This is a genomic window from Nocardia brasiliensis (assembly GCF_042691675.1).
GTDB lineage: Bacteria > Actinomycetota > Actinomycetes > Mycobacteriales > Mycobacteriaceae > Nocardia > Nocardia brasiliensis_D.
Window position 1 is genome coordinate 3,521,466 of record NZ_CP170507.1, and the last position, 461,373, is coordinate 3,982,838.

The following is a 461,373-nucleotide window of genomic DNA, read 5'->3' on the forward strand; positions in this document are numbered from 1 at the left end:
TCCCGACCGATCGTGGCTGGGACATCGATGCCCTGTTCGATCCCGAACCCGGGATCGCGGGCAAGTCGTATGTGCGTGACGGCGGGTTCGTGTACGACGCTGGGGAATTCGATGCCGGGTTCTTCGGGATCAGCCCCCGCGAAGCGGTCGCGATGGATCCGCAGCAGCGGTTGCTGCTGGAAACGGTGTGGGAAGCCCTCGAACACGCCGGGATCGCCCCGGAATCGTTGCGCGGCAGCGACACCGGCGTCTTCGTCGGCGTCGGTGACGCCTACTACGGGGTCGGCGCCGACAGCGACATCAGTGCCGAGGGATTCCGGTTGACCGGTGGTGCGGCCAGTGTCGTGTCCGGTCGGGTGTCGTATGTGCTGGGGTTGGAAGGCCCGGCGGTATCGATCGACACCGCCTGCTCGTCGAGCCTGGTCGCCCTGCACCAAGCCGCACAAGCCGTACGCGCGGGGGAATGCGCGATGGCACTCGTCGGTGGTGTCACGGTATTGGCGACTCCGGGGTTGTTCGTGGAGTTTTCCCGCCAACGCGGCCTGGCGCCCGACGGGCGGTCCAAATCCTTCGCCGACGCCGCCGACGGCACCGGATGGTCCGAGGGTGTCGGTGTGCTGGTGGTGGAACGGCTTTCCGATGCCCGCCGTCACGGTCATCAGGTGCTGGCGGTGGTGCGTGGTAGTGCGGTGAATCAGGATGGTGCCTCCAACGGGTTGACCGCGCCGAACGGGCCTTCGCAGCAGCGGGTGATCCGGCGGGCGTTGGCCAACGCGGGTTTGACCACGGGCGAGGTGGATGTGGTCGAGGCCCACGGCACCGGCACCCGATTGGGTGACCCGATCGAGGCCCAAGCGTTGCTGGCCACCTACGGCCAGGACCGGCCCGAGGACAAACCGTTGTGGCTGGGGTCGATCAAATCCAACATCGGCCACTCCCAGGCCGCGGCCGGTGTCGCCGGTGTCATCAAGATGATCCAGGCCATGCGCCACGGTGTGGCCCCGAAAACCCTGCACGTGGATGCGCCGTCGTCGCATGTGGATTGGGACAGCGGCGCGGTGCAGTTGCTCACCGAAGCCCGCGACTGGCCCGACGGGGACCGGCCGCGTCGTGCGGCGGTGTCCTCCTTCGGTGTCAGCGGCACCAACGCCCACGTCATCCTCGAACAAGCACCCGTCATCGAAAACCACAGTGACACCGACGATCCCGCCGATTCGACCGGTGGCATCGACACCACCGGCACGACCGTTACCGGCGCTGGTGCCGGGGTGGTGGTGTGGAGGTTGTCGGGTCGTAGTCGTGAGGCGTTGGTCGGGCAGGCGCGGCGGTTGGCCGATTTCATTGCCGCCGATGCGGGATTAGAGGCCGCCGATGTGGGGTGGTCGCTGTTGCAGCGGTCGCGGTTCGAACATCGTGCGCTGGTCGTCGGTGTCGATCGTGAGCAGTTGCTGGCCGGGTTGATCAGTATCGGCACCGACACCCCGGCCGCGAACACGGTGACCGGCACCGGTGCTGGTGCCGGTAAGACGGTGTTGGTGTTCCCGGGTCAGGGCGCCCAGTGGGTCGGCATGGGCCGGGAGTTGCTCGACACTGCTCCGGTGTTCGCGCAGGCGATCGACGAATGCGACCGAGCGTTCTCGGTGTTGGTGGACTGGTCACTGACCGATGTGCTGCGTGGCAGCGTGGACGCCCCGTCGCTGGATCGTGTCGATGTGGTGCAGCCGGTGTCGTTCGCGGTGATGGTGGGACTGGCCCGCTTGTGGGCCGCGTTCGGGGTGGTCCCCGACGCGGTGATGGGCCATTCCCAAGGCGAGATCGCCGCCGCCTACGTGGCCGGTGCGTTGACCCTCGAAGACGCTGCCCGCGTGGTGGTTTCACGCAGCCGCCTGATCCAGCAACAACTGGCCGGCAACGGCGCGATGCTGTCGATCCTCGATACCGTCGAGCGTGTGCAGTCCTGGATTGCACCGTTCGCCGAGGAGGTGTGCGTTGCCGCAGTGAACGGACCCCGATCGGTCACGGTGTCGGGTCCACCCGCCGTACTGGCCGAACTCGAACGCACTCTGTCCGCGCAGGCAGTGATGCGGTGGATGATTCCCGATGTCGACTTCGCCGCGCATTCGATGCAGGTCGAGTCGTTGCAGGCTGCCTTGTTGGAGGCTCTCGGGGGTGTCAGCGCAGGCTCGTCGCTGATCCCGTTCTACTCCACGGTGACCGGGGAATTGGTGGATACCACCGGTTTGGATGCGCACTACTGGTATCGCAACCTGCGTCAAACGGTGTGTTTGCAACAAGCCACTGAGGCGCTGCTCGCGGACGGGCACACCCGTTTCGTGGAGGTCAGCGCGCATCCGGTGCTGACCGTCGCGATCGAGGACACCAGCACCAACATCCACACCGGCACCGGTACCGGCGCACCCGAGACTGTCGTGGTGGTCGGGTCGCTGCGCCGCGACGACGGTGGACTGGACCGATTCCTGCATGCGGTCGCGTGCCTGGATGTGGCCGGTGTGGAGATTGATTGGACCGCGCTGTACACCGGGCGTGGTGTCGCCCGTGTCGGGTTGCCGACGTATGCGTTCCAGCGTCGCCGCTACTGGCTCGACACCAGCGCCGGCACCGGAGACGCGGTGTCGCTGGGACAGGCGGCCGCCGATCACCCGCTGGTCGGGGCCGTGGTCGCGGCTCCGGACACCGGGGGTGTCACGGTGACGGGCCGGTTGTCGTTGCGTACGCATCCGTGGCTGGCCGATCATGCCGTGGGTGGTGTGGTGTTGCTGCCCGGTACCGGGTTTGTGGAGTTGGTGTTGCGTGCCGGCGACGAGGTCGGCTGCCCGCTGCTGCAGGAACTGACCCTGCTGGCTCCTTTGAGCCTGCCCGAGACCGGTGCACGGCAGATCCAAGTCCTCATCGGTGGTGCCGACAGCGACGGCCAGCGGGTGGTGACGGTCTACTCCCGACCCGACACCGACAGCGATACCGACGGGGAGTGGGTGTTGCACGCCCAAGGCGTGGTAGCTCCCGACACCGCGGCAGCAGTTGTCCCACCGTGGACGCAGTGGCCTCCGGTCGGCGCGGAGCCGGTGCCGATCGACGGCCTCTACGACGGGTTGACCGACACCGGTTACGGGTACGGGCCGATGTTCCAAGGCCTGCAACAAGTTTGGCGCGATGGCACAGAGTTGTATGTGCAGGCTGCCCTGCCCGCGACCGACGGCATCGACAGTGTGGGGGAGGCGCACCGTTACGGGTTGCATCCGGCGCTGCTGGATGCGGTCCTGCACGCGTTGGGCCTCGATGACACTCACGACACCGGGGACACCGGTGGTGGGCAGGGGCCGCGGTTGCCGTTCGCGTGGGAACAAGTCGGTCTGCACGCGACCGGCGCCGCTCTGGTCCGGGCCCGGATCACCAGCACCGACACCGGTGCGGTGTCGATCGTGGTGGCCGACGAGACCGGGCAGCCGGTGCTGACGGTCGGCTCGCTGGTATTGCGGCCGGTCGCGTTCGATCAGCTCACCATCACCTCCGGGGACCGGTTGTTGGCTGTGGACTGGAACCCGGTCACCGCTCCCGAGCCGGTATCGGTGGTGCCGTACATCACCTGGACCCAACACGCCACACCCGACACCGTGAGTGACGGTGCAAGCGATGCGTCGGTGGTCGTGTTCGATGCCCGCGATATCGCTGCTGGTGAGGCGGATCCGGTGTGGCAGGCGCACACCGCGGTGCATCGGGTGCTGGCGGCGGTGCAGGAGTTCTCCGATCCACACTGGTCGGGTCCGGGTGTGTTGATGGTGTTGACCCGTGGCGCGGTCGCGGTGGCCGGTAGCGCGGTGACCGATTTGGCCGCCTCGGCGGTGTGGGGGCTGGTGCGCTCGGCGCAGACCGAAGACCCCGGCCGCATCGTGCTCATCGACCTCGACCTCGACCTCGAGCCCGATGCCGAAACCGAATCGGGGGAGGATTTGTTCTCGCCGGCGGTCGCCGAGGTCGTGTCCACGGCTAGCGCGCTCGGCGAGCCGCAGCTCGCGATCCGCAACGGGATCACCCACACCCCCCGACTGACCCGGGAGATCGATCGGGGTGTGTTGGCGATACCTGCGCAGGGTTTGTGGCGGTTGGCGGCGGTGGAAAAGGGCACACCCGATGGTGTCGGTGTGGTCGTCGATTCCCGTGGTAGTGAACCGTTGCTGGCGGGGCAGGTGCGCATCGCGGTACGAGCGGGCGGGGTGAACTTCCGCGACGTCTGGATCTGCTTGGGCATCTTCCGCGATGAAAACGCGCTGATGGGTTCGGAAGTGGCCGGGGTTGTGCTCGAGGTGGGTCCCGAGGTCGTGGGCGTGGTCCCGGGCGATCGGGTGATGGGCATGGTCGATGGTGGGATCGGTGCGGTCGCGGTCACCGATCACCGTCTGGTGGTACAGATCCCGGCGGGATGGACGTTCGCCGAGGCCGCGGCGGTGCCGGTGGTGTTCCTGACCGCCTATTACGGGCTGCGGGATTTGGCTGAGGTGCAGCCGGGCGAAACGCTGTTGGTGCACGCAGCAGCCGGTGGCGTGGGAATGGCTGCGGTGCAGCTGGCGCGTCATTGGGGGCTGGAGGTCTATGCCACCGCGAGCAGCGGCAAATGGGATGTCTTGCGCGGCATGGGTTTCGACGAGCAACACATCGCGAACTCGCGCACGCTGCAGTTCGAGGAACAGTTCCTGGCGGCCACCGGTGGCCGCGGTATGGACGTGGTGTTGGATTCGCTGACCGGACAGTTCGTCGATGCCTCGCTGCGGCTGCTGCCTCGCGGTGGCCGCTTCATCGAGATGGGCAAGGCCGACATCCGTGACAGCGACCAGATCGCGGCCGACTACCCGGGAGTGAAATACCGGGCATTCGACATAGTCGAGGCCGGACCCGACCGGATCCAGCAGATGCTCGCCGAGCTCACTGCCTTGTTCGATCGCGGTGTCCTCCAACGCCTGCCGTTGCGTACCTGGCCGGTCGAACAGGCGCGAGAGGCGCTGCGGTACTTCAGCCAGGCACGTCATATCGGCAAGATCGTCCTCACCACACCTGCAGCCAAGGATGTGTTGGCCGAGGGCACGGTGATCGTCACTGGTGGTACCGGTGGGTTGGGTGCGTTGGTGGCCCGGCATCTGGTGTCCTCGTACGGAGTGCGGTCGCTGGTGTTGGCCAGCCGCCGCGGGTCTGCTGCTGAGGGGGTCGAGCAGTTGGTCGAGGAGCTGGCCGGGCTCGGCGCGCGGGTGCGTGTGGAAGCCTGTGATGTGTCCGATCGTGCTGCGGTGGCGCAGTTGCTGTCATCGGTGCCCTCGCAGTTCCCGTTGACCGGTGTGGTGCATGCGGCGGGTGTGCTCGATGACGGGATGATGGCGGCGTTGACGCCGCAGCGGGTGGATGTGGTGATGTCGGCCAAGGCCGATGCGGCTTGGCATCTGCACGAGTTGACTCGTGATCGGGATCTGGCGTTGTTCGTGTTGTTCTCCTCGGTGGCCGGGGTCGTGGGTGGGCCCGGGCAGGGCAACTACGCGGCGGCGAACACCTTCCTCGACGGGTTGGCCGAGTACCGGCGTGCCCGGGGTTTGGCGGCGACGTCGATCGCGTGGGGTTTGTGGGCTTCGGGGACCGGGATGACCGGGCATCTCGAGCGTGGTGATGTCGCTCGTAACAGTCGTGGTGGGTTCCGGGCGGTCTCGGATGAGCAGGGGTTGGCGTTGTTCGATGCCGCGATCGCGCAGCATCGTGCCACGGTGACCGCGACCCGTCTGGACACCGCCGCGTTGGCCGCGTCCGCGCGGGCCGGGTTGTTGGCACCGCTGCTGCGGGGACTGGCCCCGGCCGCGCGCCGCAGTGTCGATACCACCACCACACCGGGGACCGGATCGGCGCTGCTGGCTCGGTTGGCCGGGTTGGCCGAGCCCGAGCAGCGGCGGCTGGTGCTGGATATGGTCCGCTCGCAGATCGCGGTGGTCCTCGGTCATGCTGGTGCCGAGGCGGTGGAGGCCACTCGCAACTTCCGTGATCTGGGTATCGACTCGCTGACCGCGGTCGAGGCCCGTAACCGGCTCAACACCGTGACCGGGCTGCGGCTGCCGGCGACGCTGGTGTTCGACTACCCGACCCCCGACGCGATCACCGGCCACATCCTGCACGAACTGCACGGATCGGCTGCCGTGCCGGCGATGGTGACACCGCTGGTGTCGGCGGATGTGTCGGATCCGGTGGTGGTTGTGGGGATTGGCTGCCGTTACCCCGGCGGGGTGAGTTCTCCCGAGGACTTGTGGCGTGTGGTGGCCGAGGGGCGTGACACGATCGGTGGGTTCCCGACCGATCGTGGCTGGGACATCGATGCCCTGTTCGATCCCGAACCCGGGATCGCGGGCAAGTCGTATGTGCGTGACGGCGGGTTCGTGTACGACGCTGGGGAATTCGATGCCGGGTTCTTCGGGATCAGCCCCCGCGAAGCGGTCGCGATGGATCCGCAGCAGCGGTTGCTGCTGGAAACGGTGTGGGAAGCCCTCGAACACGCCGGGATCGCCCCGGAATCGTTGCGCGGCAGCGACACCGGCGTCTTCGTCGGCGTCACCGACGCCTACTACGGGGTCGGCGCCGACAGCGACATCAGTGCCGAGGGATTCCGGTTGACCGGTGGTGCGGCCAGTGTCGTGTCCGGTCGGGTGTCGTATGTGCTGGGGTTGGAAGGCCCGGCGGTATCGATCGACACCGCCTGCTCGTCGAGCCTGGTCGCCCTGCACCAAGCCGCACAAGCCGTACGCGCGGGGGAATGCGCGATGGCACTCGTCGGTGGTGTCACGGTATTGGCGACTCCGGGGTTGTTCGTGGAGTTTTCCCGCCAACGCGGCCTGGCGCCCGACGGGCGGTCCAAATCCTTCGCCGACGCCGCCGACGGCACCGGATGGTCCGAGGGTGTCGGTGTGCTGGTGGTGGAACGGCTTTCCGATGCCCGCCGTCACGGTCATCAGGTGCTGGCGGTGGTGCGTGGTAGTGCGGTGAATCAGGATGGTGCCTCCAACGGGTTGACCGCGCCGAACGGGCCTTCGCAGCAGCGGGTGATCCGGCGGGCGTTGGCCAACGCGGGTTTGACCACGGGCGAGGTGGATGTGGTCGAGGCCCACGGCACCGGCACCCGATTGGGTGACCCGATCGAGGCCCAAGCGTTGCTGGCCACCTACGGCCAGGACCGGCCCGAGGACAAACCGTTGTGGCTGGGGTCGATCAAATCCAACATCGGCCACTCCCAGGCCGCGGCCGGTGTCGCCGGTGTCATCAAGATGATCCAGGCCATGCGCCACGGTGTGGCCCCGAAAACCCTGCACGTGGATGCGCCGTCGTCGCATGTGGATTGGGACAGCGGCGCGGTGCAGTTGCTCACCGAAGCCCGCGACTGGCCCGACGGGGACCGGCCGCGTCGTGCGGCGGTGTCCTCCTTCGGTGTCAGCGGCACCAACGCCCACGTCATCCTCGAACAAGCACCCGTCATCGAAAACCACAGTGACACCGACGATCCCGCCGATTCGACCGGTGGCATCGACACCACCGGCACGACCGTTACCGGCGCTGGTGCCGGGGTGGTGGTGTGGAGGTTGTCGGGTCGTAGTCGTGAGGCGTTGGTCGGGCAGGCGCGGCGGTTGGCCGATTTCATTGCCGCCGATGCGGGATTAGAGGCCGCCGATGTGGGGTGGTCGCTGTTGCAGCGGTCGCGGTTCGAACATCGTGCGCTGGTCGTCGGTGTCGATCGTGAGCAGTTGCTGGCCGGGTTGATCAGTATCGGCACCGACACCCCGGCCGCGAACACGGTGACCGGCACCGGTGCTGGTGCCGGTAAGACGGTGTTGGTGTTCCCGGGTCAGGGCGCCCAGTGGGTCGGCATGGGCCGGGAGTTGTATGAGCGGTTCCCGGTGTTCGCTGCGGCGTTCGACGCGGTGGTGGCCGAGTTGGATCCGCGGTTGGGTTGTTCACTGCGTGAGGTGGTGTGGGGTGAACACGCAGAACCGTTGAACGCCACCGTGTTCGCGCAGGCCGCATTGTTCGCCGTCGGTGTGGGTGTGTTCGCGTTGCTGCGGGCCTGGGGTGTGCGTCCGGACATGCTGGCCGGTCATTCCATCGGTGAGATCACCGCCGCGCATGTCGCGGGAGTGTTGAGTCTCGAGGATGCCGCGGTGCTGGTCGCGGCGCGGGGCCAGTTGATGCAGGCGTTGCCCGAGGGCGGGGCGATGGCCGCGGTGCAGGCCTCCGAAACCGAGATCGCCGAACTGTTCACCGAATTTGGTACCGGTGCAGTCGATATCGCCGCGGTCAACGCGGTCGATTCGCTGGTGATCTCCGGTGAGGCCGACGCGGTCGAAACGGTCACCACTCATCTGGCCGGTCTGGGTCGGCGGGTCACCCGGTTGCCGGTGTCGCATGCGTTCCATTCGGTGTTGATGGAGCCGATGCTGGCCGAGTTCGCCGAGGTGGTCGCCGGATTGTCCTTCGCCGAACCGGCCATCCCGATCGTGTCCAACCTCGACGGGCAACTGGCCGGACCCGAACTGGCCGACCCGCACTATTGGGTGCGTCATGTCCGTGGCACGGTTCGTTTCGCCGAAACGATCCACACCCTCCATGAGGCCGGTGCGACCCGGTTCCTCGTCGCGGGTCCCGACGGCGGGCTCACCGCGTTGATCGATCAAAACCTGCAACCCCACACCGACACCGGTGTCGTGGTCACCGCGGCACTGCGCCGAGACCGTTCACAAACCGACACGATGCTGACCGCGGTCGCGCACCTGGATGTGGCCGGTGTGGAGATTGATTGGACCGCGCTGTACACCGGGCGTGGTGTCGCCCGTGTCGGGTTGCCGACGTATGCGTTCCAGCGTCGCCGCTACTGGCTCGACACCAGCGCCGGCACCGGAGACGCGGTGTCGCTGGGACAGGCGGCCGCCGATCACCCGCTGGTCGGGGCCGTGGTCGCGGCTCCGGACACCGGGGGTGTCACGGTGACGGGCCGGTTGTCGTTGCGTACGCATCCGTGGCTGGCCGATCATGCCGTGGGTGGTGTGGTGTTGCTGCCCGGTACCGGGTTTGTGGAGTTGGTGTTGCGTGCCGGCGACGAGGTCGGCTGCCCGCTGCTGCAGGAACTGACCCTGCTGGCTCCTTTGAGCCTGCCCGAGACCGGTGCACGGCAGATCCAAGTCCTCATCGGTGGTGCCGACAGCGACGGCCAGCGGGTGGTGACGGTCTACTCCCGACCCGACACCGACAGCGATACCGACGGGGAGTGGGTGTTGCACGCCCAAGGCGTGGTAGCTCCCGACACCGCGGCAGCAGTTGTCCCACCGTGGACGCAGTGGCCTCCGGTCGGCGCGGAGCCGGTGCCGATCGACGGCCTCTACGACGGGTTGACCGACACCGGTTACGGGTACGGGCCGATGTTCCAAGGCCTGCAACAAGTTTGGCGCGATGGCACAGAGTTGTATGTGCAGGCTGCCCTGCCCGCGACCGACGGCATCGACAGTGTGGGGGAGGCGCACCGTTACGGGTTGCATCCGGCGCTGCTGGATGCGGTCCTGCACGCGTTGGGCCTCGATGACACTCACGACACCGGGGACACCGGTGGTGGGCAGGGGCCGCGGTTGCCGTTCGCGTGGGAACAAGTCGGTCTGCACGCGACCGGCGCCGCTCTGGTCCGGGCCCGGATCACCAGCACCGACACCGGTGCGGTGTCGATCGTGGTGGCCGACGAGACCGGGCAGCCGGTGCTGACGGTCGGCTCGCTGGTATTGCGGCCGGTCGCGTTCGATCAGCTCACCATCACCTCCGGGGACCGGTTGTTGGCTGTGGACTGGAACCCGGTCACCGCTCCCGAGCCGGTATCGGTGGTGCCGTACATCACCTGGACCCAACACGCCACACCCGACACCGTGAGTGACGGTGCAAGCGATGCGTCGGTGGTCGTGTTCGATGCCCGCGATATCGCTGCTGGTGAGGCGGATCCGGTGTGGCAGGCGCACACCGCGGTGCATCGGGTGCTGGCGGCGGTGCAGGAGTTCTCCGATCCACACTGGTCGGGTCCGGGTGTGTTGATGGTGTTGACCCGTGGCGCGGTCGCGGTGGCCGGTAGCGCGGTGACCGATTTGGCCGCCTCGGCGGTGTGGGGGCTGGTGCGCTCGGCGCAGACCGAAGACCCCGGCCGCATCGTGCTCATCGACCTCGACCTCGACCTCGAGCCCGATGCCGAAACCGAATCGGGGGAGGATTTGTTCTCGCCGGCGGTCGCCGAGGTCGTGTCCACGGCTAGCGCGCTCGGCGAGCCGCAGCTCGCGATCCGCAACGGGATCACCCACACCCCCCGACTGACCCGACTCACCTCCCAACCCGCCGAGATCACCGATGGTGACCGCGGTGTGGTGTTGGCCGAGGGCACGGTGATCGTCACTGGTGGTACCGGTGGGTTGGGTGCGTTGGTGGCCCGGCATCTGGTGTCCTCGTACGGAGTGCGGTCGCTGGTGTTGGCCAGCCGCCGCGGGTCTGCTGCTGAGGGGGTCGAGCAGTTGGTCGAGGAGCTGGCCGGGCTCGGCGCGCGGGTGCGTGTGGAAGCCTGTGATGTGTCCGATCGTGCTGCGGTGGCTGCTCTTCTTGCTGTGGTCCCTGAGGACAGTCCGTTGACCGGTGTGGTGCATGCGGCGGGTGTGCTCGATGACGGGATGATGGCGGCGTTGACGCCGCAGCGGGTGGATGTGGTGATGTCGGCCAAGGCCGATGCGGCTTGGCATCTGCACGAGTTGACTCGTGATCGGGATCTGGCGTTGTTCGTGTTGTTCTCCTCGGTGGCCGGGGTCGTGGGTGGGCCCGGGCAGGGCAACTACGCGGCGGCGAACACCTTCCTCGACGGGTTGGCCGAGTACCGGCGTGCCCGGGGTTTGGCGGCGACGTCGATCGCGTGGGGTATGTGGGCTTCGGGGACCGGGATGACCGGGCATCTCGAGCGTGGTGATGTCGCTCGTAACAGTCGTGGTGGGTTCCGGGCGGTCTCGGATGAGCAGGGGTTGGCGTTGTTCGATGCCGCGATCGCGCAGCATCGTGCCACGGTGACCGCGACCCGTCTGGACACCGCCGCGTTGGCCGCGTCCGCGCGGGCCGGGTTGTTGGCACCGCTGCTGCGGGGACTGGCCCCGGCCGCGCGCCGCAGTGTCGATACCACCACCACACCGGGGACCGGATCGGCGCTGCTGGCTCGGTTGGCCGGGTTGGCCGAGCCCGAGCAGCGGCGGCTGGTGCTGGATATGGTCCGCTCGCAGATCGCGGTGGTCCTCGGTCATGCTGGTGCCGAGGCGGTGGAGGCCACTCGCAACTTCCGTGATCTGGGTATCGACTCGCTGACCGCGGTCGAGGCCCGTAACCGGCTCAACACCGTGACCGGGCTGCGGCTGCCGGCGACGCTGGTGTTCGACTACCCGACCCCCGACGCGATCACCGGCCACATCCTGCACGAACTGCACGGATCGGCTGCCGTGCCGGCGATGGTGACACCGCTGGTGTCGGCGGATGTGTCGGATCCGGTGGTGGTTGTGGGGATTGGCTGCCGTTACCCCGGCGGGGTGAGTTCTCCCGAGGACTTGTGGCGTGTGGTGGCCGAGGGGCGTGACACGATCGGTGGGTTCCCGACCGATCGTGGCTGGGACATCGATGCCCTGTTCGATCCCGAACCCGGGATCGCGGGCAAGTCGTATGTGCGTGACGGCGGGTTCGTGTACGACGCTGGGGAATTCGATGCCGGGTTCTTCGGGATCAGCCCCCGCGAAGCGGTCGCGATGGATCCGCAGCAGCGGTTGCTGCTGGAAACGGTGTGGGAAGCCCTCGAACACGCCGGGATCGCCCCGGAATCGTTGCGCGGCAGCGACACCGGCGTCTTCGTCGGTGTCATGCATCACGACTACCCCTACAGCGAAGCCTCCGGCGCGATCGTGTCCGGTCGGGTGTCGTATGTGCTGGGGTTGGAAGGCCCGGCCGTGACGGTCGACACCGCCTGCTCGTCGAGCCTGGTCGCCCTGCACCAAGCCGCACAAGCCGTACGCGCGGGGGAATGCGCGATGGCACTCGTCGGTGGCGTCACGGTGATGGCAACCCCCGGCGTGTTCACAGAGTTCTCCCGACAGCAGGGCCTGGCGCCCGACGGGCGGTCCAAATCCTTCGCCGACGCCGCCGACGGCACCGGATGGTCCGAGGGTGTCGGTGTGCTGGTGGTGGAACGGCTTTCCGATGCCCGCCGTCACGGTCATCAGGTGCTGGCGGTGGTGCGTGGTAGTGCGGTGAATCAGGATGGTGCCTCCAACGGGTTGACCGCGCCGAACGGGCCTTCGCAGCAGCGGGTGATCCGGCGGGCGTTGGCCAACGCGGGTTTGACCACGGGCGAGGTGGATGTGGTCGAGGCCCACGGCACCGGCACCCGATTGGGTGACCCGATCGAGGCCCAAGCGTTGCTGGCCACCTACGGCCAGGACCGGCCCGAGGACAAACCGTTGTGGCTGGGGTCGATCAAATCCAACATCGGCCACTCCCAGGCCGCGGCCGGTGTCGCCGGTGTCATCAAGATGATCCAGGCCATGCGCCACGGTGTGGCCCCGAAAACCCTGCACGTGGATGCGCCGTCGTCGCATGTGGATTGGGACAGCGGCGCGGTGCAGTTGCTCACCGAAGCCCGCGACTGGCCCGACGGGGACCGGCCGCGTCGTGCGGCGGTGTCCTCCTTCGGGATCAGCGGCACCAACGCCCACGTCATCCTCGAACAAGCACCCGCGGTTGCCGAGGTGATTGATTCCGAGGCAACCGTTTCCGACACGACCGGTGTGGTGGTGTGGAGGTTGTCGGGTCGTAGTCGTGAGGCGTTGGTCGGGCAGGCGCGGCGGTTGGCCGATTTCATTGCCGCCGATGCGGGATTAGAGGCCGCCGATGTGGGGTGGTCGCTGTTGCAGCGGTCGCGGTTCGAACATCGTGCGCTGGTCGTCGGTGTCGATCGTGAGCAGTTGCTGGCCGGGTTGATCAGTATCGGCACCGACACCCCGGCCGCGAACACGGTGACCGGCACCGGTGCTGGTGCCGGTAAGACGGTGTTGGTGTTCCCGGGTCAGGGCGCCCAGTGGGTCGGCATGGGCCGGGAGTTGTATGAGCGGTTCCCGGTGTTCGCTGCGGCGTTCGACGCGGTGGTGGCCGAGTTGGATCCGCGGTTGGGTTGTTCACTGCGTGAGGTGGTGTGGGGTGAACACGCAGAACCGTTGAACGCCACCGTGTTCGCGCAGGCCGCATTGTTCGCCGTCGGTGTGGGTGTGTTCGCGTTGCTGCGGGCCTGGGGTGTGCGTCCGGACATGCTGGCCGGTCATTCCATCGGTGAGATCACCGCCGCGCATGTCGCGGGAGTGTTGAGTCTCGAGGATGCCGCGGTGCTGGTCGCGGCGCGGGGCCAGTTGATGCAGGCGTTGCCCGAGGGCGGGGCGATGGCCGCGGTGCAGGCCTCCGAAACCGAGATCGCCGAACTGTTCACCGAATTTGGTACCGGTGCAGTCGATATCGCCGCGGTCAACGCGGTCGATTCGCTGGTGATCTCCGGTGAGGCCGACGCGGTCGAAACGGTCACCACTCATCTGGCCGGTCTGGGTCGGCGGGTCACCCGGTTGCCGGTGTCGCATGCGTTCCATTCGGTGTTGATGGAGCCGATGCTGGCCGAGTTCGCCGAGGTGGTCGCCGGATTGTCCTTCGCCGAACCGGCCATCCCGATCGTGTCCAACCTCGACGGGCAACTGGCCGGACCCGAACTGGCCGACCCGCACTATTGGGTGCGTCATGTCCGTGGCACGGTTCGTTTCGCCGAAACGATCCACACCCTCCATGAGGCCGGTGCGACCCGGTTCCTCGTCGCGGGTCCCGACGGCGGGCTCACCGCGTTGATCGATCAAAACCTGCAACCCCACACCGACACCGGTGTCGTGGTCACCGCGGCACTGCGCCGAGACCGTTCACAAACCGACACGATGCTGACCGCGGTCGCGCACCTGGATGTGGCCGGTGTGGAGATTGATTGGACCGCGCTGTACACCGGGCGTGGTGTCGCCCGTGTCGGGTTGCCGACGTATGCGTTCCAGCGTCGCCGCTACTGGCTCGACACCAGCGCCGGCACCGGAGACGCGGTGTCGCTGGGACAGGCGGCCGCCGATCACCCGCTGGTCGGGGCCGTGGTCGCGGCTCCGGACACCGGGGGTGTCACGGTGACGGGCCGGTTGTCGTTGCGTACGCATCCGTGGCTGGCCGATCATGCCGTGGGTGGTGTGGTGTTGCTGCCCGGTACCGGGTTTGTGGAGTTGGTGTTGCGTGCCGGCGACGAGGTCGGCTGCCCGCTGCTGCAGGAACTGACCCTGCTGGCTCCTTTGAGCCTGCCCGAGACCGGTGCACGGCAGATCCAAGTCCTCATCGGTGGTGCCGACAGCGACGGCCAGCGGGTGGTGACGGTCTACTCCCGACCCGACACCGACAGCGATACCGACGGGGAGTGGGTGTTGCACGCCCAAGGCGTGGTAGCTCCCGACACCGCGGCAGCAGTTGTCCCACCGTGGACGCAGTGGCCTCCGGTCGGCGCGGAGCCGGTGCCGATCGACGGCCTCTACGACGGGTTGACCGACACCGGTTACGGGTACGGGCCGATGTTCCAAGGCCTGCAACAAGTTTGGCGCGATGGCACAGAGTTGTATGTGCAGGCTGCCCTGCCCGCGACCGACGGCATCGACAGTGTGGGGGAGGCGCACCGTTACGGGTTGCATCCGGCGCTGCTCGACGCCGTCCTGCACGCGTTGGGCCTCGATGACACTCACGACACCGGGGACACCGGTGGTGGGCAGGGGCCGCGGTTGCCGTTCGCGTGGGAACAAGTCGGTCTGCACGCGACCGGCGCCGCTCTGGTCCGGGCCCGGATCACCAGCACCGACACCGGTGCGGTGTCGATCGTGGTGGCCGACGAGACCGGGCAGCCGGTGCTGACGGTCGGCTCGCTGGTATTGCGGCCGGTCGCGTTCGATCAGCTCACCATCACCTCCGGGGACCGGTTGTTGGCTGTGGACTGGAACCCGGTCACCGCTCCCGAGCCGGTATCGGTGGTGCCGTACATCACCTGGACCCAACACGCCACACCCGACACCGTGAGTGACGGTGCAAGCGATGCGTCGGTGGTCGTGTTCGATGCCCGCGATATCGCTGCTGGTGAGGCGGATCCGGTGTGGCAGGCGCACACCGCGGTGCATCGGGTGCTGGCGGCGGTGCAGGAGTTCTCCGATCCACACTGGTCGGGTCCGGGTGTGTTGATGGTGTTGACCCGTGGCGCGGTCGCGGTGGCCGGTAGCGCGGTGACCGATTTGGCCGCCTCGGCGGTGTGGGGGCTGGTGCGCTCGGCGCAGACCGAAGACCCCGGCCGCATCGTGCTCATCGACCTCGACCTCGACCTCGACCTCGAGCCCGATGCCGAAACCGAATCGGGGGAGGATTTGTTCTCGCCGGCGGTCGCCGAGGTCGTGTCCACGGCTAGCGCGCTCGGCGAGCCGCAGCTCGCGATCCGCAACGGGATCACCCACACCCCCCGACTGACCCGACTCACCTCCCAACCCGCCGAGATCACCGATGGTGACCGCGGTGTGGTGTTGGCCGAGGGCACGGTGATCGTCACTGGTGGTACCGGTGGGTTGGGTGCGTTGGTGGCCCGGCATCTGGTGTCCTCGTACGGAGTGCGGTCGCTGGTGTTGGCCAGCCGCCGCGGGTCTGCTGCTGAGGGGGTCGAGCAGTTGGTCGAGGAGCTGGCCGGGCTCGGCGCGCGGGTGCGTGTGGAAGCCTGTGATGTGTCCGATCGTGCTGCGGTGGCGCAGTTGCTGTCATCGGTGCCCTCGCAGTTCCCGTTGACCGGTGTGGTGCATGCGGCGGGTGTGCTCGATGACGGGATGATGGCGGCGTTGACGCCGCAGCGGGTGGATGTGGTGATGTCGGCCAAGGCCGATGCGGCTTGGCATCTGCACGAGTTGACTCGTGATCGGGATCTGGCGTTGTTCGTGTTGTTCTCCTCGGTGGCCGGGGTCGTGGGTGGGCCCGGGCAGGGCAACTACGCGGCGGCGAACACCTTCCTCGACGGGTTGGCCGAGTACCGGCGTGCCCGGGGTTTGGCGGCGACGTCGATCGCGTGGGGTATGTGGGCTTCGGGGACCGGGATGACCGGGCATCTCGAGCGTGGTGATGTCGCTCGTAACAGTCGTGGTGGGTTCCGGGCGGTCTCGGATGAGCAGGGGTTGGCGTTGTTCGATGCCGCGATCGCGCAGCATCGTGCCACGGTGACCGCGACCCGTCTGGACACCGCCGCGTTGGCCGCGTCCGCGCGGGCCGGGTTGTTGGCACCGCTGCTGCGGGGACTGGCCCCGGCCGCGCGCCGCAGTGTCGATACCACCACCACACCGGGGACCGGATCGGCGCTGCTGGCTCGGTTGGCCGGGTTGGCCGAGCCCGAGCAGCGGCGGCTGGTGCTGGATATGGTCCGCTCGCAGATCGCGGTGGTCCTCGGTCATGCTGGTGCCGAGGCGGTGGAGGCCACTCGCAACTTCCGTGATCTGGGTATCGACTCGCTGACCGCGGTCGAGGCCCGTAACCGGCTCAACACCGTGACCGGGCTGCGGCTGCCGGCGACGCTGGTGTTCGACTACCCGACCCCCGACGCGATCACCGGCCACATCCTGCACGAACTGCACGGATCGGCTGCCGTGCCGGCGATGGTGACACCGCTGGTGTCGGCGGATGTGTCGGATCCGGTGGTGGTTGTGGGGATTGGCTGCCGTTACCCCGGCGGGGTGAGTTCTCCCGAGGACTTGTGGCGTGTGGTGGCCGAGGGGCGTGACACGATCGGTGGGTTCCCGACCGATCGTGGCTGGGACATCGATGCCCTGTTCGATCCCGAACCCGGGATCGCGGGCAAGTCGTATGTGCGTGACGGCGGGTTCGTGTACGACGCTGGGGAATTCGATGCCGGGTTCTTCGGGATCAGCCCCCGCGAAGCGGTCGCGATGGATCCGCAGCAGCGGTTGCTGCTGGAAACGGTGTGGGAAGCCCTCGAACACGCCGGGATCGCCCCGGAATCGTTGCGCGGCAGCGACACCGGCGTCTTCGTCGGTGTCATGCATCACGACTACCCCTACAGCGAAGCCTCCGGCGCGATCGTGTCCGGTCGGGTGTCGTATGTGCTGGGGTTGGAAGGCCCGGCCGTGACGGTCGACACCGCCTGCTCGTCGAGCCTGGTCGCCCTGCACCAAGCCGCACAAGCCGTACGCGCGGGGGAATGCGCGATGGCACTCGTCGGTGGCGTCACGGTGATGGCAACCCCCGGCGTGTTCACAGAGTTCTCCCGACAGCAGGGCCTGGCGCCCGACGGGCGGTCCAAATCCTTCGCCGACGCCGCCGACGGCACCGGATGGTCCGAGGGTGTCGGTGTGCTGGTGGTGGAACGGCTTTCCGATGCCCGCCGTCACGGTCATCAGGTGCTGGCGGTGGTGCGTGGTAGTGCGGTGAATCAGGATGGTGCCTCCAACGGGTTGACCGCGCCGAACGGGCCTTCGCAGCAGCGGGTGATCCGGCGGGCGTTGGCCAACGCGGGTTTGACCACGGGCGAGGTGGATGTGGTCGAGGCCCACGGCACCGGCACCCGATTGGGTGACCCGATCGAGGCCCAAGCGTTGCTGGCCACCTACGGCCAGGACCGGCCCGAGGACAAACCGTTGTGGCTGGGGTCGATCAAATCCAACATCGGCCACTCCCAGGCCGCGGCCGGTGTCGCCGGTGTCATCAAGATGATCCAGGCCATGCGCCACGGTGTGGCCCCGAAAACCCTGCACGTGGATGCGCCGTCGTCGCATGTGGATTGGGACAGCGGCGCGGTGCAGTTGCTCACCGAAGCCCGCGACTGGCCCGACGGGGACCGGCCGCGTCGTGCGGCGGTGTCCTCCTTCGGGATCAGCGGCACCAACGCCCACGTCATCCTCGAACAAGCACCCGCGGTTGCCGAGGTGATTGATTCCGAGGCAACCGTTTCCGACACGACCGGTGTGGTGGTGTGGAGGTTGTCGGGTCGTAGTCGTGAGGCGTTGGTCGGGCAGGCGCGGCGGTTGGCCGATTTCATTGCCGCCGATGCGGGATTAGAGGCCGCCGATGTGGGGTGGTCGCTGTTGCAGCGGTCGCGGTTCGAACATCGTGCGCTGGTCGTCGGTGTCGATCGTGAGCAGTTGCTGGCCGGGTTGATCAGTATCGGCACCGACACCCCGGCCGCGAACACGGTGACCGGCACCGGTGCTGGTGCCGGTAAGACGGTGTTGGTGTTCCCGGGTCAGGGCGCCCAGTGGGTCGGCATGGGCCGGGAGTTGTATGAGCGGTTCCCGGTGTTCGCTGCGGCGTTCGACGCGGTGGTGGCCGAGTTGGATCCGCGGTTGGGTTGTTCACTGCGTGAGGTGGTGTGGGGTGAACACGCAGAACCGTTGAACGCCACCGTGTTCGCGCAGGCCGCATTGTTCGCCGTCGGTGTGGGTGTGTTCGCGTTGCTGCGGGCCTGGGGTGTGCGTCCGGACATGCTGGCCGGTCATTCCATCGGTGAGATCACCGCCGCGCATGTCGCGGGAGTGTTGAGTCTCGAGGATGCCGCGGTGCTGGTCGCGGCGCGGGGCCAGTTGATGCAGGCGTTGCCCGAGGGCGGGGCGATGGCCGCGGTGCAGGCCTCCGAAACCGAGATCGCCGAACTGTTCACCGAATTTGGTACCGGTGCAGTCGATATCGCCGCGGTCAACGCGGTCGATTCGCTGGTGATCTCCGGTGAGGCCGACGCGGTCGAAACGGTCACCACTCATCTGGCCGGTCTGGGTCGGCGGGTCACCCGGTTGCCGGTGTCGCATGCGTTCCATTCGGTGTTGATGGAGCCGATGCTGGCCGAGTTCGCCGAGGTGGTCGCCGGATTGTCCTTCGCCGAACCGGCCATCCCGATCGTGTCCAACCTCGACGGGCAACTGGCCGGACCCGAACTGGCCGACCCGCACTATTGGGTGCGTCATGTCCGTGGCACGGTTCGTTTCGCCGAAACGATCCACACCCTCCATGAGGCCGGTGCGACCCGGTTCCTCGTCGCGGGTCCCGACGGCGGGCTCACCGCGTTGATCGATCAAAACCTGCAACCCCACACCGACACCGGTGTCGTGGTCACCGCGGCACTGCGCCGAGACCGTTCACAAACCGACACGATGCTGACCGCGGTCGCGCACCTGGATGTGGCCGGTGTGGAGATTGATTGGACCGCGCTGTACACCGGGCGTGGTGTCGCCCGTGTCGGGTTGCCGACGTATGCGTTCCAGCGTCGCCGCTACTGGCTCGACACCAGCGCCGGCACCGGAGACGCGGTGTCGCTGGGACAGGCGGCCGCCGATCACCCGCTGGTCGGGGCCGTGGTCGCGGCTCCGGACACCGGGGGTGTCACGGTGACGGGCCGGTTGTCGTTGCGTACGCATCCGTGGCTGGCCGATCATGCCGTGGGTGGTGTGGTGTTGCTGCCCGGTACCGGGTTTGTGGAGTTGGTGTTGCGTGCCGGCGACGAGGTCGGCTGCCCGCTGCTGCAGGAACTGACCCTGCTGGCTCCTTTGAGCCTGCCCGAGACCGGTGCACGGCAGATCCAAGTCCTCATCGGTGGTGCCGACAGCGACGGCCAGCGGGTGGTGACGGTCTACTCCCGACCCGACACCGACAGCGATACCGACGGGGAGTGGGTGTTGCACGCCCAAGGCGTGGTAGCTCCCGACACCGCGGCAGCAGTTGTCCCACCGTGGACGCAGTGGCCTCCGGTCGGCGCGGAGCCGGTGCCGATCGACGGCCTCTACGACGGGTTGACCGACACCGGTTACGGGTACGGGCCGATGTTCCAAGGCCTGCAACAAGTTTGGCGCGATGGCACAGAGTTGTATGTGCAGGCTGCCCTGCCCGCGACCGACGGCATCGACAGTGTGGGGGAGGCGCACCGTTACGGGTTGCATCCGGCGCTGCTGGATGCGGTCCTGCACGCGTTGGGCCTCGATGACACTCACGACACCGGGGACACCGGTGGTGGGCAGGGGCCGCGGTTGCCGTTCGCGTGGGAACAAGTCGGTCTGCACGCGACCGGCGCCGCTCTGGTCCGGGCCCGGATCACCAGCACCGACACCGGTGCGGTGTCGATCGTGGTGGCCGACGAGACCGGGCAGCCGGTGCTGACGGTCGGCTCGCTGGTATTGCGGCCGGTCGCGTTCGATCAGCTCACCATCACCTCCGGGGACCGGTTGTTGGCTGTGGACTGGAACCCGGTCACCGCTCCCGAGCCGGTATCGGTGGTGCCGTACATCACCTGGACCCAACACGCCACACCCGACACCGTGAGTGACGGTGCAAGCGATGCGTCGGTGGTCGTGTTCGATGCCCGCGATATCGCTGCTGGTGAGGCGGATCCGGTGTGGCAGGCGCACACCGCGGTGCATCGGGTGCTGGCGGCGGTGCAGGAGTTCTCCGATCCACACTGGTCGGGTCCGGGTGTGTTGATGGTGTTGACCCGTGGCGCGGTCGCGGTGGCCGGTAGCGCGGTGACCGATTTGGCCGCCTCGGCGGTGTGGGGGCTGGTGCGCTCGGCGCAGACCGAAGACCCCGGCCGCATCGTGCTCATCGACCTCGACCTCGACCTCGAGCCCGATGCCGAAACCGAATCGGGGGAGGATTTGTTCTCGCCGGCGGTCGCCGAGGTCGTGTCCACGGCTAGCGCGCTCGGCGAGCCGCAGCTCGCGATCCGCAACGGGATCACCCACACCCCCCGACTGACCCGACTCACCTCCCAACCCGCCGAGATCACCGATGGTGACCGCGGTGTGGTGTTGGCCGAGGGCACGGTGATCGTCACTGGTGGTACCGGTGGGTTGGGTGCGTTGGTGGCCCGGCATCTGGTGTCCTCGTACGGAGTGCGGTCGCTGGTGTTGGCCAGCCGCCGCGGGTCTGCTGCTGAGGGGGTCGAGCAGTTGGTCGAGGAGCTGGCCGGGCTCGGCGCGCGGGTGCGTGTGGAAGCCTGTGATGTGTCCGATCGTGCTGCGGTGGCGCAGTTGCTGTCATCGGTGCCCTCGCAGTTCCCGTTGACCGGTGTGGTGCATGCGGCGGGTGTGCTCGATGACGGGATGATGGCGGCGTTGACGCCGCAGCGGGTGGATGTGGTGATGTCGGCCAAGGCCGATGCGGCTTGGCATCTGCACGAGTTGACTCGTGATCGGGATCTGGCGTTGTTCGTGTTGTTCTCCTCGGTGGCCGGGGTCGTGGGTGGGCCCGGGCAGGGCAACTACGCGGCGGCGAACACCTTCCTCGACGGGTTGGCCGAGTACCGGCGTGCCCGGGGTTTGGCGGCGACGTCGATCGCGTGGGGTTTGTGGGCTTCGGGGACCGGGATGACCGGGCATCTCGAGCGTGGTGATGTCGCTCGTAACAGTCGTGGTGGGTTCCGGGCGGTCTCGGATGAGCAGGGGTTGGCGTTGTTCGATGCCGCGATCGCGCAGCATCGTGCCACGGTGACCGCGACCCGTCTGGACACCGCCGCGTTGGCCGCGTCCGCGCGGGCCGGGTTGTTGGCACCGCTGCTGCGGGGACTGGCCCCGGCCGCGCGCCGCAGTGTCGATACCACCACCACACCGGGGACCGGATCGGCGCTGCTGGCTCGGTTGGCCGGGTTGGCCGAGCCCGAGCAGCGGCGGCTGGTGCTGGATATGGTCCGCTCGCAGATCGCGGTGGTCCTCGGTCATGCTGGTGCCGAGGCGGTGGAGGCCACTCGCAACTTCCGTGATCTGGGTATCGACTCGCTGACCGCGGTCGAGGCCCGTAACCGGCTCAACACCGTGACCGGGCTGCGGCTGCCGGCGACGCTGGTGTTCGACTACCCGACCCCCGACGCGATCACCGGCCACATCCTGCACGAACTGCACGGACAGGCCCAGCGAAAAACAATTGAGGCGGTGACTCCCGCAACAGTTACGGAGGCATTGGGGGCAATTGAAACCATACTTATCGAAACTGCATGGACGGAAATGGAGTATGAGAAGGTATCGAGCCAGTTCCGAAAGATTATGGCGCGGTGGTCGCAGCTTCGATCTGATCCGATTAATGCATCATCTACTGGTAAAGATCTTGAATCTGTCGATGATGACGAGCTATTTGAAATTCTAGACAGTGAACTGGAGCTATAACCAATGGGTCAAAAATTGCAAAGGACTGGGGTCGAGGCTGTGTGCGGGAATTCCCGGCATTCGCCAAGCTGTTCGACGAGGTGGCAGCGCAGGTGGACTGAAGTTGAAGTGCCCCGTGGCGGAAGGTCGAGTGGGGTGATGAACCAGAACGGTTGAACCCCGCCGAGGTCGGTCTGGGCGCATTCTGCCTGCTGCAGGCGTAGGAGTGCGTCCGGACTTCCTCGTCGGCCGGTGAGATCACCGCGACCCATGCCGCCGGGGTGATTTCACTTAAGGATGCCGCTAAGGATGCCGCGGTGCTGACCGCGGCGCGAGGAAGGTTGATGCACGCCCTTGCCAAGAAGGGCGGGGTGATGGCCGCTGAGGCCCAGATGGCCATACTGCTCATCGGCGGAGTCGATATATCGACAACCGGATGGCGTGACCGGCAACCTGGACCCCATCAGTCCAGGATCAGAGCACCAGCAACGCACTCGGCATCGAGTTCGTGAACACCAAGCGCCCCTGCACATTACGGACGGACAACGAGGCATGGCGAACTTCAAGAGAATCCCCCCGTAGTGGTTGTCGCTTGATCCAGCCGGAAGTTTCGGCTTGCTCCTGACGTAACGTCAGGTCCTAGCGTCAGCGGTACCAGCGCAAGGTGCGTTGGTGGAAGTGAGATGGAAGCGGATGACAGAGTCGGGAGTCGAGCAGGTGTGGAAGGTCGGTGAGCTTGCGGCCGAGGCCGGATTGACGGTTCGGACGTTGCATCATTACGACCGCATCGGGTTGGTTTGCCCGGCCGGGCGCACCAGTACCGGTCACCGGCTCTACACCGAAGCCGATGTCCAGCGTCTGTATCAGGTTTTGGCATTGCGTCAGCTGGGTCTGGGGTTGGACCAGATCGCAAATGTGCTCGCGGGCTCCGTGGCAATGGCGCGGGTGTTGGCCGCGCATCGCGATTGTCTGGCTGCTCAGGTCGTTGCGATGCAGGACCTGCACGCCGTGGTGACGGCGCTGGCGACAACGGCGGAGAACCGGCCCGACGTCTCTGCAGATCACTTCCTGGAACTGATCAGGAGGACTGTCATGATCGATGACACCGTCAAGAAATACTTCACCGAAGATAATGCCAAGGCTTTCACGACCCTCTACTTCGCGCAACTCACGACCCAGCAAAGCGCACTGCGATTTTGGTACGCCGAGGATGCGCAGCTCAAAGTCGGGGACACTCCGTACGTGGGCACGACGGCGATCTTCGAGCAGCTCGTCCAGTTCCCGCGGGGTGGGTACAACATCAACGCGATTGATGTCCAGCCAGGCGCCGATGCCTCTACGCTTCTTCGGGTGACTGGAACTTTCAGCCTGGACGGAACCCCACATCCTCGTCCGTTCGAGACATCATTCACGCTGAACAGCTCCTCGATGATCGCTGACCAGACCTTCCAAGGCATCTAGATCACTTTGGACGATCCCGCTAGGCCTTCGTGTGATGCGATTCCGGGGATTGGCTTCAGCTGAAGCTTGCGTTCTCAGGCCGGGCGCTTCTCGCCATCAGTGTGCGCTCGCGCGACCTGTCACCTTCGGAGTGTGGATGCTTCCTGCCCATGCAACTAGTCCTTTCGGAAAGCGGTTGCAGCAGAGGCTTTCTGTGGCGAAGTGTTCGCCCTACGGTGACCGCACGGGTGCCGATGCGCCGGTTGTCGTCGGCGATATCAACCGTCCATCATGGCGTTGAGCTCGGTGATCGAGTCAACCTAAGGTGCGTTATGCGGTTGGTAGGCGGGGCCGGTACCAGGTGCATGTCGGGGATGGAGCCGTGGCGGAGCATGGTGTGTGCGCACAGGGTTGCCCCGGTGCGGGTGAGTAGCCCCCCAGAAGGTGTGGGCGCGGTGGCGCGCCAGGCAGTGGGTGTCGGTAATCTCGCCGTTGCCGTGCTGGTCTCGATTCTGTTGCGCAGCACTGCGTTCGGACGGAACTCCGGTGCGTCTGGGTAGTCGCGGTGCAGGGTATGGTCGAGCACGAAGTAGCGCGCGGGTGCCGCGTGCGGTGTTCTACGCGGTGAAGTCGCGGCCGAAGAAGCCTCGGTCGAGCAACAGCCCGGCCGAGGCATCGGTGCCGGAGAGCAGATCCCCGGCGACCTTGCTTTGTTGCCGGCGTCTGGGGCGATGTCCCAGGGCTCGGACAAGGCGTGACCCCGGGTCGGTGCGTAGACCCAGGCGGAAGCCGTAGAACCATTCGTTGTGGGGACCGTCGCGGCCGAACTTGGCCACGAAATCGGTTGGGGCATACCAGGAATCTGGACGGCGAGAGAGGTGTTCGACCGGTAGGGCGGTGGTGTCGATTTGTTGCCAGTCGCCGACCGGTAGCCGGTCGGCCAGAGGTGCAGGCAGTTGTTCGAAGGTGCCCCACAGCCAGCGGGTGCGTCGGTTGAAGTGGGATTGACACGGCAGGGCCGGAAAGTAGTCGCTGTGTTCGGTGCGGACCTCGGCCAGCCATGCGTTCTCGGTGGTCATTCTGCGCAAGCGCTGGGCCCGGGCCACGGTGAGAATCTACGCATCGCTGCAGGCTGGGACCGGTTCCGGTCGTCGCGGCAGCGTGGTAACACGGTTCTTGATCGAGTAGTCGATGAGGGCGAGCATGGCAGTGGCATGCAGACGAGAAAGTTTTTGGTACTTTCCGCATTGCTCCGAATGCCCACCCATGTCAACTGGCATAAGGTGCCTGAGGGACCGGCGGAAGCGGGCGATTATCGCCTTTCACTCCGCCCTTCTCGTGCGCACCCTCGACACCAGGGCGGCAGTAGAATGCCGCGATCCCGTAGGCCGACCGGAACGCCGTCCAGCGTTCGGTTTCGGTCCGCTGGCAGTCGAAGCCGACACTGGCGACCGCGGCTTTGAGGTTGTCGTAGCAGATGTGCGCGGGAACCCCGTTCAACACGGTGAAGGCGTGCGTGGCCTTCGACGGACGCTTTCTGCCCGCCAGGAATCGATGCTCGATGAACAGCCTTGCTCAAGAAGGATATTCGCAGCGAGTATAGAACCACGACACCGTCCCCCGGCAGCGCACCACGATCCGAAATCGACCTCGGCCTCCGCGCCGGGTCGGGTCGGCGCGACTGTGGCCCGAATGCCCGCGCTGGCTCCCAGTCGGCCTCAGCCCGGATCTGTGGTTTTCGGTCACGGATGTAGACCCGCAGGATCTCGTAGCCGACGTCGACCATGCCGAACTTGTCGGTAAGGCGGTGATAGATCCACATCGCCGTGTGCCGCTGCTTGCGCGGCGCGTCCAGATCCGCCCGCAGCATCTCATCGAGCACCCGCTTATTCGGATTGAGCTTGGATGCCCGCTGCGGATACGATTTACGCCGCGGCGGCCATGCTGAGGCCACCGCCTGCTCGATGGTGTCGCCGCCCCACGTGATGCTAGCGCTGAATCACCGTCTTCGGCACACCCGCCCGGAGATCGCGATGGATCGCCACGAACAGCTCCACCTTAGACATCCTCATCATGGGCGCGCACCCCGTGCCGAATCGTGCCTTGCATTCTCACCCCGGCCCACCCGCCACCACGCGGCGATTCACCAGTCGACACACCGGAGTCGGCGTCAGGAAACCACGCTGGGGTTCACCAGTAAAACAACCCTGACAGGTTCCGGGCGAAAGACTCACCGGTTTGTCCAGGTCGTGAATACCTTCCGCTGACCGCGACCCAGGCAGACATCGCGGTGTTCGTGCGTGAGTTAGCCTCGTGCCCGAACCGCCTCGGCACCAATGTGGTGGCACCGCCGCTAGCGGGACAGATATCCGACTAGTGAATTTAATGCGCGGACCCATCCCTCGTCGTGGCCATCGAGCGCCTTCTTGTGACTGTCCATAGGAAGCTGAGCAAATCCGGATTCACCCACAGTCAGCCGGGTGCCAGTGGCCACCGGTTCTAGCGTGAACTCCACGTAGGTGCGACGCGGATCCTCCTCTGGCAGTCCGAAAATGCGCCAGGTAAACCCAAACATCCTCGGCTTTTCCACCCGCTCAACCAACAAGTCCCAAATGAGGTCTTCCGTCCACCACATCCGACCCGCACCGCCCGGTCGTAAGTCGATCTCCGCCTTGACGCCGAACCAACTACCGAGCGCCTCGACAGTGGTCAGGGCTGCCCATACATCGATTGGCGGATGCGCTAGCTTGACGGTCTGTTCGATGCGATCAGTGACCCCCATCAATTACCTCCAACCAGTGGCGATCTGAGGGCTGCAGTACTGTTGCAGCCCCTCAGATGCGACCCAAATATCACTACACGCCATTACGATTGCGCCCGATTATGTTCTCGATGAGGTCGGTGGCTCGGGTAGTACCACCCTCGGCCTTCGTATCCGCACGCAGCTGCTCCAAGCGGCGGGCGACCTCCGGATCGCTGACGAGTTCGTGTAAGGCCTTGCGGAGGGTCTCGGCGGTGGCGTCTGCGGTGTCGATGCGGCGGGCCACACCCAGTTCCACGAGCCGGTCGGCGTTAAGCGGCTGTTCGACGGCCTGCGGCACGGCAATCATCGGGACGCCCGCCAGCAGGCCTTCGCCGCAGCCGCCCATGCCAGCGTGTGTAACGAAAGCATCCGCCTGCTCCAGGATGGCCCGTTGGGGGACCCAGGAGTGCACTTCGACATTGGGCGGAATGTCGCCAAGCTCCTGCGGATCGGTGTACTTGCCGATCTGCAGAACGATGTGCCATCCGGGCAGGTCACCAAAAGCCTGCAGGCACTGGCGGTAGAACTCTGACTGCCGGGTGTACGCGGAGCCTAGGGAGATCAGCATGACGTTCTCCGCATCTGCCGGGCGGACCCAACTCCCCTCGTCCTTACGTGGGTCGAAGCAGGGGCCCACGAACGTCACCACGTCGGTGTCGACCTGGTCGGCGTACGGTTGCATCGCCCGTGGTATCAGGGCCAGGGCTCGAACGGGCCGATTAGCGAAGGTATCCACATCTGTAATAGCCACACCGCAATCCGCAAGCCACTGTGCGGCTCTCGCTCGGTAGGCGTCGGCGCCGGGCAATTGCCGTAGCTGTGCGACGACCTCCTGGTCGTAGCCGTTCCACGCCACGAACGTCGGAGACAGCTGCACGATCGGGCGACCCTGCGTTTCGGCGAGAACGCGCGCGGCGTAGGCGCCGATGTCATACAGATAGAGATCCGCGGGATCGTGGTCGTAGGCGGCGCGCAATTGCGGGAGCGCTTGCATGGCGTCGTCGAGGAACAGGCTCCTCGCAGTGATAGGATCGTCGGGCCAGTCATTGTCGGCAACCGGCAATACTGAAGTGCAGGGCACGAATTCGGCGCCCGTAGCGGTGATCAGGTCGGCTACGGCCGGGCCGTTGGCGTAGGTTACGCGATGGCCACGGATCACTAGCTCGCGGATGATCTCCAGGCTCGGCAGGACGTGGCTGACAGCGGGGAAACCGACCATCGCGATGTGGGCAGAGCGGAAAGACATGGAAGCGTCACTCATTTCAGGTCTTCGGCAGCGGCTCTATAAGAATATTTCACGCGAAAGCTTTCACATTGCATATGCCGAGAGCCTCGCCGGTTTGAGGATGAAGTTCGCTGAAAACCTTCATGCCTTTGCTGCGCAATAATTCTTCGACGTCGACGACTCTCGATTTCTCCGTGTTGTGCACTTCAAGTGTGACATTGCGAATCTTCTTCCAATCTGCATCATCAATTCCGCCAAGTACCTCAAGTTCCGCGCCTTCGACATCGATCTTGAGCATATCGATCACAGTGCATTCGGGGTACTCGCGAGCGAGCGAGTGGGAGAGTCGGTCAATATTCACGGTGATAATCTTCGATGCCCACAGCATTTCCAACTGATCGGGATCGAGAAACTCGGCCATCCAGCGCTTCTGGGGCAACTTACCCTCAGGGTGCAGGGTGGAATTTCCAGGAACAACGGGATAGTATGTGAGATTAGCTGTGCCGGTCTCAGTGCCGAGGCAGTGCTCATGAACCGAAATATCGGTGAATGGATCCAAGTTCTTCCGCAAAGCCTGCGCAGTTTCCGGTGCAGGCTCATATGCGGCGATCCGCGCATTCGGGTATCGCTGTTTCATATACATGGAGAAAAGTCCAATATTGGCACCCACGTCAATGATGAACGGATCGTTTCCCAAATCTTGTCCACCATAGCTGTCTTCGACGAAGATTTCCTGATAGATAAACTTGGCCTCCGCCTCGCTGACGGCATAGCAGGAGAAGTCGTCGTCGAGGTAGACCTGGGTAAGATTCATTTACTTAACGCCTTCCAAAATTGATCGAAGGAATGCCTAAAAGTTAGGCTTGTTTTTTGAGTCGGTGTCGTCGCTAGAGCGAGCGCTATGTGAGATGGGCCGCAACCCACGGACCTATCACCACTATCGCTGGCCGCCAAGGCTTTACCGACGTGTCCAGCGTCTGTGTAGTCAATGATGGACTGTCACAACTGATCTGGAGAGTTTCCCCCTGGGGGCCTGGCTAGCCCATTCCTGTAAAGCCACGGGGGGTTGGACTCGGGCGAGCGCACTCACGCCACTTCCGCTGCGCAATCTCTCAAGATGGTCAGTGAAGGGCCTCCCAAATAGCCACTCGGCCAACGGCACTCGACTCGGTTGGCCAATGTGGGCACTTGTCACTCTGAGCGCTCAAACCCCGTCGATGTTGCGCCCCACTTCCGTACCAGTTCTCAGAGTCTCCCCAAACCTCCACGCTGCGAACCATACTCGCATCAGACCACCAACGTCGGTGACGTAGGTCACTCCAGGTTGAAGTCGCAGGCAGGATGCTGTGCCACGCCAGACATCTGAGCCTTGCGTCAAACCTCGACGCTACGAACGATAGTCACATCAGCCCACCGACAATCAACACCTTGCTCAGTTGCTCAAGCTCATGCATGATCTTGATGGGGGGGACGGTCTGCGCAGTCCTCCTGGCTCGGTTCTGCACATCGGACGAGAGGGCTTCACATGGCGGAAGATGCCGATGACACGAGCCTGTGGATCCGGATGTTTGATGCCTCTTTCGACGCGGAATCGCGGCGTGTGTGTCTTCCTGATACGGGAGGCTCTGTCAGCTTCTTTGCGGTCTCGCAAGCCTTGACCCGGCACTGTGAAGTACTGGCAGTGCAGCATCCCGGACGTCAACACGGTCCAACAGAGAAGTGCATCGAGAACATTCCGGAACTCGCCGACGTGGTCACCGAACAGCTAATTACCCGGATCGATCGACCTCTGGCCATGCCTGGGCATGGCCTCGGTGCCATATTGATGGTCGAGGGTGTCCGCCGATTATTTGCCTACGACGAAATTCTCCGGATGGCTCTACCGGTCATCAGTGGCGATTGCGCAGCGGCAGGGGCATGCCGATATGCCAATGACGCCACATCGTTACAGGCTCCGATTCCTGCGTATGTCAGTCACGATGACTCGAAGATAATACTTAACGGTGCTCGTGACTGCCCTCGGATCGATGCTATGAGCGAGGTCGTTCTCGACGGTAGGCGACGTGTCATGAACTCAGCGTGCACTGCTGCTAGCCCCTGCCTGCTGGTTAAAGAATGACGGTGATCGCAGATTATATTCAATATTCAAATAGTTCGAAATTCTGGGATATTAGTGCTCGAGGGTGCGTGTATCGCCGTTCGGCGCAAGTCTACTGTTTCTGTGTAGCGGCGAGGATTTGAAGGGGAGTCAAATGGCTGACAATGAAAAGCATGTTGATTATCTCAAGCGTGCGATGAATAATCTGCGTTTGACTCGTAGGCGATTGTCTGAACTTGAGTACCAGCAGTCGGAACCGATTGCGATTGTGGGGATTGGCTGCCGTTACCCCGGCGGGGTGAGTTCTCCCGAGGACTTGTGGCGTGTGGTGGCCGAGGGGCGTGACACGATCGGTGGGTTCCCGACCGATCGTGGCTGGGACATCGATGCCCTGTTCGATCCCGAACCCGGGATCGCGGGCAAGTCGTATGTGCGTGACGGCGGGTTCGTGTACGACGCTGGGGAATTCGATGCCGGGTTCTTCGGGATCAGCCCCCGCGAAGCGGTCGCGATGGATCCGCAGCAGCGGTTGCTGCTGGAAACGGTGTGGGAAGCCCTCGAACACGCCGGGATCGCCCCGGAATCGTTGCGCGGCAGCGACACCGGCGTCTTCGTCGGTGTCATGCATCACGACTACCCCTACAGCGAAGCCTCCGGCGCGATCGTGTCCGGTCGGGTGTCGTATGTGCTGGGGTTGGAAGGCCCGGCCGTGACGGTCGACACCGCCTGCTCGTCGAGCCTGGTCGCCCTGCACCAAGCCGCACAAGCCGTACGCGCGGGGGAATGCGCGATGGCACTCGTCGGTGGTGTCACGGTATTGGCGACTCCGGGGTTGTTCGTGGAGTTTTCCCGCCAACGCGGCCTGGCGCCCGACGGGCGGTCCAAATCCTTCGCCGACGCCGCCGACGGCACCGGATGGTCCGAGGGTGTCGGTGTGCTGGTGGTGGAACGGCTTTCCGATGCCCGCCGTCACGGTCATCAGGTGCTGGCGGTGGTGCGTGGTAGTGCGGTGAATCAGGATGGTGCCTCCAACGGGTTGACCGCGCCGAACGGGCCTTCGCAGCAGCGGGTGATCCGGCGGGCGTTGGCCAACGCGGGTTTGACCACGGGCGAGGTGGATGTGGTCGAGGCCCACGGCACCGGCACCCGATTGGGTGACCCGATCGAGGCCCAAGCGTTGCTGGCCACCTACGGCCAGGACCGGCCCGAGGACAAACCGTTGTGGCTGGGGTCGATCAAATCCAACATCGGCCACTCCCAGGCCGCGGCCGGTGTCGCCGGTGTCATCAAGATGATCCAGGCCATGCGCCACGGTGTGGCCCCGAAAACCCTGCACGTGGATGCGCCGTCGTCGCATGTGGATTGGGACAGCGGCGCGGTGCAGTTGCTCACCGAAGCCCGCGACTGGCCCGACGGGGACCGGCCGCGTCGTGCGGCGGTGTCCTCCTTCGGGATCAGCGGCACCAACGCCCACGTCATCCTCGAACAAGCACCCGCGGTTGCCGAGGTGATTGATTCCGAGGCAACCGTTTCCGACACGACCGGTGTGGTGGTGTGGAGGTTGTCGGGTCGTAGTCGTGAGGCGTTGGTCGGGCAGGCGCGGCGGTTGGCCGATTTCATTGCCGCCGATGCGGGATTAGAGGCCGCCGATGTGGGGTGGTCGCTGTTGCAGCGGTCGCGGTTCGAACATCGTGCGCTGGTCGTCGGTGTCGATCGTGAGCAGTTGCTGGCCGGGTTGATCAGTATCGGCACCGACACCCCGGCCGCGAACACGGTGACCGGCACCGGTGCTGGTGCCGGTAAGACGGTGTTGGTGTTCCCGGGTCAGGGCGCCCAGTGGGTCGGCATGGGCCGGGAGTTGCTCGACACTGCTCCGGTGTTCGCGCAGGCGATCGACGAATGCGACCGAGCGTTCTCGGTGTTGGTGGACTGGTCACTGACCGATGTGCTGCGTGGCAGCGTGGACGCCCCGTCGCTGGATCGTGTCGATGTGGTGCAGCCGGTGTCGTTCGCGGTGATGGTGGGACTGGCCCGCTTGTGGGCCGCGTTCGGGGTGGTCCCCGACGCGGTGATGGGCCATTCCCAAGGCGAGATCGCCGCCGCCTACGTGGCCGGTGCGTTGACCCTCGAAGACGCTGCCCGCGTGGTGGTTTCACGCAGCCGCCTGATCCAGCAACAACTGGCCGGCAACGGCGCGATGCTGTCGATCCTCGATACCGTCGAGCGTGTGCAGTCCTGGATTGCACCGTTCGCCGAGGAGGTGTGCGTTGCCGCAGTGAACGGACCCCGATCGGTCACGGTGTCGGGTCCACCCGCCGTACTGGCCGAACTCGAACGCACTCTGTCCGCGCAGGCAGTGATGCGGTGGATGATTCCCGATGTCGACTTCGCCGCGCATTCGATGCAGGTCGAGTCGTTGCAGGCTGCCTTGTTGGAGGCTCTCGGGGGTGTCAGCGCAGGCTCGTCGCTGATCCCGTTCTACTCCACGGTGACCGGGGAATTGGTGGATACCACCGGTTTGGATGCGCACTACTGGTATCGCAACCTGCGTCAAACGGTGTGTTTGCAACAAGCCACTGAGGCGCTGCTCGCGGACGGGCACACCCGTTTCGTGGAGGTCAGCGCGCATCCGGTGCTGACCGTCGCGATCGAGGACACCAGCACCAACATCCACACCGGCACCGGTACCGGCGCACCCGAGACTGTCGTGGTGGTCGGGTCGCTGCGCCGCGACGACGGTGGACTGGACCGATTCCTGCATGCGGTCGCGTGCCTGGATGTGGCCGGTGTGGAGATTGATTGGACCGCGCTGTACACCGGGCGTGGTGTCGCCCGTGTCGGGTTGCCGACGTATGCGTTCCAGCGTCGCCGCTACTGGCTCGACACCAGCGCCGGCACCGGAGACGCGGTGTCGCTGGGACAGGCGGCCGCCGATCACCCGCTGGTCGGGGCCGTGGTCGCGGCTCCGGACACCGGGGGTGTCACGGTGACGGGCCGGTTGTCGTTGCGTACGCATCCGTGGCTGGCCGATTACACCGTGGGTGGTGTGGTGTTGCTGCCCGGTACCGGGTTTGTGGAGTTGGTGTTGCGTGCCGGCGACGAGGTCGGCTGCCCGCTGCTGCAGGAACTGACCCTGCTGGCTCCTTTGAGCCTGCCCGAGACCGGTGCACGGCAGATCCAAGTCCTCATCGGTGGTGCCGACAGCGACGGCCAGCGGGTGGTGACGGTCTACTCCCGACCCGACACCGACAGCGATACCGACGGGGAGTGGGTGTTGCACGCCCAAGGCGTGGTAGCTCCCGACACCGCGGCAGCAGTTGTCCCACCGTGGACGCAGTGGCCTCCGGTCGGCGCGGAGCCGGTGCCGATCGACGGCCTCTACGACGGGTTGACCGACACCGGTTACGGGTACGGGCCGATGTTCCAAGGCCTGCAACAAGTTTGGCGCGATGGCACAGAGTTGTATGTGCAGGCTGCCCTGCCCGCGACCGACGGCATCGACAGTGTGGGGGAGGCGCACCGTTACGGGTTGCATCCGGCGCTGCTGGATGCGGTCCTGCACGCGTTGGGCCTCGATGACACTCACGACACCGGGGACACCGGTGGTGGGCAGGGGCCGCGGTTGCCGTTCGCGTGGGAACAAGTCGGTCTGCACGCGACCGGCGCCGCTCTGGTCCGGGCCCGGATCACCAGCACCGACACCGGTGCGGTGTCGATCGTGGTGGCCGACGAGACCGGGCAGCCGGTGCTGACGGTCGGCTCGCTGGTATTGCGGCCGGTCGCGTTCGATCAGCTCACCATCACCTCCGGGGACCGGTTGTTGGCTGTGGACTGGAACCCGGTCACCGCTCCCGAGCCGGTATCGGTGGTGCCGTACATCACCTGGACCCAACACGCCACACCCGACACCGTGAGTGACGGTGCAAGCGATGCGTCGGTGGTCGTGTTCGATGCCCGCGATATCGCTGCTGGTGAGGCGGATCCGGTGTGGCAGGCGCACACCGCGGTGCATCGGGTGCTGGCGGCGGTGCAGGAGTTCTCCGATCCACACTGGTCGGGTCCGGGTGTGTTGATGGTGTTGACCCGTGGCGCGGTCGCGGTGGCCGGTAGCGCGGTGACCGATTTGGCCGCCTCGGCGGTGTGGGGGCTGGTGCGCTCGGCGCAGACCGAAGACCCCGGCCGCATCGTGCTCATCGACCTCGACCTCGACCTCGAGCCCGATGCCGAAACCGAATCGGGGGAGGATTTGTTCTCGCCGGCGGTCGCCGAGGTCGTGTCCACGGCTAGCGCGCTCGGCGAGCCGCAGCTCGCGATCCGCAACGGGATCACCCACACCCCCCGACTGACCCGACTCACCTCCCAACCCGCCGAGATCACCGATGGTGACCGCGGTGTGGTGTTGGCCGAGGGCACGGTGATCGTCACTGGTGGTACCGGTGGGTTGGGTGCGTTGGTGGCCCGGCATCTGGTGTCCTCGTACGGAGTGCGGTCGCTGGTGTTGGCCAGCCGCCGCGGGTCTGCTGCTGAGGGGGTCGAGCAGTTGGTCGAGGAGCTGGCCGGGCTCGGCGCGCGGGTGCGTGTGGAAGCCTGTGATGTGTCCGATCGTGCTGCGGTGGCGCAGTTGCTGTCATCGGTGCCCTCGCAGTTCCCGTTGACCGGTGTGGTGCATGCGGCGGGTGTGCTCGATGACGGGATGATGGCGGCGTTGACGCCGCAGCGGGTGGATGTGGTGATGTCGGCCAAGGCCGATGCGGCTTGGCATCTGCACGAGTTGACTCGTGATCGGGATCTGGCGTTGTTCGTGTTGTTCTCCTCGGTGGCCGGGGTCGTGGGTGGGCCCGGGCAGGGCAACTACGCGGCGGCGAACACCTTCCTCGACGGGTTGGCCGAGTACCGGCGTGCCCGGGGTTTGGCGGCGACGTCGATCGCGTGGGGTTTGTGGGCTTCGGGGACCGGGATGACCGGGCATCTCGAGCGTGGTGATGTCGCTCGTAACAGTCGTGGTGGGTTCCGGGCGGTCTCGGATGAGCAGGGGTTGGCGTTGTTCGATGCCGCGATCGCGCAGCATCGTGCCACGGTGACCGCGACCCGTCTGGACACCGCCGCGTTGGCCGCGTCCGCGCGGGCCGGGTTGTTGGCACCGCTGCTGCGGGGACTGGCCCCGGCCGCGCGCCGCAGTGTCGATACCACCACCACACCGGGGACCGGATCGGCGCTGCTGGCTCGGTTGGCCGGGTTGGCCGAGCCCGAGCAGCGGCGGCTGGTGCTGGATATGGTCCGCTCGCAGATCGCGGTGGTCCTCGGTCATGCTGGTGCCGAGGCGGTGGAGGCCACTCGCAACTTCCGTGATCTGGGTATCGACTCGCTGACCGCGGTCGAGGCCCGTAACCGGCTCAACACCGTGACCGGGCTGCGGCTGCCGGCGACGCTGGTGTTCGACTACCCGACCCCCGACGCGATCACCGGCCACATCCTGCACGAACTGCACGGATCGGCTGCCGTGCCGGCGATGGTGACACCGCTGGTGTCGGCGGATGTGTCGGATCCGGTGGTGGTTGTGGGGATTGGCTGCCGTTACCCCGGCGGGGTGAGTTCTCCCGAGGACTTGTGGCGTGTGGTGGCCGAGGGGCGTGACACGATCGGTGGGTTCCCGACCGATCGTGGCTGGGACATCGATGCCCTGTTCGATCCCGAACCCGGGATCGCGGGCAAGTCGTATGTGCGTGACGGCGGGTTCGTGTACGACGCTGGGGAATTCGATGCCGGGTTCTTCGGGATCAGCCCCCGCGAAGCGGTCGCGATGGATCCGCAGCAGCGGTTGCTGCTGGAAACGGTGTGGGAAGCCCTCGAACACGCCGGGATCGCCCCGGAATCGTTGCGCGGCAGCGACACCGGCGTCTTCGTCGGCGTCGGTGACGCCTACTACGGGGTCGGCGCCGACAGCGACATCAGTGCCGAGGGATTCCGGTTGACCGGTGGTGCGGCCAGTGTCGTGTCCGGTCGGGTGTCGTATGTGCTGGGGTTGGAAGGCCCGGCGGTATCGATCGACACCGCCTGCTCGTCGAGCCTGGTCGCCCTGCACCAAGCCGCACAAGCCGTACGCGCGGGGGAATGCGCGATGGCACTCGTCGGTGGTGTCACGGTATTGGCGACTCCGGGGTTGTTCGTGGAGTTTTCCCGCCAACGCGGCCTGGCGCCCGACGGGCGGTCCAAATCCTTCGCCGACGCCGCCGACGGCACCGGATGGTCCGAGGGTGTCGGTGTGCTGGTGGTGGAACGGCTTTCCGATGCCCGCCGTCACGGTCATCAGGTGCTGGCGGTGGTGCGTGGTAGTGCGGTGAATCAGGATGGTGCCTCCAACGGGTTGACCGCGCCGAACGGGCCTTCGCAGCAGCGGGTGATCCGGCGGGCGTTGGCCAACGCGGGTTTGACCACGGGCGAGGTGGATGTGGTCGAGGCCCACGGCACCGGCACCCGATTGGGTGACCCGATCGAGGCCCAAGCGTTGCTGGCCACCTACGGCCAGGACCGGCCCGAGGACAAACCGTTGTGGCTGGGGTCGATCAAATCCAACATCGGCCACTCCCAGGCCGCGGCCGGTGTCGCCGGTGTCATCAAGATGATCCAGGCCATGCGCCACGGTGTGGCCCCGAAAACCCTGCACGTGGATGCGCCGTCGTCGCATGTGGATTGGGACAGCGGCGCGGTGCAGTTGCTCACCGAAGCCCGCGACTGGCCCGACGGGGACCGGCCGCGTCGTGCGGCGGTGTCCTCCTTCGGTGTCAGCGGCACCAACGCCCACGTCATCCTCGAACAAGCACCCGTCATCGAAAACCACAGTGACACCGACGATCCCGCCGATTCGACCGGTGGCATCGACACCACCGGCACGACCGTTACCGGCGCTGGTGCCGGGGTGGTGGTGTGGAGGTTGTCGGGTCGTAGTCGTGAGGCGTTGGTCGGGCAGGCGCGGCGGTTGGCCGATTTCATTGCCGCCGATGCGGGATTAGAGGCCGCCGATGTGGGGTGGTCGCTGTTGCAGCGGTCGCGGTTCGAACATCGTGCGCTGGTCGTCGGTGTCGATCGTGAGCAGTTGCTGGCCGGGTTGATCAGTATCGGCACCGACACCCCGGCCGCGAACACGGTGACCGGCACCGGTGCTGGTGCCGGTAAGACGGTGTTGGTGTTCCCGGGTCAGGGCGCCCAGTGGGTCGGCATGGGCCGGGAGTTGTATGAGCGGTTCCCGGTGTTCGCTGCGGCGTTCGACGCGGTGGTGGCCGAGTTGGATCCGCGGTTGGGTTGTTCACTGCGTGAGGTGGTGTGGGGTGAACACGCAGAACCGTTGAACGCCACCGTGTTCGCGCAGGCCGCATTGTTCGCCGTCGGTGTGGGTGTGTTCGCGTTGCTGCGGGCCTGGGGTGTGCGTCCGGACATGCTGGCCGGTCATTCCATCGGTGAGATCACCGCCGCGCATGTCGCGGGAGTGTTGAGTCTCGAGGATGCCGCGGTGCTGGTCGCGGCGCGGGGCCAGTTGATGCAGGCGTTGCCCGAGGGCGGGGCGATGGCCGCGGTGCAGGCCTCCGAAACCGAGATCGCCGAACTGTTCACCGAATTTGGTACCGGTGCAGTCGATATCGCCGCGGTCAACGCGGTCGATTCGCTGGTGATCTCCGGTGAGGCCGACGCGGTCGAAACGGTCACCACTCATCTGGCCGGTCTGGGTCGGCGGGTCACCCGGTTGCCGGTGTCGCATGCGTTCCATTCGGTGTTGATGGAGCCGATGCTGGCCGAGTTCGCCGAGGTGGTCGCCGGATTGTCCTTCGCCGAACCGGCCATCCCGATCGTGTCCAACCTCGACGGGCAACTGGCCGGACCCGAACTGGCCGACCCGCACTATTGGGTGCGTCATGTCCGTGGCACGGTTCGTTTCGCCGAAACGATCCACACCCTCCATGAGGCCGGTGCGACCCGGTTCCTCGTCGCGGGTCCCGACGGCGGGCTCACCGCGTTGATCGATCAAAACCTGCAACCCCACACCGACACCGGTGTCGTGGTCACCGCGGCACTGCGCCGAGACCGTTCACAAACCGACACGATGCTGACCGCGGTCGCGCACCTGGATGTGGCCGGTGTGGAGATTGATTGGACCGCGCTGTACACCGGGCGTGGTGTCGCCCGTGTCGGGTTGCCGACGTATGCGTTCCAGCGTCGCCGCTACTGGCTCGACACCAGCGCCGGCACCGGAGACGCGGTGTCGCTGGGACAGGCGGCCGCCGATCACCCGCTGGTCGGGGCCGTGGTCGCGGCTCCGGACACCGGGGGTGTCACGGTGACGGGCCGGTTGTCGTTGCGTACGCATCCGTGGCTGGCCGATCATGCCGTGGGTGGTGTGGTGTTGCTGCCCGGTACCGGGTTTGTGGAGTTGGTGTTGCGTGCCGGCGACGAGGTCGGCTGCCCGCTGCTGCAGGAACTGACCCTGCTGGCTCCTTTGAGCCTGCCCGAGACCGGTGCACGGCAGATCCAAGTCCTCATCGGTGGTGCCGACAGCGACGGCCAGCGGGTGGTGACGGTCTACTCCCGACCCGACACCGACAGCGATACCGACGGGGAGTGGGTGTTGCACGCCCAAGGCGTGGTAGCTCCCGACACCGCGGCAGCAGTTGTCCCACCGTGGACGCAGTGGCCTCCGGTCGGCGCGGAGCCGGTGCCGATCGACGGCCTCTACGACGGGTTGACCGACACCGGTTACGGGTACGGGCCGATGTTCCAAGGCCTGCAACAAGTTTGGCGCGATGGCACAGAGTTGTATGTGCAGGCTGCCCTGCCCGCGACCGACGGCATCGACAGTGTGGGGGAGGCGCACCGTTACGGGTTGCATCCGGCGCTGCTGGATGCGGTCCTGCACGCGTTGTTGGCCCTCAACGACACCGGGGGAACCGGTGCCGGGCCGCGGTTGCCGTTCGCGTGGGAACAAGTCAGTCTGCACGCGACCGGCGCCGCTCTGGTCCGGGCCCGGATCACCAGCACCGACACCGGTGCGGTAACGGTCGAGGTCGGCGACGAGGCCGGACACCCAGTGCTGACGGTCGGATCACTCGCCGTGCGACCGGTCACATTGGACCAACTGGCCACTACCCGGTCCGGGGACCGGCTCCTGGGCCTGGACTGGAACCCGGTCACCGCTCCCGAGCCGGTATCGGTGGTGCCGTACATCACCTGGACCCAACACGCCACACCCGACACCGTGAGTGACGGTGCAAGCGATGCGTCGGTGGTCGTGTTCGATGCCCGCGATATCGCTGCTGGTGAGGCGGATCCGGTGTGGCAGGCGCACACCGCGGTGCATCGGGTGCTGGCGGCGGTGCAGGAGTTCTCCGATCCACACTGGTCGGGTCCGGGTGTGTTGATGGTGTTGACCCGTGGCGCGGTCGCGGTGGCCGGTAGCGCGGTGACCGATTTGGCCGCCTCGGCGGTGTGGGGGCTGGTGCGCTCGGCGCAGACCGAAGACCCCGGCCGCATCGTGCTCATCGACCTCGACCTCGAGCCCGATGCCGAAACCGAATCGGGGGAGGATTTGTTCTCGCCGGCGGTCGCCGAGGTCGTGTCCACGGCTAGCGCGCTCGGCGAGCCGCAGCTCGCGATCCGCAACGGGATCACCCACACCCCCAGGCTGACCCGGGAGATCGATCGGGGTGTGTTGGCGATACCTGCGCAGGGTTTGTGGCGGTTGGCGGCGGTGGAAAAGGGCACACCCGATGGTGTCGGTGTGGTCGTCGATTCCCGTGGTAGTGAACCGTTGCTGGCGGGGCAGGTGCGCATCGCGGTACGAGCGGGCGGGGTGAACTTCCGCGACGTCTTGATCTGCTTGGGCATGTATCCCGACCCGAACGGTCAGATGGGTTCGGAAGTGGCCGGGGTTGTGCTCGAGGTGGGTCCCGAGGTCGTGGGCGTGGTCCCGGGCGATCGGGTGATGGGCATGGTCGATGGTGGGATCGGTGCGGTCGCGGTCACCGATCACCGTCTGGTGGTACAGATCCCGGCGGGATGGACGTTCGCCGAGGCCGCGGCGGTGCCGGTGGTGTTCCTGACCGCCTATTACGGGCTGCGGGATTTGGCTGAGGTGCAGCCGGGCGAAACGCTGTTGGTGCACGCAGCAGCCGGTGGCGTGGGAATGGCTGCGGTGCAGCTGGCGCGTCATTGGGGGCTGGAGGTCTATGCCACCGCGAGCAGCGGCAAATGGGATGTCTTGCGCGGCATGGGTTTCGACGAGCAACACATCGCGAACTCGCGCACGCTGCAGTTCGAGGAACAGTTCCTGGCGGCCACCGGTGGCCGCGGTATGGACGTGGTGTTGGATTCGCTGACCGGACAGTTCGTCGATGCCTCGCTGCGGCTGCTGCCTCGCGGTGGCCGCTTCATCGAGATGGGCAAGGCCGACATCCGTGACAGCGACCAGATCGCGGCCGACTACCCGGGAGTGAAATACCGGGCATTCGACAACGCCGAGGCCGGACCCGACCGGATCCAGCAGATGCTCGCCGAGCTCACTGCCTTGTTCGATCGCGGTGTCCTCCAACGCCTGCCGTTGCGTACCTGGCCGGTCGAACAGGCGCGAGAGGCGCTGCGGTACTTCAGCCAGGCACGTCATATCGGCAAGATCGTCCTCACCACACCTGCAGCCAAGGATGTGTTGGCCGAGGGCACGGTGATCGTCACTGGTGGTACCGGTGGGTTGGGTGCGTTGGTGGCCCGGCATCTGGTGTCCTCGTACGGAGTGCGGTCGCTGGTGTTGGCCAGCCGCCGCGGGTCTGCTGCTGAGGGGGTCGAGCAGTTGGTCGAGGAGCTGGCCGGGCTCGGCGCGCGGGTGCGTGTGGAAGCCTGTGATGTGTCCGATCGTGCTGCGGTGGCGCAGTTGCTGTCATCGGTGCCCTCGCAGTTCCCGTTGACCGGTGTGGTGCATGCGGCGGGTGTGCTCGATGACGGGATGATGGCGGCGTTGACGCCGCAGCGGGTGGATGTGGTGATGTCGGCCAAGGCCGATGCGGCTTGGCATCTGCACGAGTTGACTCGTGATCGGGATCTGGCGTTGTTCGTGTTGTTCTCCTCGGTGGCCGGGGTCGTGGGTGGGCCCGGGCAGGGCAACTACGCGGCGGCGAACACCTTCCTCGACGGGTTGGCCGAGTACCGGCGTGCCCGGGGTTTGGCGGCGACGTCGATCGCGTGGGGTATGTGGGCTTCGGGGACCGGGATGACCGGGCATCTCGAGCGTGGTGATGTCGCTCGTAACAGTCGTGGTGGGTTCCGGGCGGTCTCGGATGAGCAGGGGTTGGCGTTGTTCGATGCCGCGATCGCGCAGCATCGTGCCACGGTGACCGCGACCCGTCTGGACACCGCCGCGTTGGCCGCGTCCGCGCGGGCCGGGTTGTTGGCACCGCTGCTGCGGGGACTGGCCCCGGCCGCGCGCCGCAGTGTCGATACCACCACCACACCGGGGACCGGATCGGCGCTGCTGGCTCGGTTGGCCGGGTTGGCCGAGCCCGAGCAGCGGCGGCTGGTGCTGGATATGGTCCGCTCGCAGATCGCGGTGGTCCTCGGTCATGCTGGTGCCGAGGCGGTGGAGGCCACTCGCAACTTCCGTGATCTGGGTATCGACTCGCTGACCGCGGTCGAGGCCCGTAACCGGCTCAACACCGTGACCGGGCTGCGGCTGCCGGCGACGCTGGTGTTCGACTACCCGACCCCCGACGCGATCACCGGCCACATCCTGCACGAACTGCACGGATCGGCTGCCGTGCCGGCGATGGTGACACCGCTGGTGTCGGCGGATGTGTCGGATCCGGTGGTGGTTGTGGGGATTGGCTGCCGTTACCCCGGCGGGGTGAGTTCTCCCGAGGACTTGTGGCGTGTGGTGGCCGAGGGGCGTGACACGATCGGTGGGTTCCCGACCGATCGTGGCTGGGACATCGATGCCCTGTTCGATCCCGAACCCGGGATCGCGGGCAAGTCGTATGTGCGTGACGGCGGGTTCGTGTACGACGCTGGGGAATTCGATGCCGGGTTCTTCGGGATCAGCCCCCGCGAAGCGGTCGCGATGGATCCGCAGCAGCGGTTGCTGCTGGAAACGGTGTGGGAAGCCCTCGAACACGCCGGGATCGCCCCGGAATCGTTGCGCGGCAGCGACACCGGCGTCTTCGTCGGCGTCACCGACGCCTACTACAGCGTCGGCGCCGACAGCGACATCAGTGCCGAGGGATTCCGGTTGACCGGTGGTACGGCCAGTGTCGTGTCCGGTCGGGTGTCGTATGTGCTGGGGTTGGAAGGCCCGGCGGTATCGATCGACACCGCCTGCTCGTCGAGCCTGGTCGCCCTGCACCAAGCCGCACAAGCCGTACGCGCGGGGGAATGCGCGATGGCACTCGTCGGTGGCGTCACGGTGATGGCGAGCCCCGGCGTGTTCGCAGAGTTTTCCCGCCAACGCGGCCTGGCGCCCGACGGGCGGTCCAAACCCTTCGCCGACGCCGCCGACGGCACCGGATGGTCCGAGGGTGTCGGTGTGCTGGTGGTGGAACGGCTTTCCGATGCCCGCCGTCACGGTCATCAGGTGCTGGCGGTGGTGCGTGGTAGTGCGGTGAATCAGGATGGTGCCTCCAACGGGTTGACCGCGCCGAACGGGCCTTCGCAGCAGCGGGTGATCCGGCGGGCGTTGGCCAACGCGGGTTTGACCACGGGCGAGGTGGATGTGGTCGAGGCCCACGGCACCGGCACCCGATTGGGTGACCCGATCGAGGCCCAAGCGTTGCTGGCCACCTACGGCCAGGACCGGCCCGAGGACAAACCGTTGTGGCTGGGGTCGATCAAATCCAACATCGGCCACTCCCAGGCCGCGGCCGGTGTCGCCGGTGTCATCAAGATGATCCAGGCCATGCGCCACGGTGTGGCCCCGAAAACCCTGCACGTGGATGCGCCGTCGTCGCATGTGGATTGGGACAGCGGCGCGGTGCAGTTGCTCACCGAAGCCCGCGACTGGCCCGACGGGGACCGGCCGCGTCGTGCGGCGGTGTCCTCCTTCGGTGTCAGCGGCACCAACGCCCACGTCATCCTCGAACAAGCACCCGCGGTTGCCGAGGTGATTGATTCCGAGGCAACCGTTTCCGACACGACCGGTGTGGTGGTGTGGAGGTTGTCGGGTCGTAGTCGTGAGGCGTTGGTCGGGCAGGCGCGGCGGTTGGCCGATTTCATTGCCGCCGATGCGGGATTAGAGGCCGCCGATGTGGGGTGGTCGCTGTTGCAGCGGTCGCGGTTCGAACATCGTGCGCTGGTCGTCGGTGTCGATCGTGAGCAGTTGCTGGCCGGGTTGATCAGTATCGGCACCGACACCCCGGCCGCGAACACGGTGACCGGCACCGGTGCTGGTGCCGGTAAGACGGTGTTGGTGTTCCCGGGTCAGGGCGCCCAGTGGGTCGGCATGGGCCGGGAGTTGCTCGACACTGCTCCGGTGTTCGCGCAGGCGATCGACGAATGCGACCGAGCGTTCTCGGTGTTGGTGGACTGGTCACTGACCGATGTGCTGCGTGGCAGCGTGGACGCCCCGTCGCTGGATCGTGTCGATGTGGTGCAGCCGGTGTCGTTCGCGGTGATGGTGGGACTGGCCCGCTTGTGGGCCGCGTTCGGGGTGGTCCCCGACGCGGTGATGGGCCATTCCCAAGGCGAGATCGCCGCCGCCTACGTGGCCGGTGCGTTGACCCTCGAAGACGCTGCCCGCGTGGTGGTTTCACGCAGCCGCCTGATCCAGCAACAACTGGCCGGCAACGGCGCGATGGCCTCGGTGTCGATGCCCGCGGACGCGGTGACATCACGACTGAACGACCGAGTGAGCATCGCCGCGGTGAACGGACCGAACTCGGTTGTAGTCTCCGGTGAACCCGGAGCTATCGAACATCTGGTCAACGCATGCGAGATCGACGGAATCCATGCCCGCCGTATTGCAGTGGATTATGCCTCCCACTCCGCGCAGGTCGAGTCGTTGCAGGCTGCCTTGTTGGAGGCTCTCGGGGGTGTCAGCGCAGGCTCGTCGCTGATCCCGTTCTACTCCACGGTGACCGGGGAATTGGTGGATACCACCGGTTTGGATGCGCACTACTGGTATCGCAACCTGCGTCAAACGGTGTGTTTGCAACAAGCCACTGAGGCGCTGCTCGCGGACGGGCACACCCGTTTCGTGGAGGTCAGCGCGCATCCGGTGCTGACCGTCGCGATCGAGGACACCAGCACCAACATCCACACCGGCACCGGTACCGGCGCACCCGAGACTGTCGTGGTGGTCGGGTCGCTGCGCCGCGACGACGGTGGACTGGACCGATTCCTGCATGCGGTCGCGTGCCTGGATGTGGCCGGTGTGGAGATTGATTGGACCGCGCTGTACACCGGGCGTGGTGTCGCCCGTGTCGGGTTGCCGACGTATGCGTTCCAGCGTCGCCGCTACTGGCTCGACACCAGCGCCGGCACCGGAGACGCGGTGTCGCTGGGACAGGCGGCCGCCGATCACCCGCTGGTCGGGGCCGTGGTCGCGGCTCCGGACACCGGGGGTGTCACGGTGACGGGCCGGTTGTCGTTGCGTACGCATCCGTGGCTGGCCGATCATGCCGTGGGTGGTGTGGTGTTGCTGCCCGGTACCGGGTTTGTGGAGTTGGTGTTGCGTGCCGGCGACGAGGTCGGCTGCCCGCTGCTGCAGGAACTGACCCTGCTGGCTCCTTTGAGCCTGCCCGAGACCGGTGCACGGCAGATCCAAGTCCTCATCGGTGGTGCCGACAGCGACGGCCAGCGGGTGGTGACGGTCTACTCCCGACCCGACACCGACAGCGATACCGACGGGGAGTGGGTGTTGCACGCCCAAGGCGTGGTAGCTCCCGACACCGCGGCAGCAGTTGTCCCACCGTGGACGCAGTGGCCTCCGGTCGGCGCGGAGCCGGTGCCGATCGACGGCCTCTACGACGGGTTGACCGACACCGGTTACGGGTACGGGCCGATGTTCCAAGGCCTGCAACAAGTTTGGCGCGATGGCACAGAGTTGTATGTGCAGGCTGCCCTGCCCGCGACCGACGGCATCGACAGTGTGGGGGAGGCGCACCGTTACGGGTTGCATCCGGCGCTGCTGGATGCGGTCCTGCACGCGTTGGGCCTCGATGACACTCACGACACCGGGGACACCGGTGGTGGGCAGGGGCCGCGGTTGCCGTTCGCGTGGGAACAAGTCGGTCTGCACGCGACCGGCGCCGCTCTGGTCCGGGCCCGGATCACCAGCACCGACACCGGTGCGGTGTCGATCGTGGTGGCCGACGAGACCGGGCAGCCGGTGCTGACGGTCGGCTCGCTGGTATTGCGGCCGGTCGCGTTCGATCAGCTCACCATCACCTCCGGGGACCGGTTGTTGGCTGTGGACTGGAACCCGGTCACCGCTCCCGAGCCGGTATCGGTGGTGCCGTACATCACCTGGACCCAACACGCCACACCCGACACCGTGAGTGACGGTGCAAGCGATGCGTCGGTGGTCGTGTTCGATGCCCGCGATATCGCTGCTGGTGAGGCGGATCCGGTGTGGCAGGCGCACACCGCGGTGCATCGGGTGCTGGCGGCGGTGCAGGAGTTCTCCGATCCACACTGGTCGGGTCCGGGTGTGTTGATGGTGTTGACCCGTGGCGCGGTCGCGGTGGCCGGTAGCGCGGTGACCGATTTGGCCGCCTCGGCGGTGTGGGGGCTGGTGCGCTCGGCGCAGACCGAAGACCCCGGCCGCATCGTGCTCATCGACCTCGACCTCGACCTCGAGCCCGATGCCGAAACCGAATCGGGGGAGGATTTGTTCTCGCCGGCGGTCGCCGAGGTCGTGTCCACGGCTAGCGCGCTCGGCGAGCCGCAGCTCGCGATCCGCAACGGGATCACCCACACCCCCCGACTGACCCGACTCACCTCCCAACCCGCCGAGATCACCGATGGTGACCGCGGTGTGGTGTTGGCCGAGGGCACGGTGATCGTCACTGGTGGTACCGGTGGGTTGGGTGCGTTGGTGGCCCGGCATCTGGTGTCCTCGTACGGAGTGCGGTCGCTGGTGTTGGCCAGCCGCCGCGGGTCTGCTGCTGAGGGGGTCGAGCAGTTGGTCGAGGAGCTGGCCGGGCTCGGCGCGCGGGTGCGTGTGGAAGCCTGTGATGTGTCCGATCGTGCTGCGGTGGCGCAGTTGCTGTCATCGGTGCCCTCGCAGTTCCCGTTGACCGGTGTGGTGCATGCGGCGGGTGTGCTCGATGACGGGATGATGGCGGCGTTGACGCCGCAGCGGGTGGATGTGGTGATGTCGGCCAAGGCCGATGCGGCTTGGCATCTGCACGAGTTGACTCGTGATCGGGATCTGGCGTTGTTCGTGTTGTTCTCCTCGGTGGCCGGGGTCGTGGGTGGGCCCGGGCAGGGCAACTACGCGGCGGCGAACACCTTCCTCGACGGGTTGGCCGAGTACCGGCGTGCCCGGGGTTTGGCGGCGACGTCGATCGCGTGGGGTATGTGGGCTTCGGGGACCGGGATGACCGGGCATCTCGAGCGTGGTGATGTCGCTCGTAACAGTCGTGGTGGGTTCCGGGCGGTCTCGGATGAGCAGGGGTTGGCGTTGTTCGATGCCGCGATCGCGCAGCATCGTGCCACGGTGACCGCGACCCGTCTGGACACCGCCGCGTTGGCCGCGTCCGCGCGGGCCGGGTTGTTGGCACCGCTGCTGCGGGGACTGGCCCCGGCCGCGCGCCGCAGTGTCGATACCACCACCACACCGGGGACCGGATCGGCGCTGCTGGCTCGGTTGGCCGGGTTGGCCGAGCCCGAGCAGCGGCGGCTGGTGCTGGATATGGTCCGCTCGCAGATCGCGGTGGTCCTCGGTCATGCTGGTGCCGAGGCGGTGGAGGCCACTCGCAACTTCCGTGATCTGGGTATCGACTCGCTGACCGCGGTCGAGGCCCGTAACCGGCTCAACACCGTGACCGGGCTGCGGCTGCCGGCGACGCTGGTGTTCGACTACCCGACCCCCGACGCGATCACCGGCCACATCCTGCACGAACTGCACGGATCGGCTGCCGTGCCGGCGATGGTGACACCGCTGGTGTCGGCGGATGTGTCGGATCCGGTGGTGGTTGTGGGGATTGGCTGCCGTTACCCCGGCGGGGTGAGTTCTCCCGAGGACTTGTGGCGTGTGGTGGCCGAGGGGCGTGACACGATCGGTGGGTTCCCGACCGATCGTGGCTGGGACATCGATGCCCTGTTCGATCCCGAACCCGGGATCGCGGGCAAGTCGTATGTGCGTGACGGCGGGTTCGTGTACGACGCTGGGGAATTCGATGCCGGGTTCTTCGGGATCAGCCCCCGAGAAGCGGTCGCGATGGATCCGCAGCAGCGGTTGCTGCTGGAAACGGTGTGGGAAGCCCTCGAACACGCCGGGATCGCCCCGGAATCGTTGCGCGGCAGCGACACCGGCGTCTTCGTCGGTGTCATGCATCACGACTACCCCTACAGCGAAGCCTCCGGCGCGATCGTGTCCGGTCGGGTGTCGTATGTGCTGGGGTTGGAAGGCCCGGCCGTGACGGTCGACACCGCCTGCTCGTCGAGCCTGGTCGCCCTGCACCAAGCCGCACAAGCCGTACGCGCGGGGGAATGCGCGATGGCACTCGTCGGTGGCGTCACGGTGATGGCAACCCCCGGCGTGTTCACAGAGTTCTCCCGACAGCAGGGCCTGGCGCCCGACGGGCGGTCCAAATCCTTCGCCGACGCCGCCGACGGCACCGGGTTCGCCGAGGGTGTCGGTGTGCTGGTGGTGGAACGGCTTTCCGATGCCCGCCGTCACGGTCATCAGGTGCTGGCGGTGGTGCGTGGTAGTGCGGTGAATCAGGATGGTGCCTCCAACGGGTTGACCGCGCCGAACGGGCCTTCGCAGCAGCGGGTGATCCGGCGGGCGTTGGCCAACGCGGGTTTGACCACGGGCGAGGTGGATGTGGTCGAGGCCCACGGCACCGGCACCCGATTGGGTGACCCGATCGAGGCCCAAGCGTTGCTGGCCACCTACGGCCAGGACCGGCCCGAGGACAAACCGTTGTGGCTGGGGTCGATCAAATCCAACATCGGCCACTCCCAGGCCGCGGCCGGTGTCGCCGGTGTCATCAAGATGATCCAGGCCATGCGCCACGGTGTGGCCCCGAAAACCCTGCACGTGGATGCGCCGTCGTCGCATGTGGATTGGGACAGCGGCGCGGTGCAGTTGCTCACCGAAGCCCGCGACTGGCCCGACGGGGACCGGCCGCGTCGTGCGGCGGTGTCCTCCTTCGGGATCAGCGGCACCAACGCCCACGTCATCCTCGAACAAGCACCCGTCATCGAAAACCACAGTGACACCGACGATCCCGCCGATTCGACCGGTGGCATCGACACCACCGGCACGACCGTTACCGGCGCTGGTGCCGGGGTGGTGGTGTGGAGGTTGTCGGGTCGTAGTCGTGAGGCGTTGGTCGGGCAGGCGCGGCGGTTGGCCGATTTCATTGCCGCCGATGCGGGATTAGAGGCCGCCGATGTGGGGTGGTCGCTGTTGCAGCGGTCGCGGTTCGAACATCGTGCGCTGGTCGTCGGTGTCGATCGTGAGCAGTTGCTGGCCGGGTTGATCAGTATCGGCACCGACACCCCGGCCGCGAACACGGTGACCGGCACCGGTGCTGGTGCCGGTAAGACGGTGTTGGTGTTCCCGGGTCAGGGCGCCCAGTGGGTCGGCATGGGCCGGGAGTTGCTCGACACTGCTCCGGTGTTCGCGCAGGCGATCGACGAATGCGACCGAGCGTTCTCGGTGTTGGTGGACTGGTCACTGACCGATGTGCTGCGTGGCAGCGTGGACGCCCCGTCGCTGGATCGTGTCGATGTGGTGCAGCCGGTGTCGTTCGCGGTGATGGTGGGACTGGCCCGCTTGTGGGCCGCGTTCGGGGTGGTCCCCGACGCGGTGATGGGCCATTCCCAAGGCGAGATCGCCGCCGCCTACGTGGCCGGTGCGTTGACCCTCGAAGACGCTGCCCGCGTGGTGGTTTCACGCAGCCGCCTGATCCAGCAACAACTGGCCGGCAACGGCGCGATGCTGTCGATCCTCGATACCGTCGAGCGTGTGCAGTCCTGGATTGCACCGTTCGCCGAGGAGGTGTGCGTTGCCGCAGTGAACGGACCCCGATCGGTCACGGTGTCGGGTCCACCCGCCGTACTGGCCGAACTCGAACGCACTCTGTCCGCGCAGGCAGTGATGCGGTGGATGATTCCCGATGTCGACTTCGCCGCGCATTCGATGCAGGTCGAGTCGTTGCAGGCTGCCTTGTTGGAGGCTCTCGGGGGTGTCAGCGCAGGCTCGTCGCTGATCCCGTTCTACTCCACGGTGACCGGGGAATTGGTGGATACCACCGGTTTGGATGCGCACTACTGGTATCGCAACCTGCGTCAAACGGTGTGTTTGCAACAAGCCACTGAGGCGCTGCTCGCGGACGGGCACACCCGTTTCGTGGAGGTCAGCGCGCATCCGGTGCTGACCGTCGCGATCGAGGACACCAGCACCAACATCCACACCGGCACCGGTACCGGCGCACCCGAGACTGTCGTGGTGGTCGGGTCGCTGCGCCGCGACGACGGTGGACTGGACCGATTCCTGCATGCGGTCGCGTGCCTGGATGTGGCCGGTGTGGAGATTGATTGGACCGCGCTGTACACCGGGCGTGGTGTCGCCCGTGTCGGGTTGCCGACGTATGCGTTCCAGCGTCGCCGCTACTGGCTCGACACCAGCGCCGGCACCGGAGACGCGGTGTCGCTGGGACAGGCGGCCGCCGATCACCCGCTGGTCGGGGCCGTGGTCGCGGCTCCGGACACCGGGGGTGTCACGGTGACGGGCCGGTTGTCGTTGCGTACGCATCCGTGGCTGGCCGATCATGCCGTGGGTGGTGTGGTGTTGCTGCCCGGTACCGGGTTTGTGGAGTTGGTGTTGCGTGCCGGCGACGAGGTCGGCTGCCCGCTGCTGCAGGAACTGACCCTGCTGGCTCCTTTGAGCCTGCCCGAGACCGGTGCACGGCAGATCCAAGTCCTCATCGGTGGTGCCGACAGCGACGGCCAGCGGGTGGTGACGGTCTACTCCCGACCCGACACCGACAGCGATACCGACGGGGAGTGGGTGTTGCACGCCCAAGGCGTGGTAGCTCCCGACACCGCGGCAGCAGTTGTCCCACCGTGGACGCAGTGGCCTCCGGTCGGCGCGGAGCCGGTGCCGATCGACGGCCTCTACGACGGGTTGACCGACACCGGTTACGGGTACGGGCCGATGTTCCAAGGCCTGCAACAAGTTTGGCGCGATGGCACAGAGTTGTATGTGCAGGCTGCCCTGCCCGCGACCGACGGCATCGACAGTGTGGGGGAGGCGCACCGTTACGGGTTGCATCCGGCGCTGCTGGATGCGGTCCTGCACGCGTTGTTGGCCCTCAACGACACCGGGGGAACCGGTGCCGGGCCGCGGTTGCCGTTCGCGTGGGAACAAGTCAGTCTGCACGCGACCGGCGCCGCTCTGGTCCGGGCCCGGATCACCAGCACCGACACCGGTGCGGTAACGGTCGAGGTCGGCGACGAGGCCGGACACCCAGTGCTGACGGTCGGATCACTCGCCGTGCGACCGGTCACATTGGACCAACTGGCCACTACCCGGTCCGGGGACCGGCTCCTGGGCCTGGACTGGAACCCGGTCACCGCTCCCGAGCCGGTATCGGTGGTGCCGTACATCACCTGGACCCAACACGCCACACCCGACACCGTGAGTGACGGTGCAAGCGATGCGTCGGTGGTCGTGTTCGATGCCCGCGATATCGCTGCTGGTGAGGCGGATCCGGTGTGGCAGGCGCACACCGCGGTGCATCGGGTGCTGGCGGCGGTGCAGGAGTTCTCCGATCCACACTGGTCGGGTCCGGGTGTGTTGATGGTGTTGACCCGTGGCGCGGTCGCGGTGGCCGGTAGCGCGGTGACCGATTTGGCCGCCTCGGCGGTGTGGGGGCTGGTGCGCTCGGCGCAGACCGAAGACCCCGGCCGCATCGTGCTCATCGACCTCGACCTCGACCTCGAGCCCGATGCCGAAACCGAATCGGGGGAGGATTTGTTCTCGCCGGCGGTCGCCGAGGTCGTGTCCACGGCTAGCGCGCTCGGCGAGCCGCAGCTCGCGATCCGCAACGGGATCACCCACACCCCCCGACTGACCCGACTCACCTCCCAACCCGCCGAGATCACCGATGGTGACCGCGGTGTGGTGTTGGCCGAGGGCACGGTGATCGTCACTGGTGGTACCGGTGGGTTGGGTGCGTTGGTGGCCCGGCATCTGGTGTCCTCGTACGGAGTGCGGTCGCTGGTGTTGGCCAGCCGCCGCGGGTCTGCTGCTGAGGGGGTCGAGCAGTTGGTCGAGGAGCTGGCCGGGCTCGGCGCGCGGGTGCGTGTGGAAGCCTGTGATGTGTCCGATCGTGCTGCGGTGGCGCAGTTGCTGTCATCGGTGCCCTCGCAGTTCCCGTTGACCGGTGTGGTGCATGCGGCGGGTGTGCTCGATGACGGGATGATGGCGGCGTTGACGCCGCAGCGGGTGGATGTGGTGATGTCGGCCAAGGCCGATGCGGCTTGGCATCTGCACGAGTTGACTCGTGATCGGGATCTGGCGTTGTTCGTGTTGTTCTCCTCGGTGGCCGGGGTCGTGGGTGGGCCCGGGCAGGGCAACTACGCGGCGGCGAACACCTTCCTCGACGGGTTGGCCGAGTACCGGCGTGCCCGGGGTTTGGCGGCGACGTCGATCGCGTGGGGTTTCTGGGCCTCGGGAACAGATGGGGTGATTCAGAGATCAGGGTCGGGTACTTTTGCACTGAACGGCCATAGTGGGTTCCGGATGTTGTCGGATGAGCAGGGGTTGGCGTTGTTCGATGCCGCGATCGCGCAGCATCGTGCCACGGTGACCGCGACCTGTCTGGACACCGCCGCGTTGGCCGCGTCCGCGCGGGCCGGGTTGTTGGCACCGCTGCTGCGGGGACTGGCCCCGGCCACCCGCCGCAAAGTCGGAACCGGAACGGAGCCGAGGTCGTCGGAGTTTGGCTACCTATCCCGAAAGATTATGGGGCTGGACAACGATGCGCAGGACAAGATCCTCATGGAGTTCATAGTTGAGCGTGCCACCGCCATTCTTGGCTATGCTAGCTTCGAGGATTTTGGAGCCTCCTTCATTGACGCCGGGTTCAATTCGGTGACTGCAATGGAGATACGAAATGATCTCAACAAAGCAACCGGCCTGCGGTTAACTCCGATGTCTGTTTTCGACCATCGAGGGCCCGCTGAATTGGCTAGGCATGTCCGAAATGAAATAATCAATGCGGGATACGCCAATTCAAACCCGGTGATCATAGATGCGAAGCGTGTCGTTCCGGAGGGTAACCGTGACGGAGAAGCTCTGTCCGGATTGTTTAAAGACTCGGTCGCCGCTGGAAACATTGAAAAAGGACTTGAATTTCTAAGTTCTGCGGCACGGCTTCGTCCTGTCTTCGACTCCGATTGTGATTTGGCGGAAATGCCTGCCCCAATCAGGCTCAGCGATGGTGACTCCAGTTCGCCTCACCTCATTTTTATTAGTACGCCAGTCTTCACGGGAGGGGTGCACCAACATCTTCGGATTTCGGCACCCTTTAGGGGAAAGAGGAAAGTAACAAGTGTGCCGTTGCCAGGCTTCAAGGGTAACGAGCCTCTGCCCAGTTCATCCACTGCCGCGATAGATCTATTGGTGCGTACAGTACTCGATGTGGCGGGAGAGGATTCCTTTGTGCTGGTGGGTTATTCCTCCGGTGGAAGCCTTGCATACGCCACGGCCGCAGAGATCGCCCGTGACCCTGATAATCGGTTGATGGGGGTAGTGCTACTGGACACCTTTTCCGCCGACGGGGCAGATGCGCTGCCGGTGGAGTCTCTTGTCAATGCGATGTTGGAGAAAGAAGGGACATTTGGAACGCTTAACGATGCACGACTGACAGCGACAGTGGCGTGGCTCGAAATGCTATTGAACTTCTCTCCTAATCCAGCACCGTTTGAAGTTCTGCTCGTCCGCTGCACAAGGGCAAGCTTCCGAAAATTGTCGCCACAATCAGGCCGGTATGAAGATGTTTTGGTAAGCCGGTGGTGGCCATCTCAAGCGGTTTCCTCAGTCCCTGCGGACCACTTTTCGATAATCGCAGATGATTCTAATGTAGCGGCTGCGGCCATTGATGAATGGCTGGGTCTATTCTGAGGTCACAGGGGTTTGCTGGCGCTACCAGGGTGCCGGCAAACCGCCGTGACGATCTACGGCGGCCGATGAAAGGAAGGCTGCAGCGGTGAATTATGTCGCTCAGGGGTTGCTGGATGTGGCTGGGTAATAACAGTCTCGCTCCGGACCTTGATTGGAGGTAGGTGTCGGCGGCGCGGAATCGCTTTGTGCCAGAGCCCCTGCACCATGCCACGGATCATGCGGCATAAGGTGATCGACGAATCGTTCCCTAACGAGAGGAAAATCCATGACCAACCCCGAACTTGAGCTCCAGGATGGTCCGGCCCCCGCTGAGCTCGTGATCAAGGATCTCGTCGTGGGCGACGGCACCGAGGCCGCACCGGGTAGTACCGTCAATGTTCACTATGTCGGTGTTGATTACGATACCGGCAAGGAATTTGATTCGTCGTGGAACCGTGGTGAGTCCCTTGCCTTCCCACTGCGAAATCTCATTCAGGGCTGGCAGGACGGCATCCCAGGTATGAAGGTCGGTGGCCGCCGCCAGCTCACCATCCCACCACACCTGGCCTATGGCTCAGCCGGAGCTGGTCACCAGCTCTCCGGAAAGACGCTTGTCTTTGTCATCGACCTAATCGACGTAGTGAACTGACTCTCTATGCTCTCGTCATAGACTATGACTCGGACGGGCGGGCCCGGCAGCGCTAAAGGAGATCGGCGATTTTGGCCGGTTTAGCCGCAGTGTTGGGCGAGAAGCTGCTGCGTGGGCCCTGGTTATGCTGTCAACGCCCGCCCTGTCCGGGTCGGCGGCAGTTCGTTGTCTTCCCGCTTGAAAGCAGCTGTCAGCCTCTCCTCCGACTCGACCGGGCCGACGGACGACGTGGTGAGCGCTCGCCGCCTGGAAGCGGTGAATGGACAGCGTTCACCCGCGTGATCTGGCGGAGACGGCATGGGCGCGGGGAATACGTAGCTCTCACTCGGTATCCTGCGTTACGGGGTCCACGCTGACCAGCCGTCGTGTCAACTTGCAGAGTCGTTCCTCAGGTTGCGCGATCAGCTGTACCACGCCGCGGCGTGGTATCGAGACGTCGTGCGCGCCGCCGACGCTGAGGCGTTGGTGCTGCTGGGATGTTGCTCGCGGACGCGGGCCAGGAAACCGTTGGAGGAATTGTTGCGGTCTTGCACGCGGTGCGGTGGCCAACTACACCGGAGTCCTGTCTCCGTTGCTGGGGATGGTGGCTGCGGCGTCCGCTGTTGGCCTGCCGACCGCCATGGTCAACCTTCCGGCGCCGCCGCTGCTGGTTGCGGGACTGCTTGCCGCCATTTAAATGGGTGCACCCGCGCGGACTCTGCCCCGCAACCCGGGCATGCCGCCGGACCACCGGGGTCCGCGCTTGCACCAGAATCCGGCCGGCCTCGTCGACGGCATCCTCCACCATCAGCGGCGCCAGCCTCGAAAACGTCATGGCGGCAGACGCATCACCTCACACACCGCAACATCGTGCCCTCAGAGGATCTCCGCCACCACCAAAAGTGAGCCAAAGCCGTTGTTCTTACAGTCCCGCGGTCCTCCCCACGCGATTGGTCCCGAGACGGTGCTGGGTACTCTCAGCAGTTGGTGGGCAACAGTCTCGAACCGGCGAGAGATCTGCGGGCCTGGACCTGAAGCAGACCGTGCCCGGTCTGCTCTACGCATGAGCCGAATGCTTCTACGGTTCGTGGATCGACCTGTGTTTCTTCTCGATCCACCGGTTGCCAATAAGGGTTACGTCCTGCCTATCAGTGGTGCCCACAGCCGTGCACTGCCGAACCGAAATGAACTCCAGGAGCGGGCGATTCTCGTCCTCCTCCATCAAAACCGATTTTCGCGATCGATGGCACCCTGACCAGATGAAACTCACGGCGCGCAGCGAGCGCAGTGGCGTTGCCGCCGTTGGGAGAATGAAGCTAGGGCTCTCGAACCATCGCCCACATCAGGGGTTTCGCTCCGACGGGCAGGTTGAAAGTGGCGCTTACCGTGAACCCGAATCGTTCGTAGAAGCGGATGTTCTTTTCGCGTGTGCATACAAGGTAGGCGGCCGTGTCCGGCGCAGTTGCGAGGCGGTCGGTGATGAGTTGAGCGGCGTAGCCCTGCCCGCGGCGGCTGTCGGGTGTCGCGATGTTGGCCAGGTACCAATGCAGTGGCGTGCGTGGGTGATGTTCGTCCAGTGTGCGACGAATGGCGATCGCGGCGGCTGTCCTGGTGCGAAGGGCGGCTAGCAGTTGCGGTAGTGCGCGCAGTGTGCGCGAGGCCGGTTGATCCCACTGTCCGGGTGGATCCCACACTGCGACACCGCCGAGGTGGTCGTGCTGGTCGGTCGCGATTTGTACACCACCGCCCGGGAGGTGGAAGTGCCGCAGGGATACGGCGAAGTAGCGCGGCAGTGCACGATGGCGTCTGTTGTGGTCGGGCCAGATGGACGCCATGACCGGATCGTCGGCGAAGGCTTCGGCAAGAACACCTGCGCAGGCATCAACGTGGGAAGGTGTGGCAACGAGGGTGGTGATCGGCACGGCGAAATCTCCTGAGTAGCTAGCCTACTAACATCAACAAACCTCGAGGACAGTTGATGTTCGCGGGGAACCTAGCTGTCGGGTTGTTTTTTGGTGTCCGGGTAGATCAAGCTGAGCGCGAGGGTCTGCGACACCTCGGGGTCGATCAGTCTCGAGTTGAAGCGTACGGTCAGCCAGCCGCCCTCACCGATCCAGTCGTCGGCGCCGAACCCCGGCCGGATCCGGAGGCTGTCTTGCACGCTGCCGGTCTCGAGTGCGGTCTTCACCATTCTGGGTACCCGCAGTTGATCGTCGGGATGTACGCCAGCGGTTGCCCCTGTTGATACGCCATGCCCGAATCCGGGAGCGAACGGGCTTAGCCACTTGAGAATGCACGTGCTCGGCCATCGTGCTTCGAGCACAAAGCCGTACATTCCTTGTGCGCTGACGGCTGCCTTGGCGATGCTCATGTCGAGCATGTCGATGCGTAGCTGTATCGGATCGACCGTGGCGGTGATGTCTCGGCAGACGACTCGTAGCCGTGGACCCGCCTCGGTGTTGACGTAACGCTGCGCGTAGAGGAGCAGACCTGGCCGGCCCGTGGCGGTGCGGATGACCACGGTGCCGGTCGCGGCGTAGCCGGGTTGGGCAGTCAGGATCGCGTCCCAGATCCGTGCCAGATCGGGAAGCCGTTCGACGCGGGTGAAGAAGTCCACCGGCCCATAGGCATTCGGGGGACGGTCACGCTGGCGCTCAGGCACGTCCAAGATGTCGAGCAATTCGCGCGTGGTCTGCAGACGCGGTGGCCCGTCGTTGGCGTCGAGTTCCCATTGAAAGGCGGCAGTCGACGCGGTCGGGGTGCCCGGTTCTGGGCCGTACACGATCTGCACACCGCTGACCGCGTTGTCGGGGCCGACCACAGGATAGGCGGCGTACACCTGACCGGTTGCGGTGCCTTCTCGTCCGGCGCGCACAGCGCTAACCCCTGACTTCACCACGTCTTTGACCAGACGCTCTACGAGCATGCCTGCGGCTCCGCGGAACACATTGGCTATCCGAGCGTCGCGGGTCTTGCTCGCCGCCCACACCACCCGGGGATCGGATCCGATCGTCTCGATCAGCACCTCGTTCTGTGAGTGCTCCACGGGCGGCCCTTCAGCACGTTCGGAGTTTCGTACACGTCAAAATAACAAATGCCCAGTTGGTGAATGATGCTTCCACACATACTCAGCCCGCTCTCATGGACTATGGAATGCTGGCAGCCGTGCGCATTTGGCTTCCGTTCATGGGTCCGCTCGCTCGCCAGCTGGGATACCCGTCCGGATGGTGGGGACGTCGGATCACTAATGGCCTCAACATCTTTAACAGGCGGGTCATGGAGGGCTCGGTCGCGGCTCTCGAGGCCGCTGCGGGTGAGACCGTCGCTGACATCGGCTTCGGCGGCGGACACGGACTCGCGATCTTGCTCGATCAGGTAGGACCGCATGGACGCGTCTACGGCTTCGATGTCTCGCCCACCATGATCGCCCAGGCACGGAAGCGGTTCGGAGACTTCATCACCAAAGAGCGCTTACATCTGGTTGAAGCACCGATGCGGAAGCTGTCAGTCGACGACGCGTCTCTCGATCGCGTCGTGACCGTCAACACGATCTACTACATCGACGACGAAGAGCTAAGAATGTCATTCCTAGACGTCGCACGAGCGCTGCGACCGGGAGGTCGTCTGGTGGTCGGCGCAGCGGATCCGTCCTTCATCGAGGCAGCTCCCTGGCGGGACGGCCTGATCAATCGGCCACCGGCCGAGGTCATCGCCCTCATCGAAGGGGCAGGGTTCAAAGTGTGCGAGGACCGGCGACTCGGAGAGTCTGAGCGCGCATTCCACGTCTACGTCGCCGCGCGGGCGGAAGGGCCAGCAACTGAGGTGTAGGGCCGATTGCTTAGTCGTGCTATCCGCCGACGTGTAGGGAGGGCAGGCGGGATTATCGGCGGTGTACACGGCTGTGCTCGTCGACCAGCGATTCGCCTCAGCTAGGCATGTGCGGGTTCGTAGGACGAAATAGCTGCTGGGCAGCTATTCGGCTGCACAGGCTAGTCGGGGTGCCTGTGCTGAACGCGTTCCAAACCTGCCTCGGGCTCGGGTGCGTCATCTGCGGCGGGGTCTTTGGCGAGTCCCGATTCGCTGAGGGTGCGGGTACGGAATGCTCGTCCGAAGATACTGAGTACCAGCGCGAACGCGAGCAGGCTGGCGATGCCGAACCGCAGTGAGCCCTGGGTTGCGATCAAGCCAACAATCGTGCCGCCCGCGAGAGTGCCCGCATAAGGAAAGACGTTGAGCCGGGCGATGAGTGCGTCTCGCGCGCGACCGCTGGCCAAAGTGGCTGCCTCGCTGAAGCACAGCGGCGTAATCAAGGGCAGCCCAATACCGCATACGCCGAACCCGACGATGGCGACGGCCGGGTTAGGCGCGCTGACAGCCATGAGCATCCCGACGACTGCCATGCCTGCTGCACTCCGCATCACTGTGCGCGGTCCGAACCGACGGACCCACCGGTCACCAGTCAGTAGACCGGCCAGCGAGGTGAACTGAAAGGCGGCAATCGGCAGGGCCGCGGTCGACGTGGAAGACGCCAGTTCGTCGGTCAGGTACAGCGCCGACCAGTTGTTGATACCCAAATCGATGGCGAACACCATGACCAAAGCGATACCGAACGGAAGGTAGGCGCGCAGTGGCGTGGTGATGGATGGCTTGGCCGCGGCGGATTTCGCCTTGGCGGGGTTGGTTTCTGCCCGCTGGGGTCGCAGTAGCAGGGGGCCCGTCACCAGGCAGACGACCAGTATCACCACCGCCGCGGCGAGCATAGATTCTCGCAGTGCCACATCGACTTTGACCGATGCCGCGATGAACAAGGCGCCGAGGATGGATCCGACGGCCCAAGTGGCATAGAACGATGCCATCACGAACGCCCCGTATCTGTGCTCGATGAGCGCGTGTTGCATGATCGTGCTGGCGTTGACTATGCCGGTTGTGATCCCATAGCCGCCGAGGCCGATGAACAGGGCAGTGGTGTTCGGTGCGAGCGCGATCGCGGCGGTACTGACAGCCGTGAGGGCAAGCCCGATTCGCAGACCCGTTCTGCTCGACCACCGGCGCGCCAGTGCCCCGGCCATCCGACTGCCGACCGCGGCCAGCAGAGAGATCATGAAGATCGCTGCGACGATCGAACTGTGGGAAAGGCTATGTCGATCCCGCAACTGCGGTAGTCCGGCGAGCAAGACAGCGAAGATGTAACCCTTCGCGCCGAACGCGATCGAATTCGATATCCGCGCTGTGCGGATGACACGGGAAGGTTGTCCCCCAACAAGTTCCATCCCGCGAGGCTAAAGGCTATACAGCGTCCGTGTCGCCGATCCGGTGACGCGCCCTCCAGATGCGATAACTTTGAACACTTTTCGTGAATCATTCGGCGTGATCGAGTACTATCGCGGGGTACAGGCGTCGACGTGAGCTCGTCCCTACTGGCCGTCCTCGAGGTGCCTGCCCTGGCGTACCTCGCACCCGTGAGGTTGTGGTAGCCCCCGGAGGGGCGCCCACCCGCGCTCGACAGTGTTTCGTTGCCTGACTTGGGCACACGCTAGCGAGGCCGCAAAGGTGCGCACATTCTTTTTCGCAACCCACCATGACGCCGATTTCGTGGCGAGTCTGAACTCGGGGGGACACGTCCGTTCGACCAGATACTCAGTCCTGCAGCGATGTTCGGATCCACCAAGCAGGGGCTCACACGGTAGCCGGATGGATGTCGATGAACTCGAGTTGTGCTGGCGTTCACCACTGACGATCTTGTCGGTGTTGAACGATTGTTCGCGATCTGTGGAAACAAGGGCTACGTCATGGGGGTAATTCCGGGATGGACGTTCGTAGCGACGATGGAGCCGAGACCGGTCACCAACGTCGCCCGCGCCTACACCCCACACGCAGAGGACGGGGAAAGGATCTTCGCTGCCGCGGGCTGGGACCTAGCCGTCATCTCCATATCGTCCATCTCGGCAGTGGCAGCAACTGAGGCCGACCGGCCTGCTGTAGCGGCGGGCCCAGACTCGAGTGCGCTGTGGCGGACGGCTGCAAGGGGGGATTCGTTATGAGGCAGACCCAAACTGGTCGTTCGCGCGGCAACTCCAAATCAGGCCCGCCTGTTTCTGTCCCGAGTCTTCCGGACACATTGCGGCGGATTCGAGAACAGCGAAAGCTGTCTCGAGCGAGAGCGTACGGCTGCCATGGCGTCAGCCCGTCGTACTTGTTCGATCTTGAGCGCGGGGAGTACAAGCCTAGTCTGGACATGCTCGAGCAGATCATTGCTGGCTATGCCGTCGACGCGTCGCTGGCGCGTCACCTGCGTGATCTACGCGCGCCCTCGGTCGAGCTCGTATCGACGGAGGAGTTACGGCTGCGCGTGACTGCGGACAGTGGCCTAATGGCGCACATCCAGAACCTAAAGGAGCGAGGCGTGCTTGCCGCCTACATGAGTCCGGTCTGGAACGTTTTAGTACACAATGGTCCGCTTGGCTCCACCTTGCCCGGCCTCGATGACGTAAGGTCCCTGCTCGCATGGGTGTTCGGCCCACACGCTGATACTGCGGCAGTCGACCGAGACCGTGACGCCGCCCTCGCCGTGGCGACGCTGAGGGGGGTACTCGGTCGCTATCGCCACGCGGAGCAATCATTCGATGTTCTACGAAAGCTCGGGGATAACAACGACTTTCGGAGACGTTGGACGTCGAGCCTGGAAGTTTCTTATGCGTGCGACAGTAGCAAACCGGTACGGTTGCGCCATGTCGGCACGGGTGAACTGATGGCTTACAGCCTGATGGTCTCCGAGGTGCCCGATACCACCGACGTGCTGCTGATGACTGCGCTCCGGAAACATTAGTGAACTCCCTTAACGGAGTGCGCGCCCCGATGCGCGGCGGAGCGGCGCCCGATCGTGCCCTTCGAGCGGACCTCCCGTCCGCTGGCCTGACCAGCCGAATGCTAGGTCCTATCCGTAGCGAGCATTGCGATGCCGTTGTGGCACGGACCGTCGACGGCGAGTTGGCCTTGCGCTTGGTTCGACGATGAGCAACTTGCTGGTCTGCGGAGGGGTCTGGATCCTCGCTTGGCCGTGGCCGGCCGTCGCGTCATTGCTATGGCTTCGGCGATGTCGCCGGCTGTGGTGGCGCATTCGGCCCGCCCCGTGGTCGAGTGGTCGCCCGGGTTTGAGCGCCAACCGATATCGGACAACTAGTCGCCAGTATGACCTCGTTCGGTAAGTATGGATTCGACTGTGTAGCGTCGTTGTTCGGCGGACAGGTTATTCCGGTGGCTCAGATTGTTTGGCACATCGGTGGGAGTGACGGTGGGGCTCGAGCAGGGTGAAGTCCCAGCGACACATGCGATTTGTAGTGGCGGGTGAGTCGAATATTCAGGCCAAGGTGTCGGGTGACGCGGTGGCCTCTGACCTTCAGCTCAATTCGCTCGGTGCCCGCTGATTCTCCCAGCCTCATTTTAACCAGATCACACCGCTGCTGAGGTAGTGTTTCCACGCAGTCGCGAATTTGGTTGCTCATCAACGCATGCGGGTGACCGTGAAAGTGTACGCGTGAGCTGCTGCACGATAGCTGTGCTCGATGCGAAGCGGTGGGGGAGTATGAGTGACGAGGCGTACGTTGGTGGGTCAAGACGGAGATGAAGCGATCCTCCAGAGCCCAATTCGGGTCGCAGCTCGGCGTGTTGCACCGCGTGTCACCGACAGCTGCAGCCCGCTTACGAAAACTTTGGCAAGGAGTGGGCTTTGGCGAGGCCCGTGAGCAGTAGGACGTTGTTCGTCTCGTCGGAAACGCTGAGGGTGTAAGCAGTGACCACTCCGCTGACGGGGTCACGGAGGCGCAATGGATCGCTGGTGTCGCGGCCGTACGCGATGCGGATGCTCGCGGACCATCGCTCCTGGAACTGTTTGTTGGGCCCCAGACGTCGAAGCAAGTCGGCGGCTTGCTGGGAGTCGCGATAGCGACCCAGGTTGGCTTTGCAGATTGCCACCACATGATCCGCCTCGCGCGGCAGGTCGACGACAACATCCTCCGCCATGGCGCTGAACAGCCACACGGGTACTGACCCGATCTCGTCGATGCCGCAGAGCGCTGTGCGGAACAAGTTGTTGCTGGCCAGCACATTCCAGACAGGATCGACGTAGGCGGCCAGAACGTCCCGCGACGCGAGGTCGTGGAGATGGGCCATCCGCCGGGTGTTGCCGGTCACGCGTTGGCGAAGCACGTGTATCGGCTCGAGATTCTCCGCCGGGGCCCGCAGTTCGCGGAGGTGGCGTGCTTGCTTGGGGTCGAGATGGTAGGCGGCGATGATCTGGTCGAGGACCTCAGAGCTGGGCATCTGTTCGCACTCTTCGATACTGAACAGATACGAAGCGCTGAGACCGCTGCTGCGGCACGCCTGGGCCCGAGATAGGCCCCGATGATCACGGAGCTGGCGACAAGTCGTTCCCAACGTCGGGATGTGGGGCCGGCGTCGAGGGCTCTTCGGTGGACGGTTGTGTTTCCGACTCATGTGGAGTCCCCCTATTTTGGTGTCTTCCGCCATGAGGCGGGCCGAGATACGATGACCTGTTACCCCCTGGGATGATGTTTCGTTCTTACCAGATTGGGTACGACCCCGGCAAGATCTTCCATCCAGAAGCTCGCAGACAAGTAGCTGGCCGGGGGATCTGATGGCCGTTCCGGTGTCATGGACCGCCTTGTCGTATACGGCATTTGAGAGAATCCGCGTTTCACGGTCTGGGTGTGAATTGTGCGGTAAACGCCCTGTACGACCGCACTATCGTGATTTGACACTCGTGCCGTTAACGAAATCTAGGAGAGTCGGAACCCTAGCCAGGCAGGTGCTTCCGGAGTTTGGATAGACGTGCTTGTCCAAACTGATTGAGAGGAAGCTACATTGGATCCCTTCGTGATTCTCGGGTGGGTTAACGCCGGATTGAGCTTGCTGAGCAACGGATTGTCCGTGGCCTACCAGGCGCTGGCGTTGATCTTGCCCTTCATCTGACGAGACGCCCCTGAGAAGCGGCCTCCCAGAAGCGCATACGCGGCTGGGAGGTACGCGGAGTGCAGTCCGCGGCATTCGTAAAGCCAATCCTCATTTCACCTTCAGGACGAAGGGTCATTCGGCATGTCCACATTCAGGAAATCTACGATCTGCCACCGCTGTGGCGTCACGCCAAGGCGCGACACGCAAATCGACCGGAACCGGCTGAGTAGCAACGCCATTCGTGGGAGCAAGGTGTTCCTCGCGGGTGCGGTCCCGCTTGCGATGGCCCTCGCTGCGGCTGGCCCGGCATCCGCTGCGGATTCAGCGGTGGTCATCGCCGATCAGCCAGGTGTCACTAGTCCGTCCCAGCCCGGCACCACCGCGCCACCTCCACCTCCTCCGGCGCCTGAGCCTCCGGCGGCGGCGCCGGAGGGGCCGCCGCCACCGGTCTACTACCGGCAGCCGCCCGAGGTGCGCAACGGGCCCTCCTCACGTCCGGCCCCGCCGCCGCATGAGCCGGTGGAACCTATTCGGATCGAAGATCTGCACCTCCCCGAACCTGTCGCGCCGGTCGCACCGATCGAGGCTCCGGAGAACATGATCCGCATCGGGCAATGGCACGCTCCACGCCCGGACTGGCTGCCCCCGGAATGCGCGGACACGATCAACGACGCTGCCGCGGGCGCTGAGGCGCAGCTCGCGACAGCACTGGACTCGATTGGCATTGAGGCCGGGCGTTCGGACCGTGTCGGCGGCGCAACGTTGGCGGGTGCGGGAATCGGCGGCGCGGCAGGCGCGGCGATCGCGGGAGCGCCGGTGGCTGCGGCCGGAGCGGTCGTCGGCGGCCTGATCGGCGGAACGATCGGTGGAATCGCCGGAGCCGCGCTGGGCACTGTCATCCCTGTACCGGTCATCGGCACCGTCACCTCCGGAGTAGCCGGTACAGCGCTCGGCGCCGCCGCCGGTGCCGCTGCAGGGGCAGCGGTGGTGGGTATACCGGCCGCAGCGGTGGGTGCGATCGCCGGAGGAACCGTCGGCGCGGGTTTCGGTGCTGGTGTGGGGGTAGGGCAACCGTGATCACCACCGCGATGAGAAAGCGAAGTGCCGCAACCGCGGTGGCGGCCATGACCGTTGCCGGTGTGGTCGCTGCGATAACGGCCACGGGTAGTGCCGCTGCGGTACCGATCGGGCCGGGCTGTCCTGGCATGTATCTGCTGGGCGTCCAGGGGACCGGGCAGTCGTCACCGGGTGCAGACCCACTGGCCGACAGCGGGATGGTCGGCGCGCTCATCGCGCCGGTGCTGGCAGCTGTCCCAGATCTGGTGCAGCGCAGCTATATCGGCTATCCCGCCGGCTTCGGCGGTGCCGTCCCCGGTGGCGGGTCCGCCCCCTACGCGGTATCGGTCGCCGATGCCCGCCGCCAGCTCGACGCGGCGGTGATCCAGATCGCCGAAACGTGCCCGGCCACCATGATCGCGGGAATCGGATACTCCCAAGGTGCACAAGCAATGTCGGCGTTCGCTAGCGACGTCGGCGCAGGAGCGGGGCCGATCGGACCGGACCGGATCGCGGGCATCGCCCTGTATGCCCACCCCGACCGCGCACCGGACGCCCCGACCTTTCCTGGGCGTCCTGGCCAGATCACTCCGGACCCGGCGCCCGGCACCCGCGGTGGTGCCGTCTCGAGCGTGCAGATCACCAATCCGCCCGCCGCAGGCGGAGGCATCGCCGACGGCCACACCAGCTACGGTGCGCTGACCGGCCGCGTTGCCGACATCTGTACCGACGGCGACCTAGCGTGCTCGGCACCGGATCGGGCCGCACTCCTGCGGGTCGGCGCGGAGATCGCTGCCCAAGCAGACCTGCGCGACCCCTTCACCGCGCTCGGATCGCTGCAGGGGGTTTTCTCCGCCGCACTCGGTGATGCCTGGACCGCGATCGTGCTCAACGATTTTCAGGTCGGCGGCGGCAACGTCGACTATGCCCCGCAGCTGGGGTTGGCCGGCCGGTTGATCGAAGCCGCCGACCCGCGACACTCGGCCCCGATCGAACTCGGTGCCGCCGCGGCGCGGTGGAACGAGATCACCGCGACCGTCGCGGCCAACCCGATCCCGTTGCTGCCCAAACTTGCCGGCCAACTATCCACAGCCTGGGGGCAACTCGTTGCCGACAACGCAGATCTGGTGAATCCGGGGGTCTGGCTGCGCTACGCCGACACCGTCGCCCGCCACACCGGATACGCCGCCAGCGGCCAACTGAACTCAGGTATCGCCTGGATGGTCGCCCTCGCCGTTGATATTGCCGGGAGCCGATGATGGGCGGACCGGACACTCGTGATGAGTTCTATGTCGGCAGAATCGGATTCGAATACAAGCCCGGAACGATCTTGCGCCGCAGAGCGGTGGATCTGTCGAGCCTGGATGGCGGTGGCCGGGCATGGCAGATCGTCTACGCCACCCGCACCAGCTTCAGCGCTCCGATCCCGGCCTCGGGAATCGTGATCGCCCCGGCCACCGTCGACGTCGTCGGCACCGGCCCAACCCTGCTGTACTGCCCGAGATTCCACGGCCTCGGCGGCTGCGCTCCATCACAGCTGTTGGCGAACGGGCAAGAACCCGAAGCTGGTTTCATCAGCGCGGCTCTCCAGCGTGGATGGAGCGTTGCGGTCCCCGACGGACTCGGGCTGGGAATGGTCGGACTCGGGCCGTTCCAGTTCTTGGCTGGGCGTGCAGCAGCACACGCGGTGCTCGACATGGCCCGTGCGGTGCGCGAGCTGCCCGAGCTGGAGACCGCCGAGCGGCCCTGTGCGATATGGGGATTCGCCGATGGCGGTCGGGCCGCGATCTGGGCCGCGGAGACTCACCCCGAGTACGCCCCGGAGTTGGATCTGCGCGGCGTCGCCGCCGGAGCCGTGGTCGACGACCCAGGAGCCCTGATTCCCGAGATCGACGGCGGCCCGTGGTCGGGACTGGCACTGGCCGGATTGATCGGGCTGGGCAGGGCCTACAGGCATCTGCCGATCCACCACCTCCTACTCGCGGAAGGCCACCGGGTCGTCGAACATGCGGCAACTCTGAACGCCGCAGCACTGCTGACAGAGTTCCGGCATCAGCCGCTGGCGCAGTGGTGCGAACGAGCAGACCCGTGGAACGACGCGATGTGGCGATACGTCCTGGTCAATGAACACAGCGCCCGCGCGACACCCCAGGTCCCGGTGCACCTCTACCACGGGACATCCGACGCGCTCGTGCCGGTCGCGATGGGCCGAAAGCTCTTCGCCGCCTACCGCGCACTCGGGGTCGATCTGAGCTGGCGCGAGTACCACACCAGCCACCTCGGCGCCGCGGCTGACGGTGCCAGCGAAGCAATCTCACGACTCGTCAGCTACCTGCAACGGCGCCCCACCCCGGCCCAGCCGACACCACCACCGACCACCTGAATCGCCTGCCCGCACCGAACCGGACCCCTCGCTGGGGGTGCGGGCAGGCCCCTGACAACCATTCAAGGAGGTGAAACACCGTGCACCGCAACCAAACCCCGGCGCGCACCAGTTCAATGCCGGTGCGCTTCGCCGTGACAGCGCTAGGGGTCAGCTTGTGCGCCGTCGTTGGCGTTCCCATCGTCTGCGCCGCACCTGATAGCAGTGTGCCGATCGGCCCGAGGTGTCCCAGCTTGTACGTACTGGGAATCCAGGGCGGCGATGAATCGAGCCCGGATGCCCCGCCCACCAGTGATTCCGGGGCGCTGGGCCAGATGTTCGGTCCGCTCGCGGCGAAGGCGGGGGAGTTAGTGCAACGCTCCTACGTCCCGTTCGGCCACGACGACAACGGCACAGTGGTTCCCTACCCGGACGCGGTCACCGCAGCAGCGCAACGCCTCGAGGACTCCGCCGCCCAGATCGTCCAGCGATGCCCGGTGACCAAACTCGCAGCCGCCGGCTATGCCCACGGCGCACCCGCGGTATCGATGTTCGCCCAACGCGTCGGTAACGGTGCCAGCCCGGTCACACCTGAGCACGTCGCCGGAATCGCGTTGCTGGCCAACCCCACCCGAGCAGAGAACACCCCGGTGATCCCTGGACGTCCACAGGCCAGCAGCCCCGAGGCAGCGCCCGGAACATCGGGAAACAACGTCGCGACAATATCGCTGAGCAACCCGCCCATGTCCGGCGCCGGGATCACCACCTCACCGCCGACCAGCTACGGCGCGTTGACCGGGCGCATCGCAGAGCTGTGCGTGCCAGGCGACGCCACCTGCGATACCCCCACCGGCGCGCCCCTGGCCACCACCGTCGCCAACATCGCGTCCAGATCCGACCTGCGTGACCCGATCGCCGCGATATCCACCGTGGCCCAAGCAATGTCGGCGACGGTCTACACCACCGCAGTCAATGTCGTCAATGAAGACCTCCATGGCAACAGCCTCGATCAACTGTCCTACGAACCCGCCAAACCCCTCGGCCAGCGCCTCGCCGAAGCATCCGCCCCCAACACCCCGGTGCCCGGCCCGAACGAAGCATTGGCAGCGCTGTTCAAAATCGGCACCATCGGCCTGAACGCGGTGATCACAGTCGCGCAAAAAGTATTCACACCCCAGACCATCGCCGAACTAGCGGTCGTCGGCATGGCCAACCCGTGGGCGGCCGTCGCAGCGATCGGCGCCAAAGTCGGCACCGCCGTCGTCGAACTCGTGCCGCCCCAGACCTCCAGTCACTGGATCAACCAAGCCTTCGATGCGATCACCAGCACCATCACCGACCAACGTGAGCTCTACGCCCTGGCCAGCTCCGCCCAATACAGCGACACCACCGGCCGTCACGGCGCCTACCAAACCGTGCCCGGCACCACGACCGGGCGCTCGCCGTTGGCCGCAGTAGCCGACTGGTTCAGCGCTCTCGCACACGACCTCGGACCCACTAGATCAACTCCGGCCCCACCGGAGCTCACGACCAGCACCACCACCGCGCCAGCACCATCCACGACCGGTGGTGGTCGTTAAACCCCTTCGGGCGCAACCGGATCAGTCGACGTACCCACCTAGACACAGCCGTCCACTGATTCTCTCCCCGGCACCGCGCCCGAAGGGCCCTCAACCTCACCCGACACCCGCCAGCAAAGGAGGTGAACAGCACACATGCCCGACATCCGCATCCCACCGGACAATCCCCTCGACCACGGCTGGGGATGGCTGAACCCAACAGAACCCGCGACCGTGCAACCACTCTCGCCCGGGGTTGCCGACGGCGAAGACGACCAGGGCTCGGAATGGCAATGGATCAACCCCGATACCAGCCAGCCACCGACGCCGATCGAATCGCCGAAGCGTTCTCGGCACTGGTGGCTATGGACCGGATTCGCCGCGGTGCTGACTACGACCATCATCGGCATTGGGATTCTTGTCACCTCCGGAGATCAGGACACACCCGAAGCGCTGCCCACCGAAACCGCCGCACCACCGACCTCCACGGTCACGCCAAGTGGTAGCGCATGCACCGGACTGTCCGGGGAGATGGTCACCGATAGCGCCGGGGACACCCACAGCCCGGTCGGTGTGATCGCGGCGTGGGAGTACGCCTACTACGTGCAACGCAGTGCCGAGTCCGCGCTCGCGCTGGTCGCCCCGGAAGCCGGGCTCATCGGCGAAGCGCTCGCGGCCGGGATCGCCTCGATCCCACTCGGCACTACCCACTGCGTCGCCATCACCCCGATCGCCGACAGCACCGCTGTCGAGGTGCACCTGGTCGAACGACGCCCCGACGGTGCGCGGATCGACTACCTGCAAGTGATCAACGTCCGGACCGATGAACACCGCACTGTGATCACCAACATCCAGAAGCGGGGTTGAAACCATGAGCACCCCACTGCAACTGCACCGAGACCCCCCACCGCAGGGGCGGCTGGATCCGGGCACGGTCGTCGGGCCCGCACCCGACCGGATGGCACCGGTGCGTCACGCGCCGTTGCCGACCACCGGTGCACATCCACCGCTGTTCGCGGTGCTCGGTGCACACGGCGGCGCGGGCGCGTCAACGCTGGCGCAGTGGTGGGCACCGGCCGCCGACACCGGCTTGGCCTGGCCCGCGTCACCGCGCACCACCCAACGTGTCCTCATCGCCGCCCGGCTATGCATGAGCGGCCTCACCGCGGCCGCGGAACGCTTACGGGAATGGCACGGCGGATACGCCCCAGACGGGATCACCGTGATCGGACTGGCACTGACCGCCGCGCGCCCCGGCTCAGTCCCCTCGGCCGTGCGCCGCTATCGCAGCGTCGTCGCCGAGCTGGTCGACGACATCTACGACATCGGCTGGCACGACGAACTCGTCGCGCTCGAACTCAGCGAGCTCGCCCGATACAACCCCCACGATCCGACCCCCCAGCGACACCGCAGGTCTCGGCTCACCGAGTCGGTACCCCACGACGTGTACCAGGCCGGAGCAAACATCCTCAGCCGACTCGCGGCCAGTCACACCGCAGCACAACAGGAATCGGAGAACCAGCCATGAGTACCGCGTATGCGGTCGGCGAGGCGCTCACCGTCCTTGCCCAAGAAATCAAGATCACACCGGTCAACCCGCCGCAAATGGACAAGTTTGTCAACTTGGTCAACTACCTGGCGTGGTTCGTGTCCCTCGCCGGAATCGCGGCAGTGATCTACGGGGGCGGCAAATTCGGCTGGGAACGCTGGCACGGCGGAGCCGTCGAATCACCCAAGATCATCCTCGGCGCGCTGTTCGGCGGCATCATCGCCACCAGCGCTGGACCGATCATGAATGCCGTCATCACCGGAGGTGGATAACACCATGCGCGCCTTACAGATTCAGCCACAACCCGCATCCCCGTGTTCGGCGGTCATGGCGAACACGATGCCACAACCCATCGTTCGGACACCGAATGCTCACGAGGTACCCGCATGATTGCCCATCAGGACGTCTGCCCATTTCCCATAGTCGCTCGCGACGGCGCACGGCTGTCGGCGGTGCGCCTCGGCTCGGCTTCAGCGCCGGCGAGTGTGGTCTATGTCCACGGCATGTTCACCGACGCCCGCTATTGGATGCCTTTGGTCGAGCACCTGCACCACCGCCTCGAGGGCGGGATCGCCCAAATCTGCTACGACCAACGCGGCCATGGCAGCTCCGACTGTGCCACTCGGGAAACGCCATTGAGCCTGGAAATAATGGCTGGAGACCTGAACACGGTCCTCGACCACATCCACGGAGCTGTCGTGCTGGCGGCGCACTCGGTCGCGGCGCTACTGGTCCAAGAATGGGCACGACGCAATCCTGCACGCGCCCGTGCCCTATCCGGGATCGTGTTGTTCAACGCCTGTACCGAATTTTTTTACACATCCGCAACTTCCCACGAGCATCTGCCGGGACTGCTTGAGCGCCGCAGTAGGCACTCCGCAATCGAGGAACTGAGCAGCCACCTCTATACGGCACCTCCCAGCGAACGCTGGTTGCCTGTGCGGAAGCGCTCCGCCGACCCCACCGCCGTCCAGCGTCTGCGTGAGAATGCCGGGGCGGTGCTCGCGGAACTGTCGGCATACCCACGTGCGGTGTTGACCAGCGAAGCCGCTGATGTGCTGCGCGACATCCCGACGTGGGTACTGGCTGGTCAACGCGACCCTGTCGTCACGCCGAGCAGATCCCAGCGACTGGCCGAGCAGATCTGGGCGGAGTACGACACCATCCCCGGCGCTGGACACTCTCTCCCGCATGTCGACCCCGGCCCTGCCAGCGAACCGATCCTGGCCGCGCTGGAGGTGGCCTACCGGGCCCACCGCCAGAACGGTGTCGCCTCGTGACCGCTAAACCGCTTCCCGCGGAAGTACTTTCGCCGCTAACTCAACTGCTGGGCTACCTCGCCTGGTTCGTGCTGCTGATCTGCATCGCCCGCGCCATCTGGGCAGGCGGACAGCTCGCCATCCGCCTGTACCGCGAAGAAGCCATCGAAGGGCTCCTCGGGTCCCTCGCCGCCGCGGTGCTGGCCGGGTCCGCGAGCGCGATCGCTGCAGCCGTCCTCCGGACCTAACCAACCATGGAGAACTCACCCGTGAAACCCTCTCGCACAGACAGATTCGGCATCGTCGCTGTACTCGCCTACGCCGGGCCGATCGCGATGGGCAGTCTGCTCGCCTGCGGTAGCAACAACCCTGCCGAACCGCCAGGCACCGCAACCACTGCCATGGCTGTAGCGCCCACCGCACTGCGGTGGCAGTCATTCCAAGGTGTGAACCTGCCTGTCGCCCAGGAAGGGCCGCGCCGCCTCGACAGCGCCGTTGCAACCGGATTCGATCGCGGTCCAGCCGGTGCTGCCTTGGCGGCGATACACAGCACCGTACGAATGTCGATCGCCACCGACAGCCAATGGCCGCTAGTGGGACAACGCATGCTGGCCACCGGGCGAGGCCGCGACAGGTGGGCGACCGCACGGGCCCAGATCTCGATCACCGCCCCGATCGCGACCGGCGCACCAAAGGTCTTGGGCTACACAGTCACCCGATACGTCCTCGACGCCGCAGATGTCGAGATCTACAGCATTCACCCGGACGACTCCGTCATCCGCAACAGCACGCGAGTGATCTGGCAAGACGACGACTGGCGACTCCTGCTGCCCGAAAACCCCACGGCCAGTCCGATGACCGCCGTCGACCTCCCGCCCGCCGAAATGGTCGCACTCGCACAGCGATAGAAGAGAGCACCGCTGATGAAATCTAGCCGCCCGCCGATCATCCTGTTCGCCAGCATCATCGCCACAGTCATCGCCGTTTTCGCCTGGACTATCGGCCGCGACGCCGACACCGATGACCCTCCCGACCATCCGAGCGGCACCACGATGCCAACCGAACGAACTTTCCCCGACCTCCCACCGAACGCTACATCGCAGCCGCCAACGACCGATCTATTCGGATCGCGCCTCGAAGTGCCCGCTGAGGAATCCGGTGTCGCACTCCAACAAAATCCTGCGGCTCGTCCGGACCCGGCCCGGCCCGACTATCTCACTGCTGCACCGGCGAATATGCAGTGGCAACGAGGTTGGGGTGGTGCGGCGCTGCCGGTCTCAGTCAGTGACGGCCCGACACGGATCCGGCACGGTGTCGCGAGCGGCTTCGCGCGCACACCCCAAGGCGCGGCGTTGGCCGCACTAGACGCCCTCGGCCGAGCATTAGCTGCACCAGACGGGACCTGGCAACAGGTGGTCGCTGAGCGGTACTACGGTGGCGGGCCCGCGCTGGTGTCGCGCTTCGCCCGTTCCCGCGAACACACCCCCAACGCCGCTCGCTACGTCGTCGTCCCCGAAGGCGTCCGCGTGCAACAGGGATATCGCGACGATCTGGCCGTCATTCAGATCGCCAGCCGAGCTGAGGGCGGCTACACCGCCGCGACCTGGCCGATGACGTGGATCGACGGGGACTGGCGTGTCCGAGTGCCCGATGACATCGAAAAGCTTTGGGGCCCAGGAACGCCAGTGACAATGCTGACTGAATTCGGGTTGTGGAAGAGCCAGCCATGACCAGCCCCGACCATCTCGGCAACTATGCGCGAACCGGCGAGCCTTTGCGCGCCCAGATTGAACTCCCCGGAGTCTGCGACCTCCCGCTAGGACCCCAACAGGCGTGTGAATCACTCGGAGAAGCGGTCACCGGCGCGGCGAGTTCGGTTTTCGAGGACATGGTGACCGCGTTAGGAAACGGCTTTGCGGGAGGTTTGCGGCTACTGATGACGTGGTGGACTGCAATCCCATCACCCCAGCTGACATCCATCGACGGGACCCCGGGAGCGGCATTGGTGGGGATCCGAGATTACACCAGCGGGTTGCAAGTTGTGCTGCTCACGGCCGGAATACTGTTCGCTGCGGCGCGTTTGGCGATGGCCAAACGCGGCGGAACCGCCGGCGAGGCGCAGGAATCGTTTCTGATGTTAGCGCGGGCCGTGTTCGCGTCCATGACCGTCGCAGCAGTGATCACCGCCGGAACTCGCGCCGGTGATCGCTTCGCGGCATGGGTCATCTCAGATGCCAGCAGCGGCGACCTGAACAGCGCCGTCGGCAACTTGATCGAATTCGACCTCAAACAGGGCTCGAGTTTGGGATCGGGGCTACTGCTGGTGCTGTTTCTCCTGGGCATCATCAGCACGTTGATACAGGTAGTGATGCTGGTCATCCGCCAAGCCTTGCTCATTCTCGTGGTCGCGGTGTTGCCCATAGCTGCCGCCGCGTCAGGAACCGGGCCAGGCTCACAGAGCTACAAGAAGCTGTTGAGCTGGTCACTGGCATTCATGCTGTGGAAACCGGTGGGGGCGTTGGTGTATGCGTTGGCGTTCACCGTGGCCGGGCGCGATCCGCAAGATCCACAACTCATCCTGCTGGGGCTGATTCTTCTGCTGATGACCGTGGTCGTGCTGCCCGCGCTGATGCGACTAGTCGCGCCCGCCGTTGCCACCCTCGGGGGCGGAGGAGGAGCTGGAGCAGCGATCGCGGGCGGGCTCGCGGGTGTCGCGATGGCGACAGCGGGCAGCGGTGGCGGCTCGGAAGGACGCAAGGTCGCCGAAGGCGAGAACTCACCAGGCGCAGGTGGCGGGCCGCCGCCATCGCCGCCACCGCCCGGCGGTGGAAGCGGGGGCGGGCGCCCGATGTCCGGCGGCTCCGGCGGCGACGGCGGTGGAGGAGCAGTGCCAGGCGGTGGGCCAGGGCCAGGTGGTGGGCCAGGGCCAGGTGGGGTTGGACCTTCGGGTGGCGGCGGCGCGCCCCCGGCTGGAGGCGGCGGCGCAAAGACTCCCGATGCGACGAGCGCTGGCCGTAGTGGTGAGGCGGTTGCCGCTGGAGCGGGGCCTGCTGCGATGGCAGGGCAAGCGGTGAAATCCGCTGGCGAGCACTCGGTCTCCGCAGTTGAGGGGCAGGCGCGCGACGCCACCGAAAGCGGCGGGTTGGATCCGGATGCATTGGGTCCGGGGGAGGTGCGGCGATGACGACACGGATGTATGGCCGCTGGGAACGCCCACGCAGCGCAGGCTTTTTCGGCCTGACCTGGGGTGTGTCGATGGCTGGTCTCGGGCTGATCATCACCATCATGGTCGGGTTCATGATCACCCGGTCGCTATCGGTGGCGGGGATGCTGATCGTGGTGTCCGCGGTGGTGTTCGTGCCGTTGGCGGTGACCCGAAATGGCCGCACCGGGTGGGAAATAGCGCTGCTGCGGGCACAATTCGTCGTTGCACGTTCCCGGGGCGAGCATCTGTATCGGGCGGGCAGGTTCTCGAGGATCCCCGGCATCGCGAAACTGCCAGGGCTGCTAGCAGATTCGCGGCTTTCGGAGTACGAGACAGCAGGTGGTCGACGCTTCGGGATGATCCATATCCGCCGCACCGATCACTACACGGTGATAGTGCGGGTTGTTCCGCGCGGCAAAGAGCTGGTCGACCAGTCCCAAATCGACTCCTGGATAGAGGGCTACGGCCATTTCCTTGCTGCGCAAGGCCGCGGCGGGGAAGTCGTCGCAGTCACCTCGGTGCTCGACAGTGTCGTCGAAACCCGGTTGCGGCAGGCGCGGGAGGTCGCACGGCTCATACGCCCTGAGGCACCCCGCTACGCGAAGGCTGTGATGTGTGAAGCTGCCGCCGACACCGGCAGCGTCGGGGTACGGATCGAGGCCCGGATCGCGGTCACCTACCGCGCGATCGGCAAGGGCCGTATCCGCCGCGACGAGGCCGAGCAAGCCCGCGAGATGGGCCAGCGCCTCCAGGGCGTGCTGTCCCAACTGGCGCGTGCGGGCCTGCCCGCAACACCGCTGCAGGCGTGGGAGGTCCTTGGACTGGTGCGCTCGCGCTATGACCTGGCCTCCCAACGCGATTGCGAGGCCGCGGGCTCCGATATCACCAGCACCCAGTCGTGGGACAGCGTCGGGCCGATCGCGCATCAGGACCGGTGGGATCACTACGTCCACGATGGGGCCCGCTCGATCACCTGGGAGATGGACGCCGCACCACGCGGCGCGGTCATGGAAACCGTGCTCGAGGAACTGCTGCGACCCCGCGCGGACGTGCCACGTAAAAGGGTCGCGATCGTCTACCGGCTGCACTCGGCCGCCGAGGCGACCACGCTGGTGGACTCCGATTTCCGCGACGCAGTCGCCGCCGAGCAAACCGAACGCGGCATCGCCTCGGCCTCGGCACGGATCAGGGTCGGCAACACCAGCGCGGCGCGTGAGGAACAAGCCCGCGGAGCCGGGCTGACCCGGTTCGGGCTGTTGCTCACCGTGACCGACCACCTCGACGGTGACCTGCCGGGCATCGAGGCCTCGGTGAAAGGGATGGCGGCGGCATCACGACTCGGTGTGCGCCGCTGCTACGGCAGCCAAGCCGCCGCGTTCGCCGCCAGCCTCGGTATCGGGCTGATCCTGCCCGAACACGCCAGCATCTCCAAGCGGGTCTCGGCATGACGAAGTCCAAGCAGCCCAACACGTCTCGACCTATGCCTACCGAGCTCGTTGCCGGTGTGCGGGTGCTCAGTCCCGGAGCGCGCGCCGCAACCGAGGCGGCCGCCACCACACCCGGTATCCGCGGGTGGCGGGCACGGCTGGCGATATCGAGCGATGATCACCGCCGGTCCACCGCGGCGCGCCGCGCGGAGAGTTCGGGCCACGATGGCTTCGACCGATCGCTGGCACAGTTGACCGACCGCGGCTACCGCGGCATCGGTGGCGGTCGCGCCTCGGTAGTCCCCGCAACACCGGAATGGCGGGGAACCACCGTCCAGGTCGCCGGCCTGTGGCCGTACGCGGTCGGTGCGAGCGCACCCACAGTCGGCACTCCAATCGGTACCCATTACATCACCGGCGGTCCGGTCCATTTCGATCCGATGAGTTGGTTCCTGAAAGGGTTCCTCACCGCACCGATCGCCTTCGTGCTGGCGCTCAACGGTTTCGGAAAATCCAGCCTCATCCGGCGCCTGGTGACCGGTGCCGTTGCGGCCGGGCGCACCACGTTGTGTCTGGGTGATACCAAACCGGACTATCGGGACCTGGTGGTGGCACTCGGCGGCCAAGTCGTCGATGTCGGCTACGGCCACGGCACCCTCAACCCCCTCGATGTCGGCGCACTCGGCGCCGTCGTCACTCGGCTCACCGACCCCGATCAACGTCGCCAGATCACCGCTCGCGTGGAAGCTGGACAGGTCAACATCGTCGCCGGCCTCATCGAACTCGTCCGCGGCGCGCGCGTCGCGGACTACGAAGAAGTCCTCCTCGCCGCCGGGTTGCGCGAACTCTACAACGCCACAACCACATTCAGTCACGATCGGCCACCAGTGCTCTCGGATCTGCTCGACGTGATCGCCGACGGCGGAGACCGGTTGCGTGAATTCGTCGAAGAAGACGACGAGCCCAGCTACCGGGCGGCGACGAAGACCCTGCGCCGTTCCCTGCGCGCGCTGGTGGAGGGGCCGTTCGGTGCGGTATTCAACGGCCAAACCACGACCCGCTTGGACCTCACCAGCCCGGCGATCTGCGTGGACGTCTCGCGGATCCCCGAAGGGGACACCAAGCTGTTGGCGGCGGTGCTGATGGTGTGCTGGTCGGACGGATTCGGCGCGGTCGCGGCCGCCCATGCCCTCGCCGATGCCGGACACGCACCACCACGCGCTTTCGAAGTCGTCATGGACGAGATCTGGCGGGTTCTCGGTGTCGGAGAGTTCATGGTCGACCGGGTCGATGCGTTGACCAGGCTGAACCGGCCGCTGGGCACCGGGCTGATCATGTGTTCCCACACGATCAAAGACCTCTCGGCCTTCGATTCTGTTGCCGCACAGGCGAAAGCACTCGGCTTCTTCGAAAGGTCCCGCGCGAAGCTGATCGGCCCGGTCGGCCCGGAAGAGATCAACCGCATACGTGCCGCGGTGGGCATTACTGAAACCGAGAAACTTCTGGTCACCTCGTGGGCGGCCCCACGACCGCCCAGCGATGACGACCTGGACCCGTCCCGGCGTGAAACACCGCCTGGCACAGGGTGTTTCCTGCTCAAGACTGGCGAATCCAACGAGCCCGGCATCCCGTTCCGCATGGTATTCACCCCTACGGAACGCGCCGCTGACGTGCACAACACCAACCGACGCTTCGACAACCTCCCCGGAATCACGCCCGACAAAGCGCGCCGGGGGAGTGTGGCCTCTCATGACTGAGCTCGACTGTCTCAGTACTAAATCTCTGTCTGTTCGTTTCCGAACGCGGTGGCGCGATTCCGGGTCGGCAAAGCTACCGGGATCCGCGCACATCCACCACGCGGGCGACTGCTACCAGACGGCTTCACAGCCACCGTGCATGACGGGACTGTCGGCCGCGTGCCAGCGCAATGGTCCCTATGCACGTGCGAGGACGGCCACAGGCTCGTGCACGGGGCCGGGCGCCGGTTCCGCAGCGAACGACCATCACATCTGTTATCACCCGAAAGGCTTGTCTCACATGACTATCGATTCGATCAGCACCCGCAGACCGGATCTGTCCGCGGCCACCCTCGACGCACCTGCGGCCGACATCGACCTGATGCCGATGAGTGATCGGCTCGAGTTCCTGCGCTGCCTCAGCGACATTCACGGCGCTGCGCTCGGCGGCGCCAGTTCCTGGCGCAGGCTCGAGGGGGTAGTCCAATTCTTCGGTAACGCCGGTCTCGGGGAATCCGGCAGCTGGCTCTCGCGTGTCAACGCGACAGTTCTAGAGGCCGTGGAGCGGGGAATCGCCATGGCAATCGACCCGGGAGCTGACGACTTCGGCAATCCGGGTGCGCGGGCATGGGCCGACTATCTGGCATTGGTCGCCGTAACACCGGAACCGAATGCGGTCGCGCGAGCGTGGAGCTGGGCGCGGCGGGTGTCTGTCGACCAGGGGAAGCGGTGGGCACAGGGACACGGTGTCGAGCCGACTCCGGTGGAGACGCGGTTCCTGCTGATCGCTGATCTCGGCAACCTTGTCGTGGCCAACCGCGCGGCGGTCGACATCGCGGTCACCTACGCCGGACTGCTCGGCCCCAGCCTGGCCGACATCGACCACCGCAGGATCGATCGGCTCTTCGACCTGGGCGACGCGGAGGCGACGCGGCGCGGATGCGAAATCGCCTACGCCGCCGCAATCATCGACCCGCGAGCAACCTGCGACCGGCAAGAGCATCGGCTGCTGCCGGTGTTACGGGCGATGCTCGACATGCTCGCGGGACACCACTCATGAGCCAGGCCACGAACCCCACGCGCGACCTGCCCGTTCCGGCGGGCAGATATGGACGGGACTCGCCCCAACCGCAAGACCCCCGGGCGGTGAGCGGTAGATGCGTCGAATTCGGTAGAAAGCGACCAACCGACCAGGCGGCAACATGCAAAACCGTTGAGAAAAGCCATGTTTCGCTCCCGTCGCATCGACCCGACCGACACGAAATGGCGAGAACCCACCACGGGCTGGGTGCGTCAGGGTGACTTCGAATGCTGACCGTGACCGAGTGGCGACGCAACTTTTCCTGCGGCGAGGCCAATTCCGGTCGGCCGAACCGACGTTCACCACTGTGCGAGCCGAGGAGATCGATCGCAACTGGGGATATGCCTTACGAACGATCAACCGGCTTGCCCGCACAGCAAATCACCTGACAAATCGGGTGGACGCCCTCGACGCTATGGACGAGCAACTCCTCGCCGACAGCGAGTGGGGCCGCGATCGCATGATGCGCGACGCCGTTACCGACGGCGTTCCACCGGTCTGGATCAACTACGCACAAGGTCTGGGTGAGCGCGGCATGCGTTTGGGTCCCGATGAGCTGTTGCCAACTCCGTGGGTTGATCACCGGGCGCGGCTGGTGTGCAGTATTCGCGGCGACGTCGACCGGTTGACGGTCATGGCCTCGGCCTCCGCTGTGCGCGCTCACCGCGGCGGTGTCACCGATGCGATAGCCGAGGCTGCGAGCACGGATCAGCTGGAGCGCAACATGTCGGCAATCCTGACGAGCGCGGCGCGAACTGCCGAGGCGATCGGTGCGGACGACGACGAATGCCGCCAGTGGTGGCATGTCTCACCGGCTCAGTGGCGCACTGCTATCGGCGCGCACCTGGGTACCGAACCAGCCGAGTTCGACAGGCGGTGGGCGGTCTACACCGACCCCGACATCGACACTCACGTCGCTGCGTTCATCGAGAACCTGCCGCTCTACGCCGAACTTGCCTCAGCCACGGGCTCGCCGCCCTCGACTGGCACCGGGACTCGGCCACCGGACCCGTCGGCGTGGATGAGCTCTGCGACCGATGCACTCAATGCCGCTCTAAATCCCAGCTCAGCCCAGGTCTACCCGAGCTACGACGTCGTCTTCGAGACGGTCGAGGACGTCGCAGTCACACCCGCATGGGAATGGGAACCGCGATCGGAAACCGCCATGGAACAGGACGGGTCCTTGCCGCCCAGCATCAACGACCAAGGACCGGAACCTGGCGTTTAGGAGGACGTGAATGTCTTTACCGCACAACAGATCGTTGCACAGTCCGGTCGCTGACCGAGTCAAAGTCCTGCCCGTTGTAGGCGCGGAACTTCGATGGTGTGAGAACGAATCGGCAAGTGCCACAGCATTTCCGGAAGGAGAAGAGCGATGACCGAAGAAGAAGTACACGACCCGCCTGCTGAGCTCGCTGGGTGGAAATCGCGACTGCTGGACCGAATCGAAGTCCTCGCTGCCCGCCACGAACGTGTCCTGCGCACAGAGTATCCACGCTATCGCGACGGTGACGGTCGCGGTTCTGCGGTGCTCGAGGGCTGGCGCTCGCGGTTGCGTGATCTCGACGCGATCCGTTCTGAACTTGAACTCCGCGCCGAGTTGGCCGGGGTGCATTTGGAGTTGATCGAGGCGGCACGGGAGGGCGGGAATGAAGGGGATCACTGGTATCACCGCGCGCGCAACGCGCCCGCCGTGAGAGCTGACGATCGGGGTCGCGCACCGCTGCTCGATGCGATCGCCGAGGACATGTGGACTCTCGAGCACATGGCCGCGGTCGAGGTCGCACGGCACGATTCGCCGCGGCGCTTCACCCCCAACTCTGCGGTGCAACAGCAGTACGAGCGCAACATGGTCGCGCTGTGGACACGGGTCAACACCACCGCCGCGACGGCGGAGCTGACCGAGGCCGAGCACACCGAGATGTTGCGGCGCGGCCAGGAGGCCTGGATACAGGTTTTCTTCCGCACTGTCTACGGCCATCGCGATGCCCATATCCAGGAGCGCTGGTACAGCTATGCCTGGCCAGGCATCGAGTGGGACGCCAATCGCGCAAGCGTCAACGTCCTCGACGATCCAGACGGCCACACGGAGTCGAGGGCGCGGGTCCCTGGTCCGGGTGAGCTCATCAGCGAAGCTGCCCGCGCCCTACACGTCGGCATAGATGAGGCGCGATTCGCTGTGTTCCTCCTCGGCGATGAAGCCCTCGCCCATCCTGTCTTGACCTCCAAGAGCTCGCCTAGCGGACCGGACGCCGCGAATTGGGGCAGTGAGCCTGTGGATGAGGCGCTGGTCCAGCCACCTGAATTCGGCACGTCGGCCTAGTGATGAGGCCGGCGCACGATGATGATTCCCAGCATTCACCGATCCGGTGTAGTTCTTCCGGCCCGGGACTCGCCGCGGCCCTGTGCTTGGACCATGCAACCACCGGGCTTCCGACGGCCTGCACGCAGGTATCGACAAACCCCGATGCCCGGCGACAGCACGCGGCCCATGACGCGCTGCGCCTTAAAAGCACTGAGAAAAAACAGGATTCCCCCGCCGAATCATGTCCAGTGGCGGACGCAATGGCGAGAACTGTTGGTGAACATCTATGGATTCCTCCGCGAAGACCGTGACCGTGACCGCGGTGGGGCTGCCGGTCGCGCTGCTTCTGGTGCTACTGGTGATCGTCGGCGCCGACCCAGCGCTGTCGTGTGCGACGCCGCTACCGGTGGGCAGCGCGGGCGGCGTGAGCGGACCGACCGGGCAGAGTGTGGCCGGGCTGAACGAGCGCCAGCTGCAATTGGCACGCAACGGGGTCGCGATCGGCCTCCAGCGCGGGATGGGCGAATCGGTGATCATCGCCGAACTGGCCGCGCAGGCGACCGAATCGACTTTCAGGAATTTGGCCAATCCCGCTGTGCCGGAATCACTGCGTTACGCCAACGATGGACTCGGGTTCGACCACGATTCGGTTGGCCCGCACCAGATCCGGTTCAGCATCCACGGATCGGTCGGCATCGCTCGGTTGATGGACCCGGTATATCAGATCAATTGGTTCTACGATCGCGCCGCCGAGCTCGGCACCGCAGCGCAGCACATGTCTGCGGCCGAGATCGCACAAGCAATCGAAGTTTCGGCGCCGAATGCGTATGGGGCGCAGCTGGATCTTGCAGGGCGGTTGTACGCGATGTTCTCTGGCATCGATGCGCGGTCGATGCCACGCACCGATCCTGCAGCCGCGGCGAGCGGATGCGGGCCAACGGGGTCCGGGACGCTGGTGCCGACTGCGGCGAGCGCGTTCGGGCGGGCGGTGATCGAACACGCCGCCCGATGGATGGGCACGCCTTATGTGTGGGGCGGCGGGGACAGCAGTGGCCCGACCGGTGGTGGGTTCGATTGCAGCGGTTTGACGCTGTATGCGATCTACCAGGCATCCGGTGGCCAGATCCGGCTCCCCCACTACACCCAATTCCAACAAGACCACCCCGCCGCGCTACAAGTTCCGTTCGACCAGAAAGCCCCTGGCGACCTGATCTTCTTCACCGCCGCGGGCGATGCCGACTCCCACCATGTCGGGATCTACTACGGCCGCGACGAACTGGGCCGCGACCTGCTGCTGCACGCCCCGCAGACTGGGCAAACGGTCACCCTCACACCGCTGTCGGCATGGCAGGGCGAGCGCATGGACATCCGCCGCTACCAGCCGCCGACAGCTGTAGGTTCTCATGACTGATTGCATCTTCTCATGCATTTTGCGTCGACCTTGCGTTTACGCAAAGTCGGTGACAAGGCTGCGGCGAGTCAGCGCCCCGTTCGATTGTGGGCGGCTTACAAACGCTGACGGAGATCACCGATGACTGGCAACGGTGTCCACCACGATCACTTTTTCCTCGGGCATGCCGTAGTCCAGGTCCGAACTGTGCCATTGCTCCCCGGTCCGAACCCGATGGAATCGGAAGGTTCCGCAGGTGCTGTTCGTTCCGACGATGCACCGAAGCGCTACCGGTTCCTCCAGTGTGTGTCCACATCGCGCGATGCACAGCGCCAACATGAGGCCCTGAATCAGCATCCGACGCTGATCGACCTCGGAAATCACCGGCGCGCCAAGCTCATCCCGGAGGCCCTTGTTCACGGTCACCACGTCATCCAAATGGAAGCTGCTGACATCGACCTCCCACTGGGTCAGGTCGCAGAAGTTTCCCAAGGGACGAGAAGCGCGGTCGACGTGATCGGCGAACACAACGACCTCGCCGCAGCGCACGACACCAGCTTGCGCCAGTTCACGCAACTCTGGAACCAGTCCGTCAAACGCGTCAGCTACGCCGACCGCAGCGAGCGTGCCCAAGCTGTCGGCCGCCGCGTCGTTCATCTGCACCGAAATCACGCCGAAGCCTCTCACAACCCACTACCGGCGAAGCGCCGTCCCCCAGTTCAAGCAGTCCGAGAACGGCCGCTGGCTGACCGGCCGCCCGAGCCGATGGCGAATACCTCGCCGCCTCGACGAGGCCCCGGCAGACGCTGCACCTGCTACCAGCCAGCGCCGACGGCCTACGCGCGGGCCGCCACGAACTCCACCACCAGAGGAACCGCAGAACCAATGAGAAACCAGCGACGCAAAACAGTTGGGAATCAACATGATCCGCGCAGTTCAACGACGACCAGGCCCCAAACAAGAACGAGAACCTACAACAGCCAGTCCAGCCGACCGACCATGAACGCGCTGAACGGTATTCGCCTCCGCGATCATGCGTTCTCACCATGCCGGCGACATAGCCGCCGGGCTGCCTGCGCCCTGGGCACAGCACCGAGCACTCGCCCCTTCCTGGCCGATAACAGCGTGAGCGGGTGGGTGTTGTGAGTGATCAGACTGGTCTGCGGGTCGCGCAGCTGCCGCTGTGGCAGCGCAGGATCCTCGAGCAAGTCCACACAGTGGCTGCCGAACGGGCGCGTCACTACCGGGCGGGGCGCGTCCTTTTGCCGGAGTGGACGCAATGGCGAGAGCAGCTAACGAGCATTGATCGGTTCCGCAGTGAGCTTCGGGGGCGCGCGCGTGCTCTGCGCGTGCCGGAGGCATGGCACGAGGCCGTCGACCAGCGCGAGGACGCGGGTTTGGACTGGGACGGCGCACTGTCCTTGCCAGTAGTCGACGACGTGCGCGCGAGGCAGCTGGACGAACTCGAGCGGCAACTGTTCCGCATCGATGGCATGTCCGTCGTCGCGGCCGAGCGAGGGCACCGCCGCAGCGTCGTGGTAGCGAATGCGACCGGCGACGAGGTGGTCGACCTCGACAACTACGAACAGCGGCAGTTCCGCGTGAACCTCGGCCAGCGGTGGGTGCTGACCACTGGTTACGCCGACGTCGTCGGCGCGACCGGCGCTGAGCGCCAACAGATTTGGGACGCCGTGAGCGCGTCCCGGGTGCGTCGGGCACGGCTGGCCCGCACGGCCGATGAGTGCACGATCGAGGACATCCGGCGCGGGTTCGGTTCCTCGGAGGACTACGACTACGCCCGCAAACTCTACGACCTGCTCGTTCCCGATCCCAAGGTCGGCGCTGGCGGGTCGGTTCCCGCGGCGTTCCCCTCACCGCACGCGTTGCTGACCCATGCCGCCGCTGACCGACGTCACCACACCGACACCGTGCCCGATGCCGTGGACGCCGCTATCGGAGGTGAGGCCGATATGGGCTGGGTCGACGACGGTTCCGGCTACACCTCGCCAGCCAGGGCGCCGGCCCCAGGGTTCGAACCATGAGCGCCTATACGACCGGCTCACTCTCCTGCAGCACACCGAAAGGGCCTTTCCTATGACAACGATCGAGACCACAACACGACTCGACAACACCACGGCGATAGCGCCCCGGACACGAGCTGGTGAACCACTCGCTTCGCTGACAGCGACGGTTTTCGGTGACGGCGACTACATGGATCAGGTGCGGATCCGCGATGTGGTCGCGGCCCTTGGTGATGTTCCAGGCAGCGGGGAGACGCAGTCCGAGGAAGCTCTGTACAGCTACCTGCTGCTCGAACGCGCCATCGCCGCGTTGGGCGGATCGGCACGCGCGATAGCCGCCGATGACGGCGCATCGTATGCGCTGTTCGACTGGGCGGCGGCGCTGGCGCCACGGCTACTGGTACTGCTGCCCGGGCATCTCAAACTCAGCATCGCCGCGATCGAAAAACTCGGCGACGGTTCACCATTCCAACAGCAATGCCTGCGCGATCTGGATGCCGGAGCAGCGGCGGGAGTCGGACTGGTCACTGAGCTCGAGCACGGTAGCGACGCGATCCACCTGGAAACCACGGCTACCTGGCTGCCCGAGCAGCGGTCCTTCCGCCTCGATACTCCTACCGCCGGGGCGGTGAAGTTCATGCCCAACGTCGCCGCTGCGGTTCCCCGCTGCGTTGTCGTGTCCGCACGCTTGATCGTCGAGCGCGCCGACGAAGGAGTGTGGCCGTTTCTGATGCGGCTGCGCACCGCAGAGGGGCTGGTCGAGGGGGTGGATGTGAAGCCGTTGCCCGACAACGGGTTCGGCTTGTGGATGGACAACGCCATGACCCGATTCCATGGCGCGCTGATCCCGGAATCCGCCCTACTGGGCGGGGACGTCGCCGGTTTCGATGCGTCGGGCCGGTTTCACTGCGAGCTGACCGTACGGCAACGCTTCGCGCGCACGACGAGCCCGCTGCATTCGGCACGGTTGTGCACGGCCGGTGCGGCGGTGTCGGCGGCACGCGCCGGACTGGAGCTGGCGGTCGGCTATGCCAGCCACCGTCTGGTCGGTCCCGATGGGTCCTCGATGATTTCTCACGACCATGTGGGCGGGCAGCTGGCGCATGCGATGTCGGATATGTGGGCGATGACGTGCCTGGTGAACGCCGTCCGTGCCCACTGTTCGCGCGGCGACGTCGACAGCGGCGAGGTGGCGCTGTGGGCGATGCTCACCAAACCGGTCGCCTCCTACACCTCCTGGGCAGTGATCGAGATGTGCCGGCAACGGTTGGCGGCTCAGGGCATTCTGCGTGCGAACTACCTCACCGACTACGTCGCGCTCTGCGAAGGGATCCTGACCGCCGAAGGCGAAACCTGGGCGATGCTCGGCGCGGCCGGACGCACCCTGCGCCGATCAGAAGTCCCTCACCTGAGCGGCATCGACGAGCGACCGCGGCAGTGGTGGTACCGACTGCTGGTTGAACGCGAGCGAAGCTTGGCGCAAGACGCCGGCTCGCAGCGTCATCCTGACAGCGCGGCAATAGAACTCGCCACGGCCGTCGCGGTCCGTACCGCCGTGGACGCCATGTGTACCGCGGCTACGGACATGAATGACCCTGCCGCACAACGCAGTCTGTATGACCTGATGGCGCTCTACGGATTGCGGCACGTCAGCGAGCACGCGAACTGGTATATCGCCCACGGGTTGCTGGGCCGGGGCCGCGCTGCCGGTCTCCACCGCAAGCTGGGCTCTCGTGCGTCGGCCGTGGAACACCAGCTGCCGATCCTGGCGCGTGCGTTCGCCGTAGCCGAAATCCTTCCCGCACCGATCGCCGGGGACACCACCGCGCGATGGATGGCCTTCGCCGGGTGGGATCTGCCGATCCGGCCCCGACCGCTACCGAAGCCTTCGGCGGTGCGTGATGACTGATCATTGCGCTCCTCAGCTCGCCGACTCTCGTCGCGCCGGTGCCCGGATGGACACAGACGGCACCTGTCGTCGGCGTGAGCAAGCACGGGCGCGTGCCGGGGGTTGTCCCTGCGGCCTTCGCGTACGGGGATGACGCCATGGCGAGTTCAGGATCGAAGCGAGGCGCGAGCGCAGTCCCCACCGAGGCACAGCAGCGCATGCTCAAGCAACTGCAGAACGTGACTGCCGACCTCGAGCGTATGACTGACTCGGCTGGCTGGGACCGGCAGATCATGCGCGATCTGCTCGCCGGTGCTCAAGTGCTCGAAGAGCAGGCACCCGAGATCGGCATCCCCGAGCGATGGATTGCCCACGTCCGTGCGCAAGGCAATGCGGGCAACCGTTGGAGTGGCTGGCAGCAGTTGCCCGCGGGCCGCGCCGAAGCGCGCGAACAGCAGCTGGCGCGTCTGCACGCTCAAGTGGACCAGCTTTTCGAGATGACTGCCGCCGCGACGATCTACCGCGACAACCTCGGTTGGATCGCGCCGCTGCCCGCCGAGCGTTTCGAGGAGTTCCAGCGGTTGCAGTGGCTGCGGGTCGCGATGGTCGCGCGAGCACTCAACGTCACCAGCGCCGAGGTCGGCACGCGGTGGTCCAACAATGCCCAGCGGTGGACTGCGCTGCTGGAGGCAACCCGGTCGGCCGGACCATCAGAGCTGTTCAAACGATGGAAGTCCTACACGACAGCGGTCGCGGTAGCCCACGCACGAGCGCGGTACCAGGCGTTGCGGATGGCTGGACTGGACCCTGCCGGCGCACCCACCCCACCGCACCCGAATGAACTGAACCAGGCCGCCGAAACCGCCTGGCGCACAGCGAACTCCGCCGACAGTGTGCGCGGCGCGGGGCCGTCAACAACAGCTGATGGTGATCGCGGCGCGCGGATCGCGGAAGCGATCGAAGCGGCGGCCCCTGAGCAGAGCGAGGCGGACGTGCCCGATGCCGACAGCGCAGCGCCCGCGACGACGCCACAGATCGCCCAGCCGCAACCGGAGATCGAACCGTGAGCACTGTGCGTGAAAAAGATTGGTCAACAACAGGATTCGTATCTGACGTTGTCTGGCGAATCGAGCAACAGCCGACACCCACTCCCGTCGACACCCGGAGGTCGAGATGAATACGCGTTGGTCGCCGGCCGCAGACGCCACGGTCAGTCCAGAAATGGTCGTTCGTGTGCGTGCGGGCGAACTCCACACCTATACCCGCACCAGTCAGTTCGACCGCGTCGCGGCCCAGCACCGCTTCAGCGACGCGGCCAGTTTCGACCGCTACGTACTCGCGTTGCTCGAGGTGGGAATCGACTACGACGCGCTGCGCCAGGCCGAGGCCACGTGGGCCGCCGAGCAAGCCGGAGGCAAGCTGGCGATGCTGGCAGCGAAAGGGCCACGGCTTCGCCTGTTCTGCGCGGCGACCATGACCAGCTTCACCATCTGCCGCAGCGACGGCCACCTGGTCTGGCACGACATCTTCCGGCACCCGGCCGCCATCGGCACTCCCGCCATCGCCACGGAAGCTGCGGCACGCCAAGCGATCTGGCTTGCCTGGCGGGCTCGTTCCCACACTGAAGTACCGGCGGCGAGGCTGCGGCTGGACATGGCACACAGCTACGAGATCACCACCCGCAGACTTCACCACGCCGCCCAGACTGCGGGACTGCTCCTGGAGGTGTCGACGACCGGTCGGCACAATCCTGCCGCCCAACAGCGAACCCGACGCGACGCCGTCGACTGGGCCGCCACGGATCTGGCCACTCTGTTCGACACCGACGAAGAGTCAGCATGAACAAGCCGATCACCGTACTCGTCGCGAGCCTCGCTGTTGGCGCGGCGCTGGGCGGATGCACCCAAACTCCTGCCGTACAGCAGCACACCGTATCGCAGTGCCGCACAGCAGATCTCGAACCCGGAACCGGCGAGATCGACGTCTGTTCGGCGGAGGCAGTCCTGTTCGCGGCGGTCGAGGCGATCTTCGGGTACCGGCCCATCGAACAACCCGATCAGCGCGCCGCGTTCCGCGCGGCCCGGGAACTGATCGAACCGGGTTTCGCTGAGCAGGCAGAACCGTCGGCGCTGGTATGGGCACCGATCAGCGCCGCGCAATGGCAGCACTGGCGCCGCGACGGCATCGAGATCACCACCCTGGTGCGCCTCACCTGCGATGACCACCCACCCGACACCCCCACCAGGGCCGCCCGGGTACTGGGGGTGGACATCCGGCCCGCCGAGCAACCACTGATCGGGATCGCCGTCTACGCCCGTGCGGCCCGCACCACGACGGCAGCGGCGTGGTTGCTGACCGGGTTGGAGGTGATCGCATGAGCGAGGACCCGGTGGAGGCGGGCGGAAAAGCAGTCCGAGAAGGCTTTGTGCAGTCGATGCAGACAGCGGCGATGGTGGCGGGGTTGTTTCAGCGGCGCGCCGGGGATGCGCGGTCGCGGAGCGAATTCCTCCAGCGGATGCGCATCGGCGAGAACAAGGAGGCACGCTCCGCCTTCGAACATTGGCTGCGGGTGCAGGAAAAGCTCATCACCGTGCCGCAGCAGATCGAACTCACCGACGCCAGGATCGCGGAAGTCAAACAACGTACGGCCAACGCTGGTGAATTGCACAACGAACGGCTGCGCGGTACGACGGCTCGGATCAACCGTGCCGATAAGGATCTGGAGCGCCGAGACAAAGCAGGCAAGCTCGAACGGAAACACAAGAAGGCCCTCCACAAGCTCGACAAAGAATACAAAGAGCTGCAGATCGAGGTCCGCCGTCGCGCAGCAGGATTGACCGACACCCTCACCGATCACGGCGGCAAGGACGGCGCGGCCGGGGTGTCGGCGGCCGCGCACGCCGCAGCCCGGGCCGGCAAGGGGCTTTCCGAGGAGAATGCCGAGGCCGCGGACGCGTTCGATCGGCGTTTTTCCGAGGACACCGGTGTCGATCCTGATGACTTCATCGAGGCCACGGTCGTGCCCGACTCGGAGGTCCCGGTCGAGGACGTAATCGATGCCGAGGTCGTCGGGGGTTTCGACCAGGCCGCCATGGCGGGGCAGGGGAGCGTGGCGTCGAGGGTGTTTGTCGCCGATGTCACCGGGCTGACCGAAGCGTTGACGGTGCTCACCCACCTCGAGCACGAGTTCCCCGGCACGGGCGGCGATCCCACTCAACCGGTTGCCGACGGGATCGGGTTCGAGGCAGCTGTCGCCGAGGCAGATCCGGTGCACGCGGGCGTGTCGGTGGATGCGGATGCGGGACTGGACTTCGGTTTCGACCCGCCCTTGGCGTTGCCGGCCGCAGCGGATCCGGAGTTCGGGCCATGAACCACGCACCCACTCCAGCGGGGCCGCATGAGGGCGGAAGGCACTGACATGCACACCCCGACCCGCCTACAAACGCTGCTGCTCAACGGTATTCAAAACCTGGCCCACGACAATCGGATCAGGATCAGCAAATCCATTGCCGCAGGCCATGACACGCCTCCACTGGAGGTGGCCGAGCAGATCACGATGAACAATCGCACCTTGGCACAGCTCGAAGAGCTGGCTTCGCTGGTGGGCTGCCCGTATTCCTGGCTTCACTACGCCCGCACGGCAGGCGACCGTGGCCAACCCTCGAACCCGCAACGATCGTTCTACAGCCCGGAAGAAGTCCCACGACCCGCGCTGATCGCGGCATTAGCTCAGCAGATGCACGACTTACAGGACAGCGCAGGCACTCTCGCCGCACACACCCTGCGCCACCACGATCTCGACCGCGACGAGCGCACAAGATTCCAGGCGGTGATGGGGGTGGTGTGGCAGCGCCTGGGCGCGGTGTCACACGAGCTCGGTGTGACGATCGAGAACGAGACCAGATGTGGTCACGACACGGCAGCCGACACTGGGCCAACATCGTCGCCCACGAGTTGAACGGCCACGGCGATGAGCACCTGAGCGCCCGCTTTCACGCCATCGCGAACGCTGACTTCTCAGAGGCAGCGACACCGCTGGTGGTGATGCTCCAATCCGGTATCACGGTGCACGACATCGCCACGCAGATGCCGGATTCCGCGGAACGAATGGTCGAGCTCGTCGACGTCGCACTCGATGCCACGCCCCGCGACGGCGTCTCGGTCAACGACGCCGTCGCGGCCACCACGCTGAGCCAACACCCCGCCACAGAGCATGTCCGTGACGAATCCGGCTGGGGCGGGGCAGAACTCGACGCTGCGCCGCGCGTTCGGGACTACGGGAGCGAGCCATGACCGGCCATGGACGTCTCCCTCACACACGTTGTTGTCACCCTATTTGCCGATCGGAGCATGACCGATGACTCGACCGATACCAGCGTCGCAGGACCTGCCCAGCTGGAAGCTGCGGCTGCTCGAGAAGATCCAGAACACCGCCGCCGACCATGCCAAAGCCCTGAGACACGCGTTCCCCGACTACGACCCACCCGACGGCGCCGCCAACATCAAGGTCCAGACCTGGCGCACACATCTGATGGTGCTCCGCTCCGACCTGCGCGAGATCGAACTGCACGCTACCGGAGTGGGCGTGCCGAGCGCCGCGATCGCGGCGGCCCGAGAGGCCGGGCAATGGGGTCAGCGGTGGGGCGACAGCATGCACTCACCACCGGCAATGCGCCACGGCGAAGAACCCGTGCGCGCGCACATGGTCGGCGGCATCGCCCAGGACGTGTGGCAGCTCGAGCACATGGCCGTGATCCGGGTCGAACACCAGATCCGCAACCACGACCACCGATTCCCCTACGACGCGGCAGCCACCTCGCAATTCGACCGCAACATGGCGGCGCTGTGGCAACGAGCAGCCGCCGTCGCCCAGGTCGTGGAGTTGAGTCGCGTGGAAGCCCAGGAGATTTGGGGTCGCGATCACCACGGCTGGAGGCATCTGAGCGCGGTCACTGTGCACACCTATGACGACGCCGAACTCTACGAGCGCTGGCGCACCTACACCTGGCGCGGCCTGGAACACAGTGCCCGCCGCGACACCGACAACCTCGCCCTGTCCTCGGGCACCGATCTATCCAGCCTCGGTCCCCCGCGACCGGCGGTCCTGATCGACAACGCCACCGATGCCTTGTCCACGCAGTCGGCAGGTCAACGCGCCGACAGTCAGGTCGAGGCCGCCCTGGCCAATCCGCCGGAGACGACCTGGACCGCCGAGCCCAGTGCCGAACGTGACGCGATCAGCCGCGACCCCGGTCATGGCGCCAGCCACGAGCTGTGAGCGGCGGCGGTCATGACCAACCCCTTGCAACCCTGGCCTTCGGAGCGGGTGAGCGACTGGCGCGACCAGCTGCTGCGCAGTATTCAGCAGCTGGCCGCGGAGGAAACCCGCGTCCGGAGGGCCGGATACCGGACCAGCCAGGACCCGAGCGAGGATCGAGATCGCCAGGCAACCGTCATCGCACAGTTCGAGGACCTGCAACGCCGACGTGCCCATTTCGAAGAGCAGGCATTGAGTGCCGGTATCCCTGCGCAGGTGATCGATGATGTCCGAGAGTTCGGACACACCGGTAGGCGACCCGTGCCCCGGCGCGGCGCGGGTCCACGAGCTCCGGGCCGGGGGGACTCCATCGAGGCCATGTGCCACGACATGCTCGAGGTCGAACTGTGGGACCTCGAACGCATGGTCAGTCTGGAAGCCCTGCGACGGGATCGCATCGAGACCGGCCGCTGGGATTTCGGGAACAATCCGCTGGCGGTCTGGAAATTCGCGGAGAACACCCACCGCCAGTTCCAGCGGGTCAATGCCTTGGCGGCAGGAGCGCGGATCACCGCTACCGAGGCCGCCACGCTGTGGGGCGCCACGGCCGAGGGCCTGCGTCGGCTTCATACGGTCACCATCGAACGGCTCGACGAGTTGAGCGTGGTTGCCGAATGGAGCCGGTACGCGATAGCGAGCCCGAAACCCGCACGCCCACCGTATGTTTCCGACGATCTCGATGTCGCCAAGACCCTCGCCGACGCTGGGGTCAGCCTGCCGACCCCGCGGCAAATGCTCGACGTCGCCGCGACAGCGCTGCGCGCGGAATTCGTCGAGGCCACCGCACACCACGACCTCGGCCCCAGTGCGGCAGCGACCGAGGCCGTGAACCTCGCACTGCCTGATGGCCCGTCGGGTTGGGGATTCGAAAGTGAGGACAGCCCACCCCGGACCGAGATTGGCCGCCCGGACCCGGGTGTGGACATCTGACCCGCCGAAGAACGGAGCCTCTGACGAACCCGACCGAATAACACCTGCACCGCCTGCATTTTTCCTCGGCGGCTGGTCACAGGGTACTGACCTGCATGCCGAACCCGATTGCCGGGGACATCTGAACACCGCTGCCACCTCGCGTTGACAACACAGTGGCACGCACCCCTCCGCAGGAGGTCGACGATGTCCACCCCTACTTGCCCAAACCCGCACGCGCTCAACCGATCACCGCGCCCGGCTCGCCGTGGCATCGGTGACGGCCTCATCGACGTGAGGCCAGTGTCATGAGCTGGCTCGAGCGGCAAAGCGGTCCCAATAGCCCTGAGTACTACCCCGATGCGGCCGACAGTCTCGAAGCCCAACTGCGCGCGGATGCAGCGCACTGGTTCTACCTGCGCGAGATCGCTGCGAGTGCCGAGACTCCCCAGCAGGGTGCTGCATTCCGAGCGCAGGCTGGCAAGCTGGCCGCCAAATGGAGCCGCCACGAGTCAGTGGTCCGCAGCAACCAGTGGATCCGGCTGCGCGACGCGTTCCTCAAATGGTCCATGACACCCGATCAGGCTGCCCAAGAGCTGCGCGAACTCGAGCGTGCCCACGCCGCAGGTGAGCAAGGCGTCGACGAGTTCGGTTTGCGCAACCTGCGCCAGGCCGGTGAACTCACCGGCCGCTGGGAACCGGGCATCACCGGTTCTGAGCAGGACAGCGCCCGCTGGCAACCGCTGCCTCGGGCGCCGAGCACGACCGTCGACGCGAACGCTGACCACGAGCCGGGCCCGGCGCCCGCGAACGTCGCGGATTCGACGCCATCGCCACGAAACGTGCTCGATCGTGCTTTGGGAACCCCTCAATCGTTGCTGGACCTCGAGCAGGTCGGCGCGATCATCGCCGGAACCGGCCGATATCCCGAGATAGCCGAAGACCTCGAGTCCCCCGATGCCCCGGGGCCCGCCGCGATACCGGATCAGGTGCCAACGACACCGGCAGTCGAGGCGCTCGCGGCCACGCAGCGCGAGGCGTTGCAGGTGCTGCAAGACCTGTATGCCGAGCACACGCGCACGGTCGAGTCCACAAACGACCTCGCCGCGGATTCCGTCGAGTACAACCTGGCCAAAGTCGCTGCGCTGGAGCAGATCAGCGCGAAGTACCGCAGCGCTCGTGTGGCCGCCGCCCTGGCCGGTGCCCCGACCGAGGTGATCAGAAGTGTGTGCCTTGCCGGACAGACCGGCACCTACTGGCGTGACGGCCCGGGTGATCCGCGCCTGAACCCCGCCACCGGCAGCAGTGATCCCGGCCCGATGCAGCTCGACCGCGCGCCACGGCGCCACGACGGCCTCGGCGCACCGGACCCGCCCGCGCTAGCAGCGAACCTCTCGAACGGCGGGGTCGCGATCGGCCAAGCCGTCGACGCCGCCTCGGCCGACGCCGAGCGCCCCGACTGGCAGCAGGCCCCCGAGGGACTCGACGTGAATCGATCATCCCCCTCGCACGACGCAACCAGGGACATCGATCCCTGAAAACCCAAGACAACGAACCTTTTTCGTCAAGTCAGGAGCAAATGATCATGATCGCGAACCGGGAGACCCGGCGCCGGACCAAACGCGGGATCGGAGAGGAGACCGCGCTGCTGCTGGTGTTCATGGCGCTGGTAGTCGCCGCCGTAGGGGTGTGGGCTGCGTTGTGTGTGGGTTGTTGGTGGGCCGGGGTGCCGGTTGCCGGCCATCCGGTGACCGCGCTACTGCGGGTGCTGTCGGGGCGGCAATCGTGGCCGTGGCAAGCCACGGTAGTGGCGGTCGTCTTCGCCGCGACCGGAGCTTGCGTGGCGTTCGGGTGCTGGCGGATGCTATACGCGGGCACCGAGATCGACGCGGCGGCGCGCACGATGCAGCGGCCGCGGGAGATCCGGTTGGCGCGTGTGCGCGACAACGCGATGGCCAACCAGCGGCTGCTGCGTGACGCCGCACCGGAAATCCAGGCGCTCAAGGGTCCACCGCTGGGCACGACCGTGATCGGGGGAGTGGGGCTGTATGTGCCCGCGGAACTCGGCGTGACCATCACCGCGGGTACACGCACCGGCAAGACGATGGCGTGGGCGATCCCCGCGGTGCTGGCGGCGTGGGGGCCGTGCCTGGCGACGTCGAACAAGCCGGATCTCTACCGGCACACGGTGTTCGGGCGCGAACAGCGCGGACGGGTGTGGCTGTGTGACCTGCAAGCGGTCACCGGCCGCATCGAGTGCGGGTTCTGGGTCGACCTGCTCGCCCAGGTCGAGACCTTGCCGGCCGCGCGCAAGCTGGCGAGTTTCTTCGTCACCGCCGCCGCGGGTTCGGCAGCGCAGGCGGCAAATGCCAAGGTAGACAGTTATTTCGATGGCGGGGCGCAAGAATTGCTGGCGCTGTATATCTATGCCGCGGCCTGCGTGCAAGGCGATCTGCTGCATGTCGCGGAATGGCTCGGCCGCGATCAAGATCTCACCCCAGCGTTGATCTTGCGCCACTACGGCCATCAGCGCGCCGCCGAGCGCATCGTCGAATCGCAAGCCCTCTACGCCCGTCAACGAGACGGTCTCTATGACATGGCGCGACGGTTCCTGGGTTCGCTCTCGGATGAGGGCTACGCCCGCATGGTCACCCCACCGCAGCGCTACCAATTGCGCGTGCGTGAAGCCGCACCGAAGGCTGGTGGCGGTACCGCGGTGGTGATCGACCGGACCGAGCAGAACCCGACCCACGACCTGCCGCAGTTCCGGCCGCGCGAGTTCGTTACCTCGACCGACACGTTGTATGCGCTGTCGATGGCAGGACCCGATAGCGCCACTCCCTTGACCGCGGCGCTGGTCGGCCAGATCTGCGAGGCCGCCCTCACCACCGCACGCGCGCGACCCGACGGCCGGTTGAAAGTGCCCCTGCTCGCGGTGCTCGACGAGGCAGCCAATTGTGCGCGCATCGCCGAGTTGCCCTCCTATTACACCTACGCCGGCGGTTGCGGCATCGTGCTGATCACCATTCTGCAGGTGGTGGAGCAAGGCGAAGACCTATGGGGCGCAAACGGTTTGAGGACCATGCGGGCTCAAAGTATCGAGGTTTACGGGGGTGGAGTGGCCACGGTGGACTACCTCGAACACTGGGCAGCCATGGCCGGCCCGCACGATGTGGCCGACCGCTCCCGCAGCCACGGCGCCGGCGGGGCGAACCGGACATTGGCCTGGCGGGCCGAGCCGATCCTGGATGTTTCCCTGCTGGCGGCGTTGCCCAAAGACCGTGCCCTGGTGCGGCTGCCGGGCTACGGACCGGTCGTGGTCCGCAAGAACTGGTGGCAGGACACCGAATACGCGCCGCTGATCCACGCCTCGCTGGCCCGATTCGAGAAGTCCGCCGCCGCGACGATCGCACTACCTGCCTCCCCAGCGGCCTTCGAGGACGGGGAAGACCCGTTATGAGCACCAGCACCGGATCTGCCTCGAACCCGCCGTGCTACAGCAATTTCACCGAGTTCGCCGAGAAATGGTTGTTGCCCTACATCACCGTGCGCCTGGCCGAGGCGAACCGGGAAAACACCTATACCTGGTGTCCGCAGTGGTGGGCGCATCGGTCGGTCGCGGTGCGTATCGCGCACCTGCACACCGCGTTCGAAGGCCAACGTCGCTCTCGTGCGGGCACCAGTTTGAGCACGTTCCTGCTCTCGGTCGACGGGCATTTACGCACGATCTTGGATGCCGCGAACGGCCCGTTGTACCGCTGCACCCGCCTGATCCACGTGAGCACCCCGTCGCTGCCATTCGATCCCGTGCCGGAGGGCTGGTTCGGCCCGCCTCCCACACCGACACCGACACCGCTCGGGGAAAAGCCGCCTCCGCCGAAGCTGTTCGCTCACTACTCCGACTTCGTGCAGCAGTGGCTGCTGCCGGTGACTTCGGTACGGACCGCGGCCAATAACCGTGAAGGTCAATACAGCTGGTGTCGGCAGTGGTGGCGTCACCGCAACGTTGTCCTGCGCTTCGCGGCCATGCATCGCGGCTTCGAGGCCGCGGTCCGCGCCGATGACCCCGCCGCGATGAGCACATTGTTTCTGCGCCACATCGACGTCCACCTGCGCGAAGTCCTCGAAGCGTCCCGGGGGCCGCTGTACCGCTGCACCCCGGACCAGCACACCGAATGCCCCGGCCTACCCAGCGCGCCGATCCCCACCGCATGGTTCGGCCCGCCCGGGGCGAAAACATCGACCGAGCGGCTGGGCTTCGGGCCGGACTTCCGCACCCTCGCCCAGGCCATCCCCCGACAGGCATCCTCATGAGCAAGCCGACACCCGCGCAACGGCATGTGCTCAAAGCACTACAGAATCGGGCCGTCGAGCTGACCGCCATGATCAACACGGCAAATCAACGCATAACCCACACCGGACAACGCCCACCACCGTCCTGGTTCGAGGACTATCACGGCGTCGCAATCCTGCACGACGCGTTGGAAAAGGCCGCCTACGCGGGCGGAGTGCCCCAGGCGTGGATAGATCACGTGCGTGAACGCGGACGAAACGGCATCACCTGGCGCGCCAATCTTGGCCTGCGTGCTGGCGAACCCCTCGATTTGGACCGGGTCCTAGGCGACCTCACCGCGGACGTGCAACTGCTGCAGCACTGGACCGTCTTCGACATCGCCCGCCGCACGATCAATCCGGCACCGGAGCCACCCGCGTCCGGGGATCTCGAGAAAAACCTGCGTGCCCTGCGGACCCGCACCCACGGGATCGCGAACCTGCTTGGACTCGACGCCGAACTCGGCGAACAGCTTTGGGGCACTACCGCGGACTGGGCACACGCCGGGGCGGCGCTGGTGGACGGGCTATCCGCCGAGGCGGTAATAAACCGCTGGACCATCGCCGCCTACACCGATACCCGCCGCTACGCACTGCAAGCAATCGCGCTCGGTACCGCCGGCATCGTGACCGATACCGCTGAGGCCCTGCCCTCGGCGCAGAATCTGGCTACCGCGATCAGCAGCGCACTGCCACCGGTGCAACCACAGTTTCAAGCCGCGACCGACGGGGCGGCGATCGACTCTGCCCTCACGGCCGCGGAACCGATATCGACTGCCGATGCTGGCGTCGAAACCCGCCCGGGGCCACCACTATTCAGCCAAACCCCCGAGCCGGACTCCTGGAGCTTCGACAGTGGCCTCGACTGGGAAATCCCTGCCCCCCAGTTCTCCTCGGCGCCCGAAAGGTTCGGACGATGACCGGCCCACCCCCCGCGCTTCGGGTGCGCGACCTACCCGCTGAACAAGCCAAAATCCTGGGCCGAATCCATGAATTAGCCAGCCAGGCGAGGTATTTAGGCCGAATAGCTCACAACGGCTACCTCGGTGCGGTGCAGGACAACGACGAGTTCATTCGGCTGCGGGAGGTCGACCGCGACCGGAAACTGACCGAGGCCCGCGCCTACGGCAACGGTATACCGCCCAGCTGGGTCGAACACGCACGCCAGCTAGGCCACACCGGTCAGGACTGGACCCCCGAACAGCGCCTACCCCCGGCCCACACACCACCGCGGCGCCGCACCGCCAGCCGGGTCGTCGACGACACCCGCCAAATGACCGAAATGGCCGCAGTCCACGCCGTGCGCGAACACCTGCTCGCCGCAACGACAGGCTCACCAGCTTTAGATCCCGCAGCGGCGCACCAGTTCAGCAGGAACCTCGAGGCGCTGTGGACGCGCGCGGCCCGCACCGCCGACGCGGTTGGCATACCGGGGCGCGACCGCGAGGAGATCTTCACCGTCAGCGACGAGGAATTTCGTGACCGCGTCAGCGACTTCCTGCGCTACAGCCCCGGTGACCTCGACATGGTGTGGCGGCGCCACGCCGCGGAGTCGATTGCCTCGAGCGTACGGCGCTCGCTGAAGAACCTGCGACGCGCCAACGCCGGCAACGACATCACGACCCCAGATCCAGCTGCTCGGCAGCCGCCGGACCCGGCGTCGTTGATCGAACGAGCTCACCACGTCCTGCACACCCTGCTGAGCGAGCAACTCGACACCGGAGCCGACATCGACGCCGCGATCATCGACGCGACCCTCGACGACACCGTGCACCCCGAACAGAGCGTGGCTGGAGCCGAGTCCGGCGAAGCGGCCGACACCGTGTTCAGTGACTGCGGACCTGACCCGTAACCCGTCTCGTCCACCTTCGAGCCCCCGCCGCTCGCGGCGACCCGAGACCGCGGTTCACCCGCCTCGGATTCACCACAACCAACGTGGTCCACCAGAAAGGAATCTCATAATGAAACGACGCCTACACTTCGTCGCCAGCCTGCCTGAGACGTTGATGACAAGCCCGCGCGACGCGTCGGAATGGATCATCGATCACAGGCGAGGGCAACCACTCACCGCACTGCCGTGCGATCTGGACCCCCACTGGATAATCAGGTACCTGCGTGATCTGAACACTCGTTCCGAAGTGCTCGACTTCGATTGCAGTACAGACGATTACGCTGACTACGACCATATGCCGTCGGGGCGAATCCGAACCGGCACGACCCTCGAACCAGATCATGTCGCTATGCGTCGCGTTGACAAGTTCGCCCGCATCGTCGAGGAATACACAAAACCCCGCGAAGAACGCCCCGAGCGGGGAAACATCAAACTTCGACTCAGTCAACCCAATTCACTCGACCTGAGCCTGTTCGTCCTCGCCGGGTGCCGAACAACCGCCGCCACCACCGCGGCAACTGGCGCCTTCTCCGATCAGTGGCTACCAGCAGCACGGGATGAACACGAACGCTTCGATTCCCGGCCGGCTACGAGCCGACCATGACCACACCTTTGCTCCTATCCGAGCCATGACCGGTCCACGACACCGCCATGATCCCCGCCGCCCGAGCCCGCGTATCGCTCGCTCGCTTCGACCGCAGAGCATCCGCGCAACCGAGAACAGGAACCCCATGACCATCAGTCTCGATCGATTCACCCGACCGGCAACCGTTTACAGCCGCCAGTTCGGCGCGCACCGCGTCACCTATCTTCCCGACGGCGTCGCGCTGGTCGAACCACGCGCCTGGTTACCGGTAGCGGATGAGGAGATGTGGCTCGACCACACACATCTGATCAACCCCGACGGATACCTCGTCGCCAGTGTCGGTGCCCTCATGATCGAAATCGATCACCACACCATGCTCATCGACACCGGCGTCGGGCCTGTTGCCCTGTCCACCCCATTCGGGCTCCTTCGTGGCGGGCAGCTACTGGAAAGCCTTGCCGCAGTCGACAAATCAGCGGACGATATCGACCTGATCGCGCTGACGCACTTGCACCTGGACCATCTGGGTTGGCTATGGCAAAGCGCACCCGGGCAATCCGCGAGCCCCTTCGCACACGCTGAGGTACTCGTCGGTGCCGTCGAATGGTCTCACCCCGAACTCGCGAACACCGACGGTGTCGCCAACGAGATGCTCGATGTCTTCGCCTCCCGAGTCCACACCATCACCGACGGCCAAACAATCCTGCCCGGGGTCGAGGCCATCGCCACCCCCGGGCACACCCTCGGCCACATCGCCTACAGCATCGGCTCCGGCGGGCGCAGGCTCCTCGCCTTCGGTGACGCCATCGCCAGCCCCATCCAGATCAGCCATCCACATCTGAGCTCAGCGTCCGACGACGATCCCGTTCGATCGGTCACCACCGCGCGCCATCTCATCAATGAACTCAGCCGCGACGACACCACTGGTTTCGGAGTCCACTTCGCCGACGTCCAACTCGGCCACGTCACCCAGACGAGCCTGGGCCGCCGGTGGATCGCCGAGAATGCCAGGTGAATCACGATGAGAGGCACCACACCCACCGCAGCACAAGGATTGGGCCGAGCAGCCGCCCACGCTCGCGGCGACAGCGCCCGGTTCCATTGCCGGTTCACCACCAAGGATCACCCGCGCATCCGAACCGGAATCGGACTGCTCGTCGTCACCGCCATGCTGAGCGTGGCCCCCGGCCTCGCACACCCAGCTCCCGAGCCCGTCAAATGCACCGCCACGGCATTCGACTTCCCCGGCGGACGCATGGGCGCGACGCTCTGCGTCCCAGGACCGGCGACCGACGCGGTCATGCTGCTGATACCCGGCGCCAGCATCAACCAAAACTATTGGGACTCAACCTATCAACCCCAAACGCACAACTTTCGCCGCGCGATGAACGCTGCGGGCTATGCCACCTTGACCGTGGACCGCCTCGGCACCGGCACCAGCAGCCGCCCGCCCGGTACCGCCGTCACCTCGATCGGGCAAGCCGCCGGGATCCACCAGATCGTCGGTGAACTACGCCGCGGACTAAGCGATGCTCAACCGTTTTCCAAGATCATCCTGGGCGGGGTGTCCCTCGGTGCAGGGATCGCGATCCTGGAAGCCACCACCTACCACGACGTCGACGCGGTGTTCCTCAGCGGCTACTCCCACCACATCAACGTCCTCGGAGCACTCAGCGCAGCAATCACCTTCGTGCCCGCCGCCATCGACCCGCGATTCGCCGGCCGAGGCTACAACCTGGCTTATCTGACCACCGCACCCGGAACGCGCGCAGCCTCATTCCTGCCCGCTGAGACCCCGCCGCAAACTCGGGAGATCGCCGAACAGTCCGCCGATGTATTCACCATCACCGAACTCCTCGACGGACTCCCGACCGCGGTAACGGCATTGACCAACCAAATCAATGTGCCAGTCCTGCTAACCAACGGCTCCGCCGACAAGCTCTGCGCACCACAAGTCTGCGCCAACACCGACGCCCTGCACGCCGCCGAGGCACCGTATTTCGCGCACGGCATCCTCACTGCCTTCGTGCTCCCCGACGCCGGACGCGCACTCAACCTCGCCTCCAACACCGGCGACTACCACGCCGCCGTGAGCAACTGGTTCACCACCGCCACGTCCTAGTGCGGCAGAACCAACTGCCCCCATGGCGAGCGCTGACCCGGACCCGCGCACCCCGGACAGACGAAACCACCTCGCCGTCACCGGGCCCTGCGACATCCAAGACAAGGAATCATCGCGATGCCTACTCAAAGCAGCACCCGCCACCGCGAACCGGCGAACGGAATCCCGCACTTCAAAGTGGTCGTCATCGGCGCGGGCTTCGGTGGCATCGGCATGGCCGTGGCACTCAAACACGCTGGGACCGAGAACTTCACGATCCTCGACAGCGGAAACACCGTCGGCGGTGTCTGGCGCGACAACACCTATCCTGACTGCAACTGCGACGTACCGTCGCACCTCTACTCGTTCTCCTTCGCCCCCTACCGAGATCGCAGAACCCGGTACCCCGGCCAACCCGAGATCCTCGCCTACCTCCAAAACGTCGTCAGCGAGCACGGACTGGAACCGCACCTGCAGTTGAACACTGCCATCAACGAAGCCACCTACCTCGACACCGAAGGCAGCTGGTGGCTGACAACGACCTCCGGGCACAACATCGTCGCCGAGGTCGTGGTCTTCGCTGTCGGTCAGCTGCATCACCCCCACATCCCTGAGTTCCCCGGACAATCTGAATTCAGCGGACCCGCGTTCCACTCGGCGCGCTGGGACCACGACCAAGACCTGCACGGGCTCGACATCGCAGTCGTCGGCACCGGATCCAGCGCAGCCCAGTTAGTACCTGCCCTGGCGGGTCTCGCCCGTACCGTGCGCGTATTCCAACGCACCCCCAACTGGGTGCTACCCAAGCCCGCCACACACTTCGGACCACTGGCGAGAATCGCTCTAGCAGTGCCGTTCGGCCACAAGATCTACCGGCACGCGCTCGCCTTTGCCTCGGACGCCGTGCTGGCACCGATCATGCGGCGCGGCTGGTCAGCCCGGCCCGCCGAATGGGCTGCCCGTCGCTACCTGCGCCGGAGGATCTCAGACCCCGTCTTGCGCGTGAAACTCACCCCCGACTATCCCATCGGCGGCAAACGAATCCTCATCGACAGTGGCTACTACCACGCACTCAACGAACCGAATGTCGAGCTGATCACCGACCCGATCACCAATATCACCACCACCGGCATTCAAACCGCCGACAACCGACACCACCACGCCGACGCCATCATTTACGCGACCGGCTTCCGCGCGTCGGAGTTCCTCGGCCCGATGATGGTGCGTGGTCAGCGAGGAGCCATGCTGCACGAGCAGTGGCGATCGGGAGCCACAGCACTTCTTGGGACCGCGGTCCCAAAATTTCCCAATCTCTTCATGATCGCCGGCCCGAACACCTTCACTCCCGCGGGCAGCAATCCACAAATGAAGGAGCATCAAATCGAGTTCATCATGCGGTGCCTGCGCTGGCGCGAACGGATCGGCGCCCCAGCCATCGGCGTCGACCCCGCCGCACTACAGACACTCCAGGAACACGTCGAACGGGCCGTACTGAAGACAGTGTGGCCGTCGACGCCGAGCTGGTACTGGCACAGCAGCGGCCGAATCACCAATCCTTGGCCCGCATCAGTGCGAGCCTACCGCCGCGCTCTGAACGGCGCGCCGACCAATTGGTTCCGGCCAGCACCAGTCGGCTGGAAAGCTTTCGAGAACCAACTCAGCGCCCCAGCAGGCTGTCTGGACAGAGAACAAGCACGAGCAAGCGCGCCCAGCAGCACACAACGTTGGGGACCGTGCGCTGAGATCGCGCGCCATGCGGCAATAAAGGATGTTCGCTGGAAAGTCCCTGCTGGGGCTATAAGCAGGGACCAACCGGGTACGTGCCCAGCGGCGAGTGGGCCGGGTCACCAGGTAAGGCTCCGTCGCCCGAGTGCGGGAGGTCTTCCGTCGTTTAGGTCAAGTTGAACCTCATCCGGCCTCGGATGGGGGGTCGCGAATCCGATGAGGTTGTGCGGTGACTCGCCGAGTATCGTTTAGGCCCAAGTCACGTCGGCACCGTCGAAGTAGAGTGGATGCTTACCCATCCTGGATTTCTCGCCTGCGGCTTTGTAGAAAGTTTCCTTGACAGACTGGCAGTCCGCCTTCACCCAGCAGGTACTAAAGTTTTGGACGCCGCATTCTTGTTTTTGGAACCGGCCGGATTCCGATCCTGTAGGAGTCAAGCAAGTGCCTGGTGCCCATCGATTGTCGTCTGTCGTCTCGGTGAACTCCTCGTGTTTCTTTGTGTCGTGAAACCGATACTTGGCGATGGAGCGAACCAGTGACGAGCGTGATCCGGATTGGGGACCGCGTGCTGTTCGACGAGGCCGAACATGAGGTGGCCGCGATATCGGGCACGACCGTGAGGTTGGTGAGCGCTGCGGGTGGGGCCACGGTGGTTTCGCTGGTTCATTTGGTCGCCTCGCAGGGGTTCCGACTGCTCTCGGATCGTCAAATCCAGGTGCGGGCAGGCGGTTTGGTCGGCCAGAGCCTGGACGATCTACCTCCTGCAGAGGCACAGCTCGCACGATTCTGGGAACAACATCTGATCGAGCTGGAAACGGGTTTGCGCCCCGGCTGCGACGAATCCGCTGCTCCGCGACCGGAGTATGACCCGGCCCGGCCTATCGCCCCGAACCCCGCCGGCCCGGTAGCGCAGCGCATCTACTGGCCGCGACGCAACCGCGATCCGGTCGCAGACTGGATCGACGGCCTCACCAGAACGCACATCGACTGGAAGCGAACCGCGTTGCCGCGGAGGCTTTCTCGACCGCTCTGAACGGAAGCCATCCATTCCACGAAGACCAGATATGTTGAACCAACATCGCTTCGGCTCGACTCAAACTATCTGGACCACCGCAGGTCGGCGCTTCGGCCATAGACCGGAAATTCTGAGCCAGAACAACGGAAGCTGTCTCGTTTCAGCGGATTTGGCCAGGTCTCAGTTGAGAGGCGACACGAGAATGTCAGTGCCCTGACCTGCGGATACGACATCGTGCGTCAGCGATTGACGGCCCGAAATGTCAGTAGCGACACGAGGGTGTCAGTGCCCTGAGCTGGGGAATGACGATGCCGGGTGTGCTCGTCGAAGATGCCGGCGAACATCGCCAATTCGGGCCTGACCAGGCCTTCGGCAGCTGACCCCGATAAGCCTGTGAACGTGCGGAAAGCATCCCGTCACCCATGCAGGTGACGGGACACTGAACGTTTGGCGGAAACGGTGCTCGGTACCCGATGGTCACTTGCTTCCACCAGGGGCGATTTGACCGGGTGTTACTCCTCGGTCAGTTCTTCTCCCCGGCATTGGCGCCAGCCCTCCCAGCGGCCGTTCCCGGGGTCCGTGCTACACCAGTTCCCGCGGCCATTGACGTGGACCACGACGGTGCGGGATCGCCCATCACTGCCGTTGTTGGCCTTCACTACGCGGTCGGCGCGGCCGTTGTGCGGCATTTCGTGCCATCTGCCGCTCCCTGGCCAGGCATGCCAGATGGTTCTGTTGGGAGCGATGCCGAAGCTCTCCAACCGCCCGCTGCTGAACCAGTTCTTATCCACGATCTGGTTACATGGGTGGCGAAAACGACCGAGGTAGCCGTACCTTTCGCAGTCAGCGGTTGCGGTTGCGGATTCGGTAGTCGGGGTGGGCTCAGTTGGCTGGGCCGGTTGAGCCGCGCCAGTACCGGCTAGACCAGCAGTGGCCATTACAAACGAGGCGATTACTGCGCTACGGCGCAAGGCAAGTCCTGTAGTCATGGGTATTCTCTCTTCCTACTTACTTTTCAGATGCGAACGCTGCGGTTTGCGTACTTCTCGGATTCGATGTGATCCGTCCGTCGATGCCATGCTCTGCAACGCCCTTAGCCGATGTGTTCCCTTCACTGCTGCCTCGCGGCAATCCGCATCGGCACCTCTATAAGGACGATGTCTACGCGAACCGGGCCAGGCGGGAGTGATGTCGGGAAAACGAGCGGGCGATCGGCGGTGACAGCGCGATCGCACAGTTCGCGATCTGCGACGATTGCGACACAAAGGTCGGCAACCTGCCGAACCGACAGCTGGCGAAGAGCGCCGAATACTGCATCGAGTCCCTAGCACGAGTTTGTGATATTGTAGCTGGAATATGTGATGCGCACCCCTCCCTCGTGTCATCAGATCAATCTCCCCGAAGCAGGGCCACGATGCCGCTGCCTCTATCGACGCACTCGAAACTACCGGATTCAATGCGCGGAAACTATCGGATAAAAATGGTATATTACGAAACCGATTTCGTAGCATGTCGTCACGTCAACTGCTGTGGCAGATTTCGTACACCATCGGAGTACTACAGCTCACTCAAACATGACCTTGTCTCGAATCCGAGCCGCAGGTTGCCGGTCGGCTCGTAGGATAAGTATGTGGTGAGTAGATGCCGAACTCTTTTGTTTAGTAGGCGCGCATTTCCACCCTGGCTTCGTGGCAAAAACCCGCGGATCACAGACATGGCGCTGGCGCTGACCATTTTTGCGGTCATGGCCCTGATCGGCACCGCGCATCACCCGGAGGGATGGCGACGATTCGATCTGATGGCCTACGTGCTCACCGGGTTGATCTGTCTTCCCCTGGCAGCGCGCAGGATCGCTCCGACGGCGACGCTAGTCGTAGTGTCGCTGGCGTATACGGCATACGTGGCGCGCGGTTATCTCCCGAACGTCAACTTCTATGCCCCGATGGTGGCGTTCTACACCGTCGCCACGATGAAGAAGCCCCGCGAGACAGCGGTGGGCGCGCTGCTGTTCGGCGCTTCCCTGTTCTACAGCGGGCTGATGACGCACGGGTTTTCCGAGGCGGTCGGGGTGGCTCAAGCCGTCGCGGCGCCCGCAGTGGTGTGGCTCCTAGCCGGAGTTTCTCGACGGTTGAGCCTGCGCAACCGACAGTTGGCCGAGGCTACCGAGCAGTTACGACGCGAGCAGGAACATCGCGTCGAGCACGCGATCACTCAAGAGCGCCTGCAGATCGCCCGGGAACTGCACGATGTCGTGGCCCACCACCTTTCCGTAGCCGCCATGCATGCCGGGCTGGCCAGATACGCGTTCGACAGTGACCCGCCGACAGCCCGTGCCGCGGTCGACACCGTCAACGACATCACCAGGGAAACGCTGGAGGAACTGCGGCGAGTCCTCCAACTTCTCCGTACCTCCGATACCCCGACCAAGATCGACACTGAAGCCGGTGAATCCGAACCCGCACCGGGCATCGCGCGACTCGAGGCGCTGATCGATCGAGTGCGTGGCGTCGGCGTGAACGCCACGCTGGAGATCACCGGAGCCATCGACGAACTACCCTCCGGCCTGCAGGTCACGGTGTACCGGGTCGTTCAGGAAGCACTGACCAACGTCATCAAACACGCCGGCCCGAGCCAAGCCAGCGTTGTGCTGCACCGCGATTGCCGGCAACTCACGGTCACGGTGACCAATGACAAGGGGCCCGTCGCCGAACCTGCCGCCACCATCGCGCCCACCGACGGCGGCTACGGCCTACTCGGGATGCGCGAACGCGCCCGGCTATATGGCGGAACCCTGACCGCCGGACCACGACCCGACGGCGGCTACATCGTAGTGCTGACCGTGCCGTGGCCGTCGTCGGTCACGCCGCTACACCAGTGAAGCCCAAGATCCACAGGTACAGCTCGGCACCACGGTCGTTGTGATTCAGTGGCAAACACAGCGATGACGGTATGTTCAAGACATCGGAACACGAGACCCCTACGGGGCCTGGCCATCTCGATGGTCGCCTGCCGTATCGTCACCGGCCCCTCCGGACTGGGCGGAGTCGTAGCGTGCGCGGCGGGGTGTGACGAGGCCGGTTTCGTAGGCGACAGCGACGGCTTGCGCGCGGCTGCGAAGCCCCAGTTTGGTCATGGCGCGGTAGAGGTGGGTTTTGACCGTGCCATCACTGAGACAAAGGCGATCGGCGATTTCGGTGTTGGACAGGCCGGCGCCCACCAGCCGGAATACCTCGATCTCGCGGATGGTCAGGGCATCGAGATCCGGAGCTGGCCTGCGATCCACGGTGCCCCCCTGGGCGAACTTCTCCACCAAGCGACGAGTCACCGTCGGCGCAATCAGCATGTCGCCGACGGCAACCGCGTGGATGGCAGCCAGAACCTGCTCGGGCGAAGCCTCCTTGAGCAGGAACCCGGATGCGCCGACACGCAGTGCGGTGTAGACGTATTCGTCCAGGTCGAACGTGGTCAATATGAGCACCCGCGGCGGAGCAGAGTCCGAAACGGCGAGGATCCGTTCGGTGGCAGTGATACCGTCCATGCCCGGCATGCGGATGTCCATCACGACCACGTCCGGACGACGAGACGCTGCCAAAGCGACTGCCTGGTCACCTGTCGCGGCTTCGCCGACCACCGTCAACTCGGGGCTCAAGCCGATCATCGCGGCGAGGCCCGCCCGGGCGAGGGGTTGATCATCGACGATCAGTACGTCAACCATCTTTGCCAACCCCCGCAGGTCGAATGTTCTCTACCAGCTGCGACGCGCTTGCCCCGGTCACGGTGACAACACCCCAGCACGATCCCCCGAAGACCCGTACTTAGTCGGAGGATTCGACGGTGAGCGTACCCCCGTAAAGGGTGACTGGCTGTCGATTCCGGTTCCTGATCAACACCCCATCGTGGTCCTCGGCCCATCCCACAAGCCGGATGAGAGTGGGCCCTTGCGATCAGTTCATCTCTAGCGACCGCGTGCCTCTGAACCTGCCACTCGGCTACGCCAAGCCGACCAAGCTACCGGGCACACAGCATCACCTGCTCGGCGATCTCCAGGCCGTTACCGTCCTCAAGGGGCACTCCGACCGTCCGCCCGTGAACCCCACCGGCGGTGATGCTTCCGGCCCGTCGACCACTGACAATGAAATGTCGCCTACTACTGACACTCTCGTGTCGCATCACAAATCGGACCGGATATCTGGCCACCGTCTCAGTGAATCTGGCAAATCCCAGGTCATCGACTTCACCAGCGGCGCTGATCGTTCTGCGCTCGCCGGATTCACTGATACCGGAAGGGTCGCAGGGGCCGGACGATAGCGATGGTGCGGATGTCCGGCATACAAAGGGAACCCGGCAACCGAACCGCCCGATCGCGCTCAGCGGGTTTCCTCGTCGGCTAGCTAGGCAACGATCAGTGAGGGGTGGTGGTGGCGCATTGCTTCCAGGACGGTCTCCAGGGGGACGGGCAGGCTCAGCGCGGAGACCGTGGCGGGGCTGTAGCCGGATGCGCGCATGAATCGACTGGTCATTCGGACGAACCATGGCAGTTTCGCAAGGTACGTATCTGGTTGGTGCAGAACGAATTCGAGGATCCGTTGCCCATGCATCCGGTTGAGACGGACGGTGTCGATGTCCGTCCACAGAATGCGACCCTGGTCGAAGTGTTCGATCCCGTCGGTGGTGATGATCAGTTCCGGGCGTCGCCCGATCAACCGGGGAACACCGACGTACATGCAGAAACCGGAGCACGCCACTACGACGGCACCAAGAACACCCCGCGCGAACGAGACGTCGTTGATGGTCAGCAGGACACCTACTAGGGGCACGACCGAGATGAAAATAAGCAGAAGTGCGCGCCCTTTAGGTGCGTAGTACCTGGTGGCAGGTAAGTCATCGATGTGCACGAGCGCTGAGAATAGCGGCGGACGTTTTGGTGCAGTCGAACCTATCTAGATGTGCGCCGCCTGGCGCGGATGTTGGCAGATCAGCAGGTCGCCGCTGCCCAGGCCGCGACGGTTGGATTCCGCGTTGTCCAGGTTCATTGAGATGGCCACACGCCGTATGTCTCAGCGGAGTTGGCCAATCCTTAGGTAAGTTCGACCTGGCCGAGCGCGCCACCCTCGACACTCGCGCCGCCAAGCACCTCTTGCGGCATCGGCCAAGCAGCGCAGCACCTGGCGCGCTGAAGCCGTGCAGCTGCTCGGAGGCCGAGAAGCATTGTCACGCATGGTGAGCGCGATGTGTCTGAGCTGGTCTTCAGCGGCCCGCGAGCCGCCTTCGACGCGCACGAGGCGGAGCTGAAGAGCCTGGGTAACTCCGTGCATCTCGGCGTCGACCCAGCGCTGGCCTCGGTGCACGACACCGTCCTGTTCGACTAGGCCTGGGGGAGCGCTGGCCGGTTTTTACCACGGCCTGGCGCTCGTGGGCGCGGCCGGAGTTGACCGACCGCGTTCGCCGCGGTGGCGACGGCGCACCCGCCCTTGCCGTGGGAACAAACGGTCTAACATTGATGGCAGTTGGGCGGCCTACCTGCAGGTTTTCCCCGTCTGGCGGTCACGGTATTGACAAAGGCCCGAACGTGGGTGATCATTTTCGCAGCGCCATAGTCGCGTCTCCTGCCTCAACAGCAGTTCCTCTTGTCCACCAGCACTTTTGGTGACCTTCCACTTGTAGTAGCTCTGATTCCATGCGGGATCAGGGCTTTCGTCGTTTGCAGCCATCCGCCGTTGGTTCCTCCAATCCGTTAAGGGTAGGTGCGACAAGGCGAATGAGCTCCGGGTTGAACAGGGCCGGATGCCGTGCCCGGATAGCGGGTTACGTCCTGTATCAGGCCCGGCTGCAGACCGTGCCGGCTTGTCGCAGCTCCGTGAGGCGGTCAACGTCGGCGGGGCAGTCGTGGCAAGTCCGGGCAGGATGCCGGTTCTGGCGTCGTGAAGCCTTCGGCTGTGACAGTCGCGGTGAACAGCTTCCTCATGGTGACGGGCTCTGCGCTGTCCTATGGGATGGCATGGCGCGGTTGCGGAGTCGTGCACTGTGGTGGGCCCGATGCGGGTCCTCGGGACGGCGGCTCGCGTCGTGAGGCCGGATTGGGCCATCGAATATGGTGATCTATCCCATAGTTTAGGAGTCGCTCGGCGCGGCCACCATCCTCGATGCCGATCGTCGGCAGTGAGATAGTTGCGTCCGTCGGGCAGGTTTTTCGCCGACGGGCTTGGACTCTTGGGTGCCTCAATGTCGTTGCAGGACAATTGTTGTGGCGAGACCGACGCACACGCTGATCTCCTCGAGTGACAGACCGGCCAGCTGCCGCGGCTGAGCGGCCGGACTGTCGGTTTGGCAGATGTTGATATCGAACGTGCTGGTCGGGTCAAACGCTGACTGGTTGTTGCGATTGGCTACGGCTGCCAGATTCGATGCTCTGCAACTGATCTCGTCTACCAGGGTGCCTACATATCGCACCTGGGAACGGCTGTGAGGCCCGGGTACCATCCATCGCCGAGGTTGTATCCATTTTCCTCGGTGACCATGGCGGCATCATTGATACTCGGGAACTCAACTGGACCATCGTCCAGGAGCTTGGTCGGCGTCCCAAAGTTGTTAGGTGTCAGGGAAGTACGCACTGGCACGCTGCTTGCTTTAGTTGATACCTGCTCGATGCGAAGTTCTCGAAACAAGTTTCATGGCAACGGATATTGTCCGTCTGCGTTACATGGCGGGCAGCTCTAATTTGCGGGATGTCGTGGTGTTTCAACGTTTTCGCCCCGGCGGGTCGATACTTTGCCGAGACAGTTGACTGTCCAATAGGTCGAATCTATCTGGGCCGCATGAGGATTTCGAGCGTGCGTTGCGAGCCGCTAACGCTGTGCCGAATCCCGAATATCTTGCCCCCCTGTCGAATTGGAGAACTATCTCTGGGTGGAACATCGGAGTAAGACACTAAAAGCTGTGACTGTGACGCAGTTAACATTGTGCGTCGATGGGGCGCAATCTGTTTTGTTCGAATTGCTCTGTCTCGTTGCTACGGTTTGCCCGATTTGGGGATGGCCTGTCAAGGGGATGGGCTCGTGTGTTGTGGAGTGTGATGAGGTTTCGCCGTCAGGGCGACGCGTTAGTGCGTTGGTTCCCTGCTAGTTGGTATCGGTTGAAGGTGGTTTCGTGGTCGGCTGTGCTGGTTGCCGCGTTGATCGCGACGTTGCTGCAGGTGGTTGTTTCGCCGGAAGCTGCCGCGGCGCCGAAAGGTAAGAATCCGCGGGATGTTCCGCTGATGTTGTCGAAGGCTGTTGCGAAGCCTTCATTGACTGGTAAGCAGTCGGCGCCAGAGGCGGATTTCACGCCGTTGCTCGCTGGCGGTGCTGCTGCGGCTCCGGTGAAGAGTGGTTTCGATCCGAAGACGTCGAAGGAGTCGGCGCGGACCGAGGATTCGGTCGAGTTCACCAATGCCAACGGCACCAAGACGATGGTGCTGTCGCAAGTGCCGGTCAGTGTCCGCAACAGCAGGGGCGGTTGGGATCCGATCGATACCCGGCTGGTGGAGCGCAAGGATTCCAAGCGGGTCGCCGCTGCGCGCACCAGTGTCGGGATCGAACTGGCCGAGTACGCCAACGATCCGAATCTGTTCCGTGTCAACCAGAACGGCACACCGGTCACCCTCGAGCTGAAGGGGGCGGGCAAGGCTGGTCGCAAAGTCACCGGATCGACCGCGACCTATGTGGACGCGCTGCCGAACACCGATGTGACCTACGAGGTGTCCGCGGATGCGATCAAAGAGTCGATCATCTTGAAGTCTGCTTCTGCTGTGGGCGAAGGGCGTTGGGTATTCAAACTGAATACCGGTGCGCTGACGCCGAAGGTGGACGGTAAGACCGTCAAGATCACCGACAAAGCCGGCAAGGTGGTAGCCGCGCTGCCGCCGATCGAGGTCTGGGACTCAGCGGGCAGCGACAAAGACAAGAAGCCCTCGGCGCGTACCGGCGGCACCTACAGCCTGGCCCGTGACGGTGAGGCGTGGCAGCTCACAGTCGCTGTGGACAAGAAATGGTTGAAAGATTCCGCCCGCAAGTTCCCGGTGGTGGTCGATCCGACCTACACGTTCGGATTCGGCTCGCAAGCCGAATCGATCGCCTACCAGCAAGGTGCGGCCCCGTGTACGGAGGACTGTGGCATCCGGACCGGCAACGCGAGGGACTGGCTGGGCCAGAACGCGTTGTGGCGCTCGGCGATCCGCTACGACCTCACGCCACTGGGCGGCAAGACCGTCACCGGAGCGCGCTTGGACCTGAAGCTGGCGGCCCCGCCGGTAGAAATGAAGCTTGCGTCCCAGCTCACCCTGTACCAAGCCACCACACCGCTTGGCTACGGTGCGCTCGGCCCCCAGCTGGCCTCGGCGAGCATCGCTGAATCCGGCTCCCTGACTACACCGGCGCTGACCACCTACCTGGGCGAACGGGCCAAAGCCACCGACAAGAACACCTGGTTCATGCTCGGCGGCGCCGAAACCACCAACACCTACACCTACAAACAACTTCAAGCAGCGCTCATCGTCGACTACGGCGACGGCACAGGCACCAACCCCACCGACCCGACCAATCCCACTCCGGGCCCCCAGGTGAACCTCGTTGCCCCCGCCGAGGACTCGGTGATCGCGACCGATTTTCCGACACTGGAGGTCAGCCCCGCCGCGGCTGGCACCAAGTACTGCTTCAAAATTTCCACCGGCTTCGACGGCCGCTCGGGCAGCGTGGTCGACTCCGGCTGCTTGAGCGCACCAAAATGGCCAGTGCCTGAACATGTGCTGCGCGACGGCGCCCGCTACAGCTGGACCGTAGCGACAGTGGCCTCCGGCGGGACAACGCCGACGCCATCGAAATGGGTCGGCCACTTCACCGTCGACAAGCGCATCGGTAACGCAGGGCCTGCGCCGACCGACCAGATGGGTCCGGTCACAGTCAACCTGTTCAACGGCAACGCTCAGACCAGCGCGGCAGGGCCGGTTTTCGAGGCGCTGGGCGGGTCCGCGGGGGTGACATTCGCGTACAACTCGCGCCAGGGCGGAGATTCACATGGCGTGCGGGCGTCGTATTTCAACGACACCGACCACAACGGTGCCGCGGACGCGACGCCGGTGCTGGTGCGCAACGAAGCGCAGGTGAATCTGGACTGGGGAAACATCTGGTCCAACGTCCCGGAAAATTCTCCCTTCAGGGAAGATCCGATGCCCGCGGCGCTGGACAAGCAATGGTTCGTCGTCCGCTGGGAAGGCCACTTCCGCGCCCCGGTGACCGGTGACTTCAGCTTCGCGGGCTCGCACGCCGACGGCGCCAAGATCTGGGTCGACAACACCCTCGCCTACGACAATCCGAACGCCGCCGCGGTCGGCTCCGAGTTCTCCACGGCGACTGCCAAGAAGAACACCGATGTGTCGTTGACCGCCGGGCAGCGGGTGCCGATCAAGGTCGAGCTGTATCACCGCACGACCAGCAAACCGCAAATGGTGTTGTGGGCCAAGAGCACTACGGGTGCCAGCACTTCACGCGCCCACAACTGGAATCCCCGGATCGTGACGACGGACTGGTTGTTCGCTCAAGACCCCTCACCGTTGCCGAAAGGATGGACCCTGGGGTTGATGGGCAGCGAGTACGTCGAGGCCGAGATGCTCGACGGATCGGTCGTGCTCACCGACACCTCGGGTGGCAAACACGGCTGGACCAAGGCCTCCGCCGGAGGATATACCCCACCCAAAGATGAGGACGGTGTCCTCGCCGTCGATGCAGGTGGCCGGATCTCGGTCACCAAGGACGGTGTGGTGTCGGTATTCAACGTCGACGGCACCCTCGCCGCGGTGTCGAAGGTGTCCGACAGCAAGAAACCGGCCTCGCTGCAGTACCTCTACAGCGGCACACCTGCCCGGCTGACCCAGATCAAGGACCCGGTGTCGGGGCGGGCGCACACCCTGTACTACAACACCGACAACAGCAACAACTGCTACGGCGGAGCGTCGTTGCCGCCGGGTACGCACTCGGCGCCGCCGCAGAAGCTGTGCCGGATCAAATACTGGGACGGCACCGAAACAAGGCTCTGGTACATCGTCGGTGCGCTGGGCCGGATCGAGAACCCCGGTTCCGAAATCCGCGACTACAGCTACCTGAACCTGGCAGCCGCCAAACTCGAATACGACCAGGCCGGCAACAACACCGAGAAAAAACTCAAGGCCATCGACGCCGTCGGGTCGCTGAACGAGATTCGTGACAGCCTGGCTGTCGACTGGCGAGCCACGCTGCCGTCTTACAACCTGAACGCCGAACGTTGGATGGTCGAGTACGACGCGTTTCACGACGACCTCAGTGGCGCGCGCCCTCCGCATTCCCGGGCCATCAAGATCACCGCACCCAAATGGGACGGCAGCGACATGGGATTCCGGCTGATGCACGGATACCGCTACGACATCGCCCGCAAAACCGCCTTTGTCGACGTCTCGGGCATTGACAAAATGGGTGTTCGCGCGACGACCTGGGACGATGCCGGCCGCATGCTCACCTCGACCGACGGCGTGGGAGACACCGTCCGTACCGAATGGAACGCAAAAGACAAGGTGACGGCCAAGGTCGACACGACCGGTCGGCGTTCGACGGTGATCTATGACCACGCCGATCGCCCGACCGACACATACGGTCCGGCCCCCGGCGATTGCTTCAACGGGCAACTGCCCAAGCCCGAATGCGCGCGGACCATGCCGCACACTCGCAAAGCGTATGACGAGAATCTGGTCGGATTGGAGACCGCCTACTACGACAACCCGTTCCTCGCGGGTGTCCCGAAGCAGTGGGGCACCGGTGTCGGTACCGCCGACGGCAGCCTGAAACGTAGCTGGGGATCGACGCCCCCGGTCGCGAACGATGGTGGATGGTCGGGGCGGTTCATGGGTGATGTCAAGTTCCCCGGGCCCGGCGAATACAAGCTAGGGTTCACCGTCGCCGACGGCGTCCGGTTGTGGATCGATGACCTGCTGATCCTCGACAGCTGGACCGACAAGCCGACCACTGCGGTCACCGGCACCTACATCAACACAACACCCGGTAGCTGGCATCGCATTCGGGTCGACTACTACAACCGCAGCGGCACCTCTGGTGCACTCGACTTCACCTGGACAGCTCCCGGCGCCGCTGGCGCGGTGACTGTTCCGGGGCAGAACCTGGCGCCGCGCTACGGGCTCGGGACCAACGTGGTCACTGAAAACACCTCCGGCGGGGACGATGAACGTGCCCCGACGAGGAAGATCACGACCGGATACTCCGACCCGGCCAATGGAATCGACCCCGTGTTCGGGCTGGCGGTATCCAAGATCGGTGATCCAGGCGGGCTCGATGTGACCAGCCGTGTGTTGTTCGAGCAGCCCGGTCAAGGGTTCCTGCGCCAAGTGGCCGCAGTGCTACCGGCCGGTGACCTCACCGATCCTGACAAGCGCGGTACCTCCACCTACTACGGGGACAACGACACCCGCGCCAACCCGTGTGCTTCCAGCTCCGTTGCTGTCAACCAGGGCGGCAGAGTCAAAACCGTTCGCGGACCTAAGAACTCCGACGGCTCAGCCAACGTGCTCGAGACGGTTTACAACGTCACCGGCCGTGTCGTCGCCGTCCGCACCAATAGTGAGCCGTGGTCGTGCCTGGACTACGACGCCCGCGGACGCAATGTCAAGAAGTCGTTCCCGGCCATGGGAAACCAACCGGACCGCACCATAACCTACGACTACGCCGCTAGCGGTGACCCACTGAAGCTGAAGGTCAGCGACGGCAGTGGATCCATCACCAAAATAGTCGATCTGCTCGGACGCATCACCTCTTACACCGACGCCAACGGCGTCACCACGACAAGCGGATACGATCGCGCAGGGCGCAAGACCAGTGCGACCACCAAGATCAAGGGTGCCGCCTCGACTCTGAACTACCACTGGGACGACGCGTTTCGCCTGACCCGCCTGGATCTGGACGGGACCGCTGTCGCCACCCCCGGCTATAACGCAGGGATCCTGCAGCGCGTCGCGTACGGCAACAAATCCGACCTCGCCATCACCCACAACGACGCCGGCTCGGCAGCGGCATTGGCCTGGAAGGTGCCCGGATCTACGGTCACCAGCGCGGTGACCCGCTCCCGCGACCAACGCATCACCGACGAAACCATCATTGACACCACCAATCCTGGCACCGCCTACAACTCCTCCTACACCTACGACGGCATCGGTCGCTTGGTAGCGGCCACCGTGCCGTTCCATCAGCTGACCTACGCCTTCGCCAGCGATAACGGTTGCGGACCGAACAAGAAGGCGGGGTTGAATACCAACCGCACCGCCTTCACCGACAGCTTCAACGGTGCAGCTCCCGTCATTACCAGTTACTGCTACGACGACGCCGACCGGTTGCTATCCACCAACGGCGCCACCAACCTGGCGTTCACCTACGACAACTACGGCAACACGACCAAGATCGGCACCGACACCCTCGGCTACGACTCCACCCTCCGGCATATGACTACGACCACCGCTGCCGGCCGGTCGGTGCAGTACACCCGCGACGTCACCGACCGCATCATGATGCGAACGGCCAAAGACAACACCAACCCCGCGCAGGTCACCCGCTACGGGTTCACCTCCGACTCCAGCGGCCCCGACTTCGTCCTCGACGATGCCGGGAACCTACGCCAACGGGTGCTCAAACTGCCCGGCGGCGCAGTGCTCACCAAGAACTACACCACCAATAACAGCAACTGGTCATACCCGAACGTCCACGGCGACATCCTGTTCACCGCCGACGGCACCGCCACCCGTACAGGTACCATCCACCTCTACGACCCGTACGGCCAAAACATCGACCCCGTCACCGGCGCGTTCGGTGACATCCCGATCCCGGCCACCGCCGAGGGCGGCATGGACTTCGGATGGCTCGGCCAGCACACAGTCCCGATCGAACACGTCGCCAGCCAGCAAGCCCTCGAGATGGGAGCCCGCACCTACCTACCCATCCTGGGCCGCTTCCTGCAAGTCGACCCCGTGCTGGGAGGCTCAGCAAACGGCTACGAGTACGTCAACGGTGACCCGATAAACTCCCTCGACCTCACCGGCACAATCGCCTTCCTTGCCCCCCTAGCTGTCCCTGCCCTTATCGAAGGTGCGGCGTGGGTCGGTGCCGGTGTAGCCGCCGGGGCCGCGGCAGTGCTCGCAAGCGAACTCGGCGAGCAGGCAGCACAAGCAAGCCCCGCGAAACCAGCAGACACACCGGCTCCTGCGACAACGCCGGCACCAGCGACAGCGCCTGCCCCGCCGAATAGCGGGAACTCGGGTCCCGCAGCCGCAGCAAGCCCCGGGGGCCCCAAGCCGTCTGCGGCAGTCCCAAGCTGGACAGACGGAAGTAAATCCCCAGGGCCGGGCTGGGAATGGCGGGGTCCAGACGCGCCTGGAGGCGAGCGAGGCGCCTGGTACAATCCCGATACAAGGGAAACTCTGCATGCGGACCTCAATCACGCGGAACCCATTGGCCCACACTGGGATTACATTGGCCCAGATAAAATCCAGTATCGAATCAACCCCGACGGAACGATTGAGCCGAAGAAATGAATGCTGAGTTGGTTGCAGTTGGAAAACCGGGTCACGAGTTTGCCGCAGAGAACCTGCAATACGGGCTGGCGACGTCGCGTGCTGTGAAAGCGCAGGTCGCCGGGATGCAGGCGGTGGCAATGGTGCCGCCGGGCAATCCTGAAGGCAATGTGCTTGACTTCAAACATGGCGGTCTGGGTCGCGCAGTGGCAGGGGACCTGGCGGAATGGCTAGTCGACCGGTTCGCTGGTTCGCTTCTCGTTGTCGAGCTCCCCATGAGGCGTGTTGATGATCCGGAAGGACCCGTAGAGGGCTTCGAGACGGTTGCCAGGGGGGATGATATCTTCGGAGTATGTACGATCGGCCACCCGGCGTCGGCGGTTGAGAATGCTTTACTCGGTCACGACCCCACATTTTTATACGGGGCTTTTGTGCTGCAACAAAATGAAACGACTCGGGCATGGCTTAACTCTGATACCGACCAGCTTGTCTCTGATCCTCAACAGCTCCTTGTTGTAATAGTCGGAGCGTATGACGGAGAGGGTTTCGTGCTTCTGTCAAGGGACGATTTGATTTCGACTTGGCGAATCGCTTCTCGATGACGTTCGCATCCTTCAGTGGCGTGTCTGGTTCGTAGGACAGGCGGTTGCGCCGCACATCGGTTCGACCGGCTGATGTGCGGTGTTCCCTCGTCTCCTGGCTACGGAGATGTAACGTGGCGCCAAAGCGTAGGTCCGCGCTAGCCCGCTCAGGCAAATACATCGCATGCGCTACGAAACATCGACAACGGGATGTCGTAGCAGTCGTTGATTGGCTTTCGGGAGTCTATTCATACTGAGAATAGCCATGCAGCAAGCAGCTCGGAGCAGTTTTGACTCGTAATGTCGATTTGGTTGCGCTTATAAGTAGCAAGTTGACGCACTCGGATTTATTGTATCGTGTCAATGGGGAAGGTTTGTATGAATGGTTGAGTTAAATAGAATTTCTACAGCGGTTATCGCCGCGGGTGGCTCTGCCTTGTCTGGCTGGTAGAGCCGCCCCGTGATTCGCGGACCGTAGCGGGCAGCGCAGGTCCGCAGATCGCATCACAACGGAAAGTTCGGCATGTGTCGTGCGTGCCATGTGGGACGTCGACAAGTTCATCCTTGCAAGGTCATCGGCCTGCGGGCACAGATCGTTCTCTGAGTAGAAAGCATCACCTGGTGAGATCACCCGACAACAACGAACGCGACTTCGATGATCCTGAGGCGACCAGAGTCATCCACATCCCTAAAGGTGCTTTCGACGATGAGCACGTTTCAGATGATCCGAACCATTTCGATGATGAGAACGATTTGGACGACGAGGGGGACGAGGGTGTCTGCGCCCAGGATGAGCCTCTTGATGAGGAGTCGGTGTCGCCGCTGCGGCGGCGATGGCGGCAGGTGGCCGAGTACGTCACCGCGGGTGATGTGCGTAAGCATCTGCCGTACGCCGCGGCGGTGGCCGTGGTGATCGTCGTGGTGATCGCGGTGGCGATCGCGACTGCGACCGAGTCGAAAAAGACTGATGAGGTGACTGATACCGCGTCCTCGTCGGAGGAATCGGGGACGCGGAGCTTCGATGACATCACACAGCTTCTGCAGGGCGGCCTCGGCAACACCACACCGCTCGAGACAAGCGAACCGAATACCGTGTCCGAGACGCCGAGCGAAGTGCCCCTCCCGGGTGAACTGCCGGAAGTGGAGCCTGGTGTCGTTGATCAGTCGATCACTGCGGCGACTGTGACGGTGACGGACTCGGCCCGGGTCGAGACTGTCAGCGGTGACCCGGTCACGACGGAGACCACCAGCATTGCGACCGAGACCATCGCACCGTCCACGGTCACAGAGACCCCGACCGCTGGGCCGGGGCCAGGTTTCTCGATCAACGGCAGCGTTTCGGTACAGGCCTCCCGGCAGCCTGCTACGCAGGCTCCAGGTGGCGGCCCGTCCACGGTCACTGTGGTTGTCCCAGCTGCCACGACGACGTCGCAACCGTCCACCGTCACCGTGGTCGTCCCGGCCGAGGCAACGACACCGAAACCGACGAGGTCGTCGACCCCGAAGCCGACCGCGTGCCCGACGGCAACGACCACCACGCCCAAGGCGAAGACGACGACATCGCCACCGAGGACGACCGCACGTCCGCCGACAGCGACAAGCGCACAGCGCACGGCCACATCGGATTCGGCGTCGAAGAAGCCGTCTACCACATCGACCACGGCTCGTCCGTGCAAGTAGGTGACGTAGGTGGACGTGCCCGGCGAGGGTGCGCCGGTGAGGTTCGAGCGATGATGAACAGCAGAGGCATACCGGCCGCAGGTGGGCGGCGGGGGATGGCAGGCCGCGTCGCGTCGCTGGTGGCGGTGGTCGCGGTGACTACCGTCGTCGTGGGGTGCGGCCGTGGACCCGATCACAAGGTCGGCGTGGCGCCGCCGGGTGTCGGTGAGCCGGTGCCGACGATCCAGCTCGTCGCAGCTGGTCGGCACGCGGCCCCGTTGCAGGATTGGGCGCGGCGCCGAGGCGGCAAGTATGGGATTCCGGTCCGAGCGTTGCAGGCCTACGGGTATGCGGCGGTGGTCATGGCGAAAACCCAACCCCGCTGCCATCTCGGGTGGACCACTCTGGCCGGTATCGCGCGGGTGGAAAGCGACCACGGCCGCCACCGCGGCGCCAAGATCGCGACCGACGGCCAGGTGAAACCCCCGATCCGTGGTGTCGCGCTCGATGGCACCAACGGCAATGCCCGCATCACCGACACCGATCCGACAGGCCGCACCGTCTACGCGCGCGCGGCGGGTCCGTTCCAGTTCATCCCCGACACCTGGAAACGCTGGGGCGTGCGCGCCGACACCGACTACAACACCCTGGCCAACACTCTCGAGAAAGCCACACCCGCGGCATCTGACGAACTAAAAGGCAGCCCGGACAATATCGACGACGCAGCACTGGCTGCGGCCCGCTACCTGTGCGCGTCCGGTGGTGACCTGGCCACCGCTCGCGGGTGGAGAAAGGCCATCTTCGCCTACAACCACTCCGACTCTTATGTGAGGCAAATACATGCCACCGCTACCAGCTACACCGCATAAGACCTGTGGTCTCATCGTCCACCAGTGAGCATCCGCATCGTTCCCGACGGCTCAGAGGTGTGAGCACGCGGAACTAATTCTGCATAGCACCGTAGACGTGATCGTCGCATTGCCTTGTGGAAGTTACTGCGGCTTGTTCCGGTAAATGCATGGTTGGCGTTGTCGCGGAGTCGCGCGGATGCTAAGTGGCGTGTATATGCAAAATCAACCTTTCCCTCTTATGGGTACGGGCGATTTGGCGTGTCCGCCGCTCGCTCGATTGGGTCAGATTCGCCGGTTACCCTTCCAGGATGTGACTTATTGCAGGGACGAGCTTCGAGTTGTGGACTCTCTCGAAGATATGTTAGTAATTCATAGCCGCAGCATTCATTGACTCGGTGCGACCCCTGGTTGGGGCCATAAAGATGGCAATACAATTCCTGATGAGGAGAACTTCTATGAATAAAATTCGTGTAATCGGTGCCGGGATGCTCGTGGCATCGGGTCTGATGCTGGCAGCGGCGGGTACGGCGTCGGCCGTGGAGACGGTTCCTGCCGCGCCTGTCGCGAGCACCGGGTCGGCAAGCACCGTGGGTGGCATGCTCGATTCGCTCGCCACCGGTAGTAGTGATTCCGGTTCGTCGGTCAGCGGGGGTGTCAAGGTCGGCAACGACGATGTTGCCGGAACCGCGCTGTCCATCGGCAGCGCGGGCACTGGCAGCTCTGCCCTGTGCGCCACCAACCCCACCACTAACGGCTGCCCGAAGTAATACGCGGTCAGCGCTGTGACCAGTCTTTCCCTGAGTTCGCCCGCTGCAAGAGACTATTGGGAAGATTGTGGCGTCGACGACCAGGTGATGGGTGCCGCCTCGTTGGTGAATGCCAGTCCAGTCATTGATGAGCGGCAGATGGGTGTATGGGGTGGTGGCGCTGCGATGCGGTGGGTAGTGGCATCGCGTCCGCCGGTCGGCTTGATTTTTACGGGGTCAGTGTGGTGATGCTCGGCTGCAGGGTGTGGTCGAGCAGTTGAAGAATTCTCCGGCCGAGAATGGGAGTGAGGAGCCCGGCCATTAGCGGGCTTTCGTGACAAGGTGTGGTGTCGCGGACCTTGCGCAGCCTGATGGATCAGGCTCGACGGAGGTCGGCACCAGTCACTCGGACCTGGCTCATTCCGATCCTCACCCGCTAGTGGCGGTCGAACAGGAACCGCAGGCCGGGAGCGACGCCGGACCATCCGGCCGTCGTGTGTTCCATGCCCTCGACCCACAGGGTGTCGGGACGCAGGCTCGGGTAGCCGCGACGGGTGAGGGTGTCGAACAGTCGTTGCACGAGTGGCACCATGATCCAACCGTCGCGGGCGGCCTCCACCGAATCCTCGTGGGTGCCCGCGACGAGGAAGAGATCTTTGGGCAGGTCCGAGTGCGTCTGCGCGTAGCGCCGCTCGGTGTCGAAGAGGGCGTACCCGCCCCACGGGAGTGAGGGGCTAACGATCAGATAGCGGTCGAAGAGTTCGGGTTGGGTGAACAGTGCGTGCAGGCCGAACAGGCCGCTGAAGGACCAGCCGAGGATCGTCCGGTCGGAGGGGTCGGCCCCGTAGCGCTCCTCGATGCCGGGAAACACTCGGGCGGCCAGCACGTCCAGGAACCGATCCGCGTGGCCGGTGCCCCGGTGCAGCGGAATGGGGCTGATGGACGGCGGCAGTTCACCCTCGACCGGGCTGAAATCCCTCGCACGCAGGGCGAAGTAGTCGATGTGGTCCGTCGTGGGATGCCCGATACCGACGACCAGGGTGGGCGGGAATCCGGTGAACCAGGTCAGCGCCCGCGACACATGGACGACCAGTGGTAGCCACAGGAAGGGGTCTAAGACGTACAGGACCGGCAGTGGGCCGTCGCGTCCACCCGGTCCGGTGGGGCGGGCGACGGAGATGTCGAGCGGGACGTCGAGGTCGGCGGACCGGAACAGGAAGGTCTCCGTGTCGTCGAATCGCACCGGCCCGGCTGAGTCCCAGATGCCCGTTTCGTTGAGAGTTTCCATTCTCTTAGTCTAAAAGAATGGGCCGAGACGCCTTGCGAAATACATTGTAACACAAGGTATTTCACCGTCCCCCAGCGGAAGCCTCATGTGGGCCGCCGATACGGACGCGCCCGGCCGATATCCCTTCCCACGCCGATCGTGCGTCTCGTGCTCAGGCGTTGGAGCAATAGCCTCGCAGGATGGGCCCAATTCACCAAGTAGTGCAGGGGAACCGGCCGTCGAGGTGATGCGCCAACCCGATATGAGCGTCCAACACGGCGGGCGCGGCCGGGTTGATCCGCTGCACCACCTGGTCTGACATCGTGGAAGACCACCGACACCCCGATCGTCCTCTCGTCGACCAGCATCATGGCCAAGCCGCGCGGCCACGACTGGCTACCGGATGAGATGACCGCATTGCGGGCATTCGGCGTCGACGTCCTGGTCTGCGCACTCACCGCAAACGAACTCCACGACACCGGCCTCGCCGACGAACCCGCCGTCGCCCGCGGCACCGGGCTGGATTTCGTCGCCATACCGATCCCCGACCGCAGGGTCCCCGACCTCCACACGATCCTGCCGACGCTGCAGCGACTGGCCGCAATGCTGCGCGACGGCAAGCACATCGTCACCCATTGCCGATTCGGCATCGGCCGGTACAGCCTGCTGGCCGCGTCCTTGCTCATCCTCAACGGCACCGACCCCGACACAGCCTGGCACCAACTCCAGCAGGCCCGAGAACTCCCCATTCCCGACACCGCCGAACAGCGAGCCTGGACGAACTCACTGACTAAGCATCGTCCAGCTTGACTTTTCAGATCCCCCAGAATGATCCGGTTGACGTGACCTTCGCCGGGACCGTTTTCACGGCAGGGCGAGCCCGGCGGTGACCGAGGCCCGGGTGGTACTGAGGCCGAGGAGGGTGGTCGGCACCAGGAGCGGGGATCCTCGGTACCGTGTGCCCATGATCGGGGCCGTTGTATTCGACGTCGGGGAAACGCTCGTTGACGAAACACGCGAGTATGGAACGTGGGCGGATTGGCTTGGGGTGCCACGGCATACGTTCGTCTCGGTGTTCGGCGCGGTGATCGCCAGCGGCCGGGACTACCGAGAGACGTTCCAGGTCTTCCAACCGGGATTCGACCTGGCCGAGCAGCGAGCAGCTCGGGCCGCAGCCGGTCAGCCGGAGAACTACTCCGAAGAGGATCTATATCCGGATGTACGCCCGGCCCTGTCGAAGCTCCGCGAGATGGGAGTGTGGGTGGGGATCGTCGGCAACCAGACTGCCAGGTCAGGAAAAATCCTGCGCAGCCTAGACCTGCCTACCGACTTCATCGCGACCTCCGACGACTGGGGGGTGGAGAAGCCGTCGCCGGAATTCTTCGCGAAGGTGGTCGAGGTCGCGCCGTGCCGCGGCGAGGAGATTGTCTACGTCGGCGACCGCATCGATAACGACGTGGCGCCCGCCAAGAAGGCAGGCATGCGGACCGCCTACATTCAGCGTGGCCCGTGGGGCTGGATCCACCGGGACAAGCCGGAGGTCGCGGAGCTGTCCGATTGGAAGATTCACGACCTCACCGAACTACCAGGCATCGTTGCCGCAGAGAACGCCTAGGCGGACAGGCTCCGGATCATGGTGTGCCAGCTGTAGAGCTGGTCGTCCAATGCCCGCATCTGCGGGAGTGAATCCCATTCACGCAGCGACAGGCGCACGTCTTGCACTCGGTCCATCGCCGTGGCGTACCAGTGCTTTCCGAGCATCTTCAACGCCTGCCCCAGTCGTTCACACACCGGCTCCGGATCACGCTCCAAGACCGCGGCCGCCGCAAGGTCCTGGGGAGGAACCAGATGTCGGCTAGCCGCTACCGCCGTGTGCAGGATCGGCCCGGCCTCAGACGGGAGGCGCTACCCTGGTCGAGCGGGAGGTCGACATGGACGAAGGTATCGAAGCGCTCTTGGGTGCTGTGGTCGGTGCTATCCAGCCCGAGAGCATTTTTCGTGTCATCGCAGATGGACTCGAACCCACTCCGACGGTCAACGAAGTAGCTGCGGTGCTGCGGCTGCTCGGCGAACCCGCCATTGGGTTCCGTCCGGGCGAACGACCGCAGCATGTGCTGACTCGGATTCGCGAGCTCGAAGCCAGCGTCCAGGACTGATCTTCAGCTGGCGACGCCGACCTTTCGGCACAGCTTTTGAACGTCCTCGCGCATCCCCGACGGCGGGCGCTTCCTCAACTGGTGCAGCATGTCTCGCGCGTAGCTGTTGTATTTGATCGTCTCCGGCGCGGTCCGTTCAGACTTCGCCAGCAGCGCGAACGCTGCGACCGATTCACCACGCTGGAAGTGTGCTCGGGCCACTTCGATGAAGTGGCGACTTCGGCGCGGGAGCGACACGATCCTCTCGGCGTCGAATTCACTCGCCACCTTGAGCGCCTCACCGGCTCGGCGCAATTCGACTCCCAACGTCGTCCCATGGGCAGCCATCACTGGCATCGAGAACGACGTTTGGATGTGCCGATAGCCCGGACCGAGCCTGCGTGCCATCTCGTCGGCCCGTTCCCACGCTGCCCAAGCGTCGCCATATCGGCCGCGGCGGGCATGGACGTAGGCAACCTCCGCCTGCAACGCGCCCGCGATTCCCCGCCACTCGTCGGACGTCTCCTCCCGCTCAAGGTACGGCCCCAACCGCTCTGCGGCGTTGCGAGCCAGTCCGACTGCCTCTTCCCACCGGCCCGAATCGCGGAGTGCCTGAACCATCGCCCATGCACTGCACGCGATGGTGTACGGGTCGTCGACCTCGTAGCTTTCGTTCAGCGCCCTGTCTGCGACGAGCCAAACCAATTCGGGTGCGGGTTGGTATGCGACATAGAAGTCGGCCAGTTGGTAGACGCCCGCCAGGACTCTGCGTGCCGACCGTCGGTCGTCGTCGGTCGCGCGCGCTGCACTCTGTGCGTCCCGGATCAATCCGGGCAACAGGGTGCCGAGTTGCGTTCGGTGATCAGGGCTGCCGTGGCGTACCTGCCACGCCTGCCGAAGCCGGGCGGCCAAATGATCAATACTCGCGGTGCGATCCGGAACCGCAACCCTGAAGTCGGTCAGCGCGGACTGAACGGCAGTAAGTGCGCTGTGGCGTTCCCCCGCGAACACCGACACCGGGACAGCGTGTTCATTCCCGGTCAACTCTGCGAGGTCCTCGATTTCCAACGCGCGTGCGATCCGAAGCAGCATAGGCAGTCTCGGCGCTTGAAGGCGGCCGTTCTCGATGGCCTTGAGCCATTCCGCCGAGCGTCCGACCAGACCGGCTAGGACCGGACGGGACATGCCTACTCGCACGCGTTGCTGTTTGATACGCGCGCCGATGGGTGTGTCTTCCTCGTGACTGTTCACGACTGCAACCCTCCCGCCGCTGTTGGGTGAGCTTAAGCGTATCCCGATGGCATGAGGTACGGAATGTACCCGACGGTCCCAACTGGGCGACTTAGCGTCATCTCTGCACTCGGCGTCGGGTCGACGATCCAACCCCCGAACTGGCGACCTTTGGTTTCGTAGCCCTTCGCCGAGCCGGGGGCTACGGACCTCCCTCGACGCCGGGTGCGTACCAACCACACACCGCACCCAAGGGGTATCGCCCAATGCCCGCGACAACGATTGCACTGGTATTCGCTATCGCCTTCCCGTATCTGGGATGGCTGGTCTGGGCCATGGGACGACCTGCTCATCGACCGCCCGCCACGTCCGATGCGGCACTGTCCGCCGCCGATGAATGGCCCATCTGATGACCGCCGCCAGGCAGGGAGCCGACACTGTGGCCGACGAGGACACCCGTGTAACCGAACTCGATCGGGTCACGGCCACCTGGTATGTGCGCGACGGCGTGATCCATGTTCTGCGAATACGCAGCGGCGACGTCGACACCGTCCTGCCCAACACTCCCACGCTGGGCCACTGTTTCAACCTGATGCCACGCCCCCTCTGGGAGCGGGTCCGCTACGAGTACGAACAGACCCGTTCGCGCGGGGGTCGATGAAATCATCCGGCTTTCCCATTCTCGACACCCTCCCACGCTGGTAAAGGGTTTCGCCTTCAGGAGCCAATCATGTTGCATATCACTTCAACTGAGCACGGCCAAGCGTGCTGGCAGATAGTCAATAACCGCCTGTGGATGGAATCGTTCACCGACCATCACAGCCAAGCCATGGCATACCGGCTGCGGATGGATGGCACCGAAATAGATATCCCCAACGCCCTGCCAGGAGTGGTGTATTTCGGGGAAGCCGACCAGCGTCCGGAGTTGCCGTTCGTGGAGGAGCGGTTTCCGAACCATCGTGCTCTGTGGGTCGCTGTCGAAGCCGCGTACTGGGATGTCGTTGAACCGCTCGACCATTCGCGACTGGACAATCTTGATCAACCTGCCCTGGACTACACGACCGGCGAATGGAATGCCGCCGAAATCCGTGAATCAGCCTGCGGGACAAGGTGGTCGGCGTGACCCGCCCTGCCGCGTCCGCGTCGGATAACCGAACGCCGGGTGCATGGTGAGTCCCGCGCCGAACCTTGACACGTCCCAGCCGAACGCGGCGCGGATCTGGAACTATCTGCTGGGCGGCAAAGACAACTATGAGGTCGACCAGGAAGTCGCCCACCGTGTCCTGAGGATCGCCCCGGACGCGCGGACGGTGGTGTGGTGGACCCGCCAATTCCTGCTCCGAGCCGCCCGCAGGGCAGCCGAGGCGGGGGTGGATCAGTTCCTCGACCTTGGCGCGGGTATCCCGTTCTCGCCCGACGTGCACGAAGCGATCCATCGAGTCGATCCTTCGGCGCGGATCGTGGCCGTGGACTACGACCCGATCGTGGAACTCCATTGCGACGCGATGTGGTGCCATGTCCCCGGTATGGCCGTGCTGCGGGCCGATATCCGTGAGCCCGCCGCCCTGCTCGACCAGCTGCGTGAGTACGTGCTGATCGATTTCACCCGGCCTGTCGCGGTCCTGATGGGCGCGGTACTCGACCAGGTGAGCGACGCCGAGAACCCCGCCCAGATCATCGCCGAACTACGCGAAAACGTTATCGCGGGAAGCCATTTCGTACTCACCCATCTCTGCGATGACAGCGACCCGGACCTGATGAACCAAACCAGCACCGACACCGCCGACACCCCGGCGCAGCTCTTCTACCGATCTGCCGACACGATCGCCGGATGGTTGACCGGGCTCGACCTGATCGAACCCGGTATCGCCCCGGTTCAGGACTGGCTCGATGACGCGCTCCCGCCCACTCGACTCGCTGTGATCGGTGGCATCGGTCTCACACCGAGCCCGGCACCCACGCCGCAGCAGCCGCGACGGCGCCTGCGGCACTCGGAGGAGGGGACCTATGCCCGGTATTGAGTTCGAGCGCGGGCCGTGGATCGCCACCGCGCACCTGCGTCCCCCATGGAACGCATGGGAATCTCGTGACCGTCGCGAATGGTTAGACACCTCGTCCGCGACACCTGAAGAACGACAAAAGCGCCCGACTCGTCTTGCGAGTCGGGCGCTTTTGGTGCTTCGGGGAACGCACTTTCATGCCGATGTTCGTGCGTCGCTTGCAGCGACGACCAATATCTATTACTTCCGATCGTGCGCAGGTCGAGGTGGCCGTCAGCGAGTGGAGACCGATGCGTGGGTCACCAGTCTCGGGTAGCGATCAGTTCCTCCGCGTCCGCGTCAGTGAATCCGTAGGCCGAGGCGACGAACCGGAATTCCTCACCGATCTCCTCCCGCGCCGTCGTCTCGAGCTCACTCCCGGCCGCTTCGAACTCGGCCTCCAAGACGTTGAACTCCTCAGTCGTCGCCCAGGTGAGCGCGTACAGGGCCGTCAGGTCCGAGGGTTTCTCGACCTCGATCCGCTCGCATAGGCGCAGCAGGATCGCCGCGCCTTTGTCGAGAACGTGGTCAGGGAAGTACGGGTCCCGGTACAGGGGCTGCAAGAACCTATGGTGGGCAACCTGTTGGTTCGTGATCGGCACAACGCTCCATCCGCGAGAACTGATGTCGGTGAGGACTTTTGTAACGATCATGCAGGGCCGAGCGCCCACACGCGAGGTCTGCGTAGAGCCAATGCCGAAAGCTGGCCGGTATCAAGCAGATTTTGTCGAGCAGGAGGGTGTCCCGCACTGCCTCGGCTTGCTCTTCACACTTGATCTTTCGAACGCGCTCTCTCGCGGCATACACCCCGCCCGGAACCGGCCGCGCCGCAGCGCGTCCAACTCGTCATTCTGAAGGGTAGGTGCCACGAACGCGACGCCGAGTGGAGCGTGCGAGTTCGGCTGCGGGCCGCATCGGCGGCTTGTTAGCGTTGGGGGCGTGGATATCCGTTGCCCACGCTGCGGGATGCAGGATCAGGCGATGAGTGTTCCGGCGGTAGTAGAGCGAGGGACCACACGGGGCTACGCGAGCACACCGGCACGGTACGGTCTCACCAGCCAGTACCGGGTCGACCAGACCGACCTGGCGCGAACACTGGATTTACCGGAGCGACGGCCGCGGGCGATGGTCGGACTCGGAATCGCTCTATTGATTCTTGCCGGCCTCGTGCACTACGCCTTCTTTCAGAGCCAAACCTCGGCCGACACATCCCCCACGACGCTCGTCACCGCAGTGGCTGTTCCGCTGATCATCACGTGGCTGCCGTGGGGACTCGGCTTTCTGGCGTGGCGTGCGGGACGACGTGCGCAAGCCCGGTACGACCAGGCGCAGGCATGGTGGGCGGCGCTGTATTACTGCGCCCGGGACCATGTGGTGTATTTCCCGGGCGAACCCGAGGTGTACAACCCCACCCAGGCCGCGGCCGTCGCTAAAGCTCGCATGCCAAGTCAGTCACCCTGACCGGGTGGGTTCTGTCGGGGCGACAGGGTTCAACCTGGACCTCCGCCCCAAAATCACGGTCTTGCTGGGTCCCAGCGCCACTCGGAACGGCTCGAAAATGCTTGCGAGGAGCGCAAATAGGTCTGGTTCTGTGCGCCGGAGAGCCCTCCGAGTTCTGGCCCCGTTTCAACCAAGACTCCCGGACGTGGGAGCGGATGAGGGTCACCGGTCCATCGTTGAACCACCCACCGAACGCCTGTCTATGCCGCTCGGCGCGCACTGCCGAGCCGGATCAGCGGTCGACCACGCTGTCAGCCAACATCGTCTTCTGCCGCTGTCCGCGCCGAGCGAATCGGCCAGCGCGGGACCTCAAAAGATTTACGGGGCGGCATCTGAGGACGAACGCTCGATATCGCCGAGCGCGGCACGTTCCGTCGCTCATGACTTACTTGGCCCGGCTTCAGACATTCGGTTAGATGGCGGCATGGAATCTTCTGATACGCCCAATCCCCAAGCGGTTCCATTCGACGGACAAGCCCCGTCGTATCAGGCTGGCCAGGTGGTTTCGTACAACGGATCAACCTGCGTCACAAACAAGACAAACCCGCAGGGTTATCCGGGCGAATCGCCCGACTACACACCGTTGCGCGCAACGAACCCGCATGGAATTGAAGGGGTCGGATGGCGCGTTCTCTGAGGGTTTCGGATCTGTAGTGAGCTGTTGCACCCGCTGATCTGCAGGCTGGTTCTGCAACGGTTCTTCGGGGGTGTTAGCTCTGTGGCTCCTTGTTGGTCAACCAGGCGATCGGCACGACAAACCGGGCACATCGCGGCAGATGCGGAGGTTCGAAGCAATCTGCGGATTGCGTACCTGAGCGAGTGGCGTGCTGGGATGCTTACGATGCCAAGAAGATTCGCTTGCAGAACGTTCAATGGCAGACAGCCCAGGCCAAGTCAAGGAGCTGTCTTCTGTTGCTAGCAGAAGGAGAATCTCGTGTCCGAGTCCACGCCGTCCATCGCCCAGGCTGTCGCGCAACTGGCAGACGACAGCCGGTTACCTCAGGTGCAGTCTTGGATCAGCACGGAGGCCAATGAACCGCTCACTGCCACCGAGGTCGTGACCATCCTCGGTGAGGACAAACTTGCTGATATCGCCGATCAGACTGGGACGGACAGCCAGATAATCGCGGACTATGTGGCGGTCCAATTGCCAGTGTTGATCGACCAGATCACGCCGGGCGGGCAGCCCACCAGCGACCCTCAAATCCTCGACCAGGCTTATAGCGATTTCGAAGGTAACGCCCCGTTCACGGTGCCCACCGCCCGTATTGGGATGGCTCCTGTACGGCCTGCGGAATTCATCGTCCTTCAGTTCACGCAGGAGGTGGGTCAAGGATAGGGCCGGGTCCGGTTGTTCGAGTGCCGCGATCAACCTGTCGTCCCGATTGTTACGTGCAGTTCGTAGTGATCGGTTGTGTCGTTGGGGCCAGAGCATGCCGGAGTAACGGTGGATAGGCGATTGAACACAAGTTGTGCCCTGTGACCAGGTTGCGGTGTCTGCCTATACAAGTACGAATCAGGTGCGCTGTAATCGGCTATCTACAGCGAGTTCGGACGACTTCGCGATGCCCCCTGGAGGGCGGAGGACCCCGGTCGTCCGTTCTCGGCATCGACCGTCGGCTAACCGAAAGTTCTCGACCGACCGTGTGGGACGTCAGATCCGTGCACCACACCTGTTGCCATCCGCTACCGTCGCCGCCGAAGCCGCTGAGCAGCACGAACTTCCACGAGAGCCGCGCTCAAGTCTCGAGCACCCCCAGAGAAGTGGCGTCCAACTGCGCATGACCGAACATCCGTACTCAGATGACGACTGGACTCCGCTGTTCGAGGGATACACCGCCGAAGGCTTGCTGAGCCAGTGTCAACGCTGGCAAGAGTGGATCGACGGGACGTACTTCACCAGTACCCGACCGCTCGTTTGCGAGGCTGAGGACTGGAGCCCCCGCGCAGCGCCTTCGGGCCACACGATGTCGACGGGGGCGCTCTTTGCGCTTGCTAGCTGGCGTCGGTCACGTCGCCTCAAACGCGGTCGTCCATATCGGGCGGCGGCGGGGTGTACTGCTCACCTTCGGCCAGGGACTCCAGCACGTCCAGGATTCGGCCGAGCACGACGGCGGAGGGTTCACCGCGCTCGAATGCGACGCTGTCCAGCTCGAGGATGCGGTGCACCGCGGCGACATCATCGAGGGGTTGACCGAGAAACCGTGCGAGTTCTTCGTCGGTGACCGGTCGTGCGGCGTCGTTGATGGCATCGACCATCGCGAGCACCAGCTGTTGCTGGGCGGGAGTCATCAGCTCGTCGTCTTCCATCGGTCCACCTCCGCCAGCGATCACGGTATCGGGCGCCGGACGTGGCGGATTTGGATATCGGTGCGCAGGCCGCGCCAGCTCGGGTGCCGCAGCGCGCCGACGAATTCGCGGTACTCCACCGCGCCGACCAGTTCCGCTGCCACCCACCGCGCCCCAGCGGTGCGGGCTTGCGGTGGCGGCAGGTCGAACGGGTGGTCCGGCCGGGAGATCGCGTCGAGGCGTTCACGCAGTGCACGCCGGGCCGCCATGGTGAAACCGGTGCCGACGTGCCCGACGTAGACCAGCTGCTCGGCGTCGTTGTAGGCACCGAGCACTAGCGAGCCGAGCGAGCCGCGGTCACCGGTGCTGCTCGGCATCCATCCGGCCACGATCACGTCGGTGGTCTGGCGTAGGGGCGATTTGATCCACAACCGGGATCGGCGGCCGGGCTGATAGGTGGAGTCCAGGCGCTTGCTGACGATTCCTTGTGCACAGCCGGTCATTGACCGAATGATCGTGGCTGATGACGACTGGTGTGTGGCGGGTGCAATTCATCCGCGAGGAGTTGCCGGCGGCCCGAACCGATCTGCCGTTCGCGGTCGACGTGGCCGGGTGGACGGACTGGGTTGAGTCTGCGGGTCTCGAGGTGGGGACTCCGATTCTGGTGTCGCCGTTGTTCGAGTACGACGTGGCGCTGAACGGATTCTTCGGTTCGCCGGGGATGCGGTCGGCCGCGGTGGCGACCCAGCACGGGTACGCCCGTGATTTGGCTGCGTTCTTCACCTTTCTGTGGCAGTCGCGTGGCCGGCGTTCGTGGCGTGATGCAGGTGTCGGCGACCATCTGGCGTATTCGGCGTGGCGGCGGCGTGACGCTGCTGGCCCGAAAGTGGCTGGCAGGACGTGGGATCGGGAAGTCGCGGCCGTGGACCGTTTCTATCGGTGGGCAGTCGGCAAGCAGCTCGTACAGACCAGCCCCATTCCGCAGACCAGCCGCCGCCACGGTGTCGGTGATCAGCTGCGCCGCCAGACGATGGACGAGCAGCGTCCCGCGACCTACGCCCACGACTCCGCCGCGGAACACATCGAATGGCTGCCACCGGGCTCCTACCGCAGGTGGCGAGATACCGGTGTGCGCGGGTTCAGCGCGGAGGGGTTGCCCCGCACCAGGTTTCGTGGGCGGTGGGCTGCACGGAATACGGCGTTCTGCGACTTGATGGTGCGGACCGGGCTGCGGTTGTCCGAGCAGGCATCGCTGACGACGTTGGATCTGCCGAGCGCCGAGACCTTGGGTGGCGGGTATCGCAAGTTCTGGCTGCCCGCGGCGATCGCGAAAGGCGGATCGGCGCGCTGGATCTATGTTCCGAGGTCGGTGCACGCCGATCTGGACGCGGTGGCGCGTTGGGACCGTAGCGAGGTGGTCGCGGCCGCGGTGGAGCAGGGACGTTATCGGCGGTGGCGGAGGCCGTGGGTCCTCGAGGATCCCGAGCGCGCGCTGGCTCGCCGGGTCGGGGGCAGTGAGCTGGTGAAAGTCAGTCATTTGCGTCTCGCGGAGCGGCGGCTGTTGCTGGTGGATGGCCCGGACGGTCTCGTCCCGGCGATGTTCTGGCTGGGTGAGCGGGGTGAGCCGCTGTCGGTGTCGGCGTGGAAGGAGATGTTCTGCCAAGCGAACTGGCGGTGCGCCGCGGTGGGTGTGGAGTTGCGCGCGCACGCGCATCTGCTGCGGCACACCTTCGCGGTGGTGACGCTCGAGCAATTGCAGCGTGGGCACCTGGCACAGTTGGCGCAGTGGTCGGGTGAGCAGCGCGAGCACTACACCCGGATCTTCGGTGACCCGCTCGATTGGGTCCGGCGCCGGCTGGGCCACCGCAGTGTGGTGACCACCCAGATCTACCTGCACGCTCTCGCGGAGTTGGAGATGGAGACTCGCATGGCATTGGTCCCCGACGACTGGGAACCACCCGACCTGACCGTCGAGGAGACCCCGGAACCGCAGGGGTTCGCGCGGTGAGCGAGTCGAAGGACTCCGGGCGCGGTAGCACGCGGCCGGGCATGCGTGCGCCGATGCCGGAGGGCTACTACGAGCCACCCGCGCCGGTTGTCGTCACCGCGGCGGGGCAGGTGGTCGTGCAGTTCCACGGTGAGGACGGGCGGCATCGCAGCTTCAACTTCGCCGAGTGCGCGTTGCCCGGCTGGCACGCCGACGTGGCGGTGGCGCTGGCTCAGCGGATCGGCCCAGCAGGAGGGCTGCGTACCTCGTCCTCGGTGCTGGCGGCGTGGCTTCCGCTGAAGTTGTTTCTTCGATCGCTGGCACAGTGGCCGGATCCGCCCGAGGTGCCCGAACAGCTTCGCGTCGAGCATGTTTCACGATTCATCGATGAACGATGCAGCCAGGACGAGCCGATCTATGGCCGTCGCCAGGTAGTCCAGCTCGCACAGTTGCTGCGAGTGCCGCCGCTGGGTGAGCGGATCGACACCGCGGTACACGAGAAGTTGGTGTTGCGGGTGCCCGCGGTGCGCGGGCGAACCCAGCAGGGCTACTCCGACGCAGAACTACACCGGCTCCTCGCGGCCGCCAGGACCGATGTGTCACGACTTCGTACTCGCCTGCACGATGGCGGCACCCGGCTCGAACAGGCCGATGCCGGCGACGTCGACGCGGACCAGGATCTGCGCGCCGTCGCCTCCGGTCAATCTTTGCGCTACGACTGGCAAACCAAAGCCGCTGCCGCGCAACTATTTCCATTACGCGATGACCTGCCCGCGATGATGGTACTGCTGGTGGCGGTCACCGGGCGAAACATCGAGACCATCAAGGAACTGCCCGCCGAGCACCGGATCCTGGACAACCGCGCCGTGGAGGTGCGCCTGACCAAACGCCGCCGCGGTCAAGGGCGTTGGACCGAAACGGTGACCTGGGAGATCGGACGCCCCGGCCAAGATCTGCGCCAACCCGGCGGGCTGTATCTGCTGCTGCACGAGCTGATGGCGCGCAGTCGCGCTCTGGCGCACGATCCCCGCTGGTTCTGGTCCTATTGGCGTTCGAGCAACGCCGAACGTCACGGAAGCCCGTTCCGGGCCGCACTGACCGCGGGCATCGATGTCGCGGGCTGGTCGCGACGCCGACAGCTGACCTATGACGACGGCACACCGCTGAGTGTGCATTTCGGTCGCTTGCGGATCAGTATCGAGGTCCGGCGCACCCAGCGCATGGGCGGGCATCTGCCCTCGGCGGCGCGTAGCAACACCGCGCCGGTGCTGTTCCGCGACTACCTCCGCGCAGATCCCACCATGATCGACTGGGCACAGCGGGTGACCAGCTCTGCTCTGGTCGACGCCGAAGCCGCCGCGCTCGACGCGCACCAGCGACAGCTCGACGCCCACGGCGGCGAAGTCGTCCGCGACCGCGGTACCGGCGACCACGCGGCCGAGGGTGGGGTTTGGTCGGACTGCCGCGACCCGGCAAGCCATCCGGCGACGGGAAAGAGTTGCCGGGCAACATTTCTGGACTGCTTTCACTGCGGTAACGCCATCGTCACCCCCGAGCATCTTCCCCGTCTGCTCGCCCTGCTCGAGGCCCTGGACTCGCGCCGGGCCGTGGTGAGCGAGGCGCAGTGGTGGGCACGCTACGGGCCCGCGTGGGCAGCGATCCGTCACGACATCCTGGCCAAATTCAGCGTCACCGAGCTCGATCACGCGCGCCGCCAGCCCGGCGTCGATGCTCTACTCGATCTGGTGGAGGCACCGTGGGAACACCCCTGACCCGGCCCCCGGCCCCGCAGCCGGCCCGCGGCGGGCCGTTCGTGCTCACCGGGCGAGCGCTGGCGCCGGGCTGGGAGCTCGAGTCGACCTCCCGCTACGACGACCCGGTCTGGGTGCTGACCCCGGCGCTGCTGCAACAGCAGATGCGTTCGGCCTGCTTGGATTTCACCACCGTGGCACCGGCGTTGGTGGCGGTGGTCAAACAGTTGTGCTTCGCGATGCTCGCCGGTGAGCTACCGCCGGACGAGGTGCGCCCCAAGATCATGTCGGTGCGCCGGTTGTTCTGCGAGTTCAAGCGGTTCAGCCACTGGGTCGCCGAGCACACCGACGCTCCGGCGCTGTCCGCGTTGAGCATCGATGATCTCGACGCCTACGCTCGCCATCTGACCACGGTGCTGGCCAGCGAGGCGGCCCGTGAGGTCGCCCAGAGCGCGGTGCGGCTGTTCTGGCGCTACCGCACGGTGTTGCCGGGCGATCGCCTCAGCGTGGACCCGCTGGCGGCCGAAGGCTGGGGCAAAAGCACCCGGCGAGCCAGGGGCGAGAACACCACACCGCGTATCCCAGAGCAGGTCATGGGACCGCTGCTGGTGTGGTGCCTGCGGATCATCGACATCTTCGGCCCCGATATCCTCGCCGCCCAAACCCGGTGGCGATCCGAACCTTCCCGGCCGCGACACCGCACAGGCAGCGGGGACCGCGTCCTCGCTGCGGAGCGGATCGATCGCCTCAACCGGCTGCTGGCCACCCACCTGGCCACCTCGACCCCGTTGCCCGGACACTACGGCACCGTCAATCGCCGCGCGATACTCGCCGCGATCGGCGTCCCCGGCTCGAGGATCACCGAACAGGAACACAACGCCATCGCCGCGACCGCGGACACGGTAGGGCTGTGCGCGGAAACCGACATCGGCACCGAGATCACCGGGCGGCACGACGGCCGCCCGTGGGTACCGTTCATCGGGCGCGACGTCGGTGCCGGTGGCCTGCTCGAGCTCGGCCCGCTGCTTCAGGGGGCCTGCTACATCACGATCGCCTACCTGTCGGGCATGCGCGACAGCGAACTCAAGCACCTGCGCCGCGGCGCCGTGCGGACCTGGCTCGATGGCCGCGACCAGCCCTACCGATGGACGGTCACCAGCCGAGCCTTCAAAGGCGAAGCCGACCCCGCCGGAGCCGAGGCGAGCTGGATCATCGGAGCACCCGCCGCCCGCGCGATCACCGCACTCGAGCACCTCCAGCACCCCGAGACCGACCAACTCTTCGCCAACCTCAGCTACCGCAAGAAGTCGGCCAGAGACGTGATGGCGTTGATGACAACGAACATTCTCATCAACGCCGTCATCAGCTGGGTCAACACCTACTGCACCGAGCACGGCCGCACCGACACCATCCCCGACATCAGCGGCACCCGCTGGAAACTGACCACCCGGCAATTCCGGCGCACCCTGGCCTGGCACATCGCCCGACGCCCCGGCGGATCCATCGCCGGCGCCATCCAATACCGCCACCTCAGCATCCAGATGTTCGAGGGCTACGCGGGCACCAGCGAGTCCGGCTTCCGCGCCGAAGTCGAGGCCGAACAAGCCCTCGCCCGCGGCGAGGTCCTGCTCAATTTGGCCACCGACCACGTCCACGAACTGCGCGGGCCCGCCGCAGACGAAGCCGCGGCACGGCTGCGCGAGTTCGCGACCCGGACAGGGTTTCAAGGAACCGTGGTGAACGACCCCCGCCGCCTCGCGCGCATTCTGGCCCGCAACGACCCGCACATCCATCCGGGTACCTACGTCACCTGCGTGTTCAACCCCGACAAAGCGTTGTGCCAGCCACGCACCGACCGAACAGGTCAGCTGCGCCCGACCGCGGCCAACTGCCAGCCGCTCGAATGCCACAACGTCGCCCTCACCGACGCCAACACCGGCGCCCTCACCCAGCAACGCGACGCCATCGACACCGAACTGGCGGCGCGCCCAGCCCTCCCGCCGCTGCTCGAGACCCGGCTGCGACAACGCCACCGAGCCATCACCGCGCTCATCGACACCGACAGAAGCCGTTGATGGTCAACACTGCGATCCCGACCGAAGAATTCGTGCGCACCCAACTCGACCAGATGCGGCAACGAACCGGCCGCACACCCAGCATCCTGGCACTGGCATCGCGTCTCGGACTGTCCAACACCACATTCCGCCGCCACTTCCCGGCCCTGTGCGCCGAGCTCCGCACCCGCGACCGCCCGAGCGATCCGATCCCCGGAGTCGACGCCTACGACCGTGTGCGTGCCGAGAACCAGAAGCTGACCACCCGCAACCGAGACCTCGCCTCCGACCTCGAACTCGCCATCACCCAGATCCAACGACTCACCCTCGACAATGACCGGCTCACCCGCCAGCTACACGCCACACGAACGATCACCGACCTGTCCAGCCGACGCCCGAACCCACCACACCTACACGGCCCCGCACCGACCGGCCCGTGACGTAGAGCCACCCCGCGATGCCCAACGACAGAACCCCAGGAATCGACGACTGGTCGCATACTGTTTGGTCTACTTTCAGTCCAGCGACGAAAGGCCAGACCGATGCTCTCCGAAGCCGACGCCACCGCAGGGTGGACGCTGCGGGTGCATCCACGCGAAGGCACGAGCCTGGTCCGCACGATGTACCGGCGCCAACTCAGCGTGTGGGAAGACGGAAACCTGTACCAGTTCAACGTCGATACCGAAACCACAACACTGAAATGGGGACGGCGCGCCACCATCGCGGCGGCGAAACTCGCCGCGGAGAAGGCGGCCCGGCCCGCCCCCGTGACCGACTAACCAGCAATCCTCGGGAGCACTGTGGCCAGCCTCGACCGGCTGGCCACCACCGCCGATGAACATCCGGTATTGCCGTTGCGACACGATGTCACACGATGCGAGTGAACTCGCAGATAGGAGGGCCGAACTTGGTTTCGGCTGTGTGAGTTTCGGGTGCGTGCTCGGTGCCCGGCCCCGCTCTGACGTGCGTTGCTGGTAACGGCCGGGTGCGAAGCTCAGAGGAACGCCGAAGGGTCCTCGATCCATCCGAGGACCACGGGCCAGGGGCAGGCCGGACGGGTGAATCGCGTGAACCTTCGTTGATGTCTCGTAATGCGGACCCTGCTCGATGGATAGCGGTTGGCAGGGGGCAGGGACCAGCCGTTGCAAGGCGGCAGGCGCCGGTCGAGGACGGCACTCGACCGGGAGAGCACCGCCGTCCCCGGGATATAGAAGGCACCCACCCCGGCCGAATCTCGCGCGTGTGGAACGTGGTAACCCCGACGGGGTCCGGGCATCGAAAGTTCGAGTCCGGTAGGCCGACTATGAGGAAAGCTGAACTCCCCGAGCGGGATTGGGATGGGCCGAGAAGCCAATGCCGGTGGCCGAAAGGCAACGGGAAACCACTACGGGTAGTCACTGGCCCCTCCGCTGGTGCGTGGTGGATAACCGGCCGGATACCGGACCATGTGTCCGGACTCGAAAGGGTGCTGACGCGGGCCAGGTGAGCCTGTGAAGGAAAGATGACCAAGACAATCGAACCGATGGACAAGTTGGACACCGCCGTGGCGCGAGCCGCGACGGTGAACGGACCTGAGGACAATGAATTCGATTGGGCCGCACTGGATTGGCGGACAGTCGAGGACAACGTAGAGCGTCTGCGGCAGCGGATCTTCACGGCGACGCAAGCGGGGGACCTCAAACGGGTCCGCAGCCTGCAGAAGCTGATGTTGCGCTCACGCGCCAACACGCTGATCAGCGTGCGGCGAGTGAGCGAGGTCAATGCCGGCCGCAAGACCCCGGGCATCGACGGGCAGGTCATCTCGACCGGCCCGGAGAAGGCGGAGCTGACGCGGTGGATTCACCGTCACGCTCGGCCGTGGACGGCTCGGCCGGTCAAGCGGGTGTATATCCCCAAGGCAGGCGGCAAACAACGCCCGCTGGGTATTCCGGTGATCGTGGACCGGGTCCTGCAAGCGCGGGTACTCAACGCGCTGGAACCGGAGTGGGAGGCCCGATTCGAGGCGAGGTCCTATGGATTTCGGCCGGGTCGTGGCTGCCACGACGCAATCGGGGCCATCTTCCAGGTGGCCAAGGGTGCTAACCCGGCCCGCCAGTGGGTGCTCGACGCCGACCTGCGGGCGGCGTTCGACCGCATCGATCATGACCGCCTGCTCGATGAGCTCGGCGGATTCCCCGCCCGCCAGCGCATCCGGCGCTGGTTGAAAGCGGGTGTGATCGAGAACGGGCAGTTCACCGCGACCGAGGCGGGAACGCCGCAAGGTGGAGTGATCAGCCCGCTGTTGTTGAACGTGGCCTTGCACGGGATGGAAACCGCCGCCGCGGTGCGATACGACCGCATCGGCCCCAAAGTCGCTGCGGTGCACCGTAATTCTCCGGTACTGATCAGATACGCCGACGACCTGGTCGCCCTCTGCCACTCCAGGCAGCAGGCCGAGAAGATCAAAGCCCGGCTCGCCGCGTGGCTGGCGCTGAGGGGACTGGCTTTCAACGAGGACAAAACACGCATCACCCACCTCGACGAGGGCTTCGACTTTCTCGGATTCAACATCCGCCGCTATCGCGGCACGCTGCTGATCAAACCGAGTAAAGCGGCGCTGAGGCGGATCCGGGAACGGCTGCGCACCGAAATAGGGTCCCTGTGGGGATCCAATGCGGCCGCAGTGATTTCACGGCTCAACCCCATCATCCGGGGCTGGGCCGCCTACTACCGGGGTGTGGTATCCAGCGAAGAATTCAACGACCTGGATCACTACCTGTGGAAGCTCACCTACAAGTGGGCCAAACACACTCATCCGAACAAGCCGACACGGTGGATCGTTCGCCGCTACTTCGGCGCGTTCAACACTTCCCGGCGAGACCGGTGGGTATTTGGCGACCGCGTCAGCGGTGCTTACCTGCTCAAGTTCGCCTGGACCAGGATTATCCGGCACCAGATGGTCGCGGGCACCGCATCAATCGATGATCCCGCCCTCACCGACTACTGGAAAATCCGGCGGCGCAATGGAATACGTCTGCCCATCGATGCCACCCGGCTGCGGCTACTCCAAGCCCAGCACGGCCGCTGCCCACGATGCGGTGAACTACTCCTACACGCCGAGCACCCGCCACAAACCGCCACTGAATGGGAACAGTGGCTGGCGGCCACCCGCAAGGCAATCACCAAGAACGCCATCACCTTACGGGAACGGGCACCGGATCAATCCGAACTCCGTCTCATCCACACACGCTGCCACCCCCGGCAGCCCGGCACACCATCATCAGCCCGCCATGGGCTTGCTTGAGCCGGATGCATAGAAATCGTGCACGTCCGGTTCTGAGGGGGGCCGGGCGTAGTAATGCGCCCGGCCTACCCGGCATGTGCGCGCTTGTTCGGCGGTACCCGAGCATCGCTCACTGCGGGTGGTGTCAGCGCAGGACGGTCCGTGGCTGGTCACCTTCGGCGTGGAGTTGCCACAGTTCCTGGGCCACCGTGTCCGGTTCGTGCCGGGCGCCGATGGGCCCGTTGAACGTGACTTACGCGGCGTGTACACCCTGGTCGGCGAGCCTGTCGTGGAACATGCGCCGGCTCCGCATTGCTAGTGCCCGACTTGGTCGGTCAGGGAAAGTCCTTCCTTGGCCTTGATGTTCGAGGATGAGCCAGCCCGAACCGCTCAGTAGGGAGACTACGCACACGATTGCGCCGATCGTCGCCCATCCACGGAAGCCGGACCCGGCCGCGGTGAGCGTCGCACCAAGCGCAGCGATACCCACTACCCACAACAGGATGCCAGGAATGTTGTAACCGTCTTGTATTCCTTCCCCAGCGTGGCTTCTCGTGGTCCGTGTCGCATCGGAAGAAAAGCCGCCGGACTCGAGGTCGCGCGATGCCGTGTCTTGTCGTATATCGCGTCGAAGTTAGCCATCAGGTTGCTACTCCGTATCTACATCCCCCTGTCGCGCTTTCCCCACCTCCGATCGAGCAAACCCGACCCGCCGATCGGCCCAGGGGTGATGCTGCATACAGTCAGAGCCCGCCCTGCTACGCCGGATCAGCCGCTGGAGAGCACTACCCTGAGCTTCGTAGAAGCCGAGGGTTTGCCTGTGTCCCACCTCGGCCACATTGTCACGACTGAGTTCATATGCCCACGGCGGGAATGACAAAACTGAGGAGCGATCGTTTACTTCGTCGACGACGACTCGAGGAGATCCAGGCCGCGCTGCGTCCATCGGGCAGGCAAAAGGCATACCGGCTGTCGGCCCTGTTCACCAGCGGGGACCGTTAATCGGACTCATCTCTCACCAGCTGTTAGCTGCGCTGGCAGCGCGGTTCGACAGGGTCGCCACCTATGCCCGAGTCAAGCGCGACGTAGTCGCCGCCTTAAAGGCAGCGCAGGGCGCGACCTCGCCGCCCACAGCCTCGGCGCGATCGGCGAGGCGGTTGGAAGCACCCGGTCCACGATCACCGGGCCACGCCGCTCGATGATCGCCCCGGCGTAGCAACCACCACCATCGCCGCATCGTGAGAGAGTTCGCCACCGGCCAGCCGCTCACCCAGTACCGACGCTTTCAGATCCTGGGGAACTCTCGCCGACAACCAGATAGATCTCCGGCTCCGGGTCGCATCCATGCTGCTACTGATCTACGGTCAGCCGCTCCCGCAGTCTGGCCAGGAGGACCGCACCGTCGCGGTCCTTTCGGCTATTGCCGAGTGTGTTGGTCAATCGGTGCGGGCCCCGATGGTGAGCGTGACCTGCTGACGCTCGGCGCCGCGGAGAAAGACCAGCGGCTGCTGTGATCCTGGCTCGAGGCGGCGCAGCACGCTGAGCAGGTCTTCCACGGTTCGCACGGGCTTGCCTGCGAATTCGATGATGACGTCGCCCGGGCGTAGCCCGGCCGCGGCGGCGGGCGCGCCCGGGTCCACGCCGACGACGAGGGCCCCGTCTTCGGCGGGCACGCCGAGCATCTCCTGGATCTGCGGGGTGATGCGTCCGGCGGACACGCCCAGATAGGGATGTGTCGCCGCACCTTTGGTGAGCAGTTGGTCCACGACATCGAGCACGGTGGCCGATGGGATGGCGAACCCCAATGACACGGCCCCGACGCTGGGCGGAATATAAGCCTCGTTGATGCCGACGACGCGGCCGTGCACGTCGAGTAGTGCACCGCCGGAATTCCCGGGTGAGATGGGCGCGTCGGTTTGGATCAGGTCCACCAAGGCAGGGGCTTGCTGGGCCGCGCCTGGAACACTGCGTTGGATGCCCGAGACGACACCGGCACTGACGGAGTTCTGGAAACCCAATGGACTACCGATCGCGAGCGCGATCTCGCCCGGCTCAGGCAAGCCGCTCCGAAACTCCGGTATCGGCAAGTTCTTTCGTTCTGTGCGCACCACAGCGAGGTCGGTCATCCGATCGGCGGCCAGGACAACCCCTGGTAAGCGATCGCCGTTCTCCAAGGTGATCGTGACGGTCGATGCGTCCCCGACGACGTGGGCGTTCGTCACGATCACGTCGGAGCGAATCACCACACCGCTGCCGACCCCGCCCGGATGCTCCACGGTGACGACGCTCGGACCGACCCGGTCGACCAGCTCGACGTAACCAGTAGACACCGGTGGGCCGGCCAGGGTCGGCGCCGGAGCCGCCGTCTGCGTGTTGTCGCCCTGCCGGTCCGGTTGATCCGCGCAGCCGGCAACGACAACAATTGCCGCGACGGCCGCGATCGTGCCTCTGCGCTTCATAGGCACGACTTACCCGTCGCAAGTCTCGGTAAGCGGCATCGGCACATCGGAATCACCTGGTGGACAGCGGGTTGCGGCCGCGCTGGGTGGCTGGAGCCGCCGGTGCAGAACTTCATCCGCGACGTGGTGGTTTACCCGTGCGGTTGGGGGGAAGGCGGTCAGCACCCGACAATGGAAGGAGTTTCCCATGAACCTGCCCACCCTCCGCGGTTCTCGAGCTCCGGAGCGATCGGACCCGTTTCGGGAATTCGAAGATCTTTACACTCAGCTCGGCCGGTGGATGGACGATATGTTCAGCCGCACAACCGATATCACGGGCGGTTGGTCGCCACTGGCCGATCTGTCCGAGACCGAGGACGCCTATCTGGTCGAGATAGACCTGCCGGGTGTCCGCCGCGAAGACGTCGATATCGACCTGTCCGGCCAAGATTTGACCATCCAAGGTGAGGTCAAGCAGACCGAACACCAAGGGGTCTTCCGCCGCCGCACCCGCCGCACCGGCCAGTTCACCTATCGGCTGACGCTGCCACAGAACGTCGATGCGGAGAAGGTCGAGGCCTCCCTCGCCAACGGGGTACTCACCGTGCGCGTACCCAAGAGTGAGGCCGCCAAGCCACGCCGGATCGAGATCAAGAGCAACTGAACCTGCGGTCGCGGCTTCGGAACCCTTGTGCCAAAAGCAGTTTCACGATGCCGCGACCGATCGGTGATGTCCGGATCGGCAGGGCTGGACATGAACAGCGCAAGACTTCATCGGCCGAACAATCACGCCGGCCGCATAAGCCTACTCATCGCAGCGTTGATTCTCGCGGTGGCGTGCGGTGCCGGGCAGATCGCGCAGACCGCCCAACACCGAAGCTCCATCAACGGCACCAACGCCGACGCCGGACATATCGCCTTACGCAACGTCTATCTGTCCGCAGAACCAGTCGCCGAAGCACCGACACCGCGATACGCGAACGTGACACTGTCCTTCACCGCGGTCAACACCAGCATCCGCATCACGGACCGGCTGGTATCGATAACTTCCGACGCCGCAACGACAGTCACCATCAACGCCGACCCCGCCGCATTGCACCTACCACCCGGAACCGCGATCGCCGCGACCCAGCCGATCGAACAACCCGACAACACACCCGCACCGGACGAGCCGTTCACCGTCCACGTACACCTGGCCGCCGACGCTGTACGGCCTGCAGTGCCAGTGCCGTTCACCTTTGTGTTCGAAAAGGCGGGGCCCGCGACTTTCGTTGTTCCCTTTGATATTTCGACACCGCGGCAATCTTCACCCATACGGTAACCTTGCAGGCTGTTGGCCGTCTAGTTTCCTTCCGCCATCGCCGGTGCGGTATTCCCGCCGTTATGGCTCTAATCGAAGGCGGCATCGATCTCCGCGCTCGTCAGCGGCCGCGACACTCCTCGAACAGATCGAGGCGATCGACGGCGGCGAGCCGTGTGCGAGCATGAGGCGGCGAAATTAGCTGCGGGGCATGGCATCCGATTGCCTCCATGGGGCGGCTGGCGTGACTCTTACGCCTGGGTTCACGGGGGGTGCGATTGTTCAGCGGCGAGAGGTACTTACACGGCAGTGTGTGGATGACGATGCCGGTTCAGGTCGTTGCAGATGACAAAGTACTGGCCACCGTGAGGCGCGGAAAAGGTGAGCGCGATCATGTCCCCCGTTGTAGGTCTGCAGAGGGACACTCGAAGCGACGTCGACTACACCAGCTGCGACACACCCATCCCCCCGTCGCCACGGCGAAGGGGGGATGGCTTGGGCGGAGGGGGAGTTGCCGCTGCGGCCCGCAGTCGAGGCTTCAAGCCGTGTGGGCGGTCCGCAGCAGTTCCTGTGCCCGTGGCGCGTGGTCGGGGCTGACTGCCACCTCGTACCGTTCGGCGATGAGCTGGCTCGCCGAGATGAAGTCGCGGCGGCCGCCGGTGAGGGCGTAGGACACAATGCCGAACAGTGCTCCAGCGACCGCGCCGCACACCACGCCCCAGATGATGATGGCCAACCACGACACGGTGCTGGTGGCGAACAGCGACAGCAGCAGTCCGATCAGCAGGCCGATCCATGCACCGGTCGCGGCGCCGTAACCGGTTGCGCGCCAATGATCGAGCCGCCCGAGCACATGTTCCACGCTACGCAGACCGACTCCGACGATCGTGGTGTGCTCTACCGGGAAATTCTGGTCGGACAGATGGTCGACGGCGCGCTCGGCCTGCTCGTAATGATCGTAGGTGGCCACCGGAACTCGGGACCGTAACTCGGCGGTCTTGTTGAGCTTCATTACTGTTTCCTTTCTTTCTGGGGGCCGACGATGGACAGGAATTGCCAGGCCCGGGTGGCGGCTTGCAGATTGAACCGAATGTTGACGTCACGTAGGTCGTATCCGGTGAGTTCACGGATCCGGCCGAGCCGGTAGCGCAGGGTGCTTCGGTGGATGTGCAGGACGGCCGCGGACTCGTCGTAGTTGCCGCCGCATTCCAGGTACTGGCTCAGGGTGTAGACCAGATCGGTGTGGCGGGCCTGGTCGTAATCGAGCAGCACACCGAGCTCCTCACGGAGAAACGCCGCGGCGGTCCCGTCGGCGCGGGCGGCGTCGACGAGTCGATAGAAGCCGAGTTCGTCGAAGGCATTGGCGCCATCCGGGATTCGGGATCGCAGTCGGATGTTCAGCGCCCGGCGGGCCTCGTCGAAACCGCGAGCGAGGTCGCCGGCTTGCTCGCAAGCGCCGCTGATGCCGATCGCTACCGGTCCGAGGGCCGCACGCATGACGCGGTGCAATTCTTCGGGGTCGGGCCGGCGATCGGTGACGAAGACGACCATGCCCGCGTAACGGCCCTGCAGGTAATGCAGGCCGAGGTCGGCGGCGGCGCGACCGGCGGCCGCATTGTCGGAATTGTGTACGAGAACGAGATGATGCGGGCCGCGCAGGTCATATCCGAGCGCCTGCGCGCGGGCGTAGGCGCTGTCGTTGTCGTTGTCGGTGCCGGAGATCAGGTCGTCGACGAGTTCGCGCCGTAACCGCAGCTCGATCTCGGCCACGTTGCGCTGGTGGGAAAGTTCCAGTGCCAGCACGGTACTGCCGTAACTCAGGGCGAACATCTGATCCTCGGCGATCCGGTGCTCCGGATCGACCAGGGCGAGTGTGCCGAGGATTTCGCTGCGCGGCTTAACCAGCACGATCACCCGCTCACGCACCCGCAAGGGCGCATTGTGGGTGGCGAGCCGGTGTAGCAACTGTTCGCGCCGCAGCGGCGGATCCTTGGGATACGAGTCCGGCCTGCCCGGCCCGGACCAGGCCCGCAGATTGCCGAACGGATCCTCGACTACCACCGGCAGCCCGGTCAGCTGGCCGAGCGCGTCGGCAATGGCCTGCTCACCGGTCCCGTAGGCGGCGGCTCCGGCGAGCACCTCGTGCACGCGGGTCTGCTGTCGCAGTCGATGCACCGTGGCCGCGAGTTGCTCGTTCATCGCGGTGAGTTCGGCGAGCGAGGTCGGCTCGGCGCGCTTCGGGGATTCATCGAGGTGCGGACGCGAGTGGTTCATGGCGAGGCAGGCGATCAGTGGGTGTGGTGTCGTCAATCGTCTACCCGCAGCCGATCAACCCATGCGGTTGCGTCACACGAAATTCCGGTGCACATAGCACCAGCACCAGTCCTCCCCCGCGACCAGCGTGCGCACGATGGGATGGCCGGACTCGGTAGCGTGGGCCCGCGCGTGCCGCATCGGCGAGGAGTCACAGCAGCCGACGTGCCCGCAGGTCAAGCACAACCGCAACTGCAACCACGGCGTCCCGAGCCGCAGGCATTCCTCACAACCCCGCGGACTGCGCGGCGTCACCGCACGAATCGCGCTCACGTGCGGATCGAGGTGCGGGGACGCCGTGCCGTTGCCGCCTAGCGAGGGCCCGTAGGGGCCGCCCATAACCGAATCCTCATGCTGCAACCGGCTTCTGGTCGTGCGCGACGAGAAGTTCCCCGTCTCGCTCGGTGACGGTGATCACGCCGTGGTCGATATCGCCGCGCAGCAGCGCCCGGCCGATCTTGGTTTCCACCTCGTGCGCGATATAGCGACGCAACGGCCGGGCACCGTAGACCGGATCGAAGCCGTGCTGCGCCATCAATCGCCGGGCCTCCGGGGTGATCTCGAACTCGATCTGCCGCTGCGCCAGCCGGTCGCGCAGCTCCTGCAGTTGCAGTTCGACGATTCGCTCCAACTGCGGCAGCGTCAGCGGTGTGAACAGCACGATGTCATCGACTCGGTTGAGGAACTCCGGCCGGAAATGGGTCCGCAGTTCACGCAGCACGCGGTCCCGGGCATCCTCCTTGATCTCGCCGTCCGCGGTCACCCCGTCCAGCAGATACTGCGAGCCGATATTGGAGGTCATGATGATCACCGTGTTTCGGAAATCGACCTGCCGGCCCTGCGCGTCGGTGATCCGGCCGTCGTCGAGAACCTGGAGCAGGGTGTTGAACACGTCGGTGTGCGCCTTCTCGATCTCATCGAACAGCACCACCGAATACGGCTTGCGGCGCACCGCCTCGGTGAGCTGCCCGCCCTCGTCGTAGCCGACATATCCCGGTGGTGCGCCCAGCAACCTGCTGACGGTGTGGCGCTCCTGGTATTCGCTCATATCCAGGCGCACCATGTTGTCCGCACTGTCGAACAGTGCCGCGGCAAGGGTTTTCGCCAGTTCGGTCTTGCCGACGCCGGTGGGGCCGAGGAAGATGAACGAGCCGATCGGCCTGCGCGGATCCCGGATGCCGGAGCGGGCCCGGATGACCGCGTCGGCGACCGCCTGCACCGCCTCGTCCTGTCCCACGACACGCTCGTGCAGGATCTCATCGAGGCGCAGCAGCTTTTCGCGTTCGCCCTCTTGCAGCCTGGCGACCGGAATACCGGTCCAGGCGGCGACGATCTGGGCGATCTCATCCTCGGACACCACCTCCCGCAGCAGCGGCTGCTTACCCTGCTTGGAGATCAGCTGCTCCTCGGCGGCCGCGAGATTACGCTCCACCTTGGTGATTTCGCCGTAGCGCAGCTCGGCGGCTCGGTTCAAGTCGTAATCACGCTCTGCCGCTTCGGCGTCCAGTCGCAGCTGTTCGAGCCGACCGCGCAGGTCCTGCACCCGCCGGATGGCTTGGCGTTCGGCCTCCCATTGGGCGTGGCGGGCGTCGGCTTCGGCACGCAGATCGGCCAGCTCTCTGCGCAATTCGTCGAGTCGGGTCTTGCTCGCGGTGTCGGTTTCCTTCGACAGCGCCGCCTCCTCGATCTCGAGCCGGGTCACCTTGCGGGTGAGTTCGTCGAGTTCGGCAGGCATGGAGTCGATTTCGGTGCGCAGGCGAGCGCAGGCCTCGTCCACCAGGTCGATCGCCTTGTCCGGCAGGAAGCGGTCGGTGATGTAGCGGTGCGACAGGGTCGCGGCGGCGACCAGCGCGGTGTCCTGGATCTTCACCCCGTGGAACACTTCGAGACGCTCCCGCAGCCCACGCAGGATCGAGATGGTGTCCTCCATGGTGGGTTCGTCCACCAGCACGGTTTGCAGTCGGCGCTCCAGTGCCGCATCGGATTCGATGTGTTTGCGGTATTCGTCGAGAGTGGTGGCGCCGATCAGGTGCAGCTCGCCGCGGGCCAGCATCGGCTTGAGCATGTTGCCCGCGTCCAACGCCCCCTCGCCGACCGCGCCCGCGCCGACGACGGTGTGCAGCTCGTCGATGAACAGCAGGATGCCGCCCTCGGCGGCCTTGACCTCGGCGAGCACCGCCTTGAGCCGTTCCTCGAATTCGCCGCGGTATTTCGCGCCCGCCACCAGCGAACCCATGTCGAGCGCGAAAATGGTCTTGTTCCGCAACCCTTCCGGGACATCACCGCGCACGATCCGCTGGGCCAAGCCCTCGACGATGGCGGTCTTGCCGACGCCGGGATCGCCGATCAACACCGGGTTGTTCTTGGTCTTGCGGCTCAATATTTGAGTGACCCTGCGGATTTCGGCGTCTCGGCCGATCACCGGATCGAGTTTGCCTGCGCGGCCGTCGGCGACGAGGTCGCGGCCGTACTTGGTGAGCGCCTCATAGGCGCCTTCCGGGGTCGCCGAGGTGACCCGCTGGTTGCCGCGCACCGTCGTCAACGCGGAAAGAAATGTCTCCCTGGTGATTCCGTGGCTCGACAGGATGCGCCCGGCCGCGCTCCCCGACCCCTCCTCGGCGAGCGCCAATATCAGATGCTCCACCGAAACATAGGAATCCTTGAGCCGCTTGGCTTCTCGCTGCGCCGCCTCGAGCAGCGCCGCCAGCCGCCGGGTGATCATCACCTGACCGGGACGCACGCCGGGCCCGGTGACCTTGGGCCGCCGGGACAGCTCGCGGTCCAGATCGGCACGCACCGCTTGGGGATCAGCACCCACCTGCTCGAGCAGCCGTGGCACCAGACCTTGTTCCTGCTCGACCAGCGCGAGCAACAGGTGTTCGCCGTCGACTTCGGGATGCCCCAACCGCAACGCCACGTTCTGGGCCTCGTGCAGGGCTTCCTGCGACTTCTCGGTCAGGCTACCGGTGTCCATGAGGTGTCCTCCTTCGGCGCAGGTCGGCTTCGAGTTCCTCGATGCGATCCAGCAGATCGAGCACCAGCCCGATCGCCGCGTAGTTCAGACCCAGCCCGGTACGCAGCCGCTGGATCCGGGCGGCCACGGCCACCGCCGACGGTTCGAAGCGCAGCTCGCCCGCGCTGTCCCGGACGCTGTCGAGTAGGCCGAGCGCGACCAGCCTGCGCACCAGGTCGGGATGCAGCCCAGCGCGCCAGGCGACGGTTTCCAGGTGCAGGGGCGCGGGGTGCGCCAGCAGGTATCGGGTCACCGGGCCCTCCTCGGGTCGAAACTGGATACGGCGGCCAACTGCTCGAACAGTTGGCGCTCACGTTCGGTCGGTTGATCCGGGACCACCACCTTGATCTCGGCGTAGAGGTCACCGTTGGCGCCGCGCGGATTCGGCATGCCCTCCCCGCGTAACCGCAGCTTGCGTCCGGTGGACGAGCCGGGCACGACCCGTACCTTCGCCTCGCCGCCCGGCGTCGAGACGGCGACCGCCGCGCCGAGCACGGCCTCCCACGGCGAGACGGGCAGGTCGAGATAGATATCGCGGCCGTCCAAGCGGTACCGCGGATGCGGCTGGATCCGCACGATCAGATACAGGTCGCCCGCGGCCGCCCCGCCGCTGCCGCGACCGCCCTGCCCGGCCAGGCGAATGCGCTGGCCGTCGGTGACTCCGGGCGGAATGTCCACGGTGAGCGTGGAGCCATCGATACCGAGGCTGCGCCGACCGCCGCGGTAGGCCTCCTCGAAGGTGAGCACGAGTTCGGCCTCCTGGTCCGCACCCGCCATCGAACCGTACCCGCCACCGCCGCCGAATCCACTACGACTGAATCCCCCTCGGCCACCGAAGATTCCGCCGAACAGATCGTCGAAATCGAAGGCTTCGCCGCCGTGACCGAAGCCCTGACCGACGTTGACGCGGATACCGCCGGTGCCTGGTCCCCACTGGACCCCGCCGGTCCCGAAACCGCCTGCGCCGGCCATTCGTTCGTCGTAGTCCTCGGGGATCTGCCTGAAATTCTCGCCGAAGCGGTCATAGCGGCGTCTGGTCTCCGGGTCCGCCAGCACCTGATACGCCTCACCGATCTGCTTGAACCGCTCCACCGCGGCAGGATCGGAGTTCACATCCGGGTGGTACCGGCGGGCGAGTTTGCGGTAGGCCTGCTGGATCTGGTCCTTGTCGGCGTCGCGAGGGACGCCGAGGACCTCGTAGTAGTCGCGCGCCATCGGTGTTCAATCCTCACGCTTGCTCACAACCACTGCCGCAGGCCGCAGTTGGCTGCCTTCCTCGCCATAGCCGGCGCGTACCACCTCCACCACCGTGCCCGCCGGCACATCCGGTGCGTCGACCACACCCACCACCTCGTGGATGGCGGGCGAGAACGGCACGCCGGTGTCGCAGTGGCGCGGGTAACCGAGCCCCTCCAGCAGTTGCACCGCTTGATCTCGAATCGCTTGTACGCCTTGGATGATCGAGCCCGGATCGCTGCCTGCGTGGGTGAGCGCCAGTTCGAGATTGTCCAGTACCGGCAACCAGGCCGCCGTCACCTTGGCGCGTTCGGTGGCGCGCTCCCGGTCGACGTCACGGGCGTAGCGTTTGCGCAGGTTGTCCAGGTCGGCGGCAGTGCGGCGCCAGCGATCCTCGGCGTGCGCTACTGCGGCGTCGATGTCGGGGGAACGGTCCTGGGCCTCGGTGTCAGCGGGCGAACGCGCCGAGGGTTCCTCCGAGGGATCGACATCTGACCGATCTCGGCTCGCAGCCACGGTGTTGGTGTCCTTCGGTTCAATGGAGGCGTCCATCGGTCTTCAACTCCGGTCGAAGTCGGCATCGATCACGTCGTGCCCGGATGCAGAGCCGCCGCCGGGCTGACCGGCGCCACCCGGCTGACCGGTCCCACCGGGCTCACCACCGGAGGCCATGAGCCCGTAGAGCAGCTGCTGCAGTTCCGAGGTCAGTGGCTGTACCCGCTCCGGGGGCGCGCTTTCCTTGACCGCCTGTCGCGCGTCGTTGATCAGCATCTCGGCGCGTGCCCGCTCATGCGGCTGGGCGGCGTCACCGAGCTCGGCGAGCCGCCGTTCCACTTGGTAGGCAATGGAATCCAGCTCGTTGCGGGCGTCGACCGCCCGGCGCAATTGCTCGTCCTCCCTGCGGTGGCGTTCGGCCTCGGCCAGCATCCGATCCACTTCGCTCTTGTCCAGGTTGGACTGTTCGCTGATGGTGATGCTCTGTTCCCGGCCGGTGTCCTTGTCGTGGGCGGTGACATTGAGGATGCCGTTGGCGTCGATATCGAAGGTGACCTCGATGCGCGCCTCACCGCGGCGGGCGGGGCGGATGTTCTCCAGCCGGAACCGCCCGAGCACCCGGTTGTCGGCCGCGCGTTCGCGTTCGCCTTGCAGCACAACGACATCCACGGCAGGCTGGTTGTCCTCGGCGGTAGAGAAGATCTCCGCGCGCCGGGCCGGGATGGTGGTGTTGCGTTCGATGATCTTGGTCATCACCCCGCCCTGGGTCTCCACACCCAGCGACAGCGGCGTCACATCCAGCAGCAACACATCCGAGACCTGCCCCTTGAGCACACCCGCCTGCACCGCCGCCCCCAGGGCGACGACCTCGTCGGGGTTGACGCTCATATTCGGCGCCTTTCCGCCGGTGAGGCGGCGGACCAACGCCTGCACCGCCGGAATGCGGGTGGAACCGCCGACCAGGATCACCTCGTCGATATCGTTGGCGGTCACCTTGGCATCGGCCATCGCCTGCTGCACGGGTCCGAGGCAGCGCTGCACCAGATCCGCGGTCAGATCCTCGAACTTGGCGCGATTGATGATGGTGGCCAAGTGTTTCGGCCCATTGGCGTCGGCGGTGACGAACGGTAGATTCACCTGTGTCTGTGCGACCGAGGACAGTTCCACCTTTGCCTTTTCGGCGGCCTCGAACAGGCGCTGCAGGGCCTGTGGATCCTTGCGCAGATCCACCAGCTGGTCGCGCTGGAACTCGTCGGCCAGATAGTCGACCAAGCGCCGGTCGAAATCATCGCCGCCGAGATGGGAATCGCCCGCGGTGGCCCGCACCTCGACCACGCCCTCACCCACATCGAGCAGGCTCACGTCGAAGGTGCCGCCGCCGAGATCGAACACCAGCACCGTCTCGTGGGTCTGCTTGTCCATACCGTAGGCCAGCGCGGCGGCGGTGGGCTCGTTGATGATGCGCAGCACCTCGAGCCCGGCGATGCGGCCGGCGTCCTTGGTGGCATTGCGTTGCGCGTCATTGAAATACGCGGGAACGGTGATCACGGCTTCGCGCACCCGCTCACCGAGGAACTTGCTCGCGTCCTCGACCAGCTTGCGCAACACCTGCGCGCTGATCTCCTCCGGGGCGTACTTCTTGCCACGCACCTCGAGCCGCGCCGCGCCGCCCTCACCGGCGACCACATCGAAACTCACCGCCTTGGCCTCCTCGGAGATCTCATCGAAGCGGCGGCCGATGAAGCGTTTCGCGGAATAGATGGTGCCCTTCGGATTCAAGATCGCCTGCCGGCGGGCGAGCTGACCGACCAGGCGCTCCCCACCCTCGGTGAACGCCACCACGGACGGAGTCGTGCGCGCCCCTTCGGAATTGGCGATCACCACCGGCTCCCCGCCCTGCCAGCTCGCGATGACGGAGTTCGTGGTGCCCAAATCGATACCTACAGCGGTGGCCATGACTGTTCCTTCGGATCGAGTCGGCGGACGGACAACCGGGGCATCGCGCGATCCGCGCGGCAGCTGACCCGGCCGATCCGATCCTCGCAACTCGACACCGGCACCGGCCACGGCCCGGCGAGACCGGAAACAGACACCCAATTCGACCTGCCAGCACAGGGACCACTGCCCGCGTTGAGCCGCGCCGACGACGAGCACCGAGTTACGGTGCCCCACCGCATGAACCACCCGCCCAGCGATGGGATTCGCTCATGGAACCGGTGGCAGAGCAGCATCGGTCGTGTGCCAGCGTGCCGTACGGAACCAGCGCACCCCTCGGCGGGAATCCACTCCCCCCAACTCCAGCTGTCTCCCTCGCGATGCAAGCGATTGACCCAGCTATAGGTCGCATCGATCCCCAAATCACCGGTCACGGAATCCCATTCGACCGCCGAAGCCGTGGCCACCAGATAGCAGGTGCCAGCCGAGTCCGGCAACTGGACGCAAACATGCTCAGTAGCCACCACGAGGTCAGGGGCCACCGCCACCGCAGCAGGCTTCAGTTCGGCCCGCCCCGCATCGGCGACCGCAGCCATCACCGTCCAATATTGCGCGGGCGTACCGCTGTCCCTTGGAGTACTTGCACCCCCGTCACCGGTGCCGCGTCGATGATCATCAATGAAATCAGCGCACCTCACGTGCGCACTCCCGTCATGCATTGTCGCCCCGTGGATCCAGCAACGGCCGGGCCGGCCATGTCAGGCCGGCCGTTGCGGTCCTGCTGTCGCGAACCGCATTTCACAGCCGAGTGAGATGGATTGCGTACGGTGTAATTCTACCCACTGCATACTTATATGCTGAATCCAGTAGCGCGCAACGACTCCTCGACCATGACTCAGGCTGCCAGTCGAACAGCCGCAAACGCACGAGGTCGGGTGAGTGCGGAAATGCCGGATTTTCGGGCGAGCCGTCCCGTGCGGTGACGATCGCCGAAACGCCGTCCGGGTTTGCTTGTCAGCTGCGGTCGCGTCCACACCACGCACCAGGAAATGCATTGCCCGGGCTCACCAGACGCTACAGGCGGCGGACGTCGCTGCTGCCGCGATGCCCCGATAGCCCCGGGCCCGGGGAACACGGGTGTCGCCGCGAGCTGGATTTCTTTGCGCGCCGCGATCGGGGCGTCCGGCTGGGCGGAACCCCCTCTGGAGGCAGTCCTCGGCGATGGTTGTCCGCCACGCCTCGTGGCGCTGGTCCCTTGCATGAGTTGTACCGATTTCGTCGGGGTCAGGAATAACGGGGAAGCTGGGGGTAGCGTCGCGGGCAGGGGCAGACGGGAGTCGAAGCATGCATGGCGCGTCGGGTGGTCCCGCGGGCGATCCTGCCGACGGGCACCATCAGAGCGGCAGATCGATGGTCGCTGGTATCGGTGGATTGTGTGCGACCGCGGTGCGGTTGACCGGGGCCGATGGTGCCGCGGTCGCGGTGCTCAGTAGCAGCACCCGAGCCAGGGAATTGGTGTATGCCACCGATGCCACCGCCCGCCAGATCGATGAGCTGCAGTTCGTCGTCGGTGAGGGGCCGTGTATCGATGCCTATGTCAAGGGTCGCCAGCAGATGTGCCCGGACCTGGCTGAGGAGTCGGCCGGCATGCGATGGCCGGGGTTCACCGCCGAGGTGGTTGCCTTGGGGGTATCGGCGGCTTTCGCCTTTCCGGTGCCCGGGACGTGGCGCCCGGTGGGGGTACTGGAGCTGTATCGCCGCACCGCAGGCGATCTCACCGAGGGCGAACAGCGATCGGCGGGCGCGTGCGCGCTCGCGACCGGCACTGCCTTGCACCATTATTGGAGTACGCGGATGCTGGCCGCGGGTGGTGTCGAAAACACCGCCGGCAGCGACGAATTCGATCAGGCTATCGATGACATGGCCGATGAGTTCTCCCGATCGGAGGTCTATGTCGCCTCCGGCATGGTCGCGGTGCAACTCGCGGTCTCCACCGCCGAAGCGCTGGACCGGCTACGTGCCTATTGCTACGCCCATGCCCGCTCGATCACCGACGTCGCCGCGGAGATCCTCGCCCACCGGCTGTCGTTGCGAGATCAACGCGACAACCCAGGAAGCTCGGACTCATGATCCTCACCCGGACCCGGCTGGCGGTAGCGGAGCTGACCGCGCTGCTGACCACCGACTTCGATGTTCCCACCCTGCTCCACACTCTCGTCGGGCACGCCAGGGGGTGTTTCGAGGCGTGTTCGGCGGTGCTGATCCTGCTCGATGACCGCCGCCGCGGCGGGCAAGCAGACATCCGGATCGTGGCCGAATCCACCAGCGACGGCTACAGGGCCGACCCCGCCCTGCACACCAGCGGACCCGGGCCGACCAGCGCCCACACCGGCGCGGTCACGATGATCACCGACCTGCACACGGCCGATGACACCCGCTGGTCGCACTACCGTGCATCGGCCCTGGCCGCCGGGATGGGAGGGGTGCGCGCGTTCCCGGTGACCGCGCTGGCGGTGCCTCTGGGGGCTCTGGTCATCCACACCACCGGACCGTGGGGCGCCACCCGGCCCAACGAGTTAGGCCAGATCCTGGCTGACCTGAGCGCGGTCGCGTTGTCCATCGCGGACCCGCATGGGCGGCGCGTCACGACCAGCGACACCATCGAAGCCGTCCTGGCCGACACCACCACGGTCTCGGTCGCGGTCGGGATCCTCGCCGAATACCTCGACCTGAGCATCGACGGTGCCCGCGACCGGCTCGTGCGCTTGGCCCGCGCCCACAACACCACCCCCACCACCCACGCCAAAGCCATCACCGGCGCCCACAACCGCCACCCCGGCGACCCCGCCGCCTCCGGACTGCTGCACCCGCCTCCGGATCCATCGGCCCCACCGAATATCAACGGTTGAGCACGGCTAGCCCACAACCGCGGAACCTTGCTCGGCGAACTCGAGGACACTGCGCGCGGGACTGCGGGCCGTGCAAGTGCTGCCGCACCGTAGCGGGCACTGCTGGGAAACGCCCACCGGTAAAGGGGGCACCGTCGTAGGCTGGTCCATGCCTCGGTTAGTCCCGGGGTTGCAGAGGCGGTCCCGCGATGCCCAACGCGGCCCGCTATCGCTGTGCTGATAGGTGGTGGTGGGGATTCACCAGTCCCCGCCACCGGGCATCCCCGGCCCGAGCCCATGGTCGATAGAACAATGGCACCCGCCCGCGCCGCCGCAGGATACGTGCGGTCCCCGGTCTGATGTGGGAGCAGGCAACCCATTGGCACACCAGGATTGGACCACACCAGACATACCGGTCACCCGGCGTCCTCCTGGGGTCGACCTGCCGCGAACCATCCTGCGCCTCTACAGATTCCGCCACAGGCCCGCGATAGGTCAGCACCTTCAGCAAACATTGTGAAACGATCGTGTTCGCCGCGTGCGGGGGATAGAGTGTCTGTCCAAATCCTCGAGTCCAACAGTGCGGCTCACTCTCGTGATGTGTCATCCGGCTCAGGAGTAGCCATGCCTCTGCTCGATCGTCGTGACGGTGGTCGCCGGCTTGCCCAGCGCCTGCGCGCGTTGGGTGGCTCCGATGTGGTGGTGCTGGGGCTACCCGCCGGCGGGGTGCCGGTCGCCTACGAGGTCGCGACCGGGTTGGGTGCCCCGCTCGATCTCGCGGTAGTAGGTGCGCTGACCGTGCCGTATCAGCCGTGGCTGGTCTTCGGCGCGCTCGGTGAGGGCGGGGTGCAGGTGTTCGATGAAGACGTCATCGCCCACGCGTTCGTCGGCGAGCCCGAACGCCGTGCCGTAATCCGTGAGCAGCGAGCAAAATTGCGCCACAACGTCATCCGATACCGCCGCGAGCACACCCCGCTGCCCTTGCACGAGGTCACCGCGGTCATCGTCACCGACGGTCTGGACACCGCCGCGACCGCCCGCGCCGGCGTCGCAATCGCGCGTGCGCGGGGCGCGGCCCGGGTGGTCGCGGCCGCCCCAGTCGGTTCCGGGCCTGCGTTGCGCGCGGTCTCCCCGGTCGTCGATGCCCTCGTGTGTGCGGAAATCCCGACACTGTTCGGCTCGACCGGCACGTGGTATCGAGACTTCGACGACGTCACCGAACCCGAAGTCTGCACGCTGCTGGACCGGGCAGCCACCAGCAACCCCGCCCCGCTTCTCGGCAGGCCCGCCTCGAACTGAATCCTCAACCCCACCCGGTAAGACGAGAACCGCCCATTCGCGATTCACCGCACTCGAATGCCGAGCGGCGCTTCGACCGATAGAACTGGCCGACTCCGGAAAGATGCGCGACACAGCACCGGCATGCCCCAGAGCTGGTACTGGAGGTCATGGGGTGGCATCCCCGATCTACCGAGGCGTTCATCCACGCCTGCGATAGCCCAGCGCCCGGTCGCAGCAGCGAGTTGTCGGTCGCGACGGTGTCGTGCGCACACGAGATGAACGTCGGATTCGGTCCGGCACCAGCCCCGGTATGCAGGTGTTGCCCCGGGACCGCCCGCATCACGACGATCAGTCCTACCTGCGATTCCACACCCGTCGCTGCGGACGCCTCGGCCTCGACTCGCCTGCTGCTCAAGAATGGCACCCGCTCTACCCAGGCGATCGTCGGCGGCCTGCTGGAACGCTTCGACGAGCAGCGCATGATCGCCGACCCGAATCCGGAATCACTGGCCCTCAACGACATCGGCCGCGTCTCCCTGCGCGTCGCGGAACCGCTCGCAGTCGACGACTACCGAGTGAACCGGCACACCGGCAGCTTCCTGCTGATCGACCCGTCCGGCGGCAACACTTCGCCGCAGCCCTCGTCGGCGACGTGCTGTCGGCGATCGAGGTCGGTACCGGAGTCTGAGATGACGGATCCGTCCGGCGTCACATGACCAGCCGTCACTCCCGTGGCGGGCGGGGCGCCGGCAGCTCGCGCGATCAAGAGTGACGCGGCGTCGGCGCGCGGCCGCCCCGCACTGATCGCGGTGCCGCACGGGAGCCGAGATCCGCGCTCGGCCGCGACGATGTCGGCGGTGGTGGCCGAGCTCGCGGCGGCGCGGCCGGATTTCGATGTGCGATTGGCGTTTGTCGATCTCAATGCGCCGTCGGTGGAGCAGGTCGTGGATGCTGTTGCGGCCGAGGGGCATACCCACGCGGTGGTGACGCCGCTGTCGCTGGGTAGCGCCTTTCATGCACGGGTGGATCTGCCTGGTCTACTCGCTGCCTCGCACGCTTGACATCCTCAGCTGCACCTGACCCGTCAGCCCCCGTTGGCAGGCTCGACTGAACTGTCTTGCCCGCCCACGATCGCGTGACTCCGAGCAATCGCCGAGCCAGCCGCCAACGCGGGGTGGTCGAGACGACACCGGTTATGCACGAAGTGTTAAGCGATGCGGCACCGACAATCGCAGGAACATGCGCGCGGTTTCGCGCGAGACCGGTGGCAATAGCGGCCATGATGGCGCGACCGTGCCGCTTCACGGGTACGGTCGAACGACGCGCCACGCACTATTGGGTGCCTAACCTGTCGGCAGGGAGGAACCCACATGCGAAGCGTCGGCCACGTTGACCTATCCACCGAGGCCGCTTTGGTGCTGACCATTCGCGGCCAGTTGACCCCCACACCTGCCGATCAATCCCCGCGAGCACTATGGCCTCTCGCATTCAGTCCCGCATCTCCATATGGCGTGGTCGTGGTAGACCTACGCGAGTTGCAGACGCTGTCTGCTGCTTGGGTGCGTACCTTTGCGGATTTCACGCAACTGCAGAGCGATCAGCACATTCGCGCCGCGTTCGTGCTTGACCCGGGCGGAGTCGCCGCGCGCGTACTCCAACTCACCGACCCCAAGACATCGCTGCCAGTGTTCGCCAGCCTCGATGAGGCTCTCACCCCGAACGCCGTGCCCGCACCGGATCACAGTGATGTCAGCAGGTCTGCCCCGCCGCGCTCGGCAGGACCGACACCGGCCACCATGACGCACGCCCCCGACGCCCTCGCCGTCCACTTCGAGGTGCTGACGCGCACGCTGCTCACCGCGACCACGGTCGGGGAAACATTGCAGCAGATCGCGGCTGCGGTCGTGGTGTTGATTCCCGATGCACTGCTGGTCAGCCTCACCCTGCGTAGGGCCGACGGGACCTTCTTCACACCGGTCGCGACCGATGACATCGCCGTCGAACTCGACCAAGTGCAATACCGAACCAGCCAAGGCCCCTGCCTGGATGCCGCCCGCCCCAACGGTCCCGCCTTCGCCGCCAGCGATGATTTGAGCAACGAAACCCGATGGCCCTACTTCGCCGCTGCGGCCACCCGTCACGGCCTGGGAGCGGTGCTGTCCACTGAACTGCCCGCCGCAGCCGGTCCCGACGCATTGTCGGGGGCGCTCAACATCTACTTCCACCCGCACGGGCTCAACGCACAGGACAAACATCGCGCATTGCTGCTGGCCACCCACGCCGCCCTCGCACTGGCCCATACGCACGCCACCGAAATCGCCGACCTGCGACACACCCAACTACGCAAAGCCATCGACTCTCGGGATGTGATCGGACAAGCCAAAGGCATCCTCATGGCCCGACGCGGACTCACCGCCGAACAAGCCTTCGACCTGCTACGCCGCACCTCCCAGGACCTCAACATCAAACTCAGCGACCTCGCCGCAACCCTGGTCAACCATCCCACCGAACTCGGTTGAACCGCACATGGCCACGGCCCGACCCTCGCCCCAGTTACCCACAGACCGACACCGGCTCGGTCACCTCCCCGCCGAACGATTTCGGCCCGCCTCAAATCACATCGAGGACCTCGACCTCGCCTTCCTCTACGCGCGGCGATTCACTGCCGACGTCGGCAAGCGCGATCCGCTTTTGCCCACGTGCGAACGCTTACCGGCGGGACCTTGTAGCATGAGCACACCGCTGAACCCAGATTTGAGGTTCCCCCGCCGAGCCGGAGAGCGGATTATCTGGTTCCGGCAGGAGCGGTTCATGGTAGCTGGCTTCGAACTCATCAGGTGGGCGCCAACCGAGTTTCTTCTGGATGCGCTGGTGGTTGTCGCAGTCGTTGTAGGCGACCAGCGCGTTCTCGGCCTCGTCACGACTTGCCAGGCGTTGCGGTAGCCCAATTCGGTTTGAGGGTGGGGAAGAAGTTCTCCATCAACGCACTGTCATAGAAATCCCCGACCGATCCCATCGATGGAGCAATTCCGTTGCAGGCCAACCGAATCGATGACTTGAAGGCCGTGTAGGTCGACCCGCGATCGGAGTGACGGATCAACTCGCCGTCGCAAACACCGTGTGACTCCACGAGCGGCTGGACGAAATCACCGCGGCCCGAGCCCTTAGAGCTCCTATCGGGTTCGGTTGCTGAGTCGTCGCCAGCAGATCAGGGCTGCGGCGAGGTCGAGGAATCCGTGGTGGATGTCGGTGCGTCGTTCCCATCGGATGGCCAACCGCCGGTACTGGTGCAGCAGGGCGAAGGACTGCTCGACGATCCAGCGGCCTGCGGTGACCTTGTCACGGGTGCCGCGGCGGGCGATGTAGCCGGTGATATGTCGTTGCCGTAGTTCGGAATACACGCTGGGGTAGTCGTATCCCTTGTCCGCGATCAGGGTGGTGATCCGGTGGCGGGGTCGGCCCGCGCGCCCGCGCAGAGGTCGGTCCCGGTCGAGCAGGGTGGGCAACAGCAGATGGTCGTTGACGTTGGCCGCTGACAGCGCCACCGCGAGCGGGAATCCGTTGCCGCAGGTCAGGATGTGGTGCTTGGAACCGGTCTTGGCGCGGTCGACCGGGCTCGGACCTGTTGCGGCGCCCCTTTTTTGGCCCGCACGTGCGAGCCGTCGACCATGACCCGGTCGAAGTCGATCATCCTGGCGGCGTGGCAGCGAGCGAGCACGGCCTGATGGATCTGTTCGAACGTCCCGGCGGCCTGCCAGGTCGGCCTCGAGCTCGGCTCGGCTCTTGATGGAGCTGCACACCACCAGCTCCGCACCGATATCAGCCGCCGTTGCTTCGGCGTCGCGGTAGCTGGTGCCCTCCGGTACGGGGGCGACCGCGACCGTCACCATGCCGAATGTCTTCCCGATGGAGTAGCCGATGACAGTCATCAGGATGATTCTCCAATTGCTCTGAGGCACAGAGGATACCGCATGTCGCGCGAACCGAACCACCCGCCGCAGGTGGTCGAAGGGCAACGGGTCGAGATCATCTCGGCCCGCCGAACGCCCTGATCTGCCGAGAAGCGCGCATCCGAGCGGATGCGCGCTCTGCCGATGTGCGTGTCACAGCAGTCGCGGCAGCACGCCAGGTCGCCACCAGCGTGAGGGGAGATCGTGCGCCCAGCAGGACGCAATCTGGCGGCGCACCAACGCCGGAAACGAACTGCGCTCGCTGCTGCGCGAGTACTACCCGGCGTTCCTGGAAACCTTCAGCGCCCGCTCGGCCACCAACCTCGCCGAACCTAGCTCTATCACTGCCTGCAGACGGGCCGGGTTTACGACCCGGTCAAGGCTTTCGGGCACACCGCCGCTAAGCCTGAAGCATTTGACGCGGCTTGACAGTTAGAACGATCGGAGGTCTTCTGCTGCGAGGCGCCATGCGGCACACTCGAAAGGTCAACCTGCCGAGATCATCTCGACGACCTCAACGCACCAAGGTGCCAACGCTCGCAAATGGCTTTGGCCGGGCCGGATCGCCGCCGCCGTGCGGGGCTCGAATGTGTTACTGCCGCTGGTGGTGGCGGTCAGTCGAAGAGCATGGAGCCGTAGGCCGCGATGACGGGTTGGTGATAGCTCACCAAGCCGTCGATCGGCGGCGAGTCGGGGGCGGTTGGGCGCTTCGTTCGCGGGTCCCACCATTCCCGTACTGTCGCTGGCCTCGCCTGGAATACCTGATGGTACGTGTGGCCGGGTGAACGCCAGACCGCGAATGGCTGCGCGGAGCCCCATGTCGCGTAGCGCGGGGGGTGGTTGGACCGGACCCCGGTGACGGGAGCCTCGGGAGACCATGTTCTGCCGTTGTCGGAGGACGACGAGCCGTAGACCTGATCGTTGTCGTTCTTGATGTAGGTCAGCATCAGCGTCGAGGTCCCGAATCCGGGGAAACCAACCAGGCTCGGGATTCCGATGCTCTTGTGCGGCAGGATAATTCGGTCGTTGACATTCCACGATACCCCGTCCTGGGACCAGTACAGGACATTGTCGTTGTTGGCCCCCTCCCGGGCGAGCAGATGCACTCGGCTGGTATTCGAGTCCGTCACGAAGATGTCGATGTCGGACACGGCGCGCCCACCCATGATCGACTGGCCGTCCGACCAGGTGTTCCCGTCGAACGTCGCGACCATCACCCGCTTGTTGGGCTGACCGAACCCATCCTTTTCGCCCCGCCAGTACATGCACAGACGATCATGCCGAGCGACGAGTTGAGGACCGAAGCTCGATCGACGCCAGATCGCGTCGGGGTCCCCGAAACGCTGGTACGAGCTCCATGACGAGCCGTCGAACACCGACCAGTACAGGGCCGGATCGTCCACCCCGGAGGCGCGAACGCCTCGCCACGCCATGTACAACCGGCCCTTCCAACTCGCCAGCGAGGGCGTGGTGGGGGTGTTCGCGCCGGGTACTTCGCTCATCGGAGCCCAAAAGATCCCGTCATCGCTGACCGACCACCAGATCCGCTGGTCGTCGGTGTTCTCATCAGGGGGGGTATTTCTGCCTACCATATACAGCGGCATCCCAGCCTCCTCCACAGTGTGTTGGTCCTGCCGCCCCAGACGCGGCCCAGAATCAGCAGTGCAGTCCTCGCGGCGCCCGTCCAGGTTCCTGGCCACGGGTCTCACCGGCATTTCACGGACGTTTCACAGTCTCCCCGCCCGCAGCCCTAGCCACACCTGCCCGGTGAGCATGTAGAAAGGGACCACTCTTCGGCGGGCCTCGCCCATCGGCCGCCCGGTAAGTAGCCGCTTCCCGGTCGTTGGAGTGAGCTGTCATCGTTAGCCGATCTCGCGGACGTCCGCGACTGCCGACGCTATGGCTACCTGGCCGAGGGTGAACGGTTGACCGAGCCCGCGACCACGGCTGAGATCAGTCAGCGCCGGAAAGCCGGGCCAAGTGCGGAAGCTGGTGCGTGTTGCCTGCGTTGATTCAATGGGATGTGCACCCGCAGAAGATGTCGGCTCCACTACGGTGCCCACAGCCCTGGTCAGTGGATTCGTGAACGGGTAGCGCATCGAGGAACGCTTGGCGCAACTGCTGTCCGGTCAGCGCCGCACCAGCGTTTCGGCTCGTGGGCGATTCGGGATCCTCCAGAATCGCGAGCGCGACGTGTTCGAGGTGCACTTGCCGGCATCCGAGCTCGTTGGCGATATCGACCGCACGTTGCAGGGCATGTTCAAGTCTGGGGCTGATCCAGCTGTCGACGTGCACACCATCGCCGGTTACGCCAGGCACTGTCGGTGCGTTGCCGTTTCGTTCTGCCGCGCTCACACTCATTCCTCCATTCCAAGACGCGAACAGGATTGGCCGAACTCTCTGATGGGTCCCCACCACCGAAGGCGCGCCAACCGCCAGCAGGGCTGATACTGGCCCACGGCGCCCACGCGCTCGGGGCACTCAATGCGGTAGCGACCTAAATGTGAGGAGTGAGCCGCGCTGCGGGACTCGGATAGAGCAGCAAACTATACGCCGTGAGCCTGTCCGAAACCGCCTTTCGATCAACTTCACCACAGTTACTGACGGGCTTCCCACGCTCCCGCCGCGGCCTCGTTTGCCGCCACAACGGGCAACGCACTCATCTGCCGTTGCGACACGAAGTCGCACGATGCGAGTGAACTCGCAGATAGGAGGGCCGAATTTGGTTTCGGCTGTGTGAGTTCCGGGCTCGTGCTCGAGGCCCGGCCCCGCTCCGACGTGCGTTGCTGGTAACGGCAGGGTGCGAAGCTCGGAGGAACGCCGAAGGGCTCCCGATCCATCCGGGGGGCCACGGGTCAGGGGCAGGCCGGACGGGTGAATCGCGTGAACCTCCGTTGATGTCTCGTGAATAGTGGCTCGCCTGGTGGGATGTTGTTGGCGGGTGCAGGGACTGGCCGCGGTGAAGCGGCAGGCGCCGGTCGGGCACGGCATCCGGCCGGGAGAGCATCGCCGTCCTCGGGATAGAGGAGGCACCCTCCCCGGTCGTATCTCGCGCGTGTGGAACGTGGTAACCCCGACGGGGTCCGGACACCGGTCGGTGTCCGGTAGGCCGACTGTGAGGAAAGCTGAACTCCCCGAGCGGGATTGGGATGGCCCGAGAAGCGAATGCCGGTGGCCGAAAGGCAGCGGGAAACCGCGACCGAAATGGCTGGCCCCTCCGCCAGCCGGTCGTGGATAACCGGCCGGATACCGGACCAGCAAGTGTCCGGACCCGAAAGGGGGCTGACGCGGGCCAGGTGAACCTGTGAAGGAGCCGATGACAACGACACCTGAACCTGCGGACAAGTTGGACACCGACACGGTGAACGGACCGCAGGGCGACGAATTCGATTGGGCCGCTGTGCAATGGCGGCGGATCGAGCGTGACGTAGGGCGTTTGCGGCAGCGGATCTTCACGGCAACGCAGGCCGGCGACCATCAGCGGGTCGCCAATCTGCAGAAGCTGATGCTCCGCTCGCGTGCCAACACTTTGATGAGTGTGCGGCGGGTGACGGAGGTCAACGCCGGCCGCAAGACCCCGGGCATCGACGGGCAGGTCATCACGACCGGCCTGGAGAAGGTGGAGCTGACACAGTGGATCCACCGCGACGCGAAACCTTGGACCGCCCGGCCGGTCAAGCGGGTGTATATCCCCAAGGCAGGCGGGAAACGGCGGCCGTTGGGCATTCCGGTGCTCGTGGACCGGGTGTTGCAAGCGCGGGTGGTCAACGCGCTGGAACCGCAGTGGGAGGCCCGATTTGAGCCGCGATCCTATGGATTTCGGCCCGGACGTGGCTGCCACGACGCGATCGAGGCCATCTTCGCGGTGGCCAAGGGCAAGAATCCGGCCCGCCAGTGGGTGCTCGATGCCGACCTGACCGCAGCGTTCGACCGCATCGACCACAGTCGGCTGCTCACCGCTGTCGGTGCGTTCCCTGCCAGGGAACGCCTCACCACCGGATGGCTCAGGGCAGGTGTGGTCGAGAACGGACTGCTCACTCCGACAGAGGCGGGAACACCCCAGGGTGGGGTGGTCAGTCCACTGCTGTTGAACGTGGCCTTGCACGGGATGGAAACTGCCGCCGGAGTCCGGTATGACCGCGTCGACGCCAATGCGTTGGTGGCGCACAGGGATTCACCGGTATTGATCAGATACGCCGACGACCTGGTCGCCCTCTGCCACTCCAGGCAGCAGGCCGAGAAGATCAAAGCCCGGCTCGCCGCGTGGCTGGCGCTGAGGGGTCTGACTTTCAACGAGGACAAAACACGCATCACCCACCTCGACGAGGGCTTCGACTTTCTCGGATTCAACATCCGCCGCTACCACGGCACGCTGCTGATCAAACCGAGTAAAGCGGCGCTGAGACGGATCCGGGAACGGCTGCGCACCGAATTGCGGTCCCTACGAGGAAGCAATGCATCCGCAGTGATTTCACGGCTCAACCCCATCATCCGGGGCTGGACCGCCTACTACCGGAGCGTGGTATCCAGCGAAGAATTCAACGACCTGGATCACTACCTGTGGAAGCTCACCTACAAGTGGGCCAAACACACTCATCCGAACAAGCCGACACGGTGGATCGTTCGCCGCTACTTCGGCATGTTCAACAGGTCCCGACGAGATCGGTGGGTATTCGGCGACCGCGACAGCGGCGCCTATCTGCTGCGATTCGCCTGGACCCGGATTGTTCGGCACCAGCTGGTCAAAGGCACCGCATCACCGGATGACCCTGCCCTGACCGACTACTGGAACACCCGGCGGCGCAAAGGAATACGGCTGCCTATCGACAGCACCCGGCTGCGGCTACTGCAAGCACAGCAGGGCCGCTGCGCCCTATGCGGCCAGCTACTCCTGCACGCCGACCACCCGCCACAAACCCCCGCTGAATGGGAACAGTGGCTGGCGGCCACCCGCAAGGCAATCACCAAGAACGCCATCACCTTACGGGAACGGGCACCGGATCAATCCGAACTCCGTCTCATCCACACACGCTGCCACCCCCGGCAGCCCGGCACACCATCATCAGCCCGCCATGGGCTTGCTTGAGCCGGATGCATAGAAATTGTGCACGTCCGGTTCTGAGGGGGGCCGGGCGCAGCAATGCGCCCGGCCTACCCGGCCGACCCGCGCGTTCGCATGCAGGATCGGGGCGGTTGACTGTCGGGGTGAGGTGAACGCACGAGTGAAAGCTCCTGTGCGATGGGAGTCGGCGCGTCGCCGAAGCGCAGAAGACACTGCACTTCGGCGACGCTCGTATCCGAACTGGCGCATCACCAGGGTGCTCGTGCGAGCAATGCGCCATCAGGGATTCGGTGTCACTGCCGGGCTGGATGGCGCGTATCTGGTGGGGGCGTGTTCGAGCTCGGGGGGTGTCGGCATTGTTGTGCATGGGTACTTCATCGGATACCGACGTCATCTTCGCTGGTGACGATCTCGTGTTGCGGCTGGCCTGCGCGGCCTACCTCAGCCGGTTCACCGGGAATTCTTGGATCCACTGCGGATCCGACCTGCGCCTGTATCTGCACTGGTGCACCGAACGCCAACTACAGCCGTTGCTGGTGGTGCGAGCGGAGATCGAACGCTACGTGTGGTGGATGCAGGAAACCCGCCGATTCAAACCCTCCACCGTGGCCCGCCGGACCGCGGTGGTGACCGGGTTCTCCCGCACCTGCGTCATCGACGGAGTCATTGACCACTCGCCGGCCGAGTACGTCCGCAGCCCGCGAGTACCGAACGAGTCAGCCACAGCGAAGCTATCGGTTAACCTTCGGAGCCAGAACGCCAGTTGAGAGTGTCGGCATCATTGGCTTTGTCAACGCCGACACCCCCAGCTGCCCCGATCGGCTAGGTTGCGCGACAGTCGCTGCCCCTCACCTTCTTCGGCAGCTTAACCTCCCAGAACCGACACTTCTGCGAGGTAGTTTCCCCGTCCCTTTTGCCCTCGATGATGGCCCACCCATCATTATTGTTACCGCTCTTGGGTGCGCCATTGGTCGCCTTACAGTTTCCGGTACCGATCGAGTCGTCCTGCATAAGTTCGATGGAGTCGCAGGTGTAGGTAGGAGTCCCAGCTGCATGTGATGTAGGTGCAACGATCAGCCAGCTTGCGGCCGAGATGGTGGCGGTGCCGAGAAGTGCGATAGTTCGTCCGTAATTGATGCGCACAGACGCTCCCATTCGTTGGGGTGACCAGCTAGTCCGGTCCACCGTACTTCCATGTATTTGAGTCCGCGAAGATTCCGGATGGGAGCGTGGGCTGACTGGAGCTGACAGTGAACGTCCGCGGCCGAGCGCGCGTTCGAGCGAACGGTGGCCCGCCTCGGACGGTGGCCACCAACGCCTCTGGAACGTCCGCATCTGCCGGGCTCCGGACGGGTTCGGTGTGGGCGGCGGTTACGTCAGCAATGCCGACGAGGGACGGTCAATCGGTCAATCTCAAACCCTGGCTACAAGATGCCCTCGAGCTGGTGCTCGCGAGCCAGGTCGAGCATGGTCGCCGCGTCGACGTCGGTCCAGAACGGCGGCGTACTGACCAGCGGGCCGGTTAACGCCGAATCCGCGAGCCAGCTGCGTCGCTCGAGGTAAGGCAGCGTCATCAGGGGACGGCCGTCGAGCTCCAGCAAATCGAAGACGAACAGTTGCACTGGGAAGGCCCGGATCAGTTCGGCGGCGGGTCTGGTGACGTGCATTCGATGCTGGAGGCGCGCGAAAGACGGTGCACCCGTTGCTGGTTCGGGCGCGATGATCTCGCCGTCGATGATCATCTCGCGCTGTCCGGCGAGTGCGGCGACGGCGGCGGTGAGCTCAGGGAATGCTCGCGATACGTCGCGCATATTGCGGCTGAAGAATCGGCACGTCCCACCGGCTGCGGTGGTGATGGCGCGCATACCGTCCCACTTCATCTCGAACGCCCACCGGCCTGGGTCATCGGGCGGCCGCCCGGCGGTCGCCAGCATCGGCGCTGGCACTGGCACAGCATCGAGCATATCGCCAGCAAATACATACCGGTCGGCCTTCCGGTCTATCCTGCCGGTGTGGCGATAGAGGAAAAAGCCCTGGTTTACCTCGTTGAAGGCGGCGTAAGCGTGTTCCGCGTGCTGGAAATCGATGCCGACCCCGACCGGCCCCGTGCACGTGTCGAGGCCGTCGGCGAACCACGACCCGGCATCTACCCGTTCTGGACTGACCTCGCACCCTTGGTTCCCGCCGACGAAGCGGAGTAGCGCGGGCTTGGAGAGTGCCACCGAGGACCGACCATCGCGCCGTGGTGTTGACCGCGTTGGCGCTGTCCGCGAACTATGGCGTCGGTCGTTAGTGAATCATCGTCGGACGTCGCAACGCGTTGGCCTGGCGAGTGGGGTAGCAAGGTCGGTATCCATCCCTTCCTGCCAGCTGGAACGAATGCTTGTCGAGGCTGCGGTGCAGCCAGTGTGTACGAATCCCTCGACGGCCCAAGCACCGTCCTCAAACCCCCGTGTGCTGGCGCTGGCCGTAAAGCACAGTGTTGCCCCGGCGCAACACCAGATGGACATCCCCGATCACTGTGTGCCGTTGAAACCTTGCCTCCGCAACGGCTTTGGGTGCGGCAGTACTCACGCACGCGCTCCTTCCGATTCGGCGGTGACTGTCCTTACGGCAGGTCAGTCCTCACTGTTGCGTAGCGGGTGAGGACCTGCTTCACGGCGTCTGTAACCGGCGGGTCCTCGGTGAGGCTGGTCCAGGTGTAGGCGTCGTGCTCGGTCAGCTCGACCGGGTCGGGGGCGGTGACGTCGACGGTGAAGTTGAATTGGCGGCTCTTCTTGCCGCTGCCAGATTGATAGTCGAAGTCACCGAGGTACTCCTGGATGTCGGCGACGTCGAGGCCGGTCTCTTCCTTGACTTCGCGGATCAGCGCATTGCCGAGCGTCTCACCCGGCTCAACCTTCCCGCTGGGCAATTCCCAGATGCCGCCCATGAAGTCGTCGACGGGTCTTTGCAGCAGAAGCACTTTGCCGTGGTACTGGACGACCGCGCCGACGACGAGTTGTTGCACCCCGTCTCGTTCGGCGTCCTGAACGAGGTTCTCCAGCAGCATGGTGTCGATCATCAGTTCCTATCCTTTCAGGTCGGCGTGGTCTGCGATGACTTTGTAGATGGCTTCGATGTAGCGGTCGACCAGCGGTATGCCTCGTTTCGGTGCCAGACCGGCAGCTTGAGGGTCACGTGGTGGATCCCTTCTACCCGCGGATAGTCGCCAACACTGGCGGACATGGCGCGGAAAATGGCCTACATCGGCAAGGCCGACGGTGCGCTCTCGCTCATCGAGCTCGCCCAGGGGCGCTCAGACCGCCGCCCGCGCCATGTTGAGCGCGCTGCGCGCCCAGCAGCGTTTCCGGACATAGTGGGCGCAGCGCTGCTCACGACCCACGGGCTGCGTCACCTCAACTGGCAACGGACAGGATTGCGCCCGCGCAATCCACGACCAAGCGTATTCAGCAGCCGTTAGCGTTGGACGATGATCGACTACGAATCGTCTTGGGCGTGGTGTCTGGCTCGGAAGGAGCTGGAGACGTCACTGCCTCGGCGTTGGGCGCACTCGAAGGGAGTAGCCGAAGCCGCGGTCGAGCTTGCGGCACAACTGAGCTGCGATCGGGAATTGCTCGAAGCCTCCGCCATCTTGCATGACGTCGGATACGCGCCCAGGCTTGCGGTGAACGGGTTTCATCCGCTGGACGGTGCCCGTTTCCTGCGGGACGAGCAGCACGCCGATGAGCGGCTTGTCCGCCTTGTTGCCAATCACACGTTCGCCCTGCTGGAGGCAGAGGAGCGCGGCCTGCGTGAGCAGCTGGAATCAGAGTTTCCGATCCTGGAAGATCCTTTGTTGGTGGACGCCTTGACCTACTGCGACATAACGACGACACCGGACGGCACTCGGACCACGGCCACCGAACGGATAGCAGAAATTCTGAGCCGCTACGGCCCGGATACCGTGGTGGGGCGGTTCATTCAGCGTGCTGCGCCGGACATTTTTGCGACAGTGGCGCGGGTCGAGCAAGCGCTATTGGCTCATCCGAGGTAGGGGTAATTGTTGGACAGGTAGTCGCCGATCTGTTGGCGCATACTCGGGTGGATGTCGTACTGGTCCAAGTCTTCGGGGAGCACGAAGGTCACGCCGTCAGCTTCCTCGTTGATGGTGGGTTTCCCGCCGATGGGTCGGCCGATGTAGGTGTTCTCGTACTGCTGGCGAATTTCGCCGTCGGTGTAGGCGACGATGTGATTCGGGTTGCTGTATACGCCCAGGAACCCAGTGATTTCGGCGGTGATGCCGGTTTCTTCCTGACACTCGCGGATGGCGCACTCCGCGGGCGTCTCGCCCATGTCCATCGCGCCACCGGGCAACGCCCACTGGCCCGTGTCACGACGCCGCTGCAACAGAATCGCCCCCGACTCGTCGGTGACCAGAAGATTGCATGCCACCACAAGCGAATTGGGCTTGGGTGCCTTCGGGTCGTAGTAGTACTCGATCCTGCCCATGATCGGCCTTTCGTCAGGGTGCCCAGGGCTTCGCCTCAGCCCAGATGGCATCGAAGCTTTCGGTGTAGTTGTCGAACCATCCAGTGTCGTCGACGCGGCGCAGTTGGAAGACCGGGTTCGCGCTGGCGGGTTGACCCCAAATGTGCGGATTGACCATGAGGTTGTCGTCGTAGCGGAACATCGAGTTGTACAGCGTTGTGTCGTGTAACCGGACCTCGCATCCTTCTTCGGATAGCAGTGGCCGGTAGTAGGTGAGTGAGGCTCGAACCTTTGCAGCCAAGGTGTCGCCTATGCCCTCCTCATGGCCGCGAGCGGCTACAGCTTCCCCGCCTGGGTCACCGAAGCACAGGCGAATCCGCGTGCCCTGTAGGGCCCGCTCCGCGAGCATCTTCACGACCTGAGGGTTCGACTGTACGAAGAACGTTCCAGAGAAGACGAGGACGTCTATCTGCTCGGTTGCTTCGCGCAGGAGTGACAACCACACTTCGCGTGGGACCTCAGCGCGGTTGGGGTAGGTAGCCACCAATTCGACGTTTTTCGTGGCAGGCACAGTCTCCGGTGTAGGTGGCCACAGGAACCCTTCCTCGACGCGGAGATGGTGAGCGACACGGTGGCGGTGTTTCGGGTGCGGCACCCGTCCACCGAGCCATCGGCCGACCGTCTTCGGGTCCACCTCACACATTTCGGCCAACGCCTCGGGCTTGATTCCTCGCTGGAGGAGCACGGACTGAAGCCGGAGGTTCACAAGCTCTATGGAAGCCGACGTGCCGTGCCATAGGCAAGGACCACGGCCGTACGGCTACCGAAACGTCCCAGGACGTCTATGGCCTTGTCCCATACGCGGTTACGCGGTCCTAGCCCCCGCGGACACGATGGGTTTCCGCTCACAAACCCGAAGGGGGCCACCGTGATTGAAGAAGTCACCGGCATTCGCAAGATTCGGATGCTCTACCTACAGCTGCTGTACCGCTGCAATTTCAGCTGCGGTCACTGCTTCCACGGTGAGCGACTCAAGCACGCCGACGCCTACACGGTGGAGCAGGCGTGTAACTTGATGCGGCTCATGCGCCAACATCACAATGTTGAGGCTGTCACGTTGCTCGGCGGCGAGCCGTTCGTCTACAAGGACTTGGCGCGAGTGGTCCGCTACGCCAAACACACCCTTGGGCTGACCGTAGAGATATGCAGCAACGGCTACCACATCGGTCCCCGTCTGCGTGAGATTGCGCCGTGCGTTGATCTGCTCCGCATCTCCTTGGAAGGGATCGGCAACACCAACGACCTCATTCGCCGGGCTGGAAGCTACACGGCCGCGCTCGAAACCCTCACCCTCGCTCGGGATCTGCGGGTTCCGACGGGTGTGACTCTGGTGGTTAACCGTTACAACATCGGCGAAGTGGTGGATCTGGCCTACACGCTGGAAGCGTTGGGAGTATCGGAGCTCAAGCTGCACCAGCTACGCCCCGTCGGAAATGCAGCCCTGCACCCCGAGATGATGGTTACCGACGCGGCCGAATACTCGGTGCTACGGGACCAGCTACAGCGCGCATCGCTGAAAATCGACGTAATCCTGGACGAAGACCTGTCCGAAGACGACCCGCCGACTTGCGCCGTTCCCAGTAAGCGACACGAAATCGACCGAATCGAGTCGGACCCACGCGGCGCACTCACGATGTCATGCAAAGCTGTGGGCAAGGACTCGCACGCCTTCTGGTACGACAAGGACAATGACCGCATCGTGCACCGGCCATCGGCGAATGATGAACTGACCCTTTTGATTCCGGATGTGGTGTATAGCCGTGCGTGAACGACACCTTTTCGAGAGCATCGAGGGCCTACCTGGAACCGGGAAATCGACGGTCGCACCGTTGCTCGCCCAGGCCCGCCAAGCAGTACTTGTGCCCACAATTCCGGCGTTCTACCAACCACTTCGGCGAGAGCTCGATGTATACGAGAACGTGGATGCGCGGATGTGCTTCTACTTGTCCGCGTTGTTCACAGCCGTCGATCAGATACGCCGCTACCTCGACGCCGGAATACCGGTGGTGGTCGAGAGCTACTTCGCTCGATGCCTGACTACTCATCGGGTCTTCGGGGCAGAGGTCGATGTCACCCTTCCGCGCAACCTTCCCCAACCCGTCATGTACCAATTGATGTGTGAGCCGGAAGAACGCCGTAACCGGTTGGCCCAACGTGAGAAACCGACCACGCGATGGGACGCCATCGGCGAACAGAACGCCGACCGCCTCACCGACGCATACCTTCAGTACCCCGTCCACCAGATCGACACCTCCGGAAGACAACCCGAACAGGTCGTACGAACCATCCTGTCCATGAATGCGATTGAGGTGAATCATGCCGACCGCTAGCCTCTGGGAAAGAACCTTGACCTTCTTCCCCCAGTTTCTCCGTGCTCTGGCCGAGGAGTGTCGACCTGGCGCAATCGTCGCCGTGGTCGGTGCCAGTGACGGCAAGTTCGTGTTGCCGCTGGCGCAAGCCGGGTACGGTGTCATCGCCATCGAGAACGATCCGATAGCGCTGAACGGCGGTGAGGTGCTGCTCCCGGTATCCGGCACCGCGTACGCCCCCGGACTGGTGGAGCGCCTGAAGGAGGCCGAACTTCACGACCGGGTTCGTATCGTGTGCAGAGACTTCCTCGAATCCGACCCCGCCGATATGACCGCCGACGCGGTCTGGACAAGTTGCTCTTGGCACTACAGCGCCAACCACAGACGCCCTCTTGGCGAATTCGTAGCCAGGATGCAACACCTCGTTCGACCAGGAGGACTGTTCGGCGCAGAGTTCATGATGCCGGTCGGATACCGTCACGAGCTCATCGAGCACTACACCACACCCGACAGGCTCGCCCGCTACTTCGGCGACGAGTGGAACGTGCTGCTGACATTGCAGACTGACACGTTCACCGAACGCGCCCACGTAGGACAACTACGCGACCACACACACCGAATGGGTTTACTCATCGGCACACGACGAATCCAGAGCGAAAGGCGAAACCTGCAACGATGAAAAACGAGTACGAGGCAAAATTCTTGTCGGTGGATGTCAACGACCTGCGGACGAAACTGACGAGTCTCGGTGCTACGCAGTCCTTTCCGCGAACACTCTTGACCCGCAAGATATTCGAGAATGACTCGCTGGCCCGTGGTGCTTGGGTTCGACTGCGCAACGAGGGATCTCGTTCGACCCTGACACTTAAGCAGGTCACTGACGCCACCACCATCGACGGCACCACCGAAATCGAAACCACGGTCGGTGACCTGCCCGCGATGGCCGAAATCCTGATCAAGCTCGGCCTGCACGAAGTCCGGTACCAAGAGAACTACCGCGAGGAATGGCAACTCGGCGACGTGGTGTTCGACCTTGACACATGGCCAGGCTTGCCGACGTTCCTCGAAATCGAAGGCCCCGACGAAACCGCCGTGCGCCGTGCAGCATCGAGCCTGGGATTGGACTACACAGAAGCCAGGTTCGGCAGCGTGGACGAAATCTACAACAGCGAGACCGGACGGGACATCCTCATTGAACCCACGCTCTTGTTCGAGGACGCGACCGGACAATAACAACCAGCGGCGACCGCACACGACGGAAGGGTGATGGCAGGGTGTGCGGCGCTAAAAACTACTGAGATCGACATCATGGCACATCCAAACCCGCCGCCACCCGAACTGCACGTGTTGGTCAGCTGCTGGTTCCCCAAACCCGGTTCAGGCGCTCGAAGTAAGCGTCATCAGGCGCCTGGATCTCTCCCTCCGACGCCGGCGGTAGGTCATAGCTGCGTCAACGGCGGGTCGAGGCCGGTGGGCGACGGGTGGATCCGACAGTAACGTGGAGTGGGCGCGGTGGTTGCCAATGCGTTCCGTGCTGACCAAACCGATGGAGGAATCGCAGGCTATTAGGACAACGGCCAGGTCGAGAAGGGTGCTCCCTGCGCACGCGGGGATGAACCGCTATCCGCGAGCGCACCTACGACCCAACCCTGGTGCTCCCCGCGCACGCGGGGATGAACCGCGCGCGCCGGCTGATCTCGATGCCGTCGGGGAGTGCTCCCCGCGCAAGCGGGGATGAACCGGAGAAGGGGCCGAGTCCGGCATCAATGAGAATGGTGCTCCCCGCGCACGCGGGGATGAACCCCAAGCCGAGCATCCTGGCCTGGAGGACCACGCCGGGCACAGTGCCCGATGACGCCTTGGAAGCAGCAGACGGTGATTCGTCGCTTCGATGGAATGTCGGACCCTGCCGAATGTGACCGACTTCCGTCGGTATCGTGTGAAGCTGTGGGGGATTCGATGCAAACCGTCGATGAGGTGTCTGGTCGGCAGTTCACTAGTCAGCACGGGCAATCGCCGCAGATCCGTGTGCTGCTCGGCTGGGTTGCCGGCGGATTCGCGGCGCTGATCGTGGTGGCGGTTCTTGGTGGTTGTGTGGTCGGCCTGTTCGGTGTCCGATACTTCGAGTCGCGCGGAGCCGCCGCATTGTCGGGAACAGCGGCCCCGATCTACGTCTTCTGCTTGGTGGCACCGCTTGCGGTCGGGCCTGCGGTTTCGCTGACGATCGGGATTCCGGCGATGCAGCTGCGGGCATTGCGTTCGGTGCGGCCGTCGAGGTTGCTGTTCATGGGTTGCGTGTCCAGCGTCGTGGCTGTGGCAGTGTTCTGGTTGGTTGGCTGTTTGGTCGCACTCACGACATCTTTGGGGACCATGCACCGACTGGTGGACGAGGCGTCCGAGAAAGCCCTCGACCATTACACTTGGCAGTTCTTCGATGCCGAGCACGTCATCTGGTCTGCACTGTTGTCCGCCGCATCGGCGCTCGCAGTGCTGGTCGTACACACGCTCGTGGCTCGGCGAAACCCTCTCGGCGACAGTCGGATACGAATCCGGCGGTCATTGGCTGCTACTGGGGCGGTGACGGTTGTGTTCGGTGGTGGTTGCGCCGCGACCGCAGTCGGCATATTCCGAGACATGCTGACGTCGACGCTCGGCTAGCAAGTGCCCCGGCCGTGTGATCGAACACGACGTCACCTCACTGATCATGCCGAAGCGTGCGCACTCCGGCCGGGGAGATGCGCCACCGTGGGACCGTTGCTATAGGCGATGGTCCGGCTGAAGCCCCATGCATCCCGCCGCGGTTGGACCGAATCACCCCTCTCCTCAGCTGAGCTCAACCACTACGATCTGCGCACGCGATGATGGAGAGGGCTAGTGATGAAGGCGTCAGAGCAAGACCCGACCCGAAGCATTCTTTCGGCGTCGAACCCCTTACCGCACGGCAGACGTGCTTGCGCGGAATGTCCCTTGGGTGCTGACGGCACCGGTGGAGTCTCGCGTGCGTCTTATGGTTCATAGGCCATTGAGGCTTTGGGTCTGGTTCGAACGCTCTCCGAGATCGTCGGCGGCTTGTTGTGATGGTCGGCGTGGATGGGCAGTGTGGGAGGCTGGTTGAATGAGGACCCGGGAGGGCTGGTCACGGTGAGGGATCGTGATCAAGGTTGCGCGATGCTGTGCGCGGAGATTACGGCGTCCTATTCGGGTTTCGGGCAGCCCGACGCAATACGCGCCTGCGTTCGGGGCCGCCGTTCTGCTGGTGCCGTTGACCGGCGACGAGCGGATGTATGTCAGCGAGCACGGCGGTGTGGACTGGTTGTGTGCATTCACCAGCCTGGAACAGCTTGCCCGCTACATGACCGCGGGGGGCGTCGAGTCCGAAGGGAGTACCGATCCGCACTTAGCGCGGTCAGGGGATCCTCGACGGTTTCACCGCACAGCGCGCCCGCTTCACGGGCTGTGGTGACTATGCAGGGCGAGGTCGGGTAGCAGTGGGCGACAGACTAGAAGTCGACCCGCAGGTCTTGGTGACGGCAGCCGAGGGGATTAATGGAATCGTCGGTGAGCTGTCAGAGCTGGGGGTGAAGGAGACCGCAGGGACGGGGCGTGGTTTTTCGTTGTTGGCGTTGTCGCCGTTGGAGGCTGGTCGGCAGAATGTGCAGCAGGCGATGGAGCGGTTCACGGAGCGCTGGTCGTGGGGTGTGCGGTATCTGGTGCAGGCGGGCAACGAGATCGCCAAGGTTCTGGGTTTGGCGGCAGGGCGCTATCACCTGATGGATCAGACGGCATCGGACACGATGAAGCAGATGTGGACGCACCTGGTCGGTAACCCCCACCTTGCCAAGGACGAGATCACGTCGCGGTCATGGCAGGACACTGTGGCAGACAACGGAATCAACCACGTCCGAAACGCTGACTACAGCGCTGATTCGTTTGATCAGGCGTTCGCCCAGATCGGCACGAACGCGCAGGTGATCCAGGCGGTCGGACCACAAGCTTTGGCGAATCTGGGCAGCTACGGCACCGGCGAACAGCTCGGCTGGCACACCGGCGCCGCTCAGCAGGCCGCGGAGATCACGAAAACGGGGGGAGACAAGTAGGTGGGGATAGGATTCGACAAATTCCTCAACAGCGTCGGTACCGCGGTCGAGGGTGTCGTCGAGTCCGGCATTCAAGCGGCAGGTCAAGTTGCGGATGCCGGCTTGGACGCCCTCGCGTCCGGTGCACGCGCGGTCGGTGCCGATGGCGCGGCGCAGTCACTGGGTGATCTCGGTGATCGGATCGCGAGTGCGACCGGCGGTCAGGTCGACGAGCGAGAACTGGGGCAGACCCGGGATCCGAAGGAACTGGTCCGAGGCGAGCCCGCGGCCATTCATGACGCCGCTGAAGCGCTGCGGAAGATGGGCACCAGCATCGACTCCACCGGCAATGCGCTGCGGACCATCGATACCGCGAACTGGACCGGCTCGGCCGCCGACGCGTTCAACGAGGTATTCGACAAGCAACCCAAACTGTGGTGGGACGGCGCCGACGCGATGGGCAAAGCCGCTGGCGCGTTGGATAACTGGTACAGCGAAGTCGTCTCCGCGCAAGCCAAAGCAGCAGATGCGATCGCCAAGTGGGACGAGGCCGACACCGAGGAACGTGCGAAGAAGAACGCGTGGAACGCGCTGTCGGACAAGGACAAATCCGGGCGCACGCTGACCGACACCTGGACCCCGATCCGCGCTATCGCCCGCGACATCCTTCGCGACGCACGCGCGCAGCGCGATGGCGCGGCCGCGACGGCGACGAGCAAATTGATCGAGGCCGCCGCGAGCGCGCCGACGGAACCACCGTTCACCGAACGGTGGTCGGACAACCTGAGCGATCTCGCCGACATCTACCACCACGGCAAGGAAAGCTTCGATGCAGGCCTGCTGACGAGCCTCACCTCGATGGTGCAGTTCGTGCGACAGGTGAATCCGACCGACACCTACAACCTCACGCATCCCGCCGAATACTTATCGAGCATGTCGAACCTGGGCACCGGGCTGGTGGTGGCCGCCGCCGATCCCGGCGCGGTGGTGTCCTCAGTGGTGTCGGATGCTCGACGAAATCCCTTCGAGTTCGCGGGCAGCCTGACCGGCGACGCTTTGCTGGCCGCGGCGACCGGCGGTGCCGGTGGCGCGAAAACCGCGGCCACAGCGGTCAACAAGGTTGAAGACGCGGTACGGATCACAGACCGTGCCACGAGTCTCGGCACCCACACGCCCACACCAGCCCCAAGAACGGCACCGGCCGCTCATGACGTACCCAAGCCCAGCCACGAGGCGCCGTCGCCGAGCACCCAACCAGCAACCCAGACCGCTCCGGCCGCCCAACCCGGCACGCACGCAACACAATCCGGGGACGTCAGTCCCCGCCCCGGCACCACCAACCACTCGCCTGAAACCCCTCAGCGCCCGGAAACAGATGCTGCACCGTCGCGCGCCGACGACCAGGCACCCCCAGCGCGACCCAGCGAGACAGATGCCGCACCATCACACCGCCCCGAAGACTCCTCGCCGACGGCGCATCCGGACACTGATCGGTCCCCACGACATGCCGACACCGAAGCGCCGTCCCGCACCAACGGGGACCGACCACCGGCGGCCCACCCGGAGCCCGAATCCAGACACCCCGACGCCGATACCAAACCCCCCGCGCCGCACCATGAATCGCCTAACACCACCGATCACAGCGATGACACCCACCCAGGTAGCACCGATCAGCGGAGTCCACACCACGTACCGGACCACACCCCGGTGGATCCGAGCCTCCAACAGCGAGCCGACGTTGACCACAACGCCTACGATCGCGCCCAGGAGCCCGGCCACGAATCCGACCGGACTCCGGAGCAGAAGACCTGCACCGACGACCCTGTCGACATCGCCACCGGCGAGTTTCTGCTACCCGAAACCGACATCGCCATGCCGGGGATCCTGCCGCTGGTACTGCGGCGCACCCATCGTTCGAACTACCGATTCGGTCGCTGGTTCGGGCCTTGCTGGTCCTCGACATTGGATATGCGGATCGTCGCCGAACATCAAGGCGTCACCTTCATCGGTGAGGACGGGCTCCTGCTTGCCTACCCGCACGCCGAACCAGGCGTGCCTGTTGGGCCTGTCACCGGCGGACAACGCTGGACCCTGACGCGAACCGAGAGCGGCGGATACCGCATCCACGACCAACAACGCGAATTGATCTGGCACTTCGCGCCAGAACCAGTCCTCGGCGGCATTGAATCCCGACTCGGCAATTACGCCATCTCCGCGATTACCGACCGGCATCTCAACCGCATCCGCTTCCACTACAACACCGCCGCCGAGCCCATCGCGGTCTCACACTCGGGCGGCTACCGGCTGCGAATCGACACCACGGCTGGACGAATCACCGCACTCGAAGTGCTCGACAGCGCTACGGAGGAAGTCCAAACAGGAACACGGGTAAGGGAATTCGGCTACGACACAGGACTTCTCGTTACGGTCACCTCCAGTCCTGGTGCCACGATGCGCTACACCTACGACGACGAGTACCACATGACGTCGTGGACCGATTCCAACGGCAACCAGATGGTCAACACCTACGACGAATCCGGCCGCGTGATCTTCCAACGTGGCACCGGGTCGGTGCTCGATACCGACTTCGAGTATCACGAATTCGCCGATGGTGCTGGACGACTCACCACCGTCACCAACTCCGTCGGCGCGGTCACCAGCCACGGCTTCGACCGCGAACTGCAATTACGTGACCTCATCGAACCGGACGGCGGGCGCACCCACATCGACTACAACGCCGACCGCAAACCCCTGCAAGTCATCGGCCCCGATGGTGGGAGAACCAGCTACCGCTACACCGCGGACGGCGATATCACCGAACTTCAGCGCCCCGATGGGCACACCATCGTGCTCGAGTACCTGTGGCGAAACCGGCCCATCACGATCACTCGGCCAGACGGCACCGTATGGCGACACGAATATGACCAACAAGCTAATCTCATCGCCGCCGTCGACGCAACCGGAGCGCGGACCGAATACACCTACCACTCCAACGGTGCCCTGGCCACGATCACTCAACCAGGCGGCGCCCGCACCACCATCGAAGTCAACCCCGCGGGGCTGCCGGTCGAGGTGACCGACCCCTACGGCGGCCTCACCCACATTGAGCGCGACGCTGCTGGTCGACCCACCCGAGTGAGTAATCCTCTCGGCGAGACAACCCACTACCAATGGTCACCACAGGGCAGACTGCTCTCCCGCACCGACCCCGACGGCCACGCCGAATCATGGACCTACGACGGCGAAGCCAACATCCTCACCCACACCAACCGAGCCGGTGACACCACACGATTCAGCTACGGCGCATTCGATCTGCTCGCAACCCGCACCGAGCCAGATGGTTCCACCACTCGCTACACCTGGGACGCCCAACGCCGACTGAGGACAGTCACCAACGCCCTCGGTCAAACCTGGACCTACACCTACGACACCACCGGACGACTGGTCGAAGAAACCGACTACAGCCGCGCCACAACCAGATACACACACGACACAACCGGACGCGTCGCCACGATCACCGCCGCCACTGGCGAGACCCGATACCAGGCCTACGACAAACTCGGTCGGCTCACCGAAATCGGATCTGACTCCGGCGATTGGGTCCGCTACACCCACGACCACGCAGGAAGAATCCTCACCGCAATAACCGGAACCGACGAAAGCCCAACGCACACCCTCGAATTCACCTACACGCCGACCGGGGCACTGGCGACCCAAAAACTCGATGACCAACCGGTGATGCGCCACGAATACGATCAACACGGCCGCCGCGCCCGCCGAACCAGCCCCACCGGCACCACCACCACATGGACACACGACCTTGCCGGACGCGTGCACAACCTCACCGCAGACGAGCACGCCTTCACCTTCGCCTACGACCCGCTAGGTCGGCTCACCGGCTGGCAGGTCGGCGAAGTCGCTGTCGCCCTGGACTTCTCCAGCGGTAGCCGGGTCGCCAAACAAACGGTGACCGGCTTCCCCCGCATATCCCTAGACCTCGAACCAACCAACCGACCCGAGCCTCGCCAGCTACGCCACGACGAATACACCTACCGCCCAGACGGATACCTCACCCGCCGTAGCCTTGCCCACGCTGACCTCGAACCACACCACTACGACTACAACCTCGACCCCATCGGTCGAGTCACCACCATCGCCCACGACGGCACGATCGCCGAGCGCTACACCTACGACGACCTCAGCAACATCACCAGCGCCCCGTCGACCGGCACAACCGGCGCCGAGCACCAGCCGACTATCGATCTCGGCACAACCAGGACCGCAAGCACGCCGCACCCCGCCGACAGCTCGAGCCCGCGCGAGTACCGCGACAATCTACTCATCCGCGACGGCCGCACGCGCTACCACTACGACAAGTCCGGCCGACTGATCCGCAAGACCACCACCAGACTGTCCCGAAAGCCCGACGTCTGGCACTACCGCTACAACAGCTTCGACCAACTCGTCGACGTCTGGACCCCTGACCGGCAGTGGTGGCACTACACCTACGACGCCCTGGGCCGCCGCACCACCAAACAACACCTGGACTCCGATGGCATCGTCCTGGAACGCACCGACTACACCTGGGACGGCACTCAACTCATCGAACAAACAACCAGCGACGTCACCACGCGCTGGCAATACCAACCGAACTCACACACACCGATTACGCAAACCACAGATCAAAAGACGGTCGACCGCGAGTTCTACGCCATTGTCACCGACCTCGTCGGCGCGCCAACCGAGCTGGTCGATCCCGACACCGCCCGTACCGCCGCGACCGCGACAACCGACCTCTGGGGCAAGACCGACTGGAGCGGTGATACCACAACACCGCTCCGATACCCGGGCCAGATTCACGACCCTGAAACCGGATTGCACTACAACCTGCACCGCACCTACGACCCCGCTACCGGTCGCTACCTCACCACAGATCCATTAGGGCTCACCGCGGCGGCCAACCCGAGCACCTACCCGCACAACCCCACCACATGGTCAGACCCCCTCGGCCTCATCCCGGATGAATGCTCGAACACACAAACCCGCGATCCCTCGAGCCCCGCCCTTCCACAAGCACCGGCGGACCCCACACCGAATTCGCTGTACCACTACACGAATGAGCAAGGCCACGACGCGATCCTCGAAACCCAAGAGCTACGGCCCTCACTGCGCGAACACAACCCCAAAGACGCACGATACGGAGACGGGCAGTACCTCACCGACATCGAACCCGGCACACGAACACCAGCTCAGCTTTCAGCCGCATTCCTGCGCGTACCGTGGGCCGGGCAAAAGTTCTCGCACTTCTTGGAAATTGACGTCACAGGACTCACTGTCGTCCAAGGTAGGCCCGGCGTCTTCGTCGTCCCCAACACAGAGCCCCTCGATCTATCAGGGCGAATCGTTCGATCGGGAAGGAACTGATCATGAGATACGTGAAAGTTGTCTGGCACCACGACTTCGATGAAGAGCCGGTCTACTACTTCCATGAAGTCGGCGACGATAGCTACGAAACGCGTCGCGTTCAGATCTACCGCGACGGACGCCGGGAATGGGCAGACGAAACCCACGAAACAGCCACCGCCGGCCTCGCTGAGATACCGATCGCCGCGGTGGATGAGATCGCCAGCCAGCCTGAGTTCGACGCTGAAGAGATCCCGCAAGACGAATTCGAGCGCGAGTGGTCGAAAGCTCAGTGAACGACGAGCCGGCGGTTCGTCATAGCGGCGTCAACGGCGGTTCGGGGCCGGTGGGCGATGGGTGGATCCGACAGTAACGTGGAGTGGGCGCGGTGGTTGCTACTGGATTCCGTACTGACCAAACCGATTGAGGAATCGCAGGGTATTAGGAAAACGGCCAGGTCAAGAAGTGTGCTCCCCGCGCACGCGGGGATGAACCGGAGTACACGACCACGCCGTGACCAGCGTCGATGTGCTCCCCGCGCACGCGGGGATGAACCGCTGACGAGCGCGTTCGCGGTCGGCTCTATCACGTGCTCCCCGCGCACGCGGGGATGAACCACCAAGGAGTGGAGAACCAGCTTCCTACGGTGTGTGCTCCCCGCGCACGCGGGGATGAACCTCCCAAGCTCGAACCCGCACCGCCCACGAAGAAGTGCTCCCCGCGCACGCGGGGATGAACCGCCGCACTCACTGTGCAGGACAGGCCGTTTCGCGTGCTCCCCGCGCACGCGGGGATGAACCGGATCTGTTCCAGTTCACTCCGGTCGCGAAATAGTGCTCCCCGCGCACGCGGGGATGAACCGTGGGCGTGAATCTGCGCGGACATCGGCGGGGAGTGCTCCCCGCGCACGCGGGGATGAACCGGGATGGACGCCCAGCTCCGTGTCGCCGCCAGCGTGCTCCCCGCGCACGCGGGGATGAACCGGCGGTGCGTGACGCCAACGTCAAGGGCATCGAGTGCTCCCCGCGCACGCGGGGATGAACCCTCGACACCCTGCGCTGCCGGACCCCCGACACGGTGCTCCCCGCGCACGCGGGGATGAACCTCCCGCTCCGCCGTGCGCGCCGAGCAGCCACACCAGCGGGGCGTGCTCCCCGCGCACGCGGAGATGGACCGAGTTAGGACACCAGGCACGATGAGGTTAGCCAGTGCTCCCCGCGCACGCGGGGATGAACCGCTGCGCCGCTGGTGCGGCTGCGCCCGCTGGCCGTGCTCCCCGCGCACGCGGGGATGAACCGCGAGAGTTCTTCGAGCGAGCACTTCGGCGAGAGTGCTCCCCGCGCACGCGGGGATGAACCGCCGGTCACTGGGATTCGTCCTCTCCCTGGGCGGTGCTCCCCGCGCACGCGGGGATGAACCGATTGGCACGCCGGGCACGGTTGCCATTTGGGTGTGCTCCCCGCGCACGCGGGGATGAACCCAGATCATGACCGAGGCCGCACTGGAGTTGCCCAGTGCTCCCCGCGCATGCGGGGATGACCCGCCCACACGCCGTGATCCGGCCGGTGGTGTTCGGTGCTCCCCGTGCACGCGGGGATGAACCGCACAACACTAATCGAGTCACTGGTGGCAGGGTGCTCCTCGTGCGCGCGGGATGAAACAGGTCCGATATGTGTGGCTGGTGGTAATGCTTCCCAGTGACCGGGGCCCCGTGTGGGCGGACCGGACGGTTGGTCATTCGGTGATTCTGGTGCGGATTGCTGGAAGTGCGCCTATGGGGCTTCGGCTGGCGTAGCGTTGCTGGAAGTTGTTGGGTTTCCGGGTATTCCGGTGGTCAGGCCAACTTGTCGGTCGGGGGTGCGAGAGTGTTGGGTGCTCTTCAGGTTCGAGGTGGACGCTGTCGATAGGGGGTAGATTTTGGGGTTGAGTGAGGCTGCTCGTTCGGTGTGGGCGAAGTCGCCGAATGATGTGGGTGCGTGGCTGCCGTTGTGGCAGCACATGGATGATTCTGCCGATGTCGCGGGACATTTGTTCGATCAGTGGCTCGCGCCGAGTGTTGTCGAACTGCTGGCGGCGGAGTTTGGTGGTGACCGGCTGGCAGCTCGGTGTGCGGTGCGGTTCCTGGCAGGGGTTCATGATCTTGGAAAAGCCACGCCTGCGTTTGCGATTCAACATGAGGGGCTTTCTCAGCGGATGCGTGAGCGTGGTCTGTATATGCCACTCACGCGGCGTGAACTGGTTGATCGGCAGCTGGCGCATCATACGGTGGCGGGTCATCATTTGCTGATTCGCTGGCTGGTGGATCGAGGGTGGTCTCGACGTTGGGCAGTCGCGTGGGGGGTGATACTCGGCGGCCACCACGGGGTGCCACCCGATGAGGACGACCGTTCGTTGCCCGACAGTTATCCGCACCTGTTCGGTGCAGGTTCATGGGTGCAGGTACAGCGGGAGTTGTTGTGTCGCACGGCAGAACGCTCAGGTGTGCTGGAGTACTTGGATGGTTGGCGTGCGCTGAGGCTGTCGGTGCGGTTCCAAGTCCTTGTGACGGGGATCGTCATCGTTTCGGATTGGATTGCCAGTAATGAGGATTTGCTGCCATTCCATGCTGGGGTGTTGCCGGAGGTGGTGGTCGACTCTGAAAGGTCGGGTCGTGCGTTGGCTGCGCTGGCGCTGCCAGTGCCGTGGACGCCAGCAGTGATCCCGGATGAGGTGCCAAAGCTTTTCGCGACAAGGTTCTCGTTGCCGCCGGGCTCGGTAGTGCGCCCGGTGCAGCTCGCCGCGTGCGAGATTGCGCGAGTGATGAGTGAGCCCGGGCTTCTGATCATCGAGGCGCCGATGGGGGAGGGCAAGACCGAGGCGGCCTTGTCCGCCGCGGAGATCATGGCCGGGCGATGGGGGGCAGGCGGGCTGCTGGTGGCGCTTCCTACGCAGGCAACCAGTGACGCGATGTTTCATCGAGTCGTCGATTGGCTCGACCGTTTGGGAGCCGACGGTCATCAGGTAGGGGGATCGATCATTCTCGGCCATGGCAAGGCGCGGTTCAACCGCCTGTTCCGAGGCCTCGTTCAGGCTGGGCGAATCGGGAACACCGAAATCGACTGCGATCATGGTGGTGACGATGGATTGCAGAGCAAAGCCGTTGCCCGCCACGCAGTTACGGCGCACGCATGGTTGTCCGGCCGGAAGAAGGCCCAGCTGGCCAACTTTTCGGTGGGCACCATCGACCAGCTGTTGTTCGCGGCGCTGAAGTCTCGGCATTTGATGCTTCGCCACCTCGGGCTGGCCGGCAAGGTGGTCGTGCTCGATGAGGTGCATGCCTATGACGCCTACATGAATTCCTATCTGACCAAGGTACTGACCTGGCTTGGCGCCTACCGGATTCCGGTGATCGCGCTCTCGGCGACGTTGCCAGCCGATCGTCGACAGGTGCTGTTGGCGGCATATCAACGAGGTTTCCATCGCACCGTTCCGCCCAGCATGAGCGATGTCGCGGGTTACCCGATCCTGTCGTGGACGACAAGTGACTCGGTCGAGCACCGTCGGATCGAGTCTTCGGGCCGCAGCACCTCGGTGCAGGTGCGGTCTCTTGGCGGGAAGGTCGATGACGATGCGGACGCGTTGATCGCGCTGCTGAGTGAAAATCTGTCGGGCGGAGGCTGTGCGCTTGTCGTGCGGAACACGGTGCGTAGGGTGCTGGCGACTGCCGCGGCACTTGAGCGTCACTTCCCTGGTGAGATCACCGTGGTGCACGCTCGTTTCATCGCCGCGGACCGGATGCGCAAGGATACGGAGCTTCTCGATCGATTCGGGCCAGCTGATCGTGCACAGTGCAGACCCCAACGTCATATCGTCGTCGCGTCCCAGGTGGTGGAGCAGTCTCTGGATATCGACTTCGATCTGTTGGTCACCGATCTGGCGCCTATCGACCTGGTCCTGCAGCGCATGGGACGGCTACATCGCCATCAGCGCGGTGCAGATCAGGCCGAGCGCCCCCCGAAAGTTCGCACCGCTCACGCGTTCATTGCGGGAGTGGAATTCACGGCGGGTGCGCCGGAGCTCGAGCCTTCCGCGGCACGGCGTATCTACGGCGAGTATCCACTGCTTCGCGCGGCGGCGGTCGTGTTGCCGCATCTGGGTCAGGAGATCTGTCTGCCTGATGACATCGCTTCGCTCGTGCAACAGGCGTACAGCTTCGAGCAATTGGGTCCTGCGTCGTGGCAGGACGCCATGGCCCGGGCACGGCAGCATTGGGTGGACCGTTGTGCGGCTCGTACGGCGAATGCAGAGAAGTTTCAGCTGAAAGAGCCTGCGCGGCCGGGAAACTCGATCGTCGGCTGGGTCGCGGCCAATGTTGGTGAAACCGAGGACGATTCGCATGGGCAAGGACAGGTCCGCGACGGCGCACCCAGCCTCGAAGTGGTCGTGATCGAGCAAGACGCTGACGGCGAGTGGTTCACACCGTCATGGCTGCCCGACGACCACAGCCACCGTCGCGTGCCCCGGGAATCGACGCCTTCGGATCAGCTGGCCCACATCATCGCTACCTGCTCACTGCGTCTGCCGCTCGAGTTCAGCAACGAGCAGGCAGAGGCCGAACTGTGGGCCGCGACCCCCGAAGAATGGGAATTCTCGCCCCTCATCTACCGGCTGCCGGTCTTGCTGCTGGATCAGGACGGTTACGGCGAGATCGTCGGCCGAACGGTGCACTACACCCCTGATATTGGCTTAGAGATTCGCGATCATGACGGTCATGAAGTGCGTTGACGGCCCTTGCATCTCAATCTTTGCCCGAGTACCGTCCTGCGGTGTTATCTGCGCCGCTCGGTTCCCGAGGTATGCCGGGATGATCCAGGCCGACAACGTAGTTCGGCGTCTGGTAACGCATGTTCCCCGTATCGCACGGGGTCGGCACGTCGAGAGAACTTACGGCGGGCCAGGAGAGGGGCGGCCCGCCGACCACAAAATGGTCGGCTCCCGCTGCAACGGGAGCCGACCTTCTTCCCATGCAACGTCAAGTAGCGAGAGGGAAGACAAGATGAGTTTACCGATTCCGGCTCTCAGTCAGTCGTCGCGGGGTCCTAGTCGACTGCTGACGGTACGAACACTGCTGATCTTCGTGCTAGCGGAGATGGTTGGGATGGGTGCAGGGCTAGCTGTTGGATTCCGAACATGGGTGATGCTGCCCGCTACCGCGACCGGCACGACTGCGATTCTCAGCATCATCGGTCTTGGAGCTTCCGCAAAGATAGTCGTCACCTTCGCATCCGTGAGCATTCTAGATCGATTGGTCGACTAGAAGACGACGTCCTGCTCGGAAACGATGTGGAAGTGGGAACATGAATGAACAAATACGACAAATACCGCTTCAGTCTGCTTGATGAGCCTTGGATCGTCGCACTCGGTCGCGACGGCCGCGAGCGGGAGCTATCGATCCTCGAATTGCTAAAGCAGGCACAGGATTTGACGACCATCGGCGGGGAGGTGCCAACCCAAGGTTTCGCGATCACGCGTCTGCTGCTGGCGATCATTCATCGTGCGATCGACGGGCCGTCGGGTGCGGATCAGTGGGCCGATCTGTGGGTCTCGGATGGGTTGCCGCTGGATCGTATTCGGGCCTATGTCGATCCGGTGCGGCACCGGTTCGACCTGTTCGGCGCCGAGGCGCCGTTCTTCCAGGTCGCGGGTTTGCAGACAGCGAAGCACGAAGTGTCGGGGCTGGAGAAGATAGTCGCGGACGTGCCGAACGGGCAGCCGTTCTTCACCACTCGGTCAGCGGGGAGTCTTCGTCGGATCGAGGCGTCGGAGGCGGCGCGCTGGTTGGTGCACGCGCACGCGTTCGACCCGTCGGGGATCAAGTCCGGTGCGGTTGGCGATGGCACCGTCAAGAACGGCAAGGGGTATCCGATCGGCACGGGCTGGTCGGGACAGATCGGGGGAGTGCTGCCACAGGGAGAAGATCTGCGAGCAACCCTGTTGCTGAATCTCGTTGCCTACGAGGACAACCCGTATGTCAACATCGGCGGGATTCACGACATTCCGCCATGGGAGCGTGACCCCGATTCGGCGGCGTGGAAGGAACGACCGCCTCGCGGGGCAATCGATCTCTATACGTGGCAGACACGTCGAATCCGACTGGTGGGCGACCGAACCGGGGTAACGGGGGTCGTACTGGCCAACGGCGACAGGATCGTGCCGCACAACCGTCACGACATGGACCCGCACACCTGCTGGCGCTACAGCGACCCACAATCGAAGAAACACAAGACTGTCGTCTACATGCCGTTGACCCATGATCCGGAGCGTTCGGTATGGCGCGGTATCGGCGCGATGCTACCGACGGTCTCCGGTCGCGGCAGCAGCCGTGGCGCCGACCCGCAGCCGCGACTTGCGCCGGGGATTCTGCAGTGGATAGGCGACCTCGGATCCAAAGACCTGTTGCCGGAACGGTATACGCCGCGTGTGCGGATTGTGGGTGCTGAATACGGTGCACAGAGTGCCACGTTCGCCGAGATCGTCGAGGATTTGCTGCCGATGCCGGTGATCTTGTTGCGCCAGGACAAGCCGGCCGCTGGCCAGACAGCGACGAATGCTGTCGACGATGCCGAGCATGCGGCGTTTGCGGTGTGGAGTTTCGCTGAGAACATCGCCCAGGCCGCCGGTGCTGCACCGAAGTCCGGTGCTGGTGACCGGGCTCGGGAGCGGTTGTATGCGGCGCTGGATGGCCGTTACCGGCAGTGGTTGGCCTCGCTGATGCCCGGTGCCGATTTGGGTGAAGCGCGGGCACGGTGGCAATGCACGGTCCGTTCGGCGACGTACCCTGTTGTCGCGGAACTGGTTTCGGCTGCCTCGCCTGCTGCCTGGGTCGGCCGGGAGGTCCGAGGGCAACTACTCAATGTGTCCCGAGCTGAGTTGTGGTTCAGATCCGCGTTACGAAAAGCGTTACCCCTCACCGATACCCGGCCTGATGACCCGACGCCAGAGGAGATGGTGGTGGCGTGAGCACAATCGAGAATGAAGCACAAGCAACTTTGAAACCGGCTCACCACCGCCTAGGCCCTCTGGGGCAGGCCCTGGATTGGCGACTGAACCGATTGCAGGAGGACTACCTACGCCGATCGTCGCTCGCCCGCGCGGAGCTGGCCAAGCTGCGTCGAGGCTTGGGTAAGTCGGCGGGCAGTGTCCCCGAGATCTGGGACTCGACCATTGCCGCGGTGCCCGCGTCGCTGCGCGGTGAGGATGGATTCGATGATCTGGAACCGAGTATCGCAGAGCAGGCCGCGCACTCGGCGCTGACGTTATTCGCCGCGCATCAGCAGTCGATGCCTGTGCGCGCCCACGTTGCGGAGGTGTCTTTCGGACGGGCGGTGGGGATGCTGGCGCGATCGGAGGGCCGGAGCGCCGAGGCAGTCACGCGTCGATTCATGGCTGTTGCTACCGCCCAGTCCATCGACGAGGTGCTGGCACACATCCGGGGGCTGGTGACGCAATTGCGCACGGCCAAACTGGGATTCGACTACGCCCGGCTCGCCGATGACATCACCGGCCTGCTCACCCCGGCTCGTGCCCAGCAGGTGCGACTTGCCTGGGGACGTGAGTTCTACAGAACGCCGCAGCCCAGCGACTCTGAGCCCGAACCGGCCCAACAGTGACCATCGAAAGGGACCCGAGCTGATGAACCGAACCCTGATCGAGCTGCACATCTTGCAGACCGTGCCACCGAGCAATCTCAACCGCGACGACACCGGCAGCCCGAAAACCGCGATCTACGGTGGAGTGCGGCGCGCACGAGTGTCGAGCCAAGCCTGGAAACGCGCGACCCGCGTGGCCTTCGACGCCCACCTCGACCAGTCCGAACTCGGCGTGCGCACACGGCGGGTGGTCGAGCTCCTCGGTGCCGAAATCGCCTCCCGTGCACCCGGTCTGGCGCAGCAATCCCTCGAACTGGCGACTGCGGTGATGACCGAGATCGGGATCAAGGTCAAGCCACCGAGAAAGGACGCCACCGACGAGGCCGGATACCTGGTATTCCTCAGCAAGCATCAAATCGTGGCGCTGGCCCAAGCTGCTATTGCCGCGGCCGCCACCGACGACATCGCTACATCGCTGCGAGAAGCCAAGGTCAAGGACTTGGCCGATCGTGACCACTCAGTGGATATCGCGTTGTTCGGTCGTATGGTCGCCGACCAAGCCGATCTCAACGTCGACGCCGCAGTCCAGGTCGCACACGCCATCAGCGTCCATCCGGTCGAGACCGAATTCGACTACTTCACCGCCGTCGACGACCACATCGGCGAGCACGAAACCGGCGCCGCGATGATTGGCACCGTCGAGTTCAACTCCTCAACCCTGTACCGATACGCCACAGTCGACGTCAACCGCCTCAACGACAACCTCGGCGACCGCGACGCGACCCGCCGTGCGGTCCAGGCATTCGTGACCTCGTTCGTGCGCTCCATGCCGACCGGCAAACAGAACACCTTCGCCAACCGAACCCTGCCGGAAGCCGTCGTAGCGCTGGTCCGCGATACCCAGCCGATCAATCTGGTCGGCGCCTTCGAACATCCGATCAGGGAGTCCAACACCGATGGACGGGTCAAACGAGCCGCCGACGCCCTGCGCGACGAAGCGCGAGAGATCGAACGCGCCTACAACGAAACCCCGATCGCAGGCTGGGTGACGCGCCTCGGCTCCGACACCGCGGCCCTGGACGACCTGGGTGGCAATGTCAGCTTCGCCGACCTGGTAGACCAGCTCGCGGCGCTGGTCGAAGCAAGGCTCGGAGATCAGCAGTGAGCGTCGTCGCCCTGCGCCTGGCCGGACCCCTGCAATCTTGGGGTGCCAGCAGCAAATTCGTACGACGCGACACCGAAACCGCACCCACCAAAAGCGGTGTACTCGGTCTCGTGGCCGCAGCGAAAGGCTTGCGTCGAACCGATCCTCTCGAAACGTTGCTGGGCTTGCGATTCGGTGTTCGTATCGACCAACCCGGACAGCTCGTGCGCGACTTCCACACCGCACAACGGCCCAAACGCGAACGCGACGGATCCACAACCTGGACCTCCATGCCGTTGTCATATCGGTACTACATCTGCGATGCCGCCTACCTGGCGGTGCTCGAGGGGGAGCATGAACTCGTCACCGCAATCGATGCCGCTGTGCGTAGCCCCGAGTTCCCGCTCTACCTCGGCCGTCGCTCGTGCCCACCCGCGGGACCGATCGCGCTCGGAGTATTCGATACAGACCTCGACACCGCTCTGATGACCCGGCCGTGGCTGGCCAGCACCAGAGTCCAGAAACGCACCCGCGACACCGTCGTCACCCTGGCAACGGTTCGTGACGCGGCCGACGGTGAACTAGCCGGTGAAGCAATCCATGATGCCCCAGTAAGTTTCGACCCGAACCATCGCCAGTACCAATGGCGCTCCATCGTGCGAAGCACCGTGGAAATCGCCAACCCGCACGGCACCACGGCACCGGTCGCCGAGCACGACGCCATGTCGGTCCTGGAGGCGTAGCAATGTTCCTGACCAGGATGCAGATCAACCCACGCCGCCGCGGCGCCCGGCTACTGCTGTCGTCCCCGCAAGCACTGCACGCCGCGGTATGCAGCGGCTTCGCCGACGCCACACCCAGCGACGAAGGCCGAATCCTGTGGCGAATCGACAACTACGGACCCCACCGTGTGATCCTGTTCGTCGCCAGCCCCGACAAACCCGATTTCACCCACATCGTCGAACAAGCCGGCTGGCCCACCACCCAAGCGTGGGACACCAAACCCTACGACCGCCTGCTCGACCGACTGACCATCGGACAACAATGGCAGTTCCGTCTGACCGCAAATCCCGTGCGGTCCGGGCGCCGTGACGGCTGGACCGACACCAAACCGCTCGGCCACGTCACCGTCCGCCAGCAAGAACAATGGCTGCTCGACCGCACCCCACGGCTCGGATTCCAGATATTGCCCCGCAAAGCAGACAACGCAATCGACGGTGAGGTCGAACTCGCCGTCATCGACCGCAGTGTTAAGCGATTCCCCCGAAGCCCCGGCGGCCGTGTCACTATCTCCACAGCAACCTTCGAAGGCTTGTTGGAGGTCACCGACGTTGCCGCACTGAAGACTTCACTCACCTTCGGTATCGGGCGCGCCAAATCGTATGGGTGCGGGCTACTCACCCTCGCATATCCGACCACGGCAGATACCCCGCAATGAGCACCATCGGGCGTCGCCCCTCCACATCCAAAGAGCTGGTTCGCATCTCCGACCGGATCTCATTCCTGTACCTGGACAAGTGTGTGATCAATCGTGACAGCAACGCCATCACCGCTACCGACGAACGCGGCACCACACGTATTCCCGCCGCGTCGGTCGGTGTATTGCTGCTGGGCCCAGGAACAACCATTACGCACCAAGCAATCTCGCTGATGTCCGATAGCGGGTCGACCGTTGTGTGGGTGGGGGAGCGCGGTGTGCGCTATTACGCGCACGGCGTCGCGCTCTCCCGATCTTCGCGACTTCTGGAAGCGCAAGCACAGGCGGTGTCCAACACCCGCGCACGCCTGCAGGTCGCGCGCGCGATGTATGCCATGCGCTTCCCCGGCGAGGACGTCTCCGGACTACTCATGCAGCAGTTGCGCGGTAGGGAAGGTGCCCGGGTGCGCAAGGTGTATCGCCAGCACTCTCAGCGCACCGGGGTCGAATGGACCCGGCGCAACTATGACATTGATGATTGGGACGCTGGTGAGCCGATCAATCAGGCGTTGTCGGCGGCGAACTCCGCGCTGTACGCAATCGTGCACTCGGTGATCGTCGCCCTCGGATGCTCACCGGCCCTCGGCTTCGTCCACACAGGCCATCACCGCTCCTTTGTCTACGACATTGCAGACCTGTACAAGGCTGAGCTGACCATCCCGATCGCATTCGAGGTCGCAGCAGAAGGAGCCGAAGACATCGGTGCGGTGACCCGTCGGCGTGTACGAGACGCAGTTTATTACGGGAAGCTACTCGAACGATGCGCGCGGGACATCCAGAAGCTACTTCGCAATGAGAGTGGCTTTGAGGCAACAGAGTTCGAGGAACTCGACTTCGAGGTGATCTCGCTGTGGGACGACCGAGATGCCCCGGTGCCCGGCGGAGTGGGATATGGAGACGACTTTTGACGATCGTTGTCCTCACCGCCGTCCCGCCGGGTCTGCGTGGACACCTCACTCGATGGCTACTCGAGATCAGTCCCGGTGTGTTCGTCGGCAATATCTCGCCGCGTGTACGAGACTCATGTGGCAGCGCATCATCGAGTTTGTCGGCGAGGGCAGAGCGATCATGGCCTGTGCCGCACGCAACGAACAACGGCTCACCTTCAAGGTGCATGGGCACGATTGGACTCCCGTAGACCACGATGGCGTGACGCTCATGCGACGCACAACCGTTCCGGACTATATTCCGGCGACCCACGCGCCGCCCGCCGCGAGCGACCGCACATCAAACCAGGCAGAACACCAATCCGAAACCGTGTGGCGTCGACGTGCAGCTCGCCGGAAGTTCAAGCCAAAGTAACCGTCCGAGGGGGGATTGTCTTGCCTACATCCCAACAAACCGAATGAAAAACAACATCAGCGACTAGAAACCACCAGGTCAAGAAGAGTGCTCCCCGCGCACGCGGGGATTCCGACGACCGCGATGAACCGCACCATCTTGTCGTTGTGCTCCCCGCGCACGCGGGGATAATCCGAGGTTGGTGCCGGTCACTCAGCCGTGGGTGCCGTGCTCCCCGCGCACGCGGGGATGATCCCAGATGCTCGAACGCGGCACCCTTCTCGGTGAAGTGCTCCCCGCGCACGCGGGGATGATCCGACGACGCCGCCTTTCAGCGCGTAGACGATGTGGTGCTCCCCGCGCACGCGGGGATGATCCCCGCTCCACCCACGCCTTGGCGCGGGTCTTGCCGTGCTCCCCGCGCACGCGGGGATGATCCGCGGCCCGGACTCGGGAGCGGGGATCGTTGCCCGTGCTCCCCGCGCACGCGGGGATGATCCGGGGGCACACGCGGAAGCGCCCGTGTGCCCCCGGTGCTCCCCCGCGCACGCGGGGATGATCCGGGCAACCGGGTTACCGGTTGCCCTTAAATCTGGTGCTCCCCGCGCACGCGGGGATGATCCGTTGCCTTCGAGGTCGCCTTCCTTGCTGAGGACGTGCTCCCCGCGCACGCGGGGATGATCCGGCGGATAGTCAGCGCCTTCAACGACACGAAGGGCGCTCCCCACGCATGCGGGGATGATCCGCGGAGTTCGTGCGCGATCTGCGCGCCGAGGGAGTGCTCCCCGCGCACGCGGGGATGATCCGATCCTGCCGCAGGTCGGGGCCATGGTCCGTCAGTGCTCCCCGCGCACGCGGGGATGATCCGTTGGACCGTCTCGCCACCGGATCTATCTACCTCTGCTCCCCGCGCACGCGGGGATGATCCTGATGGCAGCCGAACACCGCAAGCGCCGTACCAGTGCTCCTCGCGCACGCGGGGATGATCCGCCGCGCAGGCGGTTTCGGCGCTGGCCGGACGCGTGCTCCCTGCGCACGCGGGGATGATCCGTCTGGTCAGAACCTTCGTCACAACTGACTGAACCCGACGACGTCGCCTGTCGCGGCCAAGTCGGGCAGTGTCTGCCGATCGGACGCGGGTCATCGATATCGGTGAGTTCAAGGTCCTAAATCGGTGTCTTGTTGAGTTGAGGTCGGGTCGTTAGGAAGTTCGAATGTGCTGTCGTTCGCGGCATTTGATGGCGCGTGCAGTTCGAGTTTACTAACTTGCTGGCTGGCGGTGAGTCGGACTCGTCGGTGTTGTTCGGTACGTAGTTCGTTGATGCGATGTTGGTAGTCGATGATCTGGTCGCGGCTGTCTGCGTCGGCGTGCGATGTGCCGGGTTGATAGGACGATTGATCGGTGCGTTCGTGGTGTGGAGTGGCGAGAATCTGGTCCCAGCGGTCTGCTGGGCCCGCGTGGAGGGTGGCGTCGCGGTGGGCTTCGCGGTCAGCGATGCGTGCTGAGTCGCGAGTGTGGATCGCGGTTTGATGTTGCGTCGCGAGTGCGGTGATGCGGGTTTGGAGTTTGCGTCGTGCACCGCGGTTGAAGGCGGGGGTGGTTGTGAGGCTTCTGCTGGTGGTGTCGAGCTCGGTGGTGATCGCTTGGAGTGCGCGGGTGGCGGCGGTGAATTCGTCGTGGGCGGTGCGGGCGTTGCGTATTGCCTGTTGGGCGGTGTGGTGGCGCACGGCATTGTCGTATTCGGCGTCGTTGTTCTGGTAATGGGGTGCCGGTCCGTAGAGGATTGCGTCGTTGTCTGCCAGGGTGATTCGTAGTTCGAGGTCGTTGATGTGTTGCGGGAGTTGGGCGTCGGTGTGCACGATCAGCGGGTTCTGTGCGATGGGGTCGGTCGGTGTGACCGGTTGGGGGGTTCGGGTGCCTGGGATTGAGTGACTGTCGATCCAGGAGCTGATGGCGAGTCGTTCGGCGAGGGTTCGTGCGGCGCGCCAATCACGGCGAAGGAGACCGCGGATGATGTCGGCTGGTTGGGTGGCGGCGATGTGGTCGCAGCGGGTACGGATGTGCTCGGTGGGGTCGTGGTCGGGGATGGGGGGCGCGTTGTTGTCGCGGCACTCTCCGCACAGGCCGTCGTCGCTGCGGCGTGGATGTATCGGTCGGGATTCGTTGGCGGCGCGGCCTATCCCGCAGGCCACACACGGTAGAGCTTGAAGGAGACGCGAAGAGACCACCCAGGACCCTGCGGAGTCCCCGGTGGTCTCCGCCCATCCGCGCGACCGAGGGCTGCAGCTTGCAGCGCGCCACGGGTAGGTTCCCGGCTTGCCGGAGAGAGCGTCCGTCCAACGGCGCGGGCTTGCCGCGATCGAACTAGCGACGGAATCTGCCGGTACTGGCTGGCGACCTGACGAGGTACGGCCCGGTCGTCCGCGCCGGACGACCGGGCCGTACCGATTCACCAGCTCACAATTGATGCTCGGATTCGTCATCGCCAAAGGTGGCGCCGCGAAGCTCTGCGAATACTTGCTGGCGTACGAAGGCGACGATCGCGTTGTAGATCACGATCACCGTGACCGTGTAGGTCAGCGTCGCGATGCTCTTGTACAAAAGGCCCATGATGTTCTCCTTGAGATCCTATCGGGAAGCCCTGTTGGGCAAGGGAATCCGGATCCCCTGCCGGAGATCAGGAATCTGCTTGTCGGCTGAGTGGGGGTGGCGCGCGAGGTTGCACTGTCGGTGAACGGCCAGGGCTACCGCTAGGTCGGTTCGCTGAGGCTAGGTCGGTGTTCGGACAGCCGCATTGCCACCCGGAGCCGGGCTGACATCACAGCGCCCCAGCTCTGGTCGGTCATCTCCTCGCTGGCAGCGGGCACCGAGTCGTACTCGGCGTTGAGTGTCGCTTCGGCCCTTCGCAGCGGCAGGCACTGGCGTGAGCAGTCACGGTGGAGGCTCATCGCAGTGATGGCGTTGTCGCGAGTGAGTTCACCGGGATCGCTTAGCCAGTTACCGAAACTCGTTGTGGTACCGATTTGGTCGGGGCTCGCTGGGTTCATGACAATGCCTTCTCGGCCGCGACCTTGTCGTCGACGATGCGCCATCCGCCCCACGCGCGCTCTCGGTTGTCCCGCGTCGGGTGTGCCTGAATCACGTTGTCGGCCACCGACACCGCCCCGCACCACACGGCAGGGCAGGCGACCCGGATCAGCTGGTGGTCGGCGTCGAATTCGGCTCTGCCGCAATCAGCGTGCAGCCGGACGTATCCTTCTCGGCCTGCCGCGACGCCGGTCGGGATCGTGTCGCATCGCGAGTCGGCGGCTGCCGGAGTGTGGTGAGAGTTGGTCCGCGGGTGGGTGTGTAGCCAGGGTTGCCACCTCATCGGTATGCCCCCGCTAGGAGGGTTTCGTGGAACCAATCGATAAAGCCCGGGTAGTCGACCGCGCACGATACCTCCATCACGCGACCGTCGAGGTCTCGGTAGAGCCGGGCGTCTTTCTCGATCCGGATCCACTCACCGCGCATGGTCACGAACGGAAGCTGCAGGGGCAGAGTGAGTGCGAGCGGGTCATGCATCCAACTTCCGCCGCGCCGCGCGAACCACAGCTCGAAGTTGGCAGCCAGCAACTGTGCCGCCGCGTTGGGCGAGGACCGCAGGCTGCGTATCACCGCCCAGTCCGGGGTGATACGGGTTTCTCGCACGTTGGTGAAATCCGACAGCATCAGCCGTGGCTTGTGAGCGACCCGCAACCCCAACCCAGCAGCGACAGTGTCGATGCGCAGGTTATGGCTGGCCACCCGCTTGTCCCGATAGCGATCGAGCCAACCGCCCATTTGATAGAGCACGAACCGCTCGGCCAACTCCGGGGCAGCGGTCACGACAGCGGCGTAGTTGGTCATCGGCCCCATACCGACCCAGTCGATCGGACCGGTCGTCATGGCGCACATCCGTGCCACCGCGTCGACCAGATCGTCGGGCTGTGGCTCCAGGCCATCGAGGTAGTCGTCCATCAGGAACCGCTGCTCGCCACCGAGATCGAGGCCGGCGATCACCGGCACATCGGTACGACCCAGCTGATCGAGTGCGTATCGGGCCAGGCGAGCGCGCCGACCACGGGTCTCATCAGCGGTGATCACAACGAGATTCGGTACCGTCTCGGCGGCAATGAGCAACGCCGCAAGGTCGTCGGGGTCATAGAACAGGTCGGTATCCAGGATCATCAGCCTGTCCAGCCAGCCGGACATCGTCCGGGTGAACGCCGCTTTCAACGGCTGACCGTTCAGCGGTGGCGGGTCGTCGAACATCTTCGATGCACTCCTTCATGGTGATGTTGGGATTTCGGAGGGAAGCTCGGCGCTGAAGCGGCACGGGACCAAGACGGGGGGCACACAGCCGCGGCCATCGGCCCCAAGGTCTCGGTGTGCAGGCTCGCAATCGGGGTGCGGGACCGGCAGCCGCTCCGAGACCCACAAATCGACCTCGCGCATCAGTTCCACACGCTCACAGCAGCTTTCGGCACGCGCGGGCTTACCGAGCAGCTTTCGGCAGTGCAGCCGACCCAGTTCATTAGCAAGCTGGCATAGCCAGTGGGTGTCCTCGAACTGCCCTCGGATCGCCAGAAATAGCTCGTCATCAGAAGGCAGCGACACCGCGATCACCGCCGGGCTGTCCGCGCCGACGCCGGGTCACGCACCGCAATCGCAGTGTTGTGCAACGGATCCGGTGCCGCTTCGGCATGGTCGATCACGACCAGCGCCAAGTGCAGCACCTCGGTACGCGCAGGAAGGAATGCTCCGAGACGCGGTGGCGAGTGCCATGTCCACCCGAGTCCGGCATCGGTCATCGGCAGCCATACGGCCGAACGTGGAGGCAGGATCGCCCCGTTGTGGCGGGTCAACGCAGGCACCGCGCGGTTGCGCAGGTGCCCCCGCCGCTTGCCGACGAGGAAGATCCAGAAACCGCCCCGTTGACCGTGACGGATGATCGGGGCCGAAATGCCCTCGCTGGAACTGTTTTTCACCTGCTGGCCCAGCCATGGTGGCATCAAGATCGCGCCCACCGTGTCATCGGTCAGCACGAACGCCCGCTGATAGGACAGCTCCGCCGCCAGCCCGTACCGGTTGCGGTAGAACTGAGCCACTTCCTTCGGTGTGTGGCAGTCTTCGAACATCACCGCACCACCCTCAAATGAGGCGCGCCCTGATCACCTGGGTCTTCCGGCGGCGCAGGCGACCCGATCGGCTCCCACACGCACTCAGCGGCGTCACGCCGCCCCTCCGCCGCACCGGTCATGAAGCCTTGAATCCGCCTGCCGCGCACCTGAACCCGCTTGCCATGCAGCAGCACCCAGTCGCGCGTCATCGAACGGCTCGCATCCCACGGCGAGTGCTCGATCGGGCAGGCGCAGCGAGTTGATGGTTTTGCCATATGCATGGCTCTGTCGCCATGCCGACCACTTCCAGCGTCGTCAGGCCAAGGATCTGCGCATACCGTCCCAGCGCCTCGAGCTCCTCGGCCGCCCTCAAGGCAAGGACAGCTTGAGCCGCGGTAAGAGTCATCCCGGGCAAGAAGCTGACCTCCCACCCGCCGCCTTCCACACTCCGGGCCTGGTGGTCGATCTGGTCACTACTCATCGAGTGGCCGACTACGTGTACCCGCTGCGTCCGTGGCAGATGGCTCGCGTCGTAGCCCCAGCGTTTGTGCGACCGGCTCAGCAGTCTGGACCACTCGTGTCAGTGGGGTCGAATACACGTGGGTGATCGGGTCGTCGTGATGATCGATGCCGAGTCGCCATGCGAGGGATTCGGCTTGGCCGCGCCCGAGGTCGGTCAAGCCCTTGCAGGTGGCCTCGCCCCTGATCGTCCGCTCGACATTGGAAATCGACTGGGCATGGCGGATGAAACTCAAACGTGTGCTGGACTCGGCGCCGAGATCATCGACCTGGATCAACGGATTCGTACCCATGTCTTTGCGCTGCATCCTTCCTAGGTGTTGGTGTGCATTCGGGGTTGGCTGGGAAGTCGCGGGGCTACACCGGTCCAGCCGAGAGGCAGCTGGGTTCGGCGGGCGAGGACCGCGTCGCGGAGGTCGGCGTATCCCCGCATGACCTCGCCGAGGTGCAACCATGCGTCGTGCTGCTGTTCTTCGTCATCGGTGTGGCGTATCGACCACCACACGTGGGCGTAGATTCGGGCGACGTGGTTGAGCACTTCGCCGAGGGACTGGGTGTGGAAGGTCGCACCGGGATGGCGTGGCAGATGGAAGACCGCCCAGCTGTCGATCTGAGCCTGCCGCGCGACGATCTCGGCGAATGCCGTGTCCGCCGTCTTGTCTCGGACGTGCGGATCCACGATCGCCGGGATGAGCGAGGCGTGCAGGTCAGCCAACTCCCGCGCGTGGTCGAGCAGCTCCGGTGCGTTGGTGAGGCGGCCGGAGATAGCGCTCAGCAATAGATGCCGCGACGGCAGCGCGTCTGTGGAGACGGTGGCCAGTGCGGTCTGCCTCATGACATCACCACGTTGGTTTGAAGAGACTTATGTGCCCCGGGCTGCAGGGTCTCAGCGCGTCGGCTTCAATGTGAAGGTGGCGGATGCGGCGGGGTGTGCGAAGCGGCGTCATCGGCCATCACAGCCGGGTGGTAGTCGCCGACCGGATTCGATGTCGGCGATGAGGGTGTCATAGCCGTCGCACAATTGCGCGAGCAACTCGGCTTCGGGGTGGTTGTCCCGATCCGAGTCCGTGGTGTACAGGATCTCCCACAGCTCTGCCATACGGGCCGCGATATCCCCGACCGATTCGGTATGTAGCGGCACGTGTGATGGGGGGTCCGCCACGACCGACGGTATCGGTGTGGCGCGGTGATCGTGGCGGCGCTGCTGCAGCCGCTCCTGTACGGCCTCGTCAATCAGCGTGATCAGCATGCTGATGTCGGTCCGGGCCGAGTTAAGGCTTTTGCCAGCTGCTCTCAGTTCATCGAGCGACGATGTCTGGTCGGTGAGGATCGCGTCGGCCAGCCGTTCGTCGCGCTGACAGGCCACCAGATCGAAGGCTGGGCCGAGGATGTCGCCCCCTGCGATCGGCTGCATCCCGGCGAACGTCGCCAGGAACATCTCCGAGGACGGCAGTCGTGCCGCCGGTGCCCATTCCGGAATCGGGCTGTCGCAGTCGTGGCTGAGGGCGTGGCCCGGACGATCGTCCGGTGCGTCGCTGGCTGGAATGACAGGCATTGCCCACTCACCGTGGCTTGCTCGTGGACAGCACCAGCCTGCCAGCCGCAATCAGACTGTCGAGCGCAGCTGCCTTGCGAGGGCAGCGCTTGGCTCGGCATGCCACGTGGTAGCGCATCACGGCCTGGGCTTGGTCGACAGTGAACGGCACCGAAGGTGCCTGATGAGTAGTTTCGTCATTAGTGGCAATGCTGTGGTACATCGCAAGCGCCATTGGGGAACTCCGTTTCTGGCTAAGAGCAGCAAGCGGTTCGCGCGGCACCCGGCACCGAGGCTCTCCCCACCGGGCCTAACCACCAGGGGCCGCTGTGCCGCGGGCAGGGAGTGCGGCGTCGGTTCGGTACCGGGTACCGGTCTTTAGAGTTGTCGACTGCGCCAGAGTTGGGAACGTAGCAACCCGTAGCACGGGTTAACGCGGGTTAACCGGAGCGAATAGAGCCTCGTAGATTGGTAGCGTCAGCGGCATGGCTGATCCAGCGCCCACCGTTGTGCACGCCCAGCGCACGGTCTATGAAGCTCGCCCTTGGCTGACCGTGACAATGAACGACATCACCGCCCCGGACGGCGTCCACCGCTCGCACCATTCGATCCACCTGGGTTCGGTGGCGCTGGTCACTGCCCTCGACGATCAGAATCGCGTGCTTATGATCCGCCGCCACCGCTGGATTGTGGAACAAGTGGGTCTCGAGACGCCGGGAGGCATCATCGAGCCCGACGAGAGCCCGGAACAGTGCGCACGCCGGGAGTTACTGGAAGAGACTGGATTTGAGCCGACGGGGCCGCTCGAGCTTAAGGCGACGTTGGAACCGATGCCCGGTCTCATTCAGACCAAGCACTACGTCTTCCTGACGCGCAATCCTCGCCAAGTGGCCGAACCGAGCGATTCGGAAGAGGAAGGTGTTCTGGAATGGGTGCCGGTGACTGATGCGCCGGAACTTCTTGCTGGTGGGCAGCTGCTCGGCGCTGGAACTGGTGTCGGCTTGCTCTTGGCGCTACACACAATTCAGCAGTCGCCGTAGTTGAGTGTGACGTTTACCGAGCCGCGCTGAGCCAAGGGTCTCGATTTGAGCTGCGACGCTTGTCAGCATCTCCTCGGCTGGCTCGAGTTCGCGCCGCCTGAGTGCGTCCTCCGCAAGATCCAAGCGCTGTGCGCAGCGGGCCCGTACGAAGTCCTCGGGCAGATGATCCAACGCATCCAGGGTCAGTTGACGTCCAGCCGGGTCGCCGACCTTGATCAAGATGTGGCCTTGCCAGCGTGCCAGATGTACGGGATCGAGAAACACATACGGAAGATCAGCCTCGTCACCGCAAGTCGCCTGCGCCAGAGCGGTTTCCGCGAGCCGCAAGCCAGACAGGACAGCATCCTGTTCACCTGTGAGCGCAGCGGCGACTTGTGCGCGAGTGGCAGCCATCCATGACCGCAGCAGCGGTGGCAGCCCAGGAAAGCCCTCGGCTTTGCGCACCTGGATGTAGGCGACGTCCGCATAGCCTGTTTCGGCGAGCATCACCGCGTGCTCGCCCACGGCGTGTGCCAGCAGGGTCGCGCTTCCGGCCCGCGAGGCCGCGACTCGCGCCAAACGGTAATGATCGGCCGACCGATCGTGGTCGCCCAGGTCAAGGTCCTGCCAGGCCACCAGCGAAGCGGCGTCAGCCTGAGCACGGGCCACACTGAGCTGGTCGACGCCGGATCGGTTGTGCCACAACTGCTCTAATGAAGCGACGTGACTTGCCGTCTGCATTCGCACCACTGGTGCGCCCAGCCAGCGGTCGAGTAACCGCAGGCTGTTCGTGTGATGCGCCAGCACCCCGTATAGAGAGTCGTCGGGCGAATCGTCCAGTGCTGGGCTCACCGAACCGGCAGGTGCAGGCGAGGGCGTCAGCTCCAGGACGCGGCACAGCAATTCTGTGTGCACTTCGTCCGGTCGGTGATGATTGTTTTCCCAGCGCGACAAGGCAATCCGCAGACTGGTGGTGTTCATGATGGGGACATTGTCGATCTCAGCGCGTTCACGCAGCGCAGCCATCAGCCGGGTCTGTGACCAGCCCCTGGCCTCACGTGCCGCACGGATCAGGCCGCCGTCGATCCCCCACCCTCCCTTTCCTGGCTCTAGCGGTCGGTTTCGATAGCAACAATAGCTTCGTTTGCGGACTGGGAGGCAGGTGAGAACCCGGGCAAACAGTTCATTGAAGCCGCGCCGACCTCCGGTAGGCCGACCGTAGAACAGCAATCTTCCCGTGGGGTCTGCTTGGCCGAACCGTTATCGACACGACTCGCCCCACTTCTCGCGCACATGCCGGGCCTCGGATCAGAAGTCATGCTGCCGACTCCTGTTCGGCGGACGAGGGCCGCAGCCAAAGGCCGTTACCGACAAGTGCGGGATCCACTCGACATTGAAGCGCAAGACATCCAGAAGGCCGCGGATCGGTTTATTGACTAGCTGGATCCAGGTTTCTCCTGCATCCAGCAATGAGATGGGCCGCCGCCTCGGCTCCTGGCAGGGTTTTTGGGGCGGCGTATCCCAAGTCAACCACCCTTCAAGATCCACAACGAGTGTCACTCGACGGAGACGTGTCACTGGCACCAGCGAGGCCCAGCGGTTCAGTGCTGGACCAGCCCGCCGACCGGAGTCGAGCTGACATGACCGGTCATCGGAAGAGTCTGCGCCAGAACCAAACCGGTGTCGACTAGCGATTATCGACGCAAGATAGGTACGTCAGCAAGAGGGGTCCACGTCGGTTCGAGGGTGGCACCATCCAGTTCACCTCTGAGTCGACCACCCGTGACGCGTACACGATAGAAGATCCCCACGTTCTGATGCTCGCCTCCCGCACGCGCCACAGCTGCCGGAATCACCCGAGAATCAACCCCCAGCAACCGATCGACGACACTTCGTAACCGGTCTCCTCCCGCAAATCGCGTGTCACCGCATCGAAGGGATCCTCAGCGTGTTCGACTCCACCACCCGGCAACGTCCACGTAGTTTCCCCGCTCCCGCGCGAAGCCACCGCCTCGAGCTTGCGCCATCCGAGCTGGCGCGGCCTGCGCACCGATACCCAAGTCCGGCACGTTCGGCGCCCGATACCGTGATCGCTGGCGGAGGTGGACCGATGGAAGACGACGAGCTGATGACTCCCGCCCAGCAACAGCTGGTGCTCGCGGTGGTCGATGCCATCAACGACGCCGCACGACCGGTCACCGACGAAGAACTCGCACGGTTTCTCGGTCAACCCCTCGATGAGGTCGCCGCGATGCAGCGCATCCTCGAGCTGGACAGCGTCGCATTCGAGCGCGGTGAACCCTCCGCCGTCGTGCTCGGCCGAATCCTGGACGTGCTGGAGTCCCTGGCCGAAGGTGAGCAGTACACCCCGCCGCCGCCCGATATGGACGACCGCGTTTGAGGCGACGTGACCGACGCCAGCTAGCAAGCGCAAAGAGCGCCCCCGTCGACATCGTGTGGCCCGCGCGGCTCGTTCCTGACGGTCAGCGCTAACCCTCGAAACCCTCCTCGGCGTTGCGAGCGATCCGGCGAATACTCGAGAAATACGTCCCTTGCATCCATTCATGCCACAGCTGGCACTGAACCAAGAGACCCTCTGCGGTATAGCCGTCGAACAGCGGATTCCAGTTGTCATCGGGGTTCACGTGTTCGGTCATGACGAGTTGGACGCGCTGCGGCGCGGCCGGTTCCGGGCGGCGGCGGGGTTGTCCTGGCTTGTCACCCCCTTCGAGCACGCCCAGCTGTAGGTCCGGCGCTCGCGCGGTATGCGGCATTTCAGAGTGAACAGCTCGTAGGCAAGCGCCGTTGCCATCCGAACGACTGAAGGCTCCGAATATCTATAACGATGCTCAAGGCATTCTGGCGTGTTTGCCGCGGCAACATCACAGTCCACGTCTGGTGAGCAGCTTCGTGACCTTCTACCTCACATAGGAGCCCGCAGCATGCGTCGATTCCTCGCCGCCGTACCTCTTGCATTGGCTATGGCGCTGATCCATCAAGCGCCATCGGCCGTCGCCGAAGAGACAGGCTGGCCGCAGCACGGCAAGCCCTTCCAACTCGAAAGCCTGGATCCTCAGCACAAGAACCAGTGCATAACGATCCAGCGCGACGAAGTGGATAGGCACAACATAATGGTCGTGCGGGCCTGCGCCGAACCCGGCACGTCAGCAATCCAAGCCCAAACGTTGCGAGCCATCGACCCGGGAAAGACCTCGCGGATCAAGAACGACAAGGCAGGCGGCTGCCTTTACATTGAACACGTGCTCTCCTGCGCTGAAACCGACGCCCAGAAGTGGACCTACGACCCCACCACAAAACAGGCTTCCACCAAGACAGCAACGGGCAGCGTGGAGTGTTGGATGCCAGTTGGGGAGGGCCTCACGATTTATCCCTGCACCAAGAAAAATGCAGCGAAAAAGCTGAGGTGGGAGATTCGTCCGCTCGACTGAGGACCTAAGCTGTGCTGCGGTAGCACCCTGCACGTCGAGGGAGAGCGCACTGGCAAAGCCGACAACCGCAGATCGGCAGAAGAGGGTGTACTGCGCCGCAGATGATCTCGCGATGCTGGCCGCGCGTGCCGGCTTGAGCGAGCGCGTGCGGGTGACAGTGGTTCTCGCCATCGTTCGGAGATGTCCCGGGAGATCTGTTCGCGCGGGCGCTACCTTGGTGGTCGGCCGCAAGTTCGGGTTCCGTGATGGCTCCGACCCTTTCGGCAGTCGTCGCAGGGTACGGTCCAGCAGGTGAACATCGAGGTCGTCGACGTGACAGAAGGCGCGGGAGTAGTCGATGTCCGGGGCGATTGCGGATCGCACGGGCAGTACGGTCAAAGCCTGCTTTATCTGGGTGGGAACGCGGCGGGGTTGGATATAGCCGATTTCGCCGGCAGCATCGGCCGATTGTTTGTGCGGGCCCCGGAGCGAGCGCCCCGGCCCGAAGAGTTGCAGGTTTTGCGTGATCTGACCACCGAGGGCTACAGCACCGGGAGCCTCGCCGAAATTCTCGCGCCGCTGCTCACGCTGATGGCCGACGGCCGCTACGAGTTACGATCCCCCGAACCGGTAACCAACCGGATCATCGAAGGCTTCCAGGCTTGGTACAGCTCGACGAAGTGGGGCATCAGCCGACCCCAGCCCGACGAGCCGAGCGGCATTCACCCGTTGGAGGACTGGCTGACACCGACCGAACACTGGCCGCCCACCGACACCGGGGCGGTCGAGCGGTATCGCACGGCACTTCGCCAGGGCGCACGGCCGGTGGTCATCGCCCTGCGTGCTGGCGCCGAAAACCTATGGAGTGGTTTCGTTCTCGACGGACACCACAAGCTCGCTGCCTACCGTGCCGAAGAGCTCGCCCCGACCGTGCTGCGCATCGCGCGAGTGGGCGCACCACCGATCACGCCCGAGGAGGTCCGAGACCATTTCCCTCGCGCAGCCGAGCATTCGGAGATGAAGTGGGCGATGGCCGCGCTGGAGCGCCGTGATCAGCGACCACTCGACCGCCCTGACCAGCACTACCGAGTCCGATGACCGACCGGAAGCCAGTACGGTAAGCGCTCGGCGCGGGTAGTTGAACCGTCCCCGGCTTCCCCTCGCACCCAACGTCTTCCGCCCTGAAATTGCATGAGGGCGCGTCCTGCAGCGTCGGTCGCGAGCGCGCCGGCCGAGCGCTCACCGGCTACTTAAGACTGGTGCCAGGACCTGATCCCGGCCAGGATCTAGTCCAGGTGCCCGACGAGAAGCTCCCTAATCGGCTGCCCACCTGCGTCATTGGTGTGGCTCTCTCATGGCTTGCCTCTCGCCGGTCACCGCGCGAGGAGTGGCTGGAAAGGGGTCTGCCCGAGCTCGAAGTAGCGTTGCCCTTCCTCGCCAACAACATCCGCTGACCAGGGAGGACACCGATGACAATCATCATCGGCATGGATCCACACAAACGCTCAGCAACCATCGAAATCATCGACCACACCGGCAAGATCCTGACCGCCGCAAGATACGGCACCGACAAAGCCGGATACACCGAAATGCTCACCACCGGAAAACAATTCCAGAACAGGGTGTGGGCGGTGGAAGGCTGCAACGGTATCGGCCGCCATATCGCCCACCGCCTGGTCCACGACGGGGAAACCGTGCTGGACGTCCCAGCGAAACTCTCCGCCCAAATACGAGTATTCGCCACCGGCAACGGCCGCAAAACCGACCCCGTCGACGCCCACTCGGTCGCGATGGCAGCACTGCACTCACCGAACCTACGTCGGGTCGAACCCGATCCAGACCTGCTGTTGCTGAGCATGCTCGCTGATCGCCGCGACGAACTCGGTCGCGCCCGCACCGAAACCGTCAACCGACTGCACCGGTTCCTGCTCGAGCTTTTCCCTGGTGGGGCCAAGAAATTCTTGTCCTTCAAGCAGGCACGCACACTGATCGCGACGATCAAACCACGCGATCCGCTCGGCAAAGCCCGGCGCCGGCTGGCCGTCGAGCTGATCGGTGAACTCGAAAGCATCGATGGAAAGATCAAAGCAGCCGACAAAGAGTTGCGCCAACTCATCATCGACCGCGGCTCGACGTTGATGGACTTGGTCGGCATCGGACCCTCCAGCGCCGCAAGGCTTCTCGCCGACACCGGCGATATCCACCGCTTCCGCAACCGAGATCGGTTCGCCTCCTGGAACGGCACCGCACCACTGGACGCCTCCTCCGGCGAACAGCAACGGCATCGACTCTCCCGCGCCGGGAACCGGCGCATCAACCGCGTCCTGCACATCATGGCCGTGGTCCAACTCCGCAATCCGACCCCAGGCCGCGTCTACTTCGACACGCGCAAAGCCGCAGGAAAGACCTCAATGGAGTCGATGCGCTCACTCAAACGGCGACTATCCAACATCGTCTACGCCCGTATGCTCGCCGACCAGCGACAACGCGAAAAGGCAAGCCCGGGAGGGCACTCGGGAACGACTCTGCAATCCAACGCGACCGGCCATCTGATCAACAGCTTGCTACAGGTCCAGAACCACCAGAGAACGACGCCCGCAGGCCGCCGGTGACCGGCGGTGCCGGTGTCCGCAGATGCCCTGATGAGAACTGGGTTCGGGGCGTCAGTAGATGTCGTTGTCCAGGTGGAGGGTGTCGCGGTACCCGTGCCGGTAGTCGGCGACGGCATCGGCTAGTAATGCAGTCGGCGTGCGACCACATCCGGTGGGTCGGCCATCTGCCACCCACCGCCGTCTGCACGGAGTCCGTTGATGTTGGGCAGCGCGAGCAGGTTCAACGCCGCGGTGACTTCGTCGAGGGTCGGTGTTGGGTCGAGGTCCCGGCGCACCACCCGATGTATCTCGGCAGTCGCGAAGCTGCCGGAGTCGCCCTCGTCATCGATGGCGGCCATTACCACCGAGAGCACGTCACCGGATCGTTCCTCTCGTGCGGTCATGGGGTACTCCTGCGGTTCACTTCGGTTCGGACAGTGCTCGCTGCGGGCACCACTGATACGCGAGGCGTGGCCCTGCTGATTGGCAACCGGTGGAGTGCATGTATTCCTCTGTTGCACAATTCCTCCGTCTCTGGCGAGCGGGACTCTCGCGGCTACTGCCGGTGTCGACCATGGGGGCGATCGTCTTGGCCGACGGGGTTCGGCGGCGGTGTCAGGGAGTGCTCGGGACACCATTGGCGCAAGACGAGTTGGCCGTGGCCGTTACCGGTGGAGGCGGTGAACTCGACGAGTCCCAGCCATACCCCGTTCCAGGTCCTGGCCCAGGCATGCAACAGTCCGGGCACGTTTCCGGTAAGGCGCAAGCCGCCCGAGCTGACCCGTAGAGGTACCGATTTCTTCGCGCCGAAGGTCGCGCGCTGGGTCGAAATCGCTTGGCCGAGGTCCACGACGACGGCCATCGGAGGCTTGACGACCCGACGCAGTGACGGGCTGAACTCCTCCGGCCATTCGTCGAACATAAGTTCTAACTATACCGCGTCTCCGCTGGCATCCGGCTCGTCGAGAACGCGCGCCATGCGGCATGTGCGGACGTAGTAACGGACCGGGCCGCCGGTAGCCGAGAATTGCTTAGGAGTAACGCGTATCACAGAGTCATCGATGACCTTGGTAGAGCGAACGAACTATGCAGAAGGGGCCGGGCTGCATGGGATCGCGCCTGACGAGGAGCAGCGTTCACCAAGAAGCGGGAGATTCGGACCATGGCGCAGCAGTTACCGGGGCTAGATCCTACGGAGGTAACCCCTGACTCGCCCGTCCACCGCTCGCAACGATTTCTGGCTAGTGCCTACGATTCAGTCGCCAGCCTCGTGCATGAGTCGTACCCGGCGCTTCGATCCCAGCGCACTGGCAGCCGCGGAAGGCTTACCCACGCAGAACAGGACCTATTTCGTGCAGCCGTTGTGTTCGCGGGTGCAGGTGTTGATTCGGTGCTGAAGCAGGCGCTTAGGTCCTGTGTACCGATTCAGGTTGCGCAATCCGAGCCGGCCCGCGAAAAGTACCTGGACTTCGTGGCAAAGCGGATCCAATCGGGCTCCTCCGTCAACCCGCGCCAGATTGCAGCACTGCTGATCTCGCCAAGCCCGAATGATGAGCTGCTCGACGCCTACATCGAGGCCCTCACCGGGTCGAGTTTGCAGTCTCAGACACAGGTCACCGCGAGCCTGGCAGCACTCGGGCTTAGCGAACAACGCCAGCTTTTCGTCGAATCGAAGGACCTGAACAGCCTGTTCAAGGCGCGAAACGAGATCGCGCATGAGATGGACATGACCACGGCTGCTGTCAAAGGGCGAGGAGATAGGACACGCCGTGAGCGGTCTCTCAGCGCCTATATCGACATGTGCCATGGTGGGCTGAACTACTGCCAGCGAGTTCTCAACCAGCTCGAAAAAAGCTTGCAGAGCTGACCGATTTGGTCAGCGCGCTCCGGCGGACCGGGCCTGGGCGTTGGCTGCGGAGCCGAAGAACGACACGAGGTGCTCGCACCCTCGTCGGCAGCTGCGGACGCTCGCGGAACGCACTGCACGCGGCAATACCGGACGTTCGTGAGGCGCCGAGCTGCTGTTCACCAAACGTGACAACACTCAGCTGCCGACAGCTCGTTTGATCGGGTTGCGGCGGCTGACGCTGTTGCCGCTGAGGGTGTGTCATTGGTCCTCGGAGCTGGTCGGCCCGCTCCGAGGTCGGCATGCGTGGTGTCCCGTGTGGAAATATGCCACCGCCTCAGCCGGGCGAGGTCGCCGGGCTGAGGCTATAGGGAGACACGCCCTAGTGTGGTGTCCTTGCAACGCTAGCTCGTCGCGGGCTCACCCGTCTCGGGCCGGTGCTGCCGTTGGCTCAGCACGAGCGCACCCGCTGCCAGCAGGTAGAACGGCGACAGGAGCAGCAAATCCCATCCCGCCGTGTCGTTGTGCTCGAGCGCCTTCATCCCGAGATATCCGTCTACCGTGCCGAGAACGGCCAAAATACCTGCGGCCCAGCGCGTTCCGAGCCGAACATGCCTGCGCGGCATCGCGAAGACGACTGCGGGCAGCAGCACCACGAGGCCCGACTCTGCGACGAATACGAGCCATTGCTCGAGCAGCGGCGGCAGCGGCAGGTAGCCCATCGCGACGACCTCGACGTGGTCCCCTCCGGCATCGCTGTGGATCGCCCCGGCGTCGTGGATCGCCTTGGCGTCGCTGTCGGGCAGCTCCGGGAAGTCCGCAGTGAGCACCTGTGGTAATGCGACCAGCATCAGGGTCACCACGCGCCAGCAGGCGACGCAGCGCCACCACCGCCCCAGCGACACCATCATGCCTCCATCCCCTCTGGCCGACCTCTGCGCGGGCGACGCTACCCGCGCCGCCCATCCGCAGCGAAATATCGGATGGTATGCGCGGCAGTCGATCTCGTCGGACAGAACGCGCGCCACGCGGCAATATAGGGCGTCCTGGGCGGACAGGCCAGTGCCTGCCGGTAGGTGAGTATTACCGACCGTGGCCTCCGAGCAGGCACCGGTGTCGGAGGTAGATGTGATGATCGGACAATGCACGTTAGCCCCATTGAAGAGTCGTGGCGACGGATCGACTCCTGGCTCGCCGCGCATGCGCCGCGTACCTTCTCCTCTTTGCGCCCACCCGCCTCGCAGGAGGCCATCAGCGCCGCGGCCACCGAGCTGGGGGTGGAGTTCCCTGCGGATCTGGTCGCGTATCTGCGGCACCATGACGGAGTCTCCCCCGGGGAGCGGGGTCTCGTCGTCCCCGAGGAGGGGGGTTTCTGCTTCCCCGGCTTCGAGCCCTACACCCTCGCCCAGATCCTCTCCTCGGGCCGCAGCCGCCAGCAGTGGTGGGCCGGGAACGAAGAAGACCCATATCTCGAGGGCTCCTGGCACCACGATTTCGTGCCCTTCGCCCGCAATATCAGTGCGGACGGGCTGGTCGTGGACTGCCGTCGAGGCGAGTCGTTCGGCGCGGTGGGCCAGGACAACGAGGGCCATGGCGTGAGCTTCGGCGAATGGGGAAGCCTTGCCGCCTTTTTGGAACAGATCGCCGACTCCCTGGAGGACGGAACAGTCATAACGGTCGGGCTGTCGTATGTGCCTGTCGTCGACGACGGGATGCTGCTGTGGGAGCGCGCTCCCGAACGGCCGGCCGAGCCTCAGTCCCTGGTCGACCTCGCCATCGACGCTGCGGACCCGGTCATCGCCGCGCCACACCTCGCGACCGCCCAGGCATCGCTGGCAGAGAGTTGGCCAACCGGAGACGAAGACTTCTGCCTCACCTTCGCACAGGCCTTGGATGAGGACGAACTCCTGCGCCGGTTCGGCATGTTGCCCCAGACCCGGCGGCCGCGGCGGCGGGAGAAAGCAGGAGGTCCGGTCCTCGAGTGGAAGCCTGGTGCGCTACTGCCGGTGGTCCGCATGGGAACCCACGACGGTTGGGCGTTCGGCATCGAGGAAGGGCACCATCTTTTCGAGGGCACCCGCGAGGAGGTGCTGCGCCGGGTGTCCCGTGGCACCCGCGCGGTGTCCATCAGCTATTGGGACGACGGTAAGGCCTTGGTGCTGCTTGTAGACGACGGCGAACTGGTGACGAGGTACTACTCCCGGTCGGCCGACTGGCAAGGCGCGCGCGACCCGTTCGAGGTCTTCCCCGGTCTGCCGATGTCCGGACAGGAACCCGCACCCGAGCAGCGGCGAGAATGGCTGCTGGCGGTATGCGACGCGGTCGTTCGCCACTGCGGCATTCCACTGCCACCACCGGGCCTGGACGGGGAACTCGACAGCGCGCAGATCCTTCCCCAGCTCCCGGACAACAACTTCGGGCTCCCCGAGCACAACTTCAAGACACCCGTGCCCGATCGGTTTGCTTCCCTCGTCGACGCCGCGACGCCCGAGCGCGTGCGCCGCGCACTCGCCACACAGATGTCGTCACTGGCCGCCGAGACCGGACTCGACAGCTATGACGAGGTCACCGACGCGCTGTCTCTGCTGAGCAAGGAGGATAGGCCTGGCATTACCGACGACTCAGCCCTTGACCTGCGGCTGCGCCGCGTGCACGCCGAGGCCGCGGCGAGACACGCCACCCCCAACGACCAGTATGTCTGGCAAGACCGCGCCATGGCCGCTCGCGCCCTGGCCGACGCACTCAACCTGTCGGCCCGAGAAGCCCTGGGCTTAGTCGTGGGGCTGCGTCAGGACCCCCATTGGCGGCAGGAGTTTCGCAAGCAGCTGACCGACGACTGATTCCTGCATGATCTTGGTCCAGGTGGACGCGCCAGACCATAAACACAGGCCTCCCTGTTCCCTCCGACCTTGCCGGGCCATCGGCACTGCACGCTCGTTGGCACTACCGGACGTTGAGAAGCCATGCTGGACAACCATTTTGGTTGATCGGCCAACGCGCACGCCATGCGGCATTACCGGATGTTTGGCTGACGCGGCCGTCCGCGCCGAATGCCATGACAAGCGTCCGATGGCGCTGGTCAAGGATCGACCGACTGACACCGCGGCCTACCCGGGGGCCGTGCGGTTTGTCCCCGCCAGGGGTGACCGATCCGTGGCCGCTGCTGTGACGAATACGTCGGTGGGCCGGTTGTGTGTTGCTGGTGTGCTCGGCTGCGTTCCCTCGTCCTTAGTCCTGTCGTAGGAGGTTGGCGTGGAAAGTCGTTTTCGGGCTATGGGGTCGTTGGGGGCTGTGGTGATGGCGTGCGCTGGGGTTGGGGCCGCGGCTCCCGCGTACGCCCAGCCCAAGCCGCCGTGGAGCGGCCGCTGTGTTGTTGAGAGCGCCGAGTTGGAGGCGGAGATACCGTTTATCGTCCAAGGCTGCCAACGCGCCTTCAGCGCGGCCGCTCGCGCCGCTCGCGCCGCCGAAGTCGCCGGTCCCGCCGCCGCCGCCACGGCCGCCACCGCCGCTGAGGCCGCTGAGGCCGCCGCTGACGCCTCCGAAGCAGCTGACGCGGCCACCGCCGCCGACGCCGCTGCCACCGCCGCAGACGCTGCCGCCGCTACCTTCGACGACAACCGCATTGACATCGACGCAGACTCCGCCGCCGGCGCCGCCGCCAGCGCCGCCGCCGTCGCCAAACTCGCGGCGAGGGTGAAGGCGAAGCCTACGGACGCGGCGACCGCCTACCTGGCGGCCCAGGGTGAGGAGAGGGCTGTGAAAGCGTCGAAGAAGGCTTTCGGGGGTCCGGATCCGGTGAAGATCATTCAGATTCCCTAGTTAGGAGGTTTGCAGGGGCCGGTTTGCCGGGGCGGGTTTGGGTTTGGATGTCGCGGACAACCCGGACCCCGAGCCCGAACAGCGGGCAGCGAAGTCGATCCAGACGACCTGGCGCGATAGCCAACAAACGTTCCTCGACGCGGGCGCGAATGCATTGGAGCCGCGTCCGAGCGGCCCGGCCCCGGTGCGCGTAGTTCTGCCGATGAGCGGCGGTTACGGATCGAGAACGAACAGCTGAAACTCGCCTTGGCCGAGGCGACGGTCCAGCTGAGGATTCAGCGCCACGACGGTGCCGGGGAGTGTCCCTTCCCTGACCTAAAAGCCCTGAGCAGCAGAGCAGCTGCCGGTTTCGAGGTTCGCCCGACTTGCCGGAACCCCCGAACGCACCTACCGCCGCCTGGCACGGTTTCGGGCGGGAACGTCGGCGCGTGGACCGCGGCTGGCTCTGTTCGCCAAATGACGACGGCCGCGCGGCGTTCCACCTGGCGCAATAGGTGAACGCGCGCCCGGCGACCATCTTCATGTGTTGGTGCCAGGCGCTCTAATGGCCGGTTCAGCGGGCGGGACGGTGCGGCTCGTTGATTGCTGTTCGATAACCAGATGACGCTGTCATTGGTTTTGGCCGTTGTTGATCACCTACCGTCGAAGGGTCAGGTGTTATCCAGGTCAACAAGAGCTGAGGTAACTGAGATGGCTGCGAAGTTCGAGATGTACAAGGACAAGTCCGATAAGTACCGGTTCCGGCTCAAAGCCACCAACGGCGAGATCATTGCTGTCGGCGAAGCGTATGAGTCTGAGACTGCGTGCAAGAACGGCATCGAGTCGGTCAAGAAGAACGCTCCAGCCGCAGAGATTGTCAACCAGACCGGGGCACGGGTCTAGGGAGTTCGTTCCGCGAGCTCGGTCCGGCCACTTGTCGCCGGACCGAGCAAACGCGTCCAGCGGCATAGAACGTTGGGGCCTTGCCGCGCGCTAAGATCGCGCGCCATGAGGCATTTCCGGACGAGGTTCGGGCACTTTGTTCGAGCGTTCGCGGACGACCTCGGGCGTGCCCTCGGCCGCTGCGGACGAACCGTGGCAGCTAGGCGGTGTCGGCGGGCGAGTCAGGCTCGTCGACGGGCACGAGTCGCCTGACATCGGCCGGTTACTGATAGACACCGGGCTTCGGCCCATCGATAACTTCGACGAGCGCGCGGTTCGGGTCACCGTTACACCGATCTCGATCTCACGGAACACGCTCACACCGGTCTCGCCGAGGCGGACCTTGGAGCCTTCTTCGATTGCCCCGTGGAGCAGGCTAGCGGCGGAGACCGACAGGTTCGGTTCTCTTGTCGGGCGCTGACTAATCGCCACATGCCTGTGTGTTCGGATTGGCAACGGGAACACCCCCGAGGGGCTGACAGGAGGTGAAAAGTGATGTCGAAATCCAGTAGCAAGAGCGACAGCAGCAAGATGGCGCAGGACCGCGCGGCGCGAATCCAGTCCGCGGCCGACCGCAATCCAGGCAGTGACAGCGCTAAATCTGGGTTCGCGTCACGGGCACAGTCGAGCGCGGACAAAGCCGCTCACGAGGCGAGTACCAAGGGGTCTGACCACCGGTAAACGATCGGTGCAGCAGCCTGCGCAATTCATCTCACTACGGTCGTCACAGCCCGATGTCGGTGTCGGGCTGGTGCGGGGGCGCATAGTCGGTGAACTCGACCGTGCTGTCCTTCTGAGTAGCGGATTGCTGTCGCTGTTGTTCGTGTGTCCGCTGGGCCGTAGTGAGTGCGGTGCGTCGCTGTTGTTCGGTGCGGAGTCGGTCGAGTTGGTGTTGGTAGTCGGTGATCTGGTCTTGCTGGTCAGTGGCGGAGTTGTTGGCTGTGGTGGGTTGGTGGTAGGTGCGTTGTGGCGGTGGGGTGGCCAGGATTTGGTCCCATTGGTCGGCGGGGCCGGCGTGGAGGGTGGCTTCGCGTCGGGCGTCGCGGGCGGTGGTGCGGGCCGATTCTCGTGTGCGGGTGGCGTTTTGCTGCTGGGCCAGCAGTGCATCGACGCGGGCCTGGATGTCGTGTCGTGCGCTGCGACGGTAACTAGGTGTGGCGTCCAGACGTGCGCGGGCAGTCTCGATTTCGGTGGTGAGTGCGTGCAGGTCGCGGACGGCTTGCCCGAGAGTGTTCTCGGTGGTGCGGGCGGTGCGGATCGCTTTCTGGGCAGTGTGGTGGCGGCGAAGGGCATCGTCGTAGTCGGTGTCAACACTGGGGGTTTCGGGGGCGGGGCCGTAGAGGGTGACGTCGTCGTCGATGAGGGTGATGTGTAGTTCGAGGTCGTCGATGTGTTGCTGGAGTTGGGTGTCGGTGTATGTGGTCAGCGGGTTTTGTTCGTTCGGGTCGGTCGGACTGTCGAGTTGAGTGGGTTCGGAGGGTAGGTGGTTTTCGGCCCAGGTGCTGATGGCGAGGCGTTCGGCGAGGGTGCGGGCGGCGTGCCAGTCGCGGCGTAGCAGGCCACGGATCGTCTCGGGTGGATGGGTGGCGGCGATGTGGTCGCAGCGGGCGCGAATACGGTCGGCGGGATTGTGGTCGGGGATGGGGAGGCGGTTGTCGTCGCGGCATTCTCCGCATAGACCGTCGTCGCTGCGCCGGGGTGGTATCGGGCGGGCTTCGTTGATGGCGCGGCCGATCCCGCACGCTACACACGGCAGGTCGCGGGTGTTGCGGACGGTGATGCGGTCGTGGTCGGGGTCGTCTTCGCCGTATTCGGGTCCGTTCATGATGCGGTCGCGGTGGTGGTTCGCGACGTAATAGGGGTGGTCGACCCCGCGGGGGATCGGCCAGTATTTTGGATCGTCGTCGACGTCGCCGCGGGTGTCGGCGTAGTCCTGGTGTTGTTGCGCGGCAGCGATTTCAGAGTCAGTGGCGAGCGGGCGTGTGCGGGCGGGGTCGAATTGATCGGGATGGTCTTGTGCGGGAACGGCGCCCTGATCACGCGGTGGCCGTTGCGTGGGGTGCCTAGGGGTGGGTTGGTAGGCGTGCGGGTCGCTGTCGGGGGTGCAGGCGGTGATGAGGTCGCGGTGTTCGGGGTATTGCTCGGCGGCCCACCGTAATCGCGCGACAGCATTGACGAAGGGATAGCGGTAGAGCGTGGTGCCGACGCGTTCGAGGATGAAGCGCTGCTCATCGGTGAGCCTTTGGCCGAACTGGTGAAAGGCGCGCCTGGCCGCGGCGATATCGCCGGATCTGAACAACGCTGCGACCGTTGCGAGGCCGTCGGGAGGCATGGTTCGGGAGTCGTCGTCGGCGTTGGCGCGCTGGCTTGGTGGTCGTGGTGCTGGCGTTGCGGTGATGTCGTCGCGGGGCGTATCGGGCTGTTGGGGTTCGGGCGGAATGTCGTGTGGGTGCATGGTGATGTCTGGATCGGGTTCGGTGGGGGTTAATCGGTGTTGGGTGGGTTTGCGAAGGAGTGCATCTATGCGCCATGCCAACGCGCTCACGAGTTGGTCGGGACGCAGGCTGGTGGCGCCGTCGGGTTGGGCACCGAGGATGAGTTCGTGTGCGGAGGTGAGGAGTTCGTAGGGTGTCCAGTCGCTGCCGGTGGTGCGGTCGATCGCGGCGACCAGCCGCGGCCAGGCGGGGTCGGCCACGATGCGTTCGGCGATCGAGTCGCCGAGCACGGTGTTCAGGTCGGCGATCCAGTCCGGGTGCAGGGTGTTGGTGTGCGTGTCGAGGGCTGAGGGTTCGAGTTCCAGGCGCGACCACAGTGCGGCAGCGGGCATCTCATCGGGCAACGGCCGAGCGTGTGCGGCGGTGGTTAGGCGAGTTTGGATGTCGATTCCGGCGCGGTGCGCGGTCTCGATCTTGTCGGCGAGGACCGGCCACCACGGGTCGGTCGTGACACGGACCGCGATGTTCTCAACGATGGGTGCCCAGGTATTGGCCGGGCGGTGCGGGTCGCCGAGGGTGTCGGTGACGCGAAGGTCGAGCAGTTGCTGGTGGTCTCGTTCGAGCACAACGCGGCGTCGCGGTCCGGTTGGACGCAGGTCGCGATCATCGATATGCAGCGAGGCGCGCCACACCGCGAGATCTTCAACCAGCTTCGAGTTCGCGCCGATGAGCGGTCGCGCCCACCGCGGCGCCGACGCGGGAGTCCATGTCCGGGCGTCGGTGCGGATCTGGGCGGCGAGATCGGCGACGATACGTGCGCGGGCAGCGAGCTGTGTGGAGTCGGGTTCGGTGTCGATTCCAGCAGGGATTCCGGCGGCCCAGGGAAGTGGTCCGTGGCTGGTGGAGTGGGCGCCGGTCGGGTCCAGGCGCCAGTCCAGCACGGCGGCAACATCGTCGGCGGTGTCGAGTTCGCGGGCGTTCTTCGCGGTGCGTAACGCCTCAATCGGGTCGCGACCCGACAGGGCGATCATCGCCAGATGCTGGCGCAGAACCGGGTAGGCGGGGTAGTCGGTGAGATGCGCAACGACCGCCTCGGCGTCGGCGTCGAGACGATCCAGACCCTCGGGACCGAGCGCGTTTTCGGCGGCGACACCGATCGAGTCGAGATAGGTATCGAGCGCGCGACCGATGCGCCGGTACGGGTCGAGCGCGTCACGCAGCATCGTGTGCGCCGACTTCTGAGCCCCATCACGCCCGAAAACGCGCAACAGAATCTCCACGGCGGTGCGCGGATAGACCGCCGATTCGGACCAGAACGAGGCTTCCGAACCGTCCAACGCGGTCGGCACATAGACGTGGTTGGCGTAGATGCCGCGGGTGAGTGCGACGTAGAGCTGTTGCAGGGATTCGTGTCCGGTGAGTGCGACGTGGCAGGTTTCGGCGGTGATTCCTTGCGCGGAATCGATCGTCGTCGCATACCCCAGGCGCACATGTTCGGCGACGTAGTCGGCGGGCAGCCGCACTCTATGACCGCGTTTCCCACCGGGTCGTTGATGGGTGGCGGTGAGACTGCCGTCGTCATGGACCGCGGTGACGGTCCAGGCGTAGCCGTTACGCACCCAGTCATCGGCACCCAATCGCAGCCGAGGATTGTTGCGTCGGGTGCGGATCGAGTCACCGACCGAGACCTCCAGATCGTCGACCAGAACGCAGGTCTCTCCCACGGATCCGCCTGCGCGGGCGAGGCGGTCGGCGCGGGCGCGGGCGTTGAGTTCGGTGACGACGGTGTGGTTGGCGGCGAGCATGATGGTGTCGCGGCCAGCGAGATAGTCGGCGGTCCAGGCGGTAAAGGCGTCGTCGTGAGTGGCGCCTTCGTGTCCGCCGTGGATGCGGCCGTTGTCCAGATACCAGCCCAACGCGGCCGGATCACCCTCGCGCAGCTGCAGACTCGCGGTTGCTTCACCGGTGGAGTCGAAGCGCACCACATGAGTCAGGGTGAGGGCGGGCTCGGGGGCCGCGGCATCCATGTCGGCATCAGCGCCGCCGGCTTCGATCGCCGCGAGCTGGCGTGGGTCGCCGATACAGCGGATCGTCGCGCCGCGATCGGACAGGAAACGCAGCAGGCGAAGGCGTTTGAGGTTGCCGAGTTTGACGTGCTCGTCGACGATCACCAACGTGTCGGGGTCGATATCGAGAACCCATTGCGGCAACGACGGCGCATACTCACGGTCGAGAAACGGGTTGTTCGGCCCGGGAGTGTGCCGGTTGAGGACATCGAGGATCTTGTCGACGGTCTCCACCCGCTTGTGGATCGACTCACCGAGCACTGCGGCTGCGGCCGCGGTCGGGGCCAGGCCGAGTACTTGACCACCACTGGCCGCCCACGCATCGGCGAGCACCGACATCGCGGTGGTCTTGCCCGAACCGGCGGGCGCGTTGGTGGTGCGGACCCTTAAATCGGACTGGGTGAAGCCCTCGATCACACTGATCTGCCCGGCATTCAGCGGCCGATCAGGGCTTGTTGTGTTGTAGCTGGAGATCGCGGCAGCAACGATATCCGGCGCGACGTGCCGTCCACCGGTCTGCACGGAGAGGTCGATCAGTTGCTGTTCGACCGAGAGTGTGCGGGCCGAGGTGTAGAGCTGTTGGTTGGCCGAGGTGTAGACGCTGGTGCCGTCGCGGCGCCGGAGCAGGACTGGGACAGAACGGAGTTCGGGTTCCTCGGCGAGATCGGGATCGTGTTGGGCGACCGTGTTGATGGGGGAGATGGTCTCGGCGAGCACGGCCTCGGCGACGCGTTCCCAGTCCTCGCCGGCCACTTTTCCGCGCAGTTGGCGTTCGATTTCGGCGCGCAGGTTGGTTGCCCGCCAGGTGGCGCGCTGCTCGGCCACGACGTCGATGACGCGCTCGGCGGTGCGGGTGATCCATTGCCCGGTGATCTGCGGGCGCGGCGTGCGGATCGGATTCAACGCCACGCTCACCATGTGCGACAACGCTTCTCGACTCCCGAGCAGCCCCACGGCCTCCGCGCGCCAGGTGCTGCGCTGCTGTGCCAAGGACCGCAGCAGGTGCTTGGCGGGGCGGGTGTCCAGGGTGGCGCGCTCAGCGAGATCGAACATTTCCCCCGGTGTCGGTTCACGCCCGAGCCAGGCTTGGAACTGCGCGGCAAGCTCGCCGAGGCGAGTGGTGATCGCGGTATCACGCCGCGACCACGCGGTGATCAGTCCTGCTGGGATGCCGACGATTTCCCGAATCGCTCGCTTGGAGGGGTCTTGTCCGGGACGTTCAGTGAACTCCACGCCAACCAGCCGTTGGAGGTGATGCTCGATGCGGGTGTTGTAAATCTCCGATACCGTTACCAACGCTGCATAGATCGCGGCTCCGTCGAGGGTGCGCCACTTTCCATCCAGCGTGCGCACCCTGTTCGCCATCAGCACATGAGTGTGCAGGTCCGGATCCCCGGCGCGGCTGTCACGATGAGTGAAAACCGCCGCGACGATCCCCTCTACGTCGACCTGGCGAATCCCGTTTCGGCCCAATCGCGTGAAGATCCCGTGGCGCTCGAGCCATCGCAACCCGTCCTCTACGGCGGCGCGGTGGGCGGCCTCGATCTTCTCCGACACCGCCCGCGGTGCCACTGCCCACAGCACCGACACCGACTTCACCGGCGAGAACGTGATGTCGAAACCCGCGATCGCGGTGGAGTTCGGACGCGAGTTCTTCGCCACCCACCCCGACAACTCCCGCGCATCAACCGGCGGCCGGTCGTAGGTCTCGGTGAACATATCGAACGCGACATGGGTACGAATCCGCGACCGATCCGCATCAGGAATAGCGTCGTCCGGGTGCAATCCGTTCGAGATTTTGTGTTGCTCGAACGCCTTCGCGCACCGTTTCCGGAACTCGGAAACCTCGGTATAGACCCGATATGGATTACCTAAACGTGACGCTTTATCGGCGGCTCGGCCCGCGTCTTTGTGTTTCGCGCCGAGCCGGATCTGCTCGTCGTAGACGCGTTCTTCGATCACCGCCGCGTCGGGATGGCGACCCAACCCGAACAGCGCGTCCATCTGCGCTTCAGTGACCTCGTCGTCAGCGGCGAGGCCGAGCGCGGCCAAACCCGAGCCGTGCCAGCGCCCCGGAGCTTCCCCATGCGCGGAGTAATAGTCAGCGAGATCGGAACGGCCACGAGAAGAGACATCGTTCGCGGCGACATTGCGCAGATAATATTGATACCCATTGCCTGCCACGACTTTATGGATCGTCGCGGTCATACAATCAGGAAGCGCCGCTTCCGTATGTAAATCAAGGAGTCGGACTTACCGAAATAGTGTCAAATGAAGTATATACCCTGGTAGTTATTGAATCGTTATCCTAGATGCAAGAGGTCTGCTTGTGGAAAAAGGATGCAGAGGGAGGTGAGGGTGGAAGAGGAGAGAGATGGATGGGTGAGGTGCTGGGAGTAGAAGCGTGTGGAGGTGCAGAGGTGGGAGGTGAGCGCGTGAGGTGATGAGTGGGTGATCGGTCGTGACATGAGGTGCTCGCTTCGGCAGGGGAGAGGGTCGTGGCCGGTCCGCCGCAGGCGTGGTCACTGCGGCGGACCGGGAACTGGATGCCCAGCGCGGCGCGGGCGGGGCGATGCGATCAGGCGGCGATGCGGTAGTGGTTGCGGCAGGTCTCGCACAGGTCGTGGGTGTCGACGAGGCGATCGTGGGCGTAGCAGGAACGACAGCGTGCCCGCCGCAGTGCCACCGGCGTCAAGGTGGTCACAGGTGCTGACGGTCGGGCCGCGGACTGCTGGTGGTCGAGGAAGGCCAGAACCAGTCCACGTATCGCGCCGGTGGATCGCTCGCGCAGTGAGTCGAGCAGTGTGGGCGCGACGGCGGGGTAGTGGTCGGTGAGGTACTGGCAGTAGGCGGCGACCTCCTCGGCCAGACTGAAACCGGCCGGGAGTGCGGCGATTCCGGGTCGGCCGAGCTCGTAGCAATGCTGGCAGAGCCCGTTGTCGCTGACGCGCTGCCCGGTGGCGTCGGTGCGGAAGTGATCGGAGCAGGCGCGTTCACCGAAGCAGTAGACACACACCCAGCCCTGCACGGGAGGCACTGTGGTGCGGTCGTAGTCCAGGCCGTTGCCGTTGGCGAGGAAGGCGGGTCGGTCGTCGTCTCGGACGTCGATGCCGGTGCGTGTGCAGGCGATCGAGACGGGGTCGAAGCTGTCGCGGGTGCGCAACCCTGCGCGGTCGCGTTCGGCGAGGATCTGCTCGGCGACCTGGCGGACATAGTTGCGATCCCACGCCGAGGGCGCGAGGGCCGGTGCGGCGTCGAGGAGGAACCGGGTGCGGATGTAGTCGGTGACGACACGCGGTTCACGTACCGGGCGACGCTTGGCTTTGAGCGCGGCGATGTGCTCGGGCTTTTCCCAGGCGATCTCGGCGGCGATCTCGGTGGCAACCGAGGGCGAGGCGAATCGGATGCGGTTGGGGTCGCGGGCGACCATGCGTCGGACCTTCCAGTTGACAGCGGTGATGGGGACGGTGGTGATCCAGCGCGGCTGGTCCTCAACGGGGCGATACAGGCCGGGATCGGTGCGGGTGACGAACATGTTGAGCCACGCCTTCAACTCGGTGTCCGAGCGCCGATACAGCGACCGCAGCCGAGCCTTCGCGACCACGTAGGGCTCCTTGGCGAAGGTGTCGGCCAGTGTGGTGAGGCGTTGAAGGTCTTCGGCGGAGGCCAGGGTGGTGAGCGCGCGCTCGAACTCCTCGCGGGCCTGCGCATGGCGACCGGCTTGGAGTTGCCAGTCGATGTGGGTGAGCGCGTCGGCAAAGGAACGTGATTCGGTGCTGGTCATCGAATTTCCCTTCATACGAGCGGACAGGAACCAGCCCCGTGTGACCGTGACGATCCACGGGGGATGGTCGGCTGGCCGGGCGGCCAGCCTGAGGGCGCTGTCGACCAGGGCGGCGGTCGGCGCGGTAGGGAACGCGCCTGGGCGTGCAGCACCGAATTTCCGTGCGCGACCGGAGGGCTCGTCGGGGACGGGAAGGGGAAATTCGGTGCTGCCGGGCGCGGGCCCTGCCGTGTCGGCCGTCGTTCTGGTAGCCCTCGTTCGGGCTGGACGACCGGACAGACGGGCATCCCTGCCCACTCGAAGACCCCCGTTGTGTGCACCGGGCGCAGCCGGGGTGCACACACCGGGGACAGGGTCAGAAGCCGGGCTCATCTCCGGCGCTGGCACCGGCGAAGGCAGGGTCGCGGGAAGCCATTGCCGCCCACGGATCGTCGCCCCCCGCACGGGCTGTCGTGCTCGGTGTCTCGCCCCAACTCGAACGCGGGCTGACCTTGGTGACCTTGGCGGTGGCATACCTCAGCGACGGACCGACCTCGTCGACCTCGAGCTCTACGACGGTGCGCTTCTCGCCCTCGCGAGTTTCGAAGCTGCGTTGCTTGAGCCGACCCGAGACGATCACTCTCGCTCCTCGAGTCAGCGACGCGTCGACGTGTTCGGCTTGGTCGCGCCAGACGTTGCAGCGCATGAACAACGCTTCGCCGTCTTTCCACTCGTTGGCATTGCGATCGAAGTAACGCGGCGTCGAGGCGACCGTGAAATTGACGACAGCCGCCCCTGAGGGTGTGATGACCAGCGCCGGGTCGTGAGTGATATTCCCGATGACAGTGATGACGGTGTCTCCGGCCATGACTGATTACTCCCTACTTGTCGAGGACAGGATTCGAGACGACGCCGCATGGGCATCGAATTGGTTGGCGTGATGCCGGTCTGGCGCTGAGCCATCGGCGGCGAGATGCGCGGGTCGCGGTGTGGGTGTCAGAGTTTGACGCCGAGCTCGGCGGCGGTGCGCTGTCCGAGCTGAGCGAGGCGACGCAGCATGTGTGGGCGTATACCGCTGTCGAGGGCAACGCCGATGGCTTTGGCCGTGTGCTGGTCGGTTCCGCCGGAGAATGCGGTGCGGATCGCGAGTGCCGCGAGCGTGCCGTTGCCTGCCAGAAACGCTGTCGCGCTGAACATCCCGGCGACCTGGCTGCGATCAGGGTCAGGCAGGACCCGGGTCAGCCTCGCCCACAACGTCTGGGCGGTGGCGGCTTGGCGCTGATCGCGACCCCGTACATACAGTCACGCACCAGCCGATCACGCAGCGCCACCGCGACCTCGGCCAACTCGGCCGGGGTGGGTTCGTGCCCGGCGCCGAGGGCATCGATACACGCGAGCACCACCAGCAGCCGGTGACGACTCGTTGCGGTGGAGGGTGCGTCGGGGCTCTCGGTGATCGCGGCCAGCGCTCTGCTGAGAAGAATCGCGAAGACAGGATCAGGGTCGAGGATCACGAGAGCCTCGGCTTGTTGGCGCGCGAGCAGATCACGCGTGATCGTGTCCAGGGCCGGGTCGGACAGGACGCCGCAAGAGTTCTGGCCGATCAGCGACGACCAGAGTTGTCCGGGATCGAGCGCGGCGATGTGCCAGGCGTGGGTGAGCTCACTACCGGAGGCGGTGAGGAGTTCGGTGAGCAGACTCGTCAGCGGGCGATAGGCGCGTGCCGTCCCGTCGTGACCGAGCTGGCGGTCATCGATGACCACGGCCCCGATGGAGCCGGGGCGGTGGTCGGTAAGGATCCGCGCGAGACGGGTCTGAACCGCTTCGAGGGCGAATCCAACACCGCCGGGGCGGTACGGGTCGAGCACGAATAGCTCATCGATGCGCCCGATGCCGGGCGCGATGCTGCGTAGCGCGATGAGCACCAAGGCGCGCGACGGAATCGGTCGGCGGTAGATCGCCGGGAGCGCCGCGATCACCTCACCGGGATCGTCGAACACGACTGCGGCCATCACGAACCTCCTCAGAGTCGATGCGGGTCGGCTGCCGGTGGCAGGAAGTTGATGGTGGTGGTGTGCTGCTCGAGGTTGACGGTGATCAGCGGGATGCCGGTGCAGCGCCGTCCGAGGGCGGACACGGTGCCGCCGCGGGTAATCCGGGGGTCGCGCACCGCGACAATGGCGTCGGCGTCGGTGAGCAACAGCTGGTTACGGGTATCGAAGAACCCGACATCGGGGTAGGGGCCGACCAGGACCAGACGCTGCGCGCTCTCACACAGCCACTCATGCACGGCCTGCTGCTCGGCGCTCCAACGCGTGGGCTGCTGCGGGAAGGGCTGATAACCCCACAGCGTCAGACCGGCAGCGAGGGCAGACTCCGCCCACCAGGTGTCGGAACCGGTCGCGAGACCACTCGAGGCGATCTCGGTGTCGTGCTCGTCGCGGAGTTTGACCGCGATCCGGTCGAGCTCGGCGCGGACCCAGTCACGACTGGCGGGGCGGATGAGATGTTCACGGTGCCCGGTCAGCGCAACCCGCGGCCACCGATCATCCGGGTCACCACGCAGCTCGCGCCGGAGGCCCATCAGGGTGCGGCCCAGCATGTTCATTCCGGCCGGGACGTGCAGATCGGTGTGCAGGCAACGACCCCAGTACTGCTCACCGTCGTCGTTGGTATCGATCAGCAACGCGTCCCCGGTAGCGAGCAACTGCTCACCCAGCTCCGGGTTGAAGGTGAATTTGCTCAGGAGGACCTCGGCCATCGCTGTGTCTCGCACGCTGGCCCAGTCGTCACGCATGCGCCCCTGCCGTGCGAGGTTCTGCGCGTCACGGCCTGTTCGCGCGGACTGCACGACCGATGCCCACCCCGGGGCGTCCGACTGCGCCGCGGCGAAGGCATGTGCGGCGGTTTCGAACCTCCGCCCGCGGTACTCGACCGGGTACTCGCTGTAATTCGACAGGAAGTCGTCGGCGTCGCGGAATTGGTCGATCACCGACGTGGCGGGTGCGGTGTACATGCGTGGTTCCTCTCATCGTGGTGTGTGGTTCTGCGTCCGCGGCGGGATCGGTCACACGTCGAACACGCTCAGTACGAAAAGACCTGTGCCAAAACCGGTTTCACCGCAGCGGAGTAACCGCCGACAACCGCTGCCGCGCCCGAGCCACGTAGGACTCGAAGACACGGAGGCGGCGAGTGCGATGTGAGGACGAACCGAGTCAGCGGTAAGAGTTGGGATTCGACGGTTCGAAGGAGATGTCGAACTGCCCCGGCCCGACGGTGAAGATCATCCAGCCGTCGAGCTCGGCGTATTTACGGATCAGATCGCTGAGCCGGTCTCCGTCGCCGACGTCCTGGGTGAGGTCGATGTATTCGGTGAAGTCGTCACCGCCGACCGGGGTATAGCCGATCTCCGGGCCGGTACCGGGACCCCAGTTTGGGCGTAGGCGACCTGTGCCATCCCCTCGGGCTGGGTGGGGTCGGCGAGCAGGCGGGGCCGCCCGTTGCTGAGCAGGTAGGTGCCGTCGTCTTTGACCCAGATCAGCGACGGTACTGCGGGCGAATCATCGTTCGGGTCGGGATATTTGGTGTGCTCGGATGCCGACATCGCGTGTTCGACGATGGGGGCGACCTCGCTCAGCCGAAACCACAGCTCAATCAAGCCCATGGGACTAGCTCCTCTCGGTAGGACGGAGGTCGGTTGGCTGCCAAGCCGACCGCGGGGCGCGCCGCGCGGGATGGACCGGGCGGCAGTGGGATTCGGCCAGGTGGCCGGATCGGCCGGTACTCGGATGGTCAGCGCGTTGGAGCGCGACAGGTGGTGTTGGTGTGGACGTGCCAGGCTCGGTGGGTGTTGGCGGCGAAGTCGTGCGGGACTTTGTCGTGGGCTGGCAGGGCGTCGAACTGCTGATGGAAGAACGCGACGACAGCTGCCGAGAAGGGTTGGCAGTCCTGCATTTCCTGGCAGGTGAGCTCGAACAACTCGCTGCGGTGACCAGGCATCCGGTCCTGGCGTTGCCCGACGCAGTAGGCGCACCGCGCGGAGGCACCCCGCAACGGTTCGGGCCCGCTCACCGCTGACCGCGGCGCGGGTGCTCAGATCTAGCCACCTGTGAGCGTCCCGCGGTGGGCACCGTGCGGTGCGTCATCGAGGAGGGCTGCCCACGCGATGAGGCGGCCGGAGAACCAGGCGGCGAACCTGCGGCGCGGAGTTGTCGACGGTGCGCGCAGGACGACGGGAACGGGTGGGCGGTCGTCGAGGTCGACGCGATAGCGGGCACCGTTGCTGTCGTAGACGTCGAACACCGTCGCGATCGAATCGGGATCGCGGTGCATGTCGAGCGCCTCGCGTGCCGCGCCTAGTGGGGTGTCGGCGGTGAGCTGATCGATGTGCCAGGTGACGCTGTAGTCGGGCATGGTGGGGTCCTCCCCTGGCGGGTTCAGTGGTGCAGGTGACGGGGATGCTGAGCGCCGTAACGGAATCCGTTGCTGATCGCCCGGTTGAGCTCGGCGGCGGTGAATCCGTCGACGCCGATGTGCGCGGCCGCGGCGGCGGTGAGCATGGTGCGGGTGTGGTGTTCATCGAGTTCGCCGCTGGCCACGAGACGACCGAGAGTTAATGCGGCCCGGAACACGGTGATGTTGCGGGTGTTCGGTTGGGGATGGGTGACGCGGTCGAGGACGGCGGCGAGATAGGCATCGAGATGCTCGGGCCGTCGCGCCGACTGGTGCTGGGGTGGTGGGGGTGGCGGACGCAGCAGGGTGATGAGTGCCTCGGGCAGGTCGGTGACGGGCCGGTCGTCGATAACTTGGTAGGCACCGTCGCAGGTGATAGATCCCGGGGCGACGACATAGCCGCCGAGTCCTCGGGAGTCGATGCCTTGACCGATGCGTCCGACCGTGCACGACAACTCGGGCTGGTTCGGTGCCGTGTAGTACAGATGCCAGCCGTGCGGTGAAGCGGCGGTGAAGGTGCTCGGTGCGGGCTCGGGCAGGTGGTTCGACAGTGCCGCGAGGGCATCATCGAGACAGGTGACGGGTAGCCGTAGGTGTGTGGCGTCGAGATCGATCACGTGGAGTCGGCTTACGCCGGTTGCGATCGCGACGTTGAACCGTGCGTTCCACGACCACCACCGGCGGATGCGCTGGGGATCGGTGCTGGCGTGCCGGTGCCAGTTCTTCAAGATCGGGGGCTTCTTGCGGCCGGGGCTGAGCGGGAACACCGACCACCCTCGTTCGGCGGCGGCGAGGGCCGCCGACAGCAGTGACTCCACCACGGTGGGGTCGGCCTGTGGTGTCGTGAGGGTCATCAGCGACCTCTACCAGCGGGGCCGAGGTCGCGTGCGGTGCGTACGATCCACTCGGCGGTGTCGTGAAGACGATTGACCAGCGATTGGCACGCCGCGACGGTATGCTCGTCCGGGGCAGAATCGAGCGGGGGCGCGAAGTCCTTAGCGCCGGCACGCAAAACCGGCGTCCAGCCCAGTCGCATCTGGTCGAACAGATCGACCCGGTAGCGCGATCGCGACGGGCAGATGGTGTCGATGTTCACGACGATGTCGGCGAAATGGTCATCGACCAGACACAACGCCCGCGCGCGATAACCGCGGGTTGTCTCGGTGACGCCGTCGATGACCGGGTGGTCGGTGATGTTCATCAGCTCTCCTGTCTCCGACGAGACGACCTGCGGGCCGCCACGTCCGTAGACGGCGGCGGCCCGCATGCTGACCGTGAACCCGTGGGCGGCAACAACCTTGGCGCAGCCGCCCTCGTACTGGGTGTCGGCTAGGCGGCCTGCGCGAGATCGGCGGCCTCGTTCGGATCGGCGGCCTGGCCCAGGTCGACGGTCTGGACGGGGTTGTCGAGGTCGATGGTTTCGGGGTCGAGCGTGCCTGCGGCGGCGAGCTCGACCGGGACCAGCTGGTGGCCGATCTCGGCGAGGAAGCTCATGTAGTGCTTGACGCCTTTGTCGGAGAATCGCCAGCAGTCGCGGCCGGTGCGCTTCTCATAGGCTCCGAGCACCAGCGCCAACACGATCACCAGGCAGCGCGGCGGTTTCGCCGACTCGATCGCCTCGATCAGCTCGTGACGGCGCCAGCTACCACCCTCGAGTCCCAGCAACTTGAACGCGTTCTCCAATGCGTAGGACTCCGCCAGCAGAGTGGAGTTGGTCGCCAGCGCTTCGGCGATGAACTTCCACGCGTTGGGCGGTGCGGTCTTGCGCTTGAGATACAGGACCAGGAACTCGATGCGCGTCTCCTTGGCGGCCTCGCCCTGTTTGTTGAGTACGCGCACGCGCCGTCTGGCTTGCCGCTCGGCCTCACGGTCCTCGACCGCTTTGGCCGTGGCTGCGGCGCGAATCTGCGCATTCTGCTCGTCGGAGCCGGTGGTATCGGCTTCGATGCCGTCGGATCCATCGACGTCGGCAGGATCGTCGGAATCCTCACGGCCGCGCCGCCATCCGCGGGCGTCGAGTTGCTCAGCGGGCAACCAGAATTCGACGAGCCAGCGATCACGGCGTTCGACCTCATCGGCGTGCCGCAGCCCTTCCCGCGGTGTGCGGTCGGTGCTGCCGGCGGTCTGCCAGTCCACTGAGGCGGAGTCGACCACGGCCCCGGTGTCACGTTCGACGACGTCTTGGTGCTCATCGAGTTCGATCCACACCAGCCACCCTTCGGGGTCGGCCTGGATGTGCTCGAGGCCGATGGCCGTGCCGTCGCCATCGATGATGTCGGTCACGGGCACGAGTTCTGGCCCGGCGGCGACCTCGGGATGATCACCGGTGAGCACACCGCAGCCGATCTCGGCATACGGGAGCGCGGCGGCGAGGAAGGTTCGCTGCTCCTCGCGGTCGGCGGCGATGCGTTTGGCGGTGTAGTGGAAGTGCCCGCGATGCACGTTGAGCAGTTCCTGCACCGCGTCGGTGTCGCCGAGGGTTTCGTACTCGGCCAGGATCGCGGCCTGCTCGAAATCGAGCTGCTTGCTGTCGATGAGACCCCGCGCGGTGCGGGAGGCACCGATCTTGCCTGCGAGTTTGACGTCGGCGCGTTTCTTCTGGAGCGCTTTCCCGATCCGGGTCGGGGAGGCACCCAGTTCGAGCGCCAACGCGATCCCTCCGGCGATGTCCCCTTCGGTGAGTGGGACGTAGGTGTTGGTGGTGATCTGGTCGAAGACCCGCAGGATCTCGGCTTCCTTGGCGTCGACGGTGGGGTCGAACTCGGTGATCCGCACCGGCACCGATTCCTGTTCGAACGCCAGCGCCGTCAATGTGCGGACGTGGCCGTTGCGCACCACCAGTCGGCCATCCGGCATCCGGATCGCCCAGATCGGTTCCTTCACACCGTGTTCACGGATCGACTCGGTGTAGTCGGGGTGATCCTCGAGATGGAAGTTCTCGCGCACGTTGGCGGCGATCACCAGTTCAGCCGGATGCTTGTCCTCGAGAACTCCGGCCTTACTGGGGATCGGCGCGCCTGCGTTATCGGCCTCGGTGGGGGCGTCGGCCGTGGGCGCGGTGGCGTCGAGGTCGGTCAGGTTCTCCAGCTGGGCGACTACGGTCGGTTCGGCGGTGTCGGTGGGCATCGAAACGGGCTCCTCTCGTGAAACAGGCAGGCCCCGGTCAGCTTTGGGCTGTCCGGGGCCTGCCTGGCCGGGATATGAGTGGGTCATGCACGGCATCAACCGCTGGGGAAGGGCGCGGATGGCGAACGGGTGATTAGGGCGAAGACTTGGGGCGCGGGGCGACGTTGATCGGGTGCAGATGGCGCACGCCATTGGCGTCGGGGTCGGTGTAGGTCCAGTGCTTGCCGTGCCAGTCCGGATCCTGGGCGCGCCACCGCGTCATCGTGTCCTCGCCCAGCACGGTGGTCGGGCCCGCGGCCCCGAGGTGCTCGGCGAGTTCGAACTCGTCGCGGGTGATGGTCTCAGTCATGACAAACCTCCTGTATCGGTGGGCGGTGGAGCGCAAAGGGATTCGGACGCATCGACGAGTGATGACCAGTCGTCTAGGCGGGAACACTGCGAGGGCAGCGCCGGGGAGCCGACCCGTCGCGCGAGGCGAGGCCGGCCAATCGCGGTCGGCGTTCAGCGATGTGACAGTCGCGGGCGTTGACTCAGCATCAAAGCGTCAGCGATGTCCTGCTCGTTGGGGGTGACCCCGGCACGCAGGTCACACAACGTCCAAGCCAGACGAACAACACGGTCCGCGCCTCGTGCCGAAAGACGCCCGGTGCGCAGCGCGGTCTCGATGGGGGCGAGGGTGGGCTGTGGAAGCCGGAACTGGTGGCGCAGAACATCTGTGGGCACATCGGCGTTGATGAGACAGCCGTGGTCTTGCCACCGCTGTGTGGCAGCGGCGCGGGCCGCGATGACCCGCGCGCGCACGACCGCGCTGGTCTCACCGGTCGCGATATCGAGCTGGGACACGGTGGGGGACAGATCAACCCAGATGTCGAGGCGGTCGGTCCAGGGCTCGGCGAGGCGACTGCGGTGGCGGAGGCGAGCTTGCGGGGAGCAGACACACTCGCCGTTGCTGACCGCGGAACACGGGCACAGACCGGCGGCGACGATGAGCTGGAACCGCGCCGGATAACTGGCGATCATCCCCGACCGTCCGATACGGACCTGGCCGTCATCGAGGGTCACCCGCAGCGCTTCGCGTACCCGCGAGCTCAGGTCGGTGAACTCGTCGAGAAACAACACGCCGTGATGGGCGCGGGAGACCGCTCCCGGTAAGGCAGCGCGTGATCCGCCACCGAGCATCGCTGTCGCCGAGGTGGAGTGGTGGGGTGCGACGTAGGGCGGCATCCGCGACACGCTGTGCTGGCCCGGACCGCCGCTGGCCGAGGCGATGGCGGCGACCTCGAGTGCCTGGTTGTCGGTCAAGGGCGGCAGGATCCCTGGCAGGCATTGCGCCAGCAGGGTCTTCCAACGCCGCTTCGGGTACGACGACGCTGCGATAGCCGCTGTCGCGCGCGGCGAGGACAGCGGGCAGGATCGCGCGCTCGCCGCGCAGCCGCCCGTCGAGGCACAGGTCACCGATGAACACTGTCCCGGAATCGGATTGGACGGGAATGGCTGCAGTCGCAGCCAGCACCGCTATCGCCAACGCCAGATCATGCCCGCCACCCCCACCGATCACCGGCGCCGAGGACGCGACGACGAGCCGGGCATCGGGCCACTGCTCACCGGAATTGGCGATCGCCGCGCGCACGCGATCACGCGGCTCGGCCAACAACTCATCACCGATCACCGTGACCGAGGCCAAGCCCTGACCGAGATCGGCACGCATCTCGACGACATGGCCGCTCGCACCGGACACCACGACGAAACAGGCGCCTGCGATCGTCATCAGAACACCGCCAGGTGATGGGTGATGACAGGAGTTTGATCCTCGGGCCTGTCCACGGTGACGGCGTCGAAGCGCAACTGCCACACGGGATCACGCTGCTCGGCCAGCCAGAGCAAGGCAAGACGGCAAAGACGTTGACCCGTGGCGAACGGCCAGCACTGGGGTGGTAGTGAGGCATCGGTGACGCGGATGAACACCGTGCACTTCTTGTCCTGCGCGATCACGTCCAGCACGCCATATCGGCATATCCACGAGATCGCGACGATAGTGAAGCCCTGGCGGCGCAAATACTCTGCGGCGACGTCGACGTCAGTTCCCTCGGTCGGCAGTGCCGCAGCGCCGTCGGCGGGGTGAGGGCCGTCGACGGTGGCGTTGTCCTGATCGCACTCAGAACGGCCCATGCGGAAACCTCCTGCGTCGGTGGGTGTTGGGGCACAACCGGATTCGATCCCAGAGACGCAAACCCTCAGGTGGCCGCCGGGATCGGGGCTCCTGGTGGCAGGACCAGCACGTCGGCGTGGAGGTCGTAGGCGTAGTCGGGGGTGGTCGGGGTCGATCGGGACATCGAGGGCAGTCTCGAACCACACCTCGACATCGCGGTAGCTGCGGCGCAACGCGATCACCGGTCGCGCAGTCCCGCAGCTGTCGACGACAACGGAATCGAGTGCCAGCCCGCAGGCGGACACGGTGTCGAGGGCGATGTCGTGAGTGTGGAGATACCGTGCCACGACCTCGGCGTCGCGGGCAGTCGGCGCTTGGACGACCTCAAGCCACGGTTCAGCATCCGCGTCGTGGGGGGTCCGCGACGTTGACAGTTGCCCTGCCCGGGACCACGGCGGCCAGCAATAACTGGTCGCCGATGATCAGGCCGAGCACGGTGAAGGTGGCCATCAGACCAGTGCCATGGCGTGCAGGGCCAGGTCATCGAGGGTGTCGGCGCGGTCGGCGTCGGGGATGGTCTGGCTGTAGCTGGTGACCGCGTGGGCGATCCCGGCAGCGGTGAGCTGGCCACCGGCGATGAAGTGGGACAAGATCCCGGCACGTTCGTCGTCGTTGAACCCGAGCTGCTTGGCGACGACCTCGATGGCCCGGTCGGGCTTGGACACCGGGGTCGTGGCGTGACGCTTGAGCTCCTCGACACGAGAGTTGAGGAATTGCGGTGACAGCCATTCCGAGACCTTGTCGCGGGTTTCGGCGGTGATCACCGAGAGCCGTTTGCGGTAGGTGTCCTGGGACCAGCCGCCGATCGTGCCGGTGTCGAGTTTGTCGCCCAGATGACGTTTGGTGTAGGCGAACAACGGCAGGGTCAGGCCGTTGCCGCAGATCCTGATGAACAACTCCGGTTTCAATGTCACGGCGTGGTGGCCGATTTCGGAGTTGGAGAACCGGAACCCGGCGAAGACCACCGGTTCGGTGCCGAGGCGGTAGCCCTGGCCTTCGCGGGCCGCGACCCGGCGCCACCGATCGATCTCACCAGCGACACGTCGGCGTTCGTTCTCCAGCTCTGGGTTGTCGAAGGGGTTGCGATAGTTGGTGAGGAACCCTGGGGCGAGTGCGGAAACCTTGGGGGAGAAGACTTTGCAGTGCATGCTGGACTCGGTCAGATCACACGAACGCACTTCCACATCGGCGTCGGCTTCCCTGATACCGTCGAGCACCGCGGACAGCACATCGAGGTTGTCGATGATCCCGTAGCGATCCGACAAAAACGCCCGCAAGACCCCCGGCTCATCCGGAGCGCCGGAGGTGAACAGCCGCAACAGAAACGACCGGTCATCACCGTCGGTCAGCGCGGGTGCTGCGAGGGGGCCGTGGAGCAGGCCGTTGACGTTGGCGTCGTAGAGGTCGGTACGGTGTTGTTCGCGCAGCCACTTCAGATACCCCACGGGGATCTTGAGTTTGGTGCCGATCTGGGAATCCGCGGCAGCGGTGGGACGATAGCGGCCCTCGACATCGGTGACACCGCGTTCATCGAGGACCGGGGCGACACCGGACAGATCCAGGAATCCGTCACGCGCACGCAGGGCCGAGGCCGGTGCGACGACATCAACCTTGGCGGCCTGCTGGCGGTTGAGCAACGCGACCAGATCAGTGAGGTCAGCGTGGCGGACCGTCGTCTGGATCGGCATGAGAACTCCTCTCGGGGAACGGATTCGGGAAACGACGCAGGCCAGTGCACTGGTTCATGCGGACAGCGGGGCGTGGATCGAAGCCAAGAGTGCATAGCTGGCCTCGGCGTTGGCTTGTGCGTGCATGGCCGCGCGCTTGAGCTGCTGTTCGAGTGTGCGAGCCTGGTCGTGGAGGGTGTTGGCCTGCACGCGCAGCTGCTCGGCGCTCCAGTGGCGATAGCGCGCGACGCGATGATCGGTGAGGAACTCGACGCTGATCGCGGTGAGCAGATCGGTAATCAGGCCGGTGACGGTGTCGCTGATATCGGTCACGCGCTGGCCGAGGTTCAGGTGCAGCGCGCCGGGTTCGCCGAGACTGACCATGGAACGAACCCCGGTCGAAAACGGGTGGAATTCGCTGGTGCAGCGCGGGTTTCCCAGCGGACTGCCCTCGACGAGGAGTCCGAAGAACTGGAACTCGACCGCCGGACGCGATTCACGGCGGCCGTCGATGATCACCGCGTGTTCGCTCATGTCGACAAACACCCGCCCCCGCACGGGAGCGTCATCGGTGGGGAAGAGGTGATAGGCGCTGCCGTGGATCGTGGAGTTGGCGTGCTCGTCGACGGTAAAAGCTGGTACGGGCATGGCTGATCGGTGTCCCTTCTCGTGATCGGAGTTCAGCTGGCGGCCCGGTGGGGCCAGCCCGGCTGGGCGAAGGCGTGGGTGATCTGGGTGACCGTGGCGTGGGAGCGGCGCCGGCGCGCGAGGACGGTGTCGGTGAAATCGCAGGTGACGATCTCGGTGGGTGTCGCAGTGTGGTGCCAGTCGTCGCGGTAGTAGCTGGTGTCGATGCCGCAGTTGGCGTGCAGGGTGATCCCGGTCCCGGCCTGGAAGCGGTGATACTCGGCATCACCGCAGTCGTGCTCCATGGCCGGACGATCGCTGTAGCGGAACGGTGCCGAGGTCTGCGGGATCAGGAACACTCCGTGGCGAGCGACCTGGGCGCCTACCGCGATCGCGTGATACTCGAAGCGTGGACCGTGGTAGCCGGGACCATCATTGGTGCGGGCGACGTGCCCGAAGGGCGGGTTGGCGATCACGGTGTCGAACGGGCGCATCCGCTGGCGGTGCATCCGCAGCAGATCTCCGCACCACCAGGTCGCCTCGGGCACGACCTTCATCCCGACCCGCACGAACTCCGGATTGCGCTCCACACACGTCAGCTCCCGGGGTGCTTCGCCGTTGGTTTGTCCCCACAGATTTCGGCAGTGGAAGGCCAGGTGCCCGATCCCCGCGCCCAGGTCCAGAATTCGGGTACCGACGACCTCGATACGCATATCGCGGGCCAACCCCGCCGGGGTGAAGAACGCCCCGTCCGCGGACTGGGTCGTGCTGGTCGATTCCTGATAGTGGGTGAGCACGAACAACTTCTCGTCCTCGCTCAAATCCCGGCGAAGATCGACCAACGCGCAGGCTTCCCGATGCGCGGCGGCCTGCGCACGGCTCAATTTGCTCATGACAAAACGCCTCCTGACAGACGAAAAGCCGAGCCCCGCAGTGGGACTCGGCATCTGATCGGTCCACGAAATCCCCGGCGAGACAGGGCCGCTGCGCAGGTGAGACATCGGCGGGCTCTGTTGCCGACGTGACGGCAGAGCCGAAGCGGGAAGGGCTGCGCTGGCGACGGCAGCACGATGTCGGTGCGCGGTTCAGAATTACCGTCGGACGGATCAGAACCTGCGCACGGTGGCCGTCACTTCATCGGGTTCGTCGTTGATCCGCTGAGCGAGGAGCTCGGCTGTGGCTCGCGACAGGATGGCGGCGTGGACCTTGCGATGGACGGTGTGCCCGGTCGGTGAGAGCCGCCCGAGTAAGCGACCGTAGTTGCGGACGACGACCGTGTAGTGGTGATGGCCAACAGTCTCGTCGCCACAGTTCCATCCACATCCGGTGACGGCTCTGTCTGCGTCACTGAGAGACATCTCGACGAATTCCCTTCGACTATTGGGGTGGCCGGATCATGGTTTCGGTGCAGGTGAAGTCGCGTCGTGCACCGCGATGGGCACGAACCCGTGGCGGCGCGAGAAACGCCGCAGCCGCGACAGGTTGGCGCCGTAGTCACGGCTCGGGGTCGCTGCCACGCCCCGCCGGTCGGCGCAGGCGAGGATCTGGCGCACCACGGTCGACCCGATGCCCCGCTCACGCAATTCGGGCGCGACGATCAAGGTGGCCACCACCAGGTGTGGGGTCGCGGATAGGTGCATCCACAGCCGCACCTGCGGAAACTCGGTGGTGATCGGGCACGCAGATCCTCGGCCCAGGCTTGACTGTTCACACGTGCGCTTCGGGCGATCCGGCTCGGTCATTCCGGTACTGGGGATGGGGGATGTCGGCCGCCGTCGTGACCAGGTGGGCGGCGTCCATGGTGATCAGATCGTGGCAGCCCGCCGACTCCGGTGACGTGACCGGGCCAGGCACCGCGTAGGCGGCGCGGTCGAGTCGACTCGCCCAGAACACCGCCTGGCGGGCGAGGCTGCCGCGGCCGGCCTCGATCGCGACGACCGCGTCCGCGAACGCGGCAACCATCCGGGCGCGGGCGCGGGCCTTCGACCTGCTGCTCGGGGTCTGCGGGGATACTCGGTGACCAGCAGCCCGGCCGTGGCGATCTGTTCGACCAGGTCCTGATTGTGCTGCAGATACGCGCGATCGATCCCACACGCCAGCACCGCAACCGTGGGCACCGCCGCCGCCAGCGCGACCCGGTGTGCTCGCGAGGCGATGCCCATCGTGCCGCCGGAACAGATCGTCCAGCCCCGGGCAGCGAAGTCTTCGACGAACTTCGTGGTGACGAGGTCTGCGTAACCGGAACCGGCTCCACTGCCGACGACAGCGACGGTGGGATCCTCGCTCACGCCGCGCAACGACGCCGAACCCAGCACCCATAATGCCAGCGGCGCAACACAATCGGCGTGGGCATTGGCGCGCGTGGCCAGCTGCGCCAGCCGCTGCGTGGGCCATTCGGGGTCCTCCGGGGTGAGCAAACGGCCACCGATACGATGCAGCGTCTCCAGATCCCGGGCCGCGAGGTCAGGATCACCGCGCTCGAGAACCCTGTGATCGACTGCGACCGGGACATCCCCGGCCGCCACCGCCGCGGCGGCGTTCTCGACACCGAGTTCATCGACCAGCTGCCACAGCGCACGCGACGGGCCGCACGCCGCACGCGACAACACCGCCCACGCCAGGCGACGGGCATCGGAGATCGGCACGAGGTCAGACGAACGGACAGTACAGTCCATGACGGGACCTTCCTCGGAATCGTTGCGGGACAAGACAAGACAGACACGAGGTGCGGTGACGCCGAAACATCCGCGAACAAGAACTGATGGATCGCGCCGGGCACGGCACCCGGCTCGCGGGCGGGCTCACTTGGAAAATCGATCCTCACTGCCGCCAGACGGCGGTCCCGGTTTGCCGCCGAGGTTGAGGGGTTTGCCGTTTCGCCAGTTCTGCCAGGTGTCCTGGATCGACGGGCGTGACCCGCGGGCGGCGACGAGCACGGCGAAGGAATGACCGAAGTCGATCGCGTCCCGTGAACCCAGGCCCGCAGCGTCGCAGTACCCGCGCGCGTAGCCGACCGCTTCGAAACACAACAGCAGGGCACTGTGATCAGCGAGGGCCGCTGACCATTGTTGCTGGTCCGGTGCTGTGCTCATCGTGCCTTCCGGCCCCTCGCAGCGGTGAGGTCGCCGTACTTGCGCCATGCACGCCACGACCCGCAGCCCGAATGCACGAAACAGCGCTTCTGGGTCAGGAATTCGGCGAAGTAGCGCGCATAAGCATCTGCGAAAGCGGTGGCCTGAGCAGTACCGTTCAGCTCCGATCGCGCATCCTGCCACCCCCAGACATAGCCCTCGGCACGTGCATACGCTTCGGCAACCGGAATGTCGAGCCGACGGCTGTCCCGATAGAACTGTTCGAGCCGAGTGGAGTCGAAACCTGTTGCGGGCATGACGAATAACCCTTCCGAAGTTTGGGCAGGAACGTTCCGAGTTGTGCTTAGGCGGTTCTGGTCGGCGCGAGGTTAAGAGCGAGTCTCGACCAAGGTGCGGAGCTGAACCGTGTCCCAGCTCTGCTCGCTGGCCACGGCCATGTGCAGGTCGGATCGGCCATGCAGCAGATCCCCTGCATTGCCGCGTCCGGACTTGGCGGCCCCACAACTGAGCCTCAACATCCACCTGCTGAGCGATCACGCTGCGGCGATCCTGGAGACCGATGCGTACTCGCATCGCACGTGGACTCCGTTGTGCTGTCCGCAGCAGCTGATATCGCCGAGCACGCGATCCTCGACCCGGAGTTTCTTGCGGGCGGTCGTCTCGAGGTCGTCGATCTTCGGTCCCGCGATGGCCTCGTAATGCGGCAGGTTTTCACCCGGACCGCTGAGTGCAGGAAGGCCCGCTAGCTTCCACATCCGCAGATGTAGCCCCATCGCTGCTGTGTTGATGGGAGTGACCGTGGCGACCGCCAACACAGCCAGGCAAACCTCTGCTGCTGTTCCGTACTCGGTCGGCGTCCCAGCCGCCACACGGTCCAGTAGTTCACGGCAGTGCGCGCGGTATACGAACTCTGACCGGAACATCGACGGATGGGTCGGCTTCAGTAGTGAGGAGCTGTGCCAGAGCAGGTCCGACAGCCGTGGGTGGTGACGGATCTGAGCCTTGGCGATCTCGTCCTCTGTGACGTCCATCAACGCCAAACCGTCAACGATGAAACCGAGCCCGGCAGCACGCAGCGACGCTGCGATATCCGCTCCTTGGTCGACCCCCACAACCTCCACGTCGCTCTGTTGAAGCGCCAGCACGTCCTTCAGTAGTCGCAGCTCGGTCTCAGGTGTCATCCGCCCACCCCGTCCAGGTTGCCGACCTCTAGCCCTTGACCGAAGTACGACGGCAGCCGGGTACCCTCCCAGACCGTTCGCGCCCGATAGTTTTTCATTCCCACTCGTCGGTGTTCACGTTCCTCGATGAACACGATTCGCTTCCGCTGGCCTTTCGTCGCATACTCCGTGACCGAGCGCACGGCGCCGGTGATGTCTGGGCTTCCCCAGCCTCTCGACTCCCATCGCTCGCTGTCTTCGTTCCAGAGCAGCAGCCGCCACGGTCTGTGAACCGGGCTGAAGTAGTCGTCCATCAGATACCTTTCTCGGACTTCCGGAAGGCTTTCGCTTCACCCAGACCAGCGCGGCAAGGTACTGCGGTGGTCAAGCTGATTGCGCGGTGAGGGTCCACAGGGATCGCACCTGTCGTCGGCGGTCAGAGCACGACGATGTCGGCGGGTAGCTTTGCCTCGGAAGAGGTATGGCCGATCAACGCGTGAAGCTGGGTCGGGGTGAGTCCGGCCGCGGTGGTGAGCTGATCATGCAGCGTGCCCGTCGCGATATAGGCCAGCTGTTCGTCGACGTGATAGAGCCTAAGGGTCCAGCCGGGATCGTCCTGGCATTCCATCTCGCCGTTGGATGCCAGCACGTTCAGACCGTTGTCCACCAACTGGCCGCCGATGGCCCAGCAATTACCGCCGGTAGAGCTAACGATGGCCGGCCCGATACAGAATCGGGAAACGAGCGCCAGCTCTGCGTGGTACTTGTTGGTCAAGTAGTTCCAGTCCACTGCGACTCCTAGTCTGGTTGTGGGTTTTCCGGAGGGATACAGGCGTTGACTTGATCGCGAGCGACGGCAATCTCGGCGGGCGTGCAGTGCTCGAGCGGGACTTCGCGCAGCAGGCTTTGCAGCACAGCTGCTCGTCGTGAAAAGTGGCGAATGCGTTGCAGCACAGCGTCAATGCCGTCTTGACCCCGTCGTCATCGACGACCAGGCAACCCGACGCGGTGAGTCCGGCAAAGCGCTCATAGATGTCGCGCGTCATCTCGACCATCGGCAGGCTCACGATCACGACACGGCGCGGTGGATCACGAACATGACCGGCAACCGGCGGCATACCTTCCGGCACCGGGGACGTTGGGCCTACTCGCTCGCGGTCGCGAGGTCGGCGAGCACGGCATCCGTTGGCACTGAGTTCGGCATGAGTAGGTAGGTGTGGGGTCCGGTGGCGTGCAGATCGACGCGGGTGAAGTCATCGATGGCCTCGCCGATCCAGAACTCGGGGGTCCCCAGGGGATTGTTCGTCGCCGTGCAGCCACGATTGCAGGTCGCCGTCGAGCTCATAGAATCGTCCGGTCGTGGGATCTTCTATGCAGGCAATCGCGATGTCGCAGTGGGTGACTCGCACAATCCGCAGCGTGGACAGCGCGCCGAGAGCGGAGAAGGCGTCGTTGATCGTCGCCTGCGCCACTTCGGCGAGGCGGCAGGCGGTAAAGCATCCACCCAACCGTGGCGGTGGGTGGAACGCGGGAATCGAGGCGGCGAGTTCGCGGCGGAACGAATCGATAGCCGCCGATACGATGTCACCGAGTGCATCACGGAGACTGGATCGCGCGATGAGCTGGCGCACCCGATCGAGCTCGGTAGGCAACACCACACCGCCGGTCATAGTCAGCAGTTCCGCGACGGTGATCACCGCTTCGCCATCACAGGCTGGAGGGTGTGGCATCGGGGTGGTTTCTCCTTCCTGACACTCGGGCCGCGAGGGCCCATAGCGTGCATGAGACCCTTGCTGAACGTCGAGATTGCTCTGGGGATGTAGCGGAACGGCTTGCACGTCACGGCGTGGACGCTGCGGCCCGCGCGCCTACTCTTTTCGACCGGTCGGGTGCTGGTAGTGCTGATCGAAGACGTCACTGTGGGGATCGAACAGCGCGGTTACCTCGGGATCTCCGGCGTCGAAGCGCCGCACGAGTTCGGTCATCGCGTCGTGGAAGAGCTGTTCCAATACCGAGTGCTCGCAGCCCTTCGGCCCGGGAACAGTAGCGATGGAAACGCGTTTCGGTGGAGTCCAGCGTGTTCCATAGCGTGAACTCGAGCCGATGAAGGGGATAAGGTCGGCTCGGTAGCAGTCATCCTGACGGCAGAACCAGGCGACGAGCTCGACGCAGGGCTGGGCCATTACCTCCTCGGGGGTGCAAAGCTGCCAGCACGCGGTCTTGCTGGTGATACTGCTGAGGTCAAAAACTGGCGTGGCGTGTGGTCCGCCAGTGTTGTCGGCGTGGACTCCGCCGGTGGGGGATGCCAACGGTGTTCCTCCTTGTCGGTTGTGTTGATTGGAGTGGCTCTGGTCGGCGTGAAGGCCGCGCGTGTTGTATGGCAACGCGATCGGTGCCGCCCGCCAGGCGCTGCTTGGTGATCAGCGCGTTGACCGCGCGCGAAATCGGTGACTGAACCACGGGCTCGGCCGCAGGCGTACTCGGCGCGGCAACTGGCGGCGGCGGCGACGCACACGAGCGCACTGAGCGAAACCGCAACGCGGAGGAACGCATACCGCCCGGGTGATGCTGGCGAATGGGGCAGGGTATGTAGGGGGTGCCTGGCTCAGGGATCGGTGCGGGCGAGATCGATCCCGAGGTCGGCCGCGGCAGCGACACCGAAGCGGGTCCACGCGGGAAGCTTGTCGGCCGGTATTCCCCTGTCGAGGGCCGCCCACAACAGCCGGGACGTCCAGTGGCTGGGATTCGCGTCCAGTGCGGCCTGCACGCAGATACGGGCCAGCACCCCGTCGCCTCTCAGATAGGCGCTGTAGGCGAGCAGCGCGGCGGGCCCGGCACGCTCGGGCCCGGCCAGAGCACGCAAAAGCTGCGTCCACAGTTGCTCGGCCTGCACCTGATACTCGCTGCTCGCGGTGGCGTGTAAACAGTCCAGAACCATCTGCTCCGAGAGCGCCATCGCGAGCTCGGCGAATCCCGCCGGCGTCAGCTCCTCTCCGGCAGCGACATCGGCGATACAGAACAGGGTGTGCAACAAACCCCGACGGTAGTGGCTATCCCAGGAGTCCTGAGCCCCTGCACGCTGCCGTGCCCGCTGCGCGCGCGTCCGCGCCGCAGGCATCCACCGCTCAACCTCGGCGGCCAGTCCCGGGTCAGGGGACACCGAGTCGATGAGGGCCTGTCGAGAGGAGAAGGTGGTACAACCGTGAGCTTCCCGATCGGCCGCGGCGGCTGTTTGTCCCGGATCGGTGAGAACACCATGGTCGGAAGCGTCGGTGAGCGACCACCACGTCGAACCGGCAACGATTCGCCTGGTCATCCAGACATTTGCGAGAGAGGCCGAGGCACGGTCGAGCCCGTCGACCAGCGCGGCTAGCAGCACCTCAACATCGGAATCCGGAGCTGTTCGTGGCGGCGAGTCGACCAGGCGGTCATCGACGACGATCGCCAGTGCGTAGGTGGCATCGATCTGGCGGGCAGCATCACACGTGCGGGTGACCGCCGGACCAACCGGGTCGGCGAGAGCGAAGGACGCGACCATGCTCCGTGCCGAGGTCCGCTGGCCACTACCGGTGTTGAACAAGACAAGGACGATCTGACGTTCGGGTTCGTAGCCCAGCGAGGCCGGCATCGAGGCAATCAACGCGGTGGGATCGAATCGGTGAACCGACATAGATAACAACTCCTTCCACAGACGACCGATGACATGAGGGCGATCGATGGCGAGGGCGTGACACGGCAGGCTGGTCGGGGCGTTAAGAAACGCGCTGCATGCCGATCACGCCGCGTCACGGACGGAGTAGAGGGCCTGTGCCGCGAGTTCCAAGGCAGTGAGCCGGGTGTCGGCGTGACCGTGCCAACGAGTCTCGAAGCCGGATCGTTGTTTGGGCAGAACCGAATCCGGTGCCGTGACGAAGAATTCCTCCAACCGCGGATAGGTGGGGGATGGTTCGGTCAGCCAGATCCGGGTGTGCTGACCATCGTCATGCGGGGCGATGCCAAGGTGAACCCCGAGTCGTGTGAGGAACTGCGAGGCCGCAACGCGACTGCCGCGATAGATCGTTTCGACCGAGCGCCACGCGGTCGCGGGTCGGCTGTAGCAGCGCCGCACCCGATACACCGCCCACCCGCAGCGCTCGAGCTCGGCCGCCGCGAGGGCGAGGACTTGACCGGCGCCATCGCGGCGGAGCCGATCGGCCAACGACTTGCCGGGCCCGAATAGCCCAGAATTGCGGTTCAGCGCGACCGTGACGTACTCGTCGATGACATGCTTGAACGCCTCGCTCGGTGCCGCGTTGAACCGTTCGAGCTGTTCGGGCCAGCTGGGTACCGATACGAAACAACACTGGCGGCAACAGGACTTGGGCCACCACACACCGAACAACCCGAACAGATACCCCTGGCAACGTGCACGCGACCAACCCGCGGCATGCAACGGATAGATCGGGCTCCGCTGCCCGCCCATCGTGACCGAGGAGTCCTTGACGATTCGACCGGACTCCTCAGCGTTGAAGCCAACCGCATGCACGTACGGTTCATGCGCCAAATGTCTTGCGCGCCAACCATCCAGGGGCATGCCCTTGGACTTCACTGAACATGTCCTTCTGCCACCGAGGGTGGGAAGCACGCCGTTGGCGCGGTGCTCGGCGCTCAGTGCGTAGAAGCCGTGCTCGTCGGCATCGGGATGTAATCGCACCGGGCAGCGCGAATCCTGCAGCACGACGATCCCGTCGGCCGCCGAGGGGCCCGCACGGGCAACTTCGACAAACCTGATCGCACGCTCACGCAGCAGCGGCAGGATATGGGCGGTGACGAGATCGCAGGTGCTTGTCCACTCATCGCCGGTCTGAGCGACCATGACGATCAGATTCGACAGGTCTTCACGTAGCTCCGGTGGCCGAAATCTGGGCTCGAGCAATGTCAGGACGATACCGGCGGTGCTCTCGACGCCCATGCCGTAGGACCAGCACACGGGCATCGAACCATCATCGAAAAGTGCAGGGAGAGAGAACAATCCGTCGAAGCCATCAGACACAGGACCGCTCCGTTCCATACACGCCGGGACAATCTTTGGACCGGATACGTGGCGTGGAGGTGTGGGGATCAGTCCTGGTGACCATTGTTCTCGAGCCACAATGCGCGATCCAGGACCGCGTCCAAAGGTGTGTGTGGCTCCTCTCGGGGGATCCGCGAGGCGGGGTGCCACGAAGTCGTCGGCGCAGTCTGTGAGCGACCCGCAGAGGGCGTTGAACTGGTCGTTGAGATCTATGTAGGCCGCGTTGGTGTCCTTCAGGCTTAACCGTTGCGAGGGATCGGCTGGGTGAACGACGAGACCGTTCATTTCATCCCCTCCTTGAATAGACGTTCGCGATGCAGGCCAGGCGACTGGCGGAAAGTCCATGCTGGCCATGTGTCACCGAGCATCGGGTTCGGTGTCTGTGGATCCGGATGGTGTTGACGGTCGGGGTTCGCCCAGGTCTATACCGAGGTCGGCGGCGCTGTGAAAGCCGCTGCGCGCCAACCGGCGCATCTGCTCCGGAGGGATGCCAATGGTCAGGGACGTCTTCAGCAACTGAGCCATGGAATGCTCGGGATCGGCGCGCAGTGCCGCTTCGAAGGCGGTGGCGGCCAAGGGGCCGTCGCCGCGGACGTAGGCGCTATAGCCCAGCAACGCCGCTGCCTCGGCCCGATCTGTATCCGAGTGTGCCCGAGTCATGAGCGACCACAAGGTTTCAGCCGCCGCAGCATGCTCGCAGACCGGGAGCGCGAGCATCGCGTCACGCACCGACCTATCACGCAGTGCCACAGCGAGTTCCGCTAGTTCCGGGGCCATCAGCTGCTCGCCGGACTCGACACTGGTGATCTGCCACAGCACATACTCGAGGGCTTGGCGGCTGTAGGCGCTGGGATCACCTCGCCGCACCGCCATGACTTGCCGCGCGCGGGCGACGGTCACAGCACTGTCCAACAGGGCGGCTACCTGCTGCTGAAGATCGGCGTCCTCGGCCACGATCGCGGCCAGTTCGGCACTGGAGCTGCGGATCGGTTTGCTGTCTACCCATACCGATGCGGCCGGATCCGGCAGGACCCCAGCTTGTTCGGGCCCGGACAGGGTCCACCAGTACTTCTGTGGCTCGATCGCCTGCACCGTCCAGGCACCCGCGAGGCTAATGTCCTCAGCGGCCAGGTGCCGGGCCAGGTCGGCGACCAGCACCTCGAATCGTCCTGTGCCGCATCGGTCGCCGGTATCGTGGGTTGACGGCTCCGGCCCGGCGATTCGGTCATCGACCACGACGGCGAGCACTACGGTCATGCCGTCGTGTGCCGAGACCTGTGCAATACAGCGGGCCACCATGTCCGCCCGCAACTGGACACGACCGCCGTCTGGATCCAGATCGAACCGCATCACCGAGTCGACCACCGCGGACTGGTCGTCGCCATGTGCCGTGCGCAGAATGAGCGTGACAAGCGAACGCCGCGGCGGGAACCCGATCATGGCGGGTATCCCTGCGATCTGTTCTCCCGGATCATTGACCGGCGCAATGCTTCGTACTGCTCGCGGATCTAACCCGGCTGCCGGATCAGCGCAGATGATTTCCTGCACGGCTGCCTCGAGCTCGGGCTCGTTCATGGCGTGGATGTTCCTTTCGAAAGAGCGATGAATGGGTTGATGACGCGGAGTCGACAGCTGAGGCACTCAGGTGGGGTCGTCGATCGAGTCGGGATGCAGGAAGGGGGTGGATTCCATCACCACTGACGCTGACAGCAAGGTCGCGATTGATCACGCAGGGAGGACGACGGGATGCCGGTAACCTGGTGAATGGAGAATCAGGTGAACGGCTCGGTCAGGAGCGCTGTCATGCCTAGCTCAGGTTCGAAGCCGACCCCGCATCCGGGGCGCCACCCCGAAATTCATGAACGCCTAGAACGAAACCGCGAGCGGGTGCAAGCGCGTCGCGCTCGGGCCCGGCAACGTGAGAAGGCCATCACCACCGCAGTCAAGCGTTACGTCGGGGCTTGGGTGGCCATCGCCGAGTGCGAGAGCAAGCGGGATCGCGAAATCGCAAGCTACCACAGGCAAATACAGAAGTTAGAAGCTCGCGCAAACGAGGAACTGGCTAGACACCACGCCGAGCAAGCAGCTGCCGCAGCCGCCCTTCACGAGGAAGGCCAGACCGACGAGGACGTCGCCGAACTGCTCGAAATCACACCGAGGCAAGCTCGGCGCCTGCTCGCTGCCGCGCGCTCAACGAATGCGGTGTTGACGACAACCGACACGACGCCAAGTTCCGGATTGGGGCAGACAAGGGCGACAGCCGCCACGGCGAAGGTAAGCGGCGAAGGGAGTAGGACAGAACTCGACTGTGATTCGGAAGACGAACCGCGAATGTAATCGGTGGTCTGAAAATTCGGCGAGAGGATAGTCGGTCAGCCGACGTAGCCGCCGACGTTCCACACGTGCTGACGAAAGTGTTGGGGAGCGAATGCCTTCCGTGCGGGGATGCCCGAACTCGGAGACCGGGGCCAGTACGCCACACCACAGCGATGGCAGTAGTAGCCAGCACTCCAAACAGCATGCGCCGCTGCTCGTCCCCGCCAGATCCTGCTGTTATAGCGGCTCCGGCCATACGCGATCCCCAGCATCAGGACCGAGGGCGCAGCCAAGCCGGTCACCACCGTTACAGCGACGAACAGAGCCATCAATACACCAACGTCTTCCGGATGAAAGACGTACCACGCCATCGGACCGAGGGCGGCGAGGGCCGGAAGCAGGAGCAGGATGCCGCAAAGAACCAAACGGCCCGTCGGCCGCAGAAGGGGTTCAGGTGCCATGCTTCTGGCTAGTGCTGTCGTGTGAGTCCGTTCCCCTGCCGATGCGCCGAGCACCGGTACCAACCCGGCGGACGTGACAGCAAATCCGGTGCTGAGGTCGCTGCTGTAGCTGGTGGATATGCCATCTGCGTGGAGTGCTTTCACGTTCTGGACGGCATCGATCCGATGGCAGAGCGGACACGAGATGTCGGTGTCCATACAAGAGTTCCCCTTCTCATGTGCGGCGCTTGCAGATTCGCGGCGGTAGAACGAACGCTCCTTGTGATATGGAACACCTTGGGTTGGGGCATGTCGAGAGATGGCGTGGTGTGCACCGCCGGAAGTTGTCGACACAGGTGCTCCTTTGGTCGGTTGAGAGCCGGTGACCTGCAGATCGATCGGGCGATCGCATCGTCGACGCTGCTCCATCGCTGTGTATCGGATCCGGTGGGGTCATCGTGGGCGTCCGTGGAGTGTCGCGGCAGGGAACGCCGTGGCGTTGGAGGGCGGTGCTGATAGTGCCGGCGGCGACGTCGAGATCGTCGGCGATGCGGGCGAGGGATTCCGCGTTGCGGTAGCGGGTAATGGCGAGGTCGATCTCCGTCTCGGTGGAGGTGTTGCTGACGGATGGTCGTGCCAGCCGCGCGAAGAATTCGAAGGATGCTCCCTTGCCAAGGTGGTATTGGGCGGCGAGTGGGTTTGTAAAGGCACCATTTTCGTAGGCAGCGCGGATCGCCGTGCGCTGGTCGTCGGTAAGACGGTGCCGCAGAGCTTGAGGGGCGGGGGTAATGGGTGGGGTGCGCGATCGGACTGGTCGACCAATTGATTGCGGAGTCGCTCGTGCTTGGCGGTCAGGTGCGTTTCAGTGGAGTAGATACGCATGAGCTCGATGACCGCAGACGCCGCCTACTCCGCACTAGACGCTCTGTAGGCGGCCATCAACGAGGCGCCGCCAGCGGGCGAGGTCTTGGTCCAAGAATCGATCCCGCGTGCATGCCGATACTCGGATATGCGCATTTAACCAATATCGCCAAAATTGGTGCGTAGCGTTCTGCTTCAACTGCGGAATAGGGCCAGCAAGGGAGGCGGCTCGATGCATTGATCCAGGCTTCGATCGGTGGTTTCTAGCCGGACGTCGGCAGGTGATCAACGGGTGCCGCCATCACTGCAGTGGTGGCGAAATCCTCGAAGGTCGGCTTCAATGGGTGGTGGGTGCGTCTCAGTGGACGGTTGGAACCGAACTGAGGTGCCCACATGTCATCGCAACCCAAGTCGAAACGCGCCGCTGTCGAACGCAGCTCTTCGGAGAGTGAAGCGATCGACGTAGACGACTCTCCGACCGATGAAATCTGGCTCAGCACAGCGGAAGTCGCGCGTCGTCTGAAGATGCGGCCGAAAACGCTTGCGGCGTGGGCCGCCGCGGGTCGTGGCCCACGGTACGCGCGAATGGGGAGGTACCGGCGATACCGCCTCGCTGACCTCGTCCTCTGGGAACTCGAGCAACTCGCCCACGGTGGTGGCGGCGGACACGTCAGCCCAACGTACCGACGCTGACCGTCCGAGGGTCCATCGGAGAGCTCTGTGGCTATCCGTTAGCAAACTTCTACCTCTTGTCATTCGTAACTCAACTGGCTCACTCTCGTGCCGGAAGTGCTGGTGTCAAGCAAGGGTCGGTAACAGGTGGGGGAATTGGGTTCGTCACGGAGTCGATGCCCTGCGATAACCGGCTGGCGAGGGATCCATGAGAGGAGATCGGTGGTAGGCAGGCTGCCCAAGCCCGTCGGTACCTTCGGCGACGCGTCGAAGCCGAAGAAGCAGAAGAACGGGAGCTGGCGCACGACGGTGCGCTACTACGGAGCGCGAGGCTCCCAGCAGCTGGAGCGTACGGGGGCCAGCGCCGACGACGCCCGAAATCGCCTGGCGGAGGCCATGCGGGACTTCCGAGAACAGCAAGGGCGGGCCCGGATTACGCGGACTACGAAGCTGATCGAGCTGGCGGCGGAACTGCTGGTGGAATTGGAGGCCGATCCGGACTACACCGAAGGCAACGTCGAGGACTACCGGCGCGAGATCTACATCTCGACCGACCGGCGCGCGAAGCCCGACACGATCAAGATCGAGAACTCGCTCGGCCATCTACAAGTCTGGCAAGCGACCACTGGCGAGCTCGATCGTCATCTGAAACATCTTGTTGCCCTGAAGCTTCGGCGCAAGGCAAAGCAGCACAAGATCGTCCTGCGCGCGATGATGGCCATCGCGGTGCGGCACGGAGCCTTGGACGTCAACCCGATGGATGGCGTCTCGGCGTTCACCCGGCGCAAGAACAAGGCACGCGGCAAAGTCGAGGACCAGCATGCGTTGCCGGCGTTTCGTGCCCAGGTGCGCGCGTGGGCGCGCGGCGAAGCGGTTCCCGGCACCCCGGCTTACACCTGCGGGCCCGCGCGCGACTGGGCCGTGGTGTGGGTGGTCGACATCATCACCGGTACCGGACTGCGCCCGCACGAAGTGTTCGCGCTGCTGCTCGATGACATCAACCTCGATTGCGAGCATCCCTACCTGGATGTGACGGGCACGCTGGTCGAGGTGAAGGGCAAAGGTAAGGGCCGGTGGGTGCGTAAGCCGTTCCCCAAGACCGAGAACGGCTGGCGGCGCATCCTGCTGCCCCCGCATTCGGTGGAATCGATTGCCGAAGCCATCGCATATCTGAAATCCTCGGCGTGCCCCAACCCGATGAGGCTGTTGTTGCCCTCAAGGAATGGGACAGTGCGTAACCCGAACAACTTCGGACGGCCATGGCGTGCGGCGCGCGGCGAGAACTTCGCGTGGGTCACGCTGCGGACGTTCCGCCGCGGTGTCGGCACCGAAGTCGACCACGCCCACGAGAACCCGGAGCGCGCCGCCAGACAACTGGGCAACACCACCGCGGTGGCCAAGGCGCACTACATCGACATTCCCGAGACCGTGCCCGACAACCGCGACGTCCTGGAGCGCTGGGCCCGGGGACCGAAGGCGGCAAAAGTGTGAGATTTCTGTGAGATCCCGCTCAAATCGGACAGTCTCCTGAACCGAAAAAACCCCTTCCGACCCAGGTCGAAAGGGGTTTTTCTGTCGGGCTGACAGGATTTGAACCTGCGACCACCTGACCCCCAGTCAGGTGCGCTACCAAGCTGCGCCACAGCCCGTTGCGCCCATTGCTGGGCGCTCGAAGAGATTACCGCACCTGGGGGCGGGGGAGCGAATCGCCTGGTGAGCGGCGTGGCGGTGGGGTGGGTGGGGGTGTGAAAGGCGGTCGGGCGCAGGGGGTGTGGGGTGGGGGTGGTGATTGGCGGCGAGCAGTGGGGGCATTCCCGTCGATACGGAATGGGCCGGGCGGGTAGTGGGCCCGGCGTAGCGGAAGGAGACGGTGGGGATGAGTCGGGAGCGGCGGCTGGTCGAGGCGTTTGTGCAGCTGGCGGACTCGCTGGTGGAGGAGTACGACCCGGTGGATGTGGTGCAGGAACTGCTGGATCGGGCTGTCGATCTGCTACCCGTCGATACCGCGGCGGTGCTGCTGGCGGGGGAGGACGGGCAGCTGCGGGTGTTGGCGTCGACCAGCGAGGCGACCCGGTGGCTGGAGTTACTGCAGATCCAGGCGCAGGACGGGCCGTGCGTGCAGTCGTACCGGAGTTGCGAGCGGGTGATCGTGGAGGACTTGGAGGAGGCGCGCGACCAGTGGCCCGCGTTCGCCAAGCAGGCTCTGCTGGAGGGTTTTCAGTCGGTGTACGCGCTGCCGATGCGGTTGCGCGCGGACCGGGTGGGCGCGCTCAATTTGTTCAGTGCCGGCGAGGAACATCTGACCGAGGACGATGTGCTGATCGGGCAGGCGCTGGCCGATATCGCGAGCATCGCGATTCTGCAGGCCCGCATGCTTGCCGACCACAAGACGGTCAACGGACAGTTGCAGCTGGCTTTGCAGGGCCGCATCGTCATCGAACAGGCGAAGGGCATACTGGCTGCGCAGGGCGATCTCGACCCGGAAACCGCGTTTCACGCGCTGCGGGGTTATGCCCGGCACACCCGTGAGCGGCTACCCGATCTGGCTCGCGCGGTGGTCGATCGCACCATCGACACCAGCCGTATCCTCGCGCACGCCGATCACGGTGAGCGCTGAGCTCACAGTCGTTCGTGCACGGTGAGCAGCAGATGGTCGAATTGGGTGCGCAGTTCGACCATCGGCCCGTCCAGCGTGGTGACTTCGGCGACGAGTTGGGTAGCCAGTGCGCGCAGCTTGACGCCGGTTTCTTGGGAACGCCAGGTGAGCACCCGAAAGGCTTGGTCGGCGTTGATCCCGTAGATCAGCATCAGCACGCCCTTGGCCTGTTCGATCGCGGCCCGCGCGGAGTACAGCTCGGGCAGCGCGCCGTTGAGGGTTTGTCGGCGGTCTTCTTCGAGCGCGTCGGTGATGTCGACGTAATAGCCTGCGGTGCCGATCACGGTTCCGTCGTCGTCGACCATGTGGTCGCCGACGACGAGGACGTGGTGCACCTGGCCTTTGGTGTCGATGATGCGGTGGCGGCTGCAGAACGGTTCGCCGGTCTCGACCGATCGGGCGATGGTGTTCGCCACCTGCTGACGGTCTTCGGGGTGCTTGTGTGCCAGCAGCAGTTCGGTGGACGGTTGCACCGATCCGGCGGCGTAGCCGTGGATGAGCGCGACCTCGTCGGACCATTCCCAGCGCTGGTCGGCCAGCCAGAAGCGGAAGCTGCCCGCACTCTGCGGCCTGCCCGCACCGAGTACCTCTTCGATCGGCCGTACCGTTTCGGTCTCGACGTCGTCGGCATCCTCGAGCGCCTGGGCGATGACCTCGGGCGGCGTTTCGTCGCCGCTCCCGTGTGCGACGTCCGGTACATCAACAGACTGATCCACGACCTGCCCCTCTCGACCTCGACCGATGTCAGTACAAAGACGGTCGGCTGACGGGGTCTGGGGCAGCGCGTTCCGACGGACAGGCTACCTCGCGGCCCCGACAGCTCGTCGGTGAGGTCGGGGCGGGATCAGCCGGGCACTCGGTGCCGTGCGGCTCGCACGGAAGCGGTGGTGGCGTAGCGATTCCCGTCAAGCCCGCCGTGCGACGGTCAGGACGTCCGGTACCAGCGCGGACGGAATCGGTCTACGCACCGACCGCTGCTCGGTGACCTGGAATCCGGCCGCCTCGACCAGTGACCGCATCTCGTCGGGCGACGGAAAGTACGCCACACTCTGAATGGGCGTCGGTTGCAACAACTGCGCGAAGCGGCTGCGCGGATTGTTGAGGACAATCGCGAGAAGCCCACCGGGGGAGAGGATTCGGTGGAACTCCGCGAGCGCGGCGGGATGGTCGAAGAAGTGGAAGGCGTGCGTCGAGACGACGGCATCGACCGCCGCATCGGGCAGACCGGTGTCCTCTGCCCGCCGGTTGATCCAATTCACTTGGCCGGAGCGGGCTTCGGCCTGCCGCAGCATGCCGACGGAGGCGTCACAGCCGTAGACCGCGTCGGGCTTCAACTCTTGTTGGATGCGGGAGGCGAGAATCCCTGTGCCGCAGCCGATATCGGCGACCCGGCGGATATCGGCCCGCCGCAGTTGCTCGATGATCTCGTCTTGCGGTGGCCGGTAGGCGATCCGCTGCACGAGGGCAATGTTGTAGACCCGGGCCAGCCGGTTCCAGCTCCGCGTGACGAGGCTGTTGAAGGCGCGAGTCGGCGCGTGCGGAACGGCTGACATAGCTTCAGCTTAATCTGTCTGAGACGACACCGGAAGTAGCGGCTGGGGAGCGGTGTCGCCCACTGCTCCCCAGCCGGACGGCTCACTGATCAGCGATTGCTACCGCTGTGCTGGCCACCCTTGGCCTTGGCCTCGGTCGGCTGGGCTTCCGCGCCCTTCCTACCCGCGGCCGACGGATCGGCACTGTTCTTGTCGCCGAAGCTACCGGTGCTCGCCTGACCGCCGCGGCGGGCCTGTTCCTCGGTGTCGCTGCGGTTGCCGAACTGACCGGGGTTGTTGGTGTCTGGCATGTGCATCTCCTCTCGAGTGTTCTCGGCCGAGCCTGTTGAACGGCTCATTCGGCGTGTGCCCGAGGCTCTCGGACCTAAACAGGACGATGTGGCGATGCGTTTGCCCTATTGTCCGTTTCGGCTATGGCACTCAACGGTTTTGCCAGGTCGTCGAGTCAACGGCCTTCCGCCCGTACGCCGTAGATCACTTCGATTTTTTCTCGGCGGCGAACAGTGCGGACGCACGGACGGCGAAGGCGAGCGCAATGTTGCGGAGAGCACGCCGAACAGCAACCGCGGCGCTCAGAGCAGGGTGAGGGTGTCGTTCGGTCCTTCGATGACCGCGATGAGTCCGGCTCGAATCCCGGGGTGCACCGGCAGGGGAGCCGAAAGCGCTTGCAACGGAAGCGATAGCACCGCCGGATCCGGATGCACGGCCTCCAGCGAACGCAACGTCGCCTGCGGCAGTCCGGCCGAGGGGTGCGTGGTCTCACCCCAATCGATGAGGAACGGGATGAGTCCCCTGTGCAGGTCTTTGCGCGACCAGGTCAGGCGCCACCGCAGCGTCCGCCCTTCGGGCGTAGCCCTGGACATGTCGGCGACATCGCCGGGATCGTATCCGGCGGCTCGGGCGTCGGTGACCACCTTATCGATGTCGGTCACGCGCACGGCCCAGGTGGCCAGGCGCGGTGCGGTGAGGCCGTTGATGCCGAACGGTCGCGGCAGCCGCGGCACCGGCTGACCCAGGTCGGGGCCGATGATTTCCAGGTAGCCGTCACCGAGGCCGAGCAGAAAGTTCCGCGTTCCGTACCCCATGTGCCTGCCACCGGCGACCGGCGCCACGCCGAGCGCTCGCGTCACGACGCCGACCGTGGCCGCGAGGTCCGGGGTCGCCAAGACGAGATGATCAAACCCGCTCACTCTGGAAACCCTAGCCACTCGTCCGCACCGGCGGCTGGTTTCCGCGGCTATCTTTGCGCCGTGGCCGCGAGCAGCGCCGAACGGGCGGCGCGCACGGCGGGATGGTTCCCGGTCCCGCGCCGGTAGGCCAGGTGGGTCCGGCGCCGGGTCGCCAGCGGAGTGAGCGTGACCTGGGGCGGGCACGGCAACGCGCCGAGCTCCGGAACGAGCGCGACACCCTGGCCCGCCGCCACGAGGGCGAGAACGGTGCCGAAGTCGTCGGCGTGGTGCCGGATCCGCGGCGTGAAGCCGACGGCCTGACAGGCGCGGACGGTCATCGTGTGACACAGCGTGTCGGGCGTACCCGCGATCCAGGAGTCCGCGCGATGGGCAGCCAGCGGTTCGGCGGTCAGCGCGGCCAGGTAGATGGTTTCCTCGAGCAGCGGCTCGGTGTCCAGCGCGGGGTCCGGTTCGACGGGCACATAGTCGTATTCCTGGACTAGGGCGACGTCGAGGGTTTCGGCGCGCAACGCGGCGGGCGCGGTCGCCGGGTCCAACTCGGTCACCATCAGTTCGAGGCCGGGATGGTCGCGACTCAGCGCGACGAGCGCGGGGGACAGAATCGTGCGAACGGCGGTCGGGAAGGCGCCGATCCGCAGTGTTCCGGTGAGCTCGGCCCGCGTGGTCGCCAACTCGGCGGCGGCTTGTTCGAGCACCGCGAGGATCGTCTCGGCGTGCTCGACGAGCATCCGCGCGGCCGGGGTCAGCGTGACCCGGCGGCCGGTCCGTTCGAGCAGCGGCACACCGGCTTCCCGTTCGAGCGCGGTGAGCTGCTGCGAAACGGCGGAGGGCGTGTACGCGAGCGCGTCGGCGACCGCCGCGATGGTCTCGCGGTGCGCCAATTCGCGGAGCAGGCGCAACTTGCGGATGTCGAGCATCAGCTCAGCTTATGCTCGCGTGTAGAAATGGGGACTGGACCTGCGGGTTCAACACGAGCACGCTCATATCTATGACGCTCGCAGGTCTTTTCGTCCCCCTTGTCACACCGTTCACGGCGGACGGCGCACTCGCTGCCGATGCGCTGGAAGGACTGGCCCGCTCGGCGCTCGAAGCGGGCGCGACCGGGCTCGTCGCGCTCGGCACCACTGCGGAAACCGCGACCCTCAGCACCGAAGAGCGCGGACTGGTCGTCGACATTTGCGCCCGCGCGTGCCGAGAACACAACGCCGCTTTGATCGTCGGCGCCGGATCCAACTCCACGGCCGCCTCGATCGAGGCACTCGCGAACCTCAGCCCGCACATCACAGCCGCGCTCGCCGTCGTCCCGTACTACACGCGCCCTTCGGAAGCCGGTGTGCTCGCCCACTTCCGGAGCCTCGCCGCCGCCAGTCCCGTGCCGCTCATCATTTACAACATTCCGTATCGCACCGCCCGCACCCTCGGCATCGACACCTTGTGCCAACTCGCCGAAGAGCCGAATATCATCGGCGTCAAACACGCCGTCGGCGGTATCGACGACACCACCATCGAGCTGATGCGCAGATGCCCAGCCGATTTCGCGGTCCTCGCGGGTGACGACCTGTACGCCGCACCGTTGCTCGCCCTCGGCGCCGCGGGCGGCATCCTCGCCTCCGCGAACCTCGACACCGCGGCGTTCGCCGCCCTCGTCGCCGCCTGGCGCGACGGCCCTCTCGATCGGGCGCGCGCGCTCAGCCACCGACTCGCGGCACTGTCCGCCGCCGCCTTCGCCGAACCCAACCCCACCGTCATCAAAGCGGTTCTCGCTGCTCGAGGACGTATCCCGAGTCCGGCCGTGCGGCTGCCGCTGCTCCCCGCGAGCGCCGCCGCCACCGCGGCGGCCGTTGCCGCACTCGAATATTGTTCGCGGGTATGGCAAGACGATTTGCTGGTGTAGGCGACAAAGAGATGCAACGCTGAAGCGGTGACTCAACCTCCGGATACTCAGGCGATGGGGCCTGACCCGACCGCCGACAAATTGGACGCCGCGGTCTTCAAGGTGGCAGGCGTGGTCGTGCTCGGCGCGATCATGTCGATCCTCGACATCACCGTCGTCAACATCGCTCTGCCCACCTTCCAAGCGGAATTCGAGACCAGCTACGCCATCGCGGCGTGGACGATCACCGGCTACACGCTCGCGCTGGCCACCGTCATCCCGCTGACCGGCTGGGCGGCCGATCGGTTCGGCACGAAACGGCTGTACATCGCGGCGCTCGCCTTCTTCGTGCTCGGCTCGGTGCTCTGTGCGACCGCATGGAACATCGAGTCGCTCATCGCGTTCCGGGTGATCCAGGGCATCGGCGGCGGCATGCTGATGCCGCTCGGCATGACGATCATGACGCACGCGGCGGGCCCGCAACGGGTCGGCCGGGTGATGGCGGTGCTCGGCGTGCCGATGCTGCTCGGCCCGATCTGCGGTCCGATCCTCGGTGGCTGGCTGATCGAATTCCACTGGCAGTGGATCTTCCTGATCAACCTCCCCATCGGCATTGTCGCGCTGGTCCTGGCGTACGTGGTGTTCCCCGCGGACAAACCGGAACCGTCGGAGTCGTTCGACTTCCTCGGCATGTTGCTCGCCTCGCCCGGGCTCGCGCTGTTCCTGTATGGCGTCTCGTCGATTCCCGGCGAGGAAACGGTCCTCGCGACCAAGGTATTGCTGCCCGCGATCATCGGCCTCGTCCTCATGGTGGCGTTCGTCTTCCATGCGCTGCGCACCGAACATCCGCTGATCGATCTGCATCTGTTCCGCAACCGCTCGCTGACCTTCGCGGTCCTCACCATGGTGTTGTTCGCGATCGCGTTCTTCGGCGGAGCGTTGCTGCTGCCGACCTACCTGCAGCAGGTCCGGGGCGAATCGGCATTGACGGCCGGGTTGCTGCTCATTCCGCAGGGGTTGGGCGCGATGCTCACCATGCCGATCGCGGGACGCTTGGTCGACAAGATCGGGCCGGGGAAGATCGTGCTGGTCGGCATCGCGCTGATCGCGGTCAGCACCGCCTTCTTCATCCAGCTCGACGTGGATACCTCCTACCCGCTCATGCTCACCGCACTGTTCGTGATGGGTCTCGGCATGGGTTGCACGATGATGCCGATCATGACCGCGGCCATCCAGACGCTGACGCATCAGCAGGTCGCCCGTGGTTCGACCCTGATGAACATCGTCAACCAGGCCGCGGGCTCGATCGGCACCGCGGTGATCTCGGTGGTGCTGACGAACCTGTTGAACAACGAGGAATTCGCCAAACCGGCCATCGTGGCGAACGCCGATCCGAAATTCGCCGCCCAGCTGCCGCCGGGCGTGCTGGAGACCGGATTGAGCCAGGCCGCAACGGCATTCAGTAACACCTACGTGGTGGCGCTGGTGCTGACCGTGCTCACCTTGGTTCCGGCGTTCTTCCTGCCGCGCACGAAACCGAAGAACCCCGAGGCTGCCGCGGTCACCGCGGTCCACGTGTAGGACTCGCGCCCCGAGATCGCCTGCTCAGTGTGGCGATCCCGGGGCGTGGTCGGTACGCACCTCGTCGAGGAAGTCCAGGACGACCGGACTTGCCAGAGAACGGAATTCGTCGAAGTAGGCATGCCGGGCGCCGGGTATCAAATATGTGCGAGCGTGCGGGATGCGTTCGGCGAGCAGCGCGGCGTTGGCCATCGGATTGAACCGGTCCTCCGTGCCGTGCACGATCAAGGTGGGAATTCGTATGTCCGGCAGCACATTCCACGCATCATGCTTGTTACTGGCGACCAGATGCCGCCGCTTGGCGTAGGCAGGCATGGTGGGGTCGCCGAGGGTGTTGTACGGGCCGGACGTGCGGGCCAGCCATTCCGGGGTGTACATCAGTTCCAGCAGTGCCTGTCTCGCCGCGTCCGGATCGGGTTGAATGAGCGACTGCCGGATATCGGGACCGCGTTCGATGCTGTGTCTGCCGCCGGGTGAGGTGCAGCCGAGAACCAGGGTCTGCACCCGCTCCGGGTGGCGGGCGGCCAGCCATTGCGCGACGCGACCGCCCATGGATGTGCCGTACACCGCGGCCCGATCGATGCCCAGATCGTCGAGTACGGCGATCACGTCATCGGCGAAACCCACTGTGCTATAGGGCTCGTCGGGCTTGTCGCTGTCGCCGGTGCCGCGCCAGTCGAGGGTGATGGTGCGGTAGCCGGCCTCGAAGTCCTCCCGGATCCCATCCCACCAGTGGTGGTTGTTGGACTGTCCGGCGAGCAGCACCAGCGGGTCGCCGACGCCGCCGGTTTGGTAGGCGAGGCGAACGCCGTTGGCGGCCTTGGCATATGGCACGGTGCTGTTCCCCTATCGGATCGGTTCGTGCGGCGGCCGTAGGCCGTCGAGGACGAATTTCAGGGACCGTCGCCAGCTGGCGGTACCGGTGGTCTCGCCGAGTAGCGACAGTGCCCACAACAGCTGCACCACGTCGTCGTCGCTCGCGTCGGCGCGTACCGCGCCCGCCTGCCGGGCACGGTGCAGCAGCGTCGACAGATGTGACATGCCGCGATGGCATGCCTCGGTGAGCTGGGCGGCGGCGGGATGGTCGCCGGTGACCGCCTCGAGCAACCCGCGGTCGGCGGTCAGCTGATCCAGTAGCTGCTCGATGAACCCGCTGAACGCCCGCCACGCATCCGGTTCGGCCGCCGCCCGCGCGGCGAATTCCTCCATTGCGGCGAGGCGGGCGGGCAGCAGCGCGTCGATGAGCGCCTCGCGGTGCGGGAAATGGTTGTACAGCGTGCCGATGCTGACCCCGGCCCGTCGCGCGATCTCCTCCAGCGAGCCGTCGAGCCCCTGTTCGGTGAACACACCGGCGGCCTCCCGCAAGAGCTTCTCGCGATTGCGGGCGGCGTCGCGGCGCAACGGCTTGGTCATGGGGACCATCCTACAAAAGTCGAGGGGTGCCTCGATTTCGTGCTACGTTAATAAAGGTGAGGGGGGCCTCAATATTTGACAAGGAGAACCATGTCCAGCACACCAACGGCCGTGATCATCGGTGCGGGACCCGGTCTAGGCCTGTCCATGGCCAAGCGCTTCGGCAGCGAAGGATTCCGTGTCGCGCTGCTCTCACGCAGCGACGCACGCCACGAGCGCTACCTGAAAGACCTTGCCGCCCAGGGCATCGAGGCCACCGCCTACACCGCGGACAGCACGGAGCGGGCCCGGCTGAAATCCGTGCTGGCCGAGATCGCCCACGCGGGCGACATCGAACTCGCCTACTATGGCCCCGCCGCCACGCAGCTGCCCGTACCCCTTGGCGATATCACCGAGATAGACGCCGCCGCAGCGACATCCGCGTTCGAACTGATCTGGCCCGCCGTCGACATGGTGCACCAGGTCCTCCCGGCGATGCTCGAACGTGGCAGCGGTGCCCTGCTTTTCGCGGGCGGCCTGTCCAGCGTCCGCCCCATGCCGATGCTCGGCCAGCTGGCCCTGTCGTCCGCCGCCCTGCGCAACTACGCCGTCACCCTCAACGCCGCCCTCGCCGATCGTGGTGTCTACGCGGGCACTCTCACCATCGGCGGTCTCATCGAGCGTGGCGACATCCACGCCATGGTCACCGCCGACCCCGGCCACTTCGGCTCCGCTGACGGCCACACCCTCGATCCCGACCGTATCGCCGCCACCGCCTGGGACATGTACCGCACCCGCGACCGGGCCGAGGAGGTGTTCGACGTGTTCACCGGTTGACGCGGTGGTCACACTGGTGGCAGCCGCTTCCTGAGCAGGCAGAACTGGTTTCCCTCGGGATCGTTGAGCACATACCAGCTCTCGTCACCGGTCTGACCTACGTCGGCGTGCCGCGCGCCCAGGGCGAGCAGCCGTTCGAGCTCGGCGTCCTGGTCCCGGTCGGTCGCGTTGACGTCGAGGTGCAGCGGCAGCTTCGCCACTCGCGGGTCCGATGTTCGACTGAAGATCAGCGTGGGTTGCGGCCCGCCGAAACCGACACCGGGCGGGCCGATTTCGACGCTCTCGTCGTCCGCGTCGAGTTCCTCGTACCCCAGGACCTCGGCCCAGAACCGGGCGAGTGCCCGCGGGTCGGCCGCGTCGATGACGATTTCGCTGATCCGGCAAGCCATACCGGCCAGCTTAGATCGCATCCTCGATGGCGGCGTCAGGCTTCGCGAACCCCACGTCGGTCCGACCAGACCAGGATCGGCTCGACCACGCGAGCCGCGACAGGGCCGACTATCGCCATCAACAACACGTAAGTCGTTGCCAGGGCAGCGAATTCGACGGGAACCACGCCTGACGCGACGGCCAGTCCGGCGATTACGATGGAGAATTCACCGTGCGCGACCAGCGCGGTCCCCGCGCGGACCCGGCCGTAGCGGGAGGCCCCGGCCCGCTTCGCCGCCCACCATCCGGTGCCGACCTTGGTGGCGGTGGTGACCACCGCGAGCAGACATGCCCAGCCGAGTACGGGTGGGATGCTGGCGGGGTCGGTGGTGAGTCCGAACAGCACGAAGAACAGCGCGGCGAACAAGTCGCGCAGCGGTTCGAGAATCTTGGTCGCGTTCTCCGCCGTGGAATCCGAGATCGCGATGCCAAGCAGGAACGCGCCGACCGCCGCGGACACCTGCGCCGAGGAGGCGACACCGGCCACCAGCAGCGCGCAGCCGAGCAGCTTGAGCAGAAAGATCTCATTGTCTTCGCTGGCGACCAGTGTGGAGACATGGCGGCCGTAGCGCAGGGCGACGACGAGCACGACGGTCAGCGCGAGCAGCGCGACCGCGAGCGTCTTCAGCCCGGCGAGCAGCCCGGCCCCGGCCAGCACCGCGGTCAGCACCGGCAGATAACCGGCCATTACCAGGTCTTCGAATACCAGGATCGACAAGATCACCGGGGTTTCCCGGTTGCCGAGCCGGCCGAGATCGTCCAAGAGCTTCGCGACGATGCCCGAGGAGGAAATGTAGGTGACGCCCGCCATCGTCACCGCGCCGGTGAACCCCCAGCCCAGCGCGAGGGCGACGAGCACACCGGGTGTCGCGTTCAGGAAGATGTCCACCAGCCCGGCGGGCCAGGATCGGCGCATACCCGTAACCAGTTCGGCGGCATTGTATTCCAGGCCGAGCAGGAGCAACAGCAGGATCACACCGATCTCACTGGCCAGATGGATGAACTCGTCCACGTGGTGCAATTCGACCAACCCGCCATTGCCGAACAGCAGGCCACCGAGCAGATACAGCGGAATCGGGGACATGCCGATGCGAGCGGCGATCCGGCCGAGTAAACCCAAGCCGAATAACACCGCCCCCAGCTGGATCAGCGCGAGTGCGGTGGTATTCGCGACCATCATCAGCCGTTGGTGAGTATTCTCGCCGCGGCGTCCAGACCCTCGGTAGTCCCGACGATCACCAGTAGGTCAGCGGCCGCGAAGGTGAAATCCGGTCCCGGTGACGGGATAACCGCCCCGCCCCGCATGATCGCGACGATGGAGGCCCTGGTCCGAGTGCGCATCTCGGTCTCGCCGAGACGGCGCCCAACGTAGGGGGAGCCCTCGAGCACCGGCAACTGCCGAGTGTTCACCCCGTCCAGCTCACGATGCTCCTCGCGCAGCTGGGCAACCAATTGCGGCGCGCCGAGCAGATTGGCCAGCACGGCCGCTTCCGTCGCGGACAACGGAATCTGATCGGTGGCTTCCGGATTGTCGGCCTTGCTGACGATCAGATAGATCGTGCCGTCCTTGTGATCGATGACCCCGATCCGGCGGCGCATGCCTTTGATCGGAAAGTCCTTGCGCACACCGATACCCGGCAAGCGCGTCACCTCAACGTTCACTACACCAGCGTAGCGGCGCACCTGCGGAATTCCTGCCGAAAGGGCTGTCCGATCCGTCCCGAGTTCGCCGCTCAGTCCGGGGCCCCCGGCGCGAGGTGGTAGCGCACCGTCGGGCTCCAGAGGAAGAAGCCGTTGACGCCCGCGTCGTTCGCGGCGTCGATCTGGGCTTTGATCTCGTCGGGCCCGTAATTCACGCCCAGGCTGAAGTCCTGCAGCCAGGGGACGATCTTGGCGTCGGTGCCCTGCATGCGGTTGCGGAAGTCCTGCAAGGAGCGGTAGGTGATGTCGTACGGCTGGGAGTTGGGGTTCGCGACCCCGTATTCGCCGGGGTTCCAATGCGACGGGTACACCATCGGCGCGATGTAGTCGACGTGTCGAGCCATCAGCGCGATGTCCTGCGCGATCTGTTCGGGCCGGGTGACGGCGATGCCGAAGACCGCGGCACTGTGGTCGGCGCCCGCGTCCCGCACCGGGTCGCGGCTTTCACGCAGGAATTCGGCGATCGACACGGTGGGCGACTCGGTCGAGCCCGGGAAATGCATCTGCGACAAGGCGCCGTCCGGGCGCCGGATGTAGTCGTACATGATTCCGTCGAAACCGAGCTTCGCCGCCTCGACCGCGAGGTCGATGTTGTATTTACGCATTTCCGGATGCGCGAAGTTGGTGAACGCGATCGGGCCGTATTTGCTGGAATATGGTTGCCCGGCGGGATTCTGGATGACCCAGTCGTGGCGGCCGGTGTGCCAGGCCCATTCGGCCATGGTCTTGTCGCGGAATGCGACGATCCGCCCGACCACTCGAAGACCCATGTCGTGCAATTGCCGCAGCGCCGCGGGAGCGTCGTAGATCCCCGCGACGGCCCCCGACTCACGGGCGAGCGGCACCTGGGAGTCGTAGCCGACGACGCCGTCCTCGTCCTTGATGTCGAGCTGCACGGTGTTGATCCGGCCGTCGCGCGCCATGTTCAGCACGTCCTCGCGGAGTCCGTCGTCGGCCCATCCGTACGCGGTCACGTGCACCGCCTTGATCGGTGGCTGCTCCACCGCCGCGGTGATCGGTTGCGTCGCTTCATTGCCCGCCGCGTCGACGGCGACCACCTGGGCACCGGTCTGCGCCCGCGCCATGGTGATCTCGAAGGAACCGTCGGCGGTCGGGGTGACCGACTGGGTTCCCACCGACACGCGCTCGGCACCCTTTGCCTTGCCGCGCAACGTAACCGGCTGGCGATAGGATTTCACGGCAGCGGGCTGGCTCAGTTCCAGGGCGGGCGGCTCGTTGTCCACGGTGAATGTCCTGGACACTCCGGGGCCGGTGCGCAGGAAGCCGAGCATGCTGGGCGGGACCTCGGCGGTGAACGTGTGTTCGCCGTCCGCGAGACTTCCGGGTCGGTACACCATCGTGTTGCCCTCGACCGTGCCGTCGACGGGCTTGCCGTCGAGCTCGAGCCGTATAGCGCTGACGTCTTCGTCGCCCGCCTCCACCCGCAATGCCATGGCGGACAAGGCTGCCGCGCTGACCAAACTGTTCGGCAGCCCGACGAGCGTCAATCCCCGGGGCTCGCCACGCACCGCGCTGATGGTCACGGTAGCGACAAGAATTGATAAGACTGCGATAACTACAACTGCCGCCAATCGTAGGTGCCCTGAATTGCGGACTCGTGCTAGCAACGCGCACACCAACTTTCGTTCGGGGACGGCTCTACTATCGCGGGTTCGGTCCGCGGCCGTCGCGATTTTGATCAATGTCTTGCCCGGTGAAATGGCCGGGCTCGCGTACTGTTTGCGCGGTGGCGAAGAACGCGACTATCGGTGTTCGAGTTGTGTTGTCGGTCTTGGCGTTCGCGACGGCCGCGGGTTGTGCCGCGGCCGCTCCCGACCCGATCGACAAACGGAATGCGGCCACGGAGACGGCGACACCGCCGCCCCCGAGCAGCGCGGCGCCCGATCCGGCCGCGGTGCGTGCGAACGAGCTCGGCCTCGTGCCCGTCCTCATGTACCACCAGCTGACGTCCGCGCCGGACAGCGAATACGACCAGACGCCGGCGAAGTTCCGCGCGGAACTCGAACGGCTGTACCGCGAGCACTACCGTCCGGTGACCGCGGCCGCCTACATCTCCGGCGACATCGACATCCCCGCGGGCACCCACCCCGTGGTGCTCACCTTCGACGACTCGACCCTCAGCCAGCTCACCTTCACCGCCGACGGCAAGGTCGCGCCCGACACCGCCGTCGGCATTCTCGAGCAGTTCCGGACCGAGCACCCCGATTTCGCGCCCACGGCGACCTTCTACGTCAACAACCAGCCCTTCGGCGACGATCCGCGTGCCCTGTCCTGGTTGGCCGCACACGGATACGAGATCGGCGCCCACACGGCAACCCATCCGAACCTCGCGCACCTGGACGCCGACGGAGTCCAGCGCGAGTTCGCGGAGAACGTCCGCGCCATCACGTCCGCGGCGCCGGGCGAGGTACGCACAATGGCGTTGCCGCTCGGCATCTTTCCCGCCGATCGCACGTTGGCCAGCGCGGGCAGTTGGGGCGGCACATCCTATTCGTTCGAGGCAGTCATGCTGGTGGGCGCCAATCCGGCGCCGTCCCCGTACGGCGGGGCAGATCCAGCGGGGATTCCCCGAATCCGTTCGGGCAGAACGGCCGTCGACTTCGACTCGACCTACTGGCTCGACCGGCTGGCACAACACCCGGACCAGCGCTACACCTCGGACGGCAACCCGGACATCATCTCTTTCCCACAGCACGCCTCCGTCGACCTGACCGCTCGCTGGTCGAATCGGGCAAAGCCGTACTGATCCGGACCGTCCGGCCGACTCGGCCGCACGGTCCCCGGGTAGGGCGGGGTTCACCGGCACACCCTTTGTGGCAGCCGGGCATCCGTGGTACTGGATGTGCGGCTGCCACAAGCGGTGTGCGGCACGTCTCGAGTGAAGAGGTCCGCGGTCATCGGGGCGAGCGGACCGCGATCTGTTCGAGGATGGCGACCATGCGGTCGATCTCGTCGAAGGTGTTGTAGAAGGCGAAGGATGGACGCACCGTTGCTTCCAGGCCGAGGCGACGCAGGATCGGCTGCGCGCAGTGGTGACCGGCGCGGACCGCGATGCCCTTCTCGTTCAAGGCTTTGCCGATGTCGATCGGCTCGCAGCCCGCCATGACGAAGGAGAGCACGCTCGCCTTGTCGGCGGCGGTGCCCACCAGTCGGACCCCGCGCACCGCGGCGACCCGGGGGGTCGCGTATTCGAGCAGTTCGTGCTCGTAGCGGGCGATGGCGTCCATGCCGATGCGTTCGACGTATTCGATCGCGGTGCCGAGGCCGACCGCATCGGCGATATTGCCGGTGCCTGCTTCGAACCGGCCGGGTGGCGGCTGGAACAGCGAACGCTCCAGGGTGACATCACTGATCATGTTGCCGCCGCCCTGCCAGGGCGGAACGTCTTGCAGTATCTCGGATTTTCCGTAGACCACGCCGATTCCGGTGGGGCCGAACAGTTTGTGGCCGGAGAATACGAAAAAGTCGGCACCGATCGAGCGCACGTCGATACTGGTGTGCGGCACCGATTGGGCGCCGTCCACGATCGTCACCGCACCGGCCCGCTGCGCCTCGGCGACGATCTCGCGCACCGGCGTGATGGTGCCCAGCGCGTTCGAAACATGGGCCACCGAAACGAGTTTGGTCCGATCGGAGAGCAACTTGGTATATTCGCCCAGCATCAGCTCGCCGGTGTCGTCGACCGGGATCACCTTGAGCCGAGCGCCCGTCTCGGCGGCAAGCAGCTGCCAGGGGACGATGTTCGCGTGATGCTCGAGGTGCGAGATGATGATCTCGTCGCCCGCGTGAATGTTCTGGCGGCCCCAGGTCTGTGCGATCAGGTTGATGCCCTCGGTGGCGCCGCGGACGAAAATGATCTCCTCCGCCGACGATGCGCCGATGAACCGGGCCACGATGTCCCGGGCCTGTTCGTAGGCATCGGTGGACCGCGCCGCCAATTCATGTGCGGCCCGGTGGATATTCGAGTTCTCGTGCTCGTAGAAGTGAGCGATGCGCTCGACTACCGATCGCGGCTTCTGCGTCGTGGCGGCGTTGTCGAACCACACCAGCGGATGCCCGTTCACCTGTTCTCGCAGAATCGGGAAGTCCTTGCGCACCGAGTGCACATCGAACGGCGGGTGCGCGTCGGGCAGCTGACTCGGCGCGGCGCGACCGGCTGATTCGAGGAAGTAGAAGCTCGGCGTCGCGGCCTCCTGCCGGGTCGCGGCGTCGGGAAAGCGTTGCGGCGACAGCACTTCGCGCAACGACGGTAGCGCTGTCAAGAACGGGTCGGTGTGTATCCCCGCGGTACCGACCGGCGGGTGCGCGGGCAGGCCCGCCGCGTCGGCCATCGGCACGTCGCGTCCCCAGCCCGGTACCGACGGCTCGGGTGTCCGTCCGCCTGGCGGCGCGGTACCCGAATCGCCCTGCGCACCCGACGATACCGGGACCGACGGCTGCGGCGCGCGGCCGCCCGGCAGATTGGTCCCCGAAAGTCCTTGTGTGCCAGGCGCTGCCGCAGACGGCTGCGGTGGATGCAGACCAGGATGGGTGGCACCGGAAAACCCCGGTGCACCCGCCGAGGTGACGGCGGGCACTGGCGACGGTACCGGCACGTTCGGCGGCGAAGTCGGCAGATCCGGCTGCGCCACGCTCATTCCTGCCGGTGCGCCGGGCAGGCCCGTCGACCCCGACGGCAGCGCCGAGAAGAACGCACCGGCAAGGCGATTCAGCGTCGCCTCGTCCGGCAGCATCCACTCGGCGCCGCCCTCGTTCGCCGGCCGCGGGATGTCAGCTCCGGTAGGTCGGTGCGTAGTCATGGAACTTGCCCACCTCGGCTCCGTCGAGTACCGCCACCGCGTCGTCGACCAGGATCGCCAGCGAGCAGTACAGCGACACCAGATACGACGCGATCGCGCTGCGATCAATACCCATGAACTTCACCGAAAGCCCCGGTCCCTGTTCCCCGGCCAGCCCCGGCTGGTACAGACCGACCACACCCTGCCGGGCTTCACCGGTCCGGATCAGCAGGAACTTGGTCCTCCCGCGCTCCACCGGAACCTTGTCCGACGGAATGATGGGGATCCCACGCCAGGTCAGGAACTGCGACCCGAACATGCTCACCGTCGGCGGCGGCACACCGCGCCGGGTGCATTCCCGGCCGAATGCCGCGATGCCCTGCGGATGGGTGAGGAAGAAGCCCGGCTCCTTCCAGACCCGGGTGATCAGATTGTCCAGGTCGTCCGGCGTGGGCGGCCCGGCGATCGTGGAGATCCGTTGCTTCTTGGCGGCGTTCGTGAGGAGTCCATAGTCAGGGCTGTTGATCAGCTCGCCCTCTTGGTGCTCCTTGATCGCCTCAATGGTTAACCGCAACTGTTGAGCAATCTGATCGTGCGGGCTCGAATACAGATCCGAGACGCGGGTGTGCACATCGAGAATGGTGTGCACGGCCTTGAGTCGATACTCCCGCGGGTCTCGCTCGTAGTCGATGAACGTCTCCGGCAGCGGAGACTCGTCGAAGTTGTCGCACTGAATATCGACGGTTTGTTCGTGAGTTACCCGGTTACGCCGGTAGATACCGGCCTCGACGGGAACCCAGTTCAGCAGATGGACCAACCACCGTGGGGTGATCGACTCCATCTGCGGAACGGTCTTCGTAGCATTCGCCAGTGTCCGGGCAGCTTCATCGCCCAGCGCAACCGGCTGTGGAACAGCTTTCGTCATCGAACCACCTCGGGATCGGCAAATCCACCGTTACCAGCTCGCTCATGCTAGCCCCTGCCCCTCGGCTTGCCTGGATCGCGCCTATTGTCCGCCTTGTTCCGCGTGCCGCGATGCTGACCGGAGCTCTGTGGCGGTCATCGAGTGGTGTGTTCTCCGCCGTTGACCGCCAGCACTTGACCGGTCACCTGACGGGCGGCGGGGGAGGCGAGATAGTGCACCGCCGCGGCCACATCCTCGGGGACACCGGGGCGGCGGGTGTGCGTGGCGGCGATGAGTGAGTCGCGCCGCTCGTCGGTCAACTTGTCGCGGAAGAACTCGGTGGCGGCAATATAACCGGGGGACACGACATTCGCGGTGATGCCGCGCGGTCCCAACTCGGCGGAGAGCTGCGCGTTCCACGAGGCGAGACCGGCCTTGGCCGCACCGTAGGCACCCGCCCCTTTGTCCGCGGCGATCGAGCCGATATTCACCACGGACCCGCCGGTGTTCAGCCGGTCGCGCAGGGCCGAGGTCATCAGCACCGCGCTGATCAAGTTGGCGTCCAGGTTGGCTCGCCAAGCGGCTGCCAGACTCGCCAGGTCGGTCGGCGCCGCCCGGTCGAAGTCGGTATTGCCACCCGCGTTGTTGACCAGCACGTCGATGTCCCGGGGGAGTTGGTCCACCAGTGCCTCGATCTGTGCCGGATCGGTCGCGTCGCACGTATGCGCCGTGACGCCGAGCTCGGCCGCCGTGGCGCGCAGCGGCTCGCGGCGGCGGCCGGTGATCACCACCGTGTCGCCCGCGGCCGCGAAGACGCTCGCGATGGCGCGACCGATCCCGGTCGCGCCGCCGGTCACCACGATGTTCCGTCCCATGCCACTCTCCTTGTCTAGTATGTTTAGACCTAAACGTAGGCAACGTTCAGACCTGAACGCAACCGGGAGTGGCATGGATGACAACGACCCCGTAGACGCGATCGCGCTTGCCTGGCGTCGCGAGCGGCCCGGCACCCCCGTCGACGGTATCGGCGTAGTGACACGAATATGGCAGCTCGCCAAGACATTCGGCGACGACCGCCGCCGGGTGCTCGCCGCCGAGGGCGTCGACACCGCCACCCTCGACTTGCTCAGCGTGCTGCGCCGCAGCGGCCCGCCGTACCGATTGACCACCCGAGAGCTCACAGACCAAACCTTGCTCACCGCCGGTGCGATCTCCCAGCGGGTAGCGCGCGCCGAAGCGGAGGACCTGGTCACCCGGACCCCTCTCGGCGACGGCTCGCGCGGCGTGGCCGTCTCGCTCACCGCAACCGGCCACGCCTTGGTCGAACGCCTGGTCGACCATGTGCTCGGCCGCGAGGCAGAACTACTCTCCGGCCTCACCGCCGAGCAGCAGCGAAACCTCACCGACCTGCTCCGAATCCTGCATCAGGACCTGATGTCGCGCCTCGACAACCGCAAGATCACGCAGGTAGGTTCCGCCGATACGTGAATGTCCGAAAGCTGTTGGGCGGGAATCGGAAAGCTCAGCGCAGAGCGAGAGCGAGGAAGAAGTCGACGCGGTCTTCGAGGCGGGAGAGGTCTCGGGCGGTGAGTTCCTCGATGCGCTGGATGCGGTAGCGCAAGGTGTTGACGTGCACGTGCAGGAGATCGGCGCACTTGGTCCAGGAGCCGGAGACCTCGAGGAAGGTTTCCAGGGTGTGCACCAGGTCGGCGCGATTGTCCTGGTCGTAGGTGGTGAGCGGGTCGAGCAGGCGCAGGCGGAACATGCGACGGACCTCGTCGGGAACCGAGGCGAGCAGCAGCATGTGGGTGGCGAGTTCATCGTGTCCGACGACGCTCGCGGGTTGTAGTCGGCCCGCGGCCATGCGGCGGGCGTAGCGCGCCTCTTCGACGGCGCCGCGCAGCCCCTCGCCGTCGACTACGCCGCTGACGCCGACGGAAAGTCGACTCCCGCGCAGACCCGGCTCCAAAGCGGTTACCGCCCGGTTGATTTCGTCGATGACCGGCGTGTCCGGCCCGGCCGGAATCAGGGCGATCGCCTCGTCGTCCACCACGCCGGCGGCGGGCCTTCTGCCATAGAGGATTTCGCGCAGCAGCACGCGTAATTCACCGGGCCGCAAGGTGTCATCGGCGGCGGCCGCGACGGCGATATAGGTTTCCGCGGGCCCGAGGCCGGTGAGTTCCAGCCGCGAGATGATCTCGGTCGGTTTGCCGTCGGAAACGATCAGTTCGATGAGTTCCTGGGCGAGTCGCCCCTCGGCGCTCTGCCGGTCGTCCTGGCGCGCGCGTTCCAGCGAGACGACCGCGGCGAGTTCACCGGCCAGCGCGCGCCGCTCCTCGGGCCATTCGGTGTAATCGCCCTCGAAAACCAGGAACCAGTCGGCGGCCCGGGAGGTGCGGTGCTCGTCCACCGCGAACAGCGAGAACCGCCCGCTCTCGTGCGGAAACGCGAACGGCAGGCGACGGGCGCTGAGAAACGCGGTGGTCACCTCGACCGGCGGCGGCGCGGCCGGCCCGGCGACCGCCCGCCCGGTAGACGACATCACCCAGCAGCGCATGCCGAGATCGCGTTCGATCAGCTCCAGCACCGAACCGAGTCCGGCACCGGAGACGAGCTGGCGATGCCGATCCAGGATCGCGGTCAGATCCGCCGCCCGTCCGGTGGATAAATTGCGGGTGATCTGCTCGGTGACCGCCGCGAACGCGACATTCTCCGGCACCCGGAACAGCGGAATCCGATGCTTCCGGCACGCCTCCACGACATCCGGTGGCGCACCGCCGTACCGCGCGTCACCCGCGGCCAACCCCGCGACTCCGGCCTGGGCCAGTGCCCGGACGAACACCTCACTGTCGGCGGGGTCCTGCCGCCACTGCATACCGGTGAGCACGAGTTCCCCGCCGGAGAGGTAGCGGCCCGGATCGAGCATGTCCGTTGTCACAACCCAGCGAACGAACCGGTCCAGCTCTTCCTCGCCGGTGACGAGCTCGAGCCCCAGGTCCGCCATGGTCAACAGTGATCGAAGGCGCACGTTGCGAAGGCTAACAGTCGGCCCCCCGGTGAACGCCCTTGGACATTCACACAAAGAGTTCGGTGTGAACTGGCGCACAGTTCAGATTTCTCGTTTCTAGCTGCGGTCTTGCCCGGCGGGTGTACTTGCGGGACAGATTGGCGAACCCCGACAGGAGGTCAGATGGCAGGCGACATCGGATGGCTCAACTCGTTGCCTCCGGACCAGGCCGTGCAGGAACTGCTGACCTGCTGCGCGTCCCGGCAGTGGGCGCAGAAGGTGGCGGCATCACGGCCCTACCCCGACGCCGCGAGCGCTACCGCCGCGGCCGTTGCCGCGGTGTGCGAGCTGAGTTGGCCGGATGTCGAGGAGGCGCTGTCGGCGCATCCGCGCATCGGCGATCGGGCCAAGGCGGAATTGTCCGAACGTGAGGCGACGTGGTCACGGGGCGAACAGTCCGGCGCCGCGTCCGCCGATGCCGCCGTGCTGGCCGAGCTCGCCGCGGGCAACCAGGCCTACGAGGACCGTTTCGGTCACGTCTTCCTGATCCGGGCCACCGGCCGTAGCGCAGCGGAGATGCTCGCCGAATTGCGTAAGCGCCTCGCGAACCCGGTGCTCGATGAGCGCATCAAGGTGCAGAGCGAACTCGCCGACATCACCCGCCTGCGCGTGCGAAAGCTGCTGGGGGACAAGTGAGTCTGTCCACCCACGTGCTGAACGCGGTGACCGGACGTCCCGCCGCCGGACTGCGGGTCCAGCTCTCGCGCGTCGACGGGACCGTGCTCGCCGAGCGGCACACCGACGACGACGGCCGCATCAAGGACCTGCCCGCCCCCGAAACCGGAACGCACCGGCTGACTTTCGACACCGGCGAGATCAGCCCGTTCTACCCCTCGGTCGCCATCGACTTCACCGTCGCCGACCCGGCCGCGCACTACCACGTGCCGCTGCTGCTCAGTCCGTATTCCTACTCCACCTATCGAGGTAGCTGAACAATGTCGATCAAGCTCGGACCGAACCGATATGGCAAAGCGGAGACCCATGTCGTGAGCGTGTCGAAAAACGGTGGTGTGCACGAGATCCGGGATCTCAATGTGGGGGTCGCACTGTCCGGCGACATGGATGAGGTTCACCTCACCGGCGACAACGCCGCGGTGCTGCCGACCGACACGCAGAAGAACACCGTCTTCGCGTTCGCCAAGGAGCACGGCATCTCCTCGCCCGAGGCGTTCGGTGTGGTGCTGGCCGAACATTTCGTCGGATCGCAGCCGTCCATTCACCATGCGCGGGTCAGCGTCGAGGAATACGCCTGGGAGCGCATTGTTCTCGGCACGAGCAACGAGCAGCTTGGAGCGCTTGCGAGTCGCGGATGCGCGAGGCCGCACTCGTTCGTGCGTTCCGGTCAGGAGATCCGCACCGCACGGATACATCACGACGGCGAAAAGACTTGGGTCGTCGCGGGTTTGCAGGGCCTGGTGGTGCTGAACTCGACGGGTTCGGAGTTCCACGGCTACATCAAGGACAAGTACACGACGTTGAAGGAAGCCTACGATCGCGTCCTGGCCACCGAGGTCAACGCGGAGTGGCGCTACACCGGCGAGCCCAGCGACTGGGACAAGACCTACCGCGAAGCCAGGAGCGCACTGTTGGAGGCGTTCGCCGAAACCTACAGCTACTCGCTGCAGCAGACGCTGTACGCGATGGGCGAGCGAGTACTGGCCGCCTGTCCGGAGATCGGCGAGGTCCGGTTGTCACTGCCCAACAAGCACCACTTCGTCGTCGACCTGGCCGCCTTCGGACTGGAGAACGACAACGAGGTGTTCTACGCCGCGGATCGTCCCTACGGCCTGATCGAAGGCACCGTGCTGCGCGAGGACGCGCCCGCGGCCGGACCGGCGTGGGAGTGACGATGGACTTCTTGCGACCCACCAGCTGGGCGGACGCCCTGGACATCAAGGCGAACCGACCGGACGCCACCCCTATTCAGGGCGGCACCGACATGATGGTCGAGCTCAATTTCGACAAGGGCCGCCCGAGCGCCCTGCTCGACCTCAACCCGTGCCGGGAGTTGTTCGAGTACAAGGAGATCGACGGCAAGCTGCGCATCGGCGCGGGTGTGCCGTACGTCCGGATCATCAACCGGCTCGGCGACCGGCTGCCGGGCCTGGCCCAGGCCTCGCGCACCGTCGGCTCGCCGCAGATCCGCAATCGCGGCACCGTCGGCGGCAATCTCGGCGCCGCCTCCCCGGCCGGCGATACCCACCCCGCGCTGCTCGCGGGCGACGCGGTGATCGAGGTCGAATCGGCCGCCCGCGGCAGCCGGATGATTCCGATCGACGACTTCTACGTCTGGGTGAAGAAGAACGCCCTCGAACCGGACGAGCTGATCCGCGCGATCTGGCTGGCTCCCGCCGCGGGGCCGCAATACTTCTCGAAGGTCGGTACCCGCAATGCCATGGTGATCGCGGTCTGCTCGTTCGCCGTCGCGCTGTATCCCGATGCCGGGACGGCGCGCACCGGCATCGGCTCCGCGGGCCCGACACCGTTGCGGGCCAAGCCCGCCGAGGAATTCCTTGCCGCGCAACTGCCTTGGCAGGATCCCGCCCCGCTCACCGAGTCGGTGCTGCGCGAGTTCGGCGCGCTGGTATCGGCCGCGGCGGCACCCATCGATGACGTCCGCGGCACCGCGGACTACCGCAAACACGCCCTCTCGGTGCTGGCTCGCCGCACCCTGAGCTGGGCGTGGACGGACTACCTGACAGAAAGGAAGGCAGCCTGATGCGGGTGACCTTCGACGTGAACGGCTCGCGGGAGACCGTCGACGACGTGTGGGAGGGCGAGAGCCTGCTCTACATGCTGCGCGAGCGGATGGGCCTGCCCGGCTCCAAGAACGCCTGTGAGCAAGGCGAATGCGGTTCGTGCACAGTCTACTTGGACGGCACGCCGGTGTGTTCCTGCCTGGTCGCGGCCGGTCAGGCCGAGGGGCGCTCGGTGCGCACGGTGGAGGGCCTTGCGCAGGGCGCGAAGCTCGATCCGATGCAGCAGGCGTTCGTCGAGGCGGGTGCGGTCCAATGCGGTTTCTGTACACCTGGCCTCATCGTGCAGGCGCACGACCTGATCGAGCACAACCCCAACCCCTCCGATGTGGAGATCCGCGAAGCGCTGGCCGGAAACCTCTGCCGCTGCACCGGATACGAGAAGATCCTCGATGCCGTGCGGCTCGCGGCCCAGCGGAAGGCGGCAGGATGACCATGGCATCGCGTAGCGATTCGATCAGGGGCGGCGGCCGGGCGACGGGTGGGCCTAAGGTCGTGATCGAGAACGCCTATATCGCGCCGGTAGTCGGTCCGGAGATCGCCTCGGGTCACCTCGTGATCGCCGACGGCAGGATCGAATCCCTCGGCGCCGGACCGGCGCCCGTCGTGCCGGACGCGCAACGCATCGACGGCACCGGCTGCTTGGTCACCCCCGGCCTGGTCAACACCCACCACCACCTCTACCAGTGGGCATCCCAAGGGCTGTTCCAGGACTCGACGCTGTTCGAATGGCTGACCGGCCTCTACCGGACCTGGGCGCGGATGGACGCCGAGGTCGTCTACGGCGCGGCCTCGGCCGGGTTGGGCTGGATGGCGCTGACCGGCTGTACCACCAGCAGCGATCACCACTACATCTTCCCGCAGGGCCGCGGCGATCTGTTCGACGCCGAAGTCCGTGCGGCGCATGAGCTCGGCATCCGATTCCACCCGTGCCGCGGCTCGATGGACCGCGGCCAGTCCGACGGTGGCCTGCCGCCGGACGAGGTGGTGGAGGATCGGGACGCGATCCTGCTGAACACCTCGGAAATCATCGACAAGTACCACGATCCGTCGTTCGACTCGATGCTCCGGGTCGCCGTCGCGCCGTGCTCGCCGTTCTCGGTGAGCGAGGGCCTGATGATCGACGCGGCTTCGTTGGCGCGCAACAAGGGCGTTCGACTGCATACCCATCTCGCCGAGACACTCGACGAGGAAGAGCACTGCCGCGAGCAGATGGGTTGCACCCCGGTCGAATACATGGAGAAGCTGGGCTGGCTCGGCGACGACGTGTGGTTCGCGCACGCCGTGCACCTGCACGACGCCGATATCCGCCGCTTCGCCGAGACCGGCACGGGCATGGCGCATTGCCCGAGCTCCAACGCCCGGCTCGGCGCGGGCATCGCCCGGATCACCGACCTGCTTGCGGCCGGTGCACCGGTGGGCCTCGGGGTGGACGGCGCTGCCTCCAGCGAATTGACCTCACTGGCCGGTGAACTGCGCCAGACCATGCTGTTCCAGCGCGCGGTGCACGGCCCGACCGCGCTGACCGCACGCCAGGCCCTGGAGGTCGGCACGCTGGGCGGCGCTCGGAACCTGGGCCGCCAGTTGGAGATCGGCAGCCTGGAACCCGGAAAGCTCGCCGACATCGCCATCTGGCGGGTCGACGGCTTCCGGGCCGCGGTACAGGATCCGGTGTGCGCCTTGGTCTTCGGGCCGACGCCCCCGCTGGCCCGGCTATTGGTCGGTGGCCGCACGGTCGTGGAGAACGACGAGCTGCGCACCGTCTCGCACGACGCGGTCGGCCGGGCCGGTGCGGCCGCGCGGAACCGCCTGCTACAGGAGGAGTCTCGATGACCTCGACTCGCACCACCGGTTTCCCCGGTGCGGTCGCCGCGCCCGGCAAGGGTGGCGTCGGCGAGAGCCCGCTGCGGCCCGACGGCACCCTCAAGGTGAAGGGCGAATTCGCCTATTCCTCGGATCTGTGGATGGACGGCATGCTGTGGGGTGCCACCCTGCGCAGCCCGCATCCGCGCGCCCGCATCGTCCGGCTCGATATCGGCCCCGCGTTGAAATTGCCCGGCGTGCACGCCGTGCTCACCCACGAGGACGTGCCCGGCCGCAAGGTGTACGGGCTCGACCACACCTGGGATCAGCCGGTACTCGCCATCGACGAGGTCCGTCACCACGGTGAGCCGATCGCCCTGGTCGCCGCCGATCATCCCGAGATCGCCAGGCGCGCAATGGAAGCCATTGTGATCGAGTGGGAGGTGCTGGAGCCGATCACCGACCCGCTCGCCGTGGTCGCCGACCCGGAGCGGCACAAGGTGCAAGAACGCGGCGGCATCACCCGGTATCAGCCGGTCCGCGTCGGCGATATGGAGGTCGGCCGGGCGCTGGCCGATGTGGTGGTGGCCGAGGACTACGAGGTCGGCATCCAGGACCAGGCTTTCCTCGGCCCGGAGTCCGGCTTGGTCGTGCCCGGTGAGGACGGTGGGCTCGACTTCTACGTCGCCACCCAGTGGATGCACTGGGATCTGACGCAGATCGGCCCCTGTCTCGGCTTGCCGGAAGACAAGATGCGGATGACGCTGGCCGGTGTCGGCGGCGCGTTCGGTGGCCGCGAGGACCTGTCCATGCAGATCCACGCGGGCATGCTGGCGCTCTACACCGGTAAGCCGGTCAAGATGATGTACAACCGCGAGGAATCCTTCTTCGGGCACGTGCACCGGCATCCCGCGCAGATGCGCTACGAGTACGGCGTCACCCGGGCCGGGAAGATCGTCTTCGCCAAAGTACGGATCGTGCTGGACGGCGGTGCCTACACCTCCGCCACGAACAATGTCACCGGCAACGCGGCTTCGCTCGCGGTGGGCCCGTATGAGATTCCGAATCTCGAGATCGACGCGTACGGCGTCTATACGAACAACCCGCCGTGCGGCGCGATGCGCGGATTCGGTGCGGTGCAGGCGTGTTTCGCGCACGAGTCGATGATGGACAAGATCGCCGAAGCGGTCGGACTCGACCCGGTGCACGTGCGGCAGATCAACGCCGTGAGTCAGGGTTCCAAAATCGCGACCGGGCAGGTCGTGCACGCACCGATGCCGATGGCCGAGATGCTGGGTCAAGCGCGCGACATGCCGCTGCCCGCACCGCTGGATTCCTCCGACATCCGGAACCTGCCCGGCGGCGCCTCGCAAACCACGCACGGCGAGGGCGTCGTGCGCGGCGTCGGCTACGGCGTCGGCATCAAGAATATCTGCTTCTCCGAGGGTTTCGACGACTACTCGACGGCGCGGGTGCGACTGGAAGTGATTGGTGGCGAACCGGTCGCGCTGGTGCACACAGCCGCGGCCGAGGTCGGCCAAGGCCTGGTCACCGTCGAGGCACAGATCGCGCGCACCGAGCTCGGCATCGAGCGGGTCACCATCCATCCGGCCGACAATCAGGTCGGCAGCTCCGGTTCCTCGTCCGCCTCCCGGCAGACCTACATGACCGGCGGCGCGGTGAAGGCGGCGTGCGAGGCGGTACGAATGCGCGTACTCGCCCTCGCCCAGGGACGTTTCGGCGCGACCCGCGGACTTGCGCTGGTCGGCGGCAAGGTGGTGTCCCATACGGGTGAGGTATATGCCTCGCTGGTCGACCTGCTCGGTGACGAAATCATCGAGGAGACAAGGGAATACCACCACAAGCCGACCACGGGCATGGATCCGGTGACGGGCCAGGGCGACAGCCACACCCAGCTCGCCCTGTGCGTGCACCGGGCCGTGGTGGATGTCGACACCGAACTCGGCTTGGTCAAGGTCGTCGCTCTGGACGCCGTCCAGGATGTCGGCAAGATCATGAACCGCTTGTCGCTGGAGGGCCAGATCCACGGTGGCTCCGCCCAGGGCCTCGGCCTCGCGGTCATGGAGGAAATTCAAGTCCGCGACGGAAAGGTGCTCAACCCGTCCTTCACCGACTACCTGATCCCCACCATTCTCGACATGCCGCCACAGCGGCTGGAGATTCTGGAAAACGCCGACCCGCACGCCCCATACGGGCTGCGCGGCGCCGGAGAGCCACCCACGCTCTCCTCGACTCCCGCGATCGTCTCGGCCATTCGGGACGCATGCCGATCCGCGGGGGGAACCGTGCACATCAACCGAGTGCCGGTGCGTCCGGAAGACATCATCCGGAGCAGTTGATCAACAGGGGCAGACTGTATCGCTTCGCAGTACAGACCCCACAACGCAGAACCGAACCACGCGATCCGGCCGCTGCGGCCGGATCGTAGGTCGGCTATGCCCCGAGGAGGGCACGCCATGACCCAAGTCCAGACCCACTCCTCCGTCCCGGAGCCGGTCACCGGAAAATCCCCGCTCGACCGATATTTCCGGCTGAGTGAACGCAAGACCACCGTCTCCCGCGAAATCCGCGGCGGCATCACCACTTTCGTAGCGATGGCCTACGTTATCCTGCTCGTCCCGCTGATCATCGGCGGGGTGCAGGATGTCGACGGCAATACCCTGAGCATCGCGCAACTCACCACCGCGACCGCGTTCTCGGCCGGGCTCAGCACCATCCTGATGGGTCTCGTCGGCAACGTTCCGCTCGCCCTGGCCGCCGGTCTCGGGGTGGTCCCGGTGGTCGCCTTCCAGGCGGCCCCGCATATGACCTGGCCGCAGACGATGGGCCTGGTGGTGCTGATGGGCGCCGTCATCGTGGTGCTGGCCGCGACCGGCCTGCGCACGATGATCATCAATGCCATCCCGCTGTCGCTGAAGAACGCCATCGGCGTCGGCATCGGCATGTTCATCGCGATGATCGGCCTGGTCTCCGCCGGGGTGGTGGGCCACGGCTCGCAGACCGGCCCGCCGGTCACCCTGGGGGTGGCTGGTCACCTATCCGGTTGGCCCGTAGTGGTTTTCGCCGTCGGTCTGCTGCTCATGCTGGCGCTGTTCATCCGCAAGGTGCCCGGTGCCATCCTGATCAGCATCGCCATCGCCACGGTGCTCGCCATCGTGGTCAACTCGCTGGCGAAGATCGATCCGAAGACGTGGGGGCCCGTGGTTCCGGAGACGCCGAAGGGTTTCTTCGCCGCGCCGGACTTCGGGTTGTTGCTGGATATCGACCTGCTCGGCGGTTTCGCCAGGGCGGGCGGGCTGGTCGCGGGCGTCGTGCTGTTCACCCTGGTGCTCACCGGCTTCTTCGATGCCATGGGCACCGTGTTCGGGGTGTGTGACGAGGCGGGACTGCTCGATGAGCGCGGCACCATGCCGGGTCTCGGCAAGGTGCTGACCATCGACGGTGTCGCGCAGATCATCGGCGGCGTCAGCGGCGGCGCGGGTAACACGGTCTATGTCGAGTCGGCGACGGGCGTCGGTGAGGGCGCACGTACCGGCCTGACCAGTATCGTGACCGGTGGATTGTTCTGTCTCGCAGTGCTGTTCACCCCACTCGCGGCCGTGGTGCCGATCCAGGCGGCCGCACCGGCGCTCGTCCTGGTGGGTGCGCTGATGATGACCCAGGCCCGCAAGATCGACTGGGCCGACCTGGAAGTGGCCGTCCCGGCCTTCCTGACCATCGTGCTGATGCCGTTCACCTACTCGATCACCAACGGTGTCGGCGCGGGCGTCATCTCCTACGTGGTGATCAAGGCCGCGCGCGGGAAGTTCCGCGAAATCCACTGGCTGATCTGGATTGTCGCGGTGGTCTTCGCCGGCTACTTCGGCATCTCGGCCATCGAACTACTGCTCGGCGGATAGAACGGCGGATAAGAACAATGCGTGACCTCGCGGCAGAACTCCTGCCATGGCATCGGGCGGGCAAGTCCTACGCCGTCGCCACCGTCATCGGCGTCAGCGGCAGTGCGCCGCGACCACCGGGCGCCGCCCTCGCGGTGGACGCCGAAGGTGTTGTCATCGGCAGTATTTCCGGTGGCTGCGTCGAGGGTGCGGTGTACGAGCTCTGCCGCGAGGCGCTGCGCACCGGGCAGCCGATCCGGGAAACCTTCGGGTACAGCGACGACGACGCCTTCGCCGTCGGCTTGACGTGTGGGGGCAAGATCGAGGTGTTCATCCAGCCGATCACATCCGACGAGTACGACACGATCGAGGCGCTGCTGCGGTCGGCCGAGCCGGTGGCCCTGGTTCGTGACATGAATACCGGTGCCGCAATGGCATTGGGGCCCTGGTGGTCGCTCGGCTCGACCTTCGATCCGGTGGTGGCGGCGGAGGCCAGGGCAATGCTCGACGCGGGCACAACCGGGCTACGCGTCATCGGCTGCGGCGACCGGGAGATCACGGTCTTCGTGGAATCCTATGTCCCGCCGCCACGCATGATCGTCTTCGGCGCAATCGATTTCGCGGCTGCCGTGACGCGGATCGGCCGGTTCCTCGGCTATCACGTCACCGTCTGCGACGCCAGGCCCGTGTTCGCCACCAGAGCGCGATTCCCGGACGCCCACGAGATCGTCATCGACTGGCCCGACCGCTACCTGGCCCGCACCGCGGTCGACTCCCGAACCGTGCTGTGCGTGCTGACCCATGACGCGAAGTTCGACATCCCCCTGCTGGAGAAGGCATTACGGCTACCGGTGGCCTATGTGGGCGCGATGGGATCACGACGCACCCACGAGGAACGAATGGCCCTCCTGCGCGCCACCGGGCTCTCGGAAGCCGAACTGGCCGCGCTGCATTCGCCCATCGGTCTCGACCTGGGTGGCCGAACCGCCGAGGAGACCGCGGTGGCCATTGCCGCGGAGATCATCGCCGTCCGGCGTGGCGGCTCGACGCGCCCGCTCAACACGAGCGACGGACCGATTCATCGGGACTTGATTCCGAGCTGCTGACAAGTCGGCTGGAGCATCATACGAAATCGACTTCGCAATGATCTATCAGCTTTGGGTTGATCTCATCTATCCCGCTACCGCGTAATCCCTGCATAATTGGTGAAATTCGACACAAAAGGACCCGATAATGCCGTTGATCTTTCTGAACGGTTCCGCCATGCGCGGAGGGCCGCTCAATCATCTGTTGAACGGCGCGCCGTTCGCCGGTGAAGTGAAAACCGCGCCGCGATACCGATTCTTCTCGGTCGGCGACCGCTTTCCCGGCCTCGAACCGTCGCCCGACGGTGGCCACTCGATCACCGGCGAGCTGTTCGACGTGCCGCTAGACGTGTTGCGCGAGCACCTGCTGCCCGCCGAGCCGCCGGAACTGGAGCTCGGCGCGATCGAGCTGGACGACGGCCGCTCGGTGCTGTCGATGGTCCTGCGCCGACCCCCCACGTCGTACCCGGAGCTGATCGACATCACGCGCATCGGCAGCTGGAAGAAATATCGCGAAGGAGCTGAGTGAAGCATTACGCAGGGGAGTCCGGTCTCCCGAAATTCGACGTCAATTGTTCGATTCTCTTCACCGATCTACCACTGCTGGAACGTCCCGCCGCCGCCAAGGCTGCCGGTTTCGACGCTGTCGAATTCTGGTGGCCCTTCGGCGAAGATCCCACTCCGGCCGACAAAGATATCGATGCGTTCGTGCGGGCGATCGACGACGCCGGTGTGGAATTGATCGGACTTAATTTCATCGATCTGATTCCGGTCGGCCGCGGCCTGGTCTCCGTGCCCGGTGAGGTGACGAGGTTCCGGGACAATATCGAGGTGGCCGTCGGCATCGCCGAGCGCACCGGCTGCCGCGCGCTGAACGCCCTCTACGGCAACCGCATCGCGGGGGAGGACCCGGCGAAGCAGGACGAGCTCGCGCTGGAGAACCTGCGGCTCGCCGCCAACGCCGCCGCCCGAATCGGTGCCGTGGTGCTGGTCGAAGCACTGAATGCGCATGAGTCGCCGCACTATCCGATCGTCAGCGCCGAGCACGCCGTCCGGGTGATCGAGCAGACCGGGGAGCCGAACGTGCGCTTCCTCTGCGACCTCTACCACCTGGCCCGGATGGACGAGAACCTGATCCAGGTGATCAAGACCTACGCGCGGCACATCGGCCACGTGCAGATCGCCGACGATCCGGGCCGCGGCCGTCCCGGCACCGGCGACCTCGACTTCGCGACGCTCTTCGAAACCCTCACCGCCGCAGGCTACGACGGCTGGATCGGCCTCGAATACAAAGACCCCGAGCTGGATTGGAAGTGGATCAAATGAGTCGCATCGGATTTATCGGCCTCGGGATCATGGGTAGCCCGATGGCGGGTCACCTGGTCAAGGCCGGACACGACGTGACCGGCTACGACATCGGCCCCAAGGGGCTGGACAAACTGAAGGCCGACGGCGGCTCGACGGCCAGCAGCGTCGCGGAGGTGGTGCGCGACAAGGACATCGTCATCACGATGCTGCCGCAGGACGAGCAGATCGAGCAGGTCTTCCCCGACATCGTGGAGCACACGGTGCCGGGCACGCTGTACATCGACTTCTCGACGATCACGCCGAAGACCGCGAAGTGGACCGCTGAGCAGGGTAAGAAGAACGGCCTCCGGGTGCTGGACGCCCCGGTCAGCGGCGGGGAGACCGGGGCGGTGAACGCGGCACTGTCGATCATGGTCGGCGGGTCCGAGGCCGATTTCGCGGCCGCGACACCGATCTTCGAGACGGTCGGTAAGACTTTCGCCCTGGTCGGCGGCAGCGGCGCGGGCCAATGCGTCAAGGCGGCCAACCAACTCGTCGTCGGCGGCACCTACGCCCTGGTCGCCGAGGCGATCCTGCTGATGGAGAACCTGGGCGCGGACGCGGCGAAGGGCCTGGACGTGCTGGCCGGCGGGCTCGCGGGCAGCAAGATCCTGGAACTGAAGCGGGAGACCATGCTGGCCCGCAACTTCGTGCCCGGCTTCCGGATCGACCTGCACCACAAGGACATGGGCATCATCTTGCAGGCCGCCCGCGAGGCCGAGGTGGCCATCCCGATGGGCGCGCTCACCGCGCAACTGATCGCCGCGGGCCGGGCGATGGGCTACGGCTCGCTGGACCACTCCGGCCTGCTGCTGGTTGTTGAGGCACTGTCGGGCCGGGGCGAGGCATGAGGATGCCCGCCATGCCCATGGCGCAACCGCTTGCCCGACACGAGAAATGCGCCCTCCGCCTGCCCGACGGCTGGGTGCGCACCGACAAACCGGCCGACGGTGCTGGCCTGCATTCGATGCGATCCGGCAGCGGACGCCAGAACAAGGAGAGCTGACCATGGCACGGATGCGTACCGTCGACGCCGCGGTCCTGATTCTCGAAAAAGAAGGGGCGACACAGGCGTTCGGCCTGCCCGGCGCCGCGATCAACCCCTTCTACAGCGCCATGAAGGCGCACGGCGGCATCAAGCATGTGCTCGCTCGTCACGTCGAGGCCGCCTCGCACATGGCGGAGGGCTATACCCGCGCCATCGCGGGCAATATCGGTGTCTGCATCGGTACATCGGGTCCCGCCGGAACCGACATGATCACCGGCTTGTATTCGGCGAGCGCGGACTCCATTCCGATTCTGTGCATCACCGGTCAAGCGCCGGTGGCCAAGCTGCACAAGGAGGACTTCCAGGCCGTCGACATCGCCTCGATCGCCGCGCCGGTGAGCAAGTGGGCGGTCACCGTCCTCGAACCAGCACAGGTGCCGGGCACCTTCCAGAAGGCGTTCCGGCTGATGCGTGAGGGTCGGCCGGGACCGGTTCTTATCGATCTGCCGATCGATGTGCAACTTGCCGAAATCGAGTTCGACATCGAGACATACGAGCCGCTGGCGGTGCCCCGCCCCGCCGCGACCAGGGCCCAGGCGGAGAAGGCCATCGCGATGCTGAACGCGGCCGAGCGGCCGCTCCTGGTCGCCGGTGGCGGCATCGTGAATGCCGATGCCGCGGGCCTGCTCGTCGAATTCGCTGAGCTGACCGGCGTTCCGGTGGTGCCGACGCTGATGGGCTGGGGCACCATTCCCGACGACCACCAGCTGCACGCGGGCATGGTCGGCCTGCAGACCTCGCACCGCTACGGCAATGCCACCATGCTCGAAGCCGACTTCGTGCTCGGCATCGGCAACCGGTGGGCCAACCGGCACACCGGCGGCATCGAAACGTACACCAGGGACCGCACTTTCGTGCACGTCGACATCGAGCCGACGCAGATCGGCCGAGTGTTCGCGCCGGACTACGGCATCACCTCCGATGCCGGTGCGGCGCTGGCGGTGTTCATCGAGGTCGCCCGCGAACTCGCCGCGGCGGGTGAGCTGCCCGACCGCAGCGCCTGGGCGGCGCGGGTGCGGGCGCGAAAGCAGCTCGGTCAGCGCAAGACCCACTTCGACAACGTGCCGATCAAGCCGCAGCGGGTCTACGAGGAGATGAACCGGGCGTTCGGACCCGACGTCCGCTACGTCTCCACCATCGGCCTCTCCCAGATCCAGGCGTCGCAGCTGCTGCACGTCTACCGGCCGCGGCACTGGATCAACGCGGGCCAGGCCGGGCCGCTCGGCTGGACGCTGCCCGCCGCGCTCGGCGTCGCGACCGCGGACCCGGATTCGACAGTCGTCGCGCTGTCCGGTGACTACGACTTCCAGTTCCTCATCGAGGAATTGGCCGTCGGCGCGCAATTCAACATCCCGTATATCCATGTGCTGGTGAACAACTCGTACCTGGGCCTGATCCGTCAGGCGCAGCGCAACTTCGCCATGGACTACTACGTGCAGCTCGACTTCGACAACATCAACAGCCCCGAGGTCGGCGGCTACGGCGTCGACCACGTCAAGGTCGCGGAGGGGCTGGGCTGCAAGGCGATTCGCGTCTTCGAACCGGACCGCATCGGTCAGGCGCTGGAAGACGCGAAGAAGATGATTGTCGAACACCGGGTACCGGTGGTCGTCGAATGCATCCTCGAACGGGTGACCAATGTGTCCATGGGCCTGGAGATCGACAACATCGTCGAATTCGAAGAGCTGGCGCTGTCCGCAGCGGACGCGCCGACCGCCACCGTCGCCATCGAACCGGAGCCGGAACCGGTAGGAGGCGGCAGGTGAGCGGGCCGGACGCTCCGTTCTCGAGCGAACTGCGCGGCGGGTGGCGCGACGGACACTGCGTCGTCGCCCCCGACAAGTTCAAGGGGTCGCTGACCGCGCCTCAGGTCGCCGCGCATATCGCGGCCGGACTCCGCCGGGTCCGCCCGGACGTTCCCGTCGTCACCATGCCGGTGGCCGACGGCGGCGACGGCACCGTCGACGCGGTGGTGGAGTCGGGCTTCGTCCGCTTCCAGACGAGTGTCACCGGTCCACTGGGATTGCCGGTGGCCGCCTCGTTCGCGATGCGGGGCGAAGCGGCCGTGATCGAGCTCGCGGAAGCGTCCGGCCTGCGTCGGCTGCCGATTCGGCCGACATTCCAAACCGCCATGACCGCAACCAGTTACGGTACCGGCGAGCTGATCCGGGCGGCGGCCACCCGCGGCGCCCGGCGGGTGGTGCTCGGCCTCGGCGGCAGCGCGTGCACGGACGGGGGAGTGGGCATGATGTCCGCGCTCGGCGTCCGCTTCCTCGACGAGCACGATCGCGAGCTGCCGCCGGGCGGTGCGGCGCTGAGCCGGTTGGCCCGCATCGACGCCGGCGACATGCTGCAGGTGCCGGTGATCGTCGCCTCCGACGTCGACAACCCGCTGCTCGGCCCGCGTGGCGCCGCGCAAGTCTACGGCCCGCAGAAGGGCGCCCGGCCGGGCGATATCGACGAATTGGAGTGGGGCCTGGCCCGGTTGGCCTCGATCGTCGAACGCGACCTCGGCGCCGAGGTGGCCGAACGGCCCGGCGCCGGTGCCGCGGGTGGGGTCGGCTACGCCGCGCTCGCCTTCCTCGGCGCGACCGTACGGCCCGGCATCGAGATCATCCTCGAACTGATGTCCTTCGCCGAGCAGATCGAGGGGGCGCGGCTGGTGATCACCGGCGAAGGCTCCCTCGATCCGCAGACCCTGCACGGCAAAGCGCCGGTCGGGGTCGCGCGGGCCGCGGCAGGCGCTACCGTGCCGGTCGTGGCGGTGGCGGGGCAGCGCTCGCTCACCGGCGAGCAGCTGCGCCGCGCCCACATCGAGCAGGCGTACGCGCTGACCGACCTCGAACCCGACCCCGAGGTGTGCATCGCGAAGGCCGGACCCCTGTTGGAACGGCTGGCCGGTGAGATCGCCGGGGCCTGGTTGGGAGCGAGCGCTCATGCATGATCTGGTCATCCGGTCCCGGCGGGTCGCCCTGCCGGATGGAATTCGCGCGGCGTCGATTGCCGTGCGGGACGGCAAGATTGCCGCGCTGGCCGACTACGAGGCCGTGCTGCCCGCGGCCGCGACCACCGACCTCGCGGACCTGGTCGTGCTGCCCGGCCTGGTGGATTCGCACGTGCACGTCAACGAGCCGGGGCGGACCGAGTGGGAGGGTTTCGCCACGGCGACCAAGGCGGCCGCGGCCGGCGGGGTGACGACGATCGTCGACATGCCGCTCAACTCGCTGCCACCGACGGTCACCGTGCCGCATTTGGAGACCAAGCGGTCTGTTGCGGATGGGCAGTGCTATGTGGATGTCGCCTTCTGGGGTGGCGCGATTCCGGGCAATCTGGCGTCACTGCGACCGTTGCGCGAGGCGGGTGTGGTCGGCTTCAAATGCTTCCTCTCGCCGTCCGGGGTGGAGGAATTTCCGCCGCTCGGGCTCGGTGAGGTGGAGGAGGTGATGCGCGAGCTCGCGGCCTTCGACGGGCTGCTCGTCGTGCATGCCGAAGATCCGGTGCGGCTGCACGATCCGGTCGACGGGTCCTATCGCGCGTTCCTCGACTCGCGCCCGGGGGAGGCGGAAAAGGCTGCGGTGCAAGAAGTTATCGCACTCGCCGAAGCGACCGGCGTGCGTGCGCACATCCTGCATGTCTCGGCGGCCGCCTGTCTCGGACCGCTGGCCGAGGCGCAGGCGCGTGGCGTGCGGATCACCGCGGAGACCTGCCCGCACTATCTGACCCTCTCGGCCGCCGAGGCGTCGTCCACGGCATTCAAGTGCTGCCCGCCGATTCGCGACGCGGGCAACCAGGACGCACTGTGGCAGGGCCTGGCCGACGGTGTGCTGTCGTGCGTGGTCTCCGATCATTCGCCGTGCACGCCCGACTTGAAAGAGGGCGATTTCGCGACCGCCTGGGGCGGTATCTCGTCGCTGCAGATCGGGTTGCCTGCCGTGTGGACCGCCGCCGCCGAACGCGGGTTCCGGCTGACCGATGTCGTCCAATGGATGGCCGCTGCGCCCGCCGAGCTGGCCGGGCTGCCGAACAAGGGCCGGATCGCGATCGGCTGCGACGCCGACCTGGTCGCCTTCGATCCGTGGGCGCCGATCACCGTCGATCCCGGCGCGCTGGCCCACAAGAATCCGATCACGCCCTACGGCGGCCGCGAACTCCGCGGCCTGGTCCACGCCACCTGGTTGCGCGGCCGGGTCGTCGGCAACGGCCACCCACCCGCGGGCAGTCTTATCTCCGTGCGGCACAACCGACAAGGAAACAATGTCTGACTTCACCAGCCTGCCCGATCTGGCGCTGCGCACCAACCGCGCGGGCGTGATCGCCGCGAGCGACGAATCGTTCGAAGAACGCGAAAACCTCATCAACCCTTGGGAACCGCGCTTCGCGGCGCACACCTTCGGCCCCAAGGGGCAGGAGTACGACGGCTGGGAAACCCGCCGCCATCGCGGTCCCGGCCACGACTGGGCCATCGTCCGCCTCGGCATGCCCGGCGTGATCCGCGGCGTCGTCATCGACACGGCCTGGTTCAAGGGCAACTACCCGCCCTTCACGTCGGTCGAAGCCTGCCGTGCTCCCGGCTATCCGTCACCGGCCCAACTGGATTCGGCCGACTGGGTGGAGATCGTGCCGCGCAGCGCCCTCGGCGGCGACGCGAAACACGAACTTCCCGTCTCCGACGAACGGATCTTCACCCACGTACGCCTGAACATCTACCCCGACGGCGGTGTCGCTCGGCTCCGCGTGCACGGCGAGGTAGTACCGGACCCGGCGCTGCTCACCGGCCTCACCGTCGACCTCGCCGCCCTCGAGAACGGGGCGCGAACCGTCGCCTGCTCCAACATGTTCTACTCCGCCCCGGACAACATGCTCGCCCCCGGCCTCGCCCGCAACCAAGCCGAAGGCTGGGAAACCGCCCGCCGCCGTGACAACGGAAACGATTGGGCCGTCATCCAACTCGCCGCCCAAGGCGTGCCCGCCCTGATCGAACTCGACACCACCAACCTGCTCTTCAACGCTCCCGGCGAAACCCGCCTCCTGGCCATCGACCACCAAGGCCCAGAACCCCTCCCGCCCACCGACGACCCAGCCTGGTTCGAGCTGCTGCCCCGCACAACCCTGCAACCCGACACCCCGCACCGTTTCCGCCTAACCCCCACCGATCGCCCCGCCACTCACATCCGCGTCGACATCTATCCCGACGGCGGCATAGCCCGCCTCCGCCTCCTCGGCACCCTCACACCCGCAGCCGAGCGCGACCTGAACTCGCGCTGGCTATAGGGCCCTGCCGCGTTTGTCTCGCGCTACCAGGGCAGACGGTGGTGCGACGGGCGCGATAGTGTCCGGATATGTCGATCAGCAGCGTCAGGGTGAGTAGTGGTCGTGGGGCCGCCGGGGCTTCGCGGTGACCGTTTATGACGCGACGGGTCGGACGTATGCGGCGACTAGGCGGCCTGATCCGCGTATCGGCGCAATGATCGATGGTGCGTTGCGTGGTATGGAGACGGTGCTGAATGTTGGGGCGGGCACCGGTTCGTATGAGCCGGACCGGACGGTGCTCGCGGTGGAACCCAGTCAGGTGATGATCGGCCAGCGCCCATCGGGGGCCGCTCCCGCGGTTCGGGCGACGGCCGAGCACCTGCCGGTTCGCGATGGATCGGTGGATGCGGCTCTTGCGGTGCTGACCATCCACCACTGGTCCGATCTGGCGGGCGGGATCGCCGAGATGACCCGAGTTGCCCGGCGCCGCATTGTGATTCTCACCTGGGATCATGCGGTCTTCCGCGAGTTCTGGTTGGTGCGGGACTATCTGCCCGCCGCCGCGGCGACGGACGCGAAACTCGCCGTCCCCCTCGAAAGCCTCAGCGCGTTGCTGAAAAACCCTGAGATACAACCGGTTCCGGTCCCGCACGACTGCGTCGACGGGTTCGGGGGCGCGTACTGGCGCAGGCCCGAAGCCTACCTCGATGAAACCGTACGAGCCGGTATGTCGATGCTGGCCTTGACCGCGAAACACCTACTGCAACCAGGCCTGTCGCGGCTACAGCTGGATCTCGAGTCGGGCGCATGGGCTGTTCGCTACGCAGACCTGACCGACCGGCCCTCCCTGGATCTCGGATACCGGCTGGTCACGGCCGATCTCGCGAGCTGAGCGCGGAACTCGCTTCCGACGACAGCGCACGGGCTTCCCCGGCCCACGCCAGGCCGAGGGAGCGATGAGCACCTTCATGCTTCGAGCACCCTGATCAACGCGGCCGCCGAAATGACGGTGGTCACGCCGCCTATCCGGGTGGAGATCTGGGCGAACGGCATCAGATTCATCCGGTTCGAGGCCGAAAGGATTGCCACATCACCGGTTCCGCCGAGCCCGCTGTGGCACACGGTGACCAGCGAGGCGTCCACCGGATACATTCCGATTGCCCGGCCGACCCAGAACCCGGTGGCCGCCATCGACAGCACGACCGCGACGCAGGCCGCCACGTAGCCCACCGAAAGCACACCGACGATGTTCTTCAACGGCAGATACAGCATGCCGAGACCGATCATCGTCGGATAGATGAAATGCCGCGCGATCACCGTGTACACGCCGCGCACACTGTCCTCGACCACGGTGGGGAAGACTCCGAACAGCTTGCACAGGACCGACATGATGATCACCAGCACCGGTGCGGGCAACTCGACAAACCGCTCCAGCAGCGTGGCGAGCACGAAGAGACCGCAGATGATGAGGACGCCGAGTGCGTGGTTGCGGGTGCGCGCGGCTATGTGGGGGTGCGGAACCGGAGCCACCGGAGCGGTGTCGGACGCGGACACCTTCACCAACTGGCCGCCACCGTCGAGCTGCGGCCGACGATCACCGAGCCTGCGCAACAGGCCAGCAGTGATCACCGCGGCGATATTCCCGACAATCGCCGCCGGAATGAGCTCCGCGACATAGCTTTCCGGCTGCCCACCCAACGCCGACGCGTACGCGGCGGAGAGCGGAATGACGCCTTCGCCGATGCCGCCCCCGATGATCGGGACCACGACGTAGAACAGCGCCCGATGAAAGCTGTACCCGAACGCCATGGCGACGCCGATTCCCACCGAGACGGCGACGAATGTGCCGAGCACCAGCGGCGGGAAGATGCGGATCAGACCACCGATCATCACCTTCCTGCTCATGCCCAGAATGCTGCCGACCACCAAGGTGCCGATGATGAAGTAGAGGAAGTTCGCCTGTTTCATCAAGACGGTGACGGCCGCCAACGTGTTCTGGTTGAACGCACCGAAGTACACCAGGACCGAAGGCACCATCAGACAGACCAGCGCCCCACCGCCCATCTTCGAGATCACCGGAAGCCGATTGCCCAAGGGACCGAGCAGCATGCCCAGCCCGACGATCACGGCGAGCCCGCCGATCATGTTCTCGGGTATCGCGTCGAAGAGACCTGCGGCGAGCACCCCGGCGGTCAGGACTATCGGAACGATCAGCGGGATGCCGTCGAGGGTCGGCAACGTGAACGATCGCTCGGGCCGGGCCCGCAATTTCATGACCGGCTCACGCCGGTCATCGATGCCGCGGACTCGAGCTGCGTTCGCACCTGCCGGCCAAGGGTTTCCGTCGTTCCGGACCCGCCCATGTCGGGCGTCATGGACGACTTGTCTCGCGAGAGCACTGTTTCGACGGCGGCCAATACCGCCGCGGCGGCCGCGTGTTCGCCCAGATGCTCGAGCATCATCGCCCCGCTCCAGATCTGGCCGATCGGATTGGCGATCCCCAGCCCGGCGATATCGGGAGCAGAGCCGTGCACCGGTTCGAAAAGACTCGGAAACAGCCGCTCGGGGTTGATATTTCCGCTCGGTGCGATGCCGATGGTCCCGGTGCACGCGGGCCCGAGATCGGAAAGGATGTCGCCGAAAAGGTTGCTCGCGACGACCACATCGAACCAGTCCGGATGCAGCACGAAATTGGCCGTCAAGATGTCGATGTGATATTTGTCGACGTCGACCTCGGGATAATTTCTCGCCATCGCGGCGACGCGTTCGTCCCAATAGGGCATCGAGATGGAGATCCCGTTGCTCTTGGTCGCCGACGTGAGATGTCGCTTCGGCCGCCGCCGGGCTAGTTCGAAGGCATATTTCAGGATCCGGTCGACGCCGGTCCTCGTCATCACGGTCTCCTGGAGCACCGTTTCCCGCTCGGTGCCCTCGAAGATCTTGCCGCCGATGCTCGAGTACTCGCCCTCGGTGTTCTCCCTGACCACGTAGAAGTCGACATCACCAGGTAACCGGCCCGCGAGCGGACTGTTGATACCCGCGAGCAGCCGGACCGGCCGCAGGCTCACGTACTGATCGAAGTGCCGCCGAAACTGCAATAGACTGCCCCACAGCGAAATGTGGTCCGGGACGATCTCGGGCCAGCCGACGGCGCCGAAGAAGATGGCGTCGAAACCGGCCAGTTCGTCGAACCAGCCGTCCGGCAGCATTTTTCCGGTGGCGGAATAGTATTCCGCGCTAGCGAAACCGAACTCGGCAAAGTCGAGAGTGAAATCGAATTGGGCCGAGGCGGCTTCCAGCACTCGAACTCCCTGCGGCACGACTTCTTTGCCGATACCGTCTCCTGGAATGACCGCAATTCGGTGAGTTGCACCCATCGTCGCGTGCTCCGATCTTCTTGATAGCGCCCCGGTTTCCGTTGTAATGGGGTCGGTCACAACGGTAGGCTCGGACATTCCGCGGCAAAAGATCGGAACGAGAAAGATACTCTTTCCGGAGTGGAAAAGACGAGGAGGTCGCCGTGTACGGTGCGTCCACCGACGACGTCACATTCTTCGACATCGTCGCCCGTTCGCGCAGCCTGACCGAAGCGGCCCGCGAATTCGGTGTCTCGGTGTCCTCGGTCAGTAAACGACTGGCGCAGATGGAGGCCCGGCTCGGCGTGCTGCTCGTCCAACGCAGCACGCGGCGGCTGACCCTGACGCCGGAGGGGGAGCGCTACGCGGCGGGCGCGTCCTCGATCGCGGCCCAGCTCGCGGAGTTGGCAGACTCGATCTCTGGGCAGCGCCACGACCTGCGCGGCCGAGTACACATCCGGTCGACGATCGGTCTCGGCCGGGCCCATATCGCGCCGCTCGTCGCGGAATTCGTCGATCGGCACCCGGAAGTGCAGGCGGATCTGGAGCTTTCGGCGCTGCCGCTGAATATCGCCGGCACCGGTTTCGACATCGACATCAGGGTCGGCGCGTTGCCGGATTCGCGATTGACCGCGACCCGGCTGTGGGTGAACCGCCGCGTGGTGTGCGCGTCACCGGAATACGTGCGGCTGCACGGCACGCCCGCGAATCTCGAAGAGCTCGAACAACACAACTGCATCATCTTGCGCGAGAACGAGTCCGACTACGCGCTGTGGCGGTTCGAGAGCGCGGGCAAGGAAATCTCGATCCGGGTGGCGGGCAACCTGATCAGCAACGACGGTGACGTGATCACCCGCTGGTGCCTGGACGGCCGAGGGCTGGTGATGCGGTCGCTCTGGCAGGTCGGCCCGCTGCTGCGCGACGGCTCGCTCGTCCAGATATTGCCCGAAGTCGATACACCGAGCGCGGACATCTCCGCGGTGTACGCCGCCGCCGCGCCACTGCCGCGGCGGACCCGTGCCGTCATCGACCACCTGAAGGCGGGGCTGGGTCAGCGAATCGACGGTCGACCGGATTGAGCGGCACCGCAGGCGGAAACGCGTGTGGCGCAGTATATTTCAGCCGTACAGCGCAACGAACTTAGCCAGCGAACGCTCGATATCGCCCTTCACCGCCCGCGCGACACCGGCGCCGATCGGGCCGAACAACGGCCTGCCGCCGAGCTCGATGTCGACGGTCACCTCCGAGCCTGTCCCCTTCGGCGCGACCAGCAGTTCGAGGCCGAGCTTGGTGCCGCCCTTGCCCGCGCCGGTCAGCAGCAGTCGGCGGGGCGCCTCGGCCGCCTTCACCGTCCAGGTCACGCGATTGCGCAGCCCCTTCACCGAGGCAACGCCGACAAGCTGGGTACCGACGGTCAGCTGATCGGGAATCTCGCTCCGCCATGCTTCGTGCATCGTCAGCCATTTGTCGAGGTCGGCGAGATTGGACGTATGCGACCACGCTTCCTCGGGAGAGATCGGCACATCGACGGAGACCTTCAGCTTTGCCATGGCCGCATAGTATCCGGTACCCGCGGTTCGCCCTAGTTGGCGCTGGAAGAGGTGGCCGACTTCCCTGCGGTGGTGGTGGGCTCGAGCGCGCCGCCGGTACGACCGCGATCCTGCCGAGCGACCCACGGGCAACCGCTGCGTCCGCACCGGCGCCGATCACCCGAATGGTTCCGACTAGAACAGACTGGACGGTCCAGCAAACATCCGGCCGGAGACTGAACCGAATGCTCTGCTGCCGCCGCGCCGCGATAGGCACGGTTGACACGACGCGCGTGATATGCCACAGCACAACCGGATCGGATGATGTGTCCTGTATCCCGACATCTGAAACGCCGCTGGTCACCGCGTGGCTAGCGGCCGTGATCGCCAGCGGCGCAGCATTATTGCGCACGCCGCGACGCCCGGCATCTCCTGCCTGCAAACGCAATAAGGTGAGTGGATCTGGCGAGACTTGGTTGCTTTGCTGCTAATGTCGGAACGTCGGGTTCTGGTAACCGTTCGGACACGATCCGTTCGGTCGGCGATAGACCGTGAAATCGCCTGCCCCGTGGGCACTGTGAGGCAAGAGCTGGTCGGCCTCGTCGGTGCCTATCGGGTTTCCGGTCCTCCGACGTGGACCAGATCCGACCAGGGTTGTGCATGGTCGGCGTCGCGAGGAAGGCGAGACGAAGCACGATGACGGAGAGTCGTTTCCTCGGCGCCAATCGACGACGAAAGAACTGATGAATCAAGATATCGCCGTGGTGCTTTCATGGATCCTCGCCGCCGCTCTCGTAGTTGCCATAGCGGTGGCGTTGTACGCAGTGCAGTACGCGAGACAACAGCGAGCCAGGGCCGAGGCACTCGGTAACGAGCAGCGCGCCGCCGAGGAAGCCGTCGAACGCTTCGCCACTACCACGATTCCCGCGGTAGCCGAGTCGATCAGACGCTTCGACGGCAAAGCTCCCACCGTCGAAATGCCGCCTGCTCTGGAGAATTCGCGGCTTGCCCAGGTGTTGCGGTGGATCGCCGAACGGTATGCCGACGATCTGAGTCTGCTGCGGTCGGAGACCAGGGAGCAGGCCAACCACGAGGCGCAGCAGGCGATCAAGGCGGCCGAAGACGCGGTGCGCGCCGAGGTGTCGACCGCGGCGCGCCAGGCGACCAGCGCGGCGGTGCGCTCGTTCGGCACGTCGGTGGTCAGTCTCGGCGCCGACGTCAGCCAGGTGGTCAGCGCCGCGCTGCGCGAGCACCGCAAGGACGAGGTGTACGAAACCCTCACCCGGATCGACCACACGGTGCAGCAGATGATCCGCCAGGCGCAGTCCTATGTGATCGTCTGCGGTGGCCTGCCCGGCCGCCGCTGGCCCGCCCAGTCGCTCACCGATGTGGTCGGTGGCGCGGTCGGCCGCGTCCGCGACTACCTGCGGGTGCGCCCCAATCAGCTGGACCGGGTGGTGATCAGCCGCGCGGTGGAGCCGCTGGTACACACCCTGGCCACGCTGCTCGACAACGCGTTGCGCTATTCGCCGCCGACGTCTTTCGTCGATGTGAGCTTCCAAGAGGGGCACCACGGCGTCACCGTGATCATCGACGACGCGGGCGTGCGGATGAATGCCGAGCAGATGGAAGAGGCCAGGCAGGTGCTCGCGCACGAGCGCTCGGTCGACATCCACCAGCTCGGGCCGTCACCCAAGGTCGGCTTCCCCGGCATCGCCGCGCTGGCCCGTCGCTACGGCTTCACCGTCTACATCGACGGCCCGAACGTCTACGGCGGCATGCGCGCGATGGTCTACATCCCCGAGGCCCTGCTGATGACCCCGCAGCCCGGCCAGGAGGTCGCGCCGTCCCGCGAGATCGTCGCCGAACCCACTCCGGCGCCCGCCCCGGTGAGCGAACCGCACAGCGAAGAGCCAAGCGAGAGTGAAGCATTCGCCGTGCACGAGATCACCAGCGGCGGCTTACCGAAGCGCCGTCGCAGAACGGTCGCGCTCGCACCGGTCGGTCCGCGCACCGAACCCGGTCTCGCCCGGCCCGAGATCGCGGCCGCCTGGCACAACGGTTCCAAGAGCGGCCGTGCCGCCGCCTCCGATCAGTCCGATCACACCGAAGGGATGACATCCTGATGGCTATACCGGTGACCGACAGCAGTAACAAGCTGGGCTGGCTACTCGAGGACCTCAATGTCCCGGGTGTCAGATTCGCGGTTCTCCTCTCCGAGGACGGCTTACGCATCGCGCACTCCGCCGGTATCGAACGCGACGAGGCCGAGCGTTTCTCCGCCGCCGCGTCGGGCCTGCGGTCCCTCGGTAAGGCACTCGGCGAGTTCTGCGGCGACGGAAACAACGGTGTGCGGCAGAACATGACGGAATACGACCAGGGCATGATCCTGATCACCGCCGCGGGTGAGGGCGCGCTATTGGGCGTCGCCACCACCACCGAGATCGACGTGGCACTCATCGCGCACCGGATGAACGAGCTCGCCGGTCGGGTCGGACACGAGCTGGGGAGCCAGCCGCGCAGGCGTGTTGATGGTGGCGAATTGCCATGACATCACGGTCCCGGCGTGATCCCGATCTGGTTCGGGCATACGTGCGTACCGGGGGACGTACCCGTCCCACTCGCGAGTTGGACCTGGTCACTCTGGTCCGCGCCGCCGCCAAGGACCCCTCCCCGGGTGCCGCACCCGATGCACGCCGGGTCATGAATCTCTGTAGCCGCCGTGGTGCGCTCTCGATCGCCGAGCTCGCCGCGTACCTGGACCTACCGCCGTCCGTCGTGAAGATCATCACGGCGGACCTGATGGACAGCGGCCATCTGACCACGCCTACCCCGGCGGAAAACCTGCCGGAGATCGCTCTGCTGGAGGAGGTACTCAATGGGCTCCGTGCTCTCGCCGTCTGATCGCCCAGTCGACTATGTGCCGGAGACCGTTACCCGTTCCGTAAAGCTGTTGGTGGCAGGCAATTTCGGGGTCGGCAAGACCACCTTCGTGAGCAGCGTCTCGGAGATCAAGCCACTGCGCACCGAGGAGACCATCACCGAGGCGAGCGTCGGCGTCGACGACATGGCAGGCCTGCCCGGCAAATCCCAGACGACCGTCGCGATGGATTTCGGCCGCATCACGCTCAGCCCGCAGCTCGCGCTCTACTTGTTCGGCACGCCGGGCCAGCAGCGGTTCGTCCCGCTGTGGGAAGAGTTGGCTCGCGGCGCGCTCGGCGCGCTGGTGCTGGTCGATACCCGGCGCATCGAGAAGTCCGACGAGGTGCTGTCCGTGCTCGAGGAGCGCGGCGTGCCGTATTCGGTGGCGGTCAACCAGTTCGAGGGCGCCAAGAACTTTCCACTCGGCGAGGTCCGCGACGCCCTGGACCTCGCGCCCGACACCCCGCTCACCTCCTTGGACGCACGTGATAGAGGCACGTGTTTGCGGTCCCTGATCACGCTCGTCGAATTCCTGTTCCATCGTCTGGAGTCACGTCTTTGACCACGCCTTCGTCCGCGCCTCACTCCGCTCCCGCCCGCTGCCCCGTCCAGCACGGATCCCCGATCGACACCGATGGCCCCCGGGTATCGCTGTACTCCGAGGAATTCGCGGCGGACCCACACCATGCCTACCGCGAGATGCGGCGCCAATACGGCTCGCTGGTACCGGTGAATATCGCGCCGGACGTGCCCGCCACGCTGGTGATCGGCTATCACACCGCGTTGCGCATCCTCAATGATCCCGAGCATTTTCCGGCCGATCCGCGCACTTGGCAGAAGGGTGTGCCCGGTGAGTGCCCGATCCTGCCGATGCTGGAGTGGCGGCCGAACGCGCTGCGCAGCGCGGGCCTGGAACACACCCGCTACCGGCAGGCCAATGTGGCCGCCATCGCCGAGGTCGATCTGCACAGCCTGCACGCCACCGTCGAGCGGATCGCCGTCCCGCTGATCAACGCGTTCTGTCAGGACGGCGCGGCAGACCTGATCAGCCAGTACGCGTTTCCGCTCACCTTCGCGGTGCTCAACGCCACGCTCGGCTGCCCGCCGGAAATCGGCCAGCAGGTCGCGTCGGGCATGGCCGCGATCTTCGAGGGCGTCAACGCCGACAAGGGCAACGCGATGCTCACCGACGCGCTGTTCGACCTGGTCACCCTGAAGCGGAACGAGCCGGGTGACGACATCACCTCACGGCTGCTCGCGCATCCCGCCAAGCTCGACGACGTGGAGATGATCCACCAACTGGTGACGCTGTACGGGGCGGGCATCGAGCCGCAGCAGAATCTGATCGTCAATACGCTGCTGCTGATGCTCACCGACGACCGGTTCGCGGGAAACGTTCTCGGCGGTAGCCTTTCGACCCGCGACGCGCTCGACGAGGTGCTGTTCACCGACCCGCCGATGGCGAACTACTGCGTGTCCTATCCCCGGCAGCCGGTCCTGATCGACGGCGTCTGGCTGCCCGCGCACCAGCCGGTCGTGATCAGCATGTCCGGCTGCAACAACGACCCCTCGATCAGCGTGGGCGAGTACGTGGACAATCGCTCGCATCTGGCGTGGAGCGTCGGGCCGCACGCGTGCCCGGCCAGGTCGATGGCCTATCTGATCGTGCAGGACGCCATCGATCAGCTTCTCGATGCATTGCCCGAGTTGGATCTTGCTGTGGCTGCGGACGAATTGTCTTGGCGGCCAGGACCTTTCCATCGCGCTCTGGTGTCTCTCCCCGTAGTCTTCCCCAAGTCACCACCGTTGAACGTGTTTTAAGGAGACTCCGATGGACACTGAGCCCCTAGTTCTGGACCCGACGGGCACCGATATCCAAGGCGAGTCCGCGCGCCTGCGGGAGCGTGGTCCGGCGACCCTGGTCGAGCTGCCCGGCGGGGTGCGCGCGTGGTCGATCACCGACGCCGATCTGCTCAAGCGCCTGCTGGTCGATCCGAAGGTGTCCAAGGATGCCAGGCAGCACTGGCCCGCTTTCGCCAAAGGTGAAGTGCCGCAGGACTGGCCGCTGTTCCTCTGGGTCGCGGTGAACAACATGTTCACCGCCTACGGCGCCGACCATCGGCGGTTGCGCAAGCTGGTGGCGCCCGCGTTCACGCATCGGCGCACCGAGGCGATGCGGCCGCGCGTCGAGGCGATCACCGAGCGGCTGATCGCCGAGCTGGCCGCCACCCCGGCCGGCGAGGTGGTCGACCTGCGCGAAGGCTTCGCGTACCCGCTGCCGATCCAGGTCATCTCCGAACTGATGGGTGTGCCGGAATCGCTGAATGCCGGGCTGCGTAAGTGCGTGGACGGCATCTTCGACACTTCGCTCAGCCCAGAGCAGTCGCAGGCCAACTACATGGAGATGTACCGCATCCTCGGTGAGTTGGTGGCCTACCGGCGCGAGCAGCCGGGTGACGACATGACCAGCCTGCTGATCTCGCATCGCGACGAGGACGACGGCTCGCAGTTGACCGAGCAGGAGCTGATCGACACGCTGCTGCTGGTCATCAGCGCGGGGCACGAGACCACGGTCAACCTGCTCGACCAGGCGATCTACGCGCTGGTGACCCGGCCCGAGCAGCGGGCCGCGGTGCTCGAGGGCAAGGTCGGCTGGGCGGATCTGATCGAGGAGGCATTGCGCTTCGAGGCGCCGGTCGCGCATCTGCCGCTGCGGTTCGCGGTCGACGACATCGACATCGAGGGGGTTCGGATCCCCAAGGGTGACCCGATTCTCGCTTCCTACGCCGCCGCCAACCGCGACCCGAAGGTGCACGGCGAGACGGCCGACGAGTTCGACGTGACCCGGGTTACCAAGGACCACTTGTCCTTCGGTCACGGCGTACATCACTGCCTCGGTGCACCGCTGGCCAGGCTGGAGGCGGCGGTCGCCCTGCCCGCCATCTTCGCGCGGTTCCCGAACATGCGCTTGGCGGCGGACCCGGCGGAGCTGGGGACCGTGGTCAGCTTCATCTCCAATGGTCACGGGAAACTGCCGATGATCTTGGAACCGACAGAGTAGCTCCGCTTAACATCTGTGCCCCTGGCTGACGAGCCAGGGGCACAGTCGTTTTCGGGGCGTCGTTTTCGCTCGTGTGCTTGTGGGGTAGTGCAGGTAGGGGAGTAATCGATCACGATCGATGTATCGATGCAGAGCACGACGCGAGGGAGGAATTCGATGGGGAGCACACGGCATCGGTGGACGACGGTAGACGGCATCGACACCTTTTATCGCGAAGCCGGGCCCGCTGACGGCCCGGTAGTCCTACTGCCGCACGGGTATCCGTCGTCGTCGTTCGAATTCCGCAACCTGATGCCCGCGCTCGGCGATCGATGGCGCACGATCGCCCCCGACCTACCCGGCTTCGGCTACAGCGCGGCTCCCGCGGAGTTCTCCTACACCTTCGACGGCTATTCGGCGTTTCTACGCCGGTTCACCGAGGCGCTCGAACTCACCGATTACGTCATCTACTTGCACGACTACGGATCCCAGTTCGGGCTGCGGCTGGCGATGGACGCACCGCAACGGGTTGCCGGGCTCATCATCCAGAACGGTGACATCTACGAAGACCAGCACGGCCCGAAATACGCTCCACTGAAACGTTTCTGGGACAACCCGACCGAGGAGGGCCGGGCAACGCTCGCCGCCGCGGTGACCGAGGAAGGTTTCCGCGACGAGTTCGTCGGCGAACTACCCGACCATCTCGTCGACCGGGTCAGTCCCGATTTGTGGCGGCTGTCCTGGGCGGTGACGAACACGCCCGAGCGCCGGGCGAATCTGGTGAATCTGCTCGCCGACCAACGTCACACGGTCGAATGGTTCGCAAAACAGCAGGACTATCTGCGGGCGCACCGCCCGCCGACGCTCATCGTGTGGGGCCGCCACGACGGGTATATGCCCGAAGGGGCCGCGCGCGCCTATCACCGCGACCATCCCGACGCCGAACTGCACATCCTCGACGGCGGCCACTGGCTGCTCGAGACTCATCTGGACGAGGTGGTGCGATTGATCCGGGATTTCCTCGCGCGCCTGAGGTAGCGCGGCCAGGCCTTGCGTGCCAAGCCCGCCAGGATGGCGCTGAAGATGACGGCGACCGGGTGGTCGAAATCGATCATCTTGACCACCTGGGGTTCTCGCGGATCGAACGCGGATCGCGGAGATCGGCCTGGATGACGGTGGTTTTGTGGTCGGTGGCCAGCAGTGCGCGGCCGTGCGCGAGCACGATCGGGTCATTGTCGACATAGGCCACTGTGGCGTCGGTTGCGTAGCGCTGCGCGACCGGGCGCACGTTGTCGGCGGTCGGCAATCCGCTGCCCAGGTCGACGAATTGGCGCTTGTTTGCCAGTCGTCTGCGCCGGGTAGCCGACGAGGGTGCCGATCGAAGGAGGTTTCCCATGACATCAGGCAGCTCTGTCGGACGTCTGCGCAGCGTGGTGCTGGATTGCCCGGAGCCGCGTAAGCTCGCCGAATTCTACGTCGGGCTGCTCGGCGCCGAAGTGACCGACGACGAGGACGACACCTGGGTCGTCACCGTCGACCCGGACGGCAGGCGCTTGGTCTTTCAGAAATCGCCCGAGTACAAGCCGCCGCACTTCCCGGATCCCGAAGCGTCCCAGCAGATTCACTTCGATGTGCTGGTCGACGATATCGAGGAAGCCGAACCCGAGGCACTAGCCCTCGGCGCAAAGCTGGTGCAAGCCAACGACAATGATCAATTCCGAGTCTATGCGGATCCGGTGGGCCACATCTTCTGTCTCATGTGGCTGTAGCGGTTTCCTGTGGCTGTAGCCGCGGGGTCAGCGGCAGCCTTCCAAGGTGGCTGCCGCCAGCTCCGCAATGACATCGTCGACGTTGCGGCGGGCTCGAAAAGCCGCGAGCTGCCGGATAGCTCCGTTGCCCCGGGCCAGAATCGCGGCGAGGGAGTCGGTGACGAGTTGCCGGTCACCGAGCTCGTCGAGTGCCGGACCCACGTATTCGATGAGCTCGGCGATCATGTCCCGCACCGGCACGATGCGTCCGCACCTCGGGTCCACCGCGTCGCCGTCGAGTCCGGTGCGCGCCGCCTTCCAATACGCCGCCCGCACCAACTCGGCGCCGACTGCTGGCGCGGAATTGTTCTGCGCCAATGACATTCGAGCCGTCATCACCGTCGCCCGGACCAGCGTGGCGAGCAGCACGGTCTCCTCGACCGTGGCGGGTACGTCGCTGACCCGGATCTCCACGGTGGGAAAGGTCGACGAGGGCCGGACATCCCAATACACCATCTTCTTGTCGAGGATGCTGCCGCTCGACAGCATCATCGCGACCATGGCGTCATAGTCGTGCGACGATTCGAAATACGGCGGCGGGCCCGCGCTGGGCCAGCGCCGCCACAGGATGCTGCGCCAACTGGCATAGCCGGTGTCGGCGCCGCGGTAGATCGCCGAGTTCGCCGTCAGCGCCAAGAAGAGCGGCAACCATGGTCGCAGGAAGTTGCTCACCTGCAAGGCGGTGTCGCGGTCCGGCACCGCGACGTGGACATGGCAGCCACACAGCCCTTGCTCGTGGGCGAGCATGCCGAAGGATTCGGCGATCCGCTGATAACGCGGCGTATCGGTGACCGGGAACTTGTCCGGCACGGTCGGTGGAATGGCCACCGCGAGCAGCTGGGCGCCGTTCTTCTCGGCACAGGTGGCAATACTGCATCGCAGGTCACGCAGTTCCCGCGCCAATTCCGTCGAATTGGTGTGGACGCCGGTACTGGTCTCCACCTGGCATCGAGTGAGTTCGAGTTGGAGATCGACGCCGAGCTCGGCGGCGGTCCGGGCGACCTCGACATTCTTCGCGACGGGTGCACCGGTTTCGGGATCGGCGAGGAGAAATTCTTCCTCGACGCCGACGGTCACCGAGTCTGCGTCCATGGCGCTAGATTACCCATCGATCGAGGTCGTACGCGTCCTGCGAATTCGTGGGCGTGGCTGGAGACACCGCGAGACCGAGCGGTCCCGCGGGTCTCCGCGCACTAGCACGTGATTGCCTCGCCGGGTCAAATGCCGATCACATCGAGCATCAAACGAACCCAGTGGCTAACCATCCCGATAATCATCGGACTCTCCTTTCACCACCTCAGGGAACTGCGTCGTAAGCACCAGATTGCCGCGGTGTCGCGCACCCAAACGGCGGTGGCTCGGACGTCCACCGGACATCTGGTTCACCGCACTGTCAGCTTGCGCCAGCGTTGCGGGGCGTCCCCATATCGGCATTGAAAGGCGCGGCTGGACAGCGTGAGAGGGTCACGCGGATGAACCGAGCTCATCGAGACCGCGGCGGGCAGCGTCCAACCCTGAGCCGAGGGCGGGCATCTCACCGCGGGTAGTCGACTGCGCGAAACTGCGGCAAGATCATCAGCGGGGGCTTCGGTGATTCTCAGGCCCGCGCAGCAGACTGCGTTGGCGTGAATCATCTGGAGCTGCCGTTTCTCGTGCTGTTCGGCACGATCCTCGCCCAGCCGCTCGGTCGGCGGCTGGGCGTCGCCCCGGCCGTCCTGATGACGGTGTTCGGTTGCGTGCTCGCCTTGATCCCGGCGGTGCCCGAGGTGCGGGTGGCGCCGGATCTGATTCTGCCGCTGCTGCTTCCGCCACTGCTGTACGCTGCGGCCCGGCGCACCTCGTGGCGGACGTTCGCGCGGAACTGGATCGCGATCGCGCTGCAGGCGGTCGGGCTGGTGGTCGCCACCGCGGTAGTGGTCGCGGTGGTGGTGCATCTGTGGCATCCGGCGGTGCCGCTCGCGGTCGCGTTCGTGCTGGGTGCGCTGGTCGCGCCGCCGGACCCGGTCGCCGTCGGCGCGCTGGCCGGTCGGCTCGGGCTGCCGCGCAGGCTGGTCGCGGTGCTGGAAGGGGAGGGGTTGTTCAACGATGTCACCGCGATCGTACTGTCCGGCATCGCGGTGCAGGCGGTGGTCACCGGCCGGTTCTCCGCGTGGTCGGCGGCGCAGGATTTCGTGTTGTCCGCGGTGGTGGGTGGTGCGGTCGGGTTGGTGTTCGGCTGGGGCGGCAGCTGGCTGATGCGGCGGCTGGACGAGGCCGCCTGGCAGGTGGCGCTCGGCCTGGCGCTGCCGTTCGCGGCCTACCGGCTGGCCGACGCCTTGGCCGGGTCGGCGGTGCTCGCGGTGCTGGTGTCCGCGCTGTATCTGACCGAAGCGGCCACCGATTTCGGCGGCAGCGACTATCGGTTGGTCGGCGACTCGTTCTGGACGATCGTCGAAATGCTGGTCACCGGAAGTGCTTTCGGTCTGATCGGCTTGGAGCTGGCCACCGTGCTGCGCGACGCTGGCCCGGATTGGCCGCGCTTCCTCGGCGTCTCGGCCGCGGTGATCGGCGCCGTCGTCGGCATCCGGCTCATCTGGTTGATGGCGACCTGGGCGCTGTTGGGTCCCTGGTGGCGGCGCAGCGAGGCCGACGAGCCGTACACCTGGCGGGAGACCATCGTCACCTGGTGGGCGGGCCAGCGCGGCGTGGCCACGGTCGCGCTGGCCTTGGCCGTGCCGCTGACCACCGAGTCGGGCGCACCGTTCCCGTGGCGCAGCGGAATCCTGTTCACCGCCTTCGCCTTGGTGCTGTTCACCCTGCTGATCCAGGGGCCGACGCTGTCGCTCGTGGTGCGCGCGACGGGGGTTCGCGTCGACACCGAAGCCGAGCGAAGCATGGAGCGGCGGTTGTGGGCCCGCATCCTGCGCGCGGAACTCACGCGTCTGCAAGAGGTAGCGCGCACCGAGAACCTCCCCGACGAGGTCTACGACCGGTTGCACGTCGGTATCGAAAGACGGCTCGCCCGAGCCGATCCCGAAGCGGCCGACGAGGTCGCGGCGGCCGCCGACCGGAGCTATCCGCTCAACCGCAAGCTCAGCCGGATCGATCAGGAAGTGCTGGCCGCCGGGCGCAACGAGGCCATGGCCGCGCGACGGGAACCGGGTGTGCCGCCGGACCTGGTCGACCGGGTGATGCGCCGCCTCGACTTGCGGTCGACTCAGCGCGGGGGCGGGTAGGTGCCTGGTGGAGGCGTGCCGGTATGAGTCGTACCGTCTTCGCATACTTGTGGCAACCGGCCCGGCGAAGCTCCCGAATCCCCGTCCGATCAGCTGCTACCGTCCGAGACCGTGACTACCGACAGCACGGAAACGGGTCGATCGGACCGTCGCCTCGGGCTGCGCATGTGGCTCGTGCCGGTGGCGATCCTGGCTGTGTTCATGGCTCTGCTCGGCACGATGTATCTCGACTATGTGGTCGATCCGGAAGAGAACATGCACGACTTTCCGATTGCCCTGGTCAATCAGGACGTCGGCGAAACCCTCGGCGCGCCGGGGCAGGAGCAGCGCGTCAACTTCGGCGACCAGGTGACCGAAGGGCTGAAGAAGGCCATCCCCGCGGACAAGATCGACCTGCAGATCGTTGCCGTGAACGAGGCGTCGCTGCGAATGCAGGACAACAAGGTGTACGGAACGATCGTGATTCCGAGCGACTTCAGCAAACGGCTGGGGATCCTCGGCGTCGGCAGCGTGATCCCCGGTGACATCGAACGTCCGATCATCACCTTGCAGACCAATCCGCGCAGCGGCGCCTTCGTCACCGAGATCGTCAACCGGATCGGCACCGAAGCGCTGGACCAGGTGAACAAGCAGGTCGGCGCGCAGCTCAGCGAGCAGGTGAAGACTCAGTTGACGCCGCCGCCCGGTGGGCCGCCCGCCCCCGAGCTGAGCGGAGCCACCCGGGTGGCGCTCGCCGAACCGCTGCAGATCGTCGTCGAACCGTTTCATCCGCTGCCGAGCGGCACCGGCCAGGGTCTTACCGCGTTCTTCTACGCGCTGCTGCTTCTGCTGGCCGGGCTGGTCGGCTCGATGACCATTCATACGATGATCGATGCCCAGCTCGGCTTTGTGCCCACCGAGTACGGGCCCTGGTTCGTGCACTTCCCGCCGACACCCATTTCGCGATTCCATACCCTGTTGATCAAGTGGGGCGTGATGGTGGTGACCGCGAATGTCGTTGCGGGAGTGTTCCTTCTGGTCGCGAAGGCGCTCGGCATGCCGATCGACCATCCGCTGGGCCTGTTCCTCTTCAGCGCCTTCGCCATTATCGCCGTCGGCATCACGGGCCTGTCGGTGCTCGCCGCCGTCGGCTCGGCGGGCCTGCTGGTGAACCTGATCCTGTTCATCATTCTCGGCCTGCCCTCGTCCGGCGGTACCGTGCCGATCGAGGCGACGCCGAAATACTTCGACTGGCTGGCCTCCTTCGAACCGATGCATCAGGTGTTCCTCGGCGTGCGGTCGATTCTCTACTTCGACGCCAGCGGTCCGGCCGGTCTCACCAGAGGTGTTTGGATGGCGGCACTCGGCCTGGTCATCGGCCTCGTCCTCGGCACCGTGATCACCCGCTTCTACGACTACAAAGGCTTGCGGCGCACGGGAACCGGCCGTCCGGCGGTGGAATAGCGCGGCACGCGGTGGTTTGGGCTGTGGCAGCAGGCTTGTCCGTTCGCACCTCGGCGGGCGCGGGTTCTGCGTACCCTGGGTCGGCGAGTTGCCCGGCGACCGTGCTGTCACCCGAACTTCTTCGACCAGAGAGCCTTTCGTGACGACTGCCCAGTTTCCTGTTCCGATCCGCGAGGTCGAGCGCAAGGTGCTCGATCGAGTCACCGAGTTGGCGGCGGGGTTTCGTGCCGTCGCGGCCGACTACGACGAGCGGGCCGAGATCGCGGTAGAACATCTGCGGGCGCTACACGACGCGGATGTCGATCGGGCGGTGTTACCCGAGCGGGTAGGCGGGCTCGGGTTGAGTTACGCGGCGTTCGGGCACCTGGTTTGTGTTCTCGCCGAGGCCGACCCGTCGACGGCGACGATCTGGACAATGCATGCCGGAGCGGGGGTCGCGCTGGCGGAATTCACCAGCGAGACGCTCGGCTCGTTCTTCGCCGACGAGTTCCTGGCGGGCAAGCGATTCGCCAACGCACTGTCCGAACCGGCCAGTGGGAACCGGTTTCTCAATCCCCAGCAGGACGCCGTTCCGGTCGCGGGCGGCTGGTCGCTCACCGGCGCGAAGCGGTTCGTCTCCGGCTGCGAGATCGCCCAGTACCTGCTGGTGAACGCGCGCGTGGATGACGTGCCCGCGTTCTTCGGTGTCGTCCCCGACGAGACGGTCTCGACCATCCCGATCTGGGACACGCTCGGCCTGCGGGCGACGCGCAGCCAGCTGCTGTCCTTCGACAACACTCTGCTGCGCGCCGAATACCGTGGCAGGGCACCGGGGTTCGGCGATTTCGCGGTGATCCCGGCCGGACTCCCGGCGATCTCGCTCGGCATTGCCGACGCGGCGCTCGCCGCGCTGGTCGAGCACGCACAGTCGCGGGAGATTCTGGGCAAGCCGCTGTCGCACCAGCAGTGGGTGCAGCACGAGGTCGCCGACGTGCAGATCCGACTGGCGGCCGCCCACGCCTTGTACGAGCGCGCGCTGTGGGAGGCGGACAACGGGATGCCGAGCTTCTTTCCCGACCTGTCCCGGGCCAAGTACCTCGCGAACAAGGTCGCGGTGGACGTCGCGCAGCTGGGTGTGCGGGTGGGCGGTGCCTCCGGCTACCTCAAACAGTCACCCATCCAACGTCACCTGCGCGACGCCGAGGCCGGGCAGTTGATGGCGTACTCGACCGAGGTGATCGCGGGCGAGATCGGCAGGTCGGTGCTCGGCGTGCCGGAGGGGGAGTAACCGGTCGAACCGCACCGGTGCTCTCGGCACGGCGGCTATCTGCCCGGGCAGAGCCGCCGTGGCGTGGCATCCTGTGCGAGTTGGGCATCGACGCAGCCTGCCGGGAGGTCGCCGTAGGACCGGGTGCCGAAATTGGCGGTGACGGTCAGCTTGCCGTCGCCGAATACGGTGCGCTGCACCAGATGATCTGGGGTGAGCCACTGGAAGTCGGACATCGGCGTGGTGCCCGCTGCCTCGTGCAGGGGAGCGAAATACTGTTGGAGCCGGGCGATTTCGGCACCGTGCACGCTGAGCTGTTCTTGATCGAGCACCAGGTTGAGGGGTGTGTTGTTCAGTATCGCGGTCAGCGCCCGCATTGTTTGGTGTTGGGGGAGTTTGTAGTACGGGAGCTCCCAGCGGTCGAGGTTGATCACCGAATCGTGCAGGACGGTCTCGTACAATGGCACCCGGTAGGCCGGATCGAACATGGCCTCGGCCGCGGCCGCGGGTAGTTCGGCCGGTTGGAAGAAGGTCCGCGGGGCCCGCGCCGGTGCCCAGCCACCCCAGTTTTGCTTGTCCCGCTCCGCCTTCCACAGCAGGTCCGAAACCGGCGTCTGGGAGCCGTGGCTATAGGCGAGCACGGTGCTCGCCCACGCGCCCGCGGATTCCGATCCGAGCACCTGCTTGCGCTCTTCGGACAGCTTGCGCATGCGGGCGAGCCGATTGTCGCGGTCCTGCTGCTGATTCATCGGGTGCCCGGGGCTGTAGTCGTCGAAGAATTCGCCCGCGGCATCGACGTCGAGGAAGTAAGTGTTCGCGCCGTTGGCGGTGATGCTCGCGTATCTGTCGTCGAGTAGGCGCGGATTCTGTGCCAGTGCTTGGGAACTGAGGTAGCAGCCGCGATTGCCGAAGCCGGTCTCCGGCTTGCCGTCGGCGTCGTGCACGCAGCCGGTCGGCCAAACCCCACCCGGCCAGCGGGAGCTCGGGTTGTCGGCGGTGGCCGGAGCTTGCGCGTTCGCGTACGAATCATAGGGTCCGGCAAGGTATCCGGCTTGTTTCGCGGCGTCGACGGCGGCGCGGCTCATCGGGTCGTCGCCGGAGTCGTAGCCGAGCCACATGCGGCTGAGTCCTAGTTCGCGCATCTTCCCGATTGCCTCCGGGGTGCGCCCGTCACCCCAGAGGTAGGCATGAAAAGCGCCGAGCAACTGGGAGATCGACGGATTCTCGCGGATCTTGTCGTCCAGCGAACGGAACCGGCCGTGCTGGCGCAACCAGGCGCGATAGTCCTTGGCCGCGGCGACGGGTGCGGCGTCGGTCAGGGCGAAGGTGACCGCGTAGTCACGGGTGTCGGCTCTGGCAGCGAATTCGTGTTCGGCGGTTGCCCGCAGTTTTCCGTCCGTGGAGGTCACGGTGAGGGTGGTGCCGAGATCGGTCGGCGCGATGTAGCTCACGCCTCGGTCACCGATGCGGTAGCTCCAGAACGGCATGGTCAGGCCGGAGGTGAGGTCGAGGGGATTGTCGATGAGTGTGGCCTCGGGGGAGTTCCAGAACGGGTCGCCGACGGGCAGCGACAGTCCCTCGCCGCGCGGGATCTGTAGTGCGACGGTGGCGGGATCGGTGCCGGTCACCGGCCAGGCCAGCCGCTCGTCGCGGTCGCTGCGCAGGACGATCCGGAGGCGGCCGTCCGCGGTGTCGGCGGAGACGGTGAGTCCCTTGTCCGGGTAGGTCCAGGTCGCTTGGTCGCCGATGATCCGGATCGGGCCCGCCGCACCGAGCCCGTCGACAGCACGGTCGGAGATCGTGACCCGCCCGCCGTCATCGGTGCTGCCGGTGATCGACAGCGACGCCGTGTCCACGTCCGCCTGCCCGCCACCGATCGGGACCAGGACGTGGTCTCCACGCTGCACCGGTCGGGTGGCGTCGGTGTCACTGTCACATGCCGTGACGGTCAGTCCCGCGATCAGCAATACGGTGGTGAGGGTGGCCCCGGCCGCGATCCTGCGGTGGGTGCGCTCGATGCTGCGACGTCTCATGCCCGGCACGTTTCCGCGCCCGGATGAGAGTTCGATGAGACGTCGCCGGGTCCCGGGCCTGCGGGGATGCGGTCCGTATCATCTCCGAAGATGCGGGTGTTGGTGGTCGACGACGAGGACGCGGTCCGGGAGGCGCTGGTCCGCGCGATGGACAGCGAAGGTTACGAGACCCGCGCGGCGGGCGACGGGGCCGCGGCGCTCGCCGAGATCCAGCGGTGGCAGCCGGAGGTCGTGCTGCTGGACGTGCTGATGCCGTTCATGGACGGACTGACCGCGTGCAAGCGGTTGCGGGCGCGCGGCGACCGCACCCCGATCCTGATGCTCACCGCGCGCGACGCGGTAGCCGACCGGGTCGACGGCCTCGACGCCGGTGCGGACGACTATCTCGTCAAACCGTTCGACCTGGATGAACTCCTGGCTCGCGTGCGCGCCCTCGTCCGGCGCACCTACCCCGACGACGGCGCTGTCCTGTCCTGCGCGGATCTCGTCATGGACACCACCGCCCACGAGGTCCGCCGCGGCACCGCCTCGTCGAACTCAGCCGCACCGAGTTCGCGTTGCTCGAGGTGCTGCTGCGCAACGAGGGCCAGGCGCTGCCGAGGGAGACTTTGATCGAACGGGTGTGGGGGACCGGGCTCGGCTCCACCTCGAACTCGCTCGAGGTCTACATCCGCTACCTGCGCCGCAAGCTCGAAGCCGAGCGGGAACCGCGACTGATCCACACGCTTCGTGGCATCGGCTACCGGCTGGCTCCGCCGTGAGGTTGCCCGGCTCGCTGCGCGCGCGGATCGCGCTGTTCTGCGTGGTCGCCATCGCCCTTGCGCTCGCGGGCATGGGTGTGGCGGCCTACGCCGTGGTCGCTCATCAACTCGACAGCTCCCTCGACCTCGGACTGCGCCGGGAAGCCACCCGGATCAGCCGCACCATCGCCACAGACGCCGACGTCGCCACCGCCTCCGGGCCATGCCGGTATCTGACCGCGCCGAGCTGTGTCCAGGTCGTGGCCGCCGACGGGCACATCGAATCCGAGCACGACCCGAACCAGCCCCTCCCGGTCGACGCCGCCACCGAAGAGGTCGCGGCGGGCACTCGACCGGCTTACTTCAGCGATATCCGCCTCGACGGCTATCCGCTCCGGATGTACACCGCGCCACTGCGTTCCGGCGCCGCGGTGCAGATCGCGCAGCGCTCCGACCCGGTCGACACCAGCCTGCGCCGTGTCGCCTACGCACTGCTGGCCACGGCGGCGGTCGGCGCCCTGCTCGCCGTCGTGGCGGGATTCGCGGTCGCCCGCCGCGCTGTCGCCCCGGTCAGTACGCTGACCGCGGCCGCCGAGCGGATCGCCCGTACTCGCGACCCGCGGCACCACATCACGGTCCCCGGCCCTGACGAAATGCGAAGCCTGGCACGCAGTTTCAATACCATGCTCGATGAACTAGACCAGGCGCTGACCGCCGAGCGGAACGCCCGCGCCGCCCAGCACCGCCTGATCGCCGATGCTTCGCATGAACTCCGCACGCCGCTGACCGCGCTGCACACCAATATCGACCTGCTTCGCCGAGCCGCCCGCCTCACTCCGGCGCAACTCGATGAAACAGCGTCCGCCTTACGGACTCAGTCCGAGGAACTGTCCGGACTCGTCACCGACCTCATCGACCTCGCCCGCGCCGACGACCCGGCCGCCGTACCAGAATCGTTCGAGGATCTGCGTCTGGACACACTTGTCCTGGATTGCCTTCGTAGGGCCGAGAACCATTGGCCCACATTGACATTAGAGTCTGAGCTCGAACCGTTCACAGTCAACGGCGCCGCCGCCCGGCTCAGCCGAGCTGTCACCAACCTACTGGACAACGCGGCGAAGTTCAGCCCAGCCGATGGTGTCATCCGCGTCGCACTGCATCAGAACGAACTGACGGTCCGCGACCACGGTCCCGGCATACCCGCCGAAGACCTACCCCACATCTTCGACCGCTTCTACCGATCCACCACCGCACGCGGCAAACCCGGCCACGGCCTCGGATTGGCCATCGTCGAGCAAGTAGCAGACCTGCACGGTGCCAAGGTAACCGCCGAAACCGCACCTGGCGGCGGCGCGCTCTTTCGCCTCACCTTTCCACGAACCTCGGCGCCGCATACCGGTGGGTGATTCGGCTTTCCCTAGCGCGAGTCCCTCGAATTTGCCGCTGGCGTGCTCGGCTCGGAAGGAGAAGCATAGGCGTGCGGGACCGGCGCGCCGGGGCGCCTCCGCCATTGCTCGGCCACGAGATGGGAGCGGATTGTGCAGGAAGCCACCGATACCACCGACGCGCCGCCGGGCGCGTCCGACCTCGCCGAGTCCTATACCTGGGAGGTGATCCATGACGGCACCACCGTCGAATCGGGGGAGAACCGCCTAGGGGAATCGCATCCGCTGACCGGCAGCACCGCGAGCCAGCACTACGAGATCGCCTGCGGGTTGTTCGAGCAGGCGTGCGACCGGGCCGTGGAGGAGCACCGCTACGAGGTGATGATGGCGCGGGTCGAAGATCGGCCGGAACCGCGGCCGGTCACCGTGGTATCGGTGATCCTGCGCTATTCCGACGGCAGCGTGGCGATATCGATGACGGCGCACCCGCGGCACCGGCCGATCACCGACAAGGACATGATCGAGTACCGCGAATACCTCGAATGGGCCGAGGAAGACCACCGGCGCTACCTCGAGCGGAAGGCCATGGACGACGAAAGTTTCGCGCTGCCATGGGAATCCACCGAGGAGCAGGAGTGGCTGCCCGAGGAAACGATCGATCGGGCCGACCCACGGCTGGCCCGCATCACCGATCTCGAGGGCGAGGCCGCCGACATCCGAGCCGAAGTCTTCGACCCGGACCACTGCCGCGAACTCCAGTTCCGAGCGGAACAGAAGTTGCGCGAGGCGCGGGCCGCCGCGGCGGAGGCGGCGCAAAGCGCTGATGAAGCCGCACTCGACGCCGCCGAACGCGAGGTCACCCGCCGTACCGAACGCGTCACCCGCTGGGCCACTCTCCTTGCCGAAACCACCGCCGCCTACCTACAGGCCGGGGCACTCGACGCCGAAGCGGCACGGTTACGCCGCGCGTTGCGGACCGAGGTGCAGTCGATCGCGGACTAGCCGGTGTCTACCGCGCGTTCTACCGTAGACACCGGCCCAGCTCACAGGGAAAGCAGCGCGCGCCGACCGATGCGCGGATCGGCCAACGGGCGCAACGCGATTCGCATCAGGGCAAGCGCGTTGTCGTCGCCCGCGATGCGGTTCGCCTTCACCGCCGCACACGCGAGACATTGATGCACCAGTAGCCATTCGCCGTCGTCGCGTGCGGACATGCTCACCGCGACCATCCGTCCGCGGCACGTTTCGGCCCGGTCGCCGGGGACGCGCCGGTCCACGTGGCGGCTGGCCAGGCAGTGCGGGCAATGGTTGCGGTGGGCGGTGCCCGGTGCGCTGATCGGCACGTCCATCCGGCACCCGACGCAGCGGAACGCGTCGCCGGATTCGCCTGCGCGCCCGTGCAATACGTCCTTGGCGCGCTGGGGGCGGCGGGCCGCCGGTTTTCTCCGTGGCATGTCGCACCCCCTACAGGTCGCCGAAAACTTCGAGCGGGAAGGGTGGTTCGGCAAGCGGACGGACCGCCATGCGCATCAGGATGAGCTGGTTGTCGTCGCCGCACACGGGGTGCAGCGCCAGTTCCTGACAGCGGGTGCAACGATGTACCACGGCCCATTCGCCGCTGCGCAGTACCGCGATCGACAGCGGCGCCATCCTGGCTCGGCAGTCGGAGGTGCCACCCTCGACATGATCGTGGGTGTGCCTGGAGTTCAGGCAGCTCGGGCAGTGGTTACGCCAGCTGTTGTCGGGCGCGAGCGTCGTGACGACGAGGCCGCAGCGGACGCAGGTGAAGGTGTCGGTACGCAGCGAAGCGCTGGGACCGTGTGGAGAGGTGTTGTCTGACACCCGGATACTCCTTTGCTGAGGGCTGAATGCGTAAACAGCAGGAGCAGGCCGAGCGCGCCTCGTATTTAGCGGCGGTTGGCTGTGCGGGCGTGGGCGAAACCGGTGCGGTTCGACTCCACGCGGTGAGGCGCGCGCGGCGCGGTCCGGGTCATAAACACTCTCTCTTCCTGGGGGCGCTCAGCCCGGCTCAGCCGATATCTCGGGGCGCATCATCAGCGCGGCGGCAACCGTAGCAATGCGGACTCGTCGGCCGCCACTGATTTCCGCGGGCGGTAATTCCGCGCCACGAGCGTCAGGCTGCCCGCCGCCATGAGGGCCGCGACGGTGAACATGGCGGGGTAACCGAAGCCGACGTGCTGGTGCAGGAAGGACAGCAGGGCGGGCACGCCGAAGCCGAGGTAGCTGACCGAGTAAAAGACCGCGGTCAGTCCGGCCAGATCGTCGGGGCGAGCGATTCGTTCGATCTCCTGGAGACCGGCGACCAACCCGATGCCGTAGCCCGCGCCGAGGATGACGGCTGTGGCCAGTGTTGCCCACAGGGTCAGCGCGCCGGAAGCCCAAGCGGCCGTGGCCATTCCGCACGTGACGAAAACCAGCGAGACGACGGCCGCGCGTGCCGTGCCCGGTTTGTCGATCCGCCTCGCCACGGACTGGATCGCGAAACCACAGCTGAGGGTGATGACGCCGACGAGGGCCGAGAACGCGATCGGCGCACCGTGGATGTGCGGCGCCATCAGGGTCGGCATGATCGCGTAAGCCGTTCCGGCGGAGGTGAACAACCACAACGCGACCGGCAGCGCCACGCACCGGAACCTGCGGTGCGCCGCTGCGGGCACCTTCAGGTCATCCCACAACCGGCCTGGATCCGCTTGGCGGAGTATGGTTTCCGGCGCTCGGGCGACCCACGCGGTGGCGGCCAGGCAGAGCGTCACGTTGATCAGATAGGCCAGCGAGTTCGGCCACGGCGCCCACTGTGCCAGCACCCCTGCCGATCCCGCGCCGACCGCGAACCCACCGGTGAGGCTCATCGCCGAGCGTCGCGCCCCGGTGCCGCCGGGTAGCGCCGGTCCGAACGGCGGTTGCGCGAGTTCCTTGAGCCAGCTGCTGCCGACGGCCATGGCCAGCCCGAGCGCGACTCCGCATAGGACACGCCCGGCGGCCAGCATCGGCACCGAAGCGGATCCGAACGCGAGCAGTAGTGAGCCGGTGGCACTGATCAGTGGGGCCGGACGCAGCAATGTGCGGCGGCCGTACCGGTCCGACAGCGGGCCGCCGATGAGCAATGCGGGCACGATGCCGAGGACGTAGTAGAACAGCAGCAGGTCCACCGTGGTCGCGGGCAGGCCGTGGTTCTTGTACATCACCAACAGCGGGGTGAATTCGTTTCCGCCCCAGGCGATCGCGAACATCGCGGCGGCGACGCCCCACCATTGGTCGGCCGCGACTGCGGCGGGTGTGGACCGGACCGAGGAGGTCGACGTTGTCATCACAGCCCCCGCAATTCCAGCTGGTGCACGCCGGAGAGGTGCTCGGCCAGCGCGGTGGCGAAGCGGTCCACCTCGCCGGCCTCGATCAGACCGGCGAGATGGGCGTGCTGTTCGATGATGCGGTCGATGTCGATCGGGCCGCGGCGCAGTGCGACGCTGTTCATCCGGCGTTGGCGCTCGCGCAGCGAGTCATAGAAGCTCGCGAGCAGCGGGTTGCCCGCCGCGATCACGTACGAGCGGTGAAAGTCGGTGTCCACCAAGGCGAATTGGTCGAGATCCCCAGCCGCGGCGAGTTCGCGTTGCCGATCGAGCGACGCGCGGAACAGCGAGGTCAATGCCGTGCGATCGGTCGAGGCCAGAGCACGCACCGCCGCCGCCTCCACCACATAGCGGGCGTATGCGACGTGCTCGGCCTCGTCCGGCGGGATCGGCACCACCAGCGCGCCGCGCTTCGGGTAGAGCTTCATCCACCCCTCGGTCTCCAGCCGCAGGAACGCCTCGCGCACCGGCGTCCGCGACGTACCGAGGTCGGCGGCGATCTCGCCCTCGCTGATCAGCTCGCCACCCGACAACGTGCCGGTGAGGATGCGTTCCTTCACCTCGCGGTAGGCGTGCTCTGCTGATGAATACGTCTTAGACACAAGTTGTATCTTAGGCAGGAGCGAGAGCTGACCGACTGTGAGGTTTGTTACTGCGGGTAGCTGGCTGATCAGTAACATCTGCCGTCTGATCGGCGACTCGGCCGACACGGGCCGGGTGGACCGTCGAGACCTACCGAGTGCTGTCGCTCGCTTCACCTCGGAATCAGCAAGGACGGTAGGAATCGTGTTGCTCGGTCGCTCATACGTTGCCGCATGCCGGTATGCCGCCAGCCTGGTCGCCGTTGTGGCGATGGCACTGGTATCCGTCGCGTTCGCGCCGACCGCGCAGGCGCGGGAGCCGGCCGTGATCGACCACATCACGCAGAAGACGGCGCGCTGGGAAGAGATGTATGTGCAATCGCCCGCGATGGGGCGGGTGGTCCAACTCGATGTCCTGCTTCCGGCGGACCAGGCCGCGCCCCATCCCACCTTGTATCTCCTCGACGGTGACGGTGCCACCGACGACGAGGGGCAGAGCACCTGGACCCGCAAGACCGATATCGTGCAGTTCTTTTCCGACAAGCCGGTCAATGTGGTGATGCCGGTCGGCGGGCCCGGCGCCTTCTACACCGACTGGCTGCGTGACGATCCCGAGCTCGGGCACAACATGTGGGAAACGTTTCTGACCCGGGAACTTCCACCGCTCGTCGATGAGGTGCTGCACGGCAACGGCCGCAACGCGATCGCCGGGGAGTCGATGGGTGCGCAAGCCGCCGCGACGCTGGCGGTGCGCAATCCGTCGCTGTATCAGGCGGTCGCTTCCTACAGCGGTTGCCTGATCTCCAGCAAACTCGACCAGGCGACGGTGCGGTCGGCGGTGACCGTCAAGGGTGGCGACCCCGACAATATGTGGGGCCCCGCCACCGATCCCGAATGGGCCGCGCACGATCCGAGCCTGCACATCGACGAACTCCGGGGCAAGCAGATCTACATCTCCACCGCCAGCGGGGTGCCCGGCCGCGTCGACTTCACCTACGACCCGACCTACAAATACCCCGACGACACCTTCGACTCGATCGTGCTCGAACTGCTCGCGCACGACTGCACCGTCGAGTTCGACGCGGACCTGCGCGCGCACGACGTCCCCGCGACGGTCCGCTACACCGACTTCGGCACCCATTCGTGGCCCTACTGGCAAGACGCGCTGCACGACTCCTGGGCGACCTTGAAAACCGGCATCGGCCTCTGACCGCAACGCCGTGGCCGAACATCTTGCGGGTTGGGCCGCCGAGAGTGGGGGCGATCTGTGGGTTCAACCGTGCAATGGCCTATTTTGAGAATTATCTTCAACAATATAGACCTGATCTTGCATGATCTTCATAATTTCTCCTAGAACGGTCCACATCGTGCGGATCGGCCATATCCATCGACATTCAGGAGCGCAGGTGAAGATCGGGGTCCCCCGGGAGGTCAAGAACCACGAGTATCGGGTCGCGATTACCCCGGCCGGTGTGCACGAGCTCGTGTCCCGCGGGCACGAGGTGTACATCGAGGCCGGTGCCGGTCGCGGGTCGGCGTTCGAGGACGAGGCGTACACCGTCGCCGGCGCGCGGGTGCTGCCAACCGCCGATGAGGTCTGGGGCACCGCGGAACTGGTGCTGAAGGTGAAAGAGCCGGTCGCCGAAGAGTATTCACGCATGCGCGAAGGTCAGGTGCTGTTCACCTACCTGCACCTCGCGGCCTCCAAGGACTGCACCGACGCGCTGCTGACCTCCGGCATCACCTCGATCGCCTACGAGACGGTCACCGGCCGGGACGGTTCGCTGCCCCTGCTCGCCCCGATGAGCGAGGTCGCGGGTCGGCTGGCGCCGCAGGCGGGGGCGTACCACCTGATGCGCAACGGCGGCGGCCGTGGCGTGCTGATGGGCGGCGTGCCGGGCACCCCGCCCGCCAACGTGGTCGTCATCGGCGCGGGTGTGGCGGGCGGCAACGCGATCGCTATCGCGCACGGCATGCGCGCCGAGGTGACCGTCCTCGACCTGAACATCGCCCGGCTGCGCGAGATCGACGCGCAGTACAAGGGGCAGGTGCGGACCATCATGTCCAACCGACTCGAGGTGGAAAAGGCGGTGCGCCAGGCCGATCTGGTGATCGGCGCGGTGCTGGTGCCCGGCGCGAAGGCGCCGACACTGGTCTCCAATGACCTTGTCGCGCAGATGAAGCCGGGTTCGGTGCTGGTCGACATCGCCATCGACCAGGGTGGCTGCTTCGCGGATTCGCGGCCGACCACGCACGCCGATCCGACCTACCGGGTGCACGAGTCGGTGTTCTACTGCGTCGCCAACATGCCCGGCGCCGTGCCGTACACCTCGACCGTCGCGCTCACCAATGCCACGCTGCCGTACGTGGTTTCGCTGGCCGAACACGGCTGGCGCGACGCGGTCGCGGCGGACAAGGGCCTGGCCGATGGCCTCAGCACGCATGGTGGTGTGCTGCTGTCGGCATCGGTCGCGGCCGCGCACGGTTACGTCGCCGAAAGCTTGGCGGCGTAACGCAGGTGACGAGGGCGGTCGACCAGTGGGTCGGCCGCCCTCGTCATGTCGTGGTATTGGTCCGCGGCCGCATGTGCTCGAAGATGAGGATCGTCTCGGTCGAGGCGACGGCGGGATGCTCACTCAGATTGTTCAGCACGAACCGGCGTAGCTCGTCGGTGTGTGAGGTAGCGACGTGGATCAGGTAGTCGTCGGCGCCCGCGATGAAGTACACATTGAGCACCTCCTCGAATTCCGACATCTGCTCGCCGAACTCGGCCAGGTGCTGACGTGCGCTGGCGCGCAGCCGCACCGCGATCATCGCTTGCAGGCTGCGGCCGAGCGCGGCGGGGTCGATATCGGCGTGAAACCCGCGGATGACTCCGCGCTCCACCAGTGCCCGTACCCGGCCGAGGCAGGTGGACGGCGCGATGCCCGCCGCGGCGGCGAGCGCGTTGTTCGTCATTCGCCCGTCCCGCGCGAGCTGGTCGAGCAGAATCCGGTCGATATCATCGATCGGAACACCGGCGGGTGGGTGGATCGGTGGAACCGGCGAGGTCGCGCCGCCGGGTGAATCAATCTTACGCATGCCCCGACCGTACAGAATCTTGTTCGTAAATCGCACGTCCATTGTGAATTATCTTCAACACGATCGACTGATTTTGTGCTCACGCCCGCCAGGAGGTAGCCGAGAACCCCTGGAGGAACTCCTTGCCCTCGAGCACACGCAGCCGCCAGGGACGCAGCCGCAATAGGCCGATCCCCGGCGACTCCGGCCCGTCCCAGCCCGGCACGCCGATCCCGGCGGGGTTGTAGCCGAGCGGTTCCGGCGTGCTCCGGAAGAGCTCCCACACCTTCGTCTTCGTCTCGATGTCGTCGACCCATTCCGCGCCGCACTCGGCGAGGCAGGTGTCGTGGGTCGGCGCCCAGTAATTGCACGCCACATAGGGGCTGTGTGCCAGGTGCGCGAGTTTCGCGGGCGTCGGGCCGGTGAAGATCCATCCGGTCAGTTCCTGCCCGTCCCACTCCCAGATCGGATGCAGGATGCGGCTGCGTGGCCGTCCTGCCGGATCGGTCGTGGAAACGGTGCACCACACGATGCTGTGTGCCAGGTCCACGAATGCGGGTGCGATATCGCGCAATTCGGTCACATCGGCCACCCTAGCCGTCGAACCGGGATTCAGCCCACCGGGCGTGGATGCGGTCGAACCTGTTCGAGTTGCGCGGCGACCGAGAGGATGGTCGTCTCGCCATTGCTCGGTCCGACCAACTGGACCGCCAGCGGCAGGCCGTCCGTGCCGACGCCCGCGGGCAGCGATGCCGCCGGGTGCCCGGTCACATTCCACAGCGCCGTGTACGCCACCATCGGAATGGACGCGACTTGAGCACGGACGGTATTCGCGCCGTCGAGCACGCCGAGGCGCGGCGGGCGGTTCGCGATGGTGGGGGTGAGCAGCAGATCGCAGTCGACGAAGATCCGATCGACCTTGCGCGCCAAGGCTTCTCCCTGTCGGATCGCCCATTCCACCACCGGACGCCGTGCCCACGCGCCCAGTGCGACGGTCTGGTGGGTGCGGCGCTCGAGCAGTTCCGGATGCTCGACATGAGCGGCCTCTTCCCGCACCCCGCCGAAGAACTGCGGGAAGAACGCATGCGTCGATTCGGGATAGTTCGGGTCGACCTCGAAGACCGAATGCCCCAGCTCGGCAAGCAGATTCGCGGTGTCGTGCACCGCACGCACGTGCGCGGGATCCGGTTTCACCAGCGGGGTGGCCGATTTGGTGCTGTAGCCGATTCGCAGACCGGCCGGAGATTGCCTGGCCGCCTCCTCGAACGACATCACCGGGTCCGCCGCCGTGAATCGGTCGTGGGGTGTGTTGCCGCGAATCACGTCATACACGATCGCCGAGTCGAGCACGCCGCGGGTCAACGGACCGCACACGCCGAGCGCCCACCACAGGTGCTCGTTCGGCGCGACCGGCACCCGTCCGCGCTGCGGTTTGAGACCGAACAGCCCGCAGCAGGCCGACGGGATCCGGATCGACCCGCCGCCATCGCCGCCCAGCGCGACCGGAACCAACCCCGCCGCCACCGCGGCGGCCGAACCACCGCTGGAGCCACCGGTCGACCGGCTGCGATCCCACGGATTGCGGGTCACCCCGAAGGTGCTCGATTCGGTGAACGGCCACTGCCCGAATTCCGGCATCGCGGTCTTGCCGACGATGACGGCCCCGGCCGCCCGCAACCGCCGCACCACCTCGGCGTCGGCCGCGGCCGGGGTCGAGTTGGCCCGGGTACCGAAGGTGGTCACGACACCGGCGACATCGATCTCGTCCTTGATCGCGATCGGAATGCCGTGCAGCGGGCCGACCGTCCCCGCGGCGCGTTCGCGATCACGGTCGATCGCCTCGGCGCGGGCCCGCTCGTGCAGCACGCGGGTGAACGCACCGAGCTCCGCGGCCTCGTCGATGCCGTGCAACGTGGCGTCGACAAGGTCCTGGGTCGACAGCGCTCCCTGTTCCAGCAGCTCGCGCTGCTCGAGCACGCCCGCTGCCACGACATCCTGGAGATCCATCTGCTATCGCTCCTCTCGGTCACGTCGCACCGTGTGACCAGCACGACCGAGCCGTCGGTGCCGAAGATCCGACAGTAGATAGTCGTACGACCATTTCGCAACGTCGGTTCCCGCCGAAAGATAGGGCTGGGTGGGTGGCCACTGGTCCACCCACCCAACCGGTCCGAGGAGCTGGCGTCAGTTGCCCCTCGGAGTTCCTATACCTTGTCGGCCACCTCGGCCGAACCGGAGCGCTCCAGCTTGGAGTGCGTCCGCGAGTAGCCGAAGTACACGGCCAGGCCGGCCAGCAGCCACACCGCGAACCGCACCCAGGTCTCCCACGGCAGCGACCAGATGAGGTAGAGCGAGAAGCCGATACCGATGATCGGGACCACCGGCATGAGCGGCAGCTTGAACTCACGCGGCTCGTCGGGCCTGGTGCGGCGCAACACGATCACCGCGACCGAGACGACGATGAAGGCCATCAGGATGCCGATATTGGTCAGCTCCGCGACCACGGTGATATCCAGCAGGCCCGCCATCACCGCGGCGCCGATGCCGACGATCCAGGTCACCCTGGTCGGCACCTTGCGCACCGGATGCGTCTTGGCGAACCACTCCGGCAGCAGCCCGTCGCGGCTCATCGCGTACCAGACGCGGGTCACGCCCAGCATGAAGGTGAGCACCACGGTGACGATGCCGACGATGGCGCCGATCGCGATGATGTTCGCGATGCCCGGCATGCCGACCGACTCGAACGCGGTGGAGAAGCCGCTGGTCGGGCTGATCTCGGTGTACTTCTGCATGCCGGTCAGCACCAGGGTCGCCAGCACGTACAGCACCATCGCGATGGCCAGCGAGTACAGGATGGCCTTGGGCAGGTGCTTCTTGCCGTCCGTCGATTCCTCGGCGGCGGTGCTCATCGCGTCGTAGCCGAACACCGCGAAGAACACGGTGGCCGCGCCGGTCCACACCGCACCGGCGCCGAATGGGAAGTACGGCGTGTAGTTCGAGCTGTCGATGTGGAAGACACCGAGCACGATGATGAGCAGTACCAGCGCGACCTTGATGCCCACCGCGACGGTCTCGAACCGGCCGACGCTGCGGATGCCGCGCGACAGCAGCCACGCCGTGCCGAGGCAGAACAGCACCGCGAAGACGTCGACCACATGGCCTTCGCCGGTGCCGCTCGCACCCATCATCCAGTTCGGCAGGTCGATATCCACCTGCCCGAGCAGGAATCGGAAGTAGCCCGAGACGCCGATGGCGACCACCGCCGCCACGGCGATGTACTCCAGCAGCAGATCCCAGCCGATGAACCAGCCCGCGAGTTCACCGAGCGAGACGTACCCGTAGGTGTAGGCGGAGCCCGCCTTCGGCACCATGCCCGCGAACTCGGCGTAGCAGAGCGCGGCGGCCGCGCTGGCGACACCGGCGATCAGGAACGAGATCAGCACCGACGGACCGGTGACGGAGTGCGCGACCGCGCCCGCGAGGGTGAAGATGCCCGCGCCGATGATGCCACCCACGCCGATCGCCGTGAGCTGCCACAGACCGAGCGACCGCGCCAACTGTTCGTCGGCGGGGGCGCCCTCATCGATCTCCCCCATGGGTTTGCGGCGCAGCATCTGGCTACGCAACTCCGCGATGGACATGTGCTTCCTTTCGTCCTCCGCGCTACGCGACGATGCGTAACGCAGATCACACTTCGAGCTGTGGTTACTAAATACGACCACAGCGGCCCTGTGATCGGCGAGTTGGCCAAATATTGTTCAACGCGGTTGGCCAACCGCACGGGCGCGGCTCGATCGCGCCCCGCGCTACCGCTGACTACCGGGTTTCAGCGAGCGCAGGAAGAACGCGACATTGGCCGGGCGTTCCGCCAGCCTGCGCATGAAGTAGCCGTACCACTGGTCGCCGTAGGGCACGTAGACCCGCAGCCGGTTCCCTTCTTCGACCAGCCTGCGCTGTTCGGCGTCGCGGATGCCGTACAGCATCTGGAACTCGAACTCGTCGGGTTTGCGATGCGTCGACTCGACACAGTCCTGGGCCGCCTGGATGAGCGCCGGATCGTGGGTGGCGACCATCGGGTAGCCGTCGCCCAGCATCAGCACGCGCAGGCAGCGCAGATAGGACGCGTCGACGGCGGCGCGATCCTGAAACGCGACGGACGCGGGTTCCTTGTACGCGCCCTTGCACAACCGGATCCGGGACCCATAACCCGACAGTTCCCGGCAATCGGCCTCGGTGCGGCGCAGATATGCCTGCAACACCGTGCCGAGCGTGGGGAAGTCGGCCCGCAGTTCCCGCACGATGGCCAGGGTGGAGTCGGTGGTCGTGTGATCCTCGGCGTCGATGGTCACCCAGGCGCCCGCGGCCTCGGCCGCCACGCAGATCTGGCGCGCGTGGTCCAGCGCGATCGCGTGACCGTCCTGCGGCAGGGACTGGCCGAGTGCCGACAGCTTGAGCGAAACCTCCAGCGGCCGAACCGATTCCGTGTCCGGCTCGACCTCGAGCCGGGCCAGCGCGGACAGCATGTGCAGATAGTGCGTGACGGTGGTGCGGGCCTGCTCGATCTCGGTGGTGTCCTCACCGAGGTAGTCGATGGTGACATACCGGCCGGAGGCGAGCAGGGATTGCACGGCGGCCACCGCCTGATCCGCGGAGTCGCCCGCGACGAACCGGTCGACCAGCTTCTTGGTGGTCCGCATTCGCGTGATGGTGCGCTCCATGCGCGGCGAACGGGAGGCGGCCAGCATGGCGGGCCGCAGCAGAGTGGAGAAGGCCATGAGCGCTACGCCTCCTGGTGCGGGTAACGGTGGTCGGTCGCCGGGACGAAGGTTTCCTTGATGGTGCGGGCGGAGGTCCAGCGCAGCAGGTTCTGTGCCGAGCCTGCCTTGTCATTGGTGCCGGAGGCGCGCGACCCGCCGAACGGCTGCTGGCCGACGACCGCGCCGGTGGGCTTGTCGTTGATGTAGAAATTGCCCGCGGCGAAGCGAAGGCCCTCGGTCGCCGCGCTGATCGCGGTGCGGTCGTCGGCGATGATCGCACCGGTCAGTGCGTACGGCGAACCCTTGTCGACCAGTTCCAGGGTCTGCTCGAACGAGCCGCGGACCGAGTCGTCGTAGACGTGGACGGACAGGATGGGGCCGAAGTACTCGGTGTGGAACGCCTCGTCGGTCGGATCCTCGCCGAGCAGCACGGTCGGGTCGACGAAGTAGCCGACCGAGTCGTCGGCGTGCCCGCCCGCCGCGATCGACAGACTCGGCGTGACTTTCGCCCTGGCGATGGCCTCGGCGTTCTTGTCGAAGGCGCGCTTGTCGATCAGTGCGCCGCCGAAATGGCTGAAGTCGGTGACGTCGCCGTAGCTCAGCGTGGCGACCTTGTCGACGAACTCGCGACCCATCTTGGCCCACACCGACTTCGGGATGAAGGCGCGCGAGGCAGCCGAGCACTTCTGACCCTGGTAGTCGAACGCGCCCCGGATCAGCGCCGTCGTCAGCACATCGGGGTCGGCGGAGCTGTGCGCGAGGACGAAGTCCTTGCCGCCGGTTTCGCCGACGAGGCGCGGATAGGCATTGTAGTCGGAGATGTTCGCCGCGACCGAGCGCCACAGGTGCTGGAACGTCGCGGTGGAGCCGGTGAAGTGGATGCCCGCCAGCCGGCGGTCGGTCAGCGCGACATCGGAGACCTTCGGGCCCGCGCCGTGCACCATATTGATCACACCGGGCGGCAGACCGGCCGCCTCCAACAGTTTCATCGTCCAGTACGCCGCGACCGACTGGGTCATCGCGGGCTTCCAGATGACGGTGTTGCCCATCAGGGCGGGCGCGGTCGGCAGGTTACCCGCGATCGCGGTGAAGTTGAACGGGGTGATCGCGTAGACGAAGCCGTCCAGCGGGCGGTATTCGACCTTGTTCCACACACCCGGCGAGGAGATCGGCTGGTCGGCGAGGATCTGCCGGGCGAAATGCACGTTGAAGCGCCAGAAGTCGACGAGCTCGCACGGGCTGTCGATCTCCGCCTGGTAGGCCGTCTTCGACTGCCCCAACATGGTTGCGGCGGCGATCGTTTCGCGCCACGGGCCGGCCAGCAGATCCGCCGCACGCAGGAATACCGCGGCGCGATCCTCGAACGACAGGGCCCGCCAGGCGGGCGCCGCCGCGGTGGCCGCCTCGATCGCGTCCTCGACATCGCTCGGCTTCGCCGTGGTGAGGGTGCCGAGCACGGCGGCGTGGCGATGCGGTTGCACCACCTTGATCGTCTTGCCGGAACTGCGCCGGTGCTCGCCGCCGATGACGTGATGGACATCGGTCGGGGTCGAGCCGAGTTCGGCCAGCTTGGCCTGCAACCGTGTACGTTCCGCACTACCGGGGGCGAACGTGCCGACCGGCTCGTTGACCGGCCGCGGTGTGGACACGATGGCATCCATGATTCCTCCTGCTGGGTGTGGCACTACTGAGGGTGAGCGGAAGTCAACACCGGAAAAGTGCCCGGGAAATGGGCTAAAAGGACAAAGATGGGATGAGTGTGTTGTCGAGTTGGCCGAAAGGCGTAGTCGTGGCTGTTGATAGTGGGCTTGTTGCCGCGGACATCGACCTGTTCGGTCTTGCGCAGATCGTTGCGCAGAACGCGGGTGGCATGGTGTCGATCGAAGACCCGCAGTCCCATGTGCTGGCATATTCCGCCTCCGACGAGGCCGCCGACCAGCTGCGGGTGATGTCGATCCTGGGTAGGGAAGGGCCGCGCGAGTATCTGGCGGTGCTGCGGAAGTGGGGCGTGTTCGACCGGTTGCGGCGCACCGATGAGGTCATCGATGTGCCCGCGCACGAGGAGTTGAACATCAAGCGCAGGCTCGTGATCAGCGTCCGGCACCCGGCCGACGGGGCCGCGCGGGCGCCGCGGGTGCTCGGCGCGATCTGGTTGCAGCAGGGCGATCGGCCGTTCAAACCGGACGCGGCGGAGATTCTGCGCGGCGCCGCGGCCATCGCTGCCCGCCTCATCTCGCGCAGCCTCGACGCGCCGTCCACCGAAGCGCTACTCGTGCAACGGCTGTTCGGTGCGGGCGCCCCCGTCGACGTCGCGACCGTGGCGAGCGCGCTGAACCTGCCGCTGACCGGTCCGGCAGCCGTGGTCGGTTTCGCCCTCACCGCCACCGAAACCGCGCCCGCCACCGAACCTTCGGCGCTGGGCAACATGCTTCGCCTGCGCGCCAGCTCATTTCGCAACGACTCGGTGACGGCGACCCTCGGCGATCGTGTCTACGTGCTGCTGCCGAGCTACAAGGCCGCGCATGCCGTCACCGCGTGGACCCGCCAACTGGTCGAGCAGCTCGAATCCAAACGCGCACTGGCTCTTCGGGCGGCCATTGCCTGCCCCGTCGCCGACCTGAGCAGCGTCGCGGATGCCAGGCGCGAAGTCGACCGGGTACTCGACAGCACCATCGCCACCTACCCGAGAGGTCGGGTCACCACCCTCGCCGAATCCCGCACCGCCGTCCTGCTCGGCGAAATCCTCGATCTCGTCGGCACCCGCCCCGAACTGCACGACCCCCGGCTGCGCGCACTCTCCGACTATGACCTCAAACATTCCGCGAGCCTGCGCGAAAGTGTGGACATCTACCTTCGGGAACACGGCGACGTGCGTAATGCCGCCACCGCCCTACAGGTCCACCCGAATACCTTGCGCTACCGCATTCGTCGAGTAGAAGAGATCCTTCGAATAGACCTCACCGACCCCGCCGACCGGCTGTTGCTGGAGATTCAGCTCGCGTTGCATCGGCGCGAACACAGTCGCGACGGCGGATCCACGCCTCGCTGAGCGCCCTCGAATAGGGTCGATTCACCGCCCAGCCAGGACTCGGCATGACCGAAATTCTTCGCTGCCGCCGTCGTTACTCGCGCGGCAGCGAAGTTTCGCTTGTGCGGGGTCTAGCACTTCCCCTTCGCGGCATCCCGGATCCCGGCAATGGTCGACTGGCGGTCGGTCTCGCTGAGTGTCGCCCATTGCGGCGATTGCGGAAGCAGGGCGATCGTTTCCTCCGCGGTCTTGTTCGCAGACTCCTCACTGACCGCCTTCAACTTGCTCAGCACCGGCAAGTAGTTCTCGCACGACTTTCCGCGCACCGCGTCGTTGAGCGCGGCGGACGTCGGCGTCGCCTCCGTACTCGCCGTCGAGCTACATCCAGCAAGTGCCAGTGCGGCTCCAATAGCCAGCAAGGCAATACTTTTCATCCACATTCCCCTCATCAGAGTGGCGGTCACGCTACCCGCCCCAACCCACCCCGTCCATTTGATCGGCCAACGACCCAGGCGACGATCATGATCAACGGGACATGCTGGCGGCATCGCCCGAGAACACCCCACCACCACGTCCCGTTGACTGCGGCAGCGACCATGGGCGCGCGGCGTTGACCGGCCCGCCTCCCGGTCCGTTGCGCGTCGGGATGGTCGACGCTGCGCCGATCCCGGGTGTGGTCGTGCATCCGGAGGTCCGAGCCGCGGTCGAGGCGGCGGCCGCGACCTTGCGGCGGGCCGGTCACACCAGCCGTTTGGCGCCGAGCCGAATACCCGGACACATCCGGCGACCCTTCCGTACCGAACTAACTAAGGCTGACTCGGCTTCACCGCCATCTGCGCTCGGACAGAGGGATCCCAGCTCCAAACCCGGTGAGAGTCCCGCTCTGAGTCGATGCGCCGTGCAGTGCTGCCTCCGGCAGCAGCAGCGGCACCGCTCGATGTCCAGGATGAACCACGTAGGAGGAATAATGGCCAAACCCCTGTCCGCGCTGCTCGCAGCCGGATTTTCGGCTGTACTCATCGCCGTAGCCGCCTCGGCGCACGCGGCCCCGGCTCCGATCGCCGACCCGGCCGATGAGGCAGCAGCAATGCAGCAGAAACAGGCCGAAGAGAATATGAATCTGTGGGCGAAGATCGCGGACAGGTTCTGCGGGATGAAGGGGGAACCCATAAACCCGCAGAAAGATCTGGAAGGCTCGCGAAAGCAATTCAGCGATGAAGGGATACGAGCCTACGACAAGGCGTACAAGCTCTCCCCGCTCGAGTACTACAACGACCGTCATCCGGCCGACGAGGCCCGCCGTGCCCTGATGGGGAAGGACAGCAAGTACGCCCCGCCGCTCGGCGCCACAGACGCCGACAGGCTGCGGCAATGGCGGTATCTGCTGTGCAGCAGCGCGGAATTCAAGCGCGACTGGGCCAATGCGTACAAGACCTATGAGGAGCAACTGGGCACGAAGATGAAGCCGGGTATGGACGAGGAAGACAAAATCCTCGACCTGTACGACGAGAAGATGGACATGATGCTGAAGGTGCTGGCCAAGGAAGAGGGGGAGGAGGACGACTCCGAGGACTGAGTCAGCGGTTCGCAGCGCCTCCCGAGCATGCGACCGGCCTGCGGTGCGAGACCGCGGGCCGGTCTTGCGGCGGCTGAGGGGGCAGCCATCCACGACACCGCCCTCATCGGCACCGCCATCAGTTCTGGGGGCACCAGGATGGCCAGTTGAATTGACACCTACGGATCCGTAGGCTCGCGGAGGTTGTCGCGCTGGCGGTATTGCTCGTTCCAGCGAATAGTGCGCCAAAACGTCTGAGGGGTAACGCAAATGGGGAGAAAACTGACCCAGCTCGAGCTGCTCATGGAGCTCGAGCCGATCGCGGAAGCGAACGTGCATCGGCACCTGTCGATGGCGAAGGACTGGCACCCGCACGACTATGTGCCGTGGGACGAGGGCCGCAACTTCGCCGCGATGGGCGGTGTCGACTGGGACCCCAGCCAGTCGCAGCTATCCGACGTCGCCAAGGCCGCGATGATCACCAACCTGCTCACCGAGGACAACCTGCCGTCCTACCACCGGGTGATCGCGGAGAACTTCTCCCAGGACGGTGCCTGGGGCACCTGGGTCGGCCGGTGGACCGCCGAGGAGAACCGGCACGGCATCGTCATGCGTGACTACCTGGTCGTCACCCGTGGCGTCGACCCGGTCGAACTGGAAAACGCCAGGATGGCCGCGATGACCACCGGCTTCGATCCACTGGCCGTGGCCAAATACAGCGACGTCGATCCCAGTACGGTCCCGGACACGGGTTTCCTGCTGGGCGTGGCATACGTGACGTTCCAGGAACTCGCCACCCGCCTCAGCCACCGCAACACCGGCCGGGTGTGCGACGACCCGATCGCGGACAAGATGCTGCAGCGCATCGCCGCCGACGAGAACCTGCACATGATCTTCTATCGCAACATGTGCGGCGCGGCCCTCGACCTGGCACCCGATCAGGCGATCGAAGCGATCGCGCTGACCCTGATGAACTTTCAGATGCCGGGCGCGGAGAACCCGAACTTCCGCCGCTACGGCGCGCTGATGGCCAAGCACGGCATCTACGACATGCGCCAGCACCTCGAGGACGTGGTGATGCCGGTGCTGCGCATCTGGAAGATCTTCGAGCGCAACGACTTCACTGCCAGCGGTGAGCAGAGCCGGGAACAACTCGCGGCGTACCTCGCGAAGTACGAGCGGGACATGCTCAAGTTCGAGGAGCGACGCGACCGGATCGCGGCCCGTCAGGCCAGCCGCCGTGAATCGGCACCGCTGACCACCACGCTGAGCTGACCGGTTCCCACGACCGAGGCGTGGTCAGCAGCAGTTGGGATCCAGGACGAGACACAGCGCGGCGAGGGCGTCGCGGCGAGCATGGTGATAAACGCTCATGCCGCGACGCTCGGACTCGACTAGACCGGCCTTCCTGAGCTGGCCGAGATGATGGCTGACCGTCGACTCGGCCAGCCCGATCGCGGTCGCCAGATCGCCGGTGGTCGCCGTGCCATCGGCGCTGGTGAGTAGCCGCGACATCAACTTGACCCTGGCGGGATCGGCAATCGCCTTGAGCCGCAGGGCAACTTCCAATGCGTCGGCGTCACCGATCGGTGCGGCCGCCACCGGGCGGCAGCAGACCGGGGTGGACATGTCGACCAGGGGCAGCGTCTTGGGCACGGATTCACTCTACCGGGGATATTGACATATGTCGAAAAGGTCGCGACCCTGAATGGGCAAGCTCTTCGATATATGTCTCACAGGTGGAGGTTCTGTCATGTCCGATATTCAGATCGACCGCAATGCCCCGGGCGATGCGGTGCAGACTGCGACGACGGTCGGCAAGGCCGCTCCGTGTTGCGGTACTGCGGCAGCGGCCGCCGCGGAAGACGCGTGCTGCGGTAGTGCGGCCAAGTCCGAAGCGGTCGCCGCCAAGGCCGGCTGCTGCGGGTGAGGTCCGGGACGCGAGGGATCGAGGATCAGTGATGAGTACTTCGGATCGCGATGCGGTCAGGGAAGCTGTCCGCGCCCGATATGCCACGGCGGCAACATCATTCGCGCGTTCGACGGCCAACGCCTGCTGCGGCCCCAGCGGCTGCTGCGGCGCCGCGGTGGAGTTCGAGGAGGCAAGTTTCGGTCACCAGCTCTACCCGGCGGCGGACCGTGACCTGATCCCCGCCGACGCGGTGGCGGCCAGCCTCGGCTGCGGCAACCCGCTCGCCGTCGCCGAACTGCGCGCGGGCGAAACGGTGCTGGACCTCGGCTCCGGCGGTGGCATCGACGTGCTGCTCTCGGCGCGCCGAATCGGCCCGTCCGGCAAAGCCTATGGCCTCGACATGACCGATGAGATGCTGGCGCTCGCTGCCGCAAATGCCCTGAAGGCAGGCGCGACGAACGTCGAATTCCTCAAGGGCACAATCGAATCCATTCCACTGCCGGACCAGACCGTGGACGTGGTCATCTCCAACTGCGTGATCAACCTGTCCGTCGACAAGCCCGCGGTCTTCGCGGAAACCTACCGAGTCCTCACTCCCGGTGGCAGATTCGGCGTCACCGATGTGGTCGCCGAGGATCACTTGACACCGGAGGACCGCCAGGCCCGCGGTGAGTACGTCAGCTGTATCGCCGGTGCGCTCACCATGAGTGAATACCGCGCAGGTTTGGCCGCAGCCGGTTTCACCGACATCGAGATCACGCCGACGCACGCGGTGGCGGCCGAGATGCACTCGGCCATCGTGAAAGCCGTCAAACCAGGTTAGTCCCGAGTAGTCGTGGCCGCGCCGTCGCGCGCGGCCACGATCCGGGGTTCAGGCGGCCGCTCGGGAGATTCGGGGTAAGGCGATGAGAACAGCGACGCCGGTGCAGATTCGCCACAGCACGAACGGGTCTATCGCCAAGCGCTCGGCGCCACCCGCGCCAAGGCCGAGGTGGCCGGGGGCGAGACTGGCGATCACACCGATGACGCTCACGACAAGTAGCGCGAAAGTGACTGCGGTGTAAGCGCGGTAAGGCCGATAGAGGCGGGCGACGATGACCATGATCGCGATGCCGGACAGCAGTTCGAGGTAGGCACCGGCCGGATGCAGCACGGCCCGCAGCTGGTTGCCGCCGGGCACCTCACCCGCGCTGCCCGGGAAGATCCCGACGAGGACGATGCCGACACAGTTGACCGCCGCCAGAATGGGAATCGACCGTCCGAGTGGGGTTTTCGGCAGCAACGGGGCGAGCAGCAGGGCCGCGGCAAGAACCAGAATGCCGAGCAGTACGAATTCGGTGGACATCAGCGCATGCCACGGCGAACAGATGTAGCGGGGCGTCGCCGCGCCGTATTGCCCCATGTCGCCGAAGCATTCGGGCACACCGAGGTCGCTGATCATGTTGTCGGTCCAGCTGTACGGGTGCGGTTGCGGCCAGCGAGCGGCGACGATCAATTCGGCGATGTAGTAGGTGACGGTCAGGACCAGCAGGACCGCACCGGTTTTCAGGCGGGCGCTCACCGGCGGCAGGTGGTGGCCGGGACGGGCGCACCCGTGAAGCGGTCATTGATCCACGCGGTCACGAGATCGCTACGGGCCCGCCACGCTTCGTGGCCGCCGGGCAGGACCGTGTCCACCAGATCGGTGCCGAGCAGGCACATGTCGGCGACGGCCCGATTGCCCCATTCGGTGTTGACCAGATCGTCTTTATCGCCGCGTGCGATGAAGGTCGGGATATCGGTGGCCACCTTGGGCAGATTTCCGCTCGCCTCGTAGTCGGCTAGGGCCTGCCGAGCGTCGTCGTCGACGAATTGGACGGCGGCCGGTGTCGCCGATTGGCCGATGGCGAGATCCTTCAGCGTCGACTGGCCGGTGCAGAGCCCCTCCAGCCGGGGCGCCGCCGTGAGCAGCGCGCCGTGCAGCACCTTGTCGAAGGAGTAGTCGGGGTCGTTGTAGCGGACGGCGGCCACCAGATAGGGCAGTAGCAGATACTGACCGATGGTCAGCGTCTGCGTTTCCGCGGCGTGCGCCAGTTCGCTGCGCAAGGCTGGGGACAGCAGCACGTTGCCGATGATCTTCAATTCGGGTGCGTAGTCCTTGGCCGTCTCGGCCGCGGATTCGGTGGCCCGGCCGCCCTGGGAGAGGCCGACCAGCACGACTTGCTTCGTCACCGGCAGGTCGAGCGCTTCCGCGGCCCGGACCGAGTCCAGCACGTCGTATCCGGAGGACTCGGCGTGCAGATACGGTGCCGCGCCGGGACCGTCGAGGCCCTGATAGTTGGTCATCACCACCGCTTTGCGGCTGTTGAGCAGATCGGCGACCGTGGTGTCGTTGCCGTACAGCCCGGGGGAGTTCGTGGGTGCGCAGTCACTGGCGACCCCGGAGGTGCCGTGCGCGTAGGCGACCAGCGGCCAACCCCCTTCGGGGGCCTGACCTTTCGGCAGGTACACCGCGCCCGATACCTCGATCGGTGATTTGTCCGGTGCGGTCGAGATGTACCGGATGTAGGTGGCCGACCCGGCCGCCGCCGAGATCGTCGGCCCGCCGTTCGTCAACGGTCGCTGCGCGACCAGCGTGCCCGGTCGTTGTGCCGCGTCGGTGGTGTCGGCGGTGTCCGAGGAGTTGCCACAGCTCGCGGCGACCAGCACCGCCGTCGCGGCCAGGGAAATCCACGTCAGTGCCCTCTTCGGTCGCACGATCATTCGCTCCTTCGATTTCTGCTGCGCACCGTTGTCGAACCCCCCGCACCGTCACTGCCCTGCATCGAAGCGGGCGGTGACGGGTCCCAGCAAGATCAGGATGTCCTGTGATCGTCGTCTCCGCACCGCGGAGTGATCGGAATCTCAGTTTGGCAACCGATCCGTTACCGAACAGCTAAAACTACTTCAGTCCGACCGGCCGAACGGCGTTGCCGCCGCCTCGGGCGGCTGCGGTGGGCACTCTTCGTCGGGTGGGGTGTCGATCGGCCGGAATCCGTGCTATCGAGGACGGATGAAGCCGACGCGGTCCTCGTATGACGTGGTGATTGTCGGCGGTGGCCACAACGGGTTGGTGGCCGCCGCGTACCTGGCCCGGGCCGGGCGGTCGGTGCTGGTGCTGGAGCGGCAGTCGCACACCGGTGGGGCGGCGGTGTCGGCGCGGGTGTTCGCCGGGGCGGACGCGCGGTTGTCGCGGTACTCGTATCTGGTGAGTTTGCTGCCGCGGCAGATCGTCGAGGAGTTGGGGCTGGCCTTCGCGACGCGACGCAGGCGGATCTCGTCGTATACGCCGGTGGGTGAGAGCGGATTGCTGGTGGATACCGCTTCCGAAGCGCGCACCCGGGAAAGTTTCGTCCGGCTCACCGGCTCGGATCGGGATTTCGTTGCGTGGCAACGGTTCTACGGTATGACGGAGCGACTGGCCGAGCGGGTGTTCCCGACGTTGACCCGGCCACTGCCGACGCGGACGGAGTTGCAACGCGTCATCGATGACACCGTCGCCTGGGAGGCGCTGTTCGAGCGGCCGTTGGGGGAGATCATCGAGTCGGCCTTCGACGACGACACGGTGCGCGGCGTCGTCCTCACCGACGCGCTGATCGGCACGTTCACCCACGCCCATGATGCGACGCTGCGGCAGAACCGCTGCCTCCTGTACCACGTGATCGGCGGCGGCACGGGGGACTGGGACGTACCGGTCGGCGGTATGGGCGCACTGACCGACGCGCTCGCCGACGCCGCACGCGGGGCGGGCGCGGAAATCGTCACCGACTGCGCGGTGACCGCGATCGAAACCGACGGTGCGACCGCCGAAGTGCGCCATGCGGCCGGGGCGGTCGGTGCGGGCCATGTGCTGGTGAACGCCGCGCCCTACGAGCTGGCCCGGCTGCTGGGCGAACCGGAGGGCCCGAAACCCGAAGGCTCGCAACTGAAAATCAATATGCTGCTGAACCGCTTACCCCGCCTGCGCGATACCTCGGTCGACCCACGCGAGGCGTTCGCCGGGACTTTCCACATCGGCGAATCGTACGCACAGTTGGATCAGGCGTATGGCGAGGCGGCGATCGGCCGCATCCCGTCCGCGCCACCGTCGGAGATCTACTGTCACACGCTGACCGACCCGTCGATCCTGTCACCGGAGTTGGCCGCGCGGGGTGCCCACACCCTCACGCTGTTCGGATTACACACACCGGCAAAGCTTTTCGCCAAGGACCCAGCCGCAGCGAAGGACGAGCTGGTGAAAGCGACCTTGGCCCAGCTGGATTCGGTGCTCGCCGAGCCGATCAGTGACTGTCTGGCCGTCGACGAAAACGGGGAACCGTGCGTCGAAGCGAAGACCCCGATCGATTTGGAGCGTGAGGTCGGCCTGCCCGGTGGACATATCTTTCACCAGGACTTGGCATTCCCGTACCGAACCGACGACTTCGAGATCGATCCGGCCGCGCGGTGGGGCGTCTCGACCGGTCACCGCAATGTGTTCCGGTGCGGCGCGGGCGCGGTCCGAGGCGGCGGCGTCAGTGGCATCCCAGGTCACAATGCCGCCATGGCCGTTCTCGAACCGCACCCGTAGGGCGGTGCCCTACGCCTTGGGTGCCAACGCGATCTTCGCGCTGCGGCCGGGACTTTCGGTGGCGACGGCCGCATCGGCCGCCGCTTCCAGCGGGTAGGTGGCTTCGACGTCGAGGCGCAGCACACCCTGGGCAGCCGCGGACACCAGTTCGCCGATCAGGCGCCCGCGATCCTCGGCGGAGGTCTCCTCGATGCGCTGGGAGCCCCAGAAGCCCTTGACGACAGTCTGTTTGAAGATGAGATCGCCGGGGCTCAGCGTCAGTGGCCGGCCGGACAGGGCGCCGAAGGAGATCAGCTGTCCCTTGGGTGCGAGCAACGCCATCGCATCGCTGGCCGCATGACCGCCCACCTGGTCGACGGCGCGCACGATCGGCGCGCCCGAGGTCGCGGCGACGGCCGCATCGCGCCAGCCCTCGGCCTCGGTATCGAAGACGGGTTCGAAGCCCGCCGCGCGCAGCGCGTCGACCGATTTCGGCCCACGCACCAGATTGAGGACGTTGATGCCGCGCTGCCGCGCGAGCACATTGACCAGCCTGCCGACCGCGCCATTGGCGGCATTGATCGCGATCCAGTCGCCGGCGGACACCTCTAGGTCCTCCAGCAGCATCAGCGCGCTGAGTGGCATGGCCAGCAGCTGGGCGGCGGTTTCATCGGACACCGAGTCCGGGACCGGCACCACCTGGGCCGCCTTGACGATGAAGTATTCGGCCCACACATTCTGCGCACCGGAGACCGTAACCCGTTGGCCGACAGTCACTCCGGTCACGCCGGGCCCGGTCGCGTCGATCCGGCCGACGGCCTCGGTGCCCGGAATCGCGGGCAGTGGCGGCTTGTAGCCGTATACGCCGCGCACAATGGCGAGGTCGTGATTGTGAATGGGCGCGAGGATCAGTTCCACCCGCACCTCACCTTCGCCGGGCTCAGGCACCGGCCGTTCCGCGGTGGTCAGTACATCCTTGGGTTCGCCGAAACTCTCGATGACTACGGCACGCATGCTTGTGCTCCTCCGATCAGTCTTCGGCGACGACAACGTCGACGTCGATATTGCCGCGGGTGGCGTTGGAGTACGGGCACACCTGGTGCGCCTTGTCGGCGAGGGCCTGCGCGTCCGCGCGGGACAGGTGCGGCAGCGACACCTCCAGGGTGACCGCGAGCGCGAAACCGCCCGCGTCGTTGGGGCCGATGCCGACCTTCGCGCCGACCGCCGAGTCATCGATATTGGCCTTGGCCTGTTTGCCGACCAGGCGCAGCGCGGAATGGAAGCAGGCCGCGTAGCCGGCCGCGAACAGCTGTTCGGGGTTGGTTCCCTCGCCGCTGCCGCCCATTTCCTTGGGTGCGGCCAGGTCGACGTCGACCTTTCCGTCGGTGCTGCGGGCGTGCCCGTTGCGGCCGTCGCCGGTCGCCAATGCTTCCGCGGTGTAGACGATCTGCATGGCTATTCTCCTTCGTTCGGTGGTGTCGAGAGTGCGGTGGTGAGCTTGCGCAGGGTTTCCCGCAGCGCCAGGAATTCGTCCACGGAAAGACCGCAGGCCGCGGCCATTTCGGCCGGGATACCGCGCGCCTCGGCGCGCAGGTCGCGCCCGCGTTCGGTGAGCTGGATTTCCACCCGACGTTCGTCGTCGGCGCAGCGTTGCCGCCGCACGAAGCCCGCCGCCTCCAGCCGCTTGAGCAGCGGTGACAGCGTGCCGGAGTCCAACGCGAGGGCGTGGCACACCTCGCCGACGCTACGCCCGTCCCGTTCCCACAGGGCAAGCATCACCAGGTACTGCGGATAGGTCAGCCCGAGCCGTTCCAGCTTCGGCCGGTAAACCGCGGTCATCGCCCGGGACGCCGCGTACAGCGGAAAGCAGAGCTGCTCATCGAGGGTGAGATGGTCGGTCATATCCCGAACTGTAGTCCACAACTATATTGTGCACAATATGTCTATCGGTGTTGCCGGTCACAGCCCGAACCGCACCCCGCCAGATGTACAGTGTCGGAGCCAACAGCGCTGGCGAGTAACGATCCGTGCGTTCGACGGAACGGTCGACTCGTGTCCTATCTGACTCTTCGGTGTTTATGTCCGAATTCACCGACGCGGGTCCCTGGACGCTTGTACAGTCAGCCGCACGTACCACCTCTCGAGGAGCCGCATCATGGTCCGCGAAAGCGATCGGCTGATCCGCACCGATGTACCCCATTCAGCACGAATCTGGAATTACTGGCTCGGTGGTCAGGATTATTACGAAGTCGATCGGATAGCCGGGGAGTCCGGGATTTCGGTGTATCCCGAAATCGGTACCATGGCACGGCAAACACGCAAGTTCCTGATCCGCGCCGTGCGCTACCTCGCGGCCGAGCAGGGTATCCGCCAGTTCCTCGATGTGGGCACCGGATTGCCCACCATGCAGAACACTCACGAGGTCGCGCAGGGCGTCGCGGCCGAATCCAAGATCGTCTACGTGGACAACGATCCGCTCGTTCTCGCGCACGCTCGCGCGTTGTTGGTCAATACCACCGACGAAGGCGTCACGGCACTCATCGAGGCCGATTTCCATGAGCCGGAGCAAATTGTTGCCGAGGCTCGCAACATTCTGAACTTCAGTCAGCCGATCGCCGTCTTGTTCATGGGCGTTCTCGGCCATGCGCGTACCTGGGACGACGTTCTCCGTATCACCGGCACGATGAAGAAAGCCATTCCGTCCGGTAGTTATTTCGCCATGTACGAAGGCACCACCGAGGACGCCCGGTTGGTCCGATTGTCGGACTATTACGCCAGGACCGGTGCGGTGCCGTACAACGTGCGCACGGTGGACCAGATCCGCGAAGTCTTCGCCGATCTCGAACTCGTGCCGCCCGGTGTGGTGGCGGTGAACCAGTGGCATCCCGACGAATCCGAGGACGCGAGCACGCCGTCCGCCGCGTGGGGTGGCGTCGGCCGCAAGGTTTAACTCGCCCGCCCGCCGATGCGCTGAGTGAGATCGTCGGCGGTGGTGCGGACTCGGGCGGCCAGCGGCGCCCAGTCGGCGGGACATGGGGTGGTCTCGCAGTGATGGCGCAAGGTGACGCTGATGGCCGCGATCGGGCGTTGGTTGTGATCGAAGACGGGGTAGGCGACCGAGGCGAAGCCCGGAGTGACATGACCGTCCTCGCAAGCCCAGCCGCGTCGCCGCTCGGCGGCCAGGATGGTGCGCAGCGCGGCAAGGGAGTTGGGCCCGCGGTCGGTGCGGCGGACGAACGAGGCCGCCGACGGAAAGAGCGCGCGGATCTGCGCCGCGGGCAGATACGCGAGGATCGCCCGGCCGCACGCGGTCAGGTGGGCGGGTAGCCGCACGCCGACCCCGGTGACCAGGGTTTCCGGCCGGACCGGGCGTTCCTTGATGAGGTACAGCAACTCGTTGCCGTGCAGCACGCCGAGATGCGCGTTGTGCCCGACCTCCTCGACCAACTCGCGCAGCAGCGGCCCCGCCAGCCGCTCGAGCGGATCGTGACGCAGGTACGCGGAGCCGAGTTCGAACGCGGCGATGCCGAGCCCGTAGCGGCGCTCGCTGGGTATGCGGGTGACGAACCGGGCCGCCTCCAACTCGCCGAGCAGGTGATAGGTGGTGGAGCGCGGTAGGTCCAACTCGCGCGCGATCGTCGAGGCGGAGATCGGCCCGGCCCGCCCCGCGAGCAGTTGCAGCACCGCCAAGCCGCGGCGCAACGCCGGGACGTCGCTGCTCGTTGCCATGCCATCTCCTCGGCGAGTCTTGGATATCAGACAGAATCGGACCGACCCTCATTCTCCACTGCCCGTCGCGACGGTGGAATGGACCCCATGCCGGAAACTGCACAGCTACCGACCGTGGCACTCGATGGACCGTTGACCGGGGAAAGTGTCGTCGCTGTCGCGCGGCTCGGCGCCAAGGTCGAGCTCAGCGAGGCCACGGAGGAACGGTTGGCCCAGGCGCGGGCGCACGTCGATGCGCTGGCCGCGGGGACGGTGCCGACCTACGGCGTCTCCACCGGGTTCGGCGCGCTGGCGACCCGGCACATTCCGCAGGAGAGCCGGGTCGCGCTGCAGCGCTCACTGATCCGTTCGCACGCGGCCGGGGCGGGTCGCGCGGTCGAACGAGAGGTGGTCCGCGCCCTGATGGTGCTGCGGTTGCGCACCCTGGCAACCGGGCACACCGGGATACGGCCGGAGACGGCCGCCACGCTCGCCGCCCTGATCAACGCCGATATCACCCCGGTCGTGCACGAGTACGGCTCGCTCGGTTGCTCCGGTGACCTCGCGCCACTGGCCGCGGTGGCGCTGGCATTGATGGGCGAAGGCGAGGTGATCGACGCCGACGGGATCGTGACGGACGCGGCAACGGCGTTGAGCGCCAATGGCATCAAGCCGGTCACGCTGGCCGAGAAGGAAGGGCTGGCACTGACCAACGGCACCGACGGCATGCTCGGCATGCTGGTGCTCGCGCTCGCCGATCTGCACATGCTGCTCGACGTCGCCGATATCACCGCGGCGATGAGCGTGGAGGCGCTGCTGGGCACCGATCGGGTGTTCGCCGCCGACCTGCAGGCATTGCGTCCGCATCCCGGCCAGGCCCGCTCGGCGGCGCGGATCGCCGCCGCCCTGGCCGATTCGGAGATCGTGGCCAGTCATCGTGGGCCGGACTGTAATCGGGTGCAGGACGCCTACTCGCTACGGTGTGCGCCGCAGGTGCACGGGGCGGCGCGGGATACCGTCGCGCACGCCGAACTGGTCGCCGACCGCGAATTGGCGTCCGCCATCGACAATCCGGTGGTGCTGGCGGACGGGCGACTGGAATCCAACGGCAACTTCCACGGTGCGCCGGTGGCCTATGTGCTCGACTTCCTGGCCATCCCGGTGGCCGATGTGGCCAGCATGGCCGAGCGCCGCACCGACCGGATGCTCGATGTCGCCCGCTCGCACGGGCTTCCGGCCTTCCTGGCCGCCGACCCCGGCGTCGACTCCGGGCACATGATCGCCCAGTACACCCAGGCCGCCGTGGTGAGCGAACTGAAGCGGCTGGCCGTGCCCGCGTCGGTGGACTCGATCCCGAGCAGCGCGATGCAGGAGGACCACGTCTCGATGGGCTGGTCCGCCGCCCGCAAACTGCGCACCGCGGTGGATGGCCTGACCACCGTGCTGGCCGTCGAATACCTCACGGCCGCACGCGCACTGGACTTCCGTGCGCCCTTGCGCCCGGCTCCGGCCACCGCCGCGGCCCGTGCGCTGCTGCGCGCCGAGGTCGACGGCCCTGGCCCCGACCGTCACCTCGCCCCGGAAATCGCGGCCGCCGAAGAACTCATCCGGTCCGGCGAACTCAGCCGCGCCGTCGCGCCGCACCTCGGCGGATGAGCCCACAGCGCCGCGCGGACCGGGACAGGGCCGCCCGCTCTGCTCGCGACGCGGGCGCGTCCAGTCCCGGCGCGGTGGCCGTGCGGGCGGCCAGGACGAGCGCTTGGCACGCTCCCGAGTTGATCGTTGGTCTGAATTTCGTTGGAACGGAGGCAGTCTCATGACTCGTTTGGTGCGGGCGGCGCGGGGAACGCAGCTTACTGCCAAGAATTGGCAGACCGAGGCCGCTATGCGAATGTTGCATAACAATCTCGATCCGGAAGTGGCCGAGCGGCCGCAGGATCTCGTGGTGTACGGCGGCACCGGAAAAGCGGCACGGAACTGGGCCAGCTTCGACGCGATCACGCGGTCGCTGACCACGTTGGAGACCGACGAGACGCTGCTGGTGCAGTCGGGCAAGCCGGTCGGCGTGTTCCGTACCCACGAGTGGGCGCCGCGGGTGCTGATCGCCAACTCGAATCTCGTTGGCGACTGGGCGAATTGGCCGGAGTTCCGCAGGCTGGAAGCGCTCGGGTTGACCATGTACGGGCAGATGACCGCGGGCTCGTGGATCTACATCGGCACCCAGGGCATCCTGCAGGGCACCTACGAGACGTTCGCGGCGGTGGCGGACAAGCGGTTCGGCGGAACGCTGGCGGGCACGCTCACTGTGACCGCGGGTCTGGGCGGGATGGGCGGCGCGCAGCCGTTGGCGGTCACCATGAACGGTGGTGTCGCGCTGGTGATCGAGTGCGACCCGGCCCGCGCGCAGCGCCGAGTGCAGGAACGCTACCTGGACGAGATCGCCACCGACCTCGACGACGCGGTGATCCGTGTCTCGAACGCACGCAGGCAGCGAAAGGCCCTGTCCGTCGGCCTGATCGGCAATGCCGCCGAGGTGCTGCCGCGACTCCTCGCGATCGGCCTCGATCCCGAGATCGTCACCGACCAGACCTCCGCGCACGACCCGCTGGCCTACCTGCCGCGCGGCGTCGCCGTCGAGGACTGGTCCGAATACGCGGCGAAGAAGCCGGACGAGTTCACCGAGCGGGCCCGCGAATCGATGGCCGAGCACGTCGGGGCCATGCTCGGCTTCCTCGACAAGGGCGCCGAGGTCTTCGACTACGGGAACTCGCTGCGCGGCGAGGCCGCCCTCGGCGGCTGTACTCGCGCCTTCGACTTCCCCGGTTTCGTCCCCGCCTACATCCGCCCGCTGTTCTGCGAGGGCAAGGGACCGTTCCGCTGGGCGGCGCTGTCCGGCGACCCGAAGGACATCGCGGCCACCGACCGCGCCATCGTCGACCTGTTCCCGAAGAACGAATCGCTGCGCCGCTGGATCCGGCTGGCCAGCGAACGTGTTGCCTTCCAAGGCCTTCCGGCCCGCATCTGCTGGCTCGGTTACGGTGAGCGGCAGCTGGCGGGACTGCGGTTCAACGAGATGGTGGCCAGCGGTGAACTCTCGGCGCCGGTGGTGATCGGCCGCGACCACCTCGACTCCGGCAGCGTCGCCTCGCCGTATCGGGAGACCGAGTCGATGGCCGACGGATCCGACGCCATCGCCGACTGGCCGCTGCTCAACGCGCTGCTCAACACCGCATCCGGGGCGACCTGGGTGTCCATCCATCACGGCGGTGGCGTCGGCATGGGCCGCTCCATCCACGCCGGGCAGGTCTGCGTGGCCGACGGCACCCCGTTGGCCGCCCAGAAGATCGAACGCGTGCTCACCAACGACCCCGGCACCGGCGTGATCCGGCACGTGGACGCGGGCTATGACCGCGCGAACACGGTGGCCGCCGCGCGCGGTGTGCGAATTCCCATGCACGAGGCGCCGTGAATCACCCACTCGGACACGGCACGACAGGAGCGACGCCATGGGCGTGAACCAGCTGATGGGCGAGATCGCCGGCGTCGGACGGGATTCCCGGCGCGGCGGGTATTCGCGGCACGTCTACGACTACGCCGACTTCGAGCTGCGGGACTGGTTCATCGATCGGGCGCTGGACAGCGGCCTGGATGTGAACACCGACCGTAACGGCAATATCTGGGCTTGGTGGGGAAGTCCAGGGGCCGATGCGGTCGTCACCGGCAGCCATCTCGATTCGGTGCCCGGCGGTGGCGCGTTCGATGGTCCGCTCGGTGTGGCCAGTGCGCTAGCGGCGGTGGAGATATTGCAGCGCAAGGGTTTTGCCCCGGCAAAGCCGCTCGCGCTGCTGGTGTTCGCGGAGGAGGAGGGCGGGCGGTTCGGCGTGCCCTGCCTCGGCTCCCGGCTGCTCACCGGCGCCATCGACGCTGATCGGGCCCGCGGCCTGCGCGACGTCGACGGGGTCACCCTGGCTGAGGCCGCCGTGAAGGCAGGGTACGACCCGAAGCGCTTCGGTGCCGATCCCGAAGCGCTCGCCCGGATCGGCTGTTTCGTGGAACTGCATGTGGAGCAGGGGCGCGGGCTGATCGAGCTGGACAGTCCGGTCGCCACCGGCAGCAGCATCATCGCGCACGGCCGATACCGGTTCTCCTTCTCCGGCCAGGGGAATCACGCGGGTGCCACCCGCCTCGCCGACCGGCACGATCCGATGGTCCCGGCCGCCGCGGTGGTGGCGGCCGCGCGCCGGGCCGCCGCCGCGATGTCCGATGCGCGGGCCACTGTCGGCAGACTGGTGCCCACGCCGGGCGGCACGAATGTCATTGCCTCCACGGTGGATTTGTGGCTCGACGCCCGGGTCTCGGGTACCGGTCGTACCGCGGCCCTGGTCGAGGACATCACCGAGGCGGCGCGCGCGGCCGCGGCGACGGAAGGGTGCCAGCTCACCGTCACGGAGGAGTCCTATTCGGACGACGTCGTTTTCGACGAATCACTCCGGCACCGGATGGACCAGGTGCTCGGTGGTGTGCCCGCGCTGCCCACCGGCGCCGGGCACGACGCGGGCATCCTGGCCGCACACGTCCCCTCCGGCATGCTCTACGTACGCAATCCGACCGGAATCAGCCACGCCCCCGAGGAATACGCCGAACCGGCCGACACCGAAACCGGCGCGCAGAGTCTCGCACGCGTGCTGGAGGAGCTGGCCGGATGAGCGAGCCAACCGTGACGCGGCAGGTGACCGATCCGGGTGTGAACGGGGTTCGGTCATGAACGTCTACTGGGCGGAATACGCGTGGCTGCCGGACGGTCTGGCCGCGGCGGTCACGATCGAGCTGGACGGTGCGACGATCCGCTCGGTGACCCCCGGCACCGAGCGAACGGGCACGGTGCTGCCCGGCCTGACGATTCCCGGTTTCGCCAACGCCCACTCGCATGCCTTCCACCGTGCGCTGCGCGGGCGCACCCAGCACGACAAGGGCACGTTCTGGACGTGGCGCGACCGCATGTACGACGTTGCCGCTCAACTGGATCCGGACTCTTACTACCGGCTGGCCCGGGCGGTGTACGCCGAGATGGTGTTGGCGGGCTATACCAGCGTCGGCGAGTTCCACTACCTGCACCACGCTCCCGGTGGTGCGCGGTATTCGGATCCGAACGCGATGAGCGCGGCACTCGCGGCCGCCGCCGAGGACGCAGGAATCCGCCTCACTCTGCTCGATACGTGTTATCTCGCAGGGGGATTCGGGGTCGAGTTGGGGGAGCATCAGCTCCGGTTCAGCGACGGCAACGCAGCCGCGTGGGCGGAACGCGCGGCCGCGTTCGCGCCGAAAGCGGAGCTGGTACGGACCGGTGTCGCCGCGCACTCGGTGCGTGCGGTGCCGGCAGCCGCGCTCTCGGTGGTCGCCGGTGCGGCGGACGGTCGGCCGGTGCACGTCCACGTGTCCGAGCAGCCCGCCGAGAACGACGATTGCCTTGCCGCGCACGGGCTTACGCCGACCGCGTTGCTGGCGGAAACCGGTCTGCTCGGGCCGCAAACGGTCGCCGTCCACGCCACCCACCTCACCAGTACCGACATCGGACTGCTCGCCGACAGCGGCAGCCGCGCCTGTTTCTGCCCCACCACCGAACGCGACCTCGGCGACGGCATCGGCCCGGCCCGCGCGCTGTCGGACGCGGGAATCGGCCTGTGCCTCGGCACCGACAGCCACGCGGTGATCGACGCCTTCGAGGAATGGCGCGCACTCGAACTGAACGACCGGCTGGCGAGCCGTGCCCGCGGCCGATTCACCCCGGCCGAGTTGTACCGCGCCGCCACCGATCACGCGTCCATCGGCTGGCCGGAGGCCGGTCGGATCGCGCCGAACGCCGCGGCCGACCTGGTCGGCATCGACCTCGATTCGATCCGTACCGCGGGCACGGCGCCCGCTGCCGCGCTGTTCGCGGCGACCGCGAGCGACGTGCACACGGTGCTGGTCGCGGGCCGCCCCGTCGTGTCCGAGCACCGCCACCTGCGGGTGGAACATCCGGAAACCGTATTGCGAGAGGAGATCGAGGCACTGTGTCGACCCTGATCACCGGCATCGGCGAACTCACGACCAATACCGAGGAAGGCCCGCTGCGGGACGCCGCGGTGGTGCTCGACGGTCAGCATTTCGGCTGGATCGGTCCGGCGTCCGCCGCCCCCTCGGCCGACGAGCGGATCGACCTCGGCGGCCGGGCCGCGCTGCCCGGTTGGGTCGACAGCCACACCCACCTCGTCTTCGCCGGTGACCGCACCGCCGAGTTCGAGGCCCGGATGGCGGGGCGGCCCTACCGCGCGGGCGGCATCGCCACCACCGTTGCCGCCACGAGAGCCGCATCGGACGACGAACTGTCGGTGAACCTGGCCCGGCATATCGCCGAGGCGCGCCGGCAGGGCACCACCTGCCTGGAGACGAAGACCGGCTATGGGCTCAGCGTCGCCGACGAACTGCGCGCGGCTCGGCTCGCCGCCGCTGCCGCGGATGAAGTGACGTTCCTCGGCGCGCACCTGGTCCCGCCCGATACCGATGCCGACGCGTACGTCGATCTGGTGTGCGGCGAGATGCTGGACGCGGTGGCGCCCTATGTGCGCTGGGCCGATGTCTTCTGCGAGACAGGCGCTTTCGACGAGAAGCAGTCCGATCGGGTGCTACGCGCCGCGCGCGACCGTGGACTCGGCCTGCGGGTGCACGGCAATCAATTGGGCGAAGGTCCCGGCGTGCAATTGGCGGTGCGCCACGGCGCGGCCAGCGTCGACCACTGCACCTACCTGACCGACGCCGATATCGAGGCCCTCGCCACCTCGGACACCGTCGCCACCGTGCTGCCCGCCTGCGACCTGTCCACAAGGCAGCGTCTCGCACCGGCCCGCGCGCTGCTGGACGCGGGTGCGACGGTCGCGTTGGCCACCAACGCCAACCCTGGCAGTTCGTACACGACGTCGATGGCCTTCTGCGTCGCCACCGCCGTTCTGCAGATGGGACTTTCGGTGTCCGAAGCGGTGCACGCCGCGACCGCGGGCGGCGCGCGGGCGCTGCGCCGCGACGATGTCGGCGTCGTCCGCGTCGGTGCCCGGGCGGATCTCCAGGTTTTGGACGCACCGTCGGTGACCCATTTGGCCTACCGCCCCGGCGTGCCGTTGACCTTCGCGGTGTGGCGGCTCGGTCGACCGGTCCTCGTCCCCGCGTTCGACTGACCGGGCGGGGTCAGCGCGCCGGGAAACGAAGGATGCGATCGTCGTTCGGGCCGGGGTCGCCGCGACCGTCGGTGTTGGAGGTGGTGAGCCACAGCGCGCCGTCCGGGGCCACCAGCACCGTGCGGAGCCGACCGTAGTCGCCGTGCAGTACATCTCGGGACCGGCCTACGGTGCCGTCGCGCAATGGGACGATCCATAGACGTTCGCCGCGTAGCGCGGCGACATACATCGTGTCGCCTGCGATCGCGATGCCGGACGGGGAGGCCTCGTCCGTCGTCCACGTGGTCAGGGGTTCGGTGTATCCCCGGTCGGTGCCGCCCATTCCTTCGACGGCGGGCCAGCCGTAGTTGCGGCCCGGCTCGATGAGATTGACCTCGTCGAACCGGTTCTGCCCGAATTCCGCCGCGAACAGCCGTCCGGCACGATCCCACGCGAGTCCTTGCACATTGCGATGCCCGAGGCTGTATACCGGCGACCCCGGTGTCGGATTGCCTTGTGCCGGGCGGCCTTCCGGGGTCAACCGGAGGATCTTCCCATTCGGGCTCGCCGGATCCTGGGACAGCGAACTCTGTCCCGCATCGCCGGTCCCGACATACAACATGCCGTCCGGCCCGAACGCGATCCGTCCGCCATTGTGATTGCCTGCCTTGTCGATTCCGTCGAAGACCACCTCCGGCTGGCCGTCCAGTCGGAATCGCACGATCCGATTGTCGTCCTCGGCGGTGAAGTACGCGTACACGTAAGGGTTTTCGACATAGCGCGGCGACAATGCCAAGCCGAGCAGCCCGCCTTCCCCGCGCGCGACGACTCCGGGCACCTGGTACGCCTGTTCCGGCGGCTGCCCCGGTCTGATCCGCAGAATCCGGCCGCTGTCCCGTTCCGCGACCAACGCGTCGCCGCTCGGCAGCAAGACCAGCCCCCAGGGAACCTCTATGCCACCGGCGATCACCTCGGCCGTGCCGAGATCCGGCACACCGACCGGGTTGCTCGGCGCGGTGCTGTGCACCGTCCCGGGGGTGGGTTCGGGTTCGGGTTCTTTGTCGCACGCCGAAACCGTGCCGACGACCAGTAATGCGATGATCGCACCACGAACAATTCGACCACGCGCTGACCTGACACTCGCTTTACTCACCCGTGCACCTCCGACGACTTTCTGTGTGGACGGCGAGTCGTCCATTGTGTCCCAGCGTGGCGCGCGGCGCGCGGGGATGACGCCGCATCGGTTGGCCGTGCGACACGGGCGGTAGCCTGACCCAGTCCTGTCCCCGAACCCCGCTGAGGTCATGGAACTTCGTCAACTGAGATATTTCGTCGCGGTGGCCGAAGAACTACATTTCGGCCGGGCGGCGGAGCGGCTGATGATCGTGCAATCGTCAGTCAGCCAACAGCTCGGCCGGCTCGAACGCGAGCTCGGCGTGGTTCTGCTGGAACGGTCGCCGCGCAGCGTCCGGCTCACCGAGGCCGGTGCGGCGTTTCTGCCCGCCGCGAAGAAGGTGCTCGCCGCCGAGCGGCGCGCCCGGACCAGTGTTGCCGAGTACCTCACCCCACCGACCGTGTTGCGGATCGGGACCAGCCGAGGCATGGGCGAGCGGCTGGAGCGCTTGCTCGCCGCACTGAAGCAGCGGGCACCCGGCGTGCGGGTGGAATTGACGTCGGCCGCACTGGGGCAGCGGTTGCGTAAGGTCTCCGAGCACGAGTGGGACGCGGCTTTTCTCCGCGGTGAGGTGGCGGCGCCCGAGGGCATCGAGCAGATCCCGGTGTGGCACGACGAACTCGTTGTCGCCCTGCCCGCGGACCATCCCTCGGCCACCGAGCGATGTGTCGACCTCGCCCAGCTCGCTGAACTTCCGCTCTATCTGACCAACCGGCAGAACAACGCGCTGCTGGATGATCTCGTGCTGACCGCCTGTAGCAATGCGGGATTCGAACCGGTGCTGGGACCCGAACAGGTTTCGATCCAGGACACCCTCGCCGCACTCGGTGCCGGTGCCGCGGGTTGGACGGTCTTGTACGCGCCGCACGCCCGGCTGCTGCACAGCAGCCGGGTTGCCTTCCTGCCGGTCTGCACGCCGGGTGTGCTCGCGCTGCCCACGGTGCTGGCGGTGCGCTCCAGCGCGCTGGAGCGCATGCAGCCGCTGCTGGAGGCATGCCGGGATGTCGCACGCGGCGATCAAGCCCCGTGATTCGGTGGTCGGCCTTGCGTCGACTGGCCGCCTTTCGCTATCCTTGAAGTGAACGAAACAGTACCGTTCACTTGGAGGACGTGTGGTCAGGGGTGCAGAGCGTGAGCAGGCGATACTCGCTGCCACGATCCAGCTGCTCGGTGAGATCGGTTATGCGGCAATGACAATGGACGCTGTCGCGGCAAGGGCGCAGGCCAGCAAGGCCACCATCTACCGGCGGTGGCCCGGCAAGCCCGCGCTGGTGAAGGCGGCCATGGATGCCCACGACGCCGCGTACGTCGCGGCGATTCCGGACACCGGGACGGTGCGCGGCGATCTGCTCGCTGCCCTCACCGCGCTGTGCGAGCAGGTCGATGATCGCTACGTGACCATGCTGACGGGGCTCATGCACGCCATGCGGGTCGACCCCGAACTCGGGGAAGCGCTGCGCGCGCACGTGGCAAACCAGGATCTGGGCCCGTTTGCGACCATTGTGGACCGCGCCGTGGCGCGCGGGGAGCTGCCGGACGACACGGCAACCGAACTGGCCCATCAGGTGTCGGAGGGGCAGATCATGCGACGGATGTTTCTCGGCGAACCCCTCGATCAGCGGTTCCTCGCCGAATTGGTCGACGAACTGCTCATTCCGATCCTTACCCGAACCTTCCCGGAGAAAGCGGGGGCGCGATGATCGCGGAGTTGCCGGTGCTGATCGTGGGCGCCGGACCGACCGGGCTGACGCTCGCCTGCGATCTGGTCCGGCGTGGTATCGACTGCCTGGTGGTGGACAAGTCATCGCGACTGTTCGCCGGTTCGCGCGGAAAAGGTTTGCAGCCGCGGACTTTGGAGATTTTCGACGACCTCGGCCTGATCGACGCCGTGCTCGAGGCCGGGGCGCCGTTCCCGTCGTTCCGGATGTACGACGGCATGCGGGTGCGGTGGACGCGCACGGTGTACGACATGGTGGGGGCTCCGGCGCCCGAACGTGGGCACGGTGTGCCCTATCCGAACGTTTGGCTGCTCCCGCAGTGGCGCACCGATCAACTGCTCCGTGACCGGCTGCTCGAATTGGGCGGCCGGATCGAATTGGGCACGGAGCTGGTCGATTTCGTCCAGGACGACACTGCTGTCACCGCGACCTTGCGGCGCGACGGCGCGCTGGAGCGAGTGCGGGCGCGGTATCTGGTCGGCGCGGACGGCGGTCGCAGTTTCGTGCGCAAGGCACTCGGTGTCGGCTTCGCGGGGGAAACCTTCGAGACCGAGCGGACGTTGATCGGCGACGTCCGCGCGACGGGACTGACCGGGACCCACTGTCACATTCTGACGACCGGCGATGTGACGGAACGCTTTTCGCTGTGGTCGATGCCCGGGACCGACTACTACCAGTTCGTCGCGTCGGTGGCCGTCGACGAGGTACCCGAGCTGACACTGGAATCCGTTCAGAAGATCCTCGACGAAAGGTCCGGCCGGTCGGACATCCAGTTGTCCGACCTGAATTGGATCTCGCTGTACCGGGTGAATGTTCGCATGGTGGACCGGTTTCGGGTCGGCCGGGTGTCCCTGGCAGGCGACGCCGCGCACGTGCATTCCTCGGCCAGTGGGCAGGGGCTCAACACCAGCATTCAGGACGCCTACAACCTGGGCTGGAAATTGGCCGCCGTGTTGTCGGGAGCCGCCGACGGCCTGCTGGACACCTACGAGGCCGAGCGGGCCCCGGTGGCCGCGGATGTGCTCGGCGTGTCGACGCGCCTTCACCACCGCAACTTTCGGGATGTGGAGCCCGAGCAGGAAAGCCCGGACATCTTCCAGCTGAAGCTGAACTACCGTGGCGGACCATTGGCCGTGGACGCCCGCGAGACACCGCGCGGGGTGCGGGCCGGAGACCGCGCGCCGGATGCCCAGCACGGTGCGGCCCGCTTGTTCGATCTGTTCCGTGGTGTCCACTTCACGCTGCTCGGATTCGGCACCGATACGGCCGCTGCGGTCGCCGAAGTTGTTCGCGCACAGGGGGCCAAGGTCCGCGCCCAGATCATCGCACCCGGCGCGGCGGCAGCGACCGCCGATACCCTCGGTGCGGCCTTCCGCAACTACGACCTCGCCCCTACCGAGCCGGGCACGCTCGTCTTGGTCCGCCCCGACGGATACATCGGCGTCATCGCAACCGGCCCCGCTCCCATCCAGGCGTACCTCGCCACCATGTGAACCACAAACCCGATCTCGCAGAGCCTCCATACGTTTCACCGAGCCTCTAACCCCTGTGAACCGTATGAACCACCTGGGCTCCCAACAACCGACATCGTCGCCCCCCGAAATCTCCCGCGACGCAACCACAGCCAGTCGACCACGCTGAAACTTCCATCTCTGCCGACAAGTTGCTGCAGAGACAGCGGGGTACGGCCACGACGTGCCCAGCACTGCCAGGGAACCCCTTGGTAAGCAAACCTTGGAGGAACCTCCGGTAGGCGGACCTACCCGTCAGGCCGAATGCTGCCCGTGGGATGACTTGCCGAGCTACGCGCGGTGGCTCGCAAGGCGGCCATACTTAAATCAAACCGGTCGGTATCCCCACCCCGAAATCGGGCAAATGCGATATACCGCAACCGGATAGACGGCGACAAACCGACCGGGCCGTACCTCCCGGCGAATAGCGAACTGATTGCTATGTTGTCACTTCAATACTGCGGAGAGCAATCAATGTGCGGCACATCGGTCGAGGAGAAGGATGCTTTCGGGGCAGCAAGTGGCACAACGGTTTGTCCGCGCCGCTCGATTGGCGACCGTGCTGGCAATCGTTGTGGTTGGCGGCGGATTTGCGGTCGGTACCGCGGCGGCCGAACCGGACGGCGCCGTTCGCAGCGAGCGATGGACGGCACTGCACGACGGCCCGCCGCAGTATGCCGACGTACACATCGACTGGGACGTTCCGATCCAGATGAGCGACGGCGTCGTCCTGAAGGCCAACGTGTACCGGCCGGTAGACGCGGCGGGGGCGGTGGAACAGCGGCCGCTGCCCACCATCGTGAACCTCACGCCGTACACCAAACTGTTGTCGAACCTGGTCGATTCGGCGTTGGCGGTGCCCGGTTTGCAGCCGCTCGCGCTGGACTTGGTCCGTCGGGTCAACCTGTCCGGGACGCCGATCAGCGGCTTCGAGGATCTGCTGCACGCGATCGACGGCGGCACCCTGCAAACCGTTATCGGCATCGACCGCAACCTGATTCGCAGCGGATACACGCTCGTCGTCGCGGACGTGCGCGGCACCGGATTCTCCCAAGGCACCTGGAACACCCTCGGCGCGCGGGAACAGCTGGACACCCGTGAAATGATCGACTGGGCCGCGGCCCAGCCGTGGTCCACCGGCAAGATCGGCATGAGCGGCGGCTCCTACGCGGGCATCACCCAGCTGCGCGCCGCCGAAAACGCGCCGCCCGCATTGAAAGCCATCTTTCCGGTCGAACCGGGTAGCGACCTCATGCGCGATGTCGTCGCGCCGGGCGGCGGTATCGGCACCACCTTCCTGCCGCTCTGGTTGAGCAACGTGAACCAGACGAAGCTGATCCCCGACGTGCGGTCGATGCTCAACGGCACCTTCGACTGGCGGTGGCTCAGCGATCGCATGGCCGACCCGTCCACCAACTACGACCTGCTGGTTCAAGCGTTGCTCACGCCGTCGCTCAACGACATCCCGCCGTCGCTGGCCGCCGCACTAGACCACGAAAGCGACTTCCGCCAAGGGATTCTCGGGCATCCGGAACGAATTACCGTGCCCACCTTCGTCTATGGCGGCTGGCACGACATCTTCGCCAACAGCGCCACGAAGGTGTACAACGCGATCCCGTTGCCCGCCAACAAGAAGCAGCTGGTCGTCGGCGACACCTATCACGCCAATCCCGGTGCGGGCATGGGCGGGCCCGGCGCCCCACCGCGGCTGGAGGTATTGCAGCGGGTGTGGTTCGACAAGTGGCTCAAGGACATCGATCACGGCATCGACGGATTCGGGCCGGTGACCGTCTGGGAACAGGGTGGCGGCTGGATCACGCTCGCTCAGTTCCCACAGGCGGGCACCGAACATCGGCGCGTCTATCTTTCCGCGGCGCCCAGCGGGACGGCCGAGAGCGTGCACGACGGATCACTGTCCGCGACAAAGCCGGACGAGCACCGGACGCTGACGGTGGCGCCCGGACTCACCACCCTGTGTTCGCGCGACACCGCCCAGGGCGCCGCCGGTATCCCCGCGATATTGGATATGTGCGCCAAAGACTCTCGGATCGCCGAACGCAACGGGCTGACCTTCACCAGCCCGCCGGTCACCGAACGCACGGTCATCTCCGGCCCGATCAACGTGCACCTCAACGCCGTGCACGACGCGACCGACGGCTACTGGGCGGTCACCGTGAACGACGTTGCGCCGGACGGCACTTCGACCGTGCTGAGTACCGGTCAGCTCACCGCCTCGATGCGCGCCGTCGACGAGGCGAAGAGCACCCGTTCCGCCAACGGCGACTACACCGCCCCGTACAACCCGATCACCCTGGACAGCCTGCTGCCCGTGGTCCCCGGCGAGCCCGTCGCGCTGGACATCGCCGTCATCCCGGTCCAGGCCGCGCTCCAGCCGGGACATCGACTACGCGTCGACGTCTTCGCCGGAAATTCGCCCAAGGCTCTGGCCTTCCGCCCGCTGCTGAACAACACCGCGCTCAAACCGCAGTCGTTGCGGCTGGATCCGGCGCAGCCGAGCTTCGTGAACCTGCCGACCAGCAGGCCGCTCGGCTGAGCGTCAGAGCTGCGCCTGCACCTGGCTGGAGATCAACTCCAGGTGGTCGAGATCCGTCAGATCCAGTATCTGCAGGTAGATCCGCTGAGCACCGATCTCGGCGTACCGGCCGATCTTGTCCACCACCTCGGCGGGCGATCCGGCGAGGCCGTTGGCCTTCAACTCGTCCACCTCACGCCCGATCGCCGCGGCCCGCCGCGCCACCTCGGCGTCGTCGGCGCCGACACAGGCGACGAGGGCGTTCGAGTAGGTCAGGTCGTCCGCCTTGCGGCCACGCGCCTCGGCCGCCGCGCGGACCCGGCCGAACTGGGCGGCGCTGTCCTCGATCGAGGAGAACGGCATATTGAACTCGGTCGCGTACTGGGCGGCCAGCCGCGGCGTGCGGGTGGCGCCGTGGCCGCCGATCAACACCGGCACCGGGTTCTGCACCGGCTTCGGCAGGGCGGGGGAGTTGGTCAGCTGATAGTGCTTGCCGGCGAAGTCGAACGTGTCGCCCGGCTTGGTCGCCCACAGCCCGGTGATGATCGCGAGCTGCTCCTCGAACCGCGCGAACTTGTCCGCGGGGAACGGGATGCCGTAGGCGGAGTGTTCCTCGGGGAACCAGCCACTGCCGAGGCCGAGTTCCACCCGGCCGCCCGACATCTGATCGACCTGCGCGACCTGGATCGCCAGCGGGCCGGGCAGCCGGAAGGTGGCGGCCGTGACGAGCGTGCCAAGGCGGATCCGCTTGGTCTCCCTGGCCAGCCCCGCGAGGGTGATCCACGCGTCGGTGGGGCCGGGCAAGCCGTCCGCGTCGCCCATCGCCAGATAATGATCGGACCGGAAGAACGCGTCGAATCCCAGGTCCTCCGTGGCCTTGGCAACGGTCAGCAGCGTGTCATAGCTCGCACCCTGCTGCGGTTCGGTGAAGATGCGCAATTCCATGATCACCATCGTGCCCGAGGACGCCCCCACCCCGTCCGCCCGGGGTGCGTGGGTCAGCGCACGTCGATCACGATCACCGCTACATTGTCCGTGCCGCCCGCCGCCACGGCGAGGTCGATGAGTCGTGCCACCGCCGACTCTGGATCCGGTGCGGCGGACGCGTCGGCGATGTCGGACTCTGCGACATCGTTGTAGAGACCATCGGTGCTGACGATCAGGCGGTCACCTGGTTCGCAGTCGACCGCGACCACATCGGGCGTGATGTCCGCATGACTCCAGCATCAGCCTTTCCCGGCGGACAAGGTCAAGAGGTGGGTGCTCGAGGAATGATCGGGGTTGAGGAACGGAGATTCGATGAGTGGGTCCATTGCGGGGGTTGTGGCGTATCCGGTTACGCCGTTCAGTGGGGAGACGGGGAAGGTGGCGGAGGGGGTGTTGCGGGGGCTGGTGGAGCGGCTGGTCCAGGCGGGGGTTTCCGCTGTTGCGCCGCTCGGAAGTGCTGGGGAGAGTGCGTATCTGGATGATCAGGAGTGGGCGGCTGTGGCGTCGATCTGTTTGGAGCAGGTCGATGGGCGGGTGCCGACGGTGGTGGGGGTGTCGGAGGTGAGTACGGCGGGGACTATTGCTCGGGCGAAGTTGGCCGAACGGCTCGGGGCTTCGGCGCTCATGATGTTGCCGGTGGCGTATTGGCGGTTGACCGAACGCGAACTGCGCGGGTACTTCGCGGCGGTTGCCGATGCGGTGCAACTGCCGATCATGGCGTACAACAATCCCGGCACCAGTGGGATCGACATGCCGCCGGAGTTTCTTGTCGATCTCGTTGCGGGCGTGGACAACATCACCATGGTGAAGGAGTCGAGTGGCGATATCGCGCGGATGCGGCGGATCGCGGAACTCGGCGGTGGGGATGTGCCGTTCTTCAACGGCAGCAATCGGCATGCGCCACAAGCTTTCGAGGCGGGGGCGTCCGGATGGTGCACGGCCGCACCGTGTCTGGTACCGGAGCACATCGTGGAAGTGTGGCGGTTGCTGACGGCAGGCGAAACCGACTCGGCTGCGGCACTTTTCGAGAGACTGGAGCCGCTGCTGGACGCGCTCGTCAGCGGTGGTCTCCCGAGGACCATCAAAGCAGGACTGCGCTCCCTCGGCGTGGAAGCGGGCAACCCTCGACCCCCACTCCTCCCGGTGGATACCGACACACACCGCGCGATCGCCGAGTTCGTCGCATCCGTCCGCGAATGGCGAGCAACGCAGTAGCCGTGCACACCCGCTGTCGCACCCGCACACCCGATATACGGGACGTGCGGCTGACATAGAGGGTGTGCGCTCGGACTGACTACCGGGTCGTCCCTCGGGGAGCTTCCCGCGATGCACCGAGCGCCGAGCCAATGGACCGCCCGGCCCGATATCGTCGAACCGAACGTGCCCAACTGCCGATGGTCGGCGGGATCAGAGCGAGAGGTGTCGACATGCCGGACCGAGCCCTGCCGATCGTGGTGGTGATGGGGGTGTCGGGGTCCGGCAAGTCGACGGTGGGCGCGCGGCTCGCCGTCGATCTCGGGGTCGAATACGCCGAGGGGGACGACTTCCACCCCGAAGCGAACGTCGAAAAGATGGCGGCGGGTATTCCACTGGACGACGCGGACCGGGCACCCTGGCTCGACGCGGTGGCGGCCTGGATGGCGGAACGGTCCGGACAGGGCGGCGTGGTCAGCTGTTCGGCGCTGAAACGCGCCTACCGCGACCGCCTGCGGGCCGCCGTGCCCGACGCGTTCTTCCTGCACCTCGCCGCCCCGCGAGACGAGCTCGCACACCGGCTCGCCAGTCGCCGTGACCATTTCATGCCGCTGAGTCTGCTCGACTCACAGCTGGCAGCCCTGGAACCATTGTCCGGCGACGAGCGCGGCGAAACCGTCGACGCGACCCGCGACCCAGACGCGCTGGCCCGCGAAACGTCGGCGGCTTTGCGCGCGGCCACCGATCTGTGAAGTCGCGACCGCCACCGTGACTCGCGACCTAGACGCGCTGGCTCCCGAAACGTCAGCTGCCAAGCCGGAGGTGCTGGCAGACGAAAACGTCGGCGTGCGCCCGCGGATCTACGACGCCGCGACGAGTTCCTCGGTGATCGCCCCACAGAAATCCGCCAAATCACCGGGATTGCGTGAGGTGATCAGCGTCCAACCGTTCTCCGTCGAACGCACCACCGGCTCGTCGACCCACTTGCCGCCCGCGTTGCTCACATCGGTGCGCAGCGAGAAGTACGACGTCAACGTCTTCGACGGCGTGAGCTCCGCCTCGACCAGCAACCACGGTCCGTGGCAGATCGCGGCGATCGGCTTGCCCGCCGCGGCGAATCCCTTGGCCAGTTCCAGGGCGCGATCTTCGACGCGCAGCTTGTCCGCGTTCACCGTGCCACCGGGCACCACCAGCACGTCGTAGTCGTCGACTTTCACGTCATCGAGCGACGTGTCCGGCCGCACCGCGACGTCCTTGTCGGTGTCGTGCTGGAAAGTCTGCACCTGCTCGGTATCGGGTGCCGCGTGCACCACCGTGGCGCCCTTGTCCTTGAGCTCGTTCAACGGAACCAGCAGCTCATCGCGCTCCACACCCGTGTTCGAGGTGATGATCAGTACGCGCGTCCCATTCAGCTTCTCCGGCATGTGCCGACAACTCCTTCCATCATTCGTCCCAGGAGTAGGCGTGCCGCGAATCCGGAAAGCTAAACATCTAGAGCCCCCCGAGCCGCGAGAGCACCTCGAAGGCGACGTCGGCGCTGCGCCAGAGTGCGTCGATCTCGGCGGCGGGCGGCCGGTGCGAGGGCCGGATCACGCAGCGCGAGCCCGTTGCCGAAGATCACTACGTTGGCGCCGAGATCGGCGAGGCGCAGCAGTTGCGGCGTCGCCACACCTTGACCGAACAGCAGGTCGAGGCCTTCCCCGACGAAGTAGAACCGCCACAGCGGTCCGAGGTCGCCGTGATAGATCGCCTTGGTCGACTCGATGATCAAGTCGGCCCGCTGCGCGATCGCATCGACGATCTTGAAGTAGTCGGGTGCGTTCGCGACGGTGCCGTCGACCGCGGCTACCGAGTAGGAGAGATCGACGGAGAGGTGAGCGTTGTATCCAGCCATCGCGACGCGGGCGGGCGACAGGTCGCACCGGCGGGTGAGGTCGAAATAGTGGGTCCACTGCGGTTCGGTTGGTCCGCCGGTGAATTCGGCGTGCACGTTGCGCAGGAACCGGGACAGCAGTTCGAGGCTGATCCGATGAGCCCACTCGGGGTCGGCGAACGCCGCCGGGTCGCGCTGCAATGGCATGACAGCGGCCTGTTCGACGGCGTCGAGCCCGAGCGCGAAGATGCCGCGCAGATCCCGATGGTCGACCAGGATCCGGGTGAGCTGACGATGCTGTTCGACGGCTTGTTCCAGCCGTTCCAGCGACGAGCCGGTGAGTGTGCTGGTGTCCGACAGTGTGACGATCGTGGCGACCTCGGCCCGCCTCAACGGCGTGCCGCACGCGGTGTCTACCGACGCGGCGGTGGCCGGGCCCGCGCCGAACAGGGTGACGCAACCGAGAATCAGGGCAGCGACGAGGGTGATGCGGATCTTGCTGCTCATGGGCTGCTCCATCTATTGCCCGGCGGCGCAGGACGCGTCGGAGCCGAGCGGTAGGCAGACCCCCTCGATATCGGAGATCAACAGACCCGCGCCGAGGAACAGCGACCCCACCGCGACAACTCCGAACAAACCCACCCAGAGCAGGCCGGGGAGGTGGGTGAGGCGGGCGAGTTGGTCGGCGTCGGAGGCGACGTCCTGCTGGTACCGGCTGCGTAGTTGGCGGGCGCGGCCGCGCTGCAATTCGATTACCGGGCGGGCGCCGGCGAGCAGCAGGAACCAGGCGCCGAGGTAGGCGAAGCCCGCCTGCAAGGTGTCGGTGCCGAACCAGGAGACCGCGAAGACCGTCGCGCCGACCGCGAAGACCGTCAGCATGCCGTAGATGTTGCGCGTCATGACGAGCACCGCCGCCAGCAGCGCGATGGCGGTCCACAGCATCAGCGTGATCCGGCTCGCGCCGAGCAGCGCGGCGAAGCCGAGTCCGAGCAGCGGCGGCGCGGGATAGCCCGCCATCGTCGTGAGAATCATGCCCAGGCCATAGGGTTTCCCGCTCGACACGGTGAGACCCGAAGTGTCCGAATGCAATCGGATGCTATTGAGCCTGCGCCCGGTGAGCAGCGCGACCAGCGCGTGTCCGCCCTCGTGCGCGATGGTGACGATATTGCGGGTGTATCGCCAGAGCGGCGAGTAGCCGACCAGTACGAGCGCCGCGATCCCGGCGCCGGCCACCAACCACCACGGCGGCTGGGTTTGGGTTGTCGTCAAGCGGTCGACGATGGAGGTGCCACGCTCGACCCATTCGGCTCTGTCCACTGCCGCACTCTAACGGGTACAGGTGGACGGAGTCGGTCTCAATCGGCGGCTGCCGTTTCCGCGCGAAGCTGACGTTTGTAGATCTTTCCGGAATCGTCGCGGGGGAGTTCGGACACGATGCGCAGCACGCTCGGCACCTTGTAGGAGGCGAGCTGTCCGGCCAGGCCCGCGCGGATCGACGCCTCGGTGAGCTCGGCGCCGGGGCGGGGAACAACATGGGCGGCAACGGCTTCCCCGAGATCGCCCGCGTGCGGGATGCCGAAGACCGCGACGTCCTCGACGCCGTCCATGGCCATGATCGCGTTCTCGATCTCGGCGGGGTAGATGTTCACCCCGCCGGAGATGATGATCTCGCTGGACCGTCCGGTGAGGTAGAGGAATCCGTCGTCGTCGAGGTAGCCGCGGTCACCGACGGTGATGAATCCCGGTACCGGGCTGTCCTGTTCGCCCGCCTTGTTGAGATAACTGAATCGCGGCCAGTAGTCGGCGCCGCGGACGAACACCCGGCCGATCTCACCTGCCGGGAGCGGCTGTCCCGCGTCATCGACGATGATCGCGCCGGAGCCGTCGACCGGGCGGCCGACGCTGCCAGGGTGCGCCAGCCACTCCGAGGCGGTGATCCAGGTGATGGTGCCCGCTTCGGTGCAGCCGTAGAACTCGATCAGCGCATCGCCGAACCAGTCGATGGCGGCCCGCTTGACGGCGGGCGGGCACGGCGCCGAGGAGTGGATGAGGTGGGTGAGGCTGGAAACGTCGTAGCGGGCGCGCACCTCCTCGGGCAACGACAGCAACCGCGACAGCATGGTCGGCACGACCTTGGCCTGGGTGACACGGCGCTCGTGGACGTGGCGCAGGAACCGCTCGGCGTCCCAGCGCGGCATGATGGTGATGTTCGTGCCCACCCGTAACGCGAGCACCGCCACCACGTTCGGGCTGGCGTGATAGAGCGGACCGGCCAGCAACGCCTGCCCGCCCGGCGTGAGCCCCAATCGCCGGGCCGAGCCACCCGCGATCGACAACAGCTGATGTGGCGTAATGCGCTCCCGCAGTACACCTTTGGGACGCCCGGTGGTGCCGGAGGTGTAGATCAACCCCATCGAGTCGACGATCGCACCTTCGACGAAGCCGAGCGGATCGGCCCGCGCATCGATCCACTGTTCGAGCGTGGGGTGCCTGCCGGTCGGCTCGGCCAGTGTCGCGTCGAGCCCCGCCTCGGCCAGCATTTCCGCGGGCATCGAAACCTCGAGAACAGTCGTATCCCGCTGCGGGACAGCCTGTTCGACGATCTCGACGAATTCGGTGTGCACGACGACCAGCCGCGCACCGCAGTCGCTGAGCACGTGCGCGACCTCGGGCGCTTGCCACCGCGTATTGATCGGCACCGGATTGGCTCCGCAGGAAGCGATAGCCAGGGACACCTCGAGGAACTCGATGTCGTTACGGAGCATTATCGCGACGCGATCACCGCGCGCCACCCCTGCGGCGACGAGTGCGGCGGCGAGACGGCCCGCGCGCTGGTGCGCCTCGGGCTGGGGCCGCACGCGACCCGCGCAGGTGATTGTTGGCGCCGACATATTGCCTGAAGCATCCTCCATGAATTGCAGTCTGCCATTCCATGACCCCGTTCGGCAGGACAAGGCCTTTTGAATAGCTGGTCATTCGCTACGGGTGCGCTGTGGCCGACCAGCTATCGAGCCTCCGCACCCGGGGTCGGCTCGTCGGCCCTCGTATGTCGTGGCTGAACGTCTAGATATCTGTGCGATCGATCGACCGCTCATGTTGCTGCCGTGGCTGTTTCGCCGAGTCAGGGTTGTCGGGTCAGGATTCCCGTCATGTCCCCGAAGACGCCGCGAGTGCGATACGACAGCGTGCCATCAGGTTGTAGCTGCAACTGAGATGTCGATCCCTCGTCATTGCAGCTGCCGCTGTCTTCGGTGAGTCTCGCGATCAACGTGAGTTCGTTCGGGGAGACTGCCGTAAGAGTTTCCGCTCGGCCGCATTTCAGGCCGACGACATTGCCGGTGTTGGCGGAATTGCCGAGTTCGTCGCCGACTGTTCCCGGGTTCAGCACCAACACGATGTCGTAGCTGCCGAGTTTGTCTTCGGCGACGCCCTTCCATTCGCCGACGAACTCGTTCGGTAGTTCCATGGCCGAATCGCTGGCCGGTGCGTCGGGTCGTGCGGTGGAGCCGCCGGTGACCTTGGTGGTGATCACGAAGGCAGCGACCGCGACCGCGCCGCACAGCGCTAGTGCGCCGACGATCAACACGGCGCGGCGGCGGGTCGGCCGCCGGGCGGGATGTGCCGCTGACTGGTGCGCGGCGGGCGTGGCGTACGAGCCATTGTGTGGCCCATGGGAATACCCGGCCGGGCCCGGAGATGGGTGCGCGCTATCGGGGTTGCCAGGCCGCCACGATCGCGGCGTGACGTCCTGCCGCACGGTCGCTGGAGCGGTCGAACCCGGACGGCCCGTGGCAGTCCACGCATTCGCGCCCGACCTCGCGATCGTCTCGGCGGTCCGTGCCGGGTCGGTAACCGGTCGTCCGATGGCGCCGGGCACATCGAGGGGCCCGGAGTCCAGATCGAGCAACCGCACCGCGCGCCTGCTGACCTCCTCGAGCGCGGGCCCGGGTAGCCAGCCGCCGCGCTCCGGGACCCCGAAGGCGGTCAGGTCGGCGATGAGCCGTTCCGGGCTCGGCCGAGCGGCGGGGTCTTTGGTGAGGCAGGCCGCGATGAGCGGTCGGAGCCGGTCCGGCACCTCATCGAGCCGCGGCTCCTCGTACATCACGCGCCACAGCAATTGCACCAGCTCACCCGCCCCGAACGGACCCCGCCCGGTGGCCGCGAACGCGAGCACACCGCCGAGCGCGAACACATCGCTCGCCGGGCCGACCGGATCGCCGGTCACCTGCTCGGGACACATGAATCCCGGTGAGCCGATGACCTTTCCGGTGGTGGTGAGCTTGCTGTCGTCCAGCGCGCGGGCGATGCCGAAGTCGATCACCTTGGGGCCGTCGAGGGCGAGCAGCACGTTGGAGGGTTTGAGGTCGCGGTGCACCAGACCCGCGGCATGCACGGCGACCAGGGCCTCGGCCAGTCCGTGCGCGAGTACCAGCAGTGAGTTCTCGGTGAACGGTCCGTATGCCTCGATCGCCTCGGCGAGGGAGAACCCGGCGACGTATCCCGTCGCCAGCCAGGGCGGGTCGGCGTCGACGTCGGCGTCGAGAACCGGCGCGGTGAACTGTCCGCCGACCCGCCGTGCGGCGCTGACCTCGCGGCGGAACCGCACCCGGAATTCGGTGTCGCCGATCAGATCCGGCCGGATCACCTTGACCGCGACGGTGCGGCCACCGGCATTGCGTCCCAGATACACCCGGCCCATGCCGCCCGCGCCGAGCACGCCGAGTAGCCGGTAGTCGCCGATCCGCGTGGGATCGTCTGCGCCGAGCGGTCGCATCGCGATGCTGGCTCCCTTCCGATGTCGAACATCGAAAGGGTACCTACCGCTCGACACGGTGTCTGGTTCAGTTGTCCCGTTTCAGTTGGCCGCAGCGCTGTTTCAGCGGGCGGCTGAGCTGGGCACGGGTGCCGGACGGTCGTGCCGGACGTACCGGGCGAGCAGATAAGCCGCGATGGCCGCGGGGATGTTCATGAGCACCCCATAGACCGCGCCCGGCACCGCCATCGCGCCGTTGTGCAGCACCGACCCCGCGATGGCGATGGCGATCGCGCCGTTGTGGATGCCGATCTCCATGGCCGAGGCGATCGCCTGATCCGCGTCGACCTGCAACAGTCGTGGCACGAAATAGCCGACGGCCAGGCTGATCACGGCGAACAGCAGGCTGAGCGAGGCGAGCTTGCCGATGTTCTCGGTGAGTGTGTCGAAGTTCTTCACCACCGCGGCGAGCACCACCAGCGCGAGCACCACGATGGAGAGGATCTTGACGTTGCCACGCATCCGTTCGGCCCATCCGGTGAACCGGCGGTGCACCCACATGCCGATGGCGACCGGGATCAGCACGATCGCGAACACCTGCGCGAACTTGTCCGGCCGCAGCCCGAACGATTCGTCACCGTCCATGAACTGGCTGAACGCGAACGCGACGATCAACGGCATGGTGAACACGGCGAGCACCGAGTTGATCGCGGTGAGAGTGATGTTCAACGCGACATTGCCGCCTGCGATGTGGCTGAACAGATTCGCCGACGGTCCGCCCGGCGACGCGGCGAGCAACAGCATGCCGACCGCGAGTGCCCCTTCGAGTCGGAACAGGTAGATCAGACCGAGGCAGACCGCGGGCAGCAGCACCATCTGGCAGAGCAGCGCGATCACCGCCGCCTTCGGATACCGCAGCACCCTGGCGAAATCATCGATGGCCAAGGTCAATCCGAGCCCGAACATCACCAGGGCCAGGGCCAGCGGTAGGAACACCGCGAAAATCGTTGAACCCATTCGGATCTCCTCTCAACCGAGCGGTCGGCCTACCCGCAGCCGACACCGGGTGTCGACGTTAACGATCTACGGCGGGTGAGGCCAGTCCGAATGCCGAGGATTGAGCTGGTCTTAACGTTGCCGTCGCTTCACCCGGCGACGACCTCGCCCGTGGCGGCCGATCGGCGGGCGGCTTCCAGTAGGCGCAGGGTGGCGACGGCGTCGCGCGGGTCGACCGGAACCTCGCCGCCGTCGAGCAGGGCGGCGGCCAGCGCGGCGTAGAAGGCGGGATAGTCGCCCGCGATGGTGGGCACCGGTTCGATGGCGGGCTCGGCGCCGAATACCCCCCAGCATTCGGGTTCGACTGTGCCCCAGGGCGCGCCGTCATCGGGGCGGCGACCGGAGCGCAGCGCGCCCTCCTGCGGATCGAGGCCGTGGGTGACGTATCCGGCCTGGGAACCGAGCACCCGGAATCGCGGACCGAGTTGCGGCGCAACGGCACTCATCCACAGGTGGGATCGCACGCCGGAGGTGTGGGTGAGCGCGACGAAGGCGTCGTCGTCGGTCTGAATGCCCTCGCGTCGCCGATCCAGTTCGCAGTACACCGATTTCACCGGGCCGAACAGGGTCAGCGCCTGATCGATGAGGTGACTGCCGAGGTCGAAGAGCAGCCCCGCACCGTCGGCGGCATCGCCCATCTCGCGCCAGCCGCCCTTCGGCACCGGACGCCAGCGCTCGAACCGGGATTCGAAGCGCAGCACCCGCCCGAGCCGACCCGATTCGGCGAGCGTGCGCACGGTCAGGAAGTCGCCATCCCAGCGCCGGTTCTGGAAGACGGTCAGTGCCAGACCGGCTTGCTCGGCCCGTTCGACCAGCTCTTCGGCCTCGCCGACAGTCACCGCGAACGGCTTGTCGACCACGACCGGCAGGCCCGCCGTCAATGCCTGCCCGGCCAACGGCGCGTGCGTGCGGTTGGGTGTCGCGATGACCACGAGGTCGATCCCGGCCGGATTCGCGAACAGCTCGTCGGCGGTGGGGATGACCCGCACGCCCGGGTGTTCCCGTTCGGCCTGCGCCGCCCGCTCGGCCGACGACGTGACCACCGCCGCCACTCGCATCCGCGGTTCGGCGGCGATCAGCGGAGCGTGGAACACCGATCCCGCCAGCCCGTACCCGACAACAGCGACCTCGAGAGTTGGCATTCCTCGACGCTAGCGGATCGTCCCAGGAATTCGGGTCGTGCTCTCTTGTCTGTCGCTGACTAGCGTGCGGGGCATGCGGGGCGGGACAACTCAGTGGGGGCCGGTCCTGGGTCTGCTGCTGGTGGCGCTCGAAGCCATCGCGGTATCCAGGCGAGACAGCCCGTGGCTCGGGCGGACCGGCTTCATGGTGACCGCGGTGCTGTTCGTGCTCGGTGCGACTCTGGTGTTCGCGGGCAACTACAGCGTCGAGCACTTCATTGCCGCACCGGGACAGATCGCGGCGGTTGTTGCAGTCATAGGGGCGCTCGTCGTGGCCGCTTCGATCGCGGTACCTGTGCGCCGGGAGCGGGTTGCCGGAGATCCACCGGCACCGTGGCGGGTCGGACTCGTCTCCTTGGCTGTCACCAGTGCTTATTGGGGTCCGAGCACGCTCATCGTGGCCGACTGGTACGAGTGGGTCGGGGTGGCGGTGTGGTTCTTCCTGGTTGCGATCGGTGTGTGGTTGGTGTGGCGGTGGACGCGGCGCACCGGGTGGACCGAATCACACACCTGTGCCCTGGCGGTGGGGGCGACGTTGACCTACGTGTGGATCTCGTTTCCGATTCGGCCGGAGAGCGGCGGATCGGCGGTTGTCGATCTGGCCTCGAACGCCTTGTTCGGTGTGCTTGCCTGTGCGCTCGTGGTCTGGGCTACCCGACGGGCGGCGCGTGAGCCGGGTCGCGGGCCACGGCTCGGCGAGGCGAGTTCGGGCGCGAGAGGGAGCTGACCGGCCTCACCGAGGCCCGTCCGCAACGGTGAGGCAACCTTGGTCTTGCTTATGACAGCGATCCATCGCCACCACATCGAGCCGCCGGGCCCCGAAGCTTCCATCCGGAAATAATGCTGCGCCGCAGTGCTTCTCATCACGGCAGAGCCTGCGGACCCCTGGTTTACGCCGTATTCTCCTACGATAAATCAGCAATTAACTGGCAAATCTGAGAGTAATCTTAGAACTGTTTCCTAACGGGCAAAACGGAAATCGGAGTGCGTGACAAGCGTCACCGGAATGTATTTGCGCGGGGTAAATGTCCGATTGTTTGCCCGCATTCTCACACGCTGAAGTGGTGCTTTACGGAACATTTACAATACCGGCAGTGACCTGGGTCAACGTGCCTTCAGTTGCGCGCGTCACGGTTAGCTGTCGAAATACTGGGCACACTCATCTACCGTAGTGAAACGTCGCTTAGTCAATGGTGATACGGCGTTCTATATCGCCCACTTCTCGCATACCCAAACGGAGGCCGCACATGCGTGTGCCGCTGATTACGGCGAAGAAAACCCGAACCGAAACGATTACCCGGATACCCGGGCATGTGGTGCCGCGTCTGTCCACGGACATGCTCACCCGCCTTCCCGCCACCGTTGCCAGGCCAGGATTCGCCCCGCGCAGCTTGACCGCCGGGATCCTGCACCTCGGCTGCGGCTCCTTCCACCGGGCACACCAGGCCCTGGCCACCCAGCACGCGATGAACGAGACCGGCGACCACCGCTGGGGGATCACCGCCGTCGCGATCAACCGTCCGACGGTCGTCGACGCGCTGCGGGCGCAGGACCATCTGTACACCACGCTGCTGCACGAGGACGGGCAGGCGCGGGTGGAGGTGGTCGGTTCGATCACCGAGGCCGTACACGCGCCGACCGACTTGCTCGGGGTGCCGCGCCGCATCGCCGACCCGAACGTCAAGATCGTCACGCTCACCGTCACCGCCAGCGGCTACTGCGTATCGCCGGTCACCGGGCGGCTGGAGGCGGATTGCCCCGGCGTCCGCCACGACATCCGTAACCCGACCCGGCCGGTCACCCCGATCGGGATGCTGGCACAGGGCCTGGAGCTGGTCCGGCGGCGTGGCAGCACCCCGCCGGTGATCATCAGCTGCGACAACCTGTGCGCGAACGGCAGCACGCTGCGTCGCGCCGTGATCGATTTCGCGCTGCTGCGCGACGATCATCTCGCCGAGTGGATCGCCCGGCATGTGCAGTTCCCCAACAGTGTGGTCGACCGGATCGTGCAGCCCACCGCGCCCACCGACGCCGCGGTGGCCCGCAACTGGCTCGGCGGCATCGAGGATCGCGCCCCGGTATCGGCCGAGCCGTTCATGACCTGGACGATCGAGGATTTCGAGGGCGAACGGCCGCAGTGGGAACTCGGTGGCGCCCAATTCGTCGCCAACGTCAAGGATTACGAGCTGGCGAAGCTGCGGCTGCTGAACGGTACGCACATGTTGCTGGCCTACCTCGGTGGCGTCGCCGGCTACTCGACCATCGCCGAGGCCACCTCGGATCCGGCCCTCGCGGCGCTGGCCAGGCAGTTCATGCTGGACGAGCAGGGGCCGACGCTGGCCCTGCCGACCCCCGAATTGCATCGGACGGTCGACGACCTGATGCGCCGTTTCCGTAACCCGGCCATCGCCCAGGACATGACGCGCATCGGCCGCAACGGGTCGGACAAGATGATGCCGAGGGTCGTCGACGCCCTGCGGGACAACATCGAAGCGGGCAGGCCAACCCCGGGCGCGTCCTTGCTGATCGCCGCGTGGATCCGGTGGTTCACCGCGAGCCACGAGCCGGGCGCCGTGATGGAACTGATCGATCCGCGGGAAGACTCGCTCGCGGTGCTGGTCGACGCCGACCCGCACCACTGTGCGCAGGCTTTCTTGCAGCGCACCGATATTTTCGGCACGCTACCCGAGCGGGAGAAGGTGCAGCGACAGGTCGGCGACGCCCTGGCCGAGCTGACCCGCGACGGTGTCGATGCCGCGGTCCGGCGCAGGCTGGCGCCGCTACGGGAAGGGAGCAACGGGTGAAGACCGAAAGTCCGGTTCGCGCAGTCGTGTTCGATATGGACGGGTTGCTCATCGACTCGGAGAGTCTGGCCATGGAGTCGTTGGTCAGTGCGGGCGCCGAGCTCGGCTATGACATGCCGATCGAGTTCTGCCGCACCATGATCGGCGTGCCCGCCGACCGGTGTCGCACCCTCGCTGCCGCCGCCTACGGCCGCGGGTTCCCGCTGGAGGAGTACTTCGACCTGCACGAGATCCACCTGCGTCAGCTCGTCGACGGCGGTCGGCTGGAGACCAAGCCCGGTGCGGTCGCGCTGCTGGACGCGCTGGAGGAGCAGGGTGTGCCGAAGGCGATCGCCACCTCGTCGTCCCGGGAACGCGCCGACCACCATTTGCAGCTGGCCGGCATCGCCGACCGGTTCGATGTGGTGGTGACCCGCCAGGATGTGACCAAGGGCAAACCCGACCCGGAGCCGTACCTCAAGGCGATGGGTGCGCTCGGCGGCGACGTGGAAACGACACTCGCGCTGGAAGACTCGACCAATGGCCTGCGCGCCGCGTGTGCCGCGGGCCTGCGCTGCATCCTGGTTCCCGACCTGGTGCAGCCGACCGAGGAGTCCCGGCGGCTCGCGCACCGGCTGTATCCGGACCTGCACCAGGTCATCGAATATCTGTCGGTGGCCAATGCGCCGTCGACAGCGTCAACCGCGTAGGCGAGACTGGACAGAGCTGGATCGAATCTGTCGGCAGACCTGAAAAGGATCTTTCGTGGTGCGGATGGCTCGACCTGTGCTCGTGGTGCTCGCCGGGATCGCTGTTGCGGCCGCCGGATGTGCCACCGACAGCGATGGTGGGTCGGCGACCCGCGCCCGCGACGCCACTCCGACGACATCGAGCCCGCCCGCTCGATGCGGCGTCGATCTTTCGGCCCCGGTGATCCAGTCCGCCATCGCGACGCTGCCGGACGAACCGGTCACGCACGCCCCGTGGTCCACCGACCCGCGCGGGTTCGAGGGCAATTTCGATCCCTGCGCCACCTTGTCGACGGCGATCATCACGGTCCAAGGGGCGACCGGCAGTTCGCCGAACCATGCCTTGCTGTTTCACAAAGGCGCCTACATCGGCACCGCGACACCCGAGGCGCACGGGTTCACCTCGCTGGATGTCGACCGTACCACCGACGACACGGTCGGACTGGCCTACCGGACACCCGGCAGCTGCGACGCCTGCCCGGACGGAACCGTCACGCGCGTTCAATTCCATTGGGCGGGACAGAAAGTGCAGATGATCGGCACGCCGCCGAAGTAGCGGGGGCCAGACCGTGGATCAGGCGCTCAACGCTCAGGTTTCGCCGCACCGACCGCCGCCGAGTACTCCTGCTCCGGGCGTCCGGTACTGCCGTAGCGCAGGCGCATGCGGAGGGTGCCGGTACCGACGAGATTAGCCAGATAACGCTGGGCGGTGGCTCGGGAGATGCCGATGGCGGTGGCCACCTCGCCTGCGGAGAGCGGGCTACCTGATTCTAGGATCGAGTGCAGGACAAGGTCTTTGGTGGGGGAGGCCACGGCGGTGGGGCCGCTGGCGGCGGCGGTTGTCGGCCGGAGTGCTCGGAGAGCGGCATCGACGCGGGCATTGTCCACCTGGGGTGTGGCGAGGATGCGGCGGTAGCGGGCGTAGGCGGCCAGGCGGGCGGCGAGCTCGGTGTGCGGGAAGGGTTTGACCAGGAAGGCGAGGGCGCCGGCGGCGAGGGCGGCGCGTACTGCGGTGCCCTCTGTCGAGGCGGTCAGAACCATGGCGTCGCAGCGTAATTCGCGTACGAAGTCGATGCCGGAGCCGTCGGGGAGATAGACGTCGACGAGGGCGAGGTCGACGGGACTCGCGGTCAGCACCTCGCAAGCGGTGGCCAAGGTGTTGGCGGTGCCCGCGACGGTGAAGCCCGCGATGGAATCGACGATTCCGGCATGCAGGTTGGCGACACGGAAGTCGTCGTCGACGACGAGAACGCTCAGATCGGTTGTGGCCATGACACCTTGCTGTCTACGAGCACTCCGGGTATTCGGGCAAAGAATTCGGCACCGGTCAGCGGTGGGGTGTCGCCGCGTGGGCAGGCCAGCCGGACGTCGCCACCGTGCGTGCGAGCGATCTGCCGGATCAGGGCAAGTCCGACACCGCGCCCGCCGGGTACGTCACGGCTGTCGCGGGTGGACGTGCCTTCGGTGAACAGGACATCGATCAGCTCCGGCGCGACACCGTCACCGCTGTCCGCCACGGTGATGTGCAGCGTCGAATCCTCTTGAACCAATTCGACTTCCACCTGCTTCACTGGGTTGTCGGCGGCTCGGACCGCCTCGATCGCATTGTCGAGCAGATTGCCCAGCACGGTCGTCACATCGACGGCATCGGCGAGGCTGCCGGCTACCCAGGTGTTCGGGCCGAGGACCAATTCGACACCGCCCTCGCGGGCGTGCGCCGCCTTCGCCGCGAGGAACGCTTGCAGGTAAGCATCGTGAATGGCGTCGATACCGGGCGCGGCGGGACCGAGCGGGCCCGCCCCGATCATCTCGTCGATCGAGCGCGCGGCCTCCTCGGTGCGCCCACCGTGGAGCAGGCCGCTGATCAGGTGCATCTTGTTGGAGAATTCGTGCCGTTGTGCGCGCAGTACCGTGCTCATCGATTGCACCGCATCGAGTTGCCGGGTCAGGGCCTCCACATCGGTGCGGTCGCGCACGGTGAGCACCGCCCCGAGATCGCGGCCGTCCCGCTGCACGGGCCGGGCGGCGACGACGACAATGTGCGAACCCACCGTGGCCGACGCGGGTTGCTCGTCGAGACCGCGGAACACCTCGAGCACCCTTGGCGTCAGCCCGATCTCGTCCACCGGCTGCCCGATGCCCGCGCCGATGCCGAGCAGCCTGCGCGCCTCGTCGTTGACAAAGGTTGTCCGCCAGGAAGAATCGACCGCGAGCACACCACGGCCGATGCCGTGCAACACCGCGGCCTGGCCCCGCACGAGCTCGGCGAGTTCCGCGGGCTCGAGCCCGAGCGTCAGTCCACGCCACCGCCGGGCCAGCAGCATGGATCCGGCGACCCCGACGAGTAGTGCGGCCCCGACCAGCATGCCCGCGGTGCGCAGGTCGTCGAGCAGCTGATCGCGTACCGCACCGGTGGCGATGCCGACACTGACCGCACCCACGATTCGATCCGAATCAGACGCGAGCACAGGCACTTTCGCACGCACCGAATCGCCGAGTGTGCCGTGCTCCTCGGCGATCACCTCGCGACCGGCCAGCGCGACCGCGGGATCGGTGCTCACCTGCTCGGTGAGCCGTGTCGCGTCCGGATGCGCCAGCCGGATCCCGGCATCGTCGGTGATCACCACGAACAACGCGCCGGTGCGCCGCGTCGTGTCGACGGCGATCCGTTCCAGCGGTCCCGCGGCGAGCTGCTCGCGGACTCCCGGGTCGGCACTGATCGCACCGGGCGCATACCGGCTCACCTCGCCGCGCACCGCGGGATCGACCGCGACCGTGCGGGCGATCGCGAGTGCTCGCTGACCGTATCCGTTGCGCAGGCGTTGCTCGCTGAGATAGCCGAATACCGCGAAGGCGACGCCGAGGGTCAGGGTGACCACCACGATCTGCAACAGCAGAACTTGAGTCCTCAACCGCACGGCCGGCGCGCCCTCAGTGGCCATTGGCGCAGCATAGACCACGCCCCAGCACGTGAGCAGAATGCGCAGAACCAGCGAATCGAGACTTTGCACGGCTTGTGCGCACAAGCTCCGCGGTGTGACCGGGCTTACGTAATTTCCCGAATATGAACAACCCACTCATCGAGCTGCGGAGCGCAACGAAGCGTTTCCCCGGCACCGGGGGCGGCATCCACACCGCCGTCAAGAATCTCGACCTCGCGGTTCGCCCCGGCGAATTCGTCTCCGTGGTCGGCCCGACCGGCTGCGGCAAGTCGACCACCCTGTCCCTGGTGTCCGGGCTCGAGCCCGCCTCGGCGGGTCGAACCCTGGTGCGCGGCAAGGACGTCGCGGGCATCCCGGACGGCATCGGCTACATGTTCCAGCAGGACGCGGTGCTGCCGTGGAAGAGCGTGCTGGACAACGTCGCGCTCGGCCCACGCCTGCGCGGCGCGTCGAAAACCCAAGCGCGGGCGAAGGCTTCGACCTGGGTGCACACGGTCGGCCTGGCCGGGTTCGAGACCTACTACCCGCATCAGCTGTCCGGCGGCATGCGCAAGCGGGTCGCGCTGGCGCAGACACTGGTCAACGATCCCGAAATCCTGCTGATGGACGAACCGTTCAGCGCGCTCGACGTGCAGACCCGCCAGCTCATGCAGGACGAACTGCTGCGCGTGTGGGCGGGCACCGGCGCCGCGGTCATCTTTGTCACGCACGACCTGGAAGAGGCAATCGTGCTGGCCGACCGGGTTGTCGTGATGACGGCGAGCCCGGCGACGGTGTGCGGCGACTTCCCCGTCGCGCTGGAGCGGCCGCGCAATGTCGAAGAAGTGCGGCTCACCACCGAGTTCCGCGATATCTACAAAGAAATCTGGGAAACGCTGCGCGACGAGGTCGAAGCGGCTCGAGCCACCAGGGGGACGGCAGCTGGCGGAGCCAGCGGGGCGGGTAAGGAAGGTGCCGCCCGTGTCGCATGACGTCCTCGAAAAGGGCCCCACCGCAATGCCGGTGCCGGAGAACGAGTCCGAGGCACAGATCCTTGCCCGAGTGCGCACCAACGCGCGCCGCGCCCGCACCCGCACCTGGGGGCTGCGCATCGCCCTGCTGGCATTGTGGCTCGGTTCCTGGGAGCTCACCGCCACGCTGTGGATCGATCCGTTCTTTTACTCGAAGCCGTCGCTGATCTGGCAGCGGCTGGTCGAATGGTTCTCCGAGGGAACGCAATTCGGTTCGATTTGGTTGCAGATCTACACCACCGTGCAGGAGGCGGTGCTCGGCTTCGTGATCGGCGCCGTGGCCGGTGTGGTCCTCGGTGTGCTGCTGGGGCGCAGCCGGTACTGGGCCGATGTGCTCGCGCCGTTCATCAAGGCGCTCAACGCGGTTCCGCGCATCGTGCTCGCGGCGCTGTTCATCATCTGGTTCGGTCTCGGGCTCAGCTCGAAGGTCGCGACGGTGGTGGTGCTGGTGTTCTTCGCGGTGTTCTTCAACGCGTTCACCGGTGCGCGCGAAGTGGACGGCAACGTCATCAACAACGCGCGCATCCTCGGGGCGGGCAAACGGCAGGTGCTCACCGCGATCGTGCTGCCGAGCGCGACCACCTGGATCCTGTCCAGCCTGCACACCGCCTTCGGCTTCGCCCTGATCGGCGCCGTGGTCGGTGAATACGCCGGTGCGAGCAAAGGTTTGGGTCTGTTGATCAGCAACGCGCAGGGCACCTTCGATTCGGCGGGCATCTACGCGGGCATGATCATCATCACGGTGATCGCCCTGCTGGCCGAATGGCTGATCGGGTACGCGGAGAGCCGGTTGCTGAAATGGCGTCCGTCGCAGTCGACCTCGAGCCACGGGATCTGAGCATGAGATTTCGCAAGCATGTGACGATCGTCGTCATTGCCGTCGCGGCGCTGCTGCTGGCCACCGGATGCCGGGATTCCCGGCACCTTCCGATGGTGAACGGGCGTCCGCAGATCACCATCATGGTCGGCGGGCTGGAGAAGGTCATCTATCTGCCCGCGATGCTCACCGAGCAGCTCGGCTACTTCGACAGCAACGACGTCGACGTGAAGCTGCTCGGTGAGCAGTCCGGCGCCAACGCCGAGACCGCACTGCTCACCGGCGACGTGCAGGGTGTGGTCGGCTTCTACGACCACACCATCGACCTGCAGGCCAAGGACCAGTGCATCCGCTCGGTGGTGCAGCTGGCGGACGTGCCGGGCGAGGTCGAGCTGGTGTCCAAGCAGGACGCGGCGACGATCACCGCCACGGCGGGCCTGCGGGGCAAGAATCTCGGTGTCACCTCGTTCGGCTCGTCGACCGACTTCCTCACCCAGGCGCTCACCGGCCGGCAAGGCATGACCACGGCGGACTATACCCGGGTGAAAGCCGGTGCGGGACAGACCTTTATCGCGGGAATGAACCACAACGGCATCGACGCGGGAATGACCACCGACCCGACGGTCGCGCAGATGGTCAACTCCGGTGCGGCCGAGATCCTGGTCGACATGCGCACCGAGGCGGGCACCCGGGCCGCACTCGGCGGGCTGTACCCGGCGTCGTCGCTGTACATGAGCTGCGCCACGATCGACGCCCACCCGGATACCGTGCGCAAACTCGCGGCGGCCTTCGTGCAGACGTTGCAGTGGATCAAGACGCACACCCCGGAGGAGATCGCGGCGAAGATGCCTTCGCAGTACGCGAGCGGCGGGAAGGACCTCTACATCCAGTCCATCCGCGATTCGATCGGCATGTTCAACGGCGACGGTCTGATGAAACCCGAGGGCGCCCAGAACGTCCTGGACATTCTCGGCAAGTACTCGACGAATGTGCGGCCGGTTCGCGACCGGATCGACCTGTCCAAGACCTACACGACCCAGTTCGTGGAGGAAGCGCTGCGCGCGCTTGGGCAATAACCTTGACGGGCGGTTATCAATTGATAACCTAGATCCCAGGTTATCGGACGATAACCTGGGATCAGGGAGGTTCACTATGTCCGTCCTCACCACACCAGGGGTCGGCGAGGTGCTCGCGGGCCTGCGCGAATACCTCGACGACGAGCCACCCGCGCTCAGCCTGCCGCCGACTGCCTACACCTCGCCGGAACTGTGGGAACTGGAACGCGAACGGATCTTCGGCCGGACCTGGCTGCTCGTCGCGCACGTCGATCAGCTCGCGGAAACCGGCGACTACATCGCGGTGTCCATCGCCGGGGAGTCGGTGGTCGTCACGCGCGCGGGTGGCGGTGCGCTGCATGCGATGTCGCCGATCTGCCGACACCGGTTGATGCCGCTCGTGGCACCGGGCGCGGGCCGCACCGACTCGTTCACCTGCCAGTACCACCTGTGGAAGTACGGACTCGACGGACGGTTGCGCGGTGCGCCCTACATGGCCGGGAACACCGAGTTCGAGAAGAAGGAATGCAGGCTGCCGCAATTCGCGCTGGCGGAGTGGAACGGGTTCGTCTGGATCAACCTCGACGCGAACGCCGAGCCGATCGGCGACCATCTCGAGCTGGCCGCACCCCAGTTCGCCAACTATCGGCTGAGTGAGATGGTGCAGGTCGACTCGTGGCGGCTGGAATGGCGGGCGAACTGGAAGCTCGTGATGGAGAACGGCCACGAGAACTATCACGTCATCGGGCTGCATCGGGAGACGCTGGAACCGTACATGCCCGGTGGCGGTGACATCCATGTCGAGCAGTACTCGCCGTGGGTGCTGCACGCCAGAATTCCGTTCGCCGCACCGGTGCGGCCGGAGGTGTTGGCGCTCAACGAGATCCAGCGTGCCAACGGCATGCTGCTGCTGACCTTCCCGGCGAGCGCCTTCATCGCGGTCGGTGATCAGGTCGTCTGGTTCAGCTTCCTGCCGACGGCGATCGATCGGGTCGAGGTCGTCGGTGGCGCGCTCACCCTGCCGGAGCTGGCCACCGGCTCCGAGGCGGTGCGGCGAACCCAGCAGGCGGTCACGGCGATGATCAACGACGAGGACCGGCTGGGGCTGGAAGCGGTGCAGCGCGGTGCCGCCTCGCGATTCGCCCAACGCGGTCACCTCAGCCCGAAGGAACAACCCGGTGTCCTCGCCTTTTATCGGAACCTGGCGCACGCCCTGCTCGGTGGCGAACCGAACGGCCGTTAGCCTGTTCCGCATGCCCGCGGACACCACCCGATCGAGCCCGGCGGCCGAACGCATCCTGCGCACCGCCGCCGAGCTCATCGCCGTGCGCGGCTACTCGGCGACCTCCACCCGCGATATCGCGGCGGCCGTCGGTGTCCGGCAACCCGCGATCTACAAGCACTTCTCCGCCAAGGACGACATCCTCGCCGCCCTGGTCCGTCTGGGCCTGCAACGTCCGCTCGCGCTCGCCGACGAACTCGCGACGCACCCCGCGCCCGCAGTGGTCAAGTTGCATCGCTGGCTACGCGAATCCCTCGAACACCTCCACGACTCGCCGTATGTCCTCGCGTCCATCCTCACCACGCCGGAACTGCAGCGCGAGCGGTTCGCGGCCGAATTGGGGCTCGTCGAGCAACTGGATCGCACCGTCATCGCCATGGTCGAGGCGGGCCAGCGGGAAGGCGATGTGCGGGCGATGAATCCGGTCTCCGGGGCCCGCTTGGTCCAAGCGCTCTTCGACGCGCTCGCGCTACCGGAAATCGCCGTGAGCCCAGCGGAGATCGTCGAATTCGCCTTGACGGGACTGCTCGCGGATCCCGGTCGGCTGCCCGAGGTGCGGCGAGCCGCCGACGATCTGGTCTTGACCGAAGGTGAGTCGATGGCCTGAGCGTCGATGGCTGGATTTGTGGGGTACGTGTCCTTGTGGACATTTCGCCGCTGTCCGAGACTGGGGGCATGGAGTCGAGTGGTGACGTGGTAGTCGCGGTGTCCGAGGGTGTGTTGCTGCTCGACGTTGCCGGACCCGCTCAGGTGTTCCACTGGGCCGGGCATCGAGTGCGGTTCGCCTCGTCGGACGGCAGCGACGTGTGCACCGACGTAGGGGTGCCGCTCGGGGTTTCGGGTTCGGTCGGCGAACTGACGGGAGCAGCCGACACCCTGCTCGTTCCGGGATACGCACCGGAGTATCCGATTCCGGCCGACCTCGTCGCCGCGGTGCGGGCGGCCGCCCCTGGTGCCCGGCGGGTGGCCTCCGTGTGCACGGGGGCGTTGGTGCTGGCCGAAGCCGGACTGCTGGACGGGCGGCGCGCGACCACGCATTGGCTCGCCTGTGACCAACTGGCGCAACAGTTTCCGGAGGTGGACGTCGATCCCGATGCCATCTGCGTGCGGGACGGATCGGTCATCACCTCGGCGGGTGTCACGGCGGGCATCGACCTGGCGCTCGCCCTGGTAGAAGAGGATCACGGCGTCGAGCTGGCCCGCTCGCTGGCCAAACATCTCGTCGTGTTCCTCCGCCGCCCCGGCGGCCAATCACAGTTCAGCGTGCGGGCCGGTATCGGCCTGCCCCGCAGCAGCGGCCTGCGCAAAGTCATCGATTCCGTGGTCGAGGACCTGGCGGCCGATCACAGCCTGGCCGCCATGGCTGCCCGCGCCGCGCTCAGTGAGCGGCACCTGAGCAGGTTGTTCCGGCAGGAAACCGGGATGACACCGGCGCAGTACGTCAAACAGGTCCGGGTGGAGGCCGCCCAGGCCCTGCTCGAGACGAGCGACGAATTGATGGCCGCCATCGCCAGGCACAGCGGCTTCGGCTCCGAAGAGACGATGCGCCGCACCTTCGTCGAGGTGCTCGGCACCACCCCGAGTGACTATCGCGGGCGATTCCGCGCCACCGCACTCTGACATCAGACGGCACAAACCCTCGCTCGATCGCGAACCTCTCGATCGAGATCACCCTGTTCACCAAGGAGTTCAGCCATGTCGTTATCTCGCCGCGCCGTGATCGGTGCCGGAATCGCCGGAACGGCCGTCGTGCTGTCGCAGACATCCGCAGCGGCCCAGCCGCTTTCGCTACCGCTGCCGTCGACGCCATTGGCGGACAAGGCAACCGAGCTCATGGACCGCTCGCTGTCACCTGCCCTGCGTAACCACAGTGTGCGCGGATTCCTGTTCGGCCGCGCGGTCGCCGAGCGGCACGGGCTGCGGCCCGGCGCCGACTACGACGAGGAGACCATGTATCTCATCTGCGTGCTGCACGACCTCGGCCTCGCCGAAAACGCGGGCGGTGACCAGCGATTCGAGATCGACGGGGCCGACGACGCGGTGCGGTTTCTCGAGGACAACGGGGTCACCGACGCGCGGGTCGACACCATCTGGGACGCGATCGCCGCGCACACCATCGGCTTCACCGATTCACCCGTCTATCGCAGGCGCAGGCCCGCGGAGGCCTGGATCGCCGTCGAGGGCATCGGCATCGATGTCGCGGGCGGACCAACGGACCTGCCGCCCGGGTACGCCGACGCGGTGCATGCCAGCTATCCCCGCCTCGGCGGTAGCCGGGTACTCACCGAAACCATCGAAGCCCAGGGACTGGCGAACCCGCGGAAAGCGCCCCCGACGAGCCTGGCCGGGGAAATCATCCGCGCCCGGCACCCTGAGGTGACGCCACTGACCTGGGACGACATCCTCGCCTCCGGTGGCTGGCGCGATTGATCGGCTACCGTCTAGCAGGTGACGGGCCTTGCGCGAAATGGTGAGCGTCGAAGCGGTGTCGCGGTCGCCGCGCCGTTCGCGCTGCCGCCGCGGCGGGCCGTCGCGCTGCCCGACGGCTCGACCGTCGACGTCCGGTTCGCTCCCGGCGCGAATCCTGTTCTGCTGCTGCATGGTTGGGCGCTGACCGCCGACGTGAACTTCGGCCACCTGATGCAACCGATTGCCGACGGTTATGGCCTCGTCGCGATGGACATGCGGGGCCATGGCCGTGGACTGCCGCTGGGCTCGCGGGAGCGATTCGATATCGCACAATGCGCCGACGACGCGGCCGCGGTGCTGGCTGCCCTCGGCATCGAGCAGGTGGTGGTGTGCGGGTATTCGCTCGGTGGTCCGGTCGGGCTGGAATTCGCTCGGCGGCACCGGGATCGGGTGCGCGGACTGGTTTTCGAGGCGACCGCGATGGCGTTCGACAGTCGGGTGGATGCCCTCGGCCGGGTGCTGTTCCGCGGTCTGCGGCCGTTCGCGCGGCACAGCCGGGGGATCGGCCGGTCGTGGCCGCTGTCCTACTTTCGTAAGGCGCGCACCAGGAGTTCGGAGGTCGCGCGGCTGTGGCCGTGGCTGCGGACCGAACTCGGCCGGTGCCATCCTCGGGTGATCGTCGACGTCATCCTCGCCGAGTACGCCTTCGACTTCCGGCCGCACGCGGCCACGCTCGCCGGACTGCCCACGGCTGTCGTGGTCACGGCCCGTGACGGTGCGGTGCCGCCCCGCGATCAGCGCGAATTGGCGAGGTTGCTCGATGCGAAGGTGCTCGAACTCGATGCCGCACACGACGTATTCCTCACGGACCCAACGGCATACGTCGCCGCGACCCGCGCCGCGATCGACCACGTGCTCGGCAATCCTCCGGCCCGGGGATAAGCGTACCTCCGCCTTCGCTCCGGCCGTGCGCGGTCTACCGACGGACTTCGTCCGGCTGCGCCGTTCTGTGCCCGCCCACCCGGCGGAGCGCGGCCTGCGGATCGCCCGAAACGGGGCGCCCGAGTCGGGCGTCCCGTCCGGTCAGCGCTCAGCCGGCGGCCGTGGCCGACTCCTGCCTATTGAGTTCGGCCTTCCACTCCCGGAAGCCCTCTTCCGTCCGACCGCGACGCCAGTAGCCGGAAATGGAGGACGCCCATTCGGCACTCACGCCGCGTTCCCGGCGCACATAGCGGCGCATGTCGTGCATGACGGCCTTGGCCTCGCCGTGGATGAACACCTGGACCTGCCCGTCTCGCCACGCAGCGTTGCGGACACTCGCCGCGAGTACTTCGCCCGGTGGCTGGGTGCCGCGATGCAGCCAGGTCAGCTCGATGCCTTCGGGCTTGTGCAACGGCAGTTCGTCGTCCGGCCCGGCAACCTCGATGAACGCGTAGCCGACGGCAGTCGAATCCATCGCCTCCAGCGCGGCCGCGATAGCGGGCAGCGCGGCCTCGTCACCGGCCAACAGGTGCCAGTCGGCGTCCGCGCGGGGCGCGTAGGCGCCGCCGGGGCCGTACAGGTCGATGGTCTCACCGGGCTGAACCGTCGCCGCCCACGGTCCCGCGATGCCCTCCGAGCCGTGGTAGACGAAATCCGCCGCGATCCGGCCCGCTTCCGCATCGACCGAGCGAACGGTATAGGTGCGCAGCACCTCGATCCCGTCGCGCTCGAAGATGAACTTGACGTAGGAATCGGTGAATCCGTCGGTCTTGAACGTGGCGAAGCCGGGACCACCGAGGTGGACCCGAATCAGATGCGGGCTCAGCCACTCGGTGTGCTGCACCGTGAGGGTGGTGCGGGGTCGGGCCATAGGTAATCCTCCCACGAATTGTTATTAGGGTTACCTTACCGACCCTACCCCTGGTCGGCACAGCAGCGTGGTGTGGTCGGCCTGTACTCGGGTATGTCGCGAGAGAAGCACGAGATGCCGAGGAGCCGGACATGCGCGTCGTCGTTACTGGTGCCACCGGAAATGTCGGGACGAGTGTGCTCGACGCGCTGGCCGCGAGGCCCGAGGTGACGTCCATCGTGGGATTGGCGCGCAGGTTGCCCGCCCGCCAGGTGGACAAGACCGAGTGGGTCGACGCCGACGTTCGCTACGACGACTTGGTGGCTCACTTTCGCGGCGCGGACGTGGTGGTGCATCTCGCGTGGCTGTTCCAGCCGACGCATCGGCCATTGGTGACGTGGCGGGCCAACGTGATCGGCTCGGCGCGAGTGCTGCGGGCGGTCGCCGACGCGAAGGTGCCCGCGCTGGTGTACGCGTCGTCCCTCGGCGCCTACTCGCCGAAGCGGGACGACGATCCGGTCGACGAGGCTTGGCCGACCGATGGCTGGCCGCCCGCCGGATACATGCGGGAGAAGGCGTACGTCGAACGGCTACTGGACATCTTCGGCACGGAGCATCCGGACTGCCGAGTGGTTCGGTTGCGTCCCGCGTTCATTTTCCAGCGCGCGGCGGCCAGCGAACAGCGCCGCCTGTTCGCCGGTCCGCTGCTGCCGAACCGGTTGCTCCGGCCCGGTCTGCTTCCGGTGGTACCGGCCATGCCAGGATTCTGTTTCCAGGCATTGCACGCCACCGACGCCGCGGACGCTTTCCGGCGGGCCGTGATCGGCGACGTCGGAGGGGCCTTCAATCTCGCCGCCGACCCGATCATCGATGCCCACCGGCTGGCCGAGTTGCTGCAAGCGCGCACGATCCGCGTGCCGACCGGGCTGGCCAGGGCGGCACTGGCGACCGCGTGGCATCTGCGCTTGGTGCCCGCCGACCCGAACCTCTTCGACGGATTGCTCCGCCTGCCGATCATGGACACCACGCGGGCGCGCACCGAGCTGGGCTGGACACCTCGAGTCAGCGCCACGGATGCCATCCGGGAAGCGCTCGACGGCATGCGTGAGGGCGCGGGCGCGGACACGCCACCGCTGGCGCCCGACGCGGGCGGGCCCTTCCGCGTCCGTGAATTCGCCTCCGGGGTAGGAGGTTTCGATCCGGTGGACCACTGGGGTCGCTGACTCGAACGGCAGGCGGCGATTTGTTGTCCGATCAGCGCGAAGAGGTGGACGCGCGCCCGGACCGGTAGCGTGACGTGCTGACCGATTCTGAAACATGCGATGATCCCATGTCATGTGTCCGGGGTCACCGACCGACGACCCCGGGTGTCGCGTCACTGCCGTAAGAGAGAAGGACCGCACTATGACAGCCGCCGACCGTGAGCTATCGGACGCCGGAACACTCGACCCGACCGGCACCGGCGATTCGGAGGGCTACGCGCGCGGGCTGAGTCCGCGGACCATCCAGATGATCGCCATCGGCGGCGCGATCGGCACCGGCCTGTTCTACGGCGCGGGCGGCGCGATCGAGCAGGCCGGACCCGCCCTGATCCTGGCCTACCTGGCGGCCGGCCTGGCCATCTTCGTGATCATGCGGGCGCTGGGGGAGTTGCTCACCTATCGCCCGGTCTCGGGCAGCTTCGCCGAATACGCGCACGAATTCCTGGGCCGCTACGCGGGTTTCGTGACCGGCTGGTCGTACTGGGCGGTGTGGGTGGCCACCTGCATGGCCGAGATCACCGTGGCGGGCAAGTACGTGCAGTACTGGTTCGACATCGCACCGTGGATCACGGCGCTGGTGGTGCTCGCGCTGATGTTCGCGGCGAACCTGATCTCGGTGCGGCTGTTCGGTGAGGGCGAGTTCTGGTTCTCCGCCATCAAGGTCACCGCGATCATCGGCATGATCCTGCTCGGCCTCGGCGTGCTGATCATCGGGTTCGGGCACGCCGCCGACCCGACCGTGACCAACCTGTGGGCCGACGGCGGTGTGTTCCCGAATGGGTTCGGGCAGTCGTTGCTGGTGTTGCAGATCGTGCTGTTCGCGTACGTGGGCGTGGAACTGGTGGGAATCACCGCCGGGGAGGCGCGCGAACCGCGTAAGACGCTGCGCAAGGCGATCAATACGCTGCCGTTCCGGATCGGCCTGTTCTACATCGGCGCGCTGCTGGTGATCATGTCGGTGTCCAGCTGGCGCAACTTCCACGCGGGCAAGAGCCCGTTCGTCGAGGTGTTCCAGCAGATCGGCATTCCCGGCGCGGCGGGCATCATCAACTTCGTGCTGCTGACCGCGGCACTGTCGTCGTGCAACTCGGGCATCTACTCGACCGGCCGCATGCTGCGCACCCTGTCGCTGCACGGCGAGGCACCGGCCGCACTGAACAAGCTGAGCGCGCGCCAGGTGCCCTATGTCGGCATCAGCGCGTCAGCGGCAGCGATGGTGATCGGCGTGATCGTCAACATCATCTCGCCGGACAAGGCCTTCGCTTACATCACCTCGGTGAGCACCATCGGCATCATCTTCGTCTGGGGCATGATCCTGGTCTGTCACCTGCTCTACCGCGCCAAGGTCGCCCGTGGCGAGCTCCCCGCGGCCGACTACCGCCTGCCCGCCGCGCCTTACACGACGGTCGTCGCCTTGGCGTTCCTCGCGCTGGTGGTGGTCCTGCTCTTCTTCACCGAAAGCGGCCGCACCGCAATCGTTGTCGGCGTTGTCTGGGCAGTGTTGGTGTCGCTCGGCTACCTCGGGCTCACCCGCCTCGGGAAGAGCGGCGATGCCTCCGGTTCGGTGCGTGAGGCGTCCGCGAGGTAGGTCCTTCGAGGTGGCGCGACTACTCGCGTTCGGCTCGTGATCGTCGCCGCGCCGGGGTCTTCGCAGGTAGGGGCCCCGGTGCGGGACGGAAGAAGTTCAAGACCAGCCGGGTGATATCGGCGAGAAAGCGCTCGCGGGACACGGCGGGCTGGTCGAGGATGTACCGGATGGCGAGGTGCTCGACCGCGCGCACCAGCATCCAGGCGGCCGCGTCGAAGTCGACATCGTCGGGCAACGAGTCCTGGTGCATGGTCAGCGCGACGCGCGCCATCTCGCCGATCTGCTGCTCGAAGGCGAAGACCGTGTTGTCGGCGCTGAGCCGCGGCGTCTGCTCGATGACGGCGCGCAGCAGTGCCGGATGGCTGCCCAGCGCGTCGAGCAGCGCGGAAATGGTTGCCGGAACGGCGGTTTCGGGCGGCTGGTGCAGGTGGGCGAGCACGCTGCTGTGCACCCGGGACGCGACCTCGCTGTTGTAGCGGTCGATGACCGCCGTGACGATGGCGTCCTTGCCCGGAAAGTATTGGTACAGCGAGCCGGGGCTGATACCGGCTGCCAGGGCGATCCGGTTGGTGGACGCGCCGTCGTAGCCGTGTTCGATGAGCACGGCCTGCCCGGCGTCCACGATGCGCTGCACCATGGCGCGAGAGCGCTGCTGCTGCGGCGTTTTACGCGTCTTCGGCGGCATCAGAAGACGAATTGAACGCGAGTATTTATTCGTGTCAGCATCAATTCATGGTTGCACACAATGACGTGCTGCACGAGCGCCACCGTGCACCCGTGCCACTCGGGCCGGACTCGTTGACCTGGCAGATCTTCGGCTCGCTGTACTTCGCCCCGAGCGGGCTGTTCCTCGGAATGGTCCAGAACATGCATCCCGGTCTCGGCGCGGGCGTCGAGTACCACTCGGAGATCCAGGACGAGTTCTATCAACGGGTGCTGCGGTCGGCGTATCCGATCGTGGGTGTGGTCTTCGACGGGCCGCGAGCCGAGCAGACCGCACGCGAGATCGTGAACTACCACCGCACGATCAAAGGCACCGACGCCGAGGGGCGCCGGTATCACGCACTCGACCCCGGCACCTTCTATTGGGCGCACGCGGTGTTCTTCGTGCAGACCCTGCGCGTGGGCGAGCTGTTCATGGGCGGGCTTTCGCCCGCCCAACGCGAGCAGCTGTGGCGCGAGCAGTACCAGTGGTACGAGATGTACGGGATGAGCATGCGGGTGGTCCCGAAGAGCTGGCCGGAGTTCCAGCAGTACTGGAATGACATGTGCGAGAACGTCTTGGAGCCGACCCGGGCCGCGTGGGAGGTGTACCGGCTGGCCGAGAACGCACCGGTACCACCGTTCCCGGTGCTGGATCTGCTGCCGAAACCACTGTGGGAGAAGATGGTTCGGCCGTTCGGGGCCCGGTTCTATCAGTTCGTCACGATCGGCCTGTGCGACCCGTCGATTCGGCGCACGATGGGCTTCAGCTGGACCGCGGGCGACCAGTTCTGGTTCGACCGGTGGTGTGCGCTGTTCACGGCGCTGAATCGGGCGACGCCGGACGAGATCCGCTATTTCTTCCCCCGCATCCGGGCCGGGCGTCGCCGCGCCCGCGGCCTACGGCCCGCAACCATGCCACCACCGGAAGCACCCGAATTGCTGTGGCCGACAAGCGAGCGCCGCGACGACCCCAAACACTATTGCCCGGTGCACGCCGACCACGGCTCTACTGTCGCCACGAAATTCCGGCAACTGACAGGATTTTGACCGATGCTGGACGTGAACACCGCCGCGCACCCCTTCGACTACTACTACCGGCCCGGCATGCCACTGCGACCGGCACCGCCACGCGCGGTCGCCTCCGAGTTGTGGTTCGAGCCAAGGCAATCGATCCTTTCGCCTTGGATCGATGTCCGGCCGGTCCCGGTCGAAACACCACGTACCCGACTGATGGCCGACCATCTCTGGCAGGGCGACGAGCCGATGGACCACCTCGTCACGGCGTTCCGGCGCATCGGCACCGCCGAGGGCAGGCGCCTGCTCGACCAGGCGCTCGACCACGGCATCGATTCGCTGGACGACCCGCCGCCGGAACTGGTGTCGCTGTTCGTCACCCTCGACAACCCACCCGATTGGTACGACCCCGACCTGTGGGAATACGGCCGCAAGCTGTGGATCAATGTGTCGACCTCCGGCAAGCTCGCGATGGGGGTGCAGGACTTCATGGGCACCTTCGTCGGCGCGGAGGTGGCGTCCGCGACCGGTGCCACCGGCCGATTCGTCAACGATCCCTATCGGCGAAACCTGGAGACCGCCACCTGGTTCCGGAATGTGACGGTGCGCGGCGGCATGGACCGCTGGTCGCCGATCTTCAAAGACACTGTGCGGGTACGTCTCATGCACGCGCAAGTCCGTGCCGGACTGCGCCGCGCCTGGGGCGCCGAGCATTTCGCCACCCACGGCAACCCCATCTCGAACAGCACGATGATGGGTGCCGCCGTCACCTTCGGCCTGTCACCGATGTGTTTCGATCACGCCCATGGCCGTAGATGCACTGAGCGGCAATTGAATGCGGTGATGCACTACTGGGGCTACATCGCCTACGTCTTCGGCGTCGCGGACGAACTGATCCCGCGTACCGCCGTCGAAGGCATGGAGATGTCGGACTACATGGTCGCGACCGCCGGTGTCGCGCCGGAGTGGACGGCGAACATGGCAGGCGCGGCAACCCACCGGCTCGCGGGCGGCACGAGCCTGGTCCAGCGGCTGAAAGTCCGAGCGACAGCACCTCTGCTGGGCCTGCTCACCTACTTCAGCAGCGAACCCCTCGTGCGAGAGCTGCTCGCCAGCACACCACTACGCGATGTCCCGGTGCAGCCGTGGGCGACACTCACCGGCATCGCGGCAGCCCTCGACGTCCGGCTGCGAGCACTCGACGACGCGCTGCCCGGCGCGCGCGGGCGGATGGTGCGGCGAGCCGCCGCCGACGACCCGGTCTGGCGGCGAAACACCAAGGTCGCCAAGCTGCTCGCCGCCCGCGTCGGCATCTACGGCACGCCCTACGACCAGCACGACGACTCGGCCGCCGGCCTCGCCCGCTGCCCGGTCCGATGACCCGCCGAGCGAGCGAGACACCACCGCCGCTCCTGGTCGAACTGCGCAGATCGGGCCGCACGGTCCTCGTGCCGCCGGCGCTCACCGTGTTGGAAGCCTTGGAAGACGCGGGTGTCGCCATCGACTCGATGTGCCGAGCGGGCATCTGCGGCACCTGCGAAACGGTCGCCCTGGACACCCACCCCGGCGCAGCCACCTGGTGCCCACGAACCATCCGCCTGTGCACCATCGCCCCGGGCACCCTCACCCGCCTAGTCCTCGACCTCTAATCCCTTAGTCGACCGAGCGGGACATGACCGAGCAATAGACGGCGTGTCGCCTCAGCCATGTCCCGCTCAGCACAGTAGGTAGGTTGGGGAGGTGACCGAGAGGACGTTGGAGGAGTTGGTGGCGGGGGAGTTGCCTGCCGGCATTGCCGGGTTGGCGCCGGAGACCAAGGCCGAACTCGCCACGGTGGTGGTGGAGGCCCGGCGTAGGCAGGCCAAGGATCTCGAGGACGCCGCGTACTCGTTGCTGGATTTCGTGCCTCGTTTCCTGCGCGGTGCGGTGAAGAAGGCGGCCGGGCTGTGACCGACGAGGCTGCTCGGGCACAGGTGATCAAGTTGGCTCGTACGCTCGGTGTCCCGGTGGAGCAATTGGCCTACCTCGCCGAGATCCCCGCCGCGGATCTCAGGAACTTCCGATTCCAGGTCGCCGACCTGCTGTTCGAGAGCCAGTCCGGCGGCTTGCGCAAAGTGGCGGCCGCGGCCAAGGTGATCCCGAGTCAGGTCATCGCGAAACTGGTGGGGCGCAACCGGAATGCGCTGCTGGCGGCGCGCATGGCTGGGGTGCTCGAGCCGTCGCACGCGGTGGATGTCGCCAAGCGTCTGCCGGTCGATTTCCTGGCCGAGGTCGCCCCGCTGCTCGATGCGCGCCGGTCCGCCTACCTCATTGCCGGACTGCCTACCGACACCATCGTCGCCGTCGGCAAACTGCTTGCCCAGCAAGAGGATTGGATCACGCTCGGTGATCTGATGGCCGCCGTCTCCGACGACGCGGTCCGCGCCGCACAACAGGCCCTCGACGGAACCGCACTGCTGCGCGCCGCTTTCCTGGTCGACGATGCCGAGCACCTGGAACGAATGGTGGCGCTGGTCTCGGAAGCCAAGCTGGTCGAAATGCTCCGGGCGGCAGCCGAACACGACCTGTGGACCGAATACCGCACCACCCTCGGCGGTCTGTCGGACTCCGCGCTCGAGGTGGTTCGCGCCGCGGTAGACCAGCTCCCGCCCGAACACCGCGAGCGCGCACTCGCCGAAATCGCCGACCGCCGCCCCGCCTCATAGCCGCCGGGCCGCCGGGTCCCCGGCAGCGCGCCCTGATGACGCATCGCCGCCCATAGCGAACGCTATGAGCTGGGAATTCGGGTAGTCGAGTCCGTGCGCCGCAACCGCTCGGCAGGACGACAATGGAGATGTTCGAATCGTCGGGGCCTATGAGGGATGTGTGAAATGGTCACCCTGCGTATCGCGACGTTCAACCTGGAAAATTTCGATGAGACGCCCGCTCCCGGACCGCACGAGCCGACCCTGGCGGACCGCATCGCGGTGATGCGACCACAAATCGACCGCCTCCGCGCGGACATCCTGTGCCTGCAGGAGGTGAACGGGCAAAAGCAGCCCGGACAACCTCGCGCATTGTTGGCGCTGGGCGACCTGCTGCAGGGCACCGCACTGTCCGGCTGGGACGTCGTGTCGACGGAGAAGGCCAACGGCGAGGTGTTCGCTGAACGCAACCTCGCGGTGGTCACCTCCCTGCCCATCATCGCGCATGCCCAACTGCTGAACGATCTGGTCGCGGCGCCGATGTACCAGATCCTGACCGCGAATCCGCCTGCGGCGCAACCGCAGTCGATCGGCATGGAGCGGCCGATCCTGCATGTGGAACTCGAGCTGCTCGGCTCGCCGCTGCACGTGATCGTCGTCCATCTGAAGTCGAAGCTGCCCACCGATATCACCGGGCAGAAGCTCGATCGCTTCACCTGGCGCGATGCGGGCGCGGCCGCCGAAGGCTCGTTCCTGTCCGCGATGAAGCGGATGAGTCAGGCGGTGGAGGTCCGGCGGCTGGTCGATCAGATCCTCGACCAGGATCCCGCCGCGCGCATCGTGGTGGCGGGCGATTTCAACGCCACCTTCGACGAAGTGCCGCTGGTCGCGATCCGCGGCGACGTCGAGGACACCGGCAACGGCGCGCTGGCCGGGCGCGTGCTGGTGCCGGTGGAGAACACGGTGCCCGAATCCGCTCGCTACACGCTGTTCCACCACGGCAAAGGGCACATGCTCGACCATCTCCTGGTCACCCGGAATCTGCTGGCCAACTATCGCGGTACGGAGATCCACAACGAGCTGCTGCACGACGAGTCCGTCGACTTCGGGACGGACAAGAAGTATCCCGAGTCCGATCACGCGCCAGTCGTCGCGACGTTCGAATTCGCCTGATCCGCGGGCTAGGCGACGACGGTCTTCCGGCCCGGCATGCAGGCCGAGGCGAGCACCATCACCCCCGCCATCACCGCCACCGCGATGAAGACCAGGTGCACCGCGGACGACAGGGTCGACGGTGCCGGGTGATCGGTGTCGCCGACCCGCGAGTTCACGATCGCGCCGAAGACGGCGACGCCGACCGCGCTGCCGATGGACCGGGCGAACATGTTGGCCGAGGTCACCACGCCGCGCTCGGTCCATTCCGCACTGGTCTGCGCCGCGATGAGGGTAGGCGTCGCGACCAGACCCATGCCGATGCCGATCACGAAACACGACGCGGCGACCTGCCACAGCGTCGAGTCCTCGGTGATCAGCAGGGTGGTCGCGGCACCGACCGTCGCCAGCCCGCTGCCGATCAGCGCGGTCGCCCGGAATCCGATGCGCAGGTACACCTTTCCGGCCTGGGACGCGGCGATCGGCCAGCCGAGGGTGAGCGCGCCGACAGTGAGTCCGGCGACGAGTGCGCCGGTGCCGAGCACGCCCTGGGTGAAAGTCGGGACGTACGAGGTCAATCCGAGCAGGATGGCGCCGACCAGCACCGAGACCAGGCTGCTCGCGATGATCACTCGGCGGGTGAACACCCACAGCGGCAGAATAGGATTCGCCGCCCGCCGCTCCACCAGGCCGAACAGCACCAGCAACACCGCGCCGCCGACGAAGATGCCGATGCTCGCGGGTGAGCTCCACGCCCATGCCTGCCCGCCCTCGAGCAACCCGAGGATCAGCGCGCCCGCGCCGATGGTCAACAGGGCGGCGCCGAGATAGTCCACCCGCTGCTTGTGCCGCGGCGCGCTCTCGGCGAAGCTGCGCAGCAGCATCCACCCGGCCAGTGCGGACAGCGGAAGGTTGATCAGGAAGATCCACCGCCAGCTGAGATAATCGGCGAACACGCCGCCCAGCAGCGGCCCCGCCACCGAGGACATCGCCCACACGCTCGCCAGATAGCCCTGCACCTTGGCCCGCTCGGTCAGTGTGTAGAGGTCGCTGGCGATCGTCATCGTCATCGGCTGAATCGCCCCGGCGCCGATGCCCTGCACCGCGCGGAAGATGATCAGCCCGAGCATGCTCGTCGCCAGCCCGCACAGCAGTGACCCGAGGGCGAACACCGCGATCCCGAACAGAATGACCGGCTTACGCCCGACCGTGTCGGCGAGCTTGCCGTACACGGGGACGGTGACCGCCTGCGCCAGCAGATAGATCGAGAACAGCCAGGGGAACTGGGCGAATCCGCCGAGACTGCTGGTGATGGTCAGCACCGCGGTGGCGATGATGGTGGAATCCAATGCCACCAGCCCGGTCGCCAGCATCAGCGACCCGAGGATGGCGCCACGCTCCGATCGAAGGCCGATGGACGCTGCCACAGTCTCGGTCGCCACGCGCGCGGCCCCTTTCGTTCGTTCGACTAACCACCATCAACGAACGTATCCCGGCCTCAGCTATTCCCGCATGGAATTTTCCCGGCACTCGACTGCCGAGGAGGCCGTCGCAGGGTTTCGGTGGGCCGCCGATCCGCCGGAATCGGGGACGAGCGCTCCGTCTCCGTCGCGTGGGGTGTTGTTGGGCGGCGGTACATATGGAGTTGGACAGATGCACACCTGTAGCAAACAGTCAGCAATCAAATTGACGTGACGCGACGTTCCACTGAACTGTGCGGAAAGTTTCCAGCAGTTGAATGCCATGCGGTGAATGGTTAACGACGTTTGTCCGACCTACCGAAATCGGACGAAAAAACAGCCCGAATGGGACTTTCCACCCCCGCCGCATGCGGAGGTCTTTACTCCGTATATATCCGGTGTCCCAGCTCACAGGCGCTTCCAGGTGGAAGCTGTAGACAGTTCTCTCAGTACGGTTGTACTGTCTGCCGATGTGTTCAGGACGGCTTCGTAGGTAGGTGGTGTCAGAGCTCGGGCAGTAGCGCGAATTGACTGATGTTTCCCAGCCTCGGAGTGAGTAGTTGTCCTAGCGTGAGGGCGCGGACGACCCCAATCAATTCATAGGTAACAAGACCGACCCGACCGGACAGTGAACGGGGCCTCCCGATGGAAATCTTCTGCATAATTCTGCTTGTCTATCTAGTCTTCGCGGAGCCATTCTTCGAGATATTCTCGGTCCGCGTCTTCACGCGGGAATTCGGGGAGCGATCCGATGCGCGCGTCCGCCTGTATCAGGGTGGCGTCTTCCGGACCTGGGCCACCTTGGCCGTCATCCTCGTCGCGTTCGCGGTCAGCGGCACCTCGGTGCACGAGCTCGGCCTGACGCATTTCGACTTCTCGATCTTCCGTGGGTTCTCGCTCGCCGAGAAGATCATCAGCCTGGCCATTGTCACCGTCTACGTGTCGTATCTGCTTGGTCCCGTGCTGATTCCGCTCGTCGGCGGGCGCGCGGGCCGAGACTGGATCGCGCGCAAGATCGAGTACGTCGTCTTCATCACGCCGGAGACCTCCATCGAGCGGTTCTGGTGGCTCGCGAACTCGTTCAGCACGCCCGCGGAGGAGATCGTCTACCGCGGTTTCACCATCTACGCGGTCGCGCTGCTGTGGCCGGACCTGCCGTTCTGGATCCTGATCATCGTTGCCGGTGGCGTCATCGACGGGTTGCGGCACGGATTCCGGCCCGCCGTCTCGGCCCAGGTGATATTCGGCGGCGTGGCACTCGCGCTGACCTACAAATTGACCGGTGCGATCTGGCCGACCATCGCGGTGAAGCTATTCCACGACCTGCGCGTTCTGGCGTTCCCGCTGGCCCAGGCTCGGCGCAATCTGGCCGAACGCGGATTGTCCGAGATTCCCGGGAAAACATTGACCGACCAAGAAGTCCCCGCCGTCGCGGACAATTCTGGTAATTCAGTCGAGCCCCGTACTTCTGTTTCTACGTAGTAGGGATAGTGCTAGATGTCTGCAGAAATGGCCCGTCGGACGGCCGACGAGATCAGTATGTTTCTCACCGAAACCCTCGGCGAGTTATTGGACATCGCTACCGATGATGTCGCCCTGACCGAGCCGTTCTCGAGTTTCGGGCTCACCTCCGCGGTGGCGCTGGTTTTCGTCGGCAAGGTTTCCACGTGGTGGGGTAAACCGCTGCCCCCGGATCTGCCGTGGGAGTACCCGACCGTGCATGCCTTGGCCGAGGGGCTCGCGGCGGCGCAGGACAGCACTGAACCGGCGTCGCTGGACGGCACGGATCGGGAGCCCGAAGTCGGGGGGCGCCCGATTCGCGCCGGTACCGCGCAGGAACCGGTGGCGATCATCGGCATCGGCTGCGCGTACCCCGGGCTGCGCGGGCCCGAGCAGCTGTGGGAAACGCTGTGGCACGGCCGGGAATTGGTCGGCGAGGCGCCTGCGGCCAGGCACGATTGGCCACCGTCGGGCAACGCGGGTGGCGAACAGCGGCGGCGCGCGTGGTTCGGCTCCTTCCTCGATGATCCCTATGCCTTCGACGCGAACTACTTCGGCATCGCCGACGCCGAGGCCGCGGCCATGGATCCGCAGCATCGGCTGCTCGCCGAAACCGTGGCGGACGCCTTCGAGGACGCCGGCGTGCCGGTAGAACGGCTGGCCGGGACCGCGACCGGCACTTTTATCGGGATCACGGCAGGTGACTACGCCCGAGGCATGGGTGACGCCGCAACGTCCGGGATGCCGATCGCCGCCGTCACCGGCAATGCCAGCAGCATCGCGGCCAACCGGTTGTCGTATCTCTACGACCTGCGTGGCCCGAGCGTCAGCGTGGACACCGCCTGCTCGTCGTCGCTGGTCGCGTTGCACATGGCGCTGCGTAGCCTGCACGACGGCGACTGCGATGTCGCGGTGGTCGGCGGGGTCAACATGACGCTCGACCCGCGAGTCACCGAATCGCTGGCCGACGCGGGGATGATGGCCGCCGACGGACGATGCAAGACCTTCGACGATCGTGCCGACGGATACGTTCGGGGCGAGGGCAGCGCCGCGGTGGTGCTGAAGCCGCTCGCGCAGGCAGAGCAGGACGGCGACCGGGTCTACGCGGTGCTGATCGGCTCGGCGATAAACCAAGACGGCCGTACCAATGGACTGACCGCGCCGAGCTACCAGTCCCAGGTCGATGTGCTTCGCCGCGCCTACCGGCGGGCCGGGGTGCATCCCGGCGACGTGCAGTACATCGAGGCGCACGGCACGGGCACCATCCTCGGCGACGCCATCGAGGCCCGGGCACTGGGCGCCGTCTTCGCCGAAAACCGCGGTGGTGGCGAGAAATTCCTCGTCGGTTCGGCCAAGACGGTGGTCGGTCACCTCGAAGCCGCCGCCGGCATCACCGGGTTGGTCAAGACCGCCCTCGCATTGCACCACGGCCAGGTGCCCGCCAACTTGAACTTCGAATCACCCAGCAAGCACATCGCTTTCGACAATCTGCCGTTCGATGTCCCCGCCGCGAACCAGTCGTGGCCGCAGCACCGGGGCCGCGCGCTGGCGGGGGTGAGCTCCTTCGGCTTCGGCGGCACCAACGCGCACGCCGTGCTGACCGGCGCACCGGCGAAACCGTCGCACATCCCGACCCCCACTCCGCCCGAAAAGCCCTACCTGGTCAGCATTTCCGGTCGAAGCGAGCAAGCGACACTCGACCTGGTCGACAGCTGGATCGACATGCTTCGCGAGGGAACCGCGCCGCCGATCGCCGAACTCGCGCAGACCTCGACCGCGCGACGGGCCCAGCACCCGTTCCGCGTCGCCGTGGCCGCCCGCGATCACGCCGATCTGGCCGAGCAGCTCACCGCGATCTCCGGCGGTTCGCTGCCGCTCGGCGCGGCGGCGGGCCGGGTGCCGCGCAGTGGGCCCGGCAAGGTCGGCTTCGTCTTCACCGGGCAGGGCAACCAGTGGCTCGGCATGGGGCGCAAGCTGATTCGGCACCAGCCCGCCTTCCGCGACGCCTTGCTCGCGGTCGACCGGGAGTTGCGCATCGCGCTCGGCTGGTCGACCTTCGCCGTGCTCGACCGCGGTCGCGACGACGAAGCGCTCGCCGACACCGGCACCGCCCAACCGGTGCTCTTCGCGTTGCAGGTCGCGTTGGCGACGCTGTGGCAGTCGTGGGGGATCACCCCCGCCGCCGTCGTCGGACACAGCGTCGGCGAAGTCGCCGCCGCCCATGTCTGCGGTGCGATCGATCTCCGTACCGCGGCGCAGATCATCGCGACGCGGGCCAAAGCGACCGCGCGCCTGCGGGACAACGGCTGCATGGCGGTCGTCAACCTGCCCGCCGCGGAACTCGAACTGCCGCAACGCGTCTATTTGGCGGGCACCAACGGCCCGAAGTGGACGCTGATCTCGGGCAACACCGGCGCGGTGGACGCACTGCTGGCCCGGCTGGACGGCGAACAGGTGATGACCCGCCGCCTGCCCGGCCGCTATGCCTTCCACTCGCCGCTGATGCGGGACTGCCTGCCGGAGTTCGCGGCCGACATGCCGTGCATCCAACCCCGCGAGGGCGACATCCCGTTCTACTCGACGGTCACCGGTGGCCGCCTCGACGGCGCGCAACTGAACGGCCTCTACTGGACCGACCAGGTGGTGCGGCCGGTGCAGTTCGCCGAGGCGGTCGGCGCCATGATCGACGCCAACGTCAGCTCCTTCATCGAGATCGGCCCGCACCCCGCGCTCAACGGCATGCTGAAAAGCCTGCTCCGCCACCATGAGCGGGCCGGAGTCGCGGTGCCCTCGCTGGTCCGTGATGTCGACGACCTCGCGGTGATGTTGTCGGCCCTCGGCGAACTGCACGTGCGCGGGCACGAGGTCCGCTGGTCCGGGGTGGACGCGGTGCAACGGCCGTTGGCGCGGTTGCCGCTGTACCCGTTCGACCGCAAGTCCTACCGGGTGGTCGGGGGCGTGCCGAGCGTCACCGCCGCACCGGTGTCGCGCGCGTCGACGGATCTGTTCACCGCCGACACCGACTATGTCGCGCCGCGCACCGAATACGAGCAGGTCGTCGCCGAGATGTGGGCGGAGCTGCTGGGACTGGAGCAGGTCGGCGTCTTCGAGAACTTCTTCCGCATCGGCGGGCATTCGCTGGCCGCCACCCAGTTCGTCCGCAGACTCCGCGAACTCTTCGAGATCGAGTTCGCCCTCCGGCGCATGTTGCAGGAGCCGACCGTCGCCCAGGTGGCGGCGGCGCTGGAGGAGCTCATGGTCGAACAAGCCGATGCCGCCCTTTTGGAGAGCGATCATGAACTCACCGGCTAGCAGCCTGGCCCTGGCGCGCCTGCGGGAACGTCGTGCCGCGGGCATTTCCACGACCACCGTTCCGCTGCGCGAGGGCGCCGGGCCGTTCCCGGCGACACCGGCCCAGCGGGGCATCTGGCTGCACGAGCAGCTGGCCGGTCACCCCGCGATCTACCATGTGCCGCTGGGCATCCGGATCACCGGCCCGCTCGACGTCGCGGCGCTGCACACGGCCGCCGACGCGGTAACTCAGCAGCAGCATGCCTTCCGCACGGTCTTCAAGGAATCGCCCGAGGGCTTGCGCGCCGAGGTGGTCGATGTCGCGGGTGCGGATTGGCAGACGCCGGATCTGCGCCTGGTTCCCGCGAAAACCCGGGCGGCAGCGGTCGATCAGCTGCTCGAGTCGCTGGCGTCGGCCCCGTTCGACCTGGCGACCCGTCCGCCGGTGCGCTGGGCGCTGATCCGGCTGGCCGAACAGGAGTGGATTCTCGCGGTCGTCGCGCACCACCTCGTGCTGGACGGATTATCGATCGCGCTGCTGATCGATCAGCTGTGGGCGGCCTACGGAGCCGTCCGGCACGGCGCGGAGGCCATCCTGCCGGTACCGCCGCGGCAGTACGCCGACTACGCGGTGTGGAGTGCCGAACACGGCGCGCCCGCAACACAAGCCGCGGCGGTCGAACGACGGGCCGCACTGCTGCGCGGTGCTCCACCGCTCGACCTGTCGATCGGCCGACGCCCCAGGCGCGTCGGCAACAACGGTGCGCGCGTGGAAAATTCGTTCCCCCGGGAGGTTTCCGACGCGGTCCGCGCCTGCGCGGCGGCCCATGGGATTCCGCCGTTCGTCTTCCTCTTGGCCTGCTACGAGCTGACATTGGCGCACCACGCCGGTCAGCGCGACTTCTGCGTCGGCATCCCGATGGCGGCCCGGCCGTACGCGGAGCTCGCGAAGACCATCGGGCACTTCGTCAATACGGTGCCGGTTCGCGCGGATCTCGCAGCCGGGCAGACCTTCGCGGACCTGCTGCACCGGACCCGGGACAGCGCGATGGCCGCCTACGACGACGAGACCGTCCCGTTCGAGCGGATCGTCGAGGCGATCGGCGGGCCGTGGGATCCGGCCTTCAGCCCGGTCTTCCAGACATTGTTCGTGCAGCAGGTGCTGGAGCGGCCCGACCTGAGCGAGTGGGGTCTGCGCGTCGAGTGGCACACGATCGACACCGGTGCCACGCTCTACGACCTGGTCATGCATGTCGCCGAGTCGGGTTCGGAGCTCGTCTGCCACCTGACCTACAACTCGAAGCTGCTCGACGCGACCGCCGCAACGGATCTCGCGCAGGACTTCCTCGCCCTCGCGGCAGCGGCCGCCGCCGCGCCGACGACCCCGGTGGACGATCTGCTCGCCACCCTGCCGGTGCGCGAGTACGCGGTGAACGACCAAGCGGCCGAGCCGGATTCGGACGAGCCGAGTGACGTCGCGTTCGAAGCTCCGATCGGTGAGCGGGAGATCCGCCTGGCGGCACTCTGGGCCGAGGCACTGGAGCGGCCCGAAGTTGGTCGCCACGACGATTTCTTCCTACTCGGCGGCACGTCCTTGGCGGCAACCCGGGTGATCTCGCACATCCTCGACGAGTTCGGCGTCAGTGTGTCGCTGCGCGAACTCTTCGAGAGCCCGACCGTCGTCACGGCGGCGCGGCTGATCGAATCAGCGTCTACGCAGCAGGATTCGCTACCGCCGTTGCAGCCGTTGCCGCGCGCGGACGGTGAATTGCTGGCGGTGTCCTACGCCCAGGAAAGACTGTGGTTCCTGGAGACAATGGATCCCGGCAACGCCACCTACATCATGCCGGGTGGACTGCGGCTGCGTGGCGAGATCGATATCGCCGCGGTGGAAAAGGCACTGGCACTGGTCGAGCAGCGCCACGAGGTGCTGCGCAGCGTCTATCGGACCACCGAGGACGGGGAGCTGCGCCAGCTGATCCGCCCGTATTCCGCACGGGCACTGCCGTTCACGGACCTCAGCACGTTGCCGTCCGAGCGGCGTGCCGATGCCGAGGCGGAACTCGCGGCGAGTGTCTATCGCGCTCCCTTCGATCTCGCCGAAGGTCCGGTTTGGCGGTACCACCTGATCAAGTCGAGTTCTAACGAATACCTGTTGGCGATCGCGCTCCATCACATCGTGTGCGATGGCTGGTCGGTCGCGGTACTGAGCCAAGAGGTTTCGGCCCACTACCGGGCGCAGGTCGCGGGTGTGGCCTCGCCGCTACCGCCACTGGCCGTGCAGTACGCGGACTACGCGGGCTGGCAGCGCGGCAACGCCGACCGGCTCGACGGGCAGCTGGACTTCTGGCGGACCGAGCTCGCCGACCCGACGGTCACCGAAATTCCCGGCGACCGCCCACGTCCCGCGCGCCGCACCTCCCGTGGCGCGGTGGCGCGGCTCGCGGTCGACCCGCAGGTGATGGCCGAAGTCAGGGCGCTCGCGGCCCGCAGCGGCGTCACCACCTTCGCGGTGCTGCTCGCCGCGTTCTACACGATGCTGAATCGGTATACCCGCCAACAGGATCTGATCGTTGCCGCACCGATCGCCGGGCGCACCCGCTCGGCCGTCGAACCGCTGGTCGGTTGCTTCCTCAACACCTTGGCGCTGCGGACCGCGGTCGACCCGGCCGAGACCTTCACCGAGCTGGTGTCCCGTGTCGGGCAGACGGTCCTTTCCGCGCACGCCAACCAAGACCTGCCGTTCGAGAAGGTCATCGAGGCGATGGTGCCCACCCGGGACATGAGCCGCACTCCGCTCGCCCAGGTCATGTTCAACTACTTGAACACGCCGCCACCGACCCTCGATATGGCCGGGCTCGACGTCGAACTGGTGGACGCGCCGCGCGCGACCGCGAAAATGGACTTCGACCTCACCGTCGACGAGACCGACGGTCCGACGAAGCTGACCCTGGAATACAGCGCCGACCTCTACGACGAACCGACCGCCGTTCGGGCACTGAAGCACTACGCGAACGCACTGGCCAGCATCGCCGCGAACCCGGACCAGCTGGTCCGGGAAGTGCGACTGGAGAGCACGGACCAGTATGGGGTGCAGGCGAACTGGGAACTGCCCGGCTCCGCGATGGTGCCCGAGGCCGAGCCGGACGAGCGGCTGATCGATCGGCTGGACGCGGTGATCGACCTGCGCGGCAACGCACCGGCATTGCGCGCGGGCGACCGCACGACCAGCTTCGCCGAACTCGACGCGCTCACCGCCGTCATCGCCAAGGAACTCATCGGCGCCGGACTGGACGGCAGCCGAGTGGCGCTGCTCTACGACCACACGCCGGAGAGTTTCGTCGCGGTCTGGGCGGCCTTGCGCGCGGGCGTCGCGTACGTCCCGCTCGACCCGCGGGCACCGCAGGCGCGGTTGATCGAAATCCTCGAGGAGGCCGACGTCTCCGCGCTGCTGTGCGATCCGTCGCTCGCGGAGCTGGCCCGCTCGGTCGCCGGTGCGGCGCACGTGTTCACCGTGTCCGGGCGCATCGACCGACCGGACCCAGCGCTGAGCTCGGTACCGACCAACGACCTGTCCACCTGGGCAAAATCCCACATCAGCGCGGATGATTTCGCCTACATCCTGCACACCTCCGGATCGACCGGCCGCCCGAAGGGTGTCGCGCAGAGCGGCGGCAACGCGCTGGCCCACGCGGTCACCTACGCGCGGCGGCTGCGCATCGGTCCCGACGATGTCGTTGCCGCACCGGCCCGCTACACCTTCGACGCCGGGGTGCTGAACTCCTTCGGCGCCGCGGTGGCCGGGGCGGAGCTGTACGTGATCGACCCGCACCTGTTCGATCCGGCGGGTCTGCGTGCGGAGATCGAACGCGCCGGAGTCACCGTGCTGCACTGCACCCCAACGCTTTTCCGCTACCTGCTCAGCGACACCGACGGTCCCTGGGTGCCGCAGGCGCTGCGATTGGTGGCGCTCGGCGGCGAAGAAGTGGTCCGCGGCGACGTCGTCGACTTCGGTAAGCACTTCGCCTCGACCTGCCGACTGGTGAGTCTGTACGGTCCGTCCGAATGCTCGGTCGCTTTGCAGCACATCATCACCCCCGAGGACGCGGACCGTGCCGGGGTGCCGATCGGTCACCCGGTCGAGGGTGTCGCGGTGGACCTGGTCGACGAAAGTGGGCGTCCCACCGAGGTTTACGGCGAGATCGCGCTGCGCAGCCCATACGTCGCCCTCGGCTACTGGCATCGGCCCGAACTCACCGAGAAGGTGTTCGGCACCGGAGTCGACGGCGTCCCGTACTACCGGACGGGTGATCTGGCCCGGCGGCTGCCCGACGGGCGACTGGTCTTCGTCGGCCGTAAGGACCGCCAGGTCAAGATTCGTGGCCACCGGGTGGAACCGGGGGAGGCGGAGACCTTCCTGCGCTCGCATCCGACAGTCGGCGAGGCCGCCGTGGTGCTGGACACCGACGCCGACGCGCCGAGGTTGGTCGCGTACCTCACCCAGGACGGCCCGCTGGAGCCCGACTATCTCGAGCTCTCGGCGTTTCTGCGTACCCGGTTGCCGGACTACATGATTCCGTCGGCCTACATGACCCTCGACAATCTGCCCCGCGGTCTCACCGGCAAGCTCGATCGCGCCAAGCTGCCGAAGATCGCCCCGGCCGCGCCGCCGGTGTACACCCCGCCCGGCACCGAGTTGGAGCGCGTTGTCGCCGAAGTGTGGGCGGAGGTGCTCGACCGGGAGATCGGGCTCGGGCAGAACTTCTTCGACCTCGGCGGTCATTCGCTCGCGCTGGCCAGGGTGCGCGGACTGCTCGAGCGCCGCCTCGGCGTCGCGCTGGCGATGACCGACCTGTTCGCCGCCCCGACCGTCGACGGGCTGGCCAAGGCGCTGGCGGGGCGAACGGCACCGCAGCAGGACGTGGACCGAGGCCAGGACCGGCGCGCGGCCGCCGCCCGCAGGCGAGCGCATCGCCAGGCCACCGAGACCGTGCCGGACAGCGTTGGGAGCCAGCGATGACACACGACGACAACGAGTTCCGGGTCGCGGTGATCGGCATGGCCTGCCGCTTCCCCGACGCCGACACGGTCGCCGACTACTGGCGCAATCTGTGTGAGGGCCGCGAATCGGTCCGCCCGCTCGACCCGGCGTCGATGCCCGCCGACCCGCCTGCCGGATACGTGCACGCGGGGGCGTTGCTGCCGAGCGCGGACAAGTTCGACGCGGAGTTCTTCGAAATGCCCCCGCGCGAGGTACAACTCACCGATCCGCAGCATCGGCTGTTCACTCTATGCGCGTGGGAGGCGCTGGAGGACGCCGGTCATATCGCCGCCGAAAACCCCACGCCGGTCGGCGTTTTCGCGGGCGCGGGCATCAGCACCTATCTGCTGCGGAACCTGGTCGGACACGCGAGCCTGTTCCAGACCCCGAGCTCGCAGCTGCATGCCCTGCACGGCAACGCCTCCGACTACCTGGCCAGCAAGGTCTCCTACAAGCTGAACCTGACCGGTCCCAGTGTCGCGGTGCAGACCGCGTGTTCCACCTCGCTGGTGGCCGTGCACCAGGCCGCGCAGGCACTACTCGACTTCCACTGCGACGTGGCGCTCGCCGGGGGTGCGAGCGTGCAGGTGCCGCAGGAAGCCGGGTACATCTACGAGGAGGGGTCGATCCTCTCGCCGGACGGTCACTGCCGCGCGTTCGACGCCGAGGCCGCTGGCACCGTCTTCGGTTCGGGTGTCGGCGTTGTCGTGCTCAAGCGGCTCGCCGACGCGATCGCCGACCGCGACAATATCCACGCTGTGATCCTCGGTTCGGCGGTGAACAACGACGGCGCCAACAAGATCGGCTACACCGCGCCCGGTATCGCGGGCCAGCGCGCGGTCATCCGGGAAGCGTTGTCGGCGGCCGGTATCGGCGCCGACACCATCGGCTACGTCGAGGCGCACGGCACCGGAACCAAACTCGGCGACCCCATCGAGGTCGCCGCGCTGTGCGCGGCATACCGTGAGCACACCGACGCCACCCAGTACTGCGCACTCGGCTCCGTGAAATCCAATGTCGGCCACCTCAATTCCGCGGGCGGTGTCGCCGGGTTCATCAAAGCGGTACTCGCCGTGCGCGACGGCCGCATCCCGGCCAGCCTCCACTACACCCGGCCCAACCCCGAAATCGACTTCGCCGCAACCCCGTTCTTCGTCAACACCGAACTGCGGGAATGGTCGGACCCGGTACGCCGGGCGGGTGTCAGCGCCTTCGGTATCGGCGGAACCAACGCCCACGTGATCGTGGAACAGCCGCCGACGCCGCCGCCCGCTGCGGTGCGGCCCGGTCCGCGCGCGCTGCTGATCTCCGGTCGCACGGCGCAGGACGCCGACCGGATCGCCGCCGGACTCGCCGAACATCTGGGACGTGCCGATGTTGAACTAGCCGCTGTCGCGCACACTTTGGCGCACGGCCGCCGTCGGTTCCCGCACCGTCGCATGGTCGTGGCGAGCACGGCGGCCGAAGCCGCCGCCGCACTCGCCAAGCCGACGGCGGGGCAGGCGACACCCGCGCCCGCGCTTGCCTGGCTGTTCCCCGGGCAGGGCGTCGCGCTCGGCGCCGCCGTCCTCGAACTCGCCGCGTCGGTCCGTCCGTTCGGCGACCGGTTCCGCGCCTGCGCGGACATCCTGCGCGAAGGCACCGGCTTCGACCTGGAGTCCGCGGTCCGTAGCGCCGAGGGCACCGAGCAGACCCAGGTGGCCTTGTTCGCGGTCGAATACGCGCTGGCCGGGATGTGGCGCGAGTTCGGCGCGGAACCGCGAGAACTACTGGGGCACAGCCTCGGTGAACTGGTCTGTGCCACCATCGCCGGCGTCTTCGAGCTGTCCGATGCGTTGCCACTGGTGGTCGAGCGGGGCCGGATCATGGCGGCGTCACCGCCCGGCGGCATGCTCGCGATCTCCCAGGGCGCCGACGTCATCGCCGAGCGCCTGCCGGAGGATGTCTGGCTCGCCGCCGACAACTCCGCCAACCGCTGCGTCGTCGCGGGCGCGCCGTCGGCGCTGTTCCGGCTCGCCGGTGAGCTCTCCGAGGAGGGCGTGCCCAGTTCGTTGCTGCCGGTCGGGCACGCGTTCCACACCCCGCTCATGGACGAGGCGGCGGCGCGGTTCGCGGACCTGGTGCGTGCCGTGCCTCGGCAGGCGCCGCGGGTGTCGTTCTGGTCGAACGTCACCGGTGCGCCGATCACCGCCGAGCAGGCGGTCGATCCCGGGTATTGGTCCCGGCAGATGACCAGCACTGTGCGCTTCCGGGAGGCCGCGCTCGACTTGGTGGCCCATAACCCGGGGACCGTCGCGCTGGAGGTGGGGCCGGGCAAGTCCCTGGTGTCGTTCCTGCGCACGGCCGATCGCGCGTCGGCGACGGTCGGCTCCCTCGGCATCGGGCTCGGTGCCGGGTCACCGGAGACCGCCATCGTGGATGCCGCTGGCCGACTCTGGTTGTCCGGTGTCGCGGTGGATTTCGATGCCATCTACGGCGGTGAAGCACCGGCGTCGGTCAGCTTGCCCACGTATCCCTTTGCGCTGAAGCGCTATTGGGTCGATCCGCCCGAGGCGACGTCTGCACAATCCCGGCGCTTCGACACCGTGCGGCCCGCGCCTCCAGCGCCGGTGGCCGCCGACAATGCCGCCGACGTCGAATCCGACGAAGACGATTTCGTCCGCTCGGTGCGCAATCGGGTGGTCTCGGTCTGGAGTGCGGCCCTCGGCATCGACGAGTTCGGCATCGACGCCAACTTCTTCGAGCTGGGCGGCGATTCGCTGCTCGCGGTGCACGTGGCAACCCAGCTGCGGTCCATCTTCCCGCTGGATCTCGCACTCGGCGAACTGTTCGCCGCCCCGACCGCGGCGGGGATGGCCGACACCATCGCCGCACATCTGATGCAGCGGTTGGACGAATTGTCCGACAGCGAGGTCGAGCTGCTGCTCAACCAGCCGGGGGCGGCCGAAGAACGGAGCAACAATGCCTGAACTCGTCGACACCCGCGCATCCCGCCGAGAGTTGTTGCGGCGCTGGGCCGCGGGCGGCACCCCACGGGCCGCCATCCCGCGCCGCGCCGATCCGACTGCCGCCGCGCCGCTTTCGGCCGCCCAGCAGCGGATCTGGTTCCTGGAGCAGCTGTTCCCGGATCGGGCCACCTACACGATGCCGCTGGCGTTGCGCCTACGCGGCCATCTCGATATCGCGGCACTCCAGGGCGCGCTGTCGCTGGTGGTGTCCCGGCACGAGTCGCTGCGTACCAGCATCGAAGTGCGCGACGGTGTTCCGGTTCAGGTCGTCGGGCCGGTGGCACCGCTGCCGATGACCATGATCGGCCCGTCGCAACTGGATCCGCAGCGGCCGCTGGCCGACGCGATGGCGCAGGTCGAGCAGTTCGGCCGGACCGTCTTCGATTTGTCCGGTCAGCTGGTCGAGGTGCTGCTGGTACGGCTGAGCGAGGACGATTCGATCTTCGCCGTCGCGATGCACCACATCATTTCCGACGGCTGGTCGCTCGGCGTGTTCGCCACCGAATTGATGGCCGCCTATGCCGATTTCACGGTGGGCAAGCATCAGCCCGAGCTGCCGGACCTGCCGCTGCAATACCCCGACTACGCCACCTGGTTGCAGGATCTCGCGCAGCGCGACAAGTTCGGCGCCGACCTCGACTACTGGCGCGACGTACTCGGCGACGAACCGCCGCTGGTGACCTTCCACCCGGACCGGCCACGCGCGCTGGAACCGGAGAACCGCGGCGCGCGAGTGCAGTTCACCATCCCGGCGCCGGTGCTGTCCGGGCTGCGGAAGCTGGCCGACGAGGTCAGGGTGAACGATCGCCCCGCTACGCTTTTCGTCGCACTGATGGCGGGTTTCAAAGCACTGCTTCGCTATTACACCGGCGCCGAGGACATCACGGTGGGCACGCCGATCGCGGGCCGGAACAGGCCGGAAATCGAACCCCTCATCGGGTTCTTCGTGAACGCGCTCGCCCTGCGGACGGATCTGTCCGGCGCGCCGACCTTCCGCGAGCTGCTGGCCAGGGAACAGCGCGTCGTATTCGACGCGTTCGACCATCAGGAAGCTCCGTTCGACCTCGTCGTCGAACACGTGCGCCCCGACCGGGAACTGAGCCATTCCCCGCTGTTCCGCACCGCCGTGGTGTTGCAGAACACCACCCTGCCCGAGCTCGCCATTCCCGGACTCAGCGCCGAATACGTCGAAGTGCATTCGGGCACCACGAAATTCGACGTGCTGGTGACCCTGCGGCAGGTCGGTGCGGAGCTGGTCGGCGCGTTCGAGTACGACGTCGACCTATACGACGAGCCGACCATCGCCGCGATCGCGCGCCACTTCGTCGCGCTACTGACCACGGTCGTCGCGGACCCCGACACCGCGCTGCCGGAACTCGACTTCCTCGAGCCGGCCGAGCGGGAGCGGGCGGTGGCCGCGGCGCTGCCGAGCGAACCGGCCGCCGAGCCCGCGCTGACGCTGCACGAACTGTTCGCGGCGCAGGCGATTCAGACACCGGACGCGGTCGCCCTCACATTCGGTGACAGCGCGCTGAGCTACGGGGAACTCGCGGCGGCCGCCGATCAGCTGGCCCAGCGGCTGCGCGCCCGCGGGGTCGGTCGCGGCTCCTTCGTCGGCATTCATCTCGAGCGGTCCGCCGACGTGGTCGTCGCGATCCTGGCCGTGCTGCGCGCCGGTGCCGCCTACGTCCCGCTCGACCCGATGTACCCGGGCGACCGGATCGAATTCATGATCGCCGACTCGGCGGCGCGGCTGGTGATCAGCCACAGTTCACTGGCCTCGGCGACGGCCGGAGCAGGCCCGGAACTCCTACTCATCGATGAGCAGGCCGACGAGACGGTGGCCGATCTGCCGCTGGAAAAGGCGGAGCCGCACGACCCCTGCTACGTCATCTACACCTCGGGCTCGACAGGTGTCCCGAAGGGCGTGGTCATCGAGCACGCCAACGTGGTTCGCCTGTTCTCTACGACCACCCGCTGGTACGACTTCGGCCCGCACGACGTGTGGACCATGTTCCACTCGTACTCCTTCGATTTCGCCGTCTGGGAGATGTGGGGCGCGCTGCTGTACGGCGGACGGCTCGTCGTGGTGCCGGGCTCGGTCAGCCGGTCCACCGCGGAGTTCGCGGAACTGCTCGCCCGCGAACAGGTCACGGTGCTCAACCAGACACCGTCGGCGTTCACCCAGTTGCTGCGCGCACTGGAGAACGCACCCGGCACCGCGCTCGCGGTGCGCTGGGTGATCTTCGGCGGTGAAGCGCTCGATTTGTCCACGCTCGCACCGTGGTTCGACCGCTACGGCGAGTCGGCGCGGCTGGTGAACATGTACGGCATCACCGAGACCACCGTGCATGTCACCTATCGCGAACTCACCCGCGCCGACGTGACCTCGGCGGCGGGCAGTCTGATCGGCGTCCCGCTGCCCGATCTCGGCGTACTGATCGTCGATCCGGCCGGGCGGCCGGTGCCCGACGGCGTGGCAGGGGAGATGCTGGTGTCCGGGCCCGGTGTCGGGCGCGGCTACCTGAACCGCGACGATCTCACCGCCGAGCGGTTCGTCGAAAGCCCGGTACTCGCGGGACGACGGGTCTATCGGACCGGTGACCTCGCCCGGCGCAGGGCCGACGGCGATCTGGAATACCTGGGCCGGATCGATCAGCAGGTCAAGGTGCGCGGCTTCCGGATCGAGCTGGGCGAGATCGAGGCGGCGATCACCGCGCATCCCGGTGTCGACCAGGCGGTGGTGCTGGCGCGCAAGGACACCGGCGGAAGCCTGTCCCTGGTCGCCTATTTCACGCCGGGCGACGCGCCGGCCGACGCCGCCGACGCGGAGCAGGACCAGGTCGCGAACTGGCAGGTCGTCTTCAACAGCACGTATCGGCAAGGCCATGACGGCGACGCCGATTTCGACATCTCCGGGTGGAACAGCTCGTACACCAACGCCGCCATCCCCGAGGAGCACATGCGGGAATGGGTCGAGGCGACCGTCGCCGCCGTGCGCACCCTCGCCCCGCAGCGCGTCCTCGAAATCGGCTGTGGCACCGGACTGTTGCTGTCTCGGCTGGCACCGCAGTGCGCGGTGTACGACGCCACCGACGTCTCCGCCTCGGCCATCGAGAATGTGCGGACGAAGATCGTCGAGGGCAATCCCGACCTCGAGCATGTCCGGCTGGACCTGTGTGCCGCCGACGACCTGCCCTACGACGTCGCCGGTCCGTACGACCTGATCCTGATCAACTCGGTGGTGCAGTACTTCCCGAGCGCCGACTACCTGACCCGCGTGCTGGACTCGGTGGTCGGACTGCTCGCCCCCAACGGTGTGCTGTTCGTCGGTGACGTCCGCGATCTCACCCTCAGCGAGTCGTTCCACGCGACCGTCGAGGCCACCAATGCGCCGTCCGCGGGTGCCGCCGAGCTCGCCCCGGCGGTGCGGGCCGCACTCGACCGGGATGCCGAATTGGTGATCTCGCCGAGGTATTTCGACGAGTTCGTGGCCGCCCACCCGACGCTGGCCGGGTCCAGGATCCGGCTCAAGCGCGGCGAGCATCTCAACGAGATGTCCCGATTCCGGTACGACGCCGTGCTGTACGCGGGTCAGCGTGGCCTACCGGTGCGGCCGAAACTGCTGGACGCGGCGACTACGCCGCGGCAACTGGCCGAACTGCTGGACCGGGAGCGTCCCGCGGCGGTGCTGATCCCCGATGTCCTGGACGCCAGGGTGGCGGGTCCGCTCGCGGTGGTCGACGAATTGCGGCGCGGCCGGGCCAGTGCGGCGCAGATCCGTACCGTCCTCGCCGATTCCGGTGGCATCAGTCCGGAAGACTTTCTCGCCCTTGCCGATCAGGTGCCATACCGGATCGAGGCATTGCGGCGACCGGGTGGCCGGTACGACGTGGTGGCAACCGGCTGGGATGTCGCCTTGCCCGCGGTCCCGGCGCGGGAGACCGAATGGCCGGACGATCTGGTCATCTCGGACCCGTTGCGGGTCAAGGCTCGTGACGATCTGGTCGTCGACGTCCGCGCCCACCTGGCGCGGCGGCTGCCGCAGCACATGGTGCCCGCCGCGGTCCTCGTGCTGGACGAATTCCCGTTGACCACCAACGGCAAATTGGATCGGCGCGCACTGCCCGCCCCGGTTCTGCGGCGCAACACCCTGGAATACGAACCGCCGCGCACCCCACTCGAGCAACGGGTGGCGCACGTCTTCGCGCACGTGCTCGGCATCCCGCGGGTCGGGCGCGAGGACAACTTCTTCGACCTCGGCGGCCACTCGCTGCTGGCGGCTCAGCTGATCCTGCGGCTGAAGGAGACCTTCGGCGAAGACATTCCGCTCGGTTCGCTGTTCGCCCGCCCCACGGTGGCGGGTGTGGTCGCGCTGCTGGCCGGTGAGGCCGCGGCCGAGGAAGCGATCGACCTGGCGGCCGAGGTGGCCGCCGCGATCGAATCGTGGCCCGCCGGACCGTGGACCGTCACCCCGCCCGCCACGGGCGAGGTGCTGCTCACCGGGGCGACCGGCTTCGTCGGTGCCTTCCTGTTGCACGAGCTGTTGGCCCGCACCGACGCTCGGGTGCACTGCCTGGTGCGGGCGGACAGCCGCGAGGACGGCCTGGTCCGCCTCGCCGCCACCTTCGACAGCTACGAACTGTCCCGCGACTCGTTCGACCGGGTCATCCCCGTGCTCGGCGACCTGGCCGCACCGCGACTTGGGCTGACCGAGAACCAGTTCCTGCTGCTGGGCCGCACGATCGACGCCATCTATCACAACGGTGCGCACGTGAACTTCGCGCTGCCGTACCGGGTGCTGGAGGCAGCCAACGTCAAGGGCACCCAGGAGCTGATCACGCTGGCCCGAACCAGCGGCGCGCCACTGCATTTCGTGTCCTCGCTGTACGTGCTCGGCCCCGGTGACGCGGTCGACGGCCGGGTCACCGAAGCTCTTCCGGCACAGGATCCCGGGCAGTTGTCGCTGGGCTACCTGCGCAGCAAGTGGGTGGCCGAGCGGCTGGTCACCGAGGCGGGCGAACGCGGTCTGCCGGTGAGTGTGTTCCGGCTCGGCCGGATCGGCGGCGACAGCCGCACCGGCGCCTGCCAGACCAGCGACTTCTTCTGGCTGCTGGTCAAGGCCAGCCAGGAGGTCGGTCTCGCGCCGGAAGTGGACTTCGCCGTGGATCTGGCCCCGGCCGACTTCACCGGCGCGGCCATGGTGGAACTGGCCCGCACGCCACAGCCGGGCGCGCACATCTACCACCTGCGCAATCCGCGGCCCTGCAGCTTCACCGACGCCATCGGCTGGCTGCGGGAGAGCGGCTGGCCGGTGCGCCCGGTCACCCTGGACCAGTGGCGCGACGCGATCGCCGCCCACGCCGCGAGCGCGGGACCCGGATCGGCGTCCTACAGCGTGCTGAGCCTGTTGAGCGCGAACGACGGGCTCACCCCGCTGATCCAGTTCGACGTCGACAAGGCCGTCACCGAACTGGACCGGGTCGGCGTGCAGTGCCCGCCGGTCTCCCGCGAGCTGTTCACCCGCTACCTGGATTACTTCCGCAAGGTCGGCTTCCTCGCCGCGCCGTCACCACAGGAGGTCGGAGTATGACCACAACGCTGCTCACCGGGGGTGACCTCGAGTACGACACCTTGGTGCGGGCGCTGACGAACCAAGCCGCCCAGCGGCCCGATCGGATCGCGTACAGCTTCCTCAACTACCCCGACTCGACCTCCAAGCACGGCGTCACCGAGTCGCTGACCTACGCCGAAATCGACCGCGCGGCACGGGCATACGCGGCCACGCTGCTGCAGGTCGCGCACCCGGGCGACCGGGCCGTGCTGCTGCTGCCGCCCGGCCTGGAGTACGTGAAGGCGTTCTTCGGCTGCCTCTACGCGGGGATCATCGCGGTGCCGCTGTACCCGCCGAGCGCGCACAACTCCAACGGACGCATCGACGCGGTCTGCGTCGACGCCGACCCGGCCTGCATCGTGACCACCGACAGCGCGCTGCCCAATGTCACGGCATGGCTGGACAATTCGCCCACCGACACGACCCGGCTCATCGTCACCACCGGTGAGGTCGACGAGAAGCTCGCGATCGATTGGGAACCGGTCCTGGTGGACCGCGAACAGATCGCCCTGTTGCAGTACACCTCCGGCTCCACCCGCACCCCCGCCGGGGTGATGGTGCCGCATCGCGGACTGCTGGCCAATGCCAGGCAGGTCTACGAAATGATGTACCACGTCGGGATTTCCGCCGATGACGAGGTCGGCTTCGTCAGCTGGCTGCCGCTGTTCCACGACATGGGCCTGATGGTCGGAGTGATCATGCCGATCATCAACGGTCATGGCGTGGTGCAGATGTCGCCGACGTCGTTCCTGCGCCGGCCGGAGCGCTGGTTGCAGGCGATCAGCGACAATCCCGCGCAGGTGTTCGCGGCGTCCCCGAATGTCGGCTACGAGCTGTGTGCCGAACGTGTCGGGCCGAAGGAACTCGACGGGATCGACCTGAGCCGTTGGCGGTATGCGCTGTCCGGTGCGGAGCCGGTGCGGGTCAGCACCATCGACAAGTTCCACGCGGCGTTCGCCGAGCACGGTCTGGCGAGGTCGAGTCTGATCGCCGGGTACGGGCTGGCGGAGTCGACTCTGATCGTGTCGGTGAACTGGCGCACCCTGTCCGGTGTGCAGACCCTGCGGGTGGACCGCGAGGCGCTGGCGACCGGCCAGGTGGTCGTGGCCGAGGACGGCGCGGACATCGTCAGCGGCGGCGCGGCGGCACCGGGCACCACCATCCAGATCGTGGATCCGGAGACCAGGCTGGCCCTGCCGGAGGACCGGCTCGGCGAGATCTGGGTATCCGGTCCGGCCGTCTGCACGGGGTACTACAACCGGCCCGAGGAGACCGAACACACCTTCCGCGGCGAACTTTCGCCGCGCGACGGCAAGTACTACCTGCGCACCGGTGATATCGGCTTCCGGCACGACGGCGAGGTCTATCCGACCACCCGGCTCAAGGACCTGATCATCATCGACGGCCGCAACTACTATCCGCCGGACCTCGAGGACGCCGCCGAACAGGCGCATCCGCTGGTGCTGCCCGGCCGGTGCTCGGCCTTCTCCGTCGAGGTCGGTGTGCAGGAGAAGATCGTGGTGCTCATCGAGGCCAGGCTCAGCTCCGACGACGAGGCGACCGCGCAGGAACTGCGCGATGCCGTGCGGCAAGCCATCTTCAGCGTGCACGACGTCGGCGTGCACGAGGTGGTGCTGCTCGGTCCCGGCGCCATCCCGCGCACCTCCAGCGGCAAGATCCAGCGTTCCGCGTCGCGCGCCGCCTACCTCGACGGCACCCTCCGGGTGCTGGGGGCGAAATGACCACCGCCCGCACCACCCACGGCGACAAGCTGACCTGCTTCACGGCGGCGTTGGCGAGTGCGCTGGTGGCCCGAGGGGTGAACCGGTGGTGGCGGCCACTGCTCGCGGGCGGGCCGACGCTCGCGGTGAGCCCGGCCGAGAACGACCTGCTGCTGTTCGAGCACGATGCCACCCCGCCGCTGCCCGCCCTCGGGCTGCGGGTGAACGGTGCCGACGACTGGGCGACGGCCTACCACGCCCTCGAAGAGCAAGTGGCCCAGCATGGTTCGGTGGTGTTGCTCGCCGATATCTTCCACCTGCCCTGGCAGCGCGGGCACCAGCGCTGGCACGCCCCGCACTGGCTGGCCATCGTCGAGACCATCGACGGCTGGCTGGTGGAGGATCCGCTGACAATGACCACCGAGCTCGGACCGCAAACCGGGCAACGGGTTCCGGTGCTCGCCGCGGCCGACCTGCGCGAGTGGTCGGTCGGCCTCGGTACCGGTGACACCGTCGCATTGCTGCGCGAACAGGCGATGGCCGGTTCACGCGACATCCACATCGGCCGCACCTATCGGTGGCTCGAAGCCCAGCCGAGCGAGCCGCAGCCCGCCCGCGAGGGCCGCCTGGTGGGCGTCGACGCGCTGGTCGCACTGGCCAGCCGCTACCAGTTCGCCTCGACACCCGAGGATTTCACGCAACTCGACGATCTGTGGCAGGCACTGCGCCAACGCGAACTGCTGCTATGGGCCGCCGAATTCGACACCGCCGTGCTCGACGCCGCCGGACGCGACCATTGGGAACGCGCTGTCGCCCAGTGGCGCAAGCTTCCGCCACTGCTGATGCACGCCCGAATGCGCGCCGCCGCGGGCGGAACCGTACAGACCGGGCTCATCGCCGAGACCTTGCTGTCGCTCGCCGAATACGAAGGCAAGCACCTCGCGTTCGCGCACAACCCGCACGCGGCAGGGGAGTAGCCATGGCAACCGATGTGGCAGTAGAGCTTTCCCCCGCCGACGGCTACGTGGCGTGGACCCAGCGTGCGAAAGCGCTGGCGCGCGAACCGGGCACGCCCGGAATCGAGGTGCGGATGGCGCTACTGGCCACCTACACCACCGACTTCCTCGCCGAGCTGCTGCCGCTGGCGGGTGCCCGCGCCGGGCTGACGCCGGAACTGCTGGACTTCCCGTTCGGGCAGGTCGAGCAGGTGCTCCTCGCGCCACAAACACCGTTCCGGGAAGGCGATTACGTGGTGCTGGCCGGTACCCATCACGACGTCACCGGCACGGTGGACGAAACCGTCAACCGCTGGGTCGGGCTGTGGGACGCGGCGGCCCGCTCCGGCGTACGTGTCGTCCAGCTCGGTTTCGCGCCGCCCGCCGTGGACGCCTATGGCCCGGCGGCTTGGCGCGCGCCGCAATCGCTGTCGTACCGAGTGCGCGAGATCAACGCCCGCCTGGCCGAACACGCGGCGGGACGAGTGCTGTTCGTCGACGTCGAACAGCTCGCGGCCCAGGTCGGTTTGCGCCAGTGGGAGGACCCGCGCAGCTGGTACCGGGTGCGCCAGCCGTACGCGCCGGACAGTCTGCCGTGGCTCGCCGCGGCGATCGCCGACACGGTCGCCGCCGACCGGGGCCGTTCCGCGCGCTGCGTGGTCGTCGACCTGGACGGCACCCTGTGGGGCGGCATCCTCGGCGATGACGGCATCGACGGCATCCGGGTCGGCACCGGCCCCGACGGCGAGGCATTCGCCGACTTCCAGCGTTACCTGCGCGCCCTCACCGAGCGCGGCGTGCTGCTCGCCGTGGCCAGCAAGAACGATCGCGACCTCGCGCTGCGAGCCATCGCGGAGGCGCCGGGCATGGTGCTGCGGGTCGAGGACTTCACCCATATCGTCGCCGACTGGCGGCCGAAATCCGAACAACTCCAGGAGATTTCGGAGAAGATTCGGCTCGGCCCGGCCAGCTTCGTCTTCGTGGACGACAACCCGGCCGAATGCGCCCAGGTGGCCGCCGCGCACCCGGCGGTGCGCACGCTGTGCCTGCCCGCCGCACCGGCGAAGTTCGCCACCGAACTGGCCGCACTGCCCTGGCTGCATCCGGGATCGCTGTCCAGCGAGGACTTCACCAGGCAACGCTCCTACCAAGCGCTCGCCGCCGCGGCGCGGACCGCGACCGACAACCTCGACGAGTTCCTGGCCGGCTTGGAGATGGTGGCCACCATTGAGCCGATCAACAGCACCACGCTCGATCGGGCCGCGCAGTTGATCGCCAAGACCAACCAGTTCAATCTGACCACCCGCAGGCACACCCAGACCCAGGTCAGGAAGATGGCCGAAGACCCGCGGTGGTTCGCGGCCACCCTGCGCCTGCGGGACCGCTTCGCCGACCACGGCATCGTCGGCGTGCTGCTCGCCGAGGCGGTAGGCGATGCCGGCGGGGCCGTCGAGATCGACACGTTGCTGCTCAGCTGCCGGGTCATCGGCCGGAACGCGGAAGACAATCTGCTGGCGGCCGCCGCCGAATGGGCGCTGGCACAGGGAAGTTCGCGATTGGTGGGCCGGTATCTGCCGACTGCCCGCAACGCGCTGGTGCGCGACCTGTACCCCGGGCACGGCTTCGTTCTCGAAGCGGAGTCGGAACAGGGGTCGGTATTCGGATACGACCTGTCGGGCGGCGCACCCGCGCGCAGCCCGCATGTGCGAGAGGCGCAGATGCAACATGGCTACTGATGTGATGGAGCAGCTGCTCGAGCTGTTCGCCGAGGTGGTCGGCGAACCGGCCGCGCACGGCCCCGACACGATCCGCGCGGACATGGACACCTGGGATTCCCTCGCCCAGGTACGGCTGGTCTACGCGGTGGAACGCGCCTTCGCGGTGGAACTTCCGGAGAGCACGCTCACCTCGGAACCGTCGCTGGCCGACATCGCCGCCGCGGTTGCGGCCGCACGGCAGGAGCGGGTGTCATGAACACCAGGGTTTTCCGGGTCACCGATACCGACGTGGCGACCTATGCCGCCGCGGTCGGCGATCGCAATCCGCTGCACGTGGACAACGACTTCGGTCACCGCTCCCCGTACGGTCGGCCGGTCGCGCACGGCGCGCTGGTGGTGACCCTCGCCTTGGCCGCGCTGGCCGAGACGACCGACCCGATGGCGGTGCGCGATATCCGGGCGACCTTCCGGCAGCCCACGATTCCGGGCAGGCGCTACGAGGTCGACTGGACGGTGTCGGAAAGCGAGGCCCGCGGCCGGGTGAGCTTCGGCGGTATCGAGGTGGTCGGCATCCGGTGCCGCCTCGGCTCGGTGCTGCCGTGGTGCGGTCCGGCGGCCGAGGACCAACCGCGCCGCGATACCCCGCGGGTGCTCGACTTGGCCGATCTGGCAGGCGATTCCGAGCGGGCGCCCGGTCCCGAGCGCGGCTCCTTCTCGGTGGACTATCCGCTGATCGCGGGTCTGGTGTCCCGCGTCATCGGCGGCCGCGTCCCCGAACATGTTGCCGCTGTGCTCGGTTGGGCCAGCTACTGGACGGGGATGTGCACGCCAGGCCGGGATGCCTTGCTCGTCGCCTGCACCGTCGTCCTGCACGGGTCCGGTTCCGGCGCGGTCGAATTCGAGACCGCCGAACCCGAGGTGGACCGGCGCTCCGGCCTCGTCACCTTGCGGGCGGGCATGCGCTGCGGCGCGAGTGCCGATGTCACGGTGCAGAGTTTGATCAGGGAGTCGGTGCCCGGCCCGGATCCCGCGGAACTGGCGGCGGTGTTGCCGCCGTCGGAGGCGCTGGCCGGACGCACCATCCTCGTCGTCGGCGGCAGCCGTGGCCTGGGCGCGGCGGTATCGCTCGGGCTGGCCAGCCAGGGTGCGCGCGTGCTGGTGAGCTGCACTCGGGCACCCGAGGTCCTCGCCGCGGCTTCGCACGCCTATCGGGATCGGTTGTGGCCGGTCCTCGCCGATGCCAGCGACGGCTGGGCCTTGGGTGCGGCACTGCCCGAAGGGCCGCTCGATGGCGTGGTTCTGCTTGCCGCACCGGCGATTCCGACGCTGCCGCTGGCACCGGACGCGGTCGAAACGGCCGCACAGTTCATGGCGGCGAGCACGCGGCTGGTGTTCGCGCCGCTGTCGGTGTGCGTGCCCAGGCTGCGCAAGGGCGCGACGGTGGTGATGATCTCCTCGGAGGCGGTGCTCGCGCCGCCGCGCTGGTGGCCGCACTACGCGGCGGCCAAGGCGGCCGTCGAAGGGCTCGCGGAATACGTTGCGCGCCACCATCCCTGGAACGTCGTGGTGGTGCGGCCACCGCGACTGTGGACCGACCTGACCAACACCCCGGGCGGACGTGCCGTGAGCAACCCCATCGCGCCGGTCGCCGCCGACATCGTCAACGCCTTCTCCGCCGAAGATGTTGTCGCCGGGGAAGTTTCGGTGCTCGGCGCCGCCGGATGGGGCGCACCGTGGCCAATATCGAGCGAGGAGGTGCGCGATGCTGGAGATCTCCGGTCTGAACAAGTCCTACGGTAAGAAGCAGGTCCTCACCGGGATCGACCTGACCGTGCGATCGGGCGAGATCGTCGGGTTGCTCGGTCCCAACGGCGCCGGAAAGACCACGACGGCGTCCATCGTCTCCGGTCTGACCGCCGCCGACTCCGGCACGGTGCGCATCGACGGCATCGACATTCGGAGCAACCCACGCCAGGCCCGGCGCAAGCTGGGCCTCGCACCGCAGGAACTCGGCGTGTACCCCACGTTGACCGCGGAAGAGAATCTGATCTTCTTCGGCAGACTGATGGGCGTCGGGCGTAGGGATCTGACCACGCGCATCGCCGAGGTCGGCGAGCGCTTGGGTGTGACGCCGTTCCTGAAGACGAAGGCACACCAGCTCTCCGGCGGTCAGCAGCGTCGGCTGCACACCGCGATGGCGTTGCTGCACGAGCCGGACGTGCTCTGGCTCGACGAGCCGACGGTCGGCGCCGACGTCTCGGCCCGGCAGGACCTGCTCGCCGAGGTACGCAACCTGGCCGACCAGGGCGCCGCCGTGGTGTACGCGACGCACTATCTGCCCGAACTCGAAGTGCTCGACGCCCGCGTCGTCGTGTTGCACCAAGGCCGGATCTTGGCCCAGGGCAGTGCCTCGGACCTGGTGGAGCAATACGCGCAGGCCGCGGTGAGCCTGGAGTTCTCGGCAGCCATTCCCGCGAGCCTCGGCGGATTCCTCGCCGCACCCGGCGCCGCGGTGCTGGAGTCGAAGCGGTTGAACATCCCGACCAACTCACCGGGACAACTGCTGGCGCAATTGTTCGCCACGTTGGATACCGATACCGATCAGCTGCTGGCAGCGGAGATCCAGCACCCCAACCTGGAGAACGCGTATTTGGCGATCATGCGCGCGGCGCACGACGCGGTCGACCAGCCCGTGGAAGGGATCCGAGATGCTGTTGCATGACTCTGCCGTCGATCGGGTGCGCGCGCTGTCCTGGGCGGATCTACGCCGCATTCGCTCCGATCCGGCCCAGCTCATCGTGATGATGGTGCTGCCCATCGGTATGATGGCGTTCCTGACCCCGGCGAACCGGGCGCAGTTGCGGCTGACCGGATACTTCGATGCCACCGGCATCGAACAGTCGGGTCCGGGCACGATCGTGCTGTTCGCGTTCTTCATCACGACACTGCTCGGTGCGTCGTTCTTCCGGGAACACGAGTGGGGAACCTGGGATCGGTTGCGGGCGGCCCCGGTGCGCGCCGTGGAGATCATCATCGGGAAGTCGTTCCCGTCGGTGCTGTTCTCGGTCTTTCAACTGACTTTTCTGTGGCTGGTCGCCTTCACCTTGTGGGACCTGCACAGCAAGGGATCGAACTGGCTGCTCGTCCCGTTGACGGCCTCGCTCGCAGTCGCGACCTGGGGGTTCGGTATCGCCCTTGTGTCGTTGTGCCGCACCATCGATCAGCTCGCGATCATGGCGCAGGTGGGTTCGCTGGCCATCGGCGGGCTCGCGGGCACGATCACCCCGCGCGACACGCTGCCCGCCTGGGCGCGCGCGTTGTCGCCGTACACCCCGCAGTACTGGGCGCTGAAGGGATATCAGGACGTCATCCTGCACGGCGCCGGGTTCGGCGACATCATCAAGCCGTGCCTGATCCTGATCGGTGTGGGCGTGGCCGGCGGGTTGGTGGCTCTGTTCAAGTTCCGGCTCAACCACAGCAAGGTCGGCCGGAGCTGACCCGGGTTCACTGGATCGGCTGGGTGATCGAGTTGTGTTCGTCGTTGATCAGGTGAAAGGCGGACGCCAGATCATCGAGCGCTGTCCGCCAGAGCGATTCGGTGCCGTCGCCGTGCGGGTTGCCGCTGCTCAGCGACAGCAGCACCTGGGCGGCCTCGGCGGCGCGGGCAGCGGCGTCGAGCAGCACCGGAGCTTGGTCGGAGGGGTGGCGCGGGGCCAGCGCGTCGATCCGGTTGTGTAGCCAGTGCGCGTCGAAATGGGCCTGTTCGGTGGCGTTTTCGCCGTCCAGCGCCGGTTGGGTACTCGCCGCCGTCCAGCGCTTGGCCAGTTCGTTCTGATCCGGCGCGTTGGTCACTGCGCTACGTAGTTCGCTGCTGAAGACGCGCTGCAGCAACGCCGCCAGCTTGGCGCGTTCGACCGCGGGGTCGGCGTCATTGGGTGCGAGGGCATCGATGTCGCCGGGGTCAATGTGCAGTACCGCCAGAATTGCCCTCAGTTGCGCGATCGTGGCCACTCAACCCCTGCCTTGTCCTGACTCGCCGAGCCGCTCTCGGCTACCACCCGACCCCCGGTACACCGAACGATTAACTAAATGATAGCCGCACAGTGTCATCGCCGACACCGCAAACGCCGCGCGAATCCCGCGGTTGCCGCGGCGGTCATGAGCTGCCACGCAATCGATCTCGACGCGGGTGTCGCAGTTGTGCGCTGGATCACCGCTGCCCTCTCTGGTCGATTTAGAATGATCACTCTAATATCGGGTCATGAGCAATAGAGATGCAGTGGAAAAGTTCTATCTGGCCACCCGATCCGGCGACGCCGCCGCGATACTCGACGCGCTGCGGCCGGGCTTCACGGCCCGCATCGCGCCCGGCATGCCCGCCGTCACCGACGTGGCGCCGGAGAGTGCCGAGGCCGCGCTGGCCGGTGTGTGGCAGCCGGTGTTCCGTGACTTCGAGATCGCGCCGTTCGCCGAGACCTGGTACGACGCGCAGGACGGTGCCGTGATCGTCACCGGGCATTACCGCGGCACGGCCCGGTCGACCGGCAAGCCGGTGTCGGCCGAGTTCGCCCATGTCTGGCGGGTTTCCGACGGCAAGCTGAGCGCGTTGCATCAGTACACCGACACCTGGTGCTGGCGGGACGCGTTGGTGAAGTGACATGCCCGGCGACGGCTGGTCATCGCTGCCGGGTAGGGAAATGCGCCGACAACCGCCGCCTGCCGAGTGCGGACCAAAGCTCCGAGTCGATGTGTGCCCATGGTGACCTCATTCCGAAACGACGATGCCTACACATCTAAGTTCGGCTTGGTCCCCCCTCTGGATTGACGGCACGCCGAAGCAATATCGGCGTGGCGGTCCGTCAGGAGCTCGTGTTGCTGTTCGCGACCAAATCGAGGACGAGGTCCTGGAGTAGTCGGCGGCTCCTATGTGCCTGGGCGATCAACAGTTCCGACGACCCCGCTTCCGCCAGTTCGACGAGCTGATTCAGCACATGGCACAGGGCGACCAGCCGCCGCACGGCTTGCTGTCGCTCACCGCAAGTGAGGTCGGTACCCATACCTTGCCAATCGCGCCGAACCGCCCCGCTGTTTCGGTCGGCTCGGCGCGTCATGGCATGTGGCGATTCGGGACTACGGCGTCAAATCCAGTACTGCCGTGCCATCGGTGAAGTCGGTCGGTACCGAGGTGTGGTCGTGCACGATGAGCCATCGGCCGTCGCGCTTCTGGAAACAGGCTGTCCAGCGGAACCAGAAATCGGTCGGCTGGCCGTCGGCCATCGTGCCCGTCATCCGATTGAGACTGCGACTGAAGGCGACGTCGCCGCCGATGGTGATGTCCAGGTCGCGCACCTCGAACTCGATGGGCCCGGTGAAATTCTCGAACGTCTCCTCCCAAGGCTTCCGATAGTCGTCCGTGCCCACGTACCGCAGCGGCGGAACAATGTCGAACGACACCGTATCCACGGCGTGAATCGCCATGGCCGCCGCCACATCCCGGTTACGGAACGCGGCCACCCACTTGTCGATCACTCCCCGGATCTCCGCCGCATCCGTCGTCTCCACCGTCGGAGTCATAATCCACCTCCACCTTCCCCCGTGATCGCCCGAACGACCAGCGGGCACGTTGTCCTGCCCAGCGCACGCTCATCCGAACAGGCGCGTCCCTCGGCGCTCGCTCACCAGGGCCACCCTGCCAGACCCCACCGACAGATACGCGTGGTCGGCACCCGTCGGTTCGGGTTCCGGAACGTGCGCCCCTCCTCAGAGATGCCCGGTTCGGTTTCGAAATGGGAGCCAAGGTAATTCATCCTTTTAGCAGTCCCCAGTTGATCTCCAGTCGAGATGGGTACCCCGATGTGATTCTCTGGTATCGCAAGGTCCTGGCCGAGGGTGCGAACCTGACACATTGGGGAGTTCGTTGATTATGGGGCGTTTTCACCTGTTGCATACTGTCTTGGTGCGTACTACTCCATTGCTGGTGGTCTGTGCGCTGGCTTCGAATACCGGTGTGGCCTCGGCTGCTTCGGTGCCGGGGATCGGTGATCCCAATTTTCCGAATATCGGCAGCCCGGCATACGATGTCTCCAATTACAGTATCGATCTGAAGTTCGATCCGTCCTCGGGGCGGTTGTCCGGGACTACGACGATCACGGCGCGATCCAAGCAAGATGTGAAGGCCGGAACGGCGATCGGGTTCGATTTCCTCTTGCAGACCCAGTCGGTGTTGGTCGACAACAAGCCCGCGAAATACACGCTGGGTAATGACAAACTGGCGGTGACGGCACCGACGGACCTGCCCATCGGCCAGGAGTTCACCACCGTCGTCGCGTACAACGACATCCCCTCGCGGGTACAGAACGCCGCGGGCCAACGGCACTGGGTGGAAAACGCCAACGGCGCGCTCATCTCCAACGAGCCCTTCTCCGCCGAATGGTGGTATCCGAGCAACGACCATCCCACGGACAAGGCGACCTACGCGGTGTCGGTGCTGGCGCCCGAGGCGATGGACGTACTGTCCAATGGCGTGGAAACCAGTGTCACCCAGCAGATTCCGGGCTGGAAGCGGCACAACTGGCTCAGCAAGTCGCCCCAGATCACCTACGCCAGCTTCCTGGCGATCGGCAAATACGAACGGGGCGGCCAGAACAGCGGCACCCCGGCGCGGCCGAACCTGACCGCCTACGCGACGGACCTGAACCCGACCGTGCGAGCCAACGCCAAGTCGAGCATCGAGCGGACCCCGGAAATTGTGGATTGGCTCGCCGGCGTGCTCACGCCCTATCCGTTCGAATCCACCGGCGGTCTCGTGGACGCGAAAATGGGTGGCTTCGCGCTGGAGACCCAGACGATGCCCACCTACACCGACGGATTCTTCAAGCGCGGCAAGAATGATTCGGTGGTGGTGCACGAGAACGCCCACCAGTGGTTCGGCGACTCGATATCGGTGGCTACCTGGAAGGACGGCTGGCTGAACGAAGGCTTCGCCAGCTACATGGAATATCTGTGGTCGGAGAAGAACGGCACCGGCACCGCGGCGGAAATCGCCGACTATGCCTACGCCACCTCGCGCCGCATCGATTGGAATGTGGTGCTGACCGATCCCGGTCCGGCGAATGTGCTACCCGCCGAGTTGTACACGCGAGGTGCGTTGGCAATCCAGGCCTTCCGCAGTGCGCTCGGCAACGACGAGGTATTCTTCCGGCTGCTGCGGGAATGGCTGACCAAGTACCAGTACGGCAATGCCAAGGTCGCGGACTTCATCGACATGGCAAACGCTGTCACGGGCCGCAGCACAAACGCTTTGTTCAAGACGTGGCTGACCGATAAGGGCAAGCCCGCGTACAAGCCGACCGACGCGAAATTCGACGGAGCCAACAACAGGGCTCCCCGGTCGGTCACCCCCACACCGCCCAAGCCAAAAGTGTGGGACGACCTGTACGCGGTCGTGACCGAGAAGCAGTAACCGCAGCACCGAGCCGGGCCCGTGCACACCACGGGCCCGGCTCAGCGGTATGGCCGAAGCAAGGTAGTTCCCAACTTTGTTGCCACCCAACGAAGTAACGTCTGCTCCATGGCGGAGCTGATCCTGGGCCCGGTGTTGCGGCACGTCGACGCGACCTCGGCGACCGTCTGGGTGGAAACTGACAGTGCATGCGAGGTGGACGTGCTCGGCAGGCGCACCCGCACGTTCCAGGTGGGTGAGCAGCACTTCGCGCTGGTCGTCATCGAGGGACTGGAACCCGATGCGTCGATCCCGTACGAGGTCCGGCTCGACGACAAGATCGCTTGGCCGGAACCGGAATCCGGCTTGCCGCAATGCCGGATCCGCACGCAGATCGTCGAGAAGATCATCTTCGGCTCGTGCCGGGCGGCCAAGGCCACGCCTGGCGTGCTGGAGCCGGACCGAGTCGGCCCCGACGCCCTGGACGCGTATGCGTTGCGGATGCAGTCCCTGCCGGAGCGGGAGTGGCCGGATGCGTTGCTGCTGCTCGGTGATCAGGTCTATGCCGACAAACCGACACCGCGGATGCGGGAATGGTTGGCGCGGCGACGCGGCGGGGCGGAGCCGCAGGACGAGGTCGTGTCGTTCCGCGAGTATGCCGAGCTTTATCACGAGTCGTGGACGGACCCGGAAATTCGCTGGCTGATGTCTACGGTGCCGACGTCGATGATCTTCGACGACCACGATGTGCGCGACGACTGGAACACCTCACGGGCCTGGCGTGCGGAGATGGCGCGGAAACCATGGTGGCGCAAGCGTATCCGCGCGGGACTGGCGTCCTACTGGGTGTACCAGCACATCGGCAACCTCGGCCCGGACGAGCTGTCGCGCAACCCGCTCTACCGCAAGATCACCGAGGCGGGTACGGACGTGCAGGACCTGCTGGAGGATTTCGCCGAGCAGGCCGACAAGGAGGTCGACGGCCGAAAACCCGCCCGGTGGAGTTATCGCCGTGACTTCGGCCGAATCCGGCTGCTGGTGATCGACACCCGCAGCGGCCGCATCCTCGACGGTCAGCGACTCATGGTGGGGTCCGACGAGTTCGACTGGATCGAGCAGAACGCCATGGGCGACTTCGACCATCTGCTGATCGGATCATCACTGCCGTGGCTGATGCCGCACGCGCTGAGCCACTTCCAGTCACTCAACGAGCGTGCGGCGAGTCTGCCCGGCTGGCGCGGGCGGCTCGGCGAGAAGGTCAGGCAGGCCGCGGATTTGGAGCACTGGCCCGCCTTTCGCGCGTCGTTCGAACGGTTGGCGCGACTGATCCATCGGCTCGGCACCGCACCGGACGCACCGAGCACGATCTGCGTGCTGTCGGGGGACGTGCACCACAGTTACGTGGCCCGCGCCGCCTATCCGCAGCCGACGAAATCCCAAGTGCTGCAGCTGGTGTGCTCCCCGGTGCACAACGACCCACCCAAGATTTTCCGCACGATGTTCACGCTGTCGTGGGCGATGTGGATCGGGTCGGCACTCCGGTGGCTGGCGACCCGGCGCGGGATCTCACCCGACCCGGTGCACTGGCGGAAGATGAGCGGTCCGCACTTCGGGAACTCGATTGCCGCCCTGCACATCACGGGCCGCTCCGCACGATTCACCTTGGAAACGGCGCGAGCCGACGAGGGTCTGGTCAAGGTGGCCGAATTGGACCTCCCACTGTCGTAGCGACAGACGCGGTCGGATCTCAGCGTGGGCGGTTGGACTGGGGGATCTCGATGCTGATCGTCGGCCGTAGTTCGGACAGGTAGAGCAGAGCCGCGCGGCGGAGGAATTCGTCGAACAGCCAATAGGTTTCCGAGGCCAGCGGGACTACCGGAAGCAGGCCCTCCCGGACGGCGATGAACGGGCCCCAGCTCACATTGAGCAGCGGATCCCAGACCGGTTCCCGGGCGATGTACAGCGAGTCGGCGATCTTGTCACCGAGCAAGAATCGGGTGAACGCGCCGAGTATCGGCTTGCTGAGGATGGCCAGGTCGAGCTGGGCGCCGAGGTTGAGCAGGATGTCGGCCAGCTTGACGCCCTCGGGTGTCGGCGCGAGCACCGGATCCAGGACCTGCTTCGCTTGGGAATTGGCCTCGTCCCACGATGCCGGGATGTACTCGTCGCGGATGCCCAGCAGGTGTGCGCACAGCTGCCAGGTGTGCAGGAAGGCCGCCGACTCCGCGGCGGGGATCGGCACCCGCCAGCTGGTCAGCTTCTGCATGACCGTCGTCGGGAGGCTGTGCCAGGTGACCATCATGTCGTTCTGGCTGATCGGAACGTCTTCCTCGGCGGCGTGTGCCCAGTGCGGTGACTGCGGCAGCAGGTGGCGCACCGCCGCATGAACCAGTCGGGTCTTGACGCAGGTCACGATCATTTCGCCATCGGGTGCGTAGGCGTTGGCGGTGCCGATGTCGTAGCCGAGTTTCGCGGTCTTGGAGATGCGATCCTTCATGTTGGCACCACCCTTGGAGTAGTAGACCGCGCGGGCCTCCCTGGGGATGACGGTGCTCATCATGCCGCTGGCAAGTCCGTACAAGACGCCGAGGTAGAGACCCCGCTTCTCGTTGAACTCGATCGCGGTGGCCAGCTTGCCATGATCGGCCCACGGCGGTAGCTGCCGGGCGTATTCCATGAAATCCCGCAACTCCGTTGGCAATCCGGGCGGCAGGGGCTGGCCGTTCCTGGTCCAGGTTCGCAACAGGTCGTTGACCCTCGGCACCTCGCCGCGGTCGAGCAGCGCGGCGACAATCGGATCGGCCTCGGCGTCCCACACCGTCATAGGGTCGGCACCTGGCCCGCTTCCGGCCACCGAGCCCTGTGGTGACCACGTCCACGGCTCGGCCCGCGCGGGCGCCACGACGGCCAGCGCGCCGAATGCGCCCAACGCCCCGCCTACCCGGAATGCGTTGCGCCTGCTGAGTTTGTCCATGCGTTCGCTCCCTGATCGAGGCTCACGGCACCGCAATGATGCAATGAAACACGTGCTGTTGCTGTGTAACATCGATGAGAGCACACTGTGTCGGCCATCACAAGAGCCGCCGTGACAACGGCTGGGTGATCGAGGCAGAATCAACCATCTCGAGGAGGAGATCGTGGAACTTGCCCCGTCGGTCCCCATGGCGAGCTCGGGCCCCGAGTCCTTGCTCGAACGGGCCTACAGCGACGCTCTCGAACAGGTCGACGACAGCGACGAAACCCGTTCGCGGGTCCTCGATTCGGCGTACGAGCAGTTCAGCCGGATGGGTATCCAGCGTTCGACCATGGAGGACGTGGCCCGCCGGGCCAAGGTTTCCCGGATCACCGTCTACCGGCGCTTCGCGACGAAAGACGCACTGGTGCAACAGGTCATCCTGCGCGAGTTCCGCCGTTACTTCGACCAATTCCTCGTCGACATCAAGCAGGCCAGAACCGCTGCCGACCGGGTGGTGCTCGGTTTTGTCAGTTCGCTACACGCCATCCGGCGCAACCCGCTCATCGGCGGGCTGATCACCGCGGAACCGGATCTGCTCGTCGGGTCGATGATCGGTGACGAGGGCCGGACCCTCGCCGCGGTGCGGCAGTTCGTCGCGGGCCAGCTCCGGCACGAACAACGCGCGGGGCACGTGTCGGCGGAGTTGGACGCCGAACTCGTGGCCGAAATGATGGTCCGGGTCTCCGGCTCGTTCCTGGCCATTCCCAGTCACATCGTCGACCTCGACGACGACGCGCAATTGGCCGCGCTGGCCCGGCAGTTCCTCGTTCCGATGCTGGAGCCGAAGCCGGTCTAGGTGCGCAGCCAGCGGGTCGTCGGCTTGGACAGGACCAGCAGCAGGATCAGGCACACCAGCATCAATCCCACTGCCATCGCCGCTCCCGTGGTGCCGTTCGGGGTGTCGTACCGGTAGCGGACGGGCACCAGGCTCGCCAGATAGCTCGCACAACCCAGAACCAGCAGAACGCGACCGAACCGTTTGCGGGCGAACAGCAGCAGGGCGCCACCGCCGAGTAGGAGTGCCGCGACCGCGGCCGCGACCGCCGCCGCGGCGTAGGGCGCTACGTGCGGGTCCATGTAGCGGAAGAGGTTGCGTACGTGGTGCGCTCGCGGGTACGCCACGACGAATGCCGCCACGGCGCTGAGTAGGAGGGCGAAAAAACCTGCGGCGGTGGCAGTTCCGCGTCCGGGCCGAGGTAGTCGATCAGGGTGGGGTGTATGCCGGGACGCGGAGGACGGCTGCGGCGCTGCCCGAGTTACGCGACGGTCCGCTGCCGAAGGTGAGTTCTGGGACGCTGCCGACAGTGTGCGCGGCGGCACTGCCGACGATGAGCGCGGGGTCGCTGCCGGAGGTGTGTGTTGAGGCGCTGCCGCGGATGTGTGTTGAGGCGCTGCCGCGGGTGTGTATTGATGCGCTGCCGAAGGTGAGTGCTGGCCCGCTGCCGAAGGTGTGTGTGGCGGCGCTGCCGAGGGTGAGTGCTGAGACGCCGCCGAGGGTGCGTGTTCGGCCGCCGCGGCGGCCGAGTGCTCGACGGCTGCCGCCGCGGGTGCCGACGGCGGGCGACTCCGGCGATTGTGATTCAACGCTGTCGGGGCTACCCGGACATGCGCCGCGCCGGGTCGGGCATGCCGGGAATCCCAAGCGGCCGAGGTGAACTCACGGCAGTTGCCGAACCGTTCGTCGCGCTGTTTGGCCATCGCCCGGATGATCACGTCATCGAGCGCGGGTGGCAGGTCGGGCCGAATGGCGCTGAGTCGAGGGACCGGCTTGCTGATGTGCCCGGCGATGACTTGACCCGGATTGGTCGCGGCGTAAGGCGGCCTGCCTGCCAGCAGCGTGAAAAGGGTGCAGGCAAGCGAGTATTGATCGGAGCGGTGGTCGACCGAAGCGCCGGAGAGCTGTTCGGGGGAGGCGTAGGCGAGGGTGGCGTTGAACGTGCCGCTGACGGTGAGCTGGGTGTTCGAGTCGAGGAGGCGGGCGATCCCGAAATCGGTCAGCACCGCCCGTTCCGCGCGACCGGTGTCGGGGGCGGCCAGCAAGATGTTCGCCGGTTTGATGTCGCGGTGCAGCACACCCCGGCTGTGGGCGTAGTCCAGGGCGGCGCCGGTTTCGGAGACGATGCGCAGGGCGCGGTCGATCGGCACCTCACGCGGATCGAGCCGCGCCGCATCGGAGCCGTGGATGTACTGCATGGCGATCCACAGATGCCCGTCGTGGGTCCCCCGATCATGGATGCCGACAATGGCCGGATGGTCCAACCGGGCGACCACATTGGCCTCCTGCTCGAACCGCCGCCGCAGTTCCAGGTCGGCGGAAACCTCCCGATTGAGCAGCTTGAGGGCGACCCGACGGGGCAGACGGGGATGCTGTGCCAGATACACGGTGCCCATCCCACCTCGACCGAGCACACCCTCGATGAGGTACTCAGCGAACGACTCGTTCACCCCGAGCTGCACTACATCTACCCCTACTCCGTTCGAGCACACGATCCGAGGAGGAGCTTAACCCCGTCGCCCAGCACCGGCGATCGGCCGAGCTAGCCCAGGTGGGCGCTGGTGATGATGACCGGCTCGGCGGGCAGGCCGTCGAGTGGGCCGCGCTCGGTCGGGATGATCCCGGCGGCGACCATGCGGTCCAGGACGTCCATTCCGCGCACGACCTTGCCGAACACCGAGTAATTCGGCGGAATGTTCGCGAAGGAATGGACGATGAAGAATTCGCTGCCGTTGGTGCCGGGGCCCTGGTTGCCCATCGCCACGGTGCCGCGCGGGTAGGTTTCGGTGCCGTCGACCTCGTCGGGGAACTGGTAGCCCGGGCCGCCCTTCTCCACCTCGTGGATGTCGCCGCACTGCAGCACGCCCAGCCGGGCACTGTTGGTGAGTCGCCAGCACTGGCTCTGATCGTAGAAGCGCTGCAACACCAGGCTCGCCATGTTCTGCGCGGCACACGGTGCGGCTCCGGCGTGGTCGAGGCGCACGGTCACCGGCCCGTAGTTGAACTGGAAGGTCACGTCGGTGGTGCCGACGGCCAGCGCGATCGGCGGCGGGGGCAGTACCGGCCGGGCCGCCGGATTGTCCGGCGCGGTCGGGGTGAAGCTGCAGGACACCACAGGCGGCTTGGCGGTGGCCGGGGCCGTGCCCGCGACCAGGCCGGACAACGATAGGACGGTGATGGCGAGCGTGGCGCCCCAGCGTGGTTTCATAGCCAGCAAGCTAGCGGATAGCGGCGAAAAGTGTTCGGCAAAGCCGCAATCCACCTTCGGCTACCGTGCGGCGGCGATCAGCGGGGCGAGCCCGTCCTTGGTGAAGAGCTGCTCGGCGTCGGCGACCTGCTGACCGTTGACGAACACCGACGGGGTCGACCTGATGCCGCTGGCAATGATCTCCTGGGTCTTAGCCCGCAGGTATCCATCGTACTTACGGTCGGTAATGCACTGTGCCACTGCGGGATCGGTGTATCCGGCGTCGTTCGCGATCTCGATCAGCTTGCCGTCGGTGAGGCCGTCGCCTCCTTCGGCGGGCTGCTGGTCGAACATCATGGCGAACCAGGCCTGATACTTCGACGGGTCCGCTTCGGCGACGCAGTACGAGGCATTGCCCGCGCGCGACGAGTACTGAGTGGTGGACGCGCGGTCCAGGAACGAGATGACGTTGTATTCGATGATCGCCGCACCGGTCGCCGCGGCGTCTTCGAGCACCTTGGCATTGGCTTGCTCGAAGCCCTGGCATGCGGGGCATTGCAGGTCGGCGACCACGCGCACGACCACCTGGGCGCCCGGGTCGCCCGTGCGGACCGCGCCGTTGTCGGTGACGCCCCCGGGAGCGCCGGGGAGCTGGCTGGTGTGCTGTGCGGCCGTCGCGGTGCCGACGACGTCCTTGCTGAGGTCCTGCGCCACGATCCCGACGCTGAGCGCCGACACGGCAACGAAGAGCAGCGCGCCCGCCACGAGGGCGATGAGAACCTTGCGGTTGTGGGCGGCGCGCTCTGGGTCGTGCGGGGGAGTCGACCATCCACCCTGCGTGGTGTTCACCGTATGTTCCCCCATGCTTCTCGCCGATCGAACAGTTTCGCTCCGACACGATAGTGCTTCGCGACCGCGTTTGGTGGCGCTGACCGGCGAAATGCAGGGCCGGTACGGATGATCCGGCCGCCCGAGCTGTTGGGTGACGCACGGTCGGCGATATTCGGTTGCCCCTCGCCCGAGCCGGAAAAGTAGGGTGGTCCGGTGATTCGCACAGCCGCGTTGGCCCACGTCAGGGATCGTCGTCTGCTGCAGGCGCGATCGATCGGCAAGGAAGTCTTCTACATGGCGGGCGGGAAGATAGACCCCGGCGAGACGCCGGTAGGAGCGCTGCACCGAGAGGTGCGCGAGGAGCTCGGTGTCGGTGTCGTGTCCTACGACGAGCTCGGCGTGTTTCTGGCCGAGGCCTACGGTCACGCGTCCGGCACGCGACTGCACATGACGTGCTTCACCGCGGAACTGGATGGTGAACCGCAGCCGACCAGTGAGATCGCCGAGCTGCGGTATTTCACCGTGAGCGAGTACGCCGCGATGGACCATGTGGCGCCCGGCTCGATGCTGGTGTTCCGCAAACTGCACGAGCTCGGCGTTGTCGACTGGTAGGTCGGCGAGAACATCGCTGTCGCATTGCGATTCGAGATGTGCAAGGTTAGGGGTGGAGGAAGGGAGAGCCGATGTCCGGGTTCGATCGGGACGCCATCCAGGTGGTGGTCTGTGACATCTTCGGCACCACGGTGGATTGGTTCACCGGAGTGTCCGAGCAAGCGGCCGACGTCTTCGCCTCGGCGGGGGTGGATCTCGATGCCGAGGTCTTCGCCAATGACTGGCGCGATATGTATCTGCCTGCCATGCAACGTGTTCGGGACGGCGAACGGCCGTGGGCCTACCTCGACACCCTGCACCGGGAATCCCTCGACAGTCTGCTGGAACGTCACGGCGTCGGTGCCGCCATCGACGATCGGGCGCGCGCACGGCTGGTCCGGGCCTGGCACGTGCTGCCCGCCTGGCCCGACGCCGCGGAAGGTCTTGGCCGCCTGCGCACCCGCTACACCGTCGCCGCATTGTCCAATGGCGGCATGGCGTTGCTGACCCGCCTGATGAAAGCCGCCGACCTGCGCTTCGACTGCATCCTGTCAGCCGAATTGGCACAGACCTACAAGCCCGCGCCACAGGTGTATCGCACCGCGGCCCGCCTGCTCGACGTTGATCCTGCCCAGGTGCTGATGGTCGCGGCACACGGCTGGGATATCGACGGCGCCCGCGAGGCGGGCCTGCGCACCGCCTTCCTCGAGCGACCAGCCGAGAAGGGCCCGCACCGCAAGGCGGACCGCGCCCAGGACACAACCAGCGACCTGGCCGTCGACAACTTCGTAGAGCTCGCCGAAACTTTGGGCTGCTGAACGCGTTCCAATGGGGCGGCCATTTTGTCGACGTGGGCGGCCCGCCAGTCGGTCAGTTGGCTTCTCCCGTTCGCAGTGCGGCAGCGAATGATTCGTAGGCGCGGTTGTCGAAGAGGACGAAACGTGCCTCGCGCACTGCGGTTTCCGTGTTCCGCACGGTGTCGATCGCAATGCGGGCGCCGTCGTCGAGTGGCCAGCCGTAGATGCCGGTCGAGATGGCCGGGAATGCCACCGTGTGAGCGTCCAATTGGTCTGCTACTCGCAGTGCTTCGCGGTAGCAGGAGGCGAGGAGTGCGGAGCGGTCCTCGGTGGCGGACCAAACCGGCCCCACGGTGTGGATGACGGCTCGCGCGTGCAGGCGGCCGCCGGTGGTGGCGACGGCCTGGCCGGTGCGCAGTCCCTTGCCGTAGTGGGACGCCCGCAGAGCGCGGCACGCGTCCAGGATCTCCGGCCCACCCGCCCGATGGATGGCGCCATCGACCCCACCGCCGCCGAGCAACGACGAGTTGGCCGCATTGACGATCGCATCGACCCACTGCTCAGTGATATCGCCGCGGACCAAGATGATGGCGGCCGTATCGGGGCGACCCGAGAGCAGATGCCGGGCGCGCCCCTCGAGTACCGGCATCAATTCATTGCGCCAACTGACCAGCGACACCATTCCACTCGACATCCCGCCATGCGCGAACTCGGGGCGATGAACGCTCTCGGGTGCGTCCGCCGCTGTCGGACTCACGCCAACGGCGTCCTCGAAGGTGTTGTGCAACAACGTGATCAGCTCGTCCGGCGACGACGGCGGCGCGACATGCGCGAGCCGAGCGCGAAGCTCCCGCCACACATGCGGATCGCCCCGCAGCCCCCAACGCTGTGGCTCCGGAACAAAGATGTCGGCCAACCTCGATTCACCGGTCACGACAACGACGGTAGCGCTCGGGCCAGGTCGGCCGAAATCGAGCATCCCGATCGCGCCTCGCCGGGGAGCGGACGGTCAGCGCTGGTGGCGGAGCTTTTCCGGGTCGTAGGTACCGGATTGAAAAGTCGAGTTGAACCTTGCGGGATCGCCCGGAAAGATTGTGGGTGCCAAAGCATTCCAGCGCCTGTGGTCTCAGCCGGATGCCAGCTTCGAACGAGATCGACGATGACCGACAGCCACTCCGCCGAAGAGCTGCGAATAATGCTGGAGGACGGCGCTATCGCCACCGCCTCCTGCAACGAACGTGCCGCGATACACCTGCTCGATGTCGCGGGCTTGATCGGGCGCCGGTATCTCGATGCCTACATCAGCATCGAACCCGTCGAAGTCTGTGACGAGCAGGTGGCCGTGGCGTTCATTCACGACTGGCCCGCGGTGGGCCGCCCGGCAACTCCGCAGTTTCTCAGCACGAGTGAAATCCGCTGTCTGGAACTGGCCGCCGGTATCGCGCAAGCACAGCCGGTCGACCTGCGCGGCGGTGGGCTGACCGCGAAACATGCCCGCGGCGTCCTCGAAGCGTTGGCCATCTGCCTCGAAGTGGAGAATTACTACACGATCACACCTACGCACGCGTTTTACCGGCTTCGCGGCCTCGGGTCCCGGCTTCGGCTGCTCTCGGACAGTTCGGCACCGGCCGTGCGCGCTCTGTCCGACGGAGATGAGCCGGACGCCGACTCGACGGCATCGGACTGACGCGCAATCCGGCAGCGAAATACTTCGGGTCCCCCCATGGTTGTCGGTGACAGTTCCGCCGACGAGAGAGGACTGTTGGATGCCGAAGATGACCAGCGCAGAACGCGAGGCGTTCCTGGCCGATTTGCACGTGGGGGTGCTCGCTGTCGAGCGGGCGGATCGGGCGCCGCTGTCGGTGCCGATCTGGTACGTCTACGAGCCGGGCGGTGAGGTGGTCATCTGGACCGACATCGGGTCGGTGAAGGAGAAACTGATTCGCGCCGCGGGGCGCTTCTCGCTCACCGCGCAGGTGGAGCAGCCGCCGTACCGGTATGTCACGGTGGAGGGTTCGGTCACCGCCATCGAGCCCGCCACCCTGGAGATCGCGCGTTCCATCGCGGTCCGGTACTTCGGCGAAACGGAGGGCACGGCATACGCGGAGCAGGGGATCACCGACAAGTCGATCCTCATCCGCATGCGTCCGGAACGCTGGCTGAGCACGGATTACTCGAAGGAGTAGCCGCGCAACCCCATCCGGCACAGCGGATGACCGATTGACACCACCTGCCCCAGCTGCCAACGTATCGAAGGACCGCGAGGTCCTGATCCGGCTGGGCACCTCGGGTGTCGTCGAATCGGAGTGTGCTTGATGGGGTTTCTCGAGCCCGACCTGCCCGTGGTCGATATGGCGGAGTGGAGCAAGGGAACTCGGAGCGACCGGATCCGTCCGATGGCCAGGCACTGGGCCGAGGTGGGCTTCGGGACGCCGGTCGCGCTGCATCTGTTCTATGTCGGCAAAATCGGTGTCTATGTGCTCGGTGGTTGGCTGGTTGTGCTGTCCACCACCGGGGTCGACGGATTCACCAGTGTCGGCGACTGGTGGTCGGAGCCGATCGTCTTCCAGAAGATTGTGCTGTACACGCTGCTGTTCGAGGTGGTCGGGCTCGGTTGCGGGTTCGGTCCGCTGAACAACCGGTTCTTTCCACCGTTCGGCTCGATCCTGTATTGGTTGCGGCCCAAGACGATTCGGCTGCCGCCATGGCCGAAGCGGGTTCCGCTGACCAGGGGCACCGATCGTACGGTGGTGGATGTCGCGCTGTACGCGGCGTTACTCGTGCTGACCTCGGTCGCGTTGCTATCGGACGGCACCGGTGCGGTACCGGAGCTGGGTACGGCGGTTGGCTTGTTGCCGGTGTGGCAGATCGCGGCGATCCTCGGGCTGCTCGCGGTGCTCGGGTTGCGCGACAAGGTGATCTTTCTGGCGGCACGTGGCGAGGTCTACGCGACGCTCGCGGTCACCTTCCTGTTCGGCGGCGTCGACGTGATCGTCGCCGCGAAGGTGGTTTTCGTGGTGATCTGGATGGGTGCGGCGACGTCGAAGTTGAACAAGCACTTCCCGTTCGTGGTGTCCACGATGATGTCCAATAGTCCCGTATTTCGGCGAAAGTCGCTCAAGCGCAAGTTCTTCGAGGACTTCCCCGACGACCTGCGACCCGGTCGGCTGTCGCGCATCTTCGCGCACGGGGGGACGGCCGTCGAGATGGGGGTGCCGCTGGTGCTGTTCTTCTCGCACGGCGGGGTGCTGACGGCGGTGGCCGCGGCCGTGATGATCGGCTTCCATCTCACCATCCTGACCGCCGTTCCGATGGGGGTGCCGCTGGAATGGAACGTCTTCATGATCTTCGGTGTGCTGGTGCTGTTCGTCGCGCACGCCGACCTCGGTCTCGGCGATCTGCGCAATCCCGCGCCGGTGGCGCTGCTGTTCGTCGTCATCGCGGGCATCGTGATCGCCGGAAACCTGTTCCCCCGCAAGATTTCCTTCCTGCCCGGGATGCGTTACTACGCGGGCAATTGGGATACGACGATGTGGTGCATCAAGCCCTCGGCCGCGGCGAAGATCGGGCGCGGGATCGTCGCGATCGCCAGCATGCCGCAGGCGCAACTGGAGCGGTTCTACGGAAAGGACCGTGCGCAGATCCCGATGTACATGGGATACGCCTTCCGTGCCATGAACACGCACGGCCGGGCGCTGTTCACTCTCGTACATCGAGCCATGCCGCCCGGCCAGGAGGACGAGTACACCCTCACCGACGGTGAACGCATCTGCAGTACCGCCCTCGGCTGGAACTTCGGTGATGGCCACATGCACAACGAGCAGCTCATCGCCGCCATGCAACAGCGTTGCCATTTCGAACCCGGCGAAGTACGCGTCGTCCTGCTCGATGCCCAGCCGATCCACAAGCAGACCCAGGAATACCGGCTCGTCGACGCCGCCACCGGCGAATTCGAGCGCGGATTCGTGAATGTCGCGGACATGGTGACCCGGCAGCCCTGGGACGACAACGTGCCCGTGCACGTGTACCCGCGATGATCGAGCAGCGCAACCGCGACGATCTCCTCGTCCAGGCCGGTGCCGCGTTTACGAGCGGCTCAGGCCACCAGAGGACGCGATCACCGAGATGCTCGGCCAAGCCCGGGACGCCGCGTCGTACAGCACGATGCTGCGGGAGAGCATCGGCAGGGTCGCCGCCTTCCGATCCGGGCACCTGGCACTGCTGGAGCTTCGGCTGGAGGCCACCAGAAGACCGGAGCTGCGTGCGCTGCTCACCGAACGGGTCCGCGCCGACATCGACGAGAACGTCATCCGGCACGAGGCCGCGGGCCTGCCCGGGGGCGCGACCGGGCGCTCGATACTGCGGTCTGCACCGCGCTCTAGGGTCGAGGGTCGACCGCGGGTACCTCGTGCCCATGAGGTTTTGCAGGTCGGCCGGGTCTTGGTCAGCTCTGCAGGGTGACGGGAACCTGGTCGAGCTCGGCCCTGCTGATATTCCCGTCCGTGGTGTAGATGTCCCAGATGATGAGGAGTGTGGCGGGACCGGGCTGGAATGGGAACGCTTCCGGTTCCGGAAGTTTGATCGTGTAATCGTGCGCGGTGCCATCGCAGGTCAGCGGACCAGGCCCCGCCTCCGTATAGCTGAGCGTGTCGTTTCCGGGTTCGCCCTGTGTCAACGTGGTGCTCCCGTACGTTTTGCCGCGGCCGCCGGTGCAGGTGTAGGTGCCGGTGATCTGCACAGTGCCATCAGCGTTGAGACGTTGGATGGCGGCGGCGGTCAGCTCGGCCGATGGGGCTGCGGCGGCCGGGCCCGCCAGCACGGCCGTGCCCATGCACCCCGCAACCGTGGCAACAACCATTCGGATGAACCGATTCCTGGGCACGGCGGTACGCAGATACTCAACCATCGGACGACTCTCCTTGTGGTGGAAAGGAATTCGCGGGTAAATGTTGTGATGAGTGTAGCGACACGATGCCTGCACACCGACCCCCCAAAGCTACGGTCACTCCCCAGATCGCTAGTGGTTGCCGGTCGGCCCGCGCCGGGCTCGGCCGGCGCGGAGTCGGCCGTGGTGACCGGTGTGTTCAGGTTGCGGTCGCCCCGAGGGCGTCGGGGGTGAACAGGTAGCGGGTGAACCAGCGCGGCATCTGGCGTTGCAGTTCGTGGTCACCGTGCACGTGGACTCCGGGTTGTCGGAGCAGTTGCGGCCAGGACAGATTCCCGAGCCACCATTCGGTCGCCGCTCGGGTCGGTGTGGTGAGCCAGATGTCGACGGGTGCGCCGGTGTCGTCTCGGCACAGGTCCACGCCGGTACGGGAGAGATGTAACCAAAATCTGCGGTCGGAGGTCGGTCGGTCGGTGAATTCGATGGCGAGCACGACCCGGCGGTCGGGCAGCGCGGCGGCATCGACGCGGCGGCGCATGTCCCAGGTGAGGGCGGCGGTATCGAGATCGTCCTCGCCCAGGGCGGCGCTGTCGGTGGTGACAGCCCATCGGGCCAGTTCCCGGACCACCGGGGCGAGCGCGGCACCGGCATCGGTGAGGCGATAGCCGTCGATGACGCCTGCGGCGCGCAGCGTCCGCAGCCGCGCCGACAGAGTTGCCCGGGGGATCCGCGGCAGCCCTTGACACAGGTCACCGAAGCTCGACGCGCCGAGCAGCAGTTCCCGAACGATCAACAGCGTCCACCGCTCGCCGAGCACATCCAGCGCCCGCGCCACGGCGCAGAACTGTCCGTAACCACCCACACCGGCAGCGTACGTACCGCATGACCGCACGCGTGGTTCAAAGATTGAACTTCCAGCTCCGACGCGAGGTGCCGATGATCGACAACGTCAATGTATGCGTCGGAAAGGCGAGCAGTCATGGAAATCGGAACCAGCGTGCTGACGGCGATCGGCCACACACCGCTTGTGCGCTTGCGCAGGGTCGTGCCCGCCGACTGCGCGGCCATTCTGGTCAAGGTCGAGGGCCACAACCCGACCGGAAGCATGAAAGACCGGATGGCACAGGCCATGTTGGCCGCCGCCGAGGCCGACGGTCGGCTCCGGCCCGGCGACACCGTCGTCGAATACACCGGCGGCAGCACCGGTGCCGCGCTGGCCCTGGTCTGCGCGGCGAGGGGATACCGGCTGCGGATCGTCAGCTCGGCAGCGTTCAGCGAGGACAAGCTGATCCAGATGGCCGCGCTGGGCGCCGAACTCACCCTGGTTCCGAGTGCGAACGGGCAGATCACCAAGAAGTTGATCCGCGACATGATCGACACCGCCGCCGAATTCGGCCGCCGACCCGATACCTACTGGACCGACCAGCTCACCAACACCGCCAGCATCACCGGCTACCACTCCATGGGCGAAGAGATCTGGGCGCAAACCGGTGGTCGCGTCGACGGCTTCGTCCAAGCGGTCGGCACGGCAGCATCACTGCGCGGGGCGACCACACCGCTGAAACGGTACAACCCGCGGCTGCGGGTGGTAGCCGTCGAACCGGCCGAATCCGCGGTGCTGTCCGGCGGCCGCCCCGGCGCTCACCTCATCGAAGGCATCGGCATCGGCTACCAACCCCCGATGTGGGACCCGACCCTTCCCGACGAGATCATCCCAGTGCCCACCGCCGACGCTGAAGCCATGGCACGACGACTCGCGAGAGAAGAAGGGCTTTTCGCCGGAACCTCCTCCGGCGCCAACGTCATCGCGGCCATCGAACTCGGGCGACGACTCGGCCCCGACGCCACCATCGCCACCATCCTGGTGGACTCCGGCCTTAAATACCTCAGCACGAACGTGTTCCGGACAAGCCGGGTCTGACGGATCCCAAACGAGGATGTGAACCGTGACTTAGATCGGCAGTGGGTCGGCTCCCAGAGTTTGCGTCCCGTTCGCCGCCGACAGGCGTACCGAGCGGAAGCCTTCGTCGATCATTGCCAGTTCGTAGTCGCGCAGTGCCTCGGGCGCCAGCCGAGATGCTGCCGCTACCGGTGGTTGCCGGTACTGCACTGATGCGATGCCGACGAACCGATTGCCTGCTCCGACAACCGAATCAAGACGCTGAACAGCTCCGGTGGCAGCGCGCGTCGCAGGCCGGGTGTCAGTGGCACCCGCCCGTAGATCAGGCGGACTCGGCAGTCCACGACGCGTGCGTGCGGCAGACGCTGGGCGCGGATCACCGAACCGACGCCATCGGCGGCGACCAGCACCGAGCCCGGTGCGGAACCGCCGTCGGCGAACCGTGCCGTGACGGTGGACCCGTCACTGTCGTATCCGATGCAACGGCGGCCGAACTGAACGATGTCGTCGAGCCCGGTGAGAAGGACCCGACGCAGCACCTGCCGATCGATGACGGTGTGCGCGGGCATGGTGTCGGTGGCAGGCACCGGGTTCCGGCGCGCCGCAAACCCTGCGCGAGGCAGAGCCCACCGAGGCCCGCGCCCTGGTTCGCGGTTGCGTCGCGGACTCACGAGCATCCACGGGAATTATTCGGCTCGATGATCGGCTGCAACGCTCGTCGTATCGCAGAGCAAAGGCAGGGCAAAGATGAGCAACCCCGCACCGGTGTCCGTGATCGGTCTCGGCCAGATGGGCGCCACGCTGGCTGCGGCATTTCTCGCCGCAGGGCACCCGACCACCGTGTGGAATCGGTCCGCGGGCAAGGCGGATGTCCTTGTCGCGCAGGGGGCGACACGAGCCAAGACACTGGCCGACGCGATCGCCGCGAGTCGGCTGGTGGTGGTCTGTGTCGCGGACTACGAGGCGGTGTCGGATCTGTTGGAACCGGTAGCCGACCAGCTCGTCGGCCGGGTGTTGGTGAATCTGACCTCCGGCACTCCCGCACAAGCGCGGGACATGGCGCGATGGGCTGGCGCGAACAGCGTCGGATATCTGGATGGCGCCGCGATGAGCGGAACCCGCCTTGTCGGCAAACCCGAGGCGTTGTTCCTGTTCAGCGGCTCGCCGGAGGTCTTCGCCGCGCACCGGTCGACGCTGTCCGCGCTCGGCAACGCCACCGACCTCGGCGCCGACCCAGGGCTGACAGCGGTGTACGACACGGCGCTGTTCAGTCTGGCCTGGGGTGCGCTGAGCGGCTTCTACCAGGCGGTAGCACTGACCGGAGCCGAGGGCGTCGACGCCTCCACCTTCGCCACTACCGCAGCCGGGCACCTGCCGTTCATTGCCGGCCTGTTCACTGAGCACGCCCGTCAGATCGACAGCGGCACTTATCCGGACGCCGACGGCACAATCGAAGCCCACGCGGCGGCGATGGACCACGTTGTCACCAGCAGCCGCGACCAAGGCATCGACGCCGCGGTGCCCGAACTGTTCACTGCGCTGCTCCACAAAGCCATCGCCAACGGCCACGGCTCCGACGGCATCGCCGCGGTCATCGAGACGATCAAGAACGGAAGCCCCGCACCAGCGCCGTAACGCCTCGGGGAAATTCGAAACTGCCGCGATCGCTCCATCCACGGTATGCGCAGGTTCCCGATGGTGACTCCGTGACCTTCGGGAAAGCCGCGTCGGAACCCGAAGTGCCGAGAATCGGGGCTCCAGCGGGGGGCACGGGCTATCCTGAGCCAGAGCTTCATGTTGGTCCAACTGTTCCTCAGCCATCGGCGGCGCGGACCGCCTGTGGTGGTTCGGTATTCGAGGTGACTCATGAGCACATCGGTCGGTGTGACGCTCGACCAACTCCGAGACGATTTGCGGGAATGCGCCCGTCTGGCCGAGGTTCGTTATGACCCGGCGGTGGTGGATCCGGTGCTGACGACGCTGGCCGATCTGTGGACCAACTCCGTGGTCGGGGTACGCACCACCACGCATCCGGTGTCCGAGCGCGAGGTCAATACTCGGGTGATGCATGCGGGTGAGCCGGGTGAGCTGATCGAAAGGCTGCGCGGCGCGGGGTTGCTCACCTTCGGCGGACATCCGATGGAGCAGTTGCTGTCGGCGATCTGTGCCGCCGTTCCGGCCCGGTCGGGTGTCGATCTCGCACTTGCCAGCGGTGTGCAGAAGATCTGGCTGGTGTTCCCCGAACTGCTCAGCGTGCAGCGGGTACTCGAGTTCCCGGGTATGCCCGACGCGGCCCGCGCGCACGCCGCGCACCTGTCCCGCTATGGCGGTCAGATCGGTATCCTGGCAGTCGATTTCGCGGCCCGCACGATGAACCTGTACTCGCAGGTGTTCGAGCCCGGCCACCTCACCGCGGCCGATATCGCCACCATCCTGGACGATCTCGACTTCGTCCCGGCCACCGACGAAGAGCTGGCGCTGCTCGGCCGCACGTTCAACCTCTACCGCACGTTCTCCTGGACTTCCCCGCGCATGCAACGCATCTGCTTCCCGCTGCGCTGCACTGCATCGACCTTCCCGACCCACCTCCACCCGGTGCTGGCCCGCTTCGTCGACGGCGCACCCTTCGCCGATCCCACCGCACGCGGCTTCGTGTTCTACACCGCCTATGGACCGACCGACCGGTACTACAAGGTCCAGGCCGAATATGCCGCTGCGCAACACGCCGCCTTCCCCGGTGGCACGGCCCCGCGCGTCAATTAAGCGGCCTCCTGTGGTGCGGACGCCCACACGACGACCTCGAGCCGCGTCGACCCAGCACCTGTTTGCACGTAGTTAGCGAGGCTATCCCTCGTACGGGCGCGTGATTTCCGCGCCGATTCGAGGAAAGGAATGTTCATGCAGGACAACGCCGCACGGTCGGGCAGCGGAGCAGGGACGATGCCATCGGAGGTGCAGGGCAAGCTGACCATCTTCGATCGCTTCGCCACCACCACCGCCACGCTCACCTCGAAAGCGGGCTTCTTCGTATTCTGTGTCCTGCTGGTAGCGGTGTGGGCGCCGACCTTCCTGGTCTTGCCCAGCATCGACACCTGGCAATTGGTGATCAACACCGCCACCACTATCGTCACGTTCCTGCTGGTGGCCCTGCTGCAGAACACGCAGTCCCGCTCCGACGACGCCGTCCAGCAGAAGCTCAACGCCATCGCCGACGCACTGGCCGACCTGATGGGCGAGCTCAGCGCCGATCATCCCGAATTGCACCGGCACCGTGCGGAATTGGCCGATGCGGTCGGCTTGGAGAAACGGGAATCGGCCTGACGGTCACAGCACGAGCGGGGTCGATCGCAGACTCATCGACCCCGCTCGTGCGAAGTACTGCTATTGGTTCTGATGACCGGCCTGTCGCGCCTCGTCCATCTTGGCTTCCGCGCGCGCCTTCTCCGCCGCGGCTTCCTTCTGTGCGACTTCGCGTTCGGATTCGGCCTTGTCCTGCTGTGCTCGCCCCTCGCCCTTGAGGTTCTCATCGCCGGTGACGATGCCAGCGGCTTCCTTGGTCTTGCCCTTCACGTCTTCGACAACGCCTTCGACGCCTTCTCGTGGTCCGCTACCTTGCTCCGACACAATAATTAACCTCCGACAATCGGATAAATGGCTGACATTCGCCGCATACCCGCTGCCAACCGACCCAATCCCGAACTCTGTCGGCATCGCCTGTTTGGACTGTCGAAGTCGGGGCATCTTGCACGACGGGCGCAGAGCGCGCCGTAGAAATCATGTGTCGGAAGGGTTTGTCGTGAGTGTGCTGCTGGTGGGAATCGGTACCGCTTCACTCCTCGTGATCGCCACACACGTCCTGGTCGTGGCCGCGCAGCTAGCGCGGCAGCGCTCGGCACTGCGCCGCAGGCCGGTTGCCGCGGACCTGCCCACGCCGATCGCCGGACAACTGCTGACCACCGGGTCCGCCAGCATCGGCAGAGCCGACTGATTGCCCGCCGACGCACCGAGCCGATATCACCCTTCGATGCCCGCGTTCGCGGTGAGTGCGACCTTTCCGCCACGCTGGGGCGCATCGATGTGCACAGTCACCGGCGCGTGGGCGGGGCGGTCGGCTTCGGTAGGGAACCAGATGCGTTCGGGGGCAACCAGGATCAGCAATCCGTCGTGATCGCCGACCGGGGTGAACGTCGGCAGCTGGGGTGTGAATGCCTGCAGCCCATAGGTTTCGGCGAGGTCGCGGACCGCTTGCTGAACGTCCGGCACGGCGATGCCGACCTCGCTGATCGACAGCAGCCGGGGAGGGTCGCTTGGAGTGGCCGGGGCGGCGGAGTGGAATTGTCGGGCAATGAGTTCCAGCAGGATGTTGTCCGGGCCGCGGAAGTAGACCGAGCGTGAATCCCAGCCCGGGGGACCGTCGATGGTGTCGGAGCCATTGACCGTCAAGGGTTCGACCCGTTCGCTCAACCAGTGCCGGGCGCGGTCGAAATCGTTGGGGGAGATATCGAATGCCAGATGGTGCCCGCCCTCGTGCGGGGCTCCGCGGGTTACGACGAGCTTGCTGAGGCCGATCTCCACCGTCGCCCGGTCGGGCTCGACCATTACCGGAAGTTGCAGAGTGTCCCGATAGAACTCGGCCACCGCATCGAGATGCGTTGTGGTAATGGCTACTTCACGGATTCGCACAGCAGGTCCCTTCTGTCGTTCGATCGGGAACGACGCTAGATCCTCAATCTCGGTTGAGGTCAAGACACCTGGACGCGCCACGGCCTTCGCCACGCCGAACAGCGATTGACAGACGGTCAAACCGGACATAAAGTCGCAGCTCAAAGTAATTGGAAACTTTCCTAATAGTTCACCCATGTGTTCGCCGGTGTGCGAAGGGAGGGTCATCACGTGGCTACTCTGCGACCGACCCTCGCGGGCACGCCCAGCCTGCTGCGCGCCATCAACGACCGCGCCGCGCTGGAGTTGCTACTCGCCAACGGTCCGCTCTCCCGTACCCAGATCGGCGCTCTCACCGGACTTTCCAAGCCGACCGCCTCGCAGCTGCTCGCCCGGCTCGAGGCGGCCAGGCTGGTCGTGCCGGTCGGCACATCCATGGCGGGCGGCCCCGGCCCGAACGCGCAGCTGTACCAGGTGAATCCGGCGGCCGGGTACGTGGCCGGCCTCGATGTGACGAGAAATCAGATCCGGATCGCGGTGGCCGACATCACCGGCGCGACGCTGGCCGAGCATCAGGTGTCCACCAAGGGCTGGCCTGCCGCCCAAACCATCGCCAGGGTGGGTGATGCCGTCGCCGAGGCGGTAGGGCTGGCCGGGCTCGCCGAGGGTGCATTGCGCGAGGTGGTCATCGGCATCGGCGGCGCGCTCGACCCGGCCACCGGCAAACTGCGCTACGCGATGCACCTGCCCGGCTGGCATGCCCCGCGGCTGGTAGCCGCGTTGGAGACGGCGATCGGCGCCACGGTGTCCATCGAGAACGACGTCAACCTCGCCGCCGTCGCCGAGCAGACGCACGGCGCGGCGCAGGATTGCGAGGACTTCGTGCTGCTCTGGACCGGCGTCGGCGTCGGCGCGGCGATCGTGATCGCGGGCCGATTGCACTGCGGATTCCACAATGGCGCGGGCGAAGTCGGCTACATGCCGCTGCCCGGTGCGCCGATCGTCCACGATGTGGCCCGGCGGAATTCCGGCGGCTTCCAGCAATTGGCCGGTGCGCCAGCGGTTTTGGCTCTCGCGCGGCAGCACGGACTAGCCGCGCCGACGGCCGCGATGGCGGTCACCGAGGCATTGGAGACGCCGGGCGGGGGCGACGCGTTCCTGACCGAGTTCGCGGGCAGGCTCGCCCTCGGGTTGGCCTCGATCGTCTCGGTGGTCGACCCCGAGGTGCTGATCCTGGCCGGTGAGGCGCCGTGCAACGGCGGCGAACGGCTGCGTGCGCTCGTCGAGGACGCGCTGGCCGAGCTCACTATCCCGCGCCCCGAGGTGCGGTCCAGCACGTTGTCGGGTTCGCCGGTGCTGCACGGAGCGCTGGAACGCGCCCTGGCTACCACGAGGGACGTGGTGTTCTCGACTCATTGATCCGCCGCACACCGAGCTGTACCGAGGAGAACCGTCACATGCGCAGAACAACACTCCGCACCCTCGCCGCCCTGACCGCATGCGCCACTGCCGCTCTCTTCGTCACGGCCTGTACCGGGCAGAGTTCCAGCGGCGGCGACGACGGTTCCGCCGACGGCAAGGACGTCACCATCACGTTCTGGCACGGCTGGAGCCAAGAGCACGAGGTGCGGGCGATCAACGACAACATCGCCGCCTTCGAGAAGCTGCATCCCAACATTCGGGTGAAGTCGGTCGGCAATATCGCCGACGACAAGGTCGAGCAGGCGCTGCGGGTCGGTGGCCGGGACGCGCCGGACGTGGTCTCCTCCTTCACCACCGATCAGGTCGGCAAGTTCTGCTCCGCCAAGGTATGGACCGATCTCGCGCCCTTCCTGCAGAAGGACGGCATCGACCCCGCCAAGACCTTCCCGGCGACCATGCTCGAGTACAGCCGGTTCCAGGGCAATCAGTGCGCACTGCCGCTGCTGGGCGACGCTTACGGCTTGTACTACAACAAGACCGCCTTTGCCGCCGCTGGAATCACCTCGCCGCCAAAGACTTTCAGCGAATTCGAGGATGCCGCGGTCAAGCTGACGATCCCCGAGGGGGACAGCTACAAACAACTCGGATTCATGCCGAACTTCCACGGCTACGAGACCACGGCCACGCACTACCTCGGCCAGTACGGCGCCACCTACTTCGACGCGAACGGCAAGTCGAACATCGCCACCGACCCCAAGGTCGCCGCGATGTTCACCTGGCAGAAGAATCTGATCGACAAGCTCGGTGGGTTCGACAAGCTAGAGCGGTACCGCACCACCTTCGGTGACGAGTTCAGCGCCAAGAATCCCTTCCACACCGGCCAGGTCGCGATGTCCTACGACGGCGAATGGCGCACGGCGTCCCTCGCCGAGAATCCGGTGGACTTCGACTGGGCCACCGCACCGTTCCCGGTGCCCGACGACCAGGCGCACACCTACGGTCGCGGTTACCAGACCGGCACCATTATCGGCATCGCCAATACCAGCAAAAAGCAGTCCGCCGCTTGGGAATTGGTGAAGTACCTGGCCATCGACACCGATGCGGTGGTGAGCTTCGCCAACGCCATCCACAACGTGCCGAGCACGAACGAGGCATTGAATTCGCCCGAACTGACGGCGGATCCGAACTTCCGGACCTTCATCGACATCGCCAAGAACCCGTACTCCTCCACCACGCCGTCGAGCATCAACGGTGGCGCCTACCAGCTTTCGCTGCGCAACTTCGGCTACCAGTTCGAGGCGGGCAAGGTCGACCTGCAAGCGGGCTTGGCCGCGACCGCGCGCGAGATCGACGAAGCAATCGAGCAGGCGAAGTGATGTAGCCATGGCCCCGTCGAGCACGACCGCCCCGGCGGCACTGAAACGCAAGCGCCGTCGTGGGGCGCTGCGCACCCTGGCGTTTCTCTCGCCCTGGCTGATCGGGTTCGGCTTCTTCTTCGCCTACCCGCTGCTGTCCACTGTCTACTTCTCCTTCATGCGGTACGACGGATTCACCGCGCCCACCTTCACCGGCCTGAAGAACTGGAACTACGTCCTCGACAAGTATCCGTTCTTCTGGCAGGGGCTGGGCAACACGCTGTGGCTCGTCGTGGTGATGGTGTCGCTGCGGGTGATCTTCGGGCTCGGTATCGGACTGCTGGTCACCAAGATCAAAACCGGGCTCGGGTTCTTCCGCACGGTGTTCTATCTGCCCTTCCTCGCTCCGCCGGTGGCGGCCACGATCGCGTTCGCCTTCTTGCTGAATCCGGGCACCGGGCCGGTGAATCACCTGCTCGGCACTGTCGGTCTGCCACAACCGGGTTGGTTCACCGACCCGGACTGGTCCAAGCCCGCGCTGACCATGCTCGCCCTGTGGGGGATCGGCGACCTGATGGTCATCTTCACGGCGGCACTGCTGGACGTGTCGAAGGAGCAGTACGAGGCCGCCGAGTTGGACGGTGCGGGTCCGTGGCAGCGATTCCGGTACGTCACCCTCCCGAACATCACCCCGATCGTGCTGTTCGCCGTGGTGACCGGGGTGATCCAGACGATGCAGTACTACACGCAGGCCATCGTCGCCGGGAAGGTTGCCAGCGGCAAGGTCGGCGGATCCGGCGAGCAGTTCGAACCCGGTTACCCGCACGGTTCCACCTGGACGCTGCCGCAGATGGTCTACAACCTCGGCTTCCAGCGCTTCGACATCGGCTCCGCGTGCGTGATCGCCGTGATCCTGTTCGCCATTTCCATGGCCTTCACCTCGCTGCTGCTGCGGCGCGGATCCGGCTTCCTGCAGGAGGACTGAGCGATGACCATGACCACCCTCCGGCCCGTGCCGGTCACCGTGCCCACGGTCGAGGCCCGGGGCGCCCGCCGCAGAGACGCGCTGAATTGGGTTGCCGTGCACTCGCTCGCGATCGCGGCCGCGCTCCTGTTCCTGCTGCCGTTCGTGTTTCTCTTCCTCACCTCGGTGATGTCGGACCGGCAGGCGCTCACCACCGACCTCTGGCCCGCCTCGTGGCACTGGGGTAACTACGTGAAGGTCTGGGAGACACCGGGTTTCCTCACCTGGTGGCGTAATACTCTGCTGTACGCGGCGGCCGGTACCGCGCTGACGCTGCTCTCCAGCATTCCGGTTGCCTACGCGCTGGCCAAGTTTCGGTTCCGGGGTCGCAATCTCGCGCTGATGGCGGTCATTTCGATGATGATGTTGCCGCCGCAGGTGACCGTCATCCCGATGTACCTGATCTGGGCCAAGCAGTTCCATCTCACCGGGTCGTTGTGGCCGTTGATCATTCCGCTGGCTTTCGGTGACGCCTTCTCCATCTTCCTGCTCCGGCAGTTCTTGCTGACCATCCCGAACGACTACCTGGAGGCGGCCCGCATCGACGGCTGCGGTGAGCTGCGGATACTGCTGCGGATCGTGCTGCCGATGGCCAAACCCGCCATCGCGGCGGTCGCGCTGTTCCAGTTCTTCTATTGCTGGAACGACTATTTCGGGCCGCAGATCTACGCCAGCGAGAACCCGGCCGCCTGGACGCTCAGCTATGGCCTGGAGTCCTTCAAAAGCGCCCACCACACCAACTGGAACCTCACCATGGCCGCCACCCTGCTGGTGATGGCGCCGGTGATCATCCTGTTCTTCTTCGCCCAGAAGGCCTTTATCGAAGGCGTGACATTGACAGGGGTCAAAGGCTGATGAGCACACTGAAACTGGCAGTCATCGGCGGTGGTTCCACCTACACCCCGGAACTGATCGATGGCTTCGCCCGCCTACGCGACACCCTCCCGATCGGGGAGGTGGTGCTGGTCGACCCCGCCGCGGACCGGCTGGACTTGATCGCCGGACTGGCTCGCCGGATCTTCGCCAAACAAGGACACAGCGCGCGGGTCAGCACCGCTACTTCGGTCGCGGACGGAGTGGATGGTGCCGACGCGGTACTGCTCCAATTGCGGGTAGGTGGGCAGGCAACCAGGAACGAGGACGAGACCTGGCCGCTCGAATGTGGTTGTGTCGGTCAGGAAACCACCGGAGCCGGTGGTCTGGCGAAGGCGCTGCGCACCGTTCCGGTGGTCCTCGACATTGCCGAGCACGTCCGCCGGGCCAACCCGGACGCCTGGATCATCGACTTCACCAACCCGGTCGGCATCGTCACCCGCGCCCTGCTGGCCGCGGGCCACAAGGCCGTCGGACTGTGCAATGTCGCCATCGGCTTCCAGCGAAAGTTCGCCCAGCACTTGGGTGTCGACCCGTCGCTGATTCGCCTCGACCAGGTCGGGCTCAACCACCTCTCCTGGGTGCGTGGGGTCACCGTGCTGGACCGGCCGGGCGCGGAGACGGGGTTCGAAGCGCTGCCGAAACTGCTGGCCGACTTCGGCGTGGAGATCGCGGCCGATGTGCGCCTTCCGCTTTCGCTGATCCAGCATCTCGGCGTCGTCCCGTCGTATTACCTGCGGTACTTCTATCAACACGACGTGGTCGTCGAGGAGCTCACGACCTCGGGCTCACGGGCCGCCGAGGTGGCGGCCATCGAGCAGCAGTTGCTGCGCATGTATGCCGACCCGGCATTGGACACCAAGCCGGAATTGCTCGGAAAGCGTGGTGGCGCTTTCTATTCCGAGGCCGCGGTGCAGCTGCTGGCCGCGCTGCTCGGCACCGCGGGCGGCAGTGTCCAGGTGGTCGACACCCGCAACGACGGCATCCTGCCGTTCCTGCCCGACGATGCCGTGATCGAGGTGCCCGCGGTCGTGGATCAGCAGGGCGTGCGCCCGCTGCCGCAACGTCCCGTCGAACCGCGCTACGCGGGTTTGATCGCACACGTCACCGCGTACGAGCAGCTCGCTCTGCGCGCCGCGGTGGCGGGCGGGCGCGACCGCGTGTTCGACGCACTACTTGCCCATCCACTGGTCGGTCAGCTGGAACTCGCCGAGCAGCTGACCGACCGGTTGATAGCTCACAATCGCGCATATCTGAGTTGGGGTTGACCATGCCGACAAATACCGTGCAGTGCTGGCGGGGGAAGCGTCTGATGAAACTGCCACAGAACGAACAGATCCCCGGCGTCCTCGCGATCGACGCCGGCAACAGCAAGACCGACGTTGCCTTGGTCACGCTCACCGGGACAGTCCTCGGGAGCGTGCGCGGTGGCGGGTTTCTGCCCCATCGGGTCGGCGCGGACCAGGCGATCGAGGGGATCGCACCGCTGGTCGAGTCGGTGGCCCGGCAAGCGGGACTCACCCGAGGGGGGATTCTCACCACCCGGGTGAGCGCGTGCATGGCCAACGTCGATCTGCCGATCGAGGAACAGCGGCTGCACGCCGCCATCGCGGCTCGGCCATGGGGTGTGAGCGTGGGCGTCACCAATGACACCTTCGGCCTGCTGCGCGCGGGTACCGACAGCCCGCGCGGTGTCGCGGTGGTCTGCGGCGCGGGGATCAACTGTGTGGGGTTGCTGCCGGACGGTCGCACCGCCCGCTTCCCGGCGCTCGGCCGGCTCACCGGTGACTGGGGCGGGGGCGGCGGCATGGCCGCGGAAGCCATGTGGCACGCGGCGCGAGCCGAGGACGGCCGGGGCGAGCCGACGGCACTGTCCGAAGCCATCGGCAGCTACTTCGGGCTGGCCGGAGCCAATGCGGTCGCCGAGGCGATCCACCTGGGCCAGCTGGCGGAGCAGCGGCTGCACGAGCTGGTGCGGGTGCTGTTCACCACCGCGGAGGCGGGCGATCCGACCGCCCTGCGACTGATCGACCGGCAAGCCGACGAAATCACCCGACTCGCCTTCGTCACCCTGCGCCGGCTGGACCTACTCGACGAGCCGACCCCGCTGATCCTCGGCGGCGGTGTGCTCGCCGCCAGGCAGCCGCTGCTCATCGACAACCTGTTGGCCCGGCTCGCCAAGGCCGCACCACTCGCTGAGCCTCGAATTGTCGTCGCCCCACCGGTTCTCGGTGCCGCACTGCTCGGTCTCGACCACCTCGGCGCTGGCCCCGCCGCCCACCAGCGCCTGCGCGCCGCCTACCCGACCGTCTCCGACAGCGACGGCAGGCCAGAGTTCCCGAGCGAAATGGGCCAGCCCGCTTGAGTTTTCAGCGAAACCGTCGGCGACGCCGAATTACCTAGGGAATCCAGGTGATTCGGCCGCCCTGGAAGTCTTGGGCCTTGCCGCCCTGGTAATCGTATTCGTCGCTGGTCGGGTAGCCGTAAGTACCGTTGGCGGCGGCGCGGGCTTCCCAGCTGGTCCGGATGGCGCCCCAGACGGCGTGTGCGCCGGTGCGGGGGGACCAGTAGATCGCGCCGTCGTTGAAGAGGTTGTAGCGGCCGTTGTCCTTGGCAGCGGCCTCATCGGTGATGGGGAAGCCCAGCGGGCTGTTCTCCGCTCCGAGGGAGTACCACTTGTCGCGGATCTCGCCGCTGACCTGATGGGCCGCCGTGCCCACCGACCAGTAGATCGAGCCGCCCTGGAAGTGGTTGAAGCGACCGGGCTTCGACGGCGTCGACTGCTCCCGCGTCACGGGGTAGCGCAGCCCGCCGGTCTCCGCGCCCAGTTCGCGCCACTTGTCCAGGATCGGGCCGCCGACCTGGTGCGCACCGGTGTCGGCGTGCCAGTAGATCGCGGCATTGCGATCGAAGGTCTGGTACTTGCCGCCGTTCGCGGCATCCGACTCGGGGGAGGTCGGGTCGCCGAGCACGGCGCCACCGCCTGCCTCGTCGTATTCGACCTCGATCGCCCCGCCGACCTCGAAGGGGCCGATCGGCCGGGCAGCCGCGGTTCCCGTGGTGAGCAGGACGGCCAGCGCCGCCGTTGCCAGAGCGACGCCGCGGCGCGATCCGGACGAGCGGTGGGTACGACGAAGGCGTGCCAAGGAAACTCCTCAGTCAGGTGTTACTCGGTGACGAGACAGGGCTGAGCGTTGCAGGCGATGATGGCACGCGCGCGCGGCGATCGTTCAGGCGGCCCGGTCGGGTCAGGGCTGCCAGGTGATGCGGCCGCCCTGGAAGTCCTGGGCTTTGCCGCCCTGGTAGTCGTACTCGTCACTGGTGGGGTAGCCGTAGCCGCCGTTGACACCGGCCCTGGCCTCCCAGGTGGTGCGAATGGCGCCCCAGACGACGTGCGCGCCGGTGGCACCGGACCAGTAGATGGCGCCGTCGTTGAAGAGGTTGTAGCGGCCGTTGTTCTTGGCGGGCGCCTCGTCGGTGATGGGGAAGCCGAGCGGGCTGTTCTCCCAGCCGTAGGAGCCCCACTTGTCGCGGATCGCGCCGCCGATCTGGTGCGCGGCGGTGCCGATGGACCAGTAGATGGAGCCACCCTGGAAGTGGTTGTAGCGGCCCGGCTTCGAGGGTGTCGACTCTTCCCGGGTCACCGGGTAGCCGAGCAACCCGTTCTCGAAGCCGAAGTTGCCCCATTTGTCACGGATGGCGCCGCCGATCTGATGAGCTCCGGTGCTGGGGTGCCAGTAGATCGAGGCGTTGCGTTCGAAGGCCTGGTACTTGCCGCCACGGCCCGCGTCGGATTCGGGGATGACCGGGTCGCCGAAGACGGCGCCGCCACCGGCCTGGTCGTATTCGACCTCGATCGCGCCGCCGACGTCGAACGGCCCGATCGGCCGGGCAGCCGCGGTTCCCGCGGTCAGCAGCAGGGCCAACCCGGCGGTGGTCATGGTCAGTGCGATGCGGGTGCGACGTAAGCGTGCCAAGAGAACTCCCTATGCGAGGTGGTCGTGTCCGGGGCAGGGCTGAGCCCGGTCAGTCGGCAGGGGATTGCCGCTGACCGATGACGACTTGCTCAGCTACCAGGGTGCAGCCATTTGCCGATCGGCAGTGGCGGCAGGGCGCGGACCGCGATCATGATCGGGTCGCAGTAGAGGTTGTCGAGCGGAGAGTCGCCGGTGCCGCAGACGAAGTTCCCGTGCTTGTCGTAGTTCGACGAGCGACCCTTATATGACCAGGTCAGGCCGTCATCAGATGGGCTCCAGGGACAGGCGTTCGGCTGCACGCCCTTGCATGGCCCCTCGACGCCCCACGGTCCGACGGGATAGGCGGAGGCGGCAGGCGCGAGTGCGAGAGTGAGCAAACTCGCAGCGGCAGCACCGAGCATCGCGCGCTTCATTGTTGATCTCACGATTTTTCCCTTCGACATGGAAGAGCTGGTGTCGTGGCGTCCGACAACCGGCCTATCGGTCGTACCGGGATCACCGTTAGCCCGACCAGGCGCGGACGATCATCGCCGCGGCGCGGGTCTAGGCTCGAAACCATGGTCGAATCGAGACGAATCGTGCTTGCTTCCCGCCCGGAGGGTGCGCCTACCTCGGCGAACTTCCGCACCGAGACCGCCGAGCTGCCGCCGATCGAGGACGGGCAGGTGCTGTTGCGAACCTTGTATCTGTCCCTTGACCCGTACATGCGTGGCCGGATGAGCGACGCGAAGTCCTATGCGAAGCCGGTCGAGATCGGCGAGATGATGGTCGGCGGCACCGTGGCCGAGGTGGTCGACTCCCGCGACCCGTCGCTCGCGAAAGGCGATGTGGTGCTGGCATATTCGGGTTGGCAGACGCACGACGTGGTGCCCGCGTCCAGCGTCCGCAAGCTGGATCCGGACATCGCGCCGGTCTCCACCGCGCTCGGCGTCCTGGGTATGCCCGGCTTCACCGCGTACTCCGGCCTGCTGAAGATCGGTCAGCCGCAGGCAGGGGAAACCGTCGTAGTCGCCGCCGCCACCGGCCCGGTCGGCTCGGCCGTCGGGCAGATCGCCAAGATCAAGGGCGCCCGCGCGGTCGGCATCGCGGGCGGACCGAAGAAGTGCGCGCACCTGCTCGACGAGTTCGGCTTCGACGCCGCGATCGATCACCGCGCCCCCGACTTCGCCGAGCAGCTGAAGGCGGCGGTGCCGGACGGCATCGACGTCTACTTCGAAAACGTCGCGGGCGCCGTCGCCGACGCGGTCTATCCGTTGCTGAATACCTATGCGCGCGTCCCTGTTTGCGGTCTCATCGCCAACTACAACGCCGCCGGTACTGCCACCGGGCCCGACCGCCTCCCCGCCTTCTACGGCCGAATCCTCATCAAGAGCCTCACCATTCGCGGCTTCATCCAAACCGAGTTCGTCCGCGAGCTCTACCCCGACTTCCTCCGCGATATGGGCGAATGGATCGCGGACGGCCGCGTCCGCTACCTCGAAGACATCACCGAGGGCTTCGACAAGGCTCCCGAAGCGTTCATCGGCATGCTCGAGGGTCGCAACTTCGGCAAGGTCGTTGTGAAAGTCGCCGACTAGCGTGCTGCTCGCCTAGGACGCGATGGCGGTGCCGCCGATCGAGACGTAGACCAGCATCACCATGAAGAGGAACCAACCTGCGCCCTGCCAGATCGGCCAGGGTTTGCCGCGCCGCCACTCTCGGTAGGTCTCGACGAAGGCGCCGATGCCGCCGAGCAGCAGGATGACGGTCGGCGCGAGGAGGACGGCGGTTTTGGCGTCGGTGTCGCAGAGCAGGGTGCCCGAATCGGAGCAGGAGCTGCGATTTGCGGTCCAGATCACGGCCGCCGCGAAGACGAAGGCCGCCGCCGCGTTGACCGACAGCACGTAGGTTGCGGCGCGCCGGAAGGTCTGTGGGTCGCGCCACCGTTTTTCCACGTCGTTGACCATCTCTGCACCTCACGGTGATCGGGTCCGCCAAAAGGCGCTCTACCCGAGATTGCCGAGTGGACGCTGGTCAAACATCACCCGCTCAGCAACCTGGTCGCGAACCGCATGTTCGGGCGGGCTGCTGGGATCACGGGGAAGGAGCAAGCACCGAGTACAGGTGTGCGCGGAGCGTCTTGCGCAGCCGTTCTACGCTGAGCGAACCGTGCGGTGTCACCGCATCGAGGCTGAGGCCCTCCATGATCGCGGTGATTCGGTCGGCCTCTTCGGCCGGTTCGGGGACGGCGAGGGCGCCTAGCGCGGCGGTCACCATTTGGCGCAGGTCGGCCGCCATTTGCTCGGTGACCGGCCGGAACACCGGCTTCGTCCGGGCGGCGACGATGAACTCCAGCAGCACGATCGATTCGACCCGCCGTTCCTCGTCGACCGGAAGCAATTCTTCCAATAGCGACTGCAGGGCGTCGACGGCCCGGTCGCCGGTCAGCCCGCGCAGCGCGGCGACAGGGTGCCGGGCCAGCCTGCGCCCCATCCGGTCGCCGACCTCCGTGGCCGCGGCGGCGAGCAGGTCCTGATGATCATCGAAGTAGTGCCGTACCGACCCGATGTTCAACCCGGATTCGACAGCGACCCTGCGCAGCGACAGCCCCGCCAGGCCTTCGGCGACTACCAGCCGGAACGCTGCTTCGACGACATGTTGGCGACGCTGTTCGGCGTCGATACGAGCGGGCACCGGCCCAATGTATCGCAGCTGTGATAAACGATCGCGGGCTCATCCGCGGTGTCGCGTGACCCGACCTTCGTCCCATACCGGCTCGGCCGACTCGTAGACCGCGCCATCGGCGCCGAAGACGACGAAGCGATCGAAGTCCCGGGCGAACCACCGGTCATGGGTGACGGTGAGAACGGTGCCTTCGAAGGTGCTGAGCGCCTGCTGTAAGGCTTCGGCGGAGACGAGGTCGAGGTTGTCGGTGGGTTCGTCCAGCAGGAGCATGGTGGCTCCGCCGAGCTCGAGCAGCAGGATCTGGAACCGTGCTTGCTGTCCGCCGGAGAGCGAGTCGAACGTTTGCTCCGCCGCATCCGCCAGCTCGTAGCGGGCCAGTGCCCGAGATGCCTCCTCTCGGGGCAAGCCGGACCGATGCTCGTCGCCGCGATGCAGGATCGACACCAGGGTGCGGGCGAAAAGGTCTGGCCGCCCGTGGGTTTGGGCGAACCAGCCGGGACGAACTCGCGCGCCGAGCCGTGCTCGCCCCGAGTGCCGCACAGGTTCGACCGGCAGCTCGCCCACCGGTTCGTGTTCGGGTTCCGGGTCACTGCCGCCCGCGGCGAGCAGGCGTAGAAAGTGCGACTTGCCCGACCCGTTGGAGCCGAGTATGGCGACTCGATCGCCGTACCAGACTTCGAGATCGAACGGCTTCATCAGGCCAGCGAGCTCGAGGTTTTCGCAGACCAAGGCGCGTTTGCCGGTGCGCCCGCCGGGCAACCGCATCGTCACGGTCTGCTGGCGGGGCTGGGCCTCGGGCGGTCCGGCGTCCCGGAACCGTGCGAGTCGCGTCTGCGCGGCGCGGTACCGCGACGTCATATCCGAGTTGTAGGCAGCCTTCTGCTTGTACATCTGGACCAGTGCTTTGAGTTTGGCGTGCTCGTTGTCCCACCGTCGCCGCAGCTCGTCGAGGCGGGCGAACCGCTCGGCCCGCGCATGGTGGTAAGTGTCGAAACCGCCCGGATGTACCCACGCTGTGTTGCCTGCCGCGCCCAGTTCGATCGTGACGATGCTCTGCGCGGTGCGGGCGAGCAACTCCCGGTCGTGACTGACGTACAAGACACTTTTCGGCGTCTCGACCAGCGAGTCCTCCAGCCAGCGCTTGCCGGGAACGTCGAGGAAGTTGTCCGGCTCGTCGAGTATCAGCACTTCGTCGGGCCCACGTAGCAATGCCTCCAGCACGAGACGCTTCTGTTCGCCTCCCGACAGGGTCTGTACCGCACGCCGCATGCATCGGTCGAAGGGCGTACCGAGGGCCTTGGTGGTACACACATCCCACAGCACCTCGGCGTCGTAGCCGCCTGCATCGCCCCATTCGGCCAAGGCGGACCCGTAGGCCAGCTGTGCCTCGGTATCGTCGCGCGTTCTGATCTTCGCTTCCGCCAGGTCGACTGCCGCGGCGGCCTGGCGCAGTCGCGGCGGTGACACCGAGAGCAGCAGATCGCGAACGTCGGCGCCATCGCGGGCGATGAACTGTCGCATGACTCCGAGGCGACCGCCGCGGGTGACCGAACCGGCGTCGGGGGTGATGTCGCCGGTGATGATGCGCAGCAGCGTGCTCTTGCCGGAGCCGTTGGCGCCGATCAGGGCGACCTTCGCCCCCTCGCCGACCCGGAACGAGACTTCGTCCAAAAGGGCGCGACCATCGGGAAGCCCGTAGCAGATCGCGTTGACGTCGATGTGTCCCACGGTTCGAATTTATCACGGCTGTGATAAATAGCTCGAACCTACGCTGGTGGGTGACGAAAAGGTATGTGCCAGAAGCCTTAACGAGACTGTGTCTGCCTAGGCGGGCGACGGTCTCAGGGTTTGCGGCCGACGCCCGCCCAGTACCAGGCGGATTCGGGGTCGGTGGCGTCCTCGTCAGGGTTGGGTCGCCAGGTGACCACGGGAACGACACCCGGCTCGATCAACTCCGTGCCCGCGAAGAGGGATTCGGTTTCGGCCCGGTTGCGCGGGTAGAAGGTGATGCCCGCCTCTTCGGCGGAGGCCACCACGCGAGCCATGGCGCGCGCGTCGAAATCGGCGGTGGGATGGGAGATTACGAGGTAGCTGCCGGACGGCACCACGTCCAGGAGATTATCGATGATTTCGTGCGGGTGATCGCTGTCTCGGAAGTACATCATGATCGCCACCAGCATGATGGCGACCGGCTGGTCGAGGTCGAGGGTGGCGGCGAGCGTGTCGTCGCGCAGGATGGCGGCCGGGTCGTGCAGGTCGGCGTGGATGAACGCGGTCTTGCCCTGCGGTTTGCTGGCCATCAAGGCGCGCGCGTGCGCGAGCACGATGGGATCGTTGTCGACATACACCACGCGTGCCGCGGGATCGAGCCGCTGCGCCACTTCATGGGTGTTGCCCGCGGTCGGGATGCCGGTGCCGATGTCGAGGAACTGGTTGATGCCCGCCTCGCTGGTCAGGTAGTGGACCGCCCGGCCGAGAAACGCGCGATTGGCGCGGGCCATCGTGCGAATTGCGGGAATGTGGTGGGCGATGGCGTCCCCGAGTGCGCGATCAGCCGGGTAATTGTCCTTTCCGCCGAGCCAATAATCGTAGACGCGCGCTTCGTGCGCGACGCTGGTATCGATCTTGGTCGGTAATCCGGTGGTGGTCTGTGCACGACTGTCCGGCATGGTGATCCCTTCTGTGGCAGTCGCGGGAAGTCGGGCCCGGCGACGACCGAGTCGCCCGTGGTCGGCGACTGTTACTGCGAAACTTGCTCGCTCAGAATATTCCAGCGAACCCTCGGCATGCGGTCGTTCGGCCGGATAGGGGTGGGTTTTCGGGCTTCCAGACGGTTTCGGCGAACTTTTCCCGAAAGCGCTTCCCGCCGTCGCCCTCGGCGAGCGGCACCGCGCGGCGCTCGGTGTGTCGCCGTTCGGTGTGTCGCCCGCCATGCGTGATCTTGATGCGGTTGAATTGCCCAGGTCACGAGTTTTTCCGGCCACGAGCGGAAAGCGGGAGACGACATGGCACGAGTCCGCGCCGACAGATAGCGCCGTCGTGCCCGTGCGTCGATGAATTCTCCGGTGGCGCAATTTCTTCTTTCCCCTGTCCCGACCCCTCAGCCTGCGAAAAGGAGCACGAACGTGAGCATGATCCTCGCCGCGCTACACGACACCGTTCTCGCGGAGGTCGGTAACCCGACACCGGAGCCGCCGCCCCTCGCCGACAAATTGCTGCAAATGGGCCGCTACTTCACCTGGTTGGTCCAACTGTCCGGCGTCACCGCCATCACCTACGGCGGCGGACGATTCGCGTGGGAGAAATGGAACGGCGGCGGTTTGCAGTCGCCCAAGATGATCGCCAGCGCGATGGCGGGTGGCGCGGTGGCCACCAGCGCGGGCACCATCATGAACGCCGTGATCAGCTGACCCCAACCCCCTGTCACCGGCTCGGCGGACCGACTTCGACGAACCTTTGTCGACTGCTGCGGCGGCGCTGACGCAGCAGCCGCCCCCTCCCGGTGTCTTCCTACTCAGCGGCTCGAACTGCATCGACGCGCCCGTACTCGACTACCTCACGGAACTGACACCACCCACTGACGGACTCCACTGCCAACCGGCCTCGTTCTGATTCCGCCGCCGCGCGGCCGCCATGGAACCCCAATATGCTGACAGCTGTGTTTGATCACTGGCGCAGTCGAACTGCCGTTCTCCTCACAGCGATGGTGCTGATCATCGCGACCGGAGAGCACCTGGCGATAGCGTCCTCGGACACTCCGCCCGGCGGGGTGCCGGGGGTGGCGGTGCCGAAGCTTGCCTGGGTCGACTGCGGAGATCCCGGGTATCAATGCGCGACGGCGGACGTGCCGCTCGACTATCACAATCCGGGGGGCGGGACGATTTCCCTGGCACTGCGCCGGCACGTGGCCGGTGATCAGGCGCGGCGGATCGGATCCCTGTTCGTGAATCCCGGGGGGCCAGGGGGTTCCGGTGCCGGGTTCGTTTCCAGTGTGGTCGAGACGATGCCGGAGGAGATCGCGGCGCGGTTCGATGTGGTGGGGTTCGATCCACGTGGGGTGGGTAAGAGCCGCGCGGTCCAGTGCTGGACGGCCGAGGAGATGCAGCGGGAATGGGCGGAGGTGCCCGCGCAGTGGCGGCCGGGGGCCTTCGAGCGCGGACAGGACTCGGCCGCGCGGTTCGACGCGGCATGTCAGGCGCGCAGTGGGGACCTATTGCCTTTTATCGGAACCGAATTCGTGGCCAGGGATATGGATCTGCTGCGGGCCGCGGTCGGGGACAACGAAATCAGTTATCTCGGAGTGTCTTTCGGGACCATGATCGGGTCGGTCTACGCCAACCTGTTCCCCCAACGCATTCGGGCATTGGTGCTGGACGGGGCCTACAACCCCGAGATCTACGCCAACGACCCCTACGCCTATGACTACGCCCAATACCGGGAACTGGAAGGCGCGCTCAACCGATTCCTCGGCTGGTGTGCGGGCGATCGAGCGGCATGCCAGTTCGGCGATCCGGCGCGGGGAGGACCCGCGACCGCGTTCGACGCCCTCGTATCCGACCTCACCGACAACCCGGTGCGCGACCAGAGCGGTCAAATCGTCGCCAACGGAGCGTCCCTCGTCTACGGACTCATGATGCAGCTCAACGGCAGTCGCGTGGCATGGCCCGCCATCGCCGACGCGCTCCGGCAAGCCGCCGAACACCGGGACGGACCTGCCCTGCGCCCGGTGAGCCGTTTCGCTGAATTCTTCGCCGCCAACGTGGCGGTCGAATGCGCCGACCGCGTCTATCCATCTTCGACACTGGAACTCCAAGCGCGCCTTGCCGTCGACGTAGCCGCCGCCCCACGCATGGGTCCGGTCGCGGCCTGGGGACCACCCGGCTACGACCACTCCCACGCCAATGCCTGTCAACGCTGGTCCGCACCCCGAGCCAGCCGCTATGCGGGTCCGTGGTCTGCCTCCGGATCCGCGCCCATCCTCGTAGTCGGCACTACCGGCGACCCCGACACGCCCTACCCGGACGCGGTCGCCCTAGCAGGCATGCTGGAGAACGGCCACCTACTCACCGTCGACGGCGAGGGCCATTCGGGCTTCGGCCACAGCCAATGCGCCCGGGACACCGAAACGACCTACCTGATCGAATTGGCTCCCCCACCAACCGGTACCACCTGCGCAGGCAATACCGACTAGATACCGCAGCATTGCCTGATCGCGCGCGGATGCTCGCACAGCTGAGATGACATCCGTCCGTTGGTCTCGGGGTCGGCGCGGCATCGCGGCGGCCGCGCGCCAGGCGGCGATACCGGGCGTTGTCGGCGGCACGGCCGACCGCTGATCACGTCAACCGTGCCATGCGCCGCCCGGCGTGACCCGCGCCTCGGGCGGGGGTGCCCTCCGCGTGCCCCTGCGGGCGACGTTCAGGAGGAGGCGAGGTCGGGGCTCAGATCTCGGTACCGGTGAGCAAGTGCTGGAAGGCGGCTTTGAAGCCCATCAGCCGATCTGTCCAAATCTTGGTGGTGATCTTCCCCTTCTTCTCGGCAGTCAGTCCGGCCGCCCGCAGTTCGGGCACAGGCGTGGTTTCGGCCTTTTCGATCTGCTGCACTAATGCCTCGTAGTAGTCGGCTTGGACATCTACGTCCGTACACAGCCTCTTCCTGGCATCGTCGGTGAGCGCGGCTGTGCCCAGGACTTTTAGACGAGCCTTACCGATCGGATCCTCGGCTGTGTCCGGCGTACCGAATGTCACCGGGAGAACGTTCTTGTACACCTTGTCGATATCCGCCAGCATCTCCGCGGACATCGAATTCGTGGTGCAGAACGCTTCGTTGAGCTTCTGATACTTCTCCGGCGTGATGATCTTCAGGTCGCTGTCGTCCTCGGGCAACGGAACCCGGAGCAGATAGCGTTCCAAGTCTTTGTCGTTCGCGGTCGGTGCCGCAGCGGCGGTTCCGGCCAACGCAGGGACCAGGATGGTCGAAATCGTGAGGGTGGAGAGCAGGAAAGCGCAGGGCTTCCGCATGCGGCAGACCTTCCGTCTCGTGTCCGGACGCTGTGCTCGGCCCGGTCGGTGATTGATCGAACCCTTCCGCGGCCCACCCCTGCCCAGATCCGTGACCAGGTGCGGACGTGCTGCCTCCCGAGCCGTCATGCGCCGGTACCTTGAGTGGCCAGCCGGAGGGTATTCGTTGCATGTGAGCATACGGATGGGAGACCCGGAAACTGTGCAGCACGCTGATGGGTGATCCGCACCTACGGTACGAGTCGATCCAAGACCGCACCCCAAGCGTCCATGGCATCGCCTAGCGCTGTACCGCCAAGGGCGGCAATATTCAAGGCTGCTAGGGCGGACCTCACCATTCCCCGCTTCCGCTCCTCTGGTGGAGTCTGTGCGGCTTCCGCAAGGTACTCGACATTGTCGAGCAGTTCCTGGCGATGATCATCGTCGATGCCTTCGGTCGCGAGAACTGCCTTTTCGAGCGCCTTGATCGCGTCAGCTACCTCGCTACCGGATTGCTGAATAGCACCAGCGATCGTCGAGTCGATATTGGCCACCTGCGCGGCAAACTGACTGCCCAAGAACGTCCCGCCCGTGAAGGTCATCCGCACCTGAGGTCCCTGCGATGTTCGCCCTGATTCGTCGGCATAGTTCGGCATGCGTTCTTCCACTTCTTCCAGATAGATCAGGCCGAGAGCCAGATACGCTCGGCGCAAGGCATCAGCGTCGGCGATAACCGGGCTGTCGCACGCGACAGTGCCTGAGGTCAATTTTTTGAAATCGTTCAACATCGCCAATTCCGAATTTCCAGATCCCAAACCGCTCAGAAGCCCGGCCGCGTGCGCCATCCACTCGTGCACAGTCAACGAGGCGGGCGCCCGGTGGGCCAAAGACGCCTCCAGTGCTCGGCCCTGCTTGATATGTGCTGTCAGGTCTTCGGTGAACGGGGCGGCCACCACCCCACGGTGCAGCCACCCATGCCGCGGCGCATGAACGCAGTCGGGTACGTCGAGCAACTGGTCGGGCAGCGGGACTTTCGAGATCTCCACGGCAAGCCGTCGCAGCCCATCGTGCGCCCTCTGAATAGCGGAATCAACCGAGTACCGCTCGAGCGGCTCTGCGCGCCTGACCGTCCGGAGCCCGACCTCGATCCAACTGATTTCAGATCCGAGGTGATGGCGAAGATAGTCGTGAAATCCGAAGGAGGGGACTGCTGAAGAGCGCATGAGATTGGCAGTCGCTTTTGCTTTCCACGGGGCCTCCCGCTCTATCCACTCGGCAACAGAGCGGAATAACTGCAACGCTTCCGAGTTGACGCGCCCCAGGCCACCTTGGCCCCAGTTTCTCTTCCACGCTGTTCTCGACCACCCCGTGCCGAGCCACAGCCTGATATTCGAGGCGTAAGCATCGGCCTCGCGACCCCACCCGGCCAGGAGCTCTCGCAGCCGCTCATGCGCCACCTGGTCTTGATCACGGATGACGCTTCTGGCTTCGTCCCCATCCATGTAGACATGGTTCACCTGCACGGGAATAGTTGACAAGCAGTCGTCAGGGACCGAACACTCCCGATCGGCCGAGATCAAGGCCTCGACACCATCGGCGCGCGTGGGCCGATCCGGTCAGCGCGTATATGTTGCAGAGTCACCGCCGCGGGCGATGCAGTAGTCATGACGAAGGCCGGTTTGGATCCGCCAACCGCATCAGAGGATCGACAGCAGCACGACGTCCGGCCGGTTGTCATCTACGCGGGCAACAGTCGAACGCGGCCAGGTCCGCCGACCAGGGTCGGTTCGGCTGCGCTCAGAGGTCGGTGGGATTGTTGACGAGGGTGGCGGCCAGGTCGGCGAGTTTGACGTTGAGATCCTGAGATGTACGGCTGAGCAGTTCGAAGGCTTGTTCGGCGGTGAGTCCGCGCCTGCCCATGAGAATGCCCTTGGCTTGGCCGATTACGTCGCGGGAGGCGATCGCTTGCCGTAGTTGGGTGTGCTGCAGTTGATTGGCCTCGGTGGCCCGGCTATGGGCCAGCGCGAGGGCGGCATGAGTGGCCAGTAGCAACGCACGGTTCTTGTCGTCGGCGGTCAGTGCGTGGGGCCGGGAGTAGATGTTGAGTGCTCCCGATAATCGTTGGCGGCCCGAGGCGGGCGGCAGTTCGGTGGACAGGATTGATCCCAGGCCGTGGCGGGCGGCGGCGTCGGAAAAGAGTGGCCAACGCTTTTCGGTGCGCAGGTCGTCGCTGGCGGCGAAGGAAGGGCCATTGGGGCGCGCGGCATCCAAGCTGGGGCCTTGGCCGGTTCGGTATTGCACTTGGTCCAGTTCGGCGGCGATCTCGTCGGTCGCCACCGGTGTGCAGAAGGTGCCGTTCGGTTCTCGCAGCGTAATGCTGACCAGGAGTGCGTTGGGGATCAGGACGACCGCGGCGGCGGCGATCTGCTGCAGCGTGTCTCCGACGGTGGTCGCATCGAGTAGTGCGCGGGTCAACTTCTCGAAATGCAAACAGAGAGTGTCGAGTTCGGATCCGGTCGGCTCCGACGTCGGCTGACCGCATGGCGGCGGGACGGATCTGCTCGCGTGATCCTTGGTCGGCGCGGGCGCGGTGGCGCGGGAGATGGCGTCGTCGATGGTGGCGAAGACCGGTAGTACCGAGGTGGGGTCGGCCAGCCGCAGCACCTGCGCCGCGACTCCGGCCGGATCGAGTACGAACGCGGCCCGTGCCTTCTGGTCGACCTGAGCCTGGGCGAACTGCTTCAGAACAGGCACCCAGTCGGAGGTGATCCTGCGCACCGGGCGCAGATCCACCACTGCCACTGTTGGCGGGGGGGCCGACCCGGTCGTGGCGGGGAACAGTGTCGTGGGGGATTGATTGAGTGTGGAGGCGCTCAACTGGCCGCGAATGGTTACTACTACTGCCGTCTCCGTTTCCAGGGTGACGTTGCGAGAACCTTGCATATCAGATTTCCTTGCCGTGACTGATTCGGCAGATACAGCGGGGCGTTGTACTCGACAGTACGCCTGGATTACTGTGCGCTTGCTGCGATTGCGCAGCCGACTGCGAAACACAGTGCGGGAGTTATCCTGGTCGGGCGAAGCGACGTGCTCGCGGCTCGACGCAGCATCGTTGCGCCACCATTGCGAAGGCGGCCCGGCCCGACGAGCAAGGTGCTTGTGGACGGTTAGCAATCCATCAGCGGACCGGAGCTTCGGCTGAGTCGGGCATATCGGTCACACTATCGATGCAGGCTTGATCTGCTCAAACGTCCGATAGTGCCAGTGGCAGCTGATTCGGGACTGTAGAAAGTCTTCCGCCCAGCAACCGGTGAGAAATGTTCGTCGAGACCCGTTCTGCGGCGTAGAGTTCAGCTCTGCCTCCGAGTCCAGAAGTGCGGCTCACTCCCCATCTGGAATACATACAGGAGCAGCATGCCTTTCCTCGATCGTCGTGACGCGGGCCGTCGGCTCGCTGAGCGTCTGCGTGGTCTGCGTGGTTCCGAAACAGTCGTGTTGGCCCTGCCGTGCGGCGGGGCGCCGGTCGCCTACGAAATAGCCAAGGCGCTGCAAGTCCCGCTCGACGTCGCGGGAATACGCCCGCTGAGGGTGCCCTATCAGCCGGGGCTGGTGTTCGGCGCCCTGAGCGAGGACGGGGTCGTGGACTACGACGAAGAGATCATCGCCAGAGCACTGGTCAGCGAACCCGAGCGGATCGCGGTGACCCGTGAGCAACGAGAACAATTGCGCCACAGCGTCGCTCGGTTCCGCTGCGATCGCTCCCGGGTGCCCCTTCACGGCACGACCGCGGTCATCGTTGCCGACGGTCTCGACACCACGGTCACCGCCCGCGCGGGTGCCGCGATGGCCCGCAGGGGCGGCGCGAGTCGAGTAGTGGTCGCGGTCCCGGTTGCCGCCGCACGAGTAGTGCGCATGATGTCCGGTTTCGCCGACCGCATCCTCTGCCTGGAAACGCCGAGGCTGTTCGGCTCGATCGACCCCTGGTATCGAGATTACGCAGAAGTCACCGAGGCCCAGGCCTGTGCACTGCTCGATCGAGCAGCACACGACCTGGCTCATCGCGCAGGCACATCGACAGATCGCTCCCGATCCGAACCCGCCGGGCCAGCACGATGAGCATGGTGGCCGACCCAAAAGTACTGTCCCGACTCGTAAGCTGAACTGTAGAGCGGAAGCACACGCGGCGGAAGGAAATGACGGTGGACAGGCGGCGGGAGTCGTTGTGGCGCGAGATCGCCGCTGTCACCGGCACACCCGGGCAGGAAGCGTGGGCCGCGGCAATCTGCCGGACATGTGTACGGCTGATACCGGGCATCGATGCGGCGGCGCTGACCCTGCGCGCGACCCAACGCGCGCAGGACATGCTGGGAGTCAGCGACGACTGGGCTGCCGAACTGGACGGGCAGCAATACACCTTGGGCGAGGGCCCTGGTGTCGAGGCGTTCGACACCGGAATCCCGGAGTTGGTCGCCGATCTCGGTGCCCAGGAAGCGCGCTGGCCCGGGTTCTGCGATGCCGCGCTCGCGGCCGGTGCCGGTGCGGCATTCGCGTTCCCGTTGCAGCTCGGCGGGATCCGGCTGGGCACCTTGGACCTGTATCGGCGCCGGGTAGGCGGGCTTCCCGCCGGTTGCGTGGCCGACGCCGCGGTGCTCGCCGACCTGATCACCCTGGCGTTGCTGCACGAAATGGGCGACGCCGAGACGTCCGGACATGATTGGCTGCGTTCGGCGGGTTCCTATCATGACGTGAATGTCGCCACCGGAATGCTGGCCGGGATGTTACGCATCAGCCTCGACGACGCATTCATGCGATTGCGCGGTCGTGCGTTCATGGCGAACCGCCCACTGCTCGAAGTTGCCCGTGACGTGCTCGACAAGAAGCTCGATGCCGACGAGCTGAACGAATGAAAACCACGCCCGAACGATCGACAACATTCAACGCAATGAGAAGGTGGCAGCCGTGACGTTCGCAAACGTACCGGATACGCAGAAGCATCTGGTCGACGCGATGGCGGCCATCACCACTTCCATCACCGCAGACGCCGACCCCGGCACCGTCCTGTATCAGATCACCGGCGCCTGCCTCGAGCTGCTCGACGCCGAGGCATCCGGAATCATCCTGAGCGACCCGCGCGCCGCGTTCGCCGTGGCAGCCGCCTCCGATGAGCGCGCCCGCCTGGTGGAATTGCTGCAGTCTCAGACCGAGCAGGGCCCCTGTGTGGACGTGATTCGGACCAATCGGCCAGTCGAGGTCAACGATCTTCGACAGGACCCGACACGATGGCCCGGATTCACCGCCGCCGCAACCGAACAGGGCTACCGCAGCCTGATGGCGGTGCCGATGCGGCTGAATGGGCAGCCGGTGGGCGGGCTCAACGTGCTCTACAGCGACGTGGTCTACTTCGGCGAATACCAGCGCCAAGTAGCAAACATGCTCGCCGGATCAGCGGTACTGGTGTTGACCTGCGAGCGAGACGAGAACCGGGTCGCCCGACTGGTCGAGCGCACACTGGGATTGCTCAACGATCGCGCCGCTATCGCTCACGCGGTCGGATTACTTGCGGGCGTACTGGATCTCAGCCTCCCCGGCGCTCGAGCCCTCCTGGAACGACATGCGCGAAACAACGGTTCGGCGCTGCGGCAGACAGCACGCAGAATCATCGACGGCACCCTGACCCCCGCACAAGTGGCCGCCGAGGCCGGGCAAGAATAATCAGGTTTCGAAGTCCGGATCGACACTGTGATCAGCGTCCGAGTCGACCACCGCCCGTACCCTGGCGGCCTCGCAATCGGAATCGCTGTCGCTGCGATCACTCAGCTCATCCGGGATTTCCTCGGCTCCCCAGGATCGCAGAACGCCGACGGCCTCCGAGCGTGCCGCGCGCAACCGCACCGCCTGCTTCAGCTGACGAGCTGCCGTTTCCGCCCCAGCACCCGAAGACATCGACTCACCGACCATGCCAACCATCGTCCTCGCATTTCCACCCATCCGCCATCCGCTCGCCGAAGGTTGGCCTGACGGGGCAGTAGCCTGCGGGAACAGGTATGCCGACATCGGTTGTCCGATCGGAAAACGGGTATGGGAAGGCGTCGCCTAGCGCAGTGGTCAGCTCTCAAATGATCGTCGATACGGCAGCGCAGCGCTCAGAGGACCACTCGCTGCTGCTCGGAGAGGAACAGTTTGTCGGTAGGTCGCACACCGAAGGTGGTGTAGAACTCGGGGATATTGCGGATCACCTGATTGCAACGGAATTCGCTCGGGGCATCCTGGTAGGCGGCCATCCGAGCGGCTAACGCCTCGGGACGGATCTTTTCGCGGCGGATGCGCGCGTAAGACTGAAATACCGGAGTGTAGTCGGGGTTCGCCACGCCCTGCGTCCGCTCGGCGATCTGGTAGGCGGTTACGGCGAGTAGCAGGCCGTGCAGGTCCGCCAAGTTTTGCCCGACGGTCAGCGCACCGTCGACACGATGCGCTGGCAGCAGGTCGGGGACCAAGACGTTGTACTGTTCGATCAGGGCTTTGATTTTCATTTCGAAGGCAGCCCTGTCTTGCGGAGCCCACCAATCGCGCTGGTTACCGTCGGCGTCGTACTTGGATCCCAGATCATCGAAAGCGTG

At 66.0% G+C, this 461,373-nt stretch carries 376 protein-coding genes, 1 tRNA gene, 7 pseudogenes and 3 CRISPR repeat arrays (2 of these 387 running past the window's edge); of the genes and pseudogenes, 227 read left to right on the top strand and 157 right to left on the bottom strand.

The features are described from left to right. Positions 1-22,307, top strand: the 3' portion of a protein-coding gene (locus ACFK0J_RS16450; RefSeq protein WP_378741117.1) for an SDR family NAD(P)-dependent oxidoreductase. Its footprint begins 6,517 nt before the window's first position; 22,307 of the gene's 28,824 nt are visible here — the last part of the coding sequence; its start codon lies off the left edge, out of view; it ends in the stop codon at positions 22,305-22,307. Between the two features lie 672 nt (positions 22,308-22,979). Beyond that, the gene (locus ACFK0J_RS16455; RefSeq protein WP_378741119.1) at positions 22,980-23,747 is read left to right on the top strand and encodes a MerR family transcriptional regulator; all 768 of its coding nucleotides are present in this window, start codon (positions 22,980-22,982) and stop codon (positions 23,745-23,747) included. Positions 23,748-24,343: 596 nt separating this feature from the next. Here the strand turns inward: ACFK0J_RS16455 and ACFK0J_RS16460 are convergent. The 4 genes from ACFK0J_RS16460 to ACFK0J_RS16475 all read right to left on the bottom strand — a co-directional run bounded on the left by ACFK0J_RS16460 (position 24,344) and on the right by ACFK0J_RS16475 (position 28,568). Continuing rightward, complete coding sequence (locus ACFK0J_RS16460) at positions 24,344-24,832, bottom strand: hypothetical protein (protein WP_378741121.1); 489 nt, start codon at positions 24,830-24,832, stop codon at positions 24,344-24,346. Positions 24,833-26,079: 1,247 nt separating this feature from the next. Further along, the gene (locus ACFK0J_RS16465; RefSeq protein ID WP_378741123.1) at positions 26,080-26,508 is read right to left on the bottom strand and encodes an SRPBCC domain-containing protein; all 429 of its coding nucleotides are present in this window, start codon (positions 26,506-26,508) and stop codon (positions 26,080-26,082) included. Positions 26,509-26,581: 73 nt separating this feature from the next. Beyond that, the gene (locus tag ACFK0J_RS16470) at positions 26,582-27,790 is read right to left on the bottom strand and encodes a macrolide family glycosyltransferase (protein ID WP_378741125.1); all 1,209 of its coding nucleotides are present in this window, start codon (positions 27,788-27,790) and stop codon (positions 26,582-26,584) included. A 34-nt stretch (positions 27,791-27,824) separates the two neighbouring features. Next, positions 27,825-28,568 (bottom strand): FkbM family methyltransferase, encoded by a 744-nt coding sequence (locus ACFK0J_RS16475; protein WP_378741127.1) that lies wholly within the window; start codon positions 28,566-28,568, stop codon positions 27,825-27,827. A gap of 711 nt (positions 28,569-29,279) precedes the next feature. Here ACFK0J_RS16475 and ACFK0J_RS16480 point away from each other — a divergent pair. The 3 genes from ACFK0J_RS16480 to ACFK0J_RS16490 all read left to right on the top strand — a co-directional run bounded on the left by ACFK0J_RS16480 (position 29,280) and on the right by ACFK0J_RS16490 (position 53,809). Then, positions 29,280-29,873 carry a thioesterase II family protein gene (locus ACFK0J_RS16480; RefSeq protein WP_378741129.1) on the top strand — a complete coding sequence of 198 codons (594 nt, stop codon included), beginning with the start codon at positions 29,280-29,282 and terminating at the stop codon, positions 29,871-29,873. Positions 29,874-30,006: 133 nt separating this feature from the next. Continuing rightward, a complete protein-coding gene (locus ACFK0J_RS16485; RefSeq protein ID WP_378741131.1) occupies positions 30,007-53,181 on the top strand; it encodes an SDR family NAD(P)-dependent oxidoreductase in 23,175 nt (7,724 codons plus the stop codon). Between the two features lie 265 nt (positions 53,182-53,446). Next, a complete protein-coding gene (locus tag ACFK0J_RS16490; RefSeq protein ID WP_378741133.1) occupies positions 53,447-53,809 on the top strand; it encodes an FKBP-type peptidyl-prolyl cis-trans isomerase in 363 nt (120 codons plus the stop codon). 1,295 nt (positions 53,810-55,104) lie between these two features. Here ACFK0J_RS16490 and ACFK0J_RS16495 read toward each other — a convergent pair. Beyond that, the gene (locus tag ACFK0J_RS16495; RefSeq protein ID WP_378741135.1) at positions 55,105-55,710 is read right to left on the bottom strand and encodes a GNAT family N-acetyltransferase; all 606 of its coding nucleotides are present in this window, start codon (positions 55,708-55,710) and stop codon (positions 55,105-55,107) included. 71 nt (positions 55,711-55,781) lie between these two features. Further along, positions 55,782-56,834 carry a GAF domain-containing protein gene (locus ACFK0J_RS16500; protein WP_378741137.1) on the bottom strand — a complete coding sequence of 351 codons (1,053 nt, stop codon included), beginning with the start codon at positions 56,832-56,834 and terminating at the stop codon, positions 55,782-55,784. A 107-nt stretch (positions 56,835-56,941) separates the two neighbouring features. Here ACFK0J_RS16500 and ACFK0J_RS16505 point away from each other — a divergent pair, with 107 nt between their 5' ends. Beyond that, entirely contained in the window at positions 56,942-57,616 is a 675-nt protein-coding gene (locus tag ACFK0J_RS16505; protein WP_378741139.1) for a class I SAM-dependent methyltransferase, read from the top strand. Positions 57,617-57,777: 161 nt separating this feature from the next. On the opposite strand, the gene ACFK0J_RS16510 is transcribed toward ACFK0J_RS16505, so the two are convergent. Then, the gene (locus ACFK0J_RS16510) at positions 57,778-59,058 is read right to left on the bottom strand and encodes an MFS transporter (RefSeq protein WP_378741141.1); all 1,281 of its coding nucleotides are present in this window, start codon (positions 59,056-59,058) and stop codon (positions 57,778-57,780) included. Between the two features lie 767 nt (positions 59,059-59,825). On the opposite strand from ACFK0J_RS16510, the gene ACFK0J_RS16515 reads away from it, so the two are divergent. Continuing rightward, positions 59,826-60,614 (top strand): helix-turn-helix domain-containing protein, encoded by a 789-nt coding sequence (locus ACFK0J_RS16515; RefSeq protein WP_378741143.1) that lies wholly within the window; start codon positions 59,826-59,828, stop codon positions 60,612-60,614. 872 nt (positions 60,615-61,486) lie between these two features. Here ACFK0J_RS16515 and ACFK0J_RS16520 read toward each other — a convergent pair. Then, on the bottom strand, positions 61,487-62,314 hold the full coding sequence (locus ACFK0J_RS16520) for a helix-turn-helix domain-containing protein (protein ID WP_378741145.1): 828 nt from the start codon (positions 62,312-62,314) through the stop codon (positions 61,487-61,489). Between the two features lie 963 nt (positions 62,315-63,277). Here ACFK0J_RS16520 and ACFK0J_RS16525 point away from each other — a divergent pair. From ACFK0J_RS16525 to ACFK0J_RS16610, 18 genes are all read left to right on the top strand, one after another. Then, entirely contained in the window at positions 63,278-63,835 is a 558-nt protein-coding gene (locus tag ACFK0J_RS16525) for a hypothetical protein (protein WP_378741147.1), read from the top strand. An 11-nt stretch (positions 63,836-63,846) separates the two neighbouring features. After that, positions 63,847-65,073 (top strand): cutinase family protein, encoded by a 1,227-nt coding sequence (locus tag ACFK0J_RS16530; protein ID WP_378741149.1) that lies wholly within the window; start codon positions 63,847-63,849, stop codon positions 65,071-65,073. Continuing rightward, positions 65,073-66,197, top strand: a complete 1,125-nt coding sequence (locus ACFK0J_RS16535) for a lipase family protein (protein ID WP_378741151.1) — start codon at positions 65,073-65,075, stop codon at positions 66,195-66,197. The genes ACFK0J_RS16530 and ACFK0J_RS16535 overlap by 1 nt, the downstream gene beginning before the upstream one ends. Before the next feature lie 233 nt (positions 66,198-66,430). Beyond that, complete coding sequence (locus tag ACFK0J_RS16540) at positions 66,431-67,756, top strand: cutinase family protein (protein ID WP_378741154.1); 1,326 nt, start codon at positions 66,431-66,433, stop codon at positions 67,754-67,756. A gap of 135 nt (positions 67,757-67,891) precedes the next feature. Continuing rightward, on the top strand, positions 67,892-68,602 hold the full coding sequence (locus tag ACFK0J_RS16545) for a hypothetical protein (RefSeq protein WP_378741156.1): 711 nt from the start codon (positions 67,892-67,894) through the stop codon (positions 68,600-68,602). A gap of 4 nt (positions 68,603-68,606) precedes the next feature. Next, positions 68,607-69,263, top strand: a complete 657-nt coding sequence (locus ACFK0J_RS16550) for a hypothetical protein (RefSeq protein ID WP_378741158.1) — start codon at positions 68,607-68,609, stop codon at positions 69,261-69,263. After that, the gene (locus ACFK0J_RS16555; RefSeq protein WP_378741160.1) at positions 69,260-69,556 is read left to right on the top strand and encodes a hypothetical protein; all 297 of its coding nucleotides are present in this window, start codon (positions 69,260-69,262) and stop codon (positions 69,554-69,556) included. The genes ACFK0J_RS16550 and ACFK0J_RS16555 overlap by 4 nt, the downstream gene beginning before the upstream one ends. A gap of 114 nt (positions 69,557-69,670) precedes the next feature. Further along, positions 69,671-70,564, top strand: a complete 894-nt coding sequence (locus tag ACFK0J_RS16560) for an alpha/beta fold hydrolase (protein ID WP_378742869.1) — start codon at positions 69,671-69,673, stop codon at positions 70,562-70,564. Beyond that, positions 70,561-70,791, top strand: a complete 231-nt coding sequence (locus ACFK0J_RS16565) for a hypothetical protein (RefSeq protein ID WP_378741162.1) — start codon at positions 70,561-70,563, stop codon at positions 70,789-70,791. The genes ACFK0J_RS16560 and ACFK0J_RS16565 overlap by 4 nt, the downstream gene beginning before the upstream one ends. Positions 70,792-70,812: 21 nt before the next feature. Then, positions 70,813-71,451: a hypothetical protein gene (locus tag ACFK0J_RS16570; RefSeq protein WP_378741164.1), complete on the top strand. Its 639-nt coding sequence runs from the start codon at positions 70,813-70,815 to the stop codon at positions 71,449-71,451. A 15-nt stretch (positions 71,452-71,466) separates the two neighbouring features. Further along, entirely contained in the window at positions 71,467-72,273 is an 807-nt protein-coding gene (locus ACFK0J_RS16575) for a hypothetical protein (protein WP_378741166.1), read from the top strand. Further along, positions 72,270-73,727: a hypothetical protein gene (locus ACFK0J_RS16580; protein WP_378741168.1), complete on the top strand. Its 1,458-nt coding sequence runs from the start codon at positions 72,270-72,272 to the stop codon at positions 73,725-73,727. Before ACFK0J_RS16575 ends, ACFK0J_RS16580 begins: the two co-directional genes overlap by 4 nt. Next, on the top strand, positions 73,724-75,196 hold the full coding sequence (locus ACFK0J_RS16585) for an SCO6880 family protein (protein WP_378741170.1): 1,473 nt from the start codon (positions 73,724-73,726) through the stop codon (positions 75,194-75,196). The genes ACFK0J_RS16580 and ACFK0J_RS16585 overlap by 4 nt, the downstream gene beginning before the upstream one ends. 32 nt (positions 75,197-75,228) lie before the next feature. Continuing rightward, on the top strand, positions 75,229-76,932 hold the full coding sequence (locus tag ACFK0J_RS16590; RefSeq protein WP_378741172.1) for a hypothetical protein: 1,704 nt from the start codon (positions 75,229-75,231) through the stop codon (positions 76,930-76,932). Between the two features lie 280 nt (positions 76,933-77,212). Further along, entirely contained in the window at positions 77,213-77,971 is a 759-nt protein-coding gene (locus ACFK0J_RS16595) for a hypothetical protein (protein ID WP_378741174.1), read from the top strand. A gap of 265 nt (positions 77,972-78,236) precedes the next feature. Beyond that, positions 78,237-79,220, top strand: a complete 984-nt coding sequence (locus tag ACFK0J_RS16600; RefSeq protein ID WP_378741176.1) for a hypothetical protein — start codon at positions 78,237-78,239, stop codon at positions 79,218-79,220. 147 nt (positions 79,221-79,367) lie between these two features. Beyond that, positions 79,368-80,315 (top strand): hypothetical protein, encoded by a 948-nt coding sequence (locus ACFK0J_RS16605; protein ID WP_378741178.1) that lies wholly within the window; start codon positions 79,368-79,370, stop codon positions 80,313-80,315. 430 nt (positions 80,316-80,745) lie between these two features. Further along, complete coding sequence (locus ACFK0J_RS16610) at positions 80,746-81,708, top strand: C40 family peptidase (protein WP_378741180.1); 963 nt, start codon at positions 80,746-80,748, stop codon at positions 81,706-81,708. A gap of 114 nt (positions 81,709-81,822) precedes the next feature. On the opposite strand, the gene ACFK0J_RS16615 is transcribed toward ACFK0J_RS16610, so the two are convergent. Beyond that, positions 81,823-82,359 carry a hypothetical protein gene (locus ACFK0J_RS16615; RefSeq protein WP_378741182.1) on the bottom strand — a complete coding sequence of 179 codons (537 nt, stop codon included), beginning with the start codon at positions 82,357-82,359 and terminating at the stop codon, positions 81,823-81,825. Positions 82,360-82,829: 470 nt separating this feature from the next. On the opposite strand from ACFK0J_RS16615, the gene ACFK0J_RS16620 reads away from it, so the two are divergent. From ACFK0J_RS16620 to ACFK0J_RS16720, 21 genes are all read left to right on the top strand, one after another. Further along, positions 82,830-83,729: a hypothetical protein gene (locus tag ACFK0J_RS16620; protein ID WP_378741184.1), complete on the top strand. Its 900-nt coding sequence runs from the start codon at positions 82,830-82,832 to the stop codon at positions 83,727-83,729. Positions 83,730-83,781: 52 nt separating this feature from the next. Then, entirely contained in the window at positions 83,782-85,617 is a 1,836-nt protein-coding gene (locus ACFK0J_RS16625) for an acyl-CoA dehydrogenase family protein (RefSeq protein WP_378741186.1), read from the top strand. Between the two features lie 239 nt (positions 85,618-85,856). Next, positions 85,857-86,663, top strand: a complete 807-nt coding sequence (locus ACFK0J_RS16630) for a hypothetical protein (protein ID WP_378741188.1) — start codon at positions 85,857-85,859, stop codon at positions 86,661-86,663. A 154-nt stretch (positions 86,664-86,817) separates the two neighbouring features. Continuing rightward, positions 86,818-87,438, top strand: a complete 621-nt coding sequence (locus ACFK0J_RS16635; RefSeq protein WP_378741190.1) for a hypothetical protein — start codon at positions 86,818-86,820, stop codon at positions 87,436-87,438. After that, entirely contained in the window at positions 87,435-87,974 is a 540-nt protein-coding gene (locus ACFK0J_RS16640) for a hypothetical protein (RefSeq protein WP_378741192.1), read from the top strand. The genes ACFK0J_RS16635 and ACFK0J_RS16640 overlap by 4 nt, the downstream gene beginning before the upstream one ends. After that, positions 87,971-88,966 (top strand): hypothetical protein, encoded by a 996-nt coding sequence (locus ACFK0J_RS16645; RefSeq protein WP_378741194.1) that lies wholly within the window; start codon positions 87,971-87,973, stop codon positions 88,964-88,966. The genes ACFK0J_RS16640 and ACFK0J_RS16645 overlap by 4 nt, the downstream gene beginning before the upstream one ends. 48 nt (positions 88,967-89,014) lie before the next feature. Continuing rightward, positions 89,015-89,554, top strand: coding sequence for a hypothetical protein (locus ACFK0J_RS16650; RefSeq protein ID WP_378741196.1), 540 nt, complete (start codon positions 89,015-89,017; stop codon positions 89,552-89,554). Between the two features lie 86 nt (positions 89,555-89,640). Then, positions 89,641-89,889: a hypothetical protein gene (locus ACFK0J_RS16655; protein WP_378741198.1), complete on the top strand. Its 249-nt coding sequence runs from the start codon at positions 89,641-89,643 to the stop codon at positions 89,887-89,889. 64 nt (positions 89,890-89,953) lie between these two features. Continuing rightward, the gene (locus ACFK0J_RS16660) at positions 89,954-90,874 is read left to right on the top strand and encodes a hypothetical protein (protein ID WP_378741200.1); all 921 of its coding nucleotides are present in this window, start codon (positions 89,954-89,956) and stop codon (positions 90,872-90,874) included. A 12-nt stretch (positions 90,875-90,886) separates the two neighbouring features. Beyond that, positions 90,887-91,843 carry a hypothetical protein gene (locus tag ACFK0J_RS16665; RefSeq protein WP_378741202.1) on the top strand — a complete coding sequence of 319 codons (957 nt, stop codon included), beginning with the start codon at positions 90,887-90,889 and terminating at the stop codon, positions 91,841-91,843. A 287-nt stretch (positions 91,844-92,130) separates the two neighbouring features. Next, positions 92,131-93,360 (top strand): hypothetical protein, encoded by a 1,230-nt coding sequence (locus ACFK0J_RS16670; protein WP_378741205.1) that lies wholly within the window; start codon positions 92,131-92,133, stop codon positions 93,358-93,360. A gap of 47 nt (positions 93,361-93,407) precedes the next feature. Beyond that, complete coding sequence (locus ACFK0J_RS16675) at positions 93,408-95,282, top strand: type IV secretory system conjugative DNA transfer family protein (protein ID WP_378741207.1); 1,875 nt, start codon at positions 93,408-93,410, stop codon at positions 95,280-95,282. Then, positions 95,279-96,136 carry a DUF4913 domain-containing protein gene (locus ACFK0J_RS16680; RefSeq protein WP_378741209.1) on the top strand — a complete coding sequence of 286 codons (858 nt, stop codon included), beginning with the start codon at positions 95,279-95,281 and terminating at the stop codon, positions 96,134-96,136. The genes ACFK0J_RS16675 and ACFK0J_RS16680 overlap by 4 nt, the downstream gene beginning before the upstream one ends. Next, positions 96,133-97,074, top strand: coding sequence for a hypothetical protein (locus tag ACFK0J_RS16685; RefSeq protein WP_378741211.1), 942 nt, complete (start codon positions 96,133-96,135; stop codon positions 97,072-97,074). Before ACFK0J_RS16680 ends, ACFK0J_RS16685 begins: the two co-directional genes overlap by 4 nt. Continuing rightward, complete coding sequence (locus tag ACFK0J_RS16690) at positions 97,071-98,006, top strand: hypothetical protein (RefSeq protein WP_378741213.1); 936 nt, start codon at positions 97,071-97,073, stop codon at positions 98,004-98,006. The genes ACFK0J_RS16685 and ACFK0J_RS16690 overlap by 4 nt, the downstream gene beginning before the upstream one ends. A 109-nt stretch (positions 98,007-98,115) precedes the next feature. After that, positions 98,116-98,649 (top strand): hypothetical protein, encoded by a 534-nt coding sequence (locus tag ACFK0J_RS16695; protein ID WP_378741215.1) that lies wholly within the window; start codon positions 98,116-98,118, stop codon positions 98,647-98,649. A 127-nt stretch (positions 98,650-98,776) separates the two neighbouring features. Next, positions 98,777-99,646, top strand: a complete 870-nt coding sequence (locus ACFK0J_RS16700) for an MBL fold metallo-hydrolase (RefSeq protein WP_378741217.1) — start codon at positions 98,777-98,779, stop codon at positions 99,644-99,646. Positions 99,647-99,652: 6 nt separating this feature from the next. Beyond that, positions 99,653-100,753: an alpha/beta hydrolase gene (locus ACFK0J_RS16705; protein WP_378741219.1), complete on the top strand. Its 1,101-nt coding sequence runs from the start codon at positions 99,653-99,655 to the stop codon at positions 100,751-100,753. Positions 100,754-100,870: 117 nt separating this feature from the next. Beyond that, positions 100,871-102,637, top strand: a complete 1,767-nt coding sequence (locus tag ACFK0J_RS16710; protein WP_378741221.1) for a flavin-containing monooxygenase — start codon at positions 100,871-100,873, stop codon at positions 102,635-102,637. Positions 102,638-102,992: 355 nt separating this feature from the next. Further along, complete coding sequence (locus ACFK0J_RS16715) at positions 102,993-103,490, top strand: hypothetical protein (RefSeq protein WP_378741224.1); 498 nt, start codon at positions 102,993-102,995, stop codon at positions 103,488-103,490. Positions 103,491-105,186: 1,696 nt separating this feature from the next. Next, the gene (locus tag ACFK0J_RS16720) at positions 105,187-106,350 is read left to right on the top strand and encodes a sensor histidine kinase (RefSeq protein WP_378741227.1); all 1,164 of its coding nucleotides are present in this window, start codon (positions 105,187-105,189) and stop codon (positions 106,348-106,350) included. Positions 106,351-106,449: 99 nt separating this feature from the next. Here the strand turns inward: ACFK0J_RS16720 and ACFK0J_RS16725 are convergent, their stop codons facing one another. Continuing rightward, positions 106,450-107,187: a response regulator gene (locus ACFK0J_RS16725; protein WP_378741229.1), complete on the bottom strand. Its 738-nt coding sequence runs from the start codon at positions 107,185-107,187 to the stop codon at positions 106,450-106,452. A 676-nt stretch (positions 107,188-107,863) separates the two neighbouring features. After that, positions 107,864-108,367: an STM3941 family protein gene (locus ACFK0J_RS16730; RefSeq protein WP_378741231.1), complete on the bottom strand. Its 504-nt coding sequence runs from the start codon at positions 108,365-108,367 to the stop codon at positions 107,864-107,866. A gap of 336 nt (positions 108,368-108,703) precedes the next feature. On the opposite strand from ACFK0J_RS16730, the gene ACFK0J_RS16735 reads away from it, so the two are divergent. The 3 genes from ACFK0J_RS16735 to ACFK0J_RS16745 all read left to right on the top strand — a co-directional run bounded on the left by ACFK0J_RS16735 (position 108,704) and on the right by ACFK0J_RS16745 (position 117,650). Beyond that, positions 108,704-108,841: a hypothetical protein gene (locus tag ACFK0J_RS16735; RefSeq protein ID WP_378741233.1), complete on the top strand. Its 138-nt coding sequence runs from the start codon at positions 108,704-108,706 to the stop codon at positions 108,839-108,841. 1,769 nt (positions 108,842-110,610) lie between these two features. Further along, a complete protein-coding gene (locus ACFK0J_RS16740; RefSeq protein ID WP_378741235.1) occupies positions 110,611-117,069 on the top strand; it encodes a PA14 domain-containing protein in 6,459 nt (2,152 codons plus the stop codon). Then, positions 117,066-117,650: a hypothetical protein gene (locus ACFK0J_RS16745; RefSeq protein WP_378741237.1), complete on the top strand. Its 585-nt coding sequence runs from the start codon at positions 117,066-117,068 to the stop codon at positions 117,648-117,650. The genes ACFK0J_RS16740 and ACFK0J_RS16745 overlap by 4 nt, the downstream gene beginning before the upstream one ends. A gap of 1,139 nt (positions 117,651-118,789) precedes the next feature. On the opposite strand, the gene ACFK0J_RS16750 is transcribed toward ACFK0J_RS16745, so the two are convergent. Then, a complete protein-coding gene (locus tag ACFK0J_RS16750; RefSeq protein ID WP_378741239.1) occupies positions 118,790-119,290 on the bottom strand; it encodes a hypothetical protein in 501 nt (166 codons plus the stop codon). Positions 119,291-119,359: 69 nt separating this feature from the next. Here ACFK0J_RS16750 and ACFK0J_RS16755 point away from each other — a divergent pair, with 69 nt between their 5' ends. Beyond that, positions 119,360-120,157 (top strand): lytic transglycosylase domain-containing protein, encoded by a 798-nt coding sequence (locus ACFK0J_RS16755; protein WP_378741241.1) that lies wholly within the window; start codon positions 119,360-119,362, stop codon positions 120,155-120,157. Between the two features lie 437 nt (positions 120,158-120,594). After that, positions 120,595-120,906: a hypothetical protein gene (locus ACFK0J_RS16760; protein WP_378741243.1), complete on the top strand. Its 312-nt coding sequence runs from the start codon at positions 120,595-120,597 to the stop codon at positions 120,904-120,906. A 415-nt stretch (positions 120,907-121,321) separates the two neighbouring features. Here ACFK0J_RS16760 and ACFK0J_RS16765 read toward each other — a convergent pair whose 3' ends face one another. Next, complete coding sequence (locus tag ACFK0J_RS16765; RefSeq protein WP_378741245.1) at positions 121,322-122,173, bottom strand: alpha/beta hydrolase; 852 nt, start codon at positions 122,171-122,173, stop codon at positions 121,322-121,324. Between the two features lie 348 nt (positions 122,174-122,521). On the opposite strand from ACFK0J_RS16765, the gene ACFK0J_RS16770 reads away from it, so the two are divergent. Continuing rightward, on the top strand, positions 122,522-122,962 hold the full coding sequence (locus tag ACFK0J_RS16770; protein WP_378741246.1) for a hypothetical protein: 441 nt from the start codon (positions 122,522-122,524) through the stop codon (positions 122,960-122,962). Between the two features lie 154 nt (positions 122,963-123,116). Beyond that, positions 123,117-123,767 (top strand): HAD family hydrolase, encoded by a 651-nt coding sequence (locus ACFK0J_RS16775; RefSeq protein WP_378741248.1) that lies wholly within the window; start codon positions 123,117-123,119, stop codon positions 123,765-123,767. On the opposite strand, the gene ACFK0J_RS16780 is transcribed toward ACFK0J_RS16775, so the two are convergent. Further along, a complete protein-coding gene (locus ACFK0J_RS16780; protein ID WP_378741251.1) occupies positions 123,764-123,943 on the bottom strand; it encodes a hypothetical protein in 180 nt (59 codons plus the stop codon). The genes ACFK0J_RS16775 and ACFK0J_RS16780 overlap by 4 nt on opposite strands. 140 nt (positions 123,944-124,083) lie before the next feature. Between ACFK0J_RS16780 and ACFK0J_RS16785 the strand changes: the two genes are divergently transcribed. Further along, positions 124,084-124,308 (top strand): hypothetical protein, encoded by a 225-nt coding sequence (locus ACFK0J_RS16785; protein WP_378741254.1) that lies wholly within the window; start codon positions 124,084-124,086, stop codon positions 124,306-124,308. A 3-nt stretch (positions 124,309-124,311) separates the two neighbouring features. Here ACFK0J_RS16785 and ACFK0J_RS16790 read toward each other — a convergent pair whose 3' ends face one another. Further along, on the bottom strand, positions 124,312-125,670 hold the full coding sequence (locus tag ACFK0J_RS16790) for a helix-turn-helix domain-containing protein (protein ID WP_378741256.1): 1,359 nt from the start codon (positions 125,668-125,670) through the stop codon (positions 124,312-124,314). 286 nt (positions 125,671-125,956) lie between these two features. Between ACFK0J_RS16790 and ACFK0J_RS16795 the strand changes: the two genes are divergently transcribed. The 3 genes from ACFK0J_RS16795 to ACFK0J_RS16805 all read left to right on the top strand — a co-directional run bounded on the left by ACFK0J_RS16795 (position 125,957) and on the right by ACFK0J_RS16805 (position 127,538). Then, positions 125,957-126,178, top strand: a complete 222-nt coding sequence (locus tag ACFK0J_RS16795) for a hypothetical protein (RefSeq protein WP_378741258.1) — start codon at positions 125,957-125,959, stop codon at positions 126,176-126,178. 69 nt (positions 126,179-126,247) lie between these two features. Further along, a complete protein-coding gene (locus tag ACFK0J_RS16800; RefSeq protein ID WP_378741260.1) occupies positions 126,248-126,640 on the top strand; it encodes a hypothetical protein in 393 nt (130 codons plus the stop codon). A 43-nt stretch (positions 126,641-126,683) separates the two neighbouring features. Continuing rightward, the gene (locus ACFK0J_RS16805; protein ID WP_378741262.1) at positions 126,684-127,538 is read left to right on the top strand and encodes an SAM-dependent methyltransferase; all 855 of its coding nucleotides are present in this window, start codon (positions 126,684-126,686) and stop codon (positions 127,536-127,538) included. A 278-nt stretch (positions 127,539-127,816) separates the two neighbouring features. Here ACFK0J_RS16805 and ACFK0J_RS16810 read toward each other — a convergent pair whose 3' ends face one another. Continuing rightward, the gene (locus tag ACFK0J_RS16810) at positions 127,817-128,209 is read right to left on the bottom strand and encodes a DUF5713 family protein (protein WP_378742871.1); all 393 of its coding nucleotides are present in this window, start codon (positions 128,207-128,209) and stop codon (positions 127,817-127,819) included. A 328-nt stretch (positions 128,210-128,537) separates the two neighbouring features. Here ACFK0J_RS16810 and ACFK0J_RS16815 point away from each other — a divergent pair, with 328 nt between their 5' ends. Continuing rightward, entirely contained in the window at positions 128,538-129,017 is a 480-nt protein-coding gene (locus ACFK0J_RS16815) for a hypothetical protein (RefSeq protein ID WP_378741265.1), read from the top strand. Between the two features lie 973 nt (positions 129,018-129,990). Continuing rightward, entirely contained in the window at positions 129,991-130,395 is a 405-nt protein-coding gene (locus ACFK0J_RS16820; RefSeq protein ID WP_378741268.1) for a YidB family protein, read from the top strand. Positions 130,396-131,075: 680 nt separating this feature from the next. Here ACFK0J_RS16820 and ACFK0J_RS16825 read toward each other — a convergent pair. After that, a complete protein-coding gene (locus ACFK0J_RS16825) occupies positions 131,076-131,366 on the bottom strand; it encodes a hypothetical protein (protein WP_378741270.1) in 291 nt (96 codons plus the stop codon). 20 nt (positions 131,367-131,386) lie between these two features. Beyond that, positions 131,387-131,848: a hypothetical protein gene (locus tag ACFK0J_RS16830; RefSeq protein WP_378741273.1), complete on the bottom strand. Its 462-nt coding sequence runs from the start codon at positions 131,846-131,848 to the stop codon at positions 131,387-131,389. Positions 131,849-131,868: 20 nt separating this feature from the next. Here ACFK0J_RS16830 and ACFK0J_RS16835 point away from each other — a divergent pair, with 20 nt between their 5' ends. The 6 genes from ACFK0J_RS16835 to ltrA (ACFK0J_RS16860) all read left to right on the top strand — a co-directional run bounded on the left by ACFK0J_RS16835 (position 131,869) and on the right by ltrA (ACFK0J_RS16860) (position 140,420). Then, positions 131,869-133,353, top strand: coding sequence for a tyrosine-type recombinase/integrase (locus ACFK0J_RS16835; protein WP_378741275.1), 1,485 nt, complete (start codon positions 131,869-131,871; stop codon positions 133,351-133,353). Continuing rightward, positions 133,350-135,104 carry a hypothetical protein gene (locus tag ACFK0J_RS16840; RefSeq protein WP_378741277.1) on the top strand — a complete coding sequence of 585 codons (1,755 nt, stop codon included), beginning with the start codon at positions 133,350-133,352 and terminating at the stop codon, positions 135,102-135,104. Before ACFK0J_RS16835 ends, ACFK0J_RS16840 begins: the two co-directional genes overlap by 4 nt. Next, the gene (locus ACFK0J_RS16845; RefSeq protein ID WP_378741279.1) at positions 135,089-137,158 is read left to right on the top strand and encodes a hypothetical protein; all 2,070 of its coding nucleotides are present in this window, start codon (positions 135,089-135,091) and stop codon (positions 137,156-137,158) included. Before ACFK0J_RS16840 ends, ACFK0J_RS16845 begins: the two co-directional genes overlap by 16 nt. Next, complete coding sequence (locus ACFK0J_RS16850) at positions 137,158-137,577, top strand: hypothetical protein (protein WP_378741281.1); 420 nt, start codon at positions 137,158-137,160, stop codon at positions 137,575-137,577. The genes ACFK0J_RS16845 and ACFK0J_RS16850 overlap by 1 nt, the downstream gene beginning before the upstream one ends. A gap of 102 nt (positions 137,578-137,679) precedes the next feature. Then, a complete protein-coding gene (locus ACFK0J_RS16855) occupies positions 137,680-137,916 on the top strand; it encodes a hypothetical protein (RefSeq protein ID WP_378741283.1) in 237 nt (78 codons plus the stop codon). 722 nt (positions 137,917-138,638) lie between these two features. After that, a complete protein-coding gene (ltrA, locus tag ACFK0J_RS16860; RefSeq protein ID WP_378741285.1) occupies positions 138,639-140,420 on the top strand; it encodes a group II intron reverse transcriptase/maturase in 1,782 nt (593 codons plus the stop codon). Positions 140,421-141,835: 1,415 nt separating this feature from the next. Here the strand turns inward: ltrA (ACFK0J_RS16860) and ACFK0J_RS16865 are convergent. Next, the gene (locus ACFK0J_RS16865; RefSeq protein WP_378741287.1) at positions 141,836-142,858 is read right to left on the bottom strand and encodes a S1C family serine protease; all 1,023 of its coding nucleotides are present in this window, start codon (positions 142,856-142,858) and stop codon (positions 141,836-141,838) included. A 289-nt stretch (positions 142,859-143,147) separates the two neighbouring features. Here ACFK0J_RS16865 and ACFK0J_RS16870 point away from each other — a divergent pair, with 289 nt between their 5' ends. Further along, positions 143,148-143,501: an Hsp20/alpha crystallin family protein gene (locus ACFK0J_RS16870; protein ID WP_378741289.1), complete on the top strand. Its 354-nt coding sequence runs from the start codon at positions 143,148-143,150 to the stop codon at positions 143,499-143,501. 90 nt (positions 143,502-143,591) lie between these two features. Further along, a complete protein-coding gene (locus tag ACFK0J_RS16875) occupies positions 143,592-144,158 on the top strand; it encodes a hypothetical protein (RefSeq protein WP_378741291.1) in 567 nt (188 codons plus the stop codon). A 517-nt stretch (positions 144,159-144,675) separates the two neighbouring features. On the opposite strand, the gene ACFK0J_RS16880 is transcribed toward ACFK0J_RS16875, so the two are convergent. The 8 genes from ACFK0J_RS16880 to dnaK form a co-directional block, all read right to left on the bottom strand. Beyond that, a complete protein-coding gene (locus ACFK0J_RS16880; protein ID WP_378741293.1) occupies positions 144,676-145,149 on the bottom strand; it encodes a general stress protein in 474 nt (157 codons plus the stop codon). Then, the gene (locus ACFK0J_RS16885; RefSeq protein WP_378741295.1) at positions 145,149-146,411 is read right to left on the bottom strand and encodes a PucR family transcriptional regulator; all 1,263 of its coding nucleotides are present in this window, start codon (positions 146,409-146,411) and stop codon (positions 145,149-145,151) included. The genes ACFK0J_RS16880 and ACFK0J_RS16885 overlap by 1 nt, the downstream gene beginning before the upstream one ends. Positions 146,412-146,483: 72 nt before the next feature. Beyond that, complete coding sequence (locus tag ACFK0J_RS16890) at positions 146,484-146,789, bottom strand: UBP-type zinc finger domain-containing protein (RefSeq protein ID WP_378730793.1); 306 nt, start codon at positions 146,787-146,789, stop codon at positions 146,484-146,486. A gap of 10 nt (positions 146,790-146,799) precedes the next feature. Beyond that, positions 146,800-149,424, bottom strand: coding sequence for an ATP-dependent chaperone ClpB (gene clpB, locus ACFK0J_RS16895; RefSeq protein ID WP_378741297.1), 2,625 nt, complete (start codon positions 149,422-149,424; stop codon positions 146,800-146,802). Further along, positions 149,411-149,716, bottom strand: coding sequence for a chaperone modulator CbpM (locus ACFK0J_RS16900; RefSeq protein WP_378730796.1), 306 nt, complete (start codon positions 149,714-149,716; stop codon positions 149,411-149,413). The genes clpB and ACFK0J_RS16900 overlap by 14 nt, the downstream gene beginning before the upstream one ends. Beyond that, entirely contained in the window at positions 149,713-150,678 is a 966-nt protein-coding gene (locus tag ACFK0J_RS16905) for a DnaJ C-terminal domain-containing protein (protein WP_378741299.1), read from the bottom strand. The genes ACFK0J_RS16900 and ACFK0J_RS16905 overlap by 4 nt, the downstream gene beginning before the upstream one ends. A gap of 6 nt (positions 150,679-150,684) precedes the next feature. Beyond that, on the bottom strand, positions 150,685-151,215 hold the full coding sequence (locus ACFK0J_RS16910; RefSeq protein ID WP_378742873.1) for a nucleotide exchange factor GrpE: 531 nt from the start codon (positions 151,213-151,215) through the stop codon (positions 150,685-150,687). A 42-nt stretch (positions 151,216-151,257) separates the two neighbouring features. Then, entirely contained in the window at positions 151,258-153,150 is a 1,893-nt protein-coding gene (gene dnaK, locus ACFK0J_RS16915) for a molecular chaperone DnaK (RefSeq protein WP_378741301.1), read from the bottom strand. A 1,323-nt stretch (positions 153,151-154,473) separates the two neighbouring features. On the opposite strand from dnaK, the gene ACFK0J_RS16920 reads away from it, so the two are divergent. The 6 genes and pseudogenes from ACFK0J_RS16920 to ACFK0J_RS16945 all read left to right on the top strand — a co-directional run bounded on the left by ACFK0J_RS16920 (position 154,474) and on the right by ACFK0J_RS16945 (position 159,817). Then, the gene (locus ACFK0J_RS16920) at positions 154,474-155,259 is read left to right on the top strand and encodes a GAF and ANTAR domain-containing protein (protein ID WP_378741303.1); all 786 of its coding nucleotides are present in this window, start codon (positions 154,474-154,476) and stop codon (positions 155,257-155,259) included. After that, a complete protein-coding gene (locus tag ACFK0J_RS16925) occupies positions 155,256-156,038 on the top strand; it encodes a hypothetical protein (RefSeq protein WP_378741305.1) in 783 nt (260 codons plus the stop codon). The genes ACFK0J_RS16920 and ACFK0J_RS16925 overlap by 4 nt, the downstream gene beginning before the upstream one ends. Positions 156,039-156,641: 603 nt before the next feature. Further along, positions 156,642-157,316, top strand: a complete 675-nt coding sequence (locus ACFK0J_RS16930) for a phosphoribosyltransferase (protein WP_378741307.1) — start codon at positions 156,642-156,644, stop codon at positions 157,314-157,316. A 383-nt stretch (positions 157,317-157,699) separates the two neighbouring features. After that, positions 157,700-157,986 (top strand): annotated as a pseudogene (locus ACFK0J_RS16935) (sulfate adenylyltransferase); the annotation flags it as partial. A gap of 73 nt (positions 157,987-158,059) precedes the next feature. After that, positions 158,060-158,356: pseudogene (locus ACFK0J_RS16940) on the top strand (sirohydrochlorin chelatase); the annotation flags it as partial. A gap of 501 nt (positions 158,357-158,857) precedes the next feature. Then, the gene (locus tag ACFK0J_RS16945; RefSeq protein WP_378741310.1) at positions 158,858-159,817 is read left to right on the top strand and encodes an ANTAR domain-containing protein; all 960 of its coding nucleotides are present in this window, start codon (positions 158,858-158,860) and stop codon (positions 159,815-159,817) included. A 654-nt stretch (positions 159,818-160,471) separates the two neighbouring features. Here the strand turns inward: ACFK0J_RS16945 and ACFK0J_RS16950 are convergent. The 3 genes from ACFK0J_RS16950 to ACFK0J_RS16960 all read right to left on the bottom strand — a co-directional run bounded on the left by ACFK0J_RS16950 (position 160,472) and on the right by ACFK0J_RS16960 (position 163,609). Continuing rightward, on the bottom strand, positions 160,472-161,227 hold the full coding sequence (locus ACFK0J_RS16950) for an IS5 family transposase (RefSeq protein WP_378741312.1): 756 nt from the start codon (positions 161,225-161,227) through the stop codon (positions 160,472-160,474). Between the two features lie 635 nt (positions 161,228-161,862). Then, positions 161,863-162,852, bottom strand: a complete 990-nt coding sequence (locus ACFK0J_RS16955) for a hypothetical protein (RefSeq protein ID WP_378741314.1) — start codon at positions 162,850-162,852, stop codon at positions 161,863-161,865. Between the two features lie 409 nt (positions 162,853-163,261). Continuing rightward, entirely contained in the window at positions 163,262-163,609 is a 348-nt protein-coding gene (locus ACFK0J_RS16960; protein WP_378741317.1) for a Clp protease N-terminal domain-containing protein, read from the bottom strand. Positions 163,610-164,564: 955 nt separating this feature from the next. On the opposite strand from ACFK0J_RS16960, the gene ltrA (ACFK0J_RS16965) reads away from it, so the two are divergent. Together ltrA (ACFK0J_RS16965) and ACFK0J_RS16970 are read left to right on the top strand one after the other, a co-directional pair. Next, a complete protein-coding gene (gene ltrA / locus ACFK0J_RS16965) occupies positions 164,565-166,334 on the top strand; it encodes a group II intron reverse transcriptase/maturase (RefSeq protein WP_378741319.1) in 1,770 nt (589 codons plus the stop codon). Positions 166,335-166,675: 341 nt separating this feature from the next. Then, positions 166,676-167,077, top strand: coding sequence for a hypothetical protein (locus ACFK0J_RS16970; protein WP_378741322.1), 402 nt, complete (start codon positions 166,676-166,678; stop codon positions 167,075-167,077). A gap of 657 nt (positions 167,078-167,734) precedes the next feature. On the opposite strand, the gene ACFK0J_RS16975 is transcribed toward ACFK0J_RS16970, so the two are convergent. Then, positions 167,735-168,262, bottom strand: a complete 528-nt coding sequence (locus tag ACFK0J_RS16975; protein WP_378741325.1) for a hypothetical protein — start codon at positions 168,260-168,262, stop codon at positions 167,735-167,737. Positions 168,263-168,322: 60 nt separating this feature from the next. Between ACFK0J_RS16975 and ACFK0J_RS16980 the strand changes: the two genes are divergently transcribed. Then, complete coding sequence (locus ACFK0J_RS16980) at positions 168,323-168,511, top strand: hypothetical protein (protein WP_378741327.1); 189 nt, start codon at positions 168,323-168,325, stop codon at positions 168,509-168,511. A gap of 407 nt (positions 168,512-168,918) precedes the next feature. On the opposite strand, the gene ACFK0J_RS16985 is transcribed toward ACFK0J_RS16980, so the two are convergent. Continuing rightward, positions 168,919-169,374 (bottom strand): NUDIX hydrolase, encoded by a 456-nt coding sequence (locus ACFK0J_RS16985; RefSeq protein ID WP_378741329.1) that lies wholly within the window; start codon positions 169,372-169,374, stop codon positions 168,919-168,921. A gap of 408 nt (positions 169,375-169,782) precedes the next feature. Here ACFK0J_RS16985 and ACFK0J_RS16990 point away from each other — a divergent pair, with 408 nt between their 5' ends. Further along, positions 169,783-170,346: an HD domain-containing protein gene (locus ACFK0J_RS16990; protein ID WP_378741331.1), complete on the top strand. Its 564-nt coding sequence runs from the start codon at positions 169,783-169,785 to the stop codon at positions 170,344-170,346. Here the strand turns inward: ACFK0J_RS16990 and ACFK0J_RS16995 are convergent. Together ACFK0J_RS16995 and ACFK0J_RS17000 are read right to left on the bottom strand one after the other, a co-directional pair. Beyond that, the gene (locus tag ACFK0J_RS16995; protein WP_378741334.1) at positions 170,334-170,801 is read right to left on the bottom strand and encodes an NUDIX hydrolase; all 468 of its coding nucleotides are present in this window, start codon (positions 170,799-170,801) and stop codon (positions 170,334-170,336) included. The two genes, ACFK0J_RS16990 and ACFK0J_RS16995, sit on opposite strands and share 13 nt — an antisense overlap. Before the next feature lie 13 nt (positions 170,802-170,814). Continuing rightward, positions 170,815-171,351 (bottom strand): hypothetical protein, encoded by a 537-nt coding sequence (locus ACFK0J_RS17000; RefSeq protein ID WP_357942510.1) that lies wholly within the window; start codon positions 171,349-171,351, stop codon positions 170,815-170,817. A gap of 357 nt (positions 171,352-171,708) precedes the next feature. On the opposite strand from ACFK0J_RS17000, the gene ACFK0J_RS17005 reads away from it, so the two are divergent. From ACFK0J_RS17005 to cas2e, 16 genes and pseudogenes are all read left to right on the top strand, one after another. Beyond that, a complete protein-coding gene (locus tag ACFK0J_RS17005; protein WP_378741338.1) occupies positions 171,709-172,608 on the top strand; it encodes a radical SAM protein in 900 nt (299 codons plus the stop codon). After that, entirely contained in the window at positions 172,601-173,170 is a 570-nt protein-coding gene (locus tag ACFK0J_RS17010) for a hypothetical protein (RefSeq protein ID WP_378741340.1), read from the top strand. Before ACFK0J_RS17005 ends, ACFK0J_RS17010 begins: the two co-directional genes overlap by 8 nt. Then, on the top strand, positions 173,157-173,828 hold the full coding sequence (locus ACFK0J_RS17015; RefSeq protein WP_378741342.1) for a class I SAM-dependent methyltransferase: 672 nt from the start codon (positions 173,157-173,159) through the stop codon (positions 173,826-173,828). Before ACFK0J_RS17010 ends, ACFK0J_RS17015 begins: the two co-directional genes overlap by 14 nt. Next, positions 173,825-174,382 carry a class IV adenylate cyclase gene (locus ACFK0J_RS17020; RefSeq protein ID WP_378741344.1) on the top strand — a complete coding sequence of 186 codons (558 nt, stop codon included), beginning with the start codon at positions 173,825-173,827 and terminating at the stop codon, positions 174,380-174,382. Before ACFK0J_RS17015 ends, ACFK0J_RS17020 begins: the two co-directional genes overlap by 4 nt. 357 nt (positions 174,383-174,739) lie before the next feature. Next, positions 174,740-174,954: direct repeats of the CRISPR family, unit length 31 nt; unit sequence AGTGCTCCCCGCGCAAGCGGGGATGAACCGG. A 172-nt stretch (positions 174,955-175,126) separates the two neighbouring features. Beyond that, a complete protein-coding gene (locus ACFK0J_RS17025; RefSeq protein ID WP_378741346.1) occupies positions 175,127-175,807 on the top strand; it encodes a hypothetical protein in 681 nt (226 codons plus the stop codon). A gap of 830 nt (positions 175,808-176,637) precedes the next feature. Next, a complete protein-coding gene (locus ACFK0J_RS17030; RefSeq protein ID WP_378741348.1) occupies positions 176,638-177,246 on the top strand; it encodes a hypothetical protein in 609 nt (202 codons plus the stop codon). Beyond that, on the top strand, positions 177,247-182,649 hold the full coding sequence (locus ACFK0J_RS17035; RefSeq protein ID WP_378741350.1) for a putative T7SS-secreted protein: 5,403 nt from the start codon (positions 177,247-177,249) through the stop codon (positions 182,647-182,649). It begins immediately after the preceding gene. Positions 182,650-182,651: 2 nt separating this feature from the next. Then, on the top strand, positions 182,652-182,924 hold the full coding sequence (locus tag ACFK0J_RS17040) for a DUF6881 domain-containing protein (RefSeq protein ID WP_378741353.1): 273 nt from the start codon (positions 182,652-182,654) through the stop codon (positions 182,922-182,924). 171 nt (positions 182,925-183,095) lie between these two features. Then, positions 183,096-184,290: a CRISPR direct-repeat array (repeat unit 28 nt; unit sequence GTGCTCCCCGCGCACGCGGGGATGAACC). 261 nt (positions 184,291-184,551) lie between these two features. Continuing rightward, entirely contained in the window at positions 184,552-187,392 is a 2,841-nt protein-coding gene (gene cas3, locus ACFK0J_RS17045) for a CRISPR-associated helicase Cas3' (protein ID WP_378741356.1), read from the top strand. Between the two features lie 576 nt (positions 187,393-187,968). Further along, positions 187,969-189,627, top strand: coding sequence for a type I-E CRISPR-associated protein Cse1/CasA (casA, locus tag ACFK0J_RS17050; RefSeq protein WP_378741359.1), 1,659 nt, complete (start codon positions 187,969-187,971; stop codon positions 189,625-189,627). Further along, the gene (gene casB / locus ACFK0J_RS17055; protein WP_378741362.1) at positions 189,624-190,277 is read left to right on the top strand and encodes a type I-E CRISPR-associated protein Cse2/CasB; all 654 of its coding nucleotides are present in this window, start codon (positions 189,624-189,626) and stop codon (positions 190,275-190,277) included. The genes casA and casB overlap by 4 nt, the downstream gene beginning before the upstream one ends. Positions 190,278-190,299: 22 nt before the next feature. Then, on the top strand, positions 190,300-191,421 hold the full coding sequence (gene cas7e, locus ACFK0J_RS17060; protein ID WP_378741364.1) for a type I-E CRISPR-associated protein Cas7/Cse4/CasC: 1,122 nt from the start codon (positions 190,300-190,302) through the stop codon (positions 191,419-191,421). Beyond that, a complete protein-coding gene (gene cas5e / locus ACFK0J_RS17065; protein ID WP_378741366.1) occupies positions 191,418-192,143 on the top strand; it encodes a type I-E CRISPR-associated protein Cas5/CasD in 726 nt (241 codons plus the stop codon). The genes cas7e and cas5e overlap by 4 nt, the downstream gene beginning before the upstream one ends. Before the next feature lie 2 nt (positions 192,144-192,145). Beyond that, entirely contained in the window at positions 192,146-192,838 is a 693-nt protein-coding gene (gene cas6e / locus ACFK0J_RS17070) for a type I-E CRISPR-associated protein Cas6/Cse3/CasE (protein WP_378741368.1), read from the top strand. Next, positions 192,835-193,785 (top strand): type I-E CRISPR-associated endonuclease Cas1e, encoded by a 951-nt coding sequence (gene cas1e, locus ACFK0J_RS17075; RefSeq protein ID WP_378741370.1) that lies wholly within the window; start codon positions 192,835-192,837, stop codon positions 193,783-193,785. Before cas6e ends, cas1e begins: the two co-directional genes overlap by 4 nt. Beyond that, positions 193,728-194,179, top strand: a pseudogene (cas2e, locus tag ACFK0J_RS17080) (type I-E CRISPR-associated endoribonuclease Cas2e). Before cas1e ends, cas2e begins: the two are co-directional and overlap by 58 nt. 87 nt (positions 194,180-194,266) lie before the next feature. Further along, a CRISPR array of direct repeats spans positions 194,267-195,209; the repeat unit is 23 nt; unit sequence GTGCTCCCCGCGCACGCGGGGAT. 107 nt (positions 195,210-195,316) lie between these two features. Here the strand turns inward: cas2e and ACFK0J_RS17085 are convergent. From ACFK0J_RS17085 to ACFK0J_RS17110, 6 genes are all read right to left on the bottom strand, one after another. Further along, positions 195,317-196,351: a hypothetical protein gene (locus tag ACFK0J_RS17085; RefSeq protein WP_378741372.1), complete on the bottom strand. Its 1,035-nt coding sequence runs from the start codon at positions 196,349-196,351 to the stop codon at positions 195,317-195,319. Between the two features lie 265 nt (positions 196,352-196,616). After that, a complete protein-coding gene (locus ACFK0J_RS17090; RefSeq protein WP_378741374.1) occupies positions 196,617-196,769 on the bottom strand; it encodes a hypothetical protein in 153 nt (50 codons plus the stop codon). A 433-nt stretch (positions 196,770-197,202) separates the two neighbouring features. Beyond that, on the bottom strand, positions 197,203-197,529 hold the full coding sequence (locus ACFK0J_RS17095; protein WP_378741376.1) for a hypothetical protein: 327 nt from the start codon (positions 197,527-197,529) through the stop codon (positions 197,203-197,205). Beyond that, the gene (locus tag ACFK0J_RS17100) at positions 197,526-198,452 is read right to left on the bottom strand and encodes a nucleoside hydrolase (RefSeq protein ID WP_378741378.1); all 927 of its coding nucleotides are present in this window, start codon (positions 198,450-198,452) and stop codon (positions 197,526-197,528) included. The genes ACFK0J_RS17095 and ACFK0J_RS17100 overlap by 4 nt, the downstream gene beginning before the upstream one ends. A gap of 350 nt (positions 198,453-198,802) precedes the next feature. After that, the gene (locus ACFK0J_RS17105; RefSeq protein WP_378741380.1) at positions 198,803-199,321 is read right to left on the bottom strand and encodes a hypothetical protein; all 519 of its coding nucleotides are present in this window, start codon (positions 199,319-199,321) and stop codon (positions 198,803-198,805) included. Positions 199,322-199,773: 452 nt separating this feature from the next. Next, entirely contained in the window at positions 199,774-200,007 is a 234-nt protein-coding gene (locus ACFK0J_RS17110; protein ID WP_378742875.1) for a histidine phosphatase family protein, read from the bottom strand. Between ACFK0J_RS17110 and ACFK0J_RS17115 the strand changes: the two genes are divergently transcribed. Beyond that, a complete protein-coding gene (locus ACFK0J_RS17115; RefSeq protein ID WP_378743423.1) occupies positions 199,921-200,136 on the top strand; it encodes a hypothetical protein in 216 nt (71 codons plus the stop codon). The two genes, ACFK0J_RS17110 and ACFK0J_RS17115, sit on opposite strands and share 87 nt — an antisense overlap. Here ACFK0J_RS17115 and ACFK0J_RS17120 read toward each other — a convergent pair. Further along, positions 200,133-200,654 carry a hypothetical protein gene (locus ACFK0J_RS17120; protein ID WP_378741382.1) on the bottom strand — a complete coding sequence of 174 codons (522 nt, stop codon included), beginning with the start codon at positions 200,652-200,654 and terminating at the stop codon, positions 200,133-200,135. The genes ACFK0J_RS17115 and ACFK0J_RS17120 overlap by 4 nt on opposite strands. Before the next feature lie 108 nt (positions 200,655-200,762). Then, positions 200,763-201,257: a hypothetical protein gene (locus ACFK0J_RS17125; protein WP_378741384.1), complete on the bottom strand. Its 495-nt coding sequence runs from the start codon at positions 201,255-201,257 to the stop codon at positions 200,763-200,765. A gap of 581 nt (positions 201,258-201,838) precedes the next feature. On the opposite strand from ACFK0J_RS17125, the gene ACFK0J_RS17130 reads away from it, so the two are divergent. Next, the gene (locus ACFK0J_RS17130; protein WP_378741386.1) at positions 201,839-202,393 is read left to right on the top strand and encodes an NUDIX hydrolase; all 555 of its coding nucleotides are present in this window, start codon (positions 201,839-201,841) and stop codon (positions 202,391-202,393) included. Here the strand turns inward: ACFK0J_RS17130 and ACFK0J_RS17135 are convergent. Together ACFK0J_RS17135 and ACFK0J_RS17140 are read right to left on the bottom strand one after the other, a co-directional pair. Beyond that, the gene (locus tag ACFK0J_RS17135) at positions 202,367-203,398 is read right to left on the bottom strand and encodes a hypothetical protein (RefSeq protein WP_378741388.1); all 1,032 of its coding nucleotides are present in this window, start codon (positions 203,396-203,398) and stop codon (positions 202,367-202,369) included. The genes ACFK0J_RS17130 and ACFK0J_RS17135 overlap by 27 nt on opposite strands. A gap of 826 nt (positions 203,399-204,224) precedes the next feature. Beyond that, on the bottom strand, positions 204,225-204,422 hold the full coding sequence (locus ACFK0J_RS17140; protein ID WP_378741390.1) for an NUDIX domain-containing protein: 198 nt from the start codon (positions 204,420-204,422) through the stop codon (positions 204,225-204,227). Between the two features lie 60 nt (positions 204,423-204,482). Here ACFK0J_RS17140 and ACFK0J_RS17145 point away from each other — a divergent pair, with 60 nt between their 5' ends. From ACFK0J_RS17145 to ACFK0J_RS17165, 5 genes are all read left to right on the top strand, one after another. After that, on the top strand, positions 204,483-204,773 hold the full coding sequence (locus tag ACFK0J_RS17145) for a hypothetical protein (RefSeq protein WP_378741392.1): 291 nt from the start codon (positions 204,483-204,485) through the stop codon (positions 204,771-204,773). A gap of 163 nt (positions 204,774-204,936) precedes the next feature. Continuing rightward, entirely contained in the window at positions 204,937-205,119 is a 183-nt protein-coding gene (locus tag ACFK0J_RS17150) for a hypothetical protein (protein ID WP_378741394.1), read from the top strand. Positions 205,120-205,314: 195 nt separating this feature from the next. Next, entirely contained in the window at positions 205,315-205,821 is a 507-nt protein-coding gene (locus ACFK0J_RS17155; RefSeq protein WP_378741396.1) for a hypothetical protein, read from the top strand. 291 nt (positions 205,822-206,112) lie between these two features. Further along, complete coding sequence (locus ACFK0J_RS17160; RefSeq protein ID WP_378741398.1) at positions 206,113-206,898, top strand: hypothetical protein; 786 nt, start codon at positions 206,113-206,115, stop codon at positions 206,896-206,898. A 371-nt stretch (positions 206,899-207,269) separates the two neighbouring features. Continuing rightward, complete coding sequence (locus tag ACFK0J_RS17165) at positions 207,270-208,412, top strand: IS110 family transposase (RefSeq protein ID WP_378741400.1); 1,143 nt, start codon at positions 207,270-207,272, stop codon at positions 208,410-208,412. Between the two features lie 119 nt (positions 208,413-208,531). Here ACFK0J_RS17165 and ACFK0J_RS17170 read toward each other — a convergent pair whose 3' ends face one another. Beyond that, positions 208,532-208,795, bottom strand: coding sequence for a hypothetical protein (locus tag ACFK0J_RS17170; protein WP_378741402.1), 264 nt, complete (start codon positions 208,793-208,795; stop codon positions 208,532-208,534). Between the two features lie 152 nt (positions 208,796-208,947). Next, positions 208,948-209,313: a hypothetical protein gene (locus tag ACFK0J_RS17175; RefSeq protein ID WP_378741404.1), complete on the bottom strand. Its 366-nt coding sequence runs from the start codon at positions 209,311-209,313 to the stop codon at positions 208,948-208,950. A 468-nt stretch (positions 209,314-209,781) separates the two neighbouring features. Between ACFK0J_RS17175 and ACFK0J_RS17180 the strand changes: the two genes are divergently transcribed. After that, positions 209,782-210,258: a hypothetical protein gene (locus ACFK0J_RS17180; RefSeq protein ID WP_378741406.1), complete on the top strand. Its 477-nt coding sequence runs from the start codon at positions 209,782-209,784 to the stop codon at positions 210,256-210,258. Between the two features lie 383 nt (positions 210,259-210,641). On the opposite strand, the gene ACFK0J_RS17185 is transcribed toward ACFK0J_RS17180, so the two are convergent. Beyond that, positions 210,642-211,148, bottom strand: coding sequence for a hypothetical protein (locus ACFK0J_RS17185; protein ID WP_378741408.1), 507 nt, complete (start codon positions 211,146-211,148; stop codon positions 210,642-210,644). A 231-nt stretch (positions 211,149-211,379) separates the two neighbouring features. Between ACFK0J_RS17185 and ACFK0J_RS17190 the strand changes: the two genes are divergently transcribed. The 3 genes from ACFK0J_RS17190 (at position 211,380) to ACFK0J_RS17200 (ending at position 214,938) form a co-directional block, all read left to right on the top strand. Then, positions 211,380-213,077 (top strand): SMI1/KNR4 family protein, encoded by a 1,698-nt coding sequence (locus tag ACFK0J_RS17190; protein ID WP_378741410.1) that lies wholly within the window; start codon positions 211,380-211,382, stop codon positions 213,075-213,077. Between the two features lie 412 nt (positions 213,078-213,489). Then, complete coding sequence (locus ACFK0J_RS17195; RefSeq protein WP_378741412.1) at positions 213,490-214,056, top strand: hypothetical protein; 567 nt, start codon at positions 213,490-213,492, stop codon at positions 214,054-214,056. A 600-nt stretch (positions 214,057-214,656) separates the two neighbouring features. Continuing rightward, a complete protein-coding gene (locus ACFK0J_RS17200; protein WP_378741414.1) occupies positions 214,657-214,938 on the top strand; it encodes a YegP family protein in 282 nt (93 codons plus the stop codon). A gap of 763 nt (positions 214,939-215,701) precedes the next feature. Here ACFK0J_RS17200 and mobF read toward each other — a convergent pair. From mobF to ACFK0J_RS17230, 6 genes and pseudogenes are all read right to left on the bottom strand, one after another. Further along, positions 215,702-221,686, bottom strand: a complete 5,985-nt coding sequence (gene mobF, locus ACFK0J_RS17205; RefSeq protein ID WP_378741416.1) for a MobF family relaxase — start codon at positions 221,684-221,686, stop codon at positions 215,702-215,704. Positions 221,687-222,056: 370 nt separating this feature from the next. Then, positions 222,057-223,262: a hypothetical protein gene (locus ACFK0J_RS17210; protein ID WP_378741418.1), complete on the bottom strand. Its 1,206-nt coding sequence runs from the start codon at positions 223,260-223,262 to the stop codon at positions 222,057-222,059. 355 nt (positions 223,263-223,617) lie between these two features. Further along, complete coding sequence (locus ACFK0J_RS17215; protein ID WP_378741420.1) at positions 223,618-224,109, bottom strand: single-stranded DNA-binding protein; 492 nt, start codon at positions 224,107-224,109, stop codon at positions 223,618-223,620. A gap of 128 nt (positions 224,110-224,237) precedes the next feature. After that, positions 224,238-225,253, bottom strand: a pseudogene (locus ACFK0J_RS17220) (DUF4192 domain-containing protein). Between the two features lie 11 nt (positions 225,254-225,264). Next, positions 225,265-226,257: an NADAR domain-containing protein gene (locus ACFK0J_RS17225; protein WP_378741422.1), complete on the bottom strand. Its 993-nt coding sequence runs from the start codon at positions 226,255-226,257 to the stop codon at positions 225,265-225,267. Between the two features lie 300 nt (positions 226,258-226,557). Further along, complete coding sequence (locus ACFK0J_RS17230) at positions 226,558-226,905, bottom strand: hypothetical protein (protein ID WP_378741424.1); 348 nt, start codon at positions 226,903-226,905, stop codon at positions 226,558-226,560. Positions 226,906-227,066: 161 nt separating this feature from the next. Between ACFK0J_RS17230 and ACFK0J_RS17235 the strand changes: the two genes are divergently transcribed. Further along, on the top strand, positions 227,067-227,318 hold the full coding sequence (locus ACFK0J_RS17235; RefSeq protein WP_378741426.1) for a hypothetical protein: 252 nt from the start codon (positions 227,067-227,069) through the stop codon (positions 227,316-227,318). 21 nt (positions 227,319-227,339) lie between these two features. On the opposite strand, the gene ACFK0J_RS17240 is transcribed toward ACFK0J_RS17235, so the two are convergent. The 24 genes and pseudogenes from ACFK0J_RS17240 to ACFK0J_RS17355 all read right to left on the bottom strand — a co-directional run bounded on the left by ACFK0J_RS17240 (position 227,340) and on the right by ACFK0J_RS17355 (position 246,202). Continuing rightward, positions 227,340-227,654, bottom strand: a complete 315-nt coding sequence (locus ACFK0J_RS17240; protein ID WP_378741428.1) for a hypothetical protein — start codon at positions 227,652-227,654, stop codon at positions 227,340-227,342. A gap of 23 nt (positions 227,655-227,677) precedes the next feature. After that, positions 227,678-228,547: a bifunctional DNA primase/polymerase gene (locus tag ACFK0J_RS17245; RefSeq protein ID WP_378741430.1), complete on the bottom strand. Its 870-nt coding sequence runs from the start codon at positions 228,545-228,547 to the stop codon at positions 227,678-227,680. Continuing rightward, positions 228,547-228,894 carry a hypothetical protein gene (locus ACFK0J_RS17250; protein ID WP_378741432.1) on the bottom strand — a complete coding sequence of 116 codons (348 nt, stop codon included), beginning with the start codon at positions 228,892-228,894 and terminating at the stop codon, positions 228,547-228,549. Before ACFK0J_RS17250 ends, ACFK0J_RS17245 begins: the two co-directional genes overlap by 1 nt. Before the next feature lie 128 nt (positions 228,895-229,022). Continuing rightward, complete coding sequence (locus ACFK0J_RS17255; protein WP_378741434.1) at positions 229,023-230,819, bottom strand: ParB N-terminal domain-containing protein; 1,797 nt, start codon at positions 230,817-230,819, stop codon at positions 229,023-229,025. 133 nt (positions 230,820-230,952) lie between these two features. Continuing rightward, positions 230,953-231,168 carry a hypothetical protein gene (locus ACFK0J_RS17260; protein ID WP_378741436.1) on the bottom strand — a complete coding sequence of 72 codons (216 nt, stop codon included), beginning with the start codon at positions 231,166-231,168 and terminating at the stop codon, positions 230,953-230,955. A 152-nt stretch (positions 231,169-231,320) separates the two neighbouring features. Continuing rightward, on the bottom strand, positions 231,321-232,121 hold the full coding sequence (locus ACFK0J_RS17265) for an ATP-binding protein (protein WP_378741438.1): 801 nt from the start codon (positions 232,119-232,121) through the stop codon (positions 231,321-231,323). A 109-nt stretch (positions 232,122-232,230) separates the two neighbouring features. Continuing rightward, positions 232,231-232,587 (bottom strand): annotated as a pseudogene (locus ACFK0J_RS17270) (magnesium chelatase domain-containing protein); the annotation flags it as partial. Beyond that, positions 232,587-232,988 carry a YraN family protein gene (locus ACFK0J_RS17275; RefSeq protein WP_378741441.1) on the bottom strand — a complete coding sequence of 134 codons (402 nt, stop codon included), beginning with the start codon at positions 232,986-232,988 and terminating at the stop codon, positions 232,587-232,589. The gene ACFK0J_RS17275 and the pseudogene ACFK0J_RS17270, both read right to left, overlap by 1 nt. Positions 232,989-233,477: 489 nt before the next feature. After that, complete coding sequence (locus ACFK0J_RS17280; protein WP_378741443.1) at positions 233,478-234,716, bottom strand: hypothetical protein; 1,239 nt, start codon at positions 234,714-234,716, stop codon at positions 233,478-233,480. A 54-nt stretch (positions 234,717-234,770) separates the two neighbouring features. Next, positions 234,771-235,214, bottom strand: a complete 444-nt coding sequence (locus ACFK0J_RS17285; protein WP_378741446.1) for a hypothetical protein — start codon at positions 235,212-235,214, stop codon at positions 234,771-234,773. Positions 235,215-235,375: 161 nt separating this feature from the next. Next, positions 235,376-236,215 carry a methyltransferase gene (locus ACFK0J_RS17290; protein WP_378741449.1) on the bottom strand — a complete coding sequence of 280 codons (840 nt, stop codon included), beginning with the start codon at positions 236,213-236,215 and terminating at the stop codon, positions 235,376-235,378. A gap of 213 nt (positions 236,216-236,428) precedes the next feature. Beyond that, positions 236,429-236,680, bottom strand: a complete 252-nt coding sequence (locus ACFK0J_RS17295; protein ID WP_378741451.1) for a hypothetical protein — start codon at positions 236,678-236,680, stop codon at positions 236,429-236,431. Positions 236,681-236,716: 36 nt separating this feature from the next. Beyond that, positions 236,717-236,962 (bottom strand): GNAT family N-acetyltransferase, encoded by a 246-nt coding sequence (locus tag ACFK0J_RS17300; protein ID WP_378741454.1) that lies wholly within the window; start codon positions 236,960-236,962, stop codon positions 236,717-236,719. Between the two features lie 67 nt (positions 236,963-237,029). Next, a pseudogene (locus ACFK0J_RS17305) lies at positions 237,030-237,997 on the bottom strand (DNA-processing protein DprA). A gap of 126 nt (positions 237,998-238,123) precedes the next feature. Beyond that, on the bottom strand, positions 238,124-238,414 hold the full coding sequence (locus ACFK0J_RS17310; RefSeq protein ID WP_378741456.1) for a hypothetical protein: 291 nt from the start codon (positions 238,412-238,414) through the stop codon (positions 238,124-238,126). Further along, entirely contained in the window at positions 238,411-238,710 is a 300-nt protein-coding gene (locus ACFK0J_RS17315; RefSeq protein ID WP_378741458.1) for a hypothetical protein, read from the bottom strand. The genes ACFK0J_RS17310 and ACFK0J_RS17315 overlap by 4 nt, the downstream gene beginning before the upstream one ends. A gap of 237 nt (positions 238,711-238,947) precedes the next feature. After that, positions 238,948-239,595 carry a hypothetical protein gene (locus ACFK0J_RS17320; RefSeq protein WP_378741461.1) on the bottom strand — a complete coding sequence of 216 codons (648 nt, stop codon included), beginning with the start codon at positions 239,593-239,595 and terminating at the stop codon, positions 238,948-238,950. After that, positions 239,592-239,888 (bottom strand): hypothetical protein, encoded by a 297-nt coding sequence (locus ACFK0J_RS17325; protein ID WP_378741463.1) that lies wholly within the window; start codon positions 239,886-239,888, stop codon positions 239,592-239,594. Before ACFK0J_RS17325 ends, ACFK0J_RS17320 begins: the two co-directional genes overlap by 4 nt. A 122-nt stretch (positions 239,889-240,010) precedes the next feature. After that, on the bottom strand, positions 240,011-240,364 hold the full coding sequence (locus ACFK0J_RS17330; RefSeq protein ID WP_378741465.1) for a hypothetical protein: 354 nt from the start codon (positions 240,362-240,364) through the stop codon (positions 240,011-240,013). A 463-nt stretch (positions 240,365-240,827) separates the two neighbouring features. Next, on the bottom strand, positions 240,828-241,304 hold the full coding sequence (locus ACFK0J_RS17335; protein WP_378741467.1) for a hypothetical protein: 477 nt from the start codon (positions 241,302-241,304) through the stop codon (positions 240,828-240,830). Positions 241,305-241,442: 138 nt separating this feature from the next. Further along, the gene (locus ACFK0J_RS17340; protein WP_378741469.1) at positions 241,443-241,883 is read right to left on the bottom strand and encodes a hypothetical protein; all 441 of its coding nucleotides are present in this window, start codon (positions 241,881-241,883) and stop codon (positions 241,443-241,445) included. A gap of 296 nt (positions 241,884-242,179) precedes the next feature. Next, the gene (locus ACFK0J_RS17345) at positions 242,180-243,244 is read right to left on the bottom strand and encodes a DUF4192 domain-containing protein (RefSeq protein WP_378741470.1); all 1,065 of its coding nucleotides are present in this window, start codon (positions 243,242-243,244) and stop codon (positions 242,180-242,182) included. Between the two features lie 105 nt (positions 243,245-243,349). Next, positions 243,350-244,981 carry a hypothetical protein gene (locus tag ACFK0J_RS17350; RefSeq protein ID WP_378741472.1) on the bottom strand — a complete coding sequence of 544 codons (1,632 nt, stop codon included), beginning with the start codon at positions 244,979-244,981 and terminating at the stop codon, positions 243,350-243,352. A 3-nt stretch (positions 244,982-244,984) separates the two neighbouring features. Continuing rightward, complete coding sequence (locus tag ACFK0J_RS17355) at positions 244,985-246,202, bottom strand: DUF4192 domain-containing protein (protein ID WP_378741475.1); 1,218 nt, start codon at positions 246,200-246,202, stop codon at positions 244,985-244,987. A gap of 201 nt (positions 246,203-246,403) precedes the next feature. On the opposite strand from ACFK0J_RS17355, the gene ACFK0J_RS17360 reads away from it, so the two are divergent. Then, complete coding sequence (locus tag ACFK0J_RS17360) at positions 246,404-246,964, top strand: hypothetical protein (RefSeq protein WP_378741477.1); 561 nt, start codon at positions 246,404-246,406, stop codon at positions 246,962-246,964. Between the two features lie 35 nt (positions 246,965-246,999). Here the strand turns inward: ACFK0J_RS17360 and ACFK0J_RS17365 are convergent, their stop codons facing one another. Beyond that, a complete protein-coding gene (locus ACFK0J_RS17365) occupies positions 247,000-247,602 on the bottom strand; it encodes a hypothetical protein (RefSeq protein ID WP_378741479.1) in 603 nt (200 codons plus the stop codon). Positions 247,603-247,876: 274 nt separating this feature from the next. Here ACFK0J_RS17365 and ACFK0J_RS17370 point away from each other — a divergent pair, with 274 nt between their 5' ends. From ACFK0J_RS17370 to xerC, 3 genes are all read left to right on the top strand, one after another. Then, on the top strand, positions 247,877-248,209 hold the full coding sequence (locus ACFK0J_RS17370; protein WP_378741482.1) for a hypothetical protein: 333 nt from the start codon (positions 247,877-247,879) through the stop codon (positions 248,207-248,209). A gap of 428 nt (positions 248,210-248,637) precedes the next feature. After that, positions 248,638-248,937, top strand: a complete 300-nt coding sequence (locus tag ACFK0J_RS17375) for a helix-turn-helix domain-containing protein (RefSeq protein WP_378741485.1) — start codon at positions 248,638-248,640, stop codon at positions 248,935-248,937. Positions 248,938-249,063: 126 nt separating this feature from the next. Next, positions 249,064-250,407, top strand: a complete 1,344-nt coding sequence (gene xerC / locus ACFK0J_RS17380) for a tyrosine recombinase XerC (RefSeq protein WP_378741488.1) — start codon at positions 249,064-249,066, stop codon at positions 250,405-250,407. Positions 250,408-250,491: 84 nt separating this feature from the next. Here xerC and ACFK0J_RS17385 read toward each other — a convergent pair. Then, positions 250,492-250,565: transfer RNA gene (locus ACFK0J_RS17385), tRNA-Pro, on the bottom strand. A gap of 227 nt (positions 250,566-250,792) precedes the next feature. On the opposite strand from ACFK0J_RS17385, the gene ACFK0J_RS17390 reads away from it, so the two are divergent. Beyond that, positions 250,793-251,533: an ANTAR domain-containing protein gene (locus tag ACFK0J_RS17390; RefSeq protein WP_378741491.1), complete on the top strand. Its 741-nt coding sequence runs from the start codon at positions 250,793-250,795 to the stop codon at positions 251,531-251,533. A gap of 2 nt (positions 251,534-251,535) precedes the next feature. Here ACFK0J_RS17390 and ACFK0J_RS17395 read toward each other — a convergent pair whose 3' ends face one another. The 5 genes from ACFK0J_RS17395 to ACFK0J_RS17415 form a co-directional block, all read right to left on the bottom strand. After that, positions 251,536-252,168 carry a PAS and ANTAR domain-containing protein gene (locus tag ACFK0J_RS17395; RefSeq protein ID WP_378742877.1) on the bottom strand — a complete coding sequence of 211 codons (633 nt, stop codon included), beginning with the start codon at positions 252,166-252,168 and terminating at the stop codon, positions 251,536-251,538. A 309-nt stretch (positions 252,169-252,477) separates the two neighbouring features. Continuing rightward, positions 252,478-253,125: a class I SAM-dependent DNA methyltransferase gene (locus ACFK0J_RS17400; protein WP_378741494.1), complete on the bottom strand. Its 648-nt coding sequence runs from the start codon at positions 253,123-253,125 to the stop codon at positions 252,478-252,480. Positions 253,126-253,214: 89 nt separating this feature from the next. Beyond that, positions 253,215-253,415 carry a hypothetical protein gene (locus tag ACFK0J_RS17405; protein ID WP_218477445.1) on the bottom strand — a complete coding sequence of 67 codons (201 nt, stop codon included), beginning with the start codon at positions 253,413-253,415 and terminating at the stop codon, positions 253,215-253,217. A gap of 282 nt (positions 253,416-253,697) precedes the next feature. Beyond that, complete coding sequence (locus ACFK0J_RS17410) at positions 253,698-254,315, bottom strand: VOC family protein (RefSeq protein ID WP_378741498.1); 618 nt, start codon at positions 254,313-254,315, stop codon at positions 253,698-253,700. Positions 254,316-254,362: 47 nt separating this feature from the next. Further along, the gene (locus ACFK0J_RS17415; protein WP_378741501.1) at positions 254,363-255,232 is read right to left on the bottom strand and encodes a LysR family transcriptional regulator; all 870 of its coding nucleotides are present in this window, start codon (positions 255,230-255,232) and stop codon (positions 254,363-254,365) included. A gap of 71 nt (positions 255,233-255,303) precedes the next feature. Here ACFK0J_RS17415 and dapA point away from each other — a divergent pair, with 71 nt between their 5' ends. After that, on the top strand, positions 255,304-256,209 hold the full coding sequence (gene dapA / locus ACFK0J_RS17420) for a 4-hydroxy-tetrahydrodipicolinate synthase (RefSeq protein ID WP_378741504.1): 906 nt from the start codon (positions 255,304-255,306) through the stop codon (positions 256,207-256,209). A gap of 54 nt (positions 256,210-256,263) precedes the next feature. Then, positions 256,264-257,769, top strand: a complete 1,506-nt coding sequence (locus ACFK0J_RS17425; protein ID WP_378741506.1) for a DHA2 family efflux MFS transporter permease subunit — start codon at positions 256,264-256,266, stop codon at positions 257,767-257,769. A gap of 24 nt (positions 257,770-257,793) precedes the next feature. Here the strand turns inward: ACFK0J_RS17425 and ACFK0J_RS17430 are convergent, their stop codons facing one another. Further along, positions 257,794-258,603, bottom strand: coding sequence for an alpha/beta fold hydrolase (locus tag ACFK0J_RS17430; RefSeq protein WP_378741508.1), 810 nt, complete (start codon positions 258,601-258,603; stop codon positions 257,794-257,796). 12 nt (positions 258,604-258,615) lie between these two features. Further along, a complete protein-coding gene (locus tag ACFK0J_RS17435) occupies positions 258,616-259,182 on the bottom strand; it encodes a TetR/AcrR family transcriptional regulator (protein WP_378741510.1) in 567 nt (188 codons plus the stop codon). Positions 259,183-259,272: 90 nt separating this feature from the next. Between ACFK0J_RS17435 and ACFK0J_RS17440 the strand changes: the two genes are divergently transcribed. Further along, on the top strand, positions 259,273-259,998 hold the full coding sequence (locus ACFK0J_RS17440; protein ID WP_378741512.1) for an SDR family NAD(P)-dependent oxidoreductase: 726 nt from the start codon (positions 259,273-259,275) through the stop codon (positions 259,996-259,998). A gap of 8 nt (positions 259,999-260,006) precedes the next feature. Here the strand turns inward: ACFK0J_RS17440 and ACFK0J_RS17445 are convergent, their stop codons facing one another. The 4 genes from ACFK0J_RS17445 to ACFK0J_RS17460 all read right to left on the bottom strand — a co-directional run bounded on the left by ACFK0J_RS17445 (position 260,007) and on the right by ACFK0J_RS17460 (position 263,672). After that, on the bottom strand, positions 260,007-260,387 hold the full coding sequence (locus ACFK0J_RS17445; RefSeq protein ID WP_378741514.1) for a VOC family protein: 381 nt from the start codon (positions 260,385-260,387) through the stop codon (positions 260,007-260,009). A gap of 35 nt (positions 260,388-260,422) precedes the next feature. Further along, positions 260,423-261,604 (bottom strand): cation:proton antiporter, encoded by a 1,182-nt coding sequence (locus tag ACFK0J_RS17450; RefSeq protein WP_378742879.1) that lies wholly within the window; start codon positions 261,602-261,604, stop codon positions 260,423-260,425. A 2-nt stretch (positions 261,605-261,606) separates the two neighbouring features. Next, positions 261,607-262,089 (bottom strand): cation:proton antiporter regulatory subunit, encoded by a 483-nt coding sequence (locus ACFK0J_RS17455; RefSeq protein WP_378741516.1) that lies wholly within the window; start codon positions 262,087-262,089, stop codon positions 261,607-261,609. Positions 262,090-262,160: 71 nt separating this feature from the next. Further along, entirely contained in the window at positions 262,161-263,672 is a 1,512-nt protein-coding gene (locus ACFK0J_RS17460; RefSeq protein ID WP_378741518.1) for a putative glycoside hydrolase, read from the bottom strand. A gap of 203 nt (positions 263,673-263,875) precedes the next feature. Here ACFK0J_RS17460 and ACFK0J_RS17465 point away from each other — a divergent pair, with 203 nt between their 5' ends. Beyond that, positions 263,876-264,895 carry a polysaccharide deacetylase family protein gene (locus ACFK0J_RS17465; protein WP_378741520.1) on the top strand — a complete coding sequence of 340 codons (1,020 nt, stop codon included), beginning with the start codon at positions 263,876-263,878 and terminating at the stop codon, positions 264,893-264,895. 148 nt (positions 264,896-265,043) lie between these two features. Here ACFK0J_RS17465 and ACFK0J_RS17470 read toward each other — a convergent pair whose 3' ends face one another. From ACFK0J_RS17470 to ACFK0J_RS17480, 3 genes are all read right to left on the bottom strand, one after another. Next, complete coding sequence (locus tag ACFK0J_RS17470) at positions 265,044-266,948, bottom strand: family 2A encapsulin nanocompartment cargo protein cysteine desulfurase (RefSeq protein ID WP_378741523.1); 1,905 nt, start codon at positions 266,946-266,948, stop codon at positions 265,044-265,046. Next, complete coding sequence (locus tag ACFK0J_RS17475) at positions 266,920-267,852, bottom strand: family 2A encapsulin nanocompartment shell protein (RefSeq protein ID WP_378741526.1); 933 nt, start codon at positions 267,850-267,852, stop codon at positions 266,920-266,922. The genes ACFK0J_RS17470 and ACFK0J_RS17475 overlap by 29 nt, the downstream gene beginning before the upstream one ends. 134 nt (positions 267,853-267,986) lie before the next feature. Further along, a complete protein-coding gene (locus ACFK0J_RS17480) occupies positions 267,987-268,706 on the bottom strand; it encodes an SDR family NAD(P)-dependent oxidoreductase (protein WP_378741528.1) in 720 nt (239 codons plus the stop codon). A 73-nt stretch (positions 268,707-268,779) separates the two neighbouring features. Between ACFK0J_RS17480 and ACFK0J_RS17485 the strand changes: the two genes are divergently transcribed. After that, complete coding sequence (locus tag ACFK0J_RS17485; RefSeq protein ID WP_378741530.1) at positions 268,780-269,319, top strand: MarR family winged helix-turn-helix transcriptional regulator; 540 nt, start codon at positions 268,780-268,782, stop codon at positions 269,317-269,319. A 34-nt stretch (positions 269,320-269,353) separates the two neighbouring features. On the opposite strand, the gene ACFK0J_RS17490 is transcribed toward ACFK0J_RS17485, so the two are convergent. After that, positions 269,354-270,859, bottom strand: coding sequence for a PucR family transcriptional regulator (locus ACFK0J_RS17490; RefSeq protein WP_378741532.1), 1,506 nt, complete (start codon positions 270,857-270,859; stop codon positions 269,354-269,356). Between the two features lie 162 nt (positions 270,860-271,021). Between ACFK0J_RS17490 and uraD the strand changes: the two genes are divergently transcribed. The 18 genes from uraD (at position 271,022) to ACFK0J_RS17580 (ending at position 288,978) form a co-directional block, all read left to right on the top strand. Then, complete coding sequence (uraD, locus tag ACFK0J_RS17495) at positions 271,022-271,534, top strand: 2-oxo-4-hydroxy-4-carboxy-5-ureidoimidazoline decarboxylase (protein WP_378741534.1); 513 nt, start codon at positions 271,022-271,024, stop codon at positions 271,532-271,534. Further along, positions 271,531-271,830 (top strand): hydroxyisourate hydrolase, encoded by a 300-nt coding sequence (gene uraH, locus ACFK0J_RS17500; RefSeq protein ID WP_378741536.1) that lies wholly within the window; start codon positions 271,531-271,533, stop codon positions 271,828-271,830. Before uraD ends, uraH begins: the two co-directional genes overlap by 4 nt. A gap of 3 nt (positions 271,831-271,833) precedes the next feature. Beyond that, on the top strand, positions 271,834-272,745 hold the full coding sequence (gene pucL, locus ACFK0J_RS17505; protein WP_378741538.1) for a factor-independent urate hydroxylase: 912 nt from the start codon (positions 271,834-271,836) through the stop codon (positions 272,743-272,745). A gap of 2 nt (positions 272,746-272,747) precedes the next feature. Next, on the top strand, positions 272,748-273,617 hold the full coding sequence (locus tag ACFK0J_RS17510) for an FAD binding domain-containing protein (RefSeq protein ID WP_378741540.1): 870 nt from the start codon (positions 272,748-272,750) through the stop codon (positions 273,615-273,617). Then, the gene (locus ACFK0J_RS17515; RefSeq protein WP_378741543.1) at positions 273,617-274,087 is read left to right on the top strand and encodes a (2Fe-2S)-binding protein; all 471 of its coding nucleotides are present in this window, start codon (positions 273,617-273,619) and stop codon (positions 274,085-274,087) included. The genes ACFK0J_RS17510 and ACFK0J_RS17515 overlap by 1 nt, the downstream gene beginning before the upstream one ends. A gap of 2 nt (positions 274,088-274,089) precedes the next feature. Then, positions 274,090-275,487 carry an 8-oxoguanine deaminase gene (locus ACFK0J_RS17520; protein WP_378742881.1) on the top strand — a complete coding sequence of 466 codons (1,398 nt, stop codon included), beginning with the start codon at positions 274,090-274,092 and terminating at the stop codon, positions 275,485-275,487. Continuing rightward, positions 275,484-277,817, top strand: coding sequence for a xanthine dehydrogenase family protein molybdopterin-binding subunit (locus tag ACFK0J_RS17525; RefSeq protein ID WP_378741545.1), 2,334 nt, complete (start codon positions 275,484-275,486; stop codon positions 277,815-277,817). Before ACFK0J_RS17520 ends, ACFK0J_RS17525 begins: the two co-directional genes overlap by 4 nt. Positions 277,818-277,934: 117 nt before the next feature. Next, complete coding sequence (locus ACFK0J_RS17530) at positions 277,935-279,377, top strand: NCS2 family permease (protein ID WP_218477474.1); 1,443 nt, start codon at positions 277,935-277,937, stop codon at positions 279,375-279,377. Positions 279,378-279,394: 17 nt separating this feature from the next. Beyond that, positions 279,395-280,462, top strand: coding sequence for an XdhC family protein (locus ACFK0J_RS17535; protein WP_378741547.1), 1,068 nt, complete (start codon positions 279,395-279,397; stop codon positions 280,460-280,462). A 127-nt stretch (positions 280,463-280,589) separates the two neighbouring features. Further along, the gene (locus ACFK0J_RS17540) at positions 280,590-280,970 is read left to right on the top strand and encodes a gamma-glutamylcyclotransferase (protein ID WP_378741549.1); all 381 of its coding nucleotides are present in this window, start codon (positions 280,590-280,592) and stop codon (positions 280,968-280,970) included. Beyond that, positions 280,967-281,767: a hydroxypyruvate isomerase family protein gene (locus tag ACFK0J_RS17545; protein ID WP_378741550.1), complete on the top strand. Its 801-nt coding sequence runs from the start codon at positions 280,967-280,969 to the stop codon at positions 281,765-281,767. The genes ACFK0J_RS17540 and ACFK0J_RS17545 overlap by 4 nt, the downstream gene beginning before the upstream one ends. Next, positions 281,764-282,639: an NAD(P)-dependent oxidoreductase gene (locus tag ACFK0J_RS17550; protein WP_378741551.1), complete on the top strand. Its 876-nt coding sequence runs from the start codon at positions 281,764-281,766 to the stop codon at positions 282,637-282,639. Before ACFK0J_RS17545 ends, ACFK0J_RS17550 begins: the two co-directional genes overlap by 4 nt. Positions 282,640-282,650: 11 nt before the next feature. After that, positions 282,651-282,794: a hypothetical protein gene (locus ACFK0J_RS17555; protein ID WP_378741553.1), complete on the top strand. Its 144-nt coding sequence runs from the start codon at positions 282,651-282,653 to the stop codon at positions 282,792-282,794. A gap of 2 nt (positions 282,795-282,796) precedes the next feature. Next, positions 282,797-284,602, top strand: coding sequence for a glyoxylate carboligase (gene gcl / locus ACFK0J_RS17560; RefSeq protein ID WP_378741555.1), 1,806 nt, complete (start codon positions 282,797-282,799; stop codon positions 284,600-284,602). Continuing rightward, positions 284,599-285,780 carry a glycerate kinase gene (locus ACFK0J_RS17565; protein ID WP_378741558.1) on the top strand — a complete coding sequence of 394 codons (1,182 nt, stop codon included), beginning with the start codon at positions 284,599-284,601 and terminating at the stop codon, positions 285,778-285,780. Before gcl ends, ACFK0J_RS17565 begins: the two co-directional genes overlap by 4 nt. Then, on the top strand, positions 285,773-287,098 hold the full coding sequence (gene allB, locus ACFK0J_RS17570; RefSeq protein WP_378741561.1) for an allantoinase AllB: 1,326 nt from the start codon (positions 285,773-285,775) through the stop codon (positions 287,096-287,098). The genes ACFK0J_RS17565 and allB overlap by 8 nt, the downstream gene beginning before the upstream one ends. Further along, a complete protein-coding gene (alc, locus tag ACFK0J_RS17575) occupies positions 287,091-288,107 on the top strand; it encodes an allantoicase (RefSeq protein WP_378741564.1) in 1,017 nt (338 codons plus the stop codon). Before allB ends, alc begins: the two co-directional genes overlap by 8 nt. 193 nt (positions 288,108-288,300) lie before the next feature. Further along, entirely contained in the window at positions 288,301-288,978 is a 678-nt protein-coding gene (locus tag ACFK0J_RS17580) for a class I SAM-dependent methyltransferase (RefSeq protein WP_378741566.1), read from the top strand. Between the two features lie 74 nt (positions 288,979-289,052). Here the strand turns inward: ACFK0J_RS17580 and ACFK0J_RS17585 are convergent, their stop codons facing one another. Both ACFK0J_RS17585 and ACFK0J_RS17590 read right to left on the bottom strand, forming a co-directional pair. Then, positions 289,053-290,360, bottom strand: a complete 1,308-nt coding sequence (locus tag ACFK0J_RS17585; protein ID WP_378741567.1) for a 2-hydroxycarboxylate transporter family protein — start codon at positions 290,358-290,360, stop codon at positions 289,053-289,055. Next, positions 290,357-291,463 (bottom strand): tartrate dehydrogenase, encoded by a 1,107-nt coding sequence (locus ACFK0J_RS17590; protein WP_378741569.1) that lies wholly within the window; start codon positions 291,461-291,463, stop codon positions 290,357-290,359. Before ACFK0J_RS17590 ends, ACFK0J_RS17585 begins: the two co-directional genes overlap by 4 nt. 143 nt (positions 291,464-291,606) lie before the next feature. Here ACFK0J_RS17590 and ACFK0J_RS17595 point away from each other — a divergent pair, with 143 nt between their 5' ends. Further along, the gene (locus ACFK0J_RS17595; protein WP_378741571.1) at positions 291,607-292,521 is read left to right on the top strand and encodes a LysR family transcriptional regulator; all 915 of its coding nucleotides are present in this window, start codon (positions 291,607-291,609) and stop codon (positions 292,519-292,521) included. Between the two features lie 39 nt (positions 292,522-292,560). Here ACFK0J_RS17595 and ACFK0J_RS17600 read toward each other — a convergent pair whose 3' ends face one another. Further along, positions 292,561-292,992, bottom strand: a complete 432-nt coding sequence (locus ACFK0J_RS17600; protein WP_378741573.1) for an SRPBCC family protein — start codon at positions 292,990-292,992, stop codon at positions 292,561-292,563. Positions 292,993-293,714: 722 nt separating this feature from the next. On the opposite strand from ACFK0J_RS17600, the gene ACFK0J_RS17605 reads away from it, so the two are divergent. From ACFK0J_RS17605 to ACFK0J_RS17635, 7 genes are all read left to right on the top strand, one after another. Beyond that, complete coding sequence (locus ACFK0J_RS17605) at positions 293,715-295,097, top strand: sensor histidine kinase (RefSeq protein WP_378741575.1); 1,383 nt, start codon at positions 293,715-293,717, stop codon at positions 295,095-295,097. After that, positions 295,097-295,522, top strand: a complete 426-nt coding sequence (locus tag ACFK0J_RS17610; RefSeq protein ID WP_378741577.1) for a roadblock/LC7 domain-containing protein — start codon at positions 295,097-295,099, stop codon at positions 295,520-295,522. The genes ACFK0J_RS17605 and ACFK0J_RS17610 overlap by 1 nt, the downstream gene beginning before the upstream one ends. After that, entirely contained in the window at positions 295,519-295,875 is a 357-nt protein-coding gene (locus ACFK0J_RS17615; RefSeq protein ID WP_218477507.1) for a DUF742 domain-containing protein, read from the top strand. The genes ACFK0J_RS17610 and ACFK0J_RS17615 overlap by 4 nt, the downstream gene beginning before the upstream one ends. Continuing rightward, positions 295,850-296,455 carry an ATP/GTP-binding protein gene (locus tag ACFK0J_RS17620; RefSeq protein WP_218477508.1) on the top strand — a complete coding sequence of 202 codons (606 nt, stop codon included), beginning with the start codon at positions 295,850-295,852 and terminating at the stop codon, positions 296,453-296,455. The genes ACFK0J_RS17615 and ACFK0J_RS17620 overlap by 26 nt, the downstream gene beginning before the upstream one ends. After that, entirely contained in the window at positions 296,452-297,714 is a 1,263-nt protein-coding gene (locus ACFK0J_RS17625) for a cytochrome P450 (RefSeq protein WP_378741580.1), read from the top strand. Before ACFK0J_RS17620 ends, ACFK0J_RS17625 begins: the two co-directional genes overlap by 4 nt. 10 nt (positions 297,715-297,724) lie before the next feature. After that, the gene (locus ACFK0J_RS17630; protein ID WP_378741582.1) at positions 297,725-298,954 is read left to right on the top strand and encodes a cytochrome P450; all 1,230 of its coding nucleotides are present in this window, start codon (positions 297,725-297,727) and stop codon (positions 298,952-298,954) included. A 156-nt stretch (positions 298,955-299,110) separates the two neighbouring features. Then, the gene (locus ACFK0J_RS17635; protein ID WP_378741585.1) at positions 299,111-299,971 is read left to right on the top strand and encodes an alpha/beta fold hydrolase; all 861 of its coding nucleotides are present in this window, start codon (positions 299,111-299,113) and stop codon (positions 299,969-299,971) included. Between the two features lie 73 nt (positions 299,972-300,044). On the opposite strand, the gene ACFK0J_RS17640 is transcribed toward ACFK0J_RS17635, so the two are convergent. Further along, positions 300,045-300,329 (bottom strand): SAM-dependent methyltransferase, encoded by a 285-nt coding sequence (locus tag ACFK0J_RS17640; RefSeq protein WP_378741587.1) that lies wholly within the window; start codon positions 300,327-300,329, stop codon positions 300,045-300,047. On the opposite strand from ACFK0J_RS17640, the gene ACFK0J_RS17645 reads away from it, so the two are divergent. Continuing rightward, positions 300,328-300,702, top strand: a complete 375-nt coding sequence (locus ACFK0J_RS17645) for a VOC family protein (protein WP_378741589.1) — start codon at positions 300,328-300,330, stop codon at positions 300,700-300,702. The two genes, ACFK0J_RS17640 and ACFK0J_RS17645, sit on opposite strands and share 2 nt — an antisense overlap. A 27-nt stretch (positions 300,703-300,729) precedes the next feature. Here the strand turns inward: ACFK0J_RS17645 and ACFK0J_RS17650 are convergent, their stop codons facing one another. Beyond that, a complete protein-coding gene (locus ACFK0J_RS17650) occupies positions 300,730-301,833 on the bottom strand; it encodes a glutamate--cysteine ligase (protein WP_378741591.1) in 1,104 nt (367 codons plus the stop codon). A gap of 533 nt (positions 301,834-302,366) precedes the next feature. Between ACFK0J_RS17650 and ACFK0J_RS17655 the strand changes: the two genes are divergently transcribed. The 3 genes from ACFK0J_RS17655 (at position 302,367) to ACFK0J_RS17665 (ending at position 306,666) form a co-directional block, all read left to right on the top strand. Further along, entirely contained in the window at positions 302,367-303,956 is a 1,590-nt protein-coding gene (locus ACFK0J_RS17655) for a Na+/H+ antiporter (RefSeq protein ID WP_378741593.1), read from the top strand. A gap of 165 nt (positions 303,957-304,121) precedes the next feature. Then, positions 304,122-305,399 carry a YhgE/Pip domain-containing protein gene (locus ACFK0J_RS17660; protein ID WP_378742883.1) on the top strand — a complete coding sequence of 426 codons (1,278 nt, stop codon included), beginning with the start codon at positions 304,122-304,124 and terminating at the stop codon, positions 305,397-305,399. Positions 305,400-305,538: 139 nt separating this feature from the next. Beyond that, positions 305,539-306,666: an acyl-CoA dehydrogenase family protein gene (locus ACFK0J_RS17665; RefSeq protein WP_378741595.1), complete on the top strand. Its 1,128-nt coding sequence runs from the start codon at positions 305,539-305,541 to the stop codon at positions 306,664-306,666. 35 nt (positions 306,667-306,701) lie between these two features. On the opposite strand, the gene ACFK0J_RS17670 is transcribed toward ACFK0J_RS17665, so the two are convergent. Beyond that, positions 306,702-308,678: a glycoside hydrolase gene (locus ACFK0J_RS17670; protein ID WP_378741597.1), complete on the bottom strand. Its 1,977-nt coding sequence runs from the start codon at positions 308,676-308,678 to the stop codon at positions 306,702-306,704. Between the two features lie 90 nt (positions 308,679-308,768). On the opposite strand from ACFK0J_RS17670, the pseudogene ACFK0J_RS17675 reads away from it, so the two are divergent. The 3 genes and pseudogenes from ACFK0J_RS17675 (at position 308,769) to ACFK0J_RS17685 (ending at position 311,805) form a co-directional block, all read left to right on the top strand. Then, positions 308,769-309,439, top strand: a pseudogene (locus tag ACFK0J_RS17675) (response regulator transcription factor). Further along, positions 309,436-310,824, top strand: a complete 1,389-nt coding sequence (locus ACFK0J_RS17680) for an ATP-binding protein (RefSeq protein WP_378741599.1) — start codon at positions 309,436-309,438, stop codon at positions 310,822-310,824. The pseudogene ACFK0J_RS17675 and the gene ACFK0J_RS17680 overlap by 4 nt, the downstream one beginning before the upstream one ends. A gap of 132 nt (positions 310,825-310,956) precedes the next feature. Next, positions 310,957-311,805 carry a hypothetical protein gene (locus ACFK0J_RS17685; RefSeq protein WP_378741600.1) on the top strand — a complete coding sequence of 283 codons (849 nt, stop codon included), beginning with the start codon at positions 310,957-310,959 and terminating at the stop codon, positions 311,803-311,805. A 41-nt stretch (positions 311,806-311,846) separates the two neighbouring features. Here ACFK0J_RS17685 and ACFK0J_RS17690 read toward each other — a convergent pair whose 3' ends face one another. The 4 genes from ACFK0J_RS17690 to ACFK0J_RS17705 form a co-directional block, all read right to left on the bottom strand. Continuing rightward, the gene (locus ACFK0J_RS17690) at positions 311,847-312,257 is read right to left on the bottom strand and encodes an RNHCP domain-containing protein (RefSeq protein ID WP_378741601.1); all 411 of its coding nucleotides are present in this window, start codon (positions 312,255-312,257) and stop codon (positions 311,847-311,849) included. A 10-nt stretch (positions 312,258-312,267) separates the two neighbouring features. Continuing rightward, positions 312,268-312,645, bottom strand: coding sequence for an RNHCP domain-containing protein (locus tag ACFK0J_RS17695; RefSeq protein WP_378741602.1), 378 nt, complete (start codon positions 312,643-312,645; stop codon positions 312,268-312,270). A gap of 212 nt (positions 312,646-312,857) precedes the next feature. Next, the gene (locus tag ACFK0J_RS17700) at positions 312,858-314,132 is read right to left on the bottom strand and encodes an MFS transporter (RefSeq protein WP_378741604.1); all 1,275 of its coding nucleotides are present in this window, start codon (positions 314,130-314,132) and stop codon (positions 312,858-312,860) included. Further along, a complete protein-coding gene (locus ACFK0J_RS17705; protein WP_218477529.1) occupies positions 314,132-314,773 on the bottom strand; it encodes a GntR family transcriptional regulator in 642 nt (213 codons plus the stop codon). Before ACFK0J_RS17705 ends, ACFK0J_RS17700 begins: the two co-directional genes overlap by 1 nt. Positions 314,774-315,023: 250 nt before the next feature. Here ACFK0J_RS17705 and ACFK0J_RS17710 point away from each other — a divergent pair, with 250 nt between their 5' ends. Further along, the gene (locus ACFK0J_RS17710) at positions 315,024-315,962 is read left to right on the top strand and encodes an alpha/beta hydrolase (RefSeq protein WP_378742885.1); all 939 of its coding nucleotides are present in this window, start codon (positions 315,024-315,026) and stop codon (positions 315,960-315,962) included. A gap of 196 nt (positions 315,963-316,158) precedes the next feature. Next, positions 316,159-317,265 carry an alanine dehydrogenase gene (gene ald / locus ACFK0J_RS17715; protein WP_378741607.1) on the top strand — a complete coding sequence of 369 codons (1,107 nt, stop codon included), beginning with the start codon at positions 316,159-316,161 and terminating at the stop codon, positions 317,263-317,265. Between the two features lie 43 nt (positions 317,266-317,308). Here ald and ACFK0J_RS17720 read toward each other — a convergent pair whose 3' ends face one another. The 6 genes from ACFK0J_RS17720 to pruA all read right to left on the bottom strand — a co-directional run bounded on the left by ACFK0J_RS17720 (position 317,309) and on the right by pruA (position 324,230). After that, entirely contained in the window at positions 317,309-317,833 is a 525-nt protein-coding gene (locus ACFK0J_RS17720; RefSeq protein ID WP_378741609.1) for an Lrp/AsnC family transcriptional regulator, read from the bottom strand. 79 nt (positions 317,834-317,912) lie between these two features. Next, complete coding sequence (locus ACFK0J_RS17725; protein ID WP_378741611.1) at positions 317,913-318,395, bottom strand: pyridoxamine 5'-phosphate oxidase family protein; 483 nt, start codon at positions 318,393-318,395, stop codon at positions 317,913-317,915. Between the two features lie 29 nt (positions 318,396-318,424). Further along, entirely contained in the window at positions 318,425-319,819 is a 1,395-nt protein-coding gene (locus ACFK0J_RS17730; protein WP_378741613.1) for an amidase, read from the bottom strand. Positions 319,820-320,016: 197 nt separating this feature from the next. Further along, a complete protein-coding gene (locus ACFK0J_RS17735) occupies positions 320,017-321,453 on the bottom strand; it encodes an amino acid permease (protein ID WP_378741615.1) in 1,437 nt (478 codons plus the stop codon). A gap of 165 nt (positions 321,454-321,618) precedes the next feature. Further along, entirely contained in the window at positions 321,619-322,587 is a 969-nt protein-coding gene (locus ACFK0J_RS17740) for a proline dehydrogenase family protein (protein ID WP_378741617.1), read from the bottom strand. 5 nt (positions 322,588-322,592) lie between these two features. Further along, the gene (gene pruA, locus ACFK0J_RS17745) at positions 322,593-324,230 is read right to left on the bottom strand and encodes an L-glutamate gamma-semialdehyde dehydrogenase (protein ID WP_378741619.1); all 1,638 of its coding nucleotides are present in this window, start codon (positions 324,228-324,230) and stop codon (positions 322,593-322,595) included. Positions 324,231-324,358: 128 nt separating this feature from the next. Here pruA and ACFK0J_RS17750 point away from each other — a divergent pair, with 128 nt between their 5' ends. Then, positions 324,359-325,618, top strand: a complete 1,260-nt coding sequence (locus tag ACFK0J_RS17750; protein WP_378741621.1) for a PucR family transcriptional regulator — start codon at positions 324,359-324,361, stop codon at positions 325,616-325,618. Between the two features lie 110 nt (positions 325,619-325,728). On the opposite strand, the gene ACFK0J_RS17755 is transcribed toward ACFK0J_RS17750, so the two are convergent. Next, positions 325,729-326,031 carry a hypothetical protein gene (locus tag ACFK0J_RS17755; protein ID WP_378741623.1) on the bottom strand — a complete coding sequence of 101 codons (303 nt, stop codon included), beginning with the start codon at positions 326,029-326,031 and terminating at the stop codon, positions 325,729-325,731. Positions 326,032-326,564: 533 nt separating this feature from the next. On the opposite strand from ACFK0J_RS17755, the gene ACFK0J_RS17760 reads away from it, so the two are divergent. Together ACFK0J_RS17760 and ACFK0J_RS17765 are read left to right on the top strand one after the other, a co-directional pair. Next, positions 326,565-327,173, top strand: coding sequence for a hypothetical protein (locus ACFK0J_RS17760; protein WP_378741625.1), 609 nt, complete (start codon positions 326,565-326,567; stop codon positions 327,171-327,173). A 249-nt stretch (positions 327,174-327,422) separates the two neighbouring features. After that, positions 327,423-328,427 (top strand): acyl-ACP desaturase, encoded by a 1,005-nt coding sequence (locus tag ACFK0J_RS17765; RefSeq protein WP_378741627.1) that lies wholly within the window; start codon positions 327,423-327,425, stop codon positions 328,425-328,427. Between the two features lie 24 nt (positions 328,428-328,451). Here ACFK0J_RS17765 and ACFK0J_RS17770 read toward each other — a convergent pair whose 3' ends face one another. Beyond that, positions 328,452-328,808, bottom strand: a complete 357-nt coding sequence (locus tag ACFK0J_RS17770) for an Rv2640c family ArsR-like transcriptional regulator (protein ID WP_378741629.1) — start codon at positions 328,806-328,808, stop codon at positions 328,452-328,454. Positions 328,809-328,905: 97 nt separating this feature from the next. On the opposite strand from ACFK0J_RS17770, the gene ACFK0J_RS17775 reads away from it, so the two are divergent. Then, positions 328,906-329,082: a hypothetical protein gene (locus ACFK0J_RS17775; RefSeq protein ID WP_378741631.1), complete on the top strand. Its 177-nt coding sequence runs from the start codon at positions 328,906-328,908 to the stop codon at positions 329,080-329,082. Between the two features lie 31 nt (positions 329,083-329,113). Further along, positions 329,114-329,887, top strand: coding sequence for an arsenite methyltransferase (gene arsM / locus ACFK0J_RS17780; protein WP_378741633.1), 774 nt, complete (start codon positions 329,114-329,116; stop codon positions 329,885-329,887). Between the two features lie 48 nt (positions 329,888-329,935). Here the strand turns inward: arsM and ACFK0J_RS17785 are convergent, their stop codons facing one another. Beyond that, positions 329,936-330,625 (bottom strand): DUF998 domain-containing protein, encoded by a 690-nt coding sequence (locus tag ACFK0J_RS17785; protein WP_378741635.1) that lies wholly within the window; start codon positions 330,623-330,625, stop codon positions 329,936-329,938. Continuing rightward, positions 330,622-331,806, bottom strand: coding sequence for a lipase family protein (locus ACFK0J_RS17790; RefSeq protein ID WP_378741637.1), 1,185 nt, complete (start codon positions 331,804-331,806; stop codon positions 330,622-330,624). Before ACFK0J_RS17790 ends, ACFK0J_RS17785 begins: the two co-directional genes overlap by 4 nt. A gap of 289 nt (positions 331,807-332,095) precedes the next feature. Between ACFK0J_RS17790 and ACFK0J_RS17795 the strand changes: the two genes are divergently transcribed. Continuing rightward, complete coding sequence (locus tag ACFK0J_RS17795) at positions 332,096-333,649, top strand: phytoene desaturase family protein (RefSeq protein WP_378741639.1); 1,554 nt, start codon at positions 332,096-332,098, stop codon at positions 333,647-333,649. A 9-nt stretch (positions 333,650-333,658) separates the two neighbouring features. Here the strand turns inward: ACFK0J_RS17795 and ACFK0J_RS17800 are convergent, their stop codons facing one another. From ACFK0J_RS17800 to ACFK0J_RS17810, 3 genes are read right to left on the bottom strand one after another with little or no spacing between them, the layout of a single operon-like run. Further along, on the bottom strand, positions 333,659-334,642 hold the full coding sequence (locus ACFK0J_RS17800; RefSeq protein ID WP_378741641.1) for a zinc-binding dehydrogenase: 984 nt from the start codon (positions 334,640-334,642) through the stop codon (positions 333,659-333,661). 16 nt (positions 334,643-334,658) lie between these two features. Next, entirely contained in the window at positions 334,659-335,081 is a 423-nt protein-coding gene (locus ACFK0J_RS17805; RefSeq protein ID WP_378741643.1) for an organic hydroperoxide resistance protein, read from the bottom strand. Between the two features lie 2 nt (positions 335,082-335,083). Continuing rightward, complete coding sequence (locus ACFK0J_RS17810; protein ID WP_378741645.1) at positions 335,084-335,530, bottom strand: MarR family winged helix-turn-helix transcriptional regulator; 447 nt, start codon at positions 335,528-335,530, stop codon at positions 335,084-335,086. Positions 335,531-335,783: 253 nt separating this feature from the next. Here ACFK0J_RS17810 and ACFK0J_RS17815 point away from each other — a divergent pair, with 253 nt between their 5' ends. Further along, positions 335,784-336,578 carry an SAM-dependent methyltransferase gene (locus ACFK0J_RS17815; RefSeq protein WP_378741647.1) on the top strand — a complete coding sequence of 265 codons (795 nt, stop codon included), beginning with the start codon at positions 335,784-335,786 and terminating at the stop codon, positions 336,576-336,578. Here the strand turns inward: ACFK0J_RS17815 and ACFK0J_RS17820 are convergent. Beyond that, a complete protein-coding gene (locus tag ACFK0J_RS17820; protein ID WP_378741650.1) occupies positions 336,575-337,357 on the bottom strand; it encodes an IclR family transcriptional regulator in 783 nt (260 codons plus the stop codon). The genes ACFK0J_RS17815 and ACFK0J_RS17820 overlap by 4 nt on opposite strands. An 87-nt stretch (positions 337,358-337,444) precedes the next feature. On the opposite strand from ACFK0J_RS17820, the gene hutH reads away from it, so the two are divergent. From hutH to hutI, 5 genes are all read left to right on the top strand, one after another. After that, complete coding sequence (hutH, locus tag ACFK0J_RS17825; RefSeq protein WP_378741652.1) at positions 337,445-338,992, top strand: histidine ammonia-lyase; 1,548 nt, start codon at positions 337,445-337,447, stop codon at positions 338,990-338,992. A gap of 160 nt (positions 338,993-339,152) precedes the next feature. Continuing rightward, the gene (gene hutU / locus ACFK0J_RS17830) at positions 339,153-340,805 is read left to right on the top strand and encodes a urocanate hydratase (RefSeq protein ID WP_378741654.1); all 1,653 of its coding nucleotides are present in this window, start codon (positions 339,153-339,155) and stop codon (positions 340,803-340,805) included. Positions 340,806-340,842: 37 nt separating this feature from the next. Then, complete coding sequence (locus ACFK0J_RS17835) at positions 340,843-342,042, top strand: allantoate amidohydrolase (protein ID WP_378741657.1); 1,200 nt, start codon at positions 340,843-340,845, stop codon at positions 342,040-342,042. A gap of 55 nt (positions 342,043-342,097) precedes the next feature. Then, the gene (locus ACFK0J_RS17840; RefSeq protein ID WP_378741659.1) at positions 342,098-343,402 is read left to right on the top strand and encodes a formimidoylglutamate deiminase; all 1,305 of its coding nucleotides are present in this window, start codon (positions 342,098-342,100) and stop codon (positions 343,400-343,402) included. After that, entirely contained in the window at positions 343,390-344,547 is a 1,158-nt protein-coding gene (gene hutI / locus ACFK0J_RS17845; protein WP_378741661.1) for an imidazolonepropionase, read from the top strand. The genes ACFK0J_RS17840 and hutI overlap by 13 nt, the downstream gene beginning before the upstream one ends. Positions 344,548-344,557: 10 nt before the next feature. On the opposite strand, the gene ACFK0J_RS17850 is transcribed toward hutI, so the two are convergent. Then, entirely contained in the window at positions 344,558-345,679 is a 1,122-nt protein-coding gene (locus ACFK0J_RS17850) for a PQQ-dependent sugar dehydrogenase (RefSeq protein WP_378741663.1), read from the bottom strand. Positions 345,680-345,830: 151 nt separating this feature from the next. Here ACFK0J_RS17850 and ACFK0J_RS17855 point away from each other — a divergent pair, with 151 nt between their 5' ends. From ACFK0J_RS17855 to ACFK0J_RS17870, 4 genes are all read left to right on the top strand, one after another. Beyond that, positions 345,831-346,730 (top strand): LysR substrate-binding domain-containing protein, encoded by a 900-nt coding sequence (locus tag ACFK0J_RS17855; protein ID WP_378741665.1) that lies wholly within the window; start codon positions 345,831-345,833, stop codon positions 346,728-346,730. An 82-nt stretch (positions 346,731-346,812) separates the two neighbouring features. Beyond that, positions 346,813-347,400 (top strand): TetR/AcrR family transcriptional regulator, encoded by a 588-nt coding sequence (locus tag ACFK0J_RS17860; protein ID WP_378741668.1) that lies wholly within the window; start codon positions 346,813-346,815, stop codon positions 347,398-347,400. An 8-nt stretch (positions 347,401-347,408) separates the two neighbouring features. After that, complete coding sequence (locus ACFK0J_RS17865) at positions 347,409-348,911, top strand: FAD-dependent monooxygenase (RefSeq protein WP_378742887.1); 1,503 nt, start codon at positions 347,409-347,411, stop codon at positions 348,909-348,911. Between the two features lie 520 nt (positions 348,912-349,431). Next, positions 349,432-351,483 carry a CocE/NonD family hydrolase gene (locus ACFK0J_RS17870; protein WP_378741670.1) on the top strand — a complete coding sequence of 684 codons (2,052 nt, stop codon included), beginning with the start codon at positions 349,432-349,434 and terminating at the stop codon, positions 351,481-351,483. Between the two features lie 3 nt (positions 351,484-351,486). On the opposite strand, the gene ACFK0J_RS17875 is transcribed toward ACFK0J_RS17870, so the two are convergent. Beyond that, positions 351,487-352,407 (bottom strand): LLM class F420-dependent oxidoreductase, encoded by a 921-nt coding sequence (locus tag ACFK0J_RS17875; RefSeq protein ID WP_378741672.1) that lies wholly within the window; start codon positions 352,405-352,407, stop codon positions 351,487-351,489. 53 nt (positions 352,408-352,460) lie between these two features. Beyond that, a complete protein-coding gene (locus ACFK0J_RS17880) occupies positions 352,461-352,658 on the bottom strand; it encodes a hypothetical protein (protein ID WP_378741674.1) in 198 nt (65 codons plus the stop codon). Between the two features lie 103 nt (positions 352,659-352,761). On the opposite strand from ACFK0J_RS17880, the gene ACFK0J_RS17885 reads away from it, so the two are divergent. Beyond that, a complete protein-coding gene (locus ACFK0J_RS17885) occupies positions 352,762-353,664 on the top strand; it encodes a dihydrodipicolinate synthase family protein (RefSeq protein WP_378741676.1) in 903 nt (300 codons plus the stop codon). Between the two features lie 212 nt (positions 353,665-353,876). After that, the gene (locus ACFK0J_RS17890) at positions 353,877-354,395 is read left to right on the top strand and encodes a gluconokinase (protein ID WP_218477575.1); all 519 of its coding nucleotides are present in this window, start codon (positions 353,877-353,879) and stop codon (positions 354,393-354,395) included. A 108-nt stretch (positions 354,396-354,503) separates the two neighbouring features. Here the strand turns inward: ACFK0J_RS17890 and ACFK0J_RS17895 are convergent, their stop codons facing one another. From ACFK0J_RS17895 to ACFK0J_RS17925, 7 genes are all read right to left on the bottom strand, one after another. Continuing rightward, positions 354,504-355,067 carry a DJ-1/PfpI/YhbO family deglycase/protease gene (locus ACFK0J_RS17895; protein WP_378741679.1) on the bottom strand — a complete coding sequence of 188 codons (564 nt, stop codon included), beginning with the start codon at positions 355,065-355,067 and terminating at the stop codon, positions 354,504-354,506. Between the two features lie 59 nt (positions 355,068-355,126). After that, positions 355,127-356,023, bottom strand: coding sequence for a DUF5995 family protein (locus tag ACFK0J_RS17900; RefSeq protein ID WP_378741682.1), 897 nt, complete (start codon positions 356,021-356,023; stop codon positions 355,127-355,129). Between the two features lie 12 nt (positions 356,024-356,035). Beyond that, positions 356,036-356,833: a M50 family metallopeptidase gene (locus ACFK0J_RS17905; RefSeq protein ID WP_378741684.1), complete on the bottom strand. Its 798-nt coding sequence runs from the start codon at positions 356,831-356,833 to the stop codon at positions 356,036-356,038. Between the two features lie 38 nt (positions 356,834-356,871). Beyond that, the gene (locus ACFK0J_RS17910) at positions 356,872-358,407 is read right to left on the bottom strand and encodes an AMP-binding protein (protein ID WP_378741686.1); all 1,536 of its coding nucleotides are present in this window, start codon (positions 358,405-358,407) and stop codon (positions 356,872-356,874) included. Between the two features lie 230 nt (positions 358,408-358,637). Continuing rightward, the gene (locus tag ACFK0J_RS17915) at positions 358,638-360,290 is read right to left on the bottom strand and encodes a protein kinase (RefSeq protein ID WP_378741689.1); all 1,653 of its coding nucleotides are present in this window, start codon (positions 360,288-360,290) and stop codon (positions 358,638-358,640) included. 102 nt (positions 360,291-360,392) lie between these two features. Next, entirely contained in the window at positions 360,393-361,286 is an 894-nt protein-coding gene (locus ACFK0J_RS17920) for a bile acid:sodium symporter family protein (RefSeq protein WP_378741691.1), read from the bottom strand. A 128-nt stretch (positions 361,287-361,414) separates the two neighbouring features. After that, complete coding sequence (locus ACFK0J_RS17925) at positions 361,415-362,467, bottom strand: Gfo/Idh/MocA family oxidoreductase (protein WP_378741693.1); 1,053 nt, start codon at positions 362,465-362,467, stop codon at positions 361,415-361,417. Positions 362,468-362,540: 73 nt separating this feature from the next. Here ACFK0J_RS17925 and ACFK0J_RS17930 point away from each other — a divergent pair, with 73 nt between their 5' ends. The 4 genes from ACFK0J_RS17930 (at position 362,541) to ACFK0J_RS17945 (ending at position 366,594) form a co-directional block, all read left to right on the top strand. Then, on the top strand, positions 362,541-363,233 hold the full coding sequence (locus ACFK0J_RS17930; RefSeq protein ID WP_378741695.1) for a hypothetical protein: 693 nt from the start codon (positions 362,541-362,543) through the stop codon (positions 363,231-363,233). Positions 363,234-363,753: 520 nt separating this feature from the next. Further along, complete coding sequence (locus ACFK0J_RS17935) at positions 363,754-365,310, top strand: mannitol dehydrogenase family protein (RefSeq protein WP_378741697.1); 1,557 nt, start codon at positions 363,754-363,756, stop codon at positions 365,308-365,310. Next, entirely contained in the window at positions 365,307-365,999 is a 693-nt protein-coding gene (locus ACFK0J_RS17940; protein ID WP_378741699.1) for an HAD family hydrolase, read from the top strand. The genes ACFK0J_RS17935 and ACFK0J_RS17940 overlap by 4 nt, the downstream gene beginning before the upstream one ends. A gap of 64 nt (positions 366,000-366,063) precedes the next feature. Then, positions 366,064-366,594, top strand: coding sequence for an LppP/LprE family lipoprotein (locus tag ACFK0J_RS17945; RefSeq protein ID WP_378741701.1), 531 nt, complete (start codon positions 366,064-366,066; stop codon positions 366,592-366,594). A 26-nt stretch (positions 366,595-366,620) separates the two neighbouring features. Here the strand turns inward: ACFK0J_RS17945 and ACFK0J_RS17950 are convergent, their stop codons facing one another. Next, positions 366,621-367,310, bottom strand: a complete 690-nt coding sequence (locus ACFK0J_RS17950; RefSeq protein WP_378741704.1) for a response regulator — start codon at positions 367,308-367,310, stop codon at positions 366,621-366,623. Next, a complete protein-coding gene (locus ACFK0J_RS17955) occupies positions 367,292-368,980 on the bottom strand; it encodes an ATP-binding protein (RefSeq protein WP_378741706.1) in 1,689 nt (562 codons plus the stop codon). The genes ACFK0J_RS17950 and ACFK0J_RS17955 overlap by 19 nt, the downstream gene beginning before the upstream one ends. A gap of 122 nt (positions 368,981-369,102) precedes the next feature. On the opposite strand from ACFK0J_RS17955, the gene ACFK0J_RS17960 reads away from it, so the two are divergent. The 8 genes from ACFK0J_RS17960 (at position 369,103) to ACFK0J_RS17995 (ending at position 376,495) form a co-directional block, all read left to right on the top strand. Beyond that, entirely contained in the window at positions 369,103-369,951 is an 849-nt protein-coding gene (locus tag ACFK0J_RS17960; protein WP_378741708.1) for an ABC transporter ATP-binding protein, read from the top strand. Further along, positions 369,941-370,828 (top strand): ABC transporter permease, encoded by an 888-nt coding sequence (locus tag ACFK0J_RS17965; protein WP_378741710.1) that lies wholly within the window; start codon positions 369,941-369,943, stop codon positions 370,826-370,828. Before ACFK0J_RS17960 ends, ACFK0J_RS17965 begins: the two co-directional genes overlap by 11 nt. Before the next feature lie 2 nt (positions 370,829-370,830). After that, complete coding sequence (locus ACFK0J_RS17970; protein ID WP_378741712.1) at positions 370,831-371,883, top strand: ABC transporter substrate-binding protein; 1,053 nt, start codon at positions 370,831-370,833, stop codon at positions 371,881-371,883. A gap of 76 nt (positions 371,884-371,959) precedes the next feature. Next, positions 371,960-373,105 (top strand): aromatic ring-hydroxylating dioxygenase subunit alpha, encoded by a 1,146-nt coding sequence (locus ACFK0J_RS17975; protein WP_378741716.1) that lies wholly within the window; start codon positions 371,960-371,962, stop codon positions 373,103-373,105. Positions 373,106-373,115: 10 nt separating this feature from the next. Further along, complete coding sequence (locus tag ACFK0J_RS17980) at positions 373,116-373,751, top strand: TetR/AcrR family transcriptional regulator (RefSeq protein WP_378741718.1); 636 nt, start codon at positions 373,116-373,118, stop codon at positions 373,749-373,751. Between the two features lie 68 nt (positions 373,752-373,819). After that, the gene (locus ACFK0J_RS17985; RefSeq protein ID WP_378741721.1) at positions 373,820-374,764 is read left to right on the top strand and encodes a GlxA family transcriptional regulator; all 945 of its coding nucleotides are present in this window, start codon (positions 373,820-373,822) and stop codon (positions 374,762-374,764) included. Between the two features lie 75 nt (positions 374,765-374,839). Further along, positions 374,840-375,574, top strand: coding sequence for an HD domain-containing protein (locus ACFK0J_RS17990; RefSeq protein ID WP_378741723.1), 735 nt, complete (start codon positions 374,840-374,842; stop codon positions 375,572-375,574). A gap of 18 nt (positions 375,575-375,592) precedes the next feature. Continuing rightward, on the top strand, positions 375,593-376,495 hold the full coding sequence (locus ACFK0J_RS17995; RefSeq protein WP_378741725.1) for an alpha/beta fold hydrolase: 903 nt from the start codon (positions 375,593-375,595) through the stop codon (positions 376,493-376,495). Between the two features lie 148 nt (positions 376,496-376,643). Here ACFK0J_RS17995 and ACFK0J_RS18000 read toward each other — a convergent pair whose 3' ends face one another. After that, positions 376,644-377,405, bottom strand: a complete 762-nt coding sequence (locus ACFK0J_RS18000; RefSeq protein ID WP_378741727.1) for a siderophore-interacting protein — start codon at positions 377,403-377,405, stop codon at positions 376,644-376,646. Between the two features lie 131 nt (positions 377,406-377,536). On the opposite strand from ACFK0J_RS18000, the gene ACFK0J_RS18005 reads away from it, so the two are divergent. Beyond that, on the top strand, positions 377,537-378,607 hold the full coding sequence (locus ACFK0J_RS18005) for an NAD-dependent epimerase/dehydratase family protein (RefSeq protein WP_378741729.1): 1,071 nt from the start codon (positions 377,537-377,539) through the stop codon (positions 378,605-378,607). A 181-nt stretch (positions 378,608-378,788) separates the two neighbouring features. Beyond that, the gene (locus ACFK0J_RS18010; RefSeq protein WP_378741731.1) at positions 378,789-380,234 is read left to right on the top strand and encodes an amino acid permease; all 1,446 of its coding nucleotides are present in this window, start codon (positions 378,789-378,791) and stop codon (positions 380,232-380,234) included. Between the two features lie 19 nt (positions 380,235-380,253). Here the strand turns inward: ACFK0J_RS18010 and ACFK0J_RS18015 are convergent, their stop codons facing one another. Continuing rightward, a complete protein-coding gene (locus ACFK0J_RS18015; protein ID WP_378741733.1) occupies positions 380,254-380,919 on the bottom strand; it encodes a TetR/AcrR family transcriptional regulator in 666 nt (221 codons plus the stop codon). A 47-nt stretch (positions 380,920-380,966) separates the two neighbouring features. On the opposite strand from ACFK0J_RS18015, the gene ACFK0J_RS18020 reads away from it, so the two are divergent. From ACFK0J_RS18020 to ACFK0J_RS18045, 6 genes are all read left to right on the top strand, one after another. Beyond that, entirely contained in the window at positions 380,967-381,986 is a 1,020-nt protein-coding gene (locus tag ACFK0J_RS18020; RefSeq protein ID WP_378741735.1) for an oxygenase MpaB family protein, read from the top strand. A gap of 3 nt (positions 381,987-381,989) precedes the next feature. Further along, positions 381,990-383,333: an oxygenase MpaB family protein gene (locus ACFK0J_RS18025; protein WP_378741737.1), complete on the top strand. Its 1,344-nt coding sequence runs from the start codon at positions 381,990-381,992 to the stop codon at positions 383,331-383,333. Further along, positions 383,330-383,602: a 2Fe-2S iron-sulfur cluster-binding protein gene (locus tag ACFK0J_RS18030; RefSeq protein WP_378741739.1), complete on the top strand. Its 273-nt coding sequence runs from the start codon at positions 383,330-383,332 to the stop codon at positions 383,600-383,602. Before ACFK0J_RS18025 ends, ACFK0J_RS18030 begins: the two co-directional genes overlap by 4 nt. A 91-nt stretch (positions 383,603-383,693) precedes the next feature. Continuing rightward, complete coding sequence (locus ACFK0J_RS18035) at positions 383,694-383,903, top strand: hypothetical protein (RefSeq protein ID WP_378741741.1); 210 nt, start codon at positions 383,694-383,696, stop codon at positions 383,901-383,903. After that, complete coding sequence (locus ACFK0J_RS18040; protein ID WP_378741743.1) at positions 383,900-384,658, top strand: hypothetical protein; 759 nt, start codon at positions 383,900-383,902, stop codon at positions 384,656-384,658. The genes ACFK0J_RS18035 and ACFK0J_RS18040 overlap by 4 nt, the downstream gene beginning before the upstream one ends. Before the next feature lie 165 nt (positions 384,659-384,823). Beyond that, positions 384,824-385,810, top strand: a complete 987-nt coding sequence (locus tag ACFK0J_RS18045; RefSeq protein ID WP_378741745.1) for an endonuclease/exonuclease/phosphatase family protein — start codon at positions 384,824-384,826, stop codon at positions 385,808-385,810. Between the two features lie 8 nt (positions 385,811-385,818). Here ACFK0J_RS18045 and ACFK0J_RS18050 read toward each other — a convergent pair whose 3' ends face one another. Further along, positions 385,819-387,231 (bottom strand): MDR family MFS transporter, encoded by a 1,413-nt coding sequence (locus tag ACFK0J_RS18050; protein ID WP_378741747.1) that lies wholly within the window; start codon positions 387,229-387,231, stop codon positions 385,819-385,821. Positions 387,232-387,894: 663 nt separating this feature from the next. Here ACFK0J_RS18050 and ACFK0J_RS18055 point away from each other — a divergent pair. From ACFK0J_RS18055 to ACFK0J_RS18110, 12 genes are read left to right on the top strand one after another with little or no spacing between them, the layout of a single operon-like run. Continuing rightward, a complete protein-coding gene (locus ACFK0J_RS18055) occupies positions 387,895-388,731 on the top strand; it encodes a type II CAAX prenyl endopeptidase Rce1 family protein (protein ID WP_378741749.1) in 837 nt (278 codons plus the stop codon). Positions 388,732-388,746: 15 nt separating this feature from the next. Beyond that, the gene (locus ACFK0J_RS18060) at positions 388,747-392,061 is read left to right on the top strand and encodes a beta-ketoacyl synthase N-terminal-like domain-containing protein (protein WP_378741751.1); all 3,315 of its coding nucleotides are present in this window, start codon (positions 388,747-388,749) and stop codon (positions 392,059-392,061) included. Further along, positions 392,045-397,060: an amino acid adenylation domain-containing protein gene (locus ACFK0J_RS18065; protein ID WP_378741753.1), complete on the top strand. Its 5,016-nt coding sequence runs from the start codon at positions 392,045-392,047 to the stop codon at positions 397,058-397,060. The genes ACFK0J_RS18060 and ACFK0J_RS18065 overlap by 17 nt, the downstream gene beginning before the upstream one ends. Then, positions 397,057-400,050 (top strand): type I polyketide synthase, encoded by a 2,994-nt coding sequence (locus ACFK0J_RS18070; protein ID WP_378741755.1) that lies wholly within the window; start codon positions 397,057-397,059, stop codon positions 400,048-400,050. The genes ACFK0J_RS18065 and ACFK0J_RS18070 overlap by 4 nt, the downstream gene beginning before the upstream one ends. Next, positions 400,043-405,682 carry an amino acid adenylation domain-containing protein gene (locus ACFK0J_RS18075; RefSeq protein WP_378741758.1) on the top strand — a complete coding sequence of 1,880 codons (5,640 nt, stop codon included), beginning with the start codon at positions 400,043-400,045 and terminating at the stop codon, positions 405,680-405,682. The genes ACFK0J_RS18070 and ACFK0J_RS18075 overlap by 8 nt, the downstream gene beginning before the upstream one ends. Then, positions 405,679-407,445: a fatty acyl-AMP ligase gene (locus tag ACFK0J_RS18080; protein WP_378741760.1), complete on the top strand. Its 1,767-nt coding sequence runs from the start codon at positions 405,679-405,681 to the stop codon at positions 407,443-407,445. Before ACFK0J_RS18075 ends, ACFK0J_RS18080 begins: the two co-directional genes overlap by 4 nt. Next, positions 407,442-408,401 carry a hypothetical protein gene (locus ACFK0J_RS18085; RefSeq protein WP_378741762.1) on the top strand — a complete coding sequence of 320 codons (960 nt, stop codon included), beginning with the start codon at positions 407,442-407,444 and terminating at the stop codon, positions 408,399-408,401. Before ACFK0J_RS18080 ends, ACFK0J_RS18085 begins: the two co-directional genes overlap by 4 nt. A 2-nt stretch (positions 408,402-408,403) precedes the next feature. Beyond that, the gene (locus ACFK0J_RS18090) at positions 408,404-410,155 is read left to right on the top strand and encodes an HAD-IIIC family phosphatase (RefSeq protein WP_378741764.1); all 1,752 of its coding nucleotides are present in this window, start codon (positions 408,404-408,406) and stop codon (positions 410,153-410,155) included. Then, positions 410,145-410,393 (top strand): acyl carrier protein, encoded by a 249-nt coding sequence (locus ACFK0J_RS18095; protein ID WP_378741766.1) that lies wholly within the window; start codon positions 410,145-410,147, stop codon positions 410,391-410,393. The genes ACFK0J_RS18090 and ACFK0J_RS18095 overlap by 11 nt, the downstream gene beginning before the upstream one ends. Continuing rightward, on the top strand, positions 410,390-411,937 hold the full coding sequence (locus ACFK0J_RS18100; protein WP_378741768.1) for an SDR family NAD(P)-dependent oxidoreductase: 1,548 nt from the start codon (positions 410,390-410,392) through the stop codon (positions 411,935-411,937). Before ACFK0J_RS18095 ends, ACFK0J_RS18100 begins: the two co-directional genes overlap by 4 nt. Then, a complete protein-coding gene (locus tag ACFK0J_RS18105; protein WP_378741770.1) occupies positions 411,900-412,859 on the top strand; it encodes an ABC transporter ATP-binding protein in 960 nt (319 codons plus the stop codon). Before ACFK0J_RS18100 ends, ACFK0J_RS18105 begins: the two co-directional genes overlap by 38 nt. Next, the gene (locus tag ACFK0J_RS18110; protein ID WP_378741772.1) at positions 412,846-413,634 is read left to right on the top strand and encodes an ABC transporter permease; all 789 of its coding nucleotides are present in this window, start codon (positions 412,846-412,848) and stop codon (positions 413,632-413,634) included. The genes ACFK0J_RS18105 and ACFK0J_RS18110 overlap by 14 nt, the downstream gene beginning before the upstream one ends. Before the next feature lie 7 nt (positions 413,635-413,641). Here ACFK0J_RS18110 and ACFK0J_RS18115 read toward each other — a convergent pair whose 3' ends face one another. Next, a complete protein-coding gene (locus ACFK0J_RS18115) occupies positions 413,642-414,148 on the bottom strand; it encodes a hypothetical protein (protein WP_378741774.1) in 507 nt (168 codons plus the stop codon). A gap of 250 nt (positions 414,149-414,398) precedes the next feature. On the opposite strand from ACFK0J_RS18115, the gene ACFK0J_RS18120 reads away from it, so the two are divergent. After that, positions 414,399-414,794 carry a nuclear transport factor 2 family protein gene (locus tag ACFK0J_RS18120; RefSeq protein WP_378741776.1) on the top strand — a complete coding sequence of 132 codons (396 nt, stop codon included), beginning with the start codon at positions 414,399-414,401 and terminating at the stop codon, positions 414,792-414,794. 473 nt (positions 414,795-415,267) lie between these two features. Here ACFK0J_RS18120 and ACFK0J_RS18125 read toward each other — a convergent pair whose 3' ends face one another. After that, positions 415,268-415,711: a YybH family protein gene (locus ACFK0J_RS18125; protein ID WP_378741778.1), complete on the bottom strand. Its 444-nt coding sequence runs from the start codon at positions 415,709-415,711 to the stop codon at positions 415,268-415,270. A 382-nt stretch (positions 415,712-416,093) separates the two neighbouring features. Here ACFK0J_RS18125 and ACFK0J_RS18130 point away from each other — a divergent pair, with 382 nt between their 5' ends. Both ACFK0J_RS18130 and ACFK0J_RS18135 read left to right on the top strand, forming a co-directional pair. Further along, positions 416,094-417,599 (top strand): M1 family metallopeptidase, encoded by a 1,506-nt coding sequence (locus tag ACFK0J_RS18130; protein WP_378741780.1) that lies wholly within the window; start codon positions 416,094-416,096, stop codon positions 417,597-417,599. 108 nt (positions 417,600-417,707) lie between these two features. After that, positions 417,708-419,306: an alkaline phosphatase D family protein gene (locus ACFK0J_RS18135; protein WP_378741783.1), complete on the top strand. Its 1,599-nt coding sequence runs from the start codon at positions 417,708-417,710 to the stop codon at positions 419,304-419,306. A gap of 19 nt (positions 419,307-419,325) precedes the next feature. Here the strand turns inward: ACFK0J_RS18135 and ACFK0J_RS18140 are convergent, their stop codons facing one another. Next, positions 419,326-420,552, bottom strand: coding sequence for an oxygenase MpaB family protein (locus tag ACFK0J_RS18140; protein ID WP_378741785.1), 1,227 nt, complete (start codon positions 420,550-420,552; stop codon positions 419,326-419,328). A 187-nt stretch (positions 420,553-420,739) separates the two neighbouring features. Here ACFK0J_RS18140 and ACFK0J_RS18145 point away from each other — a divergent pair, with 187 nt between their 5' ends. After that, entirely contained in the window at positions 420,740-421,390 is a 651-nt protein-coding gene (locus tag ACFK0J_RS18145; protein ID WP_378742889.1) for a TetR/AcrR family transcriptional regulator, read from the top strand. Here the strand turns inward: ACFK0J_RS18145 and ACFK0J_RS18150 are convergent. The 3 genes from ACFK0J_RS18150 to ACFK0J_RS18160 all read right to left on the bottom strand — a co-directional run bounded on the left by ACFK0J_RS18150 (position 421,387) and on the right by ACFK0J_RS18160 (position 424,625). Continuing rightward, positions 421,387-423,039, bottom strand: coding sequence for a protein kinase (locus ACFK0J_RS18150; RefSeq protein ID WP_378741787.1), 1,653 nt, complete (start codon positions 423,037-423,039; stop codon positions 421,387-421,389). The genes ACFK0J_RS18145 and ACFK0J_RS18150 overlap by 4 nt on opposite strands. A gap of 92 nt (positions 423,040-423,131) precedes the next feature. Beyond that, positions 423,132-423,797, bottom strand: a complete 666-nt coding sequence (locus ACFK0J_RS18155) for a peptidylprolyl isomerase (RefSeq protein WP_378741790.1) — start codon at positions 423,795-423,797, stop codon at positions 423,132-423,134. Between the two features lie 60 nt (positions 423,798-423,857). After that, complete coding sequence (locus ACFK0J_RS18160; protein ID WP_378741792.1) at positions 423,858-424,625, bottom strand: DsbA family protein; 768 nt, start codon at positions 424,623-424,625, stop codon at positions 423,858-423,860. 195 nt (positions 424,626-424,820) lie between these two features. On the opposite strand from ACFK0J_RS18160, the gene ACFK0J_RS18165 reads away from it, so the two are divergent. Together ACFK0J_RS18165 and ACFK0J_RS18170 are read left to right on the top strand one after the other, a co-directional pair. Continuing rightward, entirely contained in the window at positions 424,821-425,219 is a 399-nt protein-coding gene (locus tag ACFK0J_RS18165) for an NUDIX domain-containing protein (protein ID WP_218477641.1), read from the top strand. A 71-nt stretch (positions 425,220-425,290) separates the two neighbouring features. Beyond that, a complete protein-coding gene (locus ACFK0J_RS18170; protein ID WP_378741795.1) occupies positions 425,291-426,016 on the top strand; it encodes a haloacid dehalogenase type II in 726 nt (241 codons plus the stop codon). Between the two features lie 52 nt (positions 426,017-426,068). Here ACFK0J_RS18170 and ACFK0J_RS18175 read toward each other — a convergent pair whose 3' ends face one another. Continuing rightward, positions 426,069-426,644, bottom strand: a complete 576-nt coding sequence (locus ACFK0J_RS18175) for an O-acetyl-ADP-ribose deacetylase (RefSeq protein WP_378742891.1) — start codon at positions 426,642-426,644, stop codon at positions 426,069-426,071. A gap of 510 nt (positions 426,645-427,154) precedes the next feature. On the opposite strand from ACFK0J_RS18175, the gene ACFK0J_RS18180 reads away from it, so the two are divergent. The 4 genes from ACFK0J_RS18180 (at position 427,155) to ACFK0J_RS18195 (ending at position 430,456) form a co-directional block, all read left to right on the top strand. Beyond that, positions 427,155-427,682, top strand: coding sequence for a hypothetical protein (locus tag ACFK0J_RS18180; RefSeq protein ID WP_378741797.1), 528 nt, complete (start codon positions 427,155-427,157; stop codon positions 427,680-427,682). A 79-nt stretch (positions 427,683-427,761) separates the two neighbouring features. Continuing rightward, a complete protein-coding gene (locus tag ACFK0J_RS18185; RefSeq protein WP_378741800.1) occupies positions 427,762-428,181 on the top strand; it encodes a pyridoxamine 5'-phosphate oxidase family protein in 420 nt (139 codons plus the stop codon). Between the two features lie 129 nt (positions 428,182-428,310). After that, the gene (locus ACFK0J_RS18190; protein WP_378741803.1) at positions 428,311-430,032 is read left to right on the top strand and encodes a DUF3556 domain-containing protein; all 1,722 of its coding nucleotides are present in this window, start codon (positions 428,311-428,313) and stop codon (positions 430,030-430,032) included. A gap of 88 nt (positions 430,033-430,120) precedes the next feature. After that, a complete protein-coding gene (locus tag ACFK0J_RS18195) occupies positions 430,121-430,456 on the top strand; it encodes a hypothetical protein (RefSeq protein ID WP_378741805.1) in 336 nt (111 codons plus the stop codon). Here ACFK0J_RS18195 and ACFK0J_RS18200 read toward each other — a convergent pair. Both ACFK0J_RS18200 and ACFK0J_RS18205 read right to left on the bottom strand, forming a co-directional pair. Beyond that, entirely contained in the window at positions 430,440-430,901 is a 462-nt protein-coding gene (locus ACFK0J_RS18200) for a DUF6299 family protein (protein WP_378741807.1), read from the bottom strand. The two genes, ACFK0J_RS18195 and ACFK0J_RS18200, sit on opposite strands and share 17 nt — an antisense overlap. Before the next feature lie 178 nt (positions 430,902-431,079). Beyond that, the gene (locus ACFK0J_RS18205; RefSeq protein WP_378741809.1) at positions 431,080-431,742 is read right to left on the bottom strand and encodes a winged helix-turn-helix transcriptional regulator; all 663 of its coding nucleotides are present in this window, start codon (positions 431,740-431,742) and stop codon (positions 431,080-431,082) included. A gap of 117 nt (positions 431,743-431,859) precedes the next feature. On the opposite strand from ACFK0J_RS18205, the gene ACFK0J_RS18210 reads away from it, so the two are divergent. Beyond that, positions 431,860-432,801, top strand: coding sequence for a PLP-dependent cysteine synthase family protein (locus tag ACFK0J_RS18210; protein WP_378741811.1), 942 nt, complete (start codon positions 431,860-431,862; stop codon positions 432,799-432,801). A 164-nt stretch (positions 432,802-432,965) separates the two neighbouring features. On the opposite strand, the gene ACFK0J_RS18215 is transcribed toward ACFK0J_RS18210, so the two are convergent. Continuing rightward, positions 432,966-433,367, bottom strand: a complete 402-nt coding sequence (locus ACFK0J_RS18215; protein WP_378741814.1) for an FAD-dependent oxidoreductase — start codon at positions 433,365-433,367, stop codon at positions 432,966-432,968. Between the two features lie 160 nt (positions 433,368-433,527). On the opposite strand from ACFK0J_RS18215, the gene ACFK0J_RS18220 reads away from it, so the two are divergent. The 3 genes from ACFK0J_RS18220 to ACFK0J_RS18230 all read left to right on the top strand — a co-directional run bounded on the left by ACFK0J_RS18220 (position 433,528) and on the right by ACFK0J_RS18230 (position 436,101). Then, positions 433,528-434,415: an NAD(P)-dependent oxidoreductase gene (locus ACFK0J_RS18220; protein ID WP_378741816.1), complete on the top strand. Its 888-nt coding sequence runs from the start codon at positions 433,528-433,530 to the stop codon at positions 434,413-434,415. 231 nt (positions 434,416-434,646) lie between these two features. Beyond that, a complete protein-coding gene (locus ACFK0J_RS18225) occupies positions 434,647-435,543 on the top strand; it encodes an aromatic prenyltransferase (protein WP_378741818.1) in 897 nt (298 codons plus the stop codon). A gap of 177 nt (positions 435,544-435,720) precedes the next feature. Continuing rightward, the gene (locus tag ACFK0J_RS18230) at positions 435,721-436,101 is read left to right on the top strand and encodes a low affinity iron permease family protein (RefSeq protein WP_378742893.1); all 381 of its coding nucleotides are present in this window, start codon (positions 435,721-435,723) and stop codon (positions 436,099-436,101) included. 60 nt (positions 436,102-436,161) lie between these two features. Here ACFK0J_RS18230 and ACFK0J_RS18235 read toward each other — a convergent pair whose 3' ends face one another. Continuing rightward, a complete protein-coding gene (locus ACFK0J_RS18235; RefSeq protein ID WP_378741820.1) occupies positions 436,162-436,404 on the bottom strand; it encodes a CsbD family protein in 243 nt (80 codons plus the stop codon). A 172-nt stretch (positions 436,405-436,576) separates the two neighbouring features. On the opposite strand from ACFK0J_RS18235, the gene ACFK0J_RS18240 reads away from it, so the two are divergent. Then, positions 436,577-436,768 carry a hypothetical protein gene (locus ACFK0J_RS18240; protein WP_378741822.1) on the top strand — a complete coding sequence of 64 codons (192 nt, stop codon included), beginning with the start codon at positions 436,577-436,579 and terminating at the stop codon, positions 436,766-436,768. 26 nt (positions 436,769-436,794) lie between these two features. On the opposite strand, the gene ACFK0J_RS18245 is transcribed toward ACFK0J_RS18240, so the two are convergent. Next, entirely contained in the window at positions 436,795-437,463 is a 669-nt protein-coding gene (locus tag ACFK0J_RS18245) for a VOC family protein (RefSeq protein ID WP_378741824.1), read from the bottom strand. Between the two features lie 210 nt (positions 437,464-437,673). Between ACFK0J_RS18245 and ACFK0J_RS18250 the strand changes: the two genes are divergently transcribed. The 6 genes from ACFK0J_RS18250 to ACFK0J_RS18275 are packed head-to-tail and all read left to right on the top strand — an operon-like array spanning position 437,674 to position 444,481. Further along, a complete protein-coding gene (locus tag ACFK0J_RS18250) occupies positions 437,674-438,861 on the top strand; it encodes an ROK family transcriptional regulator (RefSeq protein ID WP_378741826.1) in 1,188 nt (395 codons plus the stop codon). Between the two features lie 38 nt (positions 438,862-438,899). Then, the gene (locus tag ACFK0J_RS18255; protein WP_378741828.1) at positions 438,900-440,240 is read left to right on the top strand and encodes an ABC transporter substrate-binding protein; all 1,341 of its coding nucleotides are present in this window, start codon (positions 438,900-438,902) and stop codon (positions 440,238-440,240) included. A gap of 7 nt (positions 440,241-440,247) precedes the next feature. Continuing rightward, a complete protein-coding gene (locus ACFK0J_RS18260) occupies positions 440,248-441,204 on the top strand; it encodes a carbohydrate ABC transporter permease (RefSeq protein WP_378741830.1) in 957 nt (318 codons plus the stop codon). A 3-nt stretch (positions 441,205-441,207) separates the two neighbouring features. Further along, the gene (locus ACFK0J_RS18265; RefSeq protein ID WP_378741832.1) at positions 441,208-442,098 is read left to right on the top strand and encodes a carbohydrate ABC transporter permease; all 891 of its coding nucleotides are present in this window, start codon (positions 441,208-441,210) and stop codon (positions 442,096-442,098) included. Then, positions 442,098-443,384 carry a 6-phospho-beta-glucosidase gene (locus ACFK0J_RS18270; protein ID WP_378741834.1) on the top strand — a complete coding sequence of 429 codons (1,287 nt, stop codon included), beginning with the start codon at positions 442,098-442,100 and terminating at the stop codon, positions 443,382-443,384. Before ACFK0J_RS18265 ends, ACFK0J_RS18270 begins: the two co-directional genes overlap by 1 nt. 44 nt (positions 443,385-443,428) lie before the next feature. Beyond that, entirely contained in the window at positions 443,429-444,481 is a 1,053-nt protein-coding gene (locus ACFK0J_RS18275; RefSeq protein WP_378741836.1) for an N-acetylglucosamine kinase, read from the top strand. A gap of 34 nt (positions 444,482-444,515) precedes the next feature. Here the strand turns inward: ACFK0J_RS18275 and ACFK0J_RS18280 are convergent, their stop codons facing one another. The 3 genes from ACFK0J_RS18280 to ACFK0J_RS18290 all read right to left on the bottom strand — a co-directional run bounded on the left by ACFK0J_RS18280 (position 444,516) and on the right by ACFK0J_RS18290 (position 446,518). Then, positions 444,516-445,262 (bottom strand): LGFP repeat-containing protein, encoded by a 747-nt coding sequence (locus ACFK0J_RS18280; RefSeq protein WP_378741838.1) that lies wholly within the window; start codon positions 445,260-445,262, stop codon positions 444,516-444,518. A gap of 102 nt (positions 445,263-445,364) precedes the next feature. Next, on the bottom strand, positions 445,365-446,093 hold the full coding sequence (locus ACFK0J_RS18285; protein WP_378741840.1) for an LGFP repeat-containing protein: 729 nt from the start codon (positions 446,091-446,093) through the stop codon (positions 445,365-445,367). A gap of 89 nt (positions 446,094-446,182) precedes the next feature. Further along, complete coding sequence (locus tag ACFK0J_RS18290) at positions 446,183-446,518, bottom strand: hypothetical protein (protein ID WP_378741842.1); 336 nt, start codon at positions 446,516-446,518, stop codon at positions 446,183-446,185. 132 nt (positions 446,519-446,650) lie between these two features. Here ACFK0J_RS18290 and ACFK0J_RS18295 point away from each other — a divergent pair, with 132 nt between their 5' ends. Next, on the top strand, positions 446,651-447,670 hold the full coding sequence (locus ACFK0J_RS18295) for an NADP-dependent oxidoreductase (RefSeq protein ID WP_378741844.1): 1,020 nt from the start codon (positions 446,651-446,653) through the stop codon (positions 447,668-447,670). A 12-nt stretch (positions 447,671-447,682) separates the two neighbouring features. Here the strand turns inward: ACFK0J_RS18295 and ACFK0J_RS18300 are convergent, their stop codons facing one another. From ACFK0J_RS18300 to ACFK0J_RS18315, 4 genes are all read right to left on the bottom strand, one after another. Continuing rightward, complete coding sequence (locus ACFK0J_RS18300) at positions 447,683-448,039, bottom strand: hypothetical protein (RefSeq protein WP_378741846.1); 357 nt, start codon at positions 448,037-448,039, stop codon at positions 447,683-447,685. Between the two features lie 127 nt (positions 448,040-448,166). Then, on the bottom strand, positions 448,167-448,766 hold the full coding sequence (locus ACFK0J_RS18305) for a TetR/AcrR family transcriptional regulator (protein WP_378741849.1): 600 nt from the start codon (positions 448,764-448,766) through the stop codon (positions 448,167-448,169). A gap of 39 nt (positions 448,767-448,805) precedes the next feature. Continuing rightward, positions 448,806-450,485: an ABC-F family ATP-binding cassette domain-containing protein gene (locus ACFK0J_RS18310; RefSeq protein ID WP_378741852.1), complete on the bottom strand. Its 1,680-nt coding sequence runs from the start codon at positions 450,483-450,485 to the stop codon at positions 448,806-448,808. Positions 450,486-450,598: 113 nt separating this feature from the next. Further along, positions 450,599-451,426 carry an SAM-dependent methyltransferase gene (locus tag ACFK0J_RS18315; RefSeq protein WP_378741854.1) on the bottom strand — a complete coding sequence of 276 codons (828 nt, stop codon included), beginning with the start codon at positions 451,424-451,426 and terminating at the stop codon, positions 450,599-450,601. A 462-nt stretch (positions 451,427-451,888) separates the two neighbouring features. Between ACFK0J_RS18315 and ACFK0J_RS18320 the strand changes: the two genes are divergently transcribed. Both ACFK0J_RS18320 and ACFK0J_RS18325 read left to right on the top strand, forming a co-directional pair. Beyond that, positions 451,889-452,167, top strand: coding sequence for a hypothetical protein (locus ACFK0J_RS18320; protein ID WP_378742895.1), 279 nt, complete (start codon positions 451,889-451,891; stop codon positions 452,165-452,167). A 293-nt stretch (positions 452,168-452,460) separates the two neighbouring features. Beyond that, positions 452,461-453,948, top strand: a complete 1,488-nt coding sequence (locus ACFK0J_RS18325) for an alpha/beta fold hydrolase (RefSeq protein ID WP_378741857.1) — start codon at positions 452,461-452,463, stop codon at positions 453,946-453,948. Positions 453,949-454,198: 250 nt separating this feature from the next. On the opposite strand, the gene ACFK0J_RS18330 is transcribed toward ACFK0J_RS18325, so the two are convergent. The 3 genes from ACFK0J_RS18330 to ACFK0J_RS18340 all read right to left on the bottom strand — a co-directional run bounded on the left by ACFK0J_RS18330 (position 454,199) and on the right by ACFK0J_RS18340 (position 457,549). Further along, positions 454,199-454,777, bottom strand: a complete 579-nt coding sequence (locus ACFK0J_RS18330) for a hypothetical protein (RefSeq protein WP_378741859.1) — start codon at positions 454,775-454,777, stop codon at positions 454,199-454,201. 230 nt (positions 454,778-455,007) lie between these two features. Further along, positions 455,008-456,258: a hypothetical protein gene (locus tag ACFK0J_RS18335; RefSeq protein WP_378741861.1), complete on the bottom strand. Its 1,251-nt coding sequence runs from the start codon at positions 456,256-456,258 to the stop codon at positions 455,008-455,010. Between the two features lie 295 nt (positions 456,259-456,553). Next, the gene (locus tag ACFK0J_RS18340; protein WP_378741864.1) at positions 456,554-457,549 is read right to left on the bottom strand and encodes an ANTAR domain-containing protein; all 996 of its coding nucleotides are present in this window, start codon (positions 457,547-457,549) and stop codon (positions 456,554-456,556) included. 621 nt (positions 457,550-458,170) lie between these two features. On the opposite strand from ACFK0J_RS18340, the gene ACFK0J_RS18345 reads away from it, so the two are divergent. The 3 genes from ACFK0J_RS18345 (at position 458,171) to ACFK0J_RS18355 (ending at position 460,468) form a co-directional block, all read left to right on the top strand. Further along, the gene (locus tag ACFK0J_RS18345; protein WP_378741866.1) at positions 458,171-458,872 is read left to right on the top strand and encodes a phosphoribosyltransferase; all 702 of its coding nucleotides are present in this window, start codon (positions 458,171-458,173) and stop codon (positions 458,870-458,872) included. A gap of 83 nt (positions 458,873-458,955) precedes the next feature. Then, positions 458,956-459,663 (top strand): ANTAR domain-containing protein, encoded by a 708-nt coding sequence (locus ACFK0J_RS18350; protein ID WP_378741868.1) that lies wholly within the window; start codon positions 458,956-458,958, stop codon positions 459,661-459,663. A gap of 52 nt (positions 459,664-459,715) precedes the next feature. Further along, complete coding sequence (locus ACFK0J_RS18355; protein ID WP_378741870.1) at positions 459,716-460,468, top strand: GAF and ANTAR domain-containing protein; 753 nt, start codon at positions 459,716-459,718, stop codon at positions 460,466-460,468. On the opposite strand, the gene ACFK0J_RS18360 is transcribed toward ACFK0J_RS18355, so the two are convergent. Together ACFK0J_RS18360 and ACFK0J_RS18365 are read right to left on the bottom strand one after the other, a co-directional pair. After that, positions 460,469-460,714, bottom strand: a complete 246-nt coding sequence (locus ACFK0J_RS18360; RefSeq protein WP_378741872.1) for a hypothetical protein — start codon at positions 460,712-460,714, stop codon at positions 460,469-460,471. A gap of 185 nt (positions 460,715-460,899) precedes the next feature. Next, positions 460,900-461,373, bottom strand: the 3' portion of a protein-coding gene (locus tag ACFK0J_RS18365) for a M13 family metallopeptidase (RefSeq protein WP_378741873.1). Its footprint extends 1,692 nt past the window's final position; only the last 474 of its 2,166 coding nucleotides appear in the window; its start codon lies beyond the right edge, outside the window; it ends in the stop codon at positions 460,900-460,902.

What these genes read in the sequence shown, in the direction of transcription:
- ACFK0J_RS17335 (WP_378741467.1), bottom strand. Translation starts at nt 241,304, where the DNA reads ATGCCACACCCTCCAGCCTGTGATGGCGAAGCGGTGATCACCGTCGCG.
- ACFK0J_RS17295 (WP_378741451.1), bottom strand. Translation starts at nt 236,680, where the DNA reads ATGTCTCTCAGTGACGCAGACAGAGCCGTCACCGGATGTGGATGGAAC.
- ACFK0J_RS16670 (WP_378741205.1), top strand. Translation starts at nt 92,131, where the DNA reads ATGAGCTGGCTCGAGCGGCAAAGCGGTCCCAATAGCCCTGAGTACTAC.
- ACFK0J_RS17470 (WP_378741523.1), bottom strand. Translation starts at nt 266,948, where the DNA reads ATGACTACGCACCGACCTACCGGAGCTGACATCCCGCGGCCGGCGAAC.
- ACFK0J_RS17290 (WP_378741449.1), bottom strand. Translation starts at nt 236,215, where the DNA reads ATGAGCAAATTGAGCCGTGCGCAGGCCGCCGCGCATCGGGAAGCCTGC.
- ACFK0J_RS17630 (WP_378741582.1), top strand. Translation starts at nt 297,725, where the DNA reads ATGGACACTGAGCCCCTAGTTCTGGACCCGACGGGCACCGATATCCAA.
- ACFK0J_RS16580 (WP_378741168.1), top strand. Translation starts at nt 72,270, where the DNA reads ATGACCAGCCCCGACCATCTCGGCAACTATGCGCGAACCGGCGAGCCT.
- ACFK0J_RS16665 (WP_378741202.1), top strand. Translation starts at nt 90,887, where the DNA reads ATGACCAACCCCTTGCAACCCTGGCCTTCGGAGCGGGTGAGCGACTGG.
- ACFK0J_RS16530 (WP_378741149.1), top strand. Translation starts at nt 63,847, where the DNA reads ATGAGAAAGCGAAGTGCCGCAACCGCGGTGGCGGCCATGACCGTTGCC.
- ACFK0J_RS17320 (WP_378741461.1), bottom strand. Translation starts at nt 239,595, where the DNA reads ATGACACCTGAGACCGAGCTGCGACTACTGAAGGACGTGCTGGCGCTT.
- ACFK0J_RS16625 (WP_378741186.1), top strand. Translation starts at nt 83,782, where the DNA reads ATGACAACGATCGAGACCACAACACGACTCGACAACACCACGGCGATA.
- ACFK0J_RS17550 (WP_378741551.1), top strand. Translation starts at nt 281,764, where the DNA reads ATGAGTCGCATCGGATTTATCGGCCTCGGGATCATGGGTAGCCCGATG.
- ACFK0J_RS17135 (WP_378741388.1), bottom strand. Translation starts at nt 203,398, where the DNA reads ATGGCTGCGCTGCGTGAACGCGCTGAGATCGACAATGTCCCCATCATG.
- ACFK0J_RS18025 (WP_378741737.1), top strand. Translation starts at nt 381,990, where the DNA reads ATGCTGGACGTGAACACCGCCGCGCACCCCTTCGACTACTACTACCGG.
- ACFK0J_RS16765 (WP_378741245.1), bottom strand. Translation starts at nt 122,173, where the DNA reads ATGGAAACTCTCAACGAAACGGGCATCTGGGACTCAGCCGGGCCGGTG.
- ACFK0J_RS16825 (WP_378741270.1), bottom strand. Translation starts at nt 131,366, where the DNA reads ATGGAAGACGACGAGCTGATGACTCCCGCCCAGCAACAGCTGGTGCTC.
- ACFK0J_RS18055 (WP_378741749.1), top strand. Translation starts at nt 387,895, where the DNA reads ATGGAAATCTTCTGCATAATTCTGCTTGTCTATCTAGTCTTCGCGGAG.
- ACFK0J_RS16515 (WP_378741143.1), top strand. Translation starts at nt 59,826, where the DNA reads ATGAGGCAGACCCAAACTGGTCGTTCGCGCGGCAACTCCAAATCAGGC.
- clpB (WP_378741297.1), bottom strand. Translation starts at nt 149,424, where the DNA reads ATGGACACCGGTAGCCTGACCGAGAAGTCGCAGGAAGCCCTGCACGAG.
- ACFK0J_RS17955 (WP_378741706.1), bottom strand. Translation starts at nt 368,980, where the DNA reads ATGGCCACTGAGGGCGCGCCGGCCGTGCGGTTGAGGACTCAAGTTCTG.
- ACFK0J_RS17125 (WP_378741384.1), bottom strand. Translation starts at nt 201,257, where the DNA reads ATGTTCCTGGCGACGTTCGCCGGGATGCAGCCGATCGCAGGGGGCGAC.
- allB (WP_378741561.1), top strand. Translation starts at nt 285,773, where the DNA reads ATGCATGATCTGGTCATCCGGTCCCGGCGGGTCGCCCTGCCGGATGGA.
- ACFK0J_RS17645 (WP_378741589.1), top strand. Translation starts at nt 300,328, where the DNA reads ATGACATCAGGCAGCTCTGTCGGACGTCTGCGCAGCGTGGTGCTGGAT.
- ACFK0J_RS17590 (WP_378741569.1), bottom strand. Translation starts at nt 291,463, where the DNA reads ATGGGTGCAACTCACCGAATTGCGGTCATTCCAGGAGACGGTATCGGC.
- ACFK0J_RS17475 (WP_378741526.1), bottom strand. Translation starts at nt 267,852, where the DNA reads ATGACGAAAGCTGTTCCACAGCCGGTTGCGCTGGGCGATGAAGCTGCC.
- alc (WP_378741564.1), top strand. Translation starts at nt 287,091, where the DNA reads ATGTCTGACTTCACCAGCCTGCCCGATCTGGCGCTGCGCACCAACCGC.
- ACFK0J_RS17910 (WP_378741686.1), bottom strand. Translation starts at nt 358,407, where the DNA reads ATGTCGGCGCCAACAATCACCTGCGCGGGTCGCGTGCGGCCCCAGCCC.
- ACFK0J_RS18220 (WP_378741816.1), top strand. Translation starts at nt 433,528, where the DNA reads ATGAGCAACCCCGCACCGGTGTCCGTGATCGGTCTCGGCCAGATGGGC.
- ACFK0J_RS17875 (WP_378741672.1), bottom strand. Translation starts at nt 352,407, where the DNA reads ATGGAATTGCGCATCTTCACCGAACCGCAGCAGGGTGCGAGCTATGAC.
- ACFK0J_RS16875 (WP_378741291.1), top strand. Translation starts at nt 143,592, where the DNA reads ATGAACAGCGCAAGACTTCATCGGCCGAACAATCACGCCGGCCGCATA.
- ACFK0J_RS17185 (WP_378741408.1), bottom strand. Translation starts at nt 211,148, where the DNA reads ATGATGGTGTCGCTGGGGCGGTGGTGGCGCTGCGTCGCCTGCTGGCGC.
- ACFK0J_RS17800 (WP_378741641.1), bottom strand. Translation starts at nt 334,642, where the DNA reads ATGCGTGCCGTAGTCATCGAGAGTTTCGGCGAACCCAAGGATGTACTG.
- ACFK0J_RS16660 (WP_378741200.1), top strand. Translation starts at nt 89,954, where the DNA reads ATGACTCGACCGATACCAGCGTCGCAGGACCTGCCCAGCTGGAAGCTG.
- ACFK0J_RS17710 (WP_378742885.1), top strand. Translation starts at nt 315,024, where the DNA reads ATGGCACTGGTATCCGTCGCGTTCGCGCCGACCGCGCAGGCGCGGGAG.
- ACFK0J_RS17600 (WP_378741573.1), bottom strand. Translation starts at nt 292,992, where the DNA reads ATGGCAAAGCTGAAGGTCTCCGTCGATGTGCCGATCTCTCCCGAGGAA.
- ACFK0J_RS18185 (WP_378741800.1), top strand. Translation starts at nt 427,762, where the DNA reads ATGCCGAAGATGACCAGCGCAGAACGCGAGGCGTTCCTGGCCGATTTG.
- ACFK0J_RS17130 (WP_378741386.1), top strand. Translation starts at nt 201,839, where the DNA reads ATGGCTGATCCAGCGCCCACCGTTGTGCACGCCCAGCGCACGGTCTAT.
- ACFK0J_RS16675 (WP_378741207.1), top strand. Translation starts at nt 93,408, where the DNA reads ATGATCGCGAACCGGGAGACCCGGCGCCGGACCAAACGCGGGATCGGA.
- ACFK0J_RS18265 (WP_378741832.1), top strand. Translation starts at nt 441,208, where the DNA reads ATGACCATGACCACCCTCCGGCCCGTGCCGGTCACCGTGCCCACGGTC.
- ACFK0J_RS17120 (WP_378741382.1), bottom strand. Translation starts at nt 200,654, where the DNA reads ATGAGGCAGACCGCACTGGCCACCGTCTCCACAGACGCGCTGCCGTCG.
- ACFK0J_RS16905 (WP_378741299.1), bottom strand. Translation starts at nt 150,678, where the DNA reads ATGGCGCGCGACTACTACGAGGTCCTCGGCGTCCCTCGCGACGCCGAC.
- ACFK0J_RS17415 (WP_378741501.1), bottom strand. Translation starts at nt 255,232, where the DNA reads ATGCTCGACATCCGCAAGTTGCGCCTGCTCCGCGAATTGGCGCACCGC.
- ACFK0J_RS18230 (WP_378742893.1), top strand. Translation starts at nt 435,721, where the DNA reads ATGCCATCGGAGGTGCAGGGCAAGCTGACCATCTTCGATCGCTTCGCC.
- ACFK0J_RS18095 (WP_378741766.1), top strand. Translation starts at nt 410,145, where the DNA reads ATGGCTACTGATGTGATGGAGCAGCTGCTCGAGCTGTTCGCCGAGGTG.
- ACFK0J_RS17405 (WP_218477445.1), bottom strand. Translation starts at nt 253,415, where the DNA reads ATGCCAGACACCAACAACCCCGGTCAGTTCGGCAACCGCAGCGACACC.
- ACFK0J_RS17345 (WP_378741470.1), bottom strand. Translation starts at nt 243,244, where the DNA reads ATGTCGGTTCACCGATTCGATCCCACCGCGTTGATTGCCTCGATGCCG.
- ACFK0J_RS18295 (WP_378741844.1), top strand. Translation starts at nt 446,651, where the DNA reads ATGGTCGAATCGAGACGAATCGTGCTTGCTTCCCGCCCGGAGGGTGCG.
- ACFK0J_RS17535 (WP_378741547.1), top strand. Translation starts at nt 279,395, where the DNA reads ATGCGTGACCTCGCGGCAGAACTCCTGCCATGGCATCGGGCGGGCAAG.
- ACFK0J_RS18320 (WP_378742895.1), top strand. Translation starts at nt 451,889, where the DNA reads ATGATCCTCGCCGCGCTACACGACACCGTTCTCGCGGAGGTCGGTAAC.
- ACFK0J_RS17440 (WP_378741512.1), top strand. Translation starts at nt 259,273, where the DNA reads ATGTCCAGCACACCAACGGCCGTGATCATCGGTGCGGGACCCGGTCTA.
- ACFK0J_RS18190 (WP_378741803.1), top strand. Translation starts at nt 428,311, where the DNA reads ATGGGGTTTCTCGAGCCCGACCTGCCCGTGGTCGATATGGCGGAGTGG.
- ACFK0J_RS17660 (WP_378742883.1), top strand. Translation starts at nt 304,122, where the DNA reads ATGTGGCTCGTGCCGGTGGCGATCCTGGCTGTGTTCATGGCTCTGCTC.
- ACFK0J_RS17310 (WP_378741456.1), bottom strand. Translation starts at nt 238,414, where the DNA reads ATGAGCACAGCACCGGACCAGCAACAATGGTCAGCGGCCCTCGCTGAT.
- ACFK0J_RS17615 (WP_218477507.1), top strand. Translation starts at nt 295,519, where the DNA reads ATGACATCACGGTCCCGGCGTGATCCCGATCTGGTTCGGGCATACGTG.
- ACFK0J_RS18015 (WP_378741733.1), bottom strand. Translation starts at nt 380,919, where the DNA reads ATGCCGCCGAAGACGCGTAAAACGCCGCAGCAGCAGCGCTCTCGCGCC.
- ACFK0J_RS16850 (WP_378741281.1), top strand. Translation starts at nt 137,158, where the DNA reads ATGGTCAACACTGCGATCCCGACCGAAGAATTCGTGCGCACCCAACTC.
- ACFK0J_RS17585 (WP_378741567.1), bottom strand. Translation starts at nt 290,360, where the DNA reads ATGAAATTGCGGGCCCGGCCCGAGCGATCGTTCACGTTGCCGACCCTC.
- ACFK0J_RS17820 (WP_378741650.1), bottom strand. Translation starts at nt 337,357, where the DNA reads ATGGCAACGAGCAGCGACGTCCCGGCGTTGCGCCGCGGCTTGGCGGTG.
- ACFK0J_RS17115 (WP_378743423.1), top strand. Translation starts at nt 199,921, where the DNA reads ATGATCGATGCCGAGTCGCCATGCGAGGGATTCGGCTTGGCCGCGCCC.
- ACFK0J_RS18000 (WP_378741727.1), bottom strand. Translation starts at nt 377,405, where the DNA reads ATGGCCCGACCCCGCACCACCCTCACGGTGCAGCACACCGAGTGGCTG.
- ACFK0J_RS18155 (WP_378741790.1), bottom strand. Translation starts at nt 423,797, where the DNA reads ATGAAACCACGCTGGGGCGCCACGCTCGCCATCACCGTCCTATCGTTG.
- cas7e (WP_378741364.1), top strand. Translation starts at nt 190,300, where the DNA reads ATGAACCGAACCCTGATCGAGCTGCACATCTTGCAGACCGTGCCACCG.
- ACFK0J_RS16855 (WP_378741283.1), top strand. Translation starts at nt 137,680, where the DNA reads ATGCTCTCCGAAGCCGACGCCACCGCAGGGTGGACGCTGCGGGTGCAT.
- ACFK0J_RS17480 (WP_378741528.1), bottom strand. Translation starts at nt 268,706, where the DNA reads ATGGGACGGAACATCGTGGTGACCGGCGGCGCGACCGGGATCGGTCGC.
- ACFK0J_RS17980 (WP_378741718.1), top strand. Translation starts at nt 373,116, where the DNA reads ATGCCCGCGGACACCACCCGATCGAGCCCGGCGGCCGAACGCATCCTG.
- ACFK0J_RS16470 (WP_378741125.1), bottom strand. Translation starts at nt 27,790, where the DNA reads ATGAGTGACGCTTCCATGTCTTTCCGCTCTGCCCACATCGCGATGGTC.
- ACFK0J_RS18170 (WP_378741795.1), top strand. Translation starts at nt 425,291, where the DNA reads ATGTCCGGGTTCGATCGGGACGCCATCCAGGTGGTGGTCTGTGACATC.
- ACFK0J_RS16805 (WP_378741262.1), top strand. Translation starts at nt 126,684, where the DNA reads ATGGTGAGTCCCGCGCCGAACCTTGACACGTCCCAGCCGAACGCGGCG.
- ACFK0J_RS16985 (WP_378741329.1), bottom strand. Translation starts at nt 169,374, where the DNA reads ATGATCGACACCATGCTGCTGGAGAACCTCGTTCAGGACGCCGAACGA.
- ACFK0J_RS18200 (WP_378741807.1), bottom strand. Translation starts at nt 430,901, where the DNA reads ATGGTTGAGTATCTGCGTACCGCCGTGCCCAGGAATCGGTTCATCCGA.
- ACFK0J_RS17950 (WP_378741704.1), bottom strand. Translation starts at nt 367,310, where the DNA reads ATGGCCACAACCGATCTGAGCGTTCTCGTCGTCGACGACGACTTCCGT.
- ACFK0J_RS16835 (WP_378741275.1), top strand. Translation starts at nt 131,869, where the DNA reads ATGACGACTGGTGTGTGGCGGGTGCAATTCATCCGCGAGGAGTTGCCG.
- pucL (WP_378741538.1), top strand. Translation starts at nt 271,834, where the DNA reads ATGTCGATCAAGCTCGGACCGAACCGATATGGCAAAGCGGAGACCCAT.
- ACFK0J_RS17885 (WP_378741676.1), top strand. Translation starts at nt 352,762, where the DNA reads ATGAGTGGGTCCATTGCGGGGGTTGTGGCGTATCCGGTTACGCCGTTC.
- ACFK0J_RS17870 (WP_378741670.1), top strand. Translation starts at nt 349,432, where the DNA reads ATGCTTTCGGGGCAGCAAGTGGCACAACGGTTTGTCCGCGCCGCTCGA.
- ACFK0J_RS17735 (WP_378741615.1), bottom strand. Translation starts at nt 321,453, where the DNA reads ATGTCCATCGCGGAGTTGCGTAGCCAGATGCTGCGCCGCAAACCCATG.
- ACFK0J_RS18210 (WP_378741811.1), top strand. Translation starts at nt 431,860, where the DNA reads ATGGAAATCGGAACCAGCGTGCTGACGGCGATCGGCCACACACCGCTT.
- ACFK0J_RS16690 (WP_378741213.1), top strand. Translation starts at nt 97,071, where the DNA reads ATGACCGGCCCACCCCCCGCGCTTCGGGTGCGCGACCTACCCGCTGAA.
- ACFK0J_RS17670 (WP_378741597.1), bottom strand. Translation starts at nt 308,678, where the DNA reads ATGAGACGTCGCAGCATCGAGCGCACCCACCGCAGGATCGCGGCCGGG.
- ACFK0J_RS17700 (WP_378741604.1), bottom strand. Translation starts at nt 314,132, where the DNA reads ATGACAACGTCGACCTCCTCGGTCCGGTCCACACCCGCCGCAGTCGCG.
- ACFK0J_RS18120 (WP_378741776.1), top strand. Translation starts at nt 414,399, where the DNA reads ATGAGCAATAGAGATGCAGTGGAAAAGTTCTATCTGGCCACCCGATCC.
- ACFK0J_RS17165 (WP_378741400.1), top strand. Translation starts at nt 207,270, where the DNA reads ATGACAATCATCATCGGCATGGATCCACACAAACGCTCAGCAACCATC.
- ACFK0J_RS17915 (WP_378741689.1), bottom strand. Translation starts at nt 360,290, where the DNA reads ATGCGACCGCTCGGCGCAGACGATCCCACGCGGATCGGCGACTACCGG.
- ACFK0J_RS17445 (WP_378741514.1), bottom strand. Translation starts at nt 260,387, where the DNA reads ATGGCTTGCCGGATCAGCGAAATCGTCATCGACGCGGCCGACCCGCGG.
- hutU (WP_378741654.1), top strand. Translation starts at nt 339,153, where the DNA reads ATGACTCGTTTGGTGCGGGCGGCGCGGGGAACGCAGCTTACTGCCAAG.
- ACFK0J_RS17690 (WP_378741601.1), bottom strand. Translation starts at nt 312,257, where the DNA reads ATGCCACGGAGAAAACCGGCGGCCCGCCGCCCCCAGCGCGCCAAGGAC.
- ACFK0J_RS16650 (WP_378741196.1), top strand. Translation starts at nt 89,015, where the DNA reads ATGCACACCCCGACCCGCCTACAAACGCTGCTGCTCAACGGTATTCAA.
- ACFK0J_RS17515 (WP_378741543.1), top strand. Translation starts at nt 273,617, where the DNA reads ATGCGGGTGACCTTCGACGTGAACGGCTCGCGGGAGACCGTCGACGAC.
- ACFK0J_RS17350 (WP_378741472.1), bottom strand. Translation starts at nt 244,981, where the DNA reads ATGGCCAGCATGGACTTTCCGCCAGTCGCCTGGCCTGCATCGCGAACG.
- ACFK0J_RS17155 (WP_378741396.1), top strand. Translation starts at nt 205,315, where the DNA reads ATGCGTCGATTCCTCGCCGCCGTACCTCTTGCATTGGCTATGGCGCTG.
- ACFK0J_RS17260 (WP_378741436.1), bottom strand. Translation starts at nt 231,168, where the DNA reads ATGACTGAGACCATCACCCGCGACGAGTTCGAACTCGCCGAGCACCTC.
- ACFK0J_RS17510 (WP_378741540.1), top strand. Translation starts at nt 272,748, where the DNA reads ATGGACTTCTTGCGACCCACCAGCTGGGCGGACGCCCTGGACATCAAG.
- ACFK0J_RS16865 (WP_378741287.1), bottom strand. Translation starts at nt 142,858, where the DNA reads ATGAAGCGCAGAGGCACGATCGCGGCCGTCGCGGCAATTGTTGTCGTT.
- arsM (WP_378741633.1), top strand. Translation starts at nt 329,114, where the DNA reads ATGAGTACTTCGGATCGCGATGCGGTCAGGGAAGCTGTCCGCGCCCGA.
- ACFK0J_RS18080 (WP_378741760.1), top strand. Translation starts at nt 405,679, where the DNA reads ATGACCACAACGCTGCTCACCGGGGGTGACCTCGAGTACGACACCTTG.
- ACFK0J_RS18020 (WP_378741735.1), top strand. Translation starts at nt 380,967, where the DNA reads ATGGTTGCACACAATGACGTGCTGCACGAGCGCCACCGTGCACCCGTG.
- ACFK0J_RS17255 (WP_378741434.1), bottom strand. Translation starts at nt 230,819, where the DNA reads ATGCCCACCGACACCGCCGAACCGACCGTAGTCGCCCAGCTGGAGAAC.
- ACFK0J_RS17450 (WP_378742879.1), bottom strand. Translation starts at nt 261,604, where the DNA reads ATGGTCGCGAATACCACCGCACTCGCGCTGATCCAGCTGGGGGCGGTG.
- ACFK0J_RS18010 (WP_378741731.1), top strand. Translation starts at nt 378,789, where the DNA reads ATGACAGCCGCCGACCGTGAGCTATCGGACGCCGGAACACTCGACCCG.
- ACFK0J_RS17760 (WP_378741625.1), top strand. Translation starts at nt 326,565, where the DNA reads ATGGCCAAACCCCTGTCCGCGCTGCTCGCAGCCGGATTTTCGGCTGTA.
- ltrA (WP_378741319.1), top strand. Translation starts at nt 164,565, where the DNA reads ATGACAACGACACCTGAACCTGCGGACAAGTTGGACACCGACACGGTG.
- ACFK0J_RS17325 (WP_378741463.1), bottom strand. Translation starts at nt 239,888, where the DNA reads ATGGACGACTACTTCAGCCCGGTTCACAGACCGTGGCGGCTGCTGCTC.
- ACFK0J_RS17930 (WP_378741695.1), top strand. Translation starts at nt 362,541, where the DNA reads ATGCGGGGCGGGACAACTCAGTGGGGGCCGGTCCTGGGTCTGCTGCTG.
- ACFK0J_RS17020 (WP_378741344.1), top strand. Translation starts at nt 173,825, where the DNA reads ATGAAAAACGAGTACGAGGCAAAATTCTTGTCGGTGGATGTCAACGAC.
- ACFK0J_RS17175 (WP_378741404.1), bottom strand. Translation starts at nt 209,313, where the DNA reads ATGTTCGACGAATGGCCGGAGGAGTTCAGCCCGTCACTGCGTCGGGTC.
- ACFK0J_RS16475 (WP_378741127.1), bottom strand. Translation starts at nt 28,568, where the DNA reads ATGAATCTTACCCAGGTCTACCTCGACGACGACTTCTCCTGCTATGCC.
- ACFK0J_RS17730 (WP_378741613.1), bottom strand. Translation starts at nt 319,819, where the DNA reads ATGGATCTCCAGGATGTCGTGGCAGCGGGCGTGCTCGAGCAGCGCGAG.
- ACFK0J_RS18030 (WP_378741739.1), top strand. Translation starts at nt 383,330, where the DNA reads ATGACCCGCCGAGCGAGCGAGACACCACCGCCGCTCCTGGTCGAACTG.
- ACFK0J_RS16710 (WP_378741221.1), top strand. Translation starts at nt 100,871, where the DNA reads ATGCCTACTCAAAGCAGCACCCGCCACCGCGAACCGGCGAACGGAATC.
- ACFK0J_RS16485 (WP_378741131.1), top strand. Translation starts at nt 30,007, where the DNA reads ATGGCTGACAATGAAAAGCATGTTGATTATCTCAAGCGTGCGATGAAT.
- ACFK0J_RS17100 (WP_378741378.1), bottom strand. Translation starts at nt 198,452, where the DNA reads ATGTTCGACGACCCGCCACCGCTGAACGGTCAGCCGTTGAAAGCGGCG.
- ACFK0J_RS17435 (WP_378741510.1), bottom strand. Translation starts at nt 259,182, where the DNA reads ATGACCAAGCCGTTGCGCCGCGACGCCGCCCGCAATCGCGAGAAGCTC.
- ACFK0J_RS17790 (WP_378741637.1), bottom strand. Translation starts at nt 331,806, where the DNA reads ATGATCGTGCGACCGAAGAGGGCACTGACGTGGATTTCCCTGGCCGCG.
- ACFK0J_RS17810 (WP_378741645.1), bottom strand. Translation starts at nt 335,530, where the DNA reads ATGACCGACCATCTCACCCTCGATGAGCAGCTCTGCTTTCCGCTGTAC.
- ACFK0J_RS16705 (WP_378741219.1), top strand. Translation starts at nt 99,653, where the DNA reads ATGAGAGGCACCACACCCACCGCAGCACAAGGATTGGGCCGAGCAGCC.
- ACFK0J_RS17815 (WP_378741647.1), top strand. Translation starts at nt 335,784, where the DNA reads ATGGTCCGCGAAAGCGATCGGCTGATCCGCACCGATGTACCCCATTCA.
- ACFK0J_RS17040 (WP_378741353.1), top strand. Translation starts at nt 182,652, where the DNA reads ATGAGATACGTGAAAGTTGTCTGGCACCACGACTTCGATGAAGAGCCG.
- ACFK0J_RS17895 (WP_378741679.1), bottom strand. Translation starts at nt 355,067, where the DNA reads ATGCCGGAGAAGCTGAATGGGACGCGCGTACTGATCATCACCTCGAAC.
- ACFK0J_RS17635 (WP_378741585.1), top strand. Translation starts at nt 299,111, where the DNA reads ATGGGGAGCACACGGCATCGGTGGACGACGGTAGACGGCATCGACACC.
- ACFK0J_RS16585 (WP_378741170.1), top strand. Translation starts at nt 73,724, where the DNA reads ATGACGACACGGATGTATGGCCGCTGGGAACGCCCACGCAGCGCAGGC.
- ACFK0J_RS17525 (WP_378741545.1), top strand. Translation starts at nt 275,484, where the DNA reads ATGACCTCGACTCGCACCACCGGTTTCCCCGGTGCGGTCGCCGCGCCC.
- ACFK0J_RS16995 (WP_378741334.1), bottom strand. Translation starts at nt 170,801, where the DNA reads ATGGGCAGGATCGAGTACTACTACGACCCGAAGGCACCCAAGCCCAAT.
- ACFK0J_RS16755 (WP_378741241.1), top strand. Translation starts at nt 119,360, where the DNA reads ATGATGAACAGCAGAGGCATACCGGCCGCAGGTGGGCGGCGGGGGATG.
- ACFK0J_RS17210 (WP_378741418.1), bottom strand. Translation starts at nt 223,262, where the DNA reads ATGACCAGCACCGAATCACGTTCCTTTGCCGACGCGCTCACCCACATC.
- ACFK0J_RS17795 (WP_378741639.1), top strand. Translation starts at nt 332,096, where the DNA reads ATGAAGCCGACGCGGTCCTCGTATGACGTGGTGATTGTCGGCGGTGGC.
- dapA (WP_378741504.1), top strand. Translation starts at nt 255,304, where the DNA reads ATGACGCTCGCAGGTCTTTTCGTCCCCCTTGTCACACCGTTCACGGCG.
- ACFK0J_RS17090 (WP_378741374.1), bottom strand. Translation starts at nt 196,769, where the DNA reads ATGGGCCTTTTGTACAAGAGCATCGCGACGCTGACCTACACGGTCACG.
- ACFK0J_RS17245 (WP_378741430.1), bottom strand. Translation starts at nt 228,547, where the DNA reads ATGACCCTCACGACACCACAGGCCGACCCCACCGTGGTGGAGTCACTG.
- ACFK0J_RS16775 (WP_378741248.1), top strand. Translation starts at nt 123,117, where the DNA reads ATGATCGGGGCCGTTGTATTCGACGTCGGGGAAACGCTCGTTGACGAA.
- ACFK0J_RS17990 (WP_378741723.1), top strand. Translation starts at nt 374,840, where the DNA reads ATGTCGTTATCTCGCCGCGCCGTGATCGGTGCCGGAATCGCCGGAACG.
- ACFK0J_RS17240 (WP_378741428.1), bottom strand. Translation starts at nt 227,654, where the DNA reads ATGCCCGACTACAGCGTCACCTGGCACATCGATCAGCTCACCGCCGAC.
- ACFK0J_RS16885 (WP_378741295.1), bottom strand. Translation starts at nt 146,411, where the DNA reads ATGAACCACTCGCGTCCGCACCTCGATGAATCCCCGAAGCGCGCCGAG.
- ACFK0J_RS17650 (WP_378741591.1), bottom strand. Translation starts at nt 301,833, where the DNA reads ATGGACGCAGACTCGGTGACCGTCGGCGTCGAGGAAGAATTTCTCCTC.
- ACFK0J_RS16510 (WP_378741141.1), bottom strand. Translation starts at nt 59,058, where the DNA reads ATGGAACTTGTTGGGGGACAACCTTCCCGTGTCATCCGCACAGCGCGG.
- ACFK0J_RS16635 (WP_378741190.1), top strand. Translation starts at nt 86,818, where the DNA reads ATGGTCGTTCGTGTGCGTGCGGGCGAACTCCACACCTATACCCGCACC.
- ACFK0J_RS16950 (WP_378741312.1), bottom strand. Translation starts at nt 161,227, where the DNA reads ATGACTGTCATCGGCTACTCCATCGGGAAGACATTCGGCATGGTGACG.
- ACFK0J_RS16720 (WP_378741227.1), top strand. Translation starts at nt 105,187, where the DNA reads ATGGCGCTGGCGCTGACCATTTTTGCGGTCATGGCCCTGATCGGCACC.
- ACFK0J_RS17275 (WP_378741441.1), bottom strand. Translation starts at nt 232,988, where the DNA reads ATGGGCCGTTCTGAGTGCGATCAGGACAACGCCACCGTCGACGGCCCT.
- ACFK0J_RS17775 (WP_378741631.1), top strand. Translation starts at nt 328,906, where the DNA reads ATGTCCGATATTCAGATCGACCGCAATGCCCCGGGCGATGCGGTGCAG.
- ACFK0J_RS16645 (WP_378741194.1), top strand. Translation starts at nt 87,971, where the DNA reads ATGAGCGAGGACCCGGTGGAGGCGGGCGGAAAAGCAGTCCGAGAAGGC.
- ACFK0J_RS17610 (WP_378741577.1), top strand. Translation starts at nt 295,097, where the DNA reads ATGGCTATACCGGTGACCGACAGCAGTAACAAGCTGGGCTGGCTACTC.
- ACFK0J_RS16590 (WP_378741172.1), top strand. Translation starts at nt 75,229, where the DNA reads ATGCCTACCGAGCTCGTTGCCGGTGTGCGGGTGCTCAGTCCCGGAGCG.
- casA (WP_378741359.1), top strand. Translation starts at nt 187,969, where the DNA reads ATGAACAAATACGACAAATACCGCTTCAGTCTGCTTGATGAGCCTTGG.
- ACFK0J_RS16920 (WP_378741303.1), top strand. Translation starts at nt 154,474, where the DNA reads ATGCATGGCGCGTCGGGTGGTCCCGCGGGCGATCCTGCCGACGGGCAC.
- ACFK0J_RS17390 (WP_378741491.1), top strand. Translation starts at nt 250,793, where the DNA reads ATGAGTCGGGAGCGGCGGCTGGTCGAGGCGTTTGTGCAGCTGGCGGAC.
- ACFK0J_RS16810 (WP_378742871.1), bottom strand. Translation starts at nt 128,209, where the DNA reads ATGATCGTTACAAAAGTCCTCACCGACATCAGTTCTCGCGGATGGAGC.
- ACFK0J_RS18325 (WP_378741857.1), top strand. Translation starts at nt 452,461, where the DNA reads ATGGTGCTGATCATCGCGACCGGAGAGCACCTGGCGATAGCGTCCTCG.
- ACFK0J_RS17315 (WP_378741458.1), bottom strand. Translation starts at nt 238,710, where the DNA reads ATGCCCGCAACAGGTTTCGACTCCACTCGGCTCGAACAGTTCTATCGG.
- ACFK0J_RS16555 (WP_378741160.1), top strand. Translation starts at nt 69,260, where the DNA reads ATGAGTACCGCGTATGCGGTCGGCGAGGCGCTCACCGTCCTTGCCCAA.
- ACFK0J_RS17945 (WP_378741701.1), top strand. Translation starts at nt 366,064, where the DNA reads ATGGCTCGACCTGTGCTCGTGGTGCTCGCCGGGATCGCTGTTGCGGCC.
- ACFK0J_RS17540 (WP_378741549.1), top strand. Translation starts at nt 280,590, where the DNA reads ATGCCGTTGATCTTTCTGAACGGTTCCGCCATGCGCGGAGGGCCGCTC.
- ACFK0J_RS18110 (WP_378741772.1), top strand. Translation starts at nt 412,846, where the DNA reads ATGCTGTTGCATGACTCTGCCGTCGATCGGGTGCGCGCGCTGTCCTGG.
- ACFK0J_RS17015 (WP_378741342.1), top strand. Translation starts at nt 173,157, where the DNA reads ATGCCGACCGCTAGCCTCTGGGAAAGAACCTTGACCTTCTTCCCCCAG.
- ACFK0J_RS18140 (WP_378741785.1), bottom strand. Translation starts at nt 420,552, where the DNA reads ATGGACAAACTCAGCAGGCGCAACGCATTCCGGGTAGGCGGGGCGTTG.
- ACFK0J_RS16685 (WP_378741211.1), top strand. Translation starts at nt 96,133, where the DNA reads ATGAGCAAGCCGACACCCGCGCAACGGCATGTGCTCAAAGCACTACAG.
- ACFK0J_RS17765 (WP_378741627.1), top strand. Translation starts at nt 327,423, where the DNA reads ATGGGGAGAAAACTGACCCAGCTCGAGCTGCTCATGGAGCTCGAGCCG.
- ACFK0J_RS18075 (WP_378741758.1), top strand. Translation starts at nt 400,043, where the DNA reads ATGCCTGAACTCGTCGACACCCGCGCATCCCGCCGAGAGTTGTTGCGG.
- ACFK0J_RS16595 (WP_378741174.1), top strand. Translation starts at nt 77,213, where the DNA reads ATGACTATCGATTCGATCAGCACCCGCAGACCGGATCTGTCCGCGGCC.
- dnaK (WP_378741301.1), bottom strand. Translation starts at nt 153,150, where the DNA reads ATGGCCACCGCTGTAGGTATCGATTTGGGCACCACGAACTCCGTCATC.
- ACFK0J_RS16560 (WP_378742869.1), top strand. Translation starts at nt 69,671, where the DNA reads ATGATTGCCCATCAGGACGTCTGCCCATTTCCCATAGTCGCTCGCGAC.
- ACFK0J_RS17975 (WP_378741716.1), top strand. Translation starts at nt 371,960, where the DNA reads ATGTCCGTCCTCACCACACCAGGGGTCGGCGAGGTGCTCGCGGGCCTG.
- ACFK0J_RS17280 (WP_378741443.1), bottom strand. Translation starts at nt 234,716, where the DNA reads ATGCCGATCCAGACGACGGTCCGCCACGCTGACCTCACTGATCTGGTC.
- ACFK0J_RS17935 (WP_378741697.1), top strand. Translation starts at nt 363,754, where the DNA reads ATGCGTGTGCCGCTGATTACGGCGAAGAAAACCCGAACCGAAACGATT.
- ACFK0J_RS17835 (WP_378741657.1), top strand. Translation starts at nt 340,843, where the DNA reads ATGGGCGTGAACCAGCTGATGGGCGAGATCGCCGGCGTCGGACGGGAT.
- ACFK0J_RS17200 (WP_378741414.1), top strand. Translation starts at nt 214,657, where the DNA reads ATGACGCTGTCATTGGTTTTGGCCGTTGTTGATCACCTACCGTCGAAG.
- ACFK0J_RS17920 (WP_378741691.1), bottom strand. Translation starts at nt 361,286, where the DNA reads ATGGGTTCAACGATTTTCGCGGTGTTCCTACCGCTGGCCCTGGCCCTG.
- ACFK0J_RS16680 (WP_378741209.1), top strand. Translation starts at nt 95,279, where the DNA reads ATGAGCACCAGCACCGGATCTGCCTCGAACCCGCCGTGCTACAGCAAT.
- ACFK0J_RS17530 (WP_218477474.1), top strand. Translation starts at nt 277,935, where the DNA reads ATGACCCAAGTCCAGACCCACTCCTCCGTCCCGGAGCCGGTCACCGGA.
- ACFK0J_RS18255 (WP_378741828.1), top strand. Translation starts at nt 438,900, where the DNA reads ATGCGCAGAACAACACTCCGCACCCTCGCCGCCCTGACCGCATGCGCC.
- ACFK0J_RS17970 (WP_378741712.1), top strand. Translation starts at nt 370,831, where the DNA reads ATGAGATTTCGCAAGCATGTGACGATCGTCGTCATTGCCGTCGCGGCG.
- ACFK0J_RS16990 (WP_378741331.1), top strand. Translation starts at nt 169,783, where the DNA reads ATGATCGACTACGAATCGTCTTGGGCGTGGTGTCTGGCTCGGAAGGAG.
- ACFK0J_RS16640 (WP_378741192.1), top strand. Translation starts at nt 87,435, where the DNA reads ATGAACAAGCCGATCACCGTACTCGTCGCGAGCCTCGCTGTTGGCGCG.
- ACFK0J_RS16930 (WP_378741307.1), top strand. Translation starts at nt 156,642, where the DNA reads ATGCCTCTGCTCGATCGTCGTGACGGTGGTCGCCGGCTTGCCCAGCGC.
- ACFK0J_RS18005 (WP_378741729.1), top strand. Translation starts at nt 377,537, where the DNA reads ATGCGCGTCGTCGTTACTGGTGCCACCGGAAATGTCGGGACGAGTGTG.
- ACFK0J_RS16455 (WP_378741119.1), top strand. Translation starts at nt 22,980, where the DNA reads ATGACAGAGTCGGGAGTCGAGCAGGTGTGGAAGGTCGGTGAGCTTGCG.
- ACFK0J_RS18275 (WP_378741836.1), top strand. Translation starts at nt 443,429, where the DNA reads ATGAAACTGCCACAGAACGAACAGATCCCCGGCGTCCTCGCGATCGAC.
- ACFK0J_RS18090 (WP_378741764.1), top strand. Translation starts at nt 408,404, where the DNA reads ATGGCAACCGATGTGGCAGTAGAGCTTTCCCCCGCCGACGGCTACGTG.
- ACFK0J_RS16725 (WP_378741229.1), bottom strand. Translation starts at nt 107,187, where the DNA reads ATGGTTGACGTACTGATCGTCGATGATCAACCCCTCGCCCGGGCGGGC.
- ACFK0J_RS17555 (WP_378741553.1), top strand. Translation starts at nt 282,651, where the DNA reads ATGCCCATGGCGCAACCGCTTGCCCGACACGAGAAATGCGCCCTCCGC.
- uraD (WP_378741534.1), top strand. Translation starts at nt 271,022, where the DNA reads ATGGCAGGCGACATCGGATGGCTCAACTCGTTGCCTCCGGACCAGGCC.
- ACFK0J_RS17425 (WP_378741506.1), top strand. Translation starts at nt 256,264, where the DNA reads ATGGGGCCTGACCCGACCGCCGACAAATTGGACGCCGCGGTCTTCAAG.
- cas6e (WP_378741368.1), top strand. Translation starts at nt 192,146, where the DNA reads ATGTTCCTGACCAGGATGCAGATCAACCCACGCCGCCGCGGCGCCCGG.
- ACFK0J_RS16890 (WP_378730793.1), bottom strand. Translation starts at nt 146,789, where the DNA reads ATGGGCGGCCCCTACGGGCCCTCGCTAGGCGGCAACGGCACGGCGTCC.
- ACFK0J_RS18315 (WP_378741854.1), bottom strand. Translation starts at nt 451,426, where the DNA reads ATGCCGGACAGTCGTGCACAGACCACCACCGGATTACCGACCAAGATC.
- ACFK0J_RS18100 (WP_378741768.1), top strand. Translation starts at nt 410,390, where the DNA reads ATGAACACCAGGGTTTTCCGGGTCACCGATACCGACGTGGCGACCTAT.
- ACFK0J_RS18105 (WP_378741770.1), top strand. Translation starts at nt 411,900, where the DNA reads ATGCTGGAGATCTCCGGTCTGAACAAGTCCTACGGTAAGAAGCAGGTC.
- ACFK0J_RS18195 (WP_378741805.1), top strand. Translation starts at nt 430,121, where the DNA reads ATGCTCGGCCAAGCCCGGGACGCCGCGTCGTACAGCACGATGCTGCGG.
- ACFK0J_RS17720 (WP_378741609.1), bottom strand. Translation starts at nt 317,833, where the DNA reads ATGCGTAAGATTGATTCACCCGGCGGCGCGACCTCGCCGGTTCCACCG.
- ACFK0J_RS16785 (WP_378741254.1), top strand. Translation starts at nt 124,084, where the DNA reads ATGGACGAAGGTATCGAAGCGCTCTTGGGTGCTGTGGTCGGTGCTATC.
- ACFK0J_RS17230 (WP_378741424.1), bottom strand. Translation starts at nt 226,905, where the DNA reads ATGGGCTTGATTGAGCTGTGGTTTCGGCTGAGCGAGGTCGCCCCCATC.
- ACFK0J_RS16535 (WP_378741151.1), top strand. Translation starts at nt 65,073, where the DNA reads ATGGGCGGACCGGACACTCGTGATGAGTTCTATGTCGGCAGAATCGGA.
- ACFK0J_RS16760 (WP_378741243.1), top strand. Translation starts at nt 120,595, where the DNA reads ATGAATAAAATTCGTGTAATCGGTGCCGGGATGCTCGTGGCATCGGGT.
- ACFK0J_RS17620 (WP_218477508.1), top strand. Translation starts at nt 295,850, where the DNA reads ATGGGCTCCGTGCTCTCGCCGTCTGATCGCCCAGTCGACTATGTGCCG.
- gcl (WP_378741555.1), top strand. Translation starts at nt 282,797, where the DNA reads ATGGCACGGATGCGTACCGTCGACGCCGCGGTCCTGATTCTCGAAAAA.
- hutH (WP_378741652.1), top strand. Translation starts at nt 337,445, where the DNA reads ATGCCGGAAACTGCACAGCTACCGACCGTGGCACTCGATGGACCGTTG.
- ACFK0J_RS18335 (WP_378741861.1), bottom strand. Translation starts at nt 456,258, where the DNA reads ATGGATGGGGACGAAGCCAGAAGCGTCATCCGTGATCAAGACCAGGTG.
- ACFK0J_RS17580 (WP_378741566.1), top strand. Translation starts at nt 288,301, where the DNA reads ATGATCGATGGTGCGTTGCGTGGTATGGAGACGGTGCTGAATGTTGGG.
- ACFK0J_RS18260 (WP_378741830.1), top strand. Translation starts at nt 440,248, where the DNA reads ATGGCCCCGTCGAGCACGACCGCCCCGGCGGCACTGAAACGCAAGCGC.
- ACFK0J_RS17855 (WP_378741665.1), top strand. Translation starts at nt 345,831, where the DNA reads ATGGAACTTCGTCAACTGAGATATTTCGTCGCGGTGGCCGAAGAACTA.
- ACFK0J_RS18345 (WP_378741866.1), top strand. Translation starts at nt 458,171, where the DNA reads ATGCCTTTCCTCGATCGTCGTGACGCGGGCCGTCGGCTCGCTGAGCGT.
- ACFK0J_RS18360 (WP_378741872.1), bottom strand. Translation starts at nt 460,714, where the DNA reads ATGGTCGGTGAGTCGATGTCTTCGGGTGCTGGGGCGGAAACGGCAGCT.
- ACFK0J_RS17840 (WP_378741659.1), top strand. Translation starts at nt 342,098, where the DNA reads ATGAACGTCTACTGGGCGGAATACGCGTGGCTGCCGGACGGTCTGGCC.
- ACFK0J_RS17755 (WP_378741623.1), bottom strand. Translation starts at nt 326,031, where the DNA reads ATGAAAAGTATTGCCTTGCTGGCTATTGGAGCCGCACTGGCACTTGCT.
- ACFK0J_RS16630 (WP_378741188.1), top strand. Translation starts at nt 85,857, where the DNA reads ATGACTGACTCGGCTGGCTGGGACCGGCAGATCATGCGCGATCTGCTC.
- ACFK0J_RS17365 (WP_378741479.1), bottom strand. Translation starts at nt 247,602, where the DNA reads ATGGACACCGACATCTCGTGTCCGCTCTGCCATCGGATCGATGCCGTC.
- ACFK0J_RS17250 (WP_378741432.1), bottom strand. Translation starts at nt 228,894, where the DNA reads ATGAACATCACCGACCACCCGGTCATCGACGGCGTCACCGAGACAACC.
- ACFK0J_RS16970 (WP_378741322.1), top strand. Translation starts at nt 166,676, where the DNA reads ATGGGTACTTCATCGGATACCGACGTCATCTTCGCTGGTGACGATCTC.
- ACFK0J_RS16605 (WP_378741178.1), top strand. Translation starts at nt 79,368, where the DNA reads ATGACCGAAGAAGAAGTACACGACCCGCCTGCTGAGCTCGCTGGGTGG.
- ACFK0J_RS16955 (WP_378741314.1), bottom strand. Translation starts at nt 162,852, where the DNA reads ATGCCGCTGTATATGGTAGGCAGAAATACCCCCCCTGATGAGAACACC.
- ACFK0J_RS18060 (WP_378741751.1), top strand. Translation starts at nt 388,747, where the DNA reads ATGTCTGCAGAAATGGCCCGTCGGACGGCCGACGAGATCAGTATGTTT.
- ACFK0J_RS16880 (WP_378741293.1), bottom strand. Translation starts at nt 145,149, where the DNA reads ATGAAGCTCAACAAGACCGCCGAGTTACGGTCCCGAGTTCCGGTGGCC.
- ACFK0J_RS17300 (WP_378741454.1), bottom strand. Translation starts at nt 236,962, where the DNA reads ATGCACCTATCCGCGACCCCACACCTGGTGGTGGCCACCTTGATCGTC.
- ACFK0J_RS17145 (WP_378741392.1), top strand. Translation starts at nt 204,483, where the DNA reads ATGGAAGACGACGAGCTGATGACTCCCGCCCAGCAACAGCTGGTGCTC.
- ACFK0J_RS17190 (WP_378741410.1), top strand. Translation starts at nt 211,380, where the DNA reads ATGCACGTTAGCCCCATTGAAGAGTCGTGGCGACGGATCGACTCCTGG.
- ACFK0J_RS17170 (WP_378741402.1), bottom strand. Translation starts at nt 208,795, where the DNA reads ATGACCGCACGAGAGGAACGATCCGGTGACGTGCTCTCGGTGGTAATG.
- ACFK0J_RS18070 (WP_378741755.1), top strand. Translation starts at nt 397,057, where the DNA reads ATGACACACGACGACAACGAGTTCCGGGTCGCGGTGATCGGCATGGCC.
- ACFK0J_RS17925 (WP_378741693.1), bottom strand. Translation starts at nt 362,467, where the DNA reads ATGCCAACTCTCGAGGTCGCTGTTGTCGGGTACGGGCTGGCGGGATCG.
- ACFK0J_RS17640 (WP_378741587.1), bottom strand. Translation starts at nt 300,329, where the DNA reads ATGGGAAACCTCCTTCGATCGGCACCCTCGTCGGCTACCCGGCGCAGA.
- ACFK0J_RS16575 (WP_378741166.1), top strand. Translation starts at nt 71,467, where the DNA reads ATGAAATCTAGCCGCCCGCCGATCATCCTGTTCGCCAGCATCATCGCC.
- ACFK0J_RS17150 (WP_378741394.1), top strand. Translation starts at nt 204,937, where the DNA reads ATGCCACAGCTGGCACTGAACCAAGAGACCCTCTGCGGTATAGCCGTC.
- pruA (WP_378741619.1), bottom strand. Translation starts at nt 324,230, where the DNA reads ATGGATGCCATCGTGTCCACACCGCGGCCGGTCAACGAGCCGGTCGGC.
- ACFK0J_RS16550 (WP_378741158.1), top strand. Translation starts at nt 68,607, where the DNA reads ATGAGCACCCCACTGCAACTGCACCGAGACCCCCCACCGCAGGGGCGG.
- ACFK0J_RS18330 (WP_378741859.1), bottom strand. Translation starts at nt 454,777, where the DNA reads ATGCGGAAGCCCTGCGCTTTCCTGCTCTCCACCCTCACGATTTCGACC.
- cas1e (WP_378741370.1), top strand. Translation starts at nt 192,835, where the DNA reads ATGAGCACCATCGGGCGTCGCCCCTCCACATCCAAAGAGCTGGTTCGC.
- ACFK0J_RS16770 (WP_378741246.1), top strand. Translation starts at nt 122,522, where the DNA reads ATGGCCAAGCCGCGCGGCCACGACTGGCTACCGGATGAGATGACCGCA.
- ACFK0J_RS16800 (WP_378741260.1), top strand. Translation starts at nt 126,248, where the DNA reads ATGTTGCATATCACTTCAACTGAGCACGGCCAAGCGTGCTGGCAGATA.
- ACFK0J_RS18300 (WP_378741846.1), bottom strand. Translation starts at nt 448,039, where the DNA reads ATGGTCAACGACGTGGAAAAACGGTGGCGCGACCCACAGACCTTCCGG.
- ACFK0J_RS17605 (WP_378741575.1), top strand. Translation starts at nt 293,715, where the DNA reads ATGAATCAAGATATCGCCGTGGTGCTTTCATGGATCCTCGCCGCCGCT.
- ACFK0J_RS17485 (WP_378741530.1), top strand. Translation starts at nt 268,780, where the DNA reads ATGGATGACAACGACCCCGTAGACGCGATCGCGCTTGCCTGGCGTCGC.
- ACFK0J_RS17215 (WP_378741420.1), bottom strand. Translation starts at nt 224,109, where the DNA reads ATGGCCGGAGACACCGTCATCACTGTCATCGGGAATATCACTCACGAC.
- ACFK0J_RS16870 (WP_378741289.1), top strand. Translation starts at nt 143,148, where the DNA reads ATGTTCAGCCGCACAACCGATATCACGGGCGGTTGGTCGCCACTGGCC.
- ACFK0J_RS17900 (WP_378741682.1), bottom strand. Translation starts at nt 356,023, where the DNA reads ATGAGCAGCAAGATCCGCATCACCCTCGTCGCTGCCCTGATTCTCGGT.
- mobF (WP_378741416.1), bottom strand. Translation starts at nt 221,686, where the DNA reads ATGACCGCGACGATCCATAAAGTCGTGGCAGGCAATGGGTATCAATAT.
- ACFK0J_RS16695 (WP_378741215.1), top strand. Translation starts at nt 98,116, where the DNA reads ATGAAACGACGCCTACACTTCGTCGCCAGCCTGCCTGAGACGTTGATG.
- ACFK0J_RS16505 (WP_378741139.1), top strand. Translation starts at nt 56,942, where the DNA reads ATGCTGGCAGCCGTGCGCATTTGGCTTCCGTTCATGGGTCCGCTCGCT.
- ACFK0J_RS16520 (WP_378741145.1), bottom strand. Translation starts at nt 62,314, where the DNA reads ATGGCGGAAGACACCAAAATAGGGGGACTCCACATGAGTCGGAAACAC.
- ACFK0J_RS17375 (WP_378741485.1), top strand. Translation starts at nt 248,638, where the DNA reads ATGTCATCGCAACCCAAGTCGAAACGCGCCGCTGTCGAACGCAGCTCT.
- ACFK0J_RS16465 (WP_378741123.1), bottom strand. Translation starts at nt 26,508, where the DNA reads ATGGGGGTCACTGATCGCATCGAACAGACCGTCAAGCTAGCGCATCCG.
- ACFK0J_RS17520 (WP_378742881.1), top strand. Translation starts at nt 274,090, where the DNA reads ATGGCATCGCGTAGCGATTCGATCAGGGGCGGCGGCCGGGCGACGGGT.
- ACFK0J_RS16545 (WP_378741156.1), top strand. Translation starts at nt 67,892, where the DNA reads ATGCCCGACATCCGCATCCCACCGGACAATCCCCTCGACCACGGCTGG.
- ACFK0J_RS17225 (WP_378741422.1), bottom strand. Translation starts at nt 226,257, where the DNA reads ATGTACACCGCACCCGCCACGTCGGTGATCGACCAATTCCGCGACGCC.
- ACFK0J_RS16700 (WP_378741217.1), top strand. Translation starts at nt 98,777, where the DNA reads ATGACCATCAGTCTCGATCGATTCACCCGACCGGCAACCGTTTACAGC.
- ACFK0J_RS18145 (WP_378742889.1), top strand. Translation starts at nt 420,740, where the DNA reads ATGGCGAGCTCGGGCCCCGAGTCCTTGCTCGAACGGGCCTACAGCGAC.
- ACFK0J_RS17355 (WP_378741475.1), bottom strand. Translation starts at nt 246,202, where the DNA reads ATGAACGAGCCCGAGCTCGAGGCAGCCGTGCAGGAAATCATCTGCGCT.
- ACFK0J_RS16745 (WP_378741237.1), top strand. Translation starts at nt 117,066, where the DNA reads ATGAATGCTGAGTTGGTTGCAGTTGGAAAACCGGGTCACGAGTTTGCC.
- ACFK0J_RS18085 (WP_378741762.1), top strand. Translation starts at nt 407,442, where the DNA reads ATGACCACCGCCCGCACCACCCACGGCGACAAGCTGACCTGCTTCACG.
- ACFK0J_RS16925 (WP_378741305.1), top strand. Translation starts at nt 155,256, where the DNA reads ATGATCCTCACCCGGACCCGGCTGGCGGTAGCGGAGCTGACCGCGCTG.
- ACFK0J_RS18180 (WP_378741797.1), top strand. Translation starts at nt 427,155, where the DNA reads ATGACCGACAGCCACTCCGCCGAAGAGCTGCGAATAATGCTGGAGGAC.
- ACFK0J_RS18135 (WP_378741783.1), top strand. Translation starts at nt 417,708, where the DNA reads ATGGCGGAGCTGATCCTGGGCCCGGTGTTGCGGCACGTCGACGCGACC.
- ACFK0J_RS18270 (WP_378741834.1), top strand. Translation starts at nt 442,098, where the DNA reads ATGAGCACACTGAAACTGGCAGTCATCGGCGGTGGTTCCACCTACACC.
- ACFK0J_RS16655 (WP_378741198.1), top strand. Translation starts at nt 89,641, where the DNA reads ATGCTCCAATCCGGTATCACGGTGCACGACATCGCCACGCAGATGCCG.
- ACFK0J_RS17890 (WP_218477575.1), top strand. Translation starts at nt 353,877, where the DNA reads ATGCCGGACCGAGCCCTGCCGATCGTGGTGGTGATGGGGGTGTCGGGG.
- ACFK0J_RS17740 (WP_378741617.1), bottom strand. Translation starts at nt 322,587, where the DNA reads ATGGCCTTCTCCACTCTGCTGCGGCCCGCCATGCTGGCCGCCTCCCGT.
- ACFK0J_RS17805 (WP_378741643.1), bottom strand. Translation starts at nt 335,081, where the DNA reads ATGCAGATCGTCTACACCGCGGAAGCATTGGCGACCGGCGACGGCCGC.
- ACFK0J_RS16960 (WP_378741317.1), bottom strand. Translation starts at nt 163,609, where the DNA reads ATGAGTGTGAGCGCGGCAGAACGAAACGGCAACGCACCGACAGTGCCT.
- ACFK0J_RS16490 (WP_378741133.1), top strand. Translation starts at nt 53,447, where the DNA reads ATGACCAACCCCGAACTTGAGCTCCAGGATGGTCCGGCCCCCGCTGAG.
- ACFK0J_RS17400 (WP_378741494.1), bottom strand. Translation starts at nt 253,125, where the DNA reads ATGTCAGCCGTTCCGCACGCGCCGACTCGCGCCTTCAACAGCCTCGTC.
- ACFK0J_RS18225 (WP_378741818.1), top strand. Translation starts at nt 434,647, where the DNA reads ATGAGCACATCGGTCGGTGTGACGCTCGACCAACTCCGAGACGATTTG.
- ACFK0J_RS18125 (WP_378741778.1), bottom strand. Translation starts at nt 415,711, where the DNA reads ATGACTCCGACGGTGGAGACGACGGATGCGGCGGAGATCCGGGGAGTG.
- ACFK0J_RS16830 (WP_378741273.1), bottom strand. Translation starts at nt 131,848, where the DNA reads ATGACCGGCTGTGCACAAGGAATCGTCAGCAAGCGCCTGGACTCCACC.
- ACFK0J_RS17095 (WP_378741376.1), bottom strand. Translation starts at nt 197,529, where the DNA reads ATGAGGTGGCAACCCTGGCTACACACCCACCCGCGGACCAACTCTCAC.
- ACFK0J_RS17960 (WP_378741708.1), top strand. Translation starts at nt 369,103, where the DNA reads ATGAACAACCCACTCATCGAGCTGCGGAGCGCAACGAAGCGTTTCCCC.
- ACFK0J_RS16815 (WP_378741265.1), top strand. Translation starts at nt 128,538, where the DNA reads ATGAGTGTTCCGGCGGTAGTAGAGCGAGGGACCACACGGGGCTACGCG.
- ACFK0J_RS18175 (WP_378742891.1), bottom strand. Translation starts at nt 426,644, where the DNA reads ATGCCGGTACTCGAGGGGCGCGCCCGGCATCTGCTCTCGGGTCGCCCC.
- ACFK0J_RS17985 (WP_378741721.1), top strand. Translation starts at nt 373,820, where the DNA reads ATGGAGTCGAGTGGTGACGTGGTAGTCGCGGTGTCCGAGGGTGTGTTG.
- ACFK0J_RS18045 (WP_378741745.1), top strand. Translation starts at nt 384,824, where the DNA reads ATGGTCACCCTGCGTATCGCGACGTTCAACCTGGAAAATTTCGATGAG.
- ACFK0J_RS18065 (WP_378741753.1), top strand. Translation starts at nt 392,045, where the DNA reads ATGAACTCACCGGCTAGCAGCCTGGCCCTGGCGCGCCTGCGGGAACGT.
- ltrA (WP_378741285.1), top strand. Translation starts at nt 138,639, where the DNA reads ATGACCAAGACAATCGAACCGATGGACAAGTTGGACACCGCCGTGGCG.
- ACFK0J_RS16480 (WP_378741129.1), top strand. Translation starts at nt 29,280, where the DNA reads ATGGCGGAAGATGCCGATGACACGAGCCTGTGGATCCGGATGTTTGAT.